The organism is Pectobacterium wasabiae CFBP 3304 (assembly GCF_001742185.1).
Taxonomy (GTDB): Bacteria; Pseudomonadota; Gammaproteobacteria; order Enterobacterales; family Enterobacteriaceae; genus Pectobacterium; species Pectobacterium wasabiae.
Map to the genome: position 1 here is coordinate 3,742,603 of NZ_CP015750.1, position 461,373 is coordinate 4,203,975.

Here is a 461,373-nt window from a genome sequence, read left to right on the forward strand (position 1 = left end):
CTGTTTATCGGCGAAGAAGAAGATGGCTCTGCTGCCAGAGTTACAACCTCACATTTGCATTGATACGGTTGCTGCCAACGGCAGCAATTGGTTTTACTTATTCTCCTTTCACCGCCATTTATTCTGGCTATTCCGCCTTATTGCCAGATATTTCTCTTTGTTTGTCGCTAAACGCCCTCATCACATCGATAAAATGTGAATAAATAATCGTTAAAACCCATTTTTTACGTTCAAGTATGGTGTGCATGATGTTGTGGGGTTATGCTTTATTCCTGTAAGCGACAGACTGTCGAATCAGGGCTATGTCTGTGTATGCGCGAATAAAATTGGTGCATATTTATTCACCGGTTTGATAGCGCGGCAGGCTATAGTTTGTATCGGAACGATATATACATACTCCCATGAATCACCCCCTTGAATGGAGGAAGGAACGGATGTTCACCCAACGTAAAAAATGGCTATCGGGTGTTGTTACCGGCTTGCTGATGGCCGCGTCCGTCACCGCATCTGCGGAAGAGAAAACGCTGCATGTTTATAACTGGTCCGACTATATCGCACCAAACACGTTAGCCAATTTCCAGAAAGAAACCGGTATTAAGGTCGTCTATGACGTGTTTGACTCCAACGAAGTGTTGGAAGGCAAGCTCATGGCGGGCAGCACGGGTTTTGATCTGGTGGTGCCTTCTGCCAGCTTCCTTGAGCGCCAGCTCTCAGCGGGAGTTTTTCGGCCATTAGACAAGAGTAAGCTACCGAATTACAAAAATCTGGATCCTGAGCTGATGAAGTTGATTGCTCAGCACGATCCCGATAACAAATATGCTTTACCTTATCTGTGGGCGACCACGGGTATTGGCTATAACGTCGAGAAAGTCAAAGCGGCGCTGGGTGCCGATGCGCCTGTTGATAGCTGGGATCTGGTGCTGAAGCCAGAGAATCTGGAAAAGCTGAAAAGCTGCGGGGTTTCTTTCCTGGATGCGCCAGAAGAGATCTTTGCCACCGTATTAAACTATCAGGGTAAAGATCCGAACAGCACCAAACCGGGTGATTACAGCACATCAGCGACCGATCTGCTGCTGAAACTGCGTCCGAGTATTCGTTATTTCCATTCGTCGCAATATATCAACGATCTGGCGAACGGCGACATCTGCGTTGCCGTAGGCTGGGCGGGCGATATCATGCAGGCGGGGAATCGTGCGAAAGAAGCGAAGAACGGCGTCAATATCCAATACAGTATTCCGAAGGAAGGCGCGTTGGCATTCTTTGATGTCCTTGCCATCCCGAAAGATGCTAAAAATCTGGATGAAGCCTATGCGTTTCTGGATTACCTGATGAAGCCGGAAGTGATGGCTGAGATCAGTAATCACACCTATTACGCCAGCGGTAATCTTGCATCCTTGCCTTTGGTGAACGAAGAAATTCGTAACAACCCTGGTGTCTACCCGCCTGCGGATGTGCGTGCCAAAATGTTTACGCTCAAGGTGCAATCTCCTCAGATCGACCGTACACGTACTCGAGCATGGACTAAGGTTAAGAGCGGTAAATAACGGCTTTGGTCTAATGTGATACCCCATATAAGCCGAGTGCCATAGCGCGCTCGACTTATAGAAGGCGTTAAATGTGGCAAAGAACAGGCGGATGATCCGCCTGTTTGCGCTCTATATTGTGTCACACTGCTGAACGTAAAAACGCCTAATCGTGGCGTCAGCGGTGTGACTTGTTCTGCTTTTGCCGGAGAGCAATGCGAAGTGAATGACGCGATCCCACGCCCTCAATCAAAACCTCAAAAAGCGGCCACACCGCTGCTGGAAGTGCGTAACCTGACGAAGTCGTTCGATGGTCAGGCCGCTGTCGATGATGTCAGCCTGACGATTTATAAAGGCGAAATTTTTGCTCTGCTGGGCGCATCTGGCTGTGGGAAATCCACGCTGCTGCGTATGCTGGCAGGTTTTGAACTCCCCACTCAGGGGCAGATTTTTCTGGATGGTCAGGATTTGTCATTGGTGCCGCCTTACCAGCGTCCCATCAATATGATGTTCCAGTCTTATGCGCTGTTCCCACATATGACGGTGGAAAAGAATATTGCGTTTGGTTTGAAACAGGACAAGCTGCCGCGTGCTGAAATCAAAGATCGCGTGGAAGAGATGCTGTCGTTGGTGCATATGCAGGAGTTTGCCAATCGTAAACCGCATCAGCTTTCCGGCGGTCAGCGTCAGCGTGTTGCGCTGGCACGGAGTCTGGCGAAGCGTCCAAAACTGCTGTTGTTAGACGAGCCGATGGGGGCGCTGGACAAAAAATTGCGTGACCGCATGCAGCTTGAAGTGGTTGATATTCTGGAACGCGTAGGGGCGACCTGTGTGATGGTGACGCACGATCAGGAAGAAGCCATGACCATGGCAGGACGTATTGCCATCATGAATCGCGGCAAGTTCGTACAGATTGGCGAGCCCGAAGAGATTTATGAGCACCCGAATACGCGTTTCAGTGCGGAATTTATCGGCTCGGTCAATATGTTTGAAGGGATATTGCAGGAGCGTCAGGACGAGGCACTGATCATCAAAAGTCCTGGATTGGTGCATCCGCTGAAGGTGGATTCGGATGTCTCGGTAGTGGATGGTGTTCCGGTTTACATCGCGTTGCGCCCTGAAAAAATCATGCTGTGCGAAGAGGTTCCGGCTGACGGCTGTAATTTCGCGGTGGGCGAAGTTGTGCACATCGCTTATCTGGGCGATTTGTCGATTTACCACGTCAGGCTCAACAGTGGGCAAACTATCAGCGCACAGTTACAAAATGCCTACCGCTATCGCAAAGGTACACCGACCTGGGGAGATGAGGTTCGGCTGTGTTGGGATGCGGATAGCTGTGTGGTTCTGACGGTGTAACGAGGAAGAATGTCATGACTTTATTTCCCGAACGCCACACGGCGGAACCACCGGGCAAGGCCAAACTCTGGCTGCGTGTGCTGATGGCGCGCTGGCGTCAAAAACACGGGCGCAAGTTGGTTATCGCGCTGCCGTATGTGTGGCTGTTGCTGCTGTTTATGCTGCCGTTCCTGATCGTGTTCAAAATCAGTTTCGCAGAGATGGCGCGTGCGATTCCGCCTTATACCGATCTGGTTTCCTGGATGGATGGCAGGCTGGATATTTCCCTGAATCTTGGGAATTACCTGCACTTGTTGGACGATCCGCTGTATTTCGATGCCTATATGCAATCGCTTCAGGTTGCGGCTGTATCAACGCTGTGCTGCCTGTTTATTGGTTATCCATTGGCCTGGGCTGTCGCGCACAGTAAACCTTCAACGCGTAATATCCTGCTATTACTGGTTATTCTGCCGTCATGGACGTCATTTCTGATCCGCGTCTACGCCTGGATGGGGATTCTGAAAAGTAACGGTATCCTGGGTATCCTGAATAACTTCCTACTGTGGCTGGGTATGATTGATGAACCGTTGGTTATTTTGCACACCAATCTGGCGGTTTACATTGGCGTTGTGTATTCCTATTTGCCGTTTATGGTGTTGCCTATCTATACCGCGCTGACGCGGCTGGACTACTCACTCGTGGAAGCGTCATTAGATCTGGGCGCTAGGCCACTGAGAACCTTTTTCAGCGTGATCGTCCCGCTAACGAAAGGCGGAATTATTGCAGGATCGATGCTGGTGTTCATCCCGTCGGTGGGAGAATACGTGATTCCAGAACTGCTCGGTGGGCCAGATAGCATCATGATTGGCCGTATTCTGTGGCAGGAGTTCTTCAATAACCGCGATTGGCCGGTGGCATCCGCTGTCGCGATCGTCATGCTGTTGCTGTTGATTATGCCGATTATGTGGTTCCATAAACATCAGAGCAAAACCGCGGAGGGGGAAGCGTGAATAATTTACCTGTTGTTCGCTCGCCGTGGCGTATTGTGATTTTGGTGCTGTGTTTTACCTTCCTCTATGCGCCGATGCTGATGCTGGTGATCTATTCGTTCAACAGCTCCAAGCTGGTTACCGTATGGGCTGGGTGGTCGACGCGCTGGTATATCGAGCTGTTTCACAATACGGCGATGATCAGTGCAGTGCTCCTGAGCCTGACGATTGCTGCCGCTTCGGCAACAATGGCTGTGATCCTTGGGACTATCGCCGCCGTCGTGATGGTGCGTTTTGGCCGTTTCCGTGGGGCTAATGGTTTTGCGTTTATGCTGACGGCACCGCTGGTGATGCCGGATGTGATTACCGGTCTGTCGCTGCTATTGCTCTTTGTTGCTTTAGGTCATGCGATTGGGTGGCCAGCGGAAAGGGGAATGTTCACTATCTGGCTGGCGCATGTGACGTTCTGTACCGCGTATGTCACTGTGGTGATCAGCGCGCGCCTGCGGGAACTGGATCGTTCGATTGAAGAAGCAGCGATGGATTTGGGCGCGAACCCGCTCAAAGTCTTCTTCATTATCACGGTGCCGATGATTGCTCCTGCGCTACTTTCCGGTTGGCTGCTGGCGTTTACGCTGTCGCTGGACGATCTGGTTATCTCCAGCTTCGTGGCGGGGCCGGGTTCGACAACGTTGCCTATGCTGGTGTTCTCCAGCGTAAGAATGGGCGTTAATCCACAAATTAACGCATTGGCTTCTCTGATATTGTTAGTCGTTGGTATTATTGGGTTTATCGCCTGGTGGTTTATGGCAAGAGCAGAGAAGCAGCGCTATCGTGATATGCAAAAAGCGAGACGTGGCTGATTCGATTTCACTCCATAATTTGCTAGCCTAGCGAAGATTTTCCAGCAACGCCGCCAGAGGATGGGGGCGTTGTTGTTTTATATGGCTATCACGTTTTACATCCGTACCACGTTTTATATTGGCATCGACATTTATATTGGTGCTGTATTTTTGGCCGATCAATGGCCGCATGAAGGGAGATCGTTGAAATTCTGTATACGAAGAAGGAAATGACGCAACGCAAAGTTTATGCCCCGGTGCCAGTGATGGTGGCGGGGATTGCGATTATTGCTACCCGTTTTTTGGGGATTGTGTTGTTGGTATGGGAGTTAGGCCTAAGTGATTTAAGCGGCTGGATTGGCAGCACCTCGGAGGCCTGGGATTCGACACTGGTATTATTGTTATCGCTCGTTATCGTCGGTGTTGAAATTCGCTGTGGCTTTGCTGTTTTGGCCGGTGCGAACTGGGGACGATGGGGTTATGTCGCCTGTCAGGGGCTGGTGGTGTGCTATCTACTTCTCGCATCCCTGAGCGAATTTATGCCAGCGATATTCCATATTTCAGGGGAAAATAACGCTGCTGTGCTACATCAACTCCTGCTACAAAAGATCCCGGATCTTTTGGTTATGGTTTTACTGTTTCTACCACGACGCAGTAAGCGATTTTTTCTGCGCCAGAAATAGAGATGTCTCTCTCCTGAGCCAGTCGGTTGCTGGCGTCGCCCATAAGCGAACGAAAAGGTCGCAGGGTGATGCCGTCAGGATGGTATAATCCTTTCATTCTGTATTTCTTCTTATAGTTAGATTGTCTATGCATTGTGCCCGCTACAGCACGGGAACCTGTCGTTCCTGCCAATGGCTGGAAAAAGCCTACCCACAGCAATTGTCTGATAAGCAGCAGCACCTTGAAGGCTTGTTACAATCACATGCCGTACAGCGCTGGTTACCCGTGCAACCTTCTGCGCAGTCTGCATTTCGTAATAAAGCCAAAATGGTGGTGAGTGGTAGCGTGGAGCGCCCGCTGTTGGGGATGTTACACCGTGATGGAACCGCAGTGGATCTCTGCGATTGCCCGCTTTATCCGTCCAGTTTCTTGCCAGTTTTCGACGTGCTTAAAGCCTTCATTGCCCGTGCGGGGCTGACGCCTTATAACGTGGCGCGCCGACGTGGAGAACTGAAATACCTGCTGCTGACGGAAAGTACGCAGCACGGTACGTTCATGCTGCGCTTCGTCTTGCGCTCGGAAGCCAAGCTGGTACAGCTACGTGCCGCATTGCCCTGGCTACAGCAGCAGTTACCCCAGCTTGAGGTGATATCCGTCAATATCCAGCCCGTGCATCAGGCGATTATGGAAGGGAAAACGGAGATTATCCTGAGTGACGCTGCGGCGCTGACTGAACAGTTTAATCAGGTGCCGCTGTATATCCGCCCGCAAAGTTTCTTCCAGACAAACCCACTGGTGGCAGCGGCGCTGTATGCGACGGCACGCGACTGGGTTGCAGAATTGAATATTACCAGTATGTGGGATCTGTTTTGCGGGGTAGGGGGTTTTGGCCTGCACTGTGCATCACCCGAGATGCGTTTAACGGGCATTGAAATCAGCGCTGAAGCAATAGCCTGTGCGCGTCGCTCCGCAGAACAGTTGGGGCTAAAGCAGGTGGAATTTCAGGCGCTGGATTCCACGCAGTTCGCGACAGGTAAAGCGGAAATCCCCGATCTGGTGCTGGTCAACCCGCCGCGCCGTGGCATCGGCAGCGAACTGTGCGCCTACCTGAGCCGGATGGCACCGGACTATATTCTCTATTCCAGTTGTAACGCTGAAAGCATGGCAAAAGACATGACGGAACTGGCGAATTACCGCGCGCTGCGCGTACAACTGTTCGATATGTTCCCGCACACGGCGCACTACGAAGTACTGACGTTATTGAAGCGCGCTTGATAAGCGATAACTGTATGTAATAAAAAATATCTCGGTAGCAATTTACTACGTTGTTGTATCCATGTTCGACAGTATGAAAGTTTCGGGCGTGTCAATTCTAGTGCTTTTCTATGATTTCATCACATGCCCGACAAGGAGCGCTCAATTGCCGCAGCTCCTTGACCACTGGCTTTTGGCGTGAATTGCGCCGCTGCGCGGTGCCTTCGGTGATCGTTCCCGCTTTTCGAGCCGCCAGTGACGCGTTCCCGACGCGGCACTGTCTTTCGCGGCGTCCTGCCGCTCACTGACGGTAACGATCACCTCAGCGCAATTTTTTACGCCTGGACGACAAAAGCGGCGTTATATGCATGATTTCATACGATATCGCGCCGCGCAGACCGAACCTTATTGCGGGAACCACTTGTCGTTGATGGTTTTATAAGTGCCGTCCGCTTTGATAGCGTCCAGCGCTTTATTCAGTTTCTCCAACAGCGTTTTGTCATCGGGGCGAACGGCGATGCCCAGTCCGGTGCCGAAGTATTCCGCGTCAGTCACATGCTCGCCAACCGTTGCCAGTTCAGGGCTCGCCTTGATCCATTCGTTGACGACGGCGGTATCACCGAATACGCCGTCGATACGGCCATTCTTCAGATCCAGCACTGCATTCTGATAGCTGTCATAAGAGACAGTTTGTACTTCTGGGTGCTTATCGTGCATGTATTTCTGGTGTGTCGTGCCATTTTCCATACCGATACGTTTGCCTTTCATCGCGGCAAAGTCGCTGAATTTCCCTTTTTGCGCGATAACCACGGCAGAGTTGGCATAGTAGGGCTGGGTGAACGCCACTTGCTTGCTACGCTCTGGCGTGATGTCCATACCGGAAATCACCGCGTCATAGCGGCGGAATTTCAGCGCAGGGATCAGGCTATCAAACGCCTGATTGGTGAATGTACAGGTGGCTTGCATTTGTTTGCACAGTGCTTTCGCCAGATCCATATCGAAGCCGACAATTTCGTTGCTGGCATCCAGTGACTCAAAGGGTGGGTAGGTGGCCGATGACGCAAAACGGATGGTGTCTGCGGCGGTGGCGCTGAAGGTGATTCCTGCCAGTAAGGTGGCGAGTACTAATTTTTTCATTACCTACTCCTGTCTGTTTTTCTTATACGGTAGACTTGCGGAAGTATTCCGGCGTCATGGTAATCACCATGCCAGCAATTGAATTTATATGCAATTAAAATGATTAATAAATCGATATATTGCATATTTTTACATCAGCAGGTAATAAAAAATTTCTGGGAGAAATTTTTAACGTTGTGTCAGCCGCGGCCCGTAAGGGGGGCGGTCAGGGATGGCACGCCATAAAAAAGCAGGCTATTAAAGCCTGCTTTTGAGGTGAATAAGTACGTTAAGGATCAGTTGCGGCGCTCGAATACCAGCGACCGGCGTTCAACCCAGCGCATCAATAATGTCAGTAACCCATTGACACACAGATAGATAATTCCGGCTGCGCCAAAAACCATCACATCATATGTGCGGCCATACATCAGTTGGCTGTAGCCCATGACTTCCATCAGTGTGATGGTATAAGCCAGCGACGTACTCTTAAATACCAGAACGACTTCGTTTGAATAAGAAGACAGTGCGCGCTTAAATGCGAACGGCAGTAAAATACGTAATGTCTGTTTCTGATTCATTCCCAAGGCCGCGCAGGATTGCCACTGTCCGGCTGGAATAGCTTTTACCGCCCCATAGAACAGTTGCGTAGTATAAGCGGCGCTATTGAGTGCCAGCGCCACCATCGCGCACAGCCATGGCTGTGAAAGTAGGTTCCATAGCCAGGGAATTTGTTGGATAGCGGTAAATTGCCCAGGGCCGTAGTAAATCAGAAAGATTTGTACCAGCAGCGGCGTACCAGTAAACAGCGTAATGTAGACCTTTGCCAACATCGATACGACGGGCGTTTTGAGCGTCAACACGACAGTCAGCAGCAGTGACAGCACCAGCGCCACGACGATCGAGACGGCGGTTAACGTCAGGCTGGTATGCAGGCCTTTTAATAGCTCAGGCAAATAAGCGAGCATCAGGACGGTCTCCGCTCAAAACGCGTGGTGTGCAGGTCAATGCGTTTCAGCACATACTGACTTAACAGCGTAATCACCAAATAGATAGCCGCTGCGACGACGTACCAGGTAAAGGGCTCCTGTGTTCGCGTGGCAATGCTTTTGGTTTGCAGCATCAGATCGTTAACGCTAATCAGCGAAACCAGCGCGGTATCTTTCAGCAATACTAGCCACTGATTGCCTAACCCCGGTAAGGCATGACGCCACATCTGCGGCATGATTAGACGGAAAAAGATCGCGGATTTACTGAGCCCCAGTGCCTGACCCGACTCCCATTGTCCTTGCGGTACCGCTTTTAGCGCACCGCGCAGCGTTTGAGATGCATAGGCCGCATACAGCAGCGCCAGCGCAATCACGCCACACAGAAACGGGCTGATTTCAAACATGCCGATATCCAGTTTTACCGGAATCTGCACAATGAAAAGGTTCAGGGTAAAGCCATCTGCCAACATCATCAGCAGTTGGGAAGAACCGAAATAGATAAACAGCACCACCAGAATTTCTGGCAGGCCGCGCAATAATGTGACTACCGCTGTACCCGTCCAGCTAACGACTTTCCAGCGGACGGTTTCCCAAACGGCAAACAGCATCGCCAGCACAAGGCCGAGCACCAGTGCACAAACGGCAAGGCCGACGGTCATCCCGGCGGCGCTTGCAAGAGGTTGAAATTCAATCATTGAGCGTCAGATTACTGCTGAAACCATTTTTTGTAGATGGTCTCGTAAGTACCATCCTGCTTGATTTTGTTGAGCGCATCGTTGAATTTTTTCAACAGCTCATCGTTATTCTGACGCACGGCGATACCCAGACCGATACCGAAGTAACCTTTATCCGTCACGCTTTCACCGACGGAGGCCAGTGTCTCGTTCTGCTTCAGCCATTCGTTAACTACGGCAGTGTCACCGAATACCGCATCCAGACGGCCATTTTTCAGATCCAGTACCGCATTCTGGTAGCTATCGTAAGGTACAGTTTTGATGTCGCTGTGTTTTTCCATCAGATATTTCTGGTGGGTTGTGCCATTTTGCACGCCAACGCGTTTGCCTGTCAGCGCCGCGACATCGGCAACTTTCCCTTTCTGGGCGATAAACAGAGCCGCGTTATCATAGTAAGGCTGAGAGAATGACACCTGCTGCTGACGTTCAGGGGTAATATCCATCCCCGCGATGACAGCTTCAAAACGACGGAATTTCAGACCGGGGATCAGGCTGTCGAAAGCCTGATTGCTGAACGTGCAGTTGGCCTGCATTTCTTTGCACAGTGCATTAGCCAGATCGATATCAAAACCCTGAATCTGGTTATTGGCATCGACAAATTCGAACGGAGGGTAGGACGCTTCGGTCGCAAAACGAATGGTGTCTGCGGCGTTGGCGGATACAGCGCCAGCAGCGAATAAGGCTGCAATAATCAATTTTTTCATTATCATTTTCCTGATAGTAATCAATGTGACAAATAACCAGCGAATTCAGGCGTCTGCGGCTGCGTAAAGTGCGTCGCATCCCCTTGTTCAACGATGCGGCCATTTTCCATATAAACGACTCGGCTGGCCGTTTTGCGGGCAAACTCGACTTCGTGGGTCACGATCACCTGCGTAATTCCGGTTTGCGCCAATTCACGGATGATGTTGACGACCTGCGCGGTAATCTCTGGGTCCAGAGCGGCAGTGGGTTCATCAAATAACAGAACCTGAGGTTCCATCATCAGTGCACGCGCAATCGCGACACGCTGCTGTTGCCCGCCAGAAAGGTGAAGAGGAAAGCGATCGGCAAAATCATTGAGGCGCAGGCGCGTTAGCAGCTTGTCCGCACGTGCTTTGGCTTCTTCTTTACTCAGCCCCAGCACGCGGCAGGGGGCTTCGATCAGGTTCTGCGCCACGGTCAGATGTGGCCACAAATTATATTGTTGGAACACCATGCCGACGTTCTGACGCAACTCACGGATCGCGCTGTCGGATGGCGTGCGCTGAAAATCAAACTGATTACCGGCGATGGAAAGCGTGCCAGAACGCGGCATTTCCAACAGATTAAGAACGCGTATCAACGAGCTTTTGCCCGCTCCGCTAGGACCAAGAAGAACCAGCGTCTCACCCGCAGGACACTCTAAGGTGATATCAAATAGCGCTTGGTATGTGCCGTAGAAACAGTTAATGCCGTTTAGTTGAATACTCATGCGTAAGAATTGAATAGACATTGATGCGGCGAATGTTAACGTTGGCAGAATAGTTATGCAATCACCGTGGGTTAAAATTTGCCAATAAGCGATTTGTTGGTTAAATAATAGCACAAAATAATGGCTTACGGCGTGGGGACCGGGTTTCCCGTCGCGGGTATTCGCACCGTCGTACTGATATGCAGTAATAAAGGAGACAGCATGCAATTATCTACTACCCCGAATCTGGAAGGCTTCACGATTACTGAATATTGTGGCGTCGTGACTGGCGAAGCCATTCTGGGGGCGAACATCTTCCGTGATTTTTTCGCCAGTATTCGTGATGTCGTCGGTGGCCGCTCTGGGGCTTATGAGAAAGAACTGCGTAAGGCAAGGCAGATTGCGTTCAAAGAGTTGCAGGAACAAGCCGAAGATTTAGGCGCAAACGCCATTGTGGGCATTGATCTCGACTATGAAACCGTTGGGAAGGATGGCAGCATGCTGATGGTGACCGTCAGCGGTACTGCGGTAAAAGTTCGTCGCTAGCAGGTGAAAGGATGAGAGAGGTGGTGGAAAATAAGCACAATGGTGGAATTACGCTGTTGAAATGGGCGAGTTGCATCGCGTTGGGGCTGTTGGCGGGGTGCCAATCACTCCCTTCCTCGTTGCAGGAACAGAATAATTATGTACTGGAGACCGCATTGCAGTCGCGGGCTCAGGAGTCTCGTATCCGTTTTTTGGTGATTCACTACACGGCAGAAGATTTTGCCACTTCGCTGAATATTCTGACTGATGAGCACGTCAGCGCCCATTATCTGATTCCTGCACACCCACCGTTGCAGCACGGCAAGCCGCTTGCGTGGCAATTGGTGCCTGAGTCTCAGGCCGCCTGGCATGCGGGAGCCAGTAGCTGGCGCGGGTTTAGCCGATTGAATCATTCTTCTATCGGTATTGAGATCGAAAACGCGGGTTATCAGCGCACGCTGACGGGCTATACGTGGGAGTCGTTCACCGCTTCTCAGATTCAGCTCGTGACCGCGATCACCCGCGATATTATCGATCGTTACCAGATTGCGCCGCAGAATGTTGTGGCGCACAGTGATATTGCTCCACAGCGGAAGCAAGATCCTGGGCCACTTTTTCCCTGGCAGGCCTTAGCTCAAGCGGACGTTGGTGCCTGGCCGGATGCACAACGGGTGGCATTTTATTTGAACGGACGACCAACGACGCAGCCGGTGGATGAATTGGTTCTGCTGGAAAAGCTGGGGCGCTATGGTTATTCGGTGCCGGAAACGATGACGGCGCGTGAGAAGCGGCAGGTGATTGCCGCTTTCCAAATGCATTTCCGACCTGATAACTATCAAGGTCAGCCAGATGCGCAGAGCGAAGCGATCGCTGATGCGCTGCTGGAAAAATACGGCAGTCGCTAAACCGCGTTTTTTGCCGCCAGTTTTGCAATACGGGCCGCCATGCCACGGAAGATAAACAGGTGAGCAGGCATCATCAAAAACCAGTAGACCAGCCCGTTAAACCCAGAGGGATGCCAGCGGGCGCGAACATCCACGGTCCGATGAGTGCCTTTATCCGTGATAGTAAAATTGAGTTTACCCAGCCCCGGCGCTTTCATGCCGAATAATAGTACCAACTGACGCTGCGGCTTGATCGAGATAACCTTCCAGCCGTCAATCTTGTCGCCGACTTCCAGCGTTGGGCGATCGGGGCGTCCGTAAGTTACGCCGTTGCCGCAAAGATCGTCCAATCGGGCGCGGATATTCCACAGCGTATTCGCGTAAAAATAGCCTTCCTTGCCACCGACCTGCTGGATGACCCGCCAGAGTGCCTGACTGGATGCGGGCGTTTCAAGCGTATAGCCCGCCTGTTTGGGGTAAAAACCGTAATTTGGCTTCCAGCGCGCGCGAACCTCGGTGTCGTCCCCCCAGTCGGCTTGCTGTACGCTCTCCATTTCGCTTTGCAGCGTGAGGCGCACGGCGTCATCAAAGCTCATCAGTTTTTGTGGAATCAACGTTTGTAGTGCGTGGCCATCGGCCTGTAAATCGTGCTTTAACCCTTGAATCAAGGCTCGAGCGATGGATGGGGGAACCGATGTCACCAGATGCAAGAACCAGACAGACACCAAATGTGTTGGCATAGGAACAGGGATCAGCAATCTGCGTTTGCCGCTGATCTGAATGAAGCGCTCGAACATGGCTTGATAGCTGATGTATTCGGGGCCTGCGGCATCCATGATGCGATTTTCTGTCGCTGGGTGATGCACGATGTCGATCAGGTAAACCAGCAGGTTTTCCAGCGCAATGGGAGACGATTTAGAACGTACCCAGCGCGGGGGCGTCAGTATCGGCAGGTTATAGACCATATCGCGCATGATTTCGAACGCTGCCGATCCGGCACCGATAATAATGCCTGCACGTAGCTCCGTGACGGGAATACCGCTGCTGCGCAGGACATCACCGGTGATCTGGCGTGCCAACATGTGCGGTGAGGTGTCATCCTTCGCCTGAAGTGAACCCAGATAGATGATCTGTTTTACGCGGCTGGAGGCGAGTGCCAGCAATAAGTTCATGGCCGCCATGCGTTCTCTGGCGACGAAATCCGCGCCGTCACCCATGCTGTGTACCAGATAATAGATCGTCTCCGCGCCCCACAGGCCATCAGGCAGGCTTTCTGGTTTCGCGAGGTCAACCTGTTGGCAGTCGACGCCCGGCCAGTTCCGCGAGGCGAGGGACTCGGTATTTCGACCGGCGGCAATAATTCGATTGCCCTGTTTGCTCAATCGCTCGGTTAAATGGCGACCTATGTAGCCAGTTGCGCCCAGAATCAAGATCGGGGCTGAGGGGGATGTCATGCGGCAGTGGCTCCATAGCAAAATATAACCATGGCTTACTATAACGGGGAAAAAGCAGAAAGTGAGGAAAAGTGTGCGACAACAGGGGGATATTTAACACGACCTACCTGCCCGATAGCAGGTGCTATCAGGCAGAAGGGGGTAAAACGAGGGAGATATCAGGCCAGAACGGTGTCGCCTTGCAATTGGCAACTACAGGCCAAAACATAACCTTGTTCGATCTCGGCTGGTGTTAGCGTCATGGTACTGCTGGTGGTGTAATTGCCGGACAGCACGCGGGTTTTACAACTCCCACACACACCGGCGCGGCAGGCGGCAAGAACCTGCACCTTATTAGCTTCGAGTGCGGCCAGCAGGCTGATACCCACTGGTACACGCAGATTCTTCAGCGGACGGCTGATGGTCAGCGTGAGCTGCTCGGCATCCTCATCCACGATTTCATCTGTCGGGCGGAACTGCTCTTTAAAGATGCGGTTTGACGCCACGCCAAGCTGTTGACTCAGGGTTTCAATCTGATTCATGTACGGCGCAGGGCCGCAGGTCATCACGGTACGGTTGGTGATATCCGGCACGCGCTCGACCAGCAGATCGCCGCTGATGCGTCCGGCAAGGAAACCGGGTGCGGCGTCAAATTCTGCTATCAGAGTAAGATGCAGTTGCTGCGGATAACGCTGTACCAGATCTTGCCATTCGTTGGCGAAAATCACCTGCTGCGGATTGCGCACGTTGAAGATAACGTGGATATCGGTCTGCGGTTTGTTTGCCAGCAGCCAGCGGCACATCGACATAATCGGCGTGACGCCACAGCCTGCTGCGGCCATCAGGTAACGATCGCTGACTGCGCTGGCGCAGGTAAATTCGCCCTGAGCATCGGACAACCACAGATAATCACCGACTTTCAGCGTTTGAGTCAGCCAGCGGGAGCCGACGCCGTCATCTAGCCTTCTCACCGTCAAGGTAATGAAACGGCTGAGACCCGGCGAAGAAGAGATCGTATAAGCCCGTAACGTCTCCTCGCTGTTAGCGATGCTGACGAGTGCATACTGACCCGGTTGATACGGATAAAAATCATGATTAACCAGTGATATCGTCCAGACATCCGGCGTTTCCTGGGTAATCGAGTGCACCTGCATGCGGTTAGAACAAAGCGGTGTCGGCCCAGCGTGTGGTACTGGCATCGTCATAGTCAATCTCCATAACAAACGGATACGGTGAAGCGTGTAAAGATAGCGGCCCATAAGAAACAGGCTTAGCGTGAGGCGTTACTGTAAACACCTCACGCTGCGTGACGAGGAACGCGCTCCTCCGTCCGCGTTGATTCATCAAGCGGCCAGAATGGTGTTCATGTCTTGTTCAACGGTGGTAATTGCCCGCATACCGAATTTGTCGTTCAGAATGGCAAGCAAATTGTCCGTCAGGAAGCCCGGTGCAGTTGGCCCGGTGTAGATGTTCTTCACGCCGAGAGACAGCAGGGTAAGCAGGATGACAATCGCTTTCTGTTCAAACCACGACAGCACCAGACTCAGTGGCAGGTCGTTGACGCCGCAGCCCAGTTTTTCCGCCAGTTTGACGGCCAGAATAATGGCTGCATAGGCATCGTTACATTGACCGACATCCAGCAGACGTGGCAGGCCTTCCAGCGTACCGAAGTCCAGCTTGTTGAAACGGTACTTACCGCATGCCAGCGTCATAATCAGACAGTCTTGTGGAACGTTCAGCGTAAAGTCGGTGAAGTAGCTACGTTCTTCACGGCTGCCGTCGCATCCACCAACCAGGAAGACGTGGCGCAGTTTTTTCTGTGCAACCAGGTCGATCACCGTATCGGCGGCGCTCAGCAGGGTTTCACGACCAAAGCCGACGGTGATCATGTGCTCGATTTCGCTGTACGGGAAGCCAGCCAGACCTTGTGCCTGTTCGATAACCGGGCTGAAATCGTCACCTTCCAGATGGTTCACGCCCGGCCAGCCGACGATGCTGCGCGTCCAGATACGATCGCCGTAGTTGCCCACGTTAGGATCGATAATGCAGTTAGACGTCATGACGATCGCACCAGGGAACTTGGCAAACTCAGTCTGTTGGTTCTGCCAGCCGCTGCCGTAGTTACCTGCCAGATGCTTGAATTTTTTCAGCTCAGGGTAACCGTGTGCAGGTAGCATCTCGCCGTGTGTATAAATATTCACGCCGGTGCCTTCGGTTTGCTCCAGCAGCATGCGTAGGTCTTTCAGGTCATGACCAGAAATCAGAATCGCTTTGCCGGCAATCGGGCGCACGTTAACCGAGGTCGGCTGCGGGTGGCCGTAAGCATCAGTTTCGCCACGGTCGAGGATTGCCATGACGTTGAAGTTCATTTTACCGATGCCCATTGCGTTGTTCAGCAGGGTATCGACATCGGCTGGGTGTGTGCCCAACCACGCCATGAAAGCATGATATTCGGCATAGAGTGCGTTGTCATACTGACCGAGAACGTGGGCGTGCTCCATATAGGCTGCCGCCCCTTTCAGGCCATAAAGGTTCAGCATGCGTAAGCCGTGAACGTCATCACCGATGCTGGCTTTATCACTATCCAGTGCAAAGTCTTCCGCCTGTTGCAGCAAGGTCGGAATATCGTTGCCTGCGAGTTGCAGCGCCGCCATTGGGTGATCGACGGTTGCCGTAGCATCGTGCAGACGGCAGCGAACCGCCAGCGATTCACGCAGCGTGATGGCTTCCTGTGCGTAGCCAATAATACGTTGGGAATCGAAGTTAACGTTGGTCAACGTAGAGAAGAAGGCGCGTGGCGCAAAACTGTCGACGTCATGATCGATAATATCCAGCTCGCGTGCTTTCAGCGCCCAAGCAGAAAGCCCTTGCAACACAGCGACCAGCAGGTCTTGCAGATCGGAGGTTTCTGCGGTTTTACCGCACATGCCCTGCGCGTAAGAGCAGCCGTTTCCAACAGGGGTACGAATCGTTTGTTCACATTGCACACAAAACATAATGACTTCCTTTTTTTAAGTTGCATTTAAAATGCTTGTTTAAAGCATAGTGTCAGCCGAGGCAGGTAAAAAGGCTTTTTTACTGCAACTTTAGGTAAATTTGATTTAGCGCAATTTTGGTGATGGGCAATGAAAATCACTCTCAATCACAGCCCATAAACGAGGGGGGGAAACGGTAAAGAGTACGCGCTTATGAGGTAAAGAACGCCATCAATATCGGTGCGGCGAGACTTAATAAGAAACCGTGTACGATGGCCGCCGGCACAATATCGACACCCGCGCCGCGCTGTAAAACGGGCAGGGTGAAATCCATCGATGTCGCGCCGCAAAGGCCTAATGCACATGAGCGATTGTGCTGTGCCAACGCTGGAATCAGCATAATCGCCAGCAGCTCGCGGGTCAGATCGTTGAAAAATGCCGTACTACCGATGACGGGCCCAAGAGCGTCGGTCAGCAGAATGCCTGATAGCGAATACCACCCATAGCCGGATGCCATCGCCAGACCGGTTTTCAGCGGTAGCCCCAGAAGCCACGCGGCAAGCAGGCCGCCACCAAGTGCGCTGATACCGACGATGAGCGCAATGACCAGCCCGCGACGGTTTAATACGATCTGGCGTAGCGTCATCCCGCTGTTACGCAGTTGAATACCGACCAGAAATAGCAGAAAAATCAGTGCATATTCGCTGCCTTGACTGGCGTAGGTGAACCCTGACCATTGTGTTAACCCTAGTAAGAATCCACCGAAGACGACGCCGCAGAGAGTGACCGATTCAAGAATCATATGCAGGCGGGAAAATGGAGCGACGGTTTTAAATTTACTGTGCCATACGCTACGTTTTTCCCACAGCCACAGCGCAATACCGTTTGCTGCGAGAATGCAAAATGCGAAGACGGCTGTGTAACGAAAAATCAGTAACAAATTGCTGCTGAGGTCTTCCAGAAAGGCCAGGCTCATGCCCATCAAAAACAGAATAATGTACACCATCCAACCCAGTAGTTGGTTAACCCACTGTAATGCTTTTTTGGCATGCAGCGGCACCAGATAGCCAATGATGAGCGGCAGTAAAATAATTAACAATCCTGAATACATCACAGAATCGGTGTCCTTACGCGAAAAAAATGGTGTTAACCCGTATGTTAGCGTTGCCGGGGTTGCCGTCGTCAGACATGGGATTCATCGGCTACACTTGGCGGGAAGGAATGCGATAATCTATTAAAATTAAACAAATTATCGGAGTGAGTAAAGCGCTGTTTGGCAGGATGTTCTATACAATGGCTATCCTGACAGCAGAAAACCGCAGGCAGTCGCTACAGGAGAGAAGGATGCATCTGGAAAGTATTGAAATCCTGGGATTTCGGGGAATCAATCGTCTGTCGCTGATACTGGACGAGAATAATGTGCTGATTGGCGAGAATGCCTGGGGGAAATCCAGCCTGCTGGATGCGCTTTCGCTGCTGCTGGCACCCACATTGCCGCTTTACCATTTTGATATGCAGGACTTTCACTTCACGCCGGGGGATGAAAACAGTCGGGAAAAACACCTTCAGGTTATTTTCACGTTTTGTGAAACCGCGCCCGGTCATCATCTCTCTCCTCGTTATCGCTCGCTGAGCCCCGTTTGGGTGGAAGGCGATGCGTCGCTATATCGCGTTTTTTATCGGCTGGAGGGGGAGGTGGACGAAAGTCAGTCGGTCTTCACCTGGCGCAGCTTTCTGGATGCCGATGGGCACCCGATACCGCTAGATAATATTGATGAGCTGGCCAGAGAAATCATCCGCCTGCATCCGGTATTGCGGTTGCGCGATGCGCGTTTTATGCGGCGTCTGCGTTCTGGGACGTTGGCGGCGACGTTAGATAACAGCAATGAAAAGCTGGCTCAGCAGTTTGAGCAACTGATGCGAGAGTTGGTGCAAAACCCGCAGAAATTGACGGATAAAGAGTTGCGCCGAGGCTTGGTGGCGATGCGGCAACTGCTGGAGCACTATTTTTCCGAGCAGAATGCGACGGGCAACGACCGGCGCCATCACCGCCATGCGCGAACACACAACGGTAAATCGTGGCGATCGCTGGACAACATTAACCGCCTGATTGCCGATCCCAATAGTCGCAGTCGCCGAATTATTCTGCTGGAGCTATTTTCCACGCTGTTACAGGCCAAAGGTTCCGTGGCGTTGGATCCGCACGCTCGTCCGCTCTTGCTGATTGAAGACCCGGAAACCCGTCTACACCCGATCATGCTGTCGGTCGCCTGGGGACTCCTGATGCAACTGCCGCTCCAAAAAGTCACGACGACCAACTCTGGGGAGTTACTGTCGCTGGTGCCTATGGAGCAGGTGTGTCGTTTGGTGCGGGAATCTTCACGCGTTGCAACCTATCGCATTGGCCGTCAGGGAATGAGTGCTGAGGACAGTCGACGTATTGCTTTTCACATTCGTCTGAATCGACCAGCTTCGCTTTTCGCTCGTTGCTGGCTGTTGGTGGAAGGGGAGACAGAAGTCTGGATGTTGAATGAACTGGCACGCCAGTGCGGTCATCATTTTGAGGCGGAAGGGGTGAAAGTGATTGAGTTTGCCCAGTCAGGCATCCGGCCATTGTTGAGATTCGCACACCGTATGGGAATTGAATGGCATGTGCTGGTCGATGGTGATGATGCCGGGAAAAAATATGCGGCGACGGCGAGAAGCCTGCTATCTGCGCAGAATGAGAGTGAACGCGATCATCTGACCGTCTTGCCCGCATCGGATATGGAGCACTACATGTACCGTGAGGGATTCAGTCAGGTTTATCACCGCATCGCGCAATTGCCGGAGAAAGTACCGCTGTCGATGCATAAAATCATCATCAAGGCTATCCATCGTTCATCCAAGCCTGATTTGGCGATTGAAGTAGCGATGGAGGCGGCGGCCATGGGCAGCGATGCGATCCCTCCGCTCATTCGTAGCATGTTCTCTCGCGTGCTGTGGCTGGCCCGTGGGCGTGCGGATTAATGTTGTGCCATGATAAAAATGCCGTTCAGTATGTGAACGGCATTTGTCGCATTATATTCGTTTTTACTGTTTAGCGTCGCGTATTCTGAGTAGAAGTGTAGGGTGTGGAAGGAATCAGGATATGGCCTCGACGATTTGCGGGACGATCAGGCAAGCATGATTGCCTTTCGGCCCTTGATGTACGTCAAATCTGACAACCTGTCCGGCTTTCAGCGTTCGGTAGCCATCCATCTGAATGGTTGAGTAGTGTGCGAAGATATCGTCACCGCCCCCTTCTGGACAGATAAAACCAAACCCTTTGGCATTATTGAACCATTTAACAGTACCTGTCTCCATGCATTGACATCCTTCGCAAGAGTGTTCTTTTTCAGTAAGGTGTGGTTATTTGGTTACTACGAATACGAATTGATTAAAACCTCATCAATTCATCCGTACACTTTAGTGAAATCGATCCCGACGTCAAGCAATCTACCGTGTGGTGGGCGAGGGAGTTTGTCAAAATTTGATGCAGATAACGCTATTGCCGTACCCGCGATCGCGGGGCGTAATCAAGATATCGAGCGTTGGCCTTGAATTTTACTTTCCGGGAACCATTTATTCCCTCAGGTGGTAAAATAAAAAGTAGACGTGCTACTGTAAATGTAGAAATACCCGTAATGTCGATCGTTTAAGGATCGAGATATCGAGGGAAACACGGCGCGAGGCATCGCTACGGGAGCCTCATCCCCGTGTTTCCCCCTAAAACCAGACTTAAATGGCCAGCATTAAGAGATACCCGTCATCTTTCAAGTTGCAGGTGCTCGTTTCCTGCTTCTCGGATTTATTGGGAATAAACAGACCAATGTCGTGAATCACGATATTCGTTACATGATGTGGATAGAGAATGGGAAACAACAGCACGTGGTCACAATCTGAGAACCTGACCGCTGATAAACAGAAAGAAAAATTGCAGCCGCCCTCCATGTATAACGTGGTGTTGAATAACGATGATTACACCCCGATGGAATTTGTTATTGACGTTCTGCAAAAGTTCTTTTCTTATGATATTGAACGTGCCACACAGCTTATGTTAACTGTGCATTATCAGGGTAAAGCAATTTGTGGCGTATTCAGCGCTGAAGTGGCTGAGACCAAGGTCGTACAAGTCAATCGTTATGCCAGAGAAAACGAGCACCCGCTGCTCTGTACGCTGGAAAAAGCCTGAAGTCAGGCGATTTATTGGGAGAGGTGCCTATGCTCAATCAAGAACTGGAACTCAGTCTCAACATGGCTTTCGCCAGAGCGCGTGAGCACCGACACGAGTTTATGACCGTGGAGCACCTGTTGCTGGCTCTGCTCAGTAATCCGGCCGCGCGTGAAGCGTTGGAGGCCTGTACGGTAGATTTAGCCGCACTGCGCCAGGAACTGGAAGCCTTCATTGAACAGACCACACCAACATTACCGCAGAGTGACGATGAGCGCGAAACTCAGCCGACGCTCAGCTTCCAGCGCGTATTGCAACGCGCCGTCTTTCATGTGCAGTCTTCTGGCCGCAGCGAAGTGTCTGGCGCCAACGTTCTGGTTGCCATTTTTAGCGAACAGGAATCTCAGGCCGCCTACCTGCTGCGCAAGCATGACGTTAGCCGTCTGGATGTCGTGAACTTTATTTCTCACGGTACGCGTAAAGAAGAAACCGATCAGGCACCGAACCCTGAAAGTCCCGTCAATGAAGAACAGGCAGGAGGGGAAGATCGTATGGAAAACTTCACCACCAATCTGAATCAACTGGCTCGCGTTGGCGGTATCGATCCGCTCATTGGCCGGGAGAAAGAACTGGAGCGCACGATTCAGGTATTATGCCGCCGCCGTAAGAATAACCCGCTGCTGGTCGGCGAATCCGGCGTGGGTAAAACCGCGATTGCAGAAGGGCTGGCCTGGCGTATTGTGCAAGGCGATGTACCGGAAGTGATGGCGGAATGCACCCTGTACTCACTGGACATCGGTGCGTTGCTGGCAGGCACCAAATATCGCGGTGACTTTGAAAAACGGTTCAAGGCACTGTTGAAACAGTTGGAACAGGATAAAAACAGCATCCTGTTCATTGATGAAATCCACACAATTATCGGTGCGGGTGCTGCGTCAGGTGGTCAGGTGGATGCCGCAAACCTGATTAAACCGCTGCTCTCCAGCGGCAGGATCCGCGTCATTGGATCCACCACCTATCAGGAGTTCAGCAATATCTTTGAAAAGGATCGGGCGCTGGCGCGTCGTTTCCAAAAAATCGATATCACTGAACCCAGTGTGGAAGAAACCATACAAATCATTAATGGTTTGAAGCCGAAGTATGAGGCTCACCATGATGTTCGTTATACCTCTAAAGCCGTTCGTGCTGCGGTAGAGCTGGCGGTGAAATATATCAACGATCGTCATTTACCAGATAAAGCCATTGATGTGATTGATGAAGCTGGCGCGCGCAGTCGTTTGATGCCAGCCAGCAAACGTAAGAAAACGGTCAACGTGAGTGATATCGAATCGGTTGTCGCCCGTATCGCCCGCATTCCAGAAAAAACGGTTTCTGCCAGCGATCGTGATGTGCTGAAGAATCTCAGCGATCGCCTGAAAATGCTGGTGTTTGGACAGGATAAAGCGATTGAAGCGTTGTCTGAATCCATCAAGATGAGCCGTGCAGGGTTGGGTCAGGAGCGTAAGCCGGTAGGGTCCTTCCTATTCGCTGGCCCTACGGGTGTCGGTAAGACGGAAGTGACGCTGCAACTGGCGAAGGCGCTGGATATCGAGTTATTGCGTTTTGATATGTCCGAATACATGGAGCGTCATACCGTCAGCCGCTTGATTGGTGCGCCTCCAGGCTATGTTGGCTACGATCAGGGCGGCCTGCTGACGGATGCTGTTATTAAGCATCCTCATGCGGTACTGCTGCTGGATGAGATCGAAAAAGCGCACCCTGACGTCTTTAACCTGCTGTTGCAGGTGATGGATAACGGTACGCTGACGGATAACAATGGTCGCAAAGCGGATTTCCGCAATGTCATTGTTGTTATGACTACCAATGCGGGCGTGCGGGAAACACAGCGTAAATCCATCGGTATCATCCATCAGGACAACAGTACGGATGCGATGGAAGAGATCAAGAAGGTGTTTACGCCTGAATTCCGTAACCGTCTGGATGGCATTATCTGGTTCAACCACCTATCTACCGACGTTATCCAGCAGGTTGTCGATAAATTTATCGTTGAACTTCAGGCGCAGTTGGATGCGAAAGGCGTATCGCTGGAAGTCAGTGATGAAGCACGCGATTGGCTGGCAGAAAAAGGCTATGACAAAGCGATGGGGGCCCGACCTATGGCGCGCGTAATGCAGGAAAGCCTCAAGAAACCGCTGGCTAACGAGCTGCTGTTTGGTTCGCTGGTGGATGGGGGGTCTGTCACGGTGGAACTGGATAAAGAGGCGCAACAGCTCACGTATGGCTTCCAGAGTGCGCAGAAGCGTAAAGCGGAAAGCGTTAATTAATTGATACTGCGTATTGCCTAAGAGGGATGCTGATGCATCCCTTTTTTATTGGTGCGCCGACTACGTTAATGTTCATTGTTAATGGGATACAGAGGACAACACACCTATCTATAGGTCGCTTCTGGCTAGGAGATGTTACTTGTGTCCGTCGCGCAGACTCTCAATCGATGCCCATCAGGATCTATGGCAACAAAGGTATAACCGAAATCAAGATTTATTGGCTCCAGTTCAAATTTGACGCCTAATTCTTTCCATTCCTGATATATCGTGTCCACATCACTTGGGGTGACATCGGACAGGCAAATTTCAAACCCACCAAATTGAGCTTGAGGTTTTGGATCAATTCCTGATTTAGACTGAATGCCTAAAATAAACTCGGAGGCGAGAGGAAAAACAGAAAATTCCTCATAGGTTTCTAACGGTTCTAATTTTAATATTTTTTTATAAAATTCAGTGCTTAATGAAACATCTTCAACATAAATGATTAAGCTATTTGGTTTAAACATGTCACGTCCTTATATGAGCATCTCATCAATTATATCTTTAATTTATATCCACATGAACTATACGCCAATTATCTTTAAAAAAGAGATGATTTTATTTGGTGCGATCGTTCAATCAGGATTGAAAGTCGATGAGCAGGATGATGCTAGGGTGAAAGTAGGGACGGGGAGTATCAAAAAAACAAAAGCCCTTGCCATAAAGGAAAGGGCTGGAGAAGGAGTCACATCCTCATATATCGCCGTTATCAGCGATGAGCTAACCGGTTAACGGCTGCGGAAGACAATGCGGCCTTTACTCAGGTCGTACGGGGTTAACTCTACAGTGACTTTGTCACCCGTCAGGATGCGGATATAGTTTTTACGCATTTTACCGGAGATATGAGCGGTAACCACGTGCCCGTTTTCCAATTCAACGCGGAACATGGTGTTGGGCAGCGTATCAAGCACGGTGCCTTGCATTTCAATATTGTCTTCTTTGGCCATCGAATCCTCTAGGTCTAACTACCTTTATTTTTTAACCGCAAGATAATGCCGAAAAACCGACATTATGTAAAGAAGCGTTCACGTTTGGAGCGTTATTTACCCGGTTTCCTTTATCGCTATGTCGGTTCGGTGAGCTGTTGTGGTAACCAACAACCGTCATCAACAGCGATATCCTGCCATTGGGAAAGCTGCTGCAGAAAGCGATCTCGGGAAATTTCATTCACGCCCAGCGAGGCTGTGTGAGAATTTAACACCTGACAGTCAATCAACTGGCCGCCATGATGAACAAAATGCTGCTGAAACGCCAGCAACGCATATTTTGAGGCGTTATCCATACGGCTGAACATTGATTCACCGCAAAATAATCGCCCTTGTTCAATGCCATATAACCCACCAACCAGTGCGCCATTGTGCCACACTTCGACGGAATGTGCTTTCCCAACCTGATGAAGCTGGCGATAAGCTGAAATTATGTCCGGCGTAATCCAGGTTCCGTCATGGTGTTCGTGCGCACACGCGTGAATGACATCATCAAATGCCTGATTCAGCGTGGCGATAAAAGTATGGCGCTTCAGAAATTTTTTCATACTACGGCTGAGATGGAATTCGCCGGGAAACAGGACTGCGCGCGGATTCGGAGACCACCATAAGATCGGTTCACCGGGGGAGAACCAGGGAAAAATTCCCTGTCGGTAAGCCGCGTTTAACCGGGCAACGGAGAGATCGCCGCCAACGGCCAGCAGGCCATTGGGGTCATCCAGCGCATGATTCGGGTCAGGAAACTGAAGCGAGTGAGACGATAGCTGATATAGGCGCATATTTTTCAAACGTTGTATTGCAACGGCGTTTGCCTTAAACGTGTTGGCGGAATTGCCAATAACGACCTTGTTGTGCCATCAAAGCCTGATGGCTGCCCTGTTCGATCACGTTACCATCGTCCAGAATACAGATGCGATCCATTGATTCTAAACCGTATAACCGGTGAGTGATGACAATTAAGGTTTTATCGGCACAGTGTTGGCGGAGTAACAGCAGGATACGTTTTTCGGTTTCGGCGTCCAGCCCCTCGGTGGGTTCATCTAACAGAACTAATGGCGCGTCATGTAATAATGCACGCGCTAAGGCGATGCGACGTTGTTCGCCACCGGAGAGTTGACGGCCGCCTTCTCCCAGCCAGGCATTCAGCCCTTCGTTTTCTAGCAGTTTTTCCAACCCTACCTGTTGTAATACCTCGTTCAGTTTTTCGTCCTGTGCCGTCGGTGCAGCCAGTAACAGATTATCACGTAGCGTTGCGCTGAAAATGTGCACACGCTGCGGCACCACACTCATCATGGCGCGGAGATCGTCTTCCCGCCAATTGGCAAGCGGGTGCCCATTGAGCGTAATGTCCCCGTATTCACAATTCCATGCCCGAGTCAGCAATTGTAATAACGTCGATTTCCCGCATCCGGTGCGCCCCAGCAGTGCCAGATGCTCGCCTGCCTGAATAGAGAGCGTGATATTTTGCAGCACGGGCTGTGGCTGACCGGGATAAGTGAAGTTGACATGTGAGAGTTCAAGTAAAGCTGTGCGTGAAGTTTCTGGGCCACGCGTTGGGAACGTGACGTCAACAGGCTGACGAATGATTTGATCGACCCTTGCGGCGGAAGCAATGACTTGTCCCATATGCTGGAAGGCCACTGTGACCGGTGCCAGTGCTTCGAAGGCGGCAAGTGACGCGAACACGAACAGGGCGATTAACGCACCGGGCTGTGTGTTACCGCCAACACCATCGGCGGCAAGCCATAGAATCAGCGTAACGGTCAGCCCACTGCATAAAATCATCACCGCCTGAGACAGACCGGTAAGGTTGGCCTGCTGGCGCTGGCGACGCAGCCAGTTAATTTCTACCAGTGCCAACTGTTGACGGACACGGTCGAGTGCGCCGAAAACGGTTAACTCCGCTTGACCTTGCAGCCAGGTCGTTAGCAGCAGGCGGTATTGCGCGCGCAGTGCGGTCAAATCCTGCCCGATGCCGTTACCTGCCCGATAAAACACAATCGGCAGGCAGAGCAAGAGCACCAGCATGATGGCACCAAGCGTCAGAGCTAATGTGGCATCAATGAAACTCAGACCGTAACAGACGATGAGAATGACGGCAAAAGCGCTGACAATAGGCGAAATAACGCGAAGGTAGAGGTGGTCAAGTGTATCAACGTCTGCCACAAGTCGGTTTAGCAGTTCAGCCTGACGAAACTGTGCCAGCCCACCCGGAGAGAGCGGCAGAATACGAGAAAAGGTGAAAACACGCAGACGCAGCAGAACACGAAATGTCGCATCGTGGCTGACGACTCTTTCTCCATAACGTCCTGCGGTACGTGCGATAGCGGCACCCCGCACGCCTGCAGCGGGTAGCATGTAGTTAAAGGTGAGTAGCCCGACGATCCCTGCCAGTGCGGCTCCAGCGAGAAACCAGCCGGATAGGGCGAGCAGGCCGATGCTGGCCAGCAATGTGGCGATTGCCAGCACCACACCCAGACTTAAGCGCCAAATATGCTGACGATAAAGTGCCAGAAATGGTTTTAATACTCGCATCGTTTTTATCTGAGCCATTACAGCGCCCCCTGTCGTTGTGCCAGCAGTGCCGCGAAAGGGCCTGTTTCGGCGCGAAGTGTTTGATAGTCCCCCTGCTGGACCAGGCGACCCCCGTCCATCACCCAAATCGCGTCATAGTCGGTGATATCGTTGAGCTGATGCGTGACCAGCAGCGTGGTTTGGGAACGTGCTGCTGTGTTCAACGCACTCATAACCAACTCCTCGCTATGGGCATCGAGGCTGGCTGACGGCTCATCCAGCAGTAATAAGTTGCAAGGATGGATAAGCGCACGGGCAACGGCGACGCGCTGCGCCTGCCCGACAGACAAGCGTGCAGCGCCGTCACCGATCGCGGTTTCCAGACCCTGTGGGAGTTGCAGTAGAAATTCCTGCACATAGGCACGCTCAATCGCCTGCTGTAACGCCACAATGCTGGCCTGCGGGTTACCGAGCAGAATATTGCTGCGCAGCGTTGGTTCCGGCAAATGGGGATTTTGCCCGACCCAGCTCAACTGTTTACGCCACGATTCAGACGTCAGTGTGTTTAGTGCTTTGCCATTAACGGTTAATGAACCGCGATAAGGCAGAAACCCCAATAGCGCGTTAAGCAGAGAACTTTTCCCTGCACCGCTGATGCCGACCAAGGCGATACGTTCGCCAGCACGGATATCGAAGGTTAACGGTTGGGTTAACGGCGTGCCATTGGGGGCGAGGACCACCAGGTCTTCCGCGCGGATGGCAATGGCGGTATCACTGCTGAATTCATGTGTGCCAAAGCCAACCGATTCGCCTTCTTCGGCTAAAAAGGTCACTAGTGATTCCGCTGCGCCGATAGCCTGAGCTTTGGCATGGTAGAAGGTGCCCAGATCGCGTAAAGGTTGAAAGAATTCCGGCGCAAGAATCAGCACGAGAAAACCGGCAAAGAGCGTCACGCCCATTCCATAATGGCCAAAATCTAGCTCCCCGAGATAAGAGAAACCGAAATAGACGGCGACAACCGCGATCGAAATAGAGGCGAAAAACTCCAGCACACCCGAGGAGAGAAATGCCATGCGCAGCACTTCCATGGTGCGGCTACGGAAATCTTCGGAAGCATGACGGATTTGTTCAGTTTCAGCCTGACCGCGATGAAACAGGCGTAGTGTCTCTATCCCACGCAGGCGATCGAGGAAGTGTCCGCTCAGGCGAGCCAACGCCAAAAAGTTACGTCGATTGGCATCCGCTGCGCCCATGCCGACCAGTGCCATAAACAGAGGGATGAGCGGTGCAGTCAGAAACAGAATCAGACCCGCTGCCCAGTTGAGCGGAAAAATGGTGATCAAGATAAGCAGCGGGATCAGTGCGGCAAGATACATTTGCGGCAGATAGCGGGCGTAGTAGTCCTGCATATCATCTACCTGTTCAAGGATCATCGTTGCCCAACTGCCGGCGGGTTTACCCTGAACCCAGGCTGGGCCAAGCTGCTGTAATCGATCCAGTACCAGTTTGCGGATGTGCTGTCGAACCGCTTGTCCGCAAAGAAAACCGACACGTTCACGCAACAGGTTGTTAAGCGCACGCAGAATAAAGGTGGCGATCAGCAGAAGGAAGGGGGAAAGCAGGGATTCTCGGGGGGCATGCTCAATGATCAAGGCATGAAGCAGAGTAGCTAATAGCCAGGCTTGCGCCACGATTAACGCGCCGCTCAGGAATCCAAGCAGCAGTGAAAGGCGTAACCACCGTTGTGCCAGCTTACTTTGTTGTTTCAGCCAAGCGGTTAGTTCTTGCTGTCTGGTTTTTTTCATCGGGCACCAGTTCGTTATGTTGCAGAAATGGACTTAACAGAAAATAACCATCATGTAACTGTTAGGTAACAAAATTATCTTCTATCATACAGAATGCCGCCATGTTACCGCGACAGGAACGCGCTGCAAATGAAAAGGAGAGGGGAAATGAGGGAGGCGATCAATTTTTGTGTTGCGGCAGGCAAATCGGAAGGAAGAAAACGGAACGGCCGCCGCCGCTCCGTTTCGGTATCGCACTACTTGTTGATGGTCAGTCCATCCAGGTAACGTTCAGCATCCAGTGCAGCCATACAACCTGTACCTGCGGAGGTAATCGCCTGACGGTAAATGTGGTCCATTACATCGCCTGCGGCAAAGACGCCAGGAATGCTGGTTTGTGTCGCGTTACCATGAATACCAGATTGCACTTTGATATAGCCGTTTTCCAGCGCCAATTGGTCGCCAAACACGGCAGTATTCGGGCTGTGGCCGATAGCGATAAACACGCCAGCCAGTTCCAATTCTTCAGCGGCATCGCTTTGCGTATCACGGATACGTACACCCGTTACGCCCATATCATCGCCCAGCACTTCATCCAGCGTGCGGTTGGTGTGCAGGATGATGTTGCCGTTTTTGACTTTGTCCATCAGACGGTCGATCAGGATCTTCTCTGAACGGAACGTTTCACGGCGGTGGATCAAATGGACTTCCGCAGCGATGTTAGACAAATACAGTGCTTCTTCGACAGCGGTATTCCCGCCGCCAACGACGGCAACTTTCTGATTCCGATAAAAGAATCCATCACAGGTTGCACAGGCGGAAACGCCTTTGCCTTTAAACGCGTCTTCAGACGGTAGGCCAAGGTAGCGAGCCGATGCGCCCGTGGCGATGATCAGCGCATCACAGGTGTATTCGTCGCTATCGCCGAATAGACGGAATGGACGGTTCTGCAAATCAACACGTTCAATATGATCAAAAATCACTTCGGTATTGAACTTGGTCGCATGGGCGTGCATACGCTCCATCAACAGCGGGCCAGTTAAATCGTCGGCATCGCCCGGCCAATTTTCTACTTCGGTCGTGGTCGTCAGTTGACCGCCTTTTTCCATACCCGTGATTAATACTGGCTGTAAATTCGCGCGTGCAGCATACACTGCGGCAGTGTAGCCAGCGGGGCCTGAGCCCAGAATCAATAACTTGTGATGTTTAACGGTACCCATGCTTTCCTCATTTCATGACGGCGGATAATGTTCATAGAACCAGCCTTTACGACAAACACGTGTCTTTAGCAACGAACATATCTACCACGAACAATGAGAACGATTGTAAGGAAATTACAAGAGTAAAAAAAGTATGCAGAAAAGTTGCTGGCTATTTGTTTAATCGTTAACGACGATGGAGATGATAAATTGCTGAAAAATCAGACGCATTCATAAGTAAAATGATTGAGCTTACCCCTGCGGATGGCTCTGGCTTATCGGATCTGGCAGTTTCTTCTGATTTTCGTTGTTTTACTTTGACAATCGGCTGTGCATTTGCGAAAACATCTAGGTAAGAGGAAATTTTTTGTATGTGGACAGTTAAAAGCTCGGCTTTTTTATTCGTTTTTGCGCAGGTAGGCCTTTGGGCCACGGATATGACGTGATGGTCTTCTTCGCGGGTGAGCAATACGTGGGGCGAGAGCGAAAAGTTAATGACTGTTGATAGACAAAATAGGCAGCGTGTCTTCTTTAAGGGTAACTCTGATACATGAGGTCTATCGGGGTAAAGCGGGTGCAGGGAAAAGTGAAGAGAGACAATAATAATGGTAGACACTAAAAAGCGACCAGGAAAAGATCTCGATCGTATTGATCGTAACATCCTGAACGAATTGCAAAAAGATGGGCGTATTTCCAATGTCGAGCTTTCCAAACGGGTTGGACTGTCGCCAACACCTTGTCTGGAGCGTGTACGTCGTCTGGAAAGACAGGGTTTCATTAATGGCTACACAGCGCTGCTAAACCCGCATTATCTGGATGCGTCACTGCTGGTTTTTGTTGAAATAACGCTAAATCGCGGTGCGCCTGATGTGTTTGAACAGTTTAACTCTGCGGTGCAGAAGTTGGAAGAAATTCAGGAATGCCATCTGGTTTCCGGTGATTTTGACTACCTGTTGAAAACGCGCGTACCGGACATGTCCGCTTACCGTAAACTCCTGGGCGAAACGCTGCTGCGTTTGCCGGGTGTAAACGACACCCGTACTTACGTAGTGATGGAAGAAGTGAAGCAAAGCAACCGTCTGGTCATTAAGACTCGGTAAACGCGTGGGTGCAAAACCCGATAAATTCAGCTACACTCCTGTGAATTTATACAGTCCCAGCGCCGGGTTTTCTCGGCGCTTTGTCATAAACCTTACAGGCCCCTGGAGAGACTCTTGAGCCAGGAATATACAGAAGATAAAGACGTTACCCTGAAGAAACTCAGCGGAACACGTCGTTTGCTTGAAGCGATTTTAATCGTTGTGGCACTTTTTGCCGTTTATCTCAGTGTCGCATTGCTTAGTTTCAGCCCCTCCGATCCCAGTTGGTCGCAGACTGCGTGGCATGAGCCTATCCATAACGTTGGTGGTGTGGCAGGTGCCTGGCTGGCGGATACGCTGTTCTTTATTTTTGGCGTTCTGGCCTATGCCATTCCACCGATTATGTTATCCCTGTGCTGGGTGGCTTTCCGCCAGCGTGATAACCACCAATCCATTGAGTACTTTACTTTTTCACTTCGCCTGATTGGGACGTTGGCACTGATCCTGACCTCTTGTGGTCTGGCTGCGTTAAATATTGACGATCTCTACTATTTTGCTTCCGGTGGTGTATTGGGAAGCCTGTTGAGCAGCTCAATGATTCCACGTTTCAATAGCATGGGGGCGACGCTGGTTCTGCTGTGTGTCTGGGGGGCTGGGTTAACGTTGTTTACCGGCTGGTCATGGTTAACGATCGCCGAAAAAATTGGCGCTGGAGTGTTGGGTTGTCTGACATTCATGTCAAACCGTTCACGTCGCGATGAGGACTATCGTGATGAGAATTATCGCGAAGAAAACGATCGTGAAGAGGATGAGAACGATGTGCTTAACCTGCATCACGATGAAACCTCCGGTGAGGCGATAACGCAACCGCGAGATGACGATGACGTTCTGTTTTCTGCCCCTTCCGTTGCTGATGCCGTACACGACACGGTGGCAGATAACGCGATAGAAGAGGCATCATCTTCAATTGAAAACGTGCCGACTGCTACACAATCGATGCTCTCGGCAGAAACGCCAGCGGCAGCATTGTCTGACTCGTCATTACCTGGCATTGTGTCGCCTGTTACGCCATCTGCGATTGACTCGACGCCACCGCTGAATCCGCCGCTGTATTCGTTTGAGATCCCTGAACCTCCTGTATCGATGCAGGAGAACGTAACCCCGCCTGAGCCCTATGGCAGTGCATCTATGCCTTACGGGAATGCTTACGGAAATAGTGTCGTACCGGCGATCGTAACGCCGCCAGTGGCTCAACCGTTTGCTGATCCGTCACAATCTGCACGTGATATCGATTTCAACGCGAATAACACCTTTATGCCGGCGTTCAGTGCTGATGCGGATGATAACCCGCAGATTAAACGCGGCGTAGGGCCGGAACTGCCACGTCCTAACCCGGTACGCATTCCTACTCGCCGCGAGTTGGCGTCATATGGAATCAAGTTACCGTCGCAGCGGCTGGCCGAAGAGCAAGCAAGGCTACAGGCGCAGAGCGATAGCGTAGAAACGGAATTGACGAACGACGTGTATCAGGAAGAGACACCGGATGACATCGCGCAGCAAGAAACTGCGTTGCAACAAGCGTATCTGGACCAGCAGCGCCAGCGTTATGGTGAAGCGTACCCGTTACAGGAAGACGATGAAGATGCACTTCTGCAAGCGCAGTTAGCCAGAGATTTCGCTGCGCAGCAGCAGTCTCGTTATGACGCCAGCGCGCCGCAGCCTGATGAGGAAGCCCCTGTTTCGCTAGCGTCACCTGCGGTCAGTGAGCCGGTTCACCCAACCCCTGTGGCTCCATATAACGCCTTTTCGTTCTCGCCGTTTAGTGCGGGGAATGAACACGAATCTGAACCGCATACGTTTAACGAATCTGAATCCCCGTATTCGCCGCCGTCCTATCGCGCCGAGCCAACGCTTCCACCGATGCATGCTGGTGAAGATGAGGATGACGACGAGGGGCGCAGCCCGCTGATGTTTGGTCAGCCAGTGCAACCGATGCCAGCGCCTATTGAGGAAGCGAAACAGGAAAATGCACTAGCGCACCATCCTGCAATGGATGGCCTGATTCATCCGTTCCTGGTGCGTAATGAACAACCGCTGCAGAAACCGACAACACCGTTGCCAACGTTGGATTTGTTGACTCCTCCGCCTGCCAGCGAAGCGCCTGTTGATAATTTCGCGCTGGAACAGACTGCGCGACTGATTGAAGCGCGTCTGGCTGATTTCCGGGTAAAAGCGGATGTGGTCGATCACTCTCCTGGTCCGGTGATCACGCGTTTTGAACTCGATTTGGCACCGGGCGTTAAAGCGGCACGTATCTCGAATTTGTCACGCGATTTGGCGCGGTCACTGTCAGTTGTTGCCGTGCGTATTGTTGAGGTGATTCCCGGTAGACCGTATGTTGGGCTGGAATTACCGAACGCGCATCGTCAGACGGTATATCTGCGAGAAGTGCTGGACTGCGACGCATTCCGACATAACCCTTCACCGCTGGCGATCGTGTTGGGGAAAGATATTGCAGGCGAACCCGTCGTTGCTGATTTGGCAAAAATGCCGCACCTGCTGGTTGCGGGTACCACGGGGTCGGGTAAGTCAGTTGGTGTCAACGCCATGATCATCAGTATGTTGTATAAAGCCACGCCAGAAGACGTGCGCTTTATCATGATCGATCCAAAAATGCTGGAACTTTCCGTGTACGAAGGCATTCCGCATTTGTTGACAGAAGTTGTGACCGATATGAAGGATGCGGCAAATGCGCTGCGCTGGTGTGTGGGTGAAATGGAGCGTCGCTATAAGCTGATGTCAGCGCTTGGTGTGCGTAATCTGGCGGGATACAACGAACGCGTGATGACAGCAAATGCGATGGGTCGTCCAATTCCCGATCCGTTCTGGAAGCCGGGCGACAGTATGGATATGACACCGCCAGTGCTGGAGAAACTGCCGTATATTGTCGTCATGGTCGATGAATTTGCCGATCTGATAATGGCGGTGGGGAAGAAGGTTGAAGAACTGATTGCTCGATTAGCACAAAAAGCGCGAGCTGCGGGGATTCACCTGGTACTGGCGACACAACGTCCTTCCGTTGACGTGATCACTGGGCTTATCAAGGCGAATATTCCGACACGTATCGCGTTTACCGTTTCGAGTAAAATCGACTCACGGACTATCCTCGATCAAGGGGGCGCGGAATCGCTCTTGGGAATGGGGGATATGCTGTATATGGCTCCCAACTCCTCGATCCCTGTCCGTGTGCATGGGGCTTTTGTGCGCGATGAGGAAGTCCACGCGGTGGTTCAAGACTGGAAAGCACGTGGTCGCCCTCAATATATCGATAATATCGTCAGCGGTGGCGACGATGGGGAAGGCGGGAGTCTCGGCCTTGATGGCGATGAAGAACTCGATCCTTTGTTCGATCAGGCCGTAGGATTTGTGGTCGATAAACGTCGTGCATCAATCTCTGGCGTACAGCGTCAGTTCCGAATCGGCTATAACCGCGCAGCGCGAATCGTTGAGCAAATGGAGGCTCAGGGCATCGTCAGTTCTCCTGGACACAATGGTAACCGCGAGGTGTTAGCGCCACCATCAATGGAATAACCACGCGGTATCAGTTGAAATCACTCCATCATAAGGGCTGCATGTGCAGCCCTTATGCAAAGAAGCGTAAAAGCAGTAATAAGCAGATAATTCATCTACCACTGTCCGAGTGGGTTCAGATAACATAGATTCATAAATCGCAATGGTTCACAAATAACTGTGATCTACAAAGAACATCGGCGTAACACTAAGCGTTTGGTCTTGATAAAAAAGGCCTGTTATATCAGGAAATACAAAGGATTATGCGTATGAAAAAGTGGTTAGCTATCAGTTGCCTGATTGCGGGAATGACGTCAACCGCTGTCTATGCAGACGCGGCAAAAGATTTGCAGGGGCGGCTCAATAAAGTAAACAGTTTCCATGCAAACTTCAGCCAGACCGTCACCAGCGCGGATGGCGCAGCGGTGCAGGAAGGGGAAGGTGAGCTGTGGTTAAAACGCCCTAATTTATTTAACTGGAAAACAACATCGCCTGATGAAAGTGCATTGATTTCTGACGGGAAAACGCTCTGGTTCTACAATCCCTTTGTTGAGCAAGTCACGGCGACCTGGTTGAAAGATGCGACAGGTAACACGCCATTCATCCTGATTACGCGTAACGATACCGGCGATTGGGATAAATACGATGTGCGGCAGAAAGGTGATGATTTCGAGCTTACACCGAAGTCAGAGAGTGGCAATCTGAAACAGTTCGCGATTAATGTGACGACAAACGGCACGATCAAGCAATTTACCGCGACGGAACAAGATGGGCAGCGTAGTACCTATGTGCTGAAAAATCAGCAAAACGGTGCTGTTAATGCCGCGCGATTTACATTCACGCCACCTAAAGGCGTCACGCTGGACGATCAGCGTCAGTGAGGCCAGCGTGAGCAACCTGTCACTTGATTTTTCCCATAATGAATTCCAACCGCTGGCTGCGCGTATGCGGCCAGCAACATTGGCGCAATACATTGGTCAACAGCACCTGTTAGGTGCCTCTAAGCCACTGCCTCGAGCCATTGAGGCAGGGCAGTTGCACTCGATGATCCTCTGGGGGCCGCCAGGAACGGGAAAAACGACGCTGGCAGAATTAATTGGACATTACGGGCAGGCAGATGTTGAGCGAATTTCTGCCGTGACGTCCGGCATCAAAGAAATTCGTGAAGCGATTGAGCGCGCTCGGCAAAATCGAAATGCAGGGCGACGTACCATTTTGTTTGTTGATGAAGTTCATCGTTTCAATAAAAGCCAGCAGGATGCGTTTCTGCCACACATTGAAGATGGAACAATTACCTTCATTGGTGCAACAACCGAAAACCCTTCTTTTGAACTTAACTCGGCGTTGTTATCACGCGCCCGCGTCTATTTGCTAAAAGCGTTGACGGCAGAAGATATCGAACAGGTGTTGCTGCAGGCGATGAGCGATCGCGAACGCGGATACGGTGAACAGAATATTGTCCTGCCTGCTGAAACCAGTCGAATGCTGGCAGAGTTGGTCAATGGCGATGCCAGACGTGCGCTGAATAGCCTGGAAATGATGGCGGACATGGCGGAAATTGATGCGCAGGGTATGCGTGTCCTAACGCCAGCCCTCCTCAATGAAATCGCTGGCGAACGCAGTGCCCGTTTTGATAACAAGGGCGATCGCTATTACGACCTGATTTCTGCTTTGCATAAATCGGTGAGAGGGTCTGCGCCGGATGCGGCACTTTATTGGTACGCTCGAATCATCACCGCTGGCGGCGATCCGCTGTATGTTGCGCGGCGACTATTGGCGATTGCTTCGGAAGATGTCGGCAACGCCGATCCGCGTGCGATGCAGGTGGCTATCTCTGCCTGGGATTGTTTCACTCGCGTTGGGCCGGCAGAGGGAGAACGTGCTATTGCACAGGCTATCGTTTATCTCGCCTGCGCGCCTAAAAGTAACGCGGTATATAGCGCTTTCAAAGCGGCGATGCAGGATGCGCGCGAGAAACCAGACTATGATGTTCCCGAACATTTGCGCAATGCGCCTACCCGGTTGATGAAAGAAATGGGGCTTGGAGCAGAGTATCGGTACGCGCACAACGAACCTAACGCCTATGCGGCGGGAGAGAGTTACTTTCCCCCGGAAATGGCGGATACGCACTATTACGCGCCTACCTCGCGTGGTCTTGAGGGCAAATTTGGTGAAAAGCTCGCCTGGCTAGCGACTCAGGATCAAAATAGCCCGACAAAACGCTATCGTTGAACTAAGCGTTGCGGTAAGGTTATTGGGGTATTTTCTGAAGCCGGCCGCGTAGCGCGCCGTGTACGCCACCATTTCATTTGATAATCATAAGCACAGGATTAGCATGCTCGATCCCAATTTACTGCGTAATGAGCTAGACGCAGTCGCCGAAAAGTTACTGGCTCGCAGAGGCTTTAAGCTGGATGTTGAGACCCTGCGTAAGCAGGAAGAACGTCGTAAAGTATTGCAGGTAGAAACCGAAAGCCTGCAGGCAGAGCGTAACTCCCGATCGAAAGAGATTGGTGCAGCGAAAGCACGCGGTGAAGATATCGAGCCTTTACGTCGTGAAGTTAATACATTAGGCGAAAAGCTGGATGCTGCGAAAGCAGAGCTGGATCAGTTGCAGAATGAGATTCGCGATCTGGCGTTAACGATCCCAAACCTACCGGATGATTCTGTGCCGTTAGGTAAAGATGAGAAACAAAATCAGGAAGTTGCCCGTTGGGGTGAGCCGCGTAAGTATAATTTTGCCGTGCGCGATCATGTTGAACTCGGCGAGATGGCTGCCGGACTGGATTTTGCTGCCGCAGTGAAACTAACTGGTGCGCGTTTTGTCGTGATGAAAGGACAGATTGCTCGTCTGCATCGTGCACTTGCTCAGTTCATGCTGGATTTGCATACACAACAGCACGGTTATCAGGAAGCGTATGTACCCTATCTGGTAAACCACGCCACGTTATACGGTACGGGCCAGTTACCTAAGTTTGGTGAAGATCTGTTCCACACCAATCCGTTAAGCGAAGAAGCAGAAAGCAGCCAATATGCATTGATCCCGACGGCTGAAGTTCCGCTGACTAATCTGGTGCGTGACGAGATTCTTGATGAAGAATCCTTGCCATTGAAAATGACCGCACACACGCCTTGTTTCCGTTCTGAAGCGGGGTCGTATGGACGCGATACGCGTGGGTTGATTCGTATGCACCAGTTTGACAAAGTTGAGCTGGTACAAATCGTCCGCCCTGAAGATTCTATGCAGGCGTTGGAAGAATTGACGACCCATGCTGAAACGGTACTGCAACTGCTGAAATTGCCTTACCGTAAAGTATTGCTGTGTACGGGGGATATGGGCTTTGGTTCCACCAAAACTTACGATCTGGAAGTGTGGTTACCAGCGCAGGACACGTATCGTGAAATCTCTTCCTGCTCAAACATGTGGGATTTCCAGGCGCGTCGTATGCAGGCTCGCTGCCGTAGCAAGTCCGATAAGAAGACTCGACTGGTTCACACGTTGAATGGTTCTGGTCTCGCGGTCGGCCGGACACTGGTGGCTGTTCTGGAAAACTACCAGCAGGCCGATGGCCGAATTGAAATTCCTGAAGTGCTGCGCTCCTATATGGGCGGGCTGGAATTTATTGGCTAAAACCTCAGTTATCTGAATCAAGCGCCTAAGGGCGCTTTTTTTACGTCCCATGTTCGGTAATATTTTTTTATCGTAAAAATAATTTATCTATCCCATCTCGCTTTTGTTACTTAATGTTTAAGCTGAAAATGTTTTAAAATCATATGAGTAGTAACCTTCTGTTTTCAAAGTAATGGCCCTTTCTGTGAATATTGATTAATTCTTTCAATCCATAATTTAAGAAAGAAGTTTTAGCACTTTTGCCCGGATTGACTTTTATATACGCAGTGTCATGATGCGCCCACTCTTCTCCGGTTGTTTGGTTATCCACTTCGCTATGTCTGCTTATTCTCGCCCAGTGCTGCTATTGCTCTGCGGACTTCTGCTGCTGACGGTTTGTATTGCGGTGTTAAATACTCTGGTTCCACTTTGGCTGAGTTATCAGGCTCTGCCCGTCTGGCAGGTTGGTCTGGTTGGCTCATCCTATTTCGGTGGCAATTTGGTTGGAACACTATTCGCCGGCAAGTTAATCAAACTTTATGGGTTTAACCGCAGCTATTATTTCGCCGCTTTATTATTTGGCATCGCGATTGTGGGGCTTGGTATTGCTACGGATATTGGCAACTGGTTATTCTGGCGTTTTCTTGCCGGGATTGGTTGTGCATTGATCTGGGTTGTGGTCGAAAGTGCCTTGTTGTGCAGTGGAACATCTGCGCAGAGAGGGCAACTACTGGCTGCTTATATGATCGCTTATTACCTCGGCAGTGTGATTGGACAACTGTTGCTTGGCGTGTTGCCTACGGCATTATTGAGCGTGCTGCCGTGGATGGTTGCATTAGTTATTTTGGCGGTATTACCGCTGTTGTTTACTCGTCTCCCCGTTCCGCCAGAACAGCACGAAAAGCCTGTGAATATGTGGAAAATGCTGACGTACCGCAGTGCGCGTTTAGGCGTACACGGCTGTATTATTTCCGGCGCAATTTTAGGCTCATTGTATGGTCTGATGCCGCTGTATCTTTCCCATCAGGGAATGAATGATGCACAGGTTGGATACTGGATGGCGCTGCTAATCAGCTCCGGTATCATCGGCCAATGGCCTGTTGGACGATTGGCCGATCGCTATGGTCGATTGTTGGTTCTTCGGGTGCTGGTTTTTGTGGTGATTGTTGGTTGCATTGCCATGCTAAGTATCAGCCACTATGCTATGGCTCCGTCGCTGTTCCTACTGGGATGCGCGGGGTTTACGTTGTACCCCGTTGCTATGGCGTGGGCATGTGAAAAAGTGAGCCCTGATGAGCTCGTCGCCATGAATCAAGCGCTGCTCCTCAGCTACACGCTTGGCAGCCTTTGTGGGCCAAGCGTTGCTGCGGTATTGATGCAAAACTATTCCGATCGGCTACTGTTTGTTCTGATTGCTGTCATTGCGATGAGCTACCTGATGCTGTTGCTCAGAAAAGCCAATCACCATCCAACGCCGTTAGCTACTGCTTGAGTTAGCGGCATCTAGGCTGGCAAGCGAACTTTGTCCCGCTTCGACCATATTATTCCACAGCGCTTCGGCTACTGGGCTAAGGCGCTGTTTTGCATTTCGCACTAGATAAAATGTGCTGGTTAGCTTTAAGCGATCCGGAGCAACTACCGCAAGTTTCCCTTTTTCCACCCAAGATGCAGCATAATGGTCGGGAAGATAACAAATATGAGTTCCCGCCAGCACGAGTAATAGACTACCTTCAAGATGCCATGCTGTTTGGTGGTAGCCTTGTTTTGCTACGGGACCGAGTTGTTTAGATATTTCGTTGAAAGCATGCCCACCGATTATTACCCTACGAGGATTTAATTCACCATTGAGCCATTCGCGCTCTATAATTTCAGCATTTTCTGCTAGTGAATAAAAGTAACTGTGTTCAACGAATACCGGTTCATAAAAAATATCTGCGGGAATGTCATCGGGCAAAGCGCTTAGAACAATATCGAGATGTCCATTTTTTAACCGCTCCATGAGCGGAAGGTATTCCATAATATCAAGTTCGACATTGACTTCGGGACTTTGGGCATAAAGCCGGGTTATCGCCTGAGATATAACATTATTGGGGTGGGTAGCGACATTGTCTAGACAGCCTAGCTTTACTTTACCTATAAGCTGATGCTTTATGCGGGCTAACCTGTTAGCAAAATCATCAAGTGTGGAAATGACAGATTTTGCTTCCTGGTAGACAACCTCCCCCTCAGTTGTTAAGGCAAAACCACCACGTCCGCGTTCGCACAAAACAAGCCCAAGCGTATCCTCAAGGCGAGATAGATAGTGGCTTAATACGGGTTGGCTCAGGCCCGTTGCAGCTTGTGCGTTGGTAATTCCTTGCTTTTCAACGATTTTACAAAAAAGCTTTAACCAGCGGATCTCCAGTTTATCTAAGCGCATAGCATTTCCTTCGCATACATTACATATCTGAATGTTAACATCAAAATATATCTGTATTAATCGATATGAAACCCATTTATCGTGTTGTTACGCCGCATCGTTGGTGCGGTTGCCACAAAAGAGCGTGGTTTTATGCGTCACATCAGGGTCTCCCATAGGCACAATGGTGTTGTCAGCTTGCTGACGACACCATTGTTCTATACGCCGCCAGGCAACCTCTATAAAATATCACACGATACAATAATTATTTGCTGCTTATTTGATGGAGGGATGATGTCTCAAGGAAATGTTGTACCTGGAAAACAACAACAGGAACGGAGAATCTATGATTATGAATACGAACCTGTCCCTGTAGAAGTGAGAAAAAGCTGGTATGTCATTGCGTTAATATGGTTGGCTTTGGGGATCGATATTTCTGGTTTGTTTCTAGGGTCTTTTCTAAGTAGCGGACTGCCTTTTTCTCAGGCTATCAGCGCCACGCTTATTGGCTCCGTCTTGCTGGGTATTCTCGCCGCATTATGTGCTAACGTCGGCTATGGCTGTGGGTTATCAACAACGCTGCTTAGCATCTCTGTTTTTGGGCGATTAGGTGGGAAAATGATTGGCGTATTTTCCGCCGTTTCGATGGTTGGTTGGTTCGCTTTTCAACTCGATTTCTTTGGCGTAATGCTGCAAAAAGCACTCTTACATTATCAACTTGAGCCTGGACGTTTTTTTGTCTTGCTTTTCGGCATGGTATTAATGACATTGACGGCTATTTGGGGAGTTAGGGCGCTAGGGAAATTAAGTATATTAAGCGTTCCGCTAATGCTCATACTCATTGTCTCAGGTATATATCTCGCAGCCAGCGGCCATTCCTCTCCTACTGAGATTGCCATTAAAACCCCAATAAGCTTAGGAAGTGCGGTTTCTTACGTTGTTTCTATCTGGATAGTGGCGGCAAGTATTGTATCACCGGATATTGCCCGTTATTCCAGAACACGTAAAGATGCTATGTTAGGGTCAGGTTTGGGTTTTTTGCTGGGGAACAGCTCCACGATTCTTGTTGCACTCATATTAACCCATATGGTTGGTAGCGACGATCTGGTCGAAATATTTTTTAGTATTGGACTTGGTCTGTCAGCCATTGTGATTTTAATTTTTGCTCAATGGACGACGAATAGTTCTAATCTAATTTCAGCCTCACTAGGTTTATCTGTCGTCATCAGAGCAATATCTCGACCAATTCTCGTTGTGGTGATGGCATTCGCTGGCTTGCTTCTTGCTTATAACGGCATGATTAATAATTTTACTCAATTTTTGTCGCTAATAGGCGTTCTGATTTCCCCTATTGCAGGGGTTTACCTTGCTGAATACTACTTTTTTGATTCCTCGCGTCTCAAACAGGACGTATCACAACCGCCATTGCTGAATATTTGTGCATTCATCGCATGGCTATCTGGTAGTTTTGTAAGTTTAGCAACAGCTACAGACTTCTTTGATTTGTTTACAATCACATCCGTTTCTACATTGGATGGCATAATAATCAGCCTAGTGATGTATATCGCTATGCGGAAAATGTTTCCGCAGTTGGCAACGTCTGCCCATTCGTTTTCTAAACCCTAGGTTGTTCAGTGATTATTGGGTAAGTAATGAACCGTTATATTGATTCTGAAACAATAGATGATATTGCACTAGGGGCGTCAGTTCTCGGTACTGGGGGTGGGGGCGACCCTTATCTTGGTTCGCTAATTGCCAAAAACGCATTACGTAATGCCCAGCCTATTGTTCTGATGAATCTCGATGATATCGAAGATGATTCGCTTTTTTTTCCATGTAGCGCGATGGGTGCGCCGACGGTTTCTGTGGAGAAAATTATTTCACAGCGCCAGATTCTTTTGGCTTTTGACACGATGGAATCGGTGTTAGAGGAATCATCTTCAGGAACATTTCCAATCGAAGTTGGTGGAATTAATTCCCTCATTCCATTTGTTGTTGCGGCTAAAAAAGGACTGCCGGTTATTGATTGTGATGCAATGGGGAGAGCCTTCCCCGAAGCACAGATGGTGACCTTTTTCCTTGATGGCTTATCTTCGGCACCCAATACGCTGGCTGATGAGAAAGGTAACTCGGTTATCCTCAATCCAATTGATGGAGTGTGGTCCGAACAGTTAGCCAGAGTCATTACGGAGCAAATGGGGGGCGCCTCCGCGATGTGTGATTATCCGCTCCGTGGACACGAGCTCAAACGTAGCGCGATTAAAGGGACACTTACACTGGCGCAGAATATAGGAAAAACGCTGCGGGAATCTCATCAGTCGGGCAGCCATCCGGTACAGTCTCTGCTTACCGTGTTGAATGGCCATGTCGTTGCATCAGGAAAGATTATTGATGTTGCTCGGCGTACAACTGGCGGTTTTGCGCGAGGGAAAGTGGTGCTGGACGGTATGGGGAGCGATAAAGGCGAATCGTTTACGGTGCTTTTCCAGAATGAGCTATTGCTGGCGTATCGTTCATCACGAACGGCCGATCCTACGCAGGATAATCTGCTGGCAGTGGTTCCTGATTTAATTTCTATAGTAGACAGTGAAACCGGACGCCCGATTATTACGGAGCATTTACGGTATGGGCAGCGGGTTGATGTTATTGCCTATCCGTGCAATGACAAATGGCGAACGCCGAAAGGGATTGACGTTGCGGGCCCAGGATATTTTGGTTATCCGGTGCAGTATGTGCCGATAGAACAGCTTGCAAATCGCTGAGGCTTTCCCGATGTTACATAAACATGATTACCGACTCGGGATTGATGTCGGCGGCACAAACACGGATGCGGCAATTTTAGATGCTGACCTGCGCTGTATTGCGACGACCAAATGTCCTACCAGCATGGATATCTACAGCGGTATAGAGCGGGCGATTGCTGAGGTATTGGCTAAATCTGACATCGCGCCGCAGCATATTCGCTATGCGATGTTAGGCACAACACAATGTACGAATGCGATTGTCGAGCGGAAAGGGCTGGATCGCGTCGGGTTATTGCGCCTGAATTTGCCAAGCAGTGATAGCGTCCCACCGCTATTTGGCTGGGATGACGAGTGGCAAAAGACGCTAGGCAAACATTTCTACCAGCTTCACGGCGGCTATGAATTTGATGGTCGTGAGATCCATCCCATATTGAGGGATGAGGTGTTGGCGGTTTGTGACAAGATGCGAGGTCATGTCGATAGCGTGGCTATCTGTGGCGTATTTTCCCCCGTAAACAATGAGCAAGAGTTGCGGGTTGCCCAGTGGGTAAACGCGGCATTGCCTGATGTTTCTCTGTCGTTATCCCACCGGATAGGCAGCACGGGATTGCTGGAAAGGGAAAACGCGACGATCTTGAATGCGTCGTTGCAAAGCACTGCCACCCGTTTTGTTAACGGTTTCACGCAAGCGTTAGTTCGGCACGGTATCAAAGCTACGCCATTCTTTGGGCAAAATGATGGCACATTGATGTCCGAAAGTATGGTGAAGCAATACCCGATTCTGACGATGGCCTGTGGGCCAACGAACTCGATTCGTGGGGCGTGCCACCTTTCGGGTTTGGATCATGCATTGATTATCGATGTCGGCGGCACGACAACCGATATTGGCGTGTTGGTGAATGGTTTCCCGCGTGAATCGGCAATCGCCGTTGAAGTGGGTGATGTGCGGACGAATTTCAGGATGCCGGATATCATTTCTATCGGTATTGGCGGAGGAACCTGTGTTCGACAGTCTCCGGATGGGACACTCACCCTTGGGCCTGACAGCGTCGGCTATCGTCTTCTTGAACAGGGCGTCAGCTTTGGCGGGGAGACGTTAACGCTCAGTGATATCATGCTGCGCCTTCATCGTGAGCGATGGACATCCACACTTCCTCGTCCGCTACCTGAACTGGATAAAGCGCTTTGCCAGCAGGCTTATCGTCAGATGATTGATAAAGTAGAAAGTGCTATCGACCGGATTAAATCATCAAGTGCGGCTATTCCTGCGGTGCTTGTTGGCGGCGGAAGCATTTTACTGCCTGACGTTTTATCTGGTGTCAGTCAGGTTATGCGCCCGTTGAATTTCGATGCGGCAAATGCGGTGGGGGTGGCGTTAGGGAAGGTGGGGGCGCAGATCGAGCGTGTGGTTAAAATGCCGGATCACGAACGTGAAGAAGTAAAAAAGGAATTACAGCAGCAAACGATTTGTCTTGCTGAAGAGATGGGCGCAACGCTAGGCAGCGTTGAGATCATCGATTATCAGGAAATTCCTTTGGCCTATCTGCCGGGGAATGCGGTTCAGGTGAAAATCAAAGCGGCAGGAAATCTGGCCTAGTGCAGTGTAACGTTTTAATGATGTTAATCTGCTGAAATGAAAATAGCGCGCCATGAAGCGCGCTATTTCAGAAAGCATCAAAGGTTAGTAGATTACCTTGTGACCGTAGCTTTCAAGAATTGATTTAACGCGATCCATCGTATCGGCCTTCGGCGGTTTAACACCATCCAATTTGTACTCTTCGCCCATTGCGATCCACTTGTGTTTGCCAAGCTCATGGTAGGGCAGAAGTTCAATTTTCTCGATGTTCGTCATATCCTTAGTGAATTCACCCAGTTTGTGCGCGGACGCATCGTCGTCAGACCAGCCAGGCACCACTACATAACGTATCCAGGTACGCTGGTTACGTTTTGCCAGATAGCGAGCGAAATCCAGAGTACGGTGATTCGATACGCCAACTAAATTCTGATGTATATCATCGTTCATTTGCTTCAGGTCGAGCATCACTAAATCGCTGACGTCTAATAGCTCGTCAATGACGGGATCGTAACGGCGCACGAATCCGTTAGTGTCCAGACAGGTATTGATACCTTCTGCCTTACAGGCGCGGAACCAGTCGCGTACAAACTCAGCTTGTAGTATGGCCTCACCACCCGATGCCGTTACGCCGCCGCCGGATGCATTCATAAAATGGCGGTAGGTCACGACTTCTTTCATGAGCTCTTCAACTGTCACTTCTTTGCCACCATGTGTATCCCAGGTATCACGGTTATGGCAATACAGACAGCGCATCAGACAACCCTGGAAGAAGATGATGAAGCGGATGCCTGGGCCATCGACGGTGCCGCAGGATTCAAAGGAGTGGATGCGACCGATTACTGACATTGCGAGGTTTTCTCCAAATTTGACCGGACAATAGCGGTCTTTATGAGCGCAGTCATAAGAAAGCGGGTATCGATCTGGCAGACGTTTCTGACAGAAGAACACCGTGTGACAGATGCTGCGTCGAATCTGTTTTGCCAGCCAGCCACATGATAGGGCAGCATGGCGGGCTGGCAAAACAGGCTAACAATCTGAACGACAAGCGAGGGTAAGAAAAAGGCCCCACTGACGTGGAGCCTTTATTTTACGTCTTTTCAGACAGTCATGGAAACTAGATTGACTGTGTGAAAGTACGGGTGATGACGTCTTGCTGCTGTTCTTTCGTCAGTGAGTTGAAACGCACTGCGTAGCCAGATACACGGATAGTCAACTGCGGATACTTTTCCGGGTTTTCCATCGCATCAAGCAGCATTTCACGGTTCATGACGTTGACGTTCAGGTGCTGGCCGCCTTCGATGCTGGCTTCATGATGGAAGTAACCATCCATCAGGCCAGCAAGGTTAGCTTTACGCACATTGTCGTCTTTACCTAATGCGTTAGGTACGATGGAGAAGGTATAAGAAATACCATCTTTCGCGTAAGCAAACGGCAGTTTGGCAACTGAAGTCAGAGAGGCAACAGCACCTTTCTGGTCACGGCCGTGCATTGGGTTAGCACCTGGTCCGAACGGAGCACCAGCGCGGCGACCGTCTGGCGTGTTACCTGTTTTCTTACCATATACCACGTTAGAGGTGATGGTCAGAACAGACTGAGTCGGGGTTGCGCCACGGTAGGTATTCAGTTTCTGAATTTTCTTCATGAAACGTTCAACCAGATCACAAGCCAGTTCATCTACGCGAGCATCGTTGTTACCGAATTGCGGATATTCGCCTTCGATATCAAAGTCGATAGCCAGACCATCTTCATCACGAATTGGTTTAACTTTGGCATATTTGATGGCAGACAAAGAGTCAGCAGCAACAGACAGACCAGCAATACCACACGCCATGGTACGGAATACGTCACGGTCATGCAGTGCCATCAGCGATGCTTCGTAGCTGTATTTGTCATGCATGTAGTGGATGACATTCAGCGCGGTGACATATTGCTTAGCCAGCCAATCCATGAAGTGATCCATACGATCCATCACTTCGTCGAAGTTCAGCACGTCGCCTTTGATTGGTTCTGATTTAGGACCAACCTGCATTTTCAGTTTTTCGTCCACGCCGCCATTAATAGCGTACAGCATGGTTTTCGCCAGGTTTGCACGGGCGCCGAAGAACTGCATTTGTTTGCCAACGATCATTGGGCTTACGCAACACGCGATTGCATAGTCATCGTTATTAAAGTCAGGGCGCATCAAATCGTCATTCTCGTATTGCAGAGAAGAGGTATCGATGGAGACTTTAGCCGCATAGTTTTTAAAGCTTTGTGGCAGTTTTTCAGACCACAGGATGGTCATGTTCGGCTCTGGAGACGGCCCCATGGTGTACAGGGTGTTCAGGAAGCGGAAGCTGGTTTTGCTCACCAGTGTACGACCATCCAGCCCCATACCAGCCAAAGATTCTGTTGCCCAGATTGGGTCACCAGAGAACAGTTCATCATACTCAGGAGTACGCAGGAAACGCACCATACGCAGTTTCATGACCAGGTGGTCAATCATTTCCTGAGCTTCTTCTTCCGTGATTTTACCGGCTTTCAGATCGCGATCGAGGTAGATATCCAGGAAAGTGGAGACACGTCCGAAGGACATTGCCGCACCATTCTGTGATTTCACCGCAGCCAGGTAACCGAAATAAGTCCACTGAACGGCTTCTTGAGCTGTCGCTGCTGGGGCAGAAATATCGCAGCCATATTTCGCTGCCATTTCTTTAATTTGGCTCAATGCATGATGCTGATCGGCAATTTCTTCACGCAGACGGATTGTTGCTTCCAGATCTTCGCCGTTTTCCAGTTTGGATTGCAGAGAAGTGAACTGAGCAAACTTGTCTTTCATCAGATAGTCGATACCGTACAGCGCAACGCGACGGTAGTCACCGATGATACGACCACGGCCGTAGGCATCTGGCAGACCAGTCAGAACGCCAGACTTACGACAACGCAGGATATCTGGAGTGTAAACATCGAACACGCCTTGGTTGTGCGTTTTGCGATATTCAGAGAAGATTTTTTTCAGCTGAGGGTCCAGTTCACGGCCATAAACTTTGCATGAACCTTCAACCATTTTGATGCCGCCAAACGGAATCAACGCACGCTTCAACGGAGCATCAGTCTGAAGACCAACGATTTTTTCCAGACCTTTGTTGATGTATCCCGCGTCGTGAGACGTGATAGTCGCAGCAACATGGGTATCAAAATCAACAGGGGCGTGAGTACGGTTTTCCTGTTTGATGCCTTCCATGACGCTGTCCCACAGCGCTGAGGTCGCTTTAGTTGCGCCAGCCAGGAAAGACTCATCACCTTCATACGGCGTGTAGTTTTTCTGGATAAAGTCACGAACGTTGACGTTATCCTGCCATTCACCTTTGCTAAAGCCTTGCCATGCATTGGCCAATTTTTCATTCAGCTCGGTCATTTTACACCTACCTTTGATATGGATTTCTTAAAACCCGACGTTGCGGCCGATTGCACCTTAGTGGTGCTTGTCTCCACCGCGCAAATAAATTACCCAATATGTTAAACCGACCATTATACCGCCGCCGATGATATTCCCTAGGGTGACGGGAATCAGATTATCGGTAATGAAGTGACTGACGGTTAAATGTTCAAACTGAGACGGCGCCATGCCAATGGCATTCCAGAATTCTGGGGCCGCAAAATTTTTGATAACGATGCCCATAGGAACCATGAACATGTTGGCGATACTGTGCTCAAAACCACTAGAAACGAACATGGCGACAGGCAGGATCATGGCAAACATTTTATCGGTAAGCGTGTGGCCGGAATAGCTCATCCACACAGCCAGACAGACTAGCAGGTTGGCCAGGATCCCCAGACACAGCGCTTCAACAAAAGTGTGTTCAAGTTTGTGTTCCGCTGTTTGCAGGACGTTAAGGCCCCATGCACCGTTTGCGACCATATGCTCTCCCGAGAACCAGATAAGTCCAACGAAGAAAAGCGCACCAATCAGGTTGCCGACATAAACATTAGCCCAGTTACAGGCTAGCTGCTTCCAGGTAATACGTCCACTGGCTTTGGCAATCACGATGAGAACGGTTGAGGTAAACAAGTCCGCGCCGCAGACGACAACCAACATGAGGCCAAGGGAGAAACAGATACCTCCGATCAATTTCGCGATACCAAAAGGAATCGTCGACGTTCCCGTGGTGGCCGTAATATAAAAGACGAAGGCGATCGAAATAAATACACCCGCAGTGATCGCTAAATAAAACGTCGTACACGGTTGTTTGGTAGCTTTATAGACTCCGGCGTCTTCAGCAACTTTTGCCATCGCGGCCGGCAGTAATAGAGTGAAGGGGTTGTCAGCTTTCACACTAACTCTCTCTTAAAATTTATCAGCGTTGAGATACTAACAAAGCAGTATACGGCAAAATTTGACATGGATCATATTGCAAGAAATTAATAGGTCGATAGGGAGGGCGTGATACCTAGGTTTTATGGTTAATTTATTGAATTATATGATAAAAAAATATTTTAAATTTTGCAAAAAGAGTTGAATGGCACAGGTTAAACCTACCGATTTAGCGTTAATAAAAATCATGTTTTGTAGAATTTCAGTACCACCTTGTCGAGGTAATTTAATTAAAAATTCACTATTCAATAACAATATTCTGATTATGCATCACGAATAATCAATTATTGTCCAAAGGACAATAAAATAGCCCTTTAAAATAAAGGGCTATTTAAGCTATTCACAACAGATCGCTGCCATCATTATAAGATTGCACGATGACTGCATCACGTAGACATTATTTTGACTGCCAATAACGGCGTTTGGCCTGTTGCAGCTTTTCATAGGCAGCCAGCAACGACTGATGCGCAGGTAAAGAGGTAAAGGTATCGTCTACGACAAACAGGCCGTAGAAGCACGCTTCTCCAGCAACGGCGGCACTGGCGGCATCGACTGTCTCACTGCCGTACATTTTAGTGAAGGCATCGTAGTATTCAGCGGGATCGCGCTCAGGCTCGAGTGCTAGTAGCAGCAGGGTTTGCAGGCAACGGTAGTAATTGCTGCGCTGTGCGCTGAAGACTGAATCGTTGAAATCCTGCGTCCATTCTGTCCAGGTCAGCGCTTGATCCAGATCGCCGCCAGCCAGCGCCAGCATCGCTTTCAATTCGCCAACGCGTAGAGTGAGCCAGCCATTATCTTTTCCTGTGGCAATACCAAGCAACTCGCGCACGCGGGTGAAGTCATCCAGTCCTTCGTCATCCAACTGTTGCAACAGCGCCAGATAGGCGTCTTGTTCCCATTTGCTGCCAGGCAGCGCCAGCAGCGTGTCACGCAGGTGAGCACCCATGCTGTTATTAGCCAACAGCAGATCGTCAGCGGGGTAGATGTCTGACATACCTGGCACGATGATGCGACAGGCATAAACGGCCAGATGCTCATAGTCGGCAATGTAGACTTCTTTATCTTCCTGCTTGAAGATCGCCATCAGCGTTGCAAATTCTTCTTCCGTTGAGCCTTTAAAGCTCCAGTCGGCAAATTCATAATCTGCTTCTTTTTTGAACATATCCCAGGAGATCAGACCGCTGGAATCGATGAAGTGGGTTTCCAGATTCGCGTGCTCGGCCACTTCTTCATCATCAAACGTCGGTGGGGTGAACACGTCCAGATCTTTCAGGCCGCGGCCTTGCAGAAGCTCTGTGACGGTACGTTCCAGCGCCACGCCGAAGTCAGGATGTGCGCCGAAGGAGGCAAAGCAGGTGCCGTTAGCGGGGTTAAACAGCACCACGCAGATGACCGGATATTTCCCGCCCAGTGACGCATCGTAAGCGAAAATCGGGAAACCTTCTTTTTCCAGTGTTGCAATCGCTTCAACCACGCCCGGGTAGCGGTTTAGCACCTCTTGCGGGATTTCCGGTAGGCTGATGGACTCGGCAATGATGCGGTTTTTGATGCTGCGCTCAAATACTTCTGACAGCCCCTGAACGCGGGCTTCGTTGGCGGTGTTCCCAGCGGACATCCCGTTAGAGACGTACAGATTACCGATGATATTCATCGGAATATAGACGGTTTGCTGATCGGACTGGCGGGTAAACGGCAGCGCACAAATGCCTCTGTCGGCATTGCCGGATTGCAGATCGATCAGATCGCTGGCGCTCAGTTCCTGCTCAGGATCGTAAAACTGGTGCAGACGGGCATCCAGAATTCCTTCCGGCAGCGCATCGTCTTCCTGAATAGGGAACCATTTTTCATTCGGATAATGGACGAAATCACCGTTAGCGATCGTTTTGCCGAGATAGAAGTCAGCAAAGAAATAGTTGGTGGACAGGCGCTCGAAATACTCACCTAACGCGGAAGCCAGTGCCGCTTTCTTACTGGCACCTTTGCCGTTAGTGAAGCAAAGCGGACAATCGCGGTCTCGGATATGGACAGACCAGACGTTTGGCACCGGATTCAGCCATGACGCTTCTTCGATGTTAAACCCCAGGTCCTGGAGTTGCTGTTGAAAACGGGCGATGGAATCTTCCAGGGCGGCGTCTTTGCCTGGGATAAACGTTTGAGTCATGGTGTTCACTCTTATCGAGATTAGCGGAAGCGGCATGATACGGATTTTTCTGTCTGGACTCTATTTATTCATAACAGATCGGCAACAGTGAAAAAGAACAGACTGGGTAGCGTGCCGTTTTGCATAATGAAAGCGCAATAAGCGTTGCAGCCGCGATGGACGAGTGATAAAACCGATAGCAGGGTAAAAGTAGTGTGGTTATGGCGGTCGTTCCGTTATAACTACAATCGTGTAACAGCGGTGTTTTTATAACCGGCAGGCTTATATACTCCAAATGATTCAAGTTGCAGGAAAGTCAACGCACATGCAGCTTTATGACGGGTATAAAAATAGTATTTGTAACAACGGTGATAAAACAGTCGCTATTTTTCAGGTGTGGTGAGGGGAAATGACTCAGATTTTTAATTTTAGCGCCGGTCCAGCAATGCTGCCGGTTGAAGTACTGCGTCGCGCTGAACAGGAATTATGTAATTGGAATGGCTTGGGTACATCGGTCATGGAAATCAGCCACCGTAGTAAAGAGTTTATGCAGGTCGCTGCTGAATCCGAACAAGATCTGCGTGACTTGCTGAAAGTCCCCTCCAACTACAAAGTGCTCTTTTGCCACGGCGGCGCTCGTGCGCAATTTGCCGCCGTGCCGTTAAATCTCCTGGGCGAGCGTTCAACGGCTGACTACATCGACGGCGGATATTGGGCGCACAGCGCAATCAATGAAGCAGAAAAATACTGCACGCCAAACGTGATTGACGTGAAAACGCGCGTAGGCGATCTGCGCGGCATTAAGCCGATGCGTGAATGGCAATTGTCTGATGATGCTGCGTTTGTACACTATTGTCCGAATGAGACCATTGACGGCGTTGCGATCGAAGAAGAACCCGATTTTGGCGATAAAATTGTGGTTGCCGACTATTCTTCCAGCATTTTGTCTAGCCGCATTGACGTCAGCCGTTACGGCGTGATCTATGCTGGTGCGCAGAAAAATATCGGCCCCGCAGGTCTGACGCTGGTTATCGTGCGTGAAGATTTGCTGGGTAAAGCACGCCGTGAGCTGCCATCGATTCTGGATTACAAGATTCTGGCGGACAATGACTCCATGTTTAACACGCCGCCAACCTTTGCCTGGTATCTGTCTGGCATGGTCTTCAAATGGCTGAAAGAGCAGGGCGGCTTGGCTGAAATGGAAAAGCGTAACCAAGATAAAGCCAACCTGTTGTATAGCGCGATTGACGGCAGCGACTTCTATCGTAACGATGTCGCGGTAGCGAACCGCTCTCGTATGAACGTGCCATTCCTGTTGGCGGATTCTGCGCTGGATAAAGTCTTTCTGGAAGAGTCTGTTGCCGCGGGCCTGCACGCATTGAAAGGCCATCGTGTTGTAGGCGGCATGCGTGCCTCCATCTACAATGCCATGCCGTTGGAAGGTGTGAAAGCGCTGACTGAGTTTATGGCCGACTTCGCACGTCGCCACGGTTGATTAATACGGCTTCGCTATACCCTAAATAATTCGAGTTTCAGGCAGGCGGCAAGAGAAAGCATCCCGATGAGCTTACTCAAGTAAGTGATTCGGGTGACTGAACGTAGCCAACGCACATGCAACTTGAAGTATGACGGGTATACACATTTTGATAAACCCCGGGCTTGCCGGGGTTTTTATGTCCACGTTGAAAGAATAGGCGTCACATGCAGGAATCCCTGACCTTACATCCCATCAAGCTGATTAACGGTACCCTTAACCTTCCAGGATCAAAAAGCGTCTCTAATCGTGCGCTGTTGCTGGCTGCCTTATCCGAAGGCAAAACCCGGCTTACTAATCTGCTAGACAGTGATGATGTCCGCCATATGCTGACTGCGTTAACGGCGCTGGGCGTGGAATATCATCTGTCATCTGACCGGACAATCTGTGAGATTATCGGCCTGGGTGGCGCGTTTACGGCAGCGCAACCGCTAGAACTATTTTTGGGGAATGCGGGTACGGCGATGCGCCCGTTGGCTGCCGCGCTATGTCTGACGGCTGGCGATATTGTGTTGACTGGCGAACCTCGCATGAAAGAGCGTCCAATCGGGCATCTGGTCGATGCACTACGCCAGGGTGGGGCGAAAATTGACTATCTGGAGCAGGAAAGCTACCCACCGCTTCGTCTGCACGGTGGTTTTCAGGGCGGCGAAATCAGCGTAGACGGTAGTGTATCCAGCCAGTTTTTGACTGCACTGTTGATGACCGCGCCGTTGGCCACGCAAGATACGCACATCAGTATTCAGGGCGATCTGGTTTCTAAACCGTATATCGATATCACGCTGCATATGATGAAAGCGTTTGGTATTGAGGTACGTAACGATAATTACCAGCGCTTCTTTGTCGCAGGTCGCCAGCAGTATCGCTCACCGGGTGATTATCTGGTGGAAGGTGACGCGTCGTCAGCTTCTTATTTTCTGGCCGCAGCGGCAATTAAAGGCGGCGTTGTACGCGTGACTGGTGTAGGCCGTAATAGCGTACAGGGTGATATTCGCTTTGCCGATGTCCTGGAAAAAATGGGCGCGATCGTGCGTTGGGGTGACGATTATATCGAATGCGAGCGCGGCGAACTGCGTGCGGTCGATATGGACATGAATCACATTCCTGATGCCGCGATGACTATCGCGACGGCGGCGCTTTTCGCGCAGGGCGGTACGACCACGTTACGCAATATCTATAACTGGCGCGTGAAAGAAACTGACCGTCTGGCCGCGATGGCGATCGAATTGCGTAAAGTGGGCGCGGAAGTTGAAGAGGGTAACGACTATATTCGCATTACGCCGCCCGCTAAGCTGAAAGCGGCAGAGATCGGTACATATAACGATCATCGTATGGCGATGTGTTTCTCGCTGGTAGCGCTGTCGGATACGCCGGTCACCATTCTTGATCCGAAATGTACGGCTAAAACTTTCCCTGACTACTTCGAGCAACTGGCGCGCCTCAGCGAGCTGGCTTAATTCCTTTCTAAGGCACGGTCTCCGTGCCTTTTTTCCCGTTCTACGTGCGACTTTCTCTCTGAACTTGCGTACCGCGTTCAGATAATGCCTTATTTTTCCCGCCATCCCGGCATTAGGGTAACCTTTCTCTGTATTGATGCGTATAATGAGGCTCCGTGACGCCATAAAGCGGCATAAGCGGAACTTCCCAGTATTAAAGGAGAGAGAAATGACGGTGATGGCACCGGTAGTTACGGTTGACGGACCGAGCGGCGCAGGCAAAGGTACGTTGTGTAAGGCATTGGCTGAAGCTTTACAATGGAACCTGCTGGACTCGGGGGCTATCTATCGTGTTTTGGCTCTGGCGGCGTTACACCACCATGTCGATATCAGCTCGGAAGACGCACTGGTCCCGCTCGCTTCTCATCTTGATGTGCGTTTTGTTGCAGAAGACGGGCAGTTGAAAGTTATCCTTGAAGGCGAAGATGTTAGCCACGAAATTCGTACCGAAGCGGTGGGCAACACGGCTTCTCAGGCTGCGGCTTTCCCACGCGTTCGTGAGGCATTATTACGTCGGCAGCGTGCATTTCGTGAGGCGCCGGGCCTGATTGCCGATGGCCGTGATATGGGAACGGTGGTCTTTCCTGATGCGCCTGTGAAAATTTTCCTGGATGCCAGCGCGGAAGAACGTGCACAACGACGCATGCTACAGTTGCAGGGGAAGGGCTTTAGTGTTAACTTTGAACGTCTTTTGTCTGAGATAAAAGAACGGGACGAGCGCGATCGTAGCCGCCCTGTTGCGCCGTTAGTGCCTGCTGCCGATGCGTTGGTGCTGGATTCAACGGAAATGACGATCGATGAAGTGATAGCGCGTGCGTTGGCTTATGCCCGCGAAATTTTAGCGTAATCACAGAAAACTGAATTTTTACCTCGCTGTAAGGATGCACAGCGGGGCATGTTAAACAACCCCATCGAGCAGGATGCCAGATGGACGTTAAATTGAAACCCTTAAGATTATCAAACATGACTGAATCTTTTGCTCAACTCTTTGAAGAATCCCTGAAAGAAATCGAAACCCGTCCTGGTTCCATCGTGCGCGGTGTTGTTGTTGCTATTGACAAAGATGTCGTACTGGTTGATGCCGGTCTGAAATCTGAATCTGCCATTCCGGTAGAGCAATTCAAGAACGCACAGGGCGAACTGGAAATTCAGGTCGGTGATGAAGTTGACGTTGCTCTGGACGCTATCGAAGATGGCTTCGGTGAAACGCTGCTTTCTCGCGAAAAAGCTAAACGTCATGAAGCATGGCTGACGCTGGAAAAAGCTTACGAAGAAGCTGCAACAGTTACTGGTATTATCAACGGTAAGGTTAAAGGCGGTTTCACTGTTGAGCTGAACGGCATTCGTGCGTTCCTGCCAGGTTCTCTGGTAGACGTTCGTCCGGTTCGCGACACGCTGCATCTGGAAGGCAAAGAGCTTGAGTTCAAAGTTATCAAGCTGGATCAGAAACGCAACAACGTTGTTGTTTCTCGCCGTGCAGTTATCGAATCTGAAAACAGCGCTGAACGCGATCAACTGCTGGAAAACCTGCAGGAAGGCATGGAAGTTAAAGGTATCGTTAAGAACCTTACTGACTACGGTGCATTCGTTGATCTGGGCGGCGTTGATGGCCTGCTGCATATCACTGATATGGCTTGGAAACGTGTTAAACACCCAAGCGAAATCGTCAATGTGGGCGACGAAATCACTGTTAAAGTGCTGAAGTTTGACCGTGAGCGTACTCGTGTGTCTCTGGGTCTGAAACAACTGGGCGAAGATCCATGGGTCGCTATCGCTAAGCGTTACCCAGAAAGCACGCGTCTGACTGGCCGCGTGACCAACCTGACTGATTACGGCTGCTTCGTTGAAATCGAAGAAGGCGTTGAAGGTCTGGTACACGTTTCCGAAATGGATTGGACCAACAAAAACATCCACCCATCCAAAGTTGTTAACGTTGGTGATGTAGTGGAAGTGATGGTTCTGGATATCGATGAAGAACGTCGTCGTATCTCTCTGGGCCTGAAACAGTGTAAATCCAACCCATGGCAGTTGTTTGCAGAAACCCACAACAAGGGCGACCGCGTTGAAGGTAAAATCAAGTCTATCACTGACTTCGGTATCTTCATCGGTCTGGACGGCGGCATCGACGGTCTGGTGCACCTGTCCGACATCTCTTGGAACGTGGTTGGTGAAGAAGCCGTTCGCGAATACAAGAAAGGTGATGAAATCGCCGCTGTTGTTCTGCAAGTTGACGCAGAGCGCGAGCGTATCTCTCTGGGCGTGAAACAACTGGCTGAAGACCCGTTCAATAACTACCTGTCTGTTAACAAGAAAGGTGCTATTGTTACTGGTAAAGTTACAGCGGTTGACGCCAAAGGTGCTACAGTTGAATTAGCGGATGGCGTAGAAGGCTACCTGCGTGCTTCTGAAGCCTCTCGCGATCGCATTGAAGACGCAACGCTGGTACTGAACGTTGGTGACAGCGTTGAAGCGAAATACACCGGTGTTGATCGTAAAAACCGCGTTGTTAGCCTGTCTGTTCGTGCGAAAGACGAAGCTGATGAGAAAGATGCAATTGCAACTGTTAACAACAAGCCGGAAGAAAATAATTTCTCCAGCGCGATGGCAGAAGCATTCAAAGCAGCTAAAGGCGAGTAATCACAACGGTAGAATGAGCAACGTAAGTTGCTCATTCTTGTAACGGTAGTCAGTTATCCTGGCTATTGATAGCCACGCATTTGGAGGCGCTATGACCAAGTCTGAACTTATTGAAAGGCTTGCTGGACAGCAATCTCATATCCCGGCCAAAGTGGTTGAGGATGCAGTGAAAGAAATGCTTGAACAAATGGCCTCTACGTTAGCCGAAGGCGACCGTATTGAGATCCGTGGGTTTGGCAGTTTTTCACTTCACTACCGTGCACCGCGTGTAGGTCGTAATCCGAAAACGGGTGATAAAGTTGAGCTGGAAGGTAAATACGTCCCTCACTTTAAGCCGGGCAAGGAACTCCGCGACCGCGCTAATATTTATGGCTAATTATTAGTCCTAGATACCAGCCTTACAAAAGCACCCATCTTGGGTGCTTTTTTACATTTGTCGCTATTGTCTTTCCCCGTATTATTGATGGACGATAACACGGGGGACGGCTTATTTATTGTGACGTTCTTTCAGGCGGTTGATGATGGTTGCCAGATCTAAATCCTGATCCTGCAACAGTACCAGCAGGTGATACATTAAATCCGCAGCTTCGTTGGTCAGCTCTTCACGGTCGTGCACCGTTGCCGCTAATGCCGCTTCCAATCCTTCCTCACCGACTTTTTGCGCAATGCGCTTGGTGCCGCTGGCATACAGACGTGCAGTGTAAGAACTATCTGGGTCGGCATGCTTACGCTCGGCCAGCAGTTGCTCTAACTGATAGAGGAACGTCCAGTCGCTGGCAGCAGGCGAGAAACAACTGCTGGTGCCCAGATGGCAGGTTGGCCCAATAGGCTTAACCAGAATCAGCAGTGTGTCGTTATCGCAGTCTGGCGTGATAGAGATGACGTTGAGGAAATGGCCGGAGGATTCGCCCTTCGTCCACAACCGCTGCTTGGTACGTGAGAAAAACGTCACCTTGCCGCTCGCTTCGGTAGCCTGCAACGCCTCCTGGTTCATGTAGCCCAGCATCAGTACTTCACCGGATATCGCATGTTGCACGACAACCGGCAGCATGCCGTCCGTTTTTTCCCAATCGAGTTGGTTTCGTTGTTCGTCGTTCAGAAAACACTCTTCGCTTAACACACTCGAATCTCCACACCTTGTTGCTTAAGATATTGTTTCAGTTCGCCAATATTAATAATTTGCTTGTGAAACACCGATGCTGCCAGTGCGCCATCCACGTGGGCGGTTTGGAACGCATCCAGAAAATGTTCCATGGTGCCTGCGCCGCCGGAAGCAATCAGCGGGACGTTGCAGACATCACGCACCAGATTCAACTGGTGTAAATCATAGCCGTTGCGCACGCCGTCCTGATTCATCATGTTCAGGACAATCTCGCCCGCACCGCGTTTTTGCACTTCTTGTACCCAGTCCAGTGTTTCCCAAGTAGTGACCTTGGTACGGGTTTCGTCGCCGGTGTATTGATTGACATGGTATCGGCCAGTGGCGGCATCATGCCAGGTATCAATCCCGACAACGATGCACTGAACGCCATAGCGATCGGCCAATCGGGTAATCAGCTCTGGGTCGGCCAGTGCCGGTGAGTTGATGGAAATTTTATCTGCGCCGAAAGAGAGGATCTGACCTGCTTCTTCCACGCTTTTAATGCCGCCCGCTACGCAGAAAGGAATATCAATCACTTCCGCGACACGGGATACCCAGCTTTTGTCGACCACACGGCCGTCGGAAGAGGCGGTGATATCATAAAACACCAGCTCATCAGCGCCTTCTTGCGCGTAACGTTGCGCCAGCGGCACGATGTCACCGATGATTTCGTGGTTGCGGAACTGCACGCCTTTGACGACCTGACCGTTACGCACGTCCAGACAGGGGATTATCCGTTTTGCCAGCATGAAATTGCCTCCGCGACGTTAAATTTACCTTCCAGTAGTGCACGACCAACGATAACGCCCTGCACACCGCTGCCGCGCAAATTGGCGATATCAGTCAGGTTACCGATGCCGCCGGATGCCTGAAAGGCAATCTGCGGGTAGCGCTGACTGATTTCACGATAGAGCTCGACGTTGGAACCGCTCAGCGTACCGTCACGAGAAATGTCGGTGCACAGTACATGTTTCAGACCGAACGGTAGATATTGTTCAACGACCTGTTCAAGCGTGGCGTCTGAATTCTCCTGCCAGCCGCTGATGGCGACAAACTTCGTACCGTTAGCGTCGATACGCACATCCAGCGCCAGCACCAGTGCTTCTGCGCCGTAGCGGGTGAACCATTGCTGAACGAGTTCCGGCTGTTTAACGGCGGTAGACCCGATGACGACACGGCTGGCACCGGCTTTTAGTAACGCTTCCACGTCCTGTTCGGTGCGGATACCGCCGCCGATTTGAACCGGTACGCTAACGCCTGCCAATAGCGTGGTTAACAAGGGGATTTGGCGCGCAGAAGGATCTTTTGCACCGGTTAAATCCACCAAATGCAGCACACCTGCACCTTGCTGCTGGTAATCCTGTAAACGGGGAAGCGGATCGCTACCATACTGGCGCTGTTGGCCATAATCACCCTGATGCAGACGGACAACCTGTCCATCAATCAGATCTAAAGCGGGAATAATCATGACGTTCTACATCTCCAGAAAGTTTTTCAGCAGTTGCGCGCCCGCAGCACCCGAACGTTCAGGGTGGAACTGCACGCCAAAGAAGTTATCTTTTTCCAGCGCGGCGGTGAAGGCTTCGCCATAGTTGGCTTGTGCAATCGTGTTTTCGCAGACCGGCATGGCATAGCTGTGAACGAAATAGAAATAGGCACTGTCATCGATATCGCGGAACAAACGATGTCCGGCCTTCGGAATGACCTGATTCCAGCCCATGTGCGGCAGCGGCAAGCCGTGATCAACCATCTTTTTCACGGGTGCATCGACAATTCCCAACGTGGGGATACCACCGTTTTCGTCGCTGTTTGTGCCCAGCAACTGCATGCCGAGGCAAATACCGAGAACGGGCTGGGTACAGGCCTTGATCAACGCAATCAGGTCGCGCTCTTCCAGTTGATTCATTGCGGCCTGCGCGGTGCCAACCCCCGGCAGAAACAGCTTGTCCGCTTGCAGGACAATCTCGGCCTCACGGCTCACAACGGGCGTATACCCCAACCGCTGCACGGCGTAGGTCACCGAAGAGAGATTAGCGCAGCCAGTATCAAGAATGACGACCTTCATCAGAGCACTCCTTTCGAACTCGGCAGCGTGTCGCCTTCAACTCGAATAGCCTGGCGCAGCGTGCGTCCGAATACTTTAAACAGGCTTTCCACGCGATGATGATCGTTACGTCCTTTGGTTTTCAGGTGTAACGTACAGGCCATGGAATAAGACAGTGAGCGGAAGAAGTGTTCGACCATTTCCGTACTCAGATCGCCGACGCGCTGATAGTTGAATTCAGCTTTATATTCCAGATGCGGACGTCCTGAAATATCCAGCGCACAGCGTGCCAGGCACTCGTCCATCGGCAGAACGAAGCCAAAACGGCCAATGCCGCGTTTGTCGCCCAGCGCTTTATTCAGGGCTTCGCCCAGCGCCAGACCGGTATCTTCCACCGTGTGGTGATCGTCAATGTACAGATCGCCTTTTACTTCAATGTTCATGCGGAACCCGCCGTGAGTGGCGATTTGATCCAGCATGTGATCGAAGAAACCGACGCCAGTGTTGATTTTGCTACCGCCTTCCTGATCCAGCCAGACATTCACATCAATCGCGGTTTCACGCGTGACGCGGTTGACGTGCGCATGACGGTTTCGCTTGGTCAGTTGGTTGGTTATCGCTTGCCAGTTCAGGCTGCCACGTTGGTAGAGCAGGCCGCCGATCCCCATATTTTGTGCCAGTTGGATATCGGTCTGGCGGTCGCCGATGACGTAGCTATTTGCCACATCCATCAAGCCGTCGTTCAAATAGGCTGTCACCAGTTCGGTCTTGGGTTTGCGGCAGGTGCAGTTATCGGCCGGTAAATGTGGGCAGATCAGCACGTGCTCAAAATTGATGCCCTGCGATGTCAGAATCTGCATCATCAGGTTGTGCGGCGGATCGAAGGTTTCCTGTGGAAAGCTATCGGTTCCCAGCCCATCCTGATTCGTAATCATCACCAGCGTATAACCGGCCTTTTGCAGCGCCAGCAGCGAGGGAATGACATCTGGTTCCAGCGCCAGTTTATCCAGACGGTCAACCTGAAAATCCTCAGGCGGTTCAGCAATCAATGTTCCGTCACGGTCGATAAAGAGGTATTTCTGGCCCACGTGAGCTCCTTAAAATTAAGCGTTGATGCCCGGCAATGATTGTAATGCAGCAACAACGCGTTCACATTCGTAGCGGTTGCCGATAGTAATGCGCAAACAGCCTGCGAGGCTGGGTTGCTTATTTTGGTCACGCAAAATAATGCCCTGATCCCACAGCGTTTTAAATACAGCAGGGGAGGCGGTAAAGCGCACTAGCAAGTAATTACTCTCGCTGTGGAATACCTCTTCAATGCAGGGAATATTTTTCAGGGTATCGCTCAGCCAGCGGCGATTGGCGGTAACCTCTGCCACATTCGCCTTCATTTTGGCGATCCCTTCATGGCTCAAGGCCTGTGCAGCGATATCTGCCACGGGAGTGGACAGCGGATAAGGTGCAATGACTTTCAGCAGAAGTTGAATCACGTCAGGGTTTGCCAGCGTAAAGCCGCAGCGCAATCCAGCGAGTGAAAAGGCTTTGGACAAGGTACGCAGGATCACCAGATGAGGGAATTCAGCCAGCCAGCCCGCCGTGGATGCCTGCGGACAAAATTCAATATAGGCCTCATCGATAACAACCAGCGCTTTTCCCTGTGCCAGAGTTAGCAGTTGGCGTAAATCATCCCGTGCAATTAGGTTGCCGGTCGGGTTGTTCGGGCTACAAACGTAAATGACTTTGGTGCCATCCAGTTGCGCCTCAATCGCCTCAAGATCCAACTGCCAGTCTGATTTGCTCGCCGCCGTGCGGCGTTCGACACCAAACGTCTCGGCGCTGACGGCGTACATGCCGTAAGTCGGGGGACAGAAAAGAATAGCGTCTTTCCCCGGTTCGCAGAATGCGCGAATCAGCAATTCGATCCCTTCATCAGCGCCTCGGCTGACCAAAACCTGTTCTGGCGTTACGCCCGCATACTCGGCGTAGCGGTTGATGACCGTTACCGGCTGGCATTCAGGATAGCGGTTCAGCGTTTGCAACGTTAACTGAAATTCCGGTGCTTCAGGATATTCATTGGCATTCAACCAGACATCGCCATTGCCGCCCAGACGACGGGCAGATTGGTACGGGGTCAGCGCACGAACATTTGCGCGTGCCAGTTCTTCAATGTTGCTCATGCTTGCTCCTTCAGTGCTGCAACACGCAGAGTAACGGCGTTTTTGTGGGCGGTCAGTTGTTCGGCCTGTGCCAGAATTTCTATTGTTGGCGCCAGTTGCAGTAACCCCTGTGGCGTGAGCTGCTGTACGGTCATGCGCTTCTGAAAATCAGCCAAACCCAGACTCGAATAGGTCGAGGTATAGCCGTAGGTCGGCAGAACATGGTTAGTACCGGAGGCATAGTCACCAGCGGATTCTGGCGACCAGTCGCCAAGGAACACGGAACCGGCGCTGGTGATGCTATCAACCAGTGATTCGGCATCGCGCGTCTGGATGATTAGGTGCTCTGGACCATATTGATTACTGATTTCAATGCACTGCGCCAAATCACGCGCGACAATGACGCGGCTGCTGGCAAGCGCCTGACGCGCGATGTCGGCACGAGACAGGTGTGTGAGCTGCTCTTCAACGGCGTCTGCGACGGCTTTGGCCATTGTGGCGTCAGGCGTGAGAAGAATGACCTGTGAATCCGGGCCATGCTCTGCCTGTGACAATAGGTCGGAGGCAACGAACGCTGGTGTGGCACCGCTGTCAGCGATAACCAACACTTCGGATGGGCCTGCGGGCATATCAATCGCTGCGCCATCAAGCTGCTGGCTGATCTGACGTTTGGCTTCAGTGACGTAGGCATTGCCGGGGCCAAAAATTTTATCCACTTTCGGCACGCTATCGGTGCCAAACGCCATGGCAGCAATCGCTTGCGCGCCACCAAGCTGAAAGACTTCTTTAATGCCGCACAGTTGTGCAGCATACAGAATTTCATCGGCAATAGGCGGCGGCGAACACAGCACCACTCGGCCACAGCCGGCGATACGTGAAGGTGTTCCCAGCATCAACACGGTTGACGGCAGTGGAGCTGATCCTCCTGGAATATACAGACCAACGGTCGCGATAGGGCGAGTAATCTGCTGGCAACGCACGCCTGGCTGCGTTTCGATATCGACAATCGGCAGTTTTTGCGCGTTGTGGAATGTCTCGATATTACGCACGGCGATGGCCATGGCCTGTTTTACTTCATCACCCAGCCGGGTGGATGCGGCGGCAATCTCGGCATCGGTGACGCGGATCGCATTCACCTGAACCTTATCGAACTGTGCGCTGTAGTCGCGTAAAGCGCTATCACCACGGCTTTTCACGTTGGTCAGAATATCGCTCACGACAGCGGTAATGCGGTCTGACGCCGAAATGGCCGGGCGTGTCAGCAACTGACGCTGCTCTTCAACTGAACAGCGCTGCCAGTCAACGATCGTGCTGAAACTGCCGATGCTTTTGGTGTTGTCAGCCATCGCCATCACTCCATCATTTTCTCAATGGGCAGGACCAGAATAGAGCTGGCGCCTAACGACTTCAGTTTTTCCATGGTTTCCCAGAACAGCGTTTCGCTGCTGACCATGTGCATGGCAACGCGGCTTTGATCGCCAGCCAGCGGCAGAATGGTCGGGCGTTCGGCACCTGGCAGCAGGGCAATGACTTCGTCCAGACGTTCGCTAGGCGCGTGCAGCATAATGTATTTGGATTCACGTGCCTGAATCACGCCTTGCATACGGGTCAGCAGTTTATCGATCAGTTGCTGTTTCTCTTCTGGCATTTCGCCATCGCGCTGAATCAGGCAGGCTTTGGAGCGGTAAATGACTTCGACTTCGCGCAGGCCGTTGGCTTCTAGCGTAGCGCCCGTTGATACCAGATCGCAGATGGCATCGGCCAGACCCGCACGCGGTGCGACTTCGACGGAACCGTTGAGCAGACAGGACTTGAAATTGACAGATTTTCTGTCGAGATATTGTTTGAGCAGGTGAGGATACGAGGTGGCAATACGTTTATTTTTCAGGCACTCAGGGCCGGTATAAGCCTCGTCCAACGGCATTGCCAGCGACAGGCGGCAGCCGCCAAAATCGAGACGGCGCAGCGTAAAGTAACGTGGATCTTCGCCCTGTGCACGGCGGTTTAACAACTCTTCTTCCAGCACGTTTTCGCCGATGATGCCCAGATCGACTACGCCATCCATCACCAGGCCGGGGATATCGTCATCACGCACGCGTAAGATATCAATCGGCATATTTTCTGCAAATGCGATTAGGCGCTGTTGCTGCAAGTTGATTTTGATCCCGCAGCGCGCCAGCAGTTCGCGTGAATCGTCGCTCAGGCGGCCTGACTTCTGCATTGCTATCCGTAAACGTGTTTTATCCAGCATGGAAACCTCATTAACCTGTCAAATTTAAATTTTTAGAAATATAGCGAGCATAAAAAAACCCTCGGAAGATGATCTTCCGAGGGCTCTCTTTGTGTTCTGCGCCACTGGAAGATCCGAACGTCTTCCAGCACCAACTGCCCGAAGACTAATCAGGATGATGGTGATGATGGTGGTTAAACAGAACGCGTGTCATAAAATGTCTCTTTGTTGTGCCAGTGTTTATTAAATCAATAGCGATTTATCTGTCGAATAACCTAAACCATGTGCGGGCCGTTGTGCAACATTTTTTTAGCAGAGAGGGAAAGTTCGTTTTGAATGCGTGATGTGCCAGCATAATCGCGCGGGATATCGGCTCCCGATAGGCAGAAAAGCCTGTTGAAATCGGACAGGCTCCGTAGCGATGGGCGTAAAAGCCGTTTACTCTGTAGACATAGGTGTTAATTACAAGCTCCTTGCAGGGGAGAACGGCAGATGAAGAAAGTATCGATTGTGGGATTGGGGTGGCTGGGTATGCCGTTGGCTCTGGTGCTGAATGGGCACGGTTACCACGTGGTGGGCACGAAAACCACGTCAGATGGCGTCGAAGCGGCGCGGATGAGCGGGATTGAATGCTATCAACTGGCTCTGACGCCTGAACTGGAATGTGACGCTGAGGAGCTGAGTGCATTACTACAGGTTGACGTATTAATTGTGACGTTACCTGCCAGCCGAACGGCAGAAGGGGGCGAGGGGTATGCACAGGCGGTACAGCAGTTGGTAAATATGGCTCGTGTGTATCATGTCCCGCGCATCATCTTCACCAGTTCAACCTCGGTCTATGGCGACGGTAACGGTACAGTAAGAGAAACCTCGCCGCTACAGCCGGCGACGGTCGCAGGCAAGACGCTGGTGTCCCTCGAACAGTGGTTGCAACACTTACCGGATATCTCGGTGGATATCTTGCGTCTTGCGGGGCTGATCGGCGGCGATCGCCACCCTGGACGTTTCCTCTCTGGCAAAACCAACCTGCCGCGCGGTAATCATGGTGTGAATCTGGTGCATCAGGAAGATGTGCTGTCGGCGATCCTATTGCTGCTTAAGCTACCGACCGGTGGGCATGTCTATAACCTGTGCGCGCCAGAACATCCTGCCAGACAAGTCTTTTACCCTGAACAGGCGCGCAGATTACAGGTGTCTCCGCCGCAGTTTGCACCCGTCATCGATAGCACTCAGGGTCGGATTGTTGATGGGCAGCGTATCTGTCATGAGCTTGGATTTGACTATCAGTATCCTAATCCTTCAACGATGCCGTTGAACGAGAGTTCACCGCGTTAAGAACTCGCGTTGTGGTACGCCCGGATGAGCGGATGCTCTCCGGGCGGTAGACGCTAAAACGACGTCCAGTCGCTTTCTGACGAAGCCGCTTTTTTGTCTGTTGTTGATACTCGGTTTGGCAACGCATGGCGTGGCGTGGAGGGGGATGTGCGTGAGGCCACACGGTTGTCGGATTGAGACACGCGGAAGTGTTCAAGCAATTTCTCTAACAGTACCGCCTGTTCTTCCAGTGAATTGGCGGAAATGGAGGATTCCATTACCAGCGAGGCATTCTGCTGCGTGGTGGTGTCCAGTTCGCTAATGGCCTGCGCGATTTGCCCAATTCCTCGGCTCTGTTCCTCAGAGGCGGATGATATTTCCCCCATAATGTCGTTCACGCGGGAAACGGAATCGACGATTTGCTCCATGGTTTCTCCGGCAACCGCAACAAGATGGCTACCCGCATTGGTACGTTCAACCGATTCTGCGATCAGCGCCTCAATATCTTTGGCTGCCTGAGAGCTGCGTTGCGACAAACTGCGCACTTCGCCCGCGACCACGGCAAAACCACGGCCTTGTTCACCGGCGCGCGCGGCTTCTACTGCGGCGTTCAGCGCCAGAATGTTGGTCTGGAAGGCAATACTGTTGATGACGGTGGTGATATCGGCGATTTTCCTGGAGCTGGCCGCGATATTGTCCATCGTCGTCACCACCTGTTTCACGACCTCGCCGCCTTTAAGCGCGTTCTTGGAGGCATCGGCAGCGATCTGGCTGGCATGCTTGGCATTGTCGGCGTTGTTTTTCACCGTTGAGGTGAGTTCTTCCATGCTGGCTGCGGTTTCAACGACGGCCGCCGACTGCTGCTCGGTACGCGACGACAGATCGCTATTGCCTGTGGCGATTTTACTCGCCGATTGGCTGACACTGCCTACGCTGTCCCGTACTTCGGAAATAACGTGGCGTAACTGTTCATTCATCGTCCCCATCGCATGGGTGAGTCTTCCTAGTTCATCGTGGCGATCGGTATGAATCGTCGTAGTCAGATCGCCACTGGCAATCCGTTCCGCCAGCGACAAATTATGGATGATGGGTCTGGTGATAATCCGGGTAATGTAGATTGAAATGATGATGCCAATAATGACGGCAATGAGACCGATAATCATCGTGATAGTGGCAGAGTTATAGGCTAATTCATCATTTTTCGCCTTGATAATGGCAGTAAGCGCGTTGATATCTGCGCTGCTCTTTGTTCCTGCTCTCATGACCAGATATTCTGCTTTTTTCACGTCATCGAAAGCGGTGTAATAATCAGCATTAAGCTGTTGGTATTGTTTAATGTTGTTTCGTAATGTATCAGCCAGACCTTTCAGGTCGGCAGGTAAAATCGGTAATGCCTGATAGGCTGATTCCGTTTCTGCATAACGTGTATTCAGCGCGGTTAATGTTTTTTCATCTTTTGTTATTTGCAGCTCATAACTCAGTTTTTGTACTTCACTTAACAAGAAAGCCAGTTTGCTAATAGCGTAATAAGCATCATTATCGGGGAATGCGCTGGTGTTATGAATGGTCAGAGCAACGGGTTCCAGTGTAGCTTGTGCATGTAGTTGATTCACTTTCCCCTGAATCTCAACCGCTTTTTGTGTTGCAACGGACATGGCGGAAACTGCTGTCTGAAAGCCTTCTAGATTTTCTTTTAAGCTGTTGATGTGACCCAATTCATCAGTGCTCCAGGCCAGCGTTTTTGCACTGTCTGTTAAGTCTGTGGCGCTTTTAACAAATTTAGCCAGAATATCTTTTGTTTTTTCATCGGGTGCGTAGAAATATTTAACACGATTTATTTTTGCCTGAAAGACCTCAATGTTTACGCTATAAATAAGATTGGTTTTCTCATAAATATCTCGAATAGCAACGAATCTGTTCATACTAAGCGATGAGGCAATAATCACGAGTAATAAAATAATGCCAAATCCCGCATACAGTTTATGTGCAATTTTTGTGTTACGAATTCGACTAGCAAGATGCTGCATTATAACTCTCCATGTATGACGCTTTTTAGTAAAAAAACTGACTACGATTACACTTTTACCTACTAGGAGTTATCGGACTTTGTTATCTCTATGTTAGTGTCAACGTCGGAGATAATAACGTTCTGTGATGGGCATCAAGATGGACTGTGCAAATGCATGGTTTTTTATGTAAATATTGCCAAAATAACGTAACCTGCTGATTATTTGACGATTTATTGACTAGGTGTCATTAACGTATTGGTGCCAGCCCTGACGTAATATCAGGGCTGGGAGATTGAACCGTTAGAACGTTGTCCAGCCAGAGTCCTGCGATTGTTTTGATGCGGGCAATAAGTGCTTCTGCTGTGGGGGCAAACGGGGGATATTCGCTTTTTTACGTCCCTCGTTATCCGACAGGCGGAAGTTAGCTACCATACTTTCCAATATCGCAGACTGTTCTTCCAGCGAGTTAGCGGAAATGGAGGATTCCATCACCAGCGCCGCATTTTGTTGCGTGGTCGTATCAAGCTCGCTGATGGCGCGGGAGATTTGCTCAATGCCACGGCTTTGCTCGTCGGAGGCGGAGGCGATTTCTCCCATGATGTCGTTAACCCGTGAAACGGAGGAGACGATCTGATCCATCGCCGTTCCCGCATTGGCTACCAACTGCGTTCCCACATTGATACGTGATACTGATTCGGATATCAGGCTGGCGATCTCTTTTGCGGCTTGAGACGTGCGTTGGGAAAGCGTCCGTACCTCGCTGGCAACCACGGCGAATCCACGACCTTGTTCCCCGGCTCGAGCGGCTTCTACGGCGGCGTTAAGCGCCAAAATATTGGTTTGGAAAGCAATACTGTTGATAACGGCGGTAATGTCGGCAATTTTCCGTGAACTGTCTGAAATGCCAGACATGGTATCCACCACATCCCGTACCACTTCGCCGCCTTTGTACGCATTTTGTGAGGCTTCGGTACTGATTTGACTCGCCTGTTTGGCGTTCTCGGCGTTGTTTTTAACGGTCGATGTCAATTCTTCCATGCTGGCGGCAGTTTCTACTACGGCGGCAGACTGCTGCTCGGTGCGGGACGAGAGATCGCTATTACCGGCGGCAATCTTGGCCGCTGAGGTTGAAACACTATCCACACTGTCCCGTACATCGCTGATCATATGGCGCAGTTTTTCATTCATTCTCCCCATTGCCGCCGTTAATTGGCCCAGTTCATCATCGCGGTCAGCCACTATTGTTGAGGTGAGATCGCCCGCGGCGATTTTTTCTGCCAGAGAGAGATTATGGATCACGGGGCGGGTGATTTGGCGGGTAATCAGCAGTGAAATGATGATGCCGATTACCACCGCAATAAGGCCAATGATCATCGTGATGGTAGCGGAGCCGTATGCCAGTGCGTCGTTCTTCTCTTTGACGATAGCGATAAGCGCTTTAATGGAGGCGCTGCTTTTATCCCCACCAACCTTCACGCCGTCTTCCGCTTTTTTCAGGTCGTTGATGCTCTGGAAATAGTCATTATTGAGTTTTTTATAGCGGGTGACATAGCTTTGCAAGCCTTCTGCGGCGACCTTTTGTTCAGGCGTTAGTGCCGCAGCGGTGGCCAGGTAGCGGCTGTCAAAGTGGCTAAAGGCTTCATCGAGTATCTTTGCCGCATCGGCATTTTGCTTAAGCTGCAACTCATAGGATAGCTGCTTCAGTTCTGAAACCTGTGTTGCCAGATCTTCAGCCTGATACTGCGTGGCACTATCAGAAGGCTGCTGGCGTAGCCTGGCGTAAAAGTCAGTCGTCACGTTTTGTCCGTTGGCGGCGCTGATTTTGTCGCGGTTTTCTACCACGCGTTGCGTGGCTTTCCCCATCTCGGTGATAGCGTTCTGGAATTCGGTCAGGTGTTGGCTGAGGTCATTGATGAGAGTTAACCCTTCCTGACTCCACGAAAGCGTTTTCGCTTCGGTCGTTAATTCTGAGGCGTGTTTAACGAAACCCGCCATGGTTTCACGCGACTTTTCATCATATGAGTAAAAATACTTCAGGCGGTTTATTTTTGCCTGAAAGACCTCGATATTGATGTTGTAAATAAGGTTGGTTTTCTCATAGATATCACGAATTTCCCTAAAGCGCCCCGCGCTGAGTAGCGATGCAACGATGACCAGTAGCAGAATGACCCCGAACCCAAGATAAAGCTTTTGGGATATTTTAAGATTTCTGATTTTTTTGGCTAAGAACATGATGTCTCTCCGGGGATAAATTACTGGTGTCGGGTAGCAAATGAATACAGATATGATCCATAGTGTTTATCGGATTCGTGGTGATTTTTTTTAGTGTGAGAAAAGAAACTAATAATAATTTGTGAGGTTTCTCTCTCTCCGTTGGACAACTGCACAGCAGGAGCCGGTTGAATTACCAAGCTGTGTTACTTTAATCGTTATAAGAATAAACACAGGAAATTGTGGTTGTTTTTTTAATTTTTAAAAAATAGAGAAGAAAGTGGTTAGTTTAGAAATATATTGAAATATAAATAGAATGAAAATAATGAATGGGTAAGGCCAGTCTTAATTCTAGCGAATCCAACCGATTGGCTAATGACGCTGCTCTTTTATCGCACTTTCATCGCATATTGCCCTATGGCGGCGAGATTTGCCGACATAGGGTGTGGTTGCCGCATCTAGCTGGCAATCTTGGTACGATACAACCGCCGCGGGTGACCAATTTTGCCGTAACGCATTTCGATGTCGAGGAATTGACTTTCGACACAGAATTCGAGGTAGCGGCGCGCCGTGGTTTTACTAAGCCCGGTTTTTTCGACAATATCATCGACAGAGTGGAACGTCTCACCCCCATCATTGGCAAAAATCTGTTTGATTAACCCCAGCGTGTTCTCCTCAATCCCTTTTGTGGCGGCGGAGGGGGCAGCGCCAGACGATTGCAACTGATAGAGAATATCGACATTCTGCTGATCGACAACTTTGTATGTGTGCTGGGTTTTTACGAATTGAATAAAGCGCTCGAGTGAAGAATGCAGTCGTGGGTAAGAGAGCGGTTTGATGATGTAATCAAAGGCACCACAGCGAATCGCCTGAGCGCACGTATCCATATCGCTGGCGGCGGTAATAAAAATGACGGAACAGTTCATACCTTTAAGTAATTGGCTTTCAATCAGCGAAACCCCCTCACCGTCGGGCAAATAGTTATCAAGCAGGATCAGACGCGGTTTGTGCTGCTGAAGGAGCTTTTTGGCTTCAAAAAGCGTAGAGGCAATGCCTACGACATGCAGATTGAAATTTTTTTCAATAAATTCAGCATGAATATTTGCCAGCTTACTTTCATCTTCAACGATTAATACATCGAAATGTTTAGTGTGCTGCATGATATGAATCCCTGTTAGTCTCTGAAAGATAAAGAAGATCTATCGCCCGCTATACCGTAATTTGTCTATGCATGGTTTACCCTACGGCAGCTCAAATTATTGAGGTGATAGCGGTATAAATAGGGAAAATATGCTGCCATTCGGCTGGTTGGCCGAAACTTCAATGATTCCTCGGGCCTGATTAACGTAGCTGGCGACCAGATGTAGTCCCAGCCCGTGATCGCCCTGTATTTTACTAGTCACGCCCATTTCAAATAGGCTATCAGCAATCGCCGGATCGATTCCTGTTCCCTGATCGGCGACTTCAATGACCAACTCTTGTTCACTGTCATAGATGTACACTTCGACAGGATAATGCGGCGTAATTGTGGCCAATGTGGCTTCCATTGCGTTATCCAGCAAATTACCAATAATCGACATCAGCTCCGTTTCACTCAGTGCGGCAGGAATATGGGTGAGCTGGCAGCGTGGGTCGAAAACAATCTCAATGCCTTTTTCTCGCGCTGTCGCGTACTTGCCCAACAGCAGCCCGCACAACGCGGGTGAGCAGAAACGGCGGGAAACAAAATCCAACACCACCTGTGCGCTTTCTGACTGCGCTTCAATATATTTGATGGCTTCGTCATAGCGTTTTAAGTGCAACAGCCCGGCCAGCGTCGCGGTCCAATTCAACTGCTCATGTCGCAGAATACGCAGGCTGTTAGCGTAGCGTTTCACTTGGCTAAGCTGCATGCTGAGCGTATGAATATCGTTTTTACTACGGAAACTGATTACCCAGCCTTGAAGTTCATCTTCCAGCATAATCCGCACCCGACTGGCAATCACGGTGGCGTGGTTAAAACGACAGACCTCATCGTGGGTATCGCTGCTCCACATCGTTTCGCTGGAGAAGAAGGGCACGAGTTTTATGACGGTATCGATAGGCTTCTCGCGTAATAGATGAGAAGGGGTGCTCAGCCCGAGGATCTCTTTGGCGGCATGGTTAATGGCGGCAATGCGGTGCTGTTTGTCGATCGCGATGACCCCTTCGTAGATCGATTCGAGTAACGCTTTCTGCTGCCTGACCAGCATGCGGATCTCAAGCGGTTCGAGGCCAAACATCTGTTTTTTCAGATTACGTGAGAACCACCAGGAAAAGATAAATAGCGCGACAAACATCGCCAGAATGGCCAGCAGAATACGCGCCAGTTTACTGAACGTCAGGCTATCGATGTGAGTTTTCAGATAGCCCACGGAGACAATACCGATCACCTGACCATCGGCAATGATGGGGGCTTTACTGCGTAGTGAGACGCCGATGCTGCCGTGGCGCACCGTGATAGCGCTTTTTCCCGCTAATACGTCGAAATTGTCTCCGCCGACCATCTGCGTGCCGACGGGTTGGTCATTTTCTGTGTACTCGGAATGAAACAGGTGGCGTGCTTGATTGTCACCGATCACGATATAGCTTGCATCGCTGCGCTGTTTTAATTGCTGGACAAGGGTATGGATCTGTTTGATATCTCTATTTTTCACCGACTCAATCAGGGTCGGAATAATAGCCATCTCTCTGGCTTGCACCTGTGCTCGTGTACCCAGCTCAGAATACAGTTGCTTATCGATATCATGATAATAATAGATACCCGTCATTAGCAGTAGCGAAGAGAAAAAGACGATCAAATAGATAAATAATTTGATATGAAAGGAAAGTCTCAATCTCATGATACGCGCGAGCCTTATGGGGTAACTAGAAATAGTTACTGAATTTATCACGAATACTATTAAGAATGGGCTGAGAGAAAAAAACTTGTGAGCAATAACACGTTTAAATATGTTATTACCAATACGACGAAGGAAATAAATAGATAAAATTAAACGACTCTGTTGTGTTTGATAAACAACTTAATTACTTTTCATCAACATAATCATACCTGGGGAATAAAAACCATAAACGTCATAAAAATCTTAAAAATTATTATGCGGTTTAAATCATCTAACTGTCTGCCTAATAATCATTTTTTTAATATAAACCATAAAAATCATAAACACCTTTAAAACTCGAATTTTAATTTGAAGAGAGTCACATAATAATATTAACCAGCCCATTATGATTCGTTGACAAAATAAAACGGGGACTGAGTTATGAGTACTACTGATATTGTAAATAATGAGGCGGTTGGGAAGGTTTCATTAAAGGAAAAATGGTGGCACATTTTGGATACCTATAAAATAGGTATTATTCCTGTACCGCTTTTTGTGTTGGCTGGGGTATTAATCGGTATAGAGTGCCTGAGTGGGAAACTGCCAAGCGACATCGTTGTTATGGTGGCAACGCTAGCATTCTTTGGCTTTGCCTGTGGTGAATTTGGCAAGCGCCTACCGATTATCGGCAAGATGGGGGCGGCGGCAATCTGTGCGACCTTTATCCCCTCGGCGATGGTGTATTATGGCCTGCTGCCGGACGTTGTTGTTGAATCCACGACCAAGTTCTACAAAAGTACTAATATTCTGTATCTCTACATCTGCTGCATTATTGTCGGCAGTATTATGAGTATGAATCGGCAAACGCTGATTCAGGGCTTTCTGCGTATTTTTTTCCCGATGTTGTGTGGTGAAGTTGTGGGGATGCTGGTGGGCATGGGCGTGGGTATTGCGCTAGGTCTGGACCCTTTCCAAATCTTCTTCTTCCTGATTCTGCCGATTATGGCCGGTGGGGTGGGTGAAGGTGCAATCCCGCTGTCTATCGGTTATGCCGCGATTCTGCATATGGACCAAGGTGTCGCTCTGGGGCGCGTATTACCTATCGTGATGTTGGGTAGCCTGACGGCGATCATCATTGCTGGCATTCTGAATCAGTTGGGTAAACGCTATCCGCACCTGACTGGTGAAGGCGAGCTGATGCCGAATAAAGGTAATAGTCTGGGCAACAGCGAGAGCAGCGCTCCTGCTTCTGTCTTTAGCGGTAAAGCCGATGTGACGACCATTGCTTCTGGCGCGCTGCTGGCCATCCTGCTGTATATGATTGGTATGCTGGGCCATAAAGTGATTGGCCTGCCTGCACCGGTTGGCATGCTGTTTGCCGCGGTGCTGGTGAAGTTGGCTCACGGCGTTTCACCGAAAATGCTGGAAGGCTCCCAGGTCGTTTACAAGTTCTTCCAGACCTCCGTGACATACCCGATTCTGTTTGCTGTTGGCGTGGCGATTACGCCGTGGCAGGAATTGGTGAATGCCTTTACGATTCAAAATCTGCTAGTGATTGTTTCTACCGTGGCGGCGTTGGTCACGACTGGCTTCTTTGTCGGTAAAAAGATCGGTATGCACCCGATTGATGTTGCCATTATCTCCTGTTGCCAGAGTGGGCAGGGTGGTACTGGTGATGTCGCGATTCTGACGGCGGGTAACCGCATGGTGCTGATGCCATTTGCGCAAATTGCCACACGTATCGGCGGTGCTATTAATGTTTCGATTTCACTATTGATACTCGCCAACTTTTTAGTCTGATGTTATTCAGAAAATAAAAAGCTGCTGAGCTAAAGAAATAACTTTTTGAGAAGTACAGTGTTGAACAACTCACATAAGTTAACGAAATAAAACCGCTATTACACGTAGGTTTATTTCGCACGGGAAATATTATGAAACTTGCAAGCTATCGTTATAACGGTAAGGACAGTTACGGCATTTATACGGCAACGGGGTTAATCGATCTCGGCAGTAAAATTGGCCACCTTTACCCTGATCTGAAAGCATTACTGGCGCAGAATGCGCTACCTGTTGCATATGGATTCAGTGCGAATGCATCGGATATTCCAGTCGCAGATGTGACATTCCTACCGGTTATTACCACACCAGGGAAAATACTGTGTGTAGGGATGAACTATGCCGCTAAGCGTCAGGAATTTAATGAACTGAATCCTGCGCCAACGTTATTTGTCCGCTTTGCGGATTCACAAACTGGACACGCGACGCCGGTTATCAAACCGCACTATTCCAGCGAATTTGATTATGAAGGCGAACTGGCAGTCATTATCGGTAAAGGCGGACAACATATTTCTCGGGATGTCGCACTCTCTCATGTCGCAGGCTATAGCTGTTATATGGATGGCTCTGCGCGTGACTGGCAGCATAGCTGGTTTACCGCTGGCAAAAACTGGCAGAAAACCGGTGCGTTCGGCCCCTGCTTGACTACTACGGATGAAATTCCCGATCCGCATGTGTTGGCAATCCGCACGTATCTGAATGGCCGCATGGTACAGGACGACAATACCAGCAGCATGATCCACAAAGTTGCTGAACTGATTGAATACATCAGCACCTTCACTGAACTGAGTGCGGGCGATGTGATCATCACGGGGTCGCCGGGCGGCGTGGGTAAAAAACGCAATCCGCCGCTGTTTATGAACGCAGGTGACTGTATTGAAGTTGAAATCGAAAACATTGGCCACTTGCGTAACACGATAGTGGATGCGGCGGTGCCAGTGAAACCGGTTCCGACTGCTGCCGAAGTCGCTGTGCACTAAGTTCAGGTGACAGGCTTGGCGGTGTGAAAACCGGCAAGCCTGCAATGAATGCCCTAACTAATTCGAGTTGCAGGAAGAACCGTAATGTATGCCAATGATTCCGTCTTTTTTGACACGCTGGATGTGCGCCTTCGGGAACAGGAGAGGGACGAAGTACGACAGTTCCTCGCACACTGCCAGCTCGGCATGGATGACGATATTGACATCATTGTTGTGGGTAAACTGGGCGGGCGACTGATCGCCTGTGCAGGTTTGGCCTCCAACACCATTAAGTGTGTTGCGGTCGATCCTGAATTCAGACACCTCAATCTAGGCGTGCAGGTGGTGAATGAAGTGATGCAACAGGCGGCGCAACGTGGCCTGTTTCACCTGTTTCTCTATACCCGGCCGGAAAATGTCGACGTCTTCCGGGGATGTGGTTTCTACCCGCTGGTGTGCTATCAGGACAGTGCGGTACTGATGGAAAACACGCCGATTGGCATTCAACAATATTGTCAGTCTTTGGCGGCGTTTGCGCAGCCCGACGCGCTCACGACGCGGGCAGGGAAAAAGATCGGTGCGATTGTCATGAACGCGAATCCTTTCACGCTGGGCCACCGTTATCTGGCGGAACATGCGGCGCAGTCGTGCGATTGGCTGCACGTATTCGTGGTACGGGAAGACGTTTCCTTTTTCCCGTTTAGCGAGCGTCTGAAGATGGTACAGCGCGGTGTGGAGCATATTCATAATCTGACAGTACATACCGGTTCGAATTACATGATCTCGAAAGCCACGTTTCCCGGCTATTTCCTGAAGGAAGAGAAACTCATCACTCGTGCCCATGCGGCGCTGGATTTAATCATTTTCAGGAAATATATCGCGCCGGCACTCGGTATTACCCAGCGCTTCGTCGGCACCGAACCCTTTTGCCCGGTGACGAATCAGTACAATCAGGATATGCACTACTGGTTGGAGAAAGACCAAACGGTGTCTTCTCCTGCGTTAAGCGTGGTTGAAATTGAACGTAAACGGCAAACCTCAGGATTAGCTATTTCCGCTTCAGAAGTCAGGAAATTGCTCAAACTTCGGCAGTACAGCGGTATTCGGGACATCGTGCCAGCCTCAACCTTTGAGCACTTACAGCGTTATTACGAACCCGAGTACGCATAATTAAAATTAATCAGGATAAATCTATGAAGATTATTAAGGAGTCCCTGGCGGGTACCTTTGAGTCCAGCGATTTGCTGGTCAAAGTGGCACCAGCAGATGGGACGCTCACCGTGGTCATCAACAGCGAAGTGATTAAGCAGTTCGGTCATCAAATCAAACAGGTCGTGGATGACACACTGAAAGCGTTAGATGTACAAGAAGGGACGATCATTGTGGATGACAAAGGCGCATTGGATTGTGTCATCCGTGCCCGCGTGCAAAGCGCGGTACTGCGCGCCACAGACGGACAGCAGATTGAATGGGAGACATTATAATGAATAAGCTTCGCCGCAGTATGTTATTCCTCCCAGGCGCGAACGCCGCCATGTTGTCCAATGCATTTATCTATAAACCTGACTCCATTATGTTCGATCTGGAAGATGCAGTGTCCCTGCGGGAGAAAGATACCGCGCGCCTGCTGGTTTTCCATGCGCTCCAGCACCCGATGTACCACGATATTGAAACCGTGGTGCGCATTAACCAGCTCAGCACGCCGTTTGGCCTGCTGGATCTGGAGGCTGCCGTGCGCGGTGGTGCCGATGTTATTCGTCTGCCAAAAACCGATTCCACCGATGATGTGGATGAATTGGAACACCATCTGGTTCGTATCGAAAAAGCCTGCGGCCGTGAAGTTGGCTCCACCCGAATCATGGCGGCGATTGAGTCTGCGGTGGGCGTAATTAACGCCGTCGCCATTGCCCGCTCTTCTGAACGCATGATCGGGATTGCGCTGGCAGCGTTTGACTATGTGATGGACATGCAGACGGAACGCGGTGATGGCACGGAGCTGTTTTATGCCCGCTGTGCGGTGCTGCACGCGGCTCGCGCTGCCGGTATTGACGCCTTCGATGTGGTCTATTCCAACGTTAACGACGATGCGGGTTTCCTGAAAGAGGTCGATCTGATCCGCAGATTGGGCTTCAACGGTAAATCCCTGATTAACCCGCGCCAGATTGAGCTGTTACACAACGCTTATGCGCCGACGCAGGATGAAGTGGACTATTCCCATCTAGTGATCAATGCCGCCGAAGAGGGCGAACGGGCCGGTTTGGGCGTCATTTCCCTGAATGGAAAAATGATTGACGGGCCAATTATCAACCATGCCAGAAGCGTGCTGGAACGTGCTCAGGCTTCCGGCGTTCGCAAATAGCCATTGCGTGATGATACCGCAATGGCCGCTCTCAGGAATTACAGGATTAGACAATGAGTCATTTTATTGAAGCACTGCAACAGCAGTACCCAGAAAAACGTCATCTGCAACCCTTCGTCAGCGCCAATCAGAATACGCCATGGCTGAATGATGTGGCACAAAAGCATAAACGCAAACTGTGCGCCGATCTGGAAGAGGCGATTCGCCACAGCGGACTGAAAGATGGAATGACCATCTCGTTCCACCACCATTTCCGCGAAGGCGATAAAGTCATTAACCACGTGATTGATGCGCTGGCACGCATGGGTTTTCGCGATCTGACGCTGGCATCCAGTTCGTTGATGAGCTGCAACGCGCCGCTGATCGACCATATCAAAGCGGGCGTAGTCAGCCGGATTTATACTTCTGGGATGCGTGGCAAGCTGGCCGATGCTATTTCCCACGGATTAATGAAAGAACCGGTACAGATTCATTCCCACGGCGGTCGCGTCCATCTGCTGCAAAGCGGTGAGCTGAAGATCGATGTCGCTTTCCTTGGCGTCCCGTGCAGCGATGAGTTTGGTAATGCCAACGGCACCGCCGGGAAATCGGGCTGTGGCTCGCTGGGTTATGCCATGGTCGATGCGCAGTTTGCCGGTAAAGTAGTGCTGCTGACTGAGGCTCTGGTGCCATTTCCGAACATGCCGGCCAGCATCGTACAGGATCAGGTGGACTATATCGTTCAGGTCGATGAAGTGGGCGATCCGGCCAAGATTAGCGTCGGTGCGGCGCGTGTCACCAGCAACCCGCGTGAATTGCTGATTGCCCGTTCAGCGGCGGACGTAATCGAACATGCCGGTTATTTCACCAACGGTTTCTCGATCCAGACCGGTTCAGGCGCGGCTTCTACGGCCTGTACGCGTTTCCTCGAAGATAAAATGCGTCAACAGAATATTGTGGCGCGCTTTGCCCTCGGCGGCATCACTGGCGGTATTGTCGATCTGCATGAAAAAGGGCTGATCGAAAAACTGATCGATACCCAGTGTTTCGATGCCAATGCGGCGACGTCGTTGGCAAAGAGCCCTAATCATATCGAAATTTCCACCAACGTTTATGCCAATCCAAGTTCTAAAGCGGCCTGCTGCGATCGGTTGGATATGGTGATCCTCAGCGCGTTGGAAATTGACACCGATTTTAATGTCAACGTGATCACCGGCTCCGACGGTGTGATGCGTGGTGCGTCCGGCGGACACTGTGATGTCGCGACGGCAGCGAGCTTGACTATCGTCGTTGCACCGCTGATTCGTAGCCGTATCCCAACCGTGGTGCGTCAGGTGACGACGCGCGTTACGCCGGGAGAAAGTATTGACGTACTGGTGACCGATCACGGCATTGCTGTCAACCCGGCGCGTCCTGAGGTTGCCGACCGTTTGAAACAGGCAGGGCTGAATGTGATGACGATTGAGGCACTTTATCAACGTGCGATTGCACTGGCCGGTGAACCTCGTGCTATCGAGTTTCACGATCGTATCGTCGGTGTGATTCGCTATCGCGACGGTAGCGTGATTGACGTTGTTCGTCAGGTGAAAGAAGCCCACGAATAAGCGGTAAACGCATGAGGGAATCGACGATGACAAAGACTGTTTCCATCTCGCTGGAAACCTTACTCGCGGCGAAGGAACGCCGCGCAGTTCGCCAACAAGAATGGCTTGTCCGCCACGGTGTGACGCTGGTGTCACTGACGCTGGTCACGCCGGGGCCGGTAAAGGATAGTGCCGGTTATCGGCAGGTGATGGCCGAAGCCATCAAGGCATTAGCCTCACTCTGTCAGACGCGGGGGTGGACGGTGCTGGAACAGCAGACATTCTGGCTGGATACAGGGGCGGAAGGGTTATGGGCGATCACCAAAGATGCGCTGTCGGTGAAAGCGGCGACCATTGCACTGGAAGATAGCCATGAACTAGGGCGGCTATGGGATTTTGACATCTTCAGCCCAGAAGAAGGTTCGATTGGCCGATCGATGTTGGCACATAGTGGACGCGCCTGCCTGTTGTGCGATCAAGCAGCACACGCCTGTAGCCGTTCGCGCCGCCATTCGTTGTCAGAGTTGCTTGAGCACATAGAAGGAAAGGTCAATGCCTACTTTGTACCAGTCTGACGGTGTGCTGCCGACCACGGCGTCTCATTCTGCACAACGTGAATATCGGGAGCGCCACCCGTTACCCGACATCGGGCTGCGGGTGGTGCGGGCGCTGACGATGGAAGTGATGTTGACGCCAAAGCCTGGTCTGGTGGATCGCGCTAATAACGGGTCTCATCGTGATATGGATGTTGCACTGTTTCAGACCAGCATTCAGGCGATCTCTCCCTGGTTTCGACATTTTACCGACGCGGGCTATCAACATGCCTGTGTACCACTCGCGCAACTACTGTCTCAGGTTCGGCCTATTGGTATTGCCTGCGAACAGGCGATGTTGTCAGCGACGAAAGGCGTGAATACCCATAAAGGTGGAATTTTCGCGTTTGGCCTGTTGTGTACAGCCGCCGGTTGGCTGGCAGGGCGGGGGATCGTGTGACGCAGCGCAGCCTGTGCGACAGCGTTTCCGCTATGTGCAGCGATCTGGTGCGTAATGAGCTGGAGACGTGCTCTGGGGCGGCAACGGCGGGCGAACACCTCTATCAACGTTATGGTCTGACCGGTGCAAGAGGCGAAGCTGCCAGCGGCTTTAATACCGTATGCCAGTACGCGCTACCCGCTTTGCGGCAGGCGATTGCCGATGGTATGGATGAAGATACCGCGTTGTTACGGACGCTGCTGGTGTTGATGGCGTACAATCCTGACACCAACGTGGTTTCACGCGGTGGAATGGATGGATTGATGTTCGTGCAACATTATGCGCAGAGATTACTGGCTGACCCGTTGGATCGTCAGGCGCTGGTAAAAATGGATGAGGCGCTGATTGCCAGAAATCTCAGTCCGGGTGGGAGTGCCGATCTACTGGCTTTAACCTGGCTGCTGAATCACTATCCTGCAGAATAGTGAACCGGTGTTATAAAGGTGCGGGCTGACGGCGATAAATTTCACCATTTGACCGCGCCTGAACACACTCTACGATTCAACTAAAGTTGTTGAAGAAATTGTCGATACCGTTTTCACCTATCTATATCATGCAAGTTCAGGTGCTCGCGTAATCGCTTTCAATATGCAGCCAGTGTAGTGGCATCGTATTAGCACTCATGGGACTTGAAAGATAACGGAGAGGCGTGCATCAATATAAGCCATTGACACATAATCCATGTAAATAATGGTGGGGATGAAAGCGGTGAATGAAAATTTGAAAGAGCAGTTTGTGAAGCGCAACAAACTGGCTATCTGTGCAACGTTGCGCGAATTAAAGAAGAATGATACGTCTCTGATGGTGCATCATCCTCATGGTCAGTTCATCAGTAAAATTCTTGATGTCGTACCCGACAGCGACCTATTTATTTTTGATTTAGGTGGCATTGAGCGTGAAAATAACCTTGCACTGTATGCAGGAGCGCTATCTTTCATCGCCGAGCCTGCTGGCGCGAAAGTTGAATTTAATGCTGAAATTGCAAAAACGGTGACTTACGACGGGTTACCCGCCTTCAGCGCGCACATTCCTGAACTCCTTTATCTTATCCAGCGTCGAACCTATTTCCGCATCAACACGCCGCTGTGGCCGCCGTTGACGTGCCGTGGCGAACTGCCGGATGACAGTGTTTTCCTGTTCACTATCAAAGATCTCTCTCTGGGTGGACTGAGCCTGTATACCGATCGTGATACCACGGGGTTGTTGACCGAAGGCGACATCATTAAAAGTGTGGAAATGGATCTTGCCGATCACGGTTTCTTCTGTGTTGATTTGCAATTTGTCGGCCAGGCGATGGTGAAGATTGTCGATAACAAAGGCGAAGTGAAACTCACGCAGCGCCTGAGCTTCAAGTTCCCTACACTGAGCGCGGCGCAGGAACGAGATCTTCAGCAGGTGATTTTTGAGTTGGAAAGATTACAAAACGAAAAGAAAAAGCGGTTCCAGGAGTTGTAATTTTTTAAGTACAACCCTTTGTTTGGGCTTCACACATAACAGCAACGTTTTTCATTACGAGTATTAACGTATTACCCGACTTATTTACGCCTAACTAAGGTGAGCCGCAGGATAAAATAGGATTGTTTTGAATGCGACAGCCAGCGGATACGCGGCTTGAAGTAGGCTGGGAATAAATAAATGGTTTCCAACGTTCTCAGAGCCTTGTCAGATGAGATCGTCTGGTGCAAAATACGCGCCTTGCAAAATAACCGACGTCTAATAGCGTCGGTTATTTTTTTACATTTATGCTCGTCATACTTCAGTTACAGAGGTATTGGTGTGGTTTCGTACCTTCTCTCTGTGGTTTAGGTTTGTTGGGTATAGGGTCTTCAACGAAAGAGGCCGGACAACGATCCGGATAGATAATTTTGTGTGTGCCTGTGAGCACAGTGAGGAAAGGAAAGATGGGGCAATCAGTAAGTTTCGCACCGGTGCCCGCCGGTTTGTGCTGTAAAGGTATTGGTTATGGCGCGACGTTGTCGCAAGTTATCTCTGGTGCTGTTTCAGCCACCTCTTCTCATCGTGATTCAGGCGAGTCCTGTATCCACTCCCCTATTTTCAGTACGTTTGAGTACGACAACGCTGCTGCAGCCGTGATTAACGGAGGTGTGCGCTATGTCGCTTGATACGCATCTGTCTACTTCTGGCACGACTTCTGCAAAACGCGCTCAGTTAAAAAGAACGCTCACGCTGTGGCCCGTCGTCATGATGGGGCTGGCCTATATGCAGCCGATGACCATTTTTGATACGTTCGGCATCGTGTCTGGCCTGACTGACGGCCATGTGGCTACCGCCTATGCGTTTGCATTGGTTGCCATTCTGTTCACGGCGCTGAGCTATGGCAAATTGGTCAAACGTTTTCCATCCGCCGGTTCGGCTTATACCTATGCGCAAAAAGCGATTAGCCCGCACGTCGGGTTTATGGTTGGCTGGTCGTCACTGTTGGATTATCTGTTCATGCCGATGATCAACATTCTGCTGGCGAAAATCTATCTGGAGGCCATTTTCCCCGGCGTACCGTCGTGGATTTTTGTGGCGGTGCTGGTCGGGTTAATGACGCTGTTTAACCTACGTGGCATCAATCTGGTTGCTAATCTGAACTCCATTATCGTGGTGGTGCAGGTTGCGATTATGGCGGTATTCCTGGGGCTGGTGATCCACGGTGTTTATCTGGGCGAAGGTGCTGGCACATTGACCAGCATGCGTCCGTTCTGGTCCGAGAACGCCCACGTGGTGCCCATGATTACCGGAGCCACGATCCTCTGCTTCTCGTTCCTGGGTTTTGACGGCATCAGTTCGTTGTCGGAAGAAACGCAGGATGCAGGTCGGGTGATCCCCAAAGCCATCTTCCTGACGGCGCTGATCGGCGGTGTGATTTTTGTCGCGGTAGCGTATTTCCTGCAACTGTACTTCCCGGATATCTCGCGTTTTAAAGAGCCGGATGCGTCTCAGCCGGAAATTATGCTGTACGTGGCAGGTAAATTCTTCCAGTCCGTTATTCTGGTATTCTCCTGTGTCACGGTGCTGGCATCCGGTATGGCTGCACACGCAGGCGTCTCCCGTCTGATGTATGTCATGGGGCGTGATGGTGTGTTTCCTGAGCGTTTCTTCGGCTATATCCATCCGAAATGGCGTACACCATCGTTGAACGTTCTGCTGGTTGGCGTGATTGCACTGTCGTCGGTGTCGTTCGATCTGGTGACAGCAACGGCGTTGATTAACTTCGGTGCGTTGGTGGCATTTACGTTTGTGAACCTGTCAGTGATTTCACAGTTCTATATTCGTGAACGCCGTAACCGTACTGTAAAAGACACCATTAACTTCCTCGTGCTGCCCGTGATGGGCGCGTTGACGGTAGGGGCGCTGTGGGTGAATCTGGAAGCCAGTTCGATGACGTTGGGTTTGGTGTGGGCGACGATAGGATTGCTCTATCTGGCGTTTGTGACGCGAAGTTTCCGCCAGCCAGTGCCGCAATGTAGTGAAGAACCGGTGTAAGCCAATTGATGACTTACCTATGAAGAAAAAGCGGAGCCAGTGAGCTCCGCTTTTTTATGTCTTAGCCGACCAATTCCTGCGCATAGGCGTACAGGGCTTTTAGCTGCGTCATCTTCTCTTTATCGTCTTCATGCCGTTGATACAGGTCGCTGAGCTCTGACAGATAGTTTTGCAAGCGTTCCGGTGTAAATACCGCACGCCGATGTTGTAGCCAGCGCTGCTGTTCGCGGTCATCCAGCGTGCCGGGGAAATTGCGGGCGCGGTAACGGAAGAACAGCGGTTCCAGACGATTATCGGCAAACGTGAGATCCAACGCAGGGAGGTTCTGCGGTGCGGTCTCTTGAATGATCTTCATCGCCATACGATCGGCATCGCCAAAGAAGCCATCATAAAGTCGTAAATCGACATCATCGGATGCGGCGAAAGCGGGGGCTTCAGCAAACAGTTCCACCACTTTTTCCCTGACGTCCGAATTGTTACGCAGCAGCGCCAGATTATCCAGGCAGCGTTGACGATCGATACCCAGCCTTTCTGCATCTTCCGGCCGTAAGGTATTGGCTGGCGCTAATACCGGGCATTTATTAATATGCACCAGTTTGAGCGGGACCGCACTCTGATCGGCAGTTAACGCATCCCGGCGGGTATATAACCGCTCACGTAATGCTTGGCTATCCAACTCCAGCAGTGGCGTCATATCGCCCGCCAAATCGCACATGATGACTGCATTACGGTTGTCCGGGTGCCAGGCGAGCGGTGCGACCCAACTGGTGTTGCTTCTCGCTGCGCCAAACATGCCGGAAACGTGAACAAGCGGCTTCATTTGCGGGATATCGATCAGCGCAGAAAGCTTGTTTTTGTTACGCAACGGGAACAAATACTCAAACAGCTTGGGCTGCGCCTGCTTGAACAGTTTCGCCATGGCGATGGTGGCATAAACGTCAGACATCGCATCGTGCGCCTGCTCGTGTGCAATGCCGTTTGCCTTCGTCAGGTGCTCAAGACGGAAACTGGGCAGGCCGTCATCGTTTTCGGGCCAGACGATGCCTTCTGGGCGCAGGGCATAGCAGGCGCGTAGCGCATCCAGCAGATCCCAACGGGAATTACCGTGCTGCCAACTGTAAGCGTAAGGATCGTAGAAGTTGCGATAGAAAATGTTGCGGCTGACTTCATCATCAAAGCGGATGTTGTTGTAGCCCATAATGCAAGTGCCTGGCACGCTGAACGCCTCATGAATCTGGCGGGCGAATTCCGCTTCATTGACGCCTCTGGCTAGCGCGACCTGCGGGGTAATACCGGTGATCATCACCGCTTCCGGTTCTGGCAGGTAATCATCGGTTGGCCGACAATAGATAACTAACGGCTCACCGATAATATTGAAATCCATATCGGTACGGACACCCGCAAACTGCGCAGGGCGATCGCGCGCGGGGTGTTTGCCGAATGTCTCGTAGTCATGTATGAAAAAAGTGGGTTGTGTTTTCTCGGCCATATATGCAGTTAGCTACGTGTACGCGCTGAGCCTGAAGTTAGGCAAACAGCCTGGAAAACGGTAAGGATATCATTGAATCTACTTTTCTGCGGCGCTTTCCTGATTTGCATCACTTCTCTGACTTACATCAATAGGCGGGTAGACATAATCGCTAGGCATGACTGTGTCCATTCGGTTACAATTTTCGTTCTAATGCGAATGATAATTAAATTCGATGATTTACGAAATTATCTCAATGCTTAATTCCGATAAAGGAGAAAAGAATGCGGTTTCCCTCGATGATAAAAATGACGTTGCTGGCTTCTGCGTTAGTGGTAGCTGGCTGCGATCAGTCTGATTCAACACCTACTACAAGCAACACTGTAGCGATCGAACATACAAAAGGTGTGACGCAGGTTCCTGTGAATCCGAAAAAAGTCATCGTGTTTGATACCGCTATTCTGGATACGTTGACCGCGTTGAACATTGAGATTGCGGGCGTGCCGCAGGGTGATGCGAAAATATTTCCAGATGTCCTCGCCCAATATAAAGATAGCAAGTACCTGAATGCGGGTACGCTGTTTGAACCTAACTATGAAGCGATTAGCAGTGCAGCGCCTGATTTAATCATTGGCGGTGGTCGGGCTCGTGACGCCTATGACAAATTAAATGCGATTGCCCCGACGATCGCTTTGGATGTTGACGATCACCAGTTTATGACCAGTTTTACGCAGCGAGTCGAACAACTGGGAGAAATTTTTAGCAAGCAAGACGTAGCTAAAGCCAAACTGGATGATTTTAAACAACGCATCGCTCAAACGCATGAAAAAGCCGATAAAGCGGGTACGGCGTTGTTGATTATGGTGACTGGCGGAAAAATGTCGGCATATGGTCCGAAATCGCGTTTCGGCTTTGTGTTTGATGAATTGGGATTTAAACCGGCAACAGAATTTCCTGATTCTGGCCGCCACGGTAATATCGTGACGTCCGAACTGCTGTTAAGCGCTAATCCGGATTGGCTGTTTGTCTTCGATCGTGACAGCGCCATTGGTAACCAGAAAGAAGGTCAATCAGCAAAACAGGTTCTGGATAACCCATTGGTGAATAAAACCAATGCCTGGCAGAACAACCGTGTCATTTACCTTGATTCCTCTTCGATTTATGTTGCGGGCGGGCTGCAAAGCTATCTGCGTTTGATCGACGATGTTAATAAAGCTCTTGATGCCAAACCCTAAGACAGCGTCGTGACTTCGGTAATGAAAGCGTTTTATTTTTCGGCTGGTACCTTCCTCATGCTGGGGATGGTTACCGCCAGTCTGTTTATTGGGGCAGGGCAAGTCACGCTCGATGCGGTCTGGACCGACCCGATGATGCGTGACATTTTCTTTATCAGCCGCGTGCCACGCACGCTGGCACTGCTATTGGCCGGGAGTGCCATGAGCGTCGCCGGGTTGATCATGCAATTGCTTACGCAGAACCGTTTTGTCGAACCTTCACTGGCGGGTACAACCCAGTCTGCGGGGTTTGGCCTACTGGTTGTGATGGTGATCGCGCCCTCGGCCTCCCTGATGGTGAAAATGGCCGTTGCCAGCGTGTTTGCGATGGTTGGCACATTACTGTTTATGATGCTGCTGCGGCGTATTGTCCTCAAATCAGCACTGGTCGTGCCGCTGGTTGGGATCATGCTGGGGTCGGTAATCGGTGCGGTGACTACATTCGGCGCAATGTATTATGACTTGTTGCAGTCGCTTGGTAGTTGGGAAGCAGGAGATTTTTCCGGCATTTTACAAGGGCGATATGAACTGCTCTGGCTGGTGGGGGTCCTCACGCTATTGGCATGCTGGACAGCAGATCGTTTTACCGTTGCGGGAATGGGGCGTGAGTTCTCTGTCAATGTCGGTCTGAACTATCGAAAGGTTATGTTGCTGGGGCTTTCCATCATTGCGGTGATTAGCGGTGTTGTCGTCGTTGTTGTGGGGGCCTTGCCGTTTCTGGGGCTGATCGTGCCGAACCTCATCAGTATGCTGATGGGGGATAACGTAAGAAAAACCATCCCTTGGGTTTGTTTGCTTGGCGGCGGGCTCGTGCTGCTGTGCGATATTATTGGCCGAGTGGTACGTTATCCGTTCGAAATTCCAGTGAGTGTTATTCTGGGTGTGATTGGGGCCGTCGTGTTCCTTCTCCTGTTGTTGAGTCAGAAACGTCATGTCAGTTAATGAATTCAAAGTTGATACCCACACTACAACGGCACCCGAGGCGCGTAGCATTGCGCCTTATCGGCGTTTGTGGTGGTTGGGCGCGGGGGCATTAGCGGCAATCGTGGTGTTCATGACCATCAACCTGGGCGGTAACCTGCGCTACATCCTGGTACACCGTGGTTTGATTTTATCTACCATGGTGCTGGTGGCGTTTTCCGCTGGTGTGTCAACGGTACTGTTCCAGACGGTGACCAATAACCGAATTCTCACGCCATCTATCATGGGGTTTGAGGCGCTGTTTGTCCTGCTGCAAACGGTGGTTCTGTTCTTCTTTGGGGTACAAGGCATTACGGCGGTTGGTGTTAGCGGCAAGTTTATCCTCGAAGCGTTGCTACTGGTGTTGTTTTCCTCACTACTCTATCGCGGCCTGTTTACCGGGCGTCACAGTAATTTGCATCTGGTTCTGCTGGTCGGCATCATTTGCGGGACATTGTTTCGCAGTGCTTCCAGCCTGATGCAGCGCCTCCTGACACCCGGAGAATTCGCGGTACTGCAAGGTAGAATGTTTGCCACCTTTACTCGTGCTGCACCGGAACTGATCGGGCTGTCTGCCGCGATCATACTGATTGTTGGGCTGTACGTGTGGCGACTGCGTTTCCAACTGGATGTACTGGCATTAGGGAAAAACACGGCGATTAATCTGGGTATTGCATATAAACGTCATGTGACGGTGGTGCTGTTGCTGGTGTCTGTGCTAGTTGCTGTTTCAACAGCGTTGGTGGGCCCGTTAACCTTTTTAGGATTTATGGTGGCGAATTTAGCCTATCTGATCGCCGGTTCCCGTCAGCATCGTATTTTGCTGCCTACTGCGTTTTTGCTTGGCATTATCGCGCTAGTAGGGGGGCAGTTGATTCTGGAACACCTGTTGGGCATGGCAGGGGCGCTATCTGTGGTGCTCGAATTTATCGGAGGATCGCTGTTTATTGTGTTGCTACTGAAAAAGGTTTCCGTGTGATTGAGATCGGCAATGTAACTAAAACATATAATAATGTGACGGTATTGAATAATGTCACGGCGACGGTGCCTCGTGGTGGCGTCACGTCGATTATCGGCCCGAATGGTGCAGGAAAATCGACACTGTTATCCATCATTAGTCGCTTGCTGGATGCGGATCAAGGGCAGGTAAAAGTGAATGGCATGGATGTCATGACAACGCCAAGCGATAAACTGGCAACGTGCTTGTCTGTTCTACGGCAGGAAAATCAATTTACCAGCCGCCTAACGGTAGCAGAATTGGTGGGTTTTGGACGCTATCCCTATACCAAAGGGCGACTGAACGCGGATGACCAAGAACGTATTAGTGCTGCGCTGGCTTTCCTCAACTTGACCGAACTGAAAGATCGGTTTTTAGATGAGCTTTCCGGTGGTCAGCGGCAGCGTGCCTATGTTGCGATGGTGCTGTGTCAGGATACGGAGTATGTGTTACTGGATGAACCGCTGAATAATCTGGATATGAAACACGCCGTGGCGATGATGAAGCAGATTCGCCGTGCGGCCGATGAGTTAGGTAAAACCATCGTGCTGGTGATCCACGATATCAACTTTGCTTCCGCCTATTCGGACTACATTATTGCTATGCGCAAAGGGCAGATTATCTATACGGGAAAACCGAAAGACATCATGGTATCCGATGTTCTGGAAGATATTTTCGATACAGAAGTGGCCATTGAAGAGGTTCATAACCAGCGCATCGCAGTATATTACCGCTGAATACCCGTCATACTTCAAGCCGCATGTACGTTGACTTCTCTTACTCACCCCAGTCACTTACTTGAGTAAGCTCCTGGGGACTCGAGCGGTCGTTGCCTGCATGCAACTCGAATTATTTAGGGTATGGTTTGGTGACAGAGTATCCGCTTGGCGATGCGTTAGCGCAAAGGGCGTAAGCACTGCTTGAAAGACGCTGGGTATAACCTGTATGGTGAATGCATAAAGAATTTATGTATGACTTGAGGTAAGGGCAAAAGATGGATAAGGACACTAAGCCGTGTTTCCAGGATGTGCTGGAATTCGTGCGCATGTTTCGTCGTAAAAACAAGCTTCAGCGTGAAATCGTCGACAACGAAAAGAAAATTCGTGATAACCAGAAGCGCGTTCTGCTACTGGACAACCTGAGCGAATATCTTAAACCTGGCATGTCCATCGAGGACGTGCAAAATATCATCGCTAACATGCGCGGTGATTATGAAGACCGCGTTGATGACTACATTATCAAGAACGCCGATCTGTCTAAAGAACGTCGTGAGCTGTCTAAAAAGCTGAAAGCGATGGGCGAAGTTAAGTAATCTGATACTTCGTCTTCTATCGTAAAAGGATCGCTTCGGCGGTCCTTTTTTGTATGTGTGCTGGGCGTAATGCCCAGAAAGAGTATCAACTGAAAGGCTTTTCTCACGTTTATTCACTCCGGCGGCGAACAAAACTGGCGGAGAGCCGATCGAGTAGGATAGCCATAAGCACCACTACGACTCCGCTTTGTAAACCCAAGCCGATATCGAGTTGCTGAATACTGCTGAGAATATCGTTACCCAACCCGCCCGCGCCGACCATTGATGCAATGATCACCATCGACATCGCCATCATAATCGTCTGGTTAACCCCCGCCATGATTGAGGGTTGAGCGGCAGGTAACTGTACTTTCCACAAGAGTTGCCACGGCGTGCAGCCAAAGGCGATACCCGCTTCGATGCGGGCAGCGTTCACCTGGCGAATCCCCAGATCGGTCAGGCGCACAACCGGTGGCATGGAAAACAAAATGGTGGCGAAAATGCCCGGAGGACGGCCGAGTCCGAACAATATTGTGGCTGGAATCAAGTAGACAAACGCGGGCATGGTCTGCATAAAATCCAACAATGTACGCACCATACTGCCGATTACTGCACGTCGCGCACTCCAGATCCCTAGAGGAATACCGATCAGCAGGCTGAAAACAGCGGAAGAGAGCGTCAGGGCGAGGGTAATCGATGCGTGTTCGCTGTAGCCGCTATAAATGATGTACAAGGTGGCGAGTAATGCGAACAGTGCGAACCCTTTACCGATGCGCCAGAGCCCGATGCCAACAGATAGGATCACTAATCCCCATGGTGTTAGCCATCCCGTCAAGGTTTCTATTCCCCCTGCGAAGGTATCAATACCCGTTGCCAGTGTGTCAAAAAAGCCACCGGCTTGCGATAGCATGGCGTGGATCGCGCTATCGATCTGGCGACTAAAATCTAATGGATAGGTCATAATTTATCTTCTCAGGGAGTTGCCTCGGTATCAGCATAACTTTCTGCCAGTTGCCAGCGTGAGGTGTCCACACCGGAAAAAAAATGACGTACATAAGGTGTTGCGGGTGTATTGATGAGCGCTTCTGGTTGCCCGACCTGTACCAGATGGCCTTGTTCCATGATGGCAATACGCGTTCCCAGCCGTAGCGCTTCTTCCATGTCATGTGTGACAAACACGATGGTACGCAATTGTTGCGCCTGTAACGTCAGCAATAGCGATTGCATTTCCCGACGAATGATTGGGTCCAACGCGGAAAACGCCTCATCCATCAGCAGCACAGACGGATTCACAACCAGCGCTCTGGCAAGCCCGACCCGTTGCTGCATCCCGCCCGAAAGCTGGTGGGGGTAGTGACTTGCTACCTGGCTGAGTCCGACCTGTTCCAGCATATCCCGTGCTTTCTGGTGACGCGCCGCCCGGCCCACTCCGGCAACTTCCAGACCGAATGCCACGTTATCCAATACGGTACGTTCATCAAAAAGCGCGAAAGACTGAAAGACCATGCCCATTTTTTGGCGACGCAAGGCGATCATTTGTGCGGATGAGAGCGATGCCAACTCTTGGCCGTCAAATAACACTGAACCATCGCTTGGGGGAATCAGAAAATTCAGTGTACGTAAAAGCGTTGATTTTCCTGAACCGGAAAGGCCGACAATGACAAAGACTTCACCCGGATAGATTTTCAGATTGATATTATTCAGTGCATTAACTGATGTCTGTTTTTTAGCTCGGAAAAAACACCGTCTTTCGGCTTTAGTATAATAATTCTTATTTATCTCACGCAATTCTATTATTGGCTCTGGCATAGTCATACCGCATATTTATCTGAAATCCGCTATACGCTAACCTAAAATAACCAGGCGAAGTTAAATATTTGATTGAGTGAATAGACATATTCCACATTAGCTTAGCAATATTATTGCGATGCGTTTTTTTTGAGATGGAAATTCCATGCTTCATCTAATAGCCACGCTTTTACTTTTTCTTGTTGAACCGATGGCGGTTTTCCACTGGCGGAAATTAAATAATATCCTCGTTCGGTGCGTATTTCTGGCCCACAGCGGAAAAGCTGTTTACTGTCCAGGAACGTGTCAATCAGTGGTCGCCAGCCAAGGGCAATTCCCTGGCCTTCAATAGCAGCCTGGATCACCAGAGAGTAGGCGTTAAAAGTACGTGATGCGCTATGATTTTGGCCGCTCATGTGGTGTTGGCGAAACCAGTCCTCCCAGGTCAACCAGCGTTGCGGGTGTGTTTCCGGCAGCTTTAACAATGGGTGATTCAGAAGTTTTTCAGGTGAGGGATTAGCCCCGAGATTGTCGATAATATTCTGGTTGCAAACAGGAACGACGTCTTCGGGGAACAGGCGCTGCGCCTGTGTTCCGGGCCAGTTACCGCTACCGAAATAGATGGCCAGATGCGCGTTGCTATCGCGGAAATTGTAGTCATTTGGTGAGGTTGATATCTGCACCTCGATGCCTGGGATCAGCGTTTGAATATTGTTCAGCCGTGGTAACAACCAGTAACTGGCGAACCCCATATCGGTATCGATGCGCAATGTACTGCGCTGGTGGCGAGTGCGCTCCAGTTGCTCGCTGATATCGTTAAGGCAGGCGCGGACGATTTGGTAAAGTCCAGTGCCCGATTCAGTTAACTCCACGCCGCGATGGCGTCGTTCAAATAAAGGGACATTAACCAGATTTTCAAGCGCTTGAATACGTTGACTTACGGCTGGTTGTGAAAGTCCCAGTTCGGTTCCCGCCGCGGTAAAATTGCCATGACGTGCTGCCGCTTCGAAGACGACCAACACCTGTAATGGTGGAAGTTGTAATTTTTTTGCCATAAATTGACCTTATGCCATGATAATAAAATAACCTCTTCACAGAACGAAAAGGGTGTGCGATAAAAATATCACGATTCATTTAATTGATTTAATCTTCTGTCTTATTATGCATATAAATAAACCGAATATCGTTATTCTTATGGCCGATCAATTAACGGCATCGGCATTACACACCTATGGAAATAAGGTTAGCCTTACGCCAAATATTGATAAATTGGCGCGCGAAGGCGTGGTATTTGAATCAGCGTATTGTAATAGTCCACTATGTGCACCGTCGCGTGCCTCGTTGATGACAGGGCAGTTTATTTCAAAAAATGCGGTATTTGATAACGCAGCGGAGTTTCATGCTGATTCGCCAACATTTTGTCACTATTTGCGTGAGCAAGGGTATCGCACCTGGCTTTCCGGCAAGATGCATTTTTGCGGCCCAGATCAACTTCATGGCTTTGATGAGCGACTGACCACGGATATCTATCCCGCAGATTTTGGCTGGACGCCCGATTGGCGTCATCCAGAGAAGCGTCTGGACTGGTATCATAATATGAGTTCAGTGTTGGAGGCGGGTGAATGCGTGCGAACCAATCAGCTTGATTTTGATGATGAAGCCCTGTTTTTAGCGCGGCAACGACTGTATGACGCCGCCCGCCGCCCCGAGGATCGGCCGTTCCTGTTGCTATTGTCATTGACGCACCCACACGACCCATTCGCTATTCCCCGGCGCTATCTCGATCGCTTCAACGCTGAGGACATCGATTTGCCAAAAACACAGGCAGGTGATGTTGAGGACGATCCCCATTCTGCGCGTCTGAGGGCTATGTATCAATTGGAAGGGGGGCTGCTGAGTGAAGAGGATATTCGCCGAGCTCGTCATGCCTATTACGGTGCTATGGCGTATGTGGATGACTGCTTTGGTGAGGTGGTGCGCACATTGGAAGAAACTGGGCTTGCGGAAGATACGATCGTTTTTGTGGTAGCCGATCACGGTGAAATGCTGGGCGAACGCGGCCTGTGGTACAAGATGACTTTCTTTGAAAATGCAGTTCGTATCCCTTTTATTGTGCATAACCCAAAACGCTTTGCACCACGTCGAATCGCACAGAACGTTTCGCTGGTTGATTTGCTGCCTACCCTTAGCGAATTGGCAAGCGGTGAGGATCGCACAGCGCAGGCAATTGCACCGCTGGATGGGCACAGTTTAGTGCCGCATCTGCGTGGAGAGCCAGGGCCGGATGGCGTATACAGCGAATATCTAGCAGAAGGTGCGATAGGGCCAATGGTGATGATTCGCCGTGAGGCATGGAAATATATTCATTCGCTGAATGACGCGCCACAGTTGTTCAATTTGCAACAGGATCCGTATGAAAAGTGCAATCTGGCAACCGACAGTAAATATCAGGGCGTCGTTGAAAGCTTTGCTAAAGAAGTGGCAGCACGTTGGCAGTTGGACAGCTTGAACCAGCAGGTGCTAGCGAGCCAGCAAAAGAGATTGTTTTTAACCCGTATCGCGGGTCGTGACGCGATCCCTAAATGGGACTATCAGCCTCGTCAGGAAGCCTCGCAGCGCTATATTCGCAACCATCAAACACTGGACGAGCAAGAAGCCTTTGCCCGCTACCCACAGCCGTTAAAGAAATCAATCGGGGAAGAATAATGAAGCAGAAATCATTGTCGGTATCCATGCTGCTGGCCGTTGCCGCGTTGTTGCCGGTAACCAGTTTTGCCGCAGAAGATCCACGCTGCGCCGTGGTCACGCAATCCGATCCTGGTTGGACAGATATAGCTTCAACCAACGCCGTGTCTGGTGTGGTGCTCAATGCGCTCGGCTATCAGCAGAAAGTGCAGAATCTTTCCGTCGCATTAGCTTTTCAGGGGCTGAAAACCGGACAGATTGACGTGTTCCTCGGAAACTGGATGCCCGCGCAGGAACCGGTTATCAGCAAATATATTGCAGACGGTTCAATCAAGGTGTTGGGAGCTAACCTCCCCGCGGCCAAATTCACACTGGCGGTGCCGGAGTATGTTGCAGAGGCTGGAGTGAAAGATTTTGCCGATTTACAGAAATACGCCGATAAGTTCGAACATAAAATATACGGCATTGCACCGGGTGCACCAGCCAATCAAAATATTAAAAAGATGCTGGATAAACAGGATTTTGGTCTCCAAGGCTGGAGCCTTGTTGAATCCAGTGAGAGTGGGATGTTGGCCCAGGTCACCCGTGCGACGATGCGTAATCAGTGGGTGGTCTTTCTTGGCTGGGAACCGCATGCGATGAATACGCGCTTCAAACTTAACTATTTAAGCGGAGGGGATGCCTATTTCGGGCCTAACTACGGTAGCGCGACGGTGAATACGGTGACACGTAAGGATTTCGCTACGCAGTGTCCGAATCTTAACCGTTTTTTCAGCCAGTTAACGTTTGATGTCGCACTAGAGAATGCCATTATCAGCCGCGTACTGGATGATAAACAAAGTGCTGAGGAAGCGGCGCGGGCAGAACTGATGAAACATCCGGAACGGCTTTCGACCTGGCTTAACGGAGTAACTAACCGGGAAGGCCAGCCTGCTGAACCTATCGTGAGAAAAGCGCTCGGGATTTAATGTGGCACCCGACGCCAGAGTCTTGTCATCATATTGCTTGGGGGAAACGCAGGAAGCAGAAAACGGAATCATGCTCACAGAGTCACTGCTGTGTACTGAAATTTAGCCGCTTTTTTGCGAGATGTTTCCCTACCTGAGTTTTCCGTTCTGTTGTATTAGCCTGAGTTACCGCAACATTCCGGAACGGACTACAGGAAAAGAGGGAAAACTGTGCCATGGCAAGGAACGATGTCGATAAATAGTCTGGCTTGGGCTGGCGTGCTGGGCATCTTGCCGCTACTTTTTTTATCGCACATCCCAGCGCAAATGCTGCTGTGGTGGGGGCTGGGCCTATCTAGCTGCGTGATAGTCGTAGGATATCGCTACGCGGGGGTACGCTTTGTGGCGATTGTTGCCACTAGTTTTTTCTGGGCATCGTTGAATGCGCAAACCCTGTTGTTACAAATTGAACGCTTGACGCCGGAACCCGTTAGCGCTGTCGTGGTGATAAGCAGCATACGGTTCAGTGAGCACGATGATACCTGGATCACGGTTCGAATTGAGCAAGTAAACCAACGCCGGGTCTTCCCTCCTGTGTATGCCCAACTGGCCGTATCACCTGCGATGGAAAACTGGTGCGGTGGTCAACGTTGGGGAGTAACCGCCACTTTTCGCCCCATCCATAGTCGGTTAAATGAAGGTGGCTTTGATAGTCAACGCTGGGCGATGGCTAAACGGCAACCGTTATCGGGCCGTGTGCTAGCGGCGAACGTAATGGATAGCCGCTGTGATTTTCGCCAGCATACGATCGCAAAGGCGGAGCAGCAGGTAGATGGATTGCCGTGGCGTTCCATTTTGCTAGCGCTAACGTTTGGTGAGATGAAAACGGTTAGCACTGAACTCAAGGCGCTACTTCAGAATACTGGAACGATGCATCTGATGGCGATTTCTGGCCTTCATATTGTGCTTGCTAGCCTGTTTGGCTGGGGAATAATGCGGGCGTTACAGTATGGCTTTCCCGTGCAATGGATTGGCTACCGCCTCCCACTACTGACGAGCGTTATGGTTGCCTGGGGATATGTCTGGCTAGCAGGGGGAAACCCTCCTGCGGTGCGATCTGCGTTGGCACTTAGCGTATGGGTCTGTCTAAAAATGTGGAACGTTAACTGCTCAGCCTGGCAGGTTTGGCTATGGTGCGTTGCATTGATTCTGGTCAGCGATCCATTGAGCGTGCTGTCAGACAGTTTTTGGCTATCTTGTCTTGCGGTGGCCTCGCTGATTTTTTGGTTTCAATGGGCGCCGCTTCCCTATCGGTTACAGACCCAGCGACGGTGGTTCTGGCTGCGTTGGATCCACCTGCAAACGGGGATCACGCTGTTGTTGATGCCCTTGCAGTTGCATATTTTCCATGGTGTTAGCATCACTTCTCTGCCTGCCAACCTGTGGGCCGTACCTTTAGTTACCTTTGTTACCACACCGCTTATTTTGCTGGCATTGAGCACGATTGCGTTTTCGCCGCTGAGCGAAATGCTTTGGTGGTTGGCGGATCTGTCACTGCGTGTGGTATTCGCTCCCCTGACTTATCTACAGACGGGGTGGGTTTATCTTGATGCGTCGCTGCTGATAGGGAGTATCGCAGGGTGGGGTACCGTCGTGATATGGCGCTTTAGCTGGTGGCGATGCTATCCCATGAGTGTTTGTGCTCTGATTCTTGTTTTATTGGTTTTTCGTATAAAGCGTGATGAACCGGAGTGGCGTGTGGACATGCTGGATGTCGGTCATGGTCTGGCCATTGTGATCGAACAACGTGGGAAGGCGGTGCTGTACGATACGGGAAACCGCTGGGAAGGGGGAGACATGGCGGCGCGAGAGATTTTACCCTATCTACGCTGGCGTGGCGTCGATGTGGAAAAAATCATCCTGAGCCACAGCCATATGGACCACATCGGAGGGCTGGCAACGTTACAGACCGCTTACCCTGATGCTACGATCTATAGCGCTATCAACGCGGTAAATCATCGTTCTTGCCTGCGCGGCGAGCGTTGGCGCTGGCAAAGTCTTACGTTTACCGTGCTGTGGCCACTCACGCTCGTCGAGAGAGCGGAAAATAATGACTCCTGTGTTATCCGCGTTGATGATGGGAAACACAGTGTTCTACTGACGGGGGATCTGGAGTCGGATGCGGAAAAAGCACTGATGAGAGTAGAACGCAGTGCGTTACGTGCGAATTTGTTACAAATCCCCCATCATGGCAGTAACACCTCTTCGTCCCCTCCCTTTATTCGAGCGGTTGGCGCCGACGTTGTGATGGCGTCTGCGGCGCGTTATAACCCGTGGCGACTGCCTTCAGTAAAGGTTGTCGAGCGATATCGGCAACAGGGTTACTCATGGCTGGATACTGCGTCATTCGGGCAGCTAAGTGTTCGTTTTCTCAGCGATTCATGGCATGTTTTACGGTTCAGGGATCACATATCGCCTCGTTGGTATCATCAGTGGTTTGGCGTAGAGCGGTATAATGAGTAAAATGGTCGGCTATTTATTCCCGATTCAGGTTCACTACATGCTGAATGATAAAGATCTCTCCACTTGGCAGACCTTTCGCCGCCTATGGCCGATGATCTCTCCTTTTAAGGCAGGGCTTGCTGCTGCTGCAATCGCACTCATTATTAATGCAGCTGGCGATACTTTAATGCTCTCTCTGCTTAAACCCTTGCTGGATGACGGATTCGGTAAGGCGGAGCGTTCCGTATTGCTCTGGATGCCTCTGGTCGTTATTGGATTGATGATAGTGAGGGGGGTATCAGGTTTTGTCTCCAGCTACTGCGTTTCCTGGGTTTCCGGCAAAGTAGTCATGAATATGCGCCGTCGCCTTTTTTCCCACATCATGGGGATGCCGGTAGCGTTTTTCGACCAGCAGTCAACCGGGACACTGTTATCACGTATCACCTATGATTCTGAGCAGGTTGCGTCTTCATCATCTGGCGCATTGATTACCGTCGTCAGAGAAGGGGCATCGATCATTGGCCTGTTCATTCTGATGTTCTACTACAGTTGGCAACTGTCCATCATCCTGATCGTAATTGCGCCGATTGTGTCAATCGCTATGCGCATGGTGTCCAAACGGTTCCGCAGTATCAGTAAAAACATGCAGGATACAATGGGGCACGTCACCACCAGCACGGAGCAAATGCTTAAAGGGCATAAAGAAGTGCTGATGTTTGGCGGTCAGGAAGTTGAAACCAAGCGTTTCGATCAGGTTAGTAACCGGATGCGTCAGCAGGGCATGAAGATGGTATCCGCGTCTTCAATTTCCGACCCTATCATCCAGTTGATCGCGTCACTGGCGCTGGCGTTTGTCCTGTATGCAGCCAGTTTCCCCAGCGTGATGGAGACGTTGACTGCCGGGACGATCACGGTGGTGTTCTCTTCCATGATTGCGCTGATGCGTCCGTTAAAATCACTGACTAACGTGAATGCGCAATTCCAGCGCGGTATGGCCGCATGCCAGACGCTGTTCGCTATTCTGGACATGGAACAAGAACGTGACACGGGTAAACTGGAAATCGAACGTGCGAAAGGTGAACTCGAATTCCGTCAGGTGAATTTTGCTTATCCGGCAAGAGAAAATCTGGCGCTGAAGAATATCAATCTGCATATCCCCGTTGGGAAAACGGTGGCATTGGTTGGCCGCTCTGGTTCCGGTAAATCGACGATTGCCAGTTTGATCACGCGTTTTTACGATATTCAATCAGGTGAAATTCTGCTTGATGGCCATGATTTGCGTGAATATAACCTATCTTCTTTGCGTAATCAGGTGGCCTTGGTTTCTCAGAATGTGCATTTATTTAACGATACGATAGCGAATAACATTGCCTATGCCCGCAATGAACACTATAGCCGTGAGGAAATCGAGCGTGCGGCAAAAATGGCGTATGCGATGGACTTCATCAATAAGATGGAACATGGTCTGGACACGATTATTGGTGAAAATGGCGTGATGCTCTCTGGCGGTCAGCGCCAGCGTATTGCGATTGCCCGTGCGTTACTGCGCGATAGCCCGATCCTGATATTGGATGAAGCCACGTCGGCGTTGGACACCGAATCCGAACGTGCGATCCAGGCTGCATTAGATGAATTGCAGAAAGATCGTACTGCGTTGGTGATTGCGCACCGTCTTTCCACGATTGAAAAGGCAGATGAAATTCTGGTAGTTGAAGATGGCAGAATCATTGAGCGTGGTAGTCATGCTGCGTTGTTGGCGACAAACGGAGCCTATGCACAGTTACATAGAATGCAGTTTGGCGAATGATTGAGCGTATTTGGTCGGGACAGTCGCGGCTCTATTGGCTGCTGCTGCCGCTTGCGTGGTTATACGGATTTATCACTTTTCTGATCCGCCAGAGCTATCGATTAGGGTGGCGGAAACGCTGGCGCTCCCCCGTACCCGTGGTGGTGGTGGGGAATTTGACGGCAGGCGGTAATGGGAAAACACCGGTAGTCATTTGGCTTGTCGAGCAATTGCAACGCAAGGGATATCGCGTAGGTGTGGTGTCCCGCGGCTATGGGGGAAAGGCTGAACGTTACCCACTGCTGCTGGATGCGTCGGTGACAACGATGCAGGCAGGCGATGAGCCCGTGTTGATTTTCCAACGTACCGGTGCGCCTGTTGCGGTTTCTCCCCGTCGTCGGGATGCCGTAAGCGCATTATTGGCCCGGAACTCGCTAGATGTGGTGATCACCGACGATGGGTTACAGCACTATGCGTTGGCAAGAGATATTGAACTGGTTGTGATTGACGGGGTGCGGCGTTTTGGTAACGGTTGGTGGCTACCCGCTGGCCCAATGCGGGAAAGAGAATACCGCCTGGCATCGGTGGATGCCGTCATTGTTAACGGAGGTACTCCGCGAACAGGCGAGATGGGGATGACGTTAACGGCGAGTATGGCCGTTAATTTACTGTCAGGCGAATCCCGCTCGCTTAGCCTGTTACATGATGTGGTTGCGATGGCGGGTATCGGACATCCCCCGCGTTTTTTTGCGACGTTGCGTGATGCGGGCGTCAGTATTGCGCGCGAAGTTGCTTTTGCCGACCATCAATCGTACCAGCCAGCACAGCTTGAATCGTTGACCCAAGATGCGGCGCAGCCGCTGCTGATGACGGAAAAAGATGCCGTAAAATGCAGGGCGTTCGCGAAGGATAACTGGTGGTATTTGCCCGTCGATGCCGTGCTCGCTGAGCCTCACGGCACACAATTACTTGATAAACTGGAAAACGTGATTAATCGGGATGTTGGCGACAAAACGTAAATCGATCTGGTGCCACAGTTTTAACTATCCCCAGTTGGTATCACACCTTATTAGATCGCTGCTATAGCGATAAAGAAAATGTCGGTCATCGATCGGCCAAAGATGGAGGAAGCATGGATCACCGTTTACTTGAGATTGTTGCCTGTCCTGTTTGTAATGGTCGGCTGTACTTTAATAAAGAGAAACTGGAATTGATATGCAAGGTCGATGGTTTGGCCTATCCAGTCCGTGATGGTATCCCCGTGCTGCTGGAAAACGAAGCGCGTAAACTTGGGGCTGACGAGATAACACAATGACTTTTACTGTGATCATCCCTGCTCGTTTTGCATCAAGTCGACTGCCGGGGAAACCGCTGGCGGACATCAACGGTAAACCGATGGTCGTCCATGTGATGGAACGGGCGCTGGAATCGGGTGCGCAGCGCGTTATAGTGGCTACCGATCATCCTGACGTTGAGGTTGCCGTGCGACAAGCTGGTGGCGAGGTGTGTCTGACCCGCGCCGATCATAATTCTGGCACAGAGCGTCTGGCTGAAGTCATTGAACGGTACGGTTTTACCGATGATGATATTATCGTTAACGTTCAGGGTGATGAGCCACTCATTCCTTCCATTATTATTCGCCAAGTGGCGGAGAACCTCGCAGCGAGTAAAGCGGGAATGGCAACGCTGGCGGTGCCGATTGAAACCAGCGAAGAAGCGTTCAATCCAAATGCAGTGAAAGTGGTTACCGACGCCGAGGGATACGCACTGTATTTTTCCCGTGCGACAATTCCTTGGGACAGGGAGCGTTTTGCTCAGTCGAAGGAAACCATTGGCGATCATTTCCTGCGTCATATCGGCATTTATGCTTACCGTGCGGGATTTGTGCGACGTTATGTCACTTGGGCTCCAAGCCAACTGGAGCAAATCGAATTGTTGGAGCAACTGCGCGTGTTGTGGTACGGAGAGAAGGTCCATGTTGCGGTCGCTAAAGCCGTTCCTAGTGTTGGTGTGGATACGCCAGAAGATCTAGCCCGCGTGCGACAAATCATGGCGAGTTAATCAAACCTATCGCTCTGACCTCTTACTTCATGGGGAGTCTATTTTTACTGAATAGATTTTCTCCATGAAGTTTTTCTTCATATGACATTTTATTTTTTAAGTTATTTAGCACTTATTTAGATAAACATTCTTAAAAACTCTTAAATTACACGGCACCTCTTTATTCATCGAAATGGTTCATTTCCTTTTTTAATTTATGTGCCGCGAGCAGAACTTTTATTTTCATATTTAAATGCTACTATCAACTCGCCATGTTCTTGCATGGCGTTTTATTTATTTCAGCTAAGGATGGTAATAATATGAATGCTAAACATTATATTGCAAAAGTTTTCCTCGGCGGTATGTTAATGGGCGCGGCAGCGAGTAGCAGTGCTGCGGTTTATTACATGGCCTCCAACGGCAATGATGCGAATAACGGCAGTAAAAATTCTCCCTGGAAAACGATCGATCGTGCACAGAAAACATTAAATCCCGGTGACCGTTTGTGGATCCGTGGCGGTAAATACGTGTTCACTAAGGGACTGAACGTCTGTGCTACTCGCACTGACGTCGTGAATGCGATCACACTGAGTAAGAGCGGCACTGAAGGTAAGCGCATTGAGTATTGGGCGTCTAGCGGAGAAGTGCCGATTTTTGATTTCAGCCAGATGCAGGATGATTGCCGGGTCAAAGGGTTCAATGTTGTTGCAGATTGGGTTTCCGTTAAAGGGTTGGAAATAACGGGTGTTCCACAACGTAATAACCTTAACCATGAATCCTGGGGAGTATGGAACAGGGGGAGTAATAATATATTCGAACAATTGAATATTCACCATATTATGGGAACCGGCCTGTTCATCCAGCGCGGGGGAAATAACCTGGTATTGAATAGCGACTCTCACCATAATTATGATCCACTGACATCTAATGGTGCAGGTCAAAGTGGAGATGGTTTTGGTGCGCACATCCCTGCTAATCAACCTGGTAATATTTTCCGTGGTTGCCGGGCGTGGGCAAACTCGGATGATGGTTTCGATTTAATTAATGCCTATTCTCCGGTATTGATTGAAAACTCTTGGGCTTGGTCGCACGGTTATTTACCGGGCACAACACAATCCCTGGCTGCGGGTAACGGTAATGGTTTTAAAATCGGTGGCTACGGTGGCGTTTATGTGGCAAATGCGGTGAAACATACCGTGCGTAACTCGGTTGCGTTTCTAAATAAGGCAGCCGGTTTTTATGCTAATCACCATCCGGTAGCGAACGATTTCTTCAATAACACCGGTTATAAAAATAATCCTAACTTTAATATCCGCGGCATTGATGCAAATGGAAAAGCGGTTGGGCTGGGTACGCTGCGCAATAACGTGTCTCACGGCGGTAAAGACTTGTCGTTCTCCGATGGAGCGAACATGCGCTATAACTCGTGGGATCTGAAAATTGCGGTATCGGATGCTGACTTCGAGAGTGTTTCCGTAACTGGATGGGATGCGCCGCGTCAGGCGGATGGCAGTTTGCCTGTACTGAAGAGCCTGCGTCTTGCGTCGAGGAGCGCGCTAATCAACAAGGGGGGGATGTCAAACTGCCTTATAAAGGATCAGCGCCAGATTTGGGTGCCTTTGAACGTGAGTAATGTTGGGGCGTTAGTACACTAGCCTGTCACTCGCAATATTCCCTGCAGCCCAGCAGGGAATATTGCTGCAATAACGTCGGTAGGGCGCGCTCCTTGCCGTCATTGATCCCCGTTTATTTGATCTGCGTTGAAGTATTTGTCATCTGCCCGCCGCATCATGGTAAATGGAGCTATTTGGCTCAACTGAGGTATAGCCATTTATGGAACAGTTGAAATCAGAACTCAGTACGGTTTTGGGGGAAAGCCTCAGCCGGCTTGAGCGCATAAGCGAACAGCCTTATGCGGATCTGTATGCCTTGTATGACAAAGAAGGCAACGCCATTCCTTTGTTGGCTAAAAGTTATGTTTGTCAGGGCGTGGCACAACAGGAAGCCTATAAACTCTCGATGCTGGCGCGTGAAGGTGATGCCCGTCTGCCAACCGTCTATGGGTTGGTACTGACGCAACAGCAACCTTATCGAGAACTGTTGCTGATTGAGCGCTTGCGCGGCGTGTCGGTGGAAGCGCCACCAAGAAACGGCCAGCGCTGGACGCTGCTGATGGACCAAATTGTTGAAAACGTATTGGCCTGGCACCGAATTGACAGCCATGGTTGTGTCGGTTCTGTCGATAGCACGCAGGACAACGATTGGTTCAGTTGGTATCAACAGCGTCTGGAAGTCTTGTGGTCTACGTTGCTTAATGTCAATGCGCCACAACTCACACAGCAGGATCGTACCGTGCTTTATCGCTCTCGCCAGTGCCTGAGGGGGTTGTTTGAGGATTTTGACGATAACTGTGTATTGGTGCACGGTAACCTGTCGCTACGCAGTATGTTGAAGGATGCGCGTAGCGATCAGCTATTAGCGATGATTAATCCGGGGATGATGTTGTGGGCACCCAGAGAGTATGAACTCTTCCGGCTTTGCGAGTCTGGCATGCCAGAACAACTGCTTTATCATTACCTGAAACAGGCACCGGTATCTGAATCTTTCGTCTACCGGCGCTGGCTGTATGTGATTTGGGAAGCGGTATCCCGTTATATCCATACGGGACAGCTAGACCGTCAGCTATTTGATGTGGCCTCCCGCGAACTCTCCCCTTGGCTGGTGTGAGCCTGTGGTTGTTCGGCGTCATGAGGTGTTGTTGACGTTCCCTTTAGTGACTGCCAGAGACGGCCGAGTGTTTCGTACCAAGCGCGCTCGCTGTGCGATAGATAGTAAGCGGAAGGGAATACCTTTTCCCACGGGTTGAGCGCGGACGTGATGGCCATCTGATTTGCCGGAGCCGGAATCGGCGCTAGCCCCTGAGCTTGAAAAAACCGCATGGCGCGAGGCAGGTGGTTGGCCGAAGTTACCAGCAAGAAAGGGCGATCGCCAACAATCTTAGCGGTGGCTGCCGCTTCTTCTTCCGTATCTCTCGGTGTATCCAGAATGACGATATCCTGCTGGGGAATGCCCAGACTCTCTGCCACCAGCGCCGCGGTTTTCGCGCTGCTGACAGGGTTACTTTGCGCTGCTCCACCCGTAAAAATCAATTTTGCGCCGGGGTTGGCATGATAAAGACGAACGCCTTCCGTGACGCGCGGGAGGCTGTTGCTAATGAGATTAGAACTGGGTGCCCATTCTACGTTATAGGTATAGCCCCCGCCTAATACGACAATATAGGCGGCGTTATCCGCTTGTGGCGTTTGTCGCCAGGTTGGGTACTGTGATTCCAGTGGTAACAACAGCCGATCGGCAACAGGTTGCAGGCTGAGGAGAATAAGCATCAGCCAACTGGCTAATATCATCGTTTTCCCCGTGCGCTGCCGCTGGGTAAACCAGAGTAGCAACAGGCCAACACCCATCAAAAGTAATAGCAATGGCAGAGGTTGCAGAAGGCCACCGACGAACTTTTTGAGTGTGAAAAGCATAAAATTGCACTCCTTTTGAGTGAAAAAAACGCATTTGGGAAGATATCATGCGGTAAGGCCATTTATTCTAAGCCAGCCTGTGCCAAAATGGCAGGCTGGAAAAATGCATCGCGCAGACACGAGCTGCACGAGCTATCCCCGTTTATATGATGCGGAACAATGACTGATGCAGGATCGCAATTTTAACGATATCGCCGAAAAATTTTCTCAGAATATTTATGGCACCACGAAGGGGAGACTTCGGCAGGCGGTATTGTGGCAGGATCTTGACGGTCTTTTGGCCCAGCTTCCGGCCCGGCCTTTGCGTATCCTTGATGCTGGTGGCGGTGAAGGGCAGATGGCCTGCCGTCTGGCGGCTTTAGGACATCAGGTATTGTTGTGTGATGTTTCCGATGAGATGATTCAGCGCGCCAAAAACGCGGCGGCGGCGCAGGGCGTCGCCGATAATATACGTTTTGTGCAGTGTGCCGCACAGGATATTGCGCAATATATGGAAAGCCCCGCCGATCTGATATTGTTCCACGCGGTGCTGGAGTGGGTCGCGCAACCGCAGCAGGCACTGAAAATATTGTATGATTGCCTGTCGCCGGGCGGTGCGCTGTCTTTGATGTTTTATAATCGTCACGGGCTGTTGATGCGTAACATGGTACTGGGCAACTTCGATTATGTGCAGGCCGGCATGCTGAAGAAAAAACGGCGCACGCTATCGCCAGACCATCCGCTGGATCCGCAAGAGGTGTACGGCTGGCTTGATGAGATGGGGCTGACCATCAGCGGAAAAACCGGTGTGCGGGTGTTTCATGACTACTTGCAGAATAAGCAGCAGCAAATTGATAAGTTTGCCGACATTCTGGAGCTTGAACAGCGGTATTGCCGACAAGAACCGTTTGTGAGTTTGGGCCGTTATATCCATGTCATGGCGCATAAACCCCATTTGAAGGATGCATTATGAGTGATTTTTCCCAGACTGTACCCGAACTGGTCGCCTGGGCACGAAAAAATGATTTCTCCATTTCCCTCCCCACTGAACGCCTGGCGTTTTTGATGGCGGTCGCGACGCTTAATGGCGAACGTATGGATGGTGAAATGAGTGAAGGTGAACTGATTGATGCCTTCCGCCATGTGAGTCAGGGATTTGATCAGACGAACGAAACCGTTACCGTCCGCGCCAATAACGCGATTAACGATCTGGTGCGTCAGCGGTTGCTTAATCGCTTTACCAGCGAACAGGCTGAAGGCAATGCGATTTATCGTCTGACGCCGCTGGGGATCGGCATCACTGATTATTACATCCGGCAGCGTGAGTTCTCAACGCTGCGGCTTTCGATGCAGCTTTCTATTGTGGCGCAAGAACTCAGTCGCGCGGCTGATGCGGCGGAAGAGGATGGCGATGAGTTTCACTGGCACCGCAATGTGTTTGCACCGCTGAAATATTCCGTAGCTGAAATCTTTGACAGTATCGATCTGTCGCAGCGGGTGATGGATGAGCAGCAGCAGGGGGTTAAAGATGATATCGCGGCGCTGTTAAACCAGGACTGGCGAGCGGCGATCAGTAGTTGTGAACAACTGCTGACAGAAACGTCATCTACGCTGCGCGAATTGCAGGATACGCTTGAAGCTGCAGGCGACAAATTGCAGACGAGCCTGTTGAGCATTCAGGATGCGATCATGAATAACCCGCATAATCTGGAGCTTGTCGACAAGCTGGTGTTTGATCTGCAAAACAAACTCGATCGTATTGTGAGCTGGGGACAGCAGACGATAGATCTGTGGATTGGTTACGACCGCCACGTACACAAGTTTATCCGTACTGCGATTGATATGGATAAAAACCGCGTCTTTGCCCAGCGCCTGCGTCAATCGGTGCAGAGCTATTTCGATAGCCCTTGGGCGTTGACGTTCGCCAACGCGGATCGCCTGTTGGATATGCGTGATGAAGAGCTGACGCTGCGTAGTGAAGAAGTGACCGGTGAACTGCCACCGGAACTGGAATACGAAGAGTTTAGTGAAATGCGCGAGCAGTTAATCGCGCTGGTCGAGCAGGCGCTGCATAAATATAAAGCGCAACAGATTCCGCTGGATTTGAGTGAAGTGATGCGTGAATACCTCACGCAGCATCCTCGCTCGCGGCATTTTGATGTTGCCCGAATCGTGGTCGACCAGGCAGTACGTCTGGGCGTAGCCGAAACAGATTTCTCCGGATTGCCAGCACTGTGGCAGGCAATCAATGATTACGGAGCCAAGGTGCAGGCCCATGTCATCGACAAATATTGAACAATTTATGCCAGTAAAGCTGGCAACCGCGCTGTCGAATAACCTCTTTCCTGCGCTGGACAGCCAATTGCGCGCCGGTCGCCATATTGGTATTGAAGAACTGGAAAACCATGTGTTTTTGATGGATTTTCAGGAAGTGTTGGAGGAGTTCTACAGCCGTTACAACGTGGAACTGATCCGCGCGCCGGAAGGATTTTTCTATCTGCGTCCGCGCTCTACCACGCTGATCCCCCGCTCGGTGCTATCTGAGTTGGATATGATGGTAGGGAAAATCCTCTGTTATCTCTATCTGAGCCCTGAACGCCTGGCGCACGAAGGTATTTTCAGCCAGCAGGAGCTTTATGAAGAGTTGCTGAGTCTGGCCGATGAAAGCAAGCTGCTGAAGCTGGTTAACCAGCGTTCCACCGGTTCCGATCTGGATCGCCAAAAGTTGCAGGAAAAAGTCAGAACCTCGCTTAACCGTTTACGTCGGCTAGGCATGATCTACTTTATGGGCAATGACAGCAGCAAATTCAGAATTACCGAATCGGTGTTTCGCTTTGGGGCAGATGTGCGCAGCGGCGATGATGCCCGCGAAGCGCAGCTCCGCATGATTCGCGATGGTGAAGCGATGCCTGTTGAAGGTAGTTTGTCGCTGAAAGATGACAGCGACGATAACGATCGCACCGATGATATCGCGCCAGAAACGGGCGAGGATGAATAAGAGCTTATCCCATTAGAGCTATTTCATTTGCCATTTTGAACCTGGGCAGTGCTCGAAATCCTCACGTACTACGTGTACGCTCCGGTTTCTGCGCGCTGTCCGTGTCCAAACTGACTGCACCAATAACGCCTACTGGGATGGGCTCTCAGTGTTGAGGATGAACAGGAATGATTGAACGCGGTAAATTTCGCTCACTAACGCTGGTCAACTGGAACGGCTTTTTCGCCCGCACCTTCGATTTGGATGAACTGGTTACTACGCTATCTGGCGGTAACGGTGCCGGGAAATCCACCACGATGGCCGCCTTTATTACGGCGCTGATCCCTGACCTGACGTTACTGCACTTCAGAAACACCACCGAAGCGGGTGCCACCAGCGGTTCACGCGATAAAGGCCTGCACGGTAAATTGCGCGCTGGCGTCTGCTACTCTACGCTGGATGTCGTTAACTCGCGTCATCAGCGCGTGCTGGTTGGGGTTCGTCTCCAGCAGGTTGCGGGGCGCGATCGTAAAGTCGATATCAAGCCTTTCACCATCCAAGGATTGCCGACGGCTATTCAGCCGACGCAAATTCTGACGCAGATTGTCGGCGATCGTCAGGCGCGTGTGCTCTCGTTACAAGAGCTGAAAGAGCGCGTCGAGGAGATGGAAGGTGTTCAGTTCAAGCAATTTAACTCCATCACCGATTATCATTCGCTGATGTTTGATTTGGGCGTGGTGCCTAGGCGCCTGCGTTCTGCTTCCGATCGCAGCAAGTTTTATCGCCTGATTGAAGCCTCGCTATATGGCGGTATTTCCAGCGCGATTACCCGCTCGCTGCGTGACTATCTGCTGCCGGAAAACAGCGGCGTGCGTAAAGCGTTTCAGGATATGGAAGCGGCGCTGCGTGAAAACCGCATGACGCTGGAAGCGATTCGCGTTACCCAGTCCGATCGCGATCTGTTCAAGCACCTGATTTCCGAAGCAACTTCCTATGTTGCCGCTGACTACATGCGGCACGCCAATGAGCGCCGCATTCACCTGGATGGCGCGCTGGAACTGCGCCGTGACCTGTTCTCCAGCCGTAAGCAACTATCGAGCGAGCAATATCGCCATGTGGAAATGGCGCGGGAACTGGCGGAACAGAACGGGGCCGAAGGCGATCTGGAAACGGATTATCAGGCAGCCAGCGATCACCTGAATCTGGTGCAGACCGCGATGCGCCAGCAGGAAAAAATCGAGCGCTATAACGCCGATCTGGAAGAATTGAGCTATCGCCTCGAAGAACAGAACGAGGTGGTAGAAGAAGCGCGAGAACAGCAGGCGGGAAACGAAGAACGTGCTGATGCTGCCGAATTGGAAGTGGATGAGCTGAAAAGTCAGCTTGCCGATTATCAGCAGGCGCTGGATGTACAGCAAACGCGGGCCATTCAGTATCAACAGGCGCAGCAAGCATTGGAACGTGCCCGCATGCTGTGCCAGCTACCGGATCTCACGGCAGATAACGCAGATGAGTGGCTGGACAGCTATCACGCGAAAGAGCAGGAAGCGACAGAAATTCTGCTGATGCTGGAGCAGAAGCTGAGCGTGGCAGATGCGGCGCACGGTCAGTTTGAACAAGCCTATCAGTTAGTGAGTAAAATTGCTGGTGCGGTCAATCGCAACGAGGCCTGGCAGGTCGCGCGCGACCTGTTGCGCGATAGCGCTTCACAACGCTATCAGGCGGAACGGGTACAGCCGCTACGGATGCGTTTGTCTGAATTGGAGCAGCGCCTGCGTGAGCAGCAGGATGCCGAGCGGTTATTGCAGGATTTCAGCAAGCGCAACGGTCAGGATTATCAACCGGAAGAACTGGAATTACTCCAGCAAGAACTGGATGCCCGCATCGACACGCTGTCATCGCTGGTAGCGGAAGCCGGTGAACGCCGCATGGCATTGCGTCAGGAGCTTGAGCAAACCCAGCAGCGAATTCAGAAGCTGACGACGCGTGCGCCAATCTGGCTGGCCGCACAGGAAATGTTGACGCAACTGAGCGAGCAAAGCGGCGAAACGTTTGAAGATAGCCGTCAGGTGACGGCCTTCATGCAGCAACTGCTGGAGCGTGAACGTGAAGCGACGGTTGAGCGCGATGATATCGCCGCCCGCAAACGTCAAATCGAAGCGCAGGTTGAGCGGCTCAGCCAGCCCGGCGGCTCAGAAGACCCGCGCCTGAACGCGCTGGCGGAACGTTTTGGTGGTGTGCTGCTATCTGAAATTTATGATGATGTAACGCTGGATGATGCGCCGTACTTCTCGGCGCTTTATGGCCCGTCACGCCATGCGATAGTGGTGCCCGATCTTTCTCTGGTTCGCGATCAGCTTGCCGGTCTGGAAGACTGTCCAGAAGATTTGTATCTGATCGAGGGCGATCCGCAGTCGTTTGATGACAGCGTGTTTGCCGTTGACGAACTGGAACGCGCCGTCGTGGTGAAAGTCGCGGAGCGCCAGTGGCGTTATTCTCGCTTCCCTGATGTGCCGCTGTTTGGTCGCGCCGCGCGGGAAATGCGTCTGGAAGGCCTGCGTGATGAGCGCGAAGCGCTGGCAGAGCAGTACGCGACGCTGTCATTTGATGTGCAGAAAACGCAGCGCTTGCACCAGTCTTTCAGTCGATTCATCGGTACGCATCTGGCTGTCGTTTTCGATGAAGACCCCGAAGCGGAAATTCGTGTGCTCAGTTCCCGTCGTGGCGAACTGGATCGGTCGATGGCCAGTTTTGACGGTGAGAACCAGCAGCAGCGCCAGCAGTACGAGCAGGCAAAAGAGGCGAGTGCGCAGTTGAATAAACTGATTCCGCGTATTAGCCTGCTGTGCGATGAGACGTTGCAGGATCGCGTAGAAGAGATTCGCGCGGAACTGGATGAAACCGAAGAGTCTGCCCGTTTCATTCAACAGCACGGGGCAACTCTGGCAAAGCTGGAACCGTTGATTTCTGTCTTGCAAAGCGATCCACAGCAGCATGAGCAGTTACAGGAAGATTATACTCAAGCACAGAACGCGCAGCGGCAGGCAAAACAGCAGGCATTTGCGCTGACTGAGGTTGTGCAACGCCGTGCGCACTTCAGCTATGCCGACTCGGCCGGGATGTTGGGTGAAAACGCTGGTCTGAATGACAAGCTGCGCCAGCGCCTGGAACAGGCTGAGGCTGAACGGGCAAAAGCACGTGAACAACTGCGTCAGCATCAGACACAACTGACGCAATATAGTCAGGTTCAGGCATCGCTGAAAAGTTCTTATGACGCCAAGCAGGACATGCTGAAGGAGCTGACGCAGGAGCTGCAGGATATCGGGGTGCGTGCGGATGCCGACGCCGAAGCGCGTGCCCGCCAACGCCGTGATGAACTGCATGCCGCATTAAGCAGCAACCGCTCGCGGCGTAATCAGTTGGAAAAACAGATTACGTTCTGTGAAGCGGAAATGGACAGTTTGCAGAAGAAATTACGCAAGCTGGAGCGTGATTACCACCAGATGCGTGAGCAGGTTGTCACAGCGAAAGCTGGCTGGTGCGCGGTTATGCGTTTGGTGAAAGACAATGGCGTTGAGCGTCGCCTGCACCGCCGTGAGCTGGCGTACATGGAAGGTGATGAACTGCGCTCCATGTCGGATAAGGCGCTGGGAGCGCTGCGTCTGGCGGTGGCGGATAACGAACATCTGCGTGATGTGCTGCGGCTTTCGGAAGATCCGAAGCGACCAGAACGCAAGATCCAGTTCTACATTGCCGTTTACCAGCATCTGCGCGAGCGTATCCGTCAGGATATTATCCGTACCGATGACCCGGTAGAAGCGATTGAACAGATGGAAATCGAGCTTAACCGTCTGACGGAAGAGCTGACGGCGCGTGAACAGATGCTGGCTATCAGCTCGCGTAGTGTGGCAAACATCATTCGTAAAACGATCCAGCGCGAGCAGAACCGTATTCGGATGCTGAACCAAGGGCTGCAAGCGGTCGCGTTTGGTCAGGTGAAGAGCGTTCGGCTCAACGTTAACGTGCGTGAAACGCATACCACGCTGCTCAATGTGCTGTCCGAACAGCAGGAAATGCACCAGGATCTGTTTAACAGCAATCGTCTGACCTTCTCGGAGGCGCTGGCAAAACTGTATCAACGCCTGAACCCTGAAATTGATATGGGGCAGCGCACGCCACAAACTATCGGCGAAGAGCTGCTGGATTACCGAAACTACCTTGAAATGGAAGTTGAGGTTAACCGTGGCGCGGATGGTTGGCTGCGGGCGGAAAGTGGGGCACTGTCTACCGGGGAAGCGATTGGTACTGGGATGTCGATTCTGGTCATGGTGGTACAGAGCTGGGAAGAAGAATCTAAGCGTCTGCGTGGCAAAGATATTATTCCGTGTCGTCTACTCTTCCTCGATGAGGCGGCGCGTCTGGATGCCAAGTCGATCGCCACGCTATTCGAGCTCTGCGATCGGCTGGAAATGCAGTTAGTCATCGCGGCTCCAGAGAATATCAGCCCCGAGAAGGGAACCACCTATAAGCTGGTGCGTAAAGTTTACCAGAACAACGAGCACGTCCATGTGGTTGGGTTGCGTGGGTTCGGAACAGAAACGCCAGAGACGCAAGAACAAGCTTCGTAGCGATAACCTTGCCGTTATTTTTATCTATAATCATAAAGCCGCTTTTTTAAGCGGCTTTATTTTTACGTAAAGAGAATGTTGATGGCGAATAGGTTCATCAAACGCGTAAGATAATAATCAGAAGAAGAAGCAAAAATATTTTTCTCTTTATATACTGACGATAAGACGATTGCTGGCCGTTGAAGGATTTGCGGTTGATCGTTGTAATGCTGCGTACCGTAATAACGGGCGCTATATAAAAAATGTTCATATTTCACGCGTTATCGTTTTTTACAATGGAAAATGCGTTTACGCCAGTGTGACGGTATGTGAGCAATTCAGTTTGTTATTTCCATGTTCAATGTGGATTGTCGTGAAAGCACAGTGGCTAATGAGTACAGGGGATAAATGGATGTTGTTGTTACATAAGCGAAAAATGGTCAGGTTGTTGTTGCGCGTGGGTTGTCTTTGGGTCGGAAGCCTGTCCCCTTCGTTTTCGGTGCTGGCAGCAGCGCCTACGGTGGTATCCGCAGGTGTCGTTTCTGTAGAAAATAGCCGTGTAGGGCTTTTAGCTGCGCTACCACACGGTATGACAGTACATTATCTAGCGGATTTATCCTCGCTTTATGCTCAGAACCGGATGCAACCGATGTGGGCAGATAATCGCGCGGTTCAACAGTTCCAGCAGCAACTTGCCGAATTGGCAATAGCGGGCATACAACCGCAATTCACTACGTGGGTAAGTTGGCTGACCGATCCTCAATTAACCGGGTTTGCGCGTGATATCGTGTTATCAGACGCGATGTTGGGCTATTTGCAGTTCGTCTCTGGTGTAGAACGCAACGGTAACGATTGGCTGTATAGCAGCGTGCCTTATCGCCTGCAATCGCCCGCAGTCAATATCATTTCCCAATGGCAACAGGCCGTAAACTCCGGCACCAGCGCAGCCTATGTTGCTTCGCTGACGCCCTCGCATTCGCAATACGCCAAAATGCATGAAGCATTGAAGACAATGCTGACGGACAATCGCCCGTGGCCGAGCCTGAATCTGACCGAATCTCTACGCCCGGAACAACAGAGCCGCGAACTGGTGGCGTTGCGTGAAATTCTGCAACGTACTGGCATGTTGTCGTCAACGGAGAGCATCACGCTTTTTAATGAAAATGTCTCCGCAACCACCACGCCGCTAACCGAGCAAACGCCTGTCGTCAATGGTGCGGTTAATGCAGACGATCGCTACACGGGCGAGTTGGTCGAGGCGGTTAAACGCTTCCAGCATTGGCAGGGCCTGGAGGATGATGGTGTGATTGGTAAGCGCACGCGCGATTGGCTCAATGTTTCTCCGCAAACGCGCGCGACGCTGCTGGCGTTGAATATCCAGCGTTTGCGCCTGGTACCGGATAATGTTCATACCGGTATTATGGTGAATATCCCCAATTACTCACTGATCTATTATCAGGACGGTGCTGAGCGTTTAGCGTCGCGCGTTATTGTCGGGCAACCGAAACGCAAGACACCGCTAATGAGCAGTTCACTGTATAACGTCGTGGTCAATCCGCCGTGGAATGTGCCTACAACGCTGACGCGGCAAGATATCATTCCTAAGGTTGTGCGCGATCCTGGCTATCTGCAGCGCCATGGCTATACGGTGTTGTCTGGCTGGAGTCAGGATGCAGAGGTGATTGACCCTTCAATGATCGAGTGGCAAGGGGTGTCGGCAGAGCGTTTCCCATATCGTCTGCGTCAGGCACCTGGCGCAAATAACTCGTTGGGGCGCTATAAATTTAATATGCCGAACTCGGAAGCGATTTATCTGCATGACACGCCTAATCATAATCTGTTTCAGCGAGATATCCGGGCGCTAAGCTCCGGTTGCGTGCGGGTCAATAAGGCATCGGAACTGGCTAGCATGCTGCTACAGGATGCAGGCTGGAATAATAGCCGCATTTCTTCCACGTTGGATCAGGGAAATACCACCTTTGTTTCAATGAAACATCGCATACCGGTTAATCTCTATTACCTGACCGCGTGGGTGGCTGAAGATGGCAGGCCGCAATTCCGAACAGATATTTACAATTATGATGATACCGCCCGATCGGGGACGAAAGTACTTCCCAAAGCAGGGCTGTTGCTTCTGTAAGTATTGAAAATACGGGCATTAGCGGTATAGGGATTTTATTATTTTGCGGGGGATTGGTGCGATCTCCCGCAAACCTCTCAGCAAAGCGGGTTGACTCACTTTTCTCTGGCAGTTAAGGTTCAAGGCGGTGCGTTTTGTACCGCTTTTATACCGTTCTTTTAGCCAGGATACTTGTTCTATGGATCACATTGACAATCATCGCCGTAAGTGGCTTGCACTGGGTGGTGCCGCATTGGGTATCGCACTGCTTCCCGGTCAGGCATTTGCAACGTTATCTACCCCCCGACCACGAATTTTGACGCTAGATAACCTGAATACCGGAGAGCGGCTGAAAACGGAATTCTTTGATGGTAAACGGTATAACAAATCAGAACTTTCCCGCCTGAATCACTTTTTCCGCGATTATCGTGCCAATAAAGTCAAAATGATTGATCCGCAGCTTTTCGATCAGCTCTATCGTTTACAGGTCATGTTGGGAACCAACAAACCCGTGCAACTGATTTCCGGTTATCGTGCAATGGATACCAATAACGAATTGCGCGCGCATAGCCGAGGTGTGGCAAAGCAGAGCTACCACACAAAAGGGCAAGCGATGGATTTCCATATCGAAGGTGTCCAACTGGCCAATATCCGTAAAGCTGCCACTAAAATGCGTGCCGGCGGGGTTGGCTACTATCCACGCAGTGATTTCGTTCACATCGATACCGGCCCGGTCCGCACCTGGTAATTTGCTATAGCAGCGCGACACTTTTTTGATACGGCTCGCGGCGACATAGCGAGTCGTTTAGTTATTCAACATGGAGTGATATGAAATATCAAATCGTCCCGGTGACGGCATTTAGCCAGAACTGCACATTGTTATGGTGTGAAAAAACCAATGAAGCAGCGATTGTCGATCCCGGTGGTGACGCTGAAAAAATCAAACATGCCGTCGCAGATGCAGGAATTTTGGTTAAACAGATTCTGTTGACGCATGGTCATCTGGATCACGTCGGTGCAGCAGCAGAACTGGCGGGGCACTATCAGGTGTCGATTATTGGCCCGCAGATTGAAGATGCTTTCTGGCTGGAAGGCTTACCTGCACAGAGCCGTATGTTTGGCTTGGAAGAGTGTGCGCCGCTGACACCATCACGCTGGCTGCAGGAAGGTGATGAAGTCAGCGTCGGAGAAACGACACTGGCGGTTTTCCACTGTCCTGGCCATACACCGGGCCACATTGTTTTCTTTGATACCGAATCACGGCTGGCACAGGTTGGCGATGTGATTTTCAACGGTGGCGTAGGGCGCACTGATTTCCCTCAAGGCGATCATCAGGCGTTAATTGCGTCCATCAAGAATAAGCTGCTGCCGCTGGGTGACGACGTGACGTTTATTCCGGGGCACGGTCCAATGTCGACATTAGGACATGAGCGTAAAACCAATCCTTTCCTGCGTGAAGATGCCGCTATTTGGTAATTTGCTACCAGGTAAAAGAGCAGAAATGAAAAAGCCGACACAGAATGTCGGCTTTTTTCGATCGCAAAACGATCGGCAATCAGAGTACAGCAACAATCGCTTCGCAGAGCGGTGCCATGTTTTCTGGCGTCATCCCTGCAACGTTGACACGGCCTGAGTTCACCGCGTAAACGCCGAATTCGTCACGCAGGCGCAGAACCTGCTCCTTGGTCAAGCCGCTGAATGAGAACATCCCATTCTGATTGATGATGAAGGAGAAATCCTGCTGTGCGCCTTTTTCCTGCAACGTATTGACGAACAACTGACGCATACGCTGAATGCGTTCACGCATCGCCGTCAACTCCTGCACCCAAATGGCCTTCAACGCGTCGTTACCCAAGATGGTAGCAACAACGGTCGCGCCGTGTGACGGTGGGTTAGAGTAGTTGGCGCGAATGGCGGCTTTCACCTGACTGAATGCTTTGTCTGCCGTTGCGGCATCTGCGGCAACCAGCGTACAGGCACCGACGCGCTCATTGTACAAACCGAAGTTTTTAGAGTAGGAGCTGCATACGATCAGTTCATCGTGAAGTGCGGCAAAGATGCGCAGACCTTCCGCATCTTCTTCGAGCCCACGGGCAAAACCCTGATAGGCGAAGTCAAACAGCGGTAGCCAGCCTTTTGCTACCGACAGCTCGGCCAGTTTAGCCCACTGCTCAGCAGTAGGATCGATACCGGTTGGGTTATGGCAGCAGCCGTGGAACAGCACCACGTCACCTGCCTGTGCGGCATTCAGGCTGTTCAGCAGGCCATCAAAATCCAGCGCATGGTTTGCTGCATCGTAGTAGTCATATTGGCAAATTTCTAAACCGACGGCAGAGAACACATTATTGTGATTTGGCCAGGTTGGGTTGCTGATCCAAATGCGTTTTGCCGACGTCTGATTTGCAATGAAATCCGCCGCTACGCGTAAAGCACCAGTTCCGCCCGGCGTTTGCGCGGTACGAGCACGTTTGTCGGCAATGATGGCATTCTGCTTGCCAAACAGCAGTTCCTGCGTGCACTGACCGAATGCTGGCAAGCCGTCAATGCCCAAATAATTTTTGGTGGTTTCATTTTCCAGCAGATAATGTTCTGCTTTTTTTACGCTGGTCAGAACCGGGGTTTTGCCGGTTTCATCTTTATAGACACCAATACCCAGATTGATTTTATTCGCGCGGTCATCGGCGCGGAAAAGATCGGTCAGCCCGAGAATAGGATCGGCCGGTGCGGCAGAGATATTTTCAAACATTGCCAGAATGTTCCATAACTGAGATGAAATAAGAATTCTCAGAGTACCGTCAGTAAAAGGCTTTGCCAACCGTTGATGTCAAAAAGAAAGGGAAATAACAGGGAGAAGGAAAGAGACGAAATAAAAGACTGGTTAGGTGAGAATAATTGGCGCAAAGCAGAAACAAAAACACGGTGTGCGTTTTTCAATGTTGCTTACGGTGGCTCGTCAGAGAGCGATCCGACGTGCAATAAAAAAGACAGAGCCGAGGCTCTGTCTTTTCCTGCAATACGAACGATTAACTCGCTACGTTATGCTGCCTGCGATGACTTAGAACTGGTAGATTACACCCACGTTCACGATATCGCCGTTATCTTGCTCGAATGCTTTATTTTGGTCTTTATCAAGCAGGTTGATATCGTACTCAACATAGGTAGAGAAGTTTTTGTTGAATGCGTAAGTACCGCCGATGCTTGCATATTTAACCGCGTAATTGTTACCGTTGACAGCACCATCAACTTTGTCTTTACGAGTTACATAAGCAATAGTCGGTGTTAAACCGAAATCAAAGTTATATTGAGCAACCAATTCAAAGATTTTGCTTTCGTCAGCAATTCGGCCATCAGCTTTACTGGTCAAGAAGAAATTGCGAGCTTCACCGTAAACCGCCGCAACATAGATGTTGTTCGCGTCGTATTTCAGACCCGTTGACCATACGTCAGCACGATCGCCTTTAGCACCAGCAGCAGCCTGCTGGGTTTGAGTACGATCATACGCACCGTAAGAGGCAACTACACCTACGCCGAAATCGGTATCATAAGACAGAGAAGTCGCCCACGCATCACCGTGCTGACGATCCAGTCGATCAACTGAAATTGGCAAACCTGTGGTGCTACTAGTACCTTGCTCATCGTCTTTAGCTACGTATTGTAAAGCGAAGCCCAAGTTATCTACTAGGCCAAAAAAGTTGGTAGTGTTAAAAGTTGCAGCGTTGCCAATACGGCCAGTCAGAGTATCAGTGATGCTGCTGTCGCCGCCGTTTTCTGGCAGAACGTCGGTGTAAGCCATACCGTTGTAAGCCACGCCTACGTTACGACCGTAGTCGAAAGAGCCGAAATCAGCAAATTTCAGGCCAGCAAAGGCTTTACGCGTTTTTCCTGCACTACCGTTACGATCTTCGGTCTTATTAGCATCGAACTGGTATTCAAATGTACCGTAGCCGGTCAGATCGCTGGTGATCTGAGTCTGGCCTTTAAAGCCCAGACGTGCATAGGTGTTATCTGCATTATCGTCGCTTTGGTTATTGAACGTATAACCTGCGTGTACACGACCATTAAGATCCAGCTTGTTCGCATCTTTATTATAGATTTCTGCTGCGTTGGCTGCGCCTGCGACTAACAGAGCTGGGATTACTACTGCAAGAATGTTGCGTTTCATCATTATTACCCTCATTGGTGTTATTTAGACACCTGCCACTGCCATAAATAATTCTTTAGGGAACTATTCCTGAAAGTTTGGTGTCTTCCTGTGTCTGAACGCAGTTTTCCATTCGCACGCTCGTTAATCCACCCTAAAGATGCTACAAACTTCGCAATCGGGTAACAAATGGAAATAATGTGTTTCTAAATGTAAAAATCAGGGAACTTTTTGTGACATAACAAAAATTAAAAAAAAAGAGCCGGGAAGCCCGACTCTCCTTTTCTACATATTTGTTTTACTTATATTAAATATTTATTTAGAAACTGGCGTTCCGTGGCGTGCGTGGGAAAGGGATTACATCGCGCACATTTTGTACACCGGTAACATAGGCGATCAGTCGTTCAAAACCTAAACCGAAACCGGAATGGGGAATGGTGCCGTAACGGCGTAAATCACGATACCACCAGTAGTCTTCTTTATTCAGCCCCATCTCTTCCAGACGGCTATCCAGTTGAGCCAGACGCTCTTCACGCTGTGAACCCCCGATGATTTCGCCGATTCCTGGCGCCAGAACATCCATCGCGGCAACGGTTTTACCGTCGTCGTTCATGCGCATGTAGAAGGCTTTGATGTCTTTTGGATAGTTTTTAACCACAACCGGTGCTTTGAAGTGTTGCTCAGCCAGATAACGCTCATGTTCGGAGGAGAGGTCAACGCCCCAATAAACCGGGTTCTCGAACTGCTGCCCGCAGTTCAGTAGGATCTCGACGGCATCGGTGTAATCCACCTGTGCGAAATCGGAACTGACGAATTTTTCCAGTCGAGTGACCGCATCTTTATCGACGCGCTCGGCAAAGAACGCCATATCATCGGCACGCTCGTTCAGTACGGCCTGGAAAACATATTTCAGCAGGTTTTCAGCCAGACCCGCAACGTCATCCAGAGAAGCGAAAGCGACTTCTGGTTCGATCATCCAAAACTCGGCCAGATGGCGACTGGTGTTAGAGTTTTCTGCGCGGAAAGTCGGACCAAAGGTATAGACGTTGGACAACGCACAGGCGTAAGTTTCGCCATTCAACTGGCCGGATACGGTCAGGAATGCTTCTTTACCAAAGAAGTCTTCACTGAAATCTACTTTACCTTGCTCGGTACGCGGTAAGTTTTCCAGATCGAGTGTGGATACACGGAACATTTCACCCGCACCTTCGGTATCGGATGCGGTAATCAGCGGGGTAGACACCCAGAAGTAACCGTTTTCGTGGAAGAAACGGTGGATCGCCTGCGCCAGCGTATGACGAACGCGCGCAACAGCACCGATCAGGTTGGTTCGTGGACGCAGGTGTGCGACTTCACGCAGGTATTCGATGCTGTGACGCTTCGCCGCCATCGGATAGGTGTCGGGATCGTCAACCCAGCCGACCACGTTGACGTGGGTCGCTTGCAGCTCGAAGCTTTGGCCTTCACCTGGAGAAGCAACAACATTGCCGGTGATTTCAACGGAGCAACCGGTGGTCAGGCGCAGTACGTCATCTTGATAATTCGAGAGATTATTATTAACGACAGCCTGTAATGGATTAAAGCAGGAGCCGTCATAAACGGCGATAAAGGAGATACCGGCTTTAGAATCTCTCCGGGTACGTACCCAGCCGCGCACGGTGACTTCGCTGTCAACGGCGACACGGCCTTGCAGTACATCGACTACAGGCACTACGCTCATAAAATTCTCTCTTTAATTAATCGTGTTTAAGAAATGTATCGTGTTTAAAACGATGAGTGGCCCAATCCGAGCCATTTGCTATGTTACTTGCGATGCAACAGGACACAAGCAGAAATCACCAGAATGGCGCGAAGTTTTCGCTCATGCCGGTGAGTCTGCTGCAAAGTTGGTCAATACCCGTCATACTTCAAGTTGCATGTGCGTTGGCTACGCTACTCGACCCACTTATGTGGATCTCGCCCGTTGGGGCCGCTGCAAGCAGCGTTCAAGTCTGCCTCTGGCAGACTTGTCAGTTACCCGAATCACTTACCTGAGTAAGTTCATCGGGATTCCTTCTCTTGCCGCCTGCCTGAAACTCAAATTATTTAGGGTATATGGGAAAGTCTTAACTGGCCTTTTTCACGCGGGGCAGGTCAAACGCTTTGCGTAACTCACACACGAAGTTCTGATCCTGACAGATGGTTTTACCCGGGCTATCGGAGAGTTTCGCCACCGGTTTGCCGTTGCATTCCACCAGCTTGATGACGATATTCAGCGGTTTCACGCCGGGAATGTCACACGTCAGGCGTGTACCCATGCCAAATACCAGATTCACGCGTTGGTGAAAGTGACGATACAGCACCAGCGCTTTATCCAGATTTAGATTGTCGGAGAAGACCAGCGTTTTGCTCATCGGATCGATGTTCAGGCGCTGATAATGTGCAATCGCTTTCTCGCCCCAATCGACCGGATCGCCAGAATCATGACGCAGCCCCTGATAGGCTTCGGCGAACGGTAAATCGAAATCACGCAAAAAAGCATCCATCGTGATGCAATCGGTCAACGCAATACCCAAATGAGTGGGATATTCATGCAGCCACATGTGGAGTGCCGCGCGCTGGCTGTTGGCCAGCGTCGGACTAATCTGTTGATGCGCCTGAAACCACTCGTGAGCTTGCGTGCCGACAGGTGTGATACTCAAACGGCGTGCCAGATCGTAATTGCTGGTGCCGATGAGATAAGGGAAGTCGGCTCGTAGCGTCGTGACAATGGTTTGTTGGACATCACGAGAGAAGCGGCGACGTGTGCCGAAATCCATTAACTTGAACCGACTGAGATCCACATCCTTGCTGTTCTGGCGGAAATTTTCCAATGAGGCTGACAGTTGGGCGAGCGCCTGTTTAGTCGCGACATCGGGTGAACGATACCGATGCACGACTTCACTGATCACGGCCAGCAAGGGAACTTCCCACAGAATTACTTCACGCCACGGCCCGGTGATGCGGATATCCAGCTTGCCAGCGTTATTCTTAATCGAAACCTGCTGCGGATTAAAACGGAAGTCCCGCAGCCAGTGGAGATAGTCCTGCTGAAAGAACGGCAGAGAAGAAAGGTAGGTAAACTCATCGTCACTCAATGACAAGAAACGCATCAGATCAACCTGATGGGCGATCTCGTCGGCATAGACGCCTAATAACTCATCGCCACGGCAGCGGAATTCGGCCGCAACATCGACATCATAATAATGATGATACACCGCCTGTTGCATGTGCAGTTTGTAGGCATCGGTATCCAGCAATGAGTGCAAAATCGGGGAAGTGTGCAAAGTCATAATGCGTTACAGCATCCTTGTAAGATGCCTATCCACCATCGGGACAATCAGCAATGTCCGGTCAGTATACCTTGATTATCTGTTTATTACATTACGACAACATAGCGAGACGTGCGGGAGTGAACCACGGTACGATGATTATCCTCATTATTTTGTCGTGGTAACATTAAGATAACAGGCTTAGACTTGATCTTTGATGCTTATGACGAGGTGGAAACTTTAGATGAATCAACAGCCGCAAATAAAATATCGCCATGATTATCGTGCGCCGGATTACACCATTACCAACATTGCGCTGGATTTCGATCTCCATGCCGAAAAAACGCGTGTAAAAGCCGTTAGCCAGGTGGTGTCGCAAGGGGAGGCTGGCGCGCCGTTGAAGCTGGATGGAGAAGGGTTGACGCTGATTAGCCTGAGTGTTGATGGCCAGCCGTGGACACATTACCAGCAGCAGGACGATGGCCTGATTGTGACGCAATTGCCGGCGCGTTTTACGCTCAGCATTGAAACGGACATTAATCCTTCCGCCAATAGCGCACTAGAAGGGCTATACCTCTCTGGCGAAGCGCTCTGTACGCAGTGTGAAGCTGAAGGTTTCCGCCACATTACCTATTATCTCGACCGGCCGGATGTGCTGGCGAAATTCACGACGCGCATCACCGCAGATAAAGCTCGCTATCCTTATTTACTCTCTAACGGTAATCGTATCGCACAAGGAGAGTTGGAAGGCGGCCGCCATTGGATTGAATGGCAGGATCCGTTCCCGAAACCGGCTTATCTGTTCGCACTGGTTGCTGGTGATTTTGATGTCCTTGAGGATCGCTTCACAACGCGTTCTGGTCGTGATGTGGCGTTGGAACTGTATGTTGACCGCGGTAACCTCGATCGTGCGGATTGGGCGATGACCTCGCTGAAGAATTCGATGAAGTGGGACGAAGAGCGTTTCGGTCTGGAATACGATCTCGACATTTATATGATCGTTGCCGTTGATTTCTTCAACATGGGGGCGATGGAAAACAAAGGGCTGAACGTATTCAACTCTAAATACGTGCTAGCGAAGGCAGAAACCGCGACGGATAAAGACTATCTGAACATTGAAGCGGTGATCGGCCATGAATATTTCCACAACTGGACGGGCAACCGTGTCACCTGCCGCGACTGGTTCCAGCTTAGCCTGAAAGAAGGGCTGACGGTGTTCCGCGATCAGGAGTTCAGTTCCGATCTGGGTTCGCGTCCGGTGAATCGCATTGATAACGTGCGCGTGATGCGCGGTGCACAGTTTGCCGAAGATGCCAGCCCGATGTCGCACCCGATTCGTCCCGATCAGGTGATCGAGATGAATAACTTCTATACGCTGACGGTCTATGAAAAAGGATCGGAAGTGATCCGCATGATGCACACCTTATTAGGTGAAGAAGGCTTCCAGGCGGGCATTCGTCTGTATTTTGAGCGTCACGACGGTAGCGCGGCGACCTGTGATGACTTTGTGCTAGCGATGGAAGAGGCATCCGGCGTCGATCTCACGCAGTTCCGCCTCTGGTACAGCCAGTCGGGAACGCCGGTATTGACCGTGCGTGATGATTACGATCCGCAGACGCAACAGTACCTGCTGAGCGTGAGCCAGATGACGCCAGTCGGTGCCGACAAGCAGCAGAAGCTGCCGCTGCACATTCCGTTGGATATTGAACTATACGATCTGCAAGGGAAGGTGATTCCGCTCCAGAAAGACGGTCAACTGCTGTCGTCAGTGCTTAATGTGACTGAATCTGAGCAAACGTTCATTTTCGATCAGGTACCTTGTCGCCCGATTCCTTCTTTATTACGTGAGTTTTCTGCGCCAGTAAAACTGAACTATGCCTGGAGCGATGAGCAACTGACGTTCCTGATGCGTCATGCGAGTAATGCATTCTCACGTTGGGATGCAGCACAGAGTTTGCTGGCTAACTATATCCGTCTGAACGTTTCCCGCTATCAGCAGAAGCAGCCGCTTTCCGTGCCAATGCATGTTGTTGACGCTTTCCGTGGCGTATTGCTGGATGACAAACTGGACCCGATGCTGGCTTCTCAGATTCTGACATTACCGAGCGAAAACGAGATTGCCGAACTGTTTGATATCATCGATCCCACCGCAATCGCTGCCGTGCGTGACAGCATGACGCACACGATGGCGCAAGAGATGGCGGATGAGTGGTTGGCGGTATACCACGCGAATCACGCACCGCAATACCGTATCGAACACGCGGATATGGGCAAGCGCGCGCTACGCAATACCTGTCTGCATTATCTGGCATTCAGCGATGCAAATCAGGCCGATAAACTGGTGCACACGCAGTTCCGTCAGGCCGATAACATGACCGACTCGCTGGCGGCGCTGGCGGCGGCGGTTGACGCTCAGCTACCCGTGCGTGATGAACTGCTGGTGCAGTTTGATGACCGCTGGCATCAGGATGGTTTGGTCATGGACAAATGGTTCGTGCTGCAAGCCACCAGCCCAGCAGATAATGTGCTGACCCGCGTGCGTGAATTGTTGCAACACCGCTCATTCAGCCTGAACAATCCTAACCGCCTGCGTTCGTTGGTGGGAGCGTTTGCGGCATCGAATCCATCGGCTTTCCATGCAGAAGACGGTAGCGGTTATCGCTTCCTGACTGAGATTCTAACCGATCTGAACACCCGCAATCCGCAGGTCGCGGCACGGATGATCGAACCGTTGATCCGCTTAAAACGCTATGATGCTAAACGGCAGGCGCAAATGCGTCAGGCGCTGGAGCAACTGAAGACGTTGGAAAATCTGTCTGGCGATCTGTTCGAGAAAATCAGCAAAGCACTGCAAGACTAATTCCGTCACGACCATTCCTCTATCACACGCGGTAGCCTGCCGCGTGTGATATTTCCTCCTACGCTAACATCTCACTTCCGCAAACGTTTTACTTTCCGCAGAGATGGCACTACCATCACCGACCGTGAGTTAAACCGTAATCCACTATTGCTTACTCCCAGCGTAGGCAAGATACCTTTGCGATAGGGATCTCAGGAGACAATATGTTCTATCCCGTTATCAAAAAAGCTCTGTTTCAGCTCGATCCAGAGCGTGCGCATGAGCTGACCTTCCAACAATTACGCCGTATTACCAACACGCCTTTTGAATTTCTCGTCCGCCAATCCGTTCCGACTAAGCCAGTTACCTGCATGGGATTATCTTTTAAAAATCCACTGGGCCTAGCTGCGGGATTAGATAAAGACGGCGAATGTATCGATGCTTTAGGCGCAATGGGATTTGGTTTTATTGAAGTGGGTACGGTAACGCCGCGTCCACAAGCCGGTAATGATAAACCGAGATTATTCCGCGTAGTGGAAGCGGAAGGGTTGATCAATCGGATGGGGTTCAATAATAAAGGCGTGGATTACCTGATCGAGAATGTAAAGAAAACGCGTTTTGGTGGTGTATTAGGGATCAATATTGGCAAGAATAAAGATACCCCGGTTGAGCAAGGAAAAGACGATTATTTGATCTGTATGGATAAAGTTTATCCTCACGCTGGCTATATCGCTATCAACATTTCGTCACCCAATACGCCGGGATTACGCAGCCTGCAATATGGTGAAGCGCTGGACGATCTTTTGCTGGCGATAAAGAATAAGCAGACAGAATTAAAAGAGAAGCATCAGAAATATGTCCCAGTGGCCGTGAAGATCGCCCCGGATCTTTCTGAGGAAGAATTGATCCAAATTGCCGATAGTCTGGTGCGTCATAACATCGACGGTGTGATTGCTACGAATACAACGCTCGACAGAAAACTGATTCAGGGATTAAATCATTGCGGGCAAACGGGAGGATTAAGTGGGCGTCCATTGCAGACGAGCAGCACGGAAATTATCCGCCGTTTGTCACAGGAATTAGCGGGACGTTTACCGATTATTGGCGTTGGTGGAATTGACTCTCTGGTCGCCGCACGTGAAAAAATGGATGCCGGTGCGTCGCTGGTACAGATATATTCAGGGTTTATTTTCCACGGTCCTCGCCTGATTAAAGATATCGTTACACATATTTAATCCGAAAGTCCTTTCATTTCTAGCTGGGGGTTTATTTATCTCCCCAGCTAGTCTATATTTTATCCGTTTGCGTAAATAATCTATCAATCGATGTCTGATTTTCTTGCCGCGATGTTTATTCGCTGAACGATTATTGCGATGTAAGAAAACACAATCGGCCATTTCTGATATTTCTACTGTGAAGGCGAAGGGTAAATAATATGAAGTTAAAACCTGACGATAACTGGCGCTGGTATTTTGATACCGAACACGATCGCCTGATGTTGGATCTGGCTAATGGCATGTTATTCCGTTCTCGCTTTCCGTCTAAAATGCTAACGCCGGATGCATTTAATGAATGTGCATTTTGCGTTGACGATGCCGCGTTATTTTTTACTTATAATGACAAATGTCAGAAAGTGGCGTTGCATCGCGACCTTCAGGGCGAATTAGTTTTGAACGCGTTGGTGGCAAGCCGATTCCTTAAACCGCTCATGCCAAAAAGCTGGCATTTCATCCAACAGTTGGGTGCCGTGACCTATTCACCACAGACGGGTGACGTTGTACAGGTTCAGCTCACTGAAACGCATGAAACGGCGTGTTTTCTGGTGGCAGAAGCGGGGGATAAAGCCTGTCTCTGCCTGCTGGCGCAAGAACAACTGTCGTTAAGTGGGAAAACGATGGGATTGGGCGATGCCATAAAAATTATGCATGATAGGCTAATGCCTGCCGTTGTTCAGAATGCGGCTGAGTGGGAAACCACGCTGGGTGAAGGTACGTCGGCATTTGAGTATGCCAAGGTCGTCTAATCCCCGTCATATTTCAAGCTGCATCATGTTGGTTTGCCTTCGACTATTGCAAATGAAGGTCGCCCTGTGGAATACAGCTACAGCTAAGAATCTCACCGTTTGCTCTGATGGCACTTTGCTTGAGTGCAGAAACCTCTCCGCTGACTAACGTCAATTTACAGCATCCACACAGCCCAGCTCGACAAGAGTAGGGGACGCGAATGCCCTGTTGCTCTAGTTGTTCCAGTAAAATCTGCTGGTTATTCCCTTGCAACGATTTTCCCTGATAGTGGATGGTGACGGTTTGCTCGCTTTTTTCGGGAACGACAAAGCTTTCGACAACCTGGCCGGAACCATAAGGACGCGGCGGTTTGGTCGCTAAGACTTCCAATGTGTCGCCCACGCGAATGATGCCTGTATTTCTGGCGACCAGATTTTGCCCAAAATCCACGTCGCCGTTGTCGGCAGTACGGAAAGATTGCAGCGTTGCCAGCGGTTCTGACGACGGGTGTTTACGTCCACGTTCTATGCTGACGGTGGTCAAAATGCAGCGGCTACAAGGTTTGACGACGTCAAAAATAATCTCGCCAATACGAATCGTTTTCCAACTGTCTTCGGCAAAGGCTTCCGCACCCGTTACCACCAGATTAGGGCGAAATTGTTCAATTTTGATGCCGGCCGAACAGCGCTGGCGTAGCGCCTGAAATGATGCATCATTGATTAACAGAAACGGATAACCATCGGCAAAAGCCAGAGGAACGTCGGGATAATGCTTAACCCGACGAGATGGCGCATTGCCCACCCAGCGGAGCTGCACGGAACGCTGAAAATAGTGGCTTAGCCACGTGTTAATCGCATCGGGGGCGACGAGCGCGGTGAAGTGTGTTCCCCAAACTTCTGTCGGTTGAGGCGCTTCGATGAAATCGGCAAAACGAATAGTGGCAGTTTGACCATCCTGTGCGGCAATAAACAGGCCATCCGGTAGCAACGCGGGAGTAAATAACACCATTTGTGGATACTGGCGGGCAGTAATAAAGGTGCCATCAGGTTCGGTAATCATGAACGCACGATCGTTCGCCAAACCGCTGACAGACGCCATCGCGTGGGACAGTTGTAACCCCCGCATCGATTTTACTGGATGTATATAAAGTCGCGTTACGCCGATCACTGACCTGTTCCTTGCCGAAGTAAAGCGGCAACTTTATGACAAGCGTCTCGGATTAGCTATAATGCGCCTCAATTTCTTTCTTTAATGTATTTCTTTTTGGTGATAGTGACGACATGAATGCTTTGTTTGCCAGCACGGCGCGGGGACTGGAAGAGTTATTAAAAAGCGAACTCGAATCATTGGGTGCGCAGTCCTGTGCCGTTGTGCAGGGCGGTGTCCATTTTGAGGGTGACAACCGTCTGCTGTACCAGAGCCTGCTGTGGAGCCGTCTGGCGTCGCGCATCCTGCTGCCGCTGAATGAGTTCAAGGTACACAGCGATCTGGATTTGTATCTGGGCGTGCAGGCGATTGACTGGTCAGCGATCTTTAGCATCGATAAAACCTTTGCCGTGCATTTTACGGGTACTAATGAAGATATCCGCAACAGTCAGTACGGCGCGTTAAAAGTAAAAGATGCGATTGTGGATAGCTTTACGCGCAAAACCGGGCAGCGGCCGGACGTGGCGAAACAGCAGCCGGATATTCGCGTTAACGTCTTTTTGCAGCGTGATATGGCGAGCGTTGCGCTGGATTTAAGCGGCGAAGGCTTACATCAGCGAGGTTATCGCGATCTGGCTGGGCTAGCGCCGTTAAAAGAGAATCTGGCGGCGGCGATTGTTTCACGGTCTGGCTGGCAAAACGGTACGCCGCTGGTTGATCCGATGTGTGGTTCCGGTACGTTGTTGATCGAAGCGGCAATGATGGCCTCCGACCGTGCACCCGGCTTGCATCGTACACACTGGGGATTTAACGCTTGGTTAAAACACGATGCTGAACTGTGGCATGAACTGACCAGTGAAGCACAGCAGCGTGCTCGTGAAGGTTTACAGGCGACCACATCGCGTTTCTTCGGATCGGATAACGATCGTCGAGTGATTGAGATCGCTAAAGCTAATGCGCGTCGCGCTGGCGTTGCCGAACTGATTTCTTTTGGTGTGAAGGATGCAGCACAGTTACAGAATCCATTACCGGAAGGCCCTAAAGGTACTGTCATTAGCAACCCGCCTTACGGCGAGCGTCTGGAAAGCGAACCTGCGCTGATCGCCTTGCATAATATGCTGGGTCGTAAGATGAAAAGCGATTTTGGCGGCTGGCAGCTATCGTTGTTTAGCGCATCACCGGAGCTGCTGAGCTGCTTGCAACTGCGTGCCGAACGTCAATTCAAAGCGAAAAATGGCCCACTGGACTGCGTACAGAAGAATTATCAACTGGCAGACACGCAGGGTGAATCGGCGGGGCAAATTGCGGAAGATTTTGCCAACCGCCTGCGTAAGAATCTGCGCAAGCTGGAAAAATGGGCGAAGCAGCAGGGGATTGAATGCTATCGTCTCTATGATGCCGATTTGCCTGAATATAATGTTGCCGTCGATCGCTACGGCAGTTGGGTCGTCGTACAAGAGTATGCACCGCCGAAAACCATTGATGCACAAAAAGCCCGTCAGCGACTGTTTGATGTCATTAACGCGACGCTGAGCGTGCTGGAATTACCGTCGAACCGTCTGGTGCTGAAAACGCGCGAACGCCAGAAAGGTAAAAACCAGTATGAGAAACTGGCGCAGAAAGGCGATTTCCTTCTGATGGAAGAGTTTGGTGCCAAACTGTGGGTCAACCTGACCGACTATCTCGACACCGGTTTATTCCTCGATCACCGCATCGCCCGCAAAATGCTGGGTGAGATGAGCCGTGGCAAAGATTTCCTCAACCTGTTTGCCTACACCGGCACGGCGAGCGTTCATGCTGGATTGGGCGGCGCACGTTCAACGACTACTGTTGACATGTCGCGCACCTATCTGGAATGGGCGGAGAAAAACCTGCGGGTGAACGGCCTGACCGGGCGTCAGCACCGCCTGATTCAGGCGGACTGTCTGTCATGGCTGCATAATGGTAATGAACAGTTTGATGTGATCTTCATTGACCCGCCGACCTTCTCTAACTCAAAACGCATGGAAGAGTCGTTTGATGTCCAGCGCGACCATTTGGCGCTGATGACCGATCTCAAACGCCTGTTACGCCGCGGCGGTACCATCATGTTCTCTAATAATAAACGTGGTTTCCAGATGGATGTTGCTGGTCTGACCGCGCTGGGGCTGAACGCCAAAGAAATCACTGCGCAGACCCAATCACAAGATTTTGCTCGTAATCGTCAGATTCATAACTGCTGGCTGCTAACGCATGCCGGTGAGGAAAAGTAACCGATGTCTTTAATTAGTGTTGCAGGTGCATGGCTGTCGTTTAGCGATGCGCCGCTGTTGGATAACACCGAACTCCATATCGAAGAAAATGAGCGCGTTTGTCTGGTTGGACGCAACGGCGCGGGTAAATCGACGCTACTGAAAATTCTGGCTAAAGAAATCCCGCTGGATGATGGCCGTATCACCTATGAACAGGATCTGATTGTCGCCCGTTTGCAGCAGGATCCACCGCGCGATGTTGCGGGTAGCGTGTTTGATTTTGTCGCTGAAGGGGTCGCCGCGCAGGCGGGTTACCTGAAGGATTACCACGCCATGCTGCGCCTGGTAGAAAGCGATCCGAGCGAAAAGAACCTGAATCAGTTAGCGAAGCTGCAGGACATTCTGGAGCATCAGGGGTTGTGGCAACTAGAAAGCCGCATTCATGAAGTGTTGGAGCAGCTTGGTCTGTCCGCCGATGCACCGCTGGCGTCGCTCTCCGGTGGTTGGTTACGTAAAGCCGCACTTGGCAGAGCACTGGTGAGTTCGCCGCGCGTGCTGCTGCTGGATGAGCCGACTAACCATCTGGATATCGAGACGATTGACTGGTTGGAAACCTTCTTGAAAACCTTTCAGGGCAGCATCGTCTTTATCTCCCATGACCGTTCATTTATTCGCAATATGGCGACCCGCATTGTCGATCTTGACCGCGGTAAACTGGTTTCCTGGCCGGGTAATTACGAGAAATATCTGGAAGGGAAAGAAGAAGCGCTGCGGGTTGAAGATCTGCAAAATGCAGAGTTCGATCGCAAACTGGCGCAGGAAGAAGTGTGGATCCGTCAGGGCATCAAAGCTCGTCGCACCCGTAATGAAGGCCGCGTGCGGGCGCTGAAGGCAATGCGTCAGGATCGTGCGCAGCGTCGTGAGGTGATGGGGTCGGCGAAGATGCAGGTTGAAGAGGCGGCTCGCTCCGGCAAGATTGTGTTCGAGTTGGAAGACGTCAGCTATCAGATTGACAACAAGATACTGACACGCAATTTCTCCGCTCAGGTACAGCGCGGTGACAAGATTGCGTTGGTGGGGCCGAATGGCTGCGGTAAAACTACACTGCTAAAATTGATGCTGGGTGGGTTAGAGCCTGTCAGCGGACGCGTGCACTGTGGTACGAAGCTGGAAGTTGCCTATTTCGATCAGCATCGCGCTGAACTCGATCCAGAACGCACGGTGATGGACAATCTGGCGGAAGGCAAGCAGGAAGTCATGGTCAACGGCCGCTCACGTCATGTGTTGGGCTACTTGCAGGACTTCCTGTTCCATCCAAAACGTGCGATGACGCCGGTAAAAGCACTGTCGGGTGGGGAACGTAACCGTCTGCTGCTGGCGCGCTTGTTCCTCAAGCCTAGCAACCTGCTGATCCTTGATGAACCGACCAACGATCTGGATGTGGAAACGTTGGAGCTGCTGGAAGAATTAATCGAAAGCTATCAGGGAACCGTCCTGCTCGTCAGCCACGATCGTCAGTTTGTAGATAATTCGGTCACCGAATGCTGGATCTTTGAAGGCGAGGGCAAGATTTCCCGTTTTGTCGGCGGTTATTTCGATGCGCAACAGCAGCGCGCGACGACAACACCACTGCGCACGACGACGGCTCCGACAGTAGCCGCGTCAGCGACGGCAGCGAGTACCGCACCGTCCGCTAAACGAAGTGCCGGGAAATTAAGTTATAACCTTCAGCGCGAATTAGAGCAGTTACCGCTGCGTATTGAGCAACTGGAGCAGGAAATTGAGTCGCTGCAAGCGCAGATGAACGATGCCAGTTTCTTTAGCCGCCCGCATGATGAAACACAGTCGGTACTGAGCGCACTGGCGGAAGCGGAAGGCGCGTTGGAAATCTGTTTCGCACGTTGGGAAGAGCTGGAAGCACAGAAAAACGGCTAAGCTACGTTGTCTGTGTTATGTCATCAATACGGGAGGTTAACTCCCGTATTGATGGAAGATGGTTTCGGTCAGAAGCTGACGAGTATTGAAGGAGAGGGCGCGTGTGTTCCCATCACGATCGGCATGACTGTAATCTCCAGCGTGAGCATGGCCTTCACGATGAGCGTGGCCTTGAACACGAACATCATCACCATGATGACTATATGCTTTGCCCGCAGTGTGACCTGCTGGTGGAGCTACCCGCTTTGTTACAGGGACAGAAAGCGACCTGTCCACGCTGCAAAACCGCGCTAACCAGCCGTCAGGCGGAACCACGTAAACGGCCAGTCGGCTATGCAGTGAGCGCACTATTCATGCTATTGCTGGCAAACCTTTTCCCCTTCGTTTCTATGCGCGTGGCGGGGATCACCAGCGAAATTACCCTGATACAGATTCCTAAAGTGATGGTGGAGGAAAACTACGCCAGCGTAGCAACACTATTTATGCTTTTTGTTCAACTCGTCCCCGCTTTCAGTATGGCGACCCTTATCTTGCTTTGCCTGCATGTGTCGCTGCCGCTGCCATTGAAAAAGGGTATGGGCAAGATGCTGTTTCATCTTAAAAGTTGGGGCATGGCGGAGATTTTTCTGGCTGGTGTATTGGTCAGCTTTGTTAAGCTGATGGCCTATGGTGACATTGGCATCGGCACCAGTTTTATGCCTTTTGTTCTGTTCTGTGTGCTACAACTGCTTGCCTTCCAAAGTCTCGATCGCCGCTGGTTGTGGAATGATGTTGTGTCGCCGCCAGCATTACCAGCCCCCCCGGTTTTAGGGAAAAGTGGGCTATCGCAAGGGCTGCGTTCGTGTTCATGTTGCACCGCCATTCTGCCCGCCAACCAGTTAATCTGCCCACGCTGTCACTCACGCGGACATGCCCGTAAGAAACATAGTCTGCAATGGACGCTGGCGCTGCTGATCACTTCGATAATGCTGTACATCCCCTCGAATCTACTGCCGATCATGGTGACCGAAGCCCTCGGCGATCGTATGGGATCGACGATCATGTCAGGCGTTATCCTGCTGTGGGGAATGGGATCTTATCCTGTTGCCTTGGTGATTTTTATCGCCAGCGTGATGGTGCCGACGCTAAAAATGCTGGCGTTAGGCTGGCTGTGCTGGCAGGCCAATGGTAAAACCAAAAAAACGGAAGACAGCGAGCGAATGCACGTCATCTATGAGATGGTTGAGTTTGTTGGGCGCTGGTCAATGATTGATGTATTCGTTATTGCTGTACTGTCTGCGATGGTGCGCATTGGTCGTCTGATGAGTATTTATCCCGCCATTGGGGCGGTACTGTTCGCGGCCGTGGTGATTCTGACCATGTTTGCCGCGATGATGTTTGATCCCCGTTTGCTGTGGGATCGTCGCGATGATGTTCTTCATAAGGAGTCTTCCGTTGGCGAAAGATAATCATGCCGTTGCGGATGTAGAAACGATTAAACGCTGGTCACCGGTCTGGATTGTACCGATTGTCACCGTGCTGATCGGTGCCTGGATATTGTTTTACCATTTCAGCCACCAAGGGCCGCAAATTACGCTGATTACCAGCAACGCCGAAGGCATTGAAGCAGGTAAAACTGCTATCAAAAGCCGCAGCGTCGATGTTGGGGTGGTAGAAAGTGTTGTACTGAGCGACGATCTTCATCGGGTGGAGATCAAAGCACGTTTGCATGACGGCATGGATAAATTGCTAAAGCAGGATTCCGCTTTCTGGGTGGTGAAGCCGCAAATCGGTCGTGAAGGGGTTTCCGGTCTGGGTACGTTGTTATCCGGTGCCTACATCGAACTGCAACCTGGTGCTAATAAAGATGAAAAGCGCGAATTTACCCTGCTGGATGCGCCGCCGCTGGCCTCGCCGGATGCGAAAGGTATCAGGGTAATACTGGACAGCGATCAATCCGGGCAGTTGAATGCGGGTGACCCTGTCCTGTTCCGTGGCTATCGGGTAGGGTCGGTGGAAACCAGCGAGTTTGATCCGAAAGAACGCAAGATGCGTTATCAACTGTTTATCTCAGCACCGTATGACGGTCTGATCACCAGCAACGTTCGTTTCTGGAAAGACAGCGGCGTCGCATTTGATATGTCGGCACAAGGCATGCGTGTCGAAATGGGTTCGCTGACTACGCTGTTTAGCGGTGGTGTCAGCTTTGACGTCCCTGCGGGATGGGAACTGGGTGATGCGGCCAAGGCAATGGCGCAGTACCGACTCTTTGATAGCCAGCGCAGTATTCAGGACTCGCTGTACACCGAATATAAAGAGTATCTGCTGTTCTTCAGCGAATCGATCCGTGGTTTACAGGCAGGAGCACCGGTTGAATTCCGCGGTATTCGATTGGGAACGGTTGCTGAAGCGCCATTCTTCCCGAAAAATATGAAGCAGGAACTGGATGATGATTACCGCATTCCAGTACTGATTCGTATTGAACCCGATCGGTTCGAGAAGAAGATTGGTGGCTCGTTCGATTTTGAACAGCATTTGAAGCAAGCTCAACCGCTGGGGCTGCGCGCCTCGATGAAATCGGCCAACCTCCTGACCGGAGCGCTCTATATCGATCTCGATTTTTATCCACAAGAGAAAGGGGATAAAAAACTTTACGTTTTAGATGGTTACCCAATTCTTCCAACCATTGACGGTGGCCTGTCACAGATTCAGCAGAAACTGATGGCGGTGCTGGATAAGGTGAATAACCTGCCGCTGAATCCGATGGTGAATGAAGCAACGAAGACGTTGACGGAAAGTCAGGCAACGCTGCGTGAAATGCAAAAAACGTTGGCGACGCTGAACAAACTGACGTCCAGCAAAGCGATGCAGGATCTGCCGGAAGATATGCAAAAAACGCTGCTTGAATTGAATCGCAGTATGAAAGGCTTCCAACCTGGTTCGCCAGCATATAACAAAATGGTTGCAGATATGCAGCGGTTGGATCAGGTCCTACGGGAACTCCAGCCTGTGCTGCGTACCTTGAACGAGAAAAGTAATGCGTTGGTGTTTGAGGCCCCGGGTAATCAGGATCCTCAACCGAAGAGGGCAAAATAATGATGAAAGTCTGGACGCTAGCTCTGGTGCTGGTATTGAGCGCCTGTAGTAGTAGCAATACGCAGAAAACGTACTATCAGCTACCGACAATCGCGGATACCAACACGACGCAAATGGCCGCGACTCAGGGACGTCCGCTATGGGTCGAGCATGTCAGCGTGGCGGATTATCTCGTCAATGCGGGCTTGGTCTACCAGACTAATGACGTGCAGTACGTCATTGCCAGCAATAACCTGTGGGCCAGCCCGTTGGATCAGCAATTACAGCAAGCGCTGGTGGCTAATTTGGGGCATAAACTGCCTGGCTGGGTTGTGACCACGCAGCCGCAGGGAAGTGAACAGGCTGTGCTGAATGTTTCTGTCACGGGCTTTCACGGTCGTTATGATGGCAATGTTGTCGTCCGTGGAGAATGGATGCTGACCTATCAGGGAAACGTGCTTAAGCGCCCCTTTAGCGTGGTGCTACCACAAACGGAAGATGGCTATGACGCGCTGGTAAGAACGTTAGCGCAAGGCTGGCAGCAGGTTTCTCAGTCGATTGCTCAGCAGGCAGGTGCGCTTAACTAAGTGTTATCGATGTTTGGCATGATCCGATCGTTGTTTGAAACAACAACGACGTTAAAAGCCAAGGTGATAAAAATCAGACCTCTAAAGATGTAATGCTGTGATTGCGTTGCGTTTTTAGAGGTTTTTTATTGTTTTCAAATGGTTAGTTTTTTTCGTGCTTTAATGGGGAAAATTCCTATTTTGGATCACAAATATGACACTGGCGTGAATTTTGCGCCTTGACCTTTGGCGGCAGAATCGGTATTGATAGTCTGTGGTTGCTTATAAAGTAATCATTGTTTTCTTTCCACCAGATAAATAATGAGGGAAATAAGGCATGAAGAGACAGAAACGCGATCGCCTTGAACGGGCTCATTCACGTGGTTATCAAGCTGGTATTGTGGGTAGACCAAAGGAATTTTGTCCTTATCAATCAATTAATGCTCGGTCTTACTGGTTGGGAGGCTGGCGAAAAGCCATGGAGGACAGGGCTGTTACCGCTTAGCGCGCCTTGTCATTAGAGGGAACGCCTCCGCTTTTGCGGAGGCTTTTGTTTTTAGGGGTCAAATACTCTGATTTTGCCTCTCTCTGTTCACTCGATACAGAGATCAACTGACAGACGCGATCGCTCAATACGCTCAACAAATAACATGGCTGCGGATGACGATCCGGGGCTTTGTTGTTGCTGTAACGTCGTTTACGTAATCATTTCGCTTTCGACCATTTTTCTCATTTTTTTTGTCGTTATTGCGCGAATGTGGTTTTAAATTGAGCGAATAGGGTAATTATTCATTATTTTTTGTTAAAAAATCTATCATTACTACCTGAATGGTATGGCTCAAGACGGCAATGTAGTGTAACTTTTTCTTCGGAATTTTCTGAAAAGAAGTTAGAGATTAGAGAGAAGAATACAGTGAAACTACGAACCAGAATTGCACTGCTATGCGGTACGACCTTGTTAGGGATGCTAATTTTATCTGCGGTGGCGCTGAATACGCTTTATAGCACGATGATGAGTGAGCGCACTGGCCAACTCTCTACGCTGGTGGAACTGGCTCATTCGGCGGCGCAGAAAGCGTATGACCTGGAGAAAAGTGGTCAACTGTCGCGCGACGAAGCAGAGAAAGAAGCCAAACGGGCGATAGCCAGTTTCCATCAAGGCGATCGCTATTTCTTCGTGCGCGGTTACACGAACGATGTGAACTATGTTCACCCTAACCCTAAGCGTGTTGGTATCGTCGATGCCAACGGCGGCAAGGAGGCCGGAGAACGCTACCGTGCTTCCCTGCAAGGCAAGACGATCGGTACGGTGATTGCCGAAGGGACGCGCCCTGGGCAGCAGAATAAGGTTGAGAAGCTCTATGCTGTCATCAAATTTGAGCCTTGGGACTGGACGATTGGCTACGGTGATTACATTGATGATATTCAGCAGACATTCTGGCGCAATGCGCTGATCCTGCTGTCTTTAGGGCTGGTCCTACTGTTAATTATTTCCGCATTTGCATGGAATATGTTGCGCACGCTGATGCGCCAACTTGGCGGTGAGCCGCAGTACGCGGTTGATGTGGTACGCGAGATCGCGGAAGGCAACTTACGCGTTGATGTTGAAACGAAGCCGGGCGATCAAACCAGTATTCTTTACGCAATCCGTGCGATGCGCGACAACCTATCACATTTGGTTAATCAGGTTCGCAGCAGCACAAATTCCATTGCCACGGCGTCAACGCAGATCGCATCGGGTAACGGCGATTTGTCCTCGCGTACCGAATCGCAGGCCAGCGCCTTAGAACAGACGGCTGCGGCTATGGAACAACTGACCGCAACGGTGAAACAGAACGCGGATAATGCGCGGTATGCGAATGAACTCGCCGTATCGGCATCGGATGTGGCCGTTCGCGGCGGTGACGTTGTTAGCCGAGTTGTCGTGACGATGGATTCGATCAGTCTATCATCGCGTAAGATTGTGGATATCATCGGCGTTATTGACAGTATTGCGTTCCAGACGAACATTCTGGCGCTGAATGCCGCGGTGGAAGCGGCACGGGCTGGAGAGCAAGGGCGTGGTTTCGCGGTGGTCGCAAGTGAAGTGCGCACGCTGGCGCAGCGATCGGCATCCGCAGCCAGAGAAATTAAAGGCTTGATTGATGATTCTGTTGCCAAGGTTGGAGAGGGCACGGATTTCGTGAAGCAGGCTGGCGATACCATGAATGAAGTGGTTGAGAGCGTACATCGCGTAACATCCATGATGGGCGAAATCAGCGTAGCGAGTGCGGAACAGCGTTCGGGCATTGAGCAGGTTAATCTCGCGATATCGCAGATGGATCAGAGCACCGAACAGAATGCGGCGTTGGTTCAAGAAGCATTAGCTGCGGCACACTCGTTGAATGAACAGGCACAAGAACTGTCACGCACCGTTGAACAATTCCGCGTAGATGAATCCGCAGGCAGCTATCTGGCACTTGGGGCAAGGTAATCCGCGCACAATGGCAGGGTTCGTGTATCAACGAACCTTGCCCATTTACCCTTTTTTTAATTATGCCGGGTTATGTTAAAACGCTATTTTATATGAAAAGTGTGACGCGGATTCTCCATTATTAATGAATACGCGTCACAGTCGCCAATAATGTCATTGGCTTTTTTAATGAAATTTTTCGTTCTCCACTCCTTCAGTTCGTTAATCATCACGCTCACATTATTTCTATCCATTAGGATCCTTACTGTCGTGGCATAACCCATCTTGCGGTTATAAGCTAGGTAAGACTTTTTATTGTTAACGGCAGGACTCATAAACGGATAAAAATCCGTTGTTTCTTTATCCGTACTTGGATCCGTGTTGGGAAGGTTATTCTGAACTTCAATCATAGTTTTCATCCGTTGGTCATAATATTGACCGGGTTAGAAAACCGGAGTACAAGGCCATTACTTTAGATAAGTTCTCATTCCAAGCGATGCCTATGTGTGATTGTTACACCGCTGTGGGCCTTACCATCATTGGGCTGAAGGATCTACAAAGAGAATCTTATTACCCCCTCATAACAGCATGTGCGTCATTAGATTATGATTTCCAAATGGAAATCATAATTCCTTTAAATAGCCTTTAAAATAGAAATTTGATTTCATTTTGGAAATCATCTATCGTAAGTCCACGAGTTCGTAGCGAAAGGGTGAACGATATGTCTGAGGCCATTGATACACTAGAAACCGCTTTATCCCGATTACAGTGTGTTCTTGTCGCTCGCAGGGCTTACTACACGCCAGAAAAGGTGTCATGGGGGCAGTATGATATCCTTGAAGTATTACGCTTAAATGGACCATCTACCCCCTCCACGTTAAGTGATAAATTGGGTATCACGCGAACAAGTATGTCAAAGTCGCTGAGGGTGCTTAAAGATCTGGGCTTCGTTACGCAAGATCAGGACGATATAGATCGTCGCGAGCAGAGAACTATCATTTCTGAATCAGGAAGGGACTTCCTCTCGCGAGCGTCGACAGGCCATCATGATATGGCAAAATTAGTAACGGGAGTATTAACGCCCGGAGAGCAAGCTATTTATACCGAATTATGTAATAAAGTTAGCAGCGTGCTCGACCTTAGCCGTACTTAATTCTGCATTCGACGACAAGAAAAACCATGTGATGCTTATTAATAACTTTCTATATAAGGAAATTAATAATGAATTTTGCAAATAAGGTAGCGATTGTAACGGGCAGTACTAATGGTATTGGTGAAACTATCGCGGATGTTTTACATGAGAATGGGGCTTATGTTGTTATCGCATCAAAAAATAAAGAACGGTCAGAAAAAAAAGCTTACGAGTTAGATAAAACGGGGCAAGTTACTTTAGGCGTAGAATGCGATGTTGCAGACCCTATATCAGTGGAGCGGATGATTAATAGCGTAATGAAAAAATTTGGTGCGCTGCACTTGGCCGTGAATAATGCAGGGATCACGGGTGCGCATAATAAAAATATACCGGATCAGAGTATTGATGACTGGAACAGTGTTATCAATACCAGCCTGAGCGGTGTGTTTTATTGTTTAAAATATGAGATCCCTGCAATGTTAAAAAGTGGCGGAGGGTCAATTATTAATCTTTCCGCTGTTAATGGTTTAGTCGGTATTGCGGGCTTAGCGCCATATACGGTTGCCAAGCATGGTGTAATTGGACTAACGCAATCAGCCGCCCTTGAATTTGCTGATAAAGGAATACGGGTGAATGCTGTTGCTCCAGGATATGTCGATACCCCCAGAATGAGGGACGTTCCCGCAAACGTTCTTGAAGCATTTAGTCATAGCCATCCAATGAAACGATTTGCTACAAGACGCGAGGTTGCTAATTTCGTTTCTTTCTTGTTGTCAGATATGGCCAGTTTCTGTACCGGTGGGGTATATCCTATCGATGGCGGTTATTTAGCGCAGTAAAATGATAAATGATTTTTTGTGATATAAAATCAATGTACTGTTGAATAAATTAGATATGGATTCAGATTTACTGCTAGCAATCTACTATAATCATGTACCGTAAGTACCATTTGGTACTCTGGTTCTGACGAATAAGGCTGGGGGGATATTTTTGCTTCATAACCCCCCTCCGATGTGCGTTAAATTATCTCATCAACTACCACCTATTTTAGCTGTGGTAGTTGATGAAATGAAGATGTTCCTTTATTTATCCTCATCTATTTGCGATGTTGCGACATATATATGGTTCATTGAGTCAAAGAGCATGAAAATATAATCTTTATTCTTGTAACGAGTAGCCGTTATTTTGTCTATTCGGCTTAGTGGTGTAATATGCGTTAACGTTTTTTTATCTTGATTAATCTTCCAAACACCGGCCATGTCATGATGATTGATAAAATAACATGCATTATCGTTAGTACATGTTGGTTCCGAAAATAAAAACCACGTATTTTTATTGTCATGATTTTCTTTTACTATTGTTTCAACGTCGCCATTTTTTTTGATGTAAAATAAACTGTCTGCAAAATGAGCATCATAAGCAGTATAATCGTCGCGAGGGTTTTGCCTGTTCGGCTTGGGATAATGTAACGCATAGTGCGCTGAATCATCTATTCCCACCCGACTTTTACACTCAACATCGCCACATTTACCTGTCCATGACCATGTTCCTTTATCTGGATGTTTATTTTTGTATTGAGACAGTTCATCATCGGAAAGTATTTCAATTTTTTGCTGTGAGGCTGACCATTTTTTTAACGTAGGGTGCGGATTTTCATTGTTGATGAAGTAAATATTTCCGCGTTCGTCAATGTCAAAACTATGTAGCTCATAATAAGAATCAGAATTTGGATTTTTTGGGGTTTTTTCATCATTACTGATGTCTACAATCGTAATGTCACCTTGTTCTGATATCTGAACTAACTGCGACGTGCGAGAATAGGTATTTTTCCTGGAAATACTATCGTAAACATGAATGCCATTATAATGTAGGATATAGAGATATACATTTTTATCCGTTATAACACTACCTACAATTTTCTTTACTTGAGTATTGTTTTCTGTATCTGGATAGATTTTCTTCAGTTGTTCTAAAGTTTTCAAACGCTCATTATCGGTGTAGAACGGTTTATAGACCCAATTTTCCGCTTGAAGAGAATACTTGGAGCCACTGAACGAGATTGGGTTTCCCTCAGACACATAAGGCATGGACCGAGTCGTTCTAACCCTCTTCAGGTAACTAGTAACGGCTCTGGCATCGCCGTAACGTTCAATATCTCGCAGTTGCGAGAGACGAAATTTGTATGAAACAATTAAACACGATTCATCGGCACATTGATCACGTTGCTGCAACCAATTCCTTTCATCTTCATGAAGTTTTGCTGGGTTGATCTGTGACTTCTCTACCTGGCTGTACCATTTGTTTAATGCAGTATCCAATTGCATTAATGGTTCAGAAGCACATATCTTTTTCTCGACATCGCTCTGTGCAGCAGAGCAAACTATTGCTTGAACTGCATTTGAAGCCATCAGTGAAAACAAAAATATTATTTTATTTATTGCCATTTTATTACTCCCAGAAATCTAATCAATTTTCCGTGCGCAGCTATTCTTATCAATCAGAAAATAAACTCGATTGTTCCTATATTGAAAGTCCATTTCATTGGCCTTGCCTCTACCTGATGCACATGGAATGATGATGTTAACGTCGTCTCCTTGAGTGTCATCAAATATGGATAGTAATCCTTTCATTTTCTTATTATATGAAATGCTTATTTTATTATAACCGCCAGCTTCCATGAAGAAAAATGCGTGAGGTAAATAGATAACCTGTGTGATTAACTCTGTCGTGGTATCTTTGACGGCCAGATACCCATTTGATTCACACCATGTTCCTTCAGAACACCCGGCTGCTGTCACATAAACATCTGCCAAATATGGCCATTCAGGATAGGACAGATCGAACCGTATGTATCTTTTTTTAATGTTCATACTAAATTGAAAATTATCTATATCTGTACTTCTTGGTGTTTGTCGATACTCATTAATAATTTCTTGATAACTATCCTCCAGACATGCCGATACGTTTTTTGCACGCACGCAAGCATTTCTTGCAGAGAGGAAGGTTTTCTGCCTTATTTTTAGGTTCTCAGACGGAATAATGGGATCGTTTTTTATACTAAAATACAAAGTGCTCATTTCTTCATCCAGAGAGGAGAGTTCGGGATGGTTGCATATTGTGCGATCTATTTTCCCCTCTGCTTTCTTACAGTCGAAACTTGCAGCATTAACTGAACTGGTGAAAAAGAGGCTATGTATTATCCCTACACAGAGACTATAAAATGCAATATGACGCATGATGTTATCCTTTTATCAGAGTGGCTATATCCTGCCGTTTTGTCGTACCTCGTCAAGGTTTCTTATCTGTCCATCACTATGTATTGATTTACATCAAGGTAGCTCAATATGAGTATGTGGGGAGATTGACTCGCTTAGGGCTGTGCCTGGCTCAGGTAGGATCGCTCAACGGGGGGGAGGCTCATCATTCACGCGGTTAAGGATCTTTTCCAGATTTTCCTCACAGTGATACTTATGTAAATAAGCTTTGACGTCTCGCGCCCAAGAGTCACCTTTACCGAGAACGGCCCGACTGTGAGTGGATGCATACAGATAGCGAGTATCATAGAGATTGATTAACGTCTGGTTGATCCCTTCAACACTGTATCCCGGATTCTTATGTTGTTGTTGCTCCAGCGCACGGAGAATGCGTTCCTGATGCTCAGGTTCAGGGGGAAACGCCCGTTCATTGAGTTCGCTAAGTACCAGAAATAACGGCGGGATGCCTTCCTCTATCGCGGCTTGTAGACGGTAGTGGCCGTCAAGGATTACGAATGATGCCAACCCGGCGACATACCAGACCAACACTGGCGGCAACGTGCCTTCTCGACACTTTTTACGCCACCACTTCAGCCGCCCTGTCTCGGTTTTTACCGCATAACGTCCTAACAGTAAGTTTCCGCCCCACCACCAGTCCACCAGACTCACTTTTTGCGGATTGGTTAAATCAGGGAAATCTTCGCCATAAAGCACCCAATCACATCCTATATTTCCAGTACTGGCTGGCGAATGGAAATGCCAGTTTTCGACGGTGGCTGTCTGTTGAATGGTATAGGGTGCGCTACGACCGACGGATGCCATGGGCCTTAACAGCCAGCGACGCTCAGGAAGTAACGGTTCAGGTGTCTGAATCAACTGTCGAGCGAAATAGCGACACCATTCGCTTACCCATGCCTGCTCGCCCTGTTTTTTCACTGCCTCCACCTCATTTGAGGTCACAGGAGATAATAAACCCTGCTGGTCAGGGTGATCGGCATTAAACACCAACCAAACGCCAGAGTGATCTTTCAGCATTGAGGCCCAGAAAAGTGCTTCGCCCCGAACCTGTAGCGACATACGCCCATGGTGGCCGCTGAGTATCTCTATATTCTGTTTTGAAGGGTCTTGACCTTGAACGATCAGCTCTAGCCCTTGCCAGACGTTATTTCGATCAAGTAAATCTTTCCACCAATAGTGTGCCACTGGGCTCTCCGTGGTTTATTTGCAAATAGATTAAGGCAAACAAGATTCAACCATTCGGAATAACCGATGTCCAGCTTTGGCATTTTGGCTCAAAGGCTTCCTGATTACATTCCGGCGTATGAGAGGTCGGTGGATGCAGGAAAACACCAGCCTAGTGAGAGAGAGGCTGGATCCCAAAAGCAAAAAAGCCCGCCTAAGCGAACTTTTTATGTATGACTTTATGGTCAGCAAAATCAAATAGGATAAATAAATTATTGATTTTGTGAAAAATATGGCGGTGAGGAAGGGATTCGAACCCTTGATACGTTTTCACGTATACACACTTTCCAGGCGTGCTCCTTCAGCCTCTCGGACACCTCACCGGGGCCTCGCCGTATATCATCGTGGCGGACGGCGCTAATGTAGGGAAATTGCTGAACAGCGTCAACAAACTTCTGCACTCAATGTGCGCAATGAGCTAAAGTTAACGCAGTTTGTTGCTTTGCTCACCGTTTTTGCTCCCACACGCGTTTATTTCCCCTGCATTGTTGCAAAACACAATGTTTCATTTGTGTTAATCATGCGTTGTAATTTCGCTCGCTGGCTGCGGAATACCCCTGAAAATGGTATGCTGACTAGCAAACGTTGACTTAGGAGAACCTATGTATCCCGTCGATCTACATATGCACACCGTTGCCAGTACACATGCTTACAGTACCCTGCACGATTACATCGCCGAGGCGCAGCAAAAAAATATCCGCCTGTTTGCTATTACCGATCATGGCCCGGATATGGCAGATGCGCCGCATTATTGGCACTTCATGAATATGCGCGTTTGGCCGCGTTTGGTTGATGGTGTTGGCATCCTGCGAGGTATCGAAGCGAATATTAAAAATATCGAAGGTGACATCGACTGCACCGGACCTATGTTGGAGCAGGTGGATATGATTATTGCAGGCTTTCATGAGCCGGTTTTTCCACCACAGGATAGAGAAACGCATACTGCGGCCATGATCGCGACCATGGCGCGTGGGGATGCTCATATCATTAGTCATCCCGGTAATCCGAAGTTTCCCGTCGATATCCGTGCGATTGCGGAAGCTGCAGCGAAATACAATGTGGCATTAGAGCTGAATAACTCTTCTTTTATGCATTCACGCAAAGGCAGTGAGCCAAATTGTCGGGCGATTGCTGAGGCAGTTCGTGATGCAGGTGGATTGCTTTCTTTAGGTTCGGATTCCCATATTGCGTTTTCTCTGGGAGACTTTACCCACTGTGAACGTATTTTGCAGGAAGTGAACTTCCCGCAGGATCGGATATTAAATGTCAGTCCCCGGCGTGTGTTGGATTTCCTTGAACAACGTGGGATGCCTGCAATCGCTGAATTGGCTGATTTGTGACGCCGTCACTTAAAAAGAGTGTCACTTAAAAATGAATAGGATTATGAATGAACGAGTTTTCTATCGTGTGTCGTCTGTTGGGCACGCTGTTTTATCGCCAGCCGCAGGATCCTTTGCTGACACCGTTATTTACGCTGATTAAAGAGGGGAAACTGGCACAGCACTGGCCGCTGGATCAGGATGCCTTGCTAGCACGGTGGCAAAAAGGTCTGGATTTGCCGGCTATGGCGGCAGATTATCAGGCGCTGTTCGATCAAGAAAACGGATCGGTTTCACCGTTGCGTTCGTCCTATGAAAGCGATGCCGACGATGCGGAAATTCGTACCTTCTTGCAACAGCGCGGTATGCCGTTAAATGACGGAGTGGTTGGTCATTTTGGTAGCTTGTTGTTGGCGGCATCATGGCTGGAAGATCAGGCACAAGAAGATGAAACCGCGGCGCAAATTACGTTGTTTGATGAATATCTATTACCGTGGAGCGATCGTTTCCTCGGCAAAGTAGAAAGTCATGCTACCACCGCATTCTATCGCACATTAGCGATAGTGTGCCGCGAAGCGCTGGAAGCCATGCGGGATGAGCTGGGCGAAAGCGAAGAAGAAGACGAACCGGAAGCGGAAGAGTAACACGGTGGGATGAAGCCCCGCAGTATGAAACCTAATACGCCGATAGCAGAATCGAGTGTGCTATCGGCGAGTGAGCATTAGTCGGTAAACAGGATAACGATCTGGCCCGGTTTAATTTCGATACCTTTCGCCATCTTCTTCGCCAGCGATTCTGTTGTACTCTTATCTGCATTCAGTACATAAGCCGGTTTTTGATCAAAATAGCTTTTTAGTGATTGATTGAGGTAAGGGCTCAGCGTTTTCATCACCGCCTGCATTTTTTCCGGTTGCACCGTGTAATCAACCAGTTCCATGTCCTTCAGATAAATCGCGCCTTGGGCCTTATCAAATACCGGCTGTGCTTTCAGTGTAAGCTTCATATCCGCAGCCTGATTACCCAGAAGGGAAGAGATATCGACCTTTGCATTACCCGTCAGAGTCACTTTGCCCGGCTCTGCACGACCAATCTGGCTGGATAGTTCGGTTAAAACGATGTGTGCATCCACTACGCCAGGCACGCCTAGCTGTTTCTGGTAATCATTGTGTTTTTGCAGGTACACATTCACTTCCTGTTCACTGAGCGTGTATTGGGTGAGCTTATTACAGCCGCTGAGCGTAAAGGCAAGCAGCACCGCAGTTGCAGCCATCCATCCTGATTTTTTCATTATTCTGACCTCTTAATACCATTTATGCGCACGATTTATTTATACGGACAATGTCTTTACGTGAACGATCTATTTATATGGGCAATCAACATGATCCCGCATGGGCAGCGTGCGCCCGATGCGCAGAGTGAACAATAGGATAGCACTGAAATGCCAGAAGGATACCGCTTCAAAGGCGAGGGGAAATTCGTTAAAGGTCGCCTAAGCAACGCACGAATAATCAGACGCCGTGTTGTATATTCGGCGACTTTACGTAGCCAGGCGACAAGGGGCGGATGAGCGAGTTGCGGTTATCATTGTTGATGGAATGAGCATAGAAGGTGTTTACCGACGAGAGTAAGCTCGTCGGTAACATTCAAACTAATGACCACCTAACATTGCAGGTTCGATGCGACGTTGGTTGAACTGCCAGTACAGTGCGGCTAATGTCAGGAGCCCGATGGTGCCGAGCATGAACCACGGTAGCTCCGGCTGATTCAGCGCATGTCCGGTATCAAACAGCCAGCCGCCGCCGCTATAGCCAATCGCGCCACCAAGCGCCAACCCAAGCCGACTGAAACCCATATAGCTGCCCCTGGCTCTGGAATCTGCCAGCGAGGCACTCAAGGTTTCACGCGCGGGTTCGGCGATAATCGAGCCAATGTAAAACAGGCTGATAAGCATCAGCAGGGTTTGAAGCTCTGTCGTCATCCCGATCGGAAACATGCTGACGGACATGATAAAAAGTCCTGCCATCAGGCGTTGTTCCAGCCGGAAGTGTTTCTCGCTCCAGCGGGCGATAGGATAAAGCAGCGTCAGCGACAGCGTTGCTTCAATGGCATACATCCATTTCACGGCAGACGGTGTTCCGGCGAGTTGATTGACCATAATGGGAAGCATCAACAGCACTTGCACGGCCAGCATGTAGTAGCCCGTCAGCGTTAATACGTACATCAGGAAACGGCGATCGCGAATCACGCGCATCAGGCCTTCCCCGATCGGCGTTCTTACCGTCGAAATGCGATAGGCTGGCAGCAACCAGGCATTCAACCCAGCCGCAAGCACGAAGATGACGGCCCCCGCCCAGCAGACAATCTCGAAATCGTACTGAAGCAGCCAACTGCCGATGAGGGCACCGATAACCGCACCGGCGCTGTCTTGCATCATCAGCAGCGAATAGAAACGACCGCGTTCTTGCGGACGAATTAGCTTGATCACCAGCGCGGTACGCGGTGGATCGAATAACGTGCCACCGAGACCGGATAGCGCACAAGACAACCAGAGCAGCCAGGGTTCGTCGGCAATTGCCATGAACACAAAACCGGAGGCGCGTAGCAGCATCCCGGTAATAATCATCGGCTTGGCACCAAAACGATCGGCAATAGCCCCGCCGAAAATACCGAGCCCTTGCTGAATAAACTGGCGCAATCCCAAGGCGATACCGACTAATAATGCAGCCCAGCCGAGATCGTCGACAAAACGAATGGAAATAAGGGGAAAAACAACGAAGAACCCTAAAACCACCAGCATATTATCTAGTAATAAAAAATATTTACCCAAGCTCCGAGCTTGCGACATCAGAGGCATGTTTCACCACAACGAAAAAAGAAGGAAAATAACAGACGTGACTATTTTGTACTCTAATTCGACTTTGGTATAGCCTATTGTTGGATAATATTTTTTTATCGATTTAACGTTATACGAGTAGCATTTTAGCGAGAAAAAATCGCTTTCCTGATTCAATTGCGCAATAACTCGGCGATGAGGGTTTTACGTCTATGAATTTATGTGGTTATAGTAAGGATTATCGGAAATACCGATATTTTGTGCTTGTGTAGAATAACGATTTTTTTGGTGCCGATGAATTTTACTTATCGATAACATGGAGAAGTAGGGGGAAAAATGTTTGGCTATCGTTCAACGCCAGCAAGAGTGCAATTGACAACCGACAGGCTGGTGGTGCGTCTGGCCCATGAACGCGATGCATGGCGTCTGGCTGAATACTATTCTGAGAATCGTGATTTCCTCAAACCGTGGGAACCCGTGAGGGACGCGAGCCATTGTTACCCATCAGGCTGGCAGGCGCGGCTGAGTGTGATTAACGATATGCATAAACAGGGCAGTGCCTATTACTTCCTCCTGTTAGATCCGAATGAAAATGAAGTGTGTGGTGTGGCTAATTTTAGCAACGTGCTACGGGGATCGTTCCACGCCTGCTATCTGGGCTATTCCCTCGGTCAAAAATGGCAGGGGCAGGGGCTGATGTATGAAGCGTTGCAGTCGGCACTGCGTTATATGCAGCGCCAACAGCATATGCATCGCATCATGGCTAACTATATGCCGCATAACCAGCGTAGTGGGAACTTATTGACGCGTTTGGGTTTTGAACGCGAAGGTTATGCGAAGGACTATCTGCTCATTGATGGCAAATGGCAGGATCATGTATTAACCGCGCTGACTAACGTCGAGTGGAAATCTCCGCGTTAAGGAACAATGATGAAATACCAATTGGATGCTCGTGAAGCCCGCGTGATCGGTTGTATGCTGGAAAAACAGATCACCACACCGGATCAATACCCTATGTCGTTAAACGGCATCACCACGGCTTGCAATCAGAAAACCAACCGTGAGCCAGTGATGGAGTTGAGCGAAAGCGAGGTGCAACAAACACTGGATTTGCTCGTGAAGAAGCATTTCCTGCGCACGCTCAGTGGCTTTGGTAACCGAGTTGTGAAGTACGAACATCGTTTTTGTAATTCTGAATTTGGCGACCTGAAACTCTCCCCTGCGGAGGTGGCGCTGGTGACGACGCTGCTACTGCGTGGCTCACAGACACCGGGCGAGCTGCGCACGCGTGCTGCCCGACTGTATGATTTTTCAGATGTCGGCGAAGCTGAGTCCACCCTTGAACAACTGCAACGGCGTGATGACGGGCCGTTTGTGGTAAGGCTCGCACGAGAAGCGGGTAAACGAGAAAGCCGCTATCAGCATCTTTTCAGCGGTGAGGTTAGTGATATAGCGGCCCCTGAGGAGGAAAGCGCGAGCGACAATTCGCCTCCGCTTACCGAACGGGTTGAGGCGTTAGAAAAAGAGGTCGCTGAACTCAAACGCCAGCTTGCCGCGCTGTTAGCGTAATGAATCTGTATCAGGGAGAAAACCAGCTATGAAGCCCCAACTACCCTCCGTGGAACGCGTCGCAGAATCTACCGTATCTACCCGACGCCCGCGCATTGGTGTCGTCGGGCTGGGATCTATCGCGCAGAAAGCCTATTTGCCGATTCTCAGCCAGGCTGAGCGCTGGGAACTGGTTGGTGCCTATTCTCCCGACCAGCAAAAAACGCAGCGGATTTGCCAACACTATCGGATGACGAGCTTTTCTGCGTTGGATGAGTTGGCATCGCACTGCGATGCGGTTTTCGTTCATAGCAGTACTGCCAGCCATTTCTCTGTTGTGAGCCAACTGCTTAAGGCGGGTGTTGATGTCTATGTGGATAAACCGCTGGCAGAGACACTGGAGCAGGCGGAAGCGCTGGTTGAATTGGCAGAGCAACAACAAAAAATTTTGATGGTCGGCTTTAATCGCCGTTTCGCACCCTGTTATCAGCAGCTAAAACAGCGGTTAAATCAACCTGCTTCTCTGCGCATGGATAAACATCGTATTGATAGCGTCGGGCCGCAGGATGTGCGTTTTACCTTACTGGACGACTATCTACACGTGGTGGATACCGCGCTCTGGCTAGCGGGAAGTGATGCTCGATTGGTTGATGGTGTTCTGCATGCCAATGCGGACGGCCAATTGCTGTATGCCGAGCACCATTTTCAGAGCGGAAACTGTCAGGTGACGACCAGCATGCATCGTCAGGCCGGTAGCCAGCGGGAATGGGTTCAGGCTGTTGCTAAGGGGAACCTATATCAAGTCGATGAGATGCGCGCATGGCGTGAAGATCGTGAAGGGATGACGTTCACCCCAGCGGTGCCATCCTGGCAAACTACGCTAGAACAACGTGGGTTTGTCGGTGCAGTGCATCATTTCATGACGGCGATTGAGCAACGGAAACCAGCGGAAACATCAGGTAATCAGGCGTTACTATCCCAGCGTATGATTGAGGAATTGCTGAGAAAAAGCTGAAAAGTTCAACGGTTATGACAATGTTCGGTAGCTATTACACGCGCAATGCGTAGACTAGTCGCACCTCGCAATCAGGATGACCTCAACAGGTCAATAATCGCCCCTGAACCGTTCAGAACATAATCGGATGAATTTACTTAAATCACTGGCTGCCGTCAGTTCCATGACCATGTTATCGCGCGTGTTAGGGTTTGTGCGCGATGCTATCGTCGCCCGCATTTTTGGTGCAGGTATGGCGACGGATGCCTTCTTTGTGGCGTTCAAACTCCCCAACCTGCTTCGCCGTATTTTCGCAGAAGGTGCATTCTCACAGGCGTTCGTGCCTATTCTGGCCGAATATAAAAGCCAGCAGGGCGACGAAGCCACGCGAACATTCCTTGCTTATGTTTCCGGCATGCTGACGCTGATTCTGGCGTTGGTCACCGTGGCGGGGATGGTCGCTGCTCCGTGGGTCATTATGGTTACCGCCCCCGGTTTTGCCGCGACGCCTGAGCGCTTTGAGCTGACATCGAACCTATTAAGAGTCACGTTTCCCTATATCCTGCTGATCTCTCTGACCTCCATGGTCGGTTCGGTGCTGAACACCTGGAACCGTTTCTCGGTGCCAGCATTTGCGCCGACGCTGCTTAACGTCAGCATGATTGGTTTCTCTCTGTTTGCCGCGCCGTATTTTAATCCTCCCGTGATGGCACTGGCCTGGGCGGTATTGGTTGGCGGTTTACTGCAACTTGGCTATCAACTGCCGCATCTGAAAAAGATTGGCATGCTGGTGTTGCCGCGCCTGAAATGGCGTGATCCGAGCGTCTGGCGAGTCATGAAGTTGATGGGGCCTGCGGTTTTAGGCGTGTCGGTGAGCCAGATTTCGCTGATCATCAACACCATTTTTGCGTCTTTCCTCAGCGAAGGCGCCGTATCATGGATGTATTACGCCGATCGTCTGATGGAATTTCCTTCCGGCGTGTTGGGGGTGGCGTTAGGGACGATCTTACTCCCGTCATTGGCAAAAAGTTTTGCCAGTGGCAATCATGATGAATACTCCCGCCTGATGGATTGGGGGCTCCGTCTGTGTTTTCTACTGGCGCTGCCGAGCGCGGTAGCACTAGGTATTTTGGCCAAACCGTTAACAGTGTCGCTGTTCCAGTACGGCAAATTTAGCGCTTTTGATGCGCTGATGACCCAGCGCGCGCTGGTTGCCTACTCGGTTGGATTGATGGGGTTGATAGTCGTCAAAGTCTTGGTGCCCGGCTTTTATTCCCGACAGGACATCAAGACGCCAGTAAAAATCGCGATGGTCACGCTGATTCTGACGCAAATTATGAACCTGATCTTTATCGGTCCGCTGCAACATGCGGGGCTGGCGCTGTCCATCGGCCTGGCTTCTTGCCTGAATGCAGGATTGTTGTACTGGCAACTACGTAAGCAGGATATTTTCCAACCCCTACCGGGTTGGCGGGGTTTTCTGGTTCGCCTGCTGGCAGCAGTGATCGTGATGTCGTTGGTTTTACTGGGGATGCTGTGGTGGATGCCCGCGTGGGATGACGGCAATATGACGGTGCGGATCCTGCGCTTGCTGCTGGTGGTGGTCGCGGGGGCAGGTTCCTATTTTGCCACGCTGGCGCTGTTGGGGTTCCGACCTCGGGATTTCGCCCGCCGTAGCGTGTAACAAGGTAAATAAATCGTTGCAGAATAAAAAACGCCATGGGTTCTGCACTCATGGCGTTTTTGTTTTCAGGTGATGGATAAATTTTCAGCCGAGAAACGAATTACATCTTCTCGACGGTTTCGATACCCAGCGTATCCAGACCCTGCTTCAACGTTTTGGCCGTAAGCAGCGCGAGTCTCAGACGGCTCTGGCGCACGTCGTCAGTTTCGGCATTGAGAATTGGGCAGTGCTCGTAGAAACCAGAGAACAGGCCGGCCAGATCGTACAGGTAGCTACACATCACATGCGGTGTGCCTTCACGGGCGACGGAGGTGATGGTTTCTTCAAATTGCAGTAGGCGTGTGGCAAGCGCAAATTCGCGCTCATCATTCAGCGTAATCGGCTGCGTTAAGGTGTCTTCCTGTATTCCCGCACGCTTGAAAATGGACGCGACACGGGTATAAGCGTATTGCATATACGGTGCCGTGTTGCCTTCAAACGCCAGCATGTTATCCCAATCAAAAACGTAGTCTGTGGTACGACTCTTCGACAGATCGGCGTATTTAATCGCACCGATAGAAACCACTTTCGCCAACGCTTCTAACTCATCGCGTTCCATCTGTGGATTTTTTTCCGCGATGAGTTTCAGTGCGCGATCGTAGGCTTCGTCCAACAGTTCGGACAGTTTGATTGTTCCACCTGCACGTGTTTTGAATGGCTTACCATCTTTGCCCAACATCATGCCAAACATATGGTGTTCCAGGCTGACAGAATCAGGCACGTAGCCCGCTTTACGCACGATGGTCCAGGCTTGCATCAAATGCTGGTGCTGGCGAGAATCGATGTAATAAAGCACACGATCGGCGTTCAGGGTTTCATAACGGTATTTGGCACAGGCGATATCTGTCGTGGTGTAGAGGTAGCCGCCATCCTTTTTCTGGATAATGACGCCCATCGGTTCGCCTTCCTTGTTTTTATATTCATCAAGGAAAACCACCGTTGCGCCTTCGCTTTCAACCGCTAAACCTTTTGCTTTCAGATCGGCAACGATGCCTGGCAGCATGTTGTTATACAGGCTTTCACCCATCACATCCTGCGTGGTCAGGGTGACATTAAGGCGTTCATAGTTGATCTGGTTCTGCGCCATGGTGATATCGACGAGTTTGCGCCACATCTGACGGCAATATTCATCACCACCCTGTAATTTCACCACGTAACCGCGTGCGCGCTCAGCGAAATCAGCATCTTCGTCGTAGTGTTTCTTTGCTTCACGATAAAATGCTTCAAGATCGGACAGGTCCATCTCGTTGGCACTTTCGTTTTGCATTTTTTCGAGGTAAGCAATCAGCATGCCGAACTGTGTACCCCAATCGCCGACGTGGTTAGCGCGAATAACGTTGTGGCCTAAAAATGCCAACGTGCGGGCGGCAGCATCACCAATAATGGTTGAGCGCAGGTGGCCGACGTGCATTTCCTTCGCGACGTTGGGGGCGGAGTAGTCAATCACGATCGTTTGTGGCTCAACGGGCGTTAAACCTAGTTTTGGTGCATTCAGGGCGTTTTCAACCTGGCTCGCAACCCACTGCTTATCGAGAAAAATGTTAATAAATCCCGGGCCTGCGATTTCTGTTTTTTCCGCAATGCCCTCCAGCGCCAAAAGTTGGACGACTTTTTCAGCCAATTGTCGCGGCGGCATGCCCAGTTTCTTTGCCACGGCCATGACGCCATTGGCCTGGTAATCACCAAACTGTGCTTTTGCCGACTGACGGATCTGAGCTTCGCTGTCTGCTGGCGCGCCTGCGGCGGTTAACGCCTGGCTGACTTTTTCGGAGAGAAGAGCCTGAATATTCACCGGTTTACCTTAAATAAAAAATCAAGCCCTGCTTATACCATATTTGCCTTTCCTCGTCAGCAGACGGGCAGGGGGATGGAGAGATATTCAGATGAAAAATGACCGCTGAGCGGGAGATGAAAAAGGGGAGTGATATGAAAACAATGGGTAAGGAGAGCACGAAAAAATAAGATGTAACGTTAGGTAGAATGAAAATAAAATCGTAATCCTAACGTTTTCTTGAACGATTATTTACACCAATCTTATGTGAGTTTCTGGTTTTATAATGACGAAAAATAGCATATGCCGCAATAGCAACAAGCACGATAGATATAATGAGTAAAACCATGATAATATCTCTGCGTTATTATTTGTTTTCTTAATCTATACTTTTTCACCCTGGTGTTCAATGGGGGCTGTGTTATTTAAGATTTCTCCCAGAATAGATTGCAAAAAGTATCTCGGATTAGCTCCAGGTAAAAAATGATTCCATTTATTAACCAAGCTGTAGCGTTATTTTTTCTTTGCATTTAATGCGTTTCAGATGGAGGTAGTGTAAATAAATGCGTTTGGAATAAGATTAAAATTTAATTAGACGGTGTTACGAGTGTGATATTCTCATCGCATGAATGACTGTTGATACATGAGATGCTGCAAGGAGTCTTACCCAATATGTTACCCGATGATTTGATAACAGATTTAGCGCGTTTTGAGCAAGAATTACAGGAGCTGGCGAGCGTGTTACAACTGGATTTAAGCGCATTTCATGCTGACCATATTTCGCTGCGTTGCCACCAGAATACGACGGCTGAATCATGGAAAGCGGCGCTATTGAAGGTCGGTAGTCTGTTGTCTGAAAACCTCATCAACGGTCGCCCAATCTGCTTGTTTATTCTGGAGAAAGCCATCGTGATTGGTCCTTGGCAGATGACGTGTATCGAGCTGCCGTGGCCGGGCGAAAAGCGCTATCCCCATGAAGGATGGGAGCATGTGGAACTGGTGTTGCCTGGTGATGCTAAAACGCTGCATCAGCGTGCGCTGGCCTGCTTGTCTGATGACGCACTGCGTACACCAGGCATCAAACTTAAATTCAGCTCTCCGCAAGGTGAAAAAGAACGAATTCCTAATCCGACGCTGGCAGTAACTAATGGTAAAGTGACAATAAAATTTCATCCATGTGATATACGAGACGTTGTCGCGAGCGAAAAATCTTCGTTGTGAAAATAGTGGATAACCGGCTCAGCGCGTAATCAGAAAGATAACATGGGCTGACCGATAAAATGGTATGCCGCGTTATTCATGCTAATTTTTTTTGCTGCGGAACAGATTAATAAAATTGTGGTTTATGTCATGTTTACTTCGATAATGTATTGTATTCATTGTGACTCCGGTCTCCTCACGATATGAATGTGAATGCCATAGTTATTACTTTAGTCGGCGTGATGATTCGCTGGCTTTTGGTGATTAAGAAAAGGGGCGGGGAGTTTATATGGAGGGGTCGCGATGACGAAACTGGAAGTATGCTGTTATAGCGTTGAGTGTGCGATAACGGCAGCGCAGTCTGGGGCCGACAGGATTGAACTCTGTACAGGACAGCGCGAAGGGGGATTAACGCCATCCTATGGTGCGCTGCGTGGTGCCCGTGAAAAAGTTGCGATTCCTGTTCACCCGATTGTACGCCCGAGAGGGGGGGATTTTTGCTACAGCCCGACGGAGTTTGCAGCCATCAAATATGACATTGAGCAGATTCGTGAGATGGGGTTCCCCGGTATCGTTGTCGGTGTGCTGAATGAGGAAGGGCACATTGATTTGCTTAAAATGCGTGAAATTATGGCAGCAGCTCAAGGGATGGAAGTGACCTTTCATCGCGCATTTGATATGTGCCTGAACCCTTATATTGCATTGGAACAACTTACCGATCTGGGTGTATCGCGCATATTGAGCTCTGGGCAGCAACAGACTGCGGAAAATGGGTTACGGTTATTACGTGAACTAACGCATGTCAGTCGCGGTCCTATTATTATGGCGGGTTCCGGCGTGCGGTTAACTAACGTGCATAAATTTCAGCAAGCGGGTATCCGAGAATTGCATAGCTCTGCAGGGCAGTGGGCTCCATCTCCGATGCGTTACCGTAAGATCGGTGTGTCGATGTGTTCTGATGCGGAGTTAGATGAATTTAGCCAGTACTGCGTGGATGGCGATGTAGTAGCAGCAATGAAACGGGCGGTTAGCCCAGATCGTGAAACGCAGTACGCGTCATAATGTAAGGCATGTCGCCGTGTGGAGGTTGCCCATATTGCTATCAACACGGCATCGTTATTCTTCAATTTTGCCGCGCCGCATACCCTTAGGTTTGCATGGCAAGTACCAAGCCCCAGTGTGTTACTGGGGCTTTTTTTATCGGATCGTAGTCATTTAGGGTTGATAGATCCCCGGTTTATTAGCAACCAATACCGCCCGTACCGGTGCGGGGTAGCCTTCTACCGTTTTAGTCGGATCTTCAGGATCGAGGAATTCGGCTAACGACTCGGTTGTCATCCAGTCTGTCCTGCGTTGTTCCTGCGTTGTGGTGACACAACTATCGACGATACGGACATCAACGAACCCACATTTCTCAAGCCATGTCGTTAAGGCCGCAGCGGACGGAATGAAGTACACATTGCGCATTTGCGCGTAACGTTCTCCCGGTACTAACACCTGGTTCTCATCACCATCGATGACCAGCGTTTCCAGCACCAGTTCACCGCCTGCCACCAACTGATTTTTCAATTGCCACAGGTGATCGAGCGGGGAGCGTCGGTGATACAGTACGCCCATGGAAAACACGGTATCGAACGCTGCAAGTTCAGGGAGTTGTTCAATACCGAGTGGCAAAACGTGTGCGCGCCGATCGTCGCCAAGCAGTTTACGCACGGCTTCGAACTGGCATAAAAATAGCTGCATGGGATCGATGCCGACCGCCATCGAGGCACCTTCACCGACCATTCGCCACAGGTGATAGCCGCTGCCGCAACCCACATCGAGAATCAGGCGATTCTTCAGCGGGCTGATATGTGGCAAAACGCGCTGCCATTTCCAGTCCGAACGCCATTCTGTGTTGATATCCACGCCGTAAAGTGAAAAAGGGCCTTTGCGCCAGGGCATTAAATTGCGCAGCAGCTTCTCAATCCCTTCACGCTGACCGACGGAAATATCGGGTTCCATACGCGCCGTGACGCTATCGTTTAAGTCCAGTGAGGTCGGGGTCAGCGATGGAAGATGTTCCAGCGAGTTAAACCATAACTTGAACTTACCGTGTAAAGATTCCTGCTGCCAACTGCTGAGCTGTGAAGGCAGTGTATTAAGCCAGTGGCTGAGCGGACCCTTTGCGATTTGCTGATAAAAATTGCCAAAATCGATCACGCCTTTTCCTCTGCTTTCACGGCTAATAACGAACCAAAATTAAAACACTGAAACCAAACTTCGCTGTGCTCAAAGCCAGCATCTGCCAGTCGAGCTTTATGGGTTTCTACCGAGTCGGTCAACATGACATTTTCCAACATGCTGCGTTTCTGACTGATTTCTAACTCGCTGTAGCCATTGGCCCGTTTGAAATCAAGATGCATGTTGAACAGCAATTCACCGACATCTTTGTCCGCAAAGTTAAACTTCTCAGAAAGCACCAGCACGCCGCCGGGATTTAATCCCTGATAAATACGCTCGATAAGCACCTGACGCTGGGAAGGCTCCAGAAACTGGAGCGTAAAATTCAGCACAACCACAGAGGCATTTTCGATATCAATGTTCAGGATATCTGCTTCGACAATCTCAACGGGGGTCGTGGAGCGGAAAGCATCAATGTGGCTACGGCAGCGTTTCACCATCGCCGGAGAATTATCTACCGCGATAATTTTGCAACCCGGTACATGAATATTACGTCGCATAGACAGCGTGGCTGCGCCTAGCGAGCACCCTAGATCGTAGACGAGACTATTCGGGCGGGCGAACCGCTCTGCCAGCATGCCAATCATCGAAATAATGTTGGAATAGCCGGGCACGGAACGTTGGATCATATCGGGAAATACGTCGGCAACGCGTTCATCGAATGTCCAGTCGCCTAAATTGGCAATTGGCACAGAAAAAAGCATATCGCGGTTTGGCATGGCAGAAAGCGCACTGAGAGTAATAAAGAGGCGCGTATTCTAGCAGAATACGCAGTAGCCTTCACCTTTCACATTGTGTGGGCGTGGTTTTTGATTCCCGGACGCATCCTACCTGTGCGCCCGAGAACGGCGGGGATCGTTTTTGTCTCACACCATCAATACAGCGTGAAAACCAGATCCCAAGGAAGGTAATAGAGGTTTGCGGCAATCATCAGGATGAGCGAAGCATAGGTTGCCGACATCCCCGATCGCCGCCAGCGGAATTCACGATGCCGAAGGCCGTAGTAGTGAGCTAAGCGCCCGGCGATCAATAAAATGCCGCAGAAATGGATCATGATGATAAGCGCGCCATTCATTTCCATCAGTACCAGCAAAATCGCAGCAATCGGAATATATTCCACCGCATTACCATGTACGCGGATTGCGGTTTGTAATTCATAAAATCCGCCGTCGCCATACGCCACACGATACTGCATTCTCAGTTTTACAACATCAATAGACAGCTTTATCAACAAGATTGCGCCGAGCACGATATAGAGCGCACTTACCATTTTTTACTCCGTGACCTAACCGAAAACGGCTTGCAGAATAATAGCTTTACCCAGCGCCACTGTCGCCTGTAAAGCCTCATTTTTTTAGCGGAAATAGATTACGTTGCCGAAATGTTTATAACTAAATGAACTAACGCATCCCCTGTTTGCTGAATCAAAAAAGCGTTGCCTGCTGCGGCCAATCCGGCTGCGGCGGCAATGTCGGGTCGATCTCGGCGAGTAATGGCCAAAGCTGTTGTGCCAGCGGTGGCGCATCGCCGATATCCGGTGTGTGAATAAAGAAGAAAGGATTCGCGTCATGCCACTGCGGCAGTTTGTTACGCCATGACTCAAACCAGTGGAGATTTTCTTCCTGTTTCTCACTTCCGATAAAGCGGATCAGTGGTTGCGTGGCGGTCAGCACGGCATGAACCGGTACGCGCGGCTTTTTACGCTGGGCTTCACGCATCGCGGCACTGTCTGGTGCCGCGTGGTGGACTGGGCGACTGTCTAAAATCACGCGATTGACGCCACGTTGCTGTAGCCCCTGATTCAGCGCACGCTCCTCATTGCCTTTGGCAAAAAATAGCGGGTGGCGCACTTCCAACCCGTAGCTAAATCCCTGCGGTAAGGCATCAAGGAAACGCCACAGAACGGGTAACTGTACTGGCCCGAAGGCTGCGGGGAGTTGTAGCCATAGCTGCCCAATACGGTGTTCGATCGGCTCAAGGCATTGATAAAAAAGGCTTACATCACTGTCACAGTTCTGCAAGGCAGCTTTATGGCTGATCGTTGAGGGAAACTTAAAGCAGAAACGAAAGTCATCATGCGTCATATCACGCCAGCGCCCGACAATCTCGCGCGAAGGTAACGCATAAAAAGTGGTGTTACCTTCAACGCAGGTAAAATAGCGGCTGTAGTCGGCAAGATCGTTTAACCCCAACCGATTCCACGCAGGGTGCTGCCATTGTGGTAATCCGATGTACATCTATTGCACCATAATATCATTGGGCCTCAATAGGATATCTGCCATTATCGCGTAATTGGCTGGGGAGTGCGAGTGAGTCGAGGAAATCGTTTATAAAATCTCATCTGCCCACTGTGTTGCTTCCATTATCATGGTAAAGAAATTTTCTTCATCGACACCTAACTGGATTAAGAGGCGTTCAAGCTCTTCCCACTCTTGCTGTTCGTATTTAGCGATTAACGTCAGGTAAATCGCCAGCTCGCCGGTATTTTCTAATAAACTCTGGTTAATTTTTTCGGATAGTGCGATTTGCGAAAGCAGCAGCGGCATGGGGGAATCTAATACGGCATCAAGCAGTGATAATAACCCACATAGAAACGCTTCAGTGGTGTCTTCCTTCACATTAAAAGAGGCATACAGTAATTCGAAAAACCTGGCGCGAATTAAGCTGGTACGATAAAGCTCGCTGGGTTTATTTTCATTACTGTTGGTAATGCTAATTAATGAAACAAAGCGCTTAAGTTCCCGCTGCCCAAGCAGCATTGCCATCGAACGAAACGACATCGAGGTCGCGGTGATGCCAAAGCGAGTGTTGTATTTGATATTGGTGATGTGGCGCATCAACTTATAATAAAGCGACAGATCGGCGCAGACCAATTCTTCGATAGTGGCATAGTTGATCTCAGGTTTATTGACTTCCCTCAGTAACCTCACGGTGTTGCTGGAGTTACTCACCAGTTTTTTCGACTTAATCATTTCAGGACGGCTGAAAAAATACCCCTGAAAAAGCGAGATCCCCAGTTTTTTACTTTGCAGGTATTGTTCATGAGTTTCTACTTTTTCGGCCAAATAGATTAACTTACGTTGTGTTGTTCTTTTGATGAATTTTTCAATTTCATCAAATGTCGACTGGGTCAAATCGAATTTGATGATATCAATGTAAGGCAAAAACCGATCCCATTCTGAATCCATCGAAAAGTCATCAAGCGCAATTTTGAAGCCCTTCCTTTTTAGCTTTTTTACGGCAGCAAAGAGATCATTATTGGGTATCGCATTTTCCAGAATTTCGATCACGACCTTTTCCTGTGGCAATACCTCAGCCTGGCCATTGATCAACATCTGATGGGGAAAATTAATATAGTAAGGTTGCTCAACGACAGATTTCGTGAGTGGGCTGGTCAAAAATTGATCGGAAATAAGCTGCGCGGTCGCAAACTCAGGGCTGACATCAGGAAATTTATTGGTGATGTCCATGCGAAAAAGTAGCTCATAGGCAACGGTTTGTCGGTGTTGATTTAAAATAGGTTGACGTGCAACAAATGAATACATAGTTGTTCTCCATGTAAACCATACGCATTAGCCAAAATTGGAAAAGCACTTTTTTATTAAAATTTTTATAAAAATAATGAGTTACTTATTAACTCTAGCAGGTTTTACTAAAAGAGAAGGCCGGTTTCCACAAATCATCATGCTGTGCGTATCGGCATGCTCTCTGTCTATGGGCCAGTGATGCTTAAGAGAATTGATCAACGGGAACGCTGCTTTTCTGACGATTTTAGGATCACTGCATTCGGGTGGCTCAGTTTTCCTCTGATGTTAGTTTTTGCAACAACTTTGCCTCGATTGGTAAACATTTCGTTAACTGGCAGAGAAATTTCGTAAAAAGAGTAGGCACCTGCATCGCAGAGCGTTACCTTCATACTTATCGTTCGCGCTATTATCCTTTATAATAGCCGCCTTTTTTCACCGAACAGTAACCCAGAAAAACCATACCGCGCAGCGAAAATGCCACGGTTTTTGCGTTGTGATCTACCGTGAAGCGTAATCTACCGTGAAAGCTGGCGGATGAGTAAAAGGACATCGTGATGCGTACTAATTATTGCGGACAGTTGAATTCGTCCCATGTGGGCCAGGAAGTGACATTGTGCGGTTGGGTTAACCGCCGCCGCGATCTGGGTGGTTTGATTTTTATTGATATGCGTGACCGTGAAGGGTTGGTTCAAGTGTTCTTTGACCCAGATCGTCAGGACGCATTTAAACTGGCATCCGAGCTGCGTAACGAGTTCTGCATCCAACTTACTGGTGTAGTGCGTGCCCGTCCAGAAAGCCAAATCAACAAAGACATGGCGACGGGTGAAGTCGAGATTTTTGCCAATGCTTTGACGATCGTTAACCGTTCTGAAGCGCTACCGCTGGATTCCAACCAAACCAACACCGAAGAAGCGCGTCTCAAATTCCGCTATCTGGATTTGCGCCGCCCTGAAATGGCGCAGCGCCTGAAAACGCGTGCTCGTATCACCAGCTTTGTTCGCCGTTTTATGGACGATCACGGTTTTCTGGACATTGAAACGCCGATGTTGACGAAAGCGACGCCGGAAGGTGCGCGCGACTATCTGGTACCGAGCCGCGTACATAAAGGCAAATTTTATGCGCTGCCGCAGTCTCCACAACTGTTCAAACAACTGCTGATGATGTCCGGTTTTGACCGCTACTATCAGATCGTCAAATGCTTCCGTGACGAAGACCTGCGTGCTGACAGACAGCCTGAATTTACCCAGATCGATGTGGAAACCTCTTTCATGACTGCGCCGCAGGTGCGTGAAGTGATGGAGAAACTGGTGCGTGAACTGTGGCTTGACGTGAAAGGCGTCGATCTGGGTGATTTCCCGATCATGACGTTCGCGGAAGCGATGCGCCGTTTCGGTTCCGACAAGCCAGATTTGCGTAACCCGCTGGAACTGGTCGATGTTGCCGATCTGCTGAAAGATATCGAATTCAAAGTGTTCTCCGGCCCGGCAAATGATGCCAAAGGCCGCGTTGCCGCTATCCGCGTACCGGGCGGCGCACAGTTGAGCCGTAAGCAGATTGATGAATACGCCAAGTTTATTGAAATCTATGGTGCGAAAGGGTTGGCTTATATCAAGGTCAACGAGCGTGCCAAGGGATTGGAAGGCGTACAAAGCCCGGTCGCGAAGTTCCTGAGTGAAGATGTACTGTCTGCGCTGCTGGATCGTACCGCGGCGCAAGATGGCGACATCCTGTTCTTTGGCGCGGACAGCGCAAAAGTGGTGACCGATGCACTGGGTGCGCTGCGCCTCAAGCTGGGTCGCGATCTGAGCCTGACGAAAGACAACAGTTGGGAACCGTTGTGGGTGATCGATTTCCCTATGTTTGAAGAAGATGGCGAAGGTGGACTTGCTGCGATGCACCATCCGTTTACTGCACCGCGCGACATGCTGCCTTCAGAACTGTCTGCCAACCCGGTTGTGGCGATCGCCAACGCCTATGACATGGTGATCAACGGTTATGAAGTGGGCGGCGGCTCCGTGCGTATTCACCGTGGTGAAATGCAGCAAACGGTGTTCGGCATTTTGGGTATTACTGAGCAAGAACAGCGTGAAAAGTTTGGCTTCCTGCTGGACGCACTGAAATACGGTACGCCGCCGCACGCAGGTCTGGCGTTTGGTCTTGACCGTCTGGTGATGTTGCTGACGGGCACTGATAACATTCGTGATGTTATCGCCTTCCCGAAAACGACGGCGGCCGCGTGTCTGATGACGGAAGCACCAAGTTTCGCCAACCCAGCCTCGCTGGAAGAGCTTGCTATTGCGGTTGTTGTGAAAGGGAAAGCGGCTCAGGATGGAAAATCCGAGAACGAATAAAATGGTATATAAGCGACCCGTTTCGGTGTTGGTGGTGATTTATGCCCGCGACACTGGACGGGTGCTGATGCTGCAACGGCGTGACGATCCTGAATTCTGGCAATCCGTGACGGGGAGTATAGAAGAAGGGGAAAGTGCGCCGTATGCTGCACAGCGTGAAGTCAAAGAAGAAGTTAACATTGATATATCCGCTGAAGCGTTATCACTCTTTGACTGTCAGCGCTGTATTGAGTTTGAGCTATTTGCTCATTTGAGACGTCGCTATGCGCCGGGGGTCACGCACAATACTGAACATTGGTATTGTCTTGCGTTACCTGCTGAGCGCGAGGTGCAATTATCCGAGCATCTTGCTTACCAGTGGCTGGATGTGCCCCATGCGGCACAGTTGACTAAGTCCTGGAGCAATCGGCAGGCGATTGAAGAATTTGTTATTTATCCGGCCTGAACAGGCTTTTTTCGGAGATTTTTATGGCAGGTCATAGTAAGTGGGCGAACACAAAACATCGTAAAGCAGCACAGGATTCCAAACGCGGTAAAATCTTTACCAAGATTATCCGCGAGTTGGTTACCGCAGCTCGTCTGGGTGGCGGCGATCCTGGGTCTAACCCACGTCTGCGCGCAGCGATCGATAAGGCACTGTCCAACAACATGACGCGCGATACGCTGAATCGTGCGATTGCTCGTGGTATCGGCGGTGACGATGATACCAACATGGAAACGATCATTTATGAAGGTTACGGCCCGGGCGGCACGGCGGTCATGGTGGAATGTCTGAGCGACAACCGTAACCGTACCGTTTCCGAGGTGCGCCACGCGTTTACCAAAACCGGCGGTAATCTGGGGACTGATGGTTCCGTGTCATACCTCTTCACCAAGAAAGGTGTCATTTCTTATGCGCCGGGTCTGGATGAAGATGCTGTGATGGATGCCGCGCTGGAAGCGGGTGCTGATGATGTCGTGACATATGACGACGGCGCGATTGACGTCTTCACGCCGTGGGAAACGTTCGGCAATGTGAAGGATGCGTTGGATGCGGCTGGTCTGAAAGCCGAAGCTGCCGAAGTGTCCATGATTCCGTCCACTAAGGCGGATATGGATGCAGAAACAGCACCGAAGCTGATGCGCCTGATCGACATGCTGGAAGACTGCGACGATGTGCAGGAGGTTTACCATAACGGCGAGATCTCTGATGAGGTAGCTGAGCTGCTGTGATGGCAGATCGGTGATGCAACGTAGAAACGACTACCCACACGGGCGAATCGGCGGAGCGGCACGATGACAATAATAGTAGGCATCGATCCCGGTTCGCGCGTTACGGGCTATGGCATTATCCGCCAGCAGGGGCGTCATCTGACGTATCTCGGCAGCGGTTGCATTCGTACCGTGGTGGATGATATGCCCACGCGGCTTAAGCTGATTTACGCGGGCGTCAGTGAAATCATTACGCAATTTCGACCAGACTGTATGGCGATTGAGCAGGTTTTCATGGCAAAAAACCCGGATTCAGCCTTGAAGCTGGGGCAGGCGCGCGGTGTGGCTATCGTTGCTGGTGTGAATCAGGATCTGCCCGTGTTTGAGTACGCGGCGCGTTTGGTTAAGCAAACGGTAGTAGGAACGGGGGCGGCAGATAAAAAACAGGTACAGCATATGGTTCGCTCATTGCTGAAACTGTCGGCCAGCCCGCAGGCGGATGCCGCCGACGCACTGGCAATTGCCATTACACATTGCCACTTTAACCAAAGCCTGCTGCGAACCGCGGCGGTGAAAGTGAACCCACTGGCAGGAAGACTGCGCTGAAACAGGAGGCTGGATATTCATCCAGCCTTTTTTATGTTATATACTCGTCATACTTCAAGCCATTCATTCCCTATGTAAAAGGAAGCGCAACGTGATAGGTCGTCTCAGAGGCATTATTCTGGAAAAACAGCCGCCGCAGGTGCTGATAGAAGCTAATGGCGTGGGTTACGAAGTCCATATGCCGATGACGTGCTTTTACGAGCTTCCTGAGCTCAATCAGGAAGCGATTATCTTTACCCAGTTTGTGGTTCGCGAAGATGCGCAACTGCTGTTCGGTTTTAACGATAAGCAGGAGAGGGCATTGTTCCGTGAGTTGATCAAAGTGAACGGCGTTGGGCCGAAACTGGCGCTGGCGATCCTCTCCGGCATGTCAGCGACGCAGTTTGTCAGCGCGGTTGAGCGTGAAGAGATCGGCGCGCTGATTAAGCTCCCTGGCGTCGGTAAGAAAACGGCAGAACGGCTGGTGGTTGAAATGAAAGATCGCTTCAAGGGCTTGAGTGGCGATCTGTTTAATCCAGTCAGCGATATCCCACTGTCGTCGCCTGCTAGTGTAGACAGCCGTGTTGGCGAACCTGAAGCGGAGGCTGCCGCGGCACTGGTCGCGCTAGGCTACAAACCGCAGGAAGCTAGCCGTATGATTTCCAAGATCGCGCGCCCTGATGCTGACTGTGAAACCCTGATCAGGGATGCACTGCGCGCGGCGCTGTGAGGTATTCATGATAGAAGCCGATCGTTTAATTTCCGCTGACGCTATTCCCGAAGAAGAATTTCTCGACCGCGCGATGCGGCCTAAGCTACTGAAAGAGTATGTAGGCCAACCGCAGGTGCGTGAGCAGATGGAAATTTTCATCCAGGCCGCCCGCAAACGGGGAGATGCACTGGATCATCTGCTGATTTTTGGGCCTCCCGGCTTGGGTAAAACGACGCTAGCGAATATTGTCGCCAATGAGATGGGCGTGAATATGCGCACAACGTCTGGTCCGGTTTTGGAAAAAGCCGGCGACCTTGCTGCGCTGTTGACCAACCTCGAACCGCACGATGTCTTGTTCATTGATGAAATCCATCGCCTGTCACCCGTGGTGGAAGAAGTGCTGTATCCGGCGATGGAAGATTATCAGTTGGATATCATGATCGGCGAAGGGCCGGCGGCACGTTCAATTAAACTCGATTTACCCCCTTTTACGCTGATTGGCGCGACGACGCGTGCGGGATCGTTAACCTCGCCGCTGCGCGATCGCTTTGGCATTGTGCAGCGTCTGGAGTTTTATAATGTGGCGGATTTACAGTACATCGTTGGCCGCAGTGCACAGTGCCTAGGGCTGGATCTGACGCCGGAGGGTTCCCTTGAAGTGGCACGCCGTGCGCGTGGCACGCCGCGTATTGCTAACCGGCTATTGCGCCGAGTACGCGATTTCTCCGAGGTGAAGTCGGAAGGCGCGATTACCGGAGACGTGGCGACGCAAGCGCTGGATATGCTGGCGGTAGATACCGAAGGTTTTGACTACATGGACCGTAAGTTGCTGTTGGCGATCATCGATAAATTCATGGGTGGGCCGGTCGGGCTGGACAACTTAGCCGCCGCGATTGGCGAAGAGCGCGAAACTATTGAAGATGTACTGGAACCGTTTTTGATTCAGCAAGGGTTCATCCAGCGCACGCCGCGTGGTCGGATGGCGACGCAGCATGCCTATCGGCATTTTGGCTTAACGCGCGAAGACTTGGGTTAACGTGAATAAACGTATCGCCTAAGAGATGTTTTGCCACATTCAAGGAGACCATACGGTCTCCTTGAATTGATCTGATTAGAACCAGGCTTCCCACATTGCTCCAACGTTAAACGAATCGAGCTGTGTGTTGACGCCGGTTGTGGTCCGCGCGGTATGTTTATTATCCACTTCTCCGCCAGTCACATAGAAACGCAGCATCGGTCTGAACTCGGGTCCCATGGCGATCGAGACATTCTGGGAAAGCGTTAGCTTCCATCCTTTGTTATCCCCCCCTTGGCCGTAATCTACATGCTGGTAGCCCGCTTCAAGCCAGGTGGAATGCACATCATTCCAGAAATACATGGGGCGAACGATGGCATTGTAGTTACGACGGTCGTCCTGACTCGCGGAGTCGTCCGCGTAGTCGTGGTAGGCCAGCAGATATTCGACCTGCGTTTGCGGTGTGAATTTGTATTTACCCTCAAAGCTGGCGTAGAAGGTTTTCAGGTTGTCTGTTTTGTTGTAAACGCTGTTGTCCGCATTATTTGAATAGCGAGTAATAAACTGATTGAGGCTATTTTTTCCTGTGTGGCTGAAGACTGCACCGCCTTGCCAGGCTTTCAGGCGTGCATTATTATCCACTGCTTTCGAATCAAAACCGTAGTTAGCGTACAGCGCAAGATCCAACGGCCCCAGTTTGATGCCGTGTACTTTGGATGTCAGGGCGTAATTGCCTTTATCGCCCGTGCCGGAGCCACCGGTACAACTGATGCGTGAGGGGTTCGCATTATTGGCTAACACTTGCGGATTACAGGATTCCACGGCACCGACGGCTGCCACATCGAATTGAATACCACCGAGTTCAAAATTCTTTATCCCCGCCCCTTGACCGTCATGGGTCATCCAGAAGTAGTCGTTGATGCCCTGCTGTGGACGCTGATGGAAATCACGACCGGCCCAAAGGTAGGCATTTGGCTGAGAGGCGAAAAGGTTGGTGACGCCCGCATAGGCCTTCTTCAGGTTAACCTCGTCGCCCCAGTGGTCGATCATCACGACGACATCCCAGATAGCGCCGTTGTCGCTCTTGAATGCCTTGGAAAGCTGAAATTCACCGCCGTTGCCTTCATTACCCAGACGACCCAGCGCGGAACCACCGTTGTAAGAACCGTCAACTGCAACATATTTCTGGTCACCGCTCTGGAATTGCGCGCCGTAACGAGCATAACCAGTGAATTCGACGCCATACGGTATTGCCATATCACGTGTTTTGGGGGCATCAGGTGTTGTCAGCGGATCGACCTGTTTGCTGGCTATCGCGTCTAGCTTAGCCTGACGCTCTGCCAGCGCTTTTTCCACTGCTTGAGCAACGATACGGTCTAATTGTTCCTGAGTAACGATCTCTTGTGCGAGTGCGGAACCGGAGCAAAGGGCGGCCAGCACTGCCAGCGTAACTGGAAGTTTTTTGCAATTTGTCATAATCATCTCAATTCGGTAAGTTATTTTCAGACAATAACCATCCCGCTCTGATTGGCGCAATAATAATGCGACGTTCAGAACAAGGTGGTTGTTATTTTTTTAACAGCATGACGCAATTAAATAACTGACGTAATCGATCCTCCCTTTAAGAGGCATTTATTATTTTCATTATTGTCGTTGATAAAGGTGAATAATTTCTTCTGATAATTCACGGGCAAGTAGTGATGTCATTAAATGATCTTGAGCATGAACCATAATTAATGTCATCGGCTGTCTGGCTTCCCCTGCATCCTGTTCGATCAACTGCGTTTGCATATGGTGCGCTTTACGCGCATAGCCGTCGGCTTCTTTCAACAAATTTTTAGCTTCATCAATATTGCCCTTTCGCGCGGCATGTAGTGCCTCAAAACACAAACTGCGCGATTGCCCGGCATTGACGATAATTTCCATTACTGCATCTTCTAATGTAATCATCATAGGACCTATTGTTAGATGAACGAATATTATCGGGTATAATTACCTTTCCTATTTCGTATTTTTAATGTTATTCAGGGCAACAAAAAATAGCGTAAAATATGCCACCCCTAACCCTTTTACTTTCTGCCAGTTAACGTTGTTATCTGTTTTTATTCATTATCACTAATGACTGTTCACTGTTTTTGTCAGCGACAGATCGCCCTGTATTTTTTGTTCCTCGGTTTTCATCAACGTCCGTTCATAGGCGCGCAGGAACGGTAGATACATCAGTGCAGAGAACACCATGCATAGCAGACACATGATCAGCGGGCTGAAACTCCAGTTTGCGGCCCACGATGCGCCAATGGGAGCCGGTGTCGTCCACGGCGTGAGTGATACGACCTGTGCCAGCCAGCCCATTTTGGTTGCCGTGTAGGCCAGCACAGCATTGATCATGGGGACGAAGACAAAAGGGATAAACAGCATCGGGTTCATGATGATGGGCGCACCGAACATGATCGGTTCGTTGATGTTAAAGAAGCTCGGCACGACGCCCATTCTGCCGATGGTGCGCAAGTGCGTGACCCTGCTGCGTAATAGTAGAAATGCCAAGGGCAGCGTTGAACCGACGCCACCAATTAACAGATAGTGATCCCAAAATCCCTGTAGATAGATATGTGGTAGTACTTCTCCTGCCGCCAGCGCCGCCTGATTCACGGCTAGGTTAGTCATCCAGAATGGATTCATGATGCCCGTGACAATCAGTGAACCGTGGATACCCGAAAACCAGAAAAGCTGACACAGCAGCACGGACAACAGAATGGCGGGCAGGGAGTCTGAGGCAGAAACCAGCGGTGCCAGCAGGTGCATAATGGCTTCGGGAATGATCATGCCCGTTTGCGCCTCAACGAAGAGGTTGAGCGGGTGCAGTGTGGCGACAATCACTAACACGGGAATGAGAATTTCAAATGAGCGGGCGACTCCCGTTGGCACCTCTTTCGGCAGGCGGATCGTAATGTTGTGCTGTTTCAGCGCGGCATAAACACGCGTAGCGTAGATCGATGTGAGTAAGGCGGTGAAGATCCCTTGCCCCGACAGATACTCAGTGGAAATTTTGTCATCGGCGTAAGGTGCGGCGACGAGCAGGAAAGCCATAAAGGCTAACAGTCCAGACATCACGGAATCGAGTTGAAGCTGTCGCCCCAGACTGGCTCCGACTCCAACGGAAATGAAAAATGTCATCACGCCCATGCTCAATTCAAAAGGCAGCATCAATTGGTCGCGATAGGTGATAGAAAAGTCCAGCCAGGCACGCGCAAATCCGACGGTGGTATTGGCGGAGAAGGGGGGAAAAATAAACACCAACATAAACGAGCCGATGATCATAAAGGGGAGCGCGGCGGTGAAGCCATCACGGATAGCGATCACATACTTTTGTTGCCCTAAACGCCCAGCCAGCGGGGTAATCGATTGTTCGATAGCGGCAATCATTGATTGATATAAGGAACTCATATGAACACCTTTTTATGTATCGCCGTGGCGGCGATAGATCATCATCAAGTACGTTAGCGCTACATTACATCCCGTAACCCATTGTATTAACAGGTCTGATGAGAATGTCGCGTGTGGCAACCTTTTATGAACATAGGCTTATACCGTTATATTTCTTCCGCAACGGATCGCATTTTTCGCTAAGCAGAATGTAAAAACTTATTGCCGGGATGATTGGATATCATATGGAAACCGTTTTCCATGCAAAGAAAAGAGAACTGTGATGCCCGTCAATGTGTGACGATTTCCTGCGGTATTAATTAGATTTACATCACATCTTAGTGACTAAAATGTCTATTGGCTGTTAAATGGATAATCGGTTTCCATGATGAATGGAAACGGTTATACTGCAAGGCAATATAATTTAGGGTCAGTGTACAAATTTCGAGTCGGATTTAGCGTTCTCCAGGGGCAAATGATGTCTACAATCAACGATGTATCGCGTTTAGCTGGGGTGTCCAAAGCCACAGTCTCTCGGGTGTTGAGTGGTTCACGCGGTGTAAAAGAAGCCAGCCGACTTGCGGTATTAAAGGCGGTTGATGAGCTTAAATATCGGCCAAATGTTATCGCTCAATCGCTGTTAAGCCAGTCAACAGGATGTATCGGCGTCATTTGCGCGCAGGACAACATCAACCAGACGACTGGCTATCTCTATGCGCTGGAAAAACACTTTAGTCGGCATCAAAAGCATCTCCTGTTGCGGTTTGCCAGCAGTCGGGCAGAAGTGTTAAGCGTGCTGGATGAACTGACGAGCGGCTTGTGTGATGATATTTTAATCATCGGCGCGCGCTTTCCGCTGAATCTGACCGATAAGAACATTATTCTGATCGACTGCATGGAGGCTGATACGCCGAACAGCCTGCAATTCGATCATGCTTTTGCCACAGAAACGGCGTGTAATTACCTGATTCGCCAAGGGCGGCGGCAAATCGCGCTGATTAATCCTGCCGCCAGCAGTTCGGCGGAACAGGTGCTGTTAGGGTACAAGCGAGCGCTAGAAAATAACTTTTTGCCGTTTAACCGTAACTTGATTTTTATGGATGCCTCTTCATCGTCGTCGGTCGCGCTGCAAGTGCTGCTCAATAACAGCACGACGCTGAATTTCAATGCATTGCTGGTGGCGGATGAACAGGAAGCCAGGCGTGTCATCGCACAGCTTCAGGCATTTAATAAATCAGTGCCAAAAGACATTATGGTATTCAGTCTTGCCGGTTCTCTCGATATTCCGGGTATTCCAGCGATACCGGCAATTGAATATTCGATGGATGCGGTGGCCGCCAGAATTGTGTCCTGGCTCAATGAAAAAACGCAGGATGTACTGGGTTCGTATGTCTTACGGGGCGATTTAATCATTCCAGATATGGCTAGCCGGAAATAGAAACCGGTCACGTAGCTTTCAAAATATAAAGCCCTTCTGAATATCAGCTTCAGAAGGGCTTTTCTTTTTGTTTTTTACCGATTACTAGGCGGATTGACGTTTCATCAGGCTGGCAATAAACAGCAGCGATGCGCACAGCACCACCGACGGTCCAGCGGGCGTATTGTAGCCAGCCGAGAAGGCCAACCCGCCTGTCACGGCAATCATGCCAATAATAATGGCAATGTTTGCCATTTGCTCTGGCGTCCGTGCAAAACGTCTGGCGCTGGCGGCGGGAATAATCAGCAGTGACGTAATGATCAGTGCACCAACAAATTTCATGGCGATGCCAATCGTTAATGCAGTCGTCAGCATGAGAAGCAGCTTGGTGCGCTGGAGTTTCACTCCATCGACGTGTGCCAGTTCCGGGCTAATCGTCATGGAAAGCAGCGCGCGCCATTGCCAACGCATGACAGCGACAACGACGATCACGCCAGCGCTGATAACCCACAGATCCTCTGTAGTGACGGAGAGTAAATCGCCAAACAGGTAGGCCATCAGGTCCACGCGTACATTGTTCATTAGGCTGACGACAACCAATCCAAGCGAGAGCGCGCTATGTGCCATGATGCCGAGTAAAGTATCGATGGCCAGGTAGGGACGCCGTTCCAGCCAGACCAACCCGAGTGCAAGGATAAGCGTCACCGCAATGACGGCGGAGAAAAGGTTGATGTTCAGCAGCAGGCCGAATGCGACGCCGAGCAAGGAGGCGTGCGCCAGCGTATCGCCGAAATAAGACATCCGCCGCCAGACGACGAACGAGCCGAGCGGGCCTGCGGCTATAGCCAGCAAAATTCCCGCCAGCCAACCGGGAAACAGCAGTTCTATCATGCGTCGTTTCCACCCTGTCTTTTTAGAATGATGCGCCCTTGCAGGTCATGGCGATGATTATGATGATGACGGTAAATAGCCAATTGCTCGGTGCCACGGTGACCAAACATGGCTAAAAATTCGGGATGAAGAGAAACCACTTCGGGCGTGCCAGAGCAGCAAACATGTTGATTAAGGCAGAGGACCTCATCGGTTTTTGCCATCACCAAATGCAGATCGTGCGACACCATCAGTACGCCGCAGTGGAATTCCTGCCGTAGCTGATTAATCAAGTCGTATAGCGCCAGTTGCCCATTGACGTCGACACCCTGTGTCGGTTCATCCAGAACCAGAAGTTGGGGCTGGTTGAGCAGTGCGCGAGCGAGCAGGACGCGTTGGGTTTCTCCACCGGAGAGTTTCTGCATCGGTTGTTCCAGCAGGTGCGCAGCCTGCACTCGCTTAAGGGCGGGTAAGATGTCCTGCTTTTTCACGCCGGGGCGTAGCTGCATAAAGCGGCTGACCGTCAAGGGCAGGGTGGTATCCAGATGTAGCTTCTGGGGAACGTAGCCGATACGCAGCGTAGGATCGCGTGCCAACGAGCCGGAGGTGGGGGAAAGTAGCCCCAAAACCACGCGTACTAACGTCGATTTTCCTGCGCCATTCGGCCCCAGCAGCGTCAGAATTCGACCTGCCTGCAAGGTAAGGGAGATATCCGACAGGACCTTCCTACTGCCAAATGTCACTGAAATATTATTAAGTGATACCAATGTAGACATATAATTCGGCTTGCATAACCCATGTAACGTTATAATATAACAAGCAACACGATAAAAATCGATGGGGTCGACTTTCATGCAGCAATCTATTCAGCAAAAAAAATGGTTAAAAAGTGTGTTTGTTGCCAGCGCGCTACTCGCAGGCGGGATGTCAATCAGTGCGGCATCCGCTGCGGTTATTACTTCAATTCGTCCTTTGGGATTCATTGCGTCGGCCATTGCCGATGGCGTGACGCCAACGGAGATTCTGTTACCTGATGGCGCATCGCCCCACGATTATGCCTTGCGTCCGTCTGATGTCCAGCGTTTACAGTCCGCTGACCTGGTGATTTGGGTCGGGCCGGAAATGGAAGCTTTCCTCGGGAAACCGTTAGCGAAAATTTCGTCAACAAAGCAGATTGCGCTTTCCGCGCTGCCCGGCATTAAATCTGAGCTGGAAAAAGAGGCCGGACACGATCATGAAGATAACCATGAGCAGGCACATGATGAGCATGAAAAAGGCCACGAGCACAGCCATGCCGCCCATGATGATGGCGACGATGGTCACCATCATGGAGAATACAATATGCACATTTGGCTCTCACCGGAGATGACCAAACAGGCTGCAATCGCTATTCATGCAAAATTATTGGAACTTATGCCTCAGAATAAGGACAAACTAGACGCGAATCTGCTTTATTTCACGGATAAAATTGCGCAAGCAGATGAAAAAATTGTTAAGATGCTAGCGCCTGTGCAGGGTAGAGGCTATTTCGTGTTTCATGATGCCTATGGTTATTTTGAGAAACACTACGGGTTAAGTCCCTTGGGTTACTTTACGGTAAACCCTGAAATTCAGCCCGGTGCACAGCGTTTACATCAAATACGAACACAGTTGGTTGAGCACAAAGCCGTATGCGTTTTTGCTGAACCACAATTCAGGCCAGCCGTTATTAATGCTGTTGCCAAAGGAACCGACGTGCGCTCGGGTGTGCTCGATCCATTGGGAAGCAATATTGCACTGGGTAGAGATAGTTATGCCGATTTCTTATTGCAGCTATCGAACCAGTATGTGAGCTGTCTGGAGGGAAAATTATGAGGATACGAATAAGTGCAGCAGATAGTCCGAACTATCGCTCTGGCGTATAACAGTTTACCCCGGCCCCATCGCGTCATGCTGGGGTCGCTCACCGTTGTGACATTGGCCGTTGCTGTTTGGCGGCCTTTTGTTTATCCCCACGTCGATGACGCACCGGTCATTGTTAAAGATATCGACCTGGAAACCAGCCAACTGCGTACCCTGACGCCTGAAGCCAGTGAACCGATAGACCAACCCTCGCCCGATGATGACATCCCACAAGATGAGCTTGATGAGGATAAAGGTGCCGATGAAGGCAGCGTACATGAGTACGTGGTCTCAACGGGTGATACCTTAAGCAGCATTTTGACGCAGTACGGCATTGATATTGCTGATGTCACCCAACTGGCGGAACAGAACAAAGATTTGCGGAACCTGAAGATTGGTCAGCAAATATCGTGGGCTCTGAGTGAAAACGGTGACCTGCAAAGCCTGACCTGGCAGATGTCCCGCCGTGAAACGCGCATTTATGAGCGCGTAGGGACGGATTTCAAAGAGCGTATTGAGACGCTGAAAGGCGAATGGCGTAACAGCGTACTGAATGGCCGGGTAAGCGGCAGCTTTGTTAGCAGCGCAAAAAACGCTGGTTTGACGAGTGCTGAAGTGCGTGACGTCATCAAGGCGCTGCAATGGCAACTGGATTTCCGTAAATTACGCAAAGACGATACCTTCTCTGTGCTGATGTCTCGCGAAATGCTTGATGGTAAAAGTGAGCAGAGTGAGTTGGTCGGCGTGCGCCTGAATACCGGTGGCAAAGACTATTACGCCATTCGTGCCGAAGACGGTAAATTCTACGATCGCGAAGGTTCCGGTTTGACACGCGGTTTTATGCGTTTCCCGACCATGAAACAATTCCGTGTTTCCTCCAACTTCAATCCACGTCGCTTGAACCCGGTGACGGGACGTGTCGCACCGCATAAAGGCGTCGATTTTGCTATGCCAGTCGGTTCGCCGGTTTTGGCCGTTGGGGATGGTGAAGTGGTGATTGCGAAACGTAGTGGCGCTGCGGGTAACTATGTCGTGATTCGACATGGTCGTCAGTATACGACTCGCTTTATGCACCTAAATCGCATATTGGTTAAACCGGGGCAGAAAGTGAAGCGTGGCGATCGCATCGGATTATCCGGCAACACCGGTCGCTCCACCGGACCGCATCTGCACTACGAACTCTGGGTTAACCAGCAGGCTGTTAACCCGTTAACGGCTCAACTACCGCGTTCCGAAGGGCTGGCGGGTAAAGATCGTCGTGATTATCTGGCGCAGGTGAAGGAAGTGGTGCCGCAGCTTAAGTTTGATTAACGCTACTGACTGCATGTTATGCCGGTGGCTTGCTGCCGGCATTTTCATTTATGGCGCACGGGTTCCTGGTTTTTTGTTATCGAGCTGACGTGTTTCTGCATCATTGCCGGTGGATGTTGCTAAACGCTGAGCGGCCATTATGCTTATGTTTATTGATTGATCTGAAGAGTTTAGGCATGGAAAAAGAAAAAAAATCGAACGCTGAATTTATTCCCCAGTTACAACGCGCCTTCTTTCATCCGCGCTATTGGGGCGTTTGGTTAGGTGTTGGTGTGATGGCACTTGCGGCTTATATTCCCGCACGGTTAAGAAATCCGGTGCTGGGCGGGTTAGGGCGTTTTGTCGGGAGAATATCAAAAGGGGCCCGCCGCCGTGCTCGCATCAATCTGCTGTATTGCATGCCGGAGTTAACGGAAGCACAGCGTGAAACCATTATTGATGACATGTTTGCGACGGCACCTCAGTCGATGATCATGATGGTGGAAGTCGGGATCCGTAACCCGAAGACAATCGAGAAGTATGTGCGCTGGCACGGTGAAGACATTCTGGAGCGCATCAAAGCGCAAGAGAAGAACGTGATCTTTCTGGTTCCGCATGGGTGGGGCGTTGATATTCCGGCGATGCTGCTGACCTCTCGCGGACAGCGTATGGCGGCGATGTTCCACAATCAGAAGAATGAACTGGTAGATTATTGGTGGAATCGGTTACGTCGTCGCTTTGGTGGGCGCATCCATGCTCGCAATGACGGTATTAAACCGTTTATCAGCTCCGTGCGCTCCGGGTGCTGGGGATATTACTTACCCGATCAAGATCACGGCCCTGAACACAGCGAATTCGTCGATTTCTTTGCGACCTACAAAGCTACGCTGCCTGCTGTTGGGCGACTGATGAAAGTGTGCCGTGCTGATATCGTGCCGCTGTTCCCGGTATATAACGCCAAAGATGGCTGTCTGGATGTGTATATTCGCCCGCCGATGGTTGATTTGGCGGAAGCGGATGATGCCTACATTGCAAGGCGCATGAATGAGGAAGTGGAAATCCTGGTCAGGCCGAACCCTGAGCAGTACACCTGGATCCTGAAGTTGCTAAAAACTCGCAAGCCGGGAGAAATTGAACCGTATTGCCGGGATGATTTGTACCGAGACAAGAAGTGAGATGAGTCGCGGATAGCCATCTATTGATAAAAAAGCCGGACGAGAAATCGTCCGGCTTTTTACTCGTATGTGACCCGTCCAGCACTGCGTAGTGGACGGAGATGCCACAGATTATTCCACGCGCAGGATACGAATCGTGTTGGTTGTGCCGACTGTGCCCATGATGTCGCCTTGTGTAACGATGACCAGATCCCCAGACATCAGGAACCCTTTATCACGCAGCCGGATTACCGCATCATTGGCCGCGGCAACGCCATCTGTGTAGCTATCGAAATGCACAGGGGTGACGCCGCGATACAGTGCGGTCAGGTTCAGCGTGTGCTCATGACGAGACATGGCAAAAATTGGCAAACCGGAACTGATACGAGACATCATCAGCGCAGTGCGGCCAGATTCTGTCATGGCAATCAGCGCGGTAACCCCTTTCAGGTGGTTGGCCGCGTACATGGAAGACATCGCAATGGATTCTTCTGTGTTATCAAACTGCACGTCCAGGCGGTGTTTGGAAACGTTGATGCTTGGAATTTTCTCCGCGCCTAAACACACTTTCGCCATGGCAGCGACGGTTTCAGCCGGATATTGACCCGCAGCGGTTTCTGCTGACAGCATCACCGCATCGGTGCCATCGAGCACCGCGTTGGCGACGTCCATCACCTCGGCACGCGTTGGCATCGGGTTGGTGATCATCGATTCCATCATCTGCGTAGCGGTAATGACCGCACGGTTCAACTGACGGGCGCGGCGAATCAACTTCTTCTGAATCCCCACCAATTCTGGATCGCCGATTTCAACGCCCAGATCGCCCCTCGCGACCATCACCACGTCGGAAGCCAGAATAATGTCATCCATTGCGGCATCTGAACAGACAGCTTCAGCACGTTCAACTTTTGATACGATCTTGGCGTTACAGCCAGCGTCACGTGCGAGTCGGCGTGCGTAGTTGAGGTCTTCACCGGTACGTGGGAAAGAGACCGCCAGATAGTCGACGCCAATTTTTGCGGCGGTAATAATGTCGGCTTTATCTTTTTCCGTCAGGGCTTCGGCAGACAAGCCGCCACCGAGTTTGTTGATGCCCTTGTTGTTAGACAGCGGCCCACCAACGGTGACTTCGGTATACACTTTCAGGCCTTCAACCTGAAGGACTTTCAACTGTACCCGGCCATCATCTAATAGCAGGATATCGCCTGGCACCACGTCGCTTGGCAAGCCTTTGTAATCGATCCCGACTCTTTCTTTGTCGCCTTCGCCTTTGGCTAAATTGGCATCCAATAAGAATTTGTCGCCGATATTCAGGAAGATTTTACCTTCTTTGAAGGTAGAAACGCGGATTTTTGGACCCTGTAGATCGCCAAGAATGGCAACATGGCGGCCTAATTTTGCCGCAATTTCACGAACTTTGTTGGCACGTAATTGATGGTCTTCTGCTGTGCCGTGAGAAAAATTCATGCGTACTACGTTAGCGCCCGCACTGATAATCTTTTCGAGATTATTATCGCGGTCGGTAGCGGGCCCTAGGGTGGTGACAATCTTGGTTCTTCTGAGCCGTCTGGACATGTATAACTCCGTTCACTTGTGAAGCTGTAGTGTTGCGATTAAGCGTCGAATAACCGTGCAAAATATCACGTTACAACAAAACTATTTCACCTACGTTATCCGAACATCGTGTTGAGTCTGATTATCATACTGTACAGGTAATCCCTGTCATCTTTCCATGACCGTAGCCGCTGACCACATCGAGATGAGGCAGGTAGATGATACCGCTCATTTTTATTACCCGTCATACTTCAAGTTGCCTGTGCGTTGGCTGCATTCAAATACTCGGCCCGTCGTGAGCCTCGCCCTGGCGGGTCAACGCTTTGTGTTGTTCAAAACGTTAACGTTTTGTCCTGAAACTCGAATTATTTAGGGTATATAACTAGAAACAAAGCACAACGTAAAACTTACCTATCACCTGAAGGGATTAATCAACCGTTCGTCTTTATCAAAGCGCGACTCGCGCAAGGCCTCTTTGACCCGTTTCAGGTTATCACGAAATTTTTCTCCGCGGCGTAAAGTAAACCCCGTCGCCAGCACGTCGATCAGTGTTAACTGAGCGATGCGGGACACCATCGGCATATAAACATCAGTATCTTCAGGCACGTCAAGCCGCAGCGCTAACGAGGCTTCACGCGCCAGCGGCGTGCCATCTGAAGTGATGGCAATTACGGTCGCGTCGTTTTCGCGTGCCAACTGCGCCATTTCGACCAGACTTTTGGTTCTGCCAGTATGAGAGATCAATACCACGACGTCGCCGTCGCTGGAATTCATGCAGCTCATGCGCTGCATCACGATGTCATCGAAATAAACGACGGGGATATTAAAGCGGAAAAATTTGTTCATCGCATCGTGTGCGACAGCGGCGGAGGCACCCAGGCCAAAAAAGGAAATTTTCTTCGCCTGCGTGAGCAAATCTACGGCGCGGTTGACGGCAGCGACATCCAGACTGGATTTCACCTGCTCTAAGCCTGCCATCGCGGATTCAAATATTTTACTGGTGTAGGCGTCAACGCTGTCATCTTCTTCAACGTTACGGTTCACATACGGTGTTCCGTTTGCCAGACTTTGCGCCAGATGTAGTTTAAAATCGGGAAAACCCTTAGTTTCAAGGCGGCGGCAGAAACGATTGACCGTTGGCTCGCTGACATCGGCCATTTTGGCTAGGGTTGCGATGCTGGAGTGAATAGCCGTCTGCGGAGTGCTCAGGATCGCTTCAGCCACTTTTCTTTCTGATTTGCTTAAGAGATCTAGATGGCTTTGGATTTTTTCCAGCATATTCATACGACAAGGGCCATGTAAGTTTTTTCCAATTTCAACTAAAGGTACAACTGGCATGCATTACGTGAAAATATACTACGACCCTGTGGTGGTTGGCAGCGGGCAACATGCTAAGTTGGGGTCTTTTTTTACCAGAACATGACATGTGTCTAACTTTCAGAAAAGTAATCGACTGTCAGAAACGACGAAAAATTTCGCTTTAGGGCGAATCGATAAGTGATTCCAGCTACTGCACAGACCGATTTATGCGTGGTTTTTAGTCAATATCACCCATTATTTGGCATTTTTATGATGGGTTTACTGGCTGTAGTCAAAAAGAGTACATTATGGCTGTAATAAAATTACAGCATCCTGCAACGAGGAGATGAACATGGCGGTAACTTCAACAGCCCAAGCGTGCGATCTGGTTATTTTCGGTGCCAAGGGCGATCTGGCACGCCGTAAATTGCTGCCGTCCCTGTACCAGTTGGAAAAAGCAGGGCACATCCATGCGGACACCAAAATTATCGGGGTGGGCCGTGCGGATTGGGATAAAGCGGAGTATACCCGCGTCGTGCGTGAAGCGCTTGACACCTTTATGAAAGAAGCCATCGACGATAAGTTGTGGGAAACGCTAAGCGGTCGGCTGGATTTCTGCAATCTCGATGTGGAAGATACGAAAGCCTTCAACAAACTGGGCAAGATGCTTGACCAGAAAAATCGTACCACCATCAACTACTTTGCAATGCCACCCAGCACATTTGGTGCGATCTGCAAAGGGCTGGGAACCGCTGGACTGAATAAAGATCCGGCGCGTGTGGTGATGGAAAAACCGTTGGGTACCGATTTGGCGTCGTCGCGTGTGATTAACGATCAGGTCGCGGAATTCTTTAACGAATGTCAGGTTTACCGTATCGACCACTATCTGGGTAAAGAAACGGTTCTGAACCTGCTGGCGCTGCGTTTTGCCAATTCGTTGTTCTCCTCGAATTGGGACAACCGGACGATCGACCATGTACAGATCACGGTAGCTGAAGAAGTCGGAATTGAAGGGCGCTGGGGCTATTTTGACAAAGCAGGTCAGATGCGCGACATGATCCAGAATCATCTGTTGCAGATCCTGACGATGATTGCGATGTCGCCGCCGTCTGATTTGACGACTGACCGCATTCGTGATGAAAAAGTGAAAGTGTTGCGTTCACTGCGCCGTATTGACCGGTCCAACGTGCATGAAACGACCGTGCGTGGCCAATATTCTTCTGGTTTTGTCCAGGGACATAAAGTGCCGGGCTATCTGGAAGAAGAGGGCGCGAATAAAAGCAGCAGCACGGAAACCTTCGTCTCGATTCGTGTCGACATTGATGACTGGCGCTGGTCTGGCGTGCCGTTCTACTTGCGCACGGGTAAACGGCTGCCGACAAAATGTTCGGAAGTGGTCGTGTACTTTAAAAACCCTGCATTGAATCTGTTCCATGATTCTTACCAGCAGTTACCGCAGAACAAACTGATCATTCGCTTGCAGCCCGATGAAGGCGTGGAAATCCAGATTCTGAATAAAATTCCGGGATTAGAGCATAAGCATCGCCTGCAAACGGTGAAGCTGGATTTGAGCTTCTCGGAAACCTTTAATCAGCAGCATTTAGCGGATGCCTATGAGCGTCTGCTGCTTGAAACAATGCGTGGAATTCAGGCGTTGTTCGTCCGCCGCGATGAAGTTGAGGAAGCCTGGAAGTGGGTGGATTCCATCATGGAAGCATGGGCGATGGACAACGATGCACCGAAGCCTTATCAGGCGGGAAGCTGGGGACCAGTGGCGTCCGTGGCGATGATCACGCGCGATGGCCGTTCCTGGAATGAGTTCGAGTAATTTTTTGATAATACGTCAGTAGCCGGAATGTCGAGGTGTGTTGGCATTCCACAGTTTTAATGTATGGCTTACGGTGCGGTTGGCATCTGCGGCAACGCAGATCCCTGTGGCAGGGGCGCGCTATATAATTAATGATGCCTTCGGGCATGTCTGGAGATGATTTTTGATGAAAAACTGGAAGACGAGCGCGGAACAGATTTTGACAACGGGTCCCGTTGTTCCTGTGATTGTGGTCAACAAACTGGAACACGCGGTGCCGATGGCAAAAGCGTTAGTCGCGGGCGGCGTTCGCGTTCTGGAACTGACATTGCGTACCGACTGTGCTATCGACGCGATCCGTGCGATTGCGAAAGAAGTACCAGAAGCTATCGTGGGCGCGGGTACGGTGACAAACCCTGAGCAACTGGCTGCGGTGGTTGAAGCTGGTGCGCAGTTTGCCATTAGCCCGGGCCTGACCGAGCCACTGCTGAAAGCAGCATCGGCAGGCAATATCCCGTTGATTCCAGGTATCAGCACCGTATCTGAGCTGATGTTGGGTATGGATTACGGCTTGCGTGAGTTCAAATTCTTCCCTGCAGAAGCTAACGGCGGCGTGAAAGCGCTTCAGGCGATCGCCGGTCCATTCGCTCATATCCGTTTCTGCCCAACTGGTGGTATTACGCCGAATAACTACCGTGATTACCTGGCGCTGAAAAGCGTGCTGTGTGTTGGTGGTTCTTGGTTGGTGCCGAACGATGCGCTGGAAAGCGGTGATTACGCACGTATTACTGAACTGGCGCGTGAAGCGGTTGCTGGTGCAAAAGCGTAAGTTCGCTAGTTATTGAATGACGAAGGCCACTCACTGCGAGTGGCCTTTTTTATGACGGACATCCTTGTCCGTCACCCTACGGGCCGTCGCAAGCGACGTTGAAAAATGTTCCCTACATTTTTTTATGACGGGCATCCTTGTCTGTCACCCTGCGGGCCGTCCAATCAGCAACAGTAGTATTAACCGCTGACTTTTACGCCAGCCGCGACGCGTTTGGCGATTTCAACAGCATCGTCTGTCGTTTCTGCGCTGGCTAACGCAACGCCCATACGGCGTTTGCCGCTGATATCTGGTTTACCAAACAGGCGAATTTGCGTATGGGGGAGGAGCGCACTTTCTAGACCCTGATAACGCACGTTGTTGCTTTCAAGCTCCGGCAAAATTACAGCAGAAGCCGATGCACCGTACTGACGAACCACGCCAATTGGCAACCCAAGGAAAGCGCGAACGTGCAGGGCAAACTCGGACAGATCCTGAGAAATCATCGTCACCATGCCAGTATCGTGCGGGCGAGGGGAGACTTCACTGAAAATAACTTCATCACCGCAGACGAACAACTCAACGCCGAACAAGCCATAGCCACCGAGCGCTTTCACTACGTCGCTGGCCATCTTTTGTGCGCGATCCAGTGCCAGTTCACTCATCTGCTGCGGCTGCCAGGATTCGCGATAGTCGCCATCTTCTTGTCGATGGCCGATTGGCGCACAGAAATGAATACCGTCAACCGCATGGATGGTTAGCAGGGTGATCTCAAAATCAAAATTAACCAACCCTTCAACGATGACGCGTCCGCTGCCTGCACGGCCACCCTGTTGGGCATAGCTCCATGCCTGCTCTAACTGTTCAGCGGAGCGAATCAGGCTTTGCCCTTTGCCGGATGAGCTCATGACGGGCTTCACAATACAGGGATAGCCAATTGCCTCTACAGCTTGATAAAAACGCTCTTCACTGTCGGCAAAACGGTAGGTGGATGTCGGAACGCCGAGCGTTTCGGCAGCCAGACGACGGATACCTTCTCGGTTCATCGTCAGGCGTGTCGCTTCAGCACAGGGGACAACATGGTGGCCCTGTTTTTCCAGTGTCACCAGCATATCGGTGGCGATGGCTTCAATTTCCGGCACGATATAATCAGGGCGTTCGGCTTCAACCAACGCCTTTAATGCGTCGCCATCCAACATATTGATGACGTGGCTACGATGTGCAATCTGCATTGCTGGGGCATCGGCATAGCGATCGACCGCAATCACTTCGATTCCCAGGCGCTGACACTCGATCGCCACTTCTTTGCCTAATTCACCGGAGCCAAGCAGCATTACTCGTGTTGCATCCGCACGCAGGGCGGTTCCAATCGTTAACATAACCTTATACCTGATCGGGTTGTGAAAAATGGCCGCAGTATAAACGAAAACGTTTGCGTGCGCATTAAAGAGGGCGGCTCTGGAATGCGTTACGCAAAAGCGCACCAAGAGACAAGGACGTGGCTTGGCATTGCTGGGCAATCGTGCCACTCTTCTGGCAGAGTGAATTTTTATGTCAAGACAACGAGATCCGATGCGATGAAGACACCGCAAGCTGAAAAAAAGCCCCACGCCATAAGCACACATGGCGATACGCGTATCGACAACTATTACTGGCTGCGTGATGATCAGCGTACCGATCCGCAGGTGTTAGCCTATCTGGAACAGGAAAATGCCTATAGTGAAGCGATTATGGCGCCTCACGAAGTGCGTAAACGGTCGCTGTATGACGAAATGGTTAAACGCATTCCATCGACGGACATGTCTGTGCCGTATGTCAGAAAAGGCTATCGTTATCAAAGCCGCTATGAGCCGGGTAAAGAGTACGCCATCTATCTGCGCCAGCCTGAGCACTCGACAGCAACGTGGGAAACGCTGTTGGATGGGAATCAACGTGCGGAGGGACATGAATTTTATAGTCTCGGCGCGCTTGAGATTAGCCCAAACAACACGCTATTGGCCCTCTCGGAGGATTTTTTATCCCGTCGGCAGTACACGCTGCGCTTTCGCGATCTGAACAGCGGCGAATGGCTACCGGATGTGATCGAAAATGTGACCGCAGGTGCGGAATGGTCAGCCGATTCGACGGTGCTGTACTACGTGCGTAAACATGAACAAACGCTATTGCCGTATCAGGTCTATCGTCACCGTCTGGGGAGCGATCCCGCACAAGATGAACTGGTATATGAAGAGAAAGACGACACCTATTATGTCAGCTTGAGTAAAACGACATCAGAGCACTACATCACTATTTACCTCAGTAGCACTACGACGACCGAGGTATTATTACTCGATGCGACGCTCCCAGATGCGGTGCCGCAGGTTGGCATTCCACGTCGGAAAGATCATGAATATGGTATCGATCACTATCAGGGGCGGTTTTACCTGCGTTCTAACCGAGAAGGAAAAAATTTCGGTCTCTATCGTTCGGATAAACCTGATGAACAAACGCTGGAAACGCTAATTGCTCCACGTGAACACCGCGTTCTGGAAGGTTTTGAACTATTTCGAGATTGGTTAGTGGTTGAAGAAAGGGAACGCGGTTTAACCAGCTTGCGCCAGATTCACTGGCATACGCAGGAAGAAAAAACGATCACCTTTAATGATGCGAGCTATGTGGCATGGCTATCGTACAACCCTACGTCAGAAACGGCATTGCTGCGTTATGGTTACTCATCAATGACAACCCCCAGCACGCTGTATGAATTGAATCTGGATACGGGTGAACAGCAACGGCTTAAGCAAGCCGAAGTGAAGGATTTCTCTCCAGATCATTACCGGAGCGAACGCTTGTGGATCACGGTCAGGGACGGTGTCGACGTACCCGTTTCCCTCGTTTACCATCGCGAGCATTTCACCCCTGGTAAGAACCCGATACTGGTTTACGGCTATGGCGCCTATGGCAATAGCATGGAGCCAGATTTCAGCATTAGCCGTTTGAGCCTGCTGGACAGAGGGTTCGTTTTTGCCTTAACGCACATTCGCGGTGGTGGTGAACTGGGTCAGCAGTGGTATGACGATGGCCGACTGCTCAATAAGATGCATTCCTTCACGGATTTCATCGATGTGTCTCAGGCATTGATAGAAAAAGGCTATGGCGACAGGGAAAACATGTTCGCGATGGGGGGCAGTGCGGGGGGGCTCTTGATGGGGGCGGTAGTCAATATGGCCCCCGATTTGTTCAAAGGTGTTGTCGCCCAGGTCCCGTTTGTTGATGTGTTGACGACAATGCTGGATGAGTCAATTCCGCTGACAACCGGAGAGTATGACGAGTGGGGCGATCCAAATGAACAAACCTACTATGACTACATCAAGCAATATAGCCCCTATGACGGTGTTACCGCTCAGCGTTATCCACATTTATTGGTGACTACCGGGCTACACGATTCTCAGGTTCAGTATTGGGAACCTGCGAAGTGGGTGGCAAAATTGCGGGATGTCAAAACAGACGACCGTCTGGTGTTGCTGTACACCGATATGGATGCCGGGCACGGCGGAAAATCAGGCCGCTTCAAACGCTATGATGACATTGCGTTAGAATATGCTTTCCTATTGATGGTGCTTGAAAAGGCTGCGGAAGGTCACGAATAAGGGCTAGCAACTGAAGTTATGAGGGTAAACCCGTTTTCGGGTTTACCCGGTTGGCATGACACATTACTTGGGCAATATCAGAACTCAAGTAATATCAGCCTGCGGTTTCTTTGCTTTTTTGTCGGCCCGTTTTTCGGCGGCCGTTTTCAGTGGCTTCTTCTTACTGTTCTTTTTGCTATCCAGTCCTTTACTCATATCTTGCCTCGCTTGATAAAAGGTTAGGTTGCTATCCCATTAACCTCCTGTGCAGTTCGATATGCAAGTAGAAAATCATTTTTGCTGTGTAAGAATGTAACCCGTGGAAAGGGATGTTTTCCACGGTAAGGCAATCTTAGAATGGAATGCGAGGAATCGCTATTTAGACTTAGGCTCGTAGGGTAAACGAGAGAACTGTAGTGAGCGTTGACGATAAAACGTCACACGTTCACGAAAGTAGTTACGCAGGTGCTCGGGTTGTTCTCTCTCAACAACTTCTGGAATGACTGGCATATTGTAACGTTCTTTGAAGGCAACGCCTGATGCCGCCAGATCTACGTTAACCTTATCCATATCCTCTTTGGATAATTCCGCCAGATTATGTCCCATACCGCTTTCTCCTGCCTATTGGTCACCGACTGATTGGTGCCACGGTAAAGTAGCGACAGGAAAATGGCAAGTGTTCACCTTATCATGTGGATGTTTATTATTCTGATTGTGAAATGGGAATCATTTTTAATACCAGGAAGATATAAATGATATAGATCGAAATTGCTATTTTTGATAATAAAAATGATTCGCAATAATACAGTGAAAATCATTCCTAAGTGATAATAAATATCAATGCAAATAATATTAATTATTTGTTTTTATTGATTATTTTATTTTTAAATCATCAGTGTTAATAAAATGTTTTTTATTTTATTTTTTCAGGCATAATGCCCTAAATAATTACACCTGCCGGGAAATAAGGAGTTACCATGTTAAAAAAAGAAATGATTCAGAAGTTGAATGAGCAACTTAATCTGGAGTTTTATTCCGCGAATTTGTATTTACAAATGAGTGCATGGTGCGGTGACAAAGGTTTTGAAGGCGCATCCAGTTTCCTGAAGACGCATTCTCAGGAAGAAATGCAACACATGCAACGCCTGTTCGACTACCTGGATGATACAGGAAGCTTGCCTGTATTAGGCGCGATTGCTGCACCGCCGATTGATTTCGATTCACTGGCTGATGTTTTCAAGTTGACCTACGAACACGAGCAGTTGATTACAGCAAAAATTAATGAGCTGGCGCATGCTGCAATGGCACTACAGGATTATTCTACATTTAACTTCCTGCAATGGTATGTTGCCGAACAGCACGAAGAAGAAAAACTGTTCCGTTCTATTCTTGACAAACTAGCTCTGGTCAAAGCGAGCGAAGGCGGTCTGTTCTTCATCGATCAGGACCTGAAAAAAATGTCTACGGCAGCACCGTCAGCCTAACGACAATCGACGCTTTTGTCGGCCAATGTGCATTTGAAGAGCGCGGGATAATATTCTTTTTATCCCGTTATTTCTTTCCTCGAACGACCTCCCTACTTATACCACGCTGTCGATTTTATTCTTGGCTTCACACTCGACTTCATCTTCCTCTGTCGCTATGATCGCGTTAGTCGTGATACACAACTTTATGTTTTATAAGGTTTGATGCGGTCTTTCTCTGATTTGGATAAGGCTGCAAAACTCACACATCATTGTCTGAATACGCATGTCGGGAATACCATGATGAAGAAATTTTTGCTATCTATCGTGCTTACCTCACTTTCTGTGAATGCTTTTGCTGCTGCTAAACTGGCAAATATCAGCCGGCTGGAATATGGCGATCGTTGGGCTTTCACGCGTGAAGAAGTGCAATTGATTTGTCGGCCTGGCAATGCGCTGTATGCCCTACATACTGGGACGTTGATGCAATATCCGCTAAACGATACTGCTATTGCGCAGATGAAATCTGGACAGGTGAGTGCACAACCGATAGACGTGATTTGGCTGGACGATCCTAAACACCCCGGACAGAAGAAAAGCCTTCAGCCATTTATCGATCGTGCAGAGCAACTGTGCTTACCAGATGGTCAGCCATGAAGTGATTGATTTACCTATTTAATGTTAATTTCTTGCTTCTTTATGGTTAAGGTAAAGTGTGAAACCTGTTCCATTTGTGATAATTGCGAACGGGTTGAAGCTGGAAAACGCAGGGGAGTTGGCTACGCTTAAGGTTACAAGGCTATTACAGCTTGTATAAATGCCAACTTTTAGCGCACGGCTCTCCCAAGAGCCATTTCCCTAGACTGAATACAGGAATCGTATTCAGTCTTTTTTTATAACCTATATAAATACAATAGGTTATGTTTAAAATCAGTCGCTTATCTCTACTGTGTTCTACTCAATATTACCCTATAACATAGTCTGCCGCCTTTTTGTCGCCAATAGCTGACGCCAGCGGGTTCAGACGAATAGCATCTTCTAAATGGTCTGGTGCAAAGTGTGCATACCGCATTGTTACACGTATATCTGAGTGCCCAAGAATCCTCTGTAGCACAATGATATTGCCTCCGTTCATCATGAAATGGCTGGCGAATGTGTGACGTAATACGTGGGTCATTTGTCCTTCTGGCAACTCAATGCCTGCCATTCTAACGACCCGATAAAATTGTTTATAGCAAGGGGAAAATGGCTTTCCGTTGCGGCTGATTAATTCTTGGTAAAGCTGATCAGAAATTGGAACGGTACGGTTCTTTTTTCCTTTCGTGTTAATGAAAGTAATTTTGTATGGTGATAGTTGGGATGATTTAAGTTTTGCTGCTTCATTCCAACGAGATCCAGTTGAAAGGCATACTTTTACAATAAGGGTTAACTCTTCATTTTTATGATTCTCACAGGCTACTAATAACTGGGTTATTTGTTCAGAAGTAAGCCACGCCATTTCACGTTCTGGCTGGTCGAATTCTCTTACATTTTCAAGTGGATTAGGTAATTCCCATTCACCAAGCCGTTTTAATTCATTAAAAACCGCCCGTAAAAAAGCGTGCTCGCAGTTAATTGTGCCAGTAGATACCTTTCTTGTCTCAAGACTGGTACTGTAGCCGTTATCAATAGCACCTTGTAATCGCAGATCCCGGTAATGTGCCCAATCCTTTGCTGTCAGTGATGATGCGATTGGATTACCGAGGCCGTTACAGATAATTTTAAGTTTACCTAAACGCCCCTTTTTATCGTTCAATGAACAACCGTGTAGCTTGTACCACAAATCAATCAGCTCATTGAGTTTTCGTCGATCTTCCTTTTCTCCTAACCACGGCTTTAACTTGGTTTGCTCCATAACATACTGTTCATAAGATACAGCCTCCCCTTTGGTTGAAAATTGTTTTCTGACCCGCTTTCCTTCTCTTCCATTGGGGTAACATTCACATAACCACTTTCCTGTGGGTAGCTTTCTAATAGTCATTATTCAAATCCGAGGTAAACAGAATATTTTACTGTATAAAAAAACAGTATAAATGTTTATTAGGGGCGGATTCAAACAGTGACGATATGAAAAGCCCACCTTAGTATGGTGGGCAGAAGAGGGAAGGGGACACCCTAAATCCAGAGTGCTCCCTGATTTGACCGATCAGGATGTGGCGGGACGGGCTTAACATCGCCCGGCGTCATAATAATATCTGCTATGGTTTCCATTGATTTGAATGTGCAACCGCAGTTGATATTCTGGCACTGGTGATAACGTTCTTTTGTCTTGTTCGTAATGTAGCGACTGGATCTCGCGTGTGCTGCATTTTGGCAGAGTGGGCAATGCATCATTTCGTAAATCACCTTATCGTTCTTTCTGGTTTATATCGTCAATCATATCACTTTATTCGATTTTTCAAATGATGATTTGAAAATGAATTACTGCTCACTTATCCCATACTCAGCTTCAGACAGCAGCACCTCCAGTTCCAGTGCGGTAACGTAGCCTGAATTGCTCAAACTGTGCGTCACTTTTGAAATTGTCCACGGCTGTTCGTCGATCACCTGTTTGAATCCGCTCACCTGAACAGGGGTTTCCGGGAACAGGTCAGCGCGCCCCATTGCCAGCGTGATAGAGAACTCCGCGACACCACGTTGCAGTTTGTCCCACTTTGCTTGTGCGGCGCGTGTGGCCTGTGCCTTAGTCGCAAAAACCGTGGTCAGCGCCAGCACGTTCTCATCCGTGCCAACCAGATAATCCCCCTCGCGGGCTTCTGGCTTCTTCTTGGCCTTTTTCGCTTTAGGGTGTGGCTTCTGTGGTTGTGCGCCTTGATGCAACAGCACTTTTTTCTGACGCTTTACCTTCACCATTTTCGGCTTTTCGGGCTGAGGCTCTTTAGTATGCAACCAGCTTGCGGTTACCCCTGTATATGCTCCCCGATCAGCCAGGCTAAAACTGTGCTGATCGCCGTCGCTGCGTTCAATCATCTGCTGCGGGATGAGCTTGCCGCTGGCCGTCTTCCCCGTTCCGGGACGGATAAACAGCAAACGTCCGGCTTTGATTGCCACAATCGCCCCGTTGCGCTCGGCCAGCCGGGTAATAAATTTCGCGTCGGTTTCCAGCGTCTGGTCGATGTGCGGAATTTTTATCCCCGCGAATCCATCAGCCAGCATCGGCGCAAGATTGTTGCGCTTTGCCACCTGTTCAACAATCGCACCCAGCGTGGTGTCGTGATACGACAGCTCACGCCGCGAGTTCAGCGACCCGCGAAAATCGGCACTACGCGCCCGGATGGTCAGCGTATCTGGCGTTCCACGGTGCTCTATTTCATCCACCGTAAAATCACCCTTACCGATCAGCGCGTCACCTTCCCAGCCCAAAAATACCGACAGCACCGCGCCCCGGCGGGGTAGCTGTAACAGTCCGTCGCTGTCGTCCAGCTCGATGTCGAGTTGGTCGGCCTCAAATCCCCGGTTATCGGTCAGGCTCAGCGATAACAGGCGTGGGCTGATAACGGTCGTAATGTCCTGCTCATTCAGACGTAGCAGGTACGCGGGGGGCGGTTTTACTGCCTGCCTGTACATTTACCGGGTTAATCATGCGAATAATCCCCCGATAGCCGCTTGCGCCTTATTCGCCATTTCCCCGGCACTGCCGATCAAGCCCTCGGCCTGCTGGCGTAAATCGCCCAGCACGGCAGACAGTGACGAGTCTACGCGGGTCAGCGTGACGGTGAACTCAATCCGCCGCGCGCGACCGTCGGGGAAAAATTCGGTTTTCGTCTGGCTGATACTGTTCACCACAAATACCCCGTAAATCGTGCCGCTCCCCTCAATCAGCGGCCATGCACGCCCCTGATCGGCCATCGTTTCCAGCATCAGCAATGACAGCGTGCCGCCAGTGATTTCCGGCAGCAACGCCCCCGATAGCGTGATTTTTTCCTCTTCAACGCCGAGAAATTGAAACGCCGGGCGCTGGCCGACGCGGTTGTTTGACGGCCAGCGGTATTCCACATTGCGCTGCATATTCTGATACGGCAGGGTCTGGAGCTGGAAAACAAACAGCCCTAACGTGAGCATCATCTTATTCACCTCCCTGATAACTGTATTGACTGAATGCGCGTGACCGTGCCGCCCGTTCTCGCTGTTCAAGCTGGCGTGTGACTTCTTGCGCGATGTCCTGCGCACTCTGGCCGGGCTGGGCAACAATGCTAATCGGCGCGTGAATGCTGATGGGCGACGATGCCGTACTGGCCTGAACTGGCGGCGCTATCGGGCGATAGGCTGACATGTTCATGGCAGCAGACGCCATCGCGGCGGTGTGACGGCGGCTGGTGACATTGACTGGCCCTTCAACGATTTCCGGGCCATGTTCGCCGACGACGGCAAACTCTCCCAGCTTGATCCCGCCGCCGTTGTCACGTACACCGCTGTAGCGGGCTTCAATCGCCTTTGCGTCGTTGCCCTGTGGGGTTGGTGCGTTACTGACGCCAGCTTGTAACGCGGCGGCTTCCTTCGGCGGCATGATATTTTCAGCAGTCGGAAGCTTCTTTGATTTCTCATCAACTAGCCCCAGTTTTTCCAGCAGCCACGACACGCCGGATATCAATGATTTCATCGGTATCGTTGCGATATCCAGCCCATTAGCCAGCATCTCTCCGAACCGTTTCCCCATATTGGCCGCGCCGTCCAGCTCTGCGGCAGTGGATTTGACCGGCGTCAGAAGGTCACCGAACCAGCCAAACAACGCCTTTATTTTGTCGCCTATCCACGTAAAGACAGGCTGTAACGGCTCGAATGCGGCGATGATAGGCGCACTGGCCGCAACAAATCCCTCAACCACACCACCGATAAACGCCTTGATGGGTTCCCAATACTTCCAGATAAGCAGCGCACCGCCGACAATGGCCGCGACAACCAGCCCAACCGGGGACAGTAGGACGCCTAACGCGCTGCCAATAAACATGAACCCGGTGCGCAACAGTGCCAGCGGTGACGTAAACAGCCACATCAGCACCCGGCCAAAACCCGACATGGCACCCCGGATAACCGTCAACGGGTTACCGAGCGCCCCGAATCCGGCACTCAGAAACCCCGCCCCAGCGACCAAGGCATTAATCCCCCCCATGACAGGCCATGCAACCAGCCCGATCCCGCCCAGCACCGTAATCAATGCCGTTGCCGCGCCAGCCACCATCACAATCTGGTGCGCTAATTCGGGGTTGGCTTTCACCCATTCATTAACCCGGTTCAGCCAGGCGGTGGCGCTTTGCGTGAGTTTACGTAGTATGCCGTCGTCGTCATTGAACAGGTTAAAGCGCAGGCTGGCCATCGCCCCGCGCAGCCGTCCGATATCGCCTTCGAGGTTATCGCGTAGGGTATCGCCCATGCGGTCAGCCGCTCCGGACACATCCCCCAGCTTATTTTCGGTTCCGGCCAGCGCGGTCAAAAATTTCGGTATCTGGTCAATCGACAGGTCTTCAATCGGCGTACCAAACAGCGCGATGGCCGCATTGGCACGCTCTGCCGGGTCTTTGATTTTCAGCAGCCCGGTTGCGGTTTTCTGCATCGCTACCCGTGCCTTATCGCCGCCGCTGGCGATAGCGGTAGACATTTTGGCGGCATTGAGTCCGGCGGCGTCATAGGCTTCAATGCTGGCCTTTGACATGTCCGACCCGCGAATGCTGAACTCCTTCACCGCGTCGCCTGTCTTGTCCAGCGCAAACTTGCCTTGCTGCGCCATCTCCACTAACAGTGTCATCGCTTCCGATCCGCTGAATCCCATGTTGCGGAAGTGTGTCGAATACTCGTGCAGGATTTCCGGCAGTTCACCGGGCATCTGAGCGGACACCCGCTGCATCCCGGATACCATTAAATCAAACGCCTCGTCGCTGTTTTTAGCGAGGCCGTTTTTCATCATGATCGCCGCAATCTGGATACTCTCGGTTGCCTCGCCGCCGAGCGCCGCCTGCATGTCCAGCGCTTTACGCGATATCCGCGTCAGCTCGGTTTCCCCCACATCGCCCAGCGTTCCCAATGTGCTACGCACAGCGGCCACCGCGTCCGCTATCTGGGTAAGATCGTTACTCACGCCAGAGGCGTTAACCTCTTTAATGATGCGGGTGTACTGTTTGCCGTCGGCGGCATTGCCGCCCGTCTGCGCAGCGATACGCGCACCGTGTCCATCGGCTTCAACGCTGGGCGCAATCAGGCGGCTTTCGGCATACAGTGCCGCTGAACCGAGGCCAAATGCTGCCGCCCCGGTATTACGTACCCCGGCGGTGATGGCTTTGCCTTGCTCATAACGCTTGTTGACCGCGTTCAGCTTTTCCTGTTGCTGACTCACACGCGCCAGCGCTGCCCGCTGTCGGTTCAACGTGTCCGTAGCGCCAGCGATATTCGTTCTAAGCTGGCGCTCTGCGGCAGACAGATTACGCGTATCGATGCCGGCGGCACGCAGTGCGCTGCGCTGGTTCTGCACGGACAGCCGCAGGCGGTTTTGCTGGGTCTGTAATTCAGCCGCTTTTTGGCGTGCCTCTTCCAGTGCCTTGGTTTGGGCGCGAGTGGGGTTAGCGGTATTGCGAAACGCCACCGCCAGTGCAGCAGCGTCGGCCTTGGCTTTTTCCAGCGCCCGGCCTGTGCTTGCCAGTTGGGCGCTGGTTTTTCTGAATCCCTCAATGCGCTTGGCCTGTGCTTCCAGCGTTTTCAACTGCGTTTGTGAACCCTGAATTTCACCCGAAAGTGTTCGCGCCGCATTTTGCACGGCACGAAACGGGCGCGTCGCCTGATCGACGGCGCGCAACAATACGCTGAGTTGTAGACTGTTACTCATTGGCATGTCCGCTACGTTTGAGCGCTTTATCGCGCCACAGGATCAACTCGGTGAGGCTCATCGGGTACAGCTCTGATGGCGGCCAGTGAAAAATCACGGCGATATCCGCCATCAGTTCATCTACTGTCAGGCTTCGGGGTAGGTTTCCTGTTGCGATTTCGGCGTCAAAAAACCGATCACCTTGCCCGCGATGGCAATCATATCCGGCAGCTCCATGCGGGTGATTTCTGCTTCGGTCAGCGCGGGGAGGGTCATACGCGGCAGCACTTTAATCATGGCGTCTACGTCAGACCCCGCCAGCGCCGCCAGACTGACGCCGCGCAGCGTTCCGGCGGTAGGTTTAATCAGGGTGACCGTCTCGATCAGGGTGTCGCCGCGTTTGATGGGGGTTTCCAGCGTTACAACGTTGTCGTCTTTGTTCATGATGTTGCCTCTGTGTTCAGATAAAAAATAGAAAGAAGACGGCCAGCACGGGGCTGACCAGACAGGGTTACACCAGACCAATTGCCCGGCGGTGCTGCTCCAGACGATCAACGCCCATAACACGTTCAATCATGTTGATGGTGTCAATCTCGATCATCTCTTTGCCGTCAATGGTCAACTTGTAATAGGTGCATTGGGTGGAAATCTTGGTTTCGGTATCTTCACCTTCTTTGCTTTCGCCGCCGTCGATCTCCTTATGACGGCCGCGCATCACCACTTCAACAGCGGCAACTTCCCCGGTATCGTCACGCTGGTACGCCCCACTGAAACGCAGCAGCACCGCATCAATGCCCGGTGCGGCGTACTGGCTCCACAGGGTTTCGTCAGCAAAGCCGTCCAGCGTAAACTCCATCGCCAGCGCGTCATCATCCAGACCAAAATCAATCGGCGCGCTGCCGGGCATTCCAGCGCCGCGATAGTTCTCCAGCTTGCGCGTGAGCTTGGGCAAGGTAACGGCAGTCGCTACGCCCATGTAGCTCATACCGGCATTAAACAGGTTCATCATTTTCAGTTTGCGAGGCAGTGCCATAGCGCTAGCTCCTTAGCTATTGACCGACGCGGCCATATTCACCAGATATTTATCGGTGATGCGCTGGCGCAGGGTGAGATTTTCCAGAGGGGGAACGGGGGTATAGTCGTAATCGATATACAGTTTCCCCGCTTTGAGCGTGTCTTTATCGTTCGCGGTTTCATCGAACCAGCAATCGGCATCAATAATGTAGCCGCCCGTTTTCAGCTCGCGGAACTTGGCTTTGATACCATCGATAATGTCTTTGATAAGCGTTGGCGTAACGGGCTTGTCGACTGCCCACATGTGCGCCTCGGCTATGGTATCGGCCAGCACCTGCGCGGTGCGGGTGTAGTTCTCAAACAGGAACAGCGGATCGTCAGAACAGGTACGGTTACCCCAGAAGCGGAAGCCGTCTTTACGAACCAGCGTGGTGACGCCTGCCTGATTCAGCAGATCCGCATCCGTTCCCGGTGCTTGTAAATCCCAATACACCGACGCGCTGATGCCCGTCACGCCGTTCACGCCGACGTTAGACAGGGTTTTATGCCAGCCTGTATCCTGGTCGATTTTGGCACGCAACCCCAAAGCGCGTGCGGTCGCATACGCCGTGGTGCTGGCGTTGGCCGTGGTGTCCCACGCGATAAAGTCCGGCCAGATCACCATCAGTTCGCGTTGGTTGAAATTCTCACGGTAGTTGATGGCATCCGACAGGGTTTTGCAGCCCCATGCGCTGACGTAACCGAATGCACGCAGCGACTGACAGATGGAGGCTAACGCGGTGGCAACGGGTAACGAGTCCAGTCCCGGCGCACCGAGAATGCGCGGCTTCACGCCCGTTACCGACATGGCATCTAACAGGGCTTTCATCCCGGTATATTTGCCGTTTTCGTCACTGCCGCCGATCACATTGCTGATGGTTTCGGCCTCGTCTTTGCCCTCGGCCACTCGCACCACAATGGTGACGGGCTTTGACTGATCGGCGATGGCTAACAGGGCAGCGGCCAGCGTGCCTTTTTTCCCGGCCTTGCCAGCGGCAGACAACACATTGGTAATCAGTACCGGGGTATTGAGCGGAAAGGTAGCCGCGTCGGCATCAGGCGCGGTACACACCATGCCGATAATCGCGGTGGAAACGGTGGAAATAACGCGCGTGCCGTCGTTGACTTCGACGACCTGCACGCCGTGGTGAAAATCACTCATCAGGCTCACTCCAGTGAAATAGGCAGGGTTATTGTGTTGTGTAAGCAATGAGGGCGCATCTTGTTGCTGTTTGGCTAGCGCTGGGACAACAGGAAGCTATTTATTTGACTTTCGGCTCCCCATAACCACAAAAAATGATAGGAAAAAAAATGACATAACTATATCCTGATGGAATTATTACTATATATTTCGGTTGTTTACGATTTCTTGAGGGAATTTAATGTATCCTTTTCAATTCAGATGGACAAAGTGCCATGAAGATTTTTGTATCTCTGAAAATATTTTTCTTCAGCATGTCATGGTGACAAAAGGTGTATATAAAACCCGCAACCTTTTTCGGTTTGAAAAGGGAAAAAAATCAATATGTTTTGTGATGTTTGGGTTGAACCCTTTTCGACTATGCCAGCGAAAGGCTTCTGTTCAATGGGAACCTTTTCCTACGCAGTGGGTTATTTACCACCGGAACTGAAAGTAGGAAGGTTTTGCAGCATTGCTCAGGGGGTTTCCATTATGGGGGTTAGCCACCCCATGAATCGATTTACAACACACCCTATGACCTATGATAATGATTTTGTGATTAAATCTGGCATAAAGGGATGTGAAGAATTTGACGATAAGTTGCCTTTGCCCATTATCGGCCACGATGTATGGATTGGTGGAAATGTGGTTTTAAAAGGAGGCATTACCATCGGGCATGGCGCGGTTATCGGTGCTAACTCTATCGTGACAAAAGATGTCCCTCCCTATGCTGTCGTTGCTGGCATTCCAGCCAAAATCATCCGTTTTAGGTTTGAAAATGACATCATTCATAAGCTCTTGGAACTTGAATGGTGGAACTATAAACCGTCAGATATCCCAGCGCATGAAAAGAGTATAGGTGAGTTTATAAAAGCAATTGAAACAAGCGTTGGTAGTAATGAAATAAAACCACACGAATATAAAAAAATAAACCTCTCTGAAATATTCAAATCACTTTGTTAAAAAATATGGCTCTCACTTGAGAGCCATATCATCACCGCGGTTCAATAGGCCATATTATTTTTTCAGGAAATCCTTCTTGCTCTGTAATATTGCGCAAATTTTGTCGATAAGTTGACCATGCGGCCTTATCAAATGGTGAATCCGTCGCCATCTTTCCATCAGAGGAACTTAAACGTTCATCGCGTTGTTTACGCACCTGCCCGGCAAGAAACTGCCGATGTTTTTCTGCATTAATCTTGATCATATGTTCCCCCAATGCCGGAAGGCGCAACGGTAGTGTCAATTTCCCATGATTCGACGGGGCTATCCATAAAAGCGCTGATATCCATCACCCAGAATGGTACTCCGACAGGTACATCTTTTTTCCCAATGTCTGTAGCACTCAATCCAAAACCGGTATTGGGATCGAGAATTGCTACACCATCATCACCTTGGTAAATAACTCTTATCATGATGCTCCTCCAAAAATAGCGATTGAGCACTGCGTTGTATCAAATGTCCCATTTCCACCACGCACAATAACTCTTACACTGTTGATATCTTTTTTTGTAGCATCACCCAGCCCACTATTACTGTTATTCAATATTGCTGCTCCCCCATTCCCGGTATAGGCACCATCACCGATACCGCATAACACGGCATAGTTGTTATTTTTCATAGGAGTGGCAAAATTTATTGTATATATCCCTGTAGACTCACGAACAACAGAGCTCACGTTGTATGAGTCACGAATAGTGGCTGAATTAACGCCACCAAAGTTAACCCACGCAGTACAGTTTTGTTTCCCTGATAAAGCCACTGAAACTTTGCTATCTGCTTCAGCCTTGGTATAAGCCCCGACATCGGCAGCACCCAGCGTAATATCTGCCGTTAGCGCTTTACCGTTGACAGTACGGCCAGACGGCACGCGGCCATTGGCATTCGTATTGGCGTTAGCCGCTGCGGTGGCGGCATTGTTCGCGGCAGTTGTTGCAGCGGCAACGCGGGTATCGGTCTCGGCTTTAGTATAGGCACCGACATCCCCCGCACCCAGCACGATATCTGCCGACAGCGCTTTACCGTTAACGGCGCGCCCTGATGGTACGCGGCCACTGGCGTTCGTGTTGGCGTTAGTCGCTGCGGTGGCGGCATTATTGGCTGCGGTGGTCGCTGCGGCGACGCGGGTATCCGTTTCGGCTTTGGTATACGCGCCCACTTCCCCCGCACTCAGCGTAATATCAGCAGATAGCGCCTTGCCATTGACAGTGCGCCCGGACGGCACACGGCCATTGGCGTTGGTATTCGCGCTAGCGGCAGCGGCGGCGGCATTGTTAGCGGTAACCGCGACAACAGACACGGCGGTATCGGTTTCGAGTTTGGTATAGGCTCCCACATCTCCGGCACCCAGCGTAATGTCAGCGGTCAGCGCCTTACCGTTAACCTTGCGGCCAGACGGCACGCGCCCATTGGCATTATCCACCGCAGCTTTCACCGCTTTCGGGGTTGCGGCCAACACCTCGCTGTCGCTGTTTGTCGCGCTGCTCAGTTGCACAAACCCCTTTACTGTCAGCGTCCCGTCTGGATGTTGGCGGCTTTTTTCGTGTGCCTCGATCACCTCATCCACATAGCCCCGCGTGGCCAGCACCACCGCTGGGTCAATTTTCAGCGTCACGGCGTCGGTGCTGCTGACAATCAGGATCATGCGCACGGTCTGAATACGTCCGCTGCCTTCCTGCAATTGCGGCTTGTACGTCTCCGGGCAGTTGGCGACAGCAATCAGATTGCCGTCGTCGTCAAACAATCCGATCTCACGTATCCAGAAGCCGCCTTCATTTTCGGGAATGACCTGCTCGGCGATAATCTGGCTGGGGTTTTTCGGGTCAACGCTTAGCGTATTCAGTGCCGCCCGGCGTTTTTCGTTGATCAGCGTAGTTTGTGCCGGATTGGGAACGGGTAGTGAACCGCCACCATCACCGACAGCCATGCGGGTGATGTTCAGGCTGCTTCCCAGCGTGGTGGCGTTAGCCAACTTGGCCGCGCCGATGTTCGTTAACAGGGCAAAATAGGTTGCGCTCATGCGGTTACGCTCATGTTGTCGATTAAATGAAGTGCTGCTCCGGTCACATCCAGACCGGACACCGTGATGCTTTCAGGAAAATAGGGGTATACCGTCAGGTCATCGCCGCCGTAAACGGTAGCGGCAACATAGGCCGCGCCCTGTGTGTCGAGGTTGATATTTAGCCCCAGCAGGTGCCGCGAGGCGGGTTTGGCGTCGGCAATCAGCCGCTCCAGCTCGTAAAAGGTTTCTTCTGTGATACCGCTATCCTGCACGCCGATGTCCAGGCGAAACGTGCCTGGCTCTCCGCCGTTCTGAAACCATTCGCTGATACGGATCAGATAACCAAACGGCTCAACGACACGACGCAGCGCACCAATCGTGCCTTTGTGGCGATGGATAAAGAACGCATCACGGATAACCTGCCGTTTCACACTCTCCGGCCATGCCTCATCCCAGCGGTCAACGGAGAACGCCCACGCCAGATACGGCAGCAGGTGTGCCGGGCAGGTGTCCGGGTTCCACAGCAGGCGCAGGGGAACCGGTACGCGGGTAATTTCGGCGCAGGCTTTCGCGGCGACAACTTCCAGCACAGACGACCCGACAGGCAGCAGGCGGTTATCACTCATCGGCACCGCCCACACCCAGCCGATAGCCGGAACAGTAGGACGCCTGCGCATCGGTCAGCACGATATCAGCGGCGGGTGTCGTCAGCTCGACCCGTTGCACGCCCTCGACGTGCAGCGCAGCGTAAATCGCCGAGCGACGAATATCCCGCCCCAATCGGTGCTGCGCACTGACATAGGCTTTCAACTTCTGCTCGGCAGCGGCGCGAACAGGCTCTTTTTCCGGTCCCGGATACAGGTACAGCGTGGCGTCAATCTCATACGCAACAATCACAGCAGATTGCACCGTGACCCGATCAGCTACCGGGCGCACGTCTTCACCGTTCAGCGCAGCGGCCACGATGGCGACCAACTCTTGGCTTGCGCTGCCGTTGCCCTCGCGTGACAGTACCGACACCGTGACGCTGGCCGGACTGGGGCTGATAACCGACACATCGGCCACACGCCCGTCGGCGCTGCGTCCGTGGTATTGGTAAGCCCCGACTGACCCGGCGACGCTCAAGCCCTCAAATGACTGTTGAATGCGCAGGCGAGAATCGCTGTCAGACTCCATCAGGGCAGGCGTGGGCGGCAACGTTGAATTGTCAGCCGGGGTAATGACCAAACGTGACACGCTGAAATTTGCGCCGAGCTGGTCGAGGTCGCCACCCTGCGCAAACGCCACCATCACGGCGCGTGCTGCTTCATTGACGCGCTGCCGCCACAAGAGTTCACGATAGGCATTTTCCTGTAACAGCTTGACGAGCGGCTCTGATTCCAGCGTCAGCGTGCGGGCGACGGCGGCGCGCTGGTCTTCCGGGTAGAGCGACAGCAGCATGGCTTTGCGCTCGGTGTAAATTGTCTCGTAATCCAGCTCTTCCACCACGGCAGGCGCGGGAAGCTGGCTCAAATCAATCATTGCCATGGTGTCAGCTCACAGGGACAGAAAGGGAAACGGCGTTACTGTCAGCCAGCACGCCCGTAATATCGACGGTCAGGCGACCGTCAAAGGTGCTCGACAGGTTGATGCCTGTCAGCGTGATACGCGGCTCCCAGCGCAGCAGCGCCATATAACACGCCGCCATTACCTGCAATTTCACAGCGGGATTTTGTGGCTGGTCGATCAACACCGACAGCAGCGAACCGTAATCACGACGCATTACCCGCGACCCGACGGGCGTGATGAGAATATCGCGCACGCTCTGGCGAATGTGCTCAAGGTCGCCGAGGGTCTGGCCGTTGTCACGACTCATGCCGGAATAGGTTGTCATTTTGTTCCTACCGTCCAGCCGCTGCCCGGCATGATGCCGCCGTGTCCGTGGTTATCCACCTGTACGCCGTTTGAGGTAAACGCACCGCCGCTATGTTGAACGGTGCCGCGCATCGTGCCGCCTTTTTGTACTTCCAGCGTTCCGGTGATCAACTTGTTGGTGCAGACCACTTCGGGCGTGTCCAGCGTGATGCGGGTTGACGCCCTCACGGTGACCAGCGGTACGGTGGCAATGAGGGATTCAGATGCGGTGATATCGGCAGTTTTAATCCCGTTGACGGTCAGCGCCCCGGTAGCGGGTTCGTACTCGATCACCGCACCGTCGGGAAAACTGACGTGATACGCATCGGCAGACGCTGACGGCGCAGGATTGGCATCGGAATAGATGCCCGGCAAGACAAAGGCGGTGTCCAGTTCGCCGCCGATGGACAGGATCAGCACCTGCTCACCAATGGACGGTGCCCACCAGTCACGGGAGCGTCCGGCGCGTCGGGTTAACCAGTTCAACCAGTCGGTGGTCATGTCTCCGGTTTGCACCCGGCACAGGGCATCTTTCGTGTTGACGTGGGTCACGACGCCGACACGGATCAGATTGCGCAGTAAGCGCTGGATTTCAGTAAGGGTAGCTTGAGTTTTCATACAGATAGAATGATTGTGTTGAGAAATAACAACAATAGATTTACGATGTGTGACTTCTGGCACAAATAAAACCAATTAGACGATTCAGGATATTTTCACGCTATGACTCGAACTGACTTGTTGAAATTTTATGAGAAAATATACTTTCATGAAGCTGAGTTAAGGGAAAAACTTTATGTAAGAATCCAAATTGTTTTTGCTTTTTATGTTTTTATAGTGACGAGTGCGATATATATAATCAGAAATATCGATTATTCTGGCGGGGCTCTTGCAATAGCTGCGCTTATTTTATCTGTGATTTGTTGTATTGTAATGGCGGTGTCAATTTTCTATTTGAAAAGGGCGTTTTGGGGAAATGAATTTAAGGTAATATCGACTCCGGAGGAAATATCAAGGCATCTCGAAAACCTCAAAGAACATAAGGTGAAATTGGAAGAGTATAATGCGATGTATGCTTACAATAAACAAAAAATAATCAACCCTGAGGATGGGTTAGATAATTTTATTTTTGAAAGGCTTCAGCGTTGCTCATCACATAACATGTTAATTAATGAGTGGCGCTCATCTCAGATCCATCAGTCTGTATATTATTTTTTCTTGTCTCTAATTCCACTTTTATTTTCTGCGGTTGTTTTTATTGGATTTGACTTGGATTTATCCTCATCACAAAAATCCAAAAAAACAGAGATTATAGTAATAACCAACTCGAAATTAATTTAAAGAGAGGGATATATGTGTGTAAATGATAGAAGAACTCCGCCACCACCACCGCTGTCACCACCACCTCCTCCTGAAAGGTCTGTTAAAGATAATGGAACTGGCGCTAGCATTCCAAGTGATACTAATCGAGGAAATACTAGAAGACCTAATAATAGGGGTTCTGATTAGTTTTTTTATGGTGAATACAGGGGTGTAATATAAAAATAACACTACGAATGGTCTGAAGCATCATTTTTAATACTCATGTTCGCCCCGCTACTAAGCGGGGTTTATTTTATCTACTTAAATATTTTATCAGTAATCCCTCAACTTCTTTTATCTCCCGATCGCTAAATCCCAGCAGCGGCCTTGCCTCATACTGCACATCGTCGCCATTGCGGCTAGGGCGATCACGCAGGCCGTAGTGATGTACCCGCGCCATGCGCTGCACTCGCCCGATAAATTCCACGCTGGCCGCATCGGCCGTGCCTTTGGCTTTCAGGTATTTTGCCGTGCGCAGCTTCTGGAACATCTGGCGCTTCACCCGGCCTTTTTTTCCTTTAATCGGCTGGGCTTTACGCGGGGCATAGGCCGTGCCGTCCGGGGCAGTCTGCGCCTTGATGTGCTGTTGCTGGCTACCGCGCAGAGCTTTTGCCACCGTTCCGGCCAGCTTTCGACGGCCAGACGCCGACAGGCTGGCGATCAGCGCGGCCAGTTTGTCGTCAAACGGTTTCAGCTCATTCATGCCACGTACTCACTAACTCACCGCTGAGGTACAGCGATACCGGGCGTTCGACGGGAACAGGTAACGGCGGCTCTGGCGCGTGGGTAACGTGCAATGCCTTGTCTACCTCTTTGACGATCACCCGCTCGGTGAGTTTCAGGCTGATGCTGATATCACAGCTACCGTTATCGTTAATGTCAGCGATGTAGGTAAAGCCTTTGCTGTCATGAATGATATCCGGCTGATTTTCTCGTAACCACGCCTGAATCGGCACTAATAACCAGTCGATATCGTCAGTAAAATCCGTGATAACCAGATTCAGCGTGTACTGATTCTCAAACGACAGCGACGCGGCCAGCGTGGACACCACCGCGCCGCTGTCGATAAATACATGTAGCATGTCGGGATTATTTTTCAGTACCGGCACCGCGTCACTCAGGGCGCGGCGCAGGCTGTTGGGTTTCAGCATCGTGTTGTTCCTGACAGTGTTTGATGGTTTCTACCTGTAGCGCACAGCTCACCAGTGCGCCTTCCAGTTGGCGAGTATCGGCGCTTAAATCACCGTTGGTTTCCGGGCTGCTGCCCGGTATCGGGCAGCTCGTTACCTTCGGACAGCCAACGTAAATAAGCGTCGGGGGTGTCAAAAGCGGGGCGGCGGTGCAGCCGCTTAACATCGTCAGGCAAAGCAGTGCCATACCAGCGGCGCAGATCGGCATTTTCATTGAGTAACCTCATGATTTTGTTATCACGGGACGCGGCCAGTTGCCCGGCCTGTGACAATTTCGTGCGCAGTGCCGCCTGTGCTTGTTCATTACGCCGGGCGGTGTCCTGCAACGCATCGATCACCCCATCCCTGACCCGCAGTTCAAGCGACTGCTTATTCAGTCTGTCTTTCTGCTCGTCAATGGTCTTTTCCGCTTCGGACAGTTGCCCTGTCGTCACCATTAGGACAATGACCAACAGCGCGGCAACAACAAGAAATATGCGATCGAATCTCATGCTGCCCCCTGAAGACAAACGGCGCGCTCACGCTGGCGACGGGTTTCAATGCCGCGTGATACCTCGCCGTTGACATACACCCAGCGCAAGAGCTGATCACAGGCGTTGCGCCACTGGCCTTTGTTGATAAAAAACGCCAGTGTAGAGCGGCATGCCGCACCGACGCCGACATTAAACGCAAAGCTCACGATGGCGTCGTAGACGGCCTGTGGCATATCAACGGCCATACAGCGTGCCAGCGCCTTTTCTACCCGCAACACATCGGCAACCAGATTGACCGCCGCTTCACGCTCAGTGATGTTTTTTCCCGGCACCACGCCTGCGGTGTGTCCTATTCCGTTTGTCCACACGTTCGCGCTGCACTGGTACGGACTTAAGCGGCATCCCTCAAGATCCGCTATCAGTGCCAGCCCCTCTTGTGACGTTTTCAGCAAAGAAAAATCCGGCACCAGCACGGCCAGCACTAACACCGTGGCAATAACGCAACGCTTAACGAGTGATTTCATGGATAACCTCGCGGGGATTATCGATAGTTTTCAATAATTGGTAGCTTTTGCGGCGGTAGTACCAGTTAACGCCAACGGTGAACACCACCCCCAGCGCCCCGAAATAGGCTGCAAAATCCTGTGGCGTCATCGCGCCGAAAAAGGCCAACGCGACGCTTATCCAGTACGCGATAAACGACGTGATTTTTTCCATATTTAATCCCATAAACTCACCGTTTCTGCGACAGGGGCGGCGGCAATATCCGGCAGCGTAACGGCTGTGCCGTGGGGCAAAATTGCCCCGAATTCAGCCAACCCCGGATTAGCCGCTAACACCGCCTCAACGGCACCCTGCGTGCGTCCATAATGGCGATAACAGAGGGCGTCCAGCGTGTCGCCCTGCTGTGCGATAACGTTCATCAGATATGCCCGATGATGCAGCGGGGCGCATCCTGCAACTGACTGATAGCCCAGCGCGCATCGCGCCACAGTTCATCAATCGTGCCGTCGAGCGCGTCGGCTTTGCGGTCACCTTTGGCGCTGGCGTCATAGCCCCGGTAACGCTCGTACAGCGTCGCCGTGGTGATAGAGCTGACCGCACGCAGGTAGTGATGATGTTTTTCGCTCTGGCCGTCGAGCTGCTCGGCGGGAACGTCTGCCAGCGTGGTAAACCCTGCAGCCCATTGCGCCTTTCGGTACTCGAACAGCTCGGCATTGACCTCGGCAATGGCGGTTAACGCCGCATGGCGCAGACGCTCCGGCGTGACGGTGTTCTCAAGGCGCATCAGCGTGCGCAGGGTTCCCGGCTCTACATCAGGCCAGAAAAAGGTGTTTTTGATTACGGCATCCTGTTGCGTAGGCACAGGAATAACCACCGCATCCGGGCGTGGCTCCGCTTTCGCGGGGAAAATCATTGTCGTCATGACAACCTCAGAATAGGTGGGCGGTGGACACTGGCTCAGAAAACGGATAACCGTTACCGGCCTGTGTGCCGCCCGGCGCGGGGCGCGTTGGGTTAACTGCTGGCCGCTGCTTTGCGCAGCGCGGTTTCCAGCCGCTCTATGTCTTTTTTCACACCGCTTCGGCTATCAAGCTGAAAGGCGCGTTTCAGGTGAAACAGGGCGTGCTCCGGCTTGCCGCTGCGCAAGATCAGGCCGATGATTTTGTGCAGCTTGGCGCGCACCTGGTCGGGCATGTCTTCGGCGTCGGTGAGCGTCAGTGTGTCGATCAGCAGGTCAATGTTGACCGCCTGCCCGGCGGTATGGGCGCGGGTCGCCGCGTCGGCCACTTCTTCGGCTAACAGGTACGGCGTCGGCCGGGTGTACCCCTCCGGCATCACCAGCTTGTGCTGGAGTGCATAACGGGCAATCTCCAGCGCACCCGGAACGTCCCCGGCGTCGAGCTTCCACACCATGACCGTCATCAATACCGCGTCTTGTGCGCCGCGCCCGTTGGCGAGCACACCCGCCACCCACGGCGCATAGCTGGGCAACAGACCGCTTTTCATTTCGGCTTTACGCTCGATGGAGCGCACCTGTTTTAACGTGCGTTTGTCAGCCGCAAGCCGGAACAGCATTTGCTCGTATCCGGTGGCCTGTCGCAGCGGATCATTCTCCCGCTGCGACGCCTCGGCAGCCGACACTCGCATCATGTGACGCTGGGCGGGGCTTAGCATGGCTTAAGCTCCGGCGTTATCGGTTGAGGTTTCAGTACCTGACGCGGCAGGCTCTGCGGCTTTTTCCGCTTCAGGTGGTTCAGGGAACTTACCGAGCTGGATGTTTTCGATCACGCAGCCACAGCCGTAATCTTCCACGATATAATCCTGTTTAATGGATTCGTAGTTTTCGATACGGTCACGTTTGGCGACTTCTTCAATATGGCGACGGTGACTGTCGTCCATGTAGTAGATAGACAGGTTATCCAGACGGGTGATCATCAGGGCATTGGCCGGGAAGTACGGCACGCGCACGGCAGGCAGGTTGCCGATACGCTTCTGGCTGATGATGACGTCAGCGGCCAGTATTTCGCTGTTTTCCTGCTGCTTGTTGACCAGTGGGAAATACTTATCGGACAGTAGCTGACGGCCACAAATCACCACCAAATCCGGGTCTTCCTGATGCCATTCGTCGATCATGGTGTTGGTCGCATCCATCACCAGGGCATCGAGGCTGGCATAATCGCCGTTCTCACCGACGCGGATTTGCTCGGAAATCACTGCGCCGTCTTCGCCCACGACTTTACTCATCACACGTTTGGCAGATTCATTGCGGTACTTTTGCAACCAGCCCACCGCCACATCCTGCAAGAGCGGATTTTTAGCACGGTCAGAGGTCGCGGCACGCTTCACGCCGTGCCATCCGGCCATGATGTAATCCAGCGACTGACGTTTGGCGATAGCGTTACGCAAACGCAACTGGAAATCCTGAAAACGAGCCCACAGGTCAAGGGTGTTGTAGCGGATATGGAAATCAAAGTTCATCTGTTCGCACTTGTACTGGCGTGCTTCCAGACTCAGTAAATCGGCGGTTTCACGCTCGTCACCGTTTGAGGTGTCCGTGGTGCTGGCAACTGACCCGGACACGCCGAGGCCGATCTTTTCCCCGGTCAGCTCGGCAACCGGCACGATGTTGATGCGGGTCAGGAAGTCACTGGATTCCTGCACCACTTCCATCAGCGACTGCGTGACGGACGGCTCAACGCTGAATTTCTTGCTCAGCGTTTCCACCTCAACGCCATTCAGTGCGGCAAGCTGGGTCATGTAGGCATTAAATTTAAAACGGGTTTCTTTACGCATTGTTTTTCCTGTTCTTTCCGAAAAAGGGTATCGAGGGTCAGCGCCCCGGTTAGCAGTTGGTCAGCAACGAGGCTTCGCCGTCGCCACCTGTCGCCGCCGGGCGGCGCTTTTGCGACAAGCTCTCTGTGCCGTCCAGCGTGGCTTTGAGGTCGCTTAACTTCTGCTCACTGGCACTCAGCTTTTGCGTCAGGGTGGCAACGTCCTGCTGCTGGCGCTGCTCAAGCTGGGTAAATCGCTGCTCAACGCCGTCGGCGTTGGTCTGCACCTGTCCGGCCACTTCGGCCACTGCCTCATGCACATCATTAAAACGAGCGTCATCACTGGACTGCTTACGTCCAAACAAGGCTTTCACGCGGGTTAACAGCGTCGGCTCTACGTCCGGCAGGTCTTCAAACTCCAGCGTCACTTCGGTAGCGACTGAAAAGAGGTTTTCCGGGGAAGATTTGCGCATAGCCAGCGGGCTATGTTTGGCTTTGGCGCTGAACTCCAGCATTTCCGTGCCGAGGCTGGCCGGGTCATCAGTGACCGCCAGACCGGCCAGACAGCTTTTCCCTGAGTTGCTGAAATTGGGTTGAATTTCCATTGAGGTATAGATTTTCTGGCGCGCTTTAATCATTGCCACCAGTTCATCTGTCGGGTCGATTTTGGCAAACAGCGCCAGCTTGCCGTTGAGCACAGAATCATCCTCAATCTTCTCGGCTTTCAGCTCGACCACATCGCCATAGCGGCGAAACGGGCTGTCAGGCAGCAAACCTTTAACGTGCTCAATGTTGATGCGGCAGCCATAGACACGCGGATCAAATCCTTCGCCCATCTGTTGAATATCGTTTGCGTCAATGATGCGACCATCACAAGTGTCGCCCTCGACACCGAACCACTTAGAAACTTTCTTTGCCATTTTCTCATCCGTTGTTTGCGGGAAGTCGGGGCGAGTATCCGGCGTGGCACTATGCCGCGCCATCAATCACGGTTCGCTAACCGCTGGCACAACAGGCACTTAAGGCGGGAATGGTCGGCGCTGACGTAGCCTTGCCGTCATGAATACAGCCATCGATACCACCATCATCAGCGACCCACGGCGACAGGCGGCTTTGCTCTACTGGCAGGGCTTTCGGTGCGTCAGATTGGGGAAATGCTGAACCAGAAAACGCCGACCGTTCAGAGCTGGAAGCAGCGCGACGGCTGGGACGCTATCGCCCCGGTATCGCGTGTTGAAGCCAGTCTGGAAGCGCGGCTGATCCAGCTCATCATGAAGACGAAAAAGGAGGGGCATGACTACAAAGAAATCGACCTGTTAGGCCGTCAGATTGAGCGGCTGGCGCGGGTGAACCGCTACAGCCAGACGGGCAACGAGGCCGATCTCAATCCCAACGTGCGCAACCGCAACAAGGGTGAACGTAAGGCACCAGAAAAAAATATGTTCAGCGATGCGGTCATCGATAAGCTGAACGACATTTTCCTGAGTGAGATTTTCGAGTACCAGCGCGGCTGGCATCAGGCCGGGCTACAGCACCGTATCCGCAATATCCTGAAATCGCGCCAGATTGGGGCGACGTTCTATTTTGCGCGTGAAGCCCTTATCGATGCGCTGACTACCGGGCGTAATCAGATTTTCCTGTCAGCGAGTAAGGCACAGGCTCACGTCTTTAAAAACTACATCATCGATTTTGCCCGATTGGTCGATGTTGACCTGAAAGGCGATCCGATGGTGCTGCCGAACGGGGCGCGCCTGTTCTTCCTCGGTACAAACATTCGCACCGCGCAGAGCTACACCGGAAATCTGTATCTGGATGAATATTTTTGGATACCCAAGTTTCAGGAACTGCGCAAAGTCGCCAGCGGCATGTCATTGCACAAAAAATGGCGCTCCACGTATTTCTCCACGCCGTCGAGTCTGGCGCACAGTGCCTACCCGTTCTGGTCGGGTGAGCTGTTCAACAAGGGGCGCAGCAACAAAGCCGATCACCTCCATCTGGATTTAAGCCATGCCAACCTTTCCGGCGGCGTGCTGTGCGGTGACGGCCAGTGGCGGCAGATTGTGACGGTAGAAGATGCGTTAGCCGGGGGCTGCAACCTGTTCGACCTTGACCAGCTCACGCTGGAGTACAGCCCGGCAGAGTATCAAAACCTGCTGATGTGTGAGTTTGTCGATGATAAGGCTTCCGTGTTTCCGTTTGAGGAATTGCAGCGCTGTATGGTCGATGCGCTGGAAGAGTGGGAGGATTTTAACCCCTACGCGCTGCGCCCTTTTGCCTATAAACCTGTCTGGATTGGTTACGACCCGTCACACACGGGCGACAGCGCGGGCTGTGTGGTACTGGCACCGCCGCAGGCACCGGGTGGTAAATTTCGCATCCTTGAGCGCTTCCAGTGGAAGGGCATGGATTTTGCCGCACAGGCCGACGCTATCAAGCTGCTGACGGAAAAATACATTGTTGAATACATCGGCATTGATGCAACGGGCATCGGTCAGGGGGTTTACCAGCTTGTGCGCGGCTTCTTTCCGGCAGCGCGTGAAATCAAATACTCACCGGAAATTAAAACCGCGATGGTGCTCAAGGCAAAAGACACGATCACCAGTGGACGGCTGGAGTACGACACCAGCCACACCGACATCACGCAATCGTTTATGGCCATACATAAAACCATGACGGCCAGCGGTAACCGCACCACCTATGAAGCCAGCCGCAGCGAGGAAATTAGCCACGCCGACGTGGCATGGGCAACCATGCACGCGCTGTTAAACGAACCCCTGACCGCGATTAACGGTCATGTCCCTGTCAGCATTTTGGATTTTAACGAATGAAAAAGCGTAAGTTCCGCCCGTCAACATCAACGTCAGACAATGAGCCGCAGCCGATGCAGGCATTCACCTTCGGTGAGCCGTCCGCCGTTCTGGATCGCCGCGACATTCTGGACTATGCCGAGTGTATCCAGAACGGAAAATGGATTGAACCGCCGATCAGCTTTAGCGGTCTGGCTAAAAGCCTGCGCGCCGCAGTACACCACAGCTCACCCATCTACGTAAAACGTAACATTCTGGTAAGCACGTTTATTCCGCACCCACTATTAAGTCAGCAAGACTTTAGCCGCTTTGTACTGGATTACTTAGTATTTGGTAATGCGTTTCTGGAAAAGCGGCTGAACAGGGTAGGGGGGTATTACGGCTGGAGTCCAGCCCGGCCAAATATACCCGGCGCGGGGTAGAGGATGATGTTTACTGGTTCGTGCAGTCATTCAAAGAGCCGCACCGCTTTGAACCGGGTAGCGTGTTTCATCTGCTGGAGCCGGATATCAATCAGGAAATGTACGGCCTGCCGGAATATATCAGCTCGTTAAATTCGGCATGGTTGAACGAATCGGCGACGCTGTTCCGGCGAAAGTATTATCAGAACGGTGCTCATGCAGGTTACATCATGTACGTGACCGATGCGGCACAAAGTGGCACCGACGTAGACAAGCTGCGCGCCGCGATGAGTAATACAAAGGGGCTGGGGAATTTTAAGAACCTGTTCTTCTATGCGCCTAACGGCAAGCCGGACGGCATCAAGATTGTGCCGCTCAGCGAAGTGGCAACCAAAGACGACTTCTTTAACATCAAGAATGCCAGCCGTGATGATCTGCTCAGCGCCCACCGGGTGCCGCCGCAGATGATGGGGATTATACCGAATAACACGGGCGGTTTTGGGGATGTGGAAAAGGCGAGTCAGGTGTTTGTCAGGAACGAGTTGGTACCTTTACAGGAACGGATGAAAGAGATTAATGAATGGATGAACGAAGAAATTATAAACTTTAACGCATATGTGTTTTAATTTTGAGATTCAGTTATGTCATAAGCCTTTGGATTTCATGGGTAAAGTCCTGAGGCTATTTTAAATAATTCGATACGTAATTATCCATGTTGGCTTGTTTAAGTATTTTGCTATTTTTAATGTAATTTAAATTATCCCATTCAAAGTAACTGCAAAGTATAACAATTATTGTGAGTAATTTTTCATCTGTCAAATTTATTAATAATTCATATTGTTCTTCTCTTTCGTTCTCTTCGACTTTATCATTGATTAATTTAAGGGGAAGATAAAATCTTCTGGCTAAAGAAAAAAAATGGTCATCTACATCCAAGTCCTCAAGCCATTCACAAATTCTCTCTTTCCCTATACCTCCATTAACTAATAAACTTAAGCTGTCGTCGATGTAAGTAACTGCATTGCCAGATTTGTATTGAATAAGTGATGTTTCTTTGGGGGTGTTTTCATGCTGTAATTCATCATTGTGAGGGGTATCATCGATCGCAATACGTAATTTATCAAAATTAGATTCTTGAGCTTCGATTAAACTAAAAAAACGCATTTCAAATTTTTTATAATTTTCTAGTTTCTCCTGTCTCTTTAATTCATGCATTAAAGCCTGATTCGACTGCAACTGTAATCTAACAGAGTGTATTAATAAGCATATGGAGATAAAACTCAGGATGGGATTTAATACCCCACCCATAAAATCACCAAATTGCCCCCATACGTCTGCACCTTGTGTACTAAGGTAACTTACTCCAAAGTTTAAGGAATACAATCCCCAAACAACTATAATCAACGCTAAACATAAAGTCTTTAACATCTTATTGTACCGTATGAACTAGATATTTTATTGTTTCGCCGCTGTTAATTCTGACTCGGCTAACTGTTAGCTTAAGATAAATACGCCCTTCGGAAGATGGAGAGTTATTTACATGTAAATTTTCTGAGATCATTTTCTTTTGACTTGACATAATTATACGTAGAGGACTATAAAAGCCAAAAGCAACTGTTTCATCTTCTCCTTCAAGTACGAGTCTTCCATTACCAGTTCTAGCATTGAATCTCGTTATGTAAGCTCTAATTTCCTCTGTTTTTTTTGCTACCTTTGACTTAAAGAGGTTTGTTGCAGTAGCCGTGTCTAATTCAATAACTTTCTTTTTGTCATGCGCTCTTTGTTTGAAATTAAGTTCTATGTTGTAATTTTTTTTGACATTTATCTCATGCATCCTTTTTAAGGGCGCTCTTATTCTTCCTATTAACTCATCTTCAATATCTGACAAGCCTTTGACAACTTCTTCTGCTTCATTAGATAATTCTCGCGTTTCTAAATAAAGAGATTGTGAGATAAAAAAACTCATCACTTCATTAAAAACAGGTTTGGATATTCTATGAAGTTCATAAATTAATTCAGGCTCATTAATCACTAAGTCAAAGTTCTGCCCATAAGAACCTGTAAAATTCTTTTTTAGTACAGCTCGTGCAGGATTTACATGTGTACGTCTTTTGATGATTACTTTCCTTAGAATAGCCTCAGCCAAAAGACAAGTAACTTCAGCTGTTCCGCCGAGAGTTGCTATGCCATATTCCATATCAACTTCATCATCACCGCTTTTGATTATGACATCGTAATTAACACGCATTACCTTTCCTTGTGAAAGTTGATTGCACAAAAAATTAAGATTAATCTCACTCTAGCATGGCATGCTATGTCTTTGAACATTTAACCTTTAAATTTGATAACGTGCGCAATGCTATCCCCGCCACGCCTGCCCGCTTTGTGTGTCGCTTTTCATGCACTCGCGCGATCCGCGCCAGCTATGGCGTTAACGGGGATAAATTGGGCTTAGATCATCATGCAAAATCATGCGGGTTATGCATGCATGGCTAAAAGACGGCATCCTCTAATCGTTTTTTCAGGTATTCGACCAGTTCCGACTTGTCACTAATCTCTCGATACTCTCTGGTTTCTATCGTGCCGTTCGCCAAATCCGCAATGATTGACATCGCGGTTTTTAATTCGTCTACATCGCACTGAGCCACTAACGATATGTCGGCGATTAACTGAACCCGCGACAAAACGGCCTGTATGTGTTCCGTGTTTTCCAAGGGGTGCCATTTCCTTATTTTTACTGTATTCATATACAGTATTTTACATATTGAAATTTTCGTCAATCACTTAGTGTGCTACGGGTGACTGATTGGTTATGTGTTCATCGCTATAAAATCGGCGTGACATGTCACTAAAACATTTCACGCCGATACATTCACAGAATTAACTTTAAATCATGCCAGCCTTGCGTATTCCAGAACTCAGATGCACCAGACAGGCAGCACTCGGAAACGGGTAATTTCTCCCAGCATTTCTGACATTTACGCTGGCTTAACTCCGCTATTTTTTGCTGTAGGGCTGCGGCATCCTGACGAATTAACGTGGTCAGGTACTCGTCAATATCATACGGCTCACGCCCCGGACGACGCAGGGCGCAGTTGCGCTTAAGCATATCCAGCTCTTGCGCATCAACATGTATCTCGATTTTCACCACGCCAGCATCACGTTGTCGTGCGCGCTGGGCGGCTTTACGATCGGCGGGGGATTTAGGCATCACTCCCCTCACTTTTTAGCAACGCTGAATCTATGCGCCTCTGGCTATCTCTGACCGCCTCAGAACAACTAACCAGCTCATCTGGTGTAAGATTTTCTTTAACCATGATGTCCTGTAAACGTTGAATTACCCCGGCTAATTTCAGGTGGCGCAGCGTGAACTTAGGAATTTCTCGCGTTAACTGGTGCATCACTCCCCCTTATAGTCTGGTAATTCAGTGATATAAAGCGCCTTTGTCCGGCCAGCCGCACCGCATGCCTCACAAATCACGGTCGAATATTCGCTAGGGGTGTATTGGTAGCCATTAAACGCCGAATGATTGCAGTATCTCTGCGTGACAAACCATTGACGTTCTGCAATCGGCTTCTTTCGTTCGACACATTTACACCTGAAAGAAACAGCCATTGTGTTAAACCTCCATCTGATTACTAAACCCCGGCCACTCATCAGCCGCCGGGTATGAAATAAGTTCGCCGTCTATCTTCATTTTTGCCCCACGCGCCAGCGCTTCCAGCTCCCAGCATTGAACGCTGATACCACGCTGGGACAAATCAATCTGGATACGAGGTATCCGCTCCCGTTAATCTGGCCGACGGTGACGGATCGCGGAGGCTATTGGGGTTAAAGTCGCGTTGCTTATGATTCTTCCTGACGGATTGCTCACGCAGACGCATTCCTAGCGCCCTCACAGCCGCGTCGTCATTCCAGTCAATCGGTGGGTTATCGGTTTCTGATGTCGTCGCTATGCCGCTGTTTTCGGCCTGCGTTTTGACATTTGCGCCTGACCGTTGAGAACCCAACCCACAGTTATTGACAGGACTCCGAGGCGCGCCAGAGGCGCTTTTTAAAGTCAAAGGCTCAAGGTCAACGGCTTTAGAAACGATGCGCCATTCGGTTGTCCGGGTTTCAAATACATGACCGTCACCCAAATGCGGGGAGAAAATCCCGACCACTTTTTGCACCTCTTCGTCATACTCGTTGAGCTTGTCTGATACCCGGCGCGCAACACGCACCGTTTGCAGTTCGCGGGAAACATTCGCGCCACCTTGTGCGGCCATGTATGCGGCAAAGTCGCCAGCGTCGGCAGCAAAGCGAACCGCTTCGACCTGTTCGTCAAACTGGTCAGTAAGGTTGACGCTGCGTAACGTGCCGCTCCGGCACTCGCGGTAAGCGCCCATCGTGGGAACACCGATAGGTTTAAATTGGGGGATACGCCACGTTGATGCCCACGCAGTGACGGCGGCGGCGACATCACGCAGCGGCTTTCCGGTTTCGTCGTCCAGTTGGCCGTCGAGCGCATACCCATCGATATTCTTGGCGATGTACTTAGCGATATAGCCAGCGGCACCGCCCTTATTGAGGTGTTTACATTCAAAGCGGTACTTAGCCGCGCCGCGCTCGTCGCCGTCTTCTTTCAGGGCGTAGCGACGCATAATGTCGATGACGGACTGACGATGTGCGCGTTTGCAAAACAGCATCATGTGCCAGTGTGGCGTCCCGTCGTGATGAGGTTCAACAACACGCATCCCGTAAACTTTCAGGCCATTATCTTTAAACGCTGTGCGCATCTTGCTGAATATGCTGACCAGATAGCGCTGGCCGTCTTTGGGCGTAAAGGCTTCATTGTCCCAATTCCGGTTAAACTGGACTGTCTCGTTTTCGCCCTTGCCGATCACGCGGGTCGGGTGATACTTCGACGGGGTAGTGATAGTGATAAACATCCCGACATCTTTGTGTTCGCTGGCGTAACGTTCTATCCCGGCGATTGTGCTCATCAGCTCCATACGACGAATTTCCGGGTTAGAAATACTCGCCATCACCTTGTCGATCAGGTCGATGCGTTCACCCGTTGCGACGTTCTCCAGCTCACAACTTTTCAGGTAATCCATATTGGCGAGGCGACGCGCCTGTACATCGCGGATCGCCATTTTGCTGGCATACGGTGACGCCTTTTTACTGACCTGACCGACGGCAATCATCAGCGCCTCGCGCCAGCGTGTGCGCTGAGCTTTAAGCTGGCGCACCCACCATTCTTCATTAGTCATTCGGCGCAGGCTGGCTATTGCTTTGCGTATATTCAGCGTGCCTTTGCGGTAGTTCTTCCAGAAAAGCGGGGTTATGTTGAACGCACGCGCCATGCTGGCGACATGGCCGAAAAGCTCGGCCTGTGCCGCATCGGTAAAGAGCGCATCACGCTGGCCGCCGCGCTCCGCTTTCATGGCATCGCTCATTTCTTCATACGCCGAAAATATCTGGCCGGAAATACGTGCAGCCAGACGCCCCAGCGCTTTGCCATTCATACCGGGCAACGTTTGATAATTGTCATATTCAGACAGGAAACGCTCGGAAGCATGGCGATTCATGGCGTGGCGGGTATTGATTGCCTCGATACGCGGCCACATGCGCTGCATAAAGCTGTTAACCAGAAAACGATTAGCGCTGAGCTGGCCTTTGTTCTTTTTCAGGTAAACGTAGCGGTTCAGGCAGATTTCACGCAGGAAGTGAGGCTGTTGGTTAATTTTGGCTAAAACGGCTTGCCCCTGAGTCCATTCCTCACGGGTAAGCTGCCTTTCTTCTGGCACGATGGCCGGGCGCGGGGCGTTCCACGGATACGCACCCACGAACGCCTCGCGGGTGCTACCGGGGAAAGGTAACGGTGGAGTGGGAGCTGAGCGCCCCCTATGGGTAACGCTCATTCACAAATACCAGCGTAAACGCTGCTGCACACGGCCTTGTCATTCATGCCAGCAAACAGATCAAACTGGTTGCCGCCGCGAGAGGTCAACGCCCAGTCTCTATAGGTTTCAATACCGTGTGATTCAACGCTGATGAATTCAATACGGCGTTCGGCCTTACGTGGGTCTTGAGTTGAAGGGAAGTACGTACTGTTACCGCGACGCGAACAGGCGGCGACCAGTCGCTCCCATTCAGCCACACGCGCTATCTCTTCAGGCCAGCGGCTAAATATTTCCGCTAACTCAGATTTTCGCGCATGGATACAGGGCATACAGCCTACTCGACTGCATCCCTGCTGATAGAGTGGATTGGGTTTAATACCGTGACGGCGTGCTAATGCAAACACATCGGCATGAGTCCATTTGAGTATCGGGCGGTAAACGTGTAGCCCCGGAGTATTATCTGCGTCTGTTTCCCATTCTGGCAGCAATGCGCGCGCTGGGGACTCTTCCGCCCGCACACCTTGCCAACTGATAACCTCATCATATTCAGCCAGTAGCGGCATGACGATCTGATCACGAATAGGCGCGTGCTTTAGGTCAAAAGTACAAAACCGGGCTTTGGTGGAAGGGAAACGGCCTTTCCACATACACAGGTCAAGAAAGGGGATTCCCGTTGGATGAAGAATATCAAGCGCACGGGCAACCGTTGCGGCGGCCTGTGAATCCGTCATACCGCATTCAGTTACCAACGTGACAGGCCAGCGCTCAGCAATGAATTTACGTTTTACTGCTATACGGTCATCAAACGACGCCTTAACTCTGCGTATTTCCCCCAGCTTGGATTCCAGATAATCCAGATAATCCATTGTCTGCGGGTGTTCGTGTCCCGTATCAGCAAAAGCACGGATAGTTGTTACTCCAGCCTCAATAGCCAACAGCCATTGCGCCAGCGAATCTTTACCGCCAGAGACTGAATTAATGTTGATGGCATCGGCAGAAAAGCAGCGTGTATCGATGACGGTATTCACAGCCCACCCCGATAATGCTTACCTTTCAGTTCGTGAATGCCCTGACAGGTCGCGCAGCGGGTCACGCCGTCGATTGCAGCGCGGCGCGCTTCGGGTATCGGTTGATCGCAGTCTTCACACTCGAACGCAGAAACGCCGCGTTGGGCGTTCCGGGCGCTGGCGATCTGATGGTCTAACATTTCCTGTTGGCGCTGCTGCACCATGTCCATAGCATCCGGCATTATTCTTGCTCCTTATCGTTGTTGAGCTGGTCAAAGGCTGATTGGCACATCGCCGCAAAGCGTTTGCTTTCGGTCAGCAGTTTCTTTGAGTCGGTGACATTCCCGCGCCAAATTTCAGTGGCGATAGCACGATGCACAAAATCGTTAATGAGGCTGACGGGGTTCTGATAAACAGCCAGCGTGGATAAATAAGGCTGGTCACCATCTTCTTTCCCGCATTTAATTTCGCCCAGCGCAAAGTCATAGCCAACTTTCGCTATTGCATAATTGCCGTTGATATCGACGCGGTTATAAGCTGGGTTTTCCATTACATCACCGCCTTGATATCTGACCCGGAATGATTAAAGGCGTCGGATTCCTGCCGTAATAACTCGATGATTTCCACGCTGCTTAATTCATGGATAGCAGCATGAGTCGCCAGTGTGTCCAGACGAGAAGAAAATGACGTGTGCGCATCGGCTTTCGCCTCGGTGCGTGCCTGAGAAAGCATTAACTGAATGCCCTCGTTTTCAGCCTTGCGGCGTATTTCCTGACCTACTGTTTTATACATGTGCATATAATCCTCAGATAAAGGGATTCCCGACGCAGTTAAGCGCCTAATTAATTTCAGGTGGTTATTTAATTCAGATATTCTTCGGGTTTAATTGCCGTCAGGATATCGGGGGCGGCTTCAAACAAGCTGAATAGCTCATTTAAGGCATGTGATATTTTATTTCGCCACGGACATGAAACATCATCAATCCGCCAGTAAGCCGACCAGCGACAAATAACGCACACCCGCGTTGATACTCTCGATCACGTTATGACGACGCGCTGGCGTCATGCGCTCATCGGATACGCTTTCAGCAGCAACCGCGCCCACTGCGGCGGTGGCCTGCAATACATACGTGGTTAGACGTTCTGCCTTTGCCTCATTCACTGGCACGGCTGGCAGGCAATTAAGCTGCGCCAAAAGCCCATCGATCAGCGTGGCGTCTTCGGTTACATCGGTGATTGCCAGCAGCTCGTCACACGTCAGCTTGTGTGGCTGGTCTGGGTTAAGTTTGTTACGCAGCATTTGAGCGTTCATGCCGATGCTTGCGGCTACATCAACCAGATTCTGCTTGTTAGCAAACGCACGACAGGCATTGTTGAAGTGCGGATGTTTTGCAATTTCGTAATCAAACATGGTTCAGCTCCTTTGAAATTCGAATAATCGAATTCATGGTTTGATGTAACGGCACTTGATGGCGTGCTGACGGTTCTTTTCCCGCCATGCCTCAAGGTTGATTAATGCGTTGCCGTGTTTAGTCATGACGGAATGGCCGACAACTTCACCTGTCGTTTTATCTTTCTTAGCGCGCTTTACGGTGCTGGTTGGTGTCGGTGCCAGCAGTACAACGCCGTTAGCGATCCATTTTTCCAGTAAAGAATTACTTATGTTATTGATTCTCGCGAATTCTTTCTTTGTCATGGTTGGTGCCATTTGCACGGCTGCAACCTGTTCGATAGCGTCTTTGATGACGCGGTTGACTTCTGGTGTCAGTGCTTTGACCAGCTCAGCAACCAGTGCGGGACTGATTGCAGAATCAAATCGTGGGGATGCATTTGCAATCTCCTGAGACATAACGCAATATCTCCTGTTAGTCGGTTTGTGTTCTATGGTGTTGCATGTGGTGTGTACGCACTATAGATCACGTGGTGTGTATGTATAAATGCTCATGGGGTGTATTTTTGGAAGGTAATGATTCTTTACAGGAAGCCCCTTCTGTTTTGCAGAGGGTTTTATCTAGCTATGGTGCGAAGACTCAGAAAGAGCTTAGCGACCTAACCTCAATTCCAACAAATACTATAAGTAATTGGATTAAAAGAAATAATATCCCTAGCAATGTCATCTTGATGTGTGCAGTAGATACGGGAGCTGATGCGCGATGGTTAGTTACAGGTGAGTTTGAAAATTCGAATTTGAAAATACCGCCAGTAACGCTAAAAGGTAAAGCGCTTTATGACCAGGTTCTGGCATCAGGTGGCAAAGCCGTTCTGCGCAGGATGCTGGATGCCTATGGTTTCAGCACACAAAAAGAGCTTGGTGACTTGCTGGGGATTTCAACGGCTACGATCAGCACATGGATTCGCCGTGATTTCTTTCCCGGCGATGTCGTTATTGCTTGCGCGTTGGATACTGGCGTTTCTCTTGAGTGGCTGGCGACAGGGCGGGGTATCACAAATGTAGGACAGGGGATTGCCGTTGATGCACCGGAAACTATTACCGTTGCTAAGAAACGCCTGCTGGCTGGTAAATTGGAAGACGATGGTTTTTGTTCTATCGACAAATCATTTTTACCTGAGGGCGTTACTCAAGAAAAATTATGCTACATACGCTCAGGTAAAGACGCTTGGCTCGTAGAAATGGGTGAGGGCGAAGTATCTAACGGTACATGGCTTTTAGATATTGATGGAAGTTTGGATGTGTATTCAGTGTCTCGCCGTCCGAGTAAATTAATTGTTAATGGACGTGATGGTGAGTTCGAATGCACCGTTGATGAAGTAGTTGTAAAGGGTATCGTTACTATTATTTTTAAAACAGCAATATAAGGATTATATTATCATGGATATGAGCTTTGTTTATATAAATGCTCAAAGAATTATCAGTGCATATTCTGTATCTCAAGTCAGTGAAAGTGAGGAACACTTTCAAGGAATATGCCACCACTCTAATCAGTTAAGAACCTTTAGAAAAGATAGGTTGATAGAAAACCTCCCATCTTATGAAGAAGCGGTAAAGGTTGCCGCCATCATAGATGCATCACAGTATCTACATCTTTTTCAGAAGCCTAAAGCTAATCTTTTCGAAGTTTTTTTTACCGGTTTTAAAAAAGCAGATAAAGATCGGTTGGTGAGTTTAGCAACAGAAAATAAAATTTCGGTAAGAAATTCTGTCACGCAGAATCTTCAAGTGCTCTGCTGTGGGTACAATGCAGGACCAACAAAAGTTACCGCAGCGAGGATGAAAGGAGTTCTCATTTTAGATGAAGAACAGTTTTTGAATATGGTTAGTACTGGTGAAGTGCCTGATTTTTAAATCATAGGATAAAAAGAGTATTAAATGAAAAGTATATTATTTTTGATTCTTGTTGTTCTGTCTTCAAGTTCAATTGCTGCTGATGAAATATCTGGCGCTAATGATGTTCGGCATCCGGTTGCCTCGATGGATACTCAGTCTAATATAGCAACGCCTGCTTATTATGATGATGAGAAAAATCTAGCTAAATTAGCTGAGAAAATATCATCCTTAAACAAAGATAAACGAGATGCACTGGAAATATTAGAGAAAGTAGACTCTTTTTATTCAAAATCTTTTTACAACTTATTAATGCTAATACTCGCGCTGACGAGTATAGTTGGGTTGCTTATCCCGATAATAATATCAGCTTACCAAACTAAATTACTTAAAGGGCAAACGATCAATTTGCAACAAACCATAACTAATGAAGTGGCATCTAAATTGTCGGAACTAAAGGAAACTCTCTATGCTGACAATGAAAAGAAAATGTTAGAATTAGAGGGTGATGTAAAGAAAATTATCGAAAAAATGGAAGCTGAATATAAAGTTGAAATAAAAAACCTTAGAGCTGAAAGTCTTGCCAGGATCAATCATGTTAGTGCCGCTACTTGTTTTGTTAATAAAGAGTACGGAACAGCGGCTAAATTTTATTTTAGAGCTGCTTTAAATTATATGAAATATAATAACCATTCTGGAATAAGAAATGTGACTAATTTTCTTATAAAAAATGTTATGGCTAAAATCCCATCAGATCATGAGACCCCGCAGCTCGATGAAAGGTACAATAAATTCATAAAAGAACTATCATCATTTAACACTGAATCAATATATAATGACGCTATTTCTGAGTTGAAATCAGCTTGGGATGATTTTGAAAAAAGAGCAAAGAGAAGTAAGTAATGATAAAAATTATAGCTTTTTCTTTTTTTTTATTAATGCGACGCCTTTCCCTTCTTTCAGATTAAATTCATTTTTAGCCAAGCAAGAGTTATCTATAGATCTATGAATTTCACCGAATAGTAACATTTCAAGTGCTGCACTGATAAGTATTTTTACCAATCTCAGGCGTCTGTAAATTGAATGGGCATAAAGGAGTATATCCATGGAGTATCAAAGTATCCGTCTAAATGTGAATGAAGGTTTTCAGAAATTATGCGCCAAGCATGACTTAACGTTAAGCAAAACGGAATGTTTCAGCGCCAGCACAACGATGAAAGATATCATCGATTTTGTGTATCAAGTGAAAGACGCTAACGTACACCTTGCTTTGCTGGCCTATATTGCTGTCGAGTGGCTGAAAGGTAGAAAAGGCCGGAAAATTCACATCGCAATTGAAAATGAAAAACTCAAAGAGATCACCGCAGAGAATGTGAGTAAGGAAGAGCTGGAAAGCATTCTCACCAAAACAGTGGCTTTGTTTACAAATGAGTCAGAGTAACGCTGGCTTTTACCGTTCCATCGGCCAACGTATTGCTTCAGGCTATGCGTTGGCTTGTTTGTGATGTGTCGCGATACTGTCGCCAAGGGTGTGTTTAAGTGTTTGATTTTAATGATGTTGATGAGTATTCAGTCTTTTTTTATATCATTGATTTTTAACTATTTATTTTTTATATCCACGAAAATCCACGAAAATCGATATACGGTCTTTTATAGATAGGTGTATTCCTTCCCGCGAGTATCCAGATATTTCTCTGTCATTCTTACTTATTTATGTCCCAGTAGTTTCTGTGCAAACTCCTTTCCCCGTTCTTTCTCATACAACCTGCCAGCGAGACTTCTTATCTCATGGAATGTCGGCGGCTTCTCATCTAGTTCAATCCCTGATTCCTTTCTGGCTTGGACAAGTCTTTTGGTTAGCCCGTTGAGTTCTACGGATCCGCTTGGGTTGTTTTTTCTAATGCCGACACTAATCATGTAATCCGTTTTGCTGGAATCACGGCATTGATCAATCACATCGGACAGAGGACAGACGCAGCCCAACCTGCTTCGGCGGGTTTTTGCTTTTGTACAACAGTCCTCCCTGATAAAATCTTAAAAAATGGAGGAAGTATATTATGACGAATTGGGGATTAGGGGCTTTAGTTGCAGGGGTAGTCTGGCTTATCGTGTCATTTAATATGAGTACATCCATAGTGATAGACGGTAAACTTGTCACGAATGTTTTTTTGATCGCTGCTCGTGAAAGTCAGATGAATATGGGTTGGGTGTTAGTCGTAGTCGGGGGCGTTTTCACGCTCTTGGGAGTGGCTAGAAAACGGTATACCAATAAACACCGTGAACCCTGAAAGCACAGTTATAATAGCTAGGGAGCATTATGCGTATTTGGGATTACTGTGTGATAGCTGCCATTTTTCTCTGTGGTATCGTTATGATAGTAGAGTCTATCATTTACGTTCGTAGAGGGGTTTATACAAAGACTTTTAAAGGCGTCAGTCGGCGCGAGTATATTCATAGGAATGAAAGGCCAGATGTATACTGGTTACATGTGATTTGTCATTTCAGTGCGGGTATCGCGATGATTTATATTTTTTTCTGGATTTTTTATCCTTTTTCCATATGACTACGTTATCTTATTTTAATATCTTATCAATAGGGGCAAGGATGTGAGTATACAGATTTTATTTCTGTCGGTGTTTTCGTTTTCGGTAATGGCTGAGGTTGAGAAAGAAAAATGAGGTCACTCATTTGGAAAAGATAAATTCGACGGATTTCATATAGAGAATGCAACCACCGATAATGGAATTGCAAAGATACAATTACAAAGACGTGTTGGTATGTTTTCACTGAATTTGTTCATGTATGGTAGTAAGTTTTCTTGCGAAGATGTCCAAACGACAGAACCTCAGAAACCCGCCATTGGTGCGGTTTTTTTGTTCAAGTGATTACGCTTCTTTTGCGTTCGCTGTGTAAATTAACAGATAACTATTAGCAACATAACGCTGGTATCATTTACACTCTATTTATGGATGTGTGAAACACTGGAGCGTGTATGAAATCGGTTTTATCGTTTGTTGTCGCTATTTTAATTTCCTTTTCCTCTTATGCTTCTGATTTGACTGAAGACCAAGGATTATCTGGTTTAATTTGGTCAAAAAAATCCAACAAAGAAGCGATCCAATTAATCAACAAGAATCCTGAGTTAATCAATTCAAGGACTGGTGCTGGGTTCACTCCGTTGCACTTAGCCGGGATGATTGGGAACAAAGAAATTGCCATATTTCTTCTGGAGAAAGGGGCGGATGTTAATGCTGTTAATGACGATGGGTATAGTCCTTTAGTGGTAACTATAGCTAACGGCAATCAGGATATAGCAGACATTTTGATAAAGAACGGTGGCAAGGAACTAAGACTTTAACGTCGCAAATAAAAATCATTTCCAGGCTCGCTTTGGCGATTCTTTTTCTTTTTATTGCAAAGGGATTGACGTTAAGATGCGAAAAATCATAGTGTTAGTACTGGCTTTACCATTGACATCATTTGCTGCCATTAATGATATCAACAAAGCCGCACATGAAATCTGCCTGACTGAGTGGAATATTACGGACAAGGTGGGATCAACGGATAGAGATGTGCTGGCAATCGTCAATGAAGAGGTATCCGACTTCAAAGAACGTGGTTTTAGCCTTTCAGATTTCGGTATTGATGAGCCGGAATACATTGCTACATCGGCTAGGATTGCCGAATCATTTCGTAAAGATCATCGTCCTCCTAATCGACAATATGACGATGATATAAGGGATACACTCAGAGAGTTGGTGGTTCCTCGTTGTGTGATAAAAGTAAAAGAGAGTTTAACTAACCATTAAGCTATTGCGGTACAAAAAATACGGGCTGCGCTAACGCGTTGCCTTTTTTTATTTCCTTGATCCGCGAACAAAGATCTATGTAGGCAGGCGAACCTGTGAGGGTCTTTTGACCAAAGAGATCCTCAGATGTCTAAACAAGCAGTTTATAGGGAGCGCCAGTGGTGGGGTGTGTAAGTTCTTAGTTTCGGTCGATGGCCGAGATGTGGCACTATTACAACAAAATCAATTTGTAACTGCTTATTTGAAGAATGGGCTGCATAAACTCATGGTCAGCAATGAGTGCAATGTCCTTTCAATGGGAATGAGAAAGACCGTTGATGTTATCGCGAATGGAAACGAACAAGAGTATGTCACAGAGGTGGGCTTCTGGGGGCAATACGGGTTGTGGCAAACTAAATAAACGATAAAAATCATCTTGGCTGTTGAAAAAATGCCCGTTTATTTTCATGGTTATCGCGGTTCAGCGTCAGATGCTGTGCCTTTAAAAGGCGCAGCATCCTGTAAGGATTACCGGCTGTTGCAGGATTGCCGTTGGTTTTTAAAGGCTTTTAAAAATAAATGCTTGCTAAAGATTTTCATCCGTGCGTTAATAGCTCGTCGGTTTGATTCGCAGACCTAAAAAGCAGTTTAGTAAAGCAGTTCTCATTTCAAAGTGTTATCCATAGATATCCCTTCTTTGAGCCTCCTTATTGTTGCTAATTAAATTCTGTGCGCAGGCCCTATTTGCCGGAAGGCGCTATAAAAAATTAAGGTAATTTCTATGTCTAATAAAATGACTGGTTTAGTAAAATGGTTTGACGCTGGTAAAGGTTTTGGTTTCATTACTCCTGACAACGGTAGCAAAGATGTATTCGTACATTTCTCTGCAATCCAGAGCAACGACTTCAAAACTCTGGACGAAGGCCAAAAGGTTGAGTTCACCATTGAAAATGGTCAGAAAGGCCCATCAGCCGGTAACGTTGTTGCACTGTAATAACGTTGCGCTGTAATACAGCCAAATTGAATTGATGTGTCTCTTGCGATAGCGATGATGGTTTAAACCGGAGCGGCCAAGAAGAACACAAAAAAACCCTAGCGTAAAGCTGGGGTTTTTTGTTTATAGATCATAACGGGTTTCGATTGGGCCTTTTGTACTTAGATCTCAGCGAGTGGCCGAATATGAACTCATCAATCGTGGTGGACTATTTTAAATTTATGAGATAGTTAATATCGCTTGGCTCTAAGTGAAGGAAAGCGTGAGTCGTTTTCACAAGGTATCCCATCATTATCGCCATCCATTTCTGTATGAGGACAATTTTGGATGAAAAAGTATGCCTCTTCTCTGGACCTCATCTGAGTGCAATATTGCCTACCGTCACAGACAAAACGATTATTTTCTTGTTTTCGATCTTCTATCTTTGTTTTTCCAGCGCTCTGGCTATCATCATCGTGATGGTACTGATAAGGCGATGATGCCTGAACAGTAAAAGAGAATGCTGTAGATAGCAAAATAATGAATAATTTCCGTTTCATTGATATATACCTGAAAGAGTAATATCAAAGAATACTATCATTATTGTTAGGACAGCGAATATTAATAATTATTAATTATCCTGATATCTTAGGATTTAGTGGGTTTCCTTATCCTGCTGATAATATTGATTTTAATTTGGTTTTGGGTATGTGGATGGCCTTAGCAAGGAAATGGTTGGATTTTTTTAAATAAATAATACGAATACAAGATTATTCATCTCGATGTTTTTTATTCGTATTTTTGCACCGAGGATGGAAGAGGTCGTTATTTCTTGTGCGGCAAAGGCACCGAAAGACAAAGTAGAGAATGCGATAACTGCGATAAATTTTTTGATGTTTTTCATAATCCGTTCCTTCACCGTTTATTAGGTTAACTAGACGTTGTGACTTGATGTGGCGAATGATAGTTCTCCTCGCTTGCAATGAATATCAGAGAGATTTTTTTTCAAAAAAACTGTTCTTTATTTTCTATGACATTCATTCCTGTTCCGCAGTAGGATGAAATCTGTGAATAATAAATCAGTAGATGAAGGGAAGAGATATGCAGATTTCAGCCAATCGTCTGATGGCGACAGTGCAAATCGTATTGCAAAAAGCAGGATGTGAAGAAAATGAAGCTCGTATTGTCACCGAGCACCTTGTGGCCGCTAACCTGAAAGGACATGACAGCCATGGCGTTGGGATGTTGCCGCACTATGTGGAGTTCATCGGGAAAGGCATTATGCACCCGAATACTCCAGCGCGTTTACTGCGTGATGGCGGAGCTGTGCTGCAATTTACTGGCGATCGTGGTTTTGGCCAGCGAACGGGAAAAGAAGCGATGCAGGCTGCCATTGAGCGGGTGAAAACGACGGGTGTGTGTTTAATGACGCTGTCGTCTACTTGTCACTTGGGACGGATTGGCACCTATGGAGAAATGGCAGCGGGCGCCGGGCTTGTTTCGATACACTTTGTTAATGTTAACGATCTCGATCCGATAGTGGCTCCTTGGTGTGGCAGTGAAGCGCGCTTCGGGACAAACCCGATTTGCATTGCATTCCCGCCAACGGAGCACAATACGGCTTTCGTTCTGGATTTTGCCACCAGCGTGGTGGCGCTGGGGAAAACCCGCGTTGCGTACCTGGCAGGTAAAACGTTTGATGAAGAGGTAATGCTGGATTGCAACGGTGTTTCCACTAACGATCCGAAAGTCATGTGGGAAGGTGAAAAGCACGGCGCGTTGAAGCCGATTGCGAAACATAAAGGCGGCGGGTTGATTTTAGCGGCTGAAATGCTGGCAGGGTTGCTTTCTGGCGGCGGAACTATTCAGCCGGAGAACGCGCGTCAGGGCGCGATAGTGAATAACATGACGACGATTGTCATCGATCCCAGCAGCATGGTTTCCATCGCGTGGTTGCAAAAAGAATATGATGCGATGCTGGACTACGTTCGTTCTTCAACGACTCCCGATCCGATGCGACCTATTTTAATCGCGGGTGAGCCAGAATGTTTATCTCAAACTCAACGTCGGGCTGACGGTATTTATCTTTCCGATCAGGAGTGGCAGAAAATCGTGGAAGCGGGGATATCTCTGGGGATGAATCCGGCTGAACTCGCATTAATCGCATAATATTACCCAAGGGAAGAAAATAATCGGGGAACAATGCTGATGCGGGGATGGTTGATATTTGCGGTGATACTGGGGGGCGCTAATTGCCCTTGCACCCGGTATTCAACGCCAGCTTCCACCCGGTTACGATCCCTTTTCTATGGGGCTTGTCGACGATAAAGGTAGCACTGAAAATGAGGTGAGGGCGGTAGTATCACCGCCCTGAGCGATATGTAGCGATAAACAACTATGAAATAACGGGGTCGGGTATTGAGAATTTTTCTCTAAACTCAGTGAGTTTATTATGTGACTTCAGTAATTCTTCGGGTTTCATTTTCAAGATAAGATTCATAACCAACTGGTATGCTTCACTTTCTCCGTTGGCCAGTGCAATGGAAAGCCAGGTGTGGGCTAACATACTGTCTTGAGGAATTCCTTTTCCGCTATAATACATAAGGCCAAGGTTATATTGCGCATCCGGTATATTTTGTTCGGCGGCTTTGGTGTACCACATTACGGCTTGGACGGGATCTTTCTTAACCCCTTCGCCATTATCATAAGCAACACCGAGATTATATTGTGCCCAGGCATGGCCCTGTTCGGCGGCTTTGGTGTACCACATTACGGCTTGGACGGGATCTTTCTTAACCCCTTCGCCATTATCATAAGCAACACCGAGATTATATTGTGCCCAGGCATGGCCCTGTTCGGCGGCTTTGGTGTACCAGATTACGGCTTGGACGGGATCTTTCTTAACCCCTTCTCCATTATCATGAGCGATACCGAGATTATATTGTGCCCGGGCATGACCCTGTTCGGCGGCTTTGGTGTACCAGATTACGGCTTGGACGGGATCTTTCTTAACCCCTTCTCCATTATCATAAGCGATACCGAGACTGTATTGCGCCCCAGCATTTCCTTGCTCCGCTGCTTTGGTGTGCCAGACGACGGCCCGGGAATAATCTTGCTGAACACCTTTTCCTTTCTTATACAGGAGTCCCAAACTACTTTGCGCCCAAGCATCTCCCTGTTCCGCAGCTTTGGTGTACCAGTTGGCGGCTTGGGCATAATCTTGTTGAACGCCTTTTCCAATTTCATATAGATACCCTAGGTTATGCTGTGCTGCCGCATCCCCCTGTTCCGCGGCTTTGGTATACCAGACGGCGGCTTGGGCATGATCTTGTTGAACTCCTTTTCCTGAATCATATAAATAACCTAGGCTCGTTTGCGCCCACGTATAACCTTGTTCGGCGGCTTTGGTGTACCAGACGACGGCCTGAGAATAATCTTGCTGAACGCCTTCTCCATTGGCAAGCATATAGCCAAGGCTGTATTGGGCTTCAGGATTATTTTGATTGGCTACTGTCTGTACTTCATCAAATGTTTTGTTGTCAAATTTGCTGGAAAAAGCTGGTGTGGTGTAGAAGGCGCATATGAGCGTCGCTGATAAGAATAATGAAGGTATTGATAACAATGTCATGTGTAATCCGTCACGTGAGAGTTATTAAAATAGGTATCCTGATTGATAAGCAGCGCCACATGATTTCCCTGGTTGGGCGTGTGGGGCGAGGCGAATAGTGAACCTAAACATTAAGATAATCAAATGACTGACATGATTTGGGGCAATAATAGGAATTGATAATCAAATGAAAAATTGGCGGAGTGTACCGATGGGAATACGTAAAGGAGAGGATTAAAAATCAGCGTACTCTTGGGCGGGAACCCAGAAACCATCAATATACTCTTCAATGGGGAAGCAGCCGGCTCGACGCAGGCGTTGTTCGTCCATCGCTTGTAGACACTGTGCTTCGGTGTTGTAGGCACCAATGACCAAATCGTCACAACCATGCCCGAGATAACAAACAAATATCACTAATGCAAACATCTCGCTCTCCAGATATTACTGAGTTTCTCTATCTGTCAGGATAATTGTAGATGAAAATCACTAAGGAAAGGGCAGGCGGCTGTTCATCAGGTGGTTTTATCGCCACCTGATGCAGAATGCGCATTTATTCTTTAGCAAGAGGCCGTGCGGGGGACGCGCCATCCCGAACTAAATCGCGTGGCAGGCTGTTTTTTATCCGGCTGCTGATGCGCTTTGCCAGACCAACGGGCGTGTTCTGGTAAGTTAAAATCAGTTCATCCGCAGTAGGAAGCGGTTCCGGATAGCTGTCTTTGCCCTGAAACCATTCGCAGGCGATGCGATCGTTCAGAGAGTAGGCATTGCTCGCGTTCGGGTCTGCCAGCGCAACAACCGCTTCATGCTGCCAGCGAAAGCCTTTGGGGAAGCGTTCGGCGAGCTTAATACCAATGCGTGAGAATTTGATATTGCCAAAAGCGGAGGTGAGTGCCGCAGGGAAAAGCCAAATCTCGCTATCACGCTGCCACAACTGAAGTAACGCGTCATCCCAGTGAATACCCTGTTTACGCGCAGCCTCTGTGAGTAACGCACGATCTTTGTGTGCGAGTGGCGAGAAGGGGAATTTGCCGACTTTATAACCCGGGCGCGGCAGTGGCGGTACGCTGGCGGTTTTACGCAAACGGGCAACAAAGAAGCCTTCACTGTCGTAAATCTGTGGGAAGACGTGTAAAAAGCCTTCTTCTGTTGTGGCGCGTTCGGCGTCAGCGAAGAGATCGTCTAGCGATTCAAACTCACACGCATCAGGGAATTGCGCCTGTAACCAATGACAAACCTGCTGATTTTCCTGCCTATTCAGCGTACAGGTGGAATAAATCATCACGCCGCCGGGTTTCAGGGCATGGAACGCGCTCAGAATCAGATCCCGCTGCGTAGCGGCAATGTTGGTAATGCTCTCTTGCGACCAGTGGCTCATCGCCGCCGGATCTTTACGCACCACGCCTTCCCCCGAGCACGGGGCATCCAGCAGTATCGCATCAAAATATTCTGGCAGCGCCGCGCCGAAAACGCGCCCATCGAAGTGAGTAATCGCAGTATTGCTGACGCCGCAGCGGCTGATGTTAGCGTGCAGCACTTTTACCCGGCTCGCCGAATATTCGTTGGCGACGATAGCTCCTCCATTATTCAGCCGTGCCGCAATCTGCGTCGTTTTGGAACCCGGTGCAGCGGCGACGTCCAAAATAGTTCCCAGCGTATCATTACGATGGAACAGGGCGCTGACGGGCAGCATGGAGCTGGCTTCCTGAATGTAGAATAGCCCGCTCAGGTGCTCCAATGTATTGCCGAGCCGCGTGTTTTCCTCTTCCGTATTCAGCAACCAGAAACCTTCCTGACACCAGGGGATTGGCTCAAGCTGCCAACCATAAGGCTGCACGATCTGTAGAAAAGCATCGACGCTGATTTTTAACGTATTGACGCGGATGCTCCGGCGCAGCGGGCGCTGGCAGGCGGCAATGAAATCCTCCATCGAAAGTGATGAAGGCATGATGTCTCGCATAGTGTCGAGAAATTCAGCAGGCAGATTGGCTGGAGTAAATTTTGCCACGACGTGGTTCCGTACCGGTTATTCAGTAAAACGAGGGGGAGGAAGCGGCGAAGTGTAACACGGATCTCTCATACATCGCGTGAAAACGACAGGGCGACCAGCGTCGCCCTGTTAGGTGATGAACGTTAATTATCTGGGGTGTTCGGAATCGCTGTACCCCATTGCCGCCACTCTTTGGGTTCTTCGTTCCTCAGTAGGAAATGTTTTCCTTCCTGAGCCTTAGGGGCGAGTGGTGTGCTGGGTGGGGTAGCAAAAGCGATGCCACCGCGAATAAACTGTTGGAAGGTTCCGCTTTTGATGACGCCGCCAACCAGTCCGAATTCCAGATTGTAGCCAGAAGCCTGCCAGAAGACGGAATTATCGCGAACCAGATGCTGATAGCGTTTGCTGATGCGCAGCGAGACGGCGATGCGATCCGACAAGGTGCCTAGCGATAACCCGGTCACGGTTCCCACTTCGATACCTCGGAACAGAACCGGCGTACCGACTTGCAATGCTCCCGCTTCCGGCGCATCAACGCTGATATTCAAGCCATCCTGATAGCGGGAATCCGAGATGGTGGCCTGTTGTAGCTCAAAATTGCGCGTCACGCTGCCGTTACCCGGCTCGACGTTAATATAAGGTTGGAATAGCGTTTCCAGATGATTCACACCCGCGGCAGAAATTTCCGGCGTGACAACGGAAAATCGCGTGCCTGAGCGGGCGAAATTACGCACGTATTCAGGGTAAAGTACGGCTTGCACCAGCACGTCGTTACGCTGTTCGGACAGTTTTAGCGAATCTAACTGGCCGATATCAATGCCCAGATAGCGGATCGGCATCCCCGGTGCGAGTTTGCTGGCGTCGTAGGTGCGCAGAATGATACGGCTACCCACGGCTCGCGCTGCCGTTTCGTTATTGTACAGAACGCGTTTACCGCCTTTAATTTCTGGCGCACCTTCCAGATTATCAAAGCTAATCGCCCCCTTAAGCGCCCGATTCAACGGAGAAGCTTGCACCGTCAGACCTGAGGTGTTCAACTGCACGCGGGCACCGCCTTCGGCCCAGAACACGCTGTTTTCCGTCAACAGTTTGCGGTGTTCGGGACGGATATAAACCTCGACCTCAAAGGTATCCGTCTTGGGTCGCACCCGCATGATTTCGCCCACCTGGAATTTACGGTACAGCACGATGGATCCGTCCTGAATATCCGGCAGGCTGTCGGTGACCAAGGTGAGGGTGGGCGAAGGGGTGGAACCCCGAATACCTTCTTCAGCTTTTTCGAGATCGCTGAACAGGGGGTAACGCGCCTGAATGTCACCTTTGCTACCCGGTAAAACCTGAATACCGCCGCTAACCCATTCTTGCGCGCTGGCACCCAGCACTTGGATGCCATCCAGTCCCATCTTCACATTCACGCGGCTGTTAACGATAAATTTACTGTCGCGGTGCAATAACTGGCGATATCTCGGCTCGATCACCAAAACGAAGCTGACACCCTGTTCATCCAGCGTGCGTTTCACGACCTGACCGATTTGTACGCCGTGCAGCAGTACGGGTTGACCGCTGTCAATACCATAACTTTGTGCTGCCGTTAGCTGAATAGAAAGCGCGCCGGGCTGGGCGAGTTGCTGTTGCCCACTATCCAGCACGGTAAAATGCTGGCGCGGTTCGCCTTCGCCGGGGAGTAACGTTAGCGTTGGGCCGCTCAGCAGGCGCGATACATTCAAGTCGCTGAGTGAAAGCTGTGGTTTGCTGAGTTCAATACGCGTACCTTCTCGCATTAGCGAAATTACGGAGGGATCGATGATCAGCTCTCCGCTGACCTTGCCGTCGCCTGGGTTTAAGGTGATTTTATTCAACGTCCCGACTTCCAGCCCCTGATACATCAGCGGGGTACGGCCTTCGGATAAACTGTCGCCAGAAGGTAAATCCAGCGTGATTTTCACTCCTCGCTGGCTCTGTGCCAGATCGGGATAGAGGCGGTAGGATTGCTCAGCACCTGCGTCTTCACTCTCTTCCGGTGAATCGAACGCGATCGCGCCGTTAACCAAGGCGGCCAGATTCTCCATCTCAATTTTTGCGCCGCTGACGCTGATGTCCGCATTAAAGCCGGACACATTCCAGAAACGGCTATTTTTCTTCACCAGATGGGTGAAACGGCGTTCAACCAGCACGTCAATCATGACACCACGGCGATCTTGGGAAACCGTATAGTCATAGACTTTCCCGACCGGAATTTTGCGATAGTAAACCAGTGAACCGGTATTCAGTGAACCCAAATCGTCCGCGTGGAGATGAATCAGTAATTCCCCAGTATTAACGCGATATTTGGGCTGCGTATCCAACGCGGAGAAGTGCTCTTGCGCCTCGCCGGAACCGGGCATCATACCGATGTAGTTACCGCCCACCAGCGCATCTAATCCCGAAACCCCGGCGAGAGACGCTTTTGGCGTAACCAACCAGAACTGGGTGTCGCTGCGTAATGCTTCCTTCATATCGCTTTTGATGCTGGCTTCGACCTGTATGGTGCGCAGGTCTTCGCTCAGCTTGATATTTTGCACTGTGCCGACCTCCACCCTTGGTAACGCACGGGGGTTCGTCCGGCGACAATGCCATCGGCGGAGACGAAATCGATGGTGACCGTCGCCCCGCGCTCCTGTTGATTGGTGTAAATCAGCCAGCCGGCAATCATCAACGCAATCAACGGTAGCAGCCAAAATGGTGACAGGCGGCGCTTGTTTTTCACGGTAGCTTCGGTTGGTGTCCCAGACGTATTATCTTGCATTGTTATTCCAATTCCACATCAGTGTTATCCCACATCAGTCTGCTATCCAGCCATTCAACGGCAAGGATAGTGAGAATCACCGCTGCGCCAAAGTAAAAAGCAGCAGGCCCCATGGTGAAAGCGAGTAGTTGATCGCGGTTGACGAGCGACATCGTCAGGGCAATCACAAATAAATCGAGCATGGACCAGCGACCGATCCAACGGATAACGCGCAGCAACTTCATGCGCATCATTATGTTGCCTTCCGACTGGACATGGATGCTAACCAACAGGCCGAACAGCACAATAACTTTAGTAAACGGCACCAGAATACTGGCGATAAAAACCACCAATGCGATCGGAATATTGCCTGTCGCGAGTGAAAGGATGCCGGAAAAAATCGTGTCCTCCGTGCGTGCGCCGTTGGAATAAATAATAGATATGGGCAACAGGTTCGCGGGGAACAGTAGAATTATAGAGGCAATAAGCGCTGCCCAGGATTTTTGCAGGCTCTGACGCTGGCGTAAGCGAAGCGGAATATGGCAACGGGGGCAGCGTCCCCGGTTGTCAGGCGAGCTGGTAAAATGGCAGGAAAGGCAGATTCGGTAGCGGTCTGGCGAAATCAATGGCCTCAGACGTGGGTAAAACCGCTGCCAAAGCTGGTCGGTATTTAAGTGGATCAGCGTCAACAGACTTAAGATCATCAGCGCCAGAAAGGCGACGAGCCCAATACCGGCTTGAACATCCGCGAACTCACGGACTTTGATCGCGGCAACGGCCATGCCAACCAGATAGATATCCAACATCATCCACTCTTTTAGCCGCTGCAACATGAGCAGGATGGGGCGCAGGTTCATGCCGATTCGGGGCGCAAAAAACAGGTATAACAGCGAAAAAACTAACGTTAGCGGTGCGCCAACGGTACAAAATGCGACCATACTTGCCGTGAGCGGGTGTCCCTGACGGGTGATTTGCCAAATACCCTCAAACAGGCTGGCATTGATGGTGACCCCCAGCAGACGAATACTGATCAACGGCTCGGTGAAGGCAAATGGCATCAGTACCAGCATGGCAACGGCCATTGCAGCAAGCCGGGAAATGGTCCAGTCTCTGCCTGAACTGACTTTGGCATCGCAGCGTGGGCAATTAGCCGTCTGGTTACGCTTCAGTTGTGGTAGTGCAAAAAAAGCATCGCACTCCGGGCAGCGATGGTAACGAGCGATGGTGGATAGCGCACTTTTAGCCCCATCGGTTAACGGCGGTCGGGGAGACGGAAACGGTGCAGGGCCGGTTATAGTCTGTATTTTCATTTTTCCTGCGGTCCGATAGACGATGTCGAGCCCTGTTATCCTCGATGGATAACGCATTCACAGCTATTTAGTGTAACTGAATGGTAAATTCATAAAAGGATATGATCGCTGACCGATGTTATTTTGCAGGTGGAAATAGCACGATATGCACGACAACGATACGGTAAAGCGGATGATTCTTCGCGCGAAGGCGCTCATCTTATGGCATTCTGTAGCCGATGCTAATGCAGCCTGTGTGGGAATTGTCCGCACCGTTTTGAAAAGACAACGATATACTTTATGAATAAACAAGCATTTTATCAGGATCTCATTCGCGATATGTCATCGCTTATTGCGGATGAAAACCGTTTTATTACCATTTTATCAAACAGTAGTGCGTTGCTGTTTGAGCGTTTGGATGGAGTTAACTGGGCAGGGTTTTACCTGTTGGATAACGACACGCTTTTTCTGGGACCGTTTCAGGGCAAGGTCGCCTGTGTGCGTATTCCGGTTGGCAAAGGTGTATGCGGTGCGGCGATGGCTGAAAATCGCATTCAGCGCGTGGACGATGTTCATGCGTTCCCCGGTCATATCGCCTGTGATGCCGCGAGTAATGCTGAAATCGTGCTACCGCTTGTCGTTAATGGGCAACGGATTGGCGTTCTGGATATTGACAGTCCCCTTTATCAACGTTTTGATGCGGATGATGAAGAAGGGCTGAAGGCCGTGGTGAGCGTACTTTGTGCTCAATTAGAAGCGAGCGATGTGATGACATTCATCAATTCTCTCACGTTGAGACAAGGTTAACGTGGCAATTGCCGATGGCGTCATTATAATGACGCCTGTTCATGCCTGCGCCGGTTGGCAAACCCGTTGTAATCAGGAAATTTCATGGAAAATCAACCTAAGTTGAACAGTAGTAAAGAAGTCATAGCCTTTTTGGCAGAGCGGTTCCCGCTTTGTTTCACCACTGAAGGTGAAACGCGTCCGTTAAAGATCGGTATTTTTCAGGATCTTGTTGAGCGTGTACCGGAATCCGATAACGTCAGTAAGACGCAATTACGCTCTGCGCTGCGTCTTTACACCTCAAGCTGGCGGTATCTGTACGGTGTAAAATTAGGTGCCCAACGTGTCGATCTGGACGGTAACCCGTGCGGTGAGTTGGAGCAGCAGCATGTCGATCATGCCCGCACGCAGTTGGAAGAAGCGAAAGCGCGAGTTCAGGCTCAGCGTGCTGAGCAGCAGGCGAAAAAACGTGAAGCAGCCGGAGAGACGGCAGATGCAGCGCGTACTCCTCGTCCCGCTCAGAGACGTGCGCCGCGTCGTGATGCTTCAAACGACGCATCACGAAACCATGTGTCTCAAAACCATGCATCACGCAACAGCGCACCGCGTAAACCACGCCAGTCTTCTCCCGGCCAATCTCAGTCCTCTTCTCAGCAACCAGCAAATGCTCAAGCGCGTCAGGCAAAACCTGCCAACACTGAGCGTCAGCGGGTTGCGGTTACAGATGTTTCCAAACTGCAAATCGGTCAGGAAATCAAAGTCAGAGCCGGCAAAGACGCCATGGATGCCACCGTGCTTGAAATTGCCAAAGGCGAAGTCAGGGTACAATTGGCTTCTGGACTGGCAATGATTGTACGCGCAGAACACTTGCAGTTCTGATACGGAGGCCAACCTGGGCATGAACAACTTAGTCAGAATAACCGCCATTGCAGGCTTACTGCTGGCGGGCTCTAGTTTTGCAAATGAAAACATTACGCGTGTTGAGCAGATCCCTCAGCTACATCAGGAGCCTCAACATGCTACCGTTAGCGACAGGGTGGCCTCACGTTTCCTGCGTTCGCATTATCGTCAGTTTATGCTGGATGCGCAGTTCTCTGAGAAAATTTTTAACCGCTACCTCAACATGTTGGATTACAGCCACAATGTGCTGTTGGCCTCTGATGTGGCGCAGTTTTCCGGGCAAAAAGCCCAATTGGGCGACGCGCTGAAATCCGGCCAACTGGATATTCCGTATGCGTTGTACAATCTGGCCCAGAAACGTCGGTTTGAACGTTTTCAATATGCACTGTCGCTGCTGGATAAACCGGTAGATCTGACGGGCAACGATACGTTTGAGCTCGATCGCAGTAAAGCCCCTTGGCCACAGAACGCGGGTGAACTTAACCGTCTGTGGGACGCCAAGGTAAAATATGACTGGCTCAGCCTAAAGCTGACCGGTAAAAATGATAAAGACATCAAAGAGACGCTGACCAAGCGCTACCAGTTTGCAATTCGTCGTTTGGCGCAGAGCAATAGCGAAGATGTTTTCCAACTCGTCATGAACGCCTTTGCGCGTGAAATTGATCCGCATACTAGCTACCTGTCACCGCGTAACACCGAGCAATTCAATACCGAAATGAGCCTGTCGCTCGAAGGGATCGGTGCGGTGTTGCAGATGGATGATGACTACACCATGATTAATTCCATGGTGCCCGGCGGCCCGGCGGCGAAGAGCAAAAACATTACCGTCGGTGACCGTGTAGTCGGTGTCGGCCAAAACGGCAAGCCGATGGTGGATGTTATCGGCTGGCGTCTGGACGATGTGGTCGCGCTGATCAAGGGGCCGAAAGGCAGTAAGGTGCGTCTGGAAGTTCTGCCCGCAGGTAAAGGGACGAAAACCCGTATTGTCACGCTGACGCGTGAACGTATCCGCCTTGAAGATCGCGCAGTGAAAATGTCCGTCAAGACCGTTGGCAAAGATAAAGTCGGCGTGCTGGATATCCCCGGCTTCTATGTCGGCCTGACAGATGACGTAAAAGTTCAGCTCCAGAAGCTGGAAAAACAGAACGTCAGCAGCATCGTGATTGACCTGCGGACTAACGGCGGCGGTGCGCTGACGGAAGCGGTAGGGCTTTCCGGTCTGTTTATTCCAAGTGGCCCTGTCGTGCAGGTACGCGACAATAATGGCAAAGTGCGCGAAGACAGTGACACCGACGGCATTGTGTATTACAAAGGCCCGCTGGTGGTGTTGGTAGACCGCTTCAGTGCTTCCGCTTCTGAGATCTTCGCGGCGGCGATGCAGGATTACGGTCGTGCCTTGATCGTGGGTGAACCGACGTTTGGTAAAGGCACCGTACAGCAATATCGCTCTCTGAATCGGATCTACGATCAGATGCTGCGCCCTGACTGGCCTGCGCTGGGTTCCGTGCAGTACACGATTCAGAAGTTCTATCGCATTGACGGCGGCAGTACTCAGATGAAAGGGGTGACGCCTGACGTGATGATGCCAACCGGTACAGAAACGGTAGATACCGGTGAGAAGTTCGAAGACAACGCGTTACCGTGGGACAGCATCAAGGCGGCTAACTACACGAAGAGCGGCGATCTGAAGGCGCTGATTAGCAAACTGAATGAACACCATCAGGAACGTATCGCTAAAGATCCTGAGTTCCAGTTTGTTGCACAGGATATTGCCCGCTACAACGCGATGAAGGATAAACGCAATTTCGTATCGCTCAATCTTGCCCAGCGTGAGAAAGAGAATGACGATGATGAAGCGATGCGTCTGAATCGGATTAACGATCGACTGACGAGAGAGGGCAAGAAACCGCTCAAATCGCTGGAGGATCTGCCGAAAGATTATCAGGCTCCCGATCCTTATCTGGATGAAACGGTGAAAATCGCTAACGATTTGGCGCAAGACCAGAAAGAGTAATATGCCAACGTTGTTGTGATTATCTTTTAACCCGCTCCTCAAGCGCCCTGTTGGTTTATCTGACAGGGCGCTTTGTTTTAGATGTTGTAGATGACGGTGTTGTGCCGTCGATGATGGATTAACGAATCTTGGTTGGTGAACAGCCAAAACGGGTTTTAAACCGTTCGGAAAAGCGTGCAGAAGATTTATACCCGCAGGCTTCCGCTAGGCGTTGCATACTCCATGACGTTGTCTGTACCAACATCATCGCGTGCTGCATTCGCGTTTCCAACAGCAGCACTTCAAAACGCGTCTGCTCGGCAGACAATCTGCGACGTAACGTGGCTTCGCTCATAGCCAGCAAACGCCCCGCAGACTGTGCGGTCCAGTGGCGCTCTGGCTCTTCACTGATAAGCGTGCGTAGCTGGGTAGAAACGCCTGGCTGTGGTGGTGCACCAAAGTGATACCCGTGTTCCGATAGCACCAGCAGCATATCCATCAGTCGGAGTTCGAGACGCGATTCATCGAGCTTGCCGCCGGTAATTCCTTCAATCAGATACTGTAATGTGCTGGTGAGATCGTCATCCAAGGAGAGGGTAGTGAAGGCGCTCGGAGGATGTGCGGGGGCGTATTCAACAGGGTAGCGTAGATAAAAACGTGCTAGCAGCGTGGGTGAAAACGTCAGAAAGATCGACCGGAAAACGGAGTCATTACCGCCGGGCATTTTCGTCAGATTGGCACTCGCATCGGGCGTGATCAGGCAAATCTGGGAGGGCGCGTCGACAATCGTTGTTTTATTCTGTTCGATCATGGTCAATTGACCCGAAAGAACCAGAAGAAGCGTGGCCTCATAAAAATGAAAACGCGTTGTCTGCTGTGGTGTACGCAGATGAGGTTGTGCTAATGCACACAGGCCATACCGCTGTAGCGGCTGGCCCGATGGCAATGTCCAGGCCGCCGCTTCAAGGAGAGGCGGAGAAACGGGGCGTAAAGCTGTCACACTCATCGACCGCCATTCTTATAACGAGTCATTCTCATAACTTATTATTATCACAACAATGCAGGGTTAAGCGTATACAGTCCAGTCAGTTTCGCTTCCGCCAATACGGGCGCGTTAGCTAGCGCAGTTCGGACATTCGCCCCGTTAAACTCCCCCTCTATCGTTAAGGAAGGCGTCGCGAGAGCGTAAAGTGTGAAGATGTAGTGATGGACGATCGCATCGTTCCACGGTGGGCAAGGGCCATCATAACCATAGTAGTTGCCTTTCATCTGCTCGTCGGTGGCGAACCAGGCGGTGTAGTCGTTGATGCCGTGTCGGAACCCTGCTGGTGCATCTGGACCTGCTTTTCCGCGCGGAGTAATGCTATCGGAATGCGAAGCGGCGGCGATTTCGCTGACGCTGGCAGGTATATCCAGCAATAGCCAATGGTAGAAATCAACACGCGGTAGAGAGGCGCTAACCTCGCGGCCTTCCTGATTCACATCATCACCGCGGCTGGGGACATCCGGGTCGTGACAGATCAATACGAAAGACTGTGTCCCTTCGGGGACACCGTGCCAGGCAAGATGGGGATTGTGGTTAGAAGATAGGGCAATGTGGTTGTTTGCATCCGGTACAGCAAAGGCAAACTCGCCTGGGATAGTCTCGCCGTTCTGAAAACTGTGGCTGGAGAGTTGCAGCATGGTGGTGCTCCTTATTGCGATTCTGATGAGTGTGGAATCATTATAGAAGAAGCTGTATGCAATTATTTTCCTAATACCGTCAGGATAATGCTTTTAGCGGTCAATTTGATGGCTTCAGATAGCACCACATTGCCAGACGATATGAAAAACGGCTTCCGATAAGGGAAGCCGCTGAAACGTAGTCGATGAGCATCGCGTAGTGTGTGATTAACGACCCGCTTTTAGCTGCTGGAAATAGGTCTCGTATAGTGTACTGGCGCTGCCAACGTCGTTCTGCCATTCACCTTTGGCGATGGTTTCATCGTCCGGGTACAGCGTTTTGTCCCCTGAAACCTCTGCCGGTAGTAGTTTTTTCGCTGCCAGATTCGGTGTCGGATAGCCGATAGTTTCCGCAACCTGCGCTGCCACTTCTGGGCGCAGTAGGAAGTCGATCAGTTTCATCGCGCCGTCAACGTTTTTGGCGTTGGCCGGGATCGCCAGGCTGTCCATCCAGAAAATGCCGCCTTCTTTGGGCCAGATGACATCCAGCGGTGTTCCCGCCTGACGGGCCACGTAAGCAGAGCCGTTCCACACCATGCCCAGATTGACTTCGCCCTCAATGAACGGGTTGCCGGGGTTGTCCGAGTTGAACGTCAGCACGTTCGGCATCAAGGCTTGCAACTCTTTATACGCCGTCTCAATCTCTTTAGGATCGGTAGTGTTCGCGGAGTAACCGAGCTTACGCAGAGCGATTTGGAACACCTCGCGTGCGTCGTCCGTCAGCAGCAGGCTGTCTTTATATTTCTTATCCCACAGATCGCCCCAACTGGTGACGCTGGCGGGGTCAATCACTTCATGATTAATACCAATCGCCGTTGCACCCCAGATATAGGGAATAGAGTAGTCGTTATTCGGATCGAACGATTTGTGCAGCAGGTTCGGATCGAGATTATGGAAGTTGCTGAGTTTACTGGTATCAATTTTTTGCAGCATGCCTTCCTTACTCATCTTGGAGATGAAATAGGTTGAAGGAACGACCAGATCGTAGGCACCGTCCTTATAGGTTTTCAGCTTGGCGTACATACTCTCGTTGGATTCATAGGTGGAGTAAATCACCTTGATACCCGTTTCTTTAGTGAACTGTTCCAATAGACCCGGCGGTACATATTCGGTCCAGTTATAGAAATAGAGCGTTTTGCCGTCATTGGCATTTGCAGTATTGATGCCAAATGCGATCGCGCAGGCTGCCAGTAGGTGTGGCCACTTTTTCATTATGTTTACCTCCTTACAAGTCCCAAAGGTTATATCAGCAGAGTATGAAAATAACGGTATTCATCGTGCGTGGTGCAACCTTACTTTCCGGTACAGTCACGTAAAATCAACTGGCTACTGAGCACCAGCACGAGCGACAGAATCAGCAGGATCGTTGCCAGCGCGTTGACTTCCGGGGATACACCGACCTTCACCATCGAGTAAATTTTCAATGGCAGAATCTCATACGTCGGCCCAGTGACAAACGAGGAAACGACCACGTCATCCATCGACAGCGTAAAGCTGAGTAGCCAACTGGCTGCCACGGCCGGCATCGCCAGCGGCAGAATGATTTTGCGCAGGATAATCACTTCGCTGGCTCCCAAATCGCGCGCGGCTTCCAGCATTCGCACGTCAAAACCTTTCAGACGCGAGTAGACAGTCACCACCACAAACGGCAGGCAGAACGTGATGTGGGAAAACAGCAGCGACCAGAATCCCAGCGATATACCCAGCAACATGAAGAGCACCAGCAGCGAAATTGCCATCACGATATCCGGTGACATCATCACCACGAACAGCATGCCGCCGACAAAAGGCTTACCGCGAAAACGATAGCGATACAGCGCGACAGCCGTCAGGGAACCAATCAACGTGGCGAACGTCGCGGAAAACACCGCCATCGTCAGCGAGTGCTGCGCAGCCTGAAGGAGGCTGTCGTTGTTCATCAGCAGTCGATACCAGTCCAGCGTAAATCCCTGCCAATTGATGCCGAAACGCGCCTGATTAAACGAATTTACAATCAGAATAATAATCGGAATGTACAGGTAAGCGTAAATGATGGACATAAATCCACCGCGGATTAAGCGTCCGGTCATTCCAGCTCTCCCTTTTTATTCAGCAGGCGGGCTGTGCGGTAGTAGATAAACAGCAGCACGCCCATGACCAGCGTCAGGCAGATGCTGGTGGCAGCACCAAACGGCCAATCGCGGATATTAAGGAACTGGCTTTTAATCACGTTACCGATCAGCAAGTTTTTGGCTCCGCCCATCAGGTCGGCAACGAAAAACAATCCCATGGCGGGCAGCAGCACCAGCAAGCATCCGGCGATAATTCCCGGCATGGTTAACGGGATCACCACACGAATGAAGGTTTGCCATTTATTGGCACCCAGATCGCGGGCGGCTTCAAGATAGGCTTTATCAAGCTTTTCAATGCTGGAGTAGAGCGGTAGCACCATGAAAGGCAGCAGGATGTAAATCAGGCCGAGAATGACGGCTTCGGAGGTATACATAATCCGCAGTGGTGTATCAATCAGGCCCGTCCAGAGCAGAAACTCATTCAGGTGTCCGCGCGTGCTGAGGAAAATTTTCAGCCCGTAAATACGGATCAGTGAGTTGGTCCAAAACGGTACAATCAGCAGAAACAGCATCAGCGGCTGAATGTTTTTCGGTAAGCGCGCCAAAATAAAGGCAAACGGATAGCCTAAGAGCAGACAGCAGAACGTGGCGATGACGGCCATGTTCAGCGAATGCAGCAGGACTGATGCATAAAGCGGATCGGCCAGCCGCGTGTAGTTTTCCAGCGTAAAGACCAGACTGATGAAATGGGCGTCATCGCGCGTCAGAAAACTGGTTCCGATGATCATCAGGTTGGGCAAGAAAACAAACAGCACCAGCCAGACAACAATGAGGGTAATAATAGTGTTTTGAAAGCGTTTACGCGATTTCTTCATCGTGCAGGACTACCTCCCAACTTTCCACCCAGGTGACGTCCACTTTCTGGTTGAGTGAATGATCGAAGTCAGGATCGTCTTCGTTAAAAAATTCGCTGACCATAACCATCTTGCCATTTTCCAACTCGATGTTGGATTCCAGCGTCATGCCTTTATAGTTGCGCTCGCGCACGTAGCCAACCATCCCTTCTGCCTGCATGCCGTCCCCCAGCTCTTCGACGCGTAAATCTTCCGGTCGCAGCAGTACGTTGAGGTGCTGGCCGACGTTGATCGGAACGTTGACGGTGATAACGCATTCGTGGCCTTCGACCTGAGCACGTACTCGCTGTTCATCCAATTGTTCCAGTGCGATGGCATCAAAGATATTGATTTCGCCAATAAAACTGGCGACGAACAAATTTTTCGGCTCTTCATAGATTTCACGCGGCGTACCATCTTGCTCAATACGTCCATCACGCATCACAACGATGCGGTCGGACATCGTCAGTGCTTCTTCCTGATCGTGCGTGACGAAAATAAAGGTGATACCCAACTTACGTTGCAGCGCTTTCAGCTCGTTCTGCATCTGCTTGCGCAGTTTATAATCGAGAGCGGACAGGGATTCGTCCAGCAGCAGCACTTTCGGCTGGTTGACGACAGCGCGGGCGATGGCAACACGTTGTTGCTGGCCACCAGACAATTGGTGCGGGCGACGCTGCGCTAACTCGTCCAATTGCACCATTTTCAGGGCGTCAATCACGCGCGGGGTAATCTCTGCGGCGGGCGTTTTCTGCATGCGCAAGCCGAACGCCACGTTCTCAAACACGCTAAGGTGAGGAAACAGCGCATAGCTTTGAAATACGGTATTAACGTGTCGCTGCTCGGCGGGTTGATAGGTAATATCCTGCTTTTCCAGCATAACATGGCCGCTGTCGACCGTTTCCAGACCGGCAATCAGGCGTAGTACGGTAGTTTTACCACAGCCGGATGGCCCGAGGATTGTTAAGAACTCACCGTTATTAATGGTGAGATTGAAGTGTGAAATGATGTCTTTGCCATCAAAGCCTTTGTGGACGTTGATCAACTCAACGACGGGCACAGCCGGGAAGTTTTCTTTCATTAAGGTATAGCTCTATTTCCTGATTTGGCCGATCAACGGTATTTCCGTTGCGATCGCACCAAGGGTTATCACCTTTCAGACAGCGTGTGCAGTTAAGGGGGGCATTTTACGGGAAACGTTGCCTAACGCCAACTTGTGTGACCCCACTTCCTGTCGATTAGTGGGTGAGTGGTGGCAATTCAGCCAATGAATTGGCCGGTATGCTCCTCGGTTGTTATGTGGTTGTTGCCTGTTTTAGGCGTTCTTCGTGACGTTGTCGCCGCTTTTTGGCCTGAATTATGCCCTGACGGCTTGTTAAATCGGGAAAAAACTGACCTGACGCAATATCTACCGTGGTAGCCCTATCCATAATGCCTTTCAGGGTTCAGGGGGCATAGATAAGATGGATAAACTACTCGACAGATTTTTGAACTACGTTTCATTTGATACACAGTCTAAATCCGGCGTTCGGCAGGTGCCGAGCACTGACGGTCAGTTGAAACTGGCGCGTGCGTTACAGCAGGAACTGCTCGATCTGGGATTTGAACAGATTGCATTGAGCAAGCAGGGTTGCCTAACGGCGACGCTTCCGGCGAACGTTGCCTGGTCAGTACCGGCCATCGGCTTTATTTCACATATGGACACGTCACCGGATTTTAGCGGCAAAAATGTGAATCCGCAGATTTTGGAAAACTATCGCGGCGGCGACATTGCCTTGGGTATGGGGGATGAGGTGCTGTCACCCGTGATGTTCCCTGTGCTGCATCAACTACTGGGACACACGCTGATTACGACAGATGGCAAAACGTTGCTGGGGGCGGATGATAAGGCAGGGATCGCGGAGATTATTACCGCGCTGGTGCGTCTGAGAAAAAACCAACTGCCGCACGGCGATATTCGTATTGCCTTTACGCCCGATGAAGAAATTGGTAAGGGCGCGCAGTTTTTTGATGTTAAAGCGTTTAATGCGCAGTGGGCCTATACCGTGGACGGCGGTGGTGTTGGCGAGCTGGAGTATGAGAATTTTAATGCCGCATCGGTTCAAGTGAAAATCGTGGGCAACAATGTACATCCCGGTAGTGCGAAGGGCGTGATGGTCAATGCGCTAACGCTGGCCTCTCGCTATCATCAGTATGTGCCAGCGAATGAATCGCCGGAGCAGACGGACGGCTATCAAGGGTTCTACCACCTTCACAGCATGAAAGGCTCTGTGGAGCGGGCAGATCTGCACTACATCGTCAGGGATTTTGACCACAACGGCTTTGAACGGCGCAAGCAGATGATGCTGGATATTGCGGAAAAGGTCGGCGTGGGGCTGCACCCGGATTGCTATATTGAAGTCACGATTACTGATACTTATTACAATATGCGTGAGCAGGTTGAGCAGCACCCGCACATTATCGCGTTGGCACAGCAGGCGATGCGGGATTGCGATATTGAGCCGAATATGAAGCCGATTCGTGGTGGCACTGACGGCGCACACCTGTCATTCCAGGGGTTACCGTGCCCGAATCTGTTTACCGGCGGCTACAACTATCATGGCAAACATGAGTTTGTCACGCTGGAAGGTATGGAAAAAGCCGTGTCTGTAATTATGCGTATTGCCGAGCTGACGGCGCTGCGTGCAAAACCGTAAGTTTACCCATTTTGCAGAGGCAAATAAGGCGGGAAATTCCCGCCTTATCTTTGTGCTAATGATTATCTTCGTTTGGTCTTAATCCGCGAAATACCAGTAACCGTTGTTAACCAGCACGGTTAGCTGTGCGAGGAAAGAGGGATCGTCCAGCGCATCGCCCAGTTGTTCCGCATCAATAGTCGTGCGCTCAGCCAACGCAAACAGCGCCGCCTTGTGCGTACTGTTCACTTTCTCCCCGTTAACGAAGCAGCTATCTCCAACGCAGATGACCCGCAAGCCGCCTAAACGACGCAGTGGCTCACCTTGTTGCAGGTATTCATACACTTCGCCGGCCTGATAAGGCGGTTCCGGCGGTGAGAGGTCAAGCTCATGACGAGACTGGGAAATAAATTCACCAAACCAGTTCTGGAAATGTTCTGGCTGTTGCACCAGTTCCAACATCATTTTTTGCAGCGCATCCAACTCTTGTGGCAGTACGCTGGCGATGTGTTTACGGGACGGGATATCAGGATCGCTATAGCGATAGCTGCCGAGTTCGCGGGAAAGTACATAGTCGGCAAAGCCGCTGACCAGTTCGCGAGCGTTCGGTGCGCGGAAACCGACCGAATAATTCAGAGAATTTTCCAGCGAATAGCCTTCATGCGGGAAGCCTGGTGGAATGTACACGATATCACCGGGTTCCAGCTCTGCATCAATAATGGCTTCAAACGGATCGACCTGAAGCAAATCTGGATGCGGGCAGTGCTGCTTCATCGGTATTTTCTCACCAATGCGCCAGCGGCGGCGGCCTGTACCTTGAATGATGAAGACATCATATTGATCCAGATGTGGTCCTACGCCACCACCGGGAACGGAAAATGAAATCATCAAGTCATCAGTACGCCAATCTGGTAGTTGTCGGAATGGCTGCATCAAGGCGGAAGAGGGTTCATGCCAATGGTCGACAGCCTGCACTAGCAGTGACCAGTTGCTTTCCCCTAGATGATCGTAGCTCTCGAAAGGACCGTGGCTCACCTGCCAGCGTCCGTTCTGATGGCTGACTAATCGGCTATCTACCTCATTTTCCAACGCCAGACCTGCAAGCTCGTCGGGTGAAATTGGGTCGATAAAATGCGTGAAGCCGCCTTTAATCAGGAGTGGACGTTTTTGCCAATAGTTCGCTAAAAAATCCTGCCAGTCGAGGTTAAGTTGATAGTCCATACCGTTTTCCAGAAACTTGTTTTTGAGGAAATGACTGTTCTTGAAGACATGATTTTTCTTGAAATAATCAGTATTTTAAAACAATCCGCATTTTGGCAATAAGTATAGCGGAAGCATCACGCGCTGTACTGCCTTTCACCCCTCATTCTGGCTGAGGTTCTGGCGGGAGAAAATGGCTTCGACTCGGGCACCACCCAGCGCGCTGTCGCTGATGCGGATCTCCCCCTGATACTGTTCGATAATTTCAACCGCGACGGCGAGGCCAATGCCTTGTCCTGGACGCATGCGGTCGGCACGCTGCCCACGCTGGAAAATAACCTCACGCTTGCTTTCGAGAATGCCGGGCCCGTCATCATCGATAATTAGATGTAGTTTGTGATCGGAGTATTGCACGCTAATTTCGACAAATTCCAGACAGTACTTACAGGCGTTATCAAGGATATTACCCATGACTTCCATGAAATCATTCTTTTCGCCCACGAAGGTTAGTTCGGGCGGAATATCGAGCGTCAACACCACTCCCTTGCGCTGATACACTTTATTCAACGCGGAACACAGACCATCCAGCACTGCCGGAACCGAGTGCACTTCGCGTATCAGTAAGTTATGTTCGGCGCGCACGCTAGCACGATGCAGGTAATAACCAATTTGCTGTGAGATGCGACTGATCTGCGCCAGCATGATGGGTTCAGCCTGTTCGATAGTGATCTCTTTGCCAGTGCGCAGCGCGCGTAACGTGGTCTGTAAGACAGCCAGCGGCGTTTTCAGGCTGTGAGTGAGATCGGTGAGCGTCGTGCGGTACTTATGGTAGCGCTGGCGTTCGTTGTTCAGCAGGATATTCAGATTTTTTACCAGGCTGAACAATTCGCGCGGCGGATTTTCATCCAATTGATCTCGCGAACCTTTTTCCAGTTCAGCGATCTGTTTTACCAGGTGCTGAATAGGACGCAAACTCCAGTGAGCGCCAAGCCAAAGCAGAGGAAGTACCAGCAGGAGATTGGCGATAAAAACGTAGCTGAACCACTCCCACACCACGTCTTCTTGTTGCAGTTCCTGTGGAATACGATCGACTACCACAATCGTGATAGAGGGGAGATGATCGGTCCTCGGGTAAACGTTCACGGCGATAGAGTGCGTTAACGCATTATTTTGCGCGCCATTCAGCGCTCGCAAACTGCTCAACAGTAAGGTATTGCCCGTTAATACCGCACTGCTGGTATCGGAGTCGGTATCCAGTTCATGATAGGCCGTCTTGTTCAGCCATTCTGGCTTTATCAACGCTTCCAGTTCGGGAACGTGCTTTTCACGCCAGAGCATGTTGCCCTGCTCATCGTATATCAACACCAGCGTGGGGAAGTTGATGTCAACGTCGGGTGGTGTAACGATATTCAGTTGGTTATCGCGCCACTGTGCGAGACTGTAATAGAGATTGCTCTCGCCACGTAACAGGCGGAATGAGGTTTTATCAAAGTTGACGCTGTAACCGATAATGGCGACGGTGCCATAAGCCAGCGACAACGCCAGCACAATAGCGGCTGTCGCCAGTAAAAAACGAATGCGAAGTGAGAAGGGCTGCCTTTTATCGTTATCACTCATACCGAGCCTGATGGTGTATCAATATCAAAACGATACCCTTGCCCACGCACGGTAGTGATCACATCCGGCGCGTCGGCCTGCTGAATTTTCTTGCGTAATCGCCCCATCAACACATCAATAGTATGACTTTCCCGCAACTCCGCATCCGGATACAGTTGTAGCATCAGGGAGTCTTTGCTGACGACTTTACCTGTGTTGCGAATCAACGTCTCGATAATGGTGTATTCAAACGCGGTTAACTTGATGGGGGTGCTGTGGATCGCCAATTCGCGGCGCGACAAATCAACCTCAAAGGGCGGTAGGCTGATGATTTGTGATGCCAACCCGCTGTTGCGTCGCATCAGCGCCTGCAAACGAGCCACGACTTCTTCCATATGGAAGGGCTTAGTCACGTAGTCATCCGCACCGGCTTCCAACACGGCAACTTTGTCCTGCCAACCTTCACGCGCGGTCAGTACCAGAATAGGCAGCTTGGCCTGATTGGCACGCCAGCGACGGATCATGCTCATGCCATCTTCATCGGGCAACCCGAGATCGACAATCGCAATGTCCGGCATGTTTTCATGCAGAAAATAATCCGCTTCTTTAGCGTCAGACGCGGCGTCAACCTGATGCCCCATTTCGTTCATCTGAACGGTTAAATGATGGCGTAGTAATACATTATCTTCAACGACCAGAATCCGCATCGTTATATCCTCTGTCGAGTAGACATGGTTATTGCAACGAACTTATGCACCTTGTCTTTCACGCATTTCGCCTCTGCGTATCATAATTGTACGCGGGGCAAATAGTTTATTTTATTTGCTAAATTATCCACAGAGAGGGTAAACCGAGTATAAACAGGCTGGAAATGGTTGGTCTTAAGGGAAACTGGCGGGCAAGGGCGCCCGCCAGAGAGTACGACATTGGCTTGAGAGCGGTTATTTCAGATCGTCGACCATCGCGATGGCACGGCCGATATAGTTGGCTGGCGTCATGGCCTTCAGGCGCGTTTTTTCCGCTTCTGGTAATGCCAAACCATCGATGAATGCCTGAATACCGGCAGCATCAATGCGTTTGCCACGCGTCAGTTCCTTCAATTTCTCATACGGCTTTTCAATCCCGTAGCGACGCATCACAGTCTGGATGGGTTCTGCCAACACTTCCCAGTTGTGATCCAGTTCGTCAGCCAGACGATCGCGGTTCACTTCCAATTTACTGATGCCTTTCATCGTGGCTTGATACGCAATCAGCGCATAGCCCACGCCCACGCCCAGATTGCGCAGCACGGTAGAGTCGGTGAGGTCACGTTGCCAGCGGGAAACCGGCAGTTTGCTGGCCAGATGCGTCAGCACAGCGTTTGCCAGACCCAAGTTGCCTTCCGAGTTTTCGAAATCAATCGGGTTAACTTTATGTGGCATGGTGGAGGAGCCGATTTCGCCCGCAATGGTTTTCTGTTTGAAGTGATTCAGTGCGATGTAGCCCCAAATATCACGATCAAAGTCGATCAAAATCGTATTGAAACGCGCGATGCAGTCGAACAGTTCGGCGATGTAATCATGTGGTTCGATCTGCGTGGTGTACGGGTTCCAGTTGATGCCCAGCGACGTGACAAAATTTTCGCTGAATTGGTGCCAATCGATTTCCGGGTAGGCAGCCAGATGGGCATTATAGTTACCGACGGCACCATTAATTTTTCCCAGAATCTCAACCTGTTGCAGTTGGCGATATTGGCGTTCCATGCGGTAAGCGACGTTAGCAAACTCTTTACCGATGGTGGAAGGTGTGGCTGGCTGACCGTGAGTACGGGAAAGCAGCGGAATATCGCGGTATTCCTGCGCCAGTGTTTTCAGCGCATCAATGATTTGACGCCAGTGCGGCAGAATGACATCGCGGCGAGCCGTATTCAGCATCAGCGCATGAGACAGATTGTTAATGTCTTCTGAAGTACAGGCGAAGTGGATGAATTCGTTAACAGCGTGCAGTGCCGGAATCGCGGCAACTTTTTCTTTCAGGAAGTACTCAACGGCTTTCACATCGTGGTTGGTAGTGCGCTCGATAGTTTTAATACGCGCAGCATCTTCTTCGCTGAATTCGGCGACAATTTTATCAAGGAAAGCGTTTGCGTCCGCGTCAAATGCAGGAACTTCCTGGATCTCTGCACAGGCCGCCAGTTTTTGCAGCCAACGTACTTCAACCTGCACACGGAATTTCAGCAAACCGAATTCGCTGAAAATGGTGCGCAACGTGCTGACTTTATCGCCGTAGCGTCCATCAATAGGGGAAACGGCGGTCAGTGAGGATAATTCCATCGCAAGCAACTCCTGAGATTGGTTTCAATAACAATTGGTTTCAAGAAAAATGAGTTTCAATAAGAACGATTAATTTCAATACAGACGATCGATTTTTTCGACGCTGGCGTTAGCCACACCAGCGTCAGCCATAGCGGCAAGAATACCATTAAACGGACGTGCAACGTGCCAATATCTGTTTTGCTTCTTTAACCAATTGACTGCGTGAAAACATCAACTGTAAGCGTCCGCCGCCAATCTGTTGCCAAAGCACGACAGAACGGATGCCAGCCAAGAGTGCGGCACGCACTTTAGCCTGCACCTGACTGTTTTGTAGCACCTCTGGTGAGCCGGTAACCTGAATACGTGGCCCCAGCGTACTGATGACATCCACGTAAATCGCAGCCAGTGCGCTAACAATCGTCTCGGAAAGCAGCTCGAAATGTTCCAGTTGCCGCTCCAACTGGCCGATACGCTTGCCCAATTCGTCCAGCGAGGCAGATTTCGCATTTAGCTTACGTTCTAACGCAATCAGGCTGAACGCATAACGCGAGAGTTCCGCTCCCGGGCCTTTCGTGCTGGTGTTGAGAATGCCAAGCAGCGTTTCCAGCCCAACTTTCAGGTTTTGCTCATCATTGCCATAAACGTCCAGCGTGGAGGCCGGATTGAGGTTCAACACGCTGTTCAGCGAGGTATGCAGAACATCGTTATTACAGTTACCCGTATGAGCCAACTGCTGGACTAAATGCGCCGATTGGCAAACGCCGGCTAACGCCAGCGTGATTTCATAATAATTCTTAGCCACAATTACTCCTGTAAGCGTTCTTCGATGATACCGCCACCAAGGCAAACGTCGTCCAGATAAAAAACGGCGGATTGACCAGGTGTCACGGCGGCGACGAGTTCATCAAAACGCACGGTAATGCGATCGTCGCCAAGCGGCGTGACGGTGCAGGGGATATCCGCCTGACGGTAACGGGTTTTGACTGTACAGCGTAGTTCCGCGGTGAGTGGCTGGCGGTCGACCCAGTGCAACTGCTGTGCGATTAAACCATACGACATCAGGCGAGGGTGTTCATGACCCTGCGCGACATACAGAATATTGTTGGCGACATCTTTATCCACCACGTACCAGGGATCTTCACCACCGTCTTTGACGCCGCCGATGCCTAATCCTTTGCGTTGCCCCAATGTGTGGTACATCAGCCCCTGATGTTGTCCCATCGGTTTGTTATCGTCGACGGACAGAATCGGGCCCGGTTGTGCAGGCAGATAGCGTGCCAGAAAATCGGTGAATTTGCGTTCGCCGATGAAGCAAATACCGGTAGAATCTTTCTTCTTCGCGGTTGCCAGCTCAAGTTCTTCGGCGATTTTGCGAACCTGTGGTTTTTCCAGCTCGCCGACCGGGAACAGGCTCTGTGCGATCTGTTCGTGGCCGAGCGTATAAAGAAAATAGCTCTGGTCTTTGTTACCGTCCATCCCTCGCAGCAAACGGCTTTTTCCGTCAACGTCGTGACGGCGGACATAGTGACCTGTCGCGATATAATCCGCCCCAAGATCCTCGGCAGCGAATTCCAGGAAGGCTTTAAATTTGATCTCTTTGTTGCACAGGATATCGGGATTGGGAGTACGACCCGCTTTATATTCTTCAAGGAAGAGTTCAAAAACGTTGTCCCAATACTCAGCGGCAAAATTGACGGTGTGTAATTCGATGCCTAGCTTGTCGCAAACGGCCTGCGCATCGGCAAGATCTGTGGCTGCTGAGCAATATTCGGTGTCGTCGTCCTCTTCCCAGTTCTTCATGAACAGGCCTTCAACATGATAGCCCTGTTGCTGCAACAGGTAAGCGGAAACGGAGGAATCAACACCGCCGGACATACCGACAATCACTTTTTTCTGGCTGTTATCTGACATGGGAGTCTCACGAACTGAATTTACTGACGCATTGATGCGAAAAACAAGCGGCATATTTTAGCATGTTGAACCGAGGGCTGCATCGCTATTCCTGCCGCGTGCTGGTCAGGCCATTCACGGCAGGTCTAAAAGGATGGATGCTTAAAAAGGCCAGTTGAACGCGCCCAATAAGGCTAGTGGGTAGCGCTCAGGCTGCTGATAGCAGCGAATACTTTCAGCCACCAGCGGTGAACGAAGCTGGCGAGAATGCAAAATTTCCTCGGCGGTCACCCAGCGGCAGCATTCGATATCGCTGTCGTGTGGCTGAGTGTCGACTCGCGTAGGCAGGTCGAGCGCGAAGCAAAAGCGTAAAAAGGGTGTGCTGTCGGGAGCGATCCATTGATGGAGACGCAAGAAACTCTGCGGCGTGGCCTGAATACCGGTTTCTTCCCACAGCTCGCGGCTCGCCGCCTGAATCAGCGTTTCATCGGCTTCCAAATGGCCCGCGGGTTGGTTCCACAATAATTTGTCGTTAATTAACTCTTCGACGACCAGAAAATGGTTTTCGGCCTGCACGACGCAGGCAACCGTGACATGGGGTTTAAACATCCGCTATCTCCTTCCATTCTCCGGGTAACAGGTTTTCTACGGTTTGATTGGCCATGCCGTATCGAACCAGACGCAGGGTAGGATACCCGATATTTGCCGTCATACGACGGACTTGCCGATTACGACCTTCATACAGCGTGATTTTCAGCCAGCAGTCAGGAATGCTTTTACGCTCGCGTATTGGCGGATTGCGCGGCCACAGCCAGTCAGGTTCTGGAACGATCTCCGCGCCTGCGGGCAGCGTTTTACCGTCATTCAGTTCCAGACCTGTGCGAAAGCGTGTTAGTGCAGCGTCGTCAGGAATACCTTCCACCTGAACATAGTAGATTTTTGCCGTTTTTTCCGTTGGTTGGGTTAGCCGAGCCTGAAGCTTGCCGTCATTGGTGAGAATCATCAGGCCTTCGCTATCGCGATCCAGACGCCCGGCGGCGTAAATACCGCCGATCGGAATGTAATCTTTCAGCGTCCGGCGTCCGGCTTCATCAGTGAATTGCGGCAAGACATCAAAGGGCTTATTGAACAAAACAATCCGGCGCGGCGTATTGTCAGGCTGCCTTTTTCTTGCTGGCTGTGAGCTGAATCGTTTAACTTTGTGATTTTTAACAGGGAATTTATTCATCATCTTTATAGTCGCGGGTAACAAAAGCATTATACTCGAAATGGTTTGCGATTGGCGCGGGCTAAATATTCAAGTAGTATTGACACGCATCTTACAAGTCATTAACAAAATTGCGCTCGAAGGAGAGGTTAATGGAAAGCAAAGTAGTTGTACCGACAGAAGGTCAGAAAATCACGGTTGATGCTCAAGGCAAACTGGTTGTTCCGAATAATCCAGTTATCCCGTTTATCGAAGGTGACGGCATTGGTATCGATGTAACGCCTGCCATGATCAACGTAGTAGACGCCGCTGTGAAGAAAGCCTATCAGGGCAAGCGCGCGATTTCCTGGATGGAAATCTATACGGGTGAGAAATCCACGCAAGTTTACGGTAAAGATGTTTGGTTGCCGGATGAAACACTGGATTTGATCCGTGAATATCGTGTGGCGATTAAGGGCCCGCTGACAACACCAGTTGGTGGTGGTATTCGTTCTCTGAACGTTGCGCTGCGCCAACAGTTGGATCTGTATGTTTGCCTGCGTCCGGTACGCTACTACGAAGGTACACCTAGCCCGGTTAAACAGCCTGAGCTGACTGACATGGTGATCTTCCGCGAAAACGCCGAAGACATTTATGCCGGTATCGAGTGGAAAGCGGGTTCTGCTGAAGCAGACAAAGTGATCAAATTCCTGCGTGAAGAAATGGGCGTTAGCAAAATCCGTTTCCCTGAGCAGTGTGGTATCGGCGTGAAGCCGTGCTCTGAAGAAGGGACCAAACGTCTGGTTCGCGCTGCGATCGAGTACGCGATCACCAACGATCGGGATTCCCTCACGCTGGTGCACAAAGGCAACATCATGAAATTCACCGAAGGCGCGTTTAAAGACTGGGGTTACCAGTTAGCGCGTGAAGAATTCGGCGGTGAGCTGATCGATGGCGGCCCGTGGGTGAAGATCAAGAATCCGAACACCGGCAAAGATATCGTGGTAAAAGACGTGATCGCTGACGCATTCCTGCAACAAATCCTGCTGCGTCCTGCTGAATATGATGTGATCGCCTGTATGAACCTGAACGGTGACTACATTTCTGATGCACTGGCGGCACAGGTTGGCGGTATCGGTATTGCTCCGGGCGCAAACATCGGTGACGAATGCGCACTGTTTGAAGCCACGCACGGTACGGCACCGAAATATGCTGGTCAGGATAAAGTGAACCCAGGTTCTGTTATTCTGTCTGCTGAAATGATGCTGCGTCACCTGCAATGGTTTGAAGCGGCTGACTTGATTGTTAAAGGCGTTGAAGGCGCGATCAAGAACAAGACCGTGACTTACGATTTCGAACGTCTGATGGAAGGCGCTACGCTGCGGAAATGTAGTGAGTTTGCTCAAGACATCATCGATAACATGTAATCTGCTCTTTAGCGCAGGTTATAATGACAGGGGCCGAGTTGGCCCCTTAATTTTTCCCTCAAGTTCCTTTCCCACAAACTATTCTGTTTTGTATTAAGCACCGTTGACCTTATCGGTCTTTATTAATGGCTAATATTCTGTGAATCGGGAATGAGCCGGAAGTACATATGTTCGGGAATCGGACTGTCCCAGCCGCCGGTATACATCGCAAAGCCGATCATGCCGAAGAGAATGCTGAGCACCAGTACGGTCATCGTAATACCGGACAACGCGGTTTGTCGCCATAGCGGTTTGGCTGTGGAACTGTCTTTTTTCTGCGATCCTGATGGTTTCATTAGTGAGAAGTGGAGCGTTGATGCCACTGGGCAGGATTCGACGCAGGTCATGCAGGCCGTGCATTCTGCGGTTCTCACCTGAATCAGTTTATCCACCGGGATGTTAGACGGGCAGGCCTTAGCACACTTGCCACAGTCAATACAGCTAGTGGTATTACGACGAATTTTGAAAGGCGACAGCAGCGAAAATACGCCTAAAAGTGCGCCGTAGGGACAGAGGTAACGGCACCAGAAATGGCGAATAAACAGGCTGGCAAGCATAAAGAGAAAGACACAGGTCAGTGTGATGGTGCCGATATTGCGGAAGAAGCCGAGCATTTTAACGTCAGCGATCAAACCGTAGGGCGACATCAGGAACATATAAATGCCCTGTGCTGGCATTGATAGCGCAATGTAGAGAAAAAAACTTAATAATAGATATTTCAGGCTACGCAACGGAATATCTAGCCACTTCGGAAGAATGAAGTGACGGCCAAACAGTTTTTTTCCCAATATACCGACCCACTCGGATAACGTACCGATAGGGCACAGCCAAGAGCAAAATGATTTCTTCAGTAACAGGCTGGTGAGAATAAAGGCGAGAAGTAACAGCATTGATGCAAGATGGATAGGGGGAAGATTGCCCGTTTCCCATGTGAACTTAACGTTCATTAATCCTGCAATCGGTAACCAGCCCTCAATACCGCCCGGCCTCGATATATAAAGGCTCGTGCCGCCAGTTTCAAAGTAGCGTACCCAAAAATAGAAGGTGACTCCGATATAGATGTTGATCGCCAGTAGCAGAAGTTGTGTTGCTCTGCGCCAGGTCAGGGCGTTGCGCCAGTCGTTCCAGGGGAGTTTACCGCCAGTTGTTCCGGGGCGACGCTGCCACCGTTTTCTTGCTTTCTCGCTCATTGCTCTCAATTGCCCCTATTTATTTTTTTCACTCGGTGCTTTCAACACACCGAAGGGATCGTGGGGCAACGTTATCACGCCCTCAGCGGTCAAAAATTGATTTATGCATTGTAAATGCATGTTTCTGGTTTTTTTAGCTGATTGATTTAAATAAGGAGATGGGAAATAGTGTGCTCGTTATAGCCTGACTGAATATCGTACTAAAAGGAGCGATTTCTGAGGTTAAACATTGGAGGTAATAGGATGAGTACAAAATGTACCCATCCTATTAATTACATTGCGGTATTATATTTGAATGTATATTTCATATTTCAAACAGCGTGTGTTGGCTAGTGCCAGCGCATAGGAATCTCTTGCTGCATGGCCTCAATTAAGATTGATTTGGTTATATTTTATTAAAATAAGAAGTTATTATTGTTATTAAATCATCTGTTTTTATTATCGCCCGAGTTTTCAATTTATGGCCTTTTGCATTACTCCTGATTTTTTTGTTTTGCCTGCAATTCATCTTTTCTCATCGTTCTGACAATTTTATAAATCCATTGCAGCGAGACATTATATTTCTTCGCCAGAGCACTATGATTGCGCCCATCAAATTCTTCATAGATTTGAAGATCGCGTTGAGAAGCACGCCAGGAAATTCCCATTGGGAAATAAACGTTTTGTCCGCCCCATACGCTCATCATATGTTTGGCAACGGCATTACCAACCAGTTCGGCGGTTTGTAGATCCAACTCTGTGACGTTTTTGACCGTATCGGCAACGTGCTGGGAAAGCTCGACCAGAAGCTCAGGACCTTTACTGCGAAATTGTGGCTCAGTCATAAATCCCCTTATCCTTAAAGAAAATAGTTACTGCTTATGCGAGAATTCGAGCATCGCTATCTTGTGAGATAACAACCGCGTTACGTGTCTATTTAAAACTATAGTTGTTATTGTGTCAACATCTTTAGTTTTAATTTGGGTTGTTTTTTGTTGTAAAACGAAATGGTCGTCTGCGGATCTATACGCAAAGAGATGCTCGATAAAGGGGTAAAAAAAATCCCGCCAGAGGGCGGGAAAGCAACACATAGACAGGAGGAATAACACAACATCAACAAGGGGTGATGAAACAATAGCACGGTGATTGTATAAAACTGTGACGTGTGAGTAAGGTTATCTGGGCGAGGGTAAACGTTTTTTAGTGGTAAAATTTTTACTGGTAGGGCTGTTTTTAATAAAACGGCTATGAATAAAGCAAGGCCGGTATCTGTATCAGTCAACCGGCTTTGGGGAGAGGAAAAGAACGTGCTATGGTGCGGGATACCGCCAGTATTGGGTTATAACAGGACCGAATACCAGAATACGCGGCCAATGATTTCGACCTCTGATTCGTCGGTCTCTTCATCGGTATCGCGATTAAAACTGTGGATGACGAGAAGGCCGCCTGGTTTGCGGTAAAGTTGTTTTATCCGCTTGAGCTTATCGTTCCCGCCCCCTTCCTGAGCGATGGCGTACAGTTTTCCATCAATGATGCGCTTGTTGTTGGTATCAACGGCGACGGTGGTGCCATCTGGGATGATGGGTTCCATGCTGTCACCCGCAGCCGGGAAACAAAGAACGCCTGAACCGTCGGTATTTGCACCGACTTTGCGCAGTGTAGCTTTGGAAAAACGGAGCTTAAAGCCGTTATAATCCTCGCTTTGAATGCGTCCATCGCCGCAGGCAAACTCAATATCTTTTAAAAAAGGCACTTCAACCTCGTCCTTTGATAGTTCTGTCGTGCTGTCCCAAGCTGATACGGTGCCCCATTCTGATGTTGGAGGAATGCTCGATTCCTGAAGCGATCGAACCACCCTGTCGCTACGCATCGGGCCTTCGCCATTTGCCAGCCATTCAGGGCGAATATGGAGGGCATTGGAAAGCTCAACAATTTTGGTTGTCTGTGACGCTTTTCCCCCCTCAATCTTCTGTATGGCGGCCTGAGAGACGCCAACCATGTCGCCAAGTGCTTTTTGACTAAGCCCTTGTGACGTTCTGACGGTTTTTAATCGTTCTGCAAGTGTCGTTTTCATTTGGTCAATGTACAACCTTAGTTGTCGGTTATCAAGCGAGTATTAATCTGTTTTAAAAAAAACCAAAGTAATGTGCATTGAGGCACGTGTGATGTGATTGTGAATACAACCATAGAACAATTAAAGTTGTTGTTTCACAAAAGGAGTCCGCGTGGATGTGTGGGATAACATCAAAATAAACGCTATCGTCTGACTATCAAAAATCCTAATAAATGTCAGGCGGTCATAGTATTGTCTTATTCTACCCTCTGATTTGACTTAAACATGTGTGTCATTTGATCTAAATCACAATCTGGCCGTAACCATTTTGCTCTTATGGAAATCCCGCTGTGGGAAATATAACCAATGAATTCGTTTTATTAAGCATGCGCATGACTGCGTGTCGCGGAGGATGTATGTCTGTAATTCGCACGTGTTTAAGTCTGTTTGGTGGTGATACGGTAATTGTCCGGTGTGCTAATACGTTTGAAGTAAAAATGAGCAATGGTGAGCAGGAAACCATGGCGGAAGAAAATAGCGATATGCAGGGTTCTATTTGCCGTTATGCTGAAGGTGAAGTGTATTTAACGGTCCCTTACACAGGGGTCTGGGATGTCGTTATTCGAGCAAAGAATGACACCCCTGAGCATTCAATAACCTATTTCCCCGCCTGATGATTCTTTGGTTGGTTATATTCTGTTAATAACTTGATACCATATTGTCGTTATTCGGTAATGAGTATTTGAATATGCCAACCTTTCTCTGCCTTTTTTATCTTCATCACTCTACGTTGTGAGTACATCGATATCTTTCTATTTCTCTTTTCATCTATCATCTTAATCGATGCTTCTACTTGTTATTATTAATGATTCGAAGGGATGATCGAATTCGGATCTTTTGCCATACTCAACACTCAGGCACTACTTGGCGAAAGAAAGAATCTTGGTTTACTCACGTTGGCCTGGTTGCTCTTATCGTGCTCATTGCTGCAACATTTTGGATTTACAGCTAACCTTTTTTCTAATCTGAACATGAATACGATGGGAGGGGGAACCCATGAGTCGTGCCCCAATAAGCAAAGATGAAGATAAACGTCTTGCTGCTCTTCGTGAGTATGGAATTAAGAACGCACTATTCGATCCGAGTCTGAGCAACCTGATTAGTCTGGCTGCCAACATTTTTAACGCCCCCATCGTTTTAGTCTCGTTGGTGGAAGCTGAGCGCCAATTGTTTGCCGCCAGCGTAGGGGTTCCTTTTTGCGAAACACCACGCGATATCTCTTTTTGCGCCCATACGATCTTGAAGAAAAAGATCATGGTGGTGCCTGATGCACTCAAGGATGTGCGATTCAAAAATAATCCGCTGGTTGTGGGAATTCCTTATCTCCGTTTTTATGCCGGGATACCCTTAATTACCCCGTCTGGGCATGCCATTGGCACGTTATGTATTATTGATTTGAAGCCCAGAGCAGCATTCACCAAGCGTGATGAGCACAATTTGCAGGATCTGGCGTCACTGGTCATGGACAAGCTGGAAATGCGGCGTTTGGAATTGGCGCGTAGGGCCAGTCAGGTGCGTTTTGAAAATATCGCCAATACCTCGCCTGATACGATTTTGTGCGTTAACGAGAAGGGAATGATTACCTTCTGGAATACAGCCGCAGAGAAGATGCTGGAATACAGCGACGATGAAATTATCGGCCAAAATATTAATCGCATCGTACCTGATGCTTTTATCGTGCAGCTTAACCATCTGGTCACTGACCGTGATTCCCTGATGAAAGGGGTGACGCTGGAGCTGAACGTACAAGCCAAAAGCGGTAGCCTGGTTCCGGTTGAATTGTCGGTTTCTATGTGGGAAGACAACGACAATGTTAGCTATGGCGCGATATTGCGTGACATTACCGAGCGCCGACGCAACGAAGAGCGGCTGTTTTTACTGGCGCATATGGACCCACTGACGGGACTGGCAAACCGGACATTATTAACATCAAATCTGGAAACCGCGCTCAAGAATGAACCTGCGGTCTGCATCATGATGGTCGATCTGGATGGGTTTAAGGATGTTAATGACAGCCTGGGGCACTCTAGCGGCGATGATATTTTGGTGCACGTTGCCAAAAAAATAAAAGCGGCGGTTCGTTCCGGTGATGTAGTCGCGAGAATGGGCGGAGATGAATTTGCGCTGCTGTTTCCGGGTCTGAATGATAAAAAGGTTGCAGGTAAAATTGCCGAGCAAATTATTCATGAAATTTCGCAGGCAATGATTATTGACGATCACCAAATCAATATTAGTGCCAGTATTGGTGCTGTGCTGTATCCAGAATATGGCGTCACCGTGCAGGATCTTTTGACCAGTGCAGATTTAGCACTGTATCAGGCGAAATCCGAAGGTCGGAACTGTTATCGTTTTTTCACGCGCGAACTACTTGAAGTCTTTCAGGCTAAGCATGCCTTCCAGTTAGAGTTTGTACGAGCTTATGAGCAGCATGAATTTGAAATGTTCTATCAACCACAGGTAAAACTGGCAACAAATGAGATTGTTGGTGCGGAGGCGTTGTTACGTTGGCGTCACCCAGAGAGAGGGTTACTTGGGCCCGCAGCATTTCTTACCGCACTGGAAAATGGCCCGTGGGCGGAACGAGTAGGGGATTGGATCGTAGAAACGGCCTGTCGGCAAGCGGCAGAGTGGTGTCAGGTTAGCAACAGCTATTTTCGTATCAGTATTAACCTTTTCAGCGCGCAGTTTCGTACAGGCATGTTGGCGAAAAAGATTATGGATGCCCTCGCTCGTACCGGGTTGCAACCAAGCTCGCTGGAGCTTGAGATCACGGAAAATATCATTCTGCGTTACGATGAAAATATGTTACAGCCATTGAAAACGCTGCGGGATGCGGGGATCGGGATTGCCTTTGACGACTATGGAACGGGTTATGCGTCACTCAGTATGCTGAAAAACTACCCGGTGACTCGGCTGAAGATCGATCAAACGTTTGTCAGAACCATGTGTGAGTCTCCGCCGGATGCGGCGATTGTCAGAGCGATCCTCTATCTTGGGAAAAGTTTCGGTCTTGGCGTGATTGCTGAGGGTGTGGAAACGTTGGAGCAGAGTGAACGGCTACGGGGCAAAGGGTGTGAAGAAGCACAGGGATATCTGTTCGGGCATCCGATGCCCGCAGAAGAGTTTACCCAGCTACTAAAATTGAATAAGCCAATAGATGTGTAAATTGTTGTGCTACAGCAATCTTTCCTAAAAGCCAGCGTTTGCTGGCTTTTATACGTTTACACACCGTCGAGTGGTTAACAGACTAAAAAGTGGAATATAGATCACATTTTTCCTATAGTGCAGGCTCGTAACCCAGTACCGGATGTCCCGTGCACGAAATATTTGAGATGCTCCTTGCGGTCTTTGACCGCGCCGCCTTGATGCTGATTTGCCTGTTTTTCCTGACAAGGACGCGCCAGTTTCGGCAATTGCTGCAAAAAGAGCAGCATTCACCGAGAGAACGGGTGACGGTGACGGCCATCTTTTCACTGTTTGCGTTGTTCGGTACCTATTCCGGCATTAATGTTGAAGGATCGCTCGTCAACGTGCGCGTGATTGCCGTGATGTCCGGCGGAATTCTCTTTGGCCCTTGGGTGGGTATCGCAACGGGTATCATTGCGGGAGCGCACCGTTATTTAATTGATATTGACGGCATCACCTCTGTGCCGTGTCTGATTACCAGCATCATCGCGGGTATCACTTCCGGCTACATCAATAAGAAAGTCAAAAAAGAGCAGCAGTGGAGCATCGGTATCCTGGGCGGAATGCTGTGTGAGTCGTTAACGATGCTGCTGGTTGTGGCGTGGGCGACGCCGATCGAGCTAGGGTTGGATATTGTTTCAAAAATTGCGGTGCCGATGATCCTTGGCTCAGTATGTATTGGCCTGATCGTGTTACTGGTGCAGAGTGTGGCGAATGAAAAAGAGGTGATTGCCGCCAGACAAGCCAAACTTGCGTTGGATATTGCACACAAGACACTGCCGTATTTCCGTAATATCAACAGTGATTCACTGACGGCCATTTGTAGAATCATTCGCACTGAAATTAATGCGGACGCGGTGGCAATAACGAACACGCAGCATATTCAGGCTTACGTGGGGATTGGGGAAGACAAATATAATATCGGTCACGACATTATCAGTCCGATGACGCAGCAGGCGATCCATGATGGGAAAATTATCATTAAAAATAATGATGAGCAGCATCTAACGCCGGAAATCCATTCGATGATTGTCATCCCGCTATGGGAGCACGGGCAGGTGACGGGCACATTGAAAATCTATTACCGCCACGCCCATAAAATTACCTATTCGTTACGCGTGATGGCCGTCGGTTTATCACAAATTATGTCAACGCAAATTGAAGTCTCCCGTACAGAGCAACTGCGTGATATGGCAAATAAAGCGGAGCTGAGAGCGCTGCAAAGTAAAATCAATCCGCACTTTCTTTTTAATGCGCTGAATGCGATCTCCTCATCTATTCGTATTAATCCCGATACGGCGCGCCAGTTGGTGATCAATCTGTCCCGCTATTTGCGCTATAACCTCGAACTCAACGACGATGCGCTGATCGATATAAAGAAAGAGCTATACCAAATTCAAGATTATATCGCGATTGAGCAGGCGCGATTTGGTGCCAAGTTAACAGTGATTTACGATATTGACGATGATTTAGCGTATAAAATTCCCAGCTTATTAATTCAGCCGCTGGTGGAAAACGCGATTGTTCATGGTATTCAGCCTTGCCGAGGCAAAGGAACTGTGGTGCTGTCTGTGAAGGAACAGGGCGACAAACTGCTCGTCGCGGTAAAAGATACCGGCCATGGCATTAGTCAGGAAACGATGGATCGCGTTGCGCGCAACGAGCTGCCGGGGAATAAGATTGGCCTGCTGAATGTCCATCATCGGGTGCGTTTGCTCTATGGTGATGGTCTGCGTATTCGTCGTTTGGAACCCGGAACCGAGATTTATTTCTACATCCCGCGAGAAGATAAAACACCGTCGGCATTGCCAGATACCGTTCAGGTGCCGGTCTCGACCTATTCTGCTGCTGAACAAACAGGAGGCAACCCATGAAAGCCATTATTGTTGAAGATGAGTTCCTCGCGCAGCAAGAACTGAGTTACCTCATCAAACAGCACAGTGATATGACGATTGAAGCGACATTCGATGATGGGCTGGATGTACTGAAATATCTGCAACATAACGACGTCGATGCGATCTTTTTGGATATCAATATTCCGTCGTTAGACGGCGTTTGGCTGGCGCAAAATATCAGCAAATTCGCACACAAGCCTTACATCATTTTTATTACGGCGTACAAAGAACATGCGGTCGAAGCTTTTGAAGTCGAGGCCTTCGATTACATTCTCAAGCCGTATCATGAATCTCGCATCATCACGATGTTGCGTAAGCTGGAAGCGACCTGGCAACAGCGGCAAATTGCACCCGCCGTCGAAACGGGCACGCATACGGGCGCACCCAGAGGCGCACAGCAAACGATTAATTTAATGAAAGACGAGCGGATTATCGTCACGGATATTAATAATATCTACTATGCCGCTGCACAGGAAAAGGTCACGCTGGTGTATACCCGGCGTGAGGAGTTCATCATGCCGATGAATATTACGGAGTTTTGTAGCCGCCTGCCGGAAGACTATTTCTTCCGCTGTCATCGCTCTTACTGCGTCAACCTGACGAAAATCCGTGAAATTGTGCCCTGGTTTAACAATACCTATATCCTGCGATTGAACGATCTGGATTTTGAAGTCCCGGTTAGCCGGAGCAAGATAAAGGATTTCAGGTCATTGATGCGCTTTTAAAGGCATTTCATTCCGCATTTCAGGCATCTCATTCCCCATTCGATCAACCACTGTCAGCCCGCTTGTATACTGGCTTCAGCCCATAAGCTGACAGTGTTTTTGATGGATCGTCTCTTCTCCACATCAGCTTATATTTTTTAGTGTGCCGAGTGAATCGGACCCATTTTTGATGTAGGGGAAAACCCATGAATACTAAACCTGTTAATCGCGGATTGATTGTCCTCGGTACGATTATTACCCAAATGGGACTTGGCACGATTTATACCTGGAGCCTATTCAACCAGCCGCTGGTGGATAAATTTGGCTGGGCATTGAGCTCCGTGGCGACGACGTTTTCAATCACCAGTTTCTGTCTGGCATTTGCAACGCTGTTTGCCGGTAAGTTTCAGGAGCGTATCGGCCTGCGCCGCTTAACCATGATCGCGGGCATTGCTCTGGGGGCGGGTCTGATGGCGAGTGCGGTGAGCCCATCGCTGACGCTGATTTATCTGCTAATGGGCGTTGTTGTCGGTTTTGCTGATGGTACAGCTTACATCACGACGCTATCCAATTTGATCAAATGGTTCCCTAACCGCAAAGGGCTGATCGCAGGCATTTCTGTTGGCGCATTTGGTACTGGAAGCCTGTTGTTTAAATACGTAAACAGCTTTTTGATTGCCGAGGTGGGCGTGTCAGAAGCCTTTTTCTACTGGGGAATTATCGTTATGGCGATGATTCTGGTTGGTAGTTCACTGCTGAAAGAACCTGCTGCGGTACCGGTACAACAGGCTGCGGTTCAGGGACAAACGCGTGACTTCTCGCTGGCCGAGATGTTGGCAACTAAAGAATCGTATTTGCTGTTTATTATCTTCTTCACCGCGTGCATGAGTGGCCTGTATTTGATCGGTATTGTGAAAGATATTGGTGTGCAAATGGCCGGAATGGATATGGCGACGGCGGCAAATGCGGTGTCTGCGATTGCGATTTTTAATACCGTTGGGCGTATTGTGCTTGGGGCGCTTTCCGATAATGTCGGACGTATGCGAGTGATTAGCTTTACGCTGTTTGTGACGATTTTGGCGGTGTCTGTGATGACCTTCCTGCCGCTTAGTCCAATTCTGTTCTTTATTTGTGTCAGCGCGATTGCCTTCTGCTTTGGTGGCAATATCACGGTATTCCCAGCGATTGTCGGCGACTTCTTTGGCCTGAAAAATCACAGCAAAAACTACGGCGTGATTTATCAGGGATTCGGTATCGGCGCGTTGTCTGGCTCATTTATCGCCGCACAACTCGGGGGCTTCCATGCCACATTTATGGCAATCATTATTATGTCTATCATCTCGCTGCTGATTACCCTGTGGGTCAAACCGCCTAAGCATCAGCCTGTTGCTGCCTCAATGCATGCAGACATGGCACACGCACAAAGTTAATAAAATACCACGCTAACAGCATTTCGCGCTGGGCATGCCACATGCTGCCCAGCGCGACGTTTTTCCTCTTTCCTGTCACAAAACACCTTCACTTCATCTGCTGAAATATCACGATACAGTTCGCCACTTTCACCGTCATCTACGTGTCACAGGCGAACCCTAGCGTCGTTATCGGTACGTCTTTTTCTGAAGCAGGCTTCCTTAAAAGCAACTGTTCTTAAAATAACTTTCCTTAAATACGATTTTCTTTAAAAACAATTTTCCTTAAAAACAAAGAGTAACCGGAGAAAATACCATGATGATTCGGTTTAGGTTCATATCTGTTTTTTTGATGCTGTTGAGTATGGTTTTACTTGTCCCTCTGTCTGCCAGAGCGGCGGTTGAACTGACATTCTGGCATGGCATGGATAGCAACCTGAACACGGAATTGATACGGCTGGTCAATCGGTTTAACGCCTCTCAGACGACGTATCATGTTGAACCTATCTATAAAGGCAGCTATGAGCAGACACTGGCTGCGGGTATTGCCGCTTATCGCACCGGTAACGCGCCGGATATTTTGCAAGTTTATGATGTCGGTACGCCGAATATGATACACAGCGGGGCGATTGTCCCGGTGTATGACCTGTTTAAGCAAGTCGGTATCGACAATGATGAAAAGGCCTTTCTGCCTGCGGTGGCGCTGTTTTATAGCGACAGCCAAACCGGACATCTGATTTCCCAGCCGTTCAACAGTTCAACCCCCGTTCTCTACTACAACAAAGATGCCTTTATCAAAGCGGGACTCGATCCCGATAAGCCCCCCGAACGTGGAATGAGCTTGAGTATGATGCGGCGCGACTGCGTCAGAGTGGGATGACATGTGGCTATACGAATGCGGGGCAGCAGGGCTGGATATTGCTGGAAGCGTTTAGCGTGTGGAACGGGCTGCCGATTGCGACCAAAAACAATGGCTTCGACGGTGTCGATACGCATTTGCTGGTTAACGGTCCGTTGCAGGTTGCACATATCAGCCAGCTTGCGGAGATGATGAAGAAGAAGGAATTCAGCTATTTCGGCCGCAATGACGAGGGGACGGCACGTTTTTATAACGGCGATTGCGGCATATTGACGACCTCATCGGGCGGGTTACGCAAGATTCAGAATTATGCCAAATTTCATTATGGTGTAGGCATGCTGCCTTACAGCGAAGAAGCTAAAGATGCGCCGCAGAATACGTTTATTGGAGGGGCGAGTCTCTGGGTTATGAAGGGGAAAGCGACATCGCATTATCAAGGGATCGCTAAATTCTTGCATTTCCTGACGCTGCCGGAAAATGCCGCCGAATGGCATCAGATGACGGGCTATTTGCCAGTGACGCAGTCCGCTTACGATCTGACGCGCGAGCAGGGGTTTTATGTCCGATACCCCGGCAGTGATGTTGCCATGAAACAGATAACCAATAAGCCACCGTTGCCTTATACGCGCGGGTTTCGATTAGGCAATATGCCGCAAATTCGCACCATCATGGATGAAGAGTTGGAGAAAGTCTGGGCTGAGCAGGAAACGCCACAGCAGGCGTTAGACAATGTGGTTTCGCGTGGCGATCTTCTGTTGCAGCATTTTGCGCAGTCGGTTTCTCGTCATCCCTGATATTTCTCGGCTATGTGGAGTTTTCGACTGATGACAAAGCAACGTAAAGGCCTGACTCAGGAATTGATTGCAGCGCAAAACACGACGGTCTTGACAGTAGCACATCGCGGCGTCTGGGCATCGGCACCGGAAAATTCGCTGGCGGCGCTGCGCGAAGCCATTCGATTGGGTGTTGATATCGTGGAGATAGATGCACAATTAACGGCTGATAGCCATGTTGTCGTGATTCATGATGACACTCTTGATCGTACAAGCAATATGAGGGGAGAGGTTGGCAAGATGATGCTGGCGGATATTCGCCAGGCTCGTCTACGGGGGAGTGACGGCAACTCGACATGGCCGTTAAGTAACGAAAAAGTCCCGCTATTGTACGAGGTTCTTGAAGAGGCACGTGGGCGCATTGTTATCAATGTGGATGTTAAACATGAGCGCGAATTTGGTGTTATTGCCCGCGATATTCGCGATAAAGGTCTCAGTGCGGGCGCGATCATGAAAAGTCCGGTTAATCTTGCTTCTGCCTGTTTTCCTCTTGTCTCGCCGTCGCCGGATTCCCAGATACCGTACATGCCGTTGATCCAACTTCAACGGGGAAAAACCGTCGAAATTCTGCGGCAGATTGACGACGTTGGCGTTGCCATAGTAGAGGCCAATTTTGATCATATTGATACATTGATTGAAGCGCATGTTGAATTTCAACGGCTTGGCGTGCGGATCTGGGTGAACACGCTAGATTGCGCGCATCCACTTGATTACAGCGATACGTGCGCCTTAGTCGATCCTGATGCCGTATGGGGAGCACTCATTCAGGCTGGCGTCGGTGCGATTCAGGTCGATCATGCCGCAGCATTTATCGATTTTCGGTCAACGCTATTGCGCTGATCTATCAGAGTTACCCGCAGGCAGGATGCCGCTTTCCTCTTGAAAAATGTAAAGTTATGTGGATTTAGTCACTGAAAAGTTAAGAATACTTGAAAATACCACGACAACCCATACGATGTATGGTGTTGCAACTTTATTTTTCTGCGAGAGGAAATCAGACCTTTATGATGCGTATTGCGCTTTTCCTGATCACCAACCTGGCGGTGATGTTGGTTTTCGGGCTGGTACTCAGCCTGACGGGAATTCAGTCCAGCAGTGTCCAGGGCTTAATGATTATGGCTGGGCTGTTTGGCTTTGGCGGTGCGTTTGTTTCACTGCTGATGTCTAAATGGATGGCGTTGCGGTCCGTTGGCGGTGAGGTCATTGAACAACCACGTAACGAAACTGAACGGTGGTTGGTTGAAACGGTTCGTTCACAGTCACAGCAGGCTGGGATCGCGATGCCACAGGTGGCCATTTACCATGCGCCAGATATCAATGCGTTCGCGACGGGAGCTCGTCGTGATGCGTCGCTGGTGGCGGTGAGCACTGGTTTGCTGCAAAACATGAGCCGTGACGAGGCCGAAGCGGTTATCGCGCATGAAATTAGCCATATCGCGAATGGTGACATGGTGACAATGACGCTGGTTCAGGGGGTAGTAAACACCTTCGTTATTTTTATCTCTCGCCTGATCGCTCAGGTCGTTTCTGGTTTCCTGTCCGGTAGCCGCGATGAAGGGGAAAGCAGCAGTGGCAACCTGCTGGTTTATTTTGCAGTCGCCACCGTGCTGGAATTGGTGTTTGGTATTCTTGCCAGTATTATCACCATGTGGTTCTCACGCTATCGTGAATTCCATGCGGATGCAGGCTCTGCCAAGCTGGTGGGGCGTGAAAAAATGATCGCTGCACTGCAACGCTTGAAGACCAGCTACGAACCGCAGGAAGAGGGCAGCATGATGGCTTTCTGCATTAACGGAAAATCGAAATCCTTCAGCGAACTGTTCATGTCACACCCACCGTTGGATAAGCGTATCGAAGCGTTGCGTTCCGGTGAGTACCTGAAGTAATTCACGATGTTTTCCTTCCAAAGGCCCATTCGGGCCTTTGTTATTTCTGCGTTTCTTGATTCATCGTTCCTGCGCTTTCTCTGTCTGAATATTTTCATTAGATCTGAAACAGGTGGTGAAAATAGGAAGAATGTTTTATAAAATAAAACCACGATCACGGAAAAATGAAACATTGTTTCTATAATGCCGATATAACAGGCGTCTCGCGTGAGATTGGTGGCCTGATTTTTGAACAACCGGTGTCGGAGTAATCGACTAGCTGGGCGAGCGGAATATCAGGTTATCGGAGAGTATGCGCGTGTGGCGTCAGATTCTTCATGATAAGTTCTAAGGATTTACGGATGGCCAAAGGTAACAAGATTCCCCTAACGTTCCATACCTATCAGGATTCAGCAACTGGCACCGAAGTTGTGCGTTTAACCCCGCCCGATGTCATCTGCCACCGCAACTATTTCTACCAGAAATGTTTCTTCAATGACGGCAGCAAACTGTTGTTTGGTGCGGCATTTGATGGTCCATGGAATTACTATCTGCTGGATTTAAAAGCGCAGAATGCCACGCAGTTGACGGAAGGCAAGGGCGACAACACGTTCGGTGGTTTCCTGTCCCCGAATGACGATGCGCTGTATTACGTTAAAAATACTCGCAACCTGATGCGTGTCGATCTGGCTACGCTGGAAGAGAAAACCATTTACCAAGTGCCTGACGATTGGGTCGGTTACGGTACGTGGGTTGCCAATTCCGATTGCACTAAAATGGTCGGTATTGAGATCAAAAAAGAAGACTGGAAACCACTGACCGATTGGAAAAAATTCCAGGAGTTCTATTTCACTAATCCTTGCTGCCGCCTGATTCGCGTCGATTTGGTAACCGGTGAAGCAGAAACGATCCTTCAGGAAAATCAGTGGCTGGGTCACCCAATCTACCGTCCGGGTGATGACAACACGGTCGCTTTCTGCCACGAAGGCCCACACGATCTGGTTGATGCCCGTATGTGGTTCATCAACGAAGACGGTACCAACATGCGTAAAGTGAAAGAGCATGCTGAAGGCGAAAGCTGTACCCACGAATTCTGGGTACCAGATGGTTCCGCGATGATTTACGTCTCTTACCTTAAAGACGATACCAACCGCTATATCCGCAGTATCGATCCCGTTACGCTAGAAGATCGTCAATTGCGCATCATGCCGCCGTGTTCTCACCTGATGAGTAACTATGATGGCACACTGTTGGTTGGTGACGGCTCTGATGCGCCGGTCGACGTGCAGGATGATGGTGGCTACAAGATTGAGAACGATCCGTTCCTGTATGTTTTCAACCTGAAAACTGGCAAGGAACACCGTATTGCACAGCACAATACATCTTGGGAAGTGTTGGAAGGCGACCGTCAGGTCACTCACCCACACCCTTCTTTCACGCCGGATAATAAACAAGTTCTGTTTACTTCTGACGTAGATGGAAAGCCTGCGCTGTATCTGGCGAAGGTTCCTGATTCAGTCTGGAACTAATAATACGAATAAGTCCGCGTCACATTGTATGGCGCGGATTATTTTAAAATATTTACTTACATATTATTTTATTAAGTCTCTGACGCGGTTATTTCTCAAACTTAACTTGATTATCGTTATTGCTCCATTGCCATAATCAAAGCGTTCCCTTTATACTAAAACCATTGTTCTATTTTTTTTAAAACAAAAAAACCTGAGTAGGGTAACCACAAAAATGGCTATTGCAGATTTAGATAAACAACCCGATTCCGTGTCGTCCGTTTTAAAGGTTTTTGGTATTTTGCAGGCATTAGGTGAAGAGAGAGAAATTGGTATTACCGAGCTTTCTCAGCGCGTGATGATGTCCAAGAGTACCGTTTACCGCTTCTTGCAGACGATGAAATCCCTGGGCTATGTTGCGCAGGAAGGTGAATCGGAGAAATATTCGCTGACGCTCAAGTTGTTTGAACTTGGTGCAAAAGCATTGCAGAACGTAGATTTAATCCGCAGTGCGGATATACAGATGCGAGAGTTGTCCGCGCTAACGAGGGAAACGATCCACCTCGGTGCGTTGGATGAAGACGGCATCGTTTATATCCACAAAATTGACTCGATGTATAACCTGCGCATGTATTCGCGTATCGGTCGCCGTAATCCGCTGCACAGCACTGCAATTGGTAAAGTGCTATTGGCATGGCGAGATCGCGGTGAAGTGGAGGAAGTTCTGTCGACTGTCGAATTTACTCGCAGTACACCACATACGTTGTGCTCTGCTGAAGCTCTTCTTAATCAATTGGATATCGTGCGCGAGCAAGGCTACGGTGAAGATAAAGAAGAACAGGAAGAAGGACTGCGTTGCATTGCCGTTCCGGTATTTGATCGCTTTGGTGTTGTAATTGCTGGCCTCAGTATTTCTTTCCCAACGATTCGTTTTTCAGAAGAAAACAAACACGAATATGTGGCCACGTTGCACACCGCAGCCAGAAATATTTCTGAGCAGATGGGCTACCACGATTATCCCTTCTGATATTCCTATCGCTTGCTAAGCCTGTCCTCGTCGACAGGCTTTTTTTTATGGCGTGCCATCCCTGGCCGCCACCCCGCGGTCCGTCGCAAGCGACGTTGAAAAGCGTTCCCCACGCTTTTTTATTTTTTTCGCTAATACGATAGCGATGTGCAGCAATATGCTGTGGAGAACGGATGGCGACGGGTATCGAATTTGGCTACGCCCTGATGTTAAGATAGCCGTAGATATCTGTCTAAGTAGTGATAAGTGGAGTCGTTGTGAACATATTAGAAGTGGTTTTTGTCTTGCTGGTCGTGCTACTGGCCGCGCTGGTCTGGTTTTTTGTCAATCGGGCGAGCGTCAGAGCGAATGAGCAAGTGAAATTGCTGCAAGAGATCGTGGAGCAGCAACGTCAGCAGTTAGCGTTATTGAAAAAATTATTGCCCCAGAATGTAGAGAAAAGTGAGCCTGAAACGCTTGTCACCGAGCTCGATCGTGATGATGTGGAGTTAACGTTTAAAAATGTCATTCCCGAACGTTGATAGCCTAATCACCGTGTAGCGCTTAAATACACTTCTTTTGCCTGTCTGCACCTGCTTTCATGCTGATGCTGCAAGCAGGCATAGTTATAAAAATGAAGAAGGCTTTACAGGAAACATAAAAACAATATGGCAAATGCTCAAAACAACATGGCAACCGATCACCAGGAACTGGTTTTAAAACGAGGGTTAAAAAATCGACATATTCAGTTGATAGCACTGGGTGGCGCTATTGGTACTGGGTTGTTTTTAGGGATATCGCAGACCATTCAAATGGCTGGTCCGTCCGTCTTATTGGGCTATGCGATCGCCGGCATGATTGCGTTTCTGATTATGCGGCAATTGGGTGAGATGGTCGTGGAAGAACCAGTAGCGGGTTCATTCAGCCATTTTGCCTTTAAATACTGGGGCGATTTTGCGGGTTTCCTCGCGGGTTGGAACTACTGGGCGATGTTTATTCTAGTAGGGATGGCAGAGTTGACCGCTGTGGGTATTTATATCCAATATTGGTGGCCTGAGACGCCAACCTGGCTGTCTGCGGCGATCTTCTTTGTGCTGATCAACCTGATTAATCTGGTTAATGTGCGGATGTTTGGGGAAACGGAATTTTGGTTCGCCATTATCAAAGTACTTGCCATTGTCGGGATGATTGTCTTTGGCAGTTGGCTGTTGCTGAGTGGCAATGGTGGCGAGACCGCGACGGTACGTAATTTATGGATCCATGGCGGATTCATGCCGAATGGCGCAAGTGGCTTGATCATGGCGATGGCGGTGATCATGTTTTCATTCGGTGGACTGGAATTGGTAGGCATTACGGCCGCAGAAGCCGCCGATCCGAAACGCTCGATCCCGCAGGCGACCAATCAGGTGGTATATCGCATCCTGATTTTCTATATTGGTTCGCTGTCTATTTTGTTATCGCTCTACCCGTGGGGGAATGTGGTTGGCGGCGGTAGTCCGTTTGTCCTGATTTTCCAGGCGCTTAACAGTCATATCGTGGCGAACGTGCTCAACGTCGTGGTTCTGACGGCAGCGCTATCCGTGTATAACAGCGGCGTATACTGCAATAGCCGGATGCTGTACGGTTTAGCAAAACAGGGAAATGCGCCGAAGTCTTTGGCGAAGGTTAACGCACGCGGTGTGCCCGTTCGGTCTATCGCACTGTCAGCGTTGGCGACATCACTTGGTGTAGCGATTAACTACCTGATGCCGGGTAAAGCCTTTGAGCTGCTGATGGCACTGGTGGTGTCCACGCTGGTGATTAATTGGATCATGATCTGTTTTGCCCACCTGCGTTTTCGTCAGGCGATGATAGAGAAGGGCGTTGTGCCCGCGTTTAAAGCGTTCTGGTATCCGTGGGGTAACTATCTGTGCCTGGCGTTTCTGGCGGGGATTCTGGTGATTATGCTGCTATCGCCGGAGATTCGCATATCGGTAGTGTTAATTCCGTTCTGGATCGCTGTTATTTGGCTGGGTTTCCGTTTCTCCCGCAAAAATAACGCAGCACTGAAATCGGCATAGATACAATAAATTTTTTGGCCTGCTTATTGCGATACAACGATGAGCAGGCTACCCATCCGGCTTTAACACACCCGTTATAAGGTGTATTATTGCCCTGACGTTATTCATGTCACGCTAATGCGTACCTGTCGTGTTCGCATCATGTGTATATATTTCACAGAGTACAGAGAAATAGCATGGGTAACACTTTTGATTTTCAATTGATATGCGATTTTTTGCATGTGAGCTTTCGTGTGGCTCACCACTGTAAATAAGGGAATTATAATGCCAGTTATCACCCTTCCTGATGGAAGTCAGCGTCATTACGACCACGCCGTTTCTCCCCTCGATGTTGCACTTGATATTGGTCCCGGTCTGGCAAAAGCCTGTATCGCCGGACGTGTCAATGGCGAGCTGGTTGATGCCAGCGATAAGATCGATACCGATGCGCAGTTAGCCATCATTACTGCCAAAGATGAAGCCGGTCTGGAGATTATTCGTCACTCCTGTGCGCACCTGCTGGGCCATGCGATCAAGCAACTGTGGCCAGATACCAAAATGGCGATTGGTCCGGTTATCGATAACGGTTTTTACTATGACGTTGACATCGACCGTACCCTGACTCAGGAAGACATTGAGCTGCTCGAAAAGCGTATGCATGAGCTCGCTGACACTGACTATGACGTAATCAAGAAAAAAGTCAGTTGGCAGGAAGCGCGTGACGCGTTTGCCGCGCGCGGTGAGACCTACAAAATTGCGATTCTGGATGAGAACATCAGCCACGACGATCGTCCGGGTCTATATCACCATGAAGAATACGTCGATATGTGCCGTGGCCCGCACGTACCGAATATGCGTTTCTGCCATCATTTCAAATTACAGAAAACCTCCGGTGCTTACTGGCGTGGCGACAGCAAAAACAAAATGCTGCAACGCATCTACGGCACTGCATGGGCGGATAAAAAGCAGTTGGCTTCTTACCTGCAACGTCTTGAAGAAGCGTCTAAGCGCGACCACCGTAAGATCGGTAAACAGCTTGACCTGTATCATATGCAGGAAGAAGCGCCAGGTATGGTGTTCTGGCACAACGACGGTTGGACGATCTTCCGTGAGTTGGAAGCGTTTGTACGGATGAAGCTGAAGTCATACCAGTATCAGGAAGTGAAAGGTCCATTTATGATGGATCGTGTGATGTGGGAAAAAACCGGCCACTGGGAAAACTACAAAGAAGCGATGTTCACGACGTCGTCAGAGAACCGTGAATATTGCATCAAGCCGATGAACTGCCCGGGTCACGTACAAATTTTCAATCAGGGATTGAAATCCTATCGCGATCTGCCGCTGCGTATGGCGGAGTTCGGCAGTTGCCACCGTAATGAACCGTCAGGCTCTCTGCATGGTTTAATGCGTGTGCGTGGCTTCACTCAGGATGATGCACACATCTTCTGTACGGAAGAGCAGGTTCGTGATGAAGTGAATAGCTGCATCAAGATGGTGTATGACATGTATAGCACCTTCGGTTTTGAAAAAATCGTGGTGAAACTGTCTACGCGTCCTGAAAAACGCATTGGTAGCGATGAGATGTGGGATCGTGCTGAAGCCGATTTGGCGGCGGCGCTGACTGAAAATAACATCGAATTCGCCTATCAGCCGGGTGAAGGGGCGTTCTACGGCCCAAAAATTGAATTTACCTTGCATGACTGTTTGGATCGTGCGTGGCAGTGTGGTACGGTGCAGCTCGACTTTTCATTGCCGGGTCGTCTGAACGCATCTTACGTTGGTGAAAGCAACGAGCGTCAGGTACCGGTTATGATTCACCGGGCTATTTTGGGATCAATGGAGCGTTTCATCGGTATTTTGACCGAAGAATTCGCAGGCTTTTTCCCAACCTGGTTAGCGCCGGTTCAAGTGGTGATTATGAATATCACTGATAGTCAGGCTGATTATGTCAACGAATTGACCCAAAAATTGCAAGAAGCGGGCATTCGTGTGAAAGCAGACTTGAGAAATGAGAAAATAGGCTTTAAAATCCGCGAACACACTTTACGACGCGTTCCCTATATGCTGGTTTGTGGCGACAAAGAGGTCGAGGCAGGAAAAGTTGCTGTCCGCACTCGTCGTGGTAAAGACCTGGGGAGCTTGGATGTCAGTGAAGTTATCAGCAAGCTGCTGCAAGAGATTCGCAGCCGTAGTCTTCATCAATTGGAGGTATAGGTATTAAAGGCGGAAAACGAGTTCAACCGGCGCGTCCTAATCGCATCAACAGAGAGATTCGCGCAAATGAGGTACGCCTGACAGGCGTCGAAGGCGAACAGCTTGGCATCGTAAGTCTAAATGAAGCGTTAGAAAAAGCCGAAGAAGCAGGTGTTGATTTAGTTGAAATCAGTCCGAACGCCGAGCCTCCGGTTTGCCGAATTATGGATTACGGCAAGTTCCTTTATGAGAAGAGTAAAGCTACAAAGGAACAGAAGAAAAAACAAAAAGTTATTCAGGTCAAGGAAATCAAATTCCGACCTGGTACCGATGATGGCGACTATCAGGTCAAACTACGCAACCTGATTCGCTTTCTTGAAGATGGTGACAAAGCTAAAATCACACTGCGTTTTCGCGGTCGTGAAATGGCACACCAACAGATTGGTATCGAAGTGCTTAACCGCGTTCGTGACGATCTGAGTGAACTGGCAGTTGTCGAATCCTTCCCATCGAAGATCGAAGGCCGTCAGATGATCATGGTGTTAGCACCGAAGAAGAAACAGTAAGGCATTCAAGTAGCGGAACCGCACTGCTTTTATTTTGCGCTAAGCGATAAATTCGTGTGGTTTTGTTCGCCTTATCTGATTCGTTTTATTAACAATGCGAAGTGGAAATAACAATGCCAAAGATTAAAACAGTACGTGGCGCCGCTAAACGCTTTAAAAAAACCGCCGGTGGTGGTTTCAAGCGTAAGCATGCTAACCTGCGTCATATTCTGACTAAAAAGTCGACTAAGCGTAAACGTCACCTGCGTCCAAAAGGTATGGTCTCCAAAGGAGATCTGGGCCTTGTTATCGCATGTCTGCCATACGCATAAGTAACCTTTTTTTAATTCAGAATAAGACTTTAGGAGAGAGCATATGGCTCGCGTAAAACGTGGTGTAGTTGCCCGTGCACGTCACAAGAAAATATTGAAACAAGCGAAAGGTTACTACGGTGCCCGTTCGCGCGTTTATCGTGTTGCCTTCCAGGCAGTAATCAAAGCTGGTCAGTACGCTTACCGCGACCGTCGTCAACGTAAACGTCAATTCCGCCAGTTGTGGATTGCACGTATCAATGCAGCAGCCCGTCAAAACGGTTTGTCTTACAGCAAATTCATCAACGGCTTGAAAAAAGCTTCTGTTGAAATTGACCGTAAGATTCTGGCCGATATCGCAGTATTCGATAAGTTAGCGTTTAGCGCGCTGGTCGAAAAAGCGAAAGCGGCACTGGCGTAAGTCAGTTGAGAGAGGGAGCTTTGGCTCCCTCTTTTCGTCGAGCACTAGGGTTTTTGTTATTTACAATGCGATTTGTTATTCACGCAGTTTTTGTGGTTCTCAAAACAAGGTAACGCAAGTATGAACGCTGCTATTTTCCGTTTCTTTTCTTACTTTAGCGCCTGAATTCAGGGGGCTTTGCGCGTAAGAAAAGAAACGAAAAGTAGCGCTTAAGCCTCCCTAAGGGAGGCTTTTTTATTTATAATTATCGGTTTTTACTATCGTTTTTAGTAAAACGACATTCTTCAATCATGACAGTTGGCCGCATAGGCAGAAAAAGAGGAACACAATGCCACATCTCGCAGAACTGGTTGCCAAAGCCAGAACAGCTATAGAAGAGGCCCAGGATGTTGCCGCACTGGAAAATGTGCGTGTCGAATATCTGGGTAAAAAAGGTCACTTAACCCTTCAGATGACCTCGCTGCGCGAGTTGCCGGCTGAAGAACGCCCTGCCGCTGGTGCCGTTATTAACCAGGCTAAGCAAGATGTTCAGGACGCGCTGAATGCCCGTAAGCAAGTGCTGGAGTCCGCTGAATTAAATGCGCGTCTGGCGCAAGAAACCATCGATGTGTCCTTACCGGGTCGCACTATTGAGAATGGTGGTTTGCACCCAGTGACGCGCACTATCGATCGCATCGAAACCTTTTTCGGCGAGCTGGGTTTTTCGGTGGTTACCGGGCCAGAAATTGAAGACGACTACCACAACTTTGATGCGTTGAATATTCCAGGGCATCATCCTGCACGTGCTGACCACGACACGTTCTGGTTCGATGCTACGCGTCTGCTGCGTACACAGACTTCAGGCGTTCAGATCCGTACCATGGAAAAGCAGCAACCGCCTATTCGTATCATCGCGCCGGGCCGCGTTTATCGTAACGATTACGATCAGACCCACACGCCGATGTTTCATCAGATGGAAGGGTTGATCGTCGATAAAGACATCAGCTTCACCAATCTGAAAGGCACGCTGCATGATTTCCTACGTAATTTCTTTGAGGAAGATTTGCAGGTTCGCTTCCGCCCGTCTTATTTCCCGTTTACCGAGCCGTCCGCAGAAGTGGATGTCATGGGTAAAAACGGAAAATGGCTGGAAGTGTTGGGTTGCGGCATGGTGCACCCGAACGTCCTGCGTAATGTTGGCATCGATCCCGAAGTCTATTCCGGTTTCGCATTTGGTATGGGCATGGAGCGTCTGACGATGCTGCGCTATGGCGTGACCGATCTGCGTGCATTCTTCGAAAACGATCTGCGTTTCCTCAAACAGTTTAAGTAAGGCGGGTATACATCATGAAATTCAGTGAACTCTGGTTACGCGAGTGGGTAAACCCGGCGGTCGACAGCGAAACGCTATCCGAACAAATCACGATGGCTGGCCTGGAAGTTGACGGCGTTGAGCCTGCTGCTGGCGCATTCCACGGTGTGGTTGTCGGCGAAGTGGTTGAATGTGGGCAGCACCCGAATGCAGATAAACTGCGGGTGACAAAAGTGAATGTTGGTGGCGATCGCCTGCTGGATATTGTTTGCGGTGCGCCGAACTGCCGTCAGGGTCTGAAAGTGGCGGTGGCGACGGTAGGTGCCGTGTTGCCAGGCGACTTCAAAATCAAAGCCGCCAAACTGCGTGGCGAACCGTCTGAAGGCATGCTGTGCTCATTTTCCGAATTAGGTATTTCCGACGATCACGATGGCATCATTGAACTGTCAGTAGATGCGCCGATCGGCACGGATATTCGTGACTATTTGAAGTTAGATGACAACGCGATTGAAATCAGTGTGACACCAAACCGTGCGGATTGCTTAGGCATCATCGGCGTGGCGCGTGACGTGGCTGTGTTGAATCAACTGGCGTTGAATGAACCGACTATTGCGCCGGTTGCCGCGACGATCCAGGATACCTTCCCGATTCAGGTTGATGCGCCGCAGGCATGTCCACGTTATTTAGGCCGTGTAGTGAAAGGTATCAACGTTAAGGCAGCAACGCCGCTGTGGATGCGTGAAAAACTGCGTCGTTGCGGTATTCGCTCTATCGATCCCGTGGTTGACGTGACCAATTACGTTTTGCTGGAACTCGGCCAGCCGATGCACGCATTCGATCTTGACCGACTCAACGGCGGTATTATCGTGCGTATGGCGGAGGAGGGCGAAACGCTGACGCTGTTGGATGGTAACGAAGCGAAGCTGAACGCCGATACGCTGGTTATTGCTGACCAACAGAATGCGCTGGCGATGGGTGGCATCTTTGGCGGTGAGCATTCTGGCGTTAACGAAGAAACGCAAAACGTTCTGCTGGAATGTGCCTATTTCAACCCGCTGTCGATTACCGGACGCGCACGACGTCACGGTTTGCACACTGATGCTTCTCACCGCTACGAGCGTGGTGTGGATCCAGCATTGCAACATAAAGCTATTGAGCGCGCGACACGCCTGTTGATTGACATTTGCGGCGGTGACGCTGGTCCGGTAGTGGATGTCACCAGCAAAGCTGATTTGCCGACACGCGCAACGATTACGCTGCGTCGTGAGAAGTTGGATCGTCTGATTGGTCATGTGATTGCCGATGAGCAGGTGAGCGATATCCTGCAACGTCTGGGCTGTAACGTAGCGAAAATCGACGCAGGCTGGCAGGCGACGGCACCGAGCTGGCGTTTCGATATGGAAATCGAAGAAGATCTGGTTGAAGAAGTCGCGCGTATTTACGGCTACAACAACATTCCGAATATTCCTACTCAGGCTCCGTTGATCATGACCGCGCATCGTGAAGCGTCATTGTCATTGAAGCGTGTAAAGACATTATTAGTCGATCACGGTTATCAGGAAGCAATTACTTACAGTTTTGTTGACCCGAAAATTCAAGGATTAATCCACCCTGATGAAGCCTCACTGAGCCTGCCGAGCCCGATTTCAGCAGAGATGTCAGTGATGCGTTTATCGCTGTGGAGCGGCTTGCTGAGCGCTGCGGTGTATAACCAAAACCGCCAGCAAAGCCGCCTGCGCCTGTTTGAAAGCGGTTTGCGTTTTGTACCGGACACCAGTGCTGACCTGGGCATTCGTCAGGATCTGATGCTGGCGGGTGTGATTACTGGCACGCGTTATGAAGAGCATTGGGATCTGGCGCGTCAGGCCGTTGACTTCTATGATTTAAAAGGTGATTTGGAAGCGGTACTGGCATTGACGGGCAAATTGTCTGAGGTTGAATTCAGGGCTGAAAATAATCCGGCATTGCATCCAGGGCAAAGTGCTGCTATTTATCTGTGCGGAGAACGCATTGGATTTATTGGCGTTATTCACCCAGAACTGGAGCGCAAGTTGGATCTTAACGGGCGCACCGTTGTGTTCGAATTGTTGTGGGATAAGGTCGCAGACCGCGTATTGCCTGATGCGAACGAAATTTCCCGTTTCCCAGCGAACCGTCGTGATATTGCCGTTGTGGTAGCCGAAAATGTCCCTGCGGGTGATATTTTGGCTGAGTGTAAGAAAGTTGGCGCAAATCAGTTAGTTGGCGTAAACTTATTCGATGTGTACCGAGGGAAGGGCGTAGCGGAAGGTTATAAGAGCCTGGCTATCAGCCTGACTCTGCAAGATACCACGCGTACACTGGCAGAAGAGGAAATTGCCGCTACCGTTGCTGAGTGCGTAGCAGCATTAAAACAGCGATTCCAAGCATCCTTGAGGGATTGAACCTATGGCGCTTACTAAAGCTGAAATGTCAGAATACCTGTTTGAGAAGCTCGGGCTGAGCAAACGGGATGCCAAAGACCTAGTCGAGCTATTTTTTGAAGAAGTTCGTCGCGCTTTGGAAAATGGCGAGCAGGTCAAGTTGTCGGGTTTTGGCAATTTTGATTTGCGAGACAAGAACCAACGTCCAGGACGTAACCCAAAAACTGGCGAAGATATTCCGATTACGGCGCGCCGTGTGGTCACGTTCCGTCCGGGGCAAAAGCTAAAAAGCAGGGTAGAGAACGCGTCTCCCAAAGAGTAACAGTATCAACCCAAAAGGCCGCGCAAGCGGCCTTTTCCTCTTTAAGCCTTGACTGATAACACGCTTTCTATTAGGACGTTAGGTATTCCATGTGAAGAATGGGAAAAGGCTTGCCATACGAATCTTGCTCCGAACGGTGCTTTACGATAAATCCCATTTTTTCGTAAAATTTTCTGGCTCTTTCATTTTGCTCGTTAACATCAACTTTTGTTATAGGAAAGTGTGTGAGCACGAATGTGACCAGTTCACTGCCAATGCCGTTACCGCTCCAATGAGGTGCTACAAATAGCATCTCAATAGTGTCACCTGAGAGGCCGATAAAGCCCTTTATTTCACTTTCATGTGCTCTTATAACCGACACATTCAATACGGGTAGATAATCGTTCAAAATGCGCGGACGAAAAAAATGAATGTCCTCTTCACCGAGGAAAGTATGTGTGGCGCGAACGGATGACTCCCAGAGTGCGGTTAATGCGGGAAAGTCTGCTGGTGTGGCCGGTTCAATCATGCTCATGGATAATAATGGCATTCTCTGTTGCTAAATTAATGCGACAAAATAGGTTATTTAGAGGCTTTTTTAATACTTTCCGCTGTTACGCTTTTTGGTCGTGGATGATCTGGCACTGGCCGGTGATCGTCAATCAAGTGACGTATTGCCAAAATAGGGTGACGTAGCAGCATGCGTGGCCCCGACCAGCGCATAATCGCTTTGATCGCTTCGCGCCTGGCTGGTTGATAGCAGTGAATAGGACAGTGCTTACATGCGGGTTTATCTTCACCGAACTGGCAACGTTCCAGACGCTTGATGGCGTAGTTAAATAAGTCTTTATACTGCGCACTGTCGTCGGCTTCTGGGTGGTGCTTATCATACAATTCGATCATCAATCCGACGGTACGGATCTCCCGCTGCCGGTATTTTCCCAGAGGTTTTCTCGCCATGTGCGTCGTGTCCTGATGAAATCATAATTGATGTATTTTAAATGCAATTTATCGCAAGGGGAACCTCTGAGGTCACATCTATGTGTAAAAGGAAGAGGAGAAAAGGCGAGGAGAACCCTCGCCGGAGAAAAGAAGGGATCAAGTTTGGCTGAATTGTGCCTGATGTAAAGTCGCATAAATGCCACTGTGTTCCAGCAACGCTTGATGGCTGCCTTGCTCAATGATGCTGCCATTATCCACCACCACAATACGTCCTGCGTTCTGTATGGTTGCCAGTCGATGTGCGATGACCAGCGTGGTGCGTCCTGTGGAGAGCTCGCTAAGTGATTGCTGTATCGCCTGTTCCGTCGCTGTATCCAGTGCGGATGTCGCTTCGTCAAGAATCAGGATCGGCGGATTTTTCAGGAAGATTCGCGCGATAGACAAACGCTGCTTTTGCCCACCCGACAGCTTAACGCCGCGTTCGCCGACCACGGTATCCAGCCCTTCAGGCAGATTTTCGATCAGTTCATCTAATCTGGCCCGTCGTGCAGCTTCCATGATTTCATCATCGCTGGCACCCAGTTTTCCGTAGGCGATGTTTTCTCGAATGGTGCCGCCGAACAGGAAAACATCCTGCTGTACGATGCCAATTTGGCTGCGTAACGACGCCTGCGTCATCTGGCGGATATCCATGCCGTCAATGGTGATGGCCCCGTGGGTTAAATCGTAGAAGCGGGGCAGGAGAGAACAAAGTGTGGTTTTTCCTGCGCCGGACGGGCCAACAAACGCTACGGTTTCCCCCGCGCGAATCGATAGATCGATATTGCGCAGAATCGGACGTTCGGTGGAATAACCAAAGCCTACCTGTTTGAACTCGATATTACCTTTCAGCGGCCCGACATCATGTGCATCAGGGGCATCGGCAATTTCGGGAACCGTATCGATCAGTTGAGTAAAGCGCTTGAATCCCGCGATGCCTTTGGGATAGCTCTCCAGCACTGAGGTAATTTTGGCAACAGGACGGAAGAAAACCTCGATCAGCAGCAGAAAACCGATAAAACCGCCGTAGGTGAGTTCGCCCTGAATGACATACCAGATGCCCGCCAGCATCACGATAAGCTGTATCAGGCGCGTGCTGAGGTAGCTGAGCGTCATGCTGGCAGTCATGATGCGGTAGGCCTGCAATTTGGTGCGGCGGTAGTTTTCGTTATCGTGAGAAAACAGTTTCTTCTCATGGGTTTCATTAGCAAAAGCTTTAACGACACGGATACCGCCCACGCTCTCTTCAATGCGGGCGTTGAAGTTGCCTACCTGACCAAAGAGCTGACGCCAGGTTTCCGTCATGCGTGCGCCATAGCGGCTGACGAGATATCCCATGAAAGGTACGATAACAATCGTTAGCAACGCCAGATTCAGGTGAACCGTCGCCATCAGAATAAATGCGCCAATAAACGTCATGATAGCGAGGAACAGGTCTTCCGGGCCGTGGTGGGCGATTTCACCCACTTCTTCCAGATCTTTGGTGACGTGGGTGATGATATGCCCGGTCTTCATATTGTCGTAGTAACGGAAAGGCAAATTTTGCAGGTGTTCAAATGCCTGCCGGCGCATATCAGTTTCAATCCCCACGCCCAGCGCGTGTCCCCAATAGTTGACGATGGCCATCAGCGCCGTATTCAACAGGTATACAGCTAATAGCGCCACCGACGCTAACAGGATCAGTGACCAGTCTTGAGCGGGTAACAGTTTGTCGATGAACGCCTTAATCGCCATCGGAAAACCGAGTTCAAGCAGGCCAGCGATAATAGCGCAGCCAAAATCGAGGACGAATAACCCTTTGTAGGGAGAATAGTACGAAAAGAAACGGCTTAACATGTGTGGCTTTTTAGGTAACGAAATGTGGCCGATACTATAACAGGTTATCGCGGCAGGGGCGCGTTGCGTACCAGCAGAGCAGCGAGCCTATTGTGACCATTGCGACGCCTTGCCAGAATGAAATAGCGGGCGTGATGTTAAGCCAGATTGCCGCCAGCAATGTGGAAAGCACGGGCGTAAAGTAAGAGGCGGTTGCCAGCAACGTCAGGTTGCCATACTGAATACCGGCATTCCATGCTGAATAGGCCAATGCGGCTGAGGCACCCATAAACAGCAATTCCAGTAAACTCGGCAACGTTAATGAAATCGGCCCTTCGGCACTGAAGAAATACTGAATCCATAGCACCAGCGATGTGATGAAAAAGAACAGAGATACGCCACTTTTTCCCTGCCCGTAACGCTTGGTGACATTGCAATATAGCGCCCAGGTCAAGGCTGCGGAAAACGCCAGGCTGTAGGCCAGCGGGTTAGCAAGAATGTTGTTCCACAGTAGCTCTGGCGTCCAGTCGCTTTCCCCTTTCATAATCCACACGATGCCGCCTAGCGAGAGCGTGAGACCGGGCCAGAGCAGCAAACGGCTTTTCTGCTGATTGATAAAAAGAGAAAAAAGTATGGTCAAACTGGGCCACAGATAGTTAATCATCCCGATCTCCATCGCTTGCATGCGGCTATCGGCTAATCCGATGGAAAGCGACAAAAATATTTCATAACTGACAAACAGCGCACCGCCCGCGAACAAATAGATTCTGGGTAGCGTTTTAATGCGTGGCAGGCCATAAAAGGCCAGCAGGCATAGCGTGCTGGTGGAATAAATCATTGCCGCGCCCCCGATGGGGCCGAGCGCTTCTGTCAGGCTACGGATAAGCCCAACGGATGTACTCCATAGAATGATGGCCAGTAAGCCCGTGAGCGTGGCGCGCTGTGGCGTCATATTTATTCCTGTTATTCTGCCAATTGTCTGTGCGTTAGTTGCATTACCCGCTCCTTGCATGTTCATCGTCCTGATGGACAAACGCTTCAGGTTGTTAAAAACATTAACGTTTTGTCCTGGCACTCGAATGAGTGAGGATGCCGTAAAGCGCGAGCCGAAAGCATCAGGAGCGAACCGGACGTCGTTGTCCGCGTCCGGTGATGTTCATAGCGAGAGTTTACTGCCAGAAGTCATCAAATACGGTAATGGGGGGACGACGTTTGTGCTCCGTTTTACGATACCAGTTCTCGATTGTGGCCGCGTCGTCCGCCTCGATCTGCTTGCCTTCCAGATAATCGTCAATCTTTTCATAGGTCACGCCCAGCGCGACTTCATCGGGAAGGGACGGACGGTCTTCTTCCAGATCGGCCGTTGGAGCTTTCGTATACAGATGAGAAGGGCAGCCTAGTTCGCGCAACAGCGCTTTGCCCTGACGCTTATTCAGTCGGAAAATGGGGTTGATATCGGTACCGCCATCTCCGTATTTGGTGAAAAAGCCCGTTACCGCCTCTGCCGCATGATCGGTACCAACGACAAGGCCTGCGTTCATACCCGCGATGCTGTACTGTGCTTTCATGCGTTCCCGGGCTTTTTCATTGCCTTTGACAAAATCAGAAAGCTCTATGCCAATAGCACGTAAGGTGGCTTCACTGGCTTCGATAGCAGATTTGATATTTACGGTGAGTACGCGATCGGGTTGGATAAAGGCGATGGCATCCTGACAGTCTGCTTCATCAGCCTGTACGCCGTAAGGTAACCGGACAGCGATGAACTGATAGCGAGAATTTCCCGTCTCATTGCGCAATTCCGTGATAGCCGTCTGGCACAGTTTGCCTGTCAGCGTAGAATCCTGGCCACCGCTGATGCCCAGCACTAACGACGTAACGAACGGGTGGGCATTCAGATAATTCTTTAAAAAATCAACGCTAACACGGATTTCCTGTGCTGGATCGATGCTGCTTTTCACGCCCAACGCAGTGATAATGTCGTTTTGTAATGACATGCCATCTCCCTCCTGAACCTATTGATACTGCAAAAGAATTATTACGATTACCTGAGTGTAAAACGAATTGGCGTGAAGAAAAAGAGCAAGCTGTCAGGTAGTCATTTTCCCTATAGCTAACCGATTTTTAACTATCGGCCAATAGGTTACATCCCTACATTGTGATTTGAAAAAGTGGTCGCCGCCGACTAGCCTTAGGGTGACCCATTAATAATGAGGTGATGAGATGAAGAATAACAGATTACTGGTATGTATTGCGGCAGCGGGTGCTGTCATGTTGGCGGGATGTTCGGCTTACAACAAAGCAGAAAGCTATGTTAATGAGCCTGTGGTGAAAGATGTGAAGGTGGGTATGACGAAGCAGCAGGTCCATCAGATTGCGGGGAGTGGAGGCACCGAAAAACGGCTGGTTAATGCCAAGGGCACCTGTAGTGATTATCTGCTGAAAAACCGCGATGGTACCGCGCAGAACTATTTTGTGAGCTATAGCGATACGGGGCATGTTCTCAATAAAGGTTTCCAGAGTTGCCAGGCTTATGACACAAATCCACAGCGCTAAGTAACCTGATTGCACGACATTGTTATAAAAAAACGCCGATAGCTTCAGCCGTCGGCGTTTTTTTATGCAGCAGCATGGCTTAGCGGTGTGTTAACTCCGCGTCATCCTGTGCGTTGAAAACCGCTTTATCCGTCTGCTTCATCAACTGGCTGGTGACGGTTCCTGCCGTCATCGATCCGCTAACGTTGAGCGCAGTACGTCCCATATCGATAAGCGGTTCAATAGAGATCAGCAGAGCAACGAGCGTCACTGGCAATCCCATAGCGGGCAGGACGATGAGTGCGGCAAAGGTGGCCCCGCCGCCTACACCCGCGACACCCGCAGAGCTGATGGTGACAATGCCGACCAACGTTGCGATCCAGACCGGGTCCAGAGGATTAATTCCCACCGTTGGTGCGACCATCACGGCCAGCATTGCTGGATAAAGCCCCGCACAGCCGTTCTGACCGATTGTCGTACCGAAAGACGCCGCGAAGCTGGCGATAGATTGCGGAACGCCAATGCGGCGCGTTTGCGCTTCGATGCTGAGCGGAATAGTTGCCGCACTGGAGCGACTGGTAAACGCGAATGTCAGTACCGGCCAGACTTTGCGATAAAAACGGGCTGGATTGATGCCAGTGAAAGACAAAATCAGCGCATGTACGCCGAACATTATTGCCAGCCCCAGATAGGATGCAACAACGAAGCTACCCAGCTTGAGGATGTCTTGCAGGTTAGAGCTAGCAACCATTTTGGTCATCAGCGCCATGACGCCGTAAGGGGTTAGCTTCATCACCAGACGAACGAGTTTCATTACCCAGGATTGCAGCGTGTCAATAGCGGTTAACACACGTTCACCTTTCACGGCGTCATCTTTCAGCAGTTGTAACGCGGCAACGCCAAGGAAAGCCGCGAAGACGACGACGCTGATGATGGACGTTGGGTTAGCGCCGGTTAGTTCAGCAAACGGGTTTTTAGGAATGAATGACAGGATAAGTTGAGGAACGTTAAGGTCAGCGACTTTGCCTGCGTAGTTGCTTTCAATTGCCGTTAATCGTGCGGTTTCTTGCGCACCCTGTACCAGTCCAGTTGCCGTCAGGCCAAACAGATTGGTGACAAACACGCCGACCAACGCAGAAATCAGCGTAGTGATCAACAACGTGGAAAGCGTCAAGACGCTGATTTTCCCTAATGATGAAGCATTATGCAGTTTGGCGACGGAATTGAGGATGGAGATAAATACCAGCGGCATTACGATCATTTGTAACAACTGCACATAGCCATTACCGACGATGTTAAACCATGTGATGGACTGCTTAACGATCGGGTTGTCGCCGCCATAAATAAGATGTAGTGCCAGACCAAATAGCACCCCGACAACCAAACCCAGCAACACTTTCTTTGCCAGACTCCAGGATGGATTGCGGCTGGTGTAACCTAATCCGAGCAGCAATGCGACAAATAGCAGAATATTTATAAGTAGCGGAAAATTCATCCGGCCTTTCTCCCTATCAGTGAATCGCGTTATATCACACGGCCCACAAACTCACCCAATCGTTGGGCAGTTTGATGGAGAAGTCTGATTTTTCGCGATAAGAAATAATAAACGCGCACAGGATAGCAGGTCTTTTGCCATCGTGTTACCCAGACAAAGCCGTAGCAGACAACACCGCTATTTTACGTATTGAAAAAGGTAGGTCTGCGCGGACTGCAAAAAGCGAAATGACTGTTCGTAGGTACAGCAATCCAAATTTTTTTGCGGTTGATACAGCGAGAAACCGATACAGGCAAGGCATAGGAAGCGTTCTAGTTGATTGCCTTTTTGGCTGTTTAAAATCGGTAAGCGGAAACGCCAGCGGCAGGGCCAGAGCAGGGGAACACCGGAGGGGGTCAGCATATCAGCGAGAATGTGGCTCAGATAACCGACGATCATGGCATGATAGGCATCAGTCGGAATCGGCCAACTCGGTGGCAAGCGCGTCTGAATAAAGAAAATACCTGTAGCGATAGCCAGGAGGCTGTGAGTAAATCCTCGATGACCAAAAAGCCGCGCAATAGGCGTAGAAAGCCATTTAAGGCGTTGTCCAAGAACAGATTTTGGGTGATCGATATCGGGCAGCAGCGCGGTAAGGAGTGCTCCTGGGATAATGTGCCACCAATCTCCAGTAGCCAGCGCTGGCGATAGCTCAACTTTTTTAGCCAGAATCACGCAGGCAACAGAAAAAAGTAGGTGTCCTTCCGCAGTCATGAAACTTCTCAAATAAAACTGTTATTTTATACAGTATAAGAGATTATCTCTGTCTGCGGAAGCGGTGACAGCGTAACGATTTATTACGCTATGTCTCTATTATTGCGTGGCTTTAGGCTGTTCTATGGGCAACGTTTGCAGCCAATTGTCTAACAGTTGAGGCCATGCCGCTGCGGGAAGCCCCTTGGTACCGCGCAGACCGAAGCCATGCTTACCTTTCTCAAAGAGATGCATTTCAACCGGAATTTTTTCCCCTCGCAGTGCGTTAAACATCACCAGACTGTTATCAACCGATACTGACGGATCGTCAACGGCATGTACCAGAAACGTAGGGGGCGTTTGAGCCGTAACCTGTTTCTCTGGAGAATAACGGATCACCTGCGCTTCCGTTGGCTGTTCGCCGATTAATTGTTTACGCGAGCCTGCATGCGCAATATCGGCTTGCATAGAAATAACGGGGTACATCAACACCATAAAGTCAGGGCGTGCGCTTACGCTGTCAATGGCATCCATTGCGGGATAAACGGATTGTGCGAATCGGGTTCCGAGGCTAGCGGCAACGTGACCACCGGCAGAGAACCCCATAATACCGATGCGCTGTGGGTTAATGTGCCACTTATCAGCATTGGCTCTCAGTGTTCTTATTGCTCGTTGGGCATCGGCCAGTGGGGCATCAGCGCCTTCTTTATGGCCTTCACCGGGCATGCGATAGGTCATTACGAACAGGGTGTAGCCCTGCTGATTAAAGAATGGGGCCAGATCGCTGCCTTCTTTATCCAGCACGACGCGCTGATAAGAACCACCTGGCGTAATGAGCAATGCCATACCATTGGGTTTCTCTGCCTGATAAACGGTAATTTCGGGGCTGCGAATACCCATCGCTGCTCGGTCGGGGAGAGCAGCATCTTTACTTCGTTCGACTAGTTGCGGCTGCACCGTTGAGGAAGAAGCTCCCGGTGCATCACCGTGTGGCCAGACAGGGAAAACAGGTTGGGCGTAACTTAATCCATTTACAGACATCATAATGGCCCCGACAAGCAGAGAACGAACAATCATGATAGATCACCTGACAAAGGGAAAGGGGGTGAGCGATGATAAAAAATAGGGTAGCCATTACATCGGAGAAAAAATGACTACCCTGAACCGCAAAATATAAGAAAGAAGTAACATTCATACACGAAGAGGGTAAATCAGACACAGCAATTTCAACAGCTAAAACGCATGCAGCTAAATCGTATTTAACGGCACCACATGTAACAACGAAACGTAACTTGCTTAACCTACGACGGACATCATAATAAAGGGACGTTAATGATAGAACTGAGTGAATCAATTAACAATAACATCCCTTTCGCTAACTAATAACGCTTATTTAAATAACCAGGTCATTATTAGAAGCTGTATTGCACACCAACACGGTAACGAGTTTGACGATGATCGTTGGTGCCAGAATCGGCAACGTTACCTACCGCCATATAAGGCTTCCAGTTTTTATCCAGTTTATAAGACATTTTCACATCATGACTGAAATCGTATGTTTCATTGTCGTATTGATATGCGCCAGCTTTATTTGCTTTTTTGTAGTCCAGCTCGTAATCAACCTGGAAGTCTTTCAGGAATTTATAGCTAACAACAGCGGTCAAGTTATAACCGTTTTCTTGATTGTTTTTATTATTATTCAAATTGCCACTTATACGTTTGTAGTAAGGGCGATAGCGTAACGAGGTTGATAAATCATCGGTTAAATTGACTTTACCACGTAAATAAGGACGGTAGTTATTAGAGTCTGAGGCAGAATCTAAAGAGAATCCAGGCTCTAAGGAAAATGTTTTATTGAAGTTGTAAACATAGCTGGCTACCACTTCAGTACCGTTGCTGACGGTTTCATTAAAGGGTTTATTAGGCGTTGTATCTTCTTTAGACTGTCTCCATTTTGCTTCGACAGATAAGCCAAAACCATTGGCAAAACGGTGTGATACTGATAAACGATCGCGGTGATCGTTTTTCGGGGTGTCTTTCATTTCATGACGGTAATCGATGGTTACGGCCATTGCATTTACACTGATTAATGAAGTAACTGCCAGAGCTAGTAATTTAAATTTCATTGTTATATTCCCTATTGGTTAGGATGTCGCTTAATACTTTATTTCGAAAGGCGCATTATGCTTTTTGGGACAAGTTCTATTCTATTTATTATTAAATTACGTTCTGTGATCGAGATCGTCTTGGGTAACAAAAAGTAAAATGGGGTTTCAAATTGTGAGGAAGATCGAATTGAATATAAGGGTTGTTTTAATTTAAATGAAAAATCCCTGCCGTCGGTGCGGCAGGGATAAATTACTGGGTAAATCGCGTACTACATTATTTCATTGCGCGTTTCAGAATACGTTCAGATTGACGCTGGAAGTATTTCGCTGCGTCTTCAACAGATTTCTGACCGTAATCGATAGACTGGATGGTATCACCAAACAGAGAAACGATTTGTGGATCGTCGAAATAAGGAGAAACAGCAACGTCATGCGGCAGAGACAGCGCCAGTTTCAACCCAGCAACGGCTGGTGCATCATCTTTGATGACGCCATCAGCAGTCAACTGAGCCACAGCGGCTTTACTCAACGGTACACCACGCTCCAGACCCAGTGCTTGAGCGCCTTCCTTGCTGTTCAGCAGGAAGTTGATCAACTGAGCAGACTCTTTAGGATGCTTGGTTGATTTACCGATAGACAGCATCTGTGCAGGTTTGAAGAACAAACCGGAGTCTTTCGCATTAGGCAGCATTGGATAGTTACCCAACGCCAGTTTTGCTGGTGGTTGCAGGTTGTCAGAGTACTTGGTGATGGTGGAGTTCCACATGTAAGTACCAGACCACTCGCCATTGATCCATGGCTTCATCTCATACATGTTGCTCTTACCGAAAGAAGCATAGTATTTCGCATCAGGCATGACATGGCTGTCGATCAATTTCTTATACATGCCAAAGAATTCAACCCATTGTGCATCGGTATAGGCGAATTTCTGACTTTTTACATCAATAGCAGGAATGTTGTATTTCTGAACCATGTAAGAGTTCAGCAGTGCCAGAGAATCCTGGTGTTCCAACACGATAGGGTAGTATTGGTCGCCCAGTTTTTCTTTGAACACTTTACCGGCATTCAGCAGTTCGTCCCACGTTTTCGGGTATTCCAGACCTGCTTTTGCCCAGCTTTCGGTATTGAAGTAGAACACGCGAGCGGTAACAGAGATTGGAATACCGTTCAGCTTGCCGTTGACCGTGGTGTTTTGCAGTTCTTTTGCATCGAACTGTGTCAGATCCAGAGAATCTTTCACTTTGTTCAGATCATAAAAACCATCGCCGTTTTTGGAGAAAATCGGCAGCCAGTTCCAGTTGGTCTGCATCACATCTGGCTCAGTGTTACCGGCAATCTGTGTTGTCAGACGAGACAGGTGACCATCCCACCCGGTGTATTCCGCTTTCACGGTGATGTCTGGGTGCTGTTTATGGAACTCTTCAATGGCCTTGAGCGTCTGCTGGTGACGGCTGTTGCCGCCCCACCAGGACATTCTCAACTCAACCTGATCGGCTGCCAGAGATGGCATTGCAACTAATGCCAGAGATGAAGCTATTAACGTGTGTAGGATCGCTTTTTTCATCGGTTACTACTCCTGTTAAAGAGAGATATTTTTTTCTGTTTTTGCATCAAAAATATGGCATTTTTCCATGTCGAACTGGAAATATACCGGACGATGCAGTCCCTTCTCGATAATCAGCCGACCTTCGTCGTAAGGAATGCGGCTGGTTAATTCAAAGCCATCGACTTTAATGTACATAAAGAATTCGTGACCCATGTTTTCTACGCGAACCAGTTCACCCTGTGAATGGCTGCCTTCAAATGGCGTATCTGACACGGAAACATAGTCTGGGCGAACACCGAAGAATACGTCCTGTCCTACGTAGCTGCGCACTTTATCTTGTTTTTCAGCATTTAACACCAGCGCGTTATTACCCACAACAACGCCAATCTGACCGTCTTTCTCGACCAGTTTGCACGGCTTAATGTTCATTTCTGGTGAGCCAATGAAGCCAGCAACGAACATGTTGACAGGGAAATGATACAGGTTATCTGGCGTATCGACCTGCATGATGTGACCGAGTTTCATCACGCAGATACGGTCACCCATGGTCATGGCTTCGGTCTGGTCGTGGGTAACATATACCGTCGTTGCCGCTTTACCGCTTTTCTTCAACTGCTTATGCAGGTCAGAAATACGGATACGCATGGAAGCGCGCAGTTTGGCATCCAGGTTAGATAACGGTTCGTCAAACAGGAACACATCCGGCTTTTTAACGATGGCGCGTCCTACGGCCACACGCTGTGCCTGACCACCAGACAGTTGGCGCGGCAGACGATCCATTAGGTCTTCCAGTTCCAGAATTTTGGACGCTTCAGCGACCTGCGCTTCAATTTGCTCTTTAGGCATTTTGCTCAGTTTCAGACCAAACGCCAGGTTCTCTTTTACCGTCATGTGAGGGTAGAGGGCGTAGTTCTGGAACACCATGGCAATCCCGCGATCTTTCGGCGCCAGATTGTTAACAACGCGTTCACCGATGCGTACTTCACCGCCGCTGATGGTTTCCAGACCCGCCAGCATACGCAGCGTAGTGGATTTCGCACAGCCAGACGGGCCGACGATAACCATGAATTCACCGTCTTTAATCGTCAGGTCGATGCCGTGAACAGCTTTGAAACCGTTGGAGTATACTTTGTCCAGTTTATTGAAAATAACTTCAGCCATGATAAATCCTCTATTAACCTTTAATTCCGCTGCTGGTCACGCCTTGTACGAAGTAGCGCTGTGCCAGGAAGAAAACAATAATGGATGGCAGAATGGAGATGCTGGACATGGCCAGGATTTCATTCCACGGAGCGCCTTCAGTAACGTCGATAGACATTTTCAGCGCCAGCGCAATCGGATATTTATCCACGCTATAGACATAAATCAGCGGACCGATGAAGTCGTTCATTGACCACATGAACTGGAACAGCGCAACAGAGATGATGGCTGGTTTCAAAATCGGTACGACCACATACCACAGAACCTGGAAGGAGTTACAGCCATCGATCTGAGCGGCTTCTTCCATATCACGCGGTACACCACGCAGGAACTGGATCAGCATGAACACAAAGAACCCTTGTGTTGCAAACGCCAGCGGTAAGTACAGTGGCAGATAGCTGTTCAGCATGCCCATTTCGCGGAACATGAGGTACTGCGGAATCAACAGTACGGTGCTTGGCAATAGCATGGTGGTGATCAGTGTCGCGAACCAGAAGCCCTTCCACGGAATGTCAAAGCGAGCGAAGCCATAAGCCACAATCACCGAGGAAATAACGGTCAGAGCCACTTTCGGAATCACGTACTGGAAAGTGTTAATCATGTAGTGACCGAAATTGTATTCCGTACCGGTTTTCCAACCGTTAACGAAACCGTCCCATGTGGCGTGTTCTGGCCACAGGCCCAGCGTCGTGAAGATCTCATGGTTCGGTTTGAACGAGGCTGAGAACATCCACGCCAGTGGGTAAAGCATCAGTAAACCAACGAACAGCAGTATCACGTAACGGATAACGGCACTGAGTTTTTCTTTACGCAGCGTGCGGCGTACTTCTGCAGCAGCAATTTCTTGTGCTGTAGTCAGGTTTGAATGCATGTCAGCCATTTTTTCCTCCTTTATCAGCGGAGTAGAACACCCAGTATTTCGACGACTTAAAGGAGATCGACGCAAATACTGCAACAACCAGGAACAGAACCCATGCTAACGCAGCACCATAGCCCATATCGAAATACTTGAATGCCGTATCATAGATATAGAGCGAGAACAGGTAAGTGTAGTGCGTTGGACCGCCGCCGGTAATGACGTAAGGTGCCGTGAACTCCTGGAATGCCTGAGTGGTCTGCATGATAAAGTTAAAGAAAATAACGGGTGTAATTAGCGGTACTGTTACTTTCAGGAACATTTGCCATTTGGATGCACCGTCAATCATGGCGGCTTCATACTGTGATTGCGGAACGTTCTGCAATGCAGCCAAGAAGATAACCATCGCGGAACCGAACTGCCATACGCGCAGCAGGGTTACCGACATCAGTGCCAGTGAAGGTTCGCCCAGCCAGTTGATGGCGTCAAAGCCAAACACGCCGAGGAAGCTGTTTAACAAACCATCGATGGCGAATAGTGCACGCCACAAAACGGCGATTGCCACGCTGCTGCCCAGAATAGAAGGCACATAGTAAGCAGTACGGAAGAAACCGATACCACGTAATTTGAAATTAAGCACAAACGCAATCAACAGCGCGAAGATTAATTTCAGTGGAATGGTCAGAAATACATAGGCAAAGGTGACGCCCATTGATTTCCAAAAGAGATCATCCTCCAGGAACATGCGGTGATAGTTTTCTAGCCCCGTAAATTCAGGCGGATTTATCAAATCATACTCAGTAAAACTGAGGATAAATGACGAAACAAAGGGGAAAGCGGTAAAAACTATCAGCCCTATAATATAGGGGGAGATATAGGCTAACCCCAGCATTCTGTTTTCATTCATAATGCTTACCTATTTGTAATTGTGAATCATTAAAAAAATATAAAATTAAGCCGTTAATAACTCTGGATAAATTAACTCCACGTCATAAACAATTCTATTTTCCCCGTTAACGCAAAAATCACCGTGAACATATCCACCTTGCGTCAAGAACGGTGGAATAGCGTTTAATTTGTTGCGACAAGCGGCAACGAAAGTCAGTAGAGCCAGCGGATAAGTATCATCCAGACGAACATAACGATGCTGTGCAGAGCGAACAAACAAGCCATGATGGAAGTGTTGTTCAAACAGAACGCTCGCCAGTTGTGCGGCGTAATGTGCCCAGGATTCTGATTGCTTGTGATCGGCCAGTTCAATAACGGTCAACAGAAGCATTGGGCTGGCGATGTCCTGAATATTTTCTTTGTTCAACCGCGTCAGCATTGTGTTAACCAGTGCATACAGATCCTCATCGGCGCTCAGGCGATAAGCACGAACCAGCGGTAATAAATAATCGCCTTCTAATGCAAACGGTTTTAATTCTGTTCCCGCTTTGCCGTAATACCCATCGCGTTGAAAACGGTAGCCTGTCATGTCTTGACCGTTATTCCACATCGGCCGCAGCGTATTGCTGGTGACATCGTAGGCATACTGATAATAATTTTTTAACCCAGAAATCACCCAATCCAGCATTTCAGCATCAGGCTGAGTGCGGAGGATATCCAGCATGGCCAGTGGGTTATCAATCAGTAGTGGGCGCATATCGCGGAACAGCACATTGGCTTCACGCGCAATTTCGCCGAACTCTGGGCCAAACTGGCGTTGAGCACGATCGCCAAACCAGGACTGCGTCTGGTTATCATCTTCCGGTACAGGTTGGCGCTGCTGTGGTGAGCTGAACTGATACACCGGCATGCCAGTTTCTGGGTTGCGAGCCAGAACATATTGGCGATAAAGGTGCTTACCCCAGGCCGCTGCATGGCTATCACCCGTGTATTCTGCATATTTGAATGCGGCGTAAATCAGATCCGTGCCAGCATTAACAAACGTCAATCCTTTCGTTAATGGCAGAGTAGGCCACTGTGCTGGATCGACGACATCATGACGGTTATGCAGGAACACATTGGGATCGCGTTTTTTGCTGTAATCGCCATGGCGACCTAAGTCCAATGACTCCCAGTTTTCAACGTGCGCGTTCCAGAAACCCTGAAAGAAATTCAGCGTCTTTTCCGCATTAACGCGATGTAACAGCGAATAATAAGGCAGGTGATGCTTTAATTCATGCACCTGCGCTTTGGACTCTGGGCCTTCGCCTTCTAATGTATCCAGATTAATAAAGCGGTGTCCGCCCCAGTAGAACAGGCCGCTATTATTATCAACAAAGTGTTCCAGAAAATATTCGCTTTGTGCGATAGCGTATTGTTGATAACTATCATCATCGGTAACGGCGCTCATGGCGCACAGTGTTCTTAGCCAATTTTGCTGGCTGGCAAAATTAGAAATAGGTGCGCTATGCCCATCAGGGAATTGCCATACTACAGGCGCATAATTTTCTACATCAAAGCCATCTGCCAGTAATGGCGTAGGCTGGCTCTGACTGCGACCTTTATCCTGTACGCAAGCGATGTGGCTATCAAGCGCTGCAACCCATTCGTCGAGCTGCGATTTCCTGCTGGTGTATAAGTTTTCAAAAATACTCATGGAGTACCTTCTTATGGAACCGTGGAACAGTTCCTTATAAATAGAAACACTGTTTTGATTGATTATATTGCGCTATTAACCTTGTCGTCATGCACGCAATCTCGAAAGTGTGATCAAAGTCGGAACGTTGTTTTGATTTTTTTTAAGAAAGGATTTTGGCAGGAGAAAGAATGATGAGGAACGAAATAACAAATTGAAAAATAAATAAAAAGCACAACCGGAATTGTGCTTTTTATCGCAGATTGGCGAAATGCCGCTAAGAAAAATTACGCTTAGCGAGCCAACCAGCCGCCGTCAACGGCAATGGTGTAGCCATTGATGTAGTCAGATGCGCTGGATGCCAGGAAGACGGATGGGCCCATCAGATCCTGTGGTAAACCCCAGCGGCCAGCGGGGATACGATCCAGAATTTCTTTGCTACGGTCTTCATCAGCGCGCAGTTGCTGGGTATTGTTGGTTGCCATGTACCCTGGAGCAATCGCGTTGACGTTGATGCCGTGTTTTGCCCACTCGTTAGCCAACAGACGGGTCACACCCATAACGGCGCTTTTTGATGCGGTGTAAGAAGGCACGCGGATACCGCCCTGGAAGGACAGCATAGAAGCGATGTTGATGATCTTGCCGCCTTTACCTTGTTTGATGAACTGGCGCGCAACGGTCTGAGACATAAAGAAAACGCTCTTAATGTTCAGATTCATGACGTCGTCCCAGTTTTTCTCACTGAACTCGATAGCATCTTCGCGACGAATGATGCCGGCGTTGTTGACCAGAATGTCAACGTGGCCAAATTCAGCAACGGCTTTTTCTACCAGTTCGGCATGACCAGATACATTGCTCATGTCAGCGGTCAGACTGAGGAAACGGCGTCCCAGTGCGGTGACTTTTTCGATGGTGTCTTTTGGCTCAACGATGTTGACGCCGACGATATCACAGCCGGCTTGCGCCAGACCGATAGCCATACCCTGACCCAAACCGGTATCACAACCGGTGATAAGAGCAACTTTACCTTGTAAATCAAAAGAATTTAAAATCATAGCTGTAATCTCTCTGTAAGCGACAATACTTAGTCGTTAGCTGTTACTGTAGGGAACACCGGTAATTCCGGTTGAAAGCGATTAACGTAACTCGCTAACCTTGACGTGATCCATGTCACCGAAAACTTGATTCTCGCCAACCATGCCCCAGATAAAGGTGTAGCGTCTGGTGCCAACACCGGAATACATTAACCAGATCGGTGAAATCACCGCCTGCTCGTTTTTTATTACGCTATGACGGGCTTCCTGCTGCTTACCCATCATGTGGAAAACGGCCGTTTCATTACTCACTGTTCCTGGCGAAAGCGCCGGGCGAAACAGATGATGTCGCGTGGCAGTGACAACGTCACCTATTCCTCAACGTGCCCGGTTCTTTCTTGTTATGCGGGATGATAGTTTGGATGGGATGCGAATTCAATAAAAATGAAATAATGTTTTATTTATTTCTTGAGGGCCGTCATGGTTTTGCTTATTTTATGTTTCTTCTGGTACTGATGTGGCTAAAATGTCGTAATCCATAATCATACACTCGTTGTCGTGCACAGTTTGTTGACGCAATAGAAGGTATGGGCAATAAAAGCGTTAGAGGAGAGATGATAATGAGAAGATACTTTATTGATGATGAAACGCCATGGGAAGAACTGGGCGGTGGCATTAAACGTAAAATCATGACGTGGAGCGATGAGCTGATGATGGTTTACGTGCACTTTGATAAAGGTGCGATTGGTACGCCGCACTTCCATGAGATTCACGATCAGATTGCTTATGTTGCCGCTGGTAGTTTCGAAGTGGAGATCGAAGGTGATAAACGTATCCTGAAAGCAGGCGACGCCTATCTGGCGGTGAAACCCGAGATGCATGGCGTGGTTGCGCTGGAAGATGGCAGCGTTCTGATCGATGCTTTCTCGCCTAAGCGAGCTGATTTCCTGTAATGCCTCAAAGCGTGGTCGACATATCGTCGGCCACGCTTTCGCAATACCCTGCGGTGTCTGTTTTTTTCTCCTTCCGCTTCTTTATTCTTATACCAAATGCTCAGCAGTCAGTTGATTCAGTGAGTCCAACTTATAGTCGGCCAGCGCCCAGCGTGCGTCAGCACGAAATTCAGTCTGTGGAATAACGATGGAACGCATACGCGCCGCTTTGGTTGCAATCATGCCATTTACCGAATCTTCCAGCGTAACGCACTGTGCAGGAGAAACACCGAGTCCGTTTGCGGCATTTAAATACACTTCGGGATGAGGTTTGCTATACGGCAATGTTTCGGCTGACATCAGGACATCAAAGTAGCGATCCAGCTTAAACATGCGCAGCACCTGCTGCTGCATGTGGAGTGGTGAAGCGGAAGCCAGTCCAATTTTAAGGTTCTGCTCACGACACAGTTGCAGAGCATATTCTACGCCGGGTAGGAGAGGACGTTGCTTGGCAACGAGTTCGATGGCGCGATCGATAATGCGGTGGACGACCTCGTCTCGTGCTGGTGCCACCCAGGGCGAACGTTGATACCAGAGTTCGACCACCATATCGATGCGTAAACCCAGTGTATCTTGCATGGATTCCCGCAGTGAAATATCAACGCCTAGCGAAGCGATCACTTCCAGCTCGGCCTTATCCCACAGGGGTTCGGAATCAATCAGCAGCCCATCCATATCAAAAATTGCCGCTCGTATAGAGGAATCAAAGGACATACCACGGGCTCCGTCAGCAAAGGAAAAGAATGTTTAGTGGTAAACTATACCTTAAATAAGTCAGGGGGCAGGATAAAACGCTAGCATTTTGAGCAATACGTGGTCCATGCAAGGGCTAAGTCATAGCCAGCACACAGGCAGCTCGAAGCAGGATGGTGGCAAGTGGTTATTGTGGCTTATCAGGCGGTGCGGGAGATAAAGTGTTGACTGCACGTAAACTTACAGTAGGCTACCCGTCGTACTAAAACGATATATTATCGATGTTGCGTCGCTAAGAAGGGGTTCTCATGACGTATCAACAGGCTGGCCGTATTGCCGTGGTTAAACGCCTTGCTGGATGGATACTTTTTATCCCCGCGCTGCTTTCAACCTTCGTCTCGCTGGCTAACTATCTTTACGCCTACACCCAGAAAAAACAGGGCATTGATGCTGTTCTTCTGGATTTTCTGCATCTGATGGTCGACATGGTGCGCTTTAATACGCCTTTCCTGAACGTTTTTTGGTACAACTCACCCGTACCGGATTTTACGCGTTTTTTCAGTGCGGCGACGCTGATGTTTTGGCTGATCTACATCCTGATTTTTATTGGCCTCGCGTTGCAGGTTTCGGGTGCCCGGATGTCTCGTCAGGCGAAAGTAATTAAGGAAGGTATTGAAGATCAAGTCATTCTGGAAAAGATGAAAGGTGAGGGCGGGAGCACGCGTGAGACGCTGGAATCGCGTGTCATTGTCCCGGCACATACGATCTTTGTGCAATTCTTTCCGCTGTATATTCTGCCGGTAATTATCGCGGGTATTGGCTACCTGGTGTTGCACTTATTAGGGCTACCAGTCTGAGTGACGGTCTGGCGCAGAGGTTGCGCCAGACGCTGAAACATCTTTCTTACCTGAAATAAAACGCCTCGCATTAGACCAAAAACTGCTGCTCGATCAGTTGGTGCGCCTCAACAATATGCTTGCCACCGAAAAGATTGGCGCGGTTAAGCAGATAGTAAATCTGATAAATAGGTTGGCGATCGATAAAGCCTTTATCCAGCGGCCATACACTCTGATAGCCATCATAAATCTGTGCGGGTAGGGCCGGATAGCGAGGCAGCATGGCTAAATCGCATTCTCTGTCCCCCCAATAGCAGGCCGGGTCGAACAAATAACTGCCATCCTGACTATTTGCACAATTATCTGGCCACAGGTCACCGTGTAAGAGTGACGGTTGCGGCTGATGCCCGGCGAGACGTTCCTCAACGCGCGCGATCAGCGTTTCAATATGGCCAAAGTGCATCCCTTTTTCCGCCGCTAGCTGTAGCTGCCACCCAATACGCTGTTCGGCAAAAAAGGTCGCCCAACGCCGCTGCCAGCTATTGGGTTGTGGCGTTGTCGAGAGGTCGTTATCAAAATCCAACCCAAATTGTGGCTGATCGCTCCACTGGTGTAGGCGTGCGAGTTGTTCGCCCAGACACCACGCGCTGTGGGCATCCAACGGTTTGACGGGCAAGTATTGGAGAAGCAGGAAACTGTGATCGCGTGAACTGCCGACACCATAGACCTTAGGTACTCGTACTGTATTACTGCGGCTCAGTAAGTGAAGCTGATCGGCTTCAGCAGTGAACTTGGCTAGCATTTCACGGCGATCGCATTTTACGAAGATGTCATGCTCGCCGTAGCGGATGTACCAGGCCGGATGTATTTCACCGCCGGACAATTCGCGGTGTTCCTGAATGTCCGCAGTACCGTGATGCTCTTCCAAAAGTCGGCTGATAGCTTGCCACATAAGGTCATCCTCCCGTTGATGTTGCCGATACCCTGCTGTTCACTGGGGTGATTCGTTTACGGTAACCCATTGAGCATAATAAAAATGGAATCTATACCTCAAATAATTCGAGTTGCATGAAGGCGGCAAGCGAGAGTCAAATTCGTCGGGAACGAATTTGACCAGCCAACGGCTGGCCTTCGGTGAGAGACAGGATGTCTCTCATTTCATCCCGATGAGCTTACTCAGGTAAGTGATTCGGGTGAGTGAACGCAGCCAACGCATATGCAGCTTGAAATATTACAGGTATACAGCACAGTGATAACCGATAGGTAGAGATAGCGAGAAACAAGTATAGTCGCAATTAAAAATAACGGCGTTAGGATGCCGCTCAATCCGTTAGATCATGACGTAACCGGCAATGATGTTCCGGTTACGTCATGCTGAGGCAAAGAGGCGAGGTACTACAGCGCGTCGCTGACAATCTGAGATGCCGCTTGACGACGCAGTTTGAGCTGGTGGTAAGCTAGGGCTAACGTGAAGAACAGCGCCTGAACAATGACGATACAAGGGCCCGTCGCACCATCGATGTAAAAACTGATTAGGGTGCCAGCAATACAAGAAATGACGGAAACCAGCGTGGCGACAAGCACCATATAGTCGAAGCGTTTGCAGACCATAAAAGCAATGATCCCCGGTGCAATCAGCATCGCAATCACCAAGATAACGCCGACGGCCTGTAATGATGCCACGATGGTCATTGCCAGTAGACTCAGTAATCCGTAATGCAGTAGCTTAACGGGCAGACCAATGACACGGGCATGATTGGGATCGAAGCAGTACAACATGAAATCTCGCCGTTTTAACAAAATGACGGCCAATGTCACTCCCGCAATCACTAATATTTGCGTCAGTTCTTGCGGAGTGATACCTAGCACATTACCAAATAGAATATGGTTCAGGTGCTGATCGGTATCGATGCGTGCAAACATGACGAGTCCCAGCGCAAACATGCCGGAAAAGATGATCCCCATTACCGTATCTTCTTTGACCCGGCTGTGCTCTTTCACATATCCCGTCGCTATCGCACAAAAAATACCGGAAACAAAAGCGCCAATGACCAGCGGAATTCCCAGTAGAAACGCGACAACGATACCGGGCAATACGGCATGAGAAATGGCATCGCCCATTAGCGACCAGCCTTTCAGCACCAGATAGCAGGACAGTACCGCGCAAACCGTACCCGTGACGACGGCGGCGAGTAATGCTCGCTGCATGAATGGATAAGACAGGGGATCGGTTAGCCAGCTAATTAGCATCATAAAGCATCTCCTGATTGATCGCGCAATCGCAGCCGGCGTGATGCCAGTAATCCATGTTTGGGAGCGAAGACAAACGCCAACAGGAAAACAACGGTTTGTAACGTGACAATCACGCCGCCAGTCGCACCATCGAGGAAAAAGCTCAGATAGGCTCCTACCGCACTGGTTAGCGCGCCGAGCGCAATAGAAATCACAACCAGGCGACCAAACCGGTCGGTAAGCAGGTAAGCTGTGGCTCCCGGTGTAATCACCATCGCGATCACCAAAATCGCGCCGACGGTTTGCAATGCCGCGACAGTACAGGCGCTAAGTAGCGTAAAGAAGAGAATTTTCAGTTTCAGCGGAGAAAGGCCAATCGAACGGGCATGGTTCTCATCAAAGAACACAGCCAGCAGATCCTTCCACAGCAGACAGAGGATCACGAACGTCACGCCGATGATGATCTCAACTTGCAGGATATCTTCGTCGGCGATACCCAAAATATTGCCGAAAATGATGGACTGCACATTAACCGATGTCGGGTTGAGCGAAATAATCAGCAGACCGACGGCAAAAAACGTTGAGAAAATAAAACCGATAATCGCATCTTCGCGCAATCGGGTAATGTGACGGATAAGGGTCATCGCCAGCGCAGCGAGCATACCAGTAAAAAATGCGCCGGCAGCGTAGGGCAGGCCCAATGCATAGGCCCCCGCAACGCCGGGAACAACGGAGTGTGAGAGCGCATCACCCATCAGCGACCAGCCTTTCAGCATCAGGTACGCTGAAAGAAAAGCGCATACGCCACCGACAATCGCGCTGACCCAGATCGCCTTGACCATGTAGTTATAGTTGAATGGCTGCAGCAGGATATCGATCATCAGGGCTTCTTCTCCTCCGGTATTGTGCGTGACGCAGGAGGGTCGCTTTTAGTCGAACCATAGAACACCGCAGGACGCTCATCGTCGGTTAATACCGTCACCGAGCGAACGTCGTCGTCGTCGTGAAGATGCGCCCCCCCGAGGTTGATGTGCCGCAGGACGCCCCCGAACGTTTTCTCCAAATTACTTTGGGTAAAGGTGCTGTGTGTCGGCCCTGCGGCTAACACGGTGCGATTGACCAAAATAACATTGTCACAAAACTCGGGGACGCTACCGAGGTTATGGGTTGCTACCAGAATCAAATGCCCTTCGTCGCGCAAGGTACGAAGTAGCTCGATGATGGCATTCTCCGTTTTGACGTCGACTCCCGTAAAAGGCTCATCCAACAGCAGAACGCTGCCTTGTTGCGCCAGCGCCCGGGCCAGAAAAACGCGTTTTTTCTGGCCGCCGGACAGTTCCCCGATTTGGCGATGCTGCAGCGTCGACAGCCCGACGCGCTCCAATGATTCGGCCACAATCGCACGGTCTTGTTTACTGGGGATGCGCAGGAAATTCATCCGCCCGTAGCGCCCCATCATGACCACGTCGGCAACCAGAACGGGAAAATTCCAGTCCACATCCTCTGTTTGTGGAACATAGGCAACCAGATTCTGTTTCAACGCCTGGTAGATGGGTTGCTGATTGAGCAGTACCTGCCCTGAGGTTGGCTTGACTAACCCCATGATACTTTTGAATAACGTGGATTTTCCGCTACCATTTACGCCGACCAAAGCGCAAATCGTACCGCCAGTCAGAGAAAAAGAGGCGTGGCGAATCGCTTGATGTCCGTTGCTGTAAGTAACCGAAACATCATTGACTTCTAGTGACTGCTCTGTTCGATCACGACTCATTGATTAAATCCTTTCGCGATGGTTTCCACCGTCACTTGTAACAGGTCGATATAGGTTGGTACGGGGCCTTTTTCCGTAGACAGCGAATCAACATACAGCACGCCACCATATTTCGCCCCCGTTTCTTTGCTGACCTGTTTTGCGGGCTTATCGGAAATGGTGCTTTCACTAAACACCACAGGGATCGCCTTTTCACGCACGGTATCAATAACCCGACGTACCTGCTGCGGCGAACCTTGTTCATCGGCATTGATTGGCCAGAGATAGACTTCATTGAATTGATAATCCTTCGCCAGATAGCTAAATGCGCCTTCACTGGTGACCAACCAACGCTGCTGCTCTGGAATGCGGGATAGGCGTTCACGCAGTGGTGCATCAAGCGCCTTAATTTTTTCCGCATAGGCCTTGGCGTTACGGTTATAGGTTTCTGCATTGGCAGGATCGGCTTGAACCAAACCTTTGCGAATGTTTTCAATATAGATTAACGCATTGGAAGGGGACATCCAGGCATGCGGATTCGGATTGCCATTATAGGCACCCTCGCGAATAGGGAGGGGCGTAATGCCTTCCGTCACCACGACGGCGGGCACATTTTTGACATTTTCGAAAAAGCGCGTAAACCAGCGCTCAAGGTTCATACCGTTCCACAGCACCAGTTGTGCAGATTGTGTTTTAACGATATCGCGCGGTGTTGGTTGATAATCATGAATCTCTGCACCCGGTTTGGTTATGGACTCAACCGTTGCAGCATCGCCAGCTATGTTTTGGGCGATATCCTGAATAATGGTAAAGGTGGTGATAACTTTTAGTTTTTCAGTTGCCTGAACGGATGTGCTGGCTAAAAGCAGCAAGGCGCACGAGAGCGCAATACGGCGGAACAAGGCAGATAAAAGGGTGTGAAAACCAATCATGCGGATATCCTTACAAACCGTGAAATATCATTTGAGAATAATTATCAATATCATTTAAGTCAATAGGCAGAAAAACGCAGGGGGTCGTTATTGGAGGGTGTTTAATGACACAAGCAATCACTGTTCGCAGGCTTGCTGTACGCACTTGCATGGCTAAGGAACGCATCATGCTCCTTTCGTAACAAAAATATTGCTTTAATGTAATGAATCGTACTTAAGGTTACAACGAAAGTCTAACGGTAACGAAGGTGAACTGTCGTGCGATTTCTACATCGCTATACGCATGGTGAAATTTACACCAAAAAAAAGGAAAAATCGGAGGTAACCTTAAAAAAATTCTGGTGATTGCCGATAAACCATAAAGTATGTGAGAGATGTCTCTATTTTATACAAAAGGATTGTAAGTGATATGAGCACAAAATCAGAACGACGCTGGAAGCTGGCAAGTGTAGTTTTATTGACTTTCTTGGTGGCATTATTAGCCCTGCTGGTTAAAACCAGTTAATTTCCCGCGTAACGAAAGGTTAGATTATAAATAATTTCTATTATGTAATGTATTAATGCAAGAGATAGAGATAGCATAAAAGTGATAATCGTTTTTAAATATTGATATAAGCGTGGTCGTTGTCGACACGCTTCCATTAATGCTCAATATCTCGTGATAGTAGAACGCTAATTATAGCTTTTTGTTATGATTGCAAGTGTAGCGGTGTCAGAAATGCGACATTTGTCGCGTATTTGTTTGCATAATAAAATCTGAAATGCACTTATTGTGTAATGTCAGAAACGGCTTGTGAATATAGGCGTCAGCGTGCGCTATCGTGTATTAATGAATCAGTGATGATGTGAATTTGTGCGGCGTGTCCATGACTGATAAAAAAGGCCTTGCCATCGTTTGCATAGTGTGTAATAACGCTTCTGGGTAAAACGAGGTACAGTTCTGTATATGAATGGCATTTTCAGTAAAGAAGACTTAGGTACAACCTTTAGCGTTGCATGCTGCTTCTCTGCCGATCCTTATCTTAGTGCCTCAAGCAGTAACGACTTTGGTTTGTCTGTATAACGCCTTTTGGGCGGTTTAAACAATTAAAGGAAATATTTGAAATGGCAAAGATTAAAGGTCAGGTTAAGTGGTTCAACGAGTCTAAAGGCTTTGGTTTCATCACTCCTGCTGACGGCAGCAAAGATGTATTCGTACACTTCTCTGCAATTCAAGGCAACGGCTTCAAAACTCTGGCTGAAGGCCAGAACGTAGAATTCGAAATTCAGGATGGCCAGAAAGGTCCTTCTGCAGTAAACGTCACTGCGCTGTAATTTTACAGTTCTGTTGCAAAACCCGCCATGGTGCGGGTTTTTTGTTGTCTGCGTTTTATCTGCACCCGTGATGCTTGTATCTACACCCGTAATGCAGTGAAGGCGTGCTTAATGAGGAAAATGTGCCGATGAGTTATCAGTGTCCGCTATGCCAGTTACCTCTGGAGCGACACCCGCGGCAATGGACGTGTGGTAAACATAGCTTTGATTGTGCGAAAGAAGGGTACGTCAACCTGTTGCCGGTACAGTTTAAGCGCTCAAAGCAGCCCGGCGATAGTGCTGAAATGATGCAGGCTCGGCGCAACTTTCTTGAAGCTGGCCATTATCAACCGCTACGCGACGCTGTGGCGCAGCATATTGATAATATCGTGGCGGATGACGCAACCGCACTGCTGGATATCGGCTGTGGTGAAGGATACTACACCGCAGAATTTGCGCATCGCCTTACATTGCGCAGGTCGATGACGATATATGGACTGGATGTTTCCAAAGCTGCGATTCAACGTGCTGCAAAACGGTATGACCGCGTTGAGTTTTGTGTCGCATCCAGCCAGAGGCTGCCGTTTCCTGACCAATCTCTTGATGCTGTGGTAAAAATCTATGCGCCATGTAATGACGCAGAATTACTTCGCACGGTTAAGGTTGGCGGTTGGGTCGTGACGGTGTCCCCGGGGCCACGCCACCTGTTTCAATTGAAGGCAGAAGTCTACGATGAGGTGCTATTACACCCGAGTAAAGACGAGGTGCTTGCCGGCTTTCAGCTTATGGATCAGCAGGTGCTCGCGTATCCCATGCAGTTATCTGGTAACGAAGCGGCGGCTCTATTGCAAATGACCCCCTTTGCCTGGCGGGCAACGCCAGAGGTCAGCGAGCGATTGTGGGGGACTGCTGCATTTAGTTGTGAAACGGATTTTATTATTCGCTTGCATCAGCGTGTTGATATTGATGCGATAGATTGATCGAGAAGAATGAAAACGGGCAGCGTGAGAATCGAGCTGCCCGTTGATATAGATGTGTTTTATACCCTAAATAATTCGAGTTGCGTGACAAAACGCTAGCGTTTTGAACAACGCCAATGCGTCGGCCCTTTAGGGCGAGGCCCTCGATGGGCCGAGTATTTAAGGGCAGCCAACGCACAAGCAACGTGAAGTATGACGGGCATATCAGGCGGCGTAGCCGAGATGTTCATACAGGATATTACAGCCGATGCCAATAAGTACCAGCCCACCCATAATCTCCGCTTTTTTACCGAAAATCGGGCCGATATAGCGGCCAATCATCATCCCAAGCGTGACCATAATCATGGTGGCACAGCCAATAACCATCGCAGTATGGAGAATATTGACTTGGAGGAAAGCCAAACCAACACCAATCGCCATGGCGTCCAGGCTGGTGGCAATCGCGGTGCAGATTAACAGTGCCAGACTATGATTTTTGACTTTTTCGCAGCGGCAGTCTGAAGAGCCCTTGAATCCTTCAATGACCATGCGGCCACCGAGAATCAATAACAGCGTAAAGGCAACCCAATGATCCCATTCGAGAATATATTGGCTGGCAAAAAAACCAAGTGCCCAACCGATGAGTGGGGTAATTGCTTCGATAACGCCAAAAATGAGACCTGTCCAGATCGCATCGCGGAAGCGGGGATTATGCAGGACGGCACCTTTACCGATTGACGCGGCGAAGGCATCCATTGACATACCAAATGCTAGGATAAGTGTTGCTGACATATTCATTGTAAAATAGCCTCGGCTGGACGATTAACCATATACACGCAGATCATCCCCAACCCGAACGACGATGCTACGTGTCTATGGTCTCGCCTGCCAATCATGCTTGGCCGCCCGCACCACGTTTTATACCCCGATAATACGGAGATAGAACGAGTATGTTGATACGAGCATTTTTGAAAAGTGACTATAGTGACTAATCAAAAATTGGCTACTCCCCAATGACGGCGCAACCTTACCATATTATTTATGGTGCAAACAACACTAAAAGTTTTAAGTGTTAACAATGCAATTGATAATTATTTTCATTTGGATGTTAACGACAAAATATTGCGTAAAATAACACCAATATTATTGAGGTTAAAATACCATCGAAATGGAGGGTGTATATCTCAGGCTATTTTAAATAATTTGAATGGAAAACCGAATTCATTGGTTATCAATCATAAATTTATATATTTTTTCTAAATCGTCGAGCTGAGTAACCTGTATCAATAAACGACGTTTCTCAAGATCGATAACTAATACGCCATCCTCAGATAAATTCATATTCTTAATTCTGGTATAAGGAATGAATAAATTTGCATAAAAGAAACCGGTTGATTTAAAAATCAGTTTGGGGCGACGAATATAAGCCAGATAGCACGCCATGAAGGCCAGAGAAATCAAAAGATAAGTTGTGATAATGGCACCATTACTCATCACATTTTGATAAATAAGAATACCCACTAAGCCGATGAAAATCAGGGTGTCGAGTCGATTAATCCGCTTCAGGGGAATGAGCAGTCGTGTTTTCCCTTTGAGTTTATCCATGATGAATTCGTCATAGAGGGCATAAACCAGTGCTAAAGCAATCAACCCCACCAGCGTGATGTCTGTCATCGTCATCGGTATTATCCTTATCCGTTACATCTCAGAGAATAAAGCATAGCCAGGCACATTTGTGCCTGGCTAGTAGACATTACACGCCGAGCAGGCCGATCCAATATCCGAAGATACCAATGGCGAAGAAGCCCATAATCAACCACAGCGCGTTCACCTTGCGCCGTAATAGCCACATACAGCCGAACGTCAGCAGTAGGGGAACGAGCCCCGGCATGAGCTGGTCAAGGATGGATTGAACCGTGGTTACGGTGGTTTCTCCATTCTGATTCGTCACCGTCGACACCACCATCGGAATGTTGACGTGAGTCCATTTATTGACCAATGCCCCCATGACGAATAAACCGAGGATAGACGCTGCTTCGGTCATTTTTTGCAGGAAACCACCGCCCATATCACTGACGATATCGATCCCTTTACGGTAGCCGTAGGCGACGCCATAGTAACGCACTAACAGGCGAACCAGATTAAACAAGACGAAGAAGAGGACGGGTCCCAATAAGCTGCCGCTCATGGCAATCCCCGCGCCTAGCGCTGCGAATACTGGGCGCGCGGTGCCCCAGAATATCGGATCGCCAACGCCCGCCAATGGCCCCATCAACCCGACTTTCAGGCCGTTTATCGCCGCGTCGTCAATCGGTGCGCCGTTTGCGCGTTGCTCTTCCATCGCCATCGTTACGCCGAGTACCGGCGCAGCAACAAAAGGCTGCGTATTGAAGAACTCAAGATGGCGTTTAATCGCTTGTTTACGCTCTTCCGAATGTTCAGGATAAAGACGGCGGATCACTGGCACCATGGAAAAACAGAAGCCGAGTGCCTGCATACGTTCAAAGTTCCAGGAGCCTTGAAACAGGTTGGAACGGATAAACACCGCGCGGATGTCGCTGTCAGTGAGTTTTTTGACATTCGTATTTTCGACCATTTTTCTCACTCCTGTTAATCCAGTTCATTATCAAGACCGTTATTGCCTGATGTAACAGACTGGCCTTGAACCTTGTTATATTTCGGGCTGAGCTGGATATATAGCACCGCCATCACAATACCGATTACGCCCAGCGCCACCAGGTTGAACTCTGTGAACGCAGCGGTAACGAAGCCAAGATAGAAGAACGGCATCAGGTAGCCCGCGCGCATCATGTTGATCACCATCGCGTAACCGACGACAACAATCATCCCACCCGCGATATTCAGACCGTTGGTGACAACGTCCGGGATGGAATTCAACAACTCGTGAACGGCGTCAGTGCCGACAGAGACTGCGACAATAACCGCAGGGATTGCGATACGCATGGCTTGAAGCAGCAGGGCGGAGACGTGAATCCAACTGATGGCCGTCAGGTTGCCTCGTTCTGCCGCGCTGTCTGCCGCATGCTGGAATGCCACCGTGATGGTACGAACAATAATGGTTAAGACCTGGCCAGCAGCGGCAAGCGGAATCGCCAGAGCAATCCCGGCACCGATTCCCTGACCACCGGCAATAACCAGAATAGTTGATATAATGGAAGCCAGCGCCGCATCAGGTGCTACTGCCGCCCCGATATTCATCCAGCCTAATGCGATCATTTCCAGCGTACCGCCAATAATGATCCCGGTTTTTAAATCACCTAATACTGCACCAATTAGCGTACAAGCGACGAGTGGACGGTGGAACTGGAATTCATCGAGAATTGAACCCATCCCCGAAACACATGCGACGAGAAATATCAGCACAATTTGAAGTGTGGTAATCTCCATCGTACTTCTCCTATAAAATGTGTCTGAGTAAAATAAATCGCCATCCCCATTGATTTTCTATGTCGATATAAGGTTTTTCAATATTGACATAAAGGCATATCTTGAAAATCGTCAGGTCTATAAAGCTATTATTGATGGTGATGTTAGCGTTAATAACCTTCACATCGTGGCGGGTATCAACGCGGCATTTTGTTAATCAAGTCCATCATTTTAATTCGGGAGTCGGTTGATACTTTCCGAACTTCCAGTTCAATCCCGCGTTTATCTAATTCACGGAATGCTACAATATCCTTTTCATCGATAGAGACAGCATTATTTACCTGCGTTTTCCCCTGTTTGAATGCCATCCCGCCAATATTGACCGAGGGAATTTTTACGCCATTTTCGATCAGCGTTAATACATCCGTCGGATTGGTGAACAGCAACATTACGCGATCGGCGGCATATTTCGGGTTGTCATAAACACGAACGGCTTTTGCCACATCCACGACGTGTGCGGTAACGCCCGGTGGCGCAACTTGAGTCAGCAACGTTTTACGCACGTGATCGGCAGCGACTTCATCGCTGACAACAATAATGCGCGAAACATTGGTTTCTTTCGTCCAGCGGGTGGCGACTTGACCATGAATCAGACGGTCATCAATACGTGCCAACCCGATCTTCATATGTTCACCGGGTCCTATCGGTGTGGGTACGGCGTTGGTTTTGGGGGAGGAGAAGGGGGAGCTGCTTTGGGTTTTTCCTGGTGCTTCAGCGCTTTTACGCCATCCCTGCCAGCTTCCAGAGCGATAGCAACCAAATTGGAGAAGGACGGATTATCATCCCGAGCCATAAAGGTTTCCGCCAGCATGGGAATATTTACGCCAGCGATAACATCATGGTTTTCTTTGTCGGTGACGAGGCGACTGGCGGCATTGAACGGGCTGCCGCCCCAGGTATCAACGAGAAACAGCACGCCCTGCGATGTGTCTAACTGCGTGAGTTTTTCCTGATATTTTTCTATCAAAGTTTCGGCGTTTTCTCCGGGGACGAAATCGATCCAAGCGACATTACTTTGTTCGCCAAGAATCATTTCTGCTGTCTTTAACAGCGGTCCCGCAGTGGCGCCGTGAGTGCATAACATAATGGCAATACTCACTTGCTACCTCCTCACGTTCACGATCAAAAGAGTCAATGTGTCAGGAAACAGGGTTAGCGTTCCGGTAGTGAAAGCGTTAACCGTCGCGGTATTAGTATGGCTGCAAGAAAAACTTTACCGTGGATTCATGACATTTCACCGTGTTCCTCCAGGCTGTCAGGCGAGAAATCGTGACTGACAGATTTATTTTAGTTATCGAAAAAATAAATAGTGTGATGATGCTCTAATGCTGACTAGTTAAGCAGGGGGCTAAAAGGGGACGGAATGCGAAAATTTGAGCGGGTTATCAATGCGAAGCCAGTCTAAGAAATTCTTTGTGAAAAATGGTAACAACCTGTTAGAGTAAACGTCCCTTAAATTGCTTAGGAGCACCGGGCATCAGCCCTTCCCATGGACTGTCACCGACAAAACGTTCTCTGTTTCCCCGCTAATGCTGGCGGTTTTCTGTACTCAGTTGGTCACTCAGACCACATTCAGAATCTCTCTGATTCACACCAACTCTTTTTATTACCATTCAATGCGGCCCATGCATTGATGTCATCTGCTCGTTCATTTTCTGGAGTCTGACATGGAATTTTTGCTAGATCCTTCAATCTGGGCAGGCCTATTGACGCTGGTGGTACTGGAAATTGTTCTGGGTATCGACAATTTGGTGTTTATCGCCATTTTGGCGGATAAATTACCCCCCAAGCAGCGAGATAAAGCCCGCATTATTGGTTTAAGCCTGGCGTTGTTCATGCGTCTGGGTCTGTTGTCTTTGATTTCCTGGATGGTCACACTGACCCGTCCATTGTTTAGCGTTGGTGACTTCAGCTTCTCGGGTCGTGACCTGATTTTGCTGTTCGGTGGTGTATTCCTGCTGTTTAAAGCCACTATGGAGTTGCATGAACGGCTAGAGAATAAGACGCACGAAGGCAATGGCAATCGCGCTCATGCTAATTTCTGGGCCGTCGTTGCGCAGATCGTCGTGTTGGATGCCGTGTTCTCGCTGGATGCCGTGATTACCGCAGTAGGGATGGTGAATCACCTTGGCGTCATGATGACGGCGGTGATTATAGCGATGGGCGTTATGCTGGTAGCGTCTAAGCCGCTGACCAACTTCGTCAATGCGCACCCCACGGTGGTGGTTCTGTGTCTCAGCTTCTTGTTGATGATTGGTCTGAGCCTGATGGCGGAAGGTTTTGGTTTCCACATTCCGAAAGGTTACCTGTATGCCGCGATTGGTTTCTCTATCTTGATCGAACTGTTTAACCAAATTGCCCGTCATAACTTTATGAAGCATCAGTCGCATCGCCCTTTGCGTGAACGTACCGCAGAGGCCATTCTGCGCCTGATGGGTTCACGGAAAAATACCGACGATGTGGAGGCGGGTGAACCACAGAAAAAACTCACGAAAGAGGAATTCGCTGAAGAAGAGCGCAATATGATCAGCGGCGTGTTGACGTTAGCCTCACGTTCGCTGCGTAGCGTAATGACACCACGCACCGAAATTTCCTGGGTGGATAGCGCCAGTTCGGTCGAACAGATCCGTATGCAATTGTTGGATACGCCTCACAGCCTGTTCCCAATATGTCGCGGTTCTCTGGATGAAATTATCGGCGTCGTCCGTGCCAAAGATCTGCTGGTGGCGCTGGAAACACAAACCGATGTGGAAAATTTTGCCGCCGCTAATCCGCCGATTGTCGTACCGGAGACGCTGGATGTGATTAACTTACTACCGGTTCTGCGTCGCGCGAAAGGTAGTCTGGTCATCATTGCCAACGAATTTGGCGTGGTGCAAGGATTGGTTACACCGCTGGACGTGCTGGAAGCCATCGCAGGTGAGTTCCCGGATGAAGACGAAACGCTGGATATTATCCCAGACGGCGAAGGCTGGTTAGTGAAAGGCGGAACGGATCTGCACGCGTTACAACAAGTGGTGGATAGCAGCGATTTGGTTGATCCGAAGGAAGAGTATGCGTCACTGGCCGGGATGCTGCTGGCGCACAGTGATGAATTCCCGAAAGTCGGCGAGATCATCGAGTTGTACCACTTGCGTTTCCATATCATCGACGTTTCCGAATATCGTATTGAACTGGTGCGTGTAGAACGTATCGTCGATCGGGAAGGCGCTGAAGAAGTGTAATGAGCACCTCGTCAGTCGATTGCAAAATGAAGCCCCGCCAAATTGGTGGGGCTTTTTGTGATGAGAGTAAAAGCAAATATGTGGTGAAAGCGAGTTAATCACACCGTACTTTTAATCACACCGTACTTTTAATCACACTGTACTTTGATCGCCAGCCCACCTCGGGAGGTTTCGCGGTATTTGGCGTTCATGTCTTTCCCCGTTTCGTACATGGTTTCAATTACCTTATCCAACGAGACGCGTGGTTCGCTGGTGCGGCGGGTGGCCATGCGGGCGGCGTTAATCGCCTTAACGGAAGCAATGGCGTTACGTTCGATGCAGGGAACCTGTACCTGGCCCGCAACAGGGTCGCAGGTTAAGCCCAAATTGTGTTCCATACCGATCTCGGCAGCGATGCAAACCTGTTCCGGGCTGGCACCCATCAGTTCTGCCAGTCCAGCCGCTGCCATGGAGCAGGCCACGCCCACTTCACCCTGACAGCCCACTTCGGCACCGGAGATGGAGGCGTTCATTTTGTACAGAATGCCGACCGCGCCAGCCGCGAGGAAATAACGAATATAAATGGTCGGGCTAACCGGCTCGATGAAGTGGTCGTAATAGGCAAGGACTGCGGGGACAATGCCGCATGCGCCGTTTGTTGGTGCAGTCACCACACGGCCACCTGCGGCGTTTTCTTCGTTCACCGCCAGCGCGAACATATTAACCCAGTCCACCACGTTCATCGGGTCGTTGGACAACTTATCGGAAGACACCAGCATACGACGCAACGGGGATGCACGGCGTGGTACGCGCAGTGGTCCAGGCAACACGCCTTCGGTGTTCATGCCGCGATCGATACAAGCACGCATCGTTTGCCAGATATCGGCAAAGTACGCCTCAATCTCCTGCTGACTGTGCAACGCGAGTTCGTTACGCATCACCATTCCGGAAAGTGATAGGCCACTCTGTTTGCAGTGAGCCAACATCTCTTTGGCAGAATGGAAGGTATAGGGAACGGATACGTCGGTGGTGACGTCTTTGCCAAAATGCTCTGCATCAACGATGAAGCCTCCACCAATGGAGTAGTAAGTTTTGCTATAAATTTCTTTATTGCTGGCAAACGCGGTAATCGTCATGCCGTTTTCGTGCAGCGGCAGATTTTCACTGCGGAAAACCATACCGCCTTCACGGGGGAAATCCACCTCATGCTGCCCATTAGCCAGCAGCAGGCGTTCGCGTTGTTCAACATCGCGGATAAAGCCAGGGATGGCATCAATATCGACGGTATCCGGCATGTTGCCCGCCAGGCCCATGATGATGGCGATATCCGTATGGTGGCCTTTACCCGTCAGCGATAGCGAGCCATAAACATCGACGGCAACACGCGTGATCGCGGTTAGTAAATTCTGGTTGATCAATTCATCGACAAATTGCTTGCCGGCTTTCATCGGTCCAACCGTATGAGAGCTAGAGGGGCCAATACCGATCTTAAACATGTCGAAAACACTTATCACACCAAATTCCTCAGAGACTCAGAGCCGTACCCGCTATTTTCTGGTCGCCAGTTTTCGGTTCTGGCGATACATGACCTGAATTGTAGTGGAGATATGCCCAAATATTAGAATAAAACTCGTTAAATCGCGCTATTGTAGTGTGGAATATGTTGTGTGGCTTTCTTTTTCGCATGAAATAAACTTATGCCACTGCATAATTTAACTTATCTCAAACACGATCTAAGCCATTGTAAATAATAGAGGTGGCTGTTTTTTGTTCGTAAAATCCATTTTTAAAGTAGGGATAATTAGTGAGGGAAAAGAAGTGTTGCGCTAAAAGCCGCGGGGCGGCCTTGAACTTAGGGCCTGTCGGAAATCTGTAAAGCAAGCTGATGGATGATAGCGGCGGTCAGTCCCCAGACAAACTGCTGCTGATACCAGGAGAGATAAATCCGGTGCCGTTGCTGCTTGCGCTCAATATCCAGCGGGTAGTAGCGTGTCAGCGCGAAAGCGTCATCCAGCGGAATTTCGAACAGCTCAGCGACTTCATCTTCATTGGGGTGGAAGCGGGTCTGTGCGGCGATCAGTCCGACGACCGGTGTGACCTGAAAGCCGCTGACGCTATCCAGCGGCGGTAGGATGCCCAACACCTGTACATTTTTCGGCGGAATAGCCACTTCTTCCTGTGCTTCACGTAGTGCCGTTTCGATGATTGAACGATCCGTTTTGTCTGCCGCGCCGCCGGGAAACGCCACCTGCCCGGCATGCTTACGGAGATCGGCAGAACGCCGGGTCAATAACAGCGTGGGCGTAGGGTGACAGATAATCGGTACCAGAACCGCAGCCTGCCGTTGTTGATGAACAGGTTGTAGCGGCGGTGGAAGCTGTAGCTGAAAACGCGTAATAAAGTCGTCCAGCGTGAAGGCCGTTGTCGGAAAGGCAATTTCACTCATTCACTCAGTACCTGAATTGTTGGCCTGGGAGTTATCCAGCAGTGGAAGAATACGGCCCACTTTATCAAACGTTTCCTGATATTCCGCCTGTTCCTCACTGTCGGCGACGATGCCACCACCTGCCCAACAGTAGATTCTGCCGCGTTCGGTTAATAACGTCCTGATGGTGATGTTGGTGTCCATGGTTCCGCACAGACTAATGTAGCCGACGCTGCCGCAGTAGGCATTACGACGCTGAGGTTCCAACTCTTCAATAATCTGCATGGCACGGATTTTCGGTGCGCCAGTGATCGACCCGCCGGGGAAACAGGCGCGTAGCAGCGTGGTCGCGGGACAATTTTCTGGTAGCTGCGCTTCAATCGTGCTGACCAGATGGTGCACTGCGGGGAAAGGCTCAACGGCAAACAGCTCCGGTACGCGAACGCTGCCCGGAACCGCGACGCGACCAATATCGTTACGCAGAAGATCGACAATCATCAGGTTTTCTGCGCGATCTTTCTCTGAACGGGCGAGCCGGTTCGCCTGTTGCTTATCCGCATCTGGGTCTGCGAGTCGCGGTAATGTACCTTTAATCGGACGCGTTTGAATGTGGTTATTTTCCAGCCAGAGGAAGCGTTCCGGCGACACGCTGATCACGGTATTTTCCGGCAGGCGCAGGAAAGCAGAAAAAGGCGCTTTATTGCCTGCGGACAATCGTAAAAACGCCTGCCATTCATCACCAGCGTAAGTCGCAGAGAAACGCTGTGCCAGATTGACCTGATAGCAATCGCCCGCCAGAAGATAGCCCTGTATTTTGCGGAATTTTTCGCCGTACACGGCGCGTGACATATTCGGCTGCCAGTCGCTGGTCAGGCTGAAATCGACTTTTATCGCGTTGACAGGCGGGGTCGCTAACCAGTCGAGCCGTGCCTGAAGGGAATGATGTACGATCAGCGTTAAGGTTTGTCGGTGGTGGTCGGCAACCAGCACCCAGTCATATAAACCCACAGCCATATCCGGCAGGTCGATATCCTGTTCGGCCTGTGCGGGCAACGTTTCAATCTGGCGTCCCAAATCATAGCCGAACAGACCTAATGCGCCGCCCTGAAAAGGAAAGTCAGGATGTGTTTCGACAGGTAACGACAGCGCATCAAGCTGCTGTTGCAGCAGGATAAACGGATCACCTTCTAGGGTGTTCGTTACGCCGTCACTTATTATTTCCGTTTTGCCTTCGCGCGTACACAATGTGACGCGTGGGTCAGCGACCATGATGTCAAAGCGATTGTGCGAATGATCGGCAAACCCAGAATGCAGTAATATTGCCCACGGCTGTTGGGAAAAAGGGGCAAAGCGATCGAGCAGCACATTCGGGTAATATGGCAGCGCGTGATAGACAACGGCAGAGCCTGAATCGCTGGTATTGATCTCGTGAATCGTGTTGGCGGCGGTCATGTTTTCGTGTGGTATCTATAGGTATCGTGTCGATTTTACTGGCTACAGCGTACCACAAAGCAGAAATACTGGTGTATCTCAAAGCGGGCGTGCGATGATACGCGGGAATTTATCAACTAGGAAATTATCATGATTGCAGGTATGCCCGCGCTGACACATAAACAGCAGCAAGATGCCGTAGAGCGCATTCAGGAACTGATGTCTGAAGGCATGAGCAGCGGACAGGCGATCGCGCTCGTCGCGGCAGAAATTCGCGAAAACCATAAGGGCGGCAACGTCGCGGTGATGTTTGACGAAGACGATGATGACATGGTTAATGATAGCGATGAAGAACATCATTTTGACGATGGTGAAGAGGAGGACGAGCAGTAACTGCCATCCTCTTCGTAGGTATTGTATATAAGGGGCTATGGTTTATACCGCCGCGATTGCTTTTATTTCGACTTTAAATTTCGGATGCATCAACTTCGCCTGCACAGTGCAGCGTACTGGTGCGCTGCCAGCTACGACCCAGGTATCCCATGCGGCGTTCATCGCGGCAAAATCATCGGCGTCGGCGAGAAAAATCGTCACGTCCAGTAGCTTGCTCTTATCCGTTCCAGCCTGTTTTAGGACCGCATCTATCGCGCCCAGCGCGTTTTCCGTCTGTGACTGCGCGTCGTCATCCAGATTCTCTGGCACGCTGGTGTAATAGAGCGTGTTGTTATAGATAACGGCGTCTGACCAGCGTGCTTCGGGATTAATACGTGTGATCGCCATGGGTGAAGTTCCTCCTAAGGTAATAAAAGCGAATCGCCAAGCCTACCACAGTGGGCATTGGCCTGCTTTCCTGATTTAAGGTGGTAGCGCCGAGTGACTCTTGGCATAATCAGCGCGATATTTTTGCCGCAGCCTGAAACGGTTAGAGGCTTATAGCATTACTCTACATAATTCCTTTGAAAAGAGAGCTGGCGTGACGAACGATCGGGTAATCGATGATTTTGCTAATGACGGTGCGCTGGCGAAGGCGATCACGGGCTTCAAGCCTCGTGAGCCACAGCGGCAGATGGCGCAAGCCGTCATGCGGGCCATCGACGATAAAACGGCGCTAGTGGTAGAAGCGGGAACCGGAACCGGTAAAACCTATGCTTACCTTGCGCCAGCCTTGCGTTCGGATAAAAAAGTCATCATCTCGACCGGTTCGAAAGCGCTACAGGACCAGCTCTATAGTCGCGATTTACCGACGGTCGCGCAGGCGCTGAAGTACAAAGGCAAGTTAGCGCTGCTGAAAGGCCGTTCTAACTATCTCTGCCTGGAACGGCTTGAACAGCAATCGCTGGGTGGCGGTGATTTACCCGGCGAAACGCTGAGCGAACTGGTCAGGCTGCGCGGCTGGTCGTCGGAAACCACAGAAGGCGATGTCACGACCTGTGCAGGTGTGGCGGAAGACAGTACGATCTGGCCACTCGTGACCAGCACTAACGATAACTGTCTGGGCAGTGACTGCCCGCATTATAAAGAGTGCTTCGTGGTGAAGGCGCGGCGCAAAGCGATGGATGCCGATATCGTGGTGGTTAACCATCATCTCTATCTGGCGGACATGGTAGTGAAGGAAACGGGTTTTGCGGAACTGATCCCGGAAAGCGACGTCGTGATTTTCGATGAGGCCCACCAGATTCCCGATATCGCCAGTCAATATTTCGGCCAGCAGCTTTCCAGCCGCCAACTGCTGGATCTGGCAAAAGACATCATCATTGCTTACCGCACAGAAGTGCGTGATGCCTCTCAGCTACAGAAAAGTGCCGATCGCCTGACGCAAAGTACGCAGGATTTTCGGTTGGCGCTGGGCGATCCGGGGTTTCGCGGTAACTTACGCGATGTGCTCGAACAGCCGTCGCTTCAGCGTGCGCTGCTGTTGCTGGATGACGCACTGGAGCTGTGTTACGACGTTGCGAAACTGTCGCTGGGGCGTTCAGCATTGCTGGATGTCGCCTTTGAACGCGCCACACTTTACCGCAACCGATTGAAACGGCTGAAAGACGTCCAGTTGCCGGGTTACAGCTACTGGTATGAATGCAATTCGCGTCATTTTGTGTTGGCGCTGACACCGTTGTCCGTCGCCGATCGCTTTCGTGAACTGATAAAAGAGAAGCCTGCGGCCTGGGTGTTTACCTCCGCGACGCTGTCCGTTAACGATCAACTTTTCCACTTCACCGATAGGCTGGGGTTGGATAACGCGAATACGCTCCTGTTACCCAGCCCGTTTGATTATGCCAATCAGGCGCTGCTCTGCGTCCCGCGTAACCTGCCGGAAACCAATCGCCCGGGGGCGGCGAAAAGGTTGGCGGCGATGCTACGACCGTTGATTGAAGCGAATCAGGGGCGTTGTTTTATGCTGTGTACCTCGCATCAGATGATGCGCGATTTGGCTGCTGAGTTCCGTGCGACGTTGACGTTACCAGTGCTGTTGCAGGGGGAAACGGGCAAGGCGCAATTGCTGTCGCAGTTTGTGTCAGCGGGTAATGCTTTGCTGGTGGCGACCAGCAGCTTCTGGGAAGGCGTGGATGTGCGCGGTGATACGCTTTCCTGTGTCATTATCGATAAATTGCCGTTTACCTCGCCGGACGATCCGCTGCTGAAAGCGCGTATAGAGGATTGTCGCCTGCGCGGCGGTGAGCCGTTCGACGATGTGCAGGTCCCCGATGCGGTAATTACCCTGAAACAAGGCGTAGGACGCCTCATCCGTGATGTTGAGGATCGCGGAGTGATTGTGATTTGCGATAATCGACTGGTGATGCGGCCGTATGGTGCGGTGTTTCTTAATAGTTTGCCACCGACACCGCGTACCCGTGATATTCAGCAAGCGATTACCTTCCTGACGCGTAGCTCATAATCCCAATTGGCGATTGCCGTATGGCCTGACCGATGGCGGGAAGGGCTACGGCACGACAGGGGGCTTATGCTATGATACGGCTTATTAAGATTTATTTATCCTGCCTGAGGTTGGCATGTCTACGCGAATTCTAGCGCTTGATACTGCAACGGAAGCCTGTTCCGTCGCGCTTTGGAATGAAGGCGAAATTCATTCCCTGTTTGAAATTTGTCCCCGTGAACACACACAACGTATCTTACCGATGGTCCAGCAGGTGCTGGCCGACAGCGGCCTGACGCTTAACGATCTTGATGCGCTTGCCTTTGGCCAGGGACCGGGAAGTTTTACCGGCGTGCGGATTGGTATCGGCATTGCGCAGGGGCTGGCGCTGGGGGCGGATTTACCGCTGCTTGGTATATCGTCGCTGGCAACCATGGCGCAGGGGGCTTTCCGCCAGACGCAGGCGATGCAAGTGCTGGCGGCCATTGATGCGCGGATGGGAGAAGTGTACTGGGGCTGCTATCAGCGTGATGCTGACGGCGGCTGGCAGGGGGAATCCGAAGAAGCGGTATTGAAACCTGAACAGGTGCAGGCGTTAACCGTCGCGCTGTCAGGCGAGTGGGCCACGGTAGGTACCGGGTGGGAAACCTATCCTGAGCTGGTCAACCATTCCGCACTGGTGTTGACGAAGGGCGACATACTGCTGCCGCAGGCACAGGACATGTTACCGCTGGCCTGTCGGCTCTGGCAGGCAGGAAAAGCGGTCAGCGTCGAGAATGCGCAACCGTGCTACCTGCGTAATGAAGTGACCTGGAAAAAATTGCCCGGCCGCGCGTAGTAGAACGCAGATTCGGCGTGACGTATAGCGGGAATAAACAGCAACTTATTCGATGCTGAGCAGTCTAACTGTCAGATACCTGAGAGGAGGTTGTGCCATGCTCGTAGAAATAAAAAGCGTACAAATAAAAAGTATGCGCATGAAAAGAATGCATCTGAATCGGAAAAGCGCACGCCTTTCTATGATGGCTGCGGCAGCGCTGTTGCTTTCAGGTTGCGTCACGGTGCCGGATGCCATCAAAGGCACCTCGCCAACGCCACAAGACGACTTGGTGCGAGTGATGAATGCGCCGCAGATTTATGTCGGTCAGGAGTCACGTTTTGGCGGGCGGGTGGTCAGCATCCGCAATGAAGCGAATAAAACCCGTCTGGAAATTGCCAGTATGCCGCTGGATAGCGGGGCGAAACCGCTGTTGGATATGCCGTCAGAAGGGCGCTTTATCGCCTATGTAAATCGCTTTCTGGAACCAGTCGATTTTAAAGACCAACTGGTGACCGTTGTTGGACCGATTGTCGGCACCGAACAGGGCGCTATCGGTGATAAACCTTATCGCTATGTCGTGATCGATGCGCAAGGCTACAAACGCTGGAATGTCGTGCAGCGTCTGATGGTGCCGCCCGGCGGTTACGGCTATGGTCCGTGGGGATGGCGCGCAGGTTATGGTTATGGCTGGGGCCCCGGATGGGGATTCGACGGCGGTTGGCCGGGTCCGGCACGGATTGAGAATATCGTGACAGAATAAGAATCTACCCATTAGGACTATTTCATTTGTCATTTTGAACTTGGGCAGTGTTCAAAATCTTCACGTACTACGTATGTAAAAAGATCAGGCGACGCAGGTTGCCTGATTTTTTTTGAAAAAAATAGACCGTAAATAATTCGGCGCGCATGACAAAACGTTAACGTTTTGAGTAATACACAGGCAGCTTGATGTATGGCGGGGATAAATAAGTGATCGTCCTCGCAACCTTAACATTGTTTGTTAGCTAACTGGTAGGCTGAGTTAAAATAATGTTAATAACTATATGCCTATGAGGGCGACGACGATGCCACTAAAAAAATATCTCGGGAGTGACGTCTTGGAAAAAATTTGGTTATCACGTTATCCGGCAGACGTTCCGGCGGAAATCGATCCCGATCGCTATTCGTCGTTGATTGACATGTTTGAGAATGCCGTGAGGCGTTACGCCGATCGGCCTGCTTTCGTCAATATGGGTGAAGTGATGACGTTTCGTAAGTTGGAAGAGCGGAGTCGGGCGTTTGCGGCCTATCTGCAAAACCAGCTTAAATTGCAAAAAGGCGACCGCGTAGCGTTGATGATGCCAAATCTGCTGCAATATCCCGTTGCGTTATTTGGTGTGTTACGTGCAGGTATGGTTGTCGTCAATGTTAACCCGCTGTATACGCCGCGTGAACTAGAACACCAGCTAAAAGACAGCGGTGCTAGCACGATTGTGATCGTATCTAATTTTGCGCATACGCTGGAAAAAATCGTCCATAACACGGCGGTGAAGCACGTCATCCTGACCCGTATGGGCGATCAGCTCTCTACGGCAAAAGGTACATTAGTAAATTTCGTGGTGAAATACATTAAGCGACTGGTGCCCAAATATCATTTGCCGGATGCCATCTCGTTTCGGCGTGTTTTGCAAGAGGGGCGGCGTCAGCAATATATTCGCCCCGATATCATCAGTAGTGAACTGGCGTTTCTGCAATATACCGGCGGCACCACGGGCGTCGCTAAAGGCGCGATGCTTACGCACCGCAATATGTTGGCGAACCTTGAACAGTGTAAGGCAGCTTACGGTTCCGTGTTGCGTGAAGAACGTGAATTGGTAGTGACGGCTCTTCCGTTGTATCACATCTATGCATTGATGGTGAATGGTCTGCTGTTCTTTGAACTGGGTGGAAAGAACCTCTTGATCACCAATCCTCGCGATATTCCAGCGGTGGTGAAGGAGTTGAAGCAATACCCCTTTACGGCGATTACTGGCGTAAATACCTTATTTAATGCATTGCTCAATAATAAAGAGTTTCATGAACTAGATTTTTCGACATTGCGACTCTCTGCAGGCGGAGGTGCCTCGGTACAGCAATCGGTGGCGGAGCGTTGGGAAAAATTGACGGGCAAGCATCTGCTCGAAGGGTACGGATTGACAGAGAGTTCACCCGTGGTATCGGGCAATCCTTACGACCTTAAGCATTACAGTGGCAGCATTGGGCTGCCCGTGCCGTCAACCGATGTCAGAATTATCGACGATAACGGCAACGATGCCGGGCCGGGCGAGTCCGGTGAGTTGTGGGTGCGTGGGCCACAGATAATGTTAGGGTACTGGCAGCAGCCTGCCGCGACGGATGAGGTGCTGAAAGACGGTTGGTTGGCAACGGGTGACATTGTCACGTCTGATGATGAAGGATTCCTGCGGGTAATCGATCGTAAGAAAGACATGATTCTGGTTTCTGGTTTTAACGTCTATCCGACGGAAATTGAAGATGTGATCAGTCGTCATCCCAAAGTGTCTGAATCGGCGGTGGTTGGGGTAGAAAGTGAGGTCTCCGGCGAGGCAGTAAAAGCCTTTGTGGTAAGGCGTGATAACTCGTTAACGAAAGATGAACTCATTACCCACTGTCGCCGCAATCTTACCAGCTATAAAGTGCCGAAAGCGATCGAGTTCTGTGACGATCTGCCGAAATCCAACGTCGGGAAAATCTTGCGCCGCGAACTGCGTGACGAGAAGAAGGCGAAGAAAGACGCTGCCGCCTGACTATTTTCCACGAAAACGACTGCCAGAGAGAGGCAGGACGCGATATGATGTTTTCACGCCGGTTTATCCGGCGTTCTTTTTTATGACGGATGAACCGCCGTCACCCTATGGGCCGTCGCTTGCGACGTTAAAAATTTCCGCCGGGAATTTTTTACGGCGATACGGATTTGACCCAGAACCGTAAAGTAAAAACAACCAAGAGAATGACGTTTTGAATTATCAGTTGATCACTTCCGACATCGGGTTACAACAGATCTGCGCTCAGGCGCAACGCTTTCCGCAGGTGGCATTGGACACGGAGTTTGTCAGAACCCGCACGTATTACCCGCAATTAGGGTTGATTCAATTGTATGACGGCGAACAGCTTTCGCTTATCGACCCGTTAACGATTACCGACTGGGCTCCTTTTCAGGCGTTGCTGCGTGACGAGCAGGTCACTAAATTCCTGCATGCAGGCAGCGAGGATCTGGAGGTGTTTCTCAATACGTTTGGAACACTGCCGACGCCTTTCGTTGATACACAGATTCTGGCCGCATTTTTAGGCAAGCCGCTTTCTTATGGCTTTGCTGCGCTGGTGGCCGACTACATGGGCGTGACGCTGGATAAAAGCGAGTCGAGAACGGACTGGCTCGCCCGTCCGCTGAGCGAAAAACAGTGTGATTACGCGGCCGCCGATGTGTTCTACCTGTTGCCGATGGCCATTCAACTGGTGACGGATACCGAAGCCGCGGGGTGGATGAACGCCGCGTTGGACGAGTGTCTCCTGCTTTGTCAGCGTAAACAGGATATTTTAGCCCCGGCATTGGCCTATCGTGAATTTGGCAACGCCTGGCAGCTACGTGGTCGGAGTCTGGCTTGCCTTCAGCGTCTGGCTGAGTGGCGCTTGCGTAAGGCGCGTGAGCGGGACAGCGCGGTGAATTTTGTGGTGCGTGAAGAGAACCTTTTGCAAGTGGCGCGTTGTCTGCCGTCTTCGCTGGGAGAACTGAGTTCTCTGGGGCTAAGCGGCCCAGAGATCCGCTACCACGGAAAAACGCTGCTGGATTGTGTCGCGCAAACGGACGGCATTGCTGACGTGGATTGCCCACCGCCAGTGATTAATTTGATCGACCATCCCGGTTATAAAAAAGCGTTTAAAGATATCAAGGCGTTGGTACAGCGCGCGAGTGAACAGAGTGGCTTGTCCGCCGAATTATTAGCTTCACGCCGCCAAATTAATCGCCTGCTGAACTGGCACTGGAAATTAACCGGGCAAGATGCGAGTACGCCGGAAATGTTGTCTGGCTGGCGCGGCCAGTTATATGGTGATGAACTGCGTGAAATTGTGCAGGGCTATTAATCATCGGTAGATGTGCATTCTCAATATGCCTTATTTGTTGCGATGCTTCAATTATGGAAAAGCAGCAAATAGGGCGAAAAGAATGCGGTGAAAAAACAGAATGAGAAATAAAGACTGGGTAAATATACAGTTTATTTTAAACGATTCGAGTTTTAGAAAGGTGATAAAAGAAAAAATCCTGATGGTTTACTCAGGTAAGTGATTCAGATGTATGACGGGAATAGATATCCCCTGCATGAAAGCAGGGGACATTAAAGCAGAAAAATCATTTAGGTGTTTCTTCCGCTTCCGGTAAGGTCACGTTCAACTCAAGTACGGAAATATCATCTCCTTTTTGCTCAAGTTGAACCGTTACCATCTCAGGATCAATCTGCACGTATCTACAGATAACCTCAAGAATGTCTCGCTTTAATTGCGGCAGATAATGGGGTTCGCTATCACCCCGGCGTCGCTCCGCGACAATAATTTGCAGCCGTTCCTTGGCAATATTGGCTGTCGTTTTTTTGCGGGACAGAAAGAAGTCCAGTAAAGCCATAATTTATCCCCCAAAAAGTCGTTTAAGGAAACCCTTCTTCTCTTCTTCAATAAAACGGAAAGGACGCTCTTCGCCCAGTAAACGTTCAACGGTATCCGCGTAGGCTTTACCTGCATCGGCTTCCGCATCCAGAATGACGGGTTCACCCTGGTTAGAGGCGCGGAGTACGGATTGATCTTCAGGGATCACGCCAACCAGCGGGATCCGCAGGATTTCAAGGACGTCTTCCATACTCAGCATGTCGCCACGGCTTACCCGGCCTGGGTTGTAGCGCGTCAGCAACAGGTGTTCTTTGATCGGCTCTTCAGAACGTTCCGCACGACGTGATTTTGAGGACAAAATGCCCAAAATACGGTCGGAATCGCGGACGGAAGAGACTTCCGGGTTGGTGGTGATAATCGCTTCATCAGCAAAATAGAGCGCCATCAACGCACCGGTTTCAATCCCGGCTGGCGAATCACATACGATAAAATCGAACTCCATATCGCCCAGGTCGTTGAGTATTTTTTCCACGCCCTCATGCGTTAACGCATCCTTATCGCGCGTTTGTGATGCAGGCAGAATATAGAGGTTGTCCGTTCTCTTATCTTTGATCAGCGCCTGATTCAGTGTGGCATCACCCTGAATCACGTTCACGAAGTCATACACCACGCGACGCTCACATCCCATGATTAGGTCGAGGTTACGCAGACCGATGTCAAAATCGATGACAACCGTCTTTTTTCCTTTCTGGGCTAAACCGGTAGCAATGGCCGCGCTTGATGTGGTCTTGCCAACGCCCCCTTTACCCGATGTAACAACAATGATGCGTGCCATAAATGTTTCCTTGGGAGATTCTAGTCTAGAGGTTTTATCGTTAACACATTGTCCAGCAGGTTCAGGTTGATCCGTGCTGGCTGCCCAAAATACGCTTCAGGTATCTGGTCGCTCAGCCAGTAACGTCCGGCGATAGAGACCAGTTCTGCGGCCAGATGCGTACAGAATATCTGGCTTTGAACATCGCCAGAAACGCCCGCGAGGGCCCGGCCGCGCATCATGCCGTAAATATGAATATTGCCATCAGCAATCACCTCTGCCCCTGCGCTGACGCTGCTCATGACGATTAAGTCACTGTTCCGAGCATAAATCTGTTGGCCGGAGCGAACAGGGGTGTTGATGATTTTTGTCTTCACTACAGCAGGAACGGCAGCAACGGGTTCAACGGCCCGACGTTGTGCTTTGCCTTCACTCAAAAGAGGAAGCCCCGCCTGCGCAATGGCTTGTTTTAATACGTCGTCGGTGCATCCGCTGACGCCGACGACATGCAGACCAGTTGATGAAATGGCCTGCTGCAATTTTATCCAGTCGGTTTCCGCAGTTAATGCAGCAACATTAATGACAACGGGGGCATTTTTCAGGAAAGCAGGCGCTTGCTCTATTTTTTCCTGTAGTGCCTGGTAAATTACCTCGGGTTGGGGATCATGCAAATGAACAACCGATAAGGTAAAGCTGCTGCCTTTTAGCTCTATTGGCGTTTGTGACATCTATCCTGACTCAGTTTCAGCATCTTTTAATCCCTAGAGTAACATTTAAGGCATGATATTCCAGAGCGCTGTAAGCATGTTATAGTTACAATTATATACAGGCAAGATGGCATTCCCATCAAATAGAGTAAAAAAAATGTTTTGTGTGATCTATCGAAGTGCGAAACGCGATCAGACCTATCTTTATGTTGAAAAAAAAGACGATTTCTCACGCGTGCCTGAAGAATTAATGAAAAGTTTCGGCGCACCGCAGTTAGCCATGGTTTTACCACTGGATAAGCGTAAAAAACTGGCGAATGCCGATATAGAAAAAGTGAAACTTGCGCTACAGGAACAGGGTTTTTATCTACAGGTTCCGCCACCGGTTGAAAGCTTATTAACCACTCCAGTGTAAGTGTAAAAAAATAATACCAAGCCGTACTTTCAGATAAAGCCGCACACATAATTTGGCGTGGAATATTTTGATTGTTTGCATGATATTCCGCGCGATAAATATTCACATTTTGAGTTTTACCCCCGTCATCATTTAATTGTTTCTATTTTTGATAGGTTATGACGCCGTCTTCAAACTGCGCGATCTTCGGTCTCACTCTCTTGAAATCTGTTGGGGTAACCCCGTTGCGATGATATAACGATGGTTTTGCACCATCGTGTTCTTATATAGCTGTTTTCCTTTTGGGCGAGTTCTAACGTCATGAAAGCAGTGATAATCCAACAGACAGGGCAGGAGAATACCCATGTATCAACACAGAGACTGGCAGGGCGCGCTGCTTGATTTTCCGGTAAATAAAGTGGTTTGTGTCGGGAGCAACTACTCAGAACACATCAAAGAAATGGGAAGTGCGACCCCGAGCGAGCCGGTTTTATTCATCAAACCTGAAACCGCACTGTGTGATTTACGTCAGCCCGTCGCCATTCCGAAAAACCTGGGCTCGGTTCACCATGAAGTCGAACTGGCAGTGCTGATCGGCACACCATTAAAGCAGGCGAATGAAGAACGCGTTGCTCGGGCGATTGCGGGTTATGGTGTGGCGCTTGACTTGACGCTGCGTGATTTGCAATCTGAATTCAAAAAAGCGGGTCAGCCGTGGGAAAAAGCCAAAGCCTTTGACGGCTCTTGCCCGATCTCTGGTTTTATTCCGGTTGCCGAGTTTGGCGATCCGCAGCAAACCGATCTGGGTGTAAAAGTGAACGATGAAGTGCGCCAGCAGGGCAACACGCGTGATATGATTACGCCGATTCTGCCGCTGATTGCCTATATGAGCCGTTTCTTTACGCTACGCGCGGGCGATATTATTTTAACGGGTACGCCAAAAGGGGTCGGTCCGATCCTGTCTGGCGATATGCTGACGATTACGGTAAATGACCGGACGCTGAGCACGCGTATTATTTAACGCTCTGGCTGCCCGTGTCGAACGACGGGCAGCAAAACTTCCCCGCAGTGCCTGCCAGAATCACGCATCTTTATTTACAACGCTATCGATTTACAACAGGAAGAAACATGACTGAACGCCCTTTTTGGCAGCAAAAAACGTTGTCTGAGATGTCTGACGATGAATGGGAGTCGCTGTGCGATGGCTGCGGTCAGTGCTGTTTGCATAAACTGATTGATGAGGATACGGAGGAGATCTACTTTACCAACGTCGCCTGTAATCAACTGAATATTAAAAGCTGCCAGTGTCGTAACTATGAAAAACGTTTCGAGTACGAACCAGACTGCATCAAGTTGACGCGAGAAAACCTGCTGACGTTTAACTGGCTACCAGCGACCTGTGCTTATCGTTTGGTTCATGAGCGTGAAGATTTACCGCAGTGGCACCCGCTGGTCTGTGGCACCAAGACAGCAATGCACCGCGAACGTATCTCCGTCCGTCATATTGCCGTGCGCGAAAGTGAGGTGGTGGAGTGGCAGGACCATATACTGAACAAACCTGAGTGGGCGCGGTAGTTTTCGTTCTATGCGGGTTGTTGCATGCCTAAAACAAGAAGCCCCTCAATCTGAATCTCTCAGAAGAGGGGCTTTTTATCGGGGGGAGAGTCAGCGCTCATTAGTCATCCCATTTGGGGCTCAGGTACGCCGCCAGAAAGCTAAGAAAAAGTATGCCGCCCAATACGGCGATGAAAATATTGATATTGCCTAACATGGTTGTTTCTCCTGAATAAATTAATTGCGATAGAAATACCTCATAGGTGATAAGTCGTCGTCGACCTGCGGTATGTACTATAGGCATAAGGAGAGTGTTAATGAAGAAAAAATGCTCAAAAGGGGCGAGTGGTTTATATATCGTTGAGGTAAGAACGTCACATCTCACTGTTGGCGTTGAAACGCTCATCCGCTTTTTGTTCACCACTTCACATTTTTCTTTTTCCTTGTGCGAATCATGCTGTCGTCTCCGGCATAAATCGTGGCGTGTTGTATAATTTTAGAGCAGCATAATCAGCAGAGGGGGAGAGCATGTGATTAACTTTGAGAAAATCATTCTTGAGTACAGCGAGCAGTACACCGACTTTGCTGCCTCCACGATTGCTTTCATGGAAAGTCAGGAAAAAAAGATCGACGCGGATGAAATATCACGCAGAATTCCGCTGGAAAAAAGACCTTTTTTCAACGAGCGATTAGGCCATTATCGCGATATCTACAGACCACAGCAGTGACGGTTGGCACAAGCCTGTGAAGTGTAGAAACGGTTACCAGAAGCCCGACTATTGTCGGGCTTTTCGGTTTATACCCGTCATACTTCAAGTTGCATGTGCGTTGGCTGCGCTACTCGGCCCACTTATGTTGGCCTCACCCCGTTGGGGCCGCTGCAAGCAGCGTTCAAACCTGCCTCTGGCAGACTTGTCAGTCACCCGAATCACTTACTTGAGTAAGTTCATCGGGATTCCTTCGCTTGCCGCCTTCCTGAAACTCGAATTATTTAGGGTATATATAATTAGCGGCTGAAGAGGTCGCGGCGTTTGGGACGGAAAGGTTGAGCGATCAGCACCAGCACGGCAATCAACAGATAAGCGGCGAAGATGCCAAGCAGCCATTGTGGCATTTCCATCGAGAGGAATGACCACTGACGCTCTGAACAATCACCTGTTGCGTTGAAAATGGCGGGAAGCCATTTGTCTAAAGGCAGCCATGATGGGAAGCTGACAAAGAAATCACAGGTGTTAAACGGCGACGGATTTAACAAAATATCGGTGTGTTTCCACGCCAATCGAACCCCTTCATATGAACTGTATATCCATAGCGCGATGGCTGGATAACGCAATAGACTTGACGGCGCGATGGCACCGACAATACCTGCTGCGAACACACCCCATAGCGCACTGCGCTGATAGATACACAGTACACACGGTTTTAATAGCATAACGTGTTGAAAATAGAGCGCAGTCAACTCCAATGCTAAAGCGGTAAACGCCAGCAGCAACCACGCACCGCGCCCGCGTGAGCAACGATTAAGAAATCGCAACATAAAAATATTCCATGCTAAACATGATTGAAGCAGCAGTGTAAACCGTTCTGGCTTCACTGCCATCATTTCACTGTGCAAAACGTAACGATATGTTTGTTTAATGCTTTTCTGTCATTTTTGTGGCGACGCAGACCCTGTTGATAACGTCATCAAGAGGAAAATGGTCGCCACCGTGATGACTATACACGATCGTGATTATGAGTGGCTGCCCGATATGGTCAAATCTGGCAAAGAAATCCAGTGATTATTCATCAAAAAGTCAGTGAACGGCACCAGCGTAAACTCAACGCAAAGCAACCCGACCAACGTCATCACAATGGTATAGGGCAGCGCCATGATCACCATGCGTCCGTAAGAGAGGCGGATAAGCGGAGCCAGCGCGGACGTCAGCAAAAACAGAAACGCAGCTTGCCCATTCGGTGTGGCGACGGAAGGCAGGTTAGTGCCGGTATTAATCGCCACGGCGAGCAGTTCGAACTGGGGTAAGGCGATTTTGCCGCTCTCAAGCGCGTTACGTGCTTCGTTAATGTAAACCGATCCTACAAAAACATTATCGGATATCGATGATAGCAGGCCATTGAACAGATAAAACTGCGTCAGTTGGGCGCTGTCAGAAGATTGCAAGACGTAATGGATAATTGGCGAGAACAGTTGCTGATCGATAATGACGGCGACGATGGCAAAGAAGACGGTCAGCAGCGCGGTAAACGGCATGGCATCCTGAAACGCTTTACCGATAGCGTGTTCTTCGGTCACGCCGCAAAACGTTGTGGCCATAATAATCACGGAAAGGCCAATCAGCCCGACTTCAGCCAGATGAAACGCCAGCGCGATGATGAGCCAGACGCCAATCACCGCTTGCACGAGTAAACGCACATTATCCTGCGGGGTGCGCTTTGCTGTCATATCCCTATCGTAGTCTTCAAGCACGCGGCGCACGTTGTCTGGCAGGTTTACCCCATAGCCGAACAGTTTAAAACGTTCGACCAGCACGCACGTCAGGATGCCGCAAATAAACACGGGGACGGTCACGGGTGACATGCGCAGGAAAAAGCTGACGAAATCCCAGCCAGCGCTTTTCGCAATAATCAGGTTCTGGGGTTCGCCGACCATCGTCATTACACCGCCGAGCGCCGTACCGACGCCAGCGTGCATGAGCAGGCTGCGCAAAAATGCCCGGAATTGCTCCAACGTATAACGATGTTCCTCGCTGCTCAATGCGCTGTCATCGCTGATGTCGGCCTCGTCTTCACCCTGTTGGGAAGCGAAGCGGTGGTAAATACCATAAAATCCGATGGCGACGCTGATGACGACGGCAATCACAGTCAGCGCGTCTAAAAAGGCGGAGAGAAACGCAGCCGCCACACAGAAGGCGAGTGAAAGCAGAGTTTTGGAATGGATGCGCAGCAGCAACTTAGTAAACACAAATAACAGCAATTGCTTCATGAAGTAGATGCCTGCCACCATAAACACCAGCAGCATGAGAACTTCAATATTCCCCGTGACTTCATGCCACACCTGCTGCGGGCTGGTCATACCGACGATGATTGCCTGTAGCGCCAGCAGGCCACCGGGCTGTAACGGGTAGCATTTTAGCGCCATGCCGAGCGTAAAAATAAACTCCACGACCAATAACCAACCGGCCCAGAACGGGCTGACAAAATAGAACAGCAGCGGATTAATTAGCAGGAAGCAGGCAATCGTCAGTTTGTACCAGTTTGGTGACTGCCCAAGAAAATTGTTTAACAGCGCACGGTGGGGGGGCATGCCAATCATAATGGGGAGAGGATCCTTATTCGTTAGAATAGCTTGATGGGTTTTATCATATCGCAAAAACTTTACAAACAGCCATAAGTCTACCGTTCTACGCGGTAAGAGGACGGTTTGCAGTCACAATTTTTCATTGAAATGGTTCGAGGCCTGAGTGCGGCGCTATATCATGATTCTTTCGTCTGGTATTATGATTCGGCTTTTTCGGCAATCACCGCTACGGATTATCAAACACATGGTTATAAAGGCGCAAAGTCCGGCTGGATTCGCGGAAGAATACATTATCGAGAGTATATGGAATAACCGCTTTCCTCCTGGCTCTATTCTGCCCGCAGAACGAGAGCTTTCCGAGCTGATCGGCGTGACCCGTACTACCTTGCGTGAGGTGCTTCAGCGCTTAGCCCGCGATGGCTGGCTGACGATACAACACGGGAAGCCAACAAAGATTAACAATTTTTGGGAAACCTCTGGGCTCAACATTCTGGAGACGTTGGCTCGGCTCGATCACGATAGCGTACCGCAATTGATCGATAACCTGCTGGCGGTGCGCACCAACATCGCGGCAATCTTTATTCGGACGGCGTTACGACATAATCCGGAAAAAGTGCGTGATGTGTTGACCCAGTCAAGCGCGGTGGACGATAGCGCAGAAGCCTTTGCGCAACTTGACTACAACGTTTTCCGTGGTTTGGCTTTTGCTTCCGGCAATCCGATTTATGGCCTGATCCTGAATGGTCTGAAAGGGCTATATATTCGCGTAGGGCGATATTATTTCTCCAACCCTGAAGCCCGCAAACTGGCGGTGAATTTTTACGGTCGGTTGGACGCGTTGCGCAGCGAAGAGTTGTACGATCAGGTTATGGACGTCGTCAGACATTACGGTAAAGAAAGTGGGGCGATTTGGCACAGTATGCAGAGCGCCATTCCGCGTGATATCGCGGAAGTGCGCCGCTAGGGCGTCATACACGTCATGATGAAAAGGGGATTCAGGTTGCTGCCTGAATCCCCTTTGTCTTTGTCGCCTGTCTTTTACCTATGTAACCGTATTTCGCTATGTGGATGCCGTTCCGTTACGCGGCGGGCAGCGTTCAATCAGCTCAATGCTGCCATCCGAGTTAACCTGTTCCAGATAAACGTCAAATCCCCACAGGCGATGGACGTGTTTCAATACTTCCTGACTGCTTTTATCCAACGGTGCGCGGTTATGCGGGACATAGCGCAGCGTCAGTGCTCGATTGCCGCGTAAATCCACATTCCAGACCTGAATATTCGGTTCCAGATGGCTTAGATTGTACTGTGCGGACAACTCCTGTCGGATCAAACGATAGCCTTCTTCGTCGTGGATCGCGGCAATTTCCAGATAGTTGTTTCGGTCATCGTCCAACACCGTAAATAGCCGGAAGTCGCGCATCAATTTAGGCGATAAGAACTGGCTAATGAAGCTTTCATCCTTGAAATTCTGCATCGCAAAATGCAGCGTATCAAGCCAGTCTTTACCCGCAATATCGGGGAACCAGTAGCGATCTTCCTCTGTCGGTGACTGACAAATACGCTTAATGTCCTGAAACATCGCGAAGCCCAGCGCATAGGGATTAATTCCGCTGTAATACGGGCTGTTATACGGCGGCTGATAAATCACGTTGGTGTGGCTATGCAGGAATTCCAGCATAAAGCGCTCAGATACTCGCCCCTCATCATAGAGGTGGTTCAGAATGGTGTAATGCCAGAAGGTAGCCCAGCCTTCATTCATCACCTGAGTCTGCTTCTGCGGATAGAAATACTGGCTGACTTTCCGCACGATGCGCAATACCTCGCGCTGCCAGGGTTCCAGCAGCGGCGCATTTTTTTCCATAAAGTAGAGTAGGTTTTCCTGCGGTTCTTGCGGAAAGCGTCTTGCTTGTTCTGGTGCTGCACCCTGTTCGCGACGCGGTAAGGTTTTCCAGAGATCGTTGACCTGGCTTTGCAGATAGGCCTCACGGCTTTTCTGGCGAGATTTTTCCTCTTCGAGCGATATTTTCTGCGGACGCTTATAGCGGTCAACGCCGTAATTCATGAGTGCATGGCAGGAGTCTAACAGGTGCTCTACCTCATCCACGCCATAACGTTCTTCGCATTGCGCAATATACTGCCGGGCAAAGAGCAGATAATCGACGATGGAGCTGGCGTCGGTCCAACTGCGGAACAGATAGTTGCCTTTGAAGAATGAATTGTGCCCGTAACAGGCATGTGCCATGACGAGCGCCTGCATTGGCAGCGTATTTTCTTCCATCAGGTAGGCGATACAGGGATCGGAGTTAATGACGATTTCGTATGCCAGCCCCTGTTGCCCATGTTTGTAACGCTGTTCGGTTTCGATAAATTTTTTCCCGAACGACCAGTGGGCATAGTTGATCGGCATACCTATGCTGGAATAGGCATCCATCATTTGTTCCGAAGTGATGACTTCGATCTGATGAGGATAGGTTGCCAGACGATACAGCTTGGCTACCCGGTCAATTTCATCAAGATAAACCTGCAATAACTCAAACGTCCAGTCCGGTCCATCACTCAGGCGAAGTGTTTTTTTTACCTGATTATCCGTCGATATAGCCATCAGCGCGCCCCTCCGTGATCAACCTGCACGCAATCGCACAGGCATAATTAATCGTAGCTCAATCTGATAAAAGTGATGAGAAAACGGTGGCTTGGCGCAGCAATTTAGCAGATAGAAGCAATAGAGAAATGTTATCACGGTGGTGGATGACAATTTCTTGCCAACTGGTAGAGTAACTCTGACTTTTATCTTTTAACTCGTGTATTACCCCACTAAATACGTATTTTCCCAGCAAATTGACCTTTAAATAATGTGAGTTGCAGGAAAGGAAACGCACACGTAGCTTAAAATAGGCTGGGGTGGGGCAAACGATCGATAACGGCGAAAAGGGAGCGTAGTCGCATGCGGATTGTGATTCTGGGGAGTGGCGTGGTTGGCGTCAGTACCGCCTGGTATCTTGCACAGGCAGGGCATGATGTCACCGTTATCGACAGGCAACCGGAGCCCGCGTTGGAAACCAGCGCGGCGAATGCAGGACAGATCTCACCCGGTTATGCCGCTCCGTGGGCTGCACCGGGAATACCGCTGAAAGCGATAAAATGGATGTTTCGGCGGCATGCCCCGCTGGCTATTCGGCCGGATTTCACGGCGACACAGCTTTGCTGGATGTGGCAAATGTTACTCAACTGTGATGCACGCCACTATAAAACCAATAAAGCGCGGATGGTTCGTCTGGCGGAATACAGCCGTGACTGTCTGCAACAACTGCGGCGAGATACGGATATTCAGTACGAGGGCCGGCAGGGGGGAACGTTGCAACTGTTCCGTACCGAACAGCAATATGACAATGCGACACGAGATATCGCTGTGCTGGAAGAGGCTGGTGTGCCGTATCAACTGTTGACCCGCAATGAGCTGGCCTCGGTTGAACCTGCGTTGGCGAGCGTGGCAGAGACGCTCACCGGCGGGCTGCGTTTACCGCATGATGAGACGGGCGACTGCCAACTGTTCACTCGCCAACTGGCGGCGATGGCTGCCGATGCAGGTGTCACCTTTAAGCTGGGGCGTAACGTTCGCCAGTTGCGGGTGGAAGGGCAAAGCGTCACGGGCGTCCAGTGCGACGATGAAATGATCGTGGCAGATGCCTATGTGATGGCCTGCGGCTCCTATTCCACCGGATTACTGCGTCAGTGGTTCGATATTCCGGTTTATCCGCTGAAAGGCTATTCACTGACGATTCCGCTGGCGGATGACGCTTTTGCACCGGTTTCTACCGTGCTTGATGAAACGTACAAAGTTGCTATTACACGTTTTGACAACCGCATCCGCGTTGGTGGCATGGCGGAAGTGGTCGGTTTCAACACCGATCTGAACCTTAAACGGCGTCAGACGCTGGAAATGGTGGTGCGCGATCTCTATCCCCATTGCGGCCCAATCGAGCAAGCAACATTCTGGACAGGGCTGCGCCCGATGACGCCAGACGGTACGCCGCTGGTGGGGCGATCGCCGCTGAAGAATTTATATCTGAATACCGGACATGGTACGTTGGGCTGGACGATGGCCTGCGGGTCAGGAAAGCTGCTGGCGGATATTCTGTCGGATAAATCACCGGAGATTGAAGCCGATGATTTATCCGTGTCTCGCTATACGCGTTAGAGTATCTGTCTTCTGTATTCGGTGTTTTGCACTAGGCACGGGGCAGCGACGTAATGCTGCTCTTGTGGTGACGCGTGAGCAAGCGGGCGCGTATCGCCAACAGGGCAGCACAGAGCATCACCAGCGCCAGTGATATTTTTGATGGCAGAGGAATTGCCATCGCAATCAGCCCCAGGGCCGCCCCGCCAGCCATCTGCACAAATCCTACCATCGCCGATGCAATACCCGCTTCATTGGAATAAGGTTCCAGAGCATAGCTGGTGGACGGCCCGATCAAAAATGCCAGACCCGCACAGGCCAGTGCGACGGGCAACATGTAGGTTGGCCAGGTATCTTGCATGGCTTCGGGTAAGAAAACGACACCGCCGAGTAGCGAAAGAAAACCTGCCCCCATCAGCAGGCTACCGATAGCCAAACAGCGCGGCCGACCGACTTTGCGGATAATGCGATTCGCAAAGAAGCTGACCAACATGATCCAAAAACCGTTCGCGCCGAAGGCAATCGAAAACTCAAGCGGCGTGAGTTGCGCCTGATTCATCAACACTACGGGGGAAAAGGTGACATAGGTTAACGCCATCCCCATTGCGCCTGCATTGACTGACGCGAAACCCAGAAAGTGGCGATCGGATAACAGGCGGGCATATTGGCGCAGCGGCAAACCGTGTACCGGTAAGGTTGAGTCTGGGCGTGTTTCGGGCAGGAAACGGATGATGAGTGCCAGTACCAGAATGCTGTAACCGGCAAGGAACCAAAAGGGGGCACGCCAGCCGAAGGCCTCAGCTAAAAGCCCACCTAATAGTGGTGCTAGCGCCGGTACAATGTTCAGCGTGCCGTTAAGAAAACCATAGGTTCTGGCGGCATCATCGCCGTTTAGTTTGTCACGCACGCTGCTGAAAATGGCAACGGCGGTACAACAGACGGCCATGCCCTGAAAAAGGCGTGAGAGTATGAATAGTGTGGCGCTGGTGGCCAGTGCCGCCATGATCGCACCGATGATGTAGATAACCACGCCTGCCAGCGCCATTGGACGCCGACCATATTTATCAACCAGCGGTCCAGCCAAAAGCTGGCCTAATCCCATTACCAGAATAAAGAGGGCAACGGTGGACTGAATCAGCGATTCTGGGGTGTTCAGCGCCACGGCGATGGCGGGAATAAGCGGTAAATAAATGTCGATGCCCAGAGGGCCGAGTAGAACCAGAGTCAGTAAAATCAGAACAAATCGTTGCATAACAAAACAGAAATCTATGTTTTATGGGGCTGACAGGGTAATGCGCACGCTAGCGGAAAGGAAGTGTTATATTTGTGACGGCGTCACAAATATGTGGCGGAAAATGAGTTTATATGTTCGGACGCGGGCGGTCATTAACAGGGCGGAGCGTCATGTGTCAGATATTCTCCCCCCTTTAGTCAGGCGTCCTTAATGTGCCTAGGCTGTTTCAATACGGGGGTAAAAATCGTGATTCTCTCGCTGCATACGCTCATAGACTTTACGCAAGACGTGGTTAGCGTCCGCCCGGAAATCCCTATCATGCCCCACTAACTGTGAAGCTGTATTCCAGCGGCGGGAAAAGGCATCGTAATCCGCGGCAATGGTTTGCATTTCATCCTGATAATGCTGACTCATTTTCGTTAATTGTTCATCACCGCTGCGTTGCAGAGAAGGGTAAAGCACGCGATCTTCCGCAGAAAGATGCAGTTTGATAGTCGAACTCATGGCGACAATGGCGCGGGCGATGTCAGTGGCGTTCTCTGTCACGCCTTCCCGCGACAGCCGGCGCAGGGTGTCAATGCTTGCGAGTATTTCGGTGTGCTGGTGTTTGAATTTATCAATATTCATGAGCGATTCTCTGTGCAGGTATAATGCCATTTATAATACATGTATTTTAAATGCATGTTTATAAAAAAATGCCCAGAGAGATAAAATCAGCCAGCTAACTGTTAACAGATAACTGGCCGAGTGAGATGTGATTAATGCCCTACGGTTTGTTTACGGAAGAGCTCACGGAAGACAGGGTAAATATCATTCTGATCGCGGATATGCTGCATGGCGAAATTGTCGAACGTATCGCGCAGCGTTTCATATTCGCGCCAGAGCGTCTGGTGTGAACGTCGGGTGATTTCAATATAACTGTAGTAGCGCACCATCGGCAGAAGCTGATTCGCCAGGATCTGGTGACACAACGGCGAATCATCTGCCCAGTTATCGCCATCCGATGCCTGTGCGGCGTAGATATTCCACTGTGACGGATCGTAACGCTCACGCACCACTTCCTCCATCAGCTTTAACGCACTGGAGACAATGGTGCCGCCGGTTTCCTGAGAGTAGAAGAACTCCTGTTCATCGACCTCTTTCGCCTGCGTGTGGTGGCGAATATAGACAACGTCGACGTTTTTGTAATTTCTGCTGAGGAATAGATAGAGCAGAATATAAAAGCGCTTCGCCATGTCTTTCGTCGACTGATCCATAGAACCAGACACGTCCATCAAACAGAACATCACGGCCTGGCTCGATGGCTCAGCCCGGCGCTCGTAGTTCTTGTAGCGCAGGTCAAACGTATCGATAAAAGGCACGCGCGCAATTTTCTGGCGTAGTTCGGCGATATCCTGCCGTAACCGTTCCTCTTCCAGCAACTGTGCCGGTTCGGTGTGCGCCAACTGCTCCAACGACTCTTCCAGCTCATGCAACGTGCGGCGTTTACCCGCCGTCATCGCCATACGGCGTGCCAGCGAGTTTTGCAGCGAGCGTACCACGCTAATATTGGCAGGAACGCCGTTAGCGGTGTACCCGGCACGATGCGTTTTGTACTCGTTCATCTGCCGATGCTGGGTCTTCTTCAGATTCGGCAGCGCCAGATCTTCAAACAGCAGGTCCAGATATTCATCTTTGGAAATTTGAAAGACAAACCCATCCTCACCTTCGCCGTCTTTGCTGGCATCCCCCTGGCCGGAACCACCGCCGCCGCCTCCTTGTGGCCGCTCGATTTTGTCATTTTGTACGAAGTGATCGTTGCCCGGGTGGACGCGGTGGCGGCGTCCTCCACGGCCCTGATGGAACATCGGTTCGTTGATGTCTGCATTGGGGATCGACACCGACTCCCCGCTTTCGATGTCGGTCACCGAACGCTTATTAATGGCCTCGGAAATCGACTGTTTTATTTGCGACTTATAGCGGCGCAGAAAGCGTTGGCGGTTCACCGTGCTTTTGTTTTTGCCGTTCAGTCGCCTGTCAATAAAATAGGCCATGTTTCCCCCAAACGCTGTTGCCAGCATCGTGCGTCATTATGATGATTTCCTCACCCGCAGATACCATTCGCACAGCAAACGCACCTGTTTCCGGGTATAGCCTTTCTCCATCATGCGATCGACGAAGTCATCATGTTTTTTCTGTTCATCCGTTGAGGTTTTGGTATTAAACGAAATCACAGGCAATAGCTCTTCCGTGTTGGAGAACATCTTCTTCTCGATAACCGTGCGCAGTTTCTCGTAACTGGTCCAGTTTGGGTTCCTGCCGCTATTGCTGGCGCGGGCGCGCAGGACGAAGTTGACGATCTCGTTACGGAAGTCTTTGGGGTTACTGATGCCCGCAGGCTTCTCGATCTTTTCCAACTCGGCGTTCAACGATTCACGGTCAAACAACTGGCCAGTATCGGGGTCACGGTACTCCTGATCCTGGATCCAGAAATCCGCATAGGTAACATAACGGTCAAAAATATTCTGTCCATATTCGGAATAGGATTCGAGATAGGCGGTCTGGATCTCTTTGCCGATAAATTCAGCGTACTTCGGCGTCAGATAGCCTTTCAGGTGCTCCAGATATTTCTCTGCCAATTCCTGCGGGAATTGCTCACGTTCGATCTGCTGTTCCAGTACGTAGAACAGGTGTACCGGGTTGGCGGCGACTTCGCTGTGATCGAAGTTAAAGACGCGTGACAGGATCTTGAACGCGAAGCGGGTCGACAGACCGTTCATCCCTTCGTCCACGCCCGCGTAGTCGCGATATTCCTGATAGGATTTCGCCTTCGGATCGGTATCTTTCAGGCTTTCTCCGTCATAAACCCGCATCTTGGAGTAAATGCTGGAGTTTTCGGGATCTTTCAGGCGCGACAGAATGGAGAAACGGGCTAGCGTTTCCAACGTGCCGGGGGCGCAAGGCGCATGCGTCAGCTCGCTGTGATCCAGCAGTTTATCGTAAATTTTGACCTCTTCGGACACGCGCAGGCAGTACGGTACTTTCACGATATATACGCGGTCGAGGAACGCTTCATTGTTCTTGTTGTTACGGAACTGCACCCACTCGGATTCGTTGGAGTGCGCCAGAATAATCCCGTTGAACGGCAGGGCAGCAATACCTTCCGTCCCGTTATAGTTACCTTCCTGTGTGGCGGTCAGCAGCGGGTGGAGTACCTTGATCGGTGCTTTGAACATCTCAACGAACTCCATAATGCCTTGGTTCGCACGGCACAATGCACCGGAGTAACCGTAGGCATCAGGATCGTTCTGGGCAAAATGTTCCAGTTTGCGAATATCGACTTTACCGACCAGCGCTGAAATGTCCTGGTTGTTTTCATCGCCCGGTTCGGTTTTCGCGATCCCGATTTGCGCCAGAATGGATGGCCACACTTTGACGACTCTGAATTTAGAAATGTCACCACCGAAATCCTGCAGGCGTTTGGCCGCCCACGGTGACATGATGGTGCCGAGATAACGCCGTGGGATCGTGTACTCTTTCTCGAGTATTGCAGCATCTTCCTGCGGGTTGAACAAGCAGAGCGGATGGTCGTTTACCGGGCTGCGCTCGCCGTTGGCGCTGAGGATGTAAATAGGCACGCGCTGCATCAGCGCTTTCAGGCGTTCAGCCAGAGAGGATTTCCCGCCGCCGACCGGTCCCAATAGATACAGAATCTGTTTCTTCTCTTCCAATCCCTGCGCGGCATGTTTTAGGTAAGAGACAATCTGTTCGATCGCCTCTTCCATCCCATAAAACTCTTCAAAAGCAGGATAGCGGGCAATCACCCGGTTAGAGAATAGGCGCGACATTCGTGATTCTTGGGCGGTATCCACCATTACAGGCTCACCGATAGCCGTTAACAATCGTTCAGCCGCGTTCGCATAAGCATTGCGATCCTGCTGACAGATGGTAAGGAATTCCTGCAGAGTGAACTCTTCGTCCTTGGCAGCGTCGTAGCGCTGGCGGTAGTGATCAAATATGTTCATAGCGATGCCCGTCCTTCGTCGATTAGCACAGATTAAGAGAGCGTGTGGAATATATGCCTATTAATGTATTGCCCTCCGAAAGAAGAAGTCTTTTGAGTCCAGCAACCCTTATGCCAACTTGTTGCGTCAGGGCGTCGTAATTTTATTCATACCTGCTGGTCAGGAAGACGTCACCTTCTGTATTAAAGCGTAGTTTGCATCCGTAAAATTTCCTCTAGTCCACTGGCGTATTTTTAAGATATTTCAAGGACTCACTTTCAGGAAAATCCGTGTAACATGACGGTTAATAGGCTCTCTGCCTTAAGAACACTGCCTATTACCTGCGTTAGCGCACGTAAAACCTATCGAATATATAGGTTATTCGTTAATGTTATTTTTATATAACCTGAACGTGAACGTGTGTAATTGACCTATCATGTTTCATGATATTTATCTGTAATAGGAAATAGAAAACTGTGAAAAAACCTCAACTATGTGTGCTGGCCGCGCTGATTTCTGGTGCTGTGGTCCTGCCTTCAGCCTATGCCGCCGATGTTTCTTTAGGCCTCGGCGCTGTGGGTTCAACGTCCGTGTACCGTGGTGTTGATAATGACGTTTATCCGCTTCCTGTACTGAATTATGAGAGTGAAAGCTTTTATTTCCGTGGATTGGGTGGTGGATACTACCTGTGGAATGACGGCGTAAATCGTTTCTCTTTAACAGCTTACTACCTGCCTTTAGGTTTTAAACCGGGAGATAGCGACGATCTGCGTATGAAACAGTTGGATAAACGCCGCGGTACGCTAATGGCTGGCGCGGCTTATCGTCATACTGCTGACTGGGGTGAAATTCGTACCGTGCTGGCAGGTGATACGCTGGATTACAGCAACGGCTTCGCGTGGGATACCGCCTATCTTTACCGTTTCTCAATGGGCGATTTGAGCATTACCCCTGGTATCGGTGCGACCTGGTTCAGTGAAAACATGAACCAATATTACTACGGCGTGAGCGCGCAAGAATCTTCGCGTTCTGGCTTTAACCAGTACAGCCCTGGTGATGGCTGGGCGCCATACCTTGAACTGAGCGCGGGCTATCAGATTAACGAAAGCTGGAGCGCTTGGGCCGTCGGTCGTTACACGCGTTTGTCTGATGAAATGAAAGACAGCCCTATCGTTGATACTAACCACAGCATCTTAATGAGTGCAGGCGTTAGCTATCGTTTCTGATGCTTTTCATAAGCGCTTTTAATGCTTTTCGTAAGCATAGTGCATCTGCCGTACAGTAATGGGGTGATATCACCCCATTTGCACATTTATGGTGCGCCGAATGCCATGTTACGTTGACGTCAATCAAGGGAGGGATGCATGACAAAATCGATTCGTTTTCCAGATGATACCCGTGTACCGGCGATCGGTCAGGGAACGTGGTACATGGGTGAAGATGCCAGAATGAAAGTGCAGGAAGTGGCGGCGCTGCAAGCGGGCATCGATCTTGGGTTAACGCTGATTGATACCGCCGAGATGTATGCGGACGGCGGGGCGGAGAGCGTGGTCGGCGAAGCGATACGTGGCCGCCGTGACCGTGTTTATCTGGTATCGAAAGTTTACCCGCACAATGCGGGAGGCGAAAAAGCGATACAGGCGTGTGAACGCAGCCTGAAGCGCCTGCAAACCGAGCGTATCGATCTGTATCTGCTGCACTGGCGCGGTGGTATCCCGTTAGTTGATACGATTGCTGCGATGGAACGGTTGCAGCAGGCGGGAAAAATCGGTCAGTGGGGTGTATCTAATCTCGACCTTGGCGATATGCAGGAGTTGTGGTCGCTAAGTGGTGGGCAGCGCTGCATGACCAATCAGGTGCTTTACCATGTGGCATCGCGCGGTATTGAGTTTGATTTGTTGCCGTGGTGTCAGCAACAGCAGCTTCCCGTGATGGCGTATTGTCCGCTGGCGCAGGCAGGGCGCTTGCGTGATGGGTTATTCTCACATCCGGTGGTGAACCGTATTGCGCGCGAACATAGCATCACGCCAGCGCAGCTTTTATTGGCGTGGGTTATCCGTCAGCAAGGGGTGATTGCGATTCCGAAAGCAAGTTCTGTAACGCATGTTCAGGAAAATGCGAAAGCGCTGGATGTGATGTTGTCTACGGAAGACGTCGCGCAGTTAGATCAAGCCTTCCCACCGCCGACGCGCAAACAACATCTGGATGTGGTGTGACGAAATGATTTAGAAGAAGAGTGTATGGCGAACATCGTCGCCATACACGGTATAGCTGTGGTTATTTCTTGATGCGGATAACCGTTGCCAGACGGGCTGGAGCCTTGGCAGATGCAACAAACGGTTGATTAATTCGCGCGGTTTCCACGCACACGAACGTTTTATATCCCTCATCTGGCATATCGCTAATCGTGCGAGAGAGTTCTGCTCCCGGGTTCCATGACACGACATCGCTATGGTGCGTATGGTGTACTTCAATAGCGCGTTTCAGTACTGCATCATGTACCACGCTGGTGTCCTGCGGTTGGGTATAGATACGGTCTGCACGGCCGGTAAAGACCAGATCACCTTGCTGCGTCGCCAGCTTGCCTTGATCCACTTTATCAATGAATGGCTCACCCAGACCAGCAATACGAATGTCGCTGATGTCGCCGATCTGGAAGTAGGTGTGCAGCGCGCTAGTAATGCTGTAATCACCCTGTGCTTCCAGTTCAATACCGCACTCTTTACCCAGCTTGAAGCGAGCGATGAGCGTGAACGCATGTGGCCAGGCCTTACGTGTTTCTTCACTATCGTGCAGTGTGAACGTGAGTTGCACGCCGTGTTCATCTTCGCTGTGGGCGGTAAATTCCCACGGCAGCAGACGAGCAAAACCGTGGTTAGGTTCGGCGAAAGGGCCAAACCAAGGGAAACAGATAGGGACGCCGCCGCGAATGGCAACGTGCTGAGTAAAAGGCGTATTGTCGCTTAGCCAAAGCACGGGTTCTTCATTCGTCGGCTGCCAACTGAGCAGGTGCGCGCCTTGTAATGCGATGGCGGCACGAACTTCAGGATGATCGACGACGATGACGGGTAATTGGTCCAACTGACGCTGGCTGAGGGTGGTGCTAATTTGCTTCGTGACGGGGAGTGAGAAAATTGTGTTATGCATGATAGAACCTTTTTTTGATTGTTTTTCGTTGTAAAAGAAATCTGCAATAAACAATAAAAAAGGGCGACATCACGTCGCCCTTTTTTCACAGAATCATCGCTGACGCTTATTTAGAAATGTGAGCAATCAGATCCAGAACCTTGTTTGAGTAACCTGTTTCGTTGTCGTACCAAGAAACCAGTTTCACAAAGTTGTCGCTCAGTGCGATACCGGCTTTAGCATCAAACACGGAAGTCAGTTTTTCACCGTTGAAATCGGTAGAAACCACTTCGTCTTCGGTATAACCCAGAACGCCTTTCAGCTCGCCTTCAGAAGCGGCTTTGATTGCTGCACAGATTTCTTTGTAAGACGCTGGTTTTTCCAGACGTGCAGTCAGGTCAACAACAGACACGTTCGGGGTAGGAACGCGGAACGCCATACCAGTCAGTTTGCCGTTCAGCTCAGGAATCACTTTACCTACTGCTTTAGCCGCACCAGTAGAAGATGGGATGATGTTCTGAGATGCGCCACGGCCGCCGCGCCAGTCTTTGTGAGACGGGCCATCAACAGTTTTCTGCGTTGCAGTGGTAGCGTGAACGGTGGTCATCAGTGCTTCAACGATACCAAAGTTGTCGTTGATGACTTTTGCCAGTGGAGCCAAGCAGTTAGTGGTACAAGAGGCGTTAGAAACGATTTCCTGACCTGCGTAAGCTTTGTGGTTTACGCCCATAACGAACATTGGGGTGTCATCTTTAGATGGACCAGTCAGAACGACTTTCTTCGCGCCTGCGGCGATGTGTTTACGCGCAGTCTCGTCAGTCAGGAACAGGCCAGTTGCCTCAGCAACAACATCAACGTTGACTTCGTTCCACTTCAGGTTTGCAGGGTCGCGCTCTGCGGTAACACGAATGGTTTTGCCGTTAACAACCAGGTGGCCATCTTTAACTTCAACGGTGCCGTTGAAACGACCATGAGTTGAGTCGTACTTCAGCATATACGCCATGTATTCAGCGTCTAACAGGTCGTTGATTGCAACGATCTCAATGTCAGAACGCTCTTGCGCAGCGCGGAAAACAATACGGCCGATACGGCCAAAACCGTTGATACCTACTTTGATAGTCATATATTCCACCAGCTATTGGTTTGTGAATAAAAGGTTGGTTGTAAAATTACAAAAACCTTGCTGAGCGTCAAGCGGAATCGTGTCAATAGTTGCTGTAAGTCAAACCTATGACCAATCTTTGTGCAAAAACCGCTTGAGCCTGTAACTAAGTAACATCTAAGACTGATATGGGGGCGAAATGCATCATATAAAGCCCATGTCATTTCAATATGTGATGTATGTCACAATTAGATATTCATGCTAATAACATTGATAATATTAAGCCAGAACGGCCTGTTAGGTTGTTAATTTTTTGTTATAATCAGTGATTGAATGAATAAATAACACCGCAGCGAGACTTCCATGACTAACGACTCTGCTTCGCCCACTTCGTCCGACAATACTGAATTGACAGAGATGCAGCGCTATGTCACCCAGCAACGCGGTACTGAGCCTGCGTTTTCAGGTAAATTGCTGCATAACAAGCGCACGGGCGCTTATCACTGCCTGTGCTGTCAGGCTCCGCTGTTTTATTCTGACAGTAAATATGACTCCGGCTGTGGCTGGCCGAGCTTCGATCAGCCCGTCTCTTCAGAGGCGATCCGCTATCTCGACGATGATTCACACAACATGCGCCGTATTGAAATCCGCTGCGGGCAGTGCGATGCACACTTGGGACATGTTTTCCCCGATGGCCCGAAAACCACTGGAGAGCGCTACTGCGTGAATTCTGCTTCGCTGAGCTTTATCGACGACGTTGATGGGGAACGCGTTGACGGGTAATCTGTTTACCACCACTATGGTAGCGGCAGCCAGAAATTGCAATAGCTTTAAACGATTCAGCCGCTGTAGGCGCTGCCAGTAACTAGCATTCAGCAATAATAAATCTGACCTTCCTCGGAGCAGAAACCGGATATGGAACTCAATGATCTGATCGACGCCATGACGCCAGAAATTTACCAACGGTTAGTCACAGCGGTAGAACTGGGCAAATGGCCAGACGGTGTCGCGTTGACGGCTGAACAGAAAGAAAACTGCCTGCAAATGGTGATGATGTGGCAGGCTCGCCATAACGAACAAGCTGAGCACATGACCATTGGCACTAATGGCGAAATTGTGATGAAAAGCAAGCAAGAACTGAAGCGCCAGTTTACCACCGCCGACGCTATCGTTACGCTGAAGCCTGAGGTGTAAATGTCAGCGGTAGTCTCAGAGGCTACCGCTAGTTGCTGGTGGCTTTAGTGATGGGAAGATAGCTCTGCAAGGAACTGTGTCATATCGATAAGCCTTGCCCCACGCTGTACCATTTCCTGTAATGCCAATGTGCTATCGTCGGGCGAAAGATTGACACCACGACAGCCATCCACCAATACCTCGGTGTGATACCCCAAGGCGATAGCATCCCATACGCTAAACTTGACGCAATAGTCGGTCGTCAACCCCAGAATGGTTAAATGGGTAATGTGGTGAGCACGTAGCCAATCATCCAGTTCGGTTTTAACTCGGTGTCCGTTATCGAAAAAAGTGCTGTAGCTATCTATGTCAGGCTGCGTGCCTTTTTGTACTATCCACTGAATGCCTGATAGTTGGAGCGCTGGATGAAAATCGGCACCTGTCGTCTCCTGCACACAATGGACGGGCCACCAGATTTGCGGCCACCCGTTTAATTCACCGATTTCACCTACCACGGCCTGTTCACTCACCGCAAAGCAACCGTGGTTAGCGGGGTGCCAATCCTGGCTGGCAATCACCGTAATCCCGGCGGCTACACAGGCCTCAATAGCACGATTAGCAACCTCAAGGACCCGATCGCTTTCGTTAACCGTCAGCGCACCGCCGGGGAAGAAATCATTTTGTAAATCAACTAATAGCAATGCTTTTTTCATTATTAACTCCGTGATTGCTTAATCTTTATCGCTCAATTCTCCATGCAGGTTTTGCTGCATTAAACGGCGAATGTCATCGGCGCTTAAATCTTGCTGGCTCAGTAAGTAATGCAGTTTGGTCAATGCCGCTTCAACGGTCATGTCAAAGCCACTAATCACCCCCGCATGCGCCAGCGCGTTGCCTGTTGCATAGCCGCCCATATTCACACGCCCGGAAATACACTGAGTCAGGTTAACAACCACAATGCCGCGGGCTGAAGCTTCACGTAATTCGTGCAGCAGCCCAGGGCTTTGCGGCGCGTTGCCAACGCCGTACGAGCGCAAAATAAGCGCCTTCACCGGCTGACGGAGAAAATTGCTGATGACATCGGCAGAAATGCCGGGATAAATCGTAATCACCCCGATAGGTTGCGGTGTGATGTGATGCACTTTCAGCGGTGGACAGTCGCTACATTCCACGGTGGGAGCCAGCCGACGAATATGGATACCGGCTTCCAGCAGCGGTGGATAATTAGGGGATGCAAAGGCATCAAAACCGTCGGCATGGGCTTTGGTGGTGCGATTGCCGCGCAATAGTTTGTTATTGAAGAAAAGGGCGACTTCATTAATCGGATGGTTAGCTGCCACGTATAGCGCGTTCAATAGGTTTGTCTGGCCGTCCGAGCGCAATTCCGCGAGCGGTATTTGTGACCCTGTCACAATAACCGGCTTGGCCAGATTTTCCAGCATAAACGAGAGTGCAGAAGCAGTGAACGCCATGGTGTCTGTACCATGTAGGATCACGAAACCGTCGTAATCATCATAGTGGGCTTGAATATCGTCCGCGATGGATTGCCAATCTGCTGGTGTCATGTCAGACGAATCGATCAGCGGGTCATATTCATGAATCGTAAACGACGGCATTTCTTCGCGGTGGAATTCAGGCATTTTTGCCAGTTGCTGCTGTAAATGACCCGATACTGGGACATAGCCATTGGCGGAACGCTGCATGCCGATGGTGCCGCCCGTATAAGCGACATAAATGGATTTCTTTCGCATGGTGGTGTGAGTCAGGATCAAAACAAGAGTATAGAGGGAAAAGGAGCCCGGTAATACTATCATAAGCAATGACTATTACCGGGCTATACCCGTCATACTTCAAGCTGCTTGTGCGTTGGCAGCGTTCAGTCACCCGAATCACTTACCTGAGTAAGCTCATCGGGATGCCTTCCCTTGCCGCCTTCACGCAACTCGAATTATTTAGGGTACATATTGGCGGCTACTGTAAACGCTACCGGACTTCTCCGCAGGTAAGGCAAAATGCGTACCGGTTCTGCGGATCGTTCAGGTTATTCATGATGGACGGTTGTGAACGCATGGCTTCCGCCAACTGCGCGACCGGTGCTGGCAACATGGACTGAACAGCAACAGGCAGCAGAGCGTAGACCGATGCGTTCACCTGATTCAGCATGGTATCAAGCAGACCCGGCTGTTCGGCATACCAGCTCAATTGATATTGTCCCAGTTTAGCCAACTCAGCGGCTTTCTTCACGGCATCATCAAAATCGCCGATTTGATCGACCAGACCATTCTCTTTCGCGTCGCTACCGACCCAGACGTGACCCTGCGCGATCTGATCGATTTGCTCCGGCGTTTTCTTGCGTGCCTGTGCGACGATATCGATGAAATTCTTATAACCGCGTTCGATACTCAACTGCATCATCTGTGAGAACTCAGGCGGCAATGATTTTGTGATCGACAGATCGGCCAGTGGAGAGGTGGCAACGCCGTCCGTATGGACGCCAAGGCTTTCCAACGAATCTTCGAACGTGGTAATCACGCCAAAAATACCGATAGAACCGGTCAGTGTACTGGCGCCGGAGATGATCGCGTTCGCGGGCGTTGAAATCCAATAACCGCCGGATGCCGCCATCCCGCCCATAGATACCACGATCGGTTTACCTGCCAGGCGGAGCGCCATCAATTCTGATCGAATCAGCTCTGACGCAGTGACGCTACCGCCGGGGCTATTGACGCGCAGCACCAGCGCTTTAACTTTAGGGTCGAGGCGCGCGGCACGAATTTGTGCTGCTGTGGTATCACCACCGACCATCCCCGGCGTTTCCGGTCCATCAATGATGGCGCCATTGGCAAAGACAACCGCGATCTGGTTGTTATTTTGCACCGGCGGTTTGACGACATAATCGTAGATACTGATGAAGTTAAAGTGGTTCTTCTGGTTATTCCAACCGAACGTTTTAACCAGCGATTGCTCGGTCACAGAACGTGAAGCGACTTCATCAACCAGTTTGTTATCCAGTGCATAGCGTGCAGTATCGCCCTGGACGGCCTGCAAACCCGCCAGTATGTTGGTTGCACCAGGGAAAAGTTGCTGAGGCGTAATCTGGCGGTTAGCGGAAACGGTATTTAAATACTGCTGCCACAGAGCGTTAATCCAGCGGCCATCGGCATCGCGCGCAGCAGGGGACATATCATCACGCAGATAAGGCTCAACGGCTGATTTATAGGTTCCCACGCGGAAGATATTGGTGGTCACTTTCAGCTTGTCGAGCATGGATTTGAAGTAGAGGTTGTTGGTCGCGAAACCGTGCAGATCCACACTGCCTTGTGGCGTCAATGACACCGTATTGGCAAAACTGGCCAAATAATATTGGGACTGGTTGTAGCTATCACCGACGGCATAAATAGGTTTACCGCTATCGCGAAACTCGCGCAGCGCCTTACCGATATACTGCATAGAAGGTTGATCGGCACCGGTAAAATCGCTGAGATCCAGCACGATCCCCGTGATGTTGTCGTCACTTTTTGCCTGACGAATGCTGTCGACGATATCAAACAGTGAGTTTTCCTGACGACGATTATTCGATGCGCCGAAGAACTCGCGCCCTAATTGACGCAGTTTGTTATTAACGGAAGGTTGATCAACCACCACGCCCGTTAGATCGACCAGCAGTGCCCCTTTCGTGGCCTCTTCTGGCGTCGTTTTTACCTGTGAGTAGATCCCAACGCCAACTAAAATCAGTGCGATAAGGAAAATATTGAGAATAAATTCTCTGATAAAATTAAGCAGACGCCATGTCCACTTAAAAAATCCGCTAAAAATTCGCCACAATGTGCGCATGATATCTCCATGAACGGGTAAACAGCGTGTGCCCTACGTCCTTCAACTCGCCTTCTGGCAAGTGGTGAAGCACAAGGAGTGATAGTATCCTAATGAGCGGACAGTAAAAAGTCAGCATTAAATCACCATAGAAGCGCGCCCTGTTGGGGCTATCTTGTAACAAAACTTCTACTTGTGCTAACGTGACGCGCAACGTTGCCCTACAACCGTTTCTTGCAGAGAAATCGGTTATATCGCAGAAATTATATTGCCAGACAGGAGATGTGCGATGGATGCTCTTGAGTTGCTATTGAATCGTCGTTCGGCCTCGCGCCTGACCGCGCCAGCACCGACAGGTGACGCATTGAATAACATTATCCACGCAGGTATGCGTGCGCCGGATCATGGTGCGATGCAACCATGGCGCTTTTTCATGATCGAAAATGACGGTTTGGATCGTTTTAGTACGGTTCTGACCCGTGCGGCGCAGCAAGAAGGTCTGGATGAAGCGGGTATTGATAAAGCACGTCAGGCGCCTTATCGCGCGCCACTGATTATCACCGTTGTCGCACATTGTGAAGAGAACCCGAAAGTGCCTCTCTGGGAGCAAATTGTTTCCGCAGGCTGTGCGGTTCAGGCGATGCAGATGGCAGCATTGGCGCAGGGCTTTAATGGCATTTGGCGCAGCGGTGCCTGGACGCATAATACGCTGGTACGCGAAACATTCCATTGTCGCGAACAGGATGAAATTGTGGGTTTCCTTTATCTGGGTACACCACAACTCAAAGCCTCTACTACGGTCACGCCGCTTGATACTGACGCGTTTGTTCACTACTTCTGATTGTCATCTTTTGAATAACATCGATTTTCTACCCGTTTTACAGCGTGCTTTCCCGCAAGTTATGCGGGAAATGCCCAGTCGGCTTGATGGTGAATAATGCGACTTTTTATTGCCGAAAAGCCCAGCCTTGCGCGGGCGATTGCAGACGTGTTACCCAAACCGCATCGGCGCGGCGATGGTTTTATTGCCTGTGGCCAAAATGATGTCGTCACGTGGTGTGTAGGGCACCTGCTGGAGCAGGCGCAGCCGGATGTTTATGATGCGCGCTATGCGCGTTGGTCTCTCGCCGACTTGCCTATCATTCCCCAAAAATGGCTGTTACAACCGCGACCTTCGGTCAGCAAGCAGTTGAACGCCATAAAAAAACTCCTGAATGATGCCAGCGAAGTGATTCATGCGGGAGACCCCGATCGTGAAGGACAACTGCTGGTCGATGAAGTACTGGAGTACCTTTCTCTATCGGATGAGAAGCGCCAGCAGGTTCGTCGCTGTCTGATCAACGATCTCAACCCACAGGCGGTAGAGCGCGCGGTTTCTCGTCTGCGCGAGAACCGGGAATTCATTCCCTTGTGTGTCTCTGCATTGGCGCGCTCTCGTGCAGATTGGCTCTACGGCATAAACATGACCCGTGCCTATACGATATTAGGGCGCAATGCTGGCTATGATGGCGTGCTGTCAGTTGGCCGCGTGCAAACGCCGGTGCTGGGGCTGGTGGTGCGGCGAGATGAAGAGATAGAAAACTTCGTTTCCAAAGATTACTTTGAAGTTAAAGCTCATATCGTGACGCCAGCCGATGAGCGTTTTGTCGCTATCTGGCTGCCTAGTGAATCGTGCGAGCCTTATCAGGATGAGGAAGGGCGTTTACTGCATCGATCTTTGGCGGATCATGTCGTCAAGCGTATCGAAGGACAGCCAGCATTCGTCACTAGCTATAATGATAAACGGGAATCAGAAACTGCACCGCTGCCTTATTCGCTCTCAACGCTCCAGATTGAAGCGGCGAAGCGTTTTGGACTGAGTGCGCAGCAGGTACTGGATGTATGTCAGAAGCTGTATGAAACCCATAAGTTGATCACGTACCCGCGTTCCGACAGTCGCTATCTACCTGAAGAGCACTTTGCCGGGCGTCATGCCGTCTTGAATGCGATCGCCGTGCATCAGCCCGATCTGTTGCCACAGCCAGTTATGGATGTCGATCGGCGCAACCGCTGCTGGGACGATGGCAAGGTTGATGCTCACCATGCGATTATTCCCACCGCGCGTAGTGCAAGTGCCTCGCTGACGGAGAATGAGCGTAAGGTGTATGGGTTAGTAGCGCGGCAGTACATCATGCAGTTCTGCCCGGATGCGGTGTTTCGCAAATGTGTCATTGAATTGGATATTGCGGGCGGTAAATTTATTGCCAAAGCGCGGTTTCTCGCTGAAGCGGGTTGGCGCACCTTGTTGGGCGGCAAAGAGCGGGACGAAGAAAACGAAGGCATGCCGTTGCCCGTGGTGGCAAAGGGGGATGAATTACTCTGCGAACGCGGCGAGGTCGTTGAGCGTCAAACTCAGCCGCCGCGGCCTTTTACCGATGCGACGCTGTTATCGGCGATGACGGGCATCGCGCGTTTTGTGCAGGATAAAGAATTAAAGAAAATCCTGCGGGCAACCGATGGTTTAGGCACAGAAGCGACGCGTGCGGGTATTATCGAATTACTGTTTAAGCGGACATTTCTGTTTAAGAAAGCGCGCTATATTCACGCGAGTGAAGCGGGGCGAGCATTAATTCACTCACTGCCTGACAGCGCGGCGCACCCCGATATGACTGCACATTGGGAGTCCACGCTGACGCAGATTAGCGAGAAGAAATGTCGTTATCAGGATTTTATGCAGCCGCTGACGAACTCCTTGCAGGAACTGATTCAGCAAGCGAAACAAAACGGTGCGGTGAGAGCGTTCAAAGGGCTTTCTGCGCCGCCGTCGGGTGCCTCAAAACGGCGCAAACCTCAGACTAAAAAAGCGAAGGAGCAGAAGCAATGAAATCGTTAGTGTCTTTGTGTTTCGCCAGTGTGCTGCTGGTGCTGCCTACGCTGGCGCAGGCTAATCGCGGCGGAACGGATATTGTCGTTCCCGTTCCACCGGAAGTGTGGGGCGCAGGAACGACGACGGTACGCGAGCAGAACAATAACTGCCTGCGCTGCTGTGTGTATGAAAACCGTAATTATTCCGAAGGTGCGGTGGTAAAGGTTGAAGGGGTGATTCTGCAATGTGTGCGGGACAAGCAAACGCTGGGAACAAACAACCTGATATGGCAACTGGTGAAGCAATAAACGTGAAGTAAGAAATACGTGCTTCAATGCTCGACACTGCTATCTATAGTAATCACCGCTGTGGCTTTGCTGCACGGCGGTGATTTATTTTCACTGCACACTCGTTTTAAAGTGTAAATTCCGCCCAGATCGGCGCATGGTCGGAAGGTTTTTCCATTCCACGAATATCGTAATCAATACCGGTGGCGGTGCAGCGTTCGGTCAGGAAGGTGCTGGCGAGAATCAGGTCGATACGTAGGCCACGGTTGTCATCAAACCCAGAAGAGCGGTAATCAAACCATGAAAACCGATCGTTGCTCTCAGGATTAGCGGCACGGAAGGTGTCGATGAGCCCCCAGCCTTGCAAACGCGCCATCCATTCACGCTCTTCCGGTAAGAAGGAACATTTTCCGGTGCGTAACCAACGCTTGCGATTCTCTTCGCCGATCCCGATATCCAGATCGGTTGGGCTGATATTGACATCCCCCATCACAATCAACGGTTGTGTCGCGCTGTGATGTTGCTCCAGATAGGTTTGCAGATCCTGATAGAAGCGTGTCTTAGCGGGGAATTTCACTGGATGGTCGCGGCTTTCTCCCTGTGGGAAATATCCGTTTACTACCGTAAGCGTGCCGTGCTCAGTGGCGAAATCCGCCATGATGATGCGGCGCTGTGCATCGTCTTCATCCGTTGGGAAACCGCGACGGACTGCAAGGGGCTTATCTTTACACAGCAGCGCGACGCCGTAGTGGCCCTTCTGTCCGTGATAATAAACGTGGTAACCGTACTGGCTGACATCCTCTAACGGAAACATGTCATCGTGGACTTTGGTTTCCTGCAATCCGATCACATCCGGCTGGTGTTGTTTGATAATGGCGGCCAACTGATGAGGGCGCGCCCGCAGGCCATTGATATTAAAAGATACAACTTTCATGTTCGCTGCCATTCGCTAAAAAATGTGACCAGATGGTAGCAGAAAATGGAGCGTGGCGTCACGGCGAGGCTACGCTTTCTGACAGGGAAGATGAGTGATATTAGGGACGGTGGAGACAGATGAAAATCGCTGAAAATAAGATTCACTTATATTCAGTTGAACCCAAGGCTTATCGACCGTTATACTCCGCACCTCGCAGGAGAGAGGGCGTGTACGCTACCAGACTTCAAACTGTATGGTGGCATAAAGTATAACGCTCCGCCGAAGGCGCAAACTCCCATAATCGCTCAGGCTACCCTAACTGCGAATTCCATTGAAGCCAACTGGAGAGAGGTTGCGATGCAACCCACCGAAGGGGCAAGCAGCTCTGCTGCGTAAACTCTCAGGTAAAGCGGACAGAGGGAGTGGCACATTTCACAGGATAACTTGTGTGCTGACTTACATCTATCTGATCGCGATTACGGCAGAAGGGATGTCCGGGGCGCTGGCCGCTGGGCGTCGCAATATGGATATCTTTGGCGTAGGCATGATTGCCTTCATTACCGCGCTTGGCGGTGGCACCGTTCGCGATATTCTCCTTGGTAATTATCCCATCGGCTGGACGCAGCATCCCGGCTATATTTATCTCACTGTTGGTGCAGGTCTTTTCACGATTATCATTGCGCGCTTTATGCACCATTTGCACCGTCTCTTTCTGGTGCTGGATGCGATGGGGCTGATTGCCTTTACCATCATTGGTTGCAATGTGGCGCTGAAATTGAATTATTCAATGACGGTGGTGGTCATGGCGGGTATTGTGACCGGCATTTTTGGTGGCATATTGCGTGATATCTTCTGCAACCGCACGCCAATGGTGCTGAAAAAGGAACTGTATGCCAGCGTATCGCTGTTAGTCGCGCTGTTATATCTGGGGTTAAAATCATTTAACATCAACCACGATATTAACCTGCTGGCATCGTTCACGATTGGTCTGGCTGTGCGTCTGGCGGCAATTCGCTGGTCATGGCAACTCCCCGTGTTTTCTTATGTCCCAGGACGCTGGAAGGGGAAAGCGTGAGGCTCATTTTTGGCATTCGTTCCTTTTTTACAAATTCCATGACGTATAATGGAATGTTTTATTAAATGATCTGGCGACACAGCACTTGAAATAAACCACTAGTAATTTTAAAGCACGTAGTGATAACTCAATAATAACCGCTACGTGTTGGTTTATTTCCGCAGCGATGCTGGGGGGTATATTTAGGTTTTTCTAGTCCTCGTGATGCGCTATCCAACCCACCACTCCGCTGATAAATCCCAAGATAATTGAACTGTAATGAACGGTATCATTACCCACGGTAGAAATGCCTAAAAAAGGGAATTTCTCGGCATGATAAGTATAAAAATGAAAAGACATAAAGGCGCAGGAGGCAACGATCCCAAAGAATTTGTGGTAAGTATCTTCAGATGAGGTGAGTTTCTTTATAATAAAGTAGGTCGGGACGAACATGAGTACTGATAACGTGATGTAAACGGATGTCATTATCGCGAGTCTTTTATTTTATTCATGTGTCATCATAATTTCTTATTGCACATGATAAAGTGAATGTAAGGATAGTGATAAATAAAAACACATTCCTCCGTGTGTTTTTAACCTGTTGTTTTTTTATCTTTTATCTTGATATGCTACGCATCCCACAACTCCACTTATAAGTCCAAATATGAATGAACTGTAATGGGCAATATCGTTATCTTCGATAGAGATGGCCAAAAAAGGGATCTTTCCATCATGGTAGGTGTAAAAATGGAAAAACATCAACAAAAAAGAGATAAGAATGCCAAAAAATTTACGATAAACATCTTCGGATGTGGTGATTTTTTTTATAGCAAGATAAGCAGGGATGAACATGAATATAGCTGAAAATATATAAAAAAGTTCCATTCCCTTAGCCTTTTCTAACTATTGTTATGTGCTATTGCGCAGGTGGTTGCACATAGTAAGGCAAATATAAACGAGCCATAAAGGATAAAGTCATTATCTTTTATGGAGACACCGATGAATGGTATTTTTCCTGCGTGAAAAATGTAAAGGTGAAAACACATGAAAAGTGTAGCCACTAGAATTGCACAAAATCTAGTATATATAAAGTAAGAGGACGTTAGCTTTTTTACAGCCAGGTATAGTGGGGCAAGAGTGACGATTGAGGATAAAATATACAACCAAGTCATAATCGTTCCATGATTACTTTTTTTACCTTCCCTAACGGGAATCTGATGCTTTAGCCTTGGGATGTAATTCAGAGGCGTTACTTTGAAATGGTGGTGGGGGAAGGATTCGAACCTTCGAAGTCTGTGACGGCAGATTTACAGTCTGCTCCCTTTGGCCGCTCGGGAACCCCACCACTGGCCTTGCTGCAAGACGCTTTCGCTTCAAGCGGGGCGCATCATATCAAATGACACGCCCCTGTAAAGTGCTATATATCAAAAATAAATGTGGTTGCCGTTTTTTTATTCCGTTCGACGCATCCTTATACAAAAAGATGTCCGATCAACCGATTACAGAATAATGGTACGGTTACCGTAGACAAAAACACGCTGAGCCAGTACACGATACAGTGCGCGACTGAGGACGTTTTTCTCAACGTCACGACCTGCACGCATCATGTCGTCACCTGAGTAAGTATGGTCAACGTGAATGACGTCCTGCATGATGATCGGACCTTCATCCAGATTATCGTTAACGTAGTGAGCTGTCGCGCCAATGATTTTTACACCACGTTCGTAAGCCTGATGATACGGGCGGGCACCGATAAAGGCAGGTAAGAACGAATGGTGGATGTTGATCACCTGGTTTGGATAATGCTGAACAAATGCAGGTGTCAGGACTCGCATGTATTTCGCCAACACGACGTAATCAGGTTTATATTGATCGATCTGCGCGATCATCTGTTGATCGTGCTCTTCGCGCGTTAACCCCTCATGGCTGACCAAATGGAAGGGGATATCAAACCGCTCGACCAGTGTCTGTAAGGTATCGTGATTACCGATGACGGCAGCGATTTCGACATCCAGGCCGCCATAGGCACTTTTCATCAACAGATCGCCCAGGCAGTGAGCTTCTTTCGTCACCAAAACCACGATGCGACGGCGGCCCGCGGCGGTTAATTCTCGAGACGAACCTTCGGGAAGCGCACTGTCCAAATCAGCTAACAGCGTGGTGTCGTTGAAAATCCCTTCCAACTCGGTCCGCATGAAAAAGCGGCCAGTGCGATGATCGACAAACTCATTGTTTTGTACGATGTTCAATTCGTGCTTATAACAAATATTCGTAATTTTCGCGATGAGCCCTTTTGCGTCGGGGCAAATGGTTCGTAATACTTTTCTTTGTATATTTTGGGATTGCATGAGCGTGTAGATCCTGTCCGAAAACTAAAATAACGATCTTATGGTAACGCAGCGGTAGGCCGCGTGGACGACTGCCGGTGTTCTATTGTCCGCAACACTTTTTGTATTTTTTGCCGGAACCACACGGGCAAGGTTCATTTCTGCCTGTCTGCATATGAACGCCGTCTATATAGTACCAGCGATTATGCTGGCGAAGGAAGCGTGAGCGTTCTCGCATTAATTCTGTTCGCTGGCTGTCGGTTTCCGATAGATAACGTGCGGCGAATTCCACATAGCCCTCGTCAGGCGTTTTTCCGGGAGACGTTGCCAGTATAGTGAGGCCTAGCCACTGTGAATTTTGACAGCTTGCAGAAATAGACTCACGCCATTTATCGGGTTGGCAATCGGGATGCCAAGTAGCGATAAGATAGTCGACATCGTGTTTGACGTAGGCGGTGTAACGCGATCGCATTAACAGAACAGGCTCGGCCGCTGTTGCGGCATGCGTGAGATAGGGTTGACAGCATGCGTTATACTGCAACCCACTGCAACAGGGGCAAGATTCTGACACAACGTCTCCTGAAGAAAATTTAAGATAAAAACTGATAGATAATAAACAGATCCCTATGCGGGATGCCGATATGTTACCTAAGAAACTCTACGTCTAGCAATGTGCGCTAAAATGAAGGGGATGGAGCAATTATGCAACGGAAAAAGATTGGCATAGCCTTGGGATCTGGGGCTGCGAAAGGATGGGCGCATATTGGGGTGTTTAATGCGTTAACAGAGCTGGGAATCGAGGTTGATGTCGTCGCGGGTTGTTCTATTGGCGCGCTGGTTGGCGCGGCATATGCGACAAACAATTTGTCCTCAATGGAGCAGTGGGTGAGAGGATTTGGCTACTGGGACGTGATTCGGTTGATGGATCTTTCCTGGCAGCGTGGCAGTTTGTTGCGTGGCGATCGTGTCTTTAATAGTGTTAAGCATTTGTTACATACAACACAGATTGAAGACTGTGCTATCAAATATGGCGTGGTGACGACAAATCTCAGCACAGGGCGTGAACTCTGGCTGACAGACGGCGATTTACACCAGGCAATGCGGGCGTCTTGCAGTATGCCTGGCTTGTTATCCCCCGTTCGATTTAACGATTACTGGCTGGTGGATGGCGCGGTGGTTAATCCTGTTCCCGTTTCTCTGGCGCGGGCAATGGGGGCTGATATCGTGATTGCCGTTGATCTCCAGCACGATGCTAGCCTTAATCATCAGGATCTGCTATCGATTAAACCAACGGCGTCAGAGGCTGACATTGATATGGAGCATGTTTCGCAAGATTGGCGTAGTAGGATTCGGGAGCGTTTATTAAGAAGCCGACGCCAGTCAGCAGAAAGTTCACCCACGGCAATGGAGATAATGAGTACATCGATACAGATTCTGGAAAATCGGTTAAAGATGACGAGAATGGCGGGCGATCCACCTGACGTATTGCTACAGCCGTATTGTCCTCAGATCGCTACGTTAGATTTTCACCGGGCGCACGAGGCGATTGAGGCGGGTTATAAAGCAGTAGCAAAGATTCGTGATGAGCTCTTGCCGTTAGCAAAAGAATTGTAGTGAAGAGCGCATGCTGTTAAGAACGCATGCACTTAAGAGCGAATAGTGTGCCGACTATCTGGTGCACTGGCGCTAAAGTAGGTGTGATTATTCGGTGTTTGAAGTAAGGGGTACTGATGGAACAACCACTAGCGGGTAAGCATATTTTAGTCATTGATGACGAGGCCGTTTTTCGATCTGTGCTCGCTGGTTATCTGACTTCTCTTGGGGCTTCGGTTCGGGAGGCGATTAATGGATTAGATGCGCTAAGTATTCTTGAACATTACCACCCCGATTTAATGATTTGCGATTTGAAAATGCCGATGATGGGAGGGATCGAGTTCCTCGAATGCCTGCGTTTGAGGGATAGCGACACGCCAATACTGGTCATTTCTGCAACCAGTCAGATGGCGGATATCGCTAAAGTCTTGCGTCTCGGTGTCCAGGACGTGTTGCTTAAACCTATTCGTGATTACACACGCTTGCGTGATGCTGTGATGTCCTGCCTCTATCCTGACATGTTTACCTCACAACTTAATGAGATGGATCAACTGATGCAGGATATGGATTCTCTCAATCAATCACCTGAAGCAATAACCAAACTGCTCGCTCAACTACAGCCGCCCGTTCAGCAAACACTTGCTCGCTGCCGCGTTAACTACCGCCAATTGACGACTGCGGAACAACCGGGGCTGGTGTTGGATATCGCCGCGCTTTCCGAGACTGAATTAGCGTTTTATTGCCTTGATGTCACTCAGGGCGCCAATAATAATGGCACGCTGGCAGCGTTACTGCTTCGGACGTTGTTCAATGGATTGCTTCAGGAACATTTGGCCGATCAGCAACATCGCTTACCGTATTTGCCGACGTTATTAAAGCAGGTAAATCAATTGCTGCGGCAGGCGAGCCTGGATGGTCGTTTTCCTTTGCTTGTAGGGTATTACCATCGGCCATTGAAACAACTGATACTGATCTCCGCTGGGCTAAACGCTACGCTAAATGTTAACGAACAACAGGTCGTATTGAATAGCGGCGTCCCTTTAGGAACGCTTGAGGGAGCCTATCTCAATCAGCTTAATTATCAGTGTGAAACATGGCAATGTCAGATATGGGGCGGTGGCGGTCGTTTACGACTCATGCTGACGACGGAATAGTCTGATAGCACGAAGCGGGCGTTAGTTTCGGTTAATACCTACTTTTCGGTATTATTTTTTATTTCCTACTATGTAGGGAGTTATCTTATTTTTATTGAACGGTAACGTTGGGACAAGCGAACCTTTGTTAAAGTCGTTATACTCCATCGGTTATCTTGCTTAGATAAATAAAGTTCATTATTTGAACGGTATATAAGAGGCTGTTTATGTCTATTGTGAATAAAAAAGTAAAAAAAGCGGTCATACCGGTTGCTGGATTAGGGACGCGTATGCTGCCTGCCACCAAAGCCATTCCTAAAGAAATGCTGCCGTTGGTAGATAAACCGCTGATCCAATATGTTGTTAATGAGTGTATCGCCGCAGGGATTAATGAAATTATTTTGGTTACACACTCATCGAAGAATTCTATTGAAAACCATTTCGATACCAGTTTTGAACTGGAAGCCATTTTGGAAAAACGTGTTAAACGTCAGCTATTGGAGGAAATTCAATCCATCTGTCCTAAACACGTTACCATTATGCAAGTACGTCAGGGATTAGCGAAAGGGTTGGGCCATGCTGTATTGTGCGCGCACCCGTTAGTTGGGGATGAGCCCGTCGCGGTTATTCTGCCAGATGTGATTATTGATGAATATGAATCCGATCTGAAGAAAGATAACCTGAGCGAAATGCTGCAACGTTTCTCTACTACAGGTCACAGCCAAATTATGGTTGAGCCAGTTGAAAATGTAAGTAGCTATGGTGTGGTTGATTGCAAAGGTGTGGAATTAAAAGCAGGGGATAGCGTCCCTATGGTCGGCGTGGTTGAAAAACCTAAAGCTTCCGAAGCACCGTCTAATTTAGCCGTCGTTGGCCGTTATGTGCTCTCTGCTGATATTTGGCCGCTGTTGGAGAAAACACCGCCGGGCGCAGGTAATGAAATTCAGTTGACCGATGCCATTGCGATGCTGATGGAAAAAGAAACGGTAGAAGCGTATCACCTGAAAGGTGTGAGCCATGACTGTGGTAATAAGCTAGGCTATATGCAGGCATTCGTAGAATATGGTTTACGTCATGACGGTTTAGGCCAGGAGTTCGCGCAATGGTTGCAGGAAACGATTGACGCAGAAGAAAAATAACAGAAGGTAATTATTGCTCTCTGTTTACAAAAAAACAGAGAGCAGCCAAAACGGCAACCATCTGCTTTCTTTTCGTAGTGGTATTATCAAATAAAAACCCCCGATTGCTATCGGGGGTTTTTAGTATTCGGTGTTTATAGACAATTACAGCAGGAAATCGTCTAAAGACTTGTTTTGCTCTTCGATTGCTTTTTTGATCACTGCTGGTGTACGCCCTTGACCAGTCCAGGTTTTAACTTCGTTGTTTTCGTCAGTGTATTGATATTTTGCAGGGCGGGCAGCGCGTTTGCTTTTTCCTGCAACTTTCACTGAACCTAAAGACTGGAATAATTCGTTAGGGTCAATACCATCGGCAATCAGCATCTCGCGATATTGTTGTAATTTACGCGCACGTTCTTCAACTTCAGCCTGAACCTGGCTATCTTCTTCGCGGCGTTCATTAACCACGACTTCCAGTTTTTCCAGCATTTCTTCTAAAGTATCCAGGGTACATTCTCTAGCCTGGGCACGCAGAGTACGGATGTTGTTAAGAATTTTTAGTGCTTCGCTCATTGTGATAATCTCAAATTAATATTATTGGTGGCGTGTAGTGTGATAATAGAGTGCTATTTTCTTTTCTGCAATAGTCAGATTTGTAAGTTTGTTAAAAAACGTCATTTTTAAAACAGAATTCACATCGTATGTTACATAAATATAAATACTTTCTGGTTATCAAAAAAATACATTTGGTATGCCGTTTTCCTACCGCATATGACGGAGAATGGCTTATTGACGTAGCGCCGTTGTTATAAGGGATGTTTATATCTTTTATCATACAGGTTGTCGGTGGTCAGCGAATGGACAATCTGTAGTCGAGGAATAGCCCATTGCACAGCGTGAAGACGAGTTGTTACAATAAGCGCTTACAACATGAAGATCATATACTCTAAATAATTCGAGTTTCAGGCAGGCGGCAAGAGAAGGATAAATTCGTCGGGAACGAATTTGCTCAGCCAACGGTTGACCTCCGGTGAGAGGCAGGTTTGAACGTTGCTTGCAGCGGCCCCAACGGGGCGAGGCCCACATAAGTGGGCCGAGTAGCGTAGCCAACGCACATGCAACTTGACGTATTACGAGTATATAGCCTGCCTTTTGGAGTAGCTGAGTGGCTCAACTTTATTTTTATTATTCTGCAATGAACGCAGGGAAATCGACGGCGCTATTGCAGTCATCATATAACTACCAGGAACGCGGGATGCGCACGCTGGTGTTCACTGCAGAAATAGATAATCGGCACGGTGTGGGGATAGTAAGTTCACGGATCGGTCTTTCTTCTCCGGCATTATTGTTTAATCCGCAGACATCTTTATTTGGATTGTTGGAGAAAGAGCACCGTACCCAACCCGTAGATTGTATATTAATTGACGAATGTCAATTTTTAACCCGTGAGCAGGTGAGTGAGCTTTCCGATGTCGTAGACCAATTAGATATCCCGGTATTGTGTTACGGGTTGCGTACTGACTTTCGCGGCGATTTGTTTTCTGGGAGTCACTATTTATTGGCGTGGGCTGATAAGTTGATCGAGTTAAAAACGGTCTGTCATTGCGGACGTAAAGCTAACTGTGTATTGCGGTTAGATGCGCAGGGTAATGCTGTCCACGAAGGGGAACAGGTCGTTATTGGCGGTAATGAAAGTTATGTTTCCGTATGCCGTAAGCATTATAAGATTGCGCTGGGATTAACCCGTAAGGAAAGCGAGTTAGATGGTTAATAGCCGTATTAATAAACTGGCGTCCTAAGATGCACCTGCGTTAGATCTCCATAACAAAAATACCCAACCCTTAGAGGGTTGGGTATAACAAAGAGATAGCCTAAGGCGGTAATTGCCGGAGCGTTAGTGTGCGGCTTTCTTACTGGTTTTGGCGGCTTTTACTACGGGTGGTTCAATCGCTTCTGTTTTTACATCTTCGGAAAACTTACGACCATAGTAAGTATCCATCAGAATTTGTTTCAATTCGGAAATCAGCGGATAGCGCGGGTTAGCGCCAGTACACTGATCGTCGAACGCATCTTCAGACAACTTATCGACCTTCGCCAGGAAATCGGCTTCCTGTACGCCAGCGTCACGGATGGACGTCGGGATCCCCAACTCAGTCTTTATTTCTTCCAACCAGTTCAGCAATTTCTCGATTTTCTGCGCGGTACGATCGCTGGGGGCTGTCAAGCGCAGGTGGTCAGCGACTTCCGCGTAACGACGGCGAGCCTGAGGGCGGTCATACTGGCTGAACGTCGTCTGCTTGGTCGGGTTGTCGTTCGCGTTATAGCGAATCACGTTTGAGATTAGTAGGGCGTTTGCCAGACCGTGCGGAATATGGAACTCCGAGCCTAACTTGTGCGCCATTGAGTGACAGACGCCGAGGAAGGCGTTGGCAAATGCGATACCTGCAATCGTTGCGGCGTTATGCACGCGTTCACGGGCAACCGGGTTTTTGGCTCCGTCACGGTAGCTGTCTGGCAGATTCTCTTTTAGTAACTTCAACGCTTGTAGCGCCTGTCCGTCCGAATATTCGTTTGCCAGCACGGAAACATAGGCTTCCAGTGAGTGCGTTACGGCATCGAGCCCACCAAATGCACACAGCGATTTCGGCATGTTCATTACCAGGTTAGCATCAACAATCGCCATATCTGGCGTCAGCGCATAGTCTGCCAACGGATATTTCTGCCCGGTTGCATCGTCCGTCACTACGGCAAACGGCGTAACCTCGGAACCCGTACCGGATGTGGTGGTTATCGCCACCATTTTGGCTTTGACGCCCATTTTCGGGAACTTGTAGATACGTTTACGGATATCCATAAAGCGCAGTGCCAACTCTTCGAAGTGCGTTGTCGGGTGTTCATACATTACCCACATGATCTTCGCCGCATCCATTGGCGAGCCGCCGCCCAGCGCAATAATCACATCTGGCTTGAAGGAGTGCATTTGCTCTGCACCTTTACGCACGATGCTCAGTGTCGGATCGGCCTCAACTTCAAAGAAAACCTTGGTTTCCAGTCCGTGATGTTTCAGTACGGACGTGACCTGATCGACATAACCGTTGTTGAACAGGAAACGGTCGGTCACGATAAATGCACGTTTTGCACCATCGGAGGCGACTTCTTCAAGTGCGATTGGCAGTGAGCCGCGACGGAAATAAATAGACTTGGGAAGTTTATGCCACAACATATTCTCTGCTCGCTTGGCTACCGTTTTCTTGTTGATCAAGTGCTTCGGACCGACGTTTTCGGAGATGGAGTTTCCGCCCCAGGAGCCGCAGCCCAGCGTCAGAGACGGCGCGAGTTTGAAGTTGTAGAGATCGCCGATACCGCCCTGAGAAGCCGGAGTATTAATCAGGATGCGTGCCGTTTTCATCATATTACCGAAATGATTTACGCGTTCTGGCTGATTGTCCTGATCGGTATATAGGCAGGATGTGTGACCGATGCCACCCATTGCTACCAGTTTTTCCGCTTTAATGACGGCGTCGTTGAAGTCTTTCGCACGGTACATCGCCAGTGTCGGAGACAGTTTTTCATGGGCAAACGGCTCGGATTCATCGACGGCCGTTACTTCACCGATCAGCACTTTGGTGTTTGCTGGGACGGTGATGCCTGCCATTTCTGCGATTTTCGGTGCTGGTTGGCCCACAATGTCGGCATTCAATGAACCGTTTTTTAGCAGAATGCCCTGTACGGCATGAAGTTCTTTGCCTTTCAGCATGTAGCCGCCGTGGGTAGCAAAACGCTCACGCACGGCATCATAGGCACTGTCTACCACGATGACAGACTGCTCGGACGCACAAATGACACCGTTATCGAAGGTTTTCGACATCAAAATAGAGGCGACGGCGCGCTTGATGTCCGCGGTTTCGTCAACGACAACGGGGGTGTTACCGGCACCTACGCCGATTGCTGGTTTACCTGAGCTGTACGCGGCCTTCACCATACCTGGGCCACCAGTAGCCAGAATCAGGTTGATATCCGGGTGGTGCATCAGTTGGTTAGACAACTCGACAGAAGGCTGGTCAATCCAGCCGATGATATCTTTCGGTGCGCCTGCGGCAATCGCCGCTTGCAGCACAATATCTGCTGCTTTATTGGTCGCGTTTTTTGCACGCGGATGAGGAGAGAAGATAATTCCGTTACGGGTCTTCAGGCTGATCAGCGCTTTAAAAATCGCGGTAGAAGTGGGGTTGGTGGTGGGAACAATACCGCAAATCAGGCCAATAGGCTCTGCAATGGTGATGGTACCGAAAGTGTCATCAGTAGAGAGGATGCCGCAGGTTTTTTCATCCTGATAGGCGTTATAAATGTATTCAGATGCGAAGTGGTTTTTGATGACTTTATCTTCCACGATCCCCATGCCAGATTCGGCAACCGCCATTTTTGCCAGCGGGATACGGGCATCCGATGCAGCGAGTGCGGCAGCGCGGAAGATCTTATCTACTTGTTCCTGAGTGTAAGTGGCAAATTCCTGCTGTGCCTTTCTTACTCTTTCGACCAATGCGTTAAGTTCAGCAACGTTGGTTACGGCCATAATGCTCTCCTGATAAATGTTAAACTCTTTCAGTCAATGGTTCGCCGGATAGAACAGTATAGATAAACGAGAAGAGGGCGTTTCCGTTACCTTGCTATTCTTTTCTGCCTATTTCACATCAATTGACTCAAAGAGCTTGTCAGTTACGGTTATAGTGCGATCGCTGTTTTTTAAAATACTGTAATCGCTGATATCGTAAATTTTTAAAATATTGTTTTGAAAATACGTAAAAATTAATATTATTTGCGCATTCATTACCGCATGGAATGAGCATACCCATTTGTGGGTGCTTTTTTTGTGATCAATATCGAATTTTCTTTAAGCTGACACCATTCAGCACGCTGGTGTTGATAGTGACTATCATTAATGAAGTATGACCAGAGATTTTCCTACCCAGAATGGGGCGGTAAGAGACGGTTGTGGCGTCAATACTGAGAGTTAGCCGTTCGCATAAAACGTAGTCGTATAAATAGTGCTTATATCTTAATCGAATGCGTCATTTTGCACGCAGTCAATAGCAGAGAAATGGAGGGCTAATATCGAGCTTTGTTAGTAATAAAATTGTTAAAATAATAACATTTCGGTCAGATAATGACGAGGACAGGTAAGCTCTTGTCATCATTTTTGTGCTGTTAAAACGATGAAATTCACTACGATGTTTTTTTGCTCAAAATCTATAAATTGCTGAATATTTAAAAAATACTTGAAAATAAAAACAAAAAACATTGATTATCATGGGGTTAAATATTGCTTCGGCGTGTTGTGATGAAATTTTATCGGACCGTGGTGAAGAAAATTAAGCAACATCAATGTAAAAATATTGGCGAATGTGTCTGCTTTTGATAGCTTCGAGTGTCGACCTATTATTCTTTATGTATTCATAAAATAATCTTATGATTTATTTGAATAATGGGCGTTCTTTTCTGCTCTATGTTGATGACGATCTTTATGCATAGAATCCGGTATGGCGTTGTATCAAGACAGGGGCGTTTATAAAGTGAAAACTCGCAAAACAAAACGATGCTTTGTTACCAGTATGATTGCCACAGCAGTGATGGCGTCATGCGTGAATGTCCAGGCTGCTAATGTACCCGCTGGTGTTGAGCTGGCGAAAGAACAGGTTCTGGTGAGAAACAATGGCGCTGAAGTGTCATCGCTGGACCCAAATAAAATAGAAGGTACACCGGAATCCAATGTTGCGCGCGATCTCTATGAAGGGTTGGTGATTTCCGATCCTGATGGACACCCGATTCCTGGCGTGGCTGAGCGTTGGGAAAGCAGCGACTTTAAAGTCTGGACGTTCCATTTACGCAAAAATGCCAAGTGGTCAAATGGCGAACCCGTTACCGCCCAGGATTTTGTTTATAGTTGGCAACGTCTGGCCGATCCGAAAACCGTTTCCCCTTATGCCAGCTATTTGCAATATGGTCATCTGTTGAATATTGATGACATTATTGCCAGCAAAAAATCGCCTGATACGCTGGGCGTAAAAGCACTCGACGACCATACGTTGGAAGTCACATTAAGTGAACCGATCCCTTACTTTTATAAATTACTGAATCACTCGTCCATGTCCCCGGTAAATAAAGCTGCGGTGGAGAAATTTGGTGATAAATGGACCCAGCCGGAAAACTGGGTGGGAAATGGCGCTTATCGTCTTAAATCTTGGGTCGTGAATGAGAAATTGGTGCTGGAGCGTAATACCCAATATTGGGATAACGCCAAGACCGTGATTAATCAGGTCACCTATCTGCCGATTGCGTCTGAAGTGACGGATGTTAACCGTTACCGCGCGGGTGAAATTGATGTCACCCATAATAAATTACCGATCGAACTATTCCAGAAGCTAAAAAAAGAAATCCCACAAGAAATTAACATCGATCCCTACCTCTGCACCTATTATTACGAAATCAATAACCAGAAACCGCCCTTTAACGATGTACGGGTGCGTACTGCGCTGCGCATGGGGCTTGATCAGGACATATTAACCAATAAAGTTAAAAATCAGGGTGATATTCCGGCCTATGGCTATATCCCTCCTTTTACCGACGGTCTGAAAGCGCATACGCCAGAATGGTTTACCTGGCCGCAGGCGAAACGTAATGAAGAAGCAAAAAAATTGCTGGCGCAAGCGGGCTATACGGCAGAGAAACCGCTGACGTTTAATTTGCTCTATAACTCGTCAGATTTACATAAAAAGCTGGCCATTGCGGCGGCATCGGTCTGGAAACAGAATCTGGGTGTCAACGCAAAGTTGGAGAATCAGGAGTGGAAAACCTATCTCAGCACGCGTCATCAAGGGGGATATGATGTCGCCCGAGCCGGATGGTGTGCAGACTATAACGAACCGACGTCGTTCTTGAATAGTATGTTGTCAGACAGTAGCAACAATACGGGTCATTATAAGAGCGCAGCATTTGACAAACTGATGGCACAAGCTGTTCAGGCGAAAACGGATGAAGAACGTGCGCAGGTTTACCAGCAGGCGGAATCACAGTTGGATAATGATGCCGTCATCGTGCCGGTCTATTACTACGTGAATACCCGGTTGATCAAACCTTATGTCGGCGGTATTACAGGTAAAGACCCGTTGGATAACATACGGGTGAAAGATCTCTATATCATTAAGCATTAATCCGCTGCTGTTTACGGTTTGATGCAAATGAAGTGAGCGAGCAGCGATTAATTTGGTGTTTACTCTATGCTTACCCATTCCCACTGTATAGGAATGGGCGTGAGTTGAATCGATTAATCGTTTTTCTCACAGGGCATTAATTCAGGAACCGTGTAGGTATCACTCACACGACAACATTACAGGAGAAAATAATGACACACATCACAACTAAAAAAAGAATAGCGGCCGCTATTATCGCGGCATTGAGTAGTACGATGGCTGTTTCTGCCTTCGCCGCGGCCGTTCCCGCTGGCGTTCAGTTAGCAGAAAAACAGGAATTGGTTCGTAACAATGGCGCGGAAGTGTCCTCCCTTGATCCGCATAAAATCGAAGGCGTACCCGAATCCAATGTATCACGCGATCTGCTGGAAGGGCTGGTCATTTCCGACGTTAACGGTAAAACCAGCCCCGGTGTAGCGGAAAGCTGGGATCACAAAGAGTTTAAAGTGTGGACGTTCCACCTGCGTAAAGATGCCAAATGGTCCAATGGTGAGCCAGTTACCGCGCAAGATTTCGTCTACAGTTGGCAGCGTCTGGCCGATCCCAAGACGGCATCGCCTTATTCTAGCTACCTGCAATATGGCCACTTGCTCAATATCGATGACATCATCGCCGGCAAAAAATCTCCAGATACATTAGGCGTGAAAGCGATCGACGATCATACGTTGGAGGTCACGCTTTCCGAAGCCGTCCCTTACTTCTATAAGTTGCCGGTTTATGTCGCGATGTCGCCTGTTAATAAAGCCGTTGTTGAAAAATTCGGCGAAAAATGGACGCAGCCGCAAAACTGGGTCGGTAATGGTGCCTACAAGCTGAAAAGTTGGATCGTGAACGAAAAACTGGTATTGGAACGCAACCCGCAATATTGGGACAACGCGCATACCGTGATCAATCAGGTGACGTACCTGCCTATTTCTTCGGAAGTGACTGATGTGAACCGCTACCGCAGCGGTGAAATTGATATGACATACAATCAGTTGCCGATTGAACTCTTTCAAAAATTAAAGAAAGAGATCCCCGATGAGGTGAAGGTTAACCCGTACCTGTGCACTTATTATTATGAAATTAACAACCAGAAGCCGCCGTTTAACGATGTTCGTGTAAGAACAGCGTTACGCCTGGGCATAAGTCAGGATATTCTGACCAATAAAGTGAAAAATCAGGGTGATATTCCAGCCTATGGTTTTGTACCGCCGTATATCGATGGTTTCAAAGCAGAAACACCAGAATGGTTCACCTGGTCACAGGAAAAACGTAACGCAGAAGCGAAAAAACTGCTGGCGGAAGCCGGGTACACCGCAGAAAAACCACTGACGTTTAATTTGCTCTATAACACATCCGATTTGCATAAAAAGATGGCGATTGCCGCATCCTCTATCTGGAAGCAAAATATCGGTGTGGATGTGAAGCTGGAAAATCAGGAATGGAAAACGTTCCTTAGCTCTCGCCAGCAGGGAACGCAAGATCTGGCGCGTGGAGGGTGGTGTGCAGATTATAACGAACCGTCTACCTTCCTAAACAGTATGCTGTCTGACAGCAGCAATAATAAGTCACACTATAAGAGCAAAGAGTTTGATGCGCTGATCGTGAAATCCTTACAGGTGAAAACCGATGAGGAGCGCGCCGTTGTTTACCAGCAGGCTGAAGCATTGCTGAATAAAGACGCAGTCATCATACCGGTCTATTACTATGCGAATACCCGTTTGGTGAAGACGTATGTGGGGGGCTTAACAGGTAAAGATCCCCAGGATAATGTCTACGTGAAAGATCTTTATATCATCAAGCACTAATAATAATGGCTGGCGGCACGCAACGATGTCGCCAGCTTTTTATAGGTACGAGCAATGTTAAAATTTATTCTTCGCCGCTGCTTAGAGGCGATCCCGACACTATTTATTCTGATCACCATCTCATTCTTCATGATGCGATTGGCACCCGGCAGCCCCTTTACCGGGGAGCGTAATTTACCGCCGGAAGTGATGGCCAATATTGAGGCCAAATATCATCTGAACGATCCCATACTGACGCAGTACGGTAACTATTTACTGCAATTGGTGCAGGGTGATTTCGGTCCTTCTTTTAAATACAAAGACTATTCCGTGAACGATCTGGTCGCGACGTCTTTCCCGGTTTCTGCAAAATTAGGGTTTGCGGCATTCATTCTCGCCATTGTTTTTGGTGTGAGCGCTGGTGTGATCGCTGCGCTGAATCAAAATACGAAATGGGACTACACCGTGATGGGCTTTGCCATGACGGGGGTGGTTATTCCCAGCTTTGTCGTTGCACCGTTATTGGTGCTGATTTTTGCCATTACGCTACGTTGGTTGCCCGGCGGTGGCTGGAACGGCGGGGCACCGAAATACATCATTTTACCGATGGTGGCGCTGTCGTTGTCTTATATCGCCAGTATCGCGCGTATCACCCGAGGTTCGATGATCGAGGTCTTGCACTCTAACTTTATCCGCACGGCCCGCGCCAAGGGGCTACCGATGCGTCGTATCGTCCTGCGCCATGCGTTAAAACCCGCATTGCTGCCTGTGCTTTCCTATATGGGGCCAGCATTTGTCGGGATTATTACTGGTTCAATGGTCATTGAAACCATCTTTGGCTTGCCGGGTATTGGGCAACTATTTGTGAATGGTGCGCTGAACCGCGATTACTCACTGGTACTGAGCCTGACAATTTTAGTCGGCGGCTTAACCATTTTATTTAATGCGATCATTGACGTGCTCTACGCTGTTATCGATCCGAAAATTCGCTATTAATTGGGGGCGCTATGTTTTGGAATCGAAAAAACGTTGAAGCGTTAGAGAACTTCACCGAGCAGTCTGAGATTGAAGGGCGCAGCCTGTGGCAAGATGCACGTCTGCGCTTTATCCATAATCGCGCGGCGCTGGCTAGTCTATTCACTCTGGCTGTGATTACTCTTTTCGTGGTTTTTGCGCCGATGCTGTCTGCATTTGACTACGCCGATACGGATTGGGGAATGATGTCAGCCGCCCCGGATATGACGTCTGGGCACTATTTCGGCACGGATTCTTCTGGCCGCGACCTGCTGGTTCGCGTTGCCATCGGTGGCCGCGTTTCGCTGATGGTCGGCGTGGCGGCAGCGCTGGTTGCTGTGATTGTCGGGACGCTGTATGGCGCGATGTCCGGCTATCTGGGAGGGAAAGTGGATTCGGTGATGATGCGTCTGCTGGAGATCCTCAACTCATTCCCGTTCATGTTCTTCGTTATTCTGCTGGTCACGTTCTTCGGGCAAAACATGCTGCTGATCTTCGTGGCTATCGGCATGGTGTCCTGGCTGGATATGGCGCGTATCGTGCGCGGTCAGACGCTGAGTTTGAAACGTAAAGAGTTTATTGAAGCCGCAATGGTTTCCGGTGTCTCCACGCGCGGTATCGTTTTACGTCACATTGTTCCTAATGTGCTCGGCGTGGTAGTGGTTTATGCCTCTTTGCTGGTGCCAAGCATGATTCTGTTCGAATCCTTCCTGAGCTTCCTCGGTCTGGGAACGCAAGAGCCGTTAAGCAGTTGGGGCGCTTTGCTGAATGATGGTGCGAACTCAATGGAAGTGTCGCCGTGGTTACTGTTCTATCCGGCGGCGTTTCTGGTTGTCACGCTGTTTTGTTTTAACTTTATCGGCGATGGCCTGCGTGATGCCCTCGACCCGAAAGATCGCTGAGGAGTACCAACATGAGCAAAATTGATTTAACGGGCGCGCACGACGCGTTGCTACATGTTCAGGATCTACGGGTAACGTTCAAGACGCAAGATGGGGACGTGACGGCGGTTAACGACTTGAACTTCACGCTCAATGCCGGTGAAACACTGGGGATTGTCGGTGAATCAGGCTCGGGTAAATCGCAGACGGCGTTCGCGTTGATGGGATTGCTGGCCCGCAATGGCCGTATTGGTGGTTCGGCGCGTTTTCGTGGCAAAGAGATCCTCAATTTACCGGAAAATCAACTGAATAAGCTGCGTGCTGAAGAAATCAGTATGATTTTCCAGGATCCGATGACCTCACTCAACCCTTACATGCGCGTCGGTGAACAACTGATGGAAGTGCTGATGTTGCACAAACGCCTGAGCAAAAGCGAAGCGTTTGAAGAGTCGGTCAAAATGCTGGATGCGGTCAAAATGCCGGAAGCGCGTAAGCGTATGAAGATGTATCCGCATGAGTTTTCCGGTGGGATGCGCCAGCGCGTGATGATTGCGATGGCGCTGCTGTGCCGACCGAAACTGTTGATTGCCGATGAACCGACAACGGCATTGGATGTGACGGTTCAGGCGCAGATTATGACGCTATTGAACGACCTGAAGCGCGAGTTTAATACCGCTATCATCATGATCACGCATGATCTGGGCGTGGTTGCCGGTATTTGTGACAAAGTGCTGGTGATGTACGCGGGGCGCACCATGGAATATGGTGTCGCACGCGATGTCTTTTATCATCCGAGCCACCCATATTCTGTTGGTCTGCTCAACGCTGTGCCGCGCCTGGATGCGGAAGATGAGGTGCTGGCGACCATTCCAGGTAATCCGCCTAACTTATTACGCTTGCCGAAAGGGTGCCCGTTCCAACCACGCTGCCCGTATTCAATGGATGTCTGCCACAGCACACCTGCATTGGAATCTTTTGGTGATGGCCGCTTGCGCGCCTGCTTTAGAGCGATTGAGGAGGTGGTATGAACAACGCGGACGAAAAAAAGGTGTTATTAGAAGTGGACGATCTGAAAGTTCACTTTGATGTCAGAGAAGATAAGCAGTGGTTCTGGCAGCCGCCTAAAAAACTGAAAGCGGTTGATGGCGTGACGTTGCGCTTATATGAAGGTGAAACGCTGGGTGTGGTAGGGGAGTCTGGCTGCGGTAAGTCTACGCTGGCGCGTGCCATTATCGGGCTGGTAAAAGCGACCGACGGACGCGTCACCTGGTTGGGAAAAGACCTGCTGGGTATGAACGCCGATCAATGGCGTGCAGCACGTAGCGATATTCAGATGATATTTCAGGACCCGCTGGCGTCGCTGAATCCGCGTATGAATATCGGCGAAATTATTGCTGAGCCGTTGAAAGTTTATCATCCAGAGCTTGATCGACAGGCGGTAAAAGATCGCGTAAAAGCGATGATGCTGAAGGTTGGACTGTTGCCTAGCCTGATCAACCGCTATCCACATGAATTCTCTGGTGGCCAATGTCAGCGTATTGGTATCGCCCGCGCGCTGATTCTGGAGCCGAAGCTGATCATCTGTGATGAACCGGTTTCAGCCCTGGACGTATCGATCCAAGCACAGGTGGTTAACCTGCTCCGTCAATTACAGCGCGAAATGCGCCTGTCTCTGATTTTCATCGCTCATGACCTATCGGTAGTGAAACACATTTCCGATCGCGTATTAGTGATGTATCTGGGCCATGCGGTAGAGTTGGGAACTTACGATCAGGTTTATCAAAACCCGCAGCACCCGTATACCCGTGCGCTGATGTCCGCGGTGCCAATTCCCGATCCCGATCAGGAACGCAACAAGAAGATACAGCTACTGGAAGGGGATTTGCCTTCACCGATCAATCCGCCATCCGGCTGCGTATTTTGCACCCGTTGTCCGGTTGTCGGCCCTGAGTGCTCGAAAACCCGTCCATTACTGGAAGGGAGTTTTACGCATGCAGTCTCATGCCTGAAGGTCGATCCGCAGGCGCTGTTACCGGAAACGGAAGCTCAGTAACCCGTTTTATCGGTTACTGATGTAAAAAAGGCGTCTCCTGTGGGAGACGCCTTGTGTTTAAGCGAGATAACTTATTCTTTCCACAGAATGTGGCAAAGTTTGTGGTCTTTTTCCCGGCAAATCAGCACGCGGGCAAAAATATCGGTAATTTCTTCACCGTCTTGTTCGGCCAGCCCAATCACGACTTCGGCAAAGAAATCAGGGTTCAGGTCGAAATCAACGTGCTCAGCCCAGTCTTCCGCAGGGTCAAATAACTCAGCGCCGCCGCGTTCTTCGAATTGCAGATTGAACAGCAAAATGTCTGCCGGATCGAGATTGTCAGCGGCCAGTTCCAGGAAGATATCGTAGGCCTGTTCTAATGCTTCGTCTTCGGTCAGGCGGTTATTCAAATCCATAAAGCGGTTCCTGTTAAATTCCCAATAGCCTTATTAGAACACGGGAAAACGCGTATTTATAGCAGGGGGCTGAAAAAGTAGAACAGCCGCTCGACGATGCGCTGCCAGTAAGGACGGTTTTGCCACAACGTCGCATCCAACAGGCGCGAACGGGCGATATAGTCTTCCTGTACGCAGGCTAAATCGCTGCCGAATCCGGCATCATCGATCACCAGCGTAATTTCAAAATTCAGCCACAGGCTGCGCATATCGAGATTCACTGTACCGACCAGGCTGAGTTGCCCATCGACCAGCACGCTTTTGGTATGCAGCAGTCCATCCTTGAATTGATAAATTTTTACGCCTGCGGCAAGCAGTTCCGTGAAGAATGCACGGCTGGCCCAGCCGACCAGTACGGAGTCATTTTTGTGTGGAACAATAATGCTGACATCGACCCCGCGCTGAGCGGCAGTACAGATGGCATGTAGCAGGTCATCGCTGGGGACGAAATAGGGGGTCGTCATGATTAGCTGCTTACGCGCCGAATACACGGATGTCAGCAGCGCCTGATGAATCATTTCTTCAGGGTAGCCAGGGCCTGAAGCGATAACCTGAATGGTGTGGCCGCTCTCCTGCTCGAATGGCATGACGTTAACATCTGGCGGCGGTGGAAGCAGGCGTTTACCCGTTTCCATTTCCCAGTCGCAGCAGTAAATAATTCCCAGCGTGGTCGCTACCGGACCTTCAATACGCGCCATCAGGTCAATCCATTGTCCAACGCCAGCATCTTGCTTGAAGAAACGGGGATCGACCATATTCATGCTGCCGGTATAGGCGATGCGGTTGTCGATCAGGATGATTTTACGGTGCTGTCGCAAATCCATGCGACGTAGGAAGGCACGAAACAGATTCACTTTCAGCGCTTCAACCACTTCTATTCCTGTGGTGCGCATCAGTTCGGGATGCTGCTGGCGGAAGAATTGTACGCTACCGGCAGAGTCCAACAAAATGCGGCAATGTACACCGCGACGCGCCGCGGCGATAAGGGAAGAGGTAACTTGCTCAACCAGTCCACCGGGTTGCCAGATATAAAACACCATCTCGATGTTGTTACGTGCGAGTTCAATATCACGCAATAACGCTTTAATGGTGTCATCAAATGTGGTCATCAATTGCAGTTGGTTGCCTTTAACACCACCAACGCCTTGCCGACGTTCACAAAGCTGGAATAGCGCGCTAGCGACTTCACTGTTTTCCGTCGCGAAAATACGACGGTATTCCTTTAATTCGCGCAGCCATTTTGCCGTTGATGGCCACATTTTACTGGCACGTTCAGCCCGACGTTTACCGAGATGGAGTTCGCCAAACGAAAGATAAGCGACAATACCGACAAGTGGCAGAATATAAATCACCAGCAGCCAGGCCATCGCTGAAGGCACCGCCCGGCGTTTCATCAGAATACGCAAGGTCACACCTGCGATCAGCAACCAGTAGCTAAAAACCAGTAGCCAACTTATTACGGTATAAAATGTCGACATAAAAGCAGCACAGTTCCCTTCTGCAAAGAATTAACAAAGTGTACGCATAGATTTACAAAAGGGGAAATGCCTTTCCTCTGAATATCTCTGTTATATTTCAAGCGGCATATACGTTGGCTTCACTCAAATACTCTGCCATTGTTGACTCATGTTTTGTCATGCAGCCTGAATTATTGAAGGTATAAAACTTCTGAGTAAGAAGAGAATGCCGAAGGAGTGATTCACTGATTGTCGTCACGCATGAGGAGGTTATAATGCTCAACGCGAGTGGATTAACAAGAGTCGCATCATGAAACGCAGTCGGAATGAAGTGGGCCGTTGGCGGATGTTACGTCAGGTCCAGCGTAGAAGAAGTCGCTGGTTGGAAGCGCAGTCGCGCACCTATCGCCATATTCGCTCTGCTCGTTATTTGCAGCAGAAGCACCAACGGCGGGCGTTACTCTATGCGGTAGCCTACGAGTGGTAAGTCAGTGAGAAAAATAGCGGCCCGAAATATGGTCGCTATTTTTTATCACGCTATTGGCTTATTTTATTTTCGACTCATCCCACCATTGGAAGACGTTGAGTCATTTCTCTCTGGTCAATCATCAGATTAACGTCATGCTCTGTCGAGGGAAGGAGAAACAATGATACTGAGGCATTGAGACGTTCCGTTTGCTCCAGCAGTGAGGTGAAGGTGTGCGCGGAGGCTTCAACCTGGCCCGCATTTTCTCTGACGGTGTCGTTCAGTGTGCTGAGTCGAGCCGTCACTTCATGAATGCTTTCATTTTGCTGGTGCGATATTTCCGATATTTCGCTCAGAAACGTGCCTGTTCCTTTCGCTGTCTGAATAATGTTCTGTAGGCTGTCGTTCAGCTTGTTTACCAGCCGTGTTCCCGCGGTTACGCTGTTGTCTGAATCACGGATCAGCACATTAATATTCTGCGCAGAGTGACTGCTTTGCGAAGCCAGCGTGCCAACTTCTCGTGCGACAACAGCGAACCCGCGTCCCATTGCCCCAGCCCGTGCGGCTTCAATCGCTGCATTCAGGGACAAAATGTGAGTCTGGAATGCGACGTTTTCAATCATCCTAATCGCTTCCGTCATTTCTCGCGTTCTACCTGCGATGTCTGACATCGCTGCCTTGACGTCATTCATCATCGTTTCACCCTGTGTGGCAATTTTGCTGGTGTCTTCCGCATGCAAATTGGCCTGTTGGGTATGCTGGGTATTTTTTTCCAGATGTTGGCTGAGCTGAATAACGTGTTCAGTCGTGGCTTTAAGCTCACGAGATTGGCGATTCGCCTGCTCAGAAAGTTGATGATTATCCGCAGCGACGCGATCGACCTGTGCCACCATGTGGTCAACGCCCTGACGAACCTGATTAACTAACGTGACCAAGCCTTCCTGCATTTGAATGACGTTGGTATTAAGCTGCTCAACTTCGCGTGTGCCGCGGGTCTCTGTGCTGACCGAATGAGAAAGATCGCCAGCGGCAATCCGTTTTAAATGGGCAATGATTTGTGTCAGGGGGCGAATAATGATTCGATTCACGGCAATCCACACTGCGATGGCGATCGCCAGTAAGAGCCCCAGTACTGTGATAAAAATGGTTTTCGCGCGATCGAGAGAGGATAAGAATTGTTGACCATGCTGCTTTTGTAGTGCATCGGTATCTTGCAGATAGTGCGAATATTTTTGGGTAAAATCGCTTTGGTAGGCCTGAATCGGGACAGCAAAAAAGATATCGATCTGGTTAGTGGTCTTGATTCCTTCGGCCAGTTCGACCAGCCCGGAATAAAGCTGGTTGTAACTTTTTTTCAAATCGGCAAAGGCTGGTGTGTCCGCTTCATCTGTCGTGGCTGTCCCCAGTAGCTGGTAGTGCGCTTGTGCTTGTTTCAGAGACACTTCCGCTTCATCCATCAGGCTATGCCAACTGCCTTCAGATCCTGTTTCTTTGTCTACCAGCAGATAAATACCCGCGCGGTTAAGTTTGTCGCTGGCATTCATCACTTCCATCCGTGCTTTATCCATTACCGCTTGTTGCTGTCGAAGGCCCTCATTCGCGGAGATATCCTGTCGGACCTGTGTCATCGTTTGAGAAATAACGCCGATAGAAACCAATTGCAATAAAGAAAATAACCCAATGATCAATAACAATCCGGAGAGAATACTTAAGCGATGACGGCGGCGGAGAGTAGCAATTCCGTTTCGCAAAACCGCAGGCATTAACATGATTGTTGACCCTTTATAGATGAATAGCGGTCAAACTATCACGGTTAAATGACTAAAATATTTCAGCTTTTGGCGGGGAGGTAAGAGGCCATGATTTTTTGTGTGTAACCATGACCTGTATCAATCGAATGTTTAAAACACTTTTTTGAAGGGTTTCACGCTGACGTGTTGATAGACACCGGCTGCAATATAGGGGTCGGCGTCGGCCCATGCTGTTGCCTCATCCAGCGACGCGAATTCGGCGATAATGACAGAACCGCTAAAACCAGCCTGACCGGGATCTTCGCTGTCGATAGCCGGTAACGGGCCCGCAGTAATGAGTCGCCCCTGATCGCGTAATATCTGTAAACGGGCAAGATGGTCTGGTCTGACTGACAGGCGTTTCGCTAAGGAATCAACATTATCTTCAGCATAAATGACATAGAGCATAGCGGCCTCACGGGTAGGAAGGTAGATTCTCGCGTTCGGGATTCCGGGTAGGGTTCCCCAACTGCCAAACACTATCGGTAAGATAAACGTGTTTCTACTATCATACGTGATGTTGTTTGAAGACAATAGCTCGAGGACAATAGGTTGATCTGCCAGAGTAATCCCCCCACGATTTCTGTTTTTTTTACAATTCCACGGGTTGTTATTGAATATGATTGCTATTTGCATTTAAACTTGGGCGGCATAAGAGGATAAAGACAGACTATGCCGCAAAAAAAATTTTTTTTAACCCGCCGTTACTCATGGCCATTCGTACTTTCAGTTGGTTTCCACGGTTCACTGATTGCAGGTTTGCTGTACGCTTCGTTTAATAATTCAATCGAATTACCGCAGGAGTCTAAACCCATCAGCGTTGTGATGGTGAATCCCGCAACTTACGAAGCGGCACCTGCTGCTAAATCAGCCCCTGAACCAGAGCCTGTTAAGCAGCCAGAACCTGAGCCGGAACCGATTCCAGAACCGGAACCCGTGCCGCAGCCGGTAGTGATACCGTTACCCGAACCAAAGCCCAAGCCGAAACCTAAACCGGAGCCTAAGCCCGTGAAGAAGGTTGAGCAGCCGAAGCCGGTTAAGCGTGAGCCGACCGTTGAAAAACAGCCACCTTCGCCGTTTACCAGCGAAGAGCCGACGCGCAATGTTAATAATGCGCCAGTGAAACAGGCGCCTGCACCAGCAGCAAGCTCGCAGTCGAGTGGGCCACGTCCGCTGAGCCGTGCGCAGCCACAGTATCCGGCTCGTGCGTTCTCTCTACGCGTTGAAGGGCGAGTAAAAATGCAGTTTGATGTGGATGAGTCCGGGCGCGTTGACAACGTTCGGGTACTTTCTGCTGAACCGCGCAATATGTTCGAACGTGACATCAAACAGGCGATGCGTAAATGGCGTTACGAAGCGAGCAAGCCAGGTAAAGATCTGGTTGTGACCATCGTGTTTAAAATTGATGGTGGGGCGGCGGTCGAATAACACTCGCCAATACACAAAAAGAAGCGGGGCGTCATTTTTGATAGATGACGCCCCGTTTTCGTTAATTCTGTATACCCGGCAATCATTCCAGACAGATGACGTCGTACTGACACCACAAGCGCTCCGCCTGATGTCTGACGTTACTCGCTTGGCGTGAAGTTGCTTTTACCGACGGGCAGCTCACGTGGATGGCCTTCTTCATCAACGGCGACGTAGGTGAATAACGCTTCGGTGGCCCGATAGCGTTGGCCAATGGGTTCAGAGGAGACTTTCTTTACCCAGACTTCAACGTTTATGTTAATGGAGCTACGGCCAGTACGTAAGCAACGCGCATAACAGCAAACCACATCGCCGACGGCGACAGGTTTTAAGAACGACATCCCATCAACTCTTACGGTAACGACACGCCCTTCGGCGATTTCTTTTGCCAAAATCGCGCCGCCGATATCCATTTGCGACATCAACCAGCCACCAAAAATATCCCCATTTGCATTGGTGTCGGCTGGCATTGCCAGCGTGCGGAGAACCAGTTCACCCTGTGGTAACACGTTTTGTATGCTCATTGTGTATGCCTCGGTTTAGCGATTACTGTTGCTCGCTTTTTTCTTCTTCTGATTTCTCTGGGTCGTTGGGTAAGTGGCGATAAATATAGACGCCACTTACCAGCGTAAACAGCAGCGTCACACCGGTTAGTCCAAAGACTTTGAAATTCACCCAAACGCTTTGCGGTAGCCAGAAAGCAATATAGATGTTAACCAACCCGCACACCAGAAAGAACATAGCCCAGGCGAAATTGAGTTTCCCCCAAACAGGCTGTGGCAAGGTCAACTCTTTACCCAGCATCTTCTGAATCAGGGTCTGTTTCATGACAAACTGACTAACCAGCAGGGCAATGGCAAACAAGGCGTAGATGATGGTCACTTTCCATTTAATAAACAGATCGTTATGGAATACCAGCGTTAGCGAACCAAAAACGACGACCATGGCAAAGGTGACCAGCGTCATTTTCTCTATTTTACGGTAGATCACCCAGGTTACCGCGAGTGACAGCGCCGTTGCCGCAATCAGTGCACCCGATGCGATATAGATGTCATAAAGTTTATAGGCCGCAAAAAAAACGACCAACGGTATAAAATCAAGAAGTTGCTTCATTATATCAATCCATCACTCAACAGTGTCGTAATCATAACCCGCAAGAGTTATCCGGTAGCTCACGCCATTATCCTTTATTGTGGATCACCATTCCCGAGATATTGTAATAATTTGCAGAGAATTACGATTGGGTTGGTAGCGGTCGGGGATCTGCGAAGCCTATGTCAGTTCGTTATGACATAGGCAAGGCGCGACGATTAAGCACGCAGCAGCATATAAAGGCGGAATAGATAAATGAGCAGGATAGCGGAAATCAGGTTGCCGAGCCCATTTAGCACCACGGCCATTACCGTTGGTGATGAGATCGGTAACAGGGATACGAGTAACAAGATAACGATCTTCGTTAGTATCCACGTCACAATCGCGGAGGCGGTAATGCGTAAATTATCGTAAGCCAACCTGGCGCTGAGTTTTATCGCATGAAACACGCCACTTTTCTCTGCCACTATAATCACGGGGGACAAGCATAATGCAATCGCCAGTAAAATGCCGGGAACAACAAAAAGCACTATGCCGAGTGGGATGAGCAAGATGCAGAGTAAGAGAAAAATAAACAATTTAAGTAAAAAAGGTGTCGATGCCCCAATAGCACGTAGCGCACTGGTTCGTTGTCCATTAGAAACCAACTGGATCAACATTAACACCCCGCCGACCAGTAATGAGTTGCCGATTAATGTAGAAAAAATATCGGCTACCGAAATTTTCAGTAACACGTTTTTCTGTTCTGACGTCAGTTGCTGGACCAGGTCCATCAAGCCGATCTTGGCTGAAGCTGGAAAGTCATCATTAATGGACTGTAGCAGAATCTGTAATTCATCCACTGAGGGCAAAAAGGCGTTATTCATGGTGACAGTAATGAATGCCGTTAACAGTGACATCATTAGGATGCTGATGAACTGGTTGCGGGTAAAATTCATTGCGTCACGGTATAGCGCGGTGGCCGTGATAGGCATGCAGGCTCCTTGAAAAATAAATCGACAGAAAGAACTTAACTTACGATTGTAACCTGTTAATTCGTGCTGTGGCACCCCATCAACGATGCAATGCTGCTTTTCCCTTCGTTACGGATCAATGTGGCATGGTTACCCATTGTCATTTTCCTCGTTATCAATGACACGTTTTATACATTTCGCTACTTTTGATCTAGATCAATTCCATGAATTTTAATTGGTTAGTGGTAAATGATTTGGTTTGGTTTTGACGTAAAACCTTTAGGGGATGTGATCTGACTTAAAACAATAATACCTATTTGGGGGTATATTTTGTTCGAAATTTAAACCCTATAAATGGAGTGGGTAATGAAAAAAACATCTTTCTTATTGTTGGCAGCAGCGCTCATGCCTGCATTTGCGCAGGCTCATCAAGCGGGTGATTTCATTGTTCGGGCCGGTTCGGCCACCGTGCGTCCTGCTGAAAGCTCGGACAACGTGCTGGGGTTGGGGGAGTTTCAGGTTAGCAACAATACTCAGTTGGGTCTGACTTTCAGTTACATGGTGACGGACAATATTGGTGTTGAATTGCTCGCCGCCACACCGTTCAAACACAAAGTTGGTACACCGGGCACAGGAACGATTGCTGAAGTTAAACACCTGCCACCGTCACTGGTTGCACAATACTATTTTGGCGATGCTCAAGATAAATTACGTCCCTATTTGGGGGTTGGTCTGAACTACACAATGTTCTTCGATGAGAAATTTAATGATACGGGGAAAGGTGCAGGTCTGAGCGATCTGAGCCTGAAAAATTCCTGGGGCATTGCGGCGCAGGCCGGATTGGATTACAACCTGGATAAAAACTGGTTGCTCAATATGTCCGTGTGGTGGATGGATATTGATACCGATGTGAAATTTAAAGCCGGTAACGATCAGCAAAGTATCCATACTAAACTTGATCCGTGGGCCTTTATGTTTGGCGTGGGTTATCGTTTCTGATGGCGAACTTATTTTTAACGTTGTGTCAGCAACGGCCCGTAAGGGATGGCACGTCATAAAAAAATGGCGAAGTGAATAACTTCGCCATTTTTATAGACAGGAAATAACAAACCAATAAAGAAATACTATTTATTACTACAACACTTATCTATATAGCTTTATTAACTATTAGAACGCGTATTGCACACCAACACGGTAGCGAGTTTGGCGCTCATCAGTGGTTGTACTGCCAATTACGTTGCCGACTTCAGCGTATGGTGTCCAGTTTTTGTCATATTTATACGCTAATTTAACGTTATGAGTGAGGCCATAGTTGTCGCTGTCGGCAACGTAACCAACAGAGCCGGCTTTGGTTTTCTTGTCGTATTCAAATTCGTATTCAACCACAAAGTTCGCAGGCAGTTTATAACCCAGCGTACTGGTGATGGTATAGCCTTTCATATCGGTAGGCTCTGTAGTAGTAATTTTATTACTTCTACGTAAATAAGATGCACGATAGCGCAGGCCATAGTACAGAGAATCAGTAATATTGGCGGTGCCTTTGATGTAAGGACGATAGTTGTTGTCGTCTGAACTGGTGACCATATTCAAACCACCTTCCAGCCCAAAGGTTTTATCGAACTTATACAAGTAGCTGGCGGTCACTTCGGTACCGTTGCTGACTGTTTCGTTATACGGTTTATTAGGTGTATTATCTTTGCCTGATTGTTTCCACTTGGCTTCCATTGACAGGCCAAAACCGTTGTCAAAACGGTTAGACATCAGTAAACGATCCTGGTGGTTGGCACTTGCGGTATCTTTCATTTCATGACGGTAGTCAATCGTAACAGCCATGGAGCTTAAGCTGATTAAGGAAGTTACCATCATCGTCAAAATTTTAACTTTCATTTTATTATCCCATGTTGAAGAGAATTATTATTTAAAAAACGCGCTGCCACTTTGTTCAGCGATTTCATTCTATTTATTTTATCTTACAGTAATGTGAACAAGATCTTCAAAAAGAGAAAATTTTAAATGATCTCAATTCTGTGATTTTCTTCGTGTTTTATTAGCGGGATTTATGCGGATTAAAAAATAGCAGGTAATTAATTTATTTATTTGATGTGGCGTTAAATAATTATTTCAATTTGAAATCCTTTATTACAATTATAATAACTTGAACATAGAATAATAATTGAAAATATTTAGCAGCGATTAAATAAGAAATAATTTGAAACACTATTTGGCGCGCGACATTGCTTGCGCTAAGTACAAATCGCGCGCCTGAAACGTGTTATGAACGTGTTGCTGCTTTCATTTCACTCACAAAGGTCTGTAACTCAGACAGCATTACGCTGGGCTGGTTCAGATTTTTTTCGATAATCCGCACGATGGCAGAACCAGAAATGGCACCTGCTGCACCCGATGCGAGAGTTTCCCGCACCTGGGCAGGATCGGAAATGCCAAATCCTTGCAGCGGCGGGGCAGTGTGATACTCGTTCAATTTGGCAACCAGATGATTGAGTGGCAACTGAGCTCGCTTTTCTGCCCCAGTCACGCCTGCGCGTGAAACGAGATAGGTATAGCCACGGCCATAAGAGGCTATCTCGCGCAGCAGTTCATCATCAGCGTTGGGTGGGCAGATAAAGATAGGGGCAATACCGTGTCGTAGTGCTGCGGTACGGAAAGGGGCCGACTCGACCACGGGAACATCCGCCACTAAAACCGAATCGACGCCAACCGCGGCGCAGCGTTGATAAAATTCATCGATGCCGTTGCTGAAGACCAGGTTGGCATACATCAGCAGGCCAATCGGGATTTCCGGGTATTTCTGACGTATGGCCGCCAGCATTTCGAAGCATTGCCCAGGTGTGACACCTGCGGAAAAAGCACGCAGGTTGGCCGCCTGAATGGTTGGGCCATCCGCCAGCGGGTCAGAGAAGGGTACACCCAACTCCAGCGCATCGGCACCCGCAGCAATCAGCGTATCGATAATTTTCAGTGACTGTTCAGGGGACGGGTCGCCCAGCGTGACAAACGGGACGAATGCGCCTTCTTTTTTCTCTGCCAGGCGTGTAAACAACTGTTGGTAGCGCTCCATTAAATTTCTCCCCGATCTTTCAAAATATCGTGCACGGTAAAGATGTCTTTATCACCACGACCTGACAGATTGACCACCAGCAGTTGCTCCTTCTCCGGTTCCGCTTTGATCATCTTCAAGGCGTGTGCTAATGCGTGGGAGGACTCCAGCGCAGGAATAATACCTTCACCACGGCAGAGCGCTTTGAAGGCATCCAACGCTTCATCATCGGTAATCGAGACATAGTCGGCACGGCCGATGCTGTTCAGGTAGGCGTGCTGTGGGCCGACGGACGGGAAATCCAGCCCGGCGGAAATAGAGTAGGACTCTTCAATTTGTCCGTCAGACGTTTGCATCATTGGGGACTTCATGCCGAAATAGATACCGACGCGACCATGTTTTAACGGTGCACCGTGCTGCCCAGATTCAATGCCTAAGCCGCCAGGTTCAATGCCGATCAGACGGACGTCAGTATCGTCGATGAAATCAGCGAACATCCCAATCGCGTTTGAGCCGCCGCCGACACAGGCCAGAACCGCATCCGGCAGGCGACCTTCTTTTTCCAGGATCTGTGCTTTCGTCTCTTCGCCAATCATGCGTTGGAATTCACGTACGATCGTTGGATAAGGATGCGGACCCGCCGCTGTTCCCAGCAGATAGTGTGCCGTTTCATAGCTGCCGGACCAGTCACGCAGCGCTTCGTTACAGGCATCTTTTAGCGTAGAGGAACCGCTATGAACCGGAATCACTTCGGCCCCCATCAGGCGCATACGGAAGACGTTCGGCGACTGGCGCTCAACGTCTTTTGCGCCCATATAAACGCGGCATTTCAGGCCGAGCAGGGCGCAAGCCAGCGCCGTCGCGACGCCGTGTTGTCCCGCACCGGTTTCAGCGATGATTTCACTTTTACCCATACGCTTAGCCAGCAAGGCCTGTCCAAGCACCTGATTCGTTTTGTGTGCGCCGCCGTGCAGCAGATCTTCACGCTTCAGGTACAGCTTGGTTTTCGTCCCGGCCGTCAGATTCTGGCACAGGGTTAACGCTGTTGGACGACCCGCATAGTTTTTCAGCAAGTCGGTAAACTCGGCCTGAAACTCAGGATCTTTCTGTGCGCTGACGAAAGCCTCTTCTAATTGGCGTAACGCCGGGATGAGGATCTGCGGCACAAACTGTCCGCCGAATTCACCGAAGTAAGGGTTGAGTAATGTCATAATTTTCCCGTCTGTTTTAGTGTTGCGGCTGACGTAACGTCATAAAAGCCGCAGCAATTTTATGTGAGTCTTTTTTTCCCGGTTCGCTTTCTACCCCGGAATTAAAATCCAGCCCTGCGCAACCTTGTTGTGCCGCGAGGGCGCAGTTATCGCTATTCAGACCACCGGCTAACAGCACGTTATCCAGTGATTGATTGTCCAGCAGCGACCAGTTGAAGGTTTTACCGCTGCCACCCTGACCGTTGTCAAACACGTAGCGATCGACGTGGGTGAGATTACGCTCTGGCAGCACGTCTGCGATGCTCAGCGCTTTCCAGATCTGGCAGGTCGCAGGTAGTTGCTGGCGTAGTTGGTTGATTGTCTGTTGATCTTCATCGCCGTGCAGTTGAACGGCGGCTAACCCCAACTGCGTGGTGATAGCAACGATGTGTTCGACGGGCGCGTTGCGGAAAACACCGACATAGCGCAGTGGTGCTCCGGCGATGACATCGGCGGCTTGTTTGGCGTCAACATAGCGTGGAGAGCTGGCAACGAAGATTAATCCGCCATAGAGTGCGCCAGCCTGGTAGGCTGCCTGTGCATCTGCTGCGCGCGTCAGGCCGCAGACTTTGTTCTCGCCCAGAATAACGCGGCGTACCGCACCGTTCAGATCTGGCTCGGACATCAGCGAGCTGCCGATCAAGAATCCCTGAGCAAAGGCGCTGAGTTCACGGATCTGCGTATGGCGGTTGATACCAGATTCACTGATCACGGTTACGCCAGCGGGCAGACGCGGTGCAAGCGTCCGGGTACGGTTGAGGTCAATGGAGAGATCGCGCAGGTCGCGGTTGTTGATCCCGACGACGCGTGCTTCAAGCTGAATGGCACGCTGTAGCTCCTCTTCATTACTGACTTCCGTCAACACGCCCAGCTTCAGGCTGTGCGCCACCTCGGCCAGTTGCTGATACTGCTCGTCGTCCAGTACAGACAACATCAGCAGAATAGCATCGGCCTGATAGTAGCGTGCCAGATAGATCTGATAGGGCGAAATAATAAAGTCTTTGCACAACACCGGCTGATGTACTGCCGCGCTGACCTGTGGTAGAAAGGCAAAGTCGCCCTGAAAATATTTCTCATCGGTTAACACGGAAATGGCGGACGCATAACCTTTATAGACCTGAGCAATCTCCACTGGGTCAAAATCGTCGCGGATCAACCCTTTCGACGGCGACGCTTTTTTGCATTCCAGAATAAAGGCGGGTTTATCCTGTTTCAGCGCTTGATAAAAGTCGCGTTGGCTGGGGACGATTTCATGCTGAAAAGAGGCCAGCGGCTGTGCTTTCTCACGTTCAGCAACCCAGAGCGCTTTATCACGCACAATTTTATGTAATACGGTTTCCTGCATGGTTCCATTATCCTCTGGCGGACAGGGCGATAACACGCTGATAAGCCTGCCCGCTATGAATGACTTCAAGTGCCTGTTGCGCATTCTGGCGCAGATCTTCTTGTCCGAACAATCTCAGGAGCAAAGCAACGTTGGCGGCAACCGCAGCGGCGTGTGCGCGTTCACCTTTACCTTGTAGCAGCGACGCGAGAATGTCACGATTTTCTTCCGGCGTACCGCCTTGTAATGCCGACAGCGGATGCGCATCCAGACCGAAATCGCGGTGCGTCAGTTCGTAAGTTTCGATCTCGCCGTTATTTAACTCGGCAACCTGCGTCGGTGCATGAAGTGCCACTTCGTCCATCCCGCCGCCGTGTACGACAGCGGCACGCTGGTAGCCCAGCACCTTCAGCGTTTCGGCGATAGGGCGAACTAATTCGGGGCTATATACGCCAATCAGCGCCAGCGGTGGTCGTGCCGGGTTAACCAACGGTCCCAGCACGTTGAAGACGGTGCGCGTTTTGAGCTGCTGACGCACCGGCATGGCATGGCGGAAACCCAGATGATAGTGCGGAGCAAACAGGAAACACACGCCCAGATCGTCCAGAGCCTGACGTGAATCCTGCGCGCTCATATCCAACTTAATGCCGAAAGCGGAGAGCAAATCGGATGAGCCAGAACGGCTGGACACACTGCGGTTGCCGTGTTTGGCGATTTTCAGGCCACAACTGGCGGCAACGAAGGCACTGGCGGTTGAGATGTTGATGCTGTTCGTGCCGTCACCGCCCGTGCCAACGATATCGGCAAATAAATAGTCTGGGCGCGGAAACGGCTGCGCGTCGGCCAGTAATGCGGTGGCGGCACCGGCGATTTCATCGGGATGTTCGCCGCGTACTTTCATGCTAATCAACGCCGCTGCCAGTTGGCTAGCTTCCAGTTCACCGCGAATAATCGCGCCAAATAGCGCCTGACTTTCCTGACGGCTGATATTTTCCGCGCGGTATAATTTTTCCAATATGTTTTGCATGATAAATACATCCTGAGCAGTAGACGGTTCCCGTGTCTTAAAAGGCTGTTGCGTAGAAGACAGTTGCATAATCGTATCCCTCCTTAAGCCAGCGCCCAGTCCAGCGTTTGCTCCAGCAGTCGAGCGCCGTGCGTGGTCAGGATCGACTCCGGATGGAATTGAAAACCGCAAACGCGATCCGCGTCGTTACGCACCGCCATCACCATCGTGTTGAAGTGTGCGTTGACGGTTAGCGTAGAAGGAATGCTGCTGCCAACCAGCGAGTGGTAGCGGGCAACGGGTAGCGGGTGCGGTAAACCGCTAAACATGCCGTTGGCATCGTGGTCAATGGCAGATGCTTTGCCATGCAGGATCTCTCCTGCCTGACCGACATGGCCGCCGTAGGCTTCGACGATGGCCTGATGGCCGAGGCAAATGCCGATAATTGGCAACTGACCACGCAGGCGTTGCAGCAACTCCGGCATACAGCCCGCTTCGGCTGGGGTGCCAGGGCCGGGGGAGAGCATCAGAATCGGTTTTTCCATCTGCTGTAACCGCGCGATGATGATGTCGGCAGGCAGATGGTTACGGTAAATTACGACCTGGTGACCGCTGGAGCGCAGTTGATCCACCAGGTTGTAAGTGAATGAGTCGATATTATCGAGCAGCAGGATGTCGGCCATCAGAAGATCTCCTTTGCATGGTGCGCGCTGGCAATAGCGCGCAGCACGGCGCGGGCTTTATTGCGTGTTTCGTCGGCTTCGGCCTGCGGATTAGAATCCAGAACCACGCCCGCTCCCGCCTGAACGGTGGCAATACCGTCTTCAACATAGGCGGAGCGAATGACGATGCAGGTATCCAGATCGCCGTGGGCAGTGAAGTAGCCCACCGCGCCGCCGTAGCTACCGCGCCGGGTTTTCTCACTTTCGGCAATTAGCTGCATCGCCCGGACTTTCGGTGCGCCGCTCAGCGTGCCCATATTCATGCAGGCGCGGTAGGCGTGCAGGACATCCAAATCTTCACGCAGTGTGCCAACCACGCGGGAAACCAGGTGCATCACAAAGGAATAGCGGTCAACTTTGGTCAAGTCAGCAACGTAACGGCTACCCGGCTGACAGATACGTGCCAGATCGTTACGAGCTAAATCTACCAGCATCAGGTGCTCTGCCAATTCTTTATGGTCGGTACGCATTTCCAGCTCGATGCGGCTATCGAGATCGCGATCCAGTGAGCCATCAGCACGACGGCCGCGTGGACGGGTGCCAGCAATCGGATAGATTTCGATTTGGCGGCTGTCGGCATCGTATTTCAGCGAGCTTTCCGGCGAAGCACCGAACAGCGTGAAATCCTGATCTTGCATGTAAAACATGTAAGGGCTGGGATTGTTATCTTTCAGCGTTTGGTAAGCGGCCAGCGGTGAAGGACAGGGTAAAGAGAAACGGCGTGACGGCACGACCTGAAAAATTTCACCGATGCGGATAGCTTCCTGCATCTGACCGACGACTTCACCAAAGGCCTCATCACTCTGGTTGCAACTCAGCGTCATGTCTTCGATAGACTGACGCGGCAGCGCAGGAGCAGGCTGGGTGAGCTGAGATTGTAATTGCTCCAGACGCTGTTGTAGACGCTGCTTTTCACTCTGGCTTGGCGTAAACAGGCTGGCTTGCAGGGCGGTTACGCGTTTTTGGTGGTCAAGTACCAGTAAGGTTTCGGCTAGATAAAAGCAAAAGTCCGGGCAGCGCTGCTGTTGGCTCAGCGCCGGTAATTCTTCAAACCCCGCGACCAGATCGTAGGCGAACAAGCCGCCGAGGAACATGGCTTCACGCTCATCCGTCGGGCAGGCAACCAGCGTTAGAATCTGGCGTAAAGCGTCAAACACGGACAGCGAACGCAGGCGGGCATCTTCATCCTGCATAGCATCAGCTAGCGGGAAGGTGAGTTCACGACCGTTCGGAAGCGGCTGATTGAGAATTTCTGTAGGCAGCGCGGCATCCAGAAGCGGTAGCAGGTTGGCACCGTTTGCGGTTAATGCCTGAACGGAAACCTGTTGGCCTAGAGCGGTGATACGCAGTGCGCTATCAATGATCAACAGGCTTTTCAGGTTTTCCTTGCTATCGATTTCAGCGGACTCTAACAGCAACGTGGCAGGTCTGGCACCGCAGAGCTGATGGAAGATAGCGCTGGGGTCGTTGCGATAAACGGCCTCAGTACGTAGCAGTTCCAGTTTAGGTTGTGTTGTTTGCATTCTTGCTACCCGTTAAATGTTGTGCCCATCAAATAAAAAACCCGCTTAGTTAAGCGGGTCTGGGAATATCTGCATGTGTGATAACAGCGATGCGTGATTAGTCCACCCGCGATAGGGAAGCGCGCCACCAACCATGTTTCATCATTTTCTGCGTTGCCATTATCATCATCTCGCTGTTTGTGTACCGATCAATGTCTGCGCACTGAACTTGCGTACTAGTTAACTGGTTCGGCGATAAAATGTCAACACCTTCAATAGGATTATTTTATTACTCAGGTAAACGGCAGGCATTACCCTTTTCTTCCTATTAATGGCATCATGCGGCCTTCGCATGATTCTTGTTAATGGGTAGGCTTGTGCCAGAAGATTCTCAACCGATATCGTCATTTCCACTTTATGATTTGCATAGCCATACTACGGCGTCTGATGGCCTTTTAACGCCGACAGCGCTGGTCAGCCGGGCGGTAGATATGCGGGTGAGCGTGCTGGCCATTACCGACCACGACACGACGGCTGGGTTTGAAGAGGCACAGACTGCGATTGCACAGCAGGAGCTGCCACTAAGGTTAATTCCCGGCGTAGAGATCTCCACGCTGTGGGAAAATCATGAGATCCATATTGTCGGATTGGGGATGGATATTGCACATCCTGCGTTACGTGGGTTGCTGCAACAGCAGGCGGATAACCGGCAGAGTCGGGCGGAACAGATCGCCGCTCGGCTGGAAAAATCCCGCATTCCCGATGCGCTGACTGGTGCACGGCGTCTGGCGACGGGGGGGCAGATTACACGGGCGCATTTTGCGCGTTATCTGATCGAATTGGGCATCGCGACGAACATGAATCAAGTGTTCAAAAAATATCTGGCGAAAGGCAAAATCGGCTACGTGCCGCCGCAGTGGTGCACCATCCCACAAGCGATCGAGGCGATCCATCAATCTGGTGGTGTGTCGGTGTTAGCACATCCGGGGCGTTACGATCTGACGGCCAAATGGCTAAAGCGCCTGTTAGCCATGTTTGCAGAAAGCGGTGGGATCGCAATGGAAGTGGCACAATGCCAGCAGGCGCCGGATGAACGGACGCAACTGGGTCGTTATGCGCGTGATTTCAACCTGATGGCGTCGCAAGGATCGGATTTCCACCTGCCTTGTGCCTGGATTGAGCTGGGCCGTAAGCTGTGGTTACCCGCCGATGTCGAGCCAGTTTGGCATCACCCATTATTGGCAAATTAGCTGGATATTACCGCGTAATGGCATCGCTATCTCATGAAATAACAATCTTTTACCACCGACACGTTCTATAATAACCCTATTGCATTATGACGCGGTGTGGGATGAGCAACGCCGCGATATATCAGACGCACGAGGTAGGGTCATGAGTCAGTTTTTCTATATTCATCCGCAGAATCCGCAACCACGATTAATCAGCCAATCGGTGGAGTTTTTGCATAAAGGCGGGGTGATTGTTTATCCAACGGATTCCGGTTATGCGCTGGGCTGTATGTTGGGCGAAAAAAACGCGTTGGAACGCATCTGCCGGATTCGCGATCTGGGTAGCGATCATAACTTCACGCTGATGTGTCGCGATCTGTCCGAACTATCGACGTATGCCCATGTTGATAACTCGGCCTTCCGGTTGATTAAAAATAATACGCCGGGTAATTACACCTTTATTCTGAAAGCGACAAAAGAAGTGCCCCGTCGCTTAATGAATGAAAAACGCAAAACTATCGGCCTACGCGTGCCGTCTAACCCTATTGCACTGGATCTGCTGGCCGCGCTGAACGAACCGTTGATGTCGACAACGCTGATGCTGCCGGGAAATGATTTTGCCGAATCCGATCCAGAGGAAATTCAGGAAGAATTGGGAAAATTAGTGGATTTGATCATCCACGGCGGCTCCTTAGGTCAACAGCCGACGACGGTTATCGACTTGACCGAATCCGTGCCGCGCATTGTTCGTGAAGGCACTGGGGATGTTACGCCATTCTTATAAGCGCGGCGACGGCGGTAACAATGAGAATACAAATGGCGTGAAGATCGGTATAATCGCGCCAGCATTGAATATTAGACATGATTTTTACGTAACCTGCTGAATTTTATAGGCAGTTATGACTCCCCCCGACGCCTGGGAAGGCGACACTAGAGGTTGCTCAATGAGCGAAAAGTTACAAAAAGTTCTGGCGCGCGCCGGACATGGCTCACGCCGCGAAATTGAAGGTATCATTCAGGCTGGACGCGTCAGCGTTGACGGTAAAGTTGCCACTCTGGGCGATCGTGTTGAAGTGACGAAAGCCACCAAAATCCGTATTGATGGTCATGTGGTTACCGTTAAGGAAACCGAAGAAACTGTGTGTCGCGTTCTGGTGTATTACAAACCAGAAGGCGAGTTGTGTACCCGCAACGATCCTGATGGGCGTCCAACGGTGTTTGACCGTCTGCCGAAGATTCAGGGCTCCCGTTGGGTTGCGGTAGGGCGTCTGGATGTGAACACCTCCGGTCTGCTGCTATTTACGACTGACGGTGAATTGGCCAATCGCCTGATGCACCCTAGCCGTGAGGTTGAGCGCGAATATGCCGTGCGGGTCTTCGGTGAGGTTGACGACGAAAAGATCAAACAACTGAGTAAAGGCGTACAGTTGGAAGACGGTCCTGCCGCATTCCGCACTATCCGCTATCAGGGCGGTGAAGGTCTGAACCAGTGGTATAACGTCACGCTGACAGAAGGGCGTAACCGTGAAGTTCGTCGTCTGTGGGAAGCGGTTGGCGTGCAGGTTAGCCGCCTGATCCGCGTGCGCTACGGCGACATTACTTTGCCAAAAGGCATTCCACGCGGCGGCTGGGCAGAAATGCCGCTGGAACAACTGAACTATCTGCGTGAGTTAGTACAACTTCCGGCGGAAACCGTATCGAAGCTGCCGGTTGAGCGCGAGCGCCGTCGGGTGAAAGCGAACCAGATCCGCCGTGCGGTAAAACGTCACAGCCAGATCAACAGTGCTCCTGCACGTCGCACATCTCCAAAGCCGAAACGTAACGGCTAATTTTTTCGCCATACGCTTCACGGGCAGCCTTCGCTGCCTGCAATCGGCGGTTGAAGAAAGTAAAATATTAGGGAAACACGGGGATGGGGTTCCCGCGAGGGATGCCTCGCCCCGTGGTCGCCCGTGTATCTCGATCTTATCACGATATAACTACCAATAATCCCACTCTATGCCATGTAGTGTCTTCGTTGATCGCCAATGGCGGGTTTACCAGTCAATTCCTTGCTGTGCCTGAATCCCGTTATCAAACGCATGTTTTACCGGGCGCATTTCCGTCACGGTATCGGCCATTTCCAGTAAATCACGGTGGCAGCCCCGCCCAGTAATAATGACGGTCTGTCCAGCAGGACGCTGTTTTAAAGTAGTGACAACGTCACTTAAATCTAAATAATCGTAGCTAATCATATACGTCAGTTCATCTAATACGACGAGATCAAGTTGCGGATCGGCCAACATCCGTTTACCTGCCTGCCAGACGTTCTGCGCTGCTGCGGTATCCGTCTGGCGATTTTGCGTATCCCAGGTAAAACCGGTCGCCATCACCTGAAATTCCACGCCATGCTGTTGCAGCAGATTTTTTTCACCGTTTGGCCATTCACCTTTAATAAACTGAATCACGCCAGCTCGCAGTCCGTGGCCTATAGCCCGCGTGACGGTACCAAATGCTGCCGTCGTTTTCCCTTTTCCATTACCAGTGAAGACGATCAGGATACCGCGCGTTTTATTCGCAGCGGCGATGCGGGCATCGACTTTCTCTTTCAGGCGCTGTTGGCGTTGCTGGTGACGTTCATCGCTCATATTTGTGCTCTTCTCTCTTATTCGGCTGGACCGGCCTTTCTACCCGGTTGTGCATCGAAACTCATCCCCGTCTTGCGACGGCTGTCGTCACCCATCAGGTAGAGATACAGCGGCATGATATCTGTCGGCGTTTTCAGTTTCATTGGGTCTTCGTTAGGGAAAGCGGCTGCACGCATTCCCGTCCGCGTACCACCGGGATTAATACAGTTCACTCGCAGATTTTGTGAGCGATATTCTTCGGCCAGCACCTGCATCAAACCTTCTGTGGCGAACTTGGATACGGAATAGGCTCCCCAGTTGGCACGACCTTCGCGACCGACGCTGGAACTGGTGAAAACCAGAGAAGCGCAGGGCGATTTCAATAGCAGGGGGAGCAGCGCCTGCGTCAACATAAAGGTCGCGTTGACATTGACCTGCATAACTTGATGCCAGATCTCTGGCGTTTGCTGTACAACAGGGGCAACTTCCCCAAGCAATCCTGCGTTGTGGAGTACGCCATCCAGATGCGGTACAACCTGTGCCAGTTCATCCGCCAACTGAAAGCACTGTGCAGAGGATAAGGCCAACATATCGCAGACAACAACGTGTGCTGTCGTACTCTGCTCCTGTTCGATCTGCTGTTTAACCGCCTGAAGTTTACTTTCTGTCCGCCCCAATAAGATGACGTGAGCGCCGTAGCGGGCATAGGTCATTGCCGCTTCCCGGCCAATGCCATCTCCGGCACCAGTGACCAGAATGATGCGGTTTTGCAGTAAATCGATTTTAGGCTGGTAATGCACAATGAATTCCTCATGCCGCGGCGCGAAATAACCACGCTTCTAGATAGTAGACCTGCCATAGCATATCGGCGCGTGCGGTTCGGAACGTCAGGTGAAGGCGTATCCGGGCAGGATGAATGGGGGTGTTATGCCTCAAATACTGTACGTTTTCAATGAGACTGGCTCTATTTGTCCCTGTGCTGTTGTAAAAAGCGGCAATAGATAGAGAAACCGCAGGAATAACATCGCCATATTGTGTGCCATCAGTTAGGTTATAGGAAGGGAATGGCGCGTGACGTCAGCGCTATAGTTGGCTGGTAGGCCAATATTAATTAATGCTCAGTCAATGAGGACGGTGTTTGTGGAATTACTTTCTCTGTACGGTTTATTCCTGGCTAAGGTGTTCACCATCGTGGTGGCTATTGGTGCGTTGGTCGTTCTGGCATTCGGGATGACACAACGTAAACGCCAGCATAAAGGTGAGTTACAGGTCACGAATCTGGGTGAGCAATATCAAGAAATTCAGCGTGAAATGCAGACAGCCTGTATGAGCGACACTGAACGCAAGTTGTTATCTAAACAAGAAAAAAAGAAAGAAAAAGAAACCGCGAAGCAAGATAAACAGCGTGCCAAGCGTGGCGAAGAGAAAAGTGTAAAGCCGTGCCTATATGTTCTCGATTTCAATGGCAGTATGGATGCAGGCGAAGTCAGTTCGCTGCGTGAAGAGATCTCTGCCGTGCTCGCCGTGGCGAAACCGAAAGATGAAGTATTGCTGCGTCTGGAAAGCCCTGGCGGTGTGGTGCACGGTTATGGACTGGCAGCGTCGCAGTTACAGCGCCTGCGCCAAGGTGGTGTGCGGTTGACCGTCTCCGTAGATAAAGTCGCGGCCAGTGGGGGATACATGATGGCCTGCGTGGCCGATCGTATCGTCGCGGCTCCCTTTGCTATTGTGGGATCTATTGGCGTCGTGGCGCAAATTCCCAATTTCCACCGTTTGCTGAAAAACAAAGATATTGATGTTGAACTGCATACCGCGGGTGAATTTAAACGCACGTTGACGCTGTTTGGTGAGAATACCGAACAAGGCCGTGAAAAATTCCGCGAAGATCTGAACGTGACGCACACGCTGTTTAAAGACTTTGTGCAGCAAATGCGTCCATCGCTGGATATTGATTCAGTTGCAACCGGCGAGCACTGGTTTGGCACGCAGGCGAAAGATTTGGGATTGATCGATGCTATCGGCACCAGTGACGACCTGCTCATTGCTGAAATGGCGAATCATGAAGTATTAAGCGTGCGCTATACGCGTCGTAAACGTCTGCTGGATCGCCTGACGGGGAGCGCAGGTGATACCGTAGAACGTCTGATGCTACGCTGGTGGCAGCGTGGTGCGAAGCCCCTGCTGTAGTTAAACCTATCAATCCCCCCTAAATAATTCGAGTTGCAGGAAAGCCAACGTACATGCAGCTTGAAGTATGACGGGGAAATGCCCGCCGTTCGCGGGCATTTGCATTAATCGACCAAATAATATTTTTCGGATAAAACATGCGCAAGGTGTTTGAACATGTTAAATACCGCGGTACTTTTTAAGGTCGGAATTCCGTTTGCATCGAGAAAAAACTCACCGCGGAAAACCAATACGCCATTTTTTTGTTCTACGCTATCAGCGACCATGCCATGCAAATAATCATCGTGATGTTTAATGATGTCATTGGCTTCAACTAATAAGCTCTGGCGGCTAATCGGACGTTTTTCTTCGTTAACCTGATATTCAGGTGACATGATTGTTACTCCTGTGCGCCCCTTGAAAAAGGGGGGAATTACACGATATCAATAACGTTTGTTCCAAAACTGTATCGAGAGAGAGGGTACTGCGATACGGTTTTAGCGTAAAGAGCAGATTATGAGGCAAATGGGCTACATTTTAGAGGCTTACCTGCCGATATTCAGTTTGGCAGGAAGCGGATAAAACAGTGTCTCCATGCTAATTAGGTTGCGTGGCAGTATTTATCAGGTAGAGTGTGGGATTTTGCGCAGTCAGTAGAATCCGCTCTGAATGCCCCGAAAAATATCTGATTTTCAGAAGAATTCAGCAGGTAATAGTACATATGGGTAAAGCTCTCGTTATCGTCGAGTCCCCGGCAAAAGCCAAAACGATCAATAAGTATTTAGGCAATGACTACGTGGTGAAATCCAGCGTCGGTCATGTGCGCGATTTGCCGACAAGTGGCTCAGCCAGTAAAAAGAGCGCGGACTCAACGACTAAAGATAAAACGAAAAAGAAAGTCAAAAAGGATGAAAAATCTGCGCTCGTTAATCGTATGGGCGTCGATCCTTATCATGGTTGGAAAGCCAACTACGAAATACTGCCGGGTAAGGAGAAGGTTGTCTCCGAACTAAAAACGCTGGCGGAAAATGCCGACCATATCTATCTCGCAACCGACCTTGACCGCGAAGGGGAAGCCATTGCCTGGCACCTGCGGGAAATCATTGGTGGTGACGATCGGCGTTTCAGCCGCGTGGTGTTTAACGAAATCACGAAAAATGCCATTACACAGGCGTTCGAAAAACCAGACACGCTGAATATTGACCGGGTTAATGCACAGCAGGCGCGCCGATTTATGGATCGCGTGGTGGGTTACATGGTTTCCCCGCTGTTGTGGAAAAAAATTGCCCGTGGTTTGTCCGCTGGGCGCGTGCAGTCGGTCGCGGTACGGCTGATTGTCGATCGCGAGCGTGAAATCAAGGCGTTTGTGCCGGAAGAATATTGGGAACTGCATGCCGACTTGCTGGCAGGCAGTGATATTCAACTGCAAATGCAGGTAACGCACCACAACGGCAAACCGTTTAAACCCGTTAACAAAGATCAAACGCATGCGGCGGTCAGTCTGCTCGAAAACGCACGCTATGTTGTTGCTGATCGCGAAGATAAGCCGACCAGCAGCAAACCGGGTGCGCCGTTCATCACATCAACGCTGCAACAGGCTGCCAGTACGCGTCTTGGCTTTGGTGTGAAAAAGACCATGATGATGGCGCAGCGTCTGTACGAAGCGGGCTACATCACCTACATGCGTACCGATTCCACGAACCTCAGTCAGGATGCGTTGACGATGGTGCGTGGCTATATCGGCGAAGAATTCGGCAAGCGCTATCTGCCGGAGACGGCAACCGCCTACAGCAGTAAAGAAAATTCACAGGAAGCGCACGAAGCCATTCGACCTTCCGATGTTGGCGTGCTGGCTGACAGCCTGAAAGATATGGAAGCCGATGCGCAGAAACTGTATCAGTTGATCTGGCGTCAGTTCGTCGCCTGTCAAATGACGCCAGCGCAATACGATTCCACCACGTTAATCGTGGAAGCCGCAGATTATCAACTGCGCGCCAAAGGCCGCACGCTGCGTTTCGATGGCTGGACGAAGGTTATGCCAGCGCTGCGTAAAAATGATGAAGATCGCACGTTGCCGACTGTGGAGGTGGGTGAGGCGCTGTCATTACAGAAACTGCTGCCAGGGCAACACTTTACCAAACCACCGGCACGCTACAGCGATGCCTCTCTGGTTAAAGAGCTGGAAAAACGCGGTATTGGTCGTCCTTCTACCTACGCTTCAATTATTTCAACCATTCAGGATCGCGGCTATGTACGGGCGGAAAACCGCCGTTTCTATGCTGAAAAAATGGGTGAAATCGTTACCGATCGGCTGGAAGAAAACTTCCGTGAATTGATGAATTACGATTTCACCGCGCGGATGGAAAGCCGTCTCGATCAGGTTGCTAACAATCAGGCGGAATGGAAAGCCGTACTGGATGAATTTTTCACCGAATTTAGCCAGCAGTTGGAAAAGGCAGAACAGGATCCTGAAGAAGGCGGCATGCGTCCCAATGCAATGGTGTTGACCAGCATTGACTGCCCGACCTGCTCTCGTCAAATGGGTATTCGTACTGCCAGTACCGGGGTGTTTCTGGGCTGTTCCGGCTATGCACTGTCGCCGAAAGAGCGCTGTAAAACCACGATCAACTTGATCCCGGAAGCCGAAGTGCTGAATGTGTTAGAAGGTGATGACGCCGAAACTAACGCGCTGCGTGCTCGCCGCCGCTGTGAAAAATGTGGTACGGCGATGGACAGCTATCTGATTGATAACCAGCGTAAACTTCACGTTTGCGGGAATAACCCAGCCTGCGACGGATATGAGATCGAAGCTGGCGAGTTCCGCATCAAGGGCTATGATGGGCCGATTGTTGAGTGCGAAAAATGTGGCTCCGAAATGCACCTCAAAATGGGGCGTTTTGGTAAATACATGGCCTGTACCGGCGAAACGTGCAGCAACACGCGTAAGATCCTGCGTAATGGCGATGTTGCACCACCGAAAGAAGATCCGGTGCCGTTGCCTGAACTGAGCTGCGAGAAGTCCGATGCGTATTTCGTGTTACGTGACGGCGCTGCGGGGGTATTCCTTGCGGCCAATACATTCCCGAAATCTCGCGAAACACGGGCTCCGCTGGTAGAAGAATTGGATCGATTCAAAGATCGTTTGCCAGAGAAACTGCGTTATTTGGCTGATGCTCCGGTGGTCGATAAAGACGGTAATAAAACGCAGGTGCGTTTCAGTCGTAAAACCAAACAGCAATATGTCTCGTCGGAAAAGGAAGGCAAGGCAACAGGCTGGTCAGCGTTTTATATTGACGGAAAATGGGTTGAAGGGAAGAAGTAACCTCTTTCTGTCACCTTAGGCACTGCTGTGTTTGTGCGTTAAAAATAGCTAAATCGAGCCAGCCGTGAGGCTGGTTTTTTTTATCGTAAAAAATATCCTGATAAAACAATCGTATGAGGATAGTCTTGCGGTAGCATAAGGATTGTTGATCCGTGATAGAGAATCATGCGGTTTACCTCGGTGATAATCGCACGCGCTGCGTTCTTTATCACTGCAGTCATGCAAAAATGGTTATATAAAAATAATTTTTATGATTAAATGACATTAATTGATGGAAATATACGCCAGATGATTAAGGCGTAATCAAGGTCAATAAAACGGAACGTCGTTAGAACGTCGTGAGATGCTACACGCACACTTCAATTGGGAATGGGATAAATTATGAAACTACAACAGCTTCGTTATATTGTTGAAGTTGTTAATCACAACCTGAATGTGTCTTCTACCGCAGAAGGGTTGTACACCTCCCAGCCGGGGATCAGTAAACAGGTCCGCATGCTGGAGGATGAGTTGGGCATTCAAATTTTTGCCCGTAGTGGAAAACACCTGACACAGGTGACCCCCGCTGGACAGGAAGTCATCCGCATTGCACGCGAAGTGTTGTCGAAAGTCGATGCCATCAAAGCGGTTGCCGGAGAGCATACCTATCCCGATAAAGGGTCACTGTACGTCGCAACGACCCATACGCAGGCTCGCTACGCGCTGCCTAGCGTCATCAAAGGTTTCATCGATCGCTATCCTCGCGTATCGCTGCATATGCATCAGGGCTCGCCGACGCAGATTGCCGAGGCTGTTGCGAAAGGGTCTGCGGATTTTGCTATTGCAACTGAAGCCCTGCATTTGTACGACGATCTGATCATGCTGCCGTGTTACCACTGGAATCGCGCAGTAGTCGTAAAACCGGATCATCCGCTGGCATCCAAAACAGACATCACTATTGAAGAGCTGGCTGCTTATCCCATCGTTACCTATACCTTTGGCTTTACGGGGCGTTCTGAGCTGGATACCGCGTTTAACCGAGCGGGTCTCACGCCGCGTATCGTTTTTACCGCAACAGATGCTGATGTGATTAAGACCTACGTGCGTTTAGGGCTGGGCGTGGGGGTGATTGCCAACATGGCGGTTGATCCGCAGACGGAAACCGATCTGGTGACCATCAACGCGAACAGCATCTTCAGCTATAGCACGACGAAAATTGGTTTCCGGCGCAGCACGTTCCTGCGGAGTTACATGTACGATTTCATCCAGCGTTTTGCTCCGCATTTAACGCGTGATGTTGTCGATTCTGCCGTGGCACTGCGTTCAAATGATGAAATTGAAGCGATGTTTAAAGACGTTACATTGCCAGTGAAGTAAGCATTGTCAGACGTACTAACGTAAAAAAGCCAGACAGTGTCTGGCTTTTTATCATCTGACTCATTACCAATAACACCTCGCTCAATTATTTGAGAGAGGTGTTTAGATAGGCTATCAGACCGACTCTGCGCTAGCAGCGGTATCTACAGGAACGTCGGCGACATCCTGGGTCATACGCGTTAGCTTCGGTGCAGTCAACAGCATCAGAACGGCTATGATGCCCGTAACGATGCCAATCTGCATGAAGACATTGCTATAAATCTCAAGAGATGTGTGCGGGTCTACGACGTTCTCAGGCACGGCCATCATATTGGCGACGTAGCCTGCGATAATCGCGGCACCGGCTGATGTCAGGAACCAGGCACCCATGATGAAACCCATCAGACGCTGTGGGACCAATTGAGCGACCATCGCCAGACCCAGCCCGGAAATCATTAACTCCCCGATACTTTGCAGGCCATAGCAGAGGATCAGCCAATTGACGGACACGATACCTTGTTCGTTTGCCATGCTAGCGCCCCACGGCAGCACTAGAAACGCGCCGGAGCACAGCACCATACCAATCGCAAATTTGTACGCCATAGGCAGTTGGTCGCCCATTTTGTTGTAAACCGCAGCCAGAATCGGGCTGGCAACCATGATCCAGAATGGGTTGAGCGCCTGATACTGCTCTGGCTCAAAGGCAAAGCCTAAAATTGAGTGCTCAACGTTGCGGATAGCAAAGAAGTTCAGCGATGTTGGCATCTGGTTGTACAGCACAAAGAAGACCACGGCTTCCAGCATCAGCAGAAGCGCTACGATCATCTTCCGGCGTTCTGCACCTTTCACCACCAGCATCTCTTTGATGAAGATGGTGACAACGGCGATTGAAATAAGCGTCAGTATCCAACGCGCGACGCTCTGGTTGTGTAACAGCCAAGTGGAGAGTGCGACCAGTGCAACGATACCCACGAGCGTGACGCCGAGCTTCTGCAAGTTGATCGGCTGGAAATCTGGTTGAGAGCCTTGTGTGCTGACCCACTTCCGGCAGAACATGAAGTTAACCAGCGTCAGGATCATCCCGACTACGCTCAGAGAGAATGCTACGCTCCAGCCATAGTTTGCGGCGAGTACTGGTGTAGCCAGCATAGAAAAGAAGGAACCGATGTTCACCGCCATGTAGTACATGGTGAAGGCGCCATCCAGACGCGGATCGTCTTTCGCGTAGCAGGTAGACAGCAGGGATGACGGGTTAGCCTTAAACAACCCGTTACCGACGGCAATGGTCGCCATACCGATATAGACCCACGTCACGCTATGGCCCGAGTAGGAAATCATGGCGTAGCCGAATGCCAACACGATAGCACCCAGCACGATGACACGTTTAGTGCCGAGGACTTTGTCACCCAACCAGCCGCCAATGGCGACGAAACCGTATACCAACGCGCTGAATGAGGAAAATAGGGTGATGGAGTCGGTTTCGGACATGCCCAGCATTTTGACCAGATAAACCGCCATAATGCCCTGCAGACCGTAGTAACCAAAACGCTCCCACAGCTCGATGCTAAAGATGAGATAAAACGCTCTTGGCTGTTTGAAGGCGTTCATGCTGACGCTTTCGGTTGATTCGCTGTTGTTGTTTGCTGTTGACACAAAAACCTCTGATTTTACATATCTCGTTTTTTTTAACGAGAAAATAACAAGAGTGAAACAGTGGGACTGCAACCTCTTTTGATGAGTTATAGGGAGGAAATACGGCGTTATATTGACGTTATTTTACGGACAGACAAGCTGTTTTACATATTTTGTTACAAGTGGGTTTTGTAGCGTGATAAAACCAAGAATTAAATGTTATGCAGAGTTTAATTTCATAACTTGCTTTTGCTTCAACTGATTATCTTGATTTAATACGATCGTTTTTTATTAAAGGGGTATAATCTGCCTTTTACTTAAAATCAAGACAATACCATTAACTATGAGTGAATATTAGGTTTAATCTTTTGCATATTACTAAATATGTAGTGAGTGTAAAAATTCATCAACGGCACACAATAAGGACGATATTGATATAATCACCCATAGTTACTTCATATCACTAAATTTTCTATTAAAAATAACTTATTAGCCTTAAATAGTGGTTATGTGTGTTTTTATACAGGCTTTTTGATCGGGGATTCGCCAGCGAAGGCGTCGTTGCCTGAGTGATGAGAAGCAGAGCACATGTGGCTTACGCTGGTAGTGAGAGAGTTAAAGGTGAGATAGCACGTGGGGTAACCAAGAGGAAGGCCTGATGATAACGACCTCATCAGACCACAACAGATTAGGCGTCGATCTTTTCGCCAAATTCACATAAATCTTCAATCAGGCAGGAGCCACAGCGTGGTTTGCGGGCGATGCAGGTGTAACGGCCATGCAAGATTAACCAGTGGTGACAGTCGACTTTAAATTCTGCCGGAACGACTTTCAGCAGTTTTTCCTCTACCTGTTCAACATTTTTACCCGGCGCGAATCCTGTACGGTTACTAACGCGAAAGATGTGAGTATCAACAGCAATGGTCGGCCAGCCAAATGCCGTATTCAAAACAACGTTTGCCGTTTTTCGTCCTACGCCGGGTAGGGCTTCCAACGCAGCGCGATCTTCAGGAACCTGTCCCTGATGTTTTTCCAGCAATAGGCGACAGGTCTTGATGACATTTTCCGCTTTGCTGTTAAACAGGCCGATCGTCTTGATATAGCTCTTAACGCCGTCTACGCCGAGTTCTAGCAGGGCTTCGGGCGTGTTGGCGACAGGATAGAGTTTTGCGGTTGCCTTGTTGACGCTGACGTCGGTTGCCTGTGCCGAAAGCAGTACGGCGATGAGCAGTTCAAATGGCGTGCTGAAATTTAACTCAGTCGTTGGATGGGGATTGTTGTCGCGTAAACGCGTTAAGATCTCAACCCGTTTGACCTTGTTCACAGAGATTCCCCTACGACACTGGTTGCTGGTGCAATTTTACCTGCGGCAGCAGCGGCACGCGCTCGGCGTTGTTTCATTTTCTCATCGATCAAATATTTCGCGGCAAGCAACAGCCCCAGACCGATAAAAGCGCCCGGCGGCAGCATTGCCAGCAGGAAAGGGGAATCGAGGTGCACAACCTCAATGCGGAGAACTTTAGCCCAGCTACCTAGCAGTAAATCTGCGCCGTCGAATAGAGTGCCGTTACCCAGAATTTCACGTAAAGAACCGAGAACGACCAGTGCGCTGGTCGCTCCCAAGCCCATAGCCAAACCGTCAATGGCAGAAGGGAGGACGGCATTCTTGGAAGCGAAGGCTTCTGCACGTCCGATAACAATGCAGTTCGTCACGATCAGCGGAATAAAAATCCCCAGCGATTGATATAAACCGTAGGCATAGGCATTGATCAGCATCTGCACGGTACTGACCACCGAGGCAATAATCATGACGTAAATTGGAATGCGGATTTCTGCTGGCACCCAGCGGCGCAGCGCGGAGACGGCCATGTTGGTACAAGTAAGAACCAGCGTGGTGGCCAGCCCTAATCCCAGCGCGTTAGTTGCCGTAGATGACACTGCTAGCAGAGGACACAGGCCCAGCAATTGAACCAGTGCCGAGTTGTTCTTCCATAGCCCGTCAATGAAAAGTGCTTTAGTTTGACTCATTGGTTCTCTCCACAGGCGGACAGCGTATCGATTTGTGACGGCAACGTTTGTAGGTAAAGCGCACTGCGTTTTACGCTGTTAATGACAGCTCGTGGTGTGATGGTGGCGCCGGTAAATTGATCAAACATACCGCCTTCCTTCTTCACCGCCCAGCGGGCGTCATGCTCGCCTTGCACCATTAGCCCATTAAAGCGTGTGACCCAGTCAGATATTCGCACCTCGATTTTATCACCTAGCCCTGGCGTTTCATGGTGCTCGGTTACGCGGACGCCGAGTACCTTGCCATGAAAATCGGCACCAACCAGCAGTTGAATAGCACCAGAATAGCCATCCGGTGCGGTACTTTCCAGCGCGGCGGCGACCGGTTCACCGTTCTGACGGGCGATGAACACGCGGTGTGGGGCTGATGATCCTAATGCTGAATTAGTGACAACGTAACACTCTTTTTGAATGTCACTATTGTATAACTCGGCAGGTACTACCTGATCCAACAACATCTTTTGCTGCAACATTGCCTGATGGGAGATTGTTGGTTCCGTTAACATGTTCACCACCGCAGTTAATGCGGTAGTACCAGCAGCAAACAGGGCCAGTGTTGTCGCGTGGCGGCGCATTGTCGTCATCATGGGCGTCTCCTCAGCGATGGTGGCCGTAAGCGCGTGGCTTGGTGTAATAGTCGATCAGCGGCACGGTGATGTTTGCCAGCAGAACGGCAAAGGCTATCCCGTCTGGGTAGCCGCCGTAGGTGCGAATCAGCCACACCAGTAATCCAATCAACGCCCCGAAAATCAGACGGCCACGATTTGTCGTTGATGCCGTAACGGGATCGGTGGCGATGAAAAATGCGCCGAGCATGGTAGCACCGGATAACAGATGTAGCATTGGTGGTGCAAATTTCTCCGGCGCGATGAGCCAGCTTAGTGAGGCACAGAACATCAACGATAGTAGAAAACTGACCGGAATATGCCAGCGGATGGAGCCACGTATCAGCAAGAACAGCCCGCCGATGAGAAAACCGATATTCACCCACTGCCAGCCAATACCAGACAGCCATTGGGCAAACAGTGGCTGTTGCAGAATGTCCTGTGGCGTTTGACCTGAGCGTAGACTGGTTTTAAACGTATCCAGCGGGGTGGCCTGGCTCACGCCATCAACGTTATGCATCAGTTGTTGCATGGTATACCCGTCAGGCGTGTGTCCGGTAAAAATGATGACGAGTGCATCATGGAAACTAAGCGGGATGGTTTGCAACGGCGCGGGTGGTAGCCAGCTCGTCATCTGGACCGGGAAAGAGATCAGCAACACCACATAGCCAATCATCGCCGGGTTAAAGGGGTTTTGCCCCAGGCCACCATACAATTGTTTGGCAATGATGATGGCAAAGACGGTTGCCATTACCACCATCCACCATGGGGCAAGCGGCGGTAGGCTGATACCGAGCAGCACGGCAGTCAATAATGCGGAATTGTCAGCCAGTGTAGTGCGTACTGCAAATTTTCTTAGTGACAACGTCACGCCTTCAGCAACAAGCGCGGTGGCTGACGCCAGCCCAACCTGAATCAGGTTGCCGTAACCAAAGAAATAGACCTGCGCCAGCATGCCCGGCAGGCAGGCCAGAATAACCAACAGCATGATGCGCTGTGTGCGCTGCTGGTTATGTGTGAACGGTGAACTCGCAATTCTAAAAGCCATTTATTCCTCTTGATATGACGATGCCTGCGCGGCTTTACGGGCTTTAACGCGAGCGATGGCGGCGGCAACGGCAGCCTTACGGGGATCTTCCGGCTCTTGTGTTTCAACGACCGCGCTCGGTTCCGTAACGATCGGCTTTGCAACGACGTCAGGGACAGGCTCTGAAACAGGTTCTTCAGCGCTTGTCGCAGGTTGCTGCGCAGCTTTACGGGCTTTAACACGAGCGATGGCAGCAGCAACGGCAGCCTTACGTGGATCTTCTGACTCTTGCACTTCAACGACCGCGCTCGGTTCCGTAACGATCGGCTTTGCAATGGCGTCAGGGACAGACTCTGAAACAGGTTCTTCTGCGTTTGTCACAGGCTGCTGCGCGGCTTTACGAGCTTTAACGCGAGCGATGGCGGCGGCCACTGCGGCCTTACGGGGATCTTCCGGCTCTTGTGTTTCAACGACGGCGATCGGTTCCGCTGCTGCATCGGGAACGGCTGATGATACCCGCTCTGTCGTATTTAGCTCGGACTGCTGTGCTTCTTTGCGGGCTTTAACCCGCGCAAGAGCAGCGGCAACGGCGGCTTTACGTGGATCAAGCTCGTCAGGTGTTGCCTCTACCGCTGGTGTTTCCTGTTGCGCCTGTGTCTCGCGCGCCCGTTCTTCACGTACTAATGCTTTACGTGCGGCACGTGCGGCGATGGCTGCGCTGTTATCCGGCTGTGTATCAGGGGTTACCGTGATAGGGGAACCGATTTCGGCTTCTGCGGTTTGTTTACGGCGTACACGTTCCAGCGCGGCCTGAACGGCATCTTTGTCACTGGTGGAGACACCAGCGGCAGCCTGTTTGTGACGCAGTTCGCGCGCGGCCTTTTCCCGTTGCAGACGCGCTTGTTTGGCATCAAAACGGACCTTGGCCTGCGCGGCACGCTGTGCGTCTTCGTCGATGGCCCGAATTTCGGCCTTTTCCTGACGATAGTACTGCACCAGCGGGATATTGCTGGGGCAGACGTAAGCACAAGCACCACATTCGATACAGTCGAACAGATGATGATTGCGGGCTTTTTCGTGTTCCTGCCCGCGGCTGAACCAGTACAACTGCTGCGGCAAGAGACCTGCCGGGCAGGCATCGGCACATTTGCTACAGCGAATACAAGATTGTTCTTCGGCAACAGGCTCCATTTCCGAATGTGATGGCGCGAGCAGGCAGTTGCTGATTTTGACGATAGGGACATCCAGCGACGGCAGCGTAAAGCCCATCAGCGGGCCACCCATTACCACCATCGGCTGCTTATTCACATGGAAACCACCCTGTTTGAGCAGGTGGCGTACCGGTGTCCCCAATCGTGCCCACACATTACCAGGCTGACGCAAGGCTTCACCGGTCAGCGTTACCACACGCTCGGTGAGCGGCTCGCCGTCGATCACCGCGCGTTTTATGGCGAACGCCGTGCCGACGTTTTGCATTAACACGCCAATTGTGGCGGAGTGTTTACCGAATGGGACTTCTTTGCCGGTCAAAATTTTGGTGAGCTGCTTGGCACCACCTGATGGATACTTAGTGGGGATGACACGCAACTGCATGTCACTGCGTTTGCCCAAGGCTAGACGCAGGGCGCTGATGGCTTCCGGCTTGTTATCTTCGATTCCGATCAGAATACGTTTCGGCTGCAACAGGAACGACAGGATCTCGACGCCCTGAATAATCTCCTCGGCACATTCCTGCATGAGTCGATCGTCGGCGGTGATGTAGGGTTCACATTCTGCGCCGTTGATAATCAGGGTTTCAATCCCGCGCATCCCGCCTTGTAATTTGGCGGCGGTCGGGAAGCCTGCACCACCCAAACCCGCAATGCCCGCCTGATGCAGGTGGGCAAGCAGGGTATCGGCACTCTGCGCACGGTAATCCGCATAGGTCTGGCGCTCGCACCAGCGATCTTCGCCATCCGGCACGATAATGATACTGAGTTCGGTCAGGCCAGAAGGATGCGCCGTGGTGTGCTGGCGGATCGCGTTCACCGTTCCCGATGTCGGTGCATGGACGGGCAGTGTACGGCCTTTTCCCCGCGTCAGCGGCTGGCCGCGCAGCACCTTCTCACCGACACTGACACAGATTTCGCCTTCCGGCCCGAGATGCTGCTTGAGCGGAATAATGAACTGTTCTGGTAACGGAATCTGGCGCAGTGGCGTCTGGCTGGACTGCGTCTTCATTTCTGGCGGATGAATACCTCCGTCGAAATCCCAGATCCTGTCTTTTCTAAAGGCGGAAAACAGCTTAAGCATGTCGTTCTACTTGAATAACGCGTACTGGAATCGTATCGAGATCCCATTTCCAGTTAGCGGGAGTCGGAGCGATGGGACGTAATTCGATACAGTCCGTAGGGCAAGGGGAAACGCAGAGATCGCAACCGGTGCATAAATCGCTGACGACGGTGTGTACCGCTTTGGTACTGCCGATGATGGCATCAACCGGGCACGCCTGAATACACTTGGTACAACCGATGCAGTTGCTCTCATCGATCCAGGCAACATGACGCGCGGGAGCTTGGATCTCAGCATCGCCTTCCAACGGCTGCGGGTCAATGTTGAGCTTTTCAGCCAGCTTCAGCATCATCGCTTCGCCGCCGGGGCCGCATTTATTAATACTTTCGCCATTCAGCGCGACCGCTTCGGCGTAAGGGCGACAGCCGGGATAGCCGCACTGGCCGCACTGACTTTGTGGCAGCATCGCTTCCACTTCTTCCACGATCGGATCGTTTTCAACTTCAAAACGACGTGAGGCGTAGCCAAGCACCAAACCGAATGCCAGCGCGAGTGCGCTTAATGCCGCAATAGCGATCCAGATAGCGGTCATCAGAATTTCACCAATCCGGTAAAGCCCATAAATGCCAGCGACATCAGGCCCGCGGTGATCAGCGCGATAGAAGAGCCTCGGAACGGTGCGGGAATGTCCGACACGGCGAGGCGCTCGCGGATGGCGGCGAAGAGCACCATCACCAGTGAGAAGCCCGCAGCACCGCCGAAACCATAAATCGTTGATTGCAGGAAACCGTGTGACAGGTTGATGTTGAGCAAGACAACGCCAAGCACGGCACAGTTGGTAGTGATCAGCGGCAGGAAAATCCCCAGCAGACGATATAGCTCAGGGCTGACTTTGCGCACGAACATCTCGGAGAACTGCACCACCACGGCGAGCACCAGAATAAAAGCCATGGTGCGTAAATAGAGAATATCGAGCGGAACGAGGATAAATTCGTTGACCAGCCAGGAAAACATGGAGCCTAGCGTCATCACAAACGTGGTCGCCATGCCCATGCCAATCGCCGTCTCCAGCTTTTTGGACACGCCCATAAAAGGGCACAGCCCAAGAAACTTCACTAAGACGAAATTATTTACCAGAAGGATGCTAACAAAGAGCAATGCGTATTCGGTCATTACGGTGCCTACAAAACAAAACCGGACTATTATCAGGTATTGTTGGGGTTTCGACAACATACCCAAAGTAGGGTTATCGCCGTCCTCTTCAAGGAGCGGAAGGTCAGGTTCTCTGAATAAGAGAAATGCCGGGCTATCAAACAGCAACATGTGGTGCGTTCTGAGCCATAGCCCGGAAGGAAATTATTGCATAATTATTCTTTTTTTCGCAGATAACAATTTATCGCTACAGCACATAACGCCAGACGGATTTTGGCACGCAGCCGACATCGAATAAGCGCCCGCCGGAGGCTAATTCAGCCCGGCGGTGATCGGCAGCACGATACATGTTGATGATTTCCTGACTATCTGTCAGAGAGTAATTGAGGTGATCAAAGAGTTTTTCCAGACTTTCTGTTGAGCTGACTTTTCTGAATTTGAGCAAATAGTCATGAACGGTCATGGTGAATTGGTCTAATAGTTATGTGGTTGAGATGACTAAGTATATTCAAGCAAGAAAGTCTGTCCAGAGGGTGATGTAAAAAGTACGCTTATTTTTCAATAACAAACGAGTGGAAATAAAAAATAACGGATTGACAGAAAAATAAGGCGGCTTTTAAGGCTACGGGGAATGGCCTATCGGAGCGTCGGAACGATTAATGCCTATAAAGGAGCAGATTGTGTACGGATGAAAGATCCATAGACAATCTGCTCCGATGCGTGAAATTAACGGCTACAAAGTTTGTAATACACCTCGTTCCAGCGTAGCGCATCTTTGAACTCGTGGAGTCGGGTTTCGTTGTCGATCACCAGCAGTTCAATGTTTTGCATCTCTGCGTAGAGCCGCATGTGGTCGAGATCCAACGCCTGACTAAAGACGGTATGATGCGCACCACCCGCCAGGATCCAAGCTTCGGCCGCCACTTCCAGCGACGGTTGCGCTTTCCAGATGGCGCGAGCAACCGGCAATTTTGGCAATGGACGTGGCTGCTCGATGGTATCGACCAGATTAACCAACATTCTGAAACGGTCGCCCATGTCGATCACGCTGGCGTTGAGAGACGGTCCGGCTGGCGTGGAGAAAATCAAACGGGCGGGGTCGGCTTTTCCACCAATGCCAAGGTGCTGCGCATCCAGAATCGGCTTCTGCTCTTTCGCAATCGTCGGGCACACTTCCAGCATGTGGGAACCAACGACCAGATCGTTACCATTCTGGAAGTTATAGGTGTAGTCCTCCATGAAGGATGTACCGCCCGACAAACCGCTGGCCATCACTTTCATGATGCGCAGCAGCGCGGCGGTTTTCCAGTCGCCTTCACCGCCGAAACCGTATCCTTGCTGCATCAGGCGTTGTACTGCCAGACCCGGTAGTTGTTTCAAGCCGTACAGGTTTTCAAAATCGGTGGTGAACGCGTGATAGCCGCCTTGTTCCAGAAAGCGTTTCATCCCGAGTTCGATCTGGGCAGCATCCAGTAGGTTTTGGCGGTTAGCCCCGCTGAGTTTCACGGCGTCTGTCAACTGATAGCTGGCTTCGTATTCTTCGACCAGCGCATCAATATCGCCTTTGGAGACGGCATCGACAACGGCGGTTAAATCGCCCAGCCCCCAGGCGCTGACGGAGTAACCGAACTGAATCTGTGCGCCGACTTTATCGCCTTCGGTGACGGCGACTTCACGCATGTTGTCGCCAAAGCGCGCGACCTTCAACTGTTTGCTTTCCTGAAGCGCGGCTGCAACTCGCATCCATTTACCGATGCGGGCATGGGCATTCTTATCCTGCCAGTGACCAACCACCACCTGATGCGCCTGCCGCATCCGGGCACCGATGAAGCCAAATTCACGCCCGCCGTGTGCCGTCTGATTCAGATTCATGAAATCCATGTCCATGGTATCCCACGGCACTTCGGCATTGAACTGGGTATGGAATTGCAGCAGCGGTTTGCTGAGCACGCTCAGGCCGCCAATCCACATTTTTGCCGGAGAGAAGGTATGCAGCCAGGTTAGCAGGCCGATGCAGTTATCCTGATAGTTGGCATCACGACACAGTGCCAGAATTTCATCCGGTGTTTTCACCAGCGGCTTCAGCACCAACTTAACCGGCAGATTGGCCTGTTGATTTAAACCCGCGACGACGTTTTCCGCGTTCTCTTTTACCTGACGTAACGTTTCCGGCCCATAGAGATGCTGGCTACCGATGACGAACCAGACTTCAAGCTGCTTAAAATGATCCATGATGACTCCTGTACGTGATCCCCCGAGGGATAAAATTAGTTTTTTGCCGTAGACGTTGGGCTATAAGCCGGTTCCGCGAGGTGGCACCACTGCTGATAGCGTTCATAAAGCTGCTGATAACGTGCGACGCGCTGGCTGTCTGGCATTAAGGTGCGCTCTATGCCGCTGGCCATATGCTGTTGTGCGGTTGGGATATCGCCGTGAACGCCAGCGGCGACGGCGGCAAAGATCGCCGCGCCGAGCGCACAGCACTGATCGGACGCGACGATCTGCAAGGGACGATTCATTACGTCGGTACACACCTGCATGATGACGGGAGATTTCCGCGCGATGCCGCCCAGTGCCAGCACGTTCTCGACAGGAACGCCCTGATCTTCAAAGCATTCCATAATCGCGCGTGCGCCAAAGGCGGTAGCGGCAATGAAACCGCCAAATAGCGTAGGGGCATCGGTGCCCAGATTCAGATCGGTAATCACACCTTTTAAGCGCTGGTTGGCGAACGGCGTTCTGCGGCCGTTAAACCAGTCCAGCACGATAGGCAGGTGATCCAGCGAGGGGTTTTCCGCCCAGTTATGGGTGAGTCGCTCCAGCAGCTTGGCTTCCATCGCCTGCAGTGACGTTTTGAGTTCAGGATGATCTTTTGCCGCTTCCTGTAACGACCAGCCCAGCAGCCTACCAAACCAGGCGTACATATCGCCGAAGGCGGACTGCCCAGCTTCGAGGCCGATATAGCCGGGGACGACGCTGCCATCGACTTGTCCACAGATCCCAGCGATGGTGCGGTCGGCAATGCGTTCTTCGTCGGCGATCAGAATATCGCAGGTGGAGGTACCAATTACTTTGACCAGCGTATAAGGCTGTGCGCCCGCGCCGACGGTGCCGACGTGGCAGTCAAACGCGCCACCCGCAAGGATGACGGTTTCAGGAATACCGAGCCGCTGTGCCCACTCGGCGGTAATGGTGCCGACCGGCTGTTCGGCGGTCCAGGTATCGGTAAACAGCGGGTACTGCAATGTCTCGGTCAGGCAGGGATCGAGCGCGTGTAGAAAATCTTTCGGCGGTAGTCCACCCCAGCTCGGGTGCCAGAGTGATTTATGTCCGGCGCTGCATCGGCCACGACGAATATCGGCAGGCGCTTGCGTACCGGAAAGCAGGGCGGGTACCCAGTCGCACAGTTCTATCCAGGAAACGGCCGCCTGACGCACTGCCGCATCTTCACGCGAGACATGCAGGATTTTGGCCCAGAACCATTCGGATGAGTAAACGCCACCGATATAGCGGGTGTAATCGGGGAACTGACCGCTGCGGCACAATGCATTAATGGCATCCGCTTCTTCTATTGCCGTGTGATCTTTCCACAGCACGAACATCGCATTGGGGTTGTTAGCAAACTCGGGACGCAGCGCCAGTATCTGGCCTTGTTCATCAATCGGCGCGGGCGTTGACCCGGTTGAATCCACGCCAATACCGATGATGCTCTGCCGTTGTTCGTTCGTCAGACGGGAAACCACCACCTTAATCGCCTGTTCCAGCGATTCGATATAGTCCAGCGGGTGGTGTCGGAACTGGTTGTTGGCAGGCTGACAATATTTACCCTCACGCCAGCGAGGGTAGTAGACCACTTCTGTTTCCAGCTCTTTCCCGCTTTGGCAGTCAACGGCTAAGGCGCGTACCGAATCACTGCCGAAGTCGAGACCAATCGTAATAGCGCCCGCGCTCATGCTTTGCTCCTCATTAATCCCAGATCGTTGGTGTTTACGATAGGCAGGGATAACGAGAGGCGGTTAGGAGCGGTTAGCTGGAAGTATGTATTTTTCTGTCACTAGCAGCCATTTTGTGAAGCCGGTCAAAGGTTAATGATTGGTTAAATTTGCTAAATGTATGCACAAACCTGTCATTGTTCCGGACTGTGATAGCGCTCTATATTCTCACCGGTAATAACGGCTAAAACATAAAGCGTCTGAATGCTACTGAGTAAAGGAATCGCGCTAAGCCTGTGTTTTTCCTTTATCCAGACCGGAAATACCCTTACCAGGAACTCGAACTCGCTTCAGCGTCGCTGGCGAATGAAAAGATAATTACACCGGAGAACATCATGCATAAATTCACTAAGGCGCTGGCAGCAATCGGGTTAGCCGCCGTTATGTCACAATCAGCTATGGCAGAGAACTTAAAGCTGGGGTTTTTGGTTAAGCAGCCGGAAGAACCCTGGTTCCAGACCGAATGGAAATTCGCTGATAAGGCAGGAAAAGATCTCGGTTTTGATGTGATAAAAATTGCGGTGCCTGATGGGGAAAAAACCCTGAACGCGATTGATAGCCTGGCGGCCAGTGGGGCGAAAGGGTTTGTTATCTGTACCCCAGACCCGAAATTGGGGCCGGCCATTATTGCCAAAGCACGTAGCTACAATCTTAAGGTTATTGCGGTTGACGACCAGTTCGTGAATGCCAAAGGCCAACCGATGGACACGGTGCCGTTGGTGATGATGGCAGCCACCAAAATTGGCGAGCGTCAGGGGCAGGAACTGTATAAAGAGATGAACAACCGTGGCTGGAAAGTGGATGAAACGGCGGTGATGGCGATTACGGCTGATGAGCTGGACACCGCGCGTCGCCGTACCTCTGGCTCCATGGATGCGCTGAAAGTTGCTGGCTTCCCTGAAAAACAGATCTATCGAGTACCGACCAAATCCAACGATATCCCCGGTGCGTTTGACGCTGCTAACTCCATGCTGGTTCAGCATCCTGGCGTGAAAAACTGGCTGATTATCGGTATGAACGACAACACCGTACTGGGTGGCGTTCGTGCGACGGAAGGACAGGGCTTTAAAGCGGCTAACGTCATTGGTATCGGTATCAACGGCGTGGATGCGGTGAGCGAACTGTCTAAAGGTCAGGCAACGGGCTTCTTTGGCTCACTGCTGCCAAGTCCGGATATTCACGGTTATAAGAGTATCCAGATGCTGAATGACTGGGTCACCAAAGGCGTCGAACCGGAGAAATTCACCGAAGTGACCGACGTGGTGCTGATCACTCGTGACAACTTTAAGGTCGAACTGGAGAAAAAAGGCCTGATGTAATCACGCCTGATTTCGTAAAGACGCGGATAACGCCGGCCAGCATGACGCTGGTCGAGGTTATCCGCGCTCTACCTGCATCGTTATGAGGAAACAGACATGACAGCACAGTCACCCTATTTGTCGTTTCATGGGATTGGTAAAGAATTTCCCGGTGTTAAGGCGCTTTCGGATATCAGCTTTTCCTGCCATGCCGGCCAAATCCATGCATTGATGGGGGAAAACGGGGCGGGCAAGTCGACGCTGTTAAAAATCCTGAGCGGCAACTATGCACCGTCAGCGGGCGAAATCCACATTCAGGGTAAGCCTGTGCAGTTTAGTAATACGATGGATGCCCTGAATGCGGGTGTTGCCATCATTTATCAGGAACTGCATTTGGTGCCGGAAATGACGGTCGCCGAGAACATCTATCTGGGCCAACTGCCGCATAAATACGGCATGGTGAATTATTCGCTGTTGCGCTATGAAGCCAAACTGCAATTACAGCATCTGGGATTGGATATCGATCCTGATACTCCGCTGAAATACCTGTCGATCGGGCAGTGGCAAATGGTGGAAATCGCCAAGGCATTGGCGCGTAATGCCAAGATTATCGCTTTTGATGAACCGACCAGCTCGCTGTCTGCCCGTGAAATCGAGCAACTCTTTCGCGTAATTACGGAATTGCGCAGTGAAGGCCGGATCATTTTGTACGTTTCACACCGGATGGAAGAAATTTTTGCACTGAGCGATGCCATTACCGTGTTTAAAGATGGCCGCTATGTGCGCACGTTTGACGATATGCAGCAGGTGAACCATGAATCGCTGGTACAGGCGATGGTAGGGCGTAACTTGGGGGATATCTATGGCTACGCGCCGCGTCCGCACGGCGAAGAACGTTTGACGCTGAAAGACGTAAAAGCGCCGGGCGTGAAATCTACGATTTCCCTGAACGTGAAGCAGGGGGAAATTGTCGGGCTATTTGGTCTGGTGGGTGCAGGGCGCAGCGAACTGATGAAAGGGCTGTTTGGCGCGACCAAAATCACCAGCGGTCAGGTGCTGCTGGATGGGAAACCGCTGGTGGTGAATTCCCCCATTGATGCTATTCGCCAAGGTGTGATGCTCTGTCCTGAGGATCGCAAGGCGGACGGTATTATTCCGGTACACTCGGTGCGAGACAACATCAATATCAGTGCAAGACGTAAGAGCCTGAAAGCTGGATTTATTATTAATAATCAGTGGGAAGTGGATAACGCCTTGCAGCGCATTGGCGCGTTGAATATCAAAACGCCATCCGCTGAACAACTGATTATGAATCTTTCCGGCGGAAACCAGCAGAAAGCCATTCTTGGCCGCTGGCTGTCAGAAGAGATGAAAGTCATTTTGCTCGATGAGCCCACGCGCGGCATCGATGTCGGTGCGAAGCACGAAATTTATCATGTTATCTATGAACTAGCGAATCAGGGGATCGCGGTGCTATTTGCCTCCAGCGATTTACCAGAAGTGCTTGGACTGGCCGATCGGATTATCGTCATGCGTGAAGGCGCCATCTCCGGTGAACTGCGGCATGGCGATGCCACGGAGCAGAAAGTGCTCAGTCTGGCTATGTTACGAACCCCCGATATCGAATCTGCGGTTGCCTGACCGCGAAGGAGCAAAATAATGTCAACGGTTACGTCTGCAACCTCAGAAAAGAAGAAAAATGGCATGGGAATGTCCCGCATTTGGGATAACTACGGCATGCTGGTGGTTTTTGCCGTGCTGTTTCTTGGCTGTGCGATTTTTGTCCCCAACTTTGCCTCATTTATCAACATGAAAGGGTTGGGGTTAGCGATCTCCATGTCCGGCATGGTGGCCTGCGGGATGCTGTTCTGCCTGGCCTCTGGTGATTTTGATCTGTCGGTAGCTTCGATTATCGCCTGCGCTGGGGTTGCGACGGCGGTGGTGATTAATATCAGTGAAAGCCTGTGGATCGGCGTCGGTGCCGGGCTGCTGCTGGGTGTGGCGTTTGGTTTGCTTAACGGTTTCGTGATTGCCCGCTTGAAGATCAACGCGCTGATTACAACATTGGCGACGATGCAGATTGCGCGTGGCCTGGCGTACATCATTTCCGATGGTAAAGCGGTAGGGATTGAAGATGAGCGCTTCTTTGAACTGGGCTATGCCAACTGGCTGGGTTTGCCTGCGCCAATCTGGATCACCATCGGCTGTATGATCCTGTTTGGCCTGTTGCTGAACAAAACCACGTTTGGCCGCAATACGCTGGCGATTGGGGGTAATGAAGAGGCTGCGCGTTTGGCCGGCGTGCCGGTTGTACGTACCAAGATCATCATTTTCGCCTTATCCGGTCTGGTCTCCGCCGCGGCAGGGATCATTCTGGCCTCGCGCATGACCAGCGGCCAGCCGATGACGTCCATCGGTTATGAACTGATCGTTATTTCCGCCTGTGTGCTGGGCGGCGTATCGCTAAAAGGCGGGATCGGTAAAATTTCTTATGTGGTGGCCGGCGTGCTGATTCTAGGTACGGTAGAGAACGCGATGAACCTGCTAAACATCTCTCCGTTCTCTCAGTATGTGGTGCGTGGTCTGATTCTGCTGGCGGCGGTTATCTTCGACCGCTACAAACAACTGGCGAAGAAAACGGTATAAATGCCCATGCGGCAGGCGAGTCACACGCTGCCGCGTCCTATCATTACTAGCGTATACCGGAGGCCTGATGTATCACCGTATGGCGCATGAGTCTCAGCCTAATCCACTGTTGCCGGGATATTCGTTCAACGCTTACCTCGTTGCAGGTCTGACGCCGATTCTGGCAGAAGGGCCACTCGATTTCTTTATCGATCGCCCTGACGGCATGAAAGGCTACATCATCAATCTCACCATGAAAGGACAGGGTCAGATTTTTGATGGTGATGAAACTTTTTTCTGTAATCCCGGCGATCTACTGTTGTTTCCGCCGAAATCGACGCATTTTTATGGGCGTTCACCGAGCAGCGACTGCTGGTATCACCGCTGGGTCTATTTCCGACCCCGCGCCTATTGGGCAGACTGGCTGGAGTGGCACACCAAAAGTAGCGGGATTGGGCGCATGAGTTTGCCGAATAATCAACTGCTGCTGGAATTCGACAGGCTGTTTGCCAATATCGAGCAGACGCAGCGTTCCGGGCGACGCTTCTCAGAAGAACTGGGTATGAATCTGCTGGAACGGTTGTTGCTCAGAGCGATGGAAGAAGATCCACAGAGCCCACAGAAGATCATGGACCCGCGCGTGATAGAAGCCTGCCAGTTCATTACCAGCAATCTGGCCGGAGAGCTGCGTATTGACGAAGTGGCGCGGCACGTTTGCCTATCGCCGTCACGGCTGGCACATTTGTTCCGCGAACAGGTCGGTATTAACATTTTGCGCTGGCGTGAAGATCAGCGCGTGATCCGCGCCAAGCTGTTATTGCAGACGACGCAGGAATCCATCGCCAATATTGGTCGCGTAGTGGGGTATGACGATCAGCTCTATTTCTCACGCGTGTTCCGCAAGCGGGTCGGCGTTAGCCCCAGCGATTTTCGTCGCCGCAGCAGCGAAATTAATTATCCTGCAGCCAAAACGCTGCCCGTCGCGTGGGGAGAGCAGATACCTCATGCTGTGAGCGGTTAACGAACATAAAAACGCGCTAGATTCCCCTGGCGGCGATCCCTCTCTGCAATCTAGCGGGTGACGGGTATATACTGAATGAGAAATCACAAAGTCAAAATACGCTAAGGGGAATCGTCATGAGTGAGACCGTTCGTGTTGGGCTACTGGGCTACGGTTATGCCAGTAAGACGTTCCACGCGCCGTTAATTGCAGGTACGGCAGGGATGGAGCTGGTGGCCGTGTCCAGCAGCAATGCTGAAAAAGTGCATGCGGATTGGGCTAATTTACGGGTTGAGAAAGATCCGCAGGCGTTGTTTAACGATCCCGATATTGACCTCATTGTTATCCCTACCCCTAATGACACGCACTTCCCGCTGGCGAAACTGGCGCTGGAAGCAGGCAAGCATGTCGTCGTCGATAAACCTTTTACCGTGACGTTGTCACACGCATACGAGCTGGGCGCGATTGCCGAGCGTGTCGGAAAAATGCTTTCTGTTTTCCATAACCGCCGTTGGGATAGCGACTTTCTGACGTTGAAACAGCTACTGTCAGCGGGAACGCTGGGAAATGTGGTGTATATGGAATCGCATTTCGATCGTTTCCGCCCCGAGGTTCGCCAACGCTGGCGCGAAGACGGCAGTGAAGGTAGTGGGATTTGGTACGATCTTGGGCCGCACTTGCTGGATCAAGCTCTGGATCTGTTTGGCTTGCCGGTGGCAATTCAGGTAGATATGGCACGGTTGAGGCCTGGGAGTAAGGCAATAGATTATTTCCACGCGACGCTGATTTATCCGCAGCGCCGGGTGGTGTTGCATGCCAGTATGCTGGCGGCGGCAGCCTCCGCACGTTATACCGTGCATGGCACGCGCGGCAGTTTTGTAAAATATGATCTCGACCCACAGGAAGATCGTCTGAAAGCAGGTGAACGTCCGCCGCTAGCTGATTGGGGGCAGGATAAGCGTGATGGCGTGCTGACGCTGTCTCGCGATGGCATCACGGCAGAGCAAACTATTACAACGATCCCAGGTAACTATCCGGCGTACTACGCGGCAATACGTGATGCGCTGCTGGGCAAAGGCGAAAACCCTGTCAGCGTGCATCAGGCCATTCAGGTGATGGAACTGATCGAGCTGGGATTGCTCTCCTATGAGCAGAAAAAAGCTGTTACGCTGAAAAATAGCTAGATTTACTGCGTTTTATTCCAGATAGTTAACGGTTTGTTTAAACGGGCGATCTTAGGATCGCCCGTATTGTTAGGGTGTTAATTGGGCTGATAACAGGCTAGGGGAAAGGTGTCAGGCATGGGGTGGTTACAACGGTTACGCATTGATAAGTTTTTATTGGTTTTGATTTTGGTCGTGGTGACGGCGTCGATTCTTCCTGCTGAAGGCACCGTGAAGGTTTTCTTTGAGTACCTGACAACGGCGGCGATTGCTCTGTTGTTCTTTATGCACGGTGCGAAGCTCTCACGTGAAGCGATTACTACCGGAATGGGGCACTGGCGTTTGCATTTAGTGGTGTTTGCCAGCACGTTTATTTTATTTCCGCTGCTGGGAATGGGCATGAGTCTGCTGTCACCGATTGTGCTGACGCCAACTTTATACCTCGGTTTCCTCTATCTGTGCGCGCTACCGGCGACGGTGCAGTCGGCGATAGCATATACCTCCATGGCTGGTGGTAATGTGGCAGCGGCAATCTGTAGTGCGTCTGCATCCAGCATTTTGGGTGTGTTCCTCTCGCCGATTCTGGTCGGTTTACTGATGCAAACGCAGGGGGGCGAAACGGATACGCTGCATGCTATTGGTTCCATCATCATGCAATTGATGGTGCCTTTCGTCATTGGGCATTTGTCTCGTCCATTGATTGCCAAGTGGGTCGAACGCCACCGTAAACTGATTAATATTACTGACCGGTCATCGATTCTTTTGGTGGTGTATGTCGCCTTTAGTGAGGCAGTGGTTGAGGGCATTTGGGGACAGATCAACGGCTGGTCGCTGCTGGCTGTGGTTGGTTGTTCGATGGTGCTGTTAACCATTGTGCTGGTGGTGAATACGCTGGCTGCGCGCAAGTTGGGCTTTAATACCGCGGATGAAATCACCATTGTCTTCTGTGGGTCGAAAAAGAGCCTGGCGAATGGGATTCCGATGGCAAACGTGCTGTTTCCTGCGGCCGCTGTTGGCGCGATGGTGCTGCCGTTAATGATCTTCCATCAAATTCAATTGATGGTGTGCGCCGCGCTGGCACAGCGTTATGCCAAACGGCTAACTAAAGAACAAGATACGTCTCATCAGTAAGATATTATCGATCCCTCGCGATATAAAGCGAGGGGCGTAAAAATCAGCCGTGGAAGTAATTACACGTGGATAACGCCTGATACTCAGCGCTGTTTTCGCTCGGTGCGGACAATCCCTTGACCGGCAGACGCCGGATCACGCTGACTTCAACGCGCTGACACCAAAGAGGGATGCAGCATAATCGAGGCAGAAATCTGCTTAACAACATGCCTGAAACTGTTCAGACAAACCGAACCGGTTCTAAGACTTTTGCTGGTCCTACAGGAGTCCGTTTGTGATTCGATACACCCTCATATTCCTTATGGCCGTAGGCATTAGCAGCGTCAACGCCGCTGAAGACGTCCCCTTGGATCTTGACATCAAGGACTGGATTATTGGCTGTGATAACACACGAGAATGCACTGCCATCGGTGCCGTCCCAGTACGCGACGACGTCGGTATCCTGACTTTCAGCCTACGTGTAACGCGTAAAGCCGGCCCGCAGGGCGCCTTGCGGATAGGCGTGTTTAGCTACAACGCCACCCGTGGCCAACCAACGCTCGATGGCAAACCGATAAAAAATCGATTTGGGCCTGGCGAACTGAAAGAAGGCGATGTCCCCGAGGTTTTCGCGCTGACCGGAACAGACGCTAAGTCCCTGATCGAAGAATTGCGTAACGGGTATGAATTGATATTGCCCATCGAGGGCGGTACCTCCGTCGCCTCGCTGAACGGGATGAGCGCGTCTCTTTTGTTGATGGATTCGGTTCAGGGGCGGGTTGGCACACAGGACGCATTGATCGCCAAGGGGCAAGTGCCTGGTAGCAGTGTGCCGCAACCGCCTGCCGTACCGCCGTTGCCGAATGGGTATACACCCGCTGCCCTGACCCAGGGAAGGGCAAAAGAGATAGCGGATGCGGTGATTGTTGCAACTCGTAAGGATTGGCAGACGGATTTGGTTGAAGGCATTCCGCCAAAAGCAGAAACATTCGCTTTGAGCGAAGATCAAGCGCTGGTAATCATCGAAACGGGCTGTGGGGCATACAACTGTGCCTACCGTATTTATCAGACCCCCTTGAACCACCCTGAACAAGCGCGTCCGGCGCAGATTGCCGAGGTGCCACGTCTGCCGTATATGCTGCCCCATGGTTATGTCGAATTTAACCCTGCCACTGGTGAGCTGAGCAGCTATACGCTTGCGATGGGTATGGGAGGCTGTGGCACCTCGCTGCGCTGGCGCTATAACGGCAATAGTTTCACGCTACTGCGTGCAGCCCAAATGAACGTTTGTATGGGACTGGATCAGGCCTATTGGCCAGTTCTGTGGCGTACTGAGCTAAGCCCCGGAGGGCAATGAAAAACCTGAGCCAGGTGGCTTAAGTCCGCCTGGCTAGCCGAATGAGCGCGAGTATGCCATTCGGCCTTCTGTTTCCGTATGATTGAGCTTTAGCCCTCTCGCACGGCCTGGGATGTCGTCATCTGTAACTATTTAGAAATGGTTTAAATAATCTATTACAGTGATAGTTTCAAAAGTGTATCACTTTCTCGATCTGGTACGTTATAACAATGCTGGCTCATCGACATTCGTTGTCGAGAGCAGGGCACAGTTGATGATAATGAGTCTTTGAGATCGAGGGAATATGTTAAAAAAAACGGTGTTAACTTTAGCAATGCTAGGGACGTTGGCTTCTGCATCTGTGCAGGCAGCTCAGCATGTGGATTGTGTGAAAACCGATCAAAAACAGATTGCATCGTTATTTGACCGCTGGAATGCCTCGTTGCAAACCGGTGATGCGAAGAAAGTTGATAAAAATTATGCATCAGATGCTGTGCTGTTACCGACATTATCGGGTAAACCGCGCACGAATGACGCGGAGCGTATTGATTACTTCGAGCATTTTCTAGCGAAAAAGCCAGTTGGGAAAATTGACACCCGCACGATCCGTCTTGGCTGTAATGACGCCGTTGACACCGGAACCTACACTTTCACATTCGGTGATGGAAGTGAAGCCAAGGCGCGCTTTACTTACACCTACATCTGGGACGGAAAACAGTGGTTGATCAGCTCACACCATTCGTCGGCAACGCCGAAGGATTGAGTCATCTACTGTAATAAATTCGAACCAAACGGCTAACGAGAGTTAGCCGTTTTTTGTATGCGGTAGACAGAAGTGACTGCATGACATGAGGTTACTGTTATCAGGCAGAACCGCGTTTGCGCAGAACCTTTTCGCGCAACTGCTGCTTTTCCTGCTCGCTGATAAACGCAATGTTCAGGCCATTTTCCTGCGCTTTACGGGTTTCAACCGCCGTCAGGCCAGCAAGAGGGGCTGCAACTTCATACTCATGGCGGATTTCAATGCCTTGAACCGCAGGGTCGTCTGTGTTGATGGTGGCTGGAATGCCGTAACGCAGGAAGTGGATCAACGGATGTTTATCCAGTGATTCTACTGTACTGGTTTGGATGTTGGAGGTCAGACAGGATTCAATACCAATTCCATTCTCTGCCATGTGCGTCATCAAATGAGGATCGATAATCGCAGTAACGCCATGCCCGATGCGCTCTGCGCCCAGATGATTAATCGCCTGCCAAATACTTTCCGGCCCGGCGGCTTCCCCTGCGTGAACGGTGATGTGCCAGCCAGCATCGCGGGCTTGTTGGAAGTGAGAAGTAAACAGCGCACCTGGGTGCCCCAGTTCATCACCTGCCAGATCGAGTGCCACGATGCGATCGCGTTGGGATAACAACGCATCCAGTTCTTGCTGGCAGGCCTCGGTGCCGAATGTCCGGCTCATAATACCAATCAGGCGAATGTCGGTATCGAAATCACGACTGCCTGCGGTAATACCGTCGATCACCGCTTCAACAACGCCGGCAATCGGCAGCTTATGATTCATCGCCATATAGTAGGGAGAGAAGCGCAGCTCGGCGTAGTCCAGCCCGGCTTTCATGGCGTCTTCAACATTCTCGTAAGCGACACGGCGACAGGCGTCTAGCGAACCGAGCACGGCCACACCCCAGTCGAGCTTTTGTAAAAAGCTCAATAAGTCTGGCTCGTTTTTAGTGATCTGAACATGAGGGCGAAGAGCCTCAAGATCGTTGGCTGGTAACGCAATATTGAACTGGCGTCCGAGTTCCAGGATACTCTGGGCACGGATATTGCCATCCAAATGGCGGTGGATGTCCGTCAATGGCAGGAGTGAATCAATCATAATGTTATTATCTGATTACTGTTTTTCGTGCGACAAAGTATAAAAAGAAATCGTGGTAAATAGCTAATTGTTACCGCTAAAACTCAAGCATTTTGGACGATCGTTGCGCAATATCCCTTCGTTATTGTCTTTTTTGTCCTGTTATAGGGGCGTTCAACGTAGGGATAGCCCGGATATAGATGAGTTCGCTGAGTAACTCCACCAACGTTTGGCTGACAATCACGGCCGGAAGTAGCGGCAACGCCCCCGGTATTGCCAACGCCAACGGCAGAATAACCAACGAATTACGCGTACTGGCGCTAAACGCCACCGCTCGCCCGCTGGCTGAATCCAACCGGAACACGCGTCCAGTGAACCAACCGAGCAACGGTGCCAACAGTGCAAAAAGCAGATAAAACGGCACGACGAGTAAAACCGAAGCCCAGGTGGCGCGTAACGGTGGAATGACCGCCGCCACCACGATAAACAGCACCAATGCGGTAGCCGGAACAGGCAGGTAGCCCAATACCTCCGTCAATGTCGCTATCGTAAGCTGACGTGGCGCGAGCCATTGCAGAAGGGCCGCTAGCGCTAAAGGCACGACAATCAGCCAGATAAATGCATCGATAAAGGGGGCGAAGACGATAAGCCCTGCGGCATCATGGCCGAGAAATAGCGTCAGGTAGAAGGGCAACGCCAGCATTTGCAGCATCAATAGTATGGGTGTAGCGGCCAACAGGCGGGTGGCATCGGCGCGCCCCAGATGCGCGAATGTCACCACGTAGTCAATACAGGGTGCGAGTAACACCAATAGAATGCCCAGTTTCAACAGCGGTTCAGCAGGGAGAAAGGGTAACATCACCGCGACCAGCAAAGGGATCACGATGAAATTGGCAACGATCAGTGCGCCGATGAATCTCACCTGGGTGAGGCTTTTTCCGATCGTGGTCAGCGGAACTTGCAGGAACGTGACAAACAGCATTAGCGCCAGCGCGGGATTAATCACGACATCCAACTGTTCCGTTTCTGGTAGCACTAGGGCGGCTGTCACCGCCGCTATCACGGCAAAAAAATAGATCGCGACCTGATGGGCCTCCATGAAGGATTTCAACGCGGGCATGATGTTGTCTCAATATCAAGCAGAAGAGGTAGGACAGAAAAACGGTGGCTGCAAGGGCGGCCACCGTGTGTTTTAGCGCGTCAGACTACCGAGTACTGGCTTATTGTACCGGTGGCGTAACGGGTTCTTCTTGTGCCCCAGGCTGAGATTCTTCACCTTCTTCCGTGGGAACGGAGAAATAAGGTGCGATGAAGTCAGCTAGCGGTATTTTATTACCGTTGAAATCAATTTGACCGTCAGCGTAATGCAGTGAGCTGGTAATGGCATTGTCCTTTGTGACGCTCAACTGGTTCATTTGGCCAATATCCGCCATCATCTTAGCTTGCTGCTGCGCCATTTCTGTCGCCTGCTTTTGCTCTTTATCGTTCGTTGGTTTCGGCCCTGCTTGTATCATTAACTCTGCCAGCACCTCCAGCGGGACATTCAACTTCGCATCGAGTTTTTTGACCGACTGACGAATAATTTTTTCTTCATCCGATACCGCCGCGTCAATGGTTTTATCTGTGCTCTGCAACGGATCGGTTAAATCCAGCGCTAGCGTGAACGTCCCTTCGCCCTTGCTGTTTTTCCAACTGATCGGAGAGATTTCAATGCTCGGATTGCCTTTCAGCAACTGTGGCAGATATTGCAGAATAGACATGGTAACGTCGCGCTGGTAAGCATCGGGATCCATCGTGCTCTGGTCTTGCAACAGTTTCTGTATTCTTGCCTGATAGGCGGTAAGGAATTGTTTCGTGCCTTCGCCATCAAGCTGTGAAATAGACATGTTCACGTTACCCGAGCCCAGATTGCGGTCGCCGATGATTAATGATCCCAGCGTTACGGCCATTTTTCCAGTCAGATTCTTGTCATCTTCCGTCGCGCTGCTTTGCAGAGCGAAGTCGTTGAGTTTAACGGGCTCGCCACCTTCTACGGTAAACGTCATGGATTTAAGGGATAGGGCACCATCGCCTAAATCAAGGTCGAATTTGCCTTTCTGATTGGTCCCTTTGATGGAGAAATCGGTGACATCAACATTTTCTGTCTGGCCCCAGGCATTTTTCCTTTCCATCTTCACGCTGCTGATAGTGGTATCTATCTTGCTGCTGCGCAGGTCGTGCCCGATATCGAGTAAGATATCCGCACCGCTGAAGGAAAATTTCTGTTCTGGCGTTTGATGGTCGATCGGCACCAGCGTAATGAGTGACTGTGTATCACCGCTGTAAGCAACGCGGGTTTCGGCTGTAAAGAATGGCTTATCTTTAGTCAGTTCAAACCAGGCTTTGACGGCGGGCGTATTGGCCAACTCGGTATGGACAGAACCCATCGCTGGTGCAAAGTTGAACTTCTTGAGCTGTGCCAGCGGGAACGGGCCATGAAAGACGGTTTCGTTGAAGACCAACTCTTCACCAGGCGCAAGGAACTGAGTGCCTTTTGCTGTGCCATCGCTCTGTAATACATAGGCTAGCGTGCTGCTGAATACGCCGCCCTGATAGTCGCGATAAACGACTTTCAACCCTGCATTTGGGTAGGCTTGCTTAATCTGCGTATTCAACGTATCGGTAAAACCATCAATCTGCTGAGCCAACTGCTTGCCGGTGTACCAGGATGCGCCAGTCCAGATGGCACCCAGAGCAACAATAACGCCTACGGCGACTAATGACTTCTTCATTTTTATTCATCCTTTGGTAAAAAAATGCGCGTTTTCAACGCGACACGCTGATAGTTTTTAATGTGATACACGAGTAATTTTCAACGCTATACACGTGTAACAACAGTGTACGGAATGCGTTATCGGTTAAATACGCGAGCGAGACGCCCTTGTCCCTCAACCGTTATCGGTGACTCACTAGCGGAAATAAAGCAGGATTCTCCTGGACGTAGCGAGAGTCGCTGCTCGTTTTTTTGCAGGACGGCATGGCCGTCAACACAAAATATAATCGCGGCACTGTTTTGGCTGAGCGTTTGCGGACCCGGGTTCAGTTCGTGCAGCGAAAAAGCAAAATCATCAACAGGAATAGGGAAACTCAGTTCATTACCCTGTCGGTGCGGCGTAGTCAGTAATTGATTTGCGGGCTTGGCTTCAAATACCACATTTTCCAGCAGCTCTGGAATATCAATGTATTTCGGCGTTAGCCCCGCACGCAGCACGTTATCCGAGTTAGCCATGACTTCTAATGCCACGCCTTTCAGATAGGCATGCGGCGTTTGAGCAAACAGGAACATGGCTTCGCCGGGTTGAAGTGTAATCACATTCAGCAACAGCGGGGAAAACAACCCACTGTCATCGGAATAATAGTGGGTAATCGCGCGGATGGTGGACCAGGGTTCGCCATTTTGGCTGTTTAGCGCGGCTTTCAATACGCCGAGCGCGCGTGATTTTTGCTCACCTTCCATACTCAGTAGATTGGTGAACAGCATGGCGAGGTTTTTCGCGTCAGGCTGTTGTAAAAATGCAGTGATTGACGGGTGCGCACTGGCAACTGGCTCCAGTAGGTGCACAATTTCAGATAATTCTCGGAATCCGTTCATGGCTTGAAAGGGGGTTAAGGCATAAACCAATTCCGGTTTGTGATTGGCATCTTTGTAATTTCTTTCGGCCGCATCCAGTGCGATACCCGCTGCATTCTCTTTCGCAAAGCCTTGTTCTGCCGCTGATTTATTCGGGTGAACCTGAATAGAAAGCGGCTGTTCTGCGCATAAGACTTTAAACAAAAAAGGTAATTCGCCAAAATGTTGCGTAACCGTTGCGCCAAGATGAGTTATGGCGTCTTCGGCAATGACGTCGTGCAGGTTTCGGGCATTGCCTTTTTCATCAATAACCGCCGAGCTACTTTTGGGATGCGCCCCCATCCATAGTTCTGCCATCGGTAAATTATTAGGATTATCAATGCCGTATAGCTCAGTTAAGGCATGTTTGCTGCCCCAGGCATAGTGCTGGACGCAATTACGCATTTTTTGCATGTCGGCTCTCTGCTATTACATTAATTGTTAATTTTTGTGATATTGGCTGCTAACTACTTGAATGATTATGAATACACTGCATCTTCTTTGCTTCATGGTAATGTTTTATGTAGCGTGATGCCAGACCGTGTTAGTAGACACAATAAGTGTTATAGGCCAGCCAGTGTTGTCAGAATAGGCCCAGCGATGTGATTCGATGTCTTCTACTATTTGAATCTGTGTTTAAGGAGGAAAGGTAATGAGCACGACGCGTAGTGAAAAAGACTCAATGGGGCCAATCGATGTTCCTGCGGAACGTTTATGGGGAGCACAAACGCAACGGTCACTGGAACATTTCCGTATTTCTGAAGAAAAAATGCCGCGCGCGCTGATTTATGCGCTGGCGCAAACCAAGCGTGCGGCGGCCCGCGTCAACATGGATCTCACGCTTCTGCCAGCCGATCGCGGAAATGCGATTATTCAGGCAGCGGACGAAGTGTTGGCAGGAAAACATGCGGGAGAATTCCCGTTAGCGATCTGGCAGACGGGGTCTGGCACGCAAAGTAATATGAATATGAACGAGGTGTTGGCTAACCGTGCCAGTGAGCTACTGGGAGGAGAACGTGGCAATAATCGGTTGGTTCATCCAAATGATGATGTCAACAAAAGTCAGAGTTCTAACGATGTGTTCCCGACGGCGATGCATGTGGCGGCCGTGGTTGCGATCAACGAATATCTGATTCCTGAATTGAAGGCATTGCACGCGACGCTAGCATCAAAGGCTGAGCAATTTAAGGATATCGTCAAAATCGGTCGTACACATTTACAGGATGCCACTCCGCTGACGCTAGGGCAGGAAATCTCCGGCTGGGCAGCGATGTTGCAGCATAACCTGAAGCATATCGAAAACAGCGTGCCGCATATTTGCGAGTTGGCACTGGGCGGTACCGCTGTTGGAACGGGGTTGAACACGCATCCTGAATATGCGGTGCGTGTGGCAGAGGAACTGGCGCAATTAACCGGTCAGCCATTCGTAACCTCGCCGAATAAATTCGAAGCGCTGGCGACCTGTGATGCACTGGTTCATGGACATGGTGCCTTAAAGGGGCTGGCGGCATCGCTAATGAAGATTGCCAACGATGTGCGCTGGCTGGCTTCTGGTCCGCGCTGCGGCATCGGTGAACTGAGTATTCCTGAAAACGAACCAGGCAGCTCCATCATGCCGGGTAAGGTCAATCCGACTCAGTGTGAAGCGCTGACAATGCTGTGTTGCCAGGTGATGGGTAATGACGTCGCCGTGAATATTGGCGGGGCTTCCGGTAACTTTGAGTTAAACGTGTACCGCCCAATGGTGATTCATAACTTCCTGCAATCGATTCGCCTGTTGGCTGATGGCATGAAGAGCTTTGATGAGCACTGTGCGGTAGGGATTGAACCGAATCGCGATCGCATCAATCAACTGCTGAACGAATCGCTGATGCTGGTGACTGCGCTGAACACGCATATCGGCTATGACAAAGCAGCCGAAATTGCTAAAAAAGCGCATAAAGAAGGCCTGACGCTGAAGGCGGCTGCGCTCAAATTAAGCTATCTGACAGAAGCTCAGTTTGATGAGTGGGTCCGACCGGAAGAGATGGTCGGTAGCCTGAAAAACTAATGGCGCTGTAGTTAGCGTGTTATCACGTAGCCTGCCGATATCTATCCGCAGGCTTTTTCTTTTTCATTCAGGCGCATCGGTATACAGATGCAAACGTGGAATAAGCAGGCGAAGTTCGGCCGCTTTCGGTTTGTGCTTGTGTTTGATGTTGTTGGCATCGTAAGGATTCAATTCGCCGATAACTGGCACATCGCCTCCAGATTCCTGCTGACAAAGCACGAGCAGGGGAGACGGGCAGGGATGCTGAACCTGTTTCTGTTGCTCGGGATACCACACGCGTGCGATGGGCTGCACTTTCACCGGACGTTTTATCTTCAGGACTGCATCTTCCGGCAATTGCAATACGGCATCCATTTCCTGTTCTACATGCTCAAGCCATTGCGCTTTGGTATACGGTGTCGCATTTTTTGCTGCGTTCAGGCTTTTGGTCAATTTCTCCAGCAGCTCCCCTCGCGCCATATTCTTGATAATGTGCTTATTTGCCCAGCCAAATCGGACTGATGCCGGATTTGTTATTAGCGTCAACGAGCGGTAAGCGCTAAGCGTGATCAGCCCTTTCAGATGTGTGTGGACGAACTCAAAGCGCTGTTCCGGTTCTAGCCCTGATTCAACGGTAATAATCTGTTCCAACTCCTTTTTAAGTGCATTAATTTCCGCGATGAGCGACTGTGCTTGCTGATATTGTGCGGCGTTGACGGAAAAGCAGAGCGCTCCCGGTAAACGAATGGCACTTTTGCTGCTGAGCGTTTCCGGATAATGGTGAATGAACAGACGCTGAAAATGCGCTAGCCCTTTATCTCTAGCCTTCAGTCCAACGTCCTGTGTGACGGCTATGTGTTCGATAGGATTATGCTCCGTTCCTTTTTCCACATTGGGAAGGGAGTAGACGCGGCCCGCCAGCAGTCGATACGCAGAGAATTGCTGCTGCATCACGGCAAGCTTGGTTTCTAACGTTTGAAAACAGAGGTTCATGCGTTCGATTAGCGCGTAGCGATTCATTTATAACTTCATTTTAGTTACAACATACTTAACTTTATACTTATAAACGTACACTTCAGCAATGGTAATTGTGATTATTTTCAGTCAAGGCTGGTGGGAGAATCGAAAGGGTAAGGAGGGCAACGCGGAGTTTACCCTGATTCAGATAAACTCCGATAATAAAGAGGTTTAAAGGCGGTGTTTCAGTATCAGGCTGACTACCAATGCGAAAAATAAGAGCGTTGCGAGGAACACAGTAATGCCCATCCAGCCGAATGAGTACCAGAAGAATCCCCCAGCGTGCCAGCGAGACTCGATCCCAGATAGTAAGAAAAGAGATACATGGATGAAGCCTGACCCTTGGCGCGCCGTGCCCGTTGGCCAATCCAACTGCTGGCAACCGAGTGGGCGGCGAAGAAGCCCGCAGTAAAAAGCATCATCCCACCAAAAATAGCGAATAGCGGACTCAGCGCCGTCATTCCTAATCCCATCAGCATCAGAAGGATTGCAATACTTAGCACCGGGCCGCGTCCGTAGCGGGGCGTTAACGCGCCAGCTTTTGGTGAACTGTAACTTCCGGTGAGATAGACCACGGAAAGTAAACCAACCACCGCCTGACTGAGTAAATACGGTGGAGCCAGCAGGCGATACCCAATGTAGTTAAACAAGGTAACAAATGCACCCATCAGCAAAAATCCCTCAAGGAACAGCAGCGGCAAACCCGCATCACGCCAATGTAGTTTGCTATTTAGCAGCAACGTTTTCGGGCGCAGTGAACCGGGGCGGAAATGGCGTGATTCCGGCAGAATTCGCCAGAACGTTATCGCTGCAATGAGCGCCAGTACACCGATTGCACCGATGGCAACCCGCCACGGGAAATAGTCCGTTAATACGCCGCTGACCAAACGCCCGCTCATCCCGCCGATCGAATTGCCGCTGATATATAGCCCCATCGAAAATGCCAATACACTGGGGTGAATTTCCTCACTCAGGTAACTCATGGCGACGGCCGCGACGCCGCTTAGCGACAGGCCGATCATTGCCCGCATGATCAATACGCCGTTCCAACTGGTCATAAATGCGCAAATCACGGTACAGAGCGCAGCCAGCATCAAGGATACCACCATCACATTCTTACGACCGATCGTGTCGGAGAGGGGCCCGGTGAACAGCAGCCCAAAAGCCAGCATCACCGTTGAGACGGAAAGTGACAAACTGCTGGTTGCTGGCGAAATACCAAAATCCTGAGATAACACCGGCAATAGCGGTTGTACGCAATACAGCAGGGCGAACGTTGCTAATCCAGCCGAAAACAGCGCCAACGTGACACGCATAAATTGTGGTGTACCACGTGTGATATAGGGGGTTTTACCAGAAGATTTCGGGACGATATCATCCGCATCATCGGCCGCAGAAATAGGCCAATCGCTTGGTGCCGAAGATGGCAGGTTACTCACAATAATTCCTTACCGGAAAAGGTAAATCAGGCGTAAACAACAATGAAGCGATCATAGAAGAGTGATATTATTTTGTATAATATATTAATAATCATGATTGATATGTTTAAAGTATGAATATCGAACTACGTCACCTTCGCTACTTTATTGCCGTCGCCGAAGAGCTGCATTTCGGGCGCGCCGCAGAAAGATTGCGCATTTCACAGCCGCCGCTGAGCCAACAGATTCAAATTCTGGAAGAGCAGGTGGGTGCGAAACTTTTAGCGCGCAACAACCGGAATGTTCAGCTCACCCCGGCGGGTACGATGTTCCTGAAAGAGGCCTGGTCGATCATCAGCCAGGTGGATCAGGCGGCGGAGCGGGCATCCCGTATCCAACGCGGCGAGATTGGCGAATTAACGATCGGCTTTACGTCGTCTGCGCCGTTTATCAAAAAGATTTCCAGCAGCTTGCTGCGTTTTCGCCAAACATACCCAGAAGTGCATATTCAGATGATGGAGCTCAACACCAAACAGCAAATTGAACCGCTGCTGAACGGTAAGCTCGATATTGGCATCATGCGCAATAACCCGCTGCCGGATACGTTGAATCATCAGTTGCTGTTGCGTGAACCGTTAATCGCCGTGGTGCAGGAATCCCATCCGTTAGTGCAACAGGCCGCAGGGCATGCAATTAACATCACACAGTTGGCGAATGAGCCGTTCGTTTTCTTCTCTCGCGCGGTCGGAACTGCACTGTATGACGATACACTGACGTTGCTGAAACGCTATGGCATCAGCCCCTACATCACGCAAGAAGTTGGTGAGGCGATGACCATCGTCGGATTGGTATCAGCAGGGTTGGGTGTGTCCATTTTGCCTGCGTCATTCTTGCGTATTCGGGTCGATGGGGTGAAATATTTACTGCTGGAAGAGGACGATGCCACGACGGAAGTTTGGTTGGTTACGGCACGACATCATCCGCAAAGTGCAGCGGCTAACATGCTGATGTCGCTAATGCTGGGCGGATAATAGTTAAAATATGCGCGCTAAATCACATAACGAATCAAATATTTGACGAGTTTAGTGAAAAGCCCCACCATACCCGCAGTTTTTTTATTTTGCAGCGTGAAAAATAGTTATGCCGCGATAATAAAGATAAATTTTTCAATAGCAGTGCCCGTTATAATGCGAATGAGTAGGAGCCAGGTTTGTGATTGCCGACGGTCAACCAGGACACATCGATCAAATCAAACAAATTAATGCCGGTGCAGTCTATCGGCTGATCGATAAGTACGGCCCGATATCACGTATCGAACTGTCCAAACGCGCTCAGCTCGCGCCCGCCAGTATTACCAAAATCGTCCGTGAACTGCTGGAAGCTCATCTGGTACAGGAAACTGAATATCAGGATGTCGGTAGCAGAGGGCGTCCCGCTATAGGCCTGATCTTGGATACCCAAGCCTGGCACTATCTTTCTGCACGCATCAGCCACAATACCCTGTTATTGGCACTGCGCGATCTCAGCAGTAAGCTGGTTGTGGAGGAGGTGATTCCGCTTCCCGCAGAAATCGCGCAGCCACTGCTTGACCGCATTCTGAATGAAATCGATCAGTTTTTTATTCGACACCAAAAACGGTTGGAGCGATTAACCGCAATCGCGATTACCGCACCAGGCATGATTGATGCGAGCAAGGGCGTTATTCACCGGATGCCGTTTTATGACGTTGAGGAAATGGCGATTGGTCCGGCACTGGAACAGCGCACGGGGTTGCCGGTGTATTTGCAGCATGATATCTGTGCCTGGACAATGGCCGAAGCGCTATATGGCGCATCACGTGATTGCCAAAACGTCGTTCAGGTGGTGATCGATCATAACGTCGGCGCAGGGATCATTACCGGTGGGCGTATCCTGCATGCGGGAAGCAGAAATCTGGTCGAAATAGGGCACACGCAGGTCGATCCCTATGGCAAGCGTTGTTATTGCGGGAATCACGGTTGTCTGGAAACGGTCGCCAGCACGGAAAACATGCTGGAACTGGCGCAGCAACGCATGAATACCTCCATGAGTTCGCTTCTGCACGGTTCACCGCTCAGCGTTGAGAATCTGTGTGATGCTGCGCTCAATGGCGATCAGTTAGCCAAAGATATCATTAACGATGTGGGTAATAATGTGGGCCGCATTGTCGCCATCATGGTGAATCTCTTCAATCCCGATAAAATCCTGGTTGGTTCCCCCCTGAATAAAGCAGCCAGCATTTTGCATCCCGCTATTTTAGGCTGTATTCAACAACAGTCATTCCCGCCCTATAGCCACAACATCCAGGTGGAGGCGACCCAGTTCTACAATCAGGGTACGATGCCCGGTGCCGCACTGGTGAAAGATGCGCTCTACAATGGATCGCTGTTAGTTAAATTGTTGCAGGGATAACCATAAAGGTGTAGAGCAACAAAACATTGCGCTAACGCAAACCGCCAGAATGAGGCATAGCCTAGACTTTCACGCTTGGAAAGCATTTAGCTGTGCTTGTTTTGTTGTATTTAGGTGGTCTGGAGTTATCCCATGTTGAAACGTATTTTTGTCACTGGTACTGATACCGCTGTTGGCAAAACGGTGGTATCCAAGGCGCTACTGCAAAAACTGGCGCTGGCAGGTAAGTCGGTTGCGGGCTATAAACCGATAGCAAAAGGGTGCGAAGAGACGGAAGCGGGTTTGCGTAATAAAGATGCACTGTTGCTACAAGCGGCCTCTACGCTGGAATTGCCCTATAACATGGTTAACCCCATTGCACTGCGAGAGGATGAAATCAGCGCCAGTGATGAAGCGATTGATTACTGTACGATGACGCAAGGTCTACGCCACATGAGCGAGACCGCGGATATCGTGGTGGTTGAAGGCACCGGTGGGTGGCGAACCGTTATGAACGATCTGCGGCCATATTCCGAATGGGTGGTACAGGAACAACTGCCTGTTGTGCTGGTTGTCGGCATTAAGCTGGGCTGCATCAGCCATGCGCTGCTAACGGCACAGGCGATTATCAATGATGGTTTACCGTTGGTTGGCTGGGTCGCTAACCGTATTAACCCCGGCCTGGCGAATTATGCAGAGATTATTCATGTTCTGCGCAAAAAAATTCCGGCACCGCAACTGGGCGAATTACCTTACTTACCCCGCGCTGAGCAGCGGGATCTCTCGTCTTATATCGATCTTTCTGCCGTCAGCAATTAGTTTCTCTCATTTTCTATTCCCGCATCCTGCGGGAATAAATTTTCTCCGCCATGCCACCTGTTATACTCACAGGCAGTTTTTCTTCTTATCCTGAAAATATAATGAAAACAGAGAATAACCAGAACCCAACACCTGTCCCACATCGCCATTGGATTTTAATTGCCTGTATGCTGGCCATGTTCACGGCCGCGATTGAGGTGACCATTGTCGCCACGGCGTTGCCCACCATCATCGCTGATTTAGGTGGGTTTTCCCTATTAGGTTGGGTTTTTGCGGGTTATTTGCTGACACAGTCGATCAGTATTCCGATTTATGGCCGGTTGGCCGATCTGTATGGTCGTAAAAAGGTTTTCTTCTTCGGCATGATTGTGTTTCTGCTGGGATCGATACTGTGCGGGTTCTCCACGCAGATGGGCTGGTTAATTGTCTTCCGCACCTTGCAAGGGCTAGGTGCAGGTGCGATTACGCCGATCGCATTCACCATTGTTGCCGATGTTTATAGTTCAACCGAACGCCCGAAAATACAGGGCTATCTATCCAGCGTGTGGGGCGTTTCCGCTATTATCGGTCCGTTGCTGGGGGCATTTATCGTGCAACATTTCAACTGGGCGCTGGTTTTCTGGGTGAATGTGCCGATTGGGCTATTTTCGATCTTCTTGCTGGCTCGTTATCTACCGACGATCAATGCCGTGCGACAACATAAGTTGGACTGGATGGGCGCATTCTATCTAGTCGTGTCCGTCGCCAGTCTGCTGATGGCGTTGCTACAGGCAGAGGTGTTCGGTTACTGGGTTATCCCGCTGCTTGCAGTCTCCGTTGTGGGTAGCATCTTGCTGATTCGGCAGGAAAAACGCACGCCAGAGCCGTTGTTTCCACTGGCGTTGTGGCGCAATCGGGTCATTATCGCCGGTAACCTCGGGGGATTAGTTGTCGGCGCGGCTATGATGGGCGTGAGCGCTTTTTTACCGACGTTCATTCAAGGGGTAATGGGCAGAACCCCGCTAGAGGCAGGCAGCATATTGGCGATGATGTCGATTGGCTGGCCGCTGGCCAGCACGCTGAGCGGGCGCTTAATGCTGTGGACATCGTACCGATTTACGGCGATGTGCGGCGGTATTGTGCTGCTTATTGGTAGCTTGACGCTGTTAACCGTTCAACCAGACAGCAATCTTATGTGGGCACGGCTCGCGGCATTTTTGATCGGTTCGGGAATGGGGCTAAGCAGCACTACCTTTCTGGTTTCGATACAAAACTCAGTGGACTACTCTATTCGCGGTATTGCGACAGCCTCCGCCATGTTTACTCGCATGCTGGGATCGGCATTGGGGACGGCAATTCTTGGCGCTACGTTGAACATCAATCTGCACTGGCGATTGCCGGAAGTGAGCGATCCGCTTCAAACGCTCATGGACCCAGCCAAACGCATTTTGCTGAGCGTAAACCAGCTCGATACGCTGGCATCGCAGGTCGCTTCGTCAATCCATGGCGTATTCATCGTTTCCGCGCTCATCGCGGCTATTACGCTGCTTTCCGCTAGAATGATCCCCGCGAATCAGCGGCCAGGACATATCGAAAGCGGAAAAAAATAACGACAAAAGAAAAGGCGCGCAAGCGCCTTTTGACTATCCAGTGGAAGGGTTATGGCGTGGTTGTCGGCTGGCCTTCTGCTGGCGCAGGCATACTTTCCGTATTGACGTCACCCTCGGCATGACGGGTGTAAACAATTTTGTGCGAATCACTTTCGCAGTGACCGACCACCTGACCACCGGCCTGATTCACCTGATCGTTCGGGACAATATCCAGCGTAAAACCAGATTCAGGCACGCCATTGGCGATGATTTTCTGGGCAATATCCGCTTTTACGCTCTCGCAAGATGCTTGTGCAACCAACGGAGCGACCAAGAGTAACGCGGCACCAAAAATGACGGTTTTTTTCATCTTTTGATCCTTTGCTCTGAAAAAAGTCTCTTTGAGTATATCAAACGATGAAGATAACGCGAAAATGCCAAGGAATCAGGCCATCAATGATGATTAAACACAGGGCCCCGTAGCACAGCCATACATCATAAACAGCGGGAAAAGGATAACGGCTGGAATCATGAGGGGGGCAAGCAACACCTCTTTACCGGAGTTATCGCTGCTGTTGATAACTACAGGAATAGGCTGCGGTAAACGTCCCTTGTCTGTCGGGCTGACCAGTGAACCTTCTTTCTTACTGAATGTGCCGTTAGCGCTAAACGTAACTTCGCCTTTTCCCATCGTTGTGGGAATGTGTGCGGAGAAGAGTTCGCGTAAATCAACTTCCTGCTCTTTGGTCAATCGGCGAGTATCAATTACGTTTTTATACCTTGCGTAGACTTGACCGTTACGGAGAGAAAAATCGACCCTCACGCCAAGGATGATGTCTTTGTAATCACGATAAAACGCGTAATAGTCCTGATATTCTTTTTGCGCTTTTGCGTCGGGGAAGGTGTAAATGTAGGTATTGGACTCAGCAATAATCGTTCCGCGATCGTTGGTAATATTCGTGATGTTATCCGTCTCTGGGTACGTGCTGGCGCACGAACTGATCAGTAAACACATGATGAACACGCCCCACCGTTTGATGTGAAAAGAGCGTAAAAATAATCGTGCTAAATCCATATTCATCCTGATGCACTCCATTTTGGATAAAAACGCGCGTTGCTACGATATAGCGATAATCGTCGAACTTAACGGTGACGTCATCCTAGGATGCGAATTAATGCGTGGCAATACGAAGAGAAAAGAGGAAACCCACGCCAGAAGGCGTGGGTAAAGGATCATGGGGCAACCGGGCGGCCAGTACGACGATCGAGGCAGCGATCGGTCGTGTTTTCCCAGTAAGCATTAACGTTATAGCTGGCGTTACATTTTTCACGTCCATCAATAGCTTTTTCAGTTTTATCGAATTCTTTCTCAACTCGATTGTTCACTTTATTACGCAGGGAGCGGGTTGAATCCCATTGCTCTTTACTTTGACGCGCCGCTTCTTTCGACAACGCGCTGTCGCCAGAATCGACAATGATATGACGCGTATCAGCCAGTGCAGCAGGCTGCCAGGCTGCAGAAACGATAACCAGAGAAAGCGGGATAAAGGCCCGAATCAAAGAGGAAAAAGAGTAGTGGTTCATGTTTCACCTTGACTGAACGAATGATAAAAACCAACGCCGATGCCGCAGAACGATAACGCACACACGGCAAAGCGATAGACAACAAAGGGCGACTGGCGTTCCCTGTAACCTTCGCGCATCGTGCAAAACAAAAGGCTACCTATAACAAGAAGTATACATCCTTCGCTTCAACGGCACTATAACCGCGCTGCATTGTGCTAGAAGGGAAGAGAAAAGGGCATGAAACTTGCGTCCATGCCCTGAGTTGTCCTGCAATTGGTGGCGATCAACCTTCGCGATGTACGCTTAAACCGGCGAAAGATTGGCTAACCGGCATCATTTCCAGCGTGTTGATATTGACGTGCGCAGGCAGGGTGGCAACCCAGAAAACCGCCTCAGACACATCTTCGGCCGTCAGCGGTGTGGTGTTGTCATAGGTTTTACTAACTTTTTCATCGTTACCTTTGAAGCGCACGGCCGAGAACTCGGTTCCACCGACCAGACCGGGTTCGATGTTCGTCACGCGGATTCGGGTGCCAGACAGATCGGCCCGTAATCCCAGGCTGAACTGCTGAACGAACGCTTTGCTGGCACCGTACACGTTACCGCCAGCATAAGGCCAGTTTCCCGCAGTGGAGCCAATGTTGATGACGTGACCGATATTGCGCGCCACCATATCAGGCAGCAGCGCACGCGTCATAAACACCAGCCCCTTGTTATTGGTATCGATCATATTTTCCCAATCGTCTACCGAGGCTTTATGTGCAGGTTCCAGACCCAACGCCAGACCCGCATTGTTCACCAGCACATCAATCGCTCGCCATTCAACAGGTAGAGAGGCAACAGCCTGTTCAATCGCCTGACGATCGCGCACGTCTAATTTTAACGTATACAACGCATCGCCCAATTCCGACTTCAGTGCATCCAGACGTTCCTGACGGCGGCCTGTCGCGATCACTTTATGGCCCGCACTAATAAATTTACGGGTAATTGACTCACCAAACCCAGCGGTTGCACCAGTAACAAAAATAATCATGCTCTTTTCTCCCTGACCGTTTTCATGTTCTGCTTGTGCCTGATATCAATATAAATAATGAAAGGCATAAGTTCATTTAGCCGCGCAATTCCCCGTGGGTCAAGCGTTACTCCGGTTTCAACGAGGTGGTGCCCCTCAGAGAGAGGGGCTGAAATCGAATTTCGATCGAGAGATACAGGCTTAGGAGATAGGATACCGCGCTATAGCGGTGCGACAAAACCGGTATGGCGGAGAGTTAAATCCAGTTCTTGTTACGGAATTCGCGCATGGTATCCGCGACCCACTGCATTTCCTGCGGCGTACCTAACGAGATGCGGCACCAGTTATCTGCCGGAGGAAACGCGCGACCGATCAGCACGCCTGCGTCTGCCATATGTTTTTGGTAATCCTTAAGCGGGACGACTAACTGGTGGAAAACAAAATTTCCTTCAGACGGCAAGTACGGCAGCTTTAGGTCATCTAACGCTTTCAGCAGGATTTGACGCGACACGTCATTACTCTTTTTGCTGTAGGTGATAAATGCCTGATCGTCCATCGACGCCAATGCGGCATCCACGCCGCTGAAGTTGATTTTCTCACCCGCGACATACCGTCCCAGCAACGCAATGACGTTGGGATGTGCGACAGCGTATCCCACGCGCATACCGGCCATGGCATGTATTTTAGAGAACGTTTTCAGCAGAATAATGTTCTCTGCGCCTTGGGTAATCATCGGCGAAATAGAGCGAAAATGTGGGTCATTGACGAACTCAGCGTAAGCCTCATCGACGATAAACATCGTATTAGCCGGCTTGCTGGCAATCCACGGTTCAATTAAATCCGCAGGCGTAATCGAGCCCGTCGGGTTGTTGGGGTTGACCAGATAAACGATGGAGGGGCCAGAGTAACCCGCAACGGCGGCTTTTAGCCCTTCAATATCGAATGCCCAATTGTCGAGCATTTTAACTTTAGTGACTTTAATTCCGGCAATGTTGGCAAAGTGTTCGCCGTCGCCGTAGGTTAATTCAGGGATCACCAACTGTGCATCCAGTGATGCATAGGCTTCAATCGCTGCCCGTATGCCTTCGGACGATCCCGCCGTCAGTAAAATAGACGGAGCTTCCACCTGATGATGTGCCGCCAGTTTATTACCAAGCATCAAAATTTCATTTTTTGCGTAGCGGTTGGCTTTCACGACGGCATCACGTGCAGCGATTTGTGCCTTGGGCGACATACCCAGTGGATTTTCATTAAAATTAATACGGATTGGGTTATCGGGCGACGGTGCGGTAAATGCTGCACTTTTAGGCTGAGTTTCGGCAAAAACCCGCGCACTTAACCCTGTTGTTAGCGCAGCCGTCCCCAGCAGTGCGCCAGAAAGTTTTAATAATGCTCTGCGTCTCGGGTTTAATACGTCGCTTTCATTGATTAAAAAATTCATCAAAACACTCTCCTTAGTTACATAATGGCAGGAGAGCTAAAGCATAAAGCGCGCCAGTTTTCTTAATTGCTCGTTCTCTAATGTATTGTCAAATCGATGAAATAATATTTTATTACGTCAAGTTTCCCCGTATAGCGGGAGATTTCACCTTTTCTTGCATACCGATTAAAGGTAAAAAAAATTGATTTATTCATCTGGTAACTAAATCAAATGATATGAGTTACTTATGCAAGAGATCCATCATGACGCATGAAATGATGCATCATGATGCGCTTGCCCTATGAGATAGCGATCGAGCCATGCTTTCTGACTATTGGCTTCTATCTAATCACTCAGAATGTGCAGAGGTGATTCGGAATGCTGGCGACCGAAAAAGCGGTTTACGAAGCGAGGATTAGCGAACGCTACTTTTATCCTGAAACGTTTTACGCCAGTCGGTCGGACTAACGCTAAAACGCTGTTTAAACTGTTGACGAAATGTCACTACTGACTGAAACCCCACACTATCTGCGATCGTTTCGATTGAGTGAGATGTCGATTCCAGTAATACCTGGCTATGGCGAAGCCGTTCTGCCTTTAACCAGTCGCTGATCGTCATGCCCGTGGCACGGAAGAAGTGCCGGGTAAATGTTCTGCGACTCATCTGAACGCGGCTCGCCAATGCATCCAAAGAGTGGGGAGAGTGTAGGTGCGTGCGTAGATAATCCAGCAATTGATTGATTTTGCTATCTCGCGTATTTTCCGGCACCGGATGCTCAATAAATTGAGCCTGACCGCCTTCTCGGTAAGGCTGAATAACCAGACGCCGGGCGGCACGGTTCGCGATAGCGCTGCCGCAATGTTGCCGTACCAGATAAAGGCAGCAGTCAATGGCCGCTACTGTTCCCGCAGACGTTATCAGATGTCCATCTTCGACATAGAGCGCGTTGGTATCCAACTGCACATTAAGAAAACGGGTGATAAAATCCTGCTCAAATGCCCAGTGTGTCGAGGCGCGGCGGCCATCCAACAGTCCGGCGTAAGCTAACACATAGGTGCCCAGGCATAATCCGGCGATCTGTGCTTTACGGGCTTCGGCAATGCGTAATGCATCCAGAAGCTGTACAGAAGGGCGCGTATCTGGATGATTCCAGTAGGGAACCACGATCAAATCGGCTTTTTCCAATGCAGAAAATCCGTGCTCAACGTTGATGGAAAACCCGTATTCAGAGGCAACCATGCCCGGTTTTTCAGCACAGAAAAAAAGCGAAAACTGTTTTTCTTCATAGAGCATGTCGCTGAAAACCATACTCGGTATCGACAAATGAAACGGGCTAAAATTTTCGCAGACAACCACCGCGACGGTTAGCACAGCCATAATAGCCCTCGTTAAAGATCGCTATGTTCCGGTTATTATCCGATTCAGAATTGCACGCTTTCGCCATCATTTGGTACGTGCGCAACGGACTGAAGCTTTTCTTCACGCAGATAGTCTCGTAGTTCGACGCGGCTCAGAAGACAATGATTCACCGCTTCCATGTGTGTGGCGACTATTGCCGCGTTAGGCACTAGCTGATGTACACGCCGAACATCCTCTTTTCTCATGATAATAGAACCTAAACCGGGTATGGTGGCATTACCGATATTCAACGCTACCACATCAGGTGTGTGATGTGTCAGTGCATCAATAACATGCTGATTCCAGACGGTATCGCCAGCCAGATAAAACGTCTTCTCATTAGCATGTCGGAAGATGATACCGCAAACTTCTCCTAGCCGTTCCGCCAGTTGTGGATTGGCATAAGTTTCGTCAGACCCATGCTGACCAGACGTCTTTATCAGCGTGATCCCGCCATATTCAGTCTGCTCACCCAGTACTCGTACCGAGGTAAACCCTGCGCGACGAATGAGGTCAGCATCTTGCGTATTTTGGCTGAAAATTGGCATTGTTTTCGGGATAGCGTCAATTGCCACATCGTCCCAATGGTCAAGGTGCGTATGCGTCACAATCACGGCATCAACATCCAGAATCGCAGCCAGAGGCAAGGGAAGGTCGACCAGTGGATTTCGCAGATGATCGTTTGCTGTCCCGGGAAAGCCGGGATAAGCCGCCTTTGGTGCCAACATCGGATCAATCAAAAATGTTTTCCCGCCAAATTCCAATTGTAATGTCGCATTACGAATCTGCGTTATTTTCATCTTATTGCTCTCTATCCAGTTAACTGGCGTCGTTACGCGCCAAACAAGGACAGTATAAGAATCTGGCAGATCGCTAACAGTGGCCTGAATGACACACTTCGATGAGTTTAGGCCAATTTATCTAAAGCGATTGCTTATTATCGGGCGGAGCTATCCTATTGCTGTCTTCATGCACACTAGCTATCTTAACTAACTGGCTATCTTAACTAACTGGCTATCTTAACTAACTGGCTATCTTAACCAACGTGCTGTTTCATCACTGAAAAGGACCATCCTATGCCCCATATTGATGTCAAACACTTCCCAAGAGACCTGTCTGAAGAAGAGAAGAAAGTCATCGCAGAAGATCTCGCCGCGGTCCTAAAGAAGCACTTCGGTTCTTCTAACGATTCGCTTTCTGTTGCATTCAACGAAATTCAGCCAGAACGCTGGAAGGACGAGGTTTATGATCCGATCATCAAACCGCAGTTGGATACGCTGGCGAAAAAACCAGGATATTCGTATTAAGAAAGCAACAAAAATCCGATAACACATTGAGTATTATCGGCTTTCATAGCCCGGTAAAGCAGGGGCGTTACGCTGTCAGCAGTTGCTGGGCAGTGCTTTCAACCAAAGTCAGCAGGACTTTGACATCATCCAAATTGACCGTTGGGTTCAATAACGTCAGCTTCAGGCAGGTAATACCGTTAAACTCGGTGACCCCGACGTTGGCACGTCCTGACTCCAGTAGTGCATCGCCAATGCGTTGGTTAAGCAGTGCAACCGTTGCATCGTCCGCTGTCGCCGATTGCTGTGGACGAGAGCGGAAAAGAACGCTTGCCAGTTGTGGCTGCATAACTAATTCCAGCGAGGCGTGTTCATCCACATACTGTGCAACGTGCTGTGCCAGCGTAACACCGTGATCGATGATCGCCGCATACTGCTGTTGGCCTAACGCTTCCAGACCCATCCACAGTTTCAGCGCATCAAAACGACGCGTTGTCTGCAATGACTTCGACACCAGATTCGGCACGCCTTGGGCTTCATCGAACTCAGAGTTCAGGTAAGCCGCCTGATAACGCATCAGCTCATAGTGGCGAGCTTCTTTCAGCAAGAATGCGCCACAACTGATGGTCTGGAAGAACTGTTTGTGGAAATCCAACGTAATGGAATCCACTAACTCAATGCCGTCCAGATAATCACGATACTTCTCGGACAGCAGCAATGCGCCCCCCCAAGCTGCATCGACGTGTACCCAAATCTGGTGTTCCGCAGCCAGTGTTGCAATCGCCCGCAGAGGGTCGATTGCACCTGCGTCAGTCGTACCCGCTGTCGCGACAATCGCCAGAATCTGCTCACCGTTCGCTTTGGCCAGCGCTACTTTCTCTGCTAAATCGTTCAGATCCATCCGCGCGAAACGGTCGGTTTTCACCAGCGTGACACATTGGTAACCCAAACCCAGTAAAGCCATGTTCTTTTGCACCGAGAAATGGGCATTTTCAGAACAGAACACTTTAATTTTCTTCAGGTTACCAACCAATCCATCTTGCTGGATCGAATGTCCCTGACGGGCGAAGAAGGCATCACGCGCCAACATTAGCCCCATCAGATTGCTCTGGGTGCCACCGCTGGTGAACACGCCAGCATCACCAGACTGATAGCCAACCTGAGTACGCAGCCATTCAATCAGTTTCATCTCAATGATGGTCGCTGACGGGCTTTGATCCCAGGAGTCCATGCTCTGGTTGGTGGCGTTAATCAACACTTCAGCCGCCTGGCTGACCACCAAACTCGGGCAGTGCAGGTGAGCAACGCACTGCGGATGATGTACCGACAGGCTGTCTTTCAAAAAGTACTCAATCGCACGCTCGATAGCGGCCTGGTTACCCAGGCCCTGAGGATTAAAATCCAGCGTGATGCGTTCACGCAGTTCGGCAACCGTTTTTCCCTGATACATCTCGGGCTGTTGCAGCCACTGCATAACAGCTTGGCTACTTTGCGTAATCGCTTCCTGATAGGCTTCGATACTCTGCGTAGAAGAAGCCAGAATCGGATTGATTTTTGTTTCCACTGCTTCTTTTTCCACTAATTGAGACATCGTGGTCATTCGCTCCACTCAGACTGGCTTCACGCCAGCAGAAAGCAGGGCGTTTTCAAATTTATCCAGGAAGATTTCCAATTCAGCATTGCTGATCAGCAGGGATGGCAACAGACGCAAAACGCAACCATTACGGCCACCGCGCTCCAGAATCAGACCCGCTTCAAAGCATTTTTTCTGCAACAGGGCAGACAGATCGCCATCAGCCGGGTAGCAACCCATGTGATCCTGTGCTTCGTCAGGCTTAACCATCTCAATCCCGATCATCAAGCCCAGACCGCGAATGTGCCCCATCACTGGATAACGTCTTTGCAGCTCAGCCAGTTTGGCTTTCAGCCATTCGCCTTGCTCAGCGACCTTATCTGCCACCTGATTGTCTTTGAGGTGCATCAGCGTTGTCAGGCCCGTGGCCATTGCCAGTTGGTTGCCGCGGAAAGTACCGGTATGGTGACCCGGAGCCCAGGCATCGAACTGCTTCTTGATACCCAGTACCGCTAATGGTAAGCCGCCGCCGACCGCTTTGGACATCACGATGATATCTGGCTCAATGCCCGCGTGTTCAAAGGCGAAGAATTTACCGGTACGAGCAAAGCCCGCCTGAACTTCGTCGATGATCAGCAGAATGCCATGTTCCTGCGTCACTTTACGGATGCGCTGCAACCACTCGGCAGGTGCCGGATTAACGCCGCCTTCACCCTGAACGGCTTCCAGAATGACCGCAGCCGGTTTGCGTACGCCACTTTCAACGTCGTTGATCAGATTTTCAAAATAGTAAGTTAATGCTTTAACGCCAGCGTCACCGCCAATGCCCAGCGGGCAGCGGTACTGATGCGGATAAGGCATAAACTGCACTTCAGGCATCATGCCGTCGACCGCTTCTTTCGGTGACAGGTTTCCGGTTACCGACAGCGCGCCGTGCGTCATCCCGTGGTAGCCACCGGAGAAGCTGATTACACCAGAGCGGCCAGTGTATTTTTTTGCCAGTTTCAGTGCTGCTTCAACCGCATCGGCACCAGAAGGGCCAGTAAACTGGAGGCAGTACTCTTTGCCCTGACCAGGCAATAAAGAAAGCAGATATTCGGAGAACTGATCTTTCAACGGTGTTGTCAGATCAAGTGTATGTAACGGCAAGCCGCTAGTAATGACACGTTGGATGCTTTGCAGCACGTCAGGATGGTTATGACCAAGCGCGAGCGTACCTGCGCCAGCCAGACAATCAAGATATTGATTATTCTCAACATCGGTGATCCACACGCCTTCAGCTTTCGCAATTGCCAGAGGCAATTTGCGTGGATAACTCCTCACGTTCGATTCAAATTCAGCTTGTCTTGCCAAATAGGTTTCATTGTTTCCGTTTAATGAATTCGCACCTAAACTGTCAATACGGACTTTATCCGTCATCATATCTCTCCTACAACCGTGTGCTCGCTGGCAATCACAGTTGAATAAATGAATTAAACACGTAACTACTATAAGAAAAACGCGGCCAATATAGGGTTTTTCAGTCACCGACTCAATGATTTATTTCGTTTCGAAACCTTTATTTTTTCACATTAAAATCAACACGTTGAATGATTAATTACTAATCATGATGGCATGCTTATCTTACATGCTTATTAAATAAGCAAAAAAAATCCTTCTACAGCAGAATTTTTGAGCTGAAAAGATGGTAACAAATGGAGTAAATAGCACTTTTAGCGAGAGAAAACAGAATGGAAACCGTAGGCGAGGGGAAATGTGATGCTGCTTTACATGTTGTTTTCAGCCCTTATATAACTGATGCAGAGGTTTTGAATTCCTCTGCAACCTGTTAAATCGGATTCCAGCGGTTTCTAAGATAATTAACCGCTTCCTGAGTTTGTGGCTGATTAAGGTAGTTCTCTCTGAACAGAATCGTGCCATTAATGTGTGGTGTAGATTCATTCAAATCGAGCTGCTTTTTCAACTCTGGCACACCGCCTTTGATCATCCAATCCGGCTCATTCTTTGATGGTTCACCCACCTTATACAAGGCAACGCCAATATAGAGGCGCGTGCTCGTGGGTTTCACCACATCGGCCCACCATTTTGCCAATACATCGTAGCGAGCGGCGTCACGCGCGAAAGGCCAGTACAGTTGTGGGGCAATATAATCCAGCAGTCCTTGTTGCACCCACTGGCGGGTATCAGCATAGGCTTCATCATAGGCAGCCGCACCTCGTGTATCGGAACCCGCTACATCGTGTGACCGGTTGCGCCATACGCCCGCGGGGCTGACGCCGAATTCAACCTCGGGTTTCAACTGCTTGATGGTGCGCGAAACCTGCTCGATTAGTTGCTGAGTGTTGTGTCGCCGCCAGTCTGCTTTTGAGCTAAATCCCAGACCATATCTTCTAAAGGTTTCACTATCGTTGAGAGCAGAACCCGATGATTCAGCGTAGAAATAGTCATCAAACTGCACACCGTCAATAGCGTAATGTGACACGACTTCAGCCACGATACTGGTGATCCAGTTTCGTGCTTCTGGGATGCCAGGATCGAGTACAAAGCGATCGCCAGCGGTACGGACCCAATCACGGTGCAACACAAACACGCTGGCTGGATTCTGCGACAATGTTCGGTTTAACTCCATCACAGTTCCGGGTTTGGTATTGACGGATATGCGATAGGGATTAAACCAGGCATGGACTTTCATGCCGCGTTTGTGCGCTTCATCAAGCATGAACTGAAGCGGATCGTAACCAGGTGCTTCACCAATATTGCCAGTCAGCATATCTGACCAAGGCAATATTTTAGAGAGCCAAAGCGCAGTACCATCCGGTTTAACCTGAAAAAATACGGTATTGATACCGAGGCTTTGCAATTTATCCAGCTTGCCTTTCAACGCTTCCTGCTGCTGAGTCATACGGATGGCAGGGCTGCTAGCATTGACTGACGCCACTGGCGGCCAGTCGAGGCGGGAAACGGTCGCCAGCCAGACTCCACGTACCGGTTCCTGACTTTGCTGAGGAGTGGCTGGGAGTGGCTGTTTAACCGGAGGAATAGGGGTAACAAGTGAACTCGGCGGCTTGGACGCGCAACTAACGAGTAGAAGCGCAGCAGCAATAAGTACGACTGGCTTTTTCACGTGAGTTAACTCTTATTTTTGCGGCTATTAGCCCATGGATCAACAACGCCATCATCTAGTTTTGCGGGCGCGGCCTCATTCAGAGAATCAAGATACAGCGCTTCGACCTCAGCGCGAGCCCACGGTGTTCGGCGTAGAAATTTTAAACTGGACTTCACGCTTGGATCGTTTTTAAAGCAATTGATGTTGATCTGTCTACCTAGCTCAACCCAGCCAAAACGGGCAACCAGCGCATTAACTTGCATTTCAAGTGTCACGCCATGTAAAGGGTCTTTAGAAATATGTGTAGCCATGTAGTAGAAGTCCGGTAATTTCAGATTTTAACACAGGAAGGTTACAAGAAAGCTGGGCGAGCGGCAATGTTATGCGACGGTGTGAGGATGACAATATTGGTAACAATACGCAGGATTACATGCATTATAATATTAAAACCAGACTATCGTAATGGATATTAAATATCAGATCGTTCAACGTGAATTGAGTTTCTTTCATATGTTCTACTATTTTAGAAATTACTTAGATAAAAATAATAAATTAAGGTTTCTTTGAAAAAAAAGAATAAATCTAGCAGAACTATCAACGAAAACATTAAGACCATTCTCAATAAAAAAAGGCCATATCGTTTTTTTGATTGAGGTTCTACATATAGAACTTAATGCTTGCCATTTCATTAGCAATCATTTAAACCAGATGACGAAATGTTGTTGGTTATTATTTTACAGAACATTTCAGCTCACATGGAGCGATTGATATCACTTTTGTCAGGCAGTGCTTTCTACATTACAAAAGTCACTGACAATAAGTGATTCATGAATAATAAAACCACATAAAATAACCGTAAAGAGAGGGATGGAATAATGAAGTTAACACCGATAATAGCCTTTTTAGGATTATTCAGTATCGCAAGTGTACATGCCAACAACGATACATCCCACAATGTTACTCATGACAAAACCGATTTATTGACATTGGTCAGTAATGGAGATGCGTCAGGGGGAGCCGGTGGGAATGGTGGCAGTGGGAATAATTCGCCAGGTGGAAAGGGCGGTGATGGTGGTAATAACAGCAATAGTGGGAATGGGAACGGTAACGGAAATAACAACGGAACAGGAAATGGCAGCGGTAGCGGAAACAGCACGGGGGGGAATAGCGGTAGTAAAGGAGGGAAAAACTCAGCTTAACCTTTAATACTTAAAGGGTTACGAGCAATCTCACGCCGTAACCCTCGTCATATCCTTAATATTAGAGGTAATATGAAAAAAAAATTATTGTTATTACTAACAATTCCATTCGTATCATTCGCAACAGCTTCCCCTATCAATTTTATGGAGGCTCAATTTCAAGAAATTAGCGCTAATGGGGGAGCTGGAGGCAATGGGGGTTCTGGCGATAACTCTCCCGGAGGAAATGGTGGAAAGGGTGGAAAGGGAAGTAATGGTGGAAATGGCGGTAATGGTGGAAGTACGGACAATTCACCAGGGTGTAACGGTACGGATGGTAAAAATGGGACAAATGGAACAAATGGAACAAATGGGGAAAATGGAACAAATGGAAATTGTTTGAATTTTAAAGATATGAACCTCACGCCGATATCCAAAGGGGGGAACGGTGGAAATGGCGGTGCCGGAACTAATGCAGGAAATGGTGGCGACGGAGGTAATGCCGGTACAGGAAATAACTCACCGGGAGGAAATGGTGGGAATGGTGGAAAAAATGGGGCAGACGGCGGGAATGGCGGCCAAGGTGGAAATGGAAATAACTCGGCAGGAGGAAATGGAGGCCATGGCGGGAATGGGAATAATGCAAATGGTGGCCCCGGCGGAACAGGAGGCAGCGGAAGCAATTCTCCTGGTGGCAACGGCGGTAATGGCGGAAATAACATTACATAATGAATCAACACATCGGTGACCTTTATGAAAAACAAAATATTATCCGTGTCTTTATCCGGCATTCTCTGTTTTTCCGTATTAGCTTCGACGCCCATATCCAACTCAGCGTATGCTCAAAATGGAGGCAATGGAGGTAATGCAACAGGACATGATAGTGGAGGAAATGGCGGTAATGCTGGCTCTGGTTCGAATGGAAATGGCGGGAATGGGGGGAAAGGCGGTGACAATGGGGGAAATGGCGGTAAGGGCGGGAGCGGTGCAGGAAGTGGAAATGGAGGCCGCGGCGGTGATGCCGGCTGGGGTGGCGGAGCCGGCGGGAAAGGAGGGAAAGGTGGAGATAATGGAGGGAAAAACGGAATGGATGGAATGAGTTCAGCCAGGTAACACTCGACTGGCCCCATAGATCACCGGACATTTCAGCGCTCTAAAAATAAGGGGGAGTCTGAGAGGCTAGGGGCCAGTGTTGAGCCGGGCTGGAAGATGTTTATTACCGACAACGGAATTAGCTCTCCCCCTCAGGCAATGTGAACGTATAGTTATCCTGCATATCGATATGCCCGTACATCAGTGGGGATAACTGAGCGATATTCTCACTCCAATATCTTCTCCACTACCAGAATTCAGGGTGAAAAAAACATTTCTCATCATGGGGTTATTTAGCGCACAATTGATTAATTTATGATTCCAGGAAAACAGATTAATGACGCTTTATCAGGTAAAGCCTGCTTTTCAGGCGCTTTTGCGCCCATTCATGTTCTGGCTGCACAAATACCGCGTTACTGCTAACCACATCACGTTCGCGGCGATGGTTCTCTCTTTTATCACTGGCGCAGTGTTGATGATTTTCCCCCGTCCAAGTCTGTTTGTTCTGCTCCCCATTGTGCTGTTTGTGCGTATGGCGCTTAATGCGTTGGATGGCATGCTGGCACGCGAATGCAACCAAAAGTCGCGTCTCGGCGCCATTCTCAATGAGACCGGCGATGTGCTTTCCGATATCGCGCTCTACCTGCCTTTTATGCTGTTGCCATACAGCAATGCGCCGCTGGTTCTGGTCATGGTATTCTGTGCGGCAATGACCGAATTTTGTGGTGTGCTGGCGCAAACCATCAATGGTGTACGCAGCTATGCCGGACCATTGGGAAAAAGTGACAGGGCGCTGGCATTCGGCGCTTGGGGACTGGCTCTGGCCATCTGGCCGCAGTTTGTGCAATGGAATAATGTTGTCTGGGGGATAGCCACAGTATTGCTGCTGTGGACGATCATCAACCGTTGCCGTAGCGCATTATGTGATGAGGTGGCGAAATAAGGACGATCTGAAGTGCCAATTGTTGGCGCTTTCGCAACAAACAACAGGAAATCATCCTAATGATTAATACAAGGACGCCTGAAGAGCGGCAATTTTTAACCAGTGACAGTACCGAGCTGTTTTATCGCTACTGGCCCGCAACGTCGGTAGGGGCAACGCCGAAAGTCATTGTCCTGTTCCACCGCGGACATGAACATTCTGGTCGTTTGCAACATATTGTCGATGAGCTGGCGATGCCGGACACGGCGTTCTACGCCTGGGATGCCCGTGGGCACGGGCGCTCGCCGGGCCAGCGCGGCTACAGTCCATCGCTGGCTCGCTCAGTTCAGGATGTGGACGAGTTTGTCCGTTTTGCTGCAACTGACAGTCAGGCCTCAATGGAAGATGTGGTGGTTGTGGCGCAAAGCGTTGGGGCAGTTTTGGCGGCAACCTGGGCGCATGATTACGCTCCGGCCATTCGTGGTCTGGTGCTGGCGTCACCGGCGTTTAAGGTCAAACTGTACGTACCGTTTGCCCGTCCAGGGCTGGCATTGATGCACCGACTGCGCGGACTCTTTTTTGTTAACTCCTACGTGAAGGGTAAGTATCTGACCCACGACCCGGTGCGAGTGGCGAGTTTCAATCAGGATCCGCTAATTACCCGACCTATCGCGGTCAATATCCTGCTAGATCTCTACAAAACGGCAGAAAGAATTGTCAGCGATGCCAGCGCAATCACTTTGCCAGTGCAGATGTTGGTCTCCGGGGAGGATTACGTTGTACACCGCCAGCCGCAGATCGACTTCTACCAGCGGCTGCGCAACCCGCTAAAAGAGCTTCACGTGCTGCCGGGCTTTTATCACGATACGCTGGGGGAAAAAGAGAGACATCTGGCGTTCGATAAAATGCGTGAATTTATTGATACGCTCTATGCTCTGTCTCCTCAACGTTTCGACTACAGCAACGAAGATCGCTGGAGTCCGGGAGCGGATACCTGGCGGATGTTGAGTGGCGGGCCAGAACCTTACTCATTGGACGATATCGCCTGGCGTGGCTTGCGCTATGGTATGAAGATGCTGGGGACGCAGTCCACCGGGGTTCGTCTGGGATTTGAAACGGGTTTTGATTCCGGCAGTACGCTCGATTATGTCTATCGCAACCAACCGCAGGGTAGCAGCGCCCTGGGGCGTCTGATTGACAAACACTACCTCAACAGCGTGGGTTGGAAAGGGATCCGCCAACGTAAAATTCACCTGCAAATGTTGATTCAGCAGGCAGTTGCCAAACTTACAGAGCAGGGGGCAGCAGTGCGGGTGGTTGACGTTGCCGCTGGCCACGGACGCTACGTGCTCGATGCGCTGGAAAGTGAAACAGCGGTGGATGAAATTTTACTGCGAGATTACAGCGAATTAAATGTGGCGAGAGGCCAAGAGATGATTGCTTCTCGCACAATGGCGGCACCTGCGCGTTTTGAACGGGGTGATGCCTTTAACCGTGAAGAACTGGCCGCGCTTCAGCCTCGTCCGACGCTGGGGATTGTCTCCGGACTGTACGAATTGTTCCCGGAAAATACGCTGGTGCGTAATTCGCTTGCCGGGCTGGCAGATGCCATTGAGCCGGGAGGCATTCTGATCTACACCGGGCAACCCTGGCATCCGCAGCTAAAAACCATAGCCTGGTCGCTGACCAGCCATAAAGATGGCAAAGCGTGGGTGATGCGCGTGCGCACTCAAGACGAAATGGATGTTCTGGTGCGGGAGGCTGGGTTCGATAAATGTGCTCAACTGATAGATGAGTGGGGAATTTTCACCGTTTCAATGGCGGTACGTCGCACATCATGACAACCCGACGTTCTGTTTACCAGCAAGGTATTGGCTGGCTGCTGCTGCTTGCTCCGTTTTTCTTTTTAACGTATGGGCAGGCTAATCAGTTTACCGCCGATCGAGATAACATTGGCAGTCTGGTCTTTGAGTGGGAGCGGCACATTCCTTTTGTGCCGCTGACCATTATTCCTTACTGGAGTCTGGATCTGCTGTACGGCTTATCGCTATTCGTCTGTACAACGCTGGGTGAACAGCGACGACTGGTCTGCAAATTAGTGCTGGCTTCACTGACTGCCTGCGTTGGTTTCTTGTTATTTCCGCTGCAATTTACCTTCACCAGACCGGAGCTAACCGGTCTGGCCGGTTGGCTCTTTGGTCAGCTTGAACAGTTTGATTTACCGTACAATCAGTCGCCGTCGTTGCATATTATTTTATGCTGGCTGCTGTGGCGGCACTTCCATCGTCATTTGAAAGGCAAATGGCAGACATTGAACGGCGCTTGGTTTTTGCTGATTGCCGTATCGGTTCTGACCACTTGGCAGCACCATTTTATTGATGTCATTACCGGACTGGCGGTTGGTATGGTTATCGACTGGGTGACTCCGGATCAGGGCCAATGGCGTTGGCGTATCGCCTCTGGTAAGCGTAAGGTCCTGGCCGTTCGCTATCTGTGTGGTGCACTGGCGTGTCTGACTGGAACATTTCTCACGCCCTGGCTGTGGTGGCCGACGTTGGCGCTGCTGATTGTGGCGCTGGCTTATGGCGCGCTAGGCGTTGAGGCGTTACAAAAAGATAGGGCGGGAAGGTTAACGCCCTCCGCCTGGTGGCTGCTGTTTCCTTGGCGGACGGGGATGATGCTCTCTATGCGTCACTATACCCGCCATTTACCAGCAGTCAGTCCGTTGGTTGATGGGATTTTTTTAGGGACGTATCCGCGAATGCCTCTGGAACAACAGGCGGTGCTGGATCTGACCAGTGAATTTCCCCGATCCCGTGCTTCACAAGGTGTTGCGTATTCCTGTACACCTATGCTGGATCTGGTTAATCCGGATGGTGACACGCTTCGTCAGGCCGTGGATACTCTGGAGACGCTGCGCATAAAACATGGCAGCGTACTGGTTCACTGCGCGCTGGGGCTTTCACGCAGCGCACTGGTGGTTACAGCCTGGCTGTTGCAGTACTATCCGGAATTGACGCTGCCCCAAGCCGTTGAGCAAGTACGTAAAGCTCGTCATCAGGTTATTTTTACACCTGAACATATGGAATTGTTGGAGCGATGGAAAACAAAAGTCACGATATAAAATGTAGGCCTGCTTTGCAGGCCTCCCTCATACAGCAAACACTGGCAAGTTGGCGGTTTTTTCTGCTTTTTTCCGCTCCCCCGTTCATGTGGGGGCTTTTCATTGTTCCGATGAGTTTACCTGGTATTTTTATCGTATTTCTATGCGGTATAGTCTGGTTTGGTTGCTGGCGACTCTGGCTGGACGAACGCTATTTCAGATTTATAAGTGAAGAAAATAATGAGATCGCAGGAGAGGTACTCTATTTCATCTGGTGCCGAGAAAGGTTACAGCAGCGTGCATTTGCTGACCGTCAACGAGGAGCACTGAATCTTTTTCGGTATACAATGCGGTTCACGGGGATGTTGTGGGTCGTCTGGTTGATGGTGGGGCTGTGGGTTATGTAACTAAGTTCGAACACTACCACAGTAATGAACTAGCCAGAAGCATGGATGTAGCGGATTTTTTTGCAGTAAACATGATGGACTCCTTACGAAAAGCTTCATGTTATTCCATCAATACTTTTTGAGAACCCGCATCAGGTTGATATGACCCATCTATTTCGTGGATAGATCGGGTTTGGCTATAGTGATGCGCAGTGCGTTTATCTTATTTAACATAATATACATTATGCGAACCAAAGGATAAACAGGCGGGAACTGGCCGTTCCACTGAGCAAATCCCCCCCACATACGTAAAACTCTTTTTCTGGCATCAGTAATCATCCCTGTGGCTGCGAATTTGATAATAGTAAATTTTCCCACTCGGGCCAGCAGTTGCCTACCGAAAAAACTGCATTAGCCCCTGAACGGACTCTGAGTGTTGGCGCGGAAATGGTGGTAAATCGCGCGTCCGTTTTGAACAATTCTACCAACGCATTCATCGACCCCGAACTGATTTTCAGGAAATTTTCATATCCACGAGAATCAGATCCGCCAATCTGGAAACTCAATTTTGAATTCAGCAGGTTAGCCGCCAATTGCAATCCCGAGCCGTCACGGGAATTAGTCTGTATTTCATAAACGTAGCCAGAAACAACAACTTCATCTGCCCGAATGTCGATTAGTGGCAGCGCCTCGCTAATACGCCTAATTTCAGCCCGCGTACCGTAAAATACCAACGAATCTGGTGAGTTTTTATCAGTATCAGTAGATGAGGAATTGAATTTCCCACCCTCACCCGCCATCGGCGCTAGTTGGGCTGATAGGTACTGAACAGACCGATAACGAGGCTGGTAGGTGTATGAAAATTGAGATATTTTTTTCTCGACCTGAACTGGTTTATAGAAAAAATCTGTCCCATTTTTGGATTTCGTCTCCACACCGATGTCGGACATATACTCGATTAAAAATTTCCTAGCATCCTGTTCCGGCATCAATCGGAACGAGACTTTTTCAGGCATCGCGACCACGTCAGGCGACAACCTGAACGGCTGTTTCAATACCTGAGCATAGAAAACAGACAGCGCATCGGGAACCGCGACAGATTTCAGCTCAAAATCAACACCAGAACCAGCCCCCGCCGCAAAACATTGAGTCGACAACGCCAGCACTATTGGTAAAACAATTTTCATTTAACGCTCCCTGACCATGTAGTTACGACCTCCCCGTCCAAAATCCCTGAAATGATCGAACCGTTAACAATAAACCCCACAGCCGGTTCAACTCGCTGGCGACCATCAGCACCTGAAAGAACGACAAACCGGCCGTTTTTATCATGGATCATTCCACTGACACGCCATTGGGTTGAAATTTTCGGCGAGGCAACCGGTGCAGGTGCAGGAACGGCAGGATTTTGCGAGGGCTGGCTAGCTGTTCCCACAGGCTGATTTTGGTGAACGGGTGTTTTTTTATTCTCAGGATGGAAAAACCCCCACAAATACCAGCCCCCTAGTGACACCGTAATAACCAATATCGCGACAACAATCAGCAGAGTGATGTTTGAAAAAATGCTCTGGCGTTTATCGACAACCTGTTCAGAACCGTTTCCGTCATATGACTGATATAGTGGGAAAATCTTTTTGTCATAGAAATAGTTTTTGACTGAGACCCTCTCAGATTTAGTCAATTTTGCGCCGCCGTAAATCTCCACCCTGTACGCAGACCGTAACCCCAAATTTTTCAATTTGGTCATTTTGTAGGTCGTCTCAGTTCGGTCACGGATAAATCTGGGAAGATTGGCAATTGATTGATTTATAACGACTAGATCACAGGTCACGCCTGTTTCAGGGTGGGCGAAATGGCGGTGCTCGGCAATGAATGAGCGATGATTTTGGGGGACGGTTGAGTCGCTACCCCATATGCGCCACGCCTCATCTATACAGATGAGGTCACCCGCCTGACAAAATGTATTTTTTCCATCGGTTTCAGCATTTTTATAGGGAAGAAATAACTCGCCCTGAGCCTGTTCATTGGAGACATGGACAACCTCGCCCATATTTTCAGTTTTATGGTTTTTCCTGATGTGCTCATATATTTTCTCAGGATTCAGACCATAAACATTTGATACGACCCGCCGCCCCTGAGCCACGGCAGGAATTATTACAGACCTGACGACCTCAAATGATTTCCCACTGCCAGGCACACCCACGTAAGCTGAAATTGCCATATTTATTAGCCTATTATCGGAATGCGGCGAATAATAAATCGCGCGATAATTGCGGAAACCATCATCGTGATTCCAGTCGGAACCTGAAATAAATTTAGAAAATACCACACCGCATCAGGTAGTTGACCGAATAACTCAATCAACGGGAGCGGAGATACATTTACCAATGACAACAAAACCGGTACGAACTCCTGAACGACAAAAAATAGAGCGAACATGATTCCGAATTTAACTACGACTCCGCGCAACAGAAACCCCAGCCCCGTATATAGTGCAGCCAGCATATTTATT

417 protein-coding genes, 2 tRNA genes, 15 pseudogenes, 2 riboswitches and 3 other annotated features (1 of these 439 only partly in view) are annotated in these 461,373 nt (G+C 50.0%); of the genes and pseudogenes, 202 read left to right on the forward strand and 232 right to left on the reverse strand.

All coding sequences use genetic code 11. The annotated features are described in order from the left end of the window. The 5 genes from A7983_RS17080 to potI form a co-directional block, all read left to right on the forward strand. Positions 1 to 63 carry the final stretch of a type III secretion system chaperone family protein gene (locus tag A7983_RS17080; protein WP_039477206.1) on the forward strand. Its footprint begins 417 nt before the window's first position, so only the last 63 of its 480 coding nucleotides appear in the window; its start codon lies beyond the left edge, outside the window; its stop codon occupies positions 61 to 63. 371 nt (positions 64 to 434) lie between these two features. Then, positions 435 to 1,544 carry a spermidine/putrescine ABC transporter substrate-binding protein PotF gene (gene potF / locus A7983_RS17085; protein ID WP_005967348.1) on the forward strand — a complete coding sequence of 370 codons (1,110 nt, stop codon included), beginning with the start codon at positions 435 to 437 and terminating at the stop codon, positions 1,542 to 1,544. A 201-nt stretch (positions 1,545 to 1,745) separates the two neighbouring features. Next, positions 1,746 to 2,879 (forward strand): putrescine ABC transporter ATP-binding subunit PotG, encoded by a 1,134-nt coding sequence (gene potG, locus A7983_RS17090; RefSeq protein WP_005967349.1) that lies wholly within the window; start codon positions 1,746 to 1,748, stop codon positions 2,877 to 2,879. A gap of 14 nt (positions 2,880 to 2,893) precedes the next feature. Next, positions 2,894 to 3,868 carry a putrescine ABC transporter permease PotH gene (gene potH / locus A7983_RS17095; protein WP_005967350.1) on the forward strand — a complete coding sequence of 325 codons (975 nt, stop codon included), beginning with the start codon at positions 2,894 to 2,896 and terminating at the stop codon, positions 3,866 to 3,868. Beyond that, positions 3,865 to 4,710, forward strand: coding sequence for a putrescine ABC transporter permease PotI (gene potI, locus A7983_RS17100; RefSeq protein WP_005967351.1), 846 nt, complete (start codon positions 3,865 to 3,867; stop codon positions 4,708 to 4,710). Before potH ends, potI begins: the two co-directional genes overlap by 4 nt. Positions 4,711 to 4,737: 27 nt before the next feature. Here the strand turns inward: potI and A7983_RS23975 are convergent, their stop codons facing one another. Beyond that, positions 4,738 to 4,881 carry a hypothetical protein gene (locus tag A7983_RS23975; RefSeq protein WP_156781737.1) on the reverse strand — a complete coding sequence of 48 codons (144 nt, stop codon included), beginning with the start codon at positions 4,879 to 4,881 and terminating at the stop codon, positions 4,738 to 4,740. 38 nt (positions 4,882 to 4,919) lie between these two features. Between A7983_RS23975 and A7983_RS17105 the strand changes: the two genes are divergently transcribed. After that, positions 4,920 to 5,372, forward strand: a complete 453-nt coding sequence (locus A7983_RS17105) for a YbjO family protein (RefSeq protein WP_005967352.1) — start codon at positions 4,920 to 4,922, stop codon at positions 5,370 to 5,372. A gap of 127 nt (positions 5,373 to 5,499) precedes the next feature. Next, positions 5,500 to 6,627 (forward strand): 23S rRNA (uracil(747)-C(5))-methyltransferase RlmC, encoded by a 1,128-nt coding sequence (gene rlmC, locus A7983_RS17110; protein WP_005967354.1) that lies wholly within the window; start codon positions 5,500 to 5,502, stop codon positions 6,625 to 6,627. Between the two features lie 384 nt (positions 6,628 to 7,011). On the opposite strand, the gene artJ (A7983_RS17115) is transcribed toward rlmC, so the two are convergent. From artJ (A7983_RS17115) to artP, 5 genes are all read right to left on the reverse strand, one after another. Further along, complete coding sequence (gene artJ, locus A7983_RS17115) at positions 7,012 to 7,743, reverse strand: arginine ABC transporter substrate-binding protein (RefSeq protein ID WP_005967357.1); 732 nt, start codon at positions 7,741 to 7,743, stop codon at positions 7,012 to 7,014. A 275-nt stretch (positions 7,744 to 8,018) separates the two neighbouring features. Then, complete coding sequence (gene artM, locus A7983_RS17120) at positions 8,019 to 8,687, reverse strand: arginine ABC transporter permease ArtM (protein WP_005967359.1); 669 nt, start codon at positions 8,685 to 8,687, stop codon at positions 8,019 to 8,021. Beyond that, positions 8,687 to 9,403, reverse strand: a complete 717-nt coding sequence (gene artQ / locus A7983_RS17125) for an arginine ABC transporter permease ArtQ (protein WP_005967361.1) — start codon at positions 9,401 to 9,403, stop codon at positions 8,687 to 8,689. The genes artM and artQ overlap by 1 nt, the downstream gene beginning before the upstream one ends. A gap of 11 nt (positions 9,404 to 9,414) precedes the next feature. Then, positions 9,415 to 10,146: an arginine ABC transporter substrate-binding protein gene (artJ, locus tag A7983_RS17130; protein ID WP_005967363.1), complete on the reverse strand. Its 732-nt coding sequence runs from the start codon at positions 10,144 to 10,146 to the stop codon at positions 9,415 to 9,417. Between the two features lie 20 nt (positions 10,147 to 10,166). Beyond that, complete coding sequence (gene artP / locus A7983_RS17135) at positions 10,167 to 10,895, reverse strand: arginine ABC transporter ATP-binding protein ArtP (RefSeq protein ID WP_301280942.1); 729 nt, start codon at positions 10,893 to 10,895, stop codon at positions 10,167 to 10,169. A gap of 201 nt (positions 10,896 to 11,096) precedes the next feature. On the opposite strand from artP, the gene A7983_RS17140 reads away from it, so the two are divergent. Both A7983_RS17140 and A7983_RS17145 read left to right on the forward strand, forming a co-directional pair. Then, positions 11,097 to 11,420: a heavy metal-binding domain-containing protein gene (locus A7983_RS17140; protein ID WP_005967367.1), complete on the forward strand. Its 324-nt coding sequence runs from the start codon at positions 11,097 to 11,099 to the stop codon at positions 11,418 to 11,420. A gap of 53 nt (positions 11,421 to 11,473) precedes the next feature. Then, a complete protein-coding gene (locus A7983_RS17145; protein WP_039477395.1) occupies positions 11,474 to 12,304 on the forward strand; it encodes an N-acetylmuramoyl-L-alanine amidase in 831 nt (276 codons plus the stop codon). Here A7983_RS17145 and A7983_RS17150 read toward each other — a convergent pair. The 4 genes from A7983_RS17150 to A7983_RS17165 all read right to left on the reverse strand — a co-directional run bounded on the left by A7983_RS17150 (position 12,301) and on the right by A7983_RS17165 (position 17,802). Continuing rightward, on the reverse strand, positions 12,301 to 13,737 hold the full coding sequence (locus tag A7983_RS17150; RefSeq protein WP_005967371.1) for a DUF2867 domain-containing protein: 1,437 nt from the start codon (positions 13,735 to 13,737) through the stop codon (positions 12,301 to 12,303). The two genes, A7983_RS17145 and A7983_RS17150, sit on opposite strands and share 4 nt — an antisense overlap. A 158-nt stretch (positions 13,738 to 13,895) precedes the next feature. Next, complete coding sequence (gene hcr / locus A7983_RS17155; RefSeq protein ID WP_005967373.1) at positions 13,896 to 14,921, reverse strand: NADH oxidoreductase; 1,026 nt, start codon at positions 14,919 to 14,921, stop codon at positions 13,896 to 13,898. A 138-nt stretch (positions 14,922 to 15,059) separates the two neighbouring features. Beyond that, complete coding sequence (hcp, locus tag A7983_RS17160; RefSeq protein ID WP_005967377.1) at positions 15,060 to 16,712, reverse strand: hydroxylamine reductase; 1,653 nt, start codon at positions 16,710 to 16,712, stop codon at positions 15,060 to 15,062. Between the two features lie 190 nt (positions 16,713 to 16,902). Beyond that, the gene (locus A7983_RS17165) at positions 16,903 to 17,802 is read right to left on the reverse strand and encodes a lysine exporter LysO family protein (protein WP_039477202.1); all 900 of its coding nucleotides are present in this window, start codon (positions 17,800 to 17,802) and stop codon (positions 16,903 to 16,905) included. Positions 17,803 to 18,035: 233 nt separating this feature from the next. On the opposite strand from A7983_RS17165, the gene A7983_RS17170 reads away from it, so the two are divergent. After that, complete coding sequence (locus A7983_RS17170) at positions 18,036 to 19,700, forward strand: ATP-dependent endonuclease (protein WP_005967381.1); 1,665 nt, start codon at positions 18,036 to 18,038, stop codon at positions 19,698 to 19,700. Positions 19,701 to 19,814: 114 nt separating this feature from the next. Here the strand turns inward: A7983_RS17170 and cspD are convergent, their stop codons facing one another. Then, positions 19,815 to 20,036, reverse strand: coding sequence for a cold shock-like protein CspD (cspD, locus tag A7983_RS17175; protein ID WP_005967383.1), 222 nt, complete (start codon positions 20,034 to 20,036; stop codon positions 19,815 to 19,817). Between the two features lie 547 nt (positions 20,037 to 20,583). Here cspD and clpS point away from each other — a divergent pair. After that, entirely contained in the window at positions 20,584 to 20,904 is a 321-nt protein-coding gene (clpS, locus tag A7983_RS17180) for an ATP-dependent Clp protease adapter ClpS (protein WP_005967385.1), read from the forward strand. A 29-nt stretch (positions 20,905 to 20,933) separates the two neighbouring features. Further along, positions 20,934 to 23,207, forward strand: coding sequence for an ATP-dependent Clp protease ATP-binding subunit ClpA (gene clpA, locus A7983_RS17185; protein ID WP_005967387.1), 2,274 nt, complete (start codon positions 20,934 to 20,936; stop codon positions 23,205 to 23,207). 125 nt (positions 23,208 to 23,332) lie between these two features. On the opposite strand, the gene A7983_RS17190 is transcribed toward clpA, so the two are convergent. Beyond that, positions 23,333 to 23,713: a VOC family protein gene (locus A7983_RS17190; protein ID WP_005967389.1), complete on the reverse strand. Its 381-nt coding sequence runs from the start codon at positions 23,711 to 23,713 to the stop codon at positions 23,333 to 23,335. Here A7983_RS17190 and A7983_RS17195 point away from each other — a divergent pair. Continuing rightward, on the forward strand, positions 23,712 to 23,978 hold the full coding sequence (locus A7983_RS17195; protein ID WP_039488499.1) for a hypothetical protein: 267 nt from the start codon (positions 23,712 to 23,714) through the stop codon (positions 23,976 to 23,978). The two genes, A7983_RS17190 and A7983_RS17195, sit on opposite strands and share 2 nt — an antisense overlap. Here A7983_RS17195 and infA read toward each other — a convergent pair. From infA to trxB, 5 genes are all read right to left on the reverse strand, one after another. Then, positions 23,975 to 24,193 carry a translation initiation factor IF-1 gene (gene infA / locus A7983_RS17200; RefSeq protein WP_002211347.1) on the reverse strand — a complete coding sequence of 73 codons (219 nt, stop codon included), beginning with the start codon at positions 24,191 to 24,193 and terminating at the stop codon, positions 23,975 to 23,977. The two genes, A7983_RS17195 and infA, sit on opposite strands and share 4 nt — an antisense overlap. A 116-nt stretch (positions 24,194 to 24,309) precedes the next feature. Then, entirely contained in the window at positions 24,310 to 25,011 is a 702-nt protein-coding gene (aat, locus tag A7983_RS17205) for a leucyl/phenylalanyl-tRNA--protein transferase (protein ID WP_005967532.1), read from the reverse strand. Positions 25,012 to 25,045: 34 nt separating this feature from the next. Beyond that, positions 25,046 to 26,785 carry a heme ABC transporter ATP-binding protein/permease CydC gene (gene cydC, locus A7983_RS17210; RefSeq protein WP_005967533.1) on the reverse strand — a complete coding sequence of 580 codons (1,740 nt, stop codon included), beginning with the start codon at positions 26,783 to 26,785 and terminating at the stop codon, positions 25,046 to 25,048. Next, complete coding sequence (gene cydD / locus A7983_RS17215; protein WP_005967534.1) at positions 26,785 to 28,551, reverse strand: heme ABC transporter permease/ATP-binding protein CydD; 1,767 nt, start codon at positions 28,549 to 28,551, stop codon at positions 26,785 to 26,787. Before cydD ends, cydC begins: the two co-directional genes overlap by 1 nt. A gap of 236 nt (positions 28,552 to 28,787) precedes the next feature. After that, the gene (gene trxB / locus A7983_RS17220; RefSeq protein WP_005967535.1) at positions 28,788 to 29,750 is read right to left on the reverse strand and encodes a thioredoxin-disulfide reductase; all 963 of its coding nucleotides are present in this window, start codon (positions 29,748 to 29,750) and stop codon (positions 28,788 to 28,790) included. 584 nt (positions 29,751 to 30,334) lie between these two features. Here trxB and lrp point away from each other — a divergent pair. From lrp to A7983_RS17250, 6 genes are all read left to right on the forward strand, one after another. Next, positions 30,335 to 30,829 (forward strand): leucine-responsive transcriptional regulator Lrp, encoded by a 495-nt coding sequence (gene lrp, locus A7983_RS17225; RefSeq protein WP_005967536.1) that lies wholly within the window; start codon positions 30,335 to 30,337, stop codon positions 30,827 to 30,829. 114 nt (positions 30,830 to 30,943) lie between these two features. Continuing rightward, entirely contained in the window at positions 30,944 to 34,399 is a 3,456-nt protein-coding gene (locus A7983_RS17230; protein ID WP_005967537.1) for a DNA translocase FtsK 4TM domain-containing protein, read from the forward strand. A gap of 248 nt (positions 34,400 to 34,647) precedes the next feature. Beyond that, positions 34,648 to 35,259: an outer membrane lipoprotein chaperone LolA gene (gene lolA, locus A7983_RS17235; RefSeq protein WP_005967538.1), complete on the forward strand. Its 612-nt coding sequence runs from the start codon at positions 34,648 to 34,650 to the stop codon at positions 35,257 to 35,259. Positions 35,260 to 35,266: 7 nt separating this feature from the next. Beyond that, a complete protein-coding gene (locus tag A7983_RS17240) occupies positions 35,267 to 36,610 on the forward strand; it encodes a replication-associated recombination protein A (protein WP_005967539.1) in 1,344 nt (447 codons plus the stop codon). Positions 36,611 to 36,713: 103 nt separating this feature from the next. Continuing rightward, entirely contained in the window at positions 36,714 to 38,009 is a 1,296-nt protein-coding gene (serS, locus tag A7983_RS17245; protein ID WP_005967541.1) for a serine--tRNA ligase, read from the forward strand. Positions 38,010 to 38,325: 316 nt separating this feature from the next. Next, on the forward strand, positions 38,326 to 39,480 hold the full coding sequence (locus A7983_RS17250; protein WP_039477392.1) for an MFS transporter: 1,155 nt from the start codon (positions 38,326 to 38,328) through the stop codon (positions 39,478 to 39,480). On the opposite strand, the gene A7983_RS17255 is transcribed toward A7983_RS17250, so the two are convergent. Further along, positions 39,466 to 40,407 carry a LysR family transcriptional regulator gene (locus A7983_RS17255; RefSeq protein WP_005967545.1) on the reverse strand — a complete coding sequence of 314 codons (942 nt, stop codon included), beginning with the start codon at positions 40,405 to 40,407 and terminating at the stop codon, positions 39,466 to 39,468. The two genes, A7983_RS17250 and A7983_RS17255, sit on opposite strands and share 15 nt — an antisense overlap. A 273-nt stretch (positions 40,408 to 40,680) precedes the next feature. Between A7983_RS17255 and A7983_RS17260 the strand changes: the two genes are divergently transcribed. From A7983_RS17260 to A7983_RS17270, 3 genes are read left to right on the forward strand one after another with little or no spacing between them, the layout of a single operon-like run. Continuing rightward, positions 40,681 to 42,012, forward strand: a complete 1,332-nt coding sequence (locus A7983_RS17260; protein ID WP_005967547.1) for a cytosine permease — start codon at positions 40,681 to 40,683, stop codon at positions 42,010 to 42,012. A gap of 26 nt (positions 42,013 to 42,038) precedes the next feature. Then, positions 42,039 to 43,148, forward strand: coding sequence for a DUF917 domain-containing protein (locus tag A7983_RS17265; RefSeq protein ID WP_005967548.1), 1,110 nt, complete (start codon positions 42,039 to 42,041; stop codon positions 43,146 to 43,148). Between the two features lie 10 nt (positions 43,149 to 43,158). Then, positions 43,159 to 44,727, forward strand: a complete 1,569-nt coding sequence (locus A7983_RS17270) for a hydantoinase/oxoprolinase N-terminal domain-containing protein (protein WP_005967550.1) — start codon at positions 43,159 to 43,161, stop codon at positions 44,725 to 44,727. Between the two features lie 84 nt (positions 44,728 to 44,811). Here the strand turns inward: A7983_RS17270 and pflA are convergent, their stop codons facing one another. The 4 genes from pflA to ycaO all read right to left on the reverse strand — a co-directional run bounded on the left by pflA (position 44,812) and on the right by ycaO (position 51,221). Next, on the reverse strand, positions 44,812 to 45,552 hold the full coding sequence (gene pflA / locus A7983_RS17275; RefSeq protein ID WP_005967552.1) for a pyruvate formate lyase 1-activating protein: 741 nt from the start codon (positions 45,550 to 45,552) through the stop codon (positions 44,812 to 44,814). A gap of 268 nt (positions 45,553 to 45,820) precedes the next feature. Next, positions 45,821 to 48,103: a formate C-acetyltransferase gene (gene pflB / locus A7983_RS17280; protein WP_005967554.1), complete on the reverse strand. Its 2,283-nt coding sequence runs from the start codon at positions 48,101 to 48,103 to the stop codon at positions 45,821 to 45,823. Positions 48,104 to 48,160: 57 nt separating this feature from the next. Further along, positions 48,161 to 49,021 (reverse strand): formate transporter FocA, encoded by an 861-nt coding sequence (gene focA / locus A7983_RS17285; protein WP_005967557.1) that lies wholly within the window; start codon positions 49,019 to 49,021, stop codon positions 48,161 to 48,163. 436 nt (positions 49,022 to 49,457) lie between these two features. Further along, positions 49,458 to 51,221, reverse strand: coding sequence for a 30S ribosomal protein S12 methylthiotransferase accessory factor YcaO (ycaO, locus tag A7983_RS17290; RefSeq protein WP_005967559.1), 1,764 nt, complete (start codon positions 51,219 to 51,221; stop codon positions 49,458 to 49,460). Between the two features lie 388 nt (positions 51,222 to 51,609). Between ycaO and serC the strand changes: the two genes are divergently transcribed. The 5 genes from serC (at position 51,610) to ihfB (ending at position 57,243) form a co-directional block, all read left to right on the forward strand. After that, positions 51,610 to 52,695 (forward strand): 3-phosphoserine/phosphohydroxythreonine transaminase, encoded by a 1,086-nt coding sequence (gene serC, locus A7983_RS17295; protein ID WP_005967561.1) that lies wholly within the window; start codon positions 51,610 to 51,612, stop codon positions 52,693 to 52,695. A 206-nt stretch (positions 52,696 to 52,901) separates the two neighbouring features. Beyond that, the gene (gene aroA / locus A7983_RS17300) at positions 52,902 to 54,191 is read left to right on the forward strand and encodes a 3-phosphoshikimate 1-carboxyvinyltransferase (RefSeq protein WP_005967563.1); all 1,290 of its coding nucleotides are present in this window, start codon (positions 52,902 to 52,904) and stop codon (positions 54,189 to 54,191) included. Positions 54,192 to 54,399: 208 nt separating this feature from the next. Next, the gene (gene cmk / locus A7983_RS17305; protein WP_005967565.1) at positions 54,400 to 55,077 is read left to right on the forward strand and encodes a (d)CMP kinase; all 678 of its coding nucleotides are present in this window, start codon (positions 54,400 to 54,402) and stop codon (positions 55,075 to 55,077) included. Positions 55,078 to 55,193: 116 nt separating this feature from the next. Continuing rightward, positions 55,194 to 56,867 (forward strand): 30S ribosomal protein S1, encoded by a 1,674-nt coding sequence (gene rpsA, locus A7983_RS17310; RefSeq protein WP_025918975.1) that lies wholly within the window; start codon positions 55,194 to 55,196, stop codon positions 56,865 to 56,867. A 91-nt stretch (positions 56,868 to 56,958) separates the two neighbouring features. Beyond that, complete coding sequence (gene ihfB / locus A7983_RS17315; protein WP_005967571.1) at positions 56,959 to 57,243, forward strand: integration host factor subunit beta; 285 nt, start codon at positions 56,959 to 56,961, stop codon at positions 57,241 to 57,243. 111 nt (positions 57,244 to 57,354) lie between these two features. On the opposite strand, the gene hisIE is transcribed toward ihfB, so the two are convergent. The 9 genes from hisIE to hisL form a co-directional block, all read right to left on the reverse strand. Next, positions 57,355 to 57,966: a bifunctional phosphoribosyl-AMP cyclohydrolase/phosphoribosyl-ATP diphosphatase HisIE gene (gene hisIE, locus A7983_RS17320; RefSeq protein WP_456107104.1), complete on the reverse strand. Its 612-nt coding sequence runs from the start codon at positions 57,964 to 57,966 to the stop codon at positions 57,355 to 57,357. A 14-nt stretch (positions 57,967 to 57,980) separates the two neighbouring features. Then, a complete protein-coding gene (gene hisF / locus A7983_RS17325) occupies positions 57,981 to 58,757 on the reverse strand; it encodes an imidazole glycerol phosphate synthase subunit HisF (protein WP_005967575.1) in 777 nt (258 codons plus the stop codon). Then, entirely contained in the window at positions 58,739 to 59,476 is a 738-nt protein-coding gene (gene hisA, locus A7983_RS17330) for a 1-(5-phosphoribosyl)-5-[(5-phosphoribosylamino)methylideneamino]imidazole-4-carboxamide isomerase (protein ID WP_005967577.1), read from the reverse strand. Before hisA ends, hisF begins: the two co-directional genes overlap by 19 nt. Positions 59,477 to 59,482: 6 nt before the next feature. After that, complete coding sequence (gene hisH, locus A7983_RS17335) at positions 59,483 to 60,073, reverse strand: imidazole glycerol phosphate synthase subunit HisH (RefSeq protein ID WP_005967579.1); 591 nt, start codon at positions 60,071 to 60,073, stop codon at positions 59,483 to 59,485. Further along, entirely contained in the window at positions 60,073 to 61,140 is a 1,068-nt protein-coding gene (hisB, locus tag A7983_RS17340; protein ID WP_005967582.1) for a bifunctional histidinol-phosphatase/imidazoleglycerol-phosphate dehydratase HisB, read from the reverse strand. The genes hisH and hisB overlap by 1 nt, the downstream gene beginning before the upstream one ends. Before the next feature lie 15 nt (positions 61,141 to 61,155). Continuing rightward, complete coding sequence (hisC, locus tag A7983_RS17345; RefSeq protein WP_005967584.1) at positions 61,156 to 62,229, reverse strand: histidinol-phosphate transaminase; 1,074 nt, start codon at positions 62,227 to 62,229, stop codon at positions 61,156 to 61,158. Next, positions 62,226 to 63,554, reverse strand: coding sequence for a histidinol dehydrogenase (gene hisD, locus A7983_RS17350; RefSeq protein ID WP_005967585.1), 1,329 nt, complete (start codon positions 63,552 to 63,554; stop codon positions 62,226 to 62,228). The genes hisC and hisD overlap by 4 nt, the downstream gene beginning before the upstream one ends. 5 nt (positions 63,555 to 63,559) lie before the next feature. Then, entirely contained in the window at positions 63,560 to 64,459 is a 900-nt protein-coding gene (gene hisG / locus A7983_RS17355) for an ATP phosphoribosyltransferase (protein ID WP_005967586.1), read from the reverse strand. Positions 64,460 to 64,508: 49 nt separating this feature from the next. Beyond that, positions 64,509 to 64,629, reverse strand: a sequence feature (His leader region). Further along, a complete protein-coding gene (hisL, locus tag A7983_RS23980; RefSeq protein WP_106389040.1) occupies positions 64,605 to 64,652 on the reverse strand; it encodes a his operon leader peptide in 48 nt (15 codons plus the stop codon). Its footprint overlaps the feature before it by 25 nt. A gap of 278 nt (positions 64,653 to 64,930) precedes the next feature. Here hisL and A7983_RS17360 point away from each other — a divergent pair, with 278 nt between their 5' ends. Then, on the forward strand, positions 64,931 to 65,773 hold the full coding sequence (locus A7983_RS17360; RefSeq protein WP_005967587.1) for an SDR family oxidoreductase: 843 nt from the start codon (positions 64,931 to 64,933) through the stop codon (positions 65,771 to 65,773). Between the two features lie 53 nt (positions 65,774 to 65,826). Here A7983_RS17360 and A7983_RS17365 read toward each other — a convergent pair whose 3' ends face one another. The 4 genes from A7983_RS17365 to A7983_RS17380 form a co-directional block, all read right to left on the reverse strand. Further along, positions 65,827 to 67,779, reverse strand: coding sequence for a methyl-accepting chemotaxis protein (locus tag A7983_RS17365; protein WP_005967588.1), 1,953 nt, complete (start codon positions 67,777 to 67,779; stop codon positions 65,827 to 65,829). A 282-nt stretch (positions 67,780 to 68,061) separates the two neighbouring features. Next, on the reverse strand, positions 68,062 to 69,993 hold the full coding sequence (locus tag A7983_RS17370; protein WP_005967589.1) for a methyl-accepting chemotaxis protein: 1,932 nt from the start codon (positions 69,991 to 69,993) through the stop codon (positions 68,062 to 68,064). A gap of 437 nt (positions 69,994 to 70,430) precedes the next feature. Further along, positions 70,431 to 71,132 carry a response regulator gene (locus A7983_RS17375; RefSeq protein ID WP_005967590.1) on the reverse strand — a complete coding sequence of 234 codons (702 nt, stop codon included), beginning with the start codon at positions 71,130 to 71,132 and terminating at the stop codon, positions 70,431 to 70,433. A 96-nt stretch (positions 71,133 to 71,228) separates the two neighbouring features. After that, entirely contained in the window at positions 71,229 to 72,833 is a 1,605-nt protein-coding gene (locus A7983_RS17380; RefSeq protein WP_005967591.1) for an ATP-binding protein, read from the reverse strand. 420 nt (positions 72,834 to 73,253) lie between these two features. Between A7983_RS17380 and A7983_RS17385 the strand changes: the two genes are divergently transcribed. The 11 genes and pseudogenes from A7983_RS17385 to A7983_RS17435 all read left to right on the forward strand — a co-directional run bounded on the left by A7983_RS17385 (position 73,254) and on the right by A7983_RS17435 (position 84,052). Continuing rightward, positions 73,254 to 74,612 carry a 2-hydroxycarboxylate transporter family protein gene (locus tag A7983_RS17385; RefSeq protein ID WP_005967592.1) on the forward strand — a complete coding sequence of 453 codons (1,359 nt, stop codon included), beginning with the start codon at positions 73,254 to 73,256 and terminating at the stop codon, positions 74,610 to 74,612. Positions 74,613 to 74,743: 131 nt separating this feature from the next. Beyond that, positions 74,744 to 75,628, forward strand: a complete 885-nt coding sequence (locus A7983_RS17390) for a fumarylacetoacetate hydrolase family protein (protein WP_005967594.1) — start codon at positions 74,744 to 74,746, stop codon at positions 75,626 to 75,628. Between the two features lie 84 nt (positions 75,629 to 75,712). After that, positions 75,713 to 76,777, forward strand: coding sequence for a [citrate (pro-3S)-lyase] ligase (citC, locus tag A7983_RS17395; RefSeq protein WP_005967596.1), 1,065 nt, complete (start codon positions 75,713 to 75,715; stop codon positions 76,775 to 76,777). 23 nt (positions 76,778 to 76,800) lie between these two features. Beyond that, complete coding sequence (gene citD / locus A7983_RS17400; RefSeq protein WP_005967598.1) at positions 76,801 to 77,091, forward strand: citrate lyase acyl carrier protein; 291 nt, start codon at positions 76,801 to 76,803, stop codon at positions 77,089 to 77,091. Then, on the forward strand, positions 77,091 to 77,966 hold the full coding sequence (gene citE / locus A7983_RS17405; protein WP_005967601.1) for a citrate (pro-3S)-lyase subunit beta: 876 nt from the start codon (positions 77,091 to 77,093) through the stop codon (positions 77,964 to 77,966). Before citD ends, citE begins: the two co-directional genes overlap by 1 nt. A gap of 53 nt (positions 77,967 to 78,019) precedes the next feature. Continuing rightward, positions 78,020 to 79,549 carry a citrate lyase subunit alpha gene (citF, locus tag A7983_RS17410; RefSeq protein ID WP_005967602.1) on the forward strand — a complete coding sequence of 510 codons (1,530 nt, stop codon included), beginning with the start codon at positions 78,020 to 78,022 and terminating at the stop codon, positions 79,547 to 79,549. Between the two features lie 26 nt (positions 79,550 to 79,575). Continuing rightward, positions 79,576 to 80,103, forward strand: a complete 528-nt coding sequence (gene citX / locus A7983_RS17415) for a citrate lyase holo-[acyl-carrier protein] synthase (RefSeq protein ID WP_005967603.1) — start codon at positions 79,576 to 79,578, stop codon at positions 80,101 to 80,103. Continuing rightward, positions 80,081 to 80,985 (forward strand): annotated as a pseudogene (citG, locus tag A7983_RS17420) (triphosphoribosyl-dephospho-CoA synthase CitG). The gene citX and the pseudogene citG overlap by 23 nt, the downstream one beginning before the upstream one ends. 274 nt (positions 80,986 to 81,259) lie before the next feature. Next, positions 81,260 to 82,015: a flagellar brake protein gene (locus A7983_RS17425; RefSeq protein ID WP_025918983.1), complete on the forward strand. Its 756-nt coding sequence runs from the start codon at positions 81,260 to 81,262 to the stop codon at positions 82,013 to 82,015. Positions 82,016 to 82,461: 446 nt separating this feature from the next. Further along, positions 82,462 to 82,683, forward strand: coding sequence for a hypothetical protein (locus tag A7983_RS17430; protein ID WP_005967606.1), 222 nt, complete (start codon positions 82,462 to 82,464; stop codon positions 82,681 to 82,683). After that, positions 82,673 to 84,052, forward strand: coding sequence for an APC family permease (locus A7983_RS17435; protein ID WP_005967614.1), 1,380 nt, complete (start codon positions 82,673 to 82,675; stop codon positions 84,050 to 84,052). Before A7983_RS17430 ends, A7983_RS17435 begins: the two co-directional genes overlap by 11 nt. 61 nt (positions 84,053 to 84,113) lie before the next feature. On the opposite strand, the gene sbcB is transcribed toward A7983_RS17435, so the two are convergent. After that, a complete protein-coding gene (gene sbcB / locus A7983_RS17440) occupies positions 84,114 to 85,541 on the reverse strand; it encodes an exodeoxyribonuclease I (protein ID WP_005967616.1) in 1,428 nt (475 codons plus the stop codon). Positions 85,542 to 85,804: 263 nt separating this feature from the next. Here sbcB and A7983_RS17445 point away from each other — a divergent pair, with 263 nt between their 5' ends. The 5 genes from A7983_RS17445 to tmaR all read left to right on the forward strand — a co-directional run bounded on the left by A7983_RS17445 (position 85,805) and on the right by tmaR (position 90,063). Beyond that, positions 85,805 to 86,755 carry a siderophore ABC transporter substrate-binding protein gene (locus A7983_RS17445; protein WP_005967618.1) on the forward strand — a complete coding sequence of 317 codons (951 nt, stop codon included), beginning with the start codon at positions 85,805 to 85,807 and terminating at the stop codon, positions 86,753 to 86,755. A 21-nt stretch (positions 86,756 to 86,776) separates the two neighbouring features. Next, positions 86,777 to 87,736 (forward strand): ABC transporter permease, encoded by a 960-nt coding sequence (locus A7983_RS17450; RefSeq protein ID WP_005967620.1) that lies wholly within the window; start codon positions 86,777 to 86,779, stop codon positions 87,734 to 87,736. Next, positions 87,726 to 88,733 carry an iron chelate uptake ABC transporter family permease subunit gene (locus A7983_RS17455; RefSeq protein ID WP_005967622.1) on the forward strand — a complete coding sequence of 336 codons (1,008 nt, stop codon included), beginning with the start codon at positions 87,726 to 87,728 and terminating at the stop codon, positions 88,731 to 88,733. The genes A7983_RS17450 and A7983_RS17455 overlap by 11 nt, the downstream gene beginning before the upstream one ends. Continuing rightward, on the forward strand, positions 88,730 to 89,488 hold the full coding sequence (locus A7983_RS17460; RefSeq protein WP_005967624.1) for an iron ABC transporter ATP-binding protein: 759 nt from the start codon (positions 88,730 to 88,732) through the stop codon (positions 89,486 to 89,488). The genes A7983_RS17455 and A7983_RS17460 overlap by 4 nt, the downstream gene beginning before the upstream one ends. A 257-nt stretch (positions 89,489 to 89,745) precedes the next feature. Further along, positions 89,746 to 90,063, forward strand: coding sequence for a PTS system regulator TmaR (tmaR, locus tag A7983_RS17465; protein WP_005967626.1), 318 nt, complete (start codon positions 89,746 to 89,748; stop codon positions 90,061 to 90,063). 109 nt (positions 90,064 to 90,172) lie between these two features. On the opposite strand, the gene A7983_RS17470 is transcribed toward tmaR, so the two are convergent. From A7983_RS17470 to A7983_RS17480, 3 genes are all read right to left on the reverse strand, one after another. Continuing rightward, positions 90,173 to 91,003 carry an ABC transporter permease gene (locus A7983_RS17470; RefSeq protein ID WP_005967629.1) on the reverse strand — a complete coding sequence of 277 codons (831 nt, stop codon included), beginning with the start codon at positions 91,001 to 91,003 and terminating at the stop codon, positions 90,173 to 90,175. 11 nt (positions 91,004 to 91,014) lie between these two features. Further along, entirely contained in the window at positions 91,015 to 91,851 is an 837-nt protein-coding gene (locus tag A7983_RS17475; protein ID WP_005967631.1) for an ATP-binding cassette domain-containing protein, read from the reverse strand. 110 nt (positions 91,852 to 91,961) lie between these two features. Next, a complete protein-coding gene (locus A7983_RS17480) occupies positions 91,962 to 92,885 on the reverse strand; it encodes a LysR substrate-binding domain-containing protein (RefSeq protein ID WP_005967633.1) in 924 nt (307 codons plus the stop codon). 106 nt (positions 92,886 to 92,991) lie between these two features. On the opposite strand from A7983_RS17480, the gene betC reads away from it, so the two are divergent. The 9 genes and pseudogenes from betC (at position 92,992) to A7983_RS17525 (ending at position 104,517) form a co-directional block, all read left to right on the forward strand. Further along, complete coding sequence (gene betC / locus A7983_RS17485) at positions 92,992 to 94,536, forward strand: choline-sulfatase (RefSeq protein WP_005967635.1); 1,545 nt, start codon at positions 92,992 to 92,994, stop codon at positions 94,534 to 94,536. After that, positions 94,536 to 95,483: a choline ABC transporter substrate-binding protein gene (gene choX, locus A7983_RS17490; protein ID WP_005967637.1), complete on the forward strand. Its 948-nt coding sequence runs from the start codon at positions 94,536 to 94,538 to the stop codon at positions 95,481 to 95,483. The genes betC and choX overlap by 1 nt, the downstream gene beginning before the upstream one ends. Positions 95,484 to 95,711: 228 nt before the next feature. Further along, entirely contained in the window at positions 95,712 to 97,985 is a 2,274-nt protein-coding gene (locus A7983_RS17495) for a ComEC family protein (protein ID WP_039477179.1), read from the forward strand. A 37-nt stretch (positions 97,986 to 98,022) separates the two neighbouring features. Beyond that, complete coding sequence (gene msbA, locus A7983_RS17500) at positions 98,023 to 99,771, forward strand: lipid A ABC transporter ATP-binding protein/permease MsbA (RefSeq protein ID WP_039477386.1); 1,749 nt, start codon at positions 98,023 to 98,025, stop codon at positions 99,769 to 99,771. Further along, positions 99,768 to 100,769 carry a tetraacyldisaccharide 4'-kinase gene (lpxK, locus tag A7983_RS17505; RefSeq protein WP_005967643.1) on the forward strand — a complete coding sequence of 334 codons (1,002 nt, stop codon included), beginning with the start codon at positions 99,768 to 99,770 and terminating at the stop codon, positions 100,767 to 100,769. The genes msbA and lpxK overlap by 4 nt, the downstream gene beginning before the upstream one ends. Before the next feature lie 113 nt (positions 100,770 to 100,882). Then, positions 100,883 to 101,065, forward strand: coding sequence for a Trm112 family protein (locus A7983_RS17510; RefSeq protein ID WP_005967647.1), 183 nt, complete (start codon positions 100,883 to 100,885; stop codon positions 101,063 to 101,065). Beyond that, positions 101,062 to 101,811, forward strand: coding sequence for a 3-deoxy-manno-octulosonate cytidylyltransferase (gene kdsB, locus A7983_RS17515; RefSeq protein WP_005967649.1), 750 nt, complete (start codon positions 101,062 to 101,064; stop codon positions 101,809 to 101,811). The genes A7983_RS17510 and kdsB overlap by 4 nt, the downstream gene beginning before the upstream one ends. 299 nt (positions 101,812 to 102,110) lie before the next feature. Then, positions 102,111 to 103,423 (forward strand): annotated as a pseudogene (gene pelN, locus A7983_RS17520) (pectate lyase PelN). A gap of 200 nt (positions 103,424 to 103,623) precedes the next feature. After that, the gene (locus A7983_RS17525; RefSeq protein ID WP_005967653.1) at positions 103,624 to 104,517 is read left to right on the forward strand and encodes a YcbJ family phosphotransferase; all 894 of its coding nucleotides are present in this window, start codon (positions 103,624 to 103,626) and stop codon (positions 104,515 to 104,517) included. Here A7983_RS17525 and elyC read toward each other — a convergent pair. Further along, positions 104,469 to 105,317: an envelope biogenesis factor ElyC gene (elyC, locus tag A7983_RS17530; RefSeq protein ID WP_005967655.1), complete on the reverse strand. Its 849-nt coding sequence runs from the start codon at positions 105,315 to 105,317 to the stop codon at positions 104,469 to 104,471. The genes A7983_RS17525 and elyC overlap by 49 nt on opposite strands. A gap of 166 nt (positions 105,318 to 105,483) precedes the next feature. Here elyC and cmoM point away from each other — a divergent pair, with 166 nt between their 5' ends. From cmoM to A7983_RS17565, 7 genes are all read left to right on the forward strand, one after another. After that, entirely contained in the window at positions 105,484 to 106,269 is a 786-nt protein-coding gene (gene cmoM / locus A7983_RS17535) for a tRNA uridine 5-oxyacetic acid(34) methyltransferase CmoM (RefSeq protein ID WP_005967657.1), read from the forward strand. After that, positions 106,266 to 107,591, forward strand: coding sequence for a chromosome partition protein MukF (gene mukF / locus A7983_RS17540; RefSeq protein WP_005967659.1), 1,326 nt, complete (start codon positions 106,266 to 106,268; stop codon positions 107,589 to 107,591). Before cmoM ends, mukF begins: the two co-directional genes overlap by 4 nt. Further along, positions 107,572 to 108,294, forward strand: a complete 723-nt coding sequence (gene mukE, locus A7983_RS17545; protein WP_005967661.1) for a chromosome partition protein MukE — start codon at positions 107,572 to 107,574, stop codon at positions 108,292 to 108,294. The genes mukF and mukE overlap by 20 nt, the downstream gene beginning before the upstream one ends. A 167-nt stretch (positions 108,295 to 108,461) precedes the next feature. After that, positions 108,462 to 112,901, forward strand: coding sequence for a chromosome partition protein MukB (mukB, locus tag A7983_RS17550; protein WP_005967663.1), 4,440 nt, complete (start codon positions 108,462 to 108,464; stop codon positions 112,899 to 112,901). 391 nt (positions 112,902 to 113,292) lie between these two features. Beyond that, entirely contained in the window at positions 113,293 to 115,020 is a 1,728-nt protein-coding gene (gene ldtD, locus A7983_RS17555; RefSeq protein WP_039477385.1) for a L,D-transpeptidase, read from the forward strand. 178 nt (positions 115,021 to 115,198) lie between these two features. After that, positions 115,199 to 115,747 carry a YcbK family protein gene (locus A7983_RS17560; RefSeq protein WP_005967668.1) on the forward strand — a complete coding sequence of 183 codons (549 nt, stop codon included), beginning with the start codon at positions 115,199 to 115,201 and terminating at the stop codon, positions 115,745 to 115,747. 80 nt (positions 115,748 to 115,827) lie between these two features. Continuing rightward, positions 115,828 to 116,475 (forward strand): MBL fold metallo-hydrolase, encoded by a 648-nt coding sequence (locus tag A7983_RS17565; protein ID WP_005967670.1) that lies wholly within the window; start codon positions 115,828 to 115,830, stop codon positions 116,473 to 116,475. Between the two features lie 79 nt (positions 116,476 to 116,554). Here A7983_RS17565 and A7983_RS17570 read toward each other — a convergent pair whose 3' ends face one another. From A7983_RS17570 to pncB, 4 genes are all read right to left on the reverse strand, one after another. Next, on the reverse strand, positions 116,555 to 117,745 hold the full coding sequence (locus A7983_RS17570; RefSeq protein ID WP_005967672.1) for an amino acid aminotransferase: 1,191 nt from the start codon (positions 117,743 to 117,745) through the stop codon (positions 116,555 to 116,557). A gap of 309 nt (positions 117,746 to 118,054) precedes the next feature. Further along, positions 118,055 to 119,164 carry a porin gene (locus A7983_RS17575; protein WP_005967674.1) on the reverse strand — a complete coding sequence of 370 codons (1,110 nt, stop codon included), beginning with the start codon at positions 119,162 to 119,164 and terminating at the stop codon, positions 118,055 to 118,057. Between the two features lie 295 nt (positions 119,165 to 119,459). After that, a complete protein-coding gene (gene asnS / locus A7983_RS17580) occupies positions 119,460 to 120,860 on the reverse strand; it encodes an asparagine--tRNA ligase (protein ID WP_005967676.1) in 1,401 nt (466 codons plus the stop codon). Positions 120,861 to 121,245: 385 nt separating this feature from the next. Then, positions 121,246 to 122,451 (reverse strand): nicotinate phosphoribosyltransferase, encoded by a 1,206-nt coding sequence (pncB, locus tag A7983_RS17585; protein ID WP_005967678.1) that lies wholly within the window; start codon positions 122,449 to 122,451, stop codon positions 121,246 to 121,248. Between the two features lie 223 nt (positions 122,452 to 122,674). Here pncB and pepN point away from each other — a divergent pair, with 223 nt between their 5' ends. From pepN to A7983_RS17600, 3 genes are all read left to right on the forward strand, one after another. Next, the gene (gene pepN / locus A7983_RS17590) at positions 122,675 to 125,290 is read left to right on the forward strand and encodes an aminopeptidase N (protein ID WP_005967680.1); all 2,616 of its coding nucleotides are present in this window, start codon (positions 122,675 to 122,677) and stop codon (positions 125,288 to 125,290) included. 203 nt (positions 125,291 to 125,493) lie between these two features. Then, complete coding sequence (gene pyrD / locus A7983_RS17595; RefSeq protein ID WP_005967682.1) at positions 125,494 to 126,504, forward strand: quinone-dependent dihydroorotate dehydrogenase; 1,011 nt, start codon at positions 125,494 to 125,496, stop codon at positions 126,502 to 126,504. 200 nt (positions 126,505 to 126,704) lie between these two features. After that, on the forward strand, positions 126,705 to 127,292 hold the full coding sequence (locus A7983_RS17600) for a cell division protein ZapC (protein ID WP_005967684.1): 588 nt from the start codon (positions 126,705 to 126,707) through the stop codon (positions 127,290 to 127,292). 43 nt (positions 127,293 to 127,335) lie between these two features. Here A7983_RS17600 and A7983_RS17605 read toward each other — a convergent pair whose 3' ends face one another. After that, entirely contained in the window at positions 127,336 to 128,439 is a 1,104-nt protein-coding gene (locus A7983_RS17605) for a YcbX family protein (RefSeq protein ID WP_005967686.1), read from the reverse strand. 113 nt (positions 128,440 to 128,552) lie between these two features. Here A7983_RS17605 and rlmKL point away from each other — a divergent pair, with 113 nt between their 5' ends. The 7 genes from rlmKL (at position 128,553) to A7983_RS17635 (ending at position 138,677) form a co-directional block, all read left to right on the forward strand. Then, on the forward strand, positions 128,553 to 130,670 hold the full coding sequence (gene rlmKL, locus A7983_RS17610; protein WP_005967687.1) for a bifunctional 23S rRNA (guanine(2069)-N(7))-methyltransferase RlmK/23S rRNA (guanine(2445)-N(2))-methyltransferase RlmL: 2,118 nt from the start codon (positions 128,553 to 128,555) through the stop codon (positions 130,668 to 130,670). A 3-nt stretch (positions 130,671 to 130,673) separates the two neighbouring features. Continuing rightward, positions 130,674 to 132,584, forward strand: coding sequence for an ABC transporter ATP-binding protein (locus A7983_RS17615; protein WP_005967690.1), 1,911 nt, complete (start codon positions 130,674 to 130,676; stop codon positions 132,582 to 132,584). 101 nt (positions 132,585 to 132,685) lie between these two features. Beyond that, positions 132,686 to 134,032 (forward strand): membrane integrity-associated transporter subunit PqiA, encoded by a 1,347-nt coding sequence (pqiA, locus tag A7983_RS17620; RefSeq protein WP_005967692.1) that lies wholly within the window; start codon positions 132,686 to 132,688, stop codon positions 134,030 to 134,032. Next, positions 133,992 to 135,659, forward strand: coding sequence for an intermembrane transport protein PqiB (pqiB, locus tag A7983_RS17625; RefSeq protein WP_005967694.1), 1,668 nt, complete (start codon positions 133,992 to 133,994; stop codon positions 135,657 to 135,659). Before pqiA ends, pqiB begins: the two co-directional genes overlap by 41 nt. Then, complete coding sequence (gene pqiC / locus A7983_RS17630) at positions 135,659 to 136,225, forward strand: membrane integrity-associated transporter subunit PqiC (protein WP_005967696.1); 567 nt, start codon at positions 135,659 to 135,661, stop codon at positions 136,223 to 136,225. The genes pqiB and pqiC overlap by 1 nt, the downstream gene beginning before the upstream one ends. 316 nt (positions 136,226 to 136,541) lie before the next feature. Then, complete coding sequence (gene rmf, locus A7983_RS23585) at positions 136,542 to 136,709, forward strand: ribosome modulation factor (RefSeq protein ID WP_010276992.1); 168 nt, start codon at positions 136,542 to 136,544, stop codon at positions 136,707 to 136,709. 408 nt (positions 136,710 to 137,117) lie between these two features. Continuing rightward, on the forward strand, positions 137,118 to 138,677 hold the full coding sequence (locus A7983_RS17635) for a methyl-accepting chemotaxis protein (protein WP_005967698.1): 1,560 nt from the start codon (positions 137,118 to 137,120) through the stop codon (positions 138,675 to 138,677). 83 nt (positions 138,678 to 138,760) lie between these two features. On the opposite strand, the gene A7983_RS17640 is transcribed toward A7983_RS17635, so the two are convergent. Then, on the reverse strand, positions 138,761 to 139,066 hold the full coding sequence (locus A7983_RS17640; RefSeq protein WP_005967700.1) for a hypothetical protein: 306 nt from the start codon (positions 139,064 to 139,066) through the stop codon (positions 138,761 to 138,763). 311 nt (positions 139,067 to 139,377) lie between these two features. Here A7983_RS17640 and A7983_RS17645 point away from each other — a divergent pair, with 311 nt between their 5' ends. Beyond that, positions 139,378 to 139,809, forward strand: coding sequence for a MarR family winged helix-turn-helix transcriptional regulator (locus A7983_RS17645; RefSeq protein ID WP_005967701.1), 432 nt, complete (start codon positions 139,378 to 139,380; stop codon positions 139,807 to 139,809). A gap of 68 nt (positions 139,810 to 139,877) precedes the next feature. Then, positions 139,878 to 140,627, forward strand: coding sequence for an SDR family NAD(P)-dependent oxidoreductase (locus A7983_RS17650; RefSeq protein WP_005967703.1), 750 nt, complete (start codon positions 139,878 to 139,880; stop codon positions 140,625 to 140,627). Between the two features lie 243 nt (positions 140,628 to 140,870). On the opposite strand, the gene A7983_RS17655 is transcribed toward A7983_RS17650, so the two are convergent. The 4 genes from A7983_RS17655 to A7983_RS17670 form a co-directional block, all read right to left on the reverse strand. Next, a complete protein-coding gene (locus A7983_RS17655) occupies positions 140,871 to 142,232 on the reverse strand; it encodes a lysozyme inhibitor LprI family protein (RefSeq protein WP_005967705.1) in 1,362 nt (453 codons plus the stop codon). Positions 142,233 to 142,250: 18 nt separating this feature from the next. Next, on the reverse strand, positions 142,251 to 143,024 hold the full coding sequence (locus A7983_RS17660) for a lysozyme inhibitor LprI family protein (protein ID WP_005967707.1): 774 nt from the start codon (positions 143,022 to 143,024) through the stop codon (positions 142,251 to 142,253). Between the two features lie 165 nt (positions 143,025 to 143,189). Continuing rightward, a complete protein-coding gene (locus A7983_RS17665) occupies positions 143,190 to 144,245 on the reverse strand; it encodes a hypothetical protein (protein ID WP_005967709.1) in 1,056 nt (351 codons plus the stop codon). Between the two features lie 272 nt (positions 144,246 to 144,517). Then, positions 144,518 to 144,607 (reverse strand) — tRNA-Ser (locus A7983_RS17670). A 279-nt stretch (positions 144,608 to 144,886) separates the two neighbouring features. Here A7983_RS17670 and A7983_RS17675 point away from each other — a divergent pair. Together A7983_RS17675 and A7983_RS17680 are read left to right on the forward strand one after the other, a co-directional pair. After that, a complete protein-coding gene (locus A7983_RS17675) occupies positions 144,887 to 145,624 on the forward strand; it encodes a phosphatase (protein WP_005967713.1) in 738 nt (245 codons plus the stop codon). A 47-nt stretch (positions 145,625 to 145,671) separates the two neighbouring features. Beyond that, positions 145,672 to 146,247 (forward strand): TorD/DmsD family molecular chaperone, encoded by a 576-nt coding sequence (locus A7983_RS17680; protein WP_005967715.1) that lies wholly within the window; start codon positions 145,672 to 145,674, stop codon positions 146,245 to 146,247. A gap of 77 nt (positions 146,248 to 146,324) precedes the next feature. Here the strand turns inward: A7983_RS17680 and A7983_RS17685 are convergent, their stop codons facing one another. Further along, positions 146,325 to 146,891 carry a lipoprotein gene (locus A7983_RS17685; protein ID WP_005967717.1) on the reverse strand — a complete coding sequence of 189 codons (567 nt, stop codon included), beginning with the start codon at positions 146,889 to 146,891 and terminating at the stop codon, positions 146,325 to 146,327. A gap of 360 nt (positions 146,892 to 147,251) precedes the next feature. Beyond that, positions 147,252 to 148,457, reverse strand: coding sequence for a multidrug efflux MFS transporter MdtH (mdtH, locus tag A7983_RS17690; RefSeq protein ID WP_005967719.1), 1,206 nt, complete (start codon positions 148,455 to 148,457; stop codon positions 147,252 to 147,254). A 315-nt stretch (positions 148,458 to 148,772) separates the two neighbouring features. Between mdtH and rimJ the strand changes: the two genes are divergently transcribed. The 4 genes from rimJ to murJ all read left to right on the forward strand — a co-directional run bounded on the left by rimJ (position 148,773) and on the right by murJ (position 152,662). Continuing rightward, positions 148,773 to 149,357 carry a ribosomal protein S5-alanine N-acetyltransferase gene (gene rimJ / locus A7983_RS17695; RefSeq protein ID WP_005967721.1) on the forward strand — a complete coding sequence of 195 codons (585 nt, stop codon included), beginning with the start codon at positions 148,773 to 148,775 and terminating at the stop codon, positions 149,355 to 149,357. Positions 149,358 to 149,366: 9 nt separating this feature from the next. After that, the gene (locus A7983_RS17700) at positions 149,367 to 150,005 is read left to right on the forward strand and encodes a YceH family protein (protein WP_005967722.1); all 639 of its coding nucleotides are present in this window, start codon (positions 149,367 to 149,369) and stop codon (positions 150,003 to 150,005) included. Positions 150,006 to 150,033: 28 nt separating this feature from the next. Further along, positions 150,034 to 150,999 (forward strand): Gfo/Idh/MocA family protein, encoded by a 966-nt coding sequence (locus A7983_RS17705; RefSeq protein WP_005967723.1) that lies wholly within the window; start codon positions 150,034 to 150,036, stop codon positions 150,997 to 150,999. Between the two features lie 127 nt (positions 151,000 to 151,126). After that, positions 151,127 to 152,662, forward strand: a complete 1,536-nt coding sequence (murJ, locus tag A7983_RS17710; RefSeq protein ID WP_005967724.1) for a murein biosynthesis integral membrane protein MurJ — start codon at positions 151,127 to 151,129, stop codon at positions 152,660 to 152,662. A 100-nt stretch (positions 152,663 to 152,762) separates the two neighbouring features. On the opposite strand, the gene argS is transcribed toward murJ, so the two are convergent. Further along, complete coding sequence (gene argS / locus A7983_RS17715) at positions 152,763 to 154,493, reverse strand: arginine--tRNA ligase (RefSeq protein ID WP_005967725.1); 1,731 nt, start codon at positions 154,491 to 154,493, stop codon at positions 152,763 to 152,765. 651 nt (positions 154,494 to 155,144) lie between these two features. Between argS and A7983_RS17720 the strand changes: the two genes are divergently transcribed. Then, positions 155,145 to 155,693: a VOC family protein gene (locus A7983_RS17720; RefSeq protein WP_005967727.1), complete on the forward strand. Its 549-nt coding sequence runs from the start codon at positions 155,145 to 155,147 to the stop codon at positions 155,691 to 155,693. 282 nt (positions 155,694 to 155,975) lie between these two features. Beyond that, complete coding sequence (gene cutC / locus A7983_RS17725) at positions 155,976 to 156,734, forward strand: copper homeostasis protein CutC (RefSeq protein ID WP_005967728.1); 759 nt, start codon at positions 155,976 to 155,978, stop codon at positions 156,732 to 156,734. 153 nt (positions 156,735 to 156,887) lie between these two features. Here cutC and cmoB read toward each other — a convergent pair whose 3' ends face one another. The 5 genes from cmoB to A7983_RS17750 all read right to left on the reverse strand — a co-directional run bounded on the left by cmoB (position 156,888) and on the right by A7983_RS17750 (position 161,440). Further along, complete coding sequence (cmoB, locus tag A7983_RS17730) at positions 156,888 to 157,874, reverse strand: tRNA 5-methoxyuridine(34)/uridine 5-oxyacetic acid(34) synthase CmoB (protein WP_005967729.1); 987 nt, start codon at positions 157,872 to 157,874, stop codon at positions 156,888 to 156,890. Next, entirely contained in the window at positions 157,871 to 158,614 is a 744-nt protein-coding gene (gene cmoA, locus A7983_RS17735; protein ID WP_005967730.1) for a carboxy-S-adenosyl-L-methionine synthase CmoA, read from the reverse strand. The genes cmoB and cmoA overlap by 4 nt, the downstream gene beginning before the upstream one ends. A 155-nt stretch (positions 158,615 to 158,769) precedes the next feature. After that, positions 158,770 to 159,165 carry an MAPEG family protein gene (locus A7983_RS17740; RefSeq protein WP_005967731.1) on the reverse strand — a complete coding sequence of 132 codons (396 nt, stop codon included), beginning with the start codon at positions 159,163 to 159,165 and terminating at the stop codon, positions 158,770 to 158,772. Positions 159,166 to 159,319: 154 nt separating this feature from the next. Beyond that, positions 159,320 to 160,132 carry a DUF72 domain-containing protein gene (locus A7983_RS17745; RefSeq protein ID WP_005967732.1) on the reverse strand — a complete coding sequence of 271 codons (813 nt, stop codon included), beginning with the start codon at positions 160,130 to 160,132 and terminating at the stop codon, positions 159,320 to 159,322. 90 nt (positions 160,133 to 160,222) lie between these two features. After that, entirely contained in the window at positions 160,223 to 161,440 is a 1,218-nt protein-coding gene (locus A7983_RS17750; RefSeq protein WP_005967733.1) for an EAL and HDOD domain-containing protein, read from the reverse strand. Between the two features lie 536 nt (positions 161,441 to 161,976). On the opposite strand from A7983_RS17750, the gene aspS reads away from it, so the two are divergent. The 6 genes from aspS (at position 161,977) to ruvB (ending at position 167,297) form a co-directional block, all read left to right on the forward strand. Further along, entirely contained in the window at positions 161,977 to 163,773 is a 1,797-nt protein-coding gene (aspS, locus tag A7983_RS17755; protein WP_005967735.1) for an aspartate--tRNA ligase, read from the forward strand. Between the two features lies 1 nt (position 163,774). Continuing rightward, the gene (nudB, locus tag A7983_RS17760) at positions 163,775 to 164,218 is read left to right on the forward strand and encodes a dihydroneopterin triphosphate diphosphatase (RefSeq protein ID WP_005967739.1); all 444 of its coding nucleotides are present in this window, start codon (positions 163,775 to 163,777) and stop codon (positions 164,216 to 164,218) included. Between the two features lie 23 nt (positions 164,219 to 164,241). Beyond that, positions 164,242 to 164,985 carry a YebC/PmpR family DNA-binding transcriptional regulator gene (locus A7983_RS17765; protein ID WP_005967741.1) on the forward strand — a complete coding sequence of 248 codons (744 nt, stop codon included), beginning with the start codon at positions 164,242 to 164,244 and terminating at the stop codon, positions 164,983 to 164,985. A 63-nt stretch (positions 164,986 to 165,048) separates the two neighbouring features. Further along, a complete protein-coding gene (gene ruvC, locus A7983_RS17770) occupies positions 165,049 to 165,570 on the forward strand; it encodes a crossover junction endodeoxyribonuclease RuvC (RefSeq protein WP_005967743.1) in 522 nt (173 codons plus the stop codon). Between the two features lie 91 nt (positions 165,571 to 165,661). Further along, entirely contained in the window at positions 165,662 to 166,279 is a 618-nt protein-coding gene (gene ruvA / locus A7983_RS17775) for a Holliday junction branch migration protein RuvA (RefSeq protein WP_005967745.1), read from the forward strand. 7 nt (positions 166,280 to 166,286) lie between these two features. Then, complete coding sequence (gene ruvB / locus A7983_RS17780) at positions 166,287 to 167,297, forward strand: Holliday junction branch migration DNA helicase RuvB (protein WP_005967747.1); 1,011 nt, start codon at positions 166,287 to 166,289, stop codon at positions 167,295 to 167,297. 75 nt (positions 167,298 to 167,372) lie between these two features. Here the strand turns inward: ruvB and A7983_RS17785 are convergent, their stop codons facing one another. The 3 genes from A7983_RS17785 to A7983_RS17795 all read right to left on the reverse strand — a co-directional run bounded on the left by A7983_RS17785 (position 167,373) and on the right by A7983_RS17795 (position 170,720). After that, complete coding sequence (locus A7983_RS17785; RefSeq protein ID WP_005967749.1) at positions 167,373 to 168,752, reverse strand: carbohydrate porin; 1,380 nt, start codon at positions 168,750 to 168,752, stop codon at positions 167,373 to 167,375. Positions 168,753 to 168,920: 168 nt separating this feature from the next. Further along, a complete protein-coding gene (locus tag A7983_RS17790) occupies positions 168,921 to 169,226 on the reverse strand; it encodes a PTS lactose/cellobiose transporter subunit IIA (protein ID WP_005967750.1) in 306 nt (101 codons plus the stop codon). A 165-nt stretch (positions 169,227 to 169,391) separates the two neighbouring features. Next, positions 169,392 to 170,720: a PTS cellobiose transporter subunit IIC gene (locus A7983_RS17795; RefSeq protein WP_005967753.1), complete on the reverse strand. Its 1,329-nt coding sequence runs from the start codon at positions 170,718 to 170,720 to the stop codon at positions 169,392 to 169,394. A 457-nt stretch (positions 170,721 to 171,177) separates the two neighbouring features. Here A7983_RS17795 and A7983_RS17800 point away from each other — a divergent pair, with 457 nt between their 5' ends. Next, positions 171,178 to 172,137 (forward strand): LacI family DNA-binding transcriptional regulator, encoded by a 960-nt coding sequence (locus tag A7983_RS17800; RefSeq protein WP_039477173.1) that lies wholly within the window; start codon positions 171,178 to 171,180, stop codon positions 172,135 to 172,137. A gap of 84 nt (positions 172,138 to 172,221) precedes the next feature. Here A7983_RS17800 and znuB read toward each other — a convergent pair whose 3' ends face one another. Next, on the reverse strand, positions 172,222 to 173,007 hold the full coding sequence (gene znuB, locus A7983_RS17805; protein ID WP_005967757.1) for a zinc ABC transporter permease subunit ZnuB: 786 nt from the start codon (positions 173,005 to 173,007) through the stop codon (positions 172,222 to 172,224). Continuing rightward, positions 173,004 to 173,762, reverse strand: coding sequence for a zinc ABC transporter ATP-binding protein ZnuC (gene znuC, locus A7983_RS17810; RefSeq protein WP_005967759.1), 759 nt, complete (start codon positions 173,760 to 173,762; stop codon positions 173,004 to 173,006). The genes znuB and znuC overlap by 4 nt, the downstream gene beginning before the upstream one ends. A 76-nt stretch (positions 173,763 to 173,838) precedes the next feature. On the opposite strand from znuC, the gene znuA reads away from it, so the two are divergent. The 3 genes from znuA to lpxM all read left to right on the forward strand — a co-directional run bounded on the left by znuA (position 173,839) and on the right by lpxM (position 177,332). Then, positions 173,839 to 174,840, forward strand: coding sequence for a zinc ABC transporter substrate-binding protein ZnuA (gene znuA / locus A7983_RS17815; RefSeq protein WP_005967760.1), 1,002 nt, complete (start codon positions 173,839 to 173,841; stop codon positions 174,838 to 174,840). Positions 174,841 to 174,852: 12 nt separating this feature from the next. Continuing rightward, positions 174,853 to 176,178, forward strand: coding sequence for a murein DD-endopeptidase MepM (gene mepM, locus A7983_RS17820; protein WP_005967762.1), 1,326 nt, complete (start codon positions 174,853 to 174,855; stop codon positions 176,176 to 176,178). A gap of 176 nt (positions 176,179 to 176,354) precedes the next feature. Beyond that, a complete protein-coding gene (gene lpxM / locus A7983_RS17825) occupies positions 176,355 to 177,332 on the forward strand; it encodes a lauroyl-Kdo(2)-lipid IV(A) myristoyltransferase (RefSeq protein ID WP_005967763.1) in 978 nt (325 codons plus the stop codon). Between the two features lie 111 nt (positions 177,333 to 177,443). Here lpxM and pyk read toward each other — a convergent pair whose 3' ends face one another. Both pyk and A7983_RS17835 read right to left on the reverse strand, forming a co-directional pair. Then, positions 177,444 to 178,886 (reverse strand): pyruvate kinase, encoded by a 1,443-nt coding sequence (pyk, locus tag A7983_RS17830; protein ID WP_005967764.1) that lies wholly within the window; start codon positions 178,884 to 178,886, stop codon positions 177,444 to 177,446. A gap of 393 nt (positions 178,887 to 179,279) precedes the next feature. After that, a complete protein-coding gene (locus A7983_RS17835; protein WP_005967766.1) occupies positions 179,280 to 180,149 on the reverse strand; it encodes a MurR/RpiR family transcriptional regulator in 870 nt (289 codons plus the stop codon). 367 nt (positions 180,150 to 180,516) lie between these two features. Here A7983_RS17835 and zwf point away from each other — a divergent pair, with 367 nt between their 5' ends. Then, positions 180,517 to 181,992 carry a glucose-6-phosphate dehydrogenase gene (gene zwf, locus A7983_RS17840; RefSeq protein ID WP_005967769.1) on the forward strand — a complete coding sequence of 492 codons (1,476 nt, stop codon included), beginning with the start codon at positions 180,517 to 180,519 and terminating at the stop codon, positions 181,990 to 181,992. Between the two features lie 166 nt (positions 181,993 to 182,158). Then, positions 182,159 to 182,800, forward strand: coding sequence for a bifunctional 4-hydroxy-2-oxoglutarate aldolase/2-dehydro-3-deoxy-phosphogluconate aldolase (locus A7983_RS17845; protein ID WP_005967771.1), 642 nt, complete (start codon positions 182,159 to 182,161; stop codon positions 182,798 to 182,800). Between the two features lie 179 nt (positions 182,801 to 182,979). On the opposite strand, the gene purT is transcribed toward A7983_RS17845, so the two are convergent. Continuing rightward, positions 182,980 to 184,158 (reverse strand): formate-dependent phosphoribosylglycinamide formyltransferase, encoded by a 1,179-nt coding sequence (gene purT, locus A7983_RS17850; protein ID WP_005967772.1) that lies wholly within the window; start codon positions 184,156 to 184,158, stop codon positions 182,980 to 182,982. Between the two features lie 198 nt (positions 184,159 to 184,356). Here purT and A7983_RS17855 point away from each other — a divergent pair, with 198 nt between their 5' ends. Next, positions 184,357 to 186,408 (forward strand): S9 family peptidase, encoded by a 2,052-nt coding sequence (locus A7983_RS17855; RefSeq protein WP_005967773.1) that lies wholly within the window; start codon positions 184,357 to 184,359, stop codon positions 186,406 to 186,408. Positions 186,409 to 186,762: 354 nt separating this feature from the next. Here the strand turns inward: A7983_RS17855 and A7983_RS17860 are convergent, their stop codons facing one another. Further along, complete coding sequence (locus A7983_RS17860; protein WP_005967776.1) at positions 186,763 to 186,993, reverse strand: DNA polymerase III subunit theta; 231 nt, start codon at positions 186,991 to 186,993, stop codon at positions 186,763 to 186,765. A 371-nt stretch (positions 186,994 to 187,364) separates the two neighbouring features. Between A7983_RS17860 and ftnA the strand changes: the two genes are divergently transcribed. Together ftnA and A7983_RS17870 are read left to right on the forward strand one after the other, a co-directional pair. Further along, positions 187,365 to 187,871 carry a non-heme ferritin gene (gene ftnA, locus A7983_RS17865; RefSeq protein ID WP_005967778.1) on the forward strand — a complete coding sequence of 169 codons (507 nt, stop codon included), beginning with the start codon at positions 187,365 to 187,367 and terminating at the stop codon, positions 187,869 to 187,871. 279 nt (positions 187,872 to 188,150) lie between these two features. Then, positions 188,151 to 188,507 carry a YebY family protein gene (locus A7983_RS17870; protein WP_005967779.1) on the forward strand — a complete coding sequence of 119 codons (357 nt, stop codon included), beginning with the start codon at positions 188,151 to 188,153 and terminating at the stop codon, positions 188,505 to 188,507. Positions 188,508 to 188,814: 307 nt separating this feature from the next. Here A7983_RS17870 and A7983_RS17875 read toward each other — a convergent pair whose 3' ends face one another. The 9 genes from A7983_RS17875 to A7983_RS17910 all read right to left on the reverse strand — a co-directional run bounded on the left by A7983_RS17875 (position 188,815) and on the right by A7983_RS17910 (position 196,897). Further along, positions 188,815 to 189,870 carry a phage integrase gene (locus A7983_RS17875; RefSeq protein WP_005967780.1) on the reverse strand — a complete coding sequence of 352 codons (1,056 nt, stop codon included), beginning with the start codon at positions 189,868 to 189,870 and terminating at the stop codon, positions 188,815 to 188,817. A gap of 134 nt (positions 189,871 to 190,004) precedes the next feature. Beyond that, the gene (locus tag A7983_RS23590) at positions 190,005 to 190,223 is read right to left on the reverse strand and encodes a DNA-binding transcriptional regulator (RefSeq protein WP_015841360.1); all 219 of its coding nucleotides are present in this window, start codon (positions 190,221 to 190,223) and stop codon (positions 190,005 to 190,007) included. 87 nt (positions 190,224 to 190,310) lie between these two features. Next, on the reverse strand, positions 190,311 to 191,456 hold the full coding sequence (locus A7983_RS17880) for a phage late control D family protein (RefSeq protein WP_005967781.1): 1,146 nt from the start codon (positions 191,454 to 191,456) through the stop codon (positions 190,311 to 190,313). Positions 191,457 to 191,468: 12 nt separating this feature from the next. Continuing rightward, entirely contained in the window at positions 191,469 to 191,954 is a 486-nt protein-coding gene (locus tag A7983_RS17885) for a phage tail protein (RefSeq protein ID WP_005967782.1), read from the reverse strand. 1 nt (position 191,955) lies between these two features. Beyond that, entirely contained in the window at positions 191,956 to 194,703 is a 2,748-nt protein-coding gene (locus A7983_RS17890) for a phage tail tape measure protein (protein ID WP_005967783.1), read from the reverse strand. Beyond that, positions 194,696 to 194,815, reverse strand: coding sequence for a GpE family phage tail protein (locus tag A7983_RS17895; RefSeq protein WP_050512644.1), 120 nt, complete (start codon positions 194,813 to 194,815; stop codon positions 194,696 to 194,698). Before A7983_RS17895 ends, A7983_RS17890 begins: the two co-directional genes overlap by 8 nt. A gap of 14 nt (positions 194,816 to 194,829) precedes the next feature. Further along, a complete protein-coding gene (locus A7983_RS17900) occupies positions 194,830 to 195,126 on the reverse strand; it encodes a phage tail assembly protein (protein ID WP_005967784.1) in 297 nt (98 codons plus the stop codon). A gap of 67 nt (positions 195,127 to 195,193) precedes the next feature. Next, the gene (locus A7983_RS17905; RefSeq protein WP_005967786.1) at positions 195,194 to 195,715 is read right to left on the reverse strand and encodes a phage major tail tube protein; all 522 of its coding nucleotides are present in this window, start codon (positions 195,713 to 195,715) and stop codon (positions 195,194 to 195,196) included. A gap of 12 nt (positions 195,716 to 195,727) precedes the next feature. After that, complete coding sequence (locus A7983_RS17910; protein ID WP_005967788.1) at positions 195,728 to 196,897, reverse strand: phage tail sheath protein; 1,170 nt, start codon at positions 196,895 to 196,897, stop codon at positions 195,728 to 195,730. 220 nt (positions 196,898 to 197,117) lie between these two features. Between A7983_RS17910 and A7983_RS17915 the strand changes: the two are divergent. Beyond that, positions 197,118 to 197,878: pseudogene (locus A7983_RS17915) on the forward strand (CatB-related O-acetyltransferase). 31 nt (positions 197,879 to 197,909) lie between these two features. Here A7983_RS17915 and A7983_RS17920 read toward each other — a convergent pair. Genes A7983_RS17920 through A7983_RS17950 form a run of 7 tightly spaced genes read right to left on the reverse strand, consistent with a single transcriptional unit; the run spans position 197,910 to position 202,427 of the window. Further along, complete coding sequence (locus tag A7983_RS17920; RefSeq protein ID WP_051983880.1) at positions 197,910 to 198,122, reverse strand: tail fiber assembly protein; 213 nt, start codon at positions 198,120 to 198,122, stop codon at positions 197,910 to 197,912. Further along, a complete protein-coding gene (locus A7983_RS17925; protein ID WP_005967794.1) occupies positions 198,109 to 198,330 on the reverse strand; it encodes a hypothetical protein in 222 nt (73 codons plus the stop codon). Before A7983_RS17925 ends, A7983_RS17920 begins: the two co-directional genes overlap by 14 nt. Next, the gene (locus A7983_RS17930) at positions 198,327 to 199,934 is read right to left on the reverse strand and encodes a phage tail protein (RefSeq protein WP_005967795.1); all 1,608 of its coding nucleotides are present in this window, start codon (positions 199,932 to 199,934) and stop codon (positions 198,327 to 198,329) included. The genes A7983_RS17925 and A7983_RS17930 overlap by 4 nt, the downstream gene beginning before the upstream one ends. Continuing rightward, positions 199,931 to 200,542 (reverse strand): phage tail protein I, encoded by a 612-nt coding sequence (locus A7983_RS17935; protein ID WP_005967797.1) that lies wholly within the window; start codon positions 200,540 to 200,542, stop codon positions 199,931 to 199,933. Before A7983_RS17935 ends, A7983_RS17930 begins: the two co-directional genes overlap by 4 nt. After that, positions 200,535 to 201,443 (reverse strand): baseplate assembly protein, encoded by a 909-nt coding sequence (locus A7983_RS17940; RefSeq protein ID WP_005967799.1) that lies wholly within the window; start codon positions 201,441 to 201,443, stop codon positions 200,535 to 200,537. Before A7983_RS17940 ends, A7983_RS17935 begins: the two co-directional genes overlap by 8 nt. A gap of 4 nt (positions 201,444 to 201,447) precedes the next feature. Then, positions 201,448 to 201,789 (reverse strand): GPW/gp25 family protein, encoded by a 342-nt coding sequence (locus A7983_RS17945; protein WP_005967801.1) that lies wholly within the window; start codon positions 201,787 to 201,789, stop codon positions 201,448 to 201,450. Next, complete coding sequence (locus tag A7983_RS17950; protein ID WP_005967805.1) at positions 201,786 to 202,427, reverse strand: phage baseplate assembly protein V; 642 nt, start codon at positions 202,425 to 202,427, stop codon at positions 201,786 to 201,788. Before A7983_RS17950 ends, A7983_RS17945 begins: the two co-directional genes overlap by 4 nt. Positions 202,428 to 202,529: 102 nt before the next feature. On the opposite strand from A7983_RS17950, the gene A7983_RS17955 reads away from it, so the two are divergent. Beyond that, the gene (locus A7983_RS17955) at positions 202,530 to 203,147 is read left to right on the forward strand and encodes a hypothetical protein (RefSeq protein ID WP_005967809.1); all 618 of its coding nucleotides are present in this window, start codon (positions 202,530 to 202,532) and stop codon (positions 203,145 to 203,147) included. 274 nt (positions 203,148 to 203,421) lie between these two features. Here A7983_RS17955 and A7983_RS17960 read toward each other — a convergent pair whose 3' ends face one another. The 11 genes from A7983_RS17960 to A7983_RS18005 form a co-directional block, all read right to left on the reverse strand. Further along, on the reverse strand, positions 203,422 to 203,871 hold the full coding sequence (locus tag A7983_RS17960) for a phage virion morphogenesis protein (RefSeq protein ID WP_005967811.1): 450 nt from the start codon (positions 203,869 to 203,871) through the stop codon (positions 203,422 to 203,424). After that, the gene (locus tag A7983_RS17965) at positions 203,864 to 204,319 is read right to left on the reverse strand and encodes a phage tail protein (RefSeq protein WP_005967813.1); all 456 of its coding nucleotides are present in this window, start codon (positions 204,317 to 204,319) and stop codon (positions 203,864 to 203,866) included. Before A7983_RS17965 ends, A7983_RS17960 begins: the two co-directional genes overlap by 8 nt. Continuing rightward, positions 204,282 to 204,524, reverse strand: coding sequence for an Rz1-like lysis system protein LysC (lysC, locus tag A7983_RS24250; RefSeq protein WP_235778017.1), 243 nt, complete (start codon positions 204,522 to 204,524; stop codon positions 204,282 to 204,284). Before lysC ends, A7983_RS17965 begins: the two co-directional genes overlap by 38 nt. Continuing rightward, the gene (gene lysB / locus A7983_RS24530) at positions 204,409 to 204,849 is read right to left on the reverse strand and encodes an Rz-like lysis system protein LysB (protein WP_005967815.1); all 441 of its coding nucleotides are present in this window, start codon (positions 204,847 to 204,849) and stop codon (positions 204,409 to 204,411) included. The genes lysC and lysB overlap by 116 nt, the downstream gene beginning before the upstream one ends. Next, positions 204,846 to 205,355 (reverse strand): lysozyme, encoded by a 510-nt coding sequence (locus A7983_RS17975; protein ID WP_005967817.1) that lies wholly within the window; start codon positions 205,353 to 205,355, stop codon positions 204,846 to 204,848. The genes lysB and A7983_RS17975 overlap by 4 nt, the downstream gene beginning before the upstream one ends. Further along, entirely contained in the window at positions 205,339 to 205,560 is a 222-nt protein-coding gene (locus A7983_RS17980; protein WP_039477169.1) for an HP1 family phage holin, read from the reverse strand. The genes A7983_RS17975 and A7983_RS17980 overlap by 17 nt, the downstream gene beginning before the upstream one ends. After that, positions 205,551 to 205,754: a tail protein X gene (locus tag A7983_RS17985; protein ID WP_005967821.1), complete on the reverse strand. Its 204-nt coding sequence runs from the start codon at positions 205,752 to 205,754 to the stop codon at positions 205,551 to 205,553. The genes A7983_RS17980 and A7983_RS17985 overlap by 10 nt, the downstream gene beginning before the upstream one ends. Beyond that, positions 205,754 to 206,257 carry a head completion/stabilization protein gene (locus tag A7983_RS17990; protein WP_005967823.1) on the reverse strand — a complete coding sequence of 168 codons (504 nt, stop codon included), beginning with the start codon at positions 206,255 to 206,257 and terminating at the stop codon, positions 205,754 to 205,756. The genes A7983_RS17985 and A7983_RS17990 overlap by 1 nt, the downstream gene beginning before the upstream one ends. Positions 206,258 to 206,349: 92 nt before the next feature. Continuing rightward, a complete protein-coding gene (locus A7983_RS17995) occupies positions 206,350 to 207,009 on the reverse strand; it encodes a phage terminase small subunit (RefSeq protein ID WP_005967825.1) in 660 nt (219 codons plus the stop codon). A 3-nt stretch (positions 207,010 to 207,012) separates the two neighbouring features. Then, entirely contained in the window at positions 207,013 to 208,128 is a 1,116-nt protein-coding gene (locus A7983_RS18000; protein WP_005967826.1) for a phage major capsid protein, P2 family, read from the reverse strand. Between the two features lie 49 nt (positions 208,129 to 208,177). Then, positions 208,178 to 209,026: a GPO family capsid scaffolding protein gene (locus tag A7983_RS18005; protein WP_005967828.1), complete on the reverse strand. Its 849-nt coding sequence runs from the start codon at positions 209,024 to 209,026 to the stop codon at positions 208,178 to 208,180. 201 nt (positions 209,027 to 209,227) lie between these two features. Here A7983_RS18005 and A7983_RS18010 point away from each other — a divergent pair, with 201 nt between their 5' ends. Together A7983_RS18010 and A7983_RS18015 are read left to right on the forward strand one after the other, a co-directional pair. After that, entirely contained in the window at positions 209,228 to 210,934 is a 1,707-nt protein-coding gene (locus A7983_RS18010) for a terminase ATPase subunit family protein (RefSeq protein ID WP_235778025.1), read from the forward strand. Continuing rightward, a pseudogene (locus A7983_RS18015) lies at positions 210,931 to 211,940 on the forward strand (phage portal protein). Before A7983_RS18010 ends, A7983_RS18015 begins: the two are co-directional and overlap by 4 nt. A gap of 55 nt (positions 211,941 to 211,995) precedes the next feature. Here the strand turns inward: A7983_RS18015 and A7983_RS18020 are convergent. The 12 genes and pseudogenes from A7983_RS18020 to A7983_RS18075 all read right to left on the reverse strand — a co-directional run bounded on the left by A7983_RS18020 (position 211,996) and on the right by A7983_RS18075 (position 220,058). Continuing rightward, the gene (locus A7983_RS18020) at positions 211,996 to 212,742 is read right to left on the reverse strand and encodes a hypothetical protein (protein WP_005967837.1); all 747 of its coding nucleotides are present in this window, start codon (positions 212,740 to 212,742) and stop codon (positions 211,996 to 211,998) included. A 1-nt stretch (position 212,743) separates the two neighbouring features. Continuing rightward, on the reverse strand, positions 212,744 to 213,562 hold the full coding sequence (locus A7983_RS18025; RefSeq protein WP_005967839.1) for a hypothetical protein: 819 nt from the start codon (positions 213,560 to 213,562) through the stop codon (positions 212,744 to 212,746). A 244-nt stretch (positions 213,563 to 213,806) separates the two neighbouring features. Continuing rightward, positions 213,807 to 214,028 carry a 3-isopropylmalate dehydratase small subunit gene (locus tag A7983_RS18030; protein WP_005967841.1) on the reverse strand — a complete coding sequence of 74 codons (222 nt, stop codon included), beginning with the start codon at positions 214,026 to 214,028 and terminating at the stop codon, positions 213,807 to 213,809. A 158-nt stretch (positions 214,029 to 214,186) separates the two neighbouring features. Beyond that, positions 214,187 to 214,525: a hypothetical protein gene (locus tag A7983_RS18035; protein WP_005967843.1), complete on the reverse strand. Its 339-nt coding sequence runs from the start codon at positions 214,523 to 214,525 to the stop codon at positions 214,187 to 214,189. After that, positions 214,518 to 214,715 carry a hypothetical protein gene (locus A7983_RS18040; RefSeq protein ID WP_005967844.1) on the reverse strand — a complete coding sequence of 66 codons (198 nt, stop codon included), beginning with the start codon at positions 214,713 to 214,715 and terminating at the stop codon, positions 214,518 to 214,520. Before A7983_RS18040 ends, A7983_RS18035 begins: the two co-directional genes overlap by 8 nt. Before the next feature lie 219 nt (positions 214,716 to 214,934). Beyond that, positions 214,935 to 217,221 (reverse strand): annotated as a pseudogene (locus A7983_RS18045) (replication endonuclease). Next, positions 217,218 to 218,231, reverse strand: coding sequence for a phosphoadenosine phosphosulfate reductase domain-containing protein (locus tag A7983_RS18050; protein ID WP_005967850.1), 1,014 nt, complete (start codon positions 218,229 to 218,231; stop codon positions 217,218 to 217,220). The pseudogene A7983_RS18045 and the gene A7983_RS18050 overlap by 4 nt, the downstream one beginning before the upstream one ends. Beyond that, complete coding sequence (locus tag A7983_RS18055) at positions 218,228 to 218,452, reverse strand: TraR/DksA family transcriptional regulator (RefSeq protein WP_005967851.1); 225 nt, start codon at positions 218,450 to 218,452, stop codon at positions 218,228 to 218,230. Before A7983_RS18055 ends, A7983_RS18050 begins: the two co-directional genes overlap by 4 nt. Then, entirely contained in the window at positions 218,452 to 218,760 is a 309-nt protein-coding gene (locus tag A7983_RS18060; RefSeq protein WP_005967852.1) for a DUF5405 family protein, read from the reverse strand. Before A7983_RS18060 ends, A7983_RS18055 begins: the two co-directional genes overlap by 1 nt. Then, complete coding sequence (locus A7983_RS18065; protein WP_005967854.1) at positions 218,760 to 219,008, reverse strand: DUF2732 family protein; 249 nt, start codon at positions 219,006 to 219,008, stop codon at positions 218,760 to 218,762. The genes A7983_RS18060 and A7983_RS18065 overlap by 1 nt, the downstream gene beginning before the upstream one ends. A gap of 180 nt (positions 219,009 to 219,188) precedes the next feature. Further along, entirely contained in the window at positions 219,189 to 219,620 is a 432-nt protein-coding gene (locus A7983_RS18070; RefSeq protein ID WP_005967856.1) for a phage regulatory CII family protein, read from the reverse strand. Between the two features lie 33 nt (positions 219,621 to 219,653). Then, positions 219,654 to 220,058: a hypothetical protein gene (locus A7983_RS18075; protein WP_005967859.1), complete on the reverse strand. Its 405-nt coding sequence runs from the start codon at positions 220,056 to 220,058 to the stop codon at positions 219,654 to 219,656. A 44-nt stretch (positions 220,059 to 220,102) separates the two neighbouring features. On the opposite strand from A7983_RS18075, the gene A7983_RS18080 reads away from it, so the two are divergent. The 4 genes from A7983_RS18080 to A7983_RS18100 all read left to right on the forward strand — a co-directional run bounded on the left by A7983_RS18080 (position 220,103) and on the right by A7983_RS18100 (position 222,933). After that, positions 220,103 to 221,026 carry a phage repressor protein CI gene (locus tag A7983_RS18080; protein WP_005967860.1) on the forward strand — a complete coding sequence of 308 codons (924 nt, stop codon included), beginning with the start codon at positions 220,103 to 220,105 and terminating at the stop codon, positions 221,024 to 221,026. A 13-nt stretch (positions 221,027 to 221,039) separates the two neighbouring features. Next, complete coding sequence (locus A7983_RS18085) at positions 221,040 to 221,513, forward strand: BRCT domain-containing protein (RefSeq protein ID WP_005967862.1); 474 nt, start codon at positions 221,040 to 221,042, stop codon at positions 221,511 to 221,513. Between the two features lie 24 nt (positions 221,514 to 221,537). Next, entirely contained in the window at positions 221,538 to 222,395 is an 858-nt protein-coding gene (locus A7983_RS18090) for a hypothetical protein (RefSeq protein WP_005967863.1), read from the forward strand. Between the two features lie 202 nt (positions 222,396 to 222,597). Next, positions 222,598 to 222,933 (forward strand): hypothetical protein, encoded by a 336-nt coding sequence (locus A7983_RS18100; protein ID WP_005967865.1) that lies wholly within the window; start codon positions 222,598 to 222,600, stop codon positions 222,931 to 222,933. 266 nt (positions 222,934 to 223,199) lie between these two features. Here A7983_RS18100 and A7983_RS18105 read toward each other — a convergent pair. Then, positions 223,200 to 223,457 (reverse strand): annotated as a pseudogene (locus A7983_RS18105) (tyrosine-type recombinase/integrase); the annotation flags it as partial. Positions 223,458 to 224,484: 1,027 nt separating this feature from the next. On the opposite strand from A7983_RS18105, the gene A7983_RS18120 reads away from it, so the two are divergent. The 5 genes from A7983_RS18120 (at position 224,485) to cspE (A7983_RS18135) (ending at position 226,274) form a co-directional block, all read left to right on the forward strand. Continuing rightward, positions 224,485 to 224,850: an ankyrin repeat domain-containing protein gene (locus A7983_RS18120; protein ID WP_005967869.1), complete on the forward strand. Its 366-nt coding sequence runs from the start codon at positions 224,485 to 224,487 to the stop codon at positions 224,848 to 224,850. 76 nt (positions 224,851 to 224,926) lie between these two features. Next, on the forward strand, positions 224,927 to 225,301 hold the full coding sequence (locus tag A7983_RS18125; protein WP_005967870.1) for a hypothetical protein: 375 nt from the start codon (positions 224,927 to 224,929) through the stop codon (positions 225,299 to 225,301). A gap of 106 nt (positions 225,302 to 225,407) precedes the next feature. Beyond that, entirely contained in the window at positions 225,408 to 225,701 is a 294-nt protein-coding gene (locus tag A7983_RS18130; protein ID WP_005967872.1) for a hypothetical protein, read from the forward strand. A gap of 15 nt (positions 225,702 to 225,716) precedes the next feature. Beyond that, positions 225,717 to 225,920 (forward strand): hypothetical protein, encoded by a 204-nt coding sequence (locus tag A7983_RS23985; RefSeq protein ID WP_152413517.1) that lies wholly within the window; start codon positions 225,717 to 225,719, stop codon positions 225,918 to 225,920. A 141-nt stretch (positions 225,921 to 226,061) separates the two neighbouring features. Further along, the gene (gene cspE / locus A7983_RS18135) at positions 226,062 to 226,274 is read left to right on the forward strand and encodes a transcription antiterminator/RNA stability regulator CspE (protein WP_005967874.1); all 213 of its coding nucleotides are present in this window, start codon (positions 226,062 to 226,064) and stop codon (positions 226,272 to 226,274) included. Positions 226,275 to 226,504: 230 nt separating this feature from the next. Here cspE (A7983_RS18135) and A7983_RS23595 read toward each other — a convergent pair whose 3' ends face one another. Further along, positions 226,505 to 226,813: an excalibur calcium-binding domain-containing protein gene (locus tag A7983_RS23595; protein WP_071531091.1), complete on the reverse strand. Its 309-nt coding sequence runs from the start codon at positions 226,811 to 226,813 to the stop codon at positions 226,505 to 226,507. Positions 226,814 to 226,998: 185 nt separating this feature from the next. Next, complete coding sequence (locus A7983_RS18140; RefSeq protein WP_005967876.1) at positions 226,999 to 227,157, reverse strand: YdgH/BhsA/McbA family protein; 159 nt, start codon at positions 227,155 to 227,157, stop codon at positions 226,999 to 227,001. 197 nt (positions 227,158 to 227,354) lie between these two features. Here A7983_RS18140 and A7983_RS18145 point away from each other — a divergent pair, with 197 nt between their 5' ends. Next, complete coding sequence (locus tag A7983_RS18145) at positions 227,355 to 228,422, forward strand: malate/lactate/ureidoglycolate dehydrogenase (protein WP_005967878.1); 1,068 nt, start codon at positions 227,355 to 227,357, stop codon at positions 228,420 to 228,422. Positions 228,423 to 228,648: 226 nt separating this feature from the next. Here A7983_RS18145 and A7983_RS18150 read toward each other — a convergent pair whose 3' ends face one another. The 5 genes and pseudogenes from A7983_RS18150 to yebS all read right to left on the reverse strand — a co-directional run bounded on the left by A7983_RS18150 (position 228,649) and on the right by yebS (position 235,921). Further along, complete coding sequence (locus A7983_RS18150) at positions 228,649 to 229,881, reverse strand: SEL1-like repeat protein (protein ID WP_069704152.1); 1,233 nt, start codon at positions 229,879 to 229,881, stop codon at positions 228,649 to 228,651. A 213-nt stretch (positions 229,882 to 230,094) separates the two neighbouring features. Further along, a complete protein-coding gene (locus A7983_RS18155) occupies positions 230,095 to 230,286 on the reverse strand; it encodes a YdfD/YebW family protein (protein ID WP_005968959.1) in 192 nt (63 codons plus the stop codon). Between the two features lie 124 nt (positions 230,287 to 230,410). Next, the gene (gene rsmF, locus A7983_RS18160; protein WP_039477127.1) at positions 230,411 to 231,865 is read right to left on the reverse strand and encodes a 16S rRNA (cytosine(1407)-C(5))-methyltransferase RsmF; all 1,455 of its coding nucleotides are present in this window, start codon (positions 231,863 to 231,865) and stop codon (positions 230,411 to 230,413) included. Positions 231,866 to 231,990: 125 nt separating this feature from the next. Continuing rightward, positions 231,991 to 234,632 (reverse strand): annotated as a pseudogene (locus tag A7983_RS18165) (MlaD family protein). 2 nt (positions 234,633 to 234,634) lie between these two features. Beyond that, positions 234,635 to 235,921, reverse strand: coding sequence for a membrane integrity lipid transport subunit YebS (yebS, locus tag A7983_RS18170; RefSeq protein WP_005968953.1), 1,287 nt, complete (start codon positions 235,919 to 235,921; stop codon positions 234,635 to 234,637). A 279-nt stretch (positions 235,922 to 236,200) separates the two neighbouring features. Between yebS and A7983_RS18175 the strand changes: the two genes are divergently transcribed. The 3 genes from A7983_RS18175 (at position 236,201) to prc (ending at position 239,600) form a co-directional block, all read left to right on the forward strand. Then, positions 236,201 to 236,707 carry a GAF domain-containing protein gene (locus A7983_RS18175; protein WP_005968951.1) on the forward strand — a complete coding sequence of 169 codons (507 nt, stop codon included), beginning with the start codon at positions 236,201 to 236,203 and terminating at the stop codon, positions 236,705 to 236,707. An 84-nt stretch (positions 236,708 to 236,791) separates the two neighbouring features. Continuing rightward, positions 236,792 to 237,565 carry an RNA chaperone ProQ gene (proQ, locus tag A7983_RS18180; protein WP_005968949.1) on the forward strand — a complete coding sequence of 258 codons (774 nt, stop codon included), beginning with the start codon at positions 236,792 to 236,794 and terminating at the stop codon, positions 237,563 to 237,565. Between the two features lie 19 nt (positions 237,566 to 237,584). After that, positions 237,585 to 239,600 (forward strand): carboxy terminal-processing peptidase, encoded by a 2,016-nt coding sequence (gene prc, locus A7983_RS18185; RefSeq protein ID WP_005968946.1) that lies wholly within the window; start codon positions 237,585 to 237,587, stop codon positions 239,598 to 239,600. A 118-nt stretch (positions 239,601 to 239,718) separates the two neighbouring features. On the opposite strand, the gene A7983_RS18190 is transcribed toward prc, so the two are convergent. The 6 genes from A7983_RS18190 to potA form a co-directional block, all read right to left on the reverse strand. Further along, positions 239,719 to 240,585, reverse strand: a complete 867-nt coding sequence (locus A7983_RS18190; RefSeq protein WP_005968945.1) for a helix-turn-helix transcriptional regulator — start codon at positions 240,583 to 240,585, stop codon at positions 239,719 to 239,721. Between the two features lie 44 nt (positions 240,586 to 240,629). Then, positions 240,630 to 241,262 (reverse strand): YbhB/YbcL family Raf kinase inhibitor-like protein, encoded by a 633-nt coding sequence (locus tag A7983_RS18195; RefSeq protein WP_005968943.1) that lies wholly within the window; start codon positions 241,260 to 241,262, stop codon positions 240,630 to 240,632. A gap of 207 nt (positions 241,263 to 241,469) precedes the next feature. Further along, complete coding sequence (gene potD, locus A7983_RS18200) at positions 241,470 to 242,513, reverse strand: spermidine/putrescine ABC transporter substrate-binding protein PotD (RefSeq protein WP_005968941.1); 1,044 nt, start codon at positions 242,511 to 242,513, stop codon at positions 241,470 to 241,472. An 80-nt stretch (positions 242,514 to 242,593) separates the two neighbouring features. After that, the gene (gene potC, locus A7983_RS18205; RefSeq protein ID WP_005968939.1) at positions 242,594 to 243,370 is read right to left on the reverse strand and encodes a spermidine/putrescine ABC transporter permease PotC; all 777 of its coding nucleotides are present in this window, start codon (positions 243,368 to 243,370) and stop codon (positions 242,594 to 242,596) included. After that, a complete protein-coding gene (gene potB, locus A7983_RS18210) occupies positions 243,367 to 244,227 on the reverse strand; it encodes a spermidine/putrescine ABC transporter permease PotB (RefSeq protein WP_005968937.1) in 861 nt (286 codons plus the stop codon). Before potB ends, potC begins: the two co-directional genes overlap by 4 nt. Continuing rightward, positions 244,211 to 245,326: a spermidine/putrescine ABC transporter ATP-binding protein PotA gene (potA, locus tag A7983_RS18215; RefSeq protein ID WP_005968935.1), complete on the reverse strand. Its 1,116-nt coding sequence runs from the start codon at positions 245,324 to 245,326 to the stop codon at positions 244,211 to 244,213. The genes potB and potA overlap by 17 nt, the downstream gene beginning before the upstream one ends. A 382-nt stretch (positions 245,327 to 245,708) precedes the next feature. Between potA and pepT the strand changes: the two genes are divergently transcribed. Continuing rightward, positions 245,709 to 246,941 (forward strand): peptidase T, encoded by a 1,233-nt coding sequence (gene pepT, locus A7983_RS18220; protein WP_005968933.1) that lies wholly within the window; start codon positions 245,709 to 245,711, stop codon positions 246,939 to 246,941. 78 nt (positions 246,942 to 247,019) lie between these two features. On the opposite strand, the gene A7983_RS18225 is transcribed toward pepT, so the two are convergent. From A7983_RS18225 to rluE, 8 genes are all read right to left on the reverse strand, one after another. Beyond that, on the reverse strand, positions 247,020 to 248,141 hold the full coding sequence (locus tag A7983_RS18225) for a ribosomal protein uL16 3-hydroxylase (protein WP_005968932.1): 1,122 nt from the start codon (positions 248,139 to 248,141) through the stop codon (positions 247,020 to 247,022). Positions 248,142 to 248,276: 135 nt separating this feature from the next. Beyond that, complete coding sequence (gene phoQ, locus A7983_RS18230; protein WP_005968930.1) at positions 248,277 to 249,737, reverse strand: two-component system sensor histidine kinase PhoQ; 1,461 nt, start codon at positions 249,735 to 249,737, stop codon at positions 248,277 to 248,279. Then, positions 249,734 to 250,423 (reverse strand): two-component system response regulator PhoP, encoded by a 690-nt coding sequence (gene phoP / locus A7983_RS18235; protein ID WP_005968929.1) that lies wholly within the window; start codon positions 250,421 to 250,423, stop codon positions 249,734 to 249,736. Before phoP ends, phoQ begins: the two co-directional genes overlap by 4 nt. Before the next feature lie 234 nt (positions 250,424 to 250,657). Beyond that, positions 250,658 to 252,028: an adenylosuccinate lyase gene (purB, locus tag A7983_RS18240; RefSeq protein ID WP_005968927.1), complete on the reverse strand. Its 1,371-nt coding sequence runs from the start codon at positions 252,026 to 252,028 to the stop codon at positions 250,658 to 250,660. Positions 252,029 to 252,176: 148 nt separating this feature from the next. After that, positions 252,177 to 252,812, reverse strand: a complete 636-nt coding sequence (hflD, locus tag A7983_RS18245) for a high frequency lysogenization protein HflD (RefSeq protein ID WP_005968926.1) — start codon at positions 252,810 to 252,812, stop codon at positions 252,177 to 252,179. Positions 252,813 to 252,814: 2 nt separating this feature from the next. Then, positions 252,815 to 253,975, reverse strand: coding sequence for a tRNA 2-thiouridine(34) synthase MnmA (gene mnmA / locus A7983_RS18250; protein ID WP_071531106.1), 1,161 nt, complete (start codon positions 253,973 to 253,975; stop codon positions 252,815 to 252,817). Between the two features lie 87 nt (positions 253,976 to 254,062). Beyond that, the gene (locus tag A7983_RS18255; RefSeq protein ID WP_005968924.1) at positions 254,063 to 254,509 is read right to left on the reverse strand and encodes an NUDIX hydrolase; all 447 of its coding nucleotides are present in this window, start codon (positions 254,507 to 254,509) and stop codon (positions 254,063 to 254,065) included. Continuing rightward, positions 254,502 to 255,128: a 23S rRNA pseudouridine(2457) synthase RluE gene (gene rluE, locus A7983_RS18260; protein WP_167354033.1), complete on the reverse strand. Its 627-nt coding sequence runs from the start codon at positions 255,126 to 255,128 to the stop codon at positions 254,502 to 254,504. Before rluE ends, A7983_RS18255 begins: the two co-directional genes overlap by 8 nt. Positions 255,129 to 255,259: 131 nt before the next feature. Between rluE and icd the strand changes: the two genes are divergently transcribed. After that, a complete protein-coding gene (icd, locus tag A7983_RS18265) occupies positions 255,260 to 256,513 on the forward strand; it encodes an NADP-dependent isocitrate dehydrogenase (protein ID WP_005968922.1) in 1,254 nt (417 codons plus the stop codon). Between the two features lie 122 nt (positions 256,514 to 256,635). Here icd and A7983_RS18270 read toward each other — a convergent pair whose 3' ends face one another. From A7983_RS18270 to A7983_RS18280, 3 genes are all read right to left on the reverse strand, one after another. Beyond that, on the reverse strand, positions 256,636 to 257,742 hold the full coding sequence (locus A7983_RS18270; RefSeq protein WP_005968921.1) for a 4Fe-4S binding protein: 1,107 nt from the start codon (positions 257,740 to 257,742) through the stop codon (positions 256,636 to 256,638). A gap of 473 nt (positions 257,743 to 258,215) precedes the next feature. Further along, positions 258,216 to 258,566 carry a Mor transcription activator family protein gene (locus tag A7983_RS18275; protein WP_005968920.1) on the reverse strand — a complete coding sequence of 117 codons (351 nt, stop codon included), beginning with the start codon at positions 258,564 to 258,566 and terminating at the stop codon, positions 258,216 to 258,218. A 494-nt stretch (positions 258,567 to 259,060) separates the two neighbouring features. Further along, positions 259,061 to 259,795, reverse strand: coding sequence for an XRE family transcriptional regulator (locus tag A7983_RS18280; RefSeq protein ID WP_005968919.1), 735 nt, complete (start codon positions 259,793 to 259,795; stop codon positions 259,061 to 259,063). 395 nt (positions 259,796 to 260,190) lie between these two features. Here A7983_RS18280 and A7983_RS18285 point away from each other — a divergent pair, with 395 nt between their 5' ends. From A7983_RS18285 to ihfA, 21 genes and pseudogenes are all read left to right on the forward strand, one after another. Then, positions 260,191 to 260,448 carry a hypothetical protein gene (locus tag A7983_RS18285; RefSeq protein WP_005968918.1) on the forward strand — a complete coding sequence of 86 codons (258 nt, stop codon included), beginning with the start codon at positions 260,191 to 260,193 and terminating at the stop codon, positions 260,446 to 260,448. A gap of 382 nt (positions 260,449 to 260,830) precedes the next feature. Beyond that, positions 260,831 to 262,999 (forward strand): sensor domain-containing phosphodiesterase, encoded by a 2,169-nt coding sequence (locus A7983_RS18290; RefSeq protein WP_005968917.1) that lies wholly within the window; start codon positions 260,831 to 260,833, stop codon positions 262,997 to 262,999. A 149-nt stretch (positions 263,000 to 263,148) separates the two neighbouring features. Further along, positions 263,149 to 264,894 (forward strand): sensor histidine kinase, encoded by a 1,746-nt coding sequence (locus A7983_RS18295; RefSeq protein ID WP_005968915.1) that lies wholly within the window; start codon positions 263,149 to 263,151, stop codon positions 264,892 to 264,894. Continuing rightward, positions 264,891 to 265,245, forward strand: a pseudogene (locus tag A7983_RS24890) (response regulator); the annotation flags it as partial. The gene A7983_RS18295 and the pseudogene A7983_RS24890, both read left to right, overlap by 4 nt. A gap of 107 nt (positions 265,246 to 265,352) precedes the next feature. Further along, positions 265,353 to 265,640 (forward strand): annotated as a pseudogene (locus tag A7983_RS24895) (LytTR family DNA-binding domain-containing protein); the annotation flags it as partial. Positions 265,641 to 265,825: 185 nt separating this feature from the next. Next, positions 265,826 to 267,049 carry an L-lactate MFS transporter gene (locus A7983_RS18305; RefSeq protein ID WP_005968913.1) on the forward strand — a complete coding sequence of 408 codons (1,224 nt, stop codon included), beginning with the start codon at positions 265,826 to 265,828 and terminating at the stop codon, positions 267,047 to 267,049. Between the two features lie 295 nt (positions 267,050 to 267,344). Then, a pseudogene (gene ugpB / locus A7983_RS18310) lies at positions 267,345 to 268,681 on the forward strand (sn-glycerol-3-phosphate ABC transporter substrate-binding protein UgpB). 30 nt (positions 268,682 to 268,711) lie between these two features. Then, positions 268,712 to 269,560, forward strand: a complete 849-nt coding sequence (locus A7983_RS18315; protein WP_005968911.1) for a glycerophosphodiester phosphodiesterase family protein — start codon at positions 268,712 to 268,714, stop codon at positions 269,558 to 269,560. A gap of 164 nt (positions 269,561 to 269,724) precedes the next feature. Further along, positions 269,725 to 270,606 (forward strand): protease HtpX, encoded by an 882-nt coding sequence (htpX, locus tag A7983_RS18320; RefSeq protein ID WP_005968910.1) that lies wholly within the window; start codon positions 269,725 to 269,727, stop codon positions 270,604 to 270,606. A 341-nt stretch (positions 270,607 to 270,947) separates the two neighbouring features. Then, a complete protein-coding gene (ogl, locus tag A7983_RS18325) occupies positions 270,948 to 272,114 on the forward strand; it encodes an oligogalacturonate lyase (RefSeq protein WP_005968909.1) in 1,167 nt (388 codons plus the stop codon). 214 nt (positions 272,115 to 272,328) lie between these two features. Continuing rightward, positions 272,329 to 273,120: a DNA-binding transcriptional regulator KdgR gene (gene kdgR / locus A7983_RS18330; protein WP_005968907.1), complete on the forward strand. Its 792-nt coding sequence runs from the start codon at positions 272,329 to 272,331 to the stop codon at positions 273,118 to 273,120. 257 nt (positions 273,121 to 273,377) lie between these two features. After that, entirely contained in the window at positions 273,378 to 273,641 is a 264-nt protein-coding gene (locus A7983_RS18335) for a YebO family protein (RefSeq protein ID WP_005968906.1), read from the forward strand. 126 nt (positions 273,642 to 273,767) lie between these two features. After that, positions 273,768 to 275,159: an amino acid permease gene (locus A7983_RS18340; protein WP_005968903.1), complete on the forward strand. Its 1,392-nt coding sequence runs from the start codon at positions 273,768 to 273,770 to the stop codon at positions 275,157 to 275,159. Between the two features lie 264 nt (positions 275,160 to 275,423). Further along, on the forward strand, positions 275,424 to 277,352 hold the full coding sequence (gene thrS / locus A7983_RS18345; protein WP_005968901.1) for a threonine--tRNA ligase: 1,929 nt from the start codon (positions 275,424 to 275,426) through the stop codon (positions 277,350 to 277,352). A 2-nt stretch (positions 277,353 to 277,354) separates the two neighbouring features. Further along, complete coding sequence (infC, locus tag A7983_RS23600; RefSeq protein ID WP_011093973.1) at positions 277,355 to 277,897, forward strand: translation initiation factor IF-3; 543 nt, start codon at positions 277,355 to 277,357, stop codon at positions 277,895 to 277,897. A gap of 113 nt (positions 277,898 to 278,010) precedes the next feature. Next, positions 278,011 to 278,208 (forward strand): 50S ribosomal protein L35, encoded by a 198-nt coding sequence (gene rpmI / locus A7983_RS18355; protein WP_005968897.1) that lies wholly within the window; start codon positions 278,011 to 278,013, stop codon positions 278,206 to 278,208. A 43-nt stretch (positions 278,209 to 278,251) separates the two neighbouring features. Next, positions 278,252 to 278,608: a 50S ribosomal protein L20 gene (rplT, locus tag A7983_RS18360; RefSeq protein WP_005968887.1), complete on the forward strand. Its 357-nt coding sequence runs from the start codon at positions 278,252 to 278,254 to the stop codon at positions 278,606 to 278,608. Positions 278,609 to 278,723: 115 nt separating this feature from the next. Continuing rightward, positions 278,724 to 278,847, forward strand: a sequence feature (Phe leader region). Then, the gene (gene pheM / locus A7983_RS24255; RefSeq protein WP_193789851.1) at positions 278,729 to 278,773 is read left to right on the forward strand and encodes a pheST operon leader peptide PheM; all 45 of its coding nucleotides are present in this window, start codon (positions 278,729 to 278,731) and stop codon (positions 278,771 to 278,773) included. Its footprint overlaps the feature before it by 45 nt. Before the next feature lie 89 nt (positions 278,848 to 278,936). Then, entirely contained in the window at positions 278,937 to 279,920 is a 984-nt protein-coding gene (gene pheS, locus A7983_RS18365) for a phenylalanine--tRNA ligase subunit alpha (protein WP_005968885.1), read from the forward strand. A gap of 14 nt (positions 279,921 to 279,934) precedes the next feature. Then, positions 279,935 to 282,322, forward strand: a complete 2,388-nt coding sequence (gene pheT / locus A7983_RS18370) for a phenylalanine--tRNA ligase subunit beta (protein WP_005968883.1) — start codon at positions 279,935 to 279,937, stop codon at positions 282,320 to 282,322. 4 nt (positions 282,323 to 282,326) lie between these two features. Then, positions 282,327 to 282,623 (forward strand): integration host factor subunit alpha, encoded by a 297-nt coding sequence (ihfA, locus tag A7983_RS18375; RefSeq protein ID WP_005968881.1) that lies wholly within the window; start codon positions 282,327 to 282,329, stop codon positions 282,621 to 282,623. Between the two features lie 70 nt (positions 282,624 to 282,693). Here ihfA and A7983_RS18380 read toward each other — a convergent pair whose 3' ends face one another. From A7983_RS18380 to nadE, 5 genes are all read right to left on the reverse strand, one after another. Continuing rightward, complete coding sequence (locus A7983_RS18380) at positions 282,694 to 283,152, reverse strand: GNAT family N-acetyltransferase (RefSeq protein ID WP_039477116.1); 459 nt, start codon at positions 283,150 to 283,152, stop codon at positions 282,694 to 282,696. Positions 283,153 to 283,184: 32 nt separating this feature from the next. After that, entirely contained in the window at positions 283,185 to 283,562 is a 378-nt protein-coding gene (locus tag A7983_RS18385) for a nitrous oxide-stimulated promoter family protein (RefSeq protein WP_005968877.1), read from the reverse strand. A 138-nt stretch (positions 283,563 to 283,700) separates the two neighbouring features. Next, positions 283,701 to 285,419 (reverse strand): ABC transporter ATP-binding protein, encoded by a 1,719-nt coding sequence (locus tag A7983_RS18390; protein WP_005968875.1) that lies wholly within the window; start codon positions 285,417 to 285,419, stop codon positions 283,701 to 283,703. A 34-nt stretch (positions 285,420 to 285,453) separates the two neighbouring features. Next, a complete protein-coding gene (gene yddG, locus A7983_RS18395; protein ID WP_039477111.1) occupies positions 285,454 to 286,350 on the reverse strand; it encodes an aromatic amino acid DMT transporter YddG in 897 nt (298 codons plus the stop codon). Positions 286,351 to 286,567: 217 nt separating this feature from the next. Then, positions 286,568 to 287,392 (reverse strand): ammonia-dependent NAD(+) synthetase, encoded by an 825-nt coding sequence (nadE, locus tag A7983_RS18400; protein ID WP_005968871.1) that lies wholly within the window; start codon positions 287,390 to 287,392, stop codon positions 286,568 to 286,570. 226 nt (positions 287,393 to 287,618) lie between these two features. On the opposite strand from nadE, the gene osmE reads away from it, so the two are divergent. Beyond that, positions 287,619 to 287,951, forward strand: a complete 333-nt coding sequence (gene osmE / locus A7983_RS18405; protein WP_005968869.1) for an osmotically-inducible lipoprotein OsmE — start codon at positions 287,619 to 287,621, stop codon at positions 287,949 to 287,951. Positions 287,952 to 288,030: 79 nt separating this feature from the next. Here the strand turns inward: osmE and A7983_RS18410 are convergent, their stop codons facing one another. The 11 genes and pseudogenes from A7983_RS18410 to A7983_RS18460 form a co-directional block, all read right to left on the reverse strand. Continuing rightward, on the reverse strand, positions 288,031 to 289,425 hold the full coding sequence (locus A7983_RS18410) for an L-cystine transporter (protein WP_005968867.1): 1,395 nt from the start codon (positions 289,423 to 289,425) through the stop codon (positions 288,031 to 288,033). Between the two features lie 177 nt (positions 289,426 to 289,602). Then, positions 289,603 to 290,178, reverse strand: coding sequence for a metal-dependent hydrolase (locus A7983_RS18415; RefSeq protein WP_005968865.1), 576 nt, complete (start codon positions 290,176 to 290,178; stop codon positions 289,603 to 289,605). Between the two features lie 99 nt (positions 290,179 to 290,277). Continuing rightward, on the reverse strand, positions 290,278 to 291,234 hold the full coding sequence (gene paeX, locus A7983_RS18420) for a pectin acetylesterase PaeX (protein ID WP_005968863.1): 957 nt from the start codon (positions 291,232 to 291,234) through the stop codon (positions 290,278 to 290,280). Positions 291,235 to 291,569: 335 nt separating this feature from the next. Beyond that, entirely contained in the window at positions 291,570 to 292,283 is a 714-nt protein-coding gene (locus tag A7983_RS18425; protein WP_005968861.1) for an oligogalacturonate-specific porin KdgM family protein, read from the reverse strand. 256 nt (positions 292,284 to 292,539) lie between these two features. After that, positions 292,540 to 293,829, reverse strand: a complete 1,290-nt coding sequence (locus tag A7983_RS18430; RefSeq protein ID WP_005968860.1) for an ABC transporter substrate-binding protein — start codon at positions 293,827 to 293,829, stop codon at positions 292,540 to 292,542. A gap of 15 nt (positions 293,830 to 293,844) precedes the next feature. Then, entirely contained in the window at positions 293,845 to 294,972 is a 1,128-nt protein-coding gene (locus tag A7983_RS18435) for an ABC transporter ATP-binding protein (protein ID WP_005968858.1), read from the reverse strand. Between the two features lie 13 nt (positions 294,973 to 294,985). Next, entirely contained in the window at positions 294,986 to 295,891 is a 906-nt protein-coding gene (locus tag A7983_RS18440) for a carbohydrate ABC transporter permease (RefSeq protein WP_005968856.1), read from the reverse strand. Next, the gene (locus A7983_RS18445; protein WP_005968854.1) at positions 295,884 to 296,774 is read right to left on the reverse strand and encodes a carbohydrate ABC transporter permease; all 891 of its coding nucleotides are present in this window, start codon (positions 296,772 to 296,774) and stop codon (positions 295,884 to 295,886) included. Before A7983_RS18445 ends, A7983_RS18440 begins: the two co-directional genes overlap by 8 nt. A 45-nt stretch (positions 296,775 to 296,819) precedes the next feature. Beyond that, entirely contained in the window at positions 296,820 to 298,451 is a 1,632-nt protein-coding gene (pelW, locus tag A7983_RS18450) for a pectate disaccharide-lyase PelW (RefSeq protein WP_005968852.1), read from the reverse strand. Positions 298,452 to 298,723: 272 nt separating this feature from the next. Continuing rightward, on the reverse strand, positions 298,724 to 299,485 hold the full coding sequence (gene kduD, locus A7983_RS18455) for a 2-dehydro-3-deoxy-D-gluconate 5-dehydrogenase KduD (RefSeq protein ID WP_005968850.1): 762 nt from the start codon (positions 299,483 to 299,485) through the stop codon (positions 298,724 to 298,726). A gap of 81 nt (positions 299,486 to 299,566) precedes the next feature. Then, positions 299,567 to 299,776, reverse strand: a pseudogene (locus A7983_RS18460) (5-dehydro-4-deoxy-D-glucuronate isomerase); the annotation flags it as partial. A gap of 308 nt (positions 299,777 to 300,084) precedes the next feature. Here A7983_RS18460 and A7983_RS18465 point away from each other — a divergent pair. Continuing rightward, positions 300,085 to 300,417, forward strand: a complete 333-nt coding sequence (locus A7983_RS18465) for a cupin domain-containing protein (protein ID WP_005968848.1) — start codon at positions 300,085 to 300,087, stop codon at positions 300,415 to 300,417. 87 nt (positions 300,418 to 300,504) lie between these two features. Here A7983_RS18465 and hxpB read toward each other — a convergent pair whose 3' ends face one another. Beyond that, entirely contained in the window at positions 300,505 to 301,170 is a 666-nt protein-coding gene (hxpB, locus tag A7983_RS18470) for a hexitol phosphatase HxpB (RefSeq protein WP_005968846.1), read from the reverse strand. A gap of 287 nt (positions 301,171 to 301,457) precedes the next feature. Between hxpB and A7983_RS18475 the strand changes: the two genes are divergently transcribed. Then, a complete protein-coding gene (locus A7983_RS18475) occupies positions 301,458 to 302,006 on the forward strand; it encodes a YniB family protein (protein ID WP_005968844.1) in 549 nt (182 codons plus the stop codon). Positions 302,007 to 302,076: 70 nt separating this feature from the next. Here A7983_RS18475 and A7983_RS18480 read toward each other — a convergent pair whose 3' ends face one another. The 5 genes from A7983_RS18480 to A7983_RS18500 all read right to left on the reverse strand — a co-directional run bounded on the left by A7983_RS18480 (position 302,077) and on the right by A7983_RS18500 (position 306,899). Continuing rightward, entirely contained in the window at positions 302,077 to 302,937 is an 861-nt protein-coding gene (locus tag A7983_RS18480; protein WP_005968841.1) for a fructosamine kinase family protein, read from the reverse strand. A gap of 443 nt (positions 302,938 to 303,380) precedes the next feature. After that, positions 303,381 to 304,238 (reverse strand): metal ABC transporter permease, encoded by an 858-nt coding sequence (locus A7983_RS18485; RefSeq protein WP_005968839.1) that lies wholly within the window; start codon positions 304,236 to 304,238, stop codon positions 303,381 to 303,383. Next, entirely contained in the window at positions 304,235 to 305,098 is an 864-nt protein-coding gene (locus A7983_RS18490) for a metal ABC transporter permease (protein WP_005968837.1), read from the reverse strand. Before A7983_RS18490 ends, A7983_RS18485 begins: the two co-directional genes overlap by 4 nt. Further along, positions 305,098 to 305,988 (reverse strand): manganese/iron ABC transporter ATP-binding protein, encoded by an 891-nt coding sequence (locus A7983_RS18495; protein WP_005968835.1) that lies wholly within the window; start codon positions 305,986 to 305,988, stop codon positions 305,098 to 305,100. The genes A7983_RS18490 and A7983_RS18495 overlap by 1 nt, the downstream gene beginning before the upstream one ends. Next, complete coding sequence (locus A7983_RS18500) at positions 305,985 to 306,899, reverse strand: metal ABC transporter substrate-binding protein (RefSeq protein WP_005968833.1); 915 nt, start codon at positions 306,897 to 306,899, stop codon at positions 305,985 to 305,987. The genes A7983_RS18495 and A7983_RS18500 overlap by 4 nt, the downstream gene beginning before the upstream one ends. A 946-nt stretch (positions 306,900 to 307,845) precedes the next feature. Between A7983_RS18500 and A7983_RS23995 the strand changes: the two genes are divergently transcribed. The 3 genes from A7983_RS23995 to rlmA all read left to right on the forward strand — a co-directional run bounded on the left by A7983_RS23995 (position 307,846) and on the right by rlmA (position 309,172). Beyond that, positions 307,846 to 307,962: a DUF2627 domain-containing protein gene (locus tag A7983_RS23995; RefSeq protein WP_086002455.1), complete on the forward strand. Its 117-nt coding sequence runs from the start codon at positions 307,846 to 307,848 to the stop codon at positions 307,960 to 307,962. Positions 307,963 to 308,003: 41 nt separating this feature from the next. Beyond that, positions 308,004 to 308,213 carry a transcription antiterminator/RNA stability regulator CspE gene (gene cspE / locus A7983_RS18505; protein ID WP_005968829.1) on the forward strand — a complete coding sequence of 70 codons (210 nt, stop codon included), beginning with the start codon at positions 308,004 to 308,006 and terminating at the stop codon, positions 308,211 to 308,213. Between the two features lie 128 nt (positions 308,214 to 308,341). After that, a complete protein-coding gene (gene rlmA, locus A7983_RS18510; protein WP_005968826.1) occupies positions 308,342 to 309,172 on the forward strand; it encodes a 23S rRNA (guanine(745)-N(1))-methyltransferase in 831 nt (276 codons plus the stop codon). Positions 309,173 to 309,376: 204 nt separating this feature from the next. Here the strand turns inward: rlmA and mntP are convergent, their stop codons facing one another. The 5 genes and pseudogenes from mntP to manX form a co-directional block, all read right to left on the reverse strand. After that, positions 309,377 to 309,949, reverse strand: a complete 573-nt coding sequence (mntP, locus tag A7983_RS18515; protein WP_005968824.1) for a manganese efflux pump MntP — start codon at positions 309,947 to 309,949, stop codon at positions 309,377 to 309,379. 8 nt (positions 309,950 to 309,957) lie between these two features. Then, positions 309,958 to 310,175: riboswitch (yybP-ykoY riboswitch) on the reverse strand. Positions 310,176 to 310,372: 197 nt separating this feature from the next. Further along, the gene (locus A7983_RS18520) at positions 310,373 to 310,831 is read right to left on the reverse strand and encodes a DUF986 family protein (RefSeq protein WP_005968822.1); all 459 of its coding nucleotides are present in this window, start codon (positions 310,829 to 310,831) and stop codon (positions 310,373 to 310,375) included. A gap of 73 nt (positions 310,832 to 310,904) precedes the next feature. Continuing rightward, on the reverse strand, positions 310,905 to 311,747 hold the full coding sequence (locus A7983_RS18525) for a PTS mannose transporter subunit IID (protein WP_005968820.1): 843 nt from the start codon (positions 311,745 to 311,747) through the stop codon (positions 310,905 to 310,907). Between the two features lie 14 nt (positions 311,748 to 311,761). Beyond that, positions 311,762 to 312,559 (reverse strand): PTS mannose/fructose/sorbose transporter subunit IIC, encoded by a 798-nt coding sequence (locus A7983_RS18530; RefSeq protein WP_005968818.1) that lies wholly within the window; start codon positions 312,557 to 312,559, stop codon positions 311,762 to 311,764. Positions 312,560 to 312,735: 176 nt separating this feature from the next. Then, positions 312,736 to 313,697, reverse strand: a pseudogene (gene manX, locus A7983_RS18535) (PTS mannose transporter subunit IIAB). 568 nt (positions 313,698 to 314,265) lie between these two features. Between manX and A7983_RS18540 the strand changes: the two are divergent. Further along, positions 314,266 to 315,822: a TerC family protein gene (locus A7983_RS18540; protein WP_005968814.1), complete on the forward strand. Its 1,557-nt coding sequence runs from the start codon at positions 314,266 to 314,268 to the stop codon at positions 315,820 to 315,822. 128 nt (positions 315,823 to 315,950) lie between these two features. On the opposite strand, the gene sdaA is transcribed toward A7983_RS18540, so the two are convergent. From sdaA to pabB, 3 genes are all read right to left on the reverse strand, one after another. Beyond that, positions 315,951 to 317,315, reverse strand: coding sequence for an L-serine ammonia-lyase (gene sdaA / locus A7983_RS18545; protein WP_005968813.1), 1,365 nt, complete (start codon positions 317,313 to 317,315; stop codon positions 315,951 to 315,953). A 338-nt stretch (positions 317,316 to 317,653) separates the two neighbouring features. Then, positions 317,654 to 318,247 (reverse strand): CoA pyrophosphatase, encoded by a 594-nt coding sequence (locus A7983_RS18550; RefSeq protein ID WP_005968812.1) that lies wholly within the window; start codon positions 318,245 to 318,247, stop codon positions 317,654 to 317,656. Then, positions 318,248 to 319,678, reverse strand: coding sequence for an aminodeoxychorismate synthase component 1 (gene pabB, locus A7983_RS18555; RefSeq protein WP_005968811.1), 1,431 nt, complete (start codon positions 319,676 to 319,678; stop codon positions 318,248 to 318,250). A gap of 129 nt (positions 319,679 to 319,807) precedes the next feature. On the opposite strand from pabB, the gene A7983_RS18560 reads away from it, so the two are divergent. Next, entirely contained in the window at positions 319,808 to 320,050 is a 243-nt protein-coding gene (locus A7983_RS18560) for a YoaH family protein (RefSeq protein ID WP_005968810.1), read from the forward strand. Between the two features lie 42 nt (positions 320,051 to 320,092). Here the strand turns inward: A7983_RS18560 and A7983_RS18565 are convergent, their stop codons facing one another. Continuing rightward, a complete protein-coding gene (locus A7983_RS18565) occupies positions 320,093 to 320,437 on the reverse strand; it encodes a RidA family protein (RefSeq protein ID WP_005968809.1) in 345 nt (114 codons plus the stop codon). A gap of 193 nt (positions 320,438 to 320,630) precedes the next feature. Between A7983_RS18565 and A7983_RS18570 the strand changes: the two genes are divergently transcribed. The 5 genes from A7983_RS18570 to rnd all read left to right on the forward strand — a co-directional run bounded on the left by A7983_RS18570 (position 320,631) and on the right by rnd (position 327,468). After that, positions 320,631 to 322,550 (forward strand): ATP-dependent DNA helicase, encoded by a 1,920-nt coding sequence (locus A7983_RS18570; RefSeq protein ID WP_005968808.1) that lies wholly within the window; start codon positions 320,631 to 320,633, stop codon positions 322,548 to 322,550. Positions 322,551 to 322,665: 115 nt separating this feature from the next. Further along, positions 322,666 to 323,367 carry a tRNA (adenosine(37)-N6)-threonylcarbamoyltransferase complex dimerization subunit type 1 TsaB gene (gene tsaB / locus A7983_RS18575; RefSeq protein ID WP_005968807.1) on the forward strand — a complete coding sequence of 234 codons (702 nt, stop codon included), beginning with the start codon at positions 322,666 to 322,668 and terminating at the stop codon, positions 323,365 to 323,367. Between the two features lie 139 nt (positions 323,368 to 323,506). Further along, positions 323,507 to 324,109 (forward strand): Slp family lipoprotein, encoded by a 603-nt coding sequence (locus A7983_RS18580; RefSeq protein WP_269466006.1) that lies wholly within the window; start codon positions 323,507 to 323,509, stop codon positions 324,107 to 324,109. A gap of 337 nt (positions 324,110 to 324,446) precedes the next feature. Further along, positions 324,447 to 326,132 carry a long-chain-fatty-acid--CoA ligase FadD gene (fadD, locus tag A7983_RS18585; protein WP_152413529.1) on the forward strand — a complete coding sequence of 562 codons (1,686 nt, stop codon included), beginning with the start codon at positions 324,447 to 324,449 and terminating at the stop codon, positions 326,130 to 326,132. A gap of 211 nt (positions 326,133 to 326,343) precedes the next feature. Further along, entirely contained in the window at positions 326,344 to 327,468 is a 1,125-nt protein-coding gene (gene rnd / locus A7983_RS18590; RefSeq protein ID WP_005968803.1) for a ribonuclease D, read from the forward strand. Between the two features lie 265 nt (positions 327,469 to 327,733). Here rnd and minE read toward each other — a convergent pair whose 3' ends face one another. The 3 genes from minE to minC are packed head-to-tail and all read right to left on the reverse strand — an operon-like array spanning position 327,734 to position 329,526. After that, the gene (minE, locus tag A7983_RS18595) at positions 327,734 to 328,003 is read right to left on the reverse strand and encodes a cell division topological specificity factor MinE (protein ID WP_005968801.1); all 270 of its coding nucleotides are present in this window, start codon (positions 328,001 to 328,003) and stop codon (positions 327,734 to 327,736) included. 3 nt (positions 328,004 to 328,006) lie between these two features. Beyond that, positions 328,007 to 328,819, reverse strand: coding sequence for a septum site-determining protein MinD (gene minD / locus A7983_RS18600; protein ID WP_005968799.1), 813 nt, complete (start codon positions 328,817 to 328,819; stop codon positions 328,007 to 328,009). A 20-nt stretch (positions 328,820 to 328,839) separates the two neighbouring features. Beyond that, positions 328,840 to 329,526, reverse strand: a complete 687-nt coding sequence (gene minC / locus A7983_RS18605; RefSeq protein ID WP_005968797.1) for a septum site-determining protein MinC — start codon at positions 329,524 to 329,526, stop codon at positions 328,840 to 328,842. A gap of 136 nt (positions 329,527 to 329,662) precedes the next feature. Between minC and A7983_RS18610 the strand changes: the two genes are divergently transcribed. From A7983_RS18610 to A7983_RS18620, 3 genes are all read left to right on the forward strand, one after another. Then, positions 329,663 to 329,920, forward strand: a complete 258-nt coding sequence (locus A7983_RS18610) for a YcgL domain-containing protein (RefSeq protein ID WP_005968795.1) — start codon at positions 329,663 to 329,665, stop codon at positions 329,918 to 329,920. Between the two features lie 343 nt (positions 329,921 to 330,263). Then, positions 330,264 to 330,920: a fumarylacetoacetate hydrolase family protein gene (locus tag A7983_RS18615; protein WP_005968793.1), complete on the forward strand. Its 657-nt coding sequence runs from the start codon at positions 330,264 to 330,266 to the stop codon at positions 330,918 to 330,920. 107 nt (positions 330,921 to 331,027) lie between these two features. Further along, positions 331,028 to 331,474 carry a YcgN family cysteine cluster protein gene (locus A7983_RS18620; protein ID WP_005968791.1) on the forward strand — a complete coding sequence of 149 codons (447 nt, stop codon included), beginning with the start codon at positions 331,028 to 331,030 and terminating at the stop codon, positions 331,472 to 331,474. 100 nt (positions 331,475 to 331,574) lie between these two features. Here A7983_RS18620 and mgtS read toward each other — a convergent pair whose 3' ends face one another. After that, complete coding sequence (gene mgtS, locus A7983_RS24000) at positions 331,575 to 331,670, reverse strand: protein MgtS (protein WP_005968788.1); 96 nt, start codon at positions 331,668 to 331,670, stop codon at positions 331,575 to 331,577. Positions 331,671 to 331,983: 313 nt separating this feature from the next. Here mgtS and A7983_RS18625 point away from each other — a divergent pair, with 313 nt between their 5' ends. Continuing rightward, on the forward strand, positions 331,984 to 332,181 hold the full coding sequence (locus tag A7983_RS18625; RefSeq protein WP_005968786.1) for a hypothetical protein: 198 nt from the start codon (positions 331,984 to 331,986) through the stop codon (positions 332,179 to 332,181). A 278-nt stretch (positions 332,182 to 332,459) separates the two neighbouring features. Here A7983_RS18625 and dsbB read toward each other — a convergent pair whose 3' ends face one another. Further along, a complete protein-coding gene (gene dsbB / locus A7983_RS18630) occupies positions 332,460 to 332,990 on the reverse strand; it encodes a disulfide bond formation protein DsbB (RefSeq protein WP_005968784.1) in 531 nt (176 codons plus the stop codon). Positions 332,991 to 333,185: 195 nt separating this feature from the next. Further along, complete coding sequence (gene nhaB / locus A7983_RS18635) at positions 333,186 to 334,766, reverse strand: sodium/proton antiporter NhaB (protein WP_005968782.1); 1,581 nt, start codon at positions 334,764 to 334,766, stop codon at positions 333,186 to 333,188. A 229-nt stretch (positions 334,767 to 334,995) separates the two neighbouring features. Here nhaB and fadR point away from each other — a divergent pair, with 229 nt between their 5' ends. Continuing rightward, positions 334,996 to 335,715 carry a fatty acid metabolism transcriptional regulator FadR gene (fadR, locus tag A7983_RS18640; protein WP_039477354.1) on the forward strand — a complete coding sequence of 240 codons (720 nt, stop codon included), beginning with the start codon at positions 334,996 to 334,998 and terminating at the stop codon, positions 335,713 to 335,715. A 96-nt stretch (positions 335,716 to 335,811) separates the two neighbouring features. On the opposite strand, the gene A7983_RS18645 is transcribed toward fadR, so the two are convergent. Continuing rightward, positions 335,812 to 337,353, reverse strand: a complete 1,542-nt coding sequence (locus tag A7983_RS18645) for a SpoVR family protein (protein ID WP_005968778.1) — start codon at positions 337,351 to 337,353, stop codon at positions 335,812 to 335,814. A 342-nt stretch (positions 337,354 to 337,695) separates the two neighbouring features. On the opposite strand from A7983_RS18645, the gene A7983_RS18650 reads away from it, so the two are divergent. Further along, positions 337,696 to 338,949 (forward strand): D-amino acid dehydrogenase, encoded by a 1,254-nt coding sequence (locus tag A7983_RS18650; protein WP_005968776.1) that lies wholly within the window; start codon positions 337,696 to 337,698, stop codon positions 338,947 to 338,949. Between the two features lie 31 nt (positions 338,950 to 338,980). On the opposite strand, the gene A7983_RS18655 is transcribed toward A7983_RS18650, so the two are convergent. The 4 genes from A7983_RS18655 to yeaG form a co-directional block, all read right to left on the reverse strand. Next, a complete protein-coding gene (locus A7983_RS18655; protein ID WP_005968774.1) occupies positions 338,981 to 340,180 on the reverse strand; it encodes a multidrug effflux MFS transporter in 1,200 nt (399 codons plus the stop codon). 198 nt (positions 340,181 to 340,378) lie between these two features. Then, entirely contained in the window at positions 340,379 to 340,789 is a 411-nt protein-coding gene (locus tag A7983_RS18660; protein WP_005968772.1) for a hemerythrin domain-containing protein, read from the reverse strand. Positions 340,790 to 340,920: 131 nt separating this feature from the next. Continuing rightward, entirely contained in the window at positions 340,921 to 342,195 is a 1,275-nt protein-coding gene (locus A7983_RS18665; protein WP_005968770.1) for a YeaH/YhbH family protein, read from the reverse strand. A gap of 36 nt (positions 342,196 to 342,231) precedes the next feature. After that, positions 342,232 to 344,166 carry a protein kinase YeaG gene (yeaG, locus tag A7983_RS18670; RefSeq protein WP_005968768.1) on the reverse strand — a complete coding sequence of 645 codons (1,935 nt, stop codon included), beginning with the start codon at positions 344,164 to 344,166 and terminating at the stop codon, positions 342,232 to 342,234. A gap of 455 nt (positions 344,167 to 344,621) precedes the next feature. Between yeaG and A7983_RS18675 the strand changes: the two genes are divergently transcribed. Next, positions 344,622 to 345,371 (forward strand): MipA/OmpV family protein, encoded by a 750-nt coding sequence (locus tag A7983_RS18675; RefSeq protein ID WP_005968766.1) that lies wholly within the window; start codon positions 344,622 to 344,624, stop codon positions 345,369 to 345,371. Between the two features lie 138 nt (positions 345,372 to 345,509). After that, positions 345,510 to 346,361 carry an aldo/keto reductase gene (locus tag A7983_RS18680; protein WP_005968765.1) on the forward strand — a complete coding sequence of 284 codons (852 nt, stop codon included), beginning with the start codon at positions 345,510 to 345,512 and terminating at the stop codon, positions 346,359 to 346,361. Between the two features lie 61 nt (positions 346,362 to 346,422). Here the strand turns inward: A7983_RS18680 and A7983_RS18685 are convergent, their stop codons facing one another. After that, positions 346,423 to 347,292 (reverse strand): D-hexose-6-phosphate mutarotase, encoded by an 870-nt coding sequence (locus tag A7983_RS18685; RefSeq protein WP_005968763.1) that lies wholly within the window; start codon positions 347,290 to 347,292, stop codon positions 346,423 to 346,425. A 106-nt stretch (positions 347,293 to 347,398) separates the two neighbouring features. Beyond that, positions 347,399 to 348,394 (reverse strand): glyceraldehyde-3-phosphate dehydrogenase, encoded by a 996-nt coding sequence (gene gapA / locus A7983_RS18690; RefSeq protein ID WP_005968761.1) that lies wholly within the window; start codon positions 348,392 to 348,394, stop codon positions 347,399 to 347,401. 342 nt (positions 348,395 to 348,736) lie between these two features. Here gapA and msrB point away from each other — a divergent pair, with 342 nt between their 5' ends. Continuing rightward, positions 348,737 to 349,156, forward strand: coding sequence for a peptide-methionine (R)-S-oxide reductase MsrB (msrB, locus tag A7983_RS18695; RefSeq protein WP_005968759.1), 420 nt, complete (start codon positions 348,737 to 348,739; stop codon positions 349,154 to 349,156). Positions 349,157 to 349,288: 132 nt separating this feature from the next. Then, positions 349,289 to 349,567, forward strand: a complete 279-nt coding sequence (locus tag A7983_RS18700; RefSeq protein WP_005968757.1) for a YeaC family protein — start codon at positions 349,289 to 349,291, stop codon at positions 349,565 to 349,567. A gap of 44 nt (positions 349,568 to 349,611) precedes the next feature. On the opposite strand, the gene pncA is transcribed toward A7983_RS18700, so the two are convergent. The 3 genes from pncA to sppA form a co-directional block, all read right to left on the reverse strand. Further along, positions 349,612 to 350,259 carry a bifunctional nicotinamidase/pyrazinamidase gene (pncA, locus tag A7983_RS18705; protein WP_005968755.1) on the reverse strand — a complete coding sequence of 216 codons (648 nt, stop codon included), beginning with the start codon at positions 350,257 to 350,259 and terminating at the stop codon, positions 349,612 to 349,614. An 18-nt stretch (positions 350,260 to 350,277) separates the two neighbouring features. Beyond that, a complete protein-coding gene (gene ansA / locus A7983_RS18710; protein ID WP_039477083.1) occupies positions 350,278 to 351,297 on the reverse strand; it encodes an asparaginase in 1,020 nt (339 codons plus the stop codon). Positions 351,298 to 351,529: 232 nt separating this feature from the next. Next, positions 351,530 to 353,380 (reverse strand): signal peptide peptidase SppA, encoded by a 1,851-nt coding sequence (sppA, locus tag A7983_RS18715; protein WP_005968751.1) that lies wholly within the window; start codon positions 353,378 to 353,380, stop codon positions 351,530 to 351,532. Positions 353,381 to 353,648: 268 nt separating this feature from the next. Between sppA and A7983_RS18720 the strand changes: the two genes are divergently transcribed. The 3 genes from A7983_RS18720 to A7983_RS18730 all read left to right on the forward strand — a co-directional run bounded on the left by A7983_RS18720 (position 353,649) and on the right by A7983_RS18730 (position 356,512). After that, positions 353,649 to 354,200, forward strand: a complete 552-nt coding sequence (locus A7983_RS18720; RefSeq protein WP_005968750.1) for an NAD(P)H nitroreductase — start codon at positions 353,649 to 353,651, stop codon at positions 354,198 to 354,200. Positions 354,201 to 354,296: 96 nt separating this feature from the next. Then, complete coding sequence (locus A7983_RS18725) at positions 354,297 to 356,222, forward strand: DNA topoisomerase III (RefSeq protein WP_005968748.1); 1,926 nt, start codon at positions 354,297 to 354,299, stop codon at positions 356,220 to 356,222. Beyond that, positions 356,219 to 356,512 carry a YnjH family protein gene (locus A7983_RS18730; protein ID WP_005968746.1) on the forward strand — a complete coding sequence of 98 codons (294 nt, stop codon included), beginning with the start codon at positions 356,219 to 356,221 and terminating at the stop codon, positions 356,510 to 356,512. Before A7983_RS18725 ends, A7983_RS18730 begins: the two co-directional genes overlap by 4 nt. 106 nt (positions 356,513 to 356,618) lie before the next feature. Here the strand turns inward: A7983_RS18730 and xthA are convergent, their stop codons facing one another. After that, positions 356,619 to 357,425: an exodeoxyribonuclease III gene (gene xthA, locus A7983_RS18735; protein WP_005968744.1), complete on the reverse strand. Its 807-nt coding sequence runs from the start codon at positions 357,423 to 357,425 to the stop codon at positions 356,619 to 356,621. 313 nt (positions 357,426 to 357,738) lie between these two features. Beyond that, positions 357,739 to 357,834, forward strand: a riboswitch (glycine riboswitch). Positions 357,835 to 357,855: 21 nt separating this feature from the next. Between xthA and A7983_RS18740 the strand changes: the two genes are divergently transcribed. Beyond that, entirely contained in the window at positions 357,856 to 358,482 is a 627-nt protein-coding gene (locus A7983_RS18740; RefSeq protein ID WP_005968742.1) for a trimeric intracellular cation channel family protein, read from the forward strand. A 657-nt stretch (positions 358,483 to 359,139) separates the two neighbouring features. Beyond that, positions 359,140 to 359,325 (forward strand): hypothetical protein, encoded by a 186-nt coding sequence (locus A7983_RS24005; protein ID WP_039488495.1) that lies wholly within the window; start codon positions 359,140 to 359,142, stop codon positions 359,323 to 359,325. 396 nt (positions 359,326 to 359,721) lie between these two features. Here A7983_RS24005 and A7983_RS18755 read toward each other — a convergent pair. The 3 genes from A7983_RS18755 to A7983_RS23620 all read right to left on the reverse strand — a co-directional run bounded on the left by A7983_RS18755 (position 359,722) and on the right by A7983_RS23620 (position 361,359). Beyond that, positions 359,722 to 359,806 (reverse strand) — tRNA-Tyr (locus A7983_RS18755). A gap of 154 nt (positions 359,807 to 359,960) precedes the next feature. Further along, positions 359,961 to 360,809: a formyltetrahydrofolate deformylase gene (gene purU / locus A7983_RS18760; RefSeq protein ID WP_005968735.1), complete on the reverse strand. Its 849-nt coding sequence runs from the start codon at positions 360,807 to 360,809 to the stop codon at positions 359,961 to 359,963. Between the two features lie 82 nt (positions 360,810 to 360,891). Further along, positions 360,892 to 361,359, reverse strand: coding sequence for a YchJ family protein (locus tag A7983_RS23620; protein WP_005968732.1), 468 nt, complete (start codon positions 361,357 to 361,359; stop codon positions 360,892 to 360,894). A gap of 131 nt (positions 361,360 to 361,490) precedes the next feature. On the opposite strand from A7983_RS23620, the gene rssA reads away from it, so the two are divergent. The 3 genes from rssA (at position 361,491) to galU (ending at position 364,653) form a co-directional block, all read left to right on the forward strand. After that, positions 361,491 to 362,402 (forward strand): patatin-like phospholipase RssA, encoded by a 912-nt coding sequence (rssA, locus tag A7983_RS18765; protein WP_005968730.1) that lies wholly within the window; start codon positions 361,491 to 361,493, stop codon positions 362,400 to 362,402. 116 nt (positions 362,403 to 362,518) lie between these two features. Next, positions 362,519 to 363,535, forward strand: a complete 1,017-nt coding sequence (gene rssB, locus A7983_RS18770) for a two-component system response regulator RssB (RefSeq protein WP_005968728.1) — start codon at positions 362,519 to 362,521, stop codon at positions 363,533 to 363,535. A 206-nt stretch (positions 363,536 to 363,741) separates the two neighbouring features. After that, a complete protein-coding gene (gene galU, locus A7983_RS18775) occupies positions 363,742 to 364,653 on the forward strand; it encodes a UTP--glucose-1-phosphate uridylyltransferase GalU (protein ID WP_005968726.1) in 912 nt (303 codons plus the stop codon). A 144-nt stretch (positions 364,654 to 364,797) separates the two neighbouring features. Here the strand turns inward: galU and hns are convergent, their stop codons facing one another. After that, a complete protein-coding gene (gene hns, locus A7983_RS18780) occupies positions 364,798 to 365,205 on the reverse strand; it encodes a histone-like nucleoid-structuring protein H-NS (RefSeq protein WP_005968723.1) in 408 nt (135 codons plus the stop codon). 592 nt (positions 365,206 to 365,797) lie between these two features. Between hns and A7983_RS18785 the strand changes: the two genes are divergently transcribed. Next, on the forward strand, positions 365,798 to 366,403 hold the full coding sequence (locus tag A7983_RS18785; protein ID WP_039477080.1) for a thymidine kinase: 606 nt from the start codon (positions 365,798 to 365,800) through the stop codon (positions 366,401 to 366,403). Positions 366,404 to 366,526: 123 nt separating this feature from the next. On the opposite strand, the gene adhE is transcribed toward A7983_RS18785, so the two are convergent. Further along, positions 366,527 to 369,205, reverse strand: coding sequence for a bifunctional acetaldehyde-CoA/alcohol dehydrogenase (gene adhE / locus A7983_RS18790; RefSeq protein WP_005968717.1), 2,679 nt, complete (start codon positions 369,203 to 369,205; stop codon positions 366,527 to 366,529). A 964-nt stretch (positions 369,206 to 370,169) separates the two neighbouring features. Here adhE and oppA (A7983_RS18795) point away from each other — a divergent pair. The 6 genes from oppA (A7983_RS18795) to oppF all read left to right on the forward strand — a co-directional run bounded on the left by oppA (A7983_RS18795) (position 370,170) and on the right by oppF (position 377,596). Beyond that, entirely contained in the window at positions 370,170 to 371,840 is a 1,671-nt protein-coding gene (oppA, locus tag A7983_RS18795) for an oligopeptide ABC transporter substrate-binding protein OppA (RefSeq protein WP_005968715.1), read from the forward strand. A 191-nt stretch (positions 371,841 to 372,031) separates the two neighbouring features. After that, positions 372,032 to 373,669, forward strand: a complete 1,638-nt coding sequence (oppA, locus tag A7983_RS18800) for an oligopeptide ABC transporter substrate-binding protein OppA (protein ID WP_005968713.1) — start codon at positions 372,032 to 372,034, stop codon at positions 373,667 to 373,669. Between the two features lie 54 nt (positions 373,670 to 373,723). Then, positions 373,724 to 374,644, forward strand: a complete 921-nt coding sequence (gene oppB / locus A7983_RS18805) for an oligopeptide ABC transporter permease OppB (protein ID WP_005968711.1) — start codon at positions 373,724 to 373,726, stop codon at positions 374,642 to 374,644. Positions 374,645 to 374,655: 11 nt separating this feature from the next. Next, positions 374,656 to 375,564 (forward strand): oligopeptide ABC transporter permease OppC, encoded by a 909-nt coding sequence (gene oppC / locus A7983_RS18810; RefSeq protein ID WP_005968709.1) that lies wholly within the window; start codon positions 374,656 to 374,658, stop codon positions 375,562 to 375,564. A gap of 11 nt (positions 375,565 to 375,575) precedes the next feature. Beyond that, positions 375,576 to 376,571, forward strand: coding sequence for an ABC transporter ATP-binding protein (oppD, locus tag A7983_RS18815; protein ID WP_005968707.1), 996 nt, complete (start codon positions 375,576 to 375,578; stop codon positions 376,569 to 376,571). Further along, positions 376,568 to 377,596, forward strand: coding sequence for a murein tripeptide/oligopeptide ABC transporter ATP binding protein OppF (gene oppF, locus A7983_RS18820; protein ID WP_005968704.1), 1,029 nt, complete (start codon positions 376,568 to 376,570; stop codon positions 377,594 to 377,596). The genes oppD and oppF overlap by 4 nt, the downstream gene beginning before the upstream one ends. A gap of 71 nt (positions 377,597 to 377,667) precedes the next feature. Here the strand turns inward: oppF and A7983_RS18825 are convergent, their stop codons facing one another. Continuing rightward, entirely contained in the window at positions 377,668 to 377,991 is a 324-nt protein-coding gene (locus tag A7983_RS18825; protein WP_005968702.1) for an HI1450 family dsDNA-mimic protein, read from the reverse strand. 56 nt (positions 377,992 to 378,047) lie between these two features. Beyond that, on the reverse strand, positions 378,048 to 379,508 hold the full coding sequence (gene cls, locus A7983_RS18830) for a cardiolipin synthase (protein ID WP_005968700.1): 1,461 nt from the start codon (positions 379,506 to 379,508) through the stop codon (positions 378,048 to 378,050). A 289-nt stretch (positions 379,509 to 379,797) separates the two neighbouring features. Between cls and A7983_RS24010 the strand changes: the two genes are divergently transcribed. Then, a complete protein-coding gene (locus A7983_RS24010) occupies positions 379,798 to 379,974 on the forward strand; it encodes a YciY family protein (protein WP_005968698.1) in 177 nt (58 codons plus the stop codon). A gap of 74 nt (positions 379,975 to 380,048) precedes the next feature. On the opposite strand, the gene A7983_RS18835 is transcribed toward A7983_RS24010, so the two are convergent. Together A7983_RS18835 and A7983_RS18840 are read right to left on the reverse strand one after the other, a co-directional pair. Further along, positions 380,049 to 381,722, reverse strand: a complete 1,674-nt coding sequence (locus A7983_RS18835; protein WP_005968696.1) for a Tar ligand binding domain-containing protein — start codon at positions 381,720 to 381,722, stop codon at positions 380,049 to 380,051. 132 nt (positions 381,723 to 381,854) lie between these two features. Beyond that, positions 381,855 to 382,151, reverse strand: coding sequence for a YciI family protein (locus A7983_RS18840; RefSeq protein ID WP_005968694.1), 297 nt, complete (start codon positions 382,149 to 382,151; stop codon positions 381,855 to 381,857). 264 nt (positions 382,152 to 382,415) lie between these two features. Between A7983_RS18840 and tonB the strand changes: the two genes are divergently transcribed. Beyond that, entirely contained in the window at positions 382,416 to 383,171 is a 756-nt protein-coding gene (tonB, locus tag A7983_RS18845; RefSeq protein WP_005968691.1) for a TonB system transport protein TonB, read from the forward strand. Positions 383,172 to 383,311: 140 nt separating this feature from the next. Here the strand turns inward: tonB and yciA are convergent, their stop codons facing one another. The 3 genes from yciA to A7983_RS18860 form a co-directional block, all read right to left on the reverse strand. After that, positions 383,312 to 383,734 carry an acyl-CoA thioester hydrolase YciA gene (gene yciA, locus A7983_RS18850; RefSeq protein WP_005968689.1) on the reverse strand — a complete coding sequence of 141 codons (423 nt, stop codon included), beginning with the start codon at positions 383,732 to 383,734 and terminating at the stop codon, positions 383,312 to 383,314. A gap of 22 nt (positions 383,735 to 383,756) precedes the next feature. Beyond that, positions 383,757 to 384,323, reverse strand: coding sequence for a septation protein A (locus A7983_RS18855; RefSeq protein WP_005968688.1), 567 nt, complete (start codon positions 384,321 to 384,323; stop codon positions 383,757 to 383,759). 197 nt (positions 384,324 to 384,520) lie between these two features. Beyond that, complete coding sequence (locus A7983_RS18860; RefSeq protein WP_005968685.1) at positions 384,521 to 385,276, reverse strand: YciC family protein; 756 nt, start codon at positions 385,274 to 385,276, stop codon at positions 384,521 to 384,523. A 345-nt stretch (positions 385,277 to 385,621) separates the two neighbouring features. On the opposite strand from A7983_RS18860, the gene ompW reads away from it, so the two are divergent. Then, a complete protein-coding gene (gene ompW / locus A7983_RS18865) occupies positions 385,622 to 386,254 on the forward strand; it encodes an outer membrane protein OmpW (protein ID WP_005968683.1) in 633 nt (210 codons plus the stop codon). Between the two features lie 168 nt (positions 386,255 to 386,422). Here ompW and A7983_RS18870 read toward each other — a convergent pair whose 3' ends face one another. From A7983_RS18870 to A7983_RS18900, 7 genes and pseudogenes are all read right to left on the reverse strand, one after another. After that, positions 386,423 to 387,142, reverse strand: a complete 720-nt coding sequence (locus A7983_RS18870) for an oligogalacturonate-specific porin KdgM family protein (protein ID WP_005968682.1) — start codon at positions 387,140 to 387,142, stop codon at positions 386,423 to 386,425. A gap of 385 nt (positions 387,143 to 387,527) precedes the next feature. Next, on the reverse strand, positions 387,528 to 388,334 hold the full coding sequence (gene trpA / locus A7983_RS18875; protein WP_005968680.1) for a tryptophan synthase subunit alpha: 807 nt from the start codon (positions 388,332 to 388,334) through the stop codon (positions 387,528 to 387,530). After that, a complete protein-coding gene (trpB, locus tag A7983_RS18880; RefSeq protein WP_025919071.1) occupies positions 388,334 to 389,527 on the reverse strand; it encodes a tryptophan synthase subunit beta in 1,194 nt (397 codons plus the stop codon). The genes trpA and trpB overlap by 1 nt, the downstream gene beginning before the upstream one ends. A 13-nt stretch (positions 389,528 to 389,540) precedes the next feature. Continuing rightward, on the reverse strand, positions 389,541 to 390,908 hold the full coding sequence (trpCF, locus tag A7983_RS18885) for a bifunctional indole-3-glycerol-phosphate synthase TrpC/phosphoribosylanthranilate isomerase TrpF (RefSeq protein ID WP_005968676.1): 1,368 nt from the start codon (positions 390,906 to 390,908) through the stop codon (positions 389,541 to 389,543). A gap of 7 nt (positions 390,909 to 390,915) precedes the next feature. Beyond that, positions 390,916 to 391,905 (reverse strand): annotated as a pseudogene (trpD, locus tag A7983_RS24900) (anthranilate phosphoribosyltransferase); the annotation flags it as partial. A gap of 100 nt (positions 391,906 to 392,005) precedes the next feature. Then, positions 392,006 to 392,576: pseudogene (locus A7983_RS24905) on the reverse strand (glutamine amidotransferase-related protein); the annotation flags it as partial. Next, positions 392,576 to 394,138, reverse strand: coding sequence for an anthranilate synthase component 1 (locus tag A7983_RS18900; protein ID WP_005968669.1), 1,563 nt, complete (start codon positions 394,136 to 394,138; stop codon positions 392,576 to 392,578). The gene A7983_RS18900 and the pseudogene A7983_RS24905, both read right to left, overlap by 1 nt. Before the next feature lie 31 nt (positions 394,139 to 394,169). Next, positions 394,170 to 394,274 (reverse strand) — a sequence feature (Trp leader region). 208 nt (positions 394,275 to 394,482) lie between these two features. On the opposite strand from A7983_RS18900, the gene rnm reads away from it, so the two are divergent. The 3 genes from rnm to rluB all read left to right on the forward strand — a co-directional run bounded on the left by rnm (position 394,483) and on the right by rluB (position 397,175). Beyond that, positions 394,483 to 395,367: an RNase RNM gene (gene rnm, locus A7983_RS18905; protein ID WP_005968668.1), complete on the forward strand. Its 885-nt coding sequence runs from the start codon at positions 394,483 to 394,485 to the stop codon at positions 395,365 to 395,367. A 142-nt stretch (positions 395,368 to 395,509) separates the two neighbouring features. After that, entirely contained in the window at positions 395,510 to 396,130 is a 621-nt protein-coding gene (locus tag A7983_RS18910; RefSeq protein ID WP_005968666.1) for an L-threonylcarbamoyladenylate synthase, read from the forward strand. Positions 396,131 to 396,290: 160 nt separating this feature from the next. Further along, entirely contained in the window at positions 396,291 to 397,175 is an 885-nt protein-coding gene (rluB, locus tag A7983_RS18915) for a 23S rRNA pseudouridine(2605) synthase RluB (protein ID WP_005968664.1), read from the forward strand. Positions 397,176 to 397,382: 207 nt separating this feature from the next. Here the strand turns inward: rluB and cobO are convergent, their stop codons facing one another. Both cobO and A7983_RS18925 read right to left on the reverse strand, forming a co-directional pair. Next, positions 397,383 to 397,973 (reverse strand): cob(I)yrinic acid a,c-diamide adenosyltransferase, encoded by a 591-nt coding sequence (gene cobO / locus A7983_RS18920; RefSeq protein WP_005968662.1) that lies wholly within the window; start codon positions 397,971 to 397,973, stop codon positions 397,383 to 397,385. 17 nt (positions 397,974 to 397,990) lie between these two features. Beyond that, positions 397,991 to 398,752 carry a YciK family oxidoreductase gene (locus tag A7983_RS18925; RefSeq protein WP_005968659.1) on the reverse strand — a complete coding sequence of 254 codons (762 nt, stop codon included), beginning with the start codon at positions 398,750 to 398,752 and terminating at the stop codon, positions 397,991 to 397,993. A gap of 340 nt (positions 398,753 to 399,092) precedes the next feature. On the opposite strand from A7983_RS18925, the gene sohB reads away from it, so the two are divergent. Next, positions 399,093 to 400,139 carry a protease SohB gene (gene sohB / locus A7983_RS18930; RefSeq protein ID WP_005968657.1) on the forward strand — a complete coding sequence of 349 codons (1,047 nt, stop codon included), beginning with the start codon at positions 399,093 to 399,095 and terminating at the stop codon, positions 400,137 to 400,139. A gap of 104 nt (positions 400,140 to 400,243) precedes the next feature. Here the strand turns inward: sohB and A7983_RS18935 are convergent, their stop codons facing one another. Continuing rightward, positions 400,244 to 400,513 (reverse strand): YciN family protein, encoded by a 270-nt coding sequence (locus A7983_RS18935; protein WP_005968655.1) that lies wholly within the window; start codon positions 400,511 to 400,513, stop codon positions 400,244 to 400,246. 326 nt (positions 400,514 to 400,839) lie between these two features. Between A7983_RS18935 and topA the strand changes: the two genes are divergently transcribed. Then, positions 400,840 to 403,440: a type I DNA topoisomerase gene (gene topA, locus A7983_RS18940; RefSeq protein WP_005968653.1), complete on the forward strand. Its 2,601-nt coding sequence runs from the start codon at positions 400,840 to 400,842 to the stop codon at positions 403,438 to 403,440. A 381-nt stretch (positions 403,441 to 403,821) separates the two neighbouring features. Further along, entirely contained in the window at positions 403,822 to 404,796 is a 975-nt protein-coding gene (cysB, locus tag A7983_RS18945; protein ID WP_005968651.1) for an HTH-type transcriptional regulator CysB, read from the forward strand. A gap of 114 nt (positions 404,797 to 404,910) precedes the next feature. Here cysB and dtpA read toward each other — a convergent pair whose 3' ends face one another. From dtpA to A7983_RS19000, 11 genes are all read right to left on the reverse strand, one after another. Continuing rightward, entirely contained in the window at positions 404,911 to 406,428 is a 1,518-nt protein-coding gene (gene dtpA / locus A7983_RS18950) for a dipeptide/tripeptide permease DtpA (RefSeq protein WP_005968647.1), read from the reverse strand. Positions 406,429 to 407,095: 667 nt separating this feature from the next. After that, on the reverse strand, positions 407,096 to 407,731 hold the full coding sequence (gene nth / locus A7983_RS18955; protein ID WP_005968645.1) for an endonuclease III: 636 nt from the start codon (positions 407,729 to 407,731) through the stop codon (positions 407,096 to 407,098). After that, positions 407,728 to 408,435: an electron transport complex subunit E gene (locus A7983_RS18960; protein WP_005968643.1), complete on the reverse strand. Its 708-nt coding sequence runs from the start codon at positions 408,433 to 408,435 to the stop codon at positions 407,728 to 407,730. The genes nth and A7983_RS18960 overlap by 4 nt, the downstream gene beginning before the upstream one ends. Continuing rightward, complete coding sequence (gene rsxG / locus A7983_RS18965) at positions 408,432 to 409,061, reverse strand: electron transport complex subunit RsxG (protein WP_005968641.1); 630 nt, start codon at positions 409,059 to 409,061, stop codon at positions 408,432 to 408,434. The genes A7983_RS18960 and rsxG overlap by 4 nt, the downstream gene beginning before the upstream one ends. Positions 409,062 to 409,071: 10 nt before the next feature. Continuing rightward, positions 409,072 to 410,127 (reverse strand): electron transport complex subunit RsxD, encoded by a 1,056-nt coding sequence (gene rsxD, locus A7983_RS18970; protein WP_005968640.1) that lies wholly within the window; start codon positions 410,125 to 410,127, stop codon positions 409,072 to 409,074. Continuing rightward, positions 410,128 to 412,398 carry an electron transport complex subunit RsxC gene (rsxC, locus tag A7983_RS18975; RefSeq protein ID WP_005968639.1) on the reverse strand — a complete coding sequence of 757 codons (2,271 nt, stop codon included), beginning with the start codon at positions 412,396 to 412,398 and terminating at the stop codon, positions 410,128 to 410,130. It lies immediately after the preceding gene. Beyond that, positions 412,391 to 412,969 (reverse strand): electron transport complex subunit RsxB, encoded by a 579-nt coding sequence (gene rsxB / locus A7983_RS18980; RefSeq protein ID WP_005968637.1) that lies wholly within the window; start codon positions 412,967 to 412,969, stop codon positions 412,391 to 412,393. Before rsxB ends, rsxC begins: the two co-directional genes overlap by 8 nt. Next, positions 412,969 to 413,550 (reverse strand): electron transport complex subunit RsxA, encoded by a 582-nt coding sequence (gene rsxA, locus A7983_RS18985; protein WP_005968636.1) that lies wholly within the window; start codon positions 413,548 to 413,550, stop codon positions 412,969 to 412,971. Before rsxA ends, rsxB begins: the two co-directional genes overlap by 1 nt. Positions 413,551 to 413,776: 226 nt before the next feature. Continuing rightward, positions 413,777 to 413,992 carry a transcription modulator YdgT gene (gene ydgT / locus A7983_RS18990; RefSeq protein ID WP_005968635.1) on the reverse strand — a complete coding sequence of 72 codons (216 nt, stop codon included), beginning with the start codon at positions 413,990 to 413,992 and terminating at the stop codon, positions 413,777 to 413,779. A gap of 263 nt (positions 413,993 to 414,255) precedes the next feature. Then, positions 414,256 to 415,761, reverse strand: a complete 1,506-nt coding sequence (araA, locus tag A7983_RS18995) for an L-arabinose isomerase (protein WP_005968634.1) — start codon at positions 415,759 to 415,761, stop codon at positions 414,256 to 414,258. 35 nt (positions 415,762 to 415,796) lie between these two features. After that, complete coding sequence (locus A7983_RS19000; RefSeq protein WP_005968633.1) at positions 415,797 to 417,482, reverse strand: ribulokinase; 1,686 nt, start codon at positions 417,480 to 417,482, stop codon at positions 415,797 to 415,799. A gap of 374 nt (positions 417,483 to 417,856) precedes the next feature. On the opposite strand from A7983_RS19000, the gene A7983_RS19005 reads away from it, so the two are divergent. The 8 genes from A7983_RS19005 (at position 417,857) to A7983_RS19040 (ending at position 426,816) form a co-directional block, all read left to right on the forward strand. Beyond that, entirely contained in the window at positions 417,857 to 418,840 is a 984-nt protein-coding gene (locus A7983_RS19005) for an arabinose ABC transporter substrate-binding protein (protein WP_005968631.1), read from the forward strand. A gap of 96 nt (positions 418,841 to 418,936) precedes the next feature. Then, positions 418,937 to 420,460, forward strand: coding sequence for an L-arabinose ABC transporter ATP-binding protein AraG (gene araG / locus A7983_RS19010; protein WP_005968629.1), 1,524 nt, complete (start codon positions 418,937 to 418,939; stop codon positions 420,458 to 420,460). An 18-nt stretch (positions 420,461 to 420,478) separates the two neighbouring features. Next, the gene (gene araH, locus A7983_RS19015; protein ID WP_005968627.1) at positions 420,479 to 421,465 is read left to right on the forward strand and encodes an L-arabinose ABC transporter permease AraH; all 987 of its coding nucleotides are present in this window, start codon (positions 420,479 to 420,481) and stop codon (positions 421,463 to 421,465) included. A 67-nt stretch (positions 421,466 to 421,532) separates the two neighbouring features. Further along, positions 421,533 to 422,465 carry an arabinose operon transcriptional regulator AraC gene (araC, locus tag A7983_RS19020; protein ID WP_005968625.1) on the forward strand — a complete coding sequence of 311 codons (933 nt, stop codon included), beginning with the start codon at positions 421,533 to 421,535 and terminating at the stop codon, positions 422,463 to 422,465. Positions 422,466 to 422,581: 116 nt separating this feature from the next. Then, on the forward strand, positions 422,582 to 423,628 hold the full coding sequence (locus tag A7983_RS19025) for an oxidoreductase (protein ID WP_005968623.1): 1,047 nt from the start codon (positions 422,582 to 422,584) through the stop codon (positions 423,626 to 423,628). A 117-nt stretch (positions 423,629 to 423,745) separates the two neighbouring features. Next, positions 423,746 to 424,738, forward strand: coding sequence for a bile acid:sodium symporter family protein (locus A7983_RS19030; RefSeq protein WP_005968621.1), 993 nt, complete (start codon positions 423,746 to 423,748; stop codon positions 424,736 to 424,738). Between the two features lie 274 nt (positions 424,739 to 425,012). Continuing rightward, positions 425,013 to 426,074 carry a DUF1176 domain-containing protein gene (locus A7983_RS19035; RefSeq protein ID WP_005968619.1) on the forward strand — a complete coding sequence of 354 codons (1,062 nt, stop codon included), beginning with the start codon at positions 425,013 to 425,015 and terminating at the stop codon, positions 426,072 to 426,074. Positions 426,075 to 426,357: 283 nt separating this feature from the next. Beyond that, entirely contained in the window at positions 426,358 to 426,816 is a 459-nt protein-coding gene (locus tag A7983_RS19040) for an SgcJ/EcaC family oxidoreductase (RefSeq protein WP_005968617.1), read from the forward strand. Positions 426,817 to 426,916: 100 nt separating this feature from the next. Here A7983_RS19040 and add read toward each other — a convergent pair whose 3' ends face one another. The 4 genes from add to manA all read right to left on the reverse strand — a co-directional run bounded on the left by add (position 426,917) and on the right by manA (position 431,972). Then, a complete protein-coding gene (gene add, locus A7983_RS19045; RefSeq protein WP_005968615.1) occupies positions 426,917 to 427,930 on the reverse strand; it encodes an adenosine deaminase in 1,014 nt (337 codons plus the stop codon). Between the two features lie 121 nt (positions 427,931 to 428,051). Then, complete coding sequence (locus tag A7983_RS19050; RefSeq protein WP_005968614.1) at positions 428,052 to 429,029, reverse strand: arsenic resistance protein; 978 nt, start codon at positions 429,027 to 429,029, stop codon at positions 428,052 to 428,054. A 100-nt stretch (positions 429,030 to 429,129) separates the two neighbouring features. After that, the gene (locus A7983_RS19055) at positions 429,130 to 430,680 is read right to left on the reverse strand and encodes a YdgA family protein (protein WP_005968612.1); all 1,551 of its coding nucleotides are present in this window, start codon (positions 430,678 to 430,680) and stop codon (positions 429,130 to 429,132) included. Positions 430,681 to 430,799: 119 nt separating this feature from the next. After that, positions 430,800 to 431,972: a mannose-6-phosphate isomerase gene (manA, locus tag A7983_RS19060; protein ID WP_005968610.1), complete on the reverse strand. Its 1,173-nt coding sequence runs from the start codon at positions 431,970 to 431,972 to the stop codon at positions 430,800 to 430,802. A 238-nt stretch (positions 431,973 to 432,210) separates the two neighbouring features. Between manA and fumC the strand changes: the two genes are divergently transcribed. After that, positions 432,211 to 433,608 carry a class II fumarate hydratase gene (fumC, locus tag A7983_RS19065; RefSeq protein WP_005968609.1) on the forward strand — a complete coding sequence of 466 codons (1,398 nt, stop codon included), beginning with the start codon at positions 432,211 to 432,213 and terminating at the stop codon, positions 433,606 to 433,608. 63 nt (positions 433,609 to 433,671) lie between these two features. Here fumC and tus read toward each other — a convergent pair whose 3' ends face one another. Next, positions 433,672 to 434,607, reverse strand: a complete 936-nt coding sequence (gene tus, locus A7983_RS19070; RefSeq protein WP_005968607.1) for a DNA replication terminus site-binding protein — start codon at positions 434,605 to 434,607, stop codon at positions 433,672 to 433,674. Positions 434,608 to 434,775: 168 nt separating this feature from the next. After that, a pseudogene (locus tag A7983_RS19075) lies at positions 434,776 to 436,004 on the reverse strand (MFS transporter). A gap of 152 nt (positions 436,005 to 436,156) precedes the next feature. Here A7983_RS19075 and A7983_RS19080 point away from each other — a divergent pair. The 4 genes from A7983_RS19080 (at position 436,157) to A7983_RS19095 (ending at position 440,839) form a co-directional block, all read left to right on the forward strand. After that, positions 436,157 to 437,053: a LysR substrate-binding domain-containing protein gene (locus A7983_RS19080; protein ID WP_005968603.1), complete on the forward strand. Its 897-nt coding sequence runs from the start codon at positions 436,157 to 436,159 to the stop codon at positions 437,051 to 437,053. A 181-nt stretch (positions 437,054 to 437,234) separates the two neighbouring features. Next, on the forward strand, positions 437,235 to 438,452 hold the full coding sequence (gene mlc / locus A7983_RS19085) for a sugar metabolism global transcriptional regulator Mlc (protein ID WP_005968601.1): 1,218 nt from the start codon (positions 437,235 to 437,237) through the stop codon (positions 438,450 to 438,452). A gap of 132 nt (positions 438,453 to 438,584) precedes the next feature. Then, positions 438,585 to 439,250, forward strand: coding sequence for a dethiobiotin synthase (bioD, locus tag A7983_RS19090; protein ID WP_005968599.1), 666 nt, complete (start codon positions 438,585 to 438,587; stop codon positions 439,248 to 439,250). Positions 439,251 to 439,351: 101 nt separating this feature from the next. Continuing rightward, positions 439,352 to 440,839 carry an MDR family MFS transporter gene (locus tag A7983_RS19095; RefSeq protein WP_005968597.1) on the forward strand — a complete coding sequence of 496 codons (1,488 nt, stop codon included), beginning with the start codon at positions 439,352 to 439,354 and terminating at the stop codon, positions 440,837 to 440,839. A gap of 49 nt (positions 440,840 to 440,888) precedes the next feature. Here the strand turns inward: A7983_RS19095 and A7983_RS19100 are convergent, their stop codons facing one another. The 7 genes from A7983_RS19100 to A7983_RS19130 all read right to left on the reverse strand — a co-directional run bounded on the left by A7983_RS19100 (position 440,889) and on the right by A7983_RS19130 (position 447,015). Continuing rightward, positions 440,889 to 441,188 (reverse strand): DUF1161 domain-containing protein, encoded by a 300-nt coding sequence (locus tag A7983_RS19100; protein ID WP_005968595.1) that lies wholly within the window; start codon positions 441,186 to 441,188, stop codon positions 440,889 to 440,891. Between the two features lie 93 nt (positions 441,189 to 441,281). Further along, positions 441,282 to 441,899 carry a hypothetical protein gene (locus A7983_RS19105; RefSeq protein WP_005968593.1) on the reverse strand — a complete coding sequence of 206 codons (618 nt, stop codon included), beginning with the start codon at positions 441,897 to 441,899 and terminating at the stop codon, positions 441,282 to 441,284. Positions 441,900 to 442,051: 152 nt separating this feature from the next. Then, positions 442,052 to 442,402 carry a DUF1283 family protein gene (locus A7983_RS19110; RefSeq protein WP_005968590.1) on the reverse strand — a complete coding sequence of 117 codons (351 nt, stop codon included), beginning with the start codon at positions 442,400 to 442,402 and terminating at the stop codon, positions 442,052 to 442,054. Positions 442,403 to 442,667: 265 nt separating this feature from the next. Beyond that, positions 442,668 to 443,417, reverse strand: a complete 750-nt coding sequence (ydfG, locus tag A7983_RS19115; protein ID WP_005968588.1) for a bifunctional NADP-dependent 3-hydroxy acid dehydrogenase/3-hydroxypropionate dehydrogenase YdfG — start codon at positions 443,415 to 443,417, stop codon at positions 442,668 to 442,670. Positions 443,418 to 443,652: 235 nt separating this feature from the next. After that, positions 443,653 to 444,837 (reverse strand): pyridoxal phosphate-dependent aminotransferase, encoded by a 1,185-nt coding sequence (locus A7983_RS19120; RefSeq protein WP_005968586.1) that lies wholly within the window; start codon positions 444,835 to 444,837, stop codon positions 443,653 to 443,655. 394 nt (positions 444,838 to 445,231) lie between these two features. Continuing rightward, positions 445,232 to 446,194 carry a GlxA family transcriptional regulator gene (locus A7983_RS19125; protein WP_005968584.1) on the reverse strand — a complete coding sequence of 321 codons (963 nt, stop codon included), beginning with the start codon at positions 446,192 to 446,194 and terminating at the stop codon, positions 445,232 to 445,234. Between the two features lie 44 nt (positions 446,195 to 446,238). Then, the gene (locus A7983_RS19130; protein ID WP_005968582.1) at positions 446,239 to 447,015 is read right to left on the reverse strand and encodes an MBL fold metallo-hydrolase; all 777 of its coding nucleotides are present in this window, start codon (positions 447,013 to 447,015) and stop codon (positions 446,239 to 446,241) included. 276 nt (positions 447,016 to 447,291) lie between these two features. Here A7983_RS19130 and pptA point away from each other — a divergent pair, with 276 nt between their 5' ends. Then, the gene (gene pptA, locus A7983_RS19135) at positions 447,292 to 447,522 is read left to right on the forward strand and encodes a tautomerase PptA (protein WP_005968580.1); all 231 of its coding nucleotides are present in this window, start codon (positions 447,292 to 447,294) and stop codon (positions 447,520 to 447,522) included. A 67-nt stretch (positions 447,523 to 447,589) separates the two neighbouring features. Here the strand turns inward: pptA and A7983_RS19140 are convergent, their stop codons facing one another. The 4 genes from A7983_RS19140 to A7983_RS19155 all read right to left on the reverse strand — a co-directional run bounded on the left by A7983_RS19140 (position 447,590) and on the right by A7983_RS19155 (position 452,491). Then, a complete protein-coding gene (locus A7983_RS19140) occupies positions 447,590 to 449,092 on the reverse strand; it encodes a pyridoxal phosphate-dependent decarboxylase family protein (RefSeq protein ID WP_005968578.1) in 1,503 nt (500 codons plus the stop codon). Positions 449,093 to 449,110: 18 nt separating this feature from the next. Further along, complete coding sequence (locus A7983_RS19145) at positions 449,111 to 450,493, reverse strand: diaminobutyrate--2-oxoglutarate transaminase (protein WP_005968576.1); 1,383 nt, start codon at positions 450,491 to 450,493, stop codon at positions 449,111 to 449,113. A 409-nt stretch (positions 450,494 to 450,902) separates the two neighbouring features. Then, entirely contained in the window at positions 450,903 to 452,198 is a 1,296-nt protein-coding gene (locus A7983_RS19150) for a glycoside hydrolase family 10 protein (RefSeq protein ID WP_005968575.1), read from the reverse strand. 5 nt (positions 452,199 to 452,203) lie between these two features. Then, on the reverse strand, positions 452,204 to 452,491 hold the full coding sequence (locus A7983_RS19155) for a VF530 family protein (protein ID WP_005968573.1): 288 nt from the start codon (positions 452,489 to 452,491) through the stop codon (positions 452,204 to 452,206). 564 nt (positions 452,492 to 453,055) lie between these two features. Here A7983_RS19155 and A7983_RS24015 point away from each other — a divergent pair. The 6 genes from A7983_RS24015 (at position 453,056) to A7983_RS19190 (ending at position 458,496) form a co-directional block, all read left to right on the forward strand. Then, a complete protein-coding gene (locus A7983_RS24015; protein WP_005968571.1) occupies positions 453,056 to 453,379 on the forward strand; it encodes a hypothetical protein in 324 nt (107 codons plus the stop codon). A gap of 72 nt (positions 453,380 to 453,451) precedes the next feature. Beyond that, positions 453,452 to 454,087, forward strand: a complete 636-nt coding sequence (locus A7983_RS24020; protein WP_152413528.1) for a hypothetical protein — start codon at positions 453,452 to 453,454, stop codon at positions 454,085 to 454,087. A 136-nt stretch (positions 454,088 to 454,223) separates the two neighbouring features. Further along, on the forward strand, positions 454,224 to 454,457 hold the full coding sequence (locus A7983_RS19175; protein WP_005968566.1) for a hypothetical protein: 234 nt from the start codon (positions 454,224 to 454,226) through the stop codon (positions 454,455 to 454,457). A gap of 330 nt (positions 454,458 to 454,787) precedes the next feature. Continuing rightward, entirely contained in the window at positions 454,788 to 455,393 is a 606-nt protein-coding gene (locus tag A7983_RS19180; protein ID WP_005968564.1) for a CDP-alcohol phosphatidyltransferase family protein, read from the forward strand. 59 nt (positions 455,394 to 455,452) lie between these two features. Then, complete coding sequence (locus A7983_RS19185) at positions 455,453 to 457,213, forward strand: bifunctional alpha/beta hydrolase/class I SAM-dependent methyltransferase (protein ID WP_005968562.1); 1,761 nt, start codon at positions 455,453 to 455,455, stop codon at positions 457,211 to 457,213. Next, the gene (locus tag A7983_RS19190) at positions 457,210 to 458,496 is read left to right on the forward strand and encodes a phosphatase PAP2/dual specificity phosphatase family protein (protein WP_005968559.1); all 1,287 of its coding nucleotides are present in this window, start codon (positions 457,210 to 457,212) and stop codon (positions 458,494 to 458,496) included. Before A7983_RS19185 ends, A7983_RS19190 begins: the two co-directional genes overlap by 4 nt. Positions 458,497 to 459,196: 700 nt before the next feature. Here A7983_RS19190 and A7983_RS19200 read toward each other — a convergent pair. Genes A7983_RS19200 through A7983_RS19210 form a run of 3 tightly spaced genes read right to left on the reverse strand, consistent with a single transcriptional unit; the run spans position 459,197 to position 461,366 of the window. Beyond that, the gene (locus A7983_RS19200) at positions 459,197 to 460,048 is read right to left on the reverse strand and encodes a hypothetical protein (RefSeq protein WP_005968553.1); all 852 of its coding nucleotides are present in this window, start codon (positions 460,046 to 460,048) and stop codon (positions 459,197 to 459,199) included. Then, entirely contained in the window at positions 460,045 to 461,082 is a 1,038-nt protein-coding gene (locus tag A7983_RS19205; protein ID WP_005968550.1) for a zonular occludens toxin family protein, read from the reverse strand. Before A7983_RS19205 ends, A7983_RS19200 begins: the two co-directional genes overlap by 4 nt. Before the next feature lie 5 nt (positions 461,083 to 461,087). Continuing rightward, positions 461,088 to 461,366 (reverse strand): DUF2523 family protein, encoded by a 279-nt coding sequence (locus tag A7983_RS19210; RefSeq protein ID WP_005968548.1) that lies wholly within the window; start codon positions 461,364 to 461,366, stop codon positions 461,088 to 461,090. Positions 461,367 to 461,373: the final 7 nt, after the last annotated feature.

Bases quoted from the DNA above. Each gene is read 5' to 3' on its own strand.
- potF (WP_005967348.1), top strand. From the start codon at position 435: ATGTTCACCCAACGTAAAAAATGGCTATCGGGTGTTGTTACCGGCTTG.
- potH (WP_005967350.1), top strand. From the start codon at position 2,894: ATGACTTTATTTCCCGAACGCCACACGGCGGAACCACCGGGCAAGGCC.
- A7983_RS23975 (WP_156781737.1), bottom strand. From the start codon at position 4,881: ATGCGGCCATTGATCGGCCAAAAATACAGCACCAATATAAATGTCGAT.
- A7983_RS17105 (WP_005967352.1), top strand. From the start codon at position 4,920: ATGACGCAACGCAAAGTTTATGCCCCGGTGCCAGTGATGGTGGCGGGG.
- rlmC (WP_005967354.1), top strand. From the start codon at position 5,500: ATGCATTGTGCCCGCTACAGCACGGGAACCTGTCGTTCCTGCCAATGG.
- artJ (WP_005967357.1), bottom strand. From the start codon at position 7,743: ATGAAAAAATTAGTACTCGCCACCTTACTGGCAGGAATCACCTTCAGC.
- artM (WP_005967359.1), bottom strand. From the start codon at position 8,687: ATGCTCGCTTATTTGCCTGAGCTATTAAAAGGCCTGCATACCAGCCTG.
- artQ (WP_005967361.1), bottom strand. From the start codon at position 9,403: ATGATTGAATTTCAACCTCTTGCAAGCGCCGCCGGGATGACCGTCGGC.
- artJ (WP_005967363.1), bottom strand. From the start codon at position 10,146: ATGAAAAAATTGATTATTGCAGCCTTATTCGCTGCTGGCGCTGTATCC.
- artP (WP_301280942.1), bottom strand. From the start codon at position 10,895: ATGAGTATTCAACTAAACGGCATTAACTGTTTCTACGGCACATACCAA.
- A7983_RS17140 (WP_005967367.1), top strand. From the start codon at position 11,097: ATGCAATTATCTACTACCCCGAATCTGGAAGGCTTCACGATTACTGAA.
- A7983_RS17150 (WP_005967371.1), bottom strand. From the start codon at position 13,737: ATGACATCCCCCTCAGCCCCGATCTTGATTCTGGGCGCAACTGGCTAC.
- hcr (WP_005967373.1), bottom strand. From the start codon at position 14,921: ATGACGATGCCAGTACCACACGCTGGGCCGACACCGCTTTGTTCTAAC.
- hcp (WP_005967377.1), bottom strand. From the start codon at position 16,712: ATGTTTTGTGTGCAATGTGAACAAACGATTCGTACCCCTGTTGGAAAC.
- A7983_RS17165 (WP_039477202.1), bottom strand. From the start codon at position 17,802: ATGTATTCAGGATTGTTAATTATTTTACTGCCGCTCATCATTGGCTAT.
- A7983_RS17170 (WP_005967381.1), top strand. From the start codon at position 18,036: ATGCATCTGGAAAGTATTGAAATCCTGGGATTTCGGGGAATCAATCGT.
- cspD (WP_005967383.1), bottom strand. From the start codon at position 20,036: ATGGAGACAGGTACTGTTAAATGGTTCAATAATGCCAAAGGGTTTGGT.
- clpS (WP_005967385.1), top strand. From the start codon at position 20,584: ATGGGAAACAACAGCACGTGGTCACAATCTGAGAACCTGACCGCTGAT.
- clpA (WP_005967387.1), top strand. From the start codon at position 20,934: ATGCTCAATCAAGAACTGGAACTCAGTCTCAACATGGCTTTCGCCAGA.
- A7983_RS17195 (WP_039488499.1), top strand. From the start codon at position 23,712: ATGTCACGTCCTTATATGAGCATCTCATCAATTATATCTTTAATTTAT.
- A7983_RS17190 (WP_005967389.1), bottom strand. From the start codon at position 23,713: ATGTTTAAACCAAATAGCTTAATCATTTATGTTGAAGATGTTTCATTA.
- infA (WP_002211347.1), bottom strand. From the start codon at position 24,193: ATGGCCAAAGAAGACAATATTGAAATGCAAGGCACCGTGCTTGATACG.
- aat (WP_005967532.1), bottom strand. From the start codon at position 25,011: ATGCGCCTATATCAGCTATCGTCTCACTCGCTTCAGTTTCCTGACCCG.
- cydC (WP_005967533.1), bottom strand. From the start codon at position 26,785: ATGGCTCAGATAAAAACGATGCGAGTATTAAAACCATTTCTGGCACTT.
- cydD (WP_005967534.1), bottom strand. From the start codon at position 28,551: ATGAAAAAAACCAGACAGCAAGAACTAACCGCTTGGCTGAAACAACAA.
- trxB (WP_005967535.1), bottom strand. From the start codon at position 29,750: ATGGGTACCGTTAAACATCACAAGTTATTGATTCTGGGCTCAGGCCCC.
- lrp (WP_005967536.1), top strand. From the start codon at position 30,335: ATGGTAGACACTAAAAAGCGACCAGGAAAAGATCTCGATCGTATTGAT.
- lolA (WP_005967538.1), top strand. From the start codon at position 34,648: ATGAAAAAGTGGTTAGCTATCAGTTGCCTGATTGCGGGAATGACGTCA.
- serS (WP_005967541.1), top strand. From the start codon at position 36,714: ATGCTCGATCCCAATTTACTGCGTAATGAGCTAGACGCAGTCGCCGAA.
- A7983_RS17250 (WP_039477392.1), top strand. From the start codon at position 38,326: ATGTCTGCTTATTCTCGCCCAGTGCTGCTATTGCTCTGCGGACTTCTG.
- A7983_RS17255 (WP_005967545.1), bottom strand. From the start codon at position 40,407: ATGCGCTTAGATAAACTGGAGATCCGCTGGTTAAAGCTTTTTTGTAAA.
- A7983_RS17260 (WP_005967547.1), top strand. From the start codon at position 40,681: ATGTCTCAAGGAAATGTTGTACCTGGAAAACAACAACAGGAACGGAGA.
- A7983_RS17265 (WP_005967548.1), top strand. From the start codon at position 42,039: ATGAACCGTTATATTGATTCTGAAACAATAGATGATATTGCACTAGGG.
- A7983_RS17270 (WP_005967550.1), top strand. From the start codon at position 43,159: ATGTTACATAAACATGATTACCGACTCGGGATTGATGTCGGCGGCACA.
- pflA (WP_005967552.1), bottom strand. From the start codon at position 45,552: ATGTCAGTAATCGGTCGCATCCACTCCTTTGAATCCTGCGGCACCGTC.
- pflB (WP_005967554.1), bottom strand. From the start codon at position 48,103: ATGACCGAGCTGAATGAAAAATTGGCCAATGCATGGCAAGGCTTTAGC.
- ycaO (WP_005967559.1), bottom strand. From the start codon at position 51,221: ATGACTCAAACGTTTATCCCAGGCAAAGACGCCGCCCTGGAAGATTCC.
- serC (WP_005967561.1), top strand. From the start codon at position 51,610: ATGACTCAGATTTTTAATTTTAGCGCCGGTCCAGCAATGCTGCCGGTT.
- aroA (WP_005967563.1), top strand. From the start codon at position 52,902: ATGCAGGAATCCCTGACCTTACATCCCATCAAGCTGATTAACGGTACC.
- cmk (WP_005967565.1), top strand. From the start codon at position 54,400: ATGACGGTGATGGCACCGGTAGTTACGGTTGACGGACCGAGCGGCGCA.
- rpsA (WP_025918975.1), top strand. From the start codon at position 55,194: ATGACTGAATCTTTTGCTCAACTCTTTGAAGAATCCCTGAAAGAAATC.
- ihfB (WP_005967571.1), top strand. From the start codon at position 56,959: ATGACCAAGTCTGAACTTATTGAAAGGCTTGCTGGACAGCAATCTCAT.
- hisF (WP_005967575.1), bottom strand. From the start codon at position 58,757: ATGCTGGCAAAACGGATAATCCCCTGTCTGGACGTGCGTAACGGTCAG.
- hisA (WP_005967577.1), bottom strand. From the start codon at position 59,476: ATGATTATTCCCGCTTTAGATCTGATTGATGGACAGGTTGTCCGTCTG.
- hisH (WP_005967579.1), bottom strand. From the start codon at position 60,073: ATGAAGGTCGTCATTCTTGATACTGGCTGCGCTAATCTCTCTTCGGTG.
- hisC (WP_005967584.1), bottom strand. From the start codon at position 62,229: ATGAGCAACATTGAAGAACTGGCACGCGCAAATGTTCGTGCGCTGACC.
- hisD (WP_005967585.1), bottom strand. From the start codon at position 63,554: ATGGCTGACAACACCAAAAGCATCGGCAGTTTCAGCACGATCGTTGAC.
- hisG (WP_005967586.1), bottom strand. From the start codon at position 64,459: ATGCTGGATAAAACACGTTTACGGATAGCAATGCAGAAGTCAGGCCGC.
- A7983_RS17360 (WP_005967587.1), top strand. From the start codon at position 64,931: ATGAAGAAAGTATCGATTGTGGGATTGGGGTGGCTGGGTATGCCGTTG.
- A7983_RS17365 (WP_005967588.1), bottom strand. From the start codon at position 67,779: ATGCAGCATCTTGCTAGTCGAATTCGTAACACAAAAATTGCACATAAA.
- A7983_RS17370 (WP_005967589.1), bottom strand. From the start codon at position 69,993: ATGTTCTTAGCCAAAAAAATCAGAAATCTTAAAATATCCCAAAAGCTT.
- A7983_RS17375 (WP_005967590.1), bottom strand. From the start codon at position 71,132: ATGCAGCACACTAAACATTTCGATGTATTAATCGTTGAAGATGAAAGT.
- A7983_RS17380 (WP_005967591.1), bottom strand. From the start codon at position 72,833: ATGAGATTGAGACTTTCCTTTCATATCAAATTATTTATCTATTTGATC.
- A7983_RS17385 (WP_005967592.1), top strand. From the start codon at position 73,254: ATGAGTACTACTGATATTGTAAATAATGAGGCGGTTGGGAAGGTTTCA.
- A7983_RS17390 (WP_005967594.1), top strand. From the start codon at position 74,744: ATGAAACTTGCAAGCTATCGTTATAACGGTAAGGACAGTTACGGCATT.
- citC (WP_005967596.1), top strand. From the start codon at position 75,713: ATGTATGCCAATGATTCCGTCTTTTTTGACACGCTGGATGTGCGCCTT.
- citD (WP_005967598.1), top strand. From the start codon at position 76,801: ATGAAGATTATTAAGGAGTCCCTGGCGGGTACCTTTGAGTCCAGCGAT.
- citE (WP_005967601.1), top strand. From the start codon at position 77,091: ATGAATAAGCTTCGCCGCAGTATGTTATTCCTCCCAGGCGCGAACGCC.
- citF (WP_005967602.1), top strand. From the start codon at position 78,020: ATGAGTCATTTTATTGAAGCACTGCAACAGCAGTACCCAGAAAAACGT.
- citX (WP_005967603.1), top strand. From the start codon at position 79,576: ATGACAAAGACTGTTTCCATCTCGCTGGAAACCTTACTCGCGGCGAAG.
- A7983_RS17425 (WP_025918983.1), top strand. From the start codon at position 81,260: ATGAAAGCGGTGAATGAAAATTTGAAAGAGCAGTTTGTGAAGCGCAAC.
- A7983_RS17430 (WP_005967606.1), top strand. From the start codon at position 82,462: ATGGGGCAATCAGTAAGTTTCGCACCGGTGCCCGCCGGTTTGTGCTGT.
- A7983_RS17435 (WP_005967614.1), top strand. From the start codon at position 82,673: ATGTCGCTTGATACGCATCTGTCTACTTCTGGCACGACTTCTGCAAAA.
- sbcB (WP_005967616.1), bottom strand. From the start codon at position 85,541: ATGGCCGAGAAAACACAACCCACTTTTTTCATACATGACTACGAGACA.
- A7983_RS17445 (WP_005967618.1), top strand. From the start codon at position 85,805: ATGCGGTTTCCCTCGATGATAAAAATGACGTTGCTGGCTTCTGCGTTA.
- A7983_RS17450 (WP_005967620.1), top strand. From the start codon at position 86,777: ATGAAAGCGTTTTATTTTTCGGCTGGTACCTTCCTCATGCTGGGGATG.
- A7983_RS17455 (WP_005967622.1), top strand. From the start codon at position 87,726: ATGTCAGTTAATGAATTCAAAGTTGATACCCACACTACAACGGCACCC.
- tmaR (WP_005967626.1), top strand. From the start codon at position 89,746: ATGGATAAGGACACTAAGCCGTGTTTCCAGGATGTGCTGGAATTCGTG.
- A7983_RS17470 (WP_005967629.1), bottom strand. From the start codon at position 91,003: ATGACCTATCCATTAGATTTTAGTCGCCAGATCGATAGCGCGATCCAC.
- A7983_RS17475 (WP_005967631.1), bottom strand. From the start codon at position 91,851: ATGCCAGAGCCAATAATAGAATTGCGTGAGATAAATAAGAATTATTAT.
- A7983_RS17480 (WP_005967633.1), bottom strand. From the start codon at position 92,885: ATGGCAAAAAAATTACAACTTCCACCATTACAGGTGTTGGTCGTCTTC.
- betC (WP_005967635.1), top strand. From the start codon at position 92,992: ATGCATATAAATAAACCGAATATCGTTATTCTTATGGCCGATCAATTA.
- choX (WP_005967637.1), top strand. From the start codon at position 94,536: ATGAAGCAGAAATCATTGTCGGTATCCATGCTGCTGGCCGTTGCCGCG.
- A7983_RS17495 (WP_039477179.1), top strand. From the start codon at position 95,712: ATGTCGATAAATAGTCTGGCTTGGGCTGGCGTGCTGGGCATCTTGCCG.
- msbA (WP_039477386.1), top strand. From the start codon at position 98,023: ATGCTGAATGATAAAGATCTCTCCACTTGGCAGACCTTTCGCCGCCTA.
- lpxK (WP_005967643.1), top strand. From the start codon at position 99,768: ATGATTGAGCGTATTTGGTCGGGACAGTCGCGGCTCTATTGGCTGCTG.
- A7983_RS17510 (WP_005967647.1), top strand. From the start codon at position 100,883: ATGGATCACCGTTTACTTGAGATTGTTGCCTGTCCTGTTTGTAATGGT.
- kdsB (WP_005967649.1), top strand. From the start codon at position 101,062: ATGACTTTTACTGTGATCATCCCTGCTCGTTTTGCATCAAGTCGACTG.
- A7983_RS17525 (WP_005967653.1), top strand. From the start codon at position 103,624: ATGGAACAGTTGAAATCAGAACTCAGTACGGTTTTGGGGGAAAGCCTC.
- elyC (WP_005967655.1), bottom strand. From the start codon at position 105,317: ATGCTTTTCACACTCAAAAAGTTCGTCGGTGGCCTTCTGCAACCTCTG.
- cmoM (WP_005967657.1), top strand. From the start codon at position 105,484: ATGCAGGATCGCAATTTTAACGATATCGCCGAAAAATTTTCTCAGAAT.
- mukF (WP_005967659.1), top strand. From the start codon at position 106,266: ATGAGTGATTTTTCCCAGACTGTACCCGAACTGGTCGCCTGGGCACGA.
- mukE (WP_005967661.1), top strand. From the start codon at position 107,572: ATGTCATCGACAAATATTGAACAATTTATGCCAGTAAAGCTGGCAACC.
- mukB (WP_005967663.1), top strand. From the start codon at position 108,462: ATGATTGAACGCGGTAAATTTCGCTCACTAACGCTGGTCAACTGGAAC.
- ldtD (WP_039477385.1), top strand. From the start codon at position 113,293: ATGTTGTTGTTACATAAGCGAAAAATGGTCAGGTTGTTGTTGCGCGTG.
- A7983_RS17560 (WP_005967668.1), top strand. From the start codon at position 115,199: ATGGATCACATTGACAATCATCGCCGTAAGTGGCTTGCACTGGGTGGT.
- A7983_RS17565 (WP_005967670.1), top strand. From the start codon at position 115,828: ATGAAATATCAAATCGTCCCGGTGACGGCATTTAGCCAGAACTGCACA.
- A7983_RS17570 (WP_005967672.1), bottom strand. From the start codon at position 117,745: ATGTTTGAAAATATCTCTGCCGCACCGGCCGATCCTATTCTCGGGCTG.
- A7983_RS17575 (WP_005967674.1), bottom strand. From the start codon at position 119,164: ATGATGAAACGCAACATTCTTGCAGTAGTAATCCCAGCTCTGTTAGTC.
- asnS (WP_005967676.1), bottom strand. From the start codon at position 120,860: ATGAGCGTAGTGCCTGTAGTCGATGTACTGCAAGGCCGTGTCGCCGTT.
- pncB (WP_005967678.1), bottom strand. From the start codon at position 122,451: ATGACTTTGCACACTTCCCCGATTTTGCACTCATTGCTGGATACCGAT.
- pepN (WP_005967680.1), top strand. From the start codon at position 122,675: ATGAATCAACAGCCGCAAATAAAATATCGCCATGATTATCGTGCGCCG.
- pyrD (WP_005967682.1), top strand. From the start codon at position 125,494: ATGTTCTATCCCGTTATCAAAAAAGCTCTGTTTCAGCTCGATCCAGAG.
- A7983_RS17600 (WP_005967684.1), top strand. From the start codon at position 126,705: ATGAAGTTAAAACCTGACGATAACTGGCGCTGGTATTTTGATACCGAA.
- rlmKL (WP_005967687.1), top strand. From the start codon at position 128,553: ATGAATGCTTTGTTTGCCAGCACGGCGCGGGGACTGGAAGAGTTATTA.
- A7983_RS17615 (WP_005967690.1), top strand. From the start codon at position 130,674: ATGTCTTTAATTAGTGTTGCAGGTGCATGGCTGTCGTTTAGCGATGCG.
- pqiB (WP_005967694.1), top strand. From the start codon at position 133,992: ATGATGTTCTTCATAAGGAGTCTTCCGTTGGCGAAAGATAATCATGCC.
- pqiC (WP_005967696.1), top strand. From the start codon at position 135,659: ATGATGAAAGTCTGGACGCTAGCTCTGGTGCTGGTATTGAGCGCCTGT.
- rmf (WP_010276992.1), top strand. From the start codon at position 136,542: ATGAAGAGACAGAAACGCGATCGCCTTGAACGGGCTCATTCACGTGGT.
- A7983_RS17640 (WP_005967700.1), bottom strand. From the start codon at position 139,066: ATGATTGAAGTTCAGAATAACCTTCCCAACACGGATCCAAGTACGGAT.
- A7983_RS17645 (WP_005967701.1), top strand. From the start codon at position 139,378: ATGTCTGAGGCCATTGATACACTAGAAACCGCTTTATCCCGATTACAG.
- A7983_RS17650 (WP_005967703.1), top strand. From the start codon at position 139,878: ATGAATTTTGCAAATAAGGTAGCGATTGTAACGGGCAGTACTAATGGT.
- A7983_RS17655 (WP_005967705.1), bottom strand. From the start codon at position 142,232: ATGGCAATAAATAAAATAATATTTTTGTTTTCACTGATGGCTTCAAAT.
- A7983_RS17660 (WP_005967707.1), bottom strand. From the start codon at position 143,024: ATGCGTCATATTGCATTTTATAGTCTCTGTGTAGGGATAATACATAGC.
- A7983_RS17675 (WP_005967713.1), top strand. From the start codon at position 144,887: ATGTATCCCGTCGATCTACATATGCACACCGTTGCCAGTACACATGCT.
- A7983_RS17680 (WP_005967715.1), top strand. From the start codon at position 145,672: ATGAACGAGTTTTCTATCGTGTGTCGTCTGTTGGGCACGCTGTTTTAT.
- A7983_RS17685 (WP_005967717.1), bottom strand. From the start codon at position 146,891: ATGAAAAAATCAGGATGGATGGCTGCAACTGCGGTGCTGCTTGCCTTT.
- mdtH (WP_005967719.1), bottom strand. From the start codon at position 148,457: ATGCCTCTGATGTCGCAAGCTCGGAGCTTGGGTAAATATTTTTTATTA.
- rimJ (WP_005967721.1), top strand. From the start codon at position 148,773: ATGTTTGGCTATCGTTCAACGCCAGCAAGAGTGCAATTGACAACCGAC.
- A7983_RS17700 (WP_005967722.1), top strand. From the start codon at position 149,367: ATGAAATACCAATTGGATGCTCGTGAAGCCCGCGTGATCGGTTGTATG.
- A7983_RS17705 (WP_005967723.1), top strand. From the start codon at position 150,034: ATGAAGCCCCAACTACCCTCCGTGGAACGCGTCGCAGAATCTACCGTA.
- murJ (WP_005967724.1), top strand. From the start codon at position 151,127: ATGAATTTACTTAAATCACTGGCTGCCGTCAGTTCCATGACCATGTTA.
- A7983_RS17720 (WP_005967727.1), top strand. From the start codon at position 155,145: ATGTTACCCGATGATTTGATAACAGATTTAGCGCGTTTTGAGCAAGAA.
- cutC (WP_005967728.1), top strand. From the start codon at position 155,976: ATGACGAAACTGGAAGTATGCTGTTATAGCGTTGAGTGTGCGATAACG.
- cmoA (WP_005967730.1), bottom strand. From the start codon at position 158,614: ATGCCAAACCGCGATATGCTTTTTTCTGTGCCAATTGCCAATTTAGGC.
- A7983_RS17740 (WP_005967731.1), bottom strand. From the start codon at position 159,165: ATGGTAAGTGCGCTCTATATCGTGCTCGGCGCAATCTTGTTGATAAAG.
- A7983_RS17745 (WP_005967732.1), bottom strand. From the start codon at position 160,132: ATGTACATCGGATTACCACAATGGCAGCACCCTGCGTGGAATCGGTTG.
- A7983_RS17750 (WP_005967733.1), bottom strand. From the start codon at position 161,440: ATGTATTCATTTGTTGCACGTCAACCTATTTTAAATCAACACCGACAA.
- aspS (WP_005967735.1), top strand. From the start codon at position 161,977: ATGCGTACTAATTATTGCGGACAGTTGAATTCGTCCCATGTGGGCCAG.
- nudB (WP_005967739.1), top strand. From the start codon at position 163,775: ATGGTATATAAGCGACCCGTTTCGGTGTTGGTGGTGATTTATGCCCGC.
- A7983_RS17765 (WP_005967741.1), top strand. From the start codon at position 164,242: ATGGCAGGTCATAGTAAGTGGGCGAACACAAAACATCGTAAAGCAGCA.
- ruvC (WP_005967743.1), top strand. From the start codon at position 165,049: ATGACAATAATAGTAGGCATCGATCCCGGTTCGCGCGTTACGGGCTAT.
- ruvB (WP_005967747.1), top strand. From the start codon at position 166,287: ATGATAGAAGCCGATCGTTTAATTTCCGCTGACGCTATTCCCGAAGAA.
- A7983_RS17785 (WP_005967749.1), bottom strand. From the start codon at position 168,752: ATGACAAATTGCAAAAAACTTCCAGTTACGCTGGCAGTGCTGGCCGCC.
- A7983_RS17790 (WP_005967750.1), bottom strand. From the start codon at position 169,226: ATGATTACATTAGAAGATGCAGTAATGGAAATTATCGTCAATGCCGGG.
- A7983_RS17795 (WP_005967753.1), bottom strand. From the start codon at position 170,720: ATGAGTTCCTTATATCAATCAATGATTGCCGCTATCGAACAATCGATT.
- A7983_RS17800 (WP_039477173.1), top strand. From the start codon at position 171,178: ATGTCTACAATCAACGATGTATCGCGTTTAGCTGGGGTGTCCAAAGCC.
- znuB (WP_005967757.1), bottom strand. From the start codon at position 173,007: ATGATAGAACTGCTGTTTCCCGGTTGGCTGGCGGGAATTTTGCTGGCT.
- znuC (WP_005967759.1), bottom strand. From the start codon at position 173,762: ATGTCTACATTGGTATCACTTAATAATATTTCAGTGACATTTGGCAGT.
- znuA (WP_005967760.1), top strand. From the start codon at position 173,839: ATGCAGCAATCTATTCAGCAAAAAAAATGGTTAAAAAGTGTGTTTGTT.
- lpxM (WP_005967763.1), top strand. From the start codon at position 176,355: ATGGAAAAAGAAAAAAAATCGAACGCTGAATTTATTCCCCAGTTACAA.
- pyk (WP_005967764.1), bottom strand. From the start codon at position 178,886: ATGTCCAGACGGCTCAGAAGAACCAAGATTGTCACCACCCTAGGGCCC.
- A7983_RS17835 (WP_005967766.1), bottom strand. From the start codon at position 180,149: ATGAATATGCTGGAAAAAATCCAAAGCCATCTAGATCTCTTAAGCAAA.
- zwf (WP_005967769.1), top strand. From the start codon at position 180,517: ATGGCGGTAACTTCAACAGCCCAAGCGTGCGATCTGGTTATTTTCGGT.
- A7983_RS17845 (WP_005967771.1), top strand. From the start codon at position 182,159: ATGAAAAACTGGAAGACGAGCGCGGAACAGATTTTGACAACGGGTCCC.
- purT (WP_005967772.1), bottom strand. From the start codon at position 184,158: ATGTTAACGATTGGAACCGCCCTGCGTGCGGATGCAACACGAGTAATG.
- A7983_RS17855 (WP_005967773.1), top strand. From the start codon at position 184,357: ATGAAGACACCGCAAGCTGAAAAAAAGCCCCACGCCATAAGCACACAT.
- A7983_RS17860 (WP_005967776.1), bottom strand. From the start codon at position 186,993: ATGGGACATAATCTGGCGGAATTATCCAAAGAGGATATGGATAAGGTT.
- ftnA (WP_005967778.1), top strand. From the start codon at position 187,365: ATGTTAAAAAAAGAAATGATTCAGAAGTTGAATGAGCAACTTAATCTG.
- A7983_RS17870 (WP_005967779.1), top strand. From the start codon at position 188,151: ATGATGAAGAAATTTTTGCTATCTATCGTGCTTACCTCACTTTCTGTG.
- A7983_RS17875 (WP_005967780.1), bottom strand. From the start codon at position 189,870: ATGACTATTAGAAAGCTACCCACAGGAAAGTGGTTATGTGAATGTTAC.
- A7983_RS23590 (WP_015841360.1), bottom strand. From the start codon at position 190,223: ATGATGCATTGCCCACTCTGCCAAAATGCAGCACACGCGAGATCCAGT.
- A7983_RS17880 (WP_005967781.1), bottom strand. From the start codon at position 191,456: ATGTACAGGCAGGCAGTAAAACCGCCCCCCGCGTACCTGCTACGTCTG.
- A7983_RS17885 (WP_005967782.1), bottom strand. From the start codon at position 191,954: ATGATGCTCACGTTAGGGCTGTTTGTTTTCCAGCTCCAGACCCTGCCG.
- A7983_RS17890 (WP_005967783.1), bottom strand. From the start codon at position 194,703: ATGAGTAACAGTCTACAACTCAGCGTATTGTTGCGCGCCGTCGATCAG.
- A7983_RS17895 (WP_050512644.1), bottom strand. From the start codon at position 194,815: ATGGCGGATATCGCCGTGATTTTTCACTGGCCGCCATCAGAGCTGTAC.
- A7983_RS17900 (WP_005967784.1), bottom strand. From the start codon at position 195,126: ATGAACAAAGACGACAACGTTGTAACGCTGGAAACCCCCATCAAACGC.
- A7983_RS17905 (WP_005967786.1), bottom strand. From the start codon at position 195,715: ATGGCACTGCCTCGCAAACTGAAAATGATGAACCTGTTTAATGCCGGT.
- A7983_RS17910 (WP_005967788.1), bottom strand. From the start codon at position 196,897: ATGAGTGATTTTCACCACGGCGTGCAGGTCGTCGAAGTCAACGACGGC.
- A7983_RS17920 (WP_051983880.1), bottom strand. From the start codon at position 198,122: ATGATCAAGATTAATGCAGAAAAACATCGGCAGTTTCTTGCCGGGCAG.
- A7983_RS17925 (WP_005967794.1), bottom strand. From the start codon at position 198,330: ATGATAAGAGTTATTTACCAAGGTGATGATGGTGTAGCAATTCTCGAT.
- A7983_RS17930 (WP_005967795.1), bottom strand. From the start codon at position 199,934: ATGAGCGCAACCTATTTTGCCCTGTTAACGAACATCGGCGCGGCCAAG.
- A7983_RS17935 (WP_005967797.1), bottom strand. From the start codon at position 200,542: ATGAGTGATAACCGCCTGCTGCCTGTCGGGTCGTCTGTGCTGGAAGTT.
- A7983_RS17940 (WP_005967799.1), bottom strand. From the start codon at position 201,443: ATGGCAATGATTGATTTGAGCCAGCTTCCCGCGCCTGCCGTGGTGGAA.
- A7983_RS17945 (WP_005967801.1), bottom strand. From the start codon at position 201,789: ATGACAACCTATTCCGGCATGAGTCGTGACAACGGCCAGACCCTCGGC.
- A7983_RS17950 (WP_005967805.1), bottom strand. From the start codon at position 202,427: ATGAAAACTCAAGCTACCCTTACTGAAATCCAGCGCTTACTGCGCAAT.
- A7983_RS17955 (WP_005967809.1), top strand. From the start codon at position 202,530: ATGACTCGAACTGACTTGTTGAAATTTTATGAGAAAATATACTTTCAT.
- A7983_RS17960 (WP_005967811.1), bottom strand. From the start codon at position 203,871: ATGAATGAGCTGAAACCGTTTGACGACAAACTGGCCGCGCTGATCGCC.
- A7983_RS17965 (WP_005967813.1), bottom strand. From the start codon at position 204,319: ATGCTGAAACCCAACAGCCTGCGCCGCGCCCTGAGTGACGCGGTGCCG.
- lysC (WP_235778017.1), bottom strand. From the start codon at position 204,524: ATGTTAAGCGGCTGCACCGCCGCCCCGCTTTTGACACCCCCGACGCTT.
- lysB (WP_005967815.1), bottom strand. From the start codon at position 204,849: ATGAGATTCGATCGCATATTTCTTGTTGTTGCCGCGCTGTTGGTCATT.
- A7983_RS17975 (WP_005967817.1), bottom strand. From the start codon at position 205,355: ATGAAATCACTCGTTAAGCGTTGCGTTATTGCCACGGTGTTAGTGCTG.
- A7983_RS17980 (WP_039477169.1), bottom strand. From the start codon at position 205,560: ATGGGATTAAATATGGAAAAAATCACGTCGTTTATCGCGTACTGGATA.
- A7983_RS17985 (WP_005967821.1), bottom strand. From the start codon at position 205,754: ATGAACGTTATCGCACAGCAGGGCGACACGCTGGACGCCCTCTGTTAT.
- A7983_RS17990 (WP_005967823.1), bottom strand. From the start codon at position 206,257: ATGACGACAATGATTTTCCCCGCGAAAGCGGAGCCACGCCCGGATGCG.
- A7983_RS17995 (WP_005967825.1), bottom strand. From the start codon at position 207,009: ATGCTAAGCCCCGCCCAGCGTCACATGATGCGAGTGTCGGCTGCCGAG.
- A7983_RS18000 (WP_005967826.1), bottom strand. From the start codon at position 208,128: ATGCGTAAAGAAACCCGTTTTAAATTTAATGCCTACATGACCCAGCTT.
- A7983_RS18005 (WP_005967828.1), bottom strand. From the start codon at position 209,026: ATGGCAAAGAAAGTTTCTAAGTGGTTCGGTGTCGAGGGCGACACTTGT.
- A7983_RS18020 (WP_005967837.1), bottom strand. From the start codon at position 212,742: ATGTTAAAGACTTTATGTTTAGCGTTGATTATAGTTGTTTGGGGATTG.
- A7983_RS18025 (WP_005967839.1), bottom strand. From the start codon at position 213,562: ATGCGTGTTAATTACGATGTCATAATCAAAAGCGGTGATGATGAAGTT.
- A7983_RS18035 (WP_005967843.1), bottom strand. From the start codon at position 214,525: ATGCCTAAATCCCCCGCCGATCGTAAAGCCGCCCAGCGCGCACGACAA.
- A7983_RS18040 (WP_005967844.1), bottom strand. From the start codon at position 214,715: ATGCACCAGTTAACGCGAGAAATTCCTAAGTTCACGCTGCGCCACCTG.
- A7983_RS18055 (WP_005967851.1), bottom strand. From the start codon at position 218,452: ATGCCGGATGCTATGGACATGGTGCAGCAGCGCCAACAGGAAATGTTA.
- A7983_RS18060 (WP_005967852.1), bottom strand. From the start codon at position 218,760: ATGGAAAACCCAGCTTATAACCGCGTCGATATCAACGGCAATTATGCA.
- A7983_RS18065 (WP_005967854.1), bottom strand. From the start codon at position 219,008: ATGCACATGTATAAAACAGTAGGTCAGGAAATACGCCGCAAGGCTGAA.
- A7983_RS18070 (WP_005967856.1), bottom strand. From the start codon at position 219,620: ATGTTTGATTACGAAATTGCAAAACATCCGCACTTCAACAATGCCTGT.
- A7983_RS18075 (WP_005967859.1), bottom strand. From the start codon at position 220,058: ATGTCTCAGGAGATTGCAAATGCATCCCCACGATTTGATTCTGCAATC.
- A7983_RS18080 (WP_005967860.1), top strand. From the start codon at position 220,103: ATGTGGTGTGTACGCACTATAGATCACGTGGTGTGTATGTATAAATGC.
- A7983_RS18085 (WP_005967862.1), top strand. From the start codon at position 221,040: ATGGATATGAGCTTTGTTTATATAAATGCTCAAAGAATTATCAGTGCA.
- A7983_RS18090 (WP_005967863.1), top strand. From the start codon at position 221,538: ATGAAAAGTATATTATTTTTGATTCTTGTTGTTCTGTCTTCAAGTTCA.
- A7983_RS18100 (WP_005967865.1), top strand. From the start codon at position 222,598: ATGGAGTATCAAAGTATCCGTCTAAATGTGAATGAAGGTTTTCAGAAA.
- A7983_RS18120 (WP_005967869.1), top strand. From the start codon at position 224,485: ATGAAATCGGTTTTATCGTTTGTTGTCGCTATTTTAATTTCCTTTTCC.
- A7983_RS18125 (WP_005967870.1), top strand. From the start codon at position 224,927: ATGCGAAAAATCATAGTGTTAGTACTGGCTTTACCATTGACATCATTT.
- cspE (WP_005967874.1), top strand. From the start codon at position 226,062: ATGTCTAATAAAATGACTGGTTTAGTAAAATGGTTTGACGCTGGTAAA.
- A7983_RS23595 (WP_071531091.1), bottom strand. From the start codon at position 226,813: ATGAAACGGAAATTATTCATTATTTTGCTATCTACAGCATTCTCTTTT.
- A7983_RS18140 (WP_005967876.1), bottom strand. From the start codon at position 227,157: ATGAAAAACATCAAAAAATTTATCGCAGTTATCGCATTCTCTACTTTG.
- A7983_RS18145 (WP_005967878.1), top strand. From the start codon at position 227,355: ATGCAGATTTCAGCCAATCGTCTGATGGCGACAGTGCAAATCGTATTG.
- A7983_RS18150 (WP_069704152.1), bottom strand. From the start codon at position 229,881: ATGACATTGTTATCAATACCTTCATTATTCTTATCAGCGACGCTCATA.
- A7983_RS18155 (WP_005968959.1), bottom strand. From the start codon at position 230,286: ATGTTTGCATTAGTGATATTTGTTTGTTATCTCGGGCATGGTTGTGAC.
- yebS (WP_005968953.1), bottom strand. From the start codon at position 235,921: ATGAAAATACAGACTATAACCGGCCCTGCACCGTTTCCGTCTCCCCGA.
- A7983_RS18175 (WP_005968951.1), top strand. From the start codon at position 236,201: ATGAATAAACAAGCATTTTATCAGGATCTCATTCGCGATATGTCATCG.
- proQ (WP_005968949.1), top strand. From the start codon at position 236,792: ATGGAAAATCAACCTAAGTTGAACAGTAGTAAAGAAGTCATAGCCTTT.
- prc (WP_005968946.1), top strand. From the start codon at position 237,585: ATGAACAACTTAGTCAGAATAACCGCCATTGCAGGCTTACTGCTGGCG.
- A7983_RS18190 (WP_005968945.1), bottom strand. From the start codon at position 240,585: ATGAGTGTGACAGCTTTACGCCCCGTTTCTCCGCCTCTCCTTGAAGCG.
- A7983_RS18195 (WP_005968943.1), bottom strand. From the start codon at position 241,262: ATGCTGCAACTCTCCAGCCACAGTTTTCAGAACGGCGAGACTATCCCA.
- potD (WP_005968941.1), bottom strand. From the start codon at position 242,513: ATGAAAAAGTGGCCACACCTACTGGCAGCCTGCGCGATCGCATTTGGC.
- potC (WP_005968939.1), bottom strand. From the start codon at position 243,370: ATGACCGGACGCTTAATCCGCGGTGGATTTATGTCCATCATTTACGCT.
- potB (WP_005968937.1), bottom strand. From the start codon at position 244,227: ATGAAGAAATCGCGTAAACGCTTTCAAAACACTATTATTACCCTCATT.
- potA (WP_005968935.1), bottom strand. From the start codon at position 245,326: ATGAAAGAAAACTTCCCGGCTGTGCCCGTCGTTGAGTTGATCAACGTC.
- pepT (WP_005968933.1), top strand. From the start codon at position 245,709: ATGGATAAACTACTCGACAGATTTTTGAACTACGTTTCATTTGATACA.
- A7983_RS18225 (WP_005968932.1), bottom strand. From the start codon at position 248,141: ATGGACTATCAACTTAACCTCGACTGGCAGGATTTTTTAGCGAACTAT.
- phoQ (WP_005968930.1), bottom strand. From the start codon at position 249,737: ATGAGTGATAACGATAAAAGGCAGCCCTTCTCACTTCGCATTCGTTTT.
- phoP (WP_005968929.1), bottom strand. From the start codon at position 250,423: ATGCGGATTCTGGTCGTTGAAGATAATGTATTACTACGCCATCATTTA.
- purB (WP_005968927.1), bottom strand. From the start codon at position 252,028: ATGGAATTATCCTCACTGACCGCCGTTTCCCCTATTGATGGACGCTAC.
- mnmA (WP_071531106.1), bottom strand. From the start codon at position 253,975: ATGCCGCTTGTTTTTCGCATCAATGCGTCAGTAAATTCAGTTCGTGAG.
- A7983_RS18255 (WP_005968924.1), bottom strand. From the start codon at position 254,509: ATGTTTAAACCCCATGTCACGGTTGCCTGCGTCGTGCAGGCCGAAAAC.
- rluE (WP_167354033.1), bottom strand. From the start codon at position 255,128: ATGAATAAATTCCCTGTTAAAAATCACAAAGTTAAACGATTCAGCTCA.
- icd (WP_005968922.1), top strand. From the start codon at position 255,260: ATGGAAAGCAAAGTAGTTGTACCGACAGAAGGTCAGAAAATCACGGTT.
- A7983_RS18270 (WP_005968921.1), bottom strand. From the start codon at position 257,742: ATGAGCGAGAAAGCAAGAAAACGGTGGCAGCGTCGCCCCGGAACAACT.
- A7983_RS18275 (WP_005968920.1), bottom strand. From the start codon at position 258,566: ATGACTGAGCCACAATTTCGCAGTAAAGGTCCTGAGCTTCTGGTCGAG.
- A7983_RS18280 (WP_005968919.1), bottom strand. From the start codon at position 259,795: ATGAAAACGACACTTGCAGAACGATTAAAAACCGTCAGAACGTCACAA.
- A7983_RS18285 (WP_005968918.1), top strand. From the start codon at position 260,191: ATGTCTGTAATTCGCACGTGTTTAAGTCTGTTTGGTGGTGATACGGTA.
- A7983_RS18290 (WP_005968917.1), top strand. From the start codon at position 260,831: ATGAGTCGTGCCCCAATAAGCAAAGATGAAGATAAACGTCTTGCTGCT.
- A7983_RS18305 (WP_005968913.1), top strand. From the start codon at position 265,826: ATGAATACTAAACCTGTTAATCGCGGATTGATTGTCCTCGGTACGATT.
- A7983_RS18315 (WP_005968911.1), top strand. From the start codon at position 268,712: ATGACAAAGCAACGTAAAGGCCTGACTCAGGAATTGATTGCAGCGCAA.
- htpX (WP_005968910.1), top strand. From the start codon at position 269,725: ATGATGCGTATTGCGCTTTTCCTGATCACCAACCTGGCGGTGATGTTG.
- ogl (WP_005968909.1), top strand. From the start codon at position 270,948: ATGGCCAAAGGTAACAAGATTCCCCTAACGTTCCATACCTATCAGGAT.
- kdgR (WP_005968907.1), top strand. From the start codon at position 272,329: ATGGCTATTGCAGATTTAGATAAACAACCCGATTCCGTGTCGTCCGTT.
- A7983_RS18340 (WP_005968903.1), top strand. From the start codon at position 273,768: ATGGCAAATGCTCAAAACAACATGGCAACCGATCACCAGGAACTGGTT.
- thrS (WP_005968901.1), top strand. From the start codon at position 275,424: ATGCCAGTTATCACCCTTCCTGATGGAAGTCAGCGTCATTACGACCAC.
- rpmI (WP_005968897.1), top strand. From the start codon at position 278,011: ATGCCAAAGATTAAAACAGTACGTGGCGCCGCTAAACGCTTTAAAAAA.
- rplT (WP_005968887.1), top strand. From the start codon at position 278,252: ATGGCTCGCGTAAAACGTGGTGTAGTTGCCCGTGCACGTCACAAGAAA.
- pheS (WP_005968885.1), top strand. From the start codon at position 278,937: ATGCCACATCTCGCAGAACTGGTTGCCAAAGCCAGAACAGCTATAGAA.
- pheT (WP_005968883.1), top strand. From the start codon at position 279,935: ATGAAATTCAGTGAACTCTGGTTACGCGAGTGGGTAAACCCGGCGGTC.
- ihfA (WP_005968881.1), top strand. From the start codon at position 282,327: ATGGCGCTTACTAAAGCTGAAATGTCAGAATACCTGTTTGAGAAGCTC.
- A7983_RS18380 (WP_039477116.1), bottom strand. From the start codon at position 283,152: ATGCCATTATTATCCATGAGCATGATTGAACCGGCCACACCAGCAGAC.
- A7983_RS18385 (WP_005968877.1), bottom strand. From the start codon at position 283,562: ATGGCGAGAAAACCTCTGGGAAAATACCGGCAGCGGGAGATCCGTACC.
- A7983_RS18390 (WP_005968875.1), bottom strand. From the start codon at position 285,419: ATGTTAAGCCGTTTCTTTTCGTACTATTCTCCCTACAAAGGGTTATTC.
- yddG (WP_039477111.1), bottom strand. From the start codon at position 286,350: ATGACGCCACAGCGCGCCACGCTCACGGGCTTACTGGCCATCATTCTA.
- nadE (WP_005968871.1), bottom strand. From the start codon at position 287,392: ATGTCATTACAAAACGACATTATCACTGCGTTGGGCGTGAAAAGCAGC.
- osmE (WP_005968869.1), top strand. From the start codon at position 287,619: ATGAAGAATAACAGATTACTGGTATGTATTGCGGCAGCGGGTGCTGTC.
- A7983_RS18410 (WP_005968867.1), bottom strand. From the start codon at position 289,425: ATGAATTTTCCGCTACTTATAAATATTCTGCTATTTGTCGCATTGCTG.
- A7983_RS18415 (WP_005968865.1), bottom strand. From the start codon at position 290,178: ATGACTGCGGAAGGACACCTACTTTTTTCTGTTGCCTGCGTGATTCTG.
- paeX (WP_005968863.1), bottom strand. From the start codon at position 291,234: ATGATTGTTCGTTCTCTGCTTGTCGGGGCCATTATGATGTCTGTAAAT.
- A7983_RS18425 (WP_005968861.1), bottom strand. From the start codon at position 292,283: ATGAAATTTAAATTACTAGCTCTGGCAGTTACTTCATTAATCAGTGTA.
- A7983_RS18430 (WP_005968860.1), bottom strand. From the start codon at position 293,829: ATGAAAAAAGCGATCCTACACACGTTAATAGCTTCATCTCTGGCATTA.
- A7983_RS18435 (WP_005968858.1), bottom strand. From the start codon at position 294,972: ATGGCTGAAGTTATTTTCAATAAACTGGACAAAGTATACTCCAACGGT.
- A7983_RS18440 (WP_005968856.1), bottom strand. From the start codon at position 295,891: ATGGCTGACATGCATTCAAACCTGACTACAGCACAAGAAATTGCTGCT.
- A7983_RS18445 (WP_005968854.1), bottom strand. From the start codon at position 296,774: ATGAATGAAAACAGAATGCTGGGGTTAGCCTATATCTCCCCCTATATT.
- pelW (WP_005968852.1), bottom strand. From the start codon at position 298,451: ATGAGTATTTTTGAAAACTTATACACCAGCAGGAAATCGCAGCTCGAC.
- kduD (WP_005968850.1), bottom strand. From the start codon at position 299,485: ATGATTTTAAATTCTTTTGATTTACAAGGTAAAGTTGCTCTTATCACC.
- A7983_RS18465 (WP_005968848.1), top strand. From the start codon at position 300,085: ATGAGAAGATACTTTATTGATGATGAAACGCCATGGGAAGAACTGGGC.
- hxpB (WP_005968846.1), bottom strand. From the start codon at position 301,170: ATGTCCTTTGATTCCTCTATACGAGCGGCAATTTTTGATATGGATGGG.
- A7983_RS18475 (WP_005968844.1), top strand. From the start codon at position 301,458: ATGACGTATCAACAGGCTGGCCGTATTGCCGTGGTTAAACGCCTTGCT.
- A7983_RS18480 (WP_005968841.1), bottom strand. From the start codon at position 302,937: ATGTGGCAAGCTATCAGCCGACTTTTGGAAGAGCATCACGGTACTGCG.
- A7983_RS18485 (WP_005968839.1), bottom strand. From the start codon at position 304,238: ATGATGCTAATTAGCTGGCTAACCGATCCCCTGTCTTATCCATTCATG.
- A7983_RS18490 (WP_005968837.1), bottom strand. From the start codon at position 305,098: ATGATCGATATCCTGCTGCAGCCATTCAACTATAACTACATGGTCAAG.
- A7983_RS18495 (WP_005968835.1), bottom strand. From the start codon at position 305,988: ATGAGTCGTGATCGAACAGAGCAGTCACTAGAAGTCAATGATGTTTCG.
- A7983_RS18500 (WP_005968833.1), bottom strand. From the start codon at position 306,899: ATGATTGGTTTTCACACCCTTTTATCTGCCTTGTTCCGCCGTATTGCG.
- A7983_RS23995 (WP_086002455.1), top strand. From the start codon at position 307,846: ATGAATGGCATTTTCAGTAAAGAAGACTTAGGTACAACCTTTAGCGTT.
- cspE (WP_005968829.1), top strand. From the start codon at position 308,004: ATGGCAAAGATTAAAGGTCAGGTTAAGTGGTTCAACGAGTCTAAAGGC.
- rlmA (WP_005968826.1), top strand. From the start codon at position 308,342: ATGAGTTATCAGTGTCCGCTATGCCAGTTACCTCTGGAGCGACACCCG.
- mntP (WP_005968824.1), bottom strand. From the start codon at position 309,949: ATGAATATGTCAGCAACACTTATCCTAGCATTTGGTATGTCAATGGAT.
- A7983_RS18520 (WP_005968822.1), bottom strand. From the start codon at position 310,831: ATGACGATGACAGACATCACGCTGGTGGGGTTGATTGCTTTAGCACTG.
- A7983_RS18525 (WP_005968820.1), bottom strand. From the start codon at position 311,747: ATGGTCGAAAATACGAATGTCAAAAAACTCACTGACAGCGACATCCGC.
- A7983_RS18530 (WP_005968818.1), bottom strand. From the start codon at position 312,559: ATGGAGATTACCACACTTCAAATTGTGCTGATATTTCTCGTCGCATGT.
- A7983_RS18540 (WP_005968814.1), top strand. From the start codon at position 314,266: ATGGAATTTTTGCTAGATCCTTCAATCTGGGCAGGCCTATTGACGCTG.
- A7983_RS18550 (WP_005968812.1), bottom strand. From the start codon at position 318,247: ATGAGTGAAATTGCCTTTCCGACAACGGCCTTCACGCTGGACGACTTT.
- pabB (WP_005968811.1), bottom strand. From the start codon at position 319,678: ATGACCGCCGCCAACACGATTCACGAGATCAATACCAGCGATTCAGGC.
- A7983_RS18560 (WP_005968810.1), top strand. From the start codon at position 319,808: ATGATTGCAGGTATGCCCGCGCTGACACATAAACAGCAGCAAGATGCC.
- A7983_RS18565 (WP_005968809.1), bottom strand. From the start codon at position 320,437: ATGGCGATCACACGTATTAATCCCGAAGCACGCTGGTCAGACGCCGTT.
- tsaB (WP_005968807.1), top strand. From the start codon at position 322,666: ATGTCTACGCGAATTCTAGCGCTTGATACTGCAACGGAAGCCTGTTCC.
- A7983_RS18580 (WP_269466006.1), top strand. From the start codon at position 323,507: ATGAAAAGAATGCATCTGAATCGGAAAAGCGCACGCCTTTCTATGATG.
- minE (WP_005968801.1), bottom strand. From the start codon at position 328,003: ATGGCTTTACTGGACTTCTTTCTGTCCCGCAAAAAAACGACAGCCAAT.
- minD (WP_005968799.1), bottom strand. From the start codon at position 328,819: ATGGCACGCATCATTGTTGTTACATCGGGTAAAGGGGGCGTTGGCAAG.
- minC (WP_005968797.1), bottom strand. From the start codon at position 329,526: ATGTCACAAACGCCAATAGAGCTAAAAGGCAGCAGCTTTACCTTATCG.
- A7983_RS18610 (WP_005968795.1), top strand. From the start codon at position 329,663: ATGTTTTGTGTGATCTATCGAAGTGCGAAACGCGATCAGACCTATCTT.
- A7983_RS18615 (WP_005968793.1), top strand. From the start codon at position 330,264: ATGTATCAACACAGAGACTGGCAGGGCGCGCTGCTTGATTTTCCGGTA.
- A7983_RS18620 (WP_005968791.1), top strand. From the start codon at position 331,028: ATGACTGAACGCCCTTTTTGGCAGCAAAAAACGTTGTCTGAGATGTCT.
- mgtS (WP_005968788.1), bottom strand. From the start codon at position 331,670: ATGTTAGGCAATATCAATATTTTCATCGCCGTATTGGGCGGCATACTT.
- dsbB (WP_005968784.1), bottom strand. From the start codon at position 332,990: ATGTTGCGATTTCTTAATCGTTGCTCACGCGGGCGCGGTGCGTGGTTG.
- nhaB (WP_005968782.1), bottom strand. From the start codon at position 334,766: ATGATTGGCATGCCCCCCCACCGTGCGCTGTTAAACAATTTTCTTGGG.
- fadR (WP_039477354.1), top strand. From the start codon at position 334,996: ATGGTTATAAAGGCGCAAAGTCCGGCTGGATTCGCGGAAGAATACATT.
- A7983_RS18645 (WP_005968778.1), bottom strand. From the start codon at position 337,353: ATGGCTATATCGACGGATAATCAGGTAAAAAAAACACTTCGCCTGAGT.
- A7983_RS18650 (WP_005968776.1), top strand. From the start codon at position 337,696: ATGCGGATTGTGATTCTGGGGAGTGGCGTGGTTGGCGTCAGTACCGCC.
- A7983_RS18655 (WP_005968774.1), bottom strand. From the start codon at position 340,180: ATGCAACGATTTGTTCTGATTTTACTGACTCTGGTTCTACTCGGCCCT.
- A7983_RS18660 (WP_005968772.1), bottom strand. From the start codon at position 340,789: ATGAATATTGATAAATTCAAACACCAGCACACCGAAATACTCGCAAGC.
- A7983_RS18665 (WP_005968770.1), bottom strand. From the start codon at position 342,195: ATGGCCTATTTTATTGACAGGCGACTGAACGGCAAAAACAAAAGCACG.
- yeaG (WP_005968768.1), bottom strand. From the start codon at position 344,166: ATGAACATATTTGATCACTACCGCCAGCGCTACGACGCTGCCAAGGAC.
- A7983_RS18680 (WP_005968765.1), top strand. From the start codon at position 345,510: ATGACAAAATCGATTCGTTTTCCAGATGATACCCGTGTACCGGCGATC.
- A7983_RS18685 (WP_005968763.1), bottom strand. From the start codon at position 347,292: ATGCATAACACAATTTTCTCACTCCCCGTCACGAAGCAAATTAGCACC.
- gapA (WP_005968761.1), bottom strand. From the start codon at position 348,394: ATGACTATCAAAGTAGGTATCAACGGTTTTGGCCGTATCGGCCGTATT.
- msrB (WP_005968759.1), top strand. From the start codon at position 348,737: ATGACTAACGACTCTGCTTCGCCCACTTCGTCCGACAATACTGAATTG.
- A7983_RS18700 (WP_005968757.1), top strand. From the start codon at position 349,289: ATGGAACTCAATGATCTGATCGACGCCATGACGCCAGAAATTTACCAA.
- pncA (WP_005968755.1), bottom strand. From the start codon at position 350,259: ATGAAAAAAGCATTGCTATTAGTTGATTTACAAAATGATTTCTTCCCC.
- ansA (WP_039477083.1), bottom strand. From the start codon at position 351,297: ATGCGAAAGAAATCCATTTATGTCGCTTATACGGGCGGCACCATCGGC.
- sppA (WP_005968751.1), bottom strand. From the start codon at position 353,380: ATGCGCACATTGTGGCGAATTTTTAGCGGATTTTTTAAGTGGACATGG.
- A7983_RS18720 (WP_005968750.1), top strand. From the start codon at position 353,649: ATGGATGCTCTTGAGTTGCTATTGAATCGTCGTTCGGCCTCGCGCCTG.
- A7983_RS18725 (WP_005968748.1), top strand. From the start codon at position 354,297: ATGCGACTTTTTATTGCCGAAAAGCCCAGCCTTGCGCGGGCGATTGCA.
- A7983_RS18730 (WP_005968746.1), top strand. From the start codon at position 356,219: ATGAAATCGTTAGTGTCTTTGTGTTTCGCCAGTGTGCTGCTGGTGCTG.
- xthA (WP_005968744.1), bottom strand. From the start codon at position 357,425: ATGAAAGTTGTATCTTTTAATATCAATGGCCTGCGGGCGCGCCCTCAT.
- A7983_RS24005 (WP_039488495.1), top strand. From the start codon at position 359,140: ATGGGCAATATCGTTATCTTCGATAGAGATGGCCAAAAAAGGGATCTT.
- purU (WP_005968735.1), bottom strand. From the start codon at position 360,809: ATGCAATCCCAAAATATACAAAGAAAAGTATTACGAACCATTTGCCCC.
- rssA (WP_005968730.1), top strand. From the start codon at position 361,491: ATGCAACGGAAAAAGATTGGCATAGCCTTGGGATCTGGGGCTGCGAAA.
- rssB (WP_005968728.1), top strand. From the start codon at position 362,519: ATGGAACAACCACTAGCGGGTAAGCATATTTTAGTCATTGATGACGAG.
- galU (WP_005968726.1), top strand. From the start codon at position 363,742: ATGTCTATTGTGAATAAAAAAGTAAAAAAAGCGGTCATACCGGTTGCT.
- hns (WP_005968723.1), bottom strand. From the start codon at position 365,205: ATGAGCGAAGCACTAAAAATTCTTAACAACATCCGTACTCTGCGTGCC.
- adhE (WP_005968717.1), bottom strand. From the start codon at position 369,205: ATGGCCGTAACCAACGTTGCTGAACTTAACGCATTGGTCGAAAGAGTA.
- oppA (WP_005968715.1), top strand. From the start codon at position 370,170: ATGGCGTTGTATCAAGACAGGGGCGTTTATAAAGTGAAAACTCGCAAA.
- oppA (WP_005968713.1), top strand. From the start codon at position 372,032: ATGACACACATCACAACTAAAAAAAGAATAGCGGCCGCTATTATCGCG.
- oppB (WP_005968711.1), top strand. From the start codon at position 373,724: ATGTTAAAATTTATTCTTCGCCGCTGCTTAGAGGCGATCCCGACACTA.
- oppC (WP_005968709.1), top strand. From the start codon at position 374,656: ATGTTTTGGAATCGAAAAAACGTTGAAGCGTTAGAGAACTTCACCGAG.
- oppD (WP_005968707.1), top strand. From the start codon at position 375,576: ATGAGCAAAATTGATTTAACGGGCGCGCACGACGCGTTGCTACATGTT.
- oppF (WP_005968704.1), top strand. From the start codon at position 376,568: ATGAACAACGCGGACGAAAAAAAGGTGTTATTAGAAGTGGACGATCTG.
- A7983_RS18825 (WP_005968702.1), bottom strand. From the start codon at position 377,991: ATGGATTTGAATAACCGCCTGACCGAAGACGAAGCATTAGAACAGGCC.
- cls (WP_005968700.1), bottom strand. From the start codon at position 379,508: ATGTCGACATTTTATACCGTAATAAGTTGGCTACTGGTTTTTAGCTAC.
- A7983_RS24010 (WP_005968698.1), top strand. From the start codon at position 379,798: ATGAAACGCAGTCGGAATGAAGTGGGCCGTTGGCGGATGTTACGTCAG.
- A7983_RS18835 (WP_005968696.1), bottom strand. From the start codon at position 381,722: ATGTTAATGCCTGCGGTTTTGCGAAACGGAATTGCTACTCTCCGCCGC.
- A7983_RS18840 (WP_005968694.1), bottom strand. From the start codon at position 382,151: ATGCTCTATGTCATTTATGCTGAAGATAATGTTGATTCCTTAGCGAAA.
- tonB (WP_005968691.1), top strand. From the start codon at position 382,416: ATGCCGCAAAAAAAATTTTTTTTAACCCGCCGTTACTCATGGCCATTC.
- yciA (WP_005968689.1), bottom strand. From the start codon at position 383,734: ATGAGCATACAAAACGTGTTACCACAGGGTGAACTGGTTCTCCGCACG.
- A7983_RS18855 (WP_005968688.1), bottom strand. From the start codon at position 384,323: ATGAAGCAACTTCTTGATTTTATACCGTTGGTCGTTTTTTTTGCGGCC.
- A7983_RS18860 (WP_005968685.1), bottom strand. From the start codon at position 385,276: ATGCCTATCACGGCCACCGCGCTATACCGTGACGCAATGAATTTTACC.
- ompW (WP_005968683.1), top strand. From the start codon at position 385,622: ATGAAAAAAACATCTTTCTTATTGTTGGCAGCAGCGCTCATGCCTGCA.
- A7983_RS18870 (WP_005968682.1), bottom strand. From the start codon at position 387,142: ATGAAAGTTAAAATTTTGACGATGATGGTAACTTCCTTAATCAGCTTA.
- trpA (WP_005968680.1), bottom strand. From the start codon at position 388,334: ATGGAGCGCTACCAACAGTTGTTTACACGCCTGGCAGAGAAAAAAGAA.
- trpCF (WP_005968676.1), bottom strand. From the start codon at position 390,908: ATGCAGGAAACCGTATTACATAAAATTGTGCGTGATAAAGCGCTCTGG.
- A7983_RS18900 (WP_005968669.1), bottom strand. From the start codon at position 394,138: ATGCAAACAACACAACCTAAACTGGAACTGCTACGTACTGAGGCCGTT.
- rnm (WP_005968668.1), top strand. From the start codon at position 394,483: ATGGGTAGGCTTGTGCCAGAAGATTCTCAACCGATATCGTCATTTCCA.
- A7983_RS18910 (WP_005968666.1), top strand. From the start codon at position 395,510: ATGAGTCAGTTTTTCTATATTCATCCGCAGAATCCGCAACCACGATTA.
- rluB (WP_005968664.1), top strand. From the start codon at position 396,291: ATGAGCGAAAAGTTACAAAAAGTTCTGGCGCGCGCCGGACATGGCTCA.
- cobO (WP_005968662.1), bottom strand. From the start codon at position 397,973: ATGAGCGATGAACGTCACCAGCAACGCCAACAGCGCCTGAAAGAGAAA.
- A7983_RS18935 (WP_005968655.1), bottom strand. From the start codon at position 400,513: ATGTCACCTGAATATCAGGTTAACGAAGAAAAACGTCCGATTAGCCGC.
- topA (WP_005968653.1), top strand. From the start codon at position 400,840: ATGGGTAAAGCTCTCGTTATCGTCGAGTCCCCGGCAAAAGCCAAAACG.
- cysB (WP_005968651.1), top strand. From the start codon at position 403,822: ATGAAACTACAACAGCTTCGTTATATTGTTGAAGTTGTTAATCACAAC.
- A7983_RS18960 (WP_005968643.1), bottom strand. From the start codon at position 408,435: ATGAGTCAAACTAAAGCACTTTTCATTGACGGGCTATGGAAGAACAAC.
- rsxG (WP_005968641.1), bottom strand. From the start codon at position 409,061: ATGATGACGACAATGCGCCGCCACGCGACAACACTGGCCCTGTTTGCT.
- rsxD (WP_005968640.1), bottom strand. From the start codon at position 410,127: ATGGCTTTTAGAATTGCGAGTTCACCGTTCACACATAACCAGCAGCGC.
- rsxC (WP_005968639.1), bottom strand. From the start codon at position 412,398: ATGCTTAAGCTGTTTTCCGCCTTTAGAAAAGACAGGATCTGGGATTTC.
- rsxB (WP_005968637.1), bottom strand. From the start codon at position 412,969: ATGACCGCTATCTGGATCGCTATTGCGGCATTAAGCGCACTCGCGCTG.
- rsxA (WP_005968636.1), bottom strand. From the start codon at position 413,550: ATGACCGAATACGCATTGCTCTTTGTTAGCATCCTTCTGGTAAATAAT.
- ydgT (WP_005968635.1), bottom strand. From the start codon at position 413,992: ATGACCGTTCATGACTATTTGCTCAAATTCAGAAAAGTCAGCTCAACA.
- araA (WP_005968634.1), bottom strand. From the start codon at position 415,761: ATGGATCATTTTAAGCAGCTTGAAGTCTGGTTCGTCATCGGTAGCCAG.
- A7983_RS19000 (WP_005968633.1), bottom strand. From the start codon at position 417,482: ATGAGCGCGGGCGCTATTACGATTGGTCTCGACTTCGGCAGTGATTCG.
- A7983_RS19005 (WP_005968631.1), top strand. From the start codon at position 417,857: ATGCATAAATTCACTAAGGCGCTGGCAGCAATCGGGTTAGCCGCCGTT.
- araG (WP_005968629.1), top strand. From the start codon at position 418,937: ATGACAGCACAGTCACCCTATTTGTCGTTTCATGGGATTGGTAAAGAA.
- araH (WP_005968627.1), top strand. From the start codon at position 420,479: ATGTCAACGGTTACGTCTGCAACCTCAGAAAAGAAGAAAAATGGCATG.
- araC (WP_005968625.1), top strand. From the start codon at position 421,533: ATGTATCACCGTATGGCGCATGAGTCTCAGCCTAATCCACTGTTGCCG.
- A7983_RS19025 (WP_005968623.1), top strand. From the start codon at position 422,582: ATGAGTGAGACCGTTCGTGTTGGGCTACTGGGCTACGGTTATGCCAGT.
- A7983_RS19030 (WP_005968621.1), top strand. From the start codon at position 423,746: ATGGGGTGGTTACAACGGTTACGCATTGATAAGTTTTTATTGGTTTTG.
- A7983_RS19040 (WP_005968617.1), top strand. From the start codon at position 426,358: ATGTTAAAAAAAACGGTGTTAACTTTAGCAATGCTAGGGACGTTGGCT.
- add (WP_005968615.1), bottom strand. From the start codon at position 427,930: ATGATTGATTCACTCCTGCCATTGACGGACATCCACCGCCATTTGGAT.
- A7983_RS19050 (WP_005968614.1), bottom strand. From the start codon at position 429,029: ATGCCCGCGTTGAAATCCTTCATGGAGGCCCATCAGGTCGCGATCTAT.
- A7983_RS19055 (WP_005968612.1), bottom strand. From the start codon at position 430,680: ATGAAGAAGTCATTAGTCGCCGTAGGCGTTATTGTTGCTCTGGGTGCC.
- manA (WP_005968610.1), bottom strand. From the start codon at position 431,972: ATGCAAAAAATGCGTAATTGCGTCCAGCACTATGCCTGGGGCAGCAAA.
- fumC (WP_005968609.1), top strand. From the start codon at position 432,211: ATGAGCACGACGCGTAGTGAAAAAGACTCAATGGGGCCAATCGATGTT.
- tus (WP_005968607.1), bottom strand. From the start codon at position 434,607: ATGAATCGCTACGCGCTAATCGAACGCATGAACCTCTGTTTTCAAACG.
- A7983_RS19080 (WP_005968603.1), top strand. From the start codon at position 436,157: ATGAATATCGAACTACGTCACCTTCGCTACTTTATTGCCGTCGCCGAA.
- bioD (WP_005968599.1), top strand. From the start codon at position 438,585: ATGTTGAAACGTATTTTTGTCACTGGTACTGATACCGCTGTTGGCAAA.
- A7983_RS19095 (WP_005968597.1), top strand. From the start codon at position 439,352: ATGAAAACAGAGAATAACCAGAACCCAACACCTGTCCCACATCGCCAT.
- A7983_RS19100 (WP_005968595.1), bottom strand. From the start codon at position 441,188: ATGAAAAAAACCGTCATTTTTGGTGCCGCGTTACTCTTGGTCGCTCCG.
- A7983_RS19105 (WP_005968593.1), bottom strand. From the start codon at position 441,899: ATGAATATGGATTTAGCACGATTATTTTTACGCTCTTTTCACATCAAA.
- A7983_RS19110 (WP_005968590.1), bottom strand. From the start codon at position 442,402: ATGAACCACTACTCTTTTTCCTCTTTGATTCGGGCCTTTATCCCGCTT.
- ydfG (WP_005968588.1), bottom strand. From the start codon at position 443,417: ATGATTATTTTTGTTACTGGTGCAACCGCTGGGTTTGGTGAGTCAATT.
- A7983_RS19120 (WP_005968586.1), bottom strand. From the start codon at position 444,837: ATGAATTTTTTAATCAATGAAAGCGACGTATTAAACCCGAGACGCAGA.
- A7983_RS19125 (WP_005968584.1), bottom strand. From the start codon at position 446,194: ATGGCTGTGCTAACCGTCGCGGTGGTTGTCTGCGAAAATTTTAGCCCG.
- A7983_RS19130 (WP_005968582.1), bottom strand. From the start codon at position 447,015: ATGAAAATAACGCAGATTCGTAATGCGACATTACAATTGGAATTTGGC.
- pptA (WP_005968580.1), top strand. From the start codon at position 447,292: ATGCCCCATATTGATGTCAAACACTTCCCAAGAGACCTGTCTGAAGAA.
- A7983_RS19140 (WP_005968578.1), bottom strand. From the start codon at position 449,092: ATGTCTCAATTAGTGGAAAAAGAAGCAGTGGAAACAAAAATCAATCCG.
- A7983_RS19145 (WP_005968576.1), bottom strand. From the start codon at position 450,493: ATGACGGATAAAGTCCGTATTGACAGTTTAGGTGCGAATTCATTAAAC.
- A7983_RS19155 (WP_005968573.1), bottom strand. From the start codon at position 452,491: ATGGCTACACATATTTCTAAAGACCCTTTACATGGCGTGACACTTGAA.
- A7983_RS24015 (WP_005968571.1), top strand. From the start codon at position 453,056: ATGAAGTTAACACCGATAATAGCCTTTTTAGGATTATTCAGTATCGCA.
- A7983_RS24020 (WP_152413528.1), top strand. From the start codon at position 453,452: ATGAAAAAAAAATTATTGTTATTACTAACAATTCCATTCGTATCATTC.
- A7983_RS19175 (WP_005968566.1), top strand. From the start codon at position 454,224: ATGCAACAGGACATGATAGTGGAGGAAATGGCGGTAATGCTGGCTCTG.
- A7983_RS19180 (WP_005968564.1), top strand. From the start codon at position 454,788: ATGACGCTTTATCAGGTAAAGCCTGCTTTTCAGGCGCTTTTGCGCCCA.
- A7983_RS19185 (WP_005968562.1), top strand. From the start codon at position 455,453: ATGATTAATACAAGGACGCCTGAAGAGCGGCAATTTTTAACCAGTGAC.
- A7983_RS19190 (WP_005968559.1), top strand. From the start codon at position 457,210: ATGACAACCCGACGTTCTGTTTACCAGCAAGGTATTGGCTGGCTGCTG.
- A7983_RS19200 (WP_005968553.1), bottom strand. From the start codon at position 460,048: ATGAAAATTGTTTTACCAATAGTGCTGGCGTTGTCGACTCAATGTTTT.
- A7983_RS19205 (WP_005968550.1), bottom strand. From the start codon at position 461,082: ATGGCAATTTCAGCTTACGTGGGTGTGCCTGGCAGTGGGAAATCATTT.
- A7983_RS19210 (WP_005968548.1), bottom strand. From the start codon at position 461,366: ATGCTGGCTGCACTATATACGGGGCTGGGGTTTCTGTTGCGCGGAGTC.